General features: G+C 65.0%; 368 protein-coding genes, 7 tRNA genes, 2 pseudogenes and 1 riboswitch (1 of these 378 only partly in view). Of the genes and pseudogenes, 235 read left to right on the top strand and 142 right to left on the bottom strand.

Annotation, left to right across the window (positions count from 1 at the left end):
• The 3 genes from CXQ88_RS03195 to CXQ88_RS03185 form a co-directional block, all read left to right on the top strand.
• Positions 1-1,500: hypothetical protein (locus tag CXQ88_RS03195; RefSeq protein ID WP_146069162.1), on the top strand; the 1,500-nt coding region annotated here is incomplete at its 5' end.
• Positions 1,501-1,864: 364 nt separating this feature from the next.
• Complete coding sequence (locus CXQ88_RS03190) at positions 1,865-2,701, top strand: alpha/beta fold hydrolase (protein WP_104042679.1); 837 nt, start codon at positions 1,865-1,867, stop codon at positions 2,699-2,701.
• Positions 2,698-4,467: a sensor domain-containing protein gene (locus CXQ88_RS03185; protein ID WP_258061664.1), complete on the top strand. Its 1,770-nt coding sequence runs from the start codon at positions 2,698-2,700 to the stop codon at positions 4,465-4,467. Before CXQ88_RS03190 ends, CXQ88_RS03185 begins: the two co-directional genes overlap by 4 nt.
• 147 nt (positions 4,468-4,614) lie before the next feature.
• On the opposite strand, the gene CXQ88_RS03180 is transcribed toward CXQ88_RS03185, so the two are convergent.
• Positions 4,615-4,851 (bottom strand): hypothetical protein, encoded by a 237-nt coding sequence (locus tag CXQ88_RS03180; protein WP_306736197.1) that lies wholly within the window; start codon positions 4,849-4,851, stop codon positions 4,615-4,617.
• A 380-nt stretch (positions 4,852-5,231) separates the two neighbouring features.
• Positions 5,232-5,576, bottom strand: coding sequence for a hypothetical protein (locus tag CXQ88_RS03175; RefSeq protein ID WP_104042677.1), 345 nt, complete (start codon positions 5,574-5,576; stop codon positions 5,232-5,234).
• A gap of 135 nt (positions 5,577-5,711) precedes the next feature.
• Here CXQ88_RS03175 and CXQ88_RS03170 point away from each other — a divergent pair, with 135 nt between their 5' ends.
• From CXQ88_RS03170 to CXQ88_RS03145, 6 genes are all read left to right on the top strand, one after another.
• The gene (locus CXQ88_RS03170; protein WP_104042676.1) at positions 5,712-6,929 is read left to right on the top strand and encodes an MFS transporter; all 1,218 of its coding nucleotides are present in this window, start codon (positions 5,712-5,714) and stop codon (positions 6,927-6,929) included.
• A 58-nt stretch (positions 6,930-6,987) separates the two neighbouring features.
• Complete coding sequence (locus CXQ88_RS03165; protein WP_104042675.1) at positions 6,988-7,689, top strand: esterase/lipase family protein; 702 nt, start codon at positions 6,988-6,990, stop codon at positions 7,687-7,689.
• A gap of 94 nt (positions 7,690-7,783) precedes the next feature.
• A complete protein-coding gene (locus CXQ88_RS03160) occupies positions 7,784-8,692 on the top strand; it encodes an LssY C-terminal domain-containing protein (RefSeq protein ID WP_104042674.1) in 909 nt (302 codons plus the stop codon).
• Between the two features lie 495 nt (positions 8,693-9,187).
• A complete protein-coding gene (locus CXQ88_RS03155; RefSeq protein WP_104042673.1) occupies positions 9,188-9,988 on the top strand; it encodes a carbon-nitrogen hydrolase family protein in 801 nt (266 codons plus the stop codon).
• Positions 9,989-10,096: 108 nt separating this feature from the next.
• Complete coding sequence (locus CXQ88_RS03150) at positions 10,097-10,912, top strand: gamma-glutamyl-gamma-aminobutyrate hydrolase family protein (RefSeq protein WP_104042672.1); 816 nt, start codon at positions 10,097-10,099, stop codon at positions 10,910-10,912.
• Positions 10,913-11,431: 519 nt separating this feature from the next.
• A complete protein-coding gene (locus CXQ88_RS03145; protein ID WP_104042671.1) occupies positions 11,432-13,210 on the top strand; it encodes an N-acetylglutaminylglutamine amidotransferase in 1,779 nt (592 codons plus the stop codon).
• Between the two features lie 14 nt (positions 13,211-13,224).
• Here the strand turns inward: CXQ88_RS03145 and CXQ88_RS03140 are convergent, their stop codons facing one another.
• The 3 genes from CXQ88_RS03140 to CXQ88_RS03130 form a co-directional block, all read right to left on the bottom strand.
• Positions 13,225-14,130 carry a phosphatase PAP2 family protein gene (locus CXQ88_RS03140; protein WP_104042670.1) on the bottom strand — a complete coding sequence of 302 codons (906 nt, stop codon included), beginning with the start codon at positions 14,128-14,130 and terminating at the stop codon, positions 13,225-13,227.
• 88 nt (positions 14,131-14,218) lie between these two features.
• Entirely contained in the window at positions 14,219-14,719 is a 501-nt protein-coding gene (locus CXQ88_RS03135) for an SRPBCC family protein (protein ID WP_104042669.1), read from the bottom strand.
• Between the two features lie 16 nt (positions 14,720-14,735).
• Positions 14,736-15,071, bottom strand: a complete 336-nt coding sequence (locus tag CXQ88_RS03130) for an ArsR/SmtB family transcription factor (RefSeq protein ID WP_104042668.1) — start codon at positions 15,069-15,071, stop codon at positions 14,736-14,738.
• A 69-nt stretch (positions 15,072-15,140) separates the two neighbouring features.
• Here CXQ88_RS03130 and CXQ88_RS03125 point away from each other — a divergent pair, with 69 nt between their 5' ends.
• The 3 genes from CXQ88_RS03125 (at position 15,141) to menD (ending at position 20,340) form a co-directional block, all read left to right on the top strand.
• Positions 15,141-16,136 (top strand): o-succinylbenzoate synthase, encoded by a 996-nt coding sequence (locus CXQ88_RS03125; RefSeq protein ID WP_104042667.1) that lies wholly within the window; start codon positions 15,141-15,143, stop codon positions 16,134-16,136.
• 215 nt (positions 16,137-16,351) lie between these two features.
• Complete coding sequence (locus CXQ88_RS03120) at positions 16,352-18,439, top strand: PhoX family protein (RefSeq protein WP_104042666.1); 2,088 nt, start codon at positions 16,352-16,354, stop codon at positions 18,437-18,439.
• Positions 18,440-18,558: 119 nt separating this feature from the next.
• A complete protein-coding gene (menD, locus tag CXQ88_RS03115) occupies positions 18,559-20,340 on the top strand; it encodes a 2-succinyl-5-enolpyruvyl-6-hydroxy-3-cyclohexene-1-carboxylic-acid synthase (protein WP_258061663.1) in 1,782 nt (593 codons plus the stop codon).
• 10 nt (positions 20,341-20,350) lie between these two features.
• On the opposite strand, the gene CXQ88_RS03110 is transcribed toward menD, so the two are convergent.
• From CXQ88_RS03110 to CXQ88_RS03085, 6 genes are all read right to left on the bottom strand, one after another.
• Positions 20,351-21,175 (bottom strand): VOC family protein, encoded by an 825-nt coding sequence (locus tag CXQ88_RS03110; protein ID WP_104042664.1) that lies wholly within the window; start codon positions 21,173-21,175, stop codon positions 20,351-20,353.
• On the bottom strand, positions 21,172-22,398 hold the full coding sequence (locus CXQ88_RS03105) for an aminotransferase class I/II-fold pyridoxal phosphate-dependent enzyme (protein WP_104042663.1): 1,227 nt from the start codon (positions 22,396-22,398) through the stop codon (positions 21,172-21,174). Before CXQ88_RS03105 ends, CXQ88_RS03110 begins: the two co-directional genes overlap by 4 nt.
• A 290-nt stretch (positions 22,399-22,688) precedes the next feature.
• Complete coding sequence (locus CXQ88_RS03100) at positions 22,689-23,492, bottom strand: amino acid ABC transporter ATP-binding protein (protein ID WP_104042662.1); 804 nt, start codon at positions 23,490-23,492, stop codon at positions 22,689-22,691.
• A 12-nt stretch (positions 23,493-23,504) separates the two neighbouring features.
• Entirely contained in the window at positions 23,505-24,296 is a 792-nt protein-coding gene (locus tag CXQ88_RS03095; RefSeq protein WP_104042661.1) for an amino acid ABC transporter permease, read from the bottom strand.
• 148 nt (positions 24,297-24,444) lie between these two features.
• On the bottom strand, positions 24,445-25,248 hold the full coding sequence (locus CXQ88_RS03090) for an ABC transporter substrate-binding protein (protein ID WP_104042660.1): 804 nt from the start codon (positions 25,246-25,248) through the stop codon (positions 24,445-24,447).
• A gap of 167 nt (positions 25,249-25,415) precedes the next feature.
• Positions 25,416-26,807 (bottom strand): isochorismate synthase, encoded by a 1,392-nt coding sequence (locus tag CXQ88_RS03085; protein WP_104042659.1) that lies wholly within the window; start codon positions 26,805-26,807, stop codon positions 25,416-25,418.
• Positions 26,808-27,143: 336 nt separating this feature from the next.
• On the opposite strand from CXQ88_RS03085, the gene CXQ88_RS03080 reads away from it, so the two are divergent.
• From CXQ88_RS03080 to CXQ88_RS03065, 4 genes are all read left to right on the top strand, one after another.
• A complete protein-coding gene (locus CXQ88_RS03080) occupies positions 27,144-27,917 on the top strand; it encodes a demethylmenaquinone methyltransferase (protein ID WP_258061662.1) in 774 nt (257 codons plus the stop codon).
• Positions 27,918-27,920: 3 nt separating this feature from the next.
• Positions 27,921-29,252: a geranylgeranyl reductase family protein gene (locus CXQ88_RS03075; RefSeq protein WP_104042657.1), complete on the top strand. Its 1,332-nt coding sequence runs from the start codon at positions 27,921-27,923 to the stop codon at positions 29,250-29,252.
• Positions 29,249-30,349, top strand: a complete 1,101-nt coding sequence (locus CXQ88_RS03070) for a polyprenyl synthetase family protein (RefSeq protein ID WP_104042656.1) — start codon at positions 29,249-29,251, stop codon at positions 30,347-30,349. The genes CXQ88_RS03075 and CXQ88_RS03070 overlap by 4 nt, the downstream gene beginning before the upstream one ends.
• A 406-nt stretch (positions 30,350-30,755) precedes the next feature.
• Positions 30,756-31,595, top strand: coding sequence for a type IV toxin-antitoxin system AbiEi family antitoxin domain-containing protein (locus CXQ88_RS03065; RefSeq protein WP_104042655.1), 840 nt, complete (start codon positions 30,756-30,758; stop codon positions 31,593-31,595).
• A gap of 105 nt (positions 31,596-31,700) precedes the next feature.
• Here CXQ88_RS03065 and CXQ88_RS03060 read toward each other — a convergent pair whose 3' ends face one another.
• Together CXQ88_RS03060 and CXQ88_RS03055 are read right to left on the bottom strand one after the other, a co-directional pair.
• Positions 31,701-32,126 (bottom strand): hypothetical protein, encoded by a 426-nt coding sequence (locus CXQ88_RS03060; RefSeq protein ID WP_104042654.1) that lies wholly within the window; start codon positions 32,124-32,126, stop codon positions 31,701-31,703.
• A 14-nt stretch (positions 32,127-32,140) separates the two neighbouring features.
• Positions 32,141-32,812 (bottom strand): trimeric intracellular cation channel family protein, encoded by a 672-nt coding sequence (locus tag CXQ88_RS03055; RefSeq protein WP_104042653.1) that lies wholly within the window; start codon positions 32,810-32,812, stop codon positions 32,141-32,143.
• A 60-nt stretch (positions 32,813-32,872) separates the two neighbouring features.
• Between CXQ88_RS03055 and CXQ88_RS03050 the strand changes: the two genes are divergently transcribed.
• The 6 genes from CXQ88_RS03050 (at position 32,873) to CXQ88_RS03025 (ending at position 40,041) form a co-directional block, all read left to right on the top strand.
• Positions 32,873-33,754 carry a sirohydrochlorin chelatase gene (locus CXQ88_RS03050; RefSeq protein ID WP_104042652.1) on the top strand — a complete coding sequence of 294 codons (882 nt, stop codon included), beginning with the start codon at positions 32,873-32,875 and terminating at the stop codon, positions 33,752-33,754.
• Positions 33,755-33,808: 54 nt separating this feature from the next.
• Positions 33,809-35,554, top strand: coding sequence for a nitrite/sulfite reductase (locus CXQ88_RS03045; RefSeq protein ID WP_104042651.1), 1,746 nt, complete (start codon positions 33,809-33,811; stop codon positions 35,552-35,554).
• A gap of 68 nt (positions 35,555-35,622) precedes the next feature.
• Positions 35,623-36,357: a phosphoadenylyl-sulfate reductase gene (locus tag CXQ88_RS03040; protein WP_373637684.1), complete on the top strand. Its 735-nt coding sequence runs from the start codon at positions 35,623-35,625 to the stop codon at positions 36,355-36,357.
• Complete coding sequence (gene cysD / locus CXQ88_RS03035) at positions 36,354-37,301, top strand: sulfate adenylyltransferase subunit CysD (RefSeq protein ID WP_104042650.1); 948 nt, start codon at positions 36,354-36,356, stop codon at positions 37,299-37,301. The genes CXQ88_RS03040 and cysD overlap by 4 nt, the downstream gene beginning before the upstream one ends.
• On the top strand, positions 37,302-38,717 hold the full coding sequence (locus CXQ88_RS03030; protein ID WP_104042649.1) for a sulfate adenylyltransferase subunit 1: 1,416 nt from the start codon (positions 37,302-37,304) through the stop codon (positions 38,715-38,717).
• Between the two features lie 157 nt (positions 38,718-38,874).
• A complete protein-coding gene (locus CXQ88_RS03025; protein WP_104042648.1) occupies positions 38,875-40,041 on the top strand; it encodes an RtcB family protein in 1,167 nt (388 codons plus the stop codon).
• Between the two features lie 36 nt (positions 40,042-40,077).
• On the opposite strand, the gene CXQ88_RS03020 is transcribed toward CXQ88_RS03025, so the two are convergent.
• Together CXQ88_RS03020 and CXQ88_RS03015 are read right to left on the bottom strand one after the other, a co-directional pair.
• Positions 40,078-40,911 (bottom strand): glycerophosphodiester phosphodiesterase, encoded by an 834-nt coding sequence (locus tag CXQ88_RS03020; RefSeq protein ID WP_219816298.1) that lies wholly within the window; start codon positions 40,909-40,911, stop codon positions 40,078-40,080.
• Positions 40,912-41,027: 116 nt separating this feature from the next.
• Positions 41,028-41,438 (bottom strand): Hpt domain-containing protein, encoded by a 411-nt coding sequence (locus CXQ88_RS03015; protein WP_104042647.1) that lies wholly within the window; start codon positions 41,436-41,438, stop codon positions 41,028-41,030.
• A 331-nt stretch (positions 41,439-41,769) separates the two neighbouring features.
• Between CXQ88_RS03015 and CXQ88_RS03010 the strand changes: the two genes are divergently transcribed.
• From CXQ88_RS03010 to CXQ88_RS03000, 3 genes are read left to right on the top strand one after another with little or no spacing between them, the layout of a single operon-like run.
• Complete coding sequence (locus CXQ88_RS03010) at positions 41,770-42,906, top strand: ABC transporter substrate-binding protein (RefSeq protein ID WP_104042646.1); 1,137 nt, start codon at positions 41,770-41,772, stop codon at positions 42,904-42,906.
• A gap of 38 nt (positions 42,907-42,944) precedes the next feature.
• Positions 42,945-43,670: an ABC transporter ATP-binding protein gene (locus tag CXQ88_RS03005; RefSeq protein ID WP_104042645.1), complete on the top strand. Its 726-nt coding sequence runs from the start codon at positions 42,945-42,947 to the stop codon at positions 43,668-43,670.
• Positions 43,660-44,607, top strand: a complete 948-nt coding sequence (locus CXQ88_RS03000) for an ABC transporter permease (RefSeq protein ID WP_104042644.1) — start codon at positions 43,660-43,662, stop codon at positions 44,605-44,607. The genes CXQ88_RS03005 and CXQ88_RS03000 overlap by 11 nt, the downstream gene beginning before the upstream one ends.
• A gap of 80 nt (positions 44,608-44,687) precedes the next feature.
• Here the strand turns inward: CXQ88_RS03000 and CXQ88_RS02995 are convergent, their stop codons facing one another.
• Positions 44,688-46,718, bottom strand: coding sequence for a hypothetical protein (locus CXQ88_RS02995; protein ID WP_258061661.1), 2,031 nt, complete (start codon positions 46,716-46,718; stop codon positions 44,688-44,690).
• Positions 46,719-47,109: 391 nt separating this feature from the next.
• Here CXQ88_RS02995 and cobA point away from each other — a divergent pair, with 391 nt between their 5' ends.
• Both cobA and CXQ88_RS02985 read left to right on the top strand, forming a co-directional pair.
• Positions 47,110-48,399, top strand: coding sequence for a uroporphyrinogen-III C-methyltransferase (gene cobA / locus CXQ88_RS02990; RefSeq protein WP_104042643.1), 1,290 nt, complete (start codon positions 47,110-47,112; stop codon positions 48,397-48,399).
• A gap of 97 nt (positions 48,400-48,496) precedes the next feature.
• Entirely contained in the window at positions 48,497-49,963 is a 1,467-nt protein-coding gene (locus tag CXQ88_RS02985) for an FAD-dependent oxidoreductase (RefSeq protein ID WP_104042642.1), read from the top strand.
• 103 nt (positions 49,964-50,066) lie between these two features.
• On the opposite strand, the gene CXQ88_RS22235 is transcribed toward CXQ88_RS02985, so the two are convergent.
• The 3 genes from CXQ88_RS22235 to CXQ88_RS02970 are packed head-to-tail and all read right to left on the bottom strand — an operon-like array spanning position 50,067 to position 52,476.
• Positions 50,067-51,326 carry an SRPBCC family protein gene (locus CXQ88_RS22235; RefSeq protein WP_258061660.1) on the bottom strand — a complete coding sequence of 420 codons (1,260 nt, stop codon included), beginning with the start codon at positions 51,324-51,326 and terminating at the stop codon, positions 50,067-50,069.
• 28 nt (positions 51,327-51,354) lie between these two features.
• Positions 51,355-52,182, bottom strand: a complete 828-nt coding sequence (locus tag CXQ88_RS02975; protein WP_104042641.1) for a DUF1206 domain-containing protein — start codon at positions 52,180-52,182, stop codon at positions 51,355-51,357.
• 3 nt (positions 52,183-52,185) lie between these two features.
• On the bottom strand, positions 52,186-52,476 hold the full coding sequence (locus CXQ88_RS02970) for a hypothetical protein (RefSeq protein WP_104042640.1): 291 nt from the start codon (positions 52,474-52,476) through the stop codon (positions 52,186-52,188).
• Positions 52,477-52,629: 153 nt separating this feature from the next.
• Between CXQ88_RS02970 and CXQ88_RS02965 the strand changes: the two genes are divergently transcribed.
• Positions 52,630-53,166, top strand: a complete 537-nt coding sequence (locus CXQ88_RS02965) for a hypothetical protein (RefSeq protein WP_104042639.1) — start codon at positions 52,630-52,632, stop codon at positions 53,164-53,166.
• A gap of 106 nt (positions 53,167-53,272) precedes the next feature.
• Here CXQ88_RS02965 and CXQ88_RS02960 read toward each other — a convergent pair whose 3' ends face one another.
• The 3 genes from CXQ88_RS02960 to CXQ88_RS02950 form a co-directional block, all read right to left on the bottom strand.
• Positions 53,273-54,496 carry an AI-2E family transporter gene (locus tag CXQ88_RS02960; protein WP_104042638.1) on the bottom strand — a complete coding sequence of 408 codons (1,224 nt, stop codon included), beginning with the start codon at positions 54,494-54,496 and terminating at the stop codon, positions 53,273-53,275.
• Between the two features lie 118 nt (positions 54,497-54,614).
• Complete coding sequence (locus CXQ88_RS02955; protein WP_104042637.1) at positions 54,615-55,295, bottom strand: FadR/GntR family transcriptional regulator; 681 nt, start codon at positions 55,293-55,295, stop codon at positions 54,615-54,617.
• A 6-nt stretch (positions 55,296-55,301) separates the two neighbouring features.
• Entirely contained in the window at positions 55,302-56,663 is a 1,362-nt protein-coding gene (locus CXQ88_RS02950) for an MFS transporter (RefSeq protein ID WP_104042636.1), read from the bottom strand.
• Positions 56,664-56,808: 145 nt separating this feature from the next.
• On the opposite strand from CXQ88_RS02950, the gene CXQ88_RS02945 reads away from it, so the two are divergent.
• Positions 56,809-58,377 carry a CYTH and CHAD domain-containing protein gene (locus tag CXQ88_RS02945; protein WP_104042635.1) on the top strand — a complete coding sequence of 523 codons (1,569 nt, stop codon included), beginning with the start codon at positions 56,809-56,811 and terminating at the stop codon, positions 58,375-58,377.
• A gap of 148 nt (positions 58,378-58,525) precedes the next feature.
• Here CXQ88_RS02945 and CXQ88_RS02940 read toward each other — a convergent pair whose 3' ends face one another.
• Positions 58,526-59,962 carry a PucR family transcriptional regulator gene (locus CXQ88_RS02940; RefSeq protein ID WP_104042634.1) on the bottom strand — a complete coding sequence of 479 codons (1,437 nt, stop codon included), beginning with the start codon at positions 59,960-59,962 and terminating at the stop codon, positions 58,526-58,528.
• A 156-nt stretch (positions 59,963-60,118) separates the two neighbouring features.
• Here CXQ88_RS02940 and CXQ88_RS02935 point away from each other — a divergent pair, with 156 nt between their 5' ends.
• The 8 genes from CXQ88_RS02935 to CXQ88_RS02900 all read left to right on the top strand — a co-directional run bounded on the left by CXQ88_RS02935 (position 60,119) and on the right by CXQ88_RS02900 (position 69,973).
• Positions 60,119-61,549, top strand: coding sequence for a gamma-aminobutyraldehyde dehydrogenase (locus CXQ88_RS02935; protein WP_104042731.1), 1,431 nt, complete (start codon positions 60,119-60,121; stop codon positions 61,547-61,549).
• A gap of 127 nt (positions 61,550-61,676) precedes the next feature.
• Positions 61,677-63,047: a 4-aminobutyrate--2-oxoglutarate transaminase gene (gabT, locus tag CXQ88_RS02930; protein ID WP_104042633.1), complete on the top strand. Its 1,371-nt coding sequence runs from the start codon at positions 61,677-61,679 to the stop codon at positions 63,045-63,047.
• A 587-nt stretch (positions 63,048-63,634) separates the two neighbouring features.
• Entirely contained in the window at positions 63,635-64,198 is a 564-nt protein-coding gene (locus CXQ88_RS02925) for a hypothetical protein (RefSeq protein WP_146069161.1), read from the top strand.
• Entirely contained in the window at positions 64,195-65,646 is a 1,452-nt protein-coding gene (pelF, locus tag CXQ88_RS02920; RefSeq protein WP_104042631.1) for a GT4 family glycosyltransferase PelF, read from the top strand. Before CXQ88_RS02925 ends, pelF begins: the two co-directional genes overlap by 4 nt.
• On the top strand, positions 65,630-67,291 hold the full coding sequence (locus CXQ88_RS02915; RefSeq protein ID WP_104042630.1) for a hypothetical protein: 1,662 nt from the start codon (positions 65,630-65,632) through the stop codon (positions 67,289-67,291). The genes pelF and CXQ88_RS02915 overlap by 17 nt, the downstream gene beginning before the upstream one ends.
• On the top strand, positions 67,291-68,307 hold the full coding sequence (locus CXQ88_RS02910; RefSeq protein ID WP_104042629.1) for a hypothetical protein: 1,017 nt from the start codon (positions 67,291-67,293) through the stop codon (positions 68,305-68,307). The genes CXQ88_RS02915 and CXQ88_RS02910 overlap by 1 nt, the downstream gene beginning before the upstream one ends.
• A gap of 134 nt (positions 68,308-68,441) precedes the next feature.
• On the top strand, positions 68,442-69,173 hold the full coding sequence (locus CXQ88_RS02905) for a hypothetical protein (RefSeq protein ID WP_104042628.1): 732 nt from the start codon (positions 68,442-68,444) through the stop codon (positions 69,171-69,173).
• Positions 69,170-69,973, top strand: coding sequence for a spherulation-specific family 4 protein (locus tag CXQ88_RS02900; RefSeq protein WP_181037384.1), 804 nt, complete (start codon positions 69,170-69,172; stop codon positions 69,971-69,973). Before CXQ88_RS02905 ends, CXQ88_RS02900 begins: the two co-directional genes overlap by 4 nt.
• A gap of 21 nt (positions 69,974-69,994) precedes the next feature.
• Here CXQ88_RS02900 and rarD read toward each other — a convergent pair whose 3' ends face one another.
• The gene (gene rarD, locus CXQ88_RS02895) at positions 69,995-70,918 is read right to left on the bottom strand and encodes an EamA family transporter RarD (protein WP_258061659.1); all 924 of its coding nucleotides are present in this window, start codon (positions 70,916-70,918) and stop codon (positions 69,995-69,997) included.
• A gap of 237 nt (positions 70,919-71,155) precedes the next feature.
• On the opposite strand from rarD, the gene CXQ88_RS02890 reads away from it, so the two are divergent.
• Both CXQ88_RS02890 and CXQ88_RS02885 read left to right on the top strand, forming a co-directional pair.
• Complete coding sequence (locus tag CXQ88_RS02890; RefSeq protein WP_104042625.1) at positions 71,156-72,154, top strand: DNA topoisomerase IB; 999 nt, start codon at positions 71,156-71,158, stop codon at positions 72,152-72,154.
• A 102-nt stretch (positions 72,155-72,256) separates the two neighbouring features.
• Entirely contained in the window at positions 72,257-73,702 is a 1,446-nt protein-coding gene (locus CXQ88_RS02885; protein WP_104042624.1) for an FAD-dependent oxidoreductase, read from the top strand.
• On the opposite strand, the gene galE (CXQ88_RS02880) is transcribed toward CXQ88_RS02885, so the two are convergent.
• Complete coding sequence (gene galE, locus CXQ88_RS02880; RefSeq protein WP_104042730.1) at positions 73,699-74,718, bottom strand: UDP-glucose 4-epimerase GalE; 1,020 nt, start codon at positions 74,716-74,718, stop codon at positions 73,699-73,701. The genes CXQ88_RS02885 and galE (CXQ88_RS02880) overlap by 4 nt on opposite strands.
• A gap of 202 nt (positions 74,719-74,920) precedes the next feature.
• Here galE (CXQ88_RS02880) and CXQ88_RS02875 point away from each other — a divergent pair, with 202 nt between their 5' ends.
• The 5 genes from CXQ88_RS02875 to CXQ88_RS02855 all read left to right on the top strand — a co-directional run bounded on the left by CXQ88_RS02875 (position 74,921) and on the right by CXQ88_RS02855 (position 80,547).
• Positions 74,921-76,270, top strand: coding sequence for a GAF domain-containing protein (locus tag CXQ88_RS02875; RefSeq protein ID WP_104042623.1), 1,350 nt, complete (start codon positions 74,921-74,923; stop codon positions 76,268-76,270).
• Between the two features lie 81 nt (positions 76,271-76,351).
• Positions 76,352-77,875, top strand: coding sequence for an acetaldehyde dehydrogenase ExaC (gene exaC, locus CXQ88_RS02870; RefSeq protein WP_104042622.1), 1,524 nt, complete (start codon positions 76,352-76,354; stop codon positions 77,873-77,875).
• A 3-nt stretch (positions 77,876-77,878) separates the two neighbouring features.
• Entirely contained in the window at positions 77,879-78,289 is a 411-nt protein-coding gene (locus CXQ88_RS02865) for a DUF779 domain-containing protein (protein ID WP_104042621.1), read from the top strand.
• Between the two features lie 174 nt (positions 78,290-78,463).
• The gene (locus CXQ88_RS02860) at positions 78,464-80,011 is read left to right on the top strand and encodes an amino acid permease (protein WP_104042620.1); all 1,548 of its coding nucleotides are present in this window, start codon (positions 78,464-78,466) and stop codon (positions 80,009-80,011) included.
• A 182-nt stretch (positions 80,012-80,193) separates the two neighbouring features.
• Positions 80,194-80,547 (top strand): nuclear transport factor 2 family protein, encoded by a 354-nt coding sequence (locus CXQ88_RS02855; RefSeq protein WP_258061671.1) that lies wholly within the window; start codon positions 80,194-80,196, stop codon positions 80,545-80,547.
• 3 nt (positions 80,548-80,550) lie between these two features.
• Here the strand turns inward: CXQ88_RS02855 and CXQ88_RS02850 are convergent, their stop codons facing one another.
• From CXQ88_RS02850 to CXQ88_RS02840, 3 genes are all read right to left on the bottom strand, one after another.
• Positions 80,551-81,186: a DUF2461 domain-containing protein gene (locus CXQ88_RS02850; protein WP_104042618.1), complete on the bottom strand. Its 636-nt coding sequence runs from the start codon at positions 81,184-81,186 to the stop codon at positions 80,551-80,553.
• A gap of 143 nt (positions 81,187-81,329) precedes the next feature.
• The gene (locus tag CXQ88_RS02845; RefSeq protein ID WP_104042617.1) at positions 81,330-82,841 is read right to left on the bottom strand and encodes a catalase; all 1,512 of its coding nucleotides are present in this window, start codon (positions 82,839-82,841) and stop codon (positions 81,330-81,332) included.
• A gap of 7 nt (positions 82,842-82,848) precedes the next feature.
• Positions 82,849-83,334 carry a Fur family transcriptional regulator gene (locus tag CXQ88_RS02840; protein WP_104042616.1) on the bottom strand — a complete coding sequence of 162 codons (486 nt, stop codon included), beginning with the start codon at positions 83,332-83,334 and terminating at the stop codon, positions 82,849-82,851.
• A gap of 95 nt (positions 83,335-83,429) precedes the next feature.
• Here CXQ88_RS02840 and CXQ88_RS02835 point away from each other — a divergent pair.
• Positions 83,430-84,702 (top strand): annotated as a pseudogene (locus tag CXQ88_RS02835) (MFS transporter).
• 174 nt (positions 84,703-84,876) lie between these two features.
• Here the strand turns inward: CXQ88_RS02835 and CXQ88_RS02830 are convergent.
• Positions 84,877-85,368, bottom strand: coding sequence for a YajQ family cyclic di-GMP-binding protein (locus CXQ88_RS02830; RefSeq protein WP_104042615.1), 492 nt, complete (start codon positions 85,366-85,368; stop codon positions 84,877-84,879).
• 189 nt (positions 85,369-85,557) lie between these two features.
• On the opposite strand from CXQ88_RS02830, the gene CXQ88_RS02825 reads away from it, so the two are divergent.
• The 3 genes from CXQ88_RS02825 (at position 85,558) to CXQ88_RS02815 (ending at position 86,702) form a co-directional block, all read left to right on the top strand.
• Positions 85,558-85,812, top strand: a complete 255-nt coding sequence (locus CXQ88_RS02825) for a hypothetical protein (protein ID WP_104042614.1) — start codon at positions 85,558-85,560, stop codon at positions 85,810-85,812.
• Positions 85,813-86,003: 191 nt separating this feature from the next.
• Positions 86,004-86,085 (top strand) — tRNA-Tyr (locus tag CXQ88_RS02820).
• Between the two features lie 185 nt (positions 86,086-86,270).
• Positions 86,271-86,702, top strand: coding sequence for a CBS domain-containing protein (locus tag CXQ88_RS02815; protein ID WP_104042613.1), 432 nt, complete (start codon positions 86,271-86,273; stop codon positions 86,700-86,702).
• Between the two features lie 146 nt (positions 86,703-86,848).
• Here the strand turns inward: CXQ88_RS02815 and CXQ88_RS02810 are convergent, their stop codons facing one another.
• Both CXQ88_RS02810 and CXQ88_RS02805 read right to left on the bottom strand, forming a co-directional pair.
• Positions 86,849-87,889 (bottom strand): LysM peptidoglycan-binding domain-containing protein, encoded by a 1,041-nt coding sequence (locus CXQ88_RS02810; RefSeq protein WP_104042612.1) that lies wholly within the window; start codon positions 87,887-87,889, stop codon positions 86,849-86,851.
• 356 nt (positions 87,890-88,245) lie between these two features.
• Positions 88,246-88,977, bottom strand: a complete 732-nt coding sequence (locus CXQ88_RS02805) for a potassium channel family protein (RefSeq protein WP_104042611.1) — start codon at positions 88,975-88,977, stop codon at positions 88,246-88,248.
• A 79-nt stretch (positions 88,978-89,056) separates the two neighbouring features.
• Here CXQ88_RS02805 and CXQ88_RS02800 point away from each other — a divergent pair, with 79 nt between their 5' ends.
• Complete coding sequence (locus tag CXQ88_RS02800; RefSeq protein ID WP_104042610.1) at positions 89,057-89,602, top strand: acyl-CoA thioesterase; 546 nt, start codon at positions 89,057-89,059, stop codon at positions 89,600-89,602.
• Positions 89,603-89,725: 123 nt separating this feature from the next.
• Complete coding sequence (locus CXQ88_RS02795) at positions 89,726-90,139, top strand: thioredoxin family protein (RefSeq protein ID WP_104042609.1); 414 nt, start codon at positions 89,726-89,728, stop codon at positions 90,137-90,139.
• Positions 90,140-90,217: 78 nt separating this feature from the next.
• On the opposite strand, the gene CXQ88_RS02790 is transcribed toward CXQ88_RS02795, so the two are convergent.
• On the bottom strand, positions 90,218-90,496 hold the full coding sequence (locus CXQ88_RS02790; RefSeq protein WP_104042608.1) for a putative quinol monooxygenase: 279 nt from the start codon (positions 90,494-90,496) through the stop codon (positions 90,218-90,220).
• Positions 90,497-90,609: 113 nt separating this feature from the next.
• On the opposite strand from CXQ88_RS02790, the gene CXQ88_RS02785 reads away from it, so the two are divergent.
• Positions 90,610-92,316 carry an AMP-binding protein gene (locus CXQ88_RS02785; protein ID WP_104042607.1) on the top strand — a complete coding sequence of 569 codons (1,707 nt, stop codon included), beginning with the start codon at positions 90,610-90,612 and terminating at the stop codon, positions 92,314-92,316.
• Between the two features lie 39 nt (positions 92,317-92,355).
• Here CXQ88_RS02785 and CXQ88_RS02780 read toward each other — a convergent pair whose 3' ends face one another.
• From CXQ88_RS02780 to CXQ88_RS02770, 3 genes and pseudogenes are all read right to left on the bottom strand, one after another.
• Positions 92,356-93,165 carry an ABC transporter permease gene (locus tag CXQ88_RS02780; protein WP_104042606.1) on the bottom strand — a complete coding sequence of 270 codons (810 nt, stop codon included), beginning with the start codon at positions 93,163-93,165 and terminating at the stop codon, positions 92,356-92,358.
• Positions 93,165-94,132, bottom strand: a pseudogene (locus CXQ88_RS02775) (ATP-binding cassette domain-containing protein). The gene CXQ88_RS02780 and the pseudogene CXQ88_RS02775 overlap by 1 nt, the downstream one beginning before the upstream one ends.
• Before the next feature lie 119 nt (positions 94,133-94,251).
• On the bottom strand, positions 94,252-95,235 hold the full coding sequence (locus CXQ88_RS02770) for a DNA-3-methyladenine glycosylase family protein (RefSeq protein ID WP_104042605.1): 984 nt from the start codon (positions 95,233-95,235) through the stop codon (positions 94,252-94,254).
• Positions 95,236-95,390: 155 nt separating this feature from the next.
• Between CXQ88_RS02770 and CXQ88_RS02765 the strand changes: the two genes are divergently transcribed.
• The 6 genes from CXQ88_RS02765 to CXQ88_RS02740 are packed head-to-tail and all read left to right on the top strand — an operon-like array spanning position 95,391 to position 101,189.
• The gene (locus CXQ88_RS02765) at positions 95,391-95,798 is read left to right on the top strand and encodes a VOC family protein (RefSeq protein WP_104042604.1); all 408 of its coding nucleotides are present in this window, start codon (positions 95,391-95,393) and stop codon (positions 95,796-95,798) included.
• Positions 95,799-95,833: 35 nt separating this feature from the next.
• Entirely contained in the window at positions 95,834-97,219 is a 1,386-nt protein-coding gene (locus tag CXQ88_RS02760) for a cystathionine beta-synthase (protein ID WP_104042603.1), read from the top strand.
• A 26-nt stretch (positions 97,220-97,245) separates the two neighbouring features.
• Positions 97,246-98,409: a cystathionine gamma-synthase gene (locus CXQ88_RS02755; protein ID WP_104042602.1), complete on the top strand. Its 1,164-nt coding sequence runs from the start codon at positions 97,246-97,248 to the stop codon at positions 98,407-98,409.
• A gap of 49 nt (positions 98,410-98,458) precedes the next feature.
• Entirely contained in the window at positions 98,459-98,983 is a 525-nt protein-coding gene (locus CXQ88_RS02750; protein ID WP_104042601.1) for a winged helix-turn-helix transcriptional regulator, read from the top strand.
• Entirely contained in the window at positions 98,980-100,383 is a 1,404-nt protein-coding gene (locus CXQ88_RS02745; protein ID WP_258061658.1) for an MFS transporter, read from the top strand. The genes CXQ88_RS02750 and CXQ88_RS02745 overlap by 4 nt, the downstream gene beginning before the upstream one ends.
• Positions 100,384-100,418: 35 nt before the next feature.
• Positions 100,419-101,189: an SDR family oxidoreductase gene (locus CXQ88_RS02740; RefSeq protein ID WP_104042600.1), complete on the top strand. Its 771-nt coding sequence runs from the start codon at positions 100,419-100,421 to the stop codon at positions 101,187-101,189.
• 70 nt (positions 101,190-101,259) lie between these two features.
• Here the strand turns inward: CXQ88_RS02740 and CXQ88_RS02735 are convergent, their stop codons facing one another.
• Genes CXQ88_RS02735 through CXQ88_RS02725 form a run of 3 tightly spaced genes read right to left on the bottom strand, consistent with a single transcriptional unit; the run spans position 101,260 to position 104,661 of the window.
• A complete protein-coding gene (locus tag CXQ88_RS02735) occupies positions 101,260-102,798 on the bottom strand; it encodes an APC family permease (protein ID WP_104042599.1) in 1,539 nt (512 codons plus the stop codon).
• A 13-nt stretch (positions 102,799-102,811) separates the two neighbouring features.
• Positions 102,812-104,023 carry a glutathionylspermidine synthase family protein gene (locus tag CXQ88_RS02730; RefSeq protein ID WP_104042598.1) on the bottom strand — a complete coding sequence of 404 codons (1,212 nt, stop codon included), beginning with the start codon at positions 104,021-104,023 and terminating at the stop codon, positions 102,812-102,814.
• Positions 104,024-104,025: 2 nt separating this feature from the next.
• Positions 104,026-104,661 carry a Tat pathway signal protein gene (locus CXQ88_RS02725; protein WP_104042597.1) on the bottom strand — a complete coding sequence of 212 codons (636 nt, stop codon included), beginning with the start codon at positions 104,659-104,661 and terminating at the stop codon, positions 104,026-104,028.
• Positions 104,662-104,830: 169 nt separating this feature from the next.
• Between CXQ88_RS02725 and CXQ88_RS02720 the strand changes: the two genes are divergently transcribed.
• The 8 genes from CXQ88_RS02720 (at position 104,831) to CXQ88_RS02685 (ending at position 111,233) form a co-directional block, all read left to right on the top strand.
• Positions 104,831-105,484, top strand: coding sequence for an MOSC domain-containing protein (locus CXQ88_RS02720; protein ID WP_104042596.1), 654 nt, complete (start codon positions 104,831-104,833; stop codon positions 105,482-105,484).
• A gap of 406 nt (positions 105,485-105,890) precedes the next feature.
• Entirely contained in the window at positions 105,891-108,074 is a 2,184-nt protein-coding gene (locus tag CXQ88_RS02715) for a DEAD/DEAH box helicase (protein WP_104042595.1), read from the top strand.
• 346 nt (positions 108,075-108,420) lie between these two features.
• Positions 108,421-108,492 (top strand) — tRNA-Thr (locus CXQ88_RS02710).
• A 61-nt stretch (positions 108,493-108,553) separates the two neighbouring features.
• Positions 108,554-108,627, top strand: a tRNA-Met gene (locus tag CXQ88_RS02705).
• A 45-nt stretch (positions 108,628-108,672) separates the two neighbouring features.
• Complete coding sequence (locus tag CXQ88_RS02700) at positions 108,673-109,053, top strand: hypothetical protein (protein ID WP_146069160.1); 381 nt, start codon at positions 108,673-108,675, stop codon at positions 109,051-109,053.
• Between the two features lie 30 nt (positions 109,054-109,083).
• Positions 109,084-109,887 carry a membrane protein insertase YidC gene (gene yidC, locus CXQ88_RS02695; protein ID WP_104042593.1) on the top strand — a complete coding sequence of 268 codons (804 nt, stop codon included), beginning with the start codon at positions 109,084-109,086 and terminating at the stop codon, positions 109,885-109,887.
• 66 nt (positions 109,888-109,953) lie between these two features.
• The gene (locus CXQ88_RS02690; protein ID WP_104042592.1) at positions 109,954-110,511 is read left to right on the top strand and encodes a dihydrofolate reductase family protein; all 558 of its coding nucleotides are present in this window, start codon (positions 109,954-109,956) and stop codon (positions 110,509-110,511) included.
• A 62-nt stretch (positions 110,512-110,573) separates the two neighbouring features.
• Positions 110,574-111,233, top strand: a complete 660-nt coding sequence (locus CXQ88_RS02685; RefSeq protein WP_104042591.1) for an SDR family oxidoreductase — start codon at positions 110,574-110,576, stop codon at positions 111,231-111,233.
• Here the strand turns inward: CXQ88_RS02685 and CXQ88_RS02680 are convergent.
• Positions 111,226-112,434, bottom strand: coding sequence for an ROK family protein (locus CXQ88_RS02680; RefSeq protein ID WP_104042590.1), 1,209 nt, complete (start codon positions 112,432-112,434; stop codon positions 111,226-111,228). The genes CXQ88_RS02685 and CXQ88_RS02680 overlap by 8 nt on opposite strands.
• A 96-nt stretch (positions 112,435-112,530) precedes the next feature.
• Here CXQ88_RS02680 and CXQ88_RS02675 point away from each other — a divergent pair, with 96 nt between their 5' ends.
• The 8 genes from CXQ88_RS02675 (at position 112,531) to CXQ88_RS02640 (ending at position 119,546) form a co-directional block, all read left to right on the top strand.
• Complete coding sequence (locus CXQ88_RS02675) at positions 112,531-114,243, top strand: glycoside hydrolase family 13 protein (RefSeq protein WP_104042589.1); 1,713 nt, start codon at positions 112,531-112,533, stop codon at positions 114,241-114,243.
• Between the two features lie 51 nt (positions 114,244-114,294).
• Positions 114,295-115,236 (top strand): aldo/keto reductase, encoded by a 942-nt coding sequence (locus CXQ88_RS02670; RefSeq protein ID WP_104042588.1) that lies wholly within the window; start codon positions 114,295-114,297, stop codon positions 115,234-115,236.
• Between the two features lie 166 nt (positions 115,237-115,402).
• Positions 115,403-116,266 (top strand): HpcH/HpaI aldolase/citrate lyase family protein, encoded by an 864-nt coding sequence (locus tag CXQ88_RS02665; RefSeq protein ID WP_104042587.1) that lies wholly within the window; start codon positions 115,403-115,405, stop codon positions 116,264-116,266.
• A 29-nt stretch (positions 116,267-116,295) separates the two neighbouring features.
• Complete coding sequence (locus CXQ88_RS02660) at positions 116,296-117,216, top strand: DUF2797 domain-containing protein (RefSeq protein WP_104042586.1); 921 nt, start codon at positions 116,296-116,298, stop codon at positions 117,214-117,216.
• 55 nt (positions 117,217-117,271) lie between these two features.
• A complete protein-coding gene (locus CXQ88_RS02655) occupies positions 117,272-117,496 on the top strand; it encodes a DUF3188 domain-containing protein (protein ID WP_104042585.1) in 225 nt (74 codons plus the stop codon).
• A 40-nt stretch (positions 117,497-117,536) separates the two neighbouring features.
• Positions 117,537-117,998: an FAS1-like dehydratase domain-containing protein gene (locus CXQ88_RS02650; RefSeq protein WP_104042584.1), complete on the top strand. Its 462-nt coding sequence runs from the start codon at positions 117,537-117,539 to the stop codon at positions 117,996-117,998.
• Positions 117,999-118,000: 2 nt separating this feature from the next.
• Positions 118,001-118,438, top strand: a complete 438-nt coding sequence (locus CXQ88_RS02645; RefSeq protein ID WP_104042583.1) for a MaoC family dehydratase — start codon at positions 118,001-118,003, stop codon at positions 118,436-118,438.
• Between the two features lie 40 nt (positions 118,439-118,478).
• Positions 118,479-119,546: a UDP-N-acetylmuramate dehydrogenase gene (locus CXQ88_RS02640; RefSeq protein ID WP_104042582.1), complete on the top strand. Its 1,068-nt coding sequence runs from the start codon at positions 118,479-118,481 to the stop codon at positions 119,544-119,546.
• Here the strand turns inward: CXQ88_RS02640 and CXQ88_RS02635 are convergent.
• On the bottom strand, positions 119,527-119,970 hold the full coding sequence (locus CXQ88_RS02635; protein ID WP_104042581.1) for a hypothetical protein: 444 nt from the start codon (positions 119,968-119,970) through the stop codon (positions 119,527-119,529). The two genes, CXQ88_RS02640 and CXQ88_RS02635, sit on opposite strands and share 20 nt — an antisense overlap.
• A 105-nt stretch (positions 119,971-120,075) precedes the next feature.
• Here CXQ88_RS02635 and CXQ88_RS02630 point away from each other — a divergent pair, with 105 nt between their 5' ends.
• Complete coding sequence (locus tag CXQ88_RS02630) at positions 120,076-121,212, top strand: winged helix DNA-binding domain-containing protein (RefSeq protein ID WP_104042580.1); 1,137 nt, start codon at positions 120,076-120,078, stop codon at positions 121,210-121,212.
• A gap of 102 nt (positions 121,213-121,314) precedes the next feature.
• Here the strand turns inward: CXQ88_RS02630 and asd are convergent, their stop codons facing one another.
• The 14 genes from asd to CXQ88_RS02560 form a co-directional block, all read right to left on the bottom strand.
• Positions 121,315-122,445, bottom strand: a complete 1,131-nt coding sequence (asd, locus tag CXQ88_RS02625) for an aspartate-semialdehyde dehydrogenase (protein WP_104042579.1) — start codon at positions 122,443-122,445, stop codon at positions 121,315-121,317.
• A gap of 80 nt (positions 122,446-122,525) precedes the next feature.
• On the bottom strand, positions 122,526-122,942 hold the full coding sequence (locus CXQ88_RS02620; protein ID WP_104042578.1) for a hypothetical protein: 417 nt from the start codon (positions 122,940-122,942) through the stop codon (positions 122,526-122,528).
• 15 nt (positions 122,943-122,957) lie between these two features.
• Positions 122,958-123,392 (bottom strand): hypothetical protein, encoded by a 435-nt coding sequence (locus tag CXQ88_RS02615; protein ID WP_104042577.1) that lies wholly within the window; start codon positions 123,390-123,392, stop codon positions 122,958-122,960.
• A 1-nt stretch (position 123,393) separates the two neighbouring features.
• A complete protein-coding gene (locus CXQ88_RS02610; protein WP_258061657.1) occupies positions 123,394-124,056 on the bottom strand; it encodes a hypothetical protein in 663 nt (220 codons plus the stop codon).
• Between the two features lie 19 nt (positions 124,057-124,075).
• Positions 124,076-125,032, bottom strand: coding sequence for a hypothetical protein (locus CXQ88_RS02605; protein WP_181037382.1), 957 nt, complete (start codon positions 125,030-125,032; stop codon positions 124,076-124,078).
• A gap of 124 nt (positions 125,033-125,156) precedes the next feature.
• Positions 125,157-125,375 carry an NF038396 family protein gene (locus tag CXQ88_RS02600; RefSeq protein ID WP_104042575.1) on the bottom strand — a complete coding sequence of 73 codons (219 nt, stop codon included), beginning with the start codon at positions 125,373-125,375 and terminating at the stop codon, positions 125,157-125,159.
• A 2-nt stretch (positions 125,376-125,377) separates the two neighbouring features.
• Positions 125,378-125,962, bottom strand: a complete 585-nt coding sequence (locus CXQ88_RS02595; RefSeq protein ID WP_104042574.1) for a dihydrofolate reductase — start codon at positions 125,960-125,962, stop codon at positions 125,378-125,380.
• Positions 125,959-126,762, bottom strand: a complete 804-nt coding sequence (locus CXQ88_RS02590; RefSeq protein ID WP_104042573.1) for a thymidylate synthase — start codon at positions 126,760-126,762, stop codon at positions 125,959-125,961. The genes CXQ88_RS02595 and CXQ88_RS02590 overlap by 4 nt, the downstream gene beginning before the upstream one ends.
• A 43-nt stretch (positions 126,763-126,805) precedes the next feature.
• Positions 126,806-127,192, bottom strand: a complete 387-nt coding sequence (locus tag CXQ88_RS02585) for a GntR family transcriptional regulator (RefSeq protein ID WP_104042572.1) — start codon at positions 127,190-127,192, stop codon at positions 126,806-126,808.
• Complete coding sequence (locus tag CXQ88_RS02580; RefSeq protein WP_258061656.1) at positions 127,189-128,826, bottom strand: hypothetical protein; 1,638 nt, start codon at positions 128,824-128,826, stop codon at positions 127,189-127,191. Before CXQ88_RS02580 ends, CXQ88_RS02585 begins: the two co-directional genes overlap by 4 nt.
• An 81-nt stretch (positions 128,827-128,907) precedes the next feature.
• Entirely contained in the window at positions 128,908-129,876 is a 969-nt protein-coding gene (locus CXQ88_RS02575; RefSeq protein ID WP_104042571.1) for an NUDIX hydrolase, read from the bottom strand.
• An 11-nt stretch (positions 129,877-129,887) separates the two neighbouring features.
• Positions 129,888-132,137: an RNA degradosome polyphosphate kinase gene (locus tag CXQ88_RS02570; RefSeq protein WP_104042570.1), complete on the bottom strand. Its 2,250-nt coding sequence runs from the start codon at positions 132,135-132,137 to the stop codon at positions 129,888-129,890.
• Positions 132,138-132,266: 129 nt separating this feature from the next.
• Positions 132,267-133,235: a mycothiol synthase gene (gene mshD, locus CXQ88_RS02565; protein ID WP_104042569.1), complete on the bottom strand. Its 969-nt coding sequence runs from the start codon at positions 133,233-133,235 to the stop codon at positions 132,267-132,269.
• A gap of 50 nt (positions 133,236-133,285) precedes the next feature.
• Positions 133,286-133,984: a winged helix-turn-helix transcriptional regulator gene (locus CXQ88_RS02560; RefSeq protein ID WP_104042568.1), complete on the bottom strand. Its 699-nt coding sequence runs from the start codon at positions 133,982-133,984 to the stop codon at positions 133,286-133,288.
• Positions 133,985-134,320: 336 nt separating this feature from the next.
• On the opposite strand from CXQ88_RS02560, the gene CXQ88_RS02555 reads away from it, so the two are divergent.
• The 6 genes from CXQ88_RS02555 to CXQ88_RS02530 all read left to right on the top strand — a co-directional run bounded on the left by CXQ88_RS02555 (position 134,321) and on the right by CXQ88_RS02530 (position 139,920).
• Positions 134,321-135,088: a permease gene (locus tag CXQ88_RS02555; protein ID WP_104042567.1), complete on the top strand. Its 768-nt coding sequence runs from the start codon at positions 134,321-134,323 to the stop codon at positions 135,086-135,088.
• 169 nt (positions 135,089-135,257) lie between these two features.
• Positions 135,258-135,866: an FABP family protein gene (locus tag CXQ88_RS02550; protein ID WP_104042566.1), complete on the top strand. Its 609-nt coding sequence runs from the start codon at positions 135,258-135,260 to the stop codon at positions 135,864-135,866.
• Positions 135,867-135,904: 38 nt separating this feature from the next.
• Positions 135,905-136,660, top strand: coding sequence for a flavodoxin family protein (locus CXQ88_RS02545; RefSeq protein ID WP_104042565.1), 756 nt, complete (start codon positions 135,905-135,907; stop codon positions 136,658-136,660).
• A gap of 158 nt (positions 136,661-136,818) precedes the next feature.
• The gene (gene ygfZ / locus CXQ88_RS02540; protein ID WP_104042564.1) at positions 136,819-137,901 is read left to right on the top strand and encodes a CAF17-like 4Fe-4S cluster assembly/insertion protein YgfZ; all 1,083 of its coding nucleotides are present in this window, start codon (positions 136,819-136,821) and stop codon (positions 137,899-137,901) included.
• Positions 137,901-138,350 carry an ankyrin repeat domain-containing protein gene (locus CXQ88_RS02535; RefSeq protein ID WP_104042563.1) on the top strand — a complete coding sequence of 150 codons (450 nt, stop codon included), beginning with the start codon at positions 137,901-137,903 and terminating at the stop codon, positions 138,348-138,350. Before ygfZ ends, CXQ88_RS02535 begins: the two co-directional genes overlap by 1 nt.
• Positions 138,351-138,399: 49 nt before the next feature.
• Positions 138,400-139,920, top strand: a complete 1,521-nt coding sequence (locus CXQ88_RS02530) for a DHA2 family efflux MFS transporter permease subunit (RefSeq protein WP_104042562.1) — start codon at positions 138,400-138,402, stop codon at positions 139,918-139,920.
• On the opposite strand, the gene CXQ88_RS02525 is transcribed toward CXQ88_RS02530, so the two are convergent.
• The 5 genes from CXQ88_RS02525 to CXQ88_RS02505 all read right to left on the bottom strand — a co-directional run bounded on the left by CXQ88_RS02525 (position 139,882) and on the right by CXQ88_RS02505 (position 144,006).
• Positions 139,882-140,598 (bottom strand): GNAT family N-acetyltransferase, encoded by a 717-nt coding sequence (locus CXQ88_RS02525; RefSeq protein ID WP_104042561.1) that lies wholly within the window; start codon positions 140,596-140,598, stop codon positions 139,882-139,884. The two genes, CXQ88_RS02530 and CXQ88_RS02525, sit on opposite strands and share 39 nt — an antisense overlap.
• Positions 140,599-140,661: 63 nt before the next feature.
• Positions 140,662-141,687 (bottom strand): ATP-dependent 6-phosphofructokinase, encoded by a 1,026-nt coding sequence (locus tag CXQ88_RS02520; protein WP_104042560.1) that lies wholly within the window; start codon positions 141,685-141,687, stop codon positions 140,662-140,664.
• Between the two features lie 182 nt (positions 141,688-141,869).
• Positions 141,870-142,127 (bottom strand): PspC domain-containing protein, encoded by a 258-nt coding sequence (locus CXQ88_RS02515; RefSeq protein ID WP_104042559.1) that lies wholly within the window; start codon positions 142,125-142,127, stop codon positions 141,870-141,872.
• Between the two features lie 3 nt (positions 142,128-142,130).
• Positions 142,131-142,409 (bottom strand): hypothetical protein, encoded by a 279-nt coding sequence (locus tag CXQ88_RS02510; RefSeq protein WP_104042558.1) that lies wholly within the window; start codon positions 142,407-142,409, stop codon positions 142,131-142,133.
• Between the two features lies 1 nt (position 142,410).
• The gene (locus CXQ88_RS02505) at positions 142,411-144,006 is read right to left on the bottom strand and encodes a PspC domain-containing protein (RefSeq protein WP_104042557.1); all 1,596 of its coding nucleotides are present in this window, start codon (positions 144,004-144,006) and stop codon (positions 142,411-142,413) included.
• Between the two features lie 124 nt (positions 144,007-144,130).
• Here CXQ88_RS02505 and CXQ88_RS02500 point away from each other — a divergent pair, with 124 nt between their 5' ends.
• Positions 144,131-145,573, top strand: a complete 1,443-nt coding sequence (locus CXQ88_RS02500; protein WP_104042556.1) for a PspC domain-containing protein — start codon at positions 144,131-144,133, stop codon at positions 145,571-145,573.
• On the top strand, positions 145,570-146,259 hold the full coding sequence (locus CXQ88_RS02495; RefSeq protein WP_104042555.1) for a LuxR C-terminal-related transcriptional regulator: 690 nt from the start codon (positions 145,570-145,572) through the stop codon (positions 146,257-146,259). The genes CXQ88_RS02500 and CXQ88_RS02495 overlap by 4 nt, the downstream gene beginning before the upstream one ends.
• A gap of 140 nt (positions 146,260-146,399) precedes the next feature.
• Here the strand turns inward: CXQ88_RS02495 and CXQ88_RS02490 are convergent, their stop codons facing one another.
• Positions 146,400-147,617, bottom strand: coding sequence for a pyridoxal phosphate-dependent aminotransferase (locus tag CXQ88_RS02490; RefSeq protein ID WP_104042554.1), 1,218 nt, complete (start codon positions 147,615-147,617; stop codon positions 146,400-146,402).
• Between the two features lie 277 nt (positions 147,618-147,894).
• On the opposite strand from CXQ88_RS02490, the gene CXQ88_RS02485 reads away from it, so the two are divergent.
• From CXQ88_RS02485 to rplL, 9 genes are all read left to right on the top strand, one after another.
• A tRNA-Trp gene (locus CXQ88_RS02485) sits at positions 147,895-147,967 on the top strand.
• Between the two features lie 82 nt (positions 147,968-148,049).
• The gene (secE, locus tag CXQ88_RS02480; RefSeq protein ID WP_104042553.1) at positions 148,050-148,334 is read left to right on the top strand and encodes a preprotein translocase subunit SecE; all 285 of its coding nucleotides are present in this window, start codon (positions 148,050-148,052) and stop codon (positions 148,332-148,334) included.
• Positions 148,335-148,448: 114 nt separating this feature from the next.
• The gene (nusG, locus tag CXQ88_RS02475; RefSeq protein WP_104042552.1) at positions 148,449-149,291 is read left to right on the top strand and encodes a transcription termination/antitermination protein NusG; all 843 of its coding nucleotides are present in this window, start codon (positions 148,449-148,451) and stop codon (positions 149,289-149,291) included.
• A gap of 128 nt (positions 149,292-149,419) precedes the next feature.
• Positions 149,420-149,851, top strand: coding sequence for a 50S ribosomal protein L11 (gene rplK, locus CXQ88_RS02470; RefSeq protein ID WP_003803853.1), 432 nt, complete (start codon positions 149,420-149,422; stop codon positions 149,849-149,851).
• Positions 149,852-150,033: 182 nt separating this feature from the next.
• Positions 150,034-150,741 carry a 50S ribosomal protein L1 gene (rplA, locus tag CXQ88_RS02465; protein WP_104042551.1) on the top strand — a complete coding sequence of 236 codons (708 nt, stop codon included), beginning with the start codon at positions 150,034-150,036 and terminating at the stop codon, positions 150,739-150,741.
• Positions 150,742-150,869: 128 nt separating this feature from the next.
• Positions 150,870-152,000, top strand: coding sequence for a GNAT family N-acetyltransferase (locus tag CXQ88_RS02460; protein ID WP_104042550.1), 1,131 nt, complete (start codon positions 150,870-150,872; stop codon positions 151,998-152,000).
• A gap of 7 nt (positions 152,001-152,007) precedes the next feature.
• Positions 152,008-153,126 carry a GNAT family N-acetyltransferase gene (locus CXQ88_RS02455; protein WP_104042549.1) on the top strand — a complete coding sequence of 373 codons (1,119 nt, stop codon included), beginning with the start codon at positions 152,008-152,010 and terminating at the stop codon, positions 153,124-153,126.
• A gap of 294 nt (positions 153,127-153,420) precedes the next feature.
• Positions 153,421-154,017 carry a 50S ribosomal protein L10 gene (rplJ, locus tag CXQ88_RS02450; protein ID WP_104042548.1) on the top strand — a complete coding sequence of 199 codons (597 nt, stop codon included), beginning with the start codon at positions 153,421-153,423 and terminating at the stop codon, positions 154,015-154,017.
• Positions 154,018-154,094: 77 nt separating this feature from the next.
• On the top strand, positions 154,095-154,472 hold the full coding sequence (gene rplL, locus CXQ88_RS02445) for a 50S ribosomal protein L7/L12 (protein WP_104042547.1): 378 nt from the start codon (positions 154,095-154,097) through the stop codon (positions 154,470-154,472).
• Between the two features lie 136 nt (positions 154,473-154,608).
• Here the strand turns inward: rplL and CXQ88_RS02440 are convergent, their stop codons facing one another.
• Together CXQ88_RS02440 and CXQ88_RS02435 are read right to left on the bottom strand one after the other, a co-directional pair.
• A complete protein-coding gene (locus CXQ88_RS02440) occupies positions 154,609-155,115 on the bottom strand; it encodes an aminoacyl-tRNA deacylase (RefSeq protein ID WP_104042546.1) in 507 nt (168 codons plus the stop codon).
• Positions 155,115-156,314 (bottom strand): acetyl-CoA C-acetyltransferase, encoded by a 1,200-nt coding sequence (locus tag CXQ88_RS02435; protein WP_104042545.1) that lies wholly within the window; start codon positions 156,312-156,314, stop codon positions 155,115-155,117. Before CXQ88_RS02435 ends, CXQ88_RS02440 begins: the two co-directional genes overlap by 1 nt.
• Positions 156,315-156,911: 597 nt before the next feature.
• Between CXQ88_RS02435 and rpoB the strand changes: the two genes are divergently transcribed.
• From rpoB to CXQ88_RS22230, 7 genes are all read left to right on the top strand, one after another.
• Entirely contained in the window at positions 156,912-160,421 is a 3,510-nt protein-coding gene (gene rpoB, locus CXQ88_RS02430) for a DNA-directed RNA polymerase subunit beta (protein WP_104042544.1), read from the top strand.
• A 120-nt stretch (positions 160,422-160,541) separates the two neighbouring features.
• The gene (locus tag CXQ88_RS02425) at positions 160,542-164,441 is read left to right on the top strand and encodes a DNA-directed RNA polymerase subunit beta' (protein WP_104042543.1); all 3,900 of its coding nucleotides are present in this window, start codon (positions 160,542-160,544) and stop codon (positions 164,439-164,441) included.
• Positions 164,442-164,788: 347 nt separating this feature from the next.
• The gene (gene rpsL, locus CXQ88_RS02420; RefSeq protein WP_018773658.1) at positions 164,789-165,163 is read left to right on the top strand and encodes a 30S ribosomal protein S12; all 375 of its coding nucleotides are present in this window, start codon (positions 164,789-164,791) and stop codon (positions 165,161-165,163) included.
• 1 nt (position 165,164) lies between these two features.
• Complete coding sequence (gene rpsG / locus CXQ88_RS02415) at positions 165,165-165,635, top strand: 30S ribosomal protein S7 (RefSeq protein WP_026531948.1); 471 nt, start codon at positions 165,165-165,167, stop codon at positions 165,633-165,635.
• A 69-nt stretch (positions 165,636-165,704) separates the two neighbouring features.
• Positions 165,705-167,819, top strand: a complete 2,115-nt coding sequence (fusA, locus tag CXQ88_RS02410; RefSeq protein WP_104042542.1) for an elongation factor G — start codon at positions 165,705-165,707, stop codon at positions 167,817-167,819.
• A gap of 261 nt (positions 167,820-168,080) precedes the next feature.
• On the top strand, positions 168,081-169,271 hold the full coding sequence (gene tuf, locus CXQ88_RS02405; protein WP_104042541.1) for an elongation factor Tu: 1,191 nt from the start codon (positions 168,081-168,083) through the stop codon (positions 169,269-169,271).
• Positions 169,272-169,372: 101 nt separating this feature from the next.
• Positions 169,373-169,498 (top strand): hypothetical protein, encoded by a 126-nt coding sequence (locus CXQ88_RS22230; protein WP_258061655.1) that lies wholly within the window; start codon positions 169,373-169,375, stop codon positions 169,496-169,498.
• A gap of 18 nt (positions 169,499-169,516) precedes the next feature.
• Here the strand turns inward: CXQ88_RS22230 and CXQ88_RS02400 are convergent, their stop codons facing one another.
• A complete protein-coding gene (locus CXQ88_RS02400; RefSeq protein ID WP_104042727.1) occupies positions 169,517-170,953 on the bottom strand; it encodes a GH1 family beta-glucosidase in 1,437 nt (478 codons plus the stop codon).
• Positions 170,954-171,340: 387 nt separating this feature from the next.
• Between CXQ88_RS02400 and rpsJ the strand changes: the two genes are divergently transcribed.
• The 31 genes from rpsJ to CXQ88_RS02245 all read left to right on the top strand — a co-directional run bounded on the left by rpsJ (position 171,341) and on the right by CXQ88_RS02245 (position 189,652).
• On the top strand, positions 171,341-171,649 hold the full coding sequence (gene rpsJ / locus CXQ88_RS02395; RefSeq protein WP_003803825.1) for a 30S ribosomal protein S10: 309 nt from the start codon (positions 171,341-171,343) through the stop codon (positions 171,647-171,649).
• Positions 171,650-171,666: 17 nt separating this feature from the next.
• Entirely contained in the window at positions 171,667-172,317 is a 651-nt protein-coding gene (gene rplC, locus CXQ88_RS02390) for a 50S ribosomal protein L3 (RefSeq protein WP_013601833.1), read from the top strand.
• 4 nt (positions 172,318-172,321) lie between these two features.
• Positions 172,322-172,945: a 50S ribosomal protein L4 gene (gene rplD, locus CXQ88_RS02385; protein ID WP_104042540.1), complete on the top strand. Its 624-nt coding sequence runs from the start codon at positions 172,322-172,324 to the stop codon at positions 172,943-172,945.
• On the top strand, positions 172,942-173,247 hold the full coding sequence (rplW, locus tag CXQ88_RS02380; RefSeq protein WP_066293292.1) for a 50S ribosomal protein L23: 306 nt from the start codon (positions 172,942-172,944) through the stop codon (positions 173,245-173,247). Before rplD ends, rplW begins: the two co-directional genes overlap by 4 nt.
• A gap of 29 nt (positions 173,248-173,276) precedes the next feature.
• On the top strand, positions 173,277-174,116 hold the full coding sequence (gene rplB / locus CXQ88_RS02375) for a 50S ribosomal protein L2 (RefSeq protein ID WP_043454598.1): 840 nt from the start codon (positions 173,277-173,279) through the stop codon (positions 174,114-174,116).
• Between the two features lie 12 nt (positions 174,117-174,128).
• Positions 174,129-174,410 carry a 30S ribosomal protein S19 gene (gene rpsS / locus CXQ88_RS02370; protein ID WP_018773666.1) on the top strand — a complete coding sequence of 94 codons (282 nt, stop codon included), beginning with the start codon at positions 174,129-174,131 and terminating at the stop codon, positions 174,408-174,410.
• Positions 174,411-174,448: 38 nt separating this feature from the next.
• Positions 174,449-174,814: a 50S ribosomal protein L22 gene (gene rplV, locus CXQ88_RS02365; RefSeq protein WP_009358304.1), complete on the top strand. Its 366-nt coding sequence runs from the start codon at positions 174,449-174,451 to the stop codon at positions 174,812-174,814.
• The gene (rpsC, locus tag CXQ88_RS02360; protein ID WP_104042539.1) at positions 174,815-175,648 is read left to right on the top strand and encodes a 30S ribosomal protein S3; all 834 of its coding nucleotides are present in this window, start codon (positions 174,815-174,817) and stop codon (positions 175,646-175,648) included.
• Positions 175,649-176,065 carry a 50S ribosomal protein L16 gene (gene rplP / locus CXQ88_RS02355; protein WP_013601829.1) on the top strand — a complete coding sequence of 139 codons (417 nt, stop codon included), beginning with the start codon at positions 175,649-175,651 and terminating at the stop codon, positions 176,063-176,065.
• Positions 176,066-176,067: 2 nt separating this feature from the next.
• Positions 176,068-176,397 (top strand): 50S ribosomal protein L29, encoded by a 330-nt coding sequence (gene rpmC / locus CXQ88_RS22565; RefSeq protein ID WP_104042538.1) that lies wholly within the window; start codon positions 176,068-176,070, stop codon positions 176,395-176,397.
• Positions 176,394-176,699, top strand: a complete 306-nt coding sequence (gene rpsQ / locus CXQ88_RS02345; protein ID WP_104042537.1) for a 30S ribosomal protein S17 — start codon at positions 176,394-176,396, stop codon at positions 176,697-176,699. The genes rpmC and rpsQ overlap by 4 nt, the downstream gene beginning before the upstream one ends.
• Before the next feature lie 490 nt (positions 176,700-177,189).
• Positions 177,190-177,558, top strand: a complete 369-nt coding sequence (gene rplN, locus CXQ88_RS02340) for a 50S ribosomal protein L14 (protein ID WP_024366126.1) — start codon at positions 177,190-177,192, stop codon at positions 177,556-177,558.
• Positions 177,559-177,561: 3 nt separating this feature from the next.
• Positions 177,562-177,921 (top strand): 50S ribosomal protein L24, encoded by a 360-nt coding sequence (gene rplX / locus CXQ88_RS02335; RefSeq protein ID WP_104042536.1) that lies wholly within the window; start codon positions 177,562-177,564, stop codon positions 177,919-177,921.
• Positions 177,921-178,502: a 50S ribosomal protein L5 gene (gene rplE, locus CXQ88_RS02330; protein WP_104042535.1), complete on the top strand. Its 582-nt coding sequence runs from the start codon at positions 177,921-177,923 to the stop codon at positions 178,500-178,502. Before rplX ends, rplE begins: the two co-directional genes overlap by 1 nt.
• An 85-nt stretch (positions 178,503-178,587) precedes the next feature.
• Complete coding sequence (gene rpsH, locus CXQ88_RS02325; RefSeq protein ID WP_104042534.1) at positions 178,588-178,986, top strand: 30S ribosomal protein S8; 399 nt, start codon at positions 178,588-178,590, stop codon at positions 178,984-178,986.
• Between the two features lie 18 nt (positions 178,987-179,004).
• Entirely contained in the window at positions 179,005-179,541 is a 537-nt protein-coding gene (gene rplF / locus CXQ88_RS02320; RefSeq protein WP_104042533.1) for a 50S ribosomal protein L6, read from the top strand.
• A gap of 2 nt (positions 179,542-179,543) precedes the next feature.
• Entirely contained in the window at positions 179,544-179,927 is a 384-nt protein-coding gene (gene rplR, locus CXQ88_RS02315) for a 50S ribosomal protein L18 (RefSeq protein WP_079596676.1), read from the top strand.
• On the top strand, positions 179,924-180,646 hold the full coding sequence (rpsE, locus tag CXQ88_RS02310; RefSeq protein ID WP_104042532.1) for a 30S ribosomal protein S5: 723 nt from the start codon (positions 179,924-179,926) through the stop codon (positions 180,644-180,646). Before rplR ends, rpsE begins: the two co-directional genes overlap by 4 nt.
• A gap of 2 nt (positions 180,647-180,648) precedes the next feature.
• Positions 180,649-180,855: a 50S ribosomal protein L30 gene (gene rpmD / locus CXQ88_RS02305; RefSeq protein WP_028269574.1), complete on the top strand. Its 207-nt coding sequence runs from the start codon at positions 180,649-180,651 to the stop codon at positions 180,853-180,855.
• Positions 180,856-181,347 carry a 50S ribosomal protein L15 gene (gene rplO / locus CXQ88_RS02300; protein ID WP_104042531.1) on the top strand — a complete coding sequence of 164 codons (492 nt, stop codon included), beginning with the start codon at positions 180,856-180,858 and terminating at the stop codon, positions 181,345-181,347.
• A gap of 217 nt (positions 181,348-181,564) precedes the next feature.
• On the top strand, positions 181,565-182,875 hold the full coding sequence (gene secY, locus CXQ88_RS02295; RefSeq protein WP_104042530.1) for a preprotein translocase subunit SecY: 1,311 nt from the start codon (positions 181,565-181,567) through the stop codon (positions 182,873-182,875).
• 5 nt (positions 182,876-182,880) lie between these two features.
• On the top strand, positions 182,881-183,450 hold the full coding sequence (locus CXQ88_RS02290) for an adenylate kinase (RefSeq protein WP_181037396.1): 570 nt from the start codon (positions 182,881-182,883) through the stop codon (positions 183,448-183,450).
• A 70-nt stretch (positions 183,451-183,520) separates the two neighbouring features.
• A complete protein-coding gene (map, locus tag CXQ88_RS02285; RefSeq protein WP_104042528.1) occupies positions 183,521-184,348 on the top strand; it encodes a type I methionyl aminopeptidase in 828 nt (275 codons plus the stop codon).
• A gap of 45 nt (positions 184,349-184,393) precedes the next feature.
• Positions 184,394-185,335, top strand: coding sequence for a P1 family peptidase (locus CXQ88_RS02280; RefSeq protein WP_104042726.1), 942 nt, complete (start codon positions 184,394-184,396; stop codon positions 185,333-185,335).
• A gap of 175 nt (positions 185,336-185,510) precedes the next feature.
• A complete protein-coding gene (infA, locus tag CXQ88_RS02275) occupies positions 185,511-185,732 on the top strand; it encodes a translation initiation factor IF-1 (protein WP_009358723.1) in 222 nt (73 codons plus the stop codon).
• Positions 185,733-185,802: 70 nt separating this feature from the next.
• Complete coding sequence (gene rpmJ, locus CXQ88_RS02270) at positions 185,803-185,916, top strand: 50S ribosomal protein L36 (protein ID WP_009358722.1); 114 nt, start codon at positions 185,803-185,805, stop codon at positions 185,914-185,916.
• A gap of 176 nt (positions 185,917-186,092) precedes the next feature.
• On the top strand, positions 186,093-186,467 hold the full coding sequence (gene rpsM / locus CXQ88_RS02265) for a 30S ribosomal protein S13 (protein WP_028275004.1): 375 nt from the start codon (positions 186,093-186,095) through the stop codon (positions 186,465-186,467).
• Between the two features lie 48 nt (positions 186,468-186,515).
• Entirely contained in the window at positions 186,516-186,917 is a 402-nt protein-coding gene (gene rpsK / locus CXQ88_RS02260; protein ID WP_018769149.1) for a 30S ribosomal protein S11, read from the top strand.
• 130 nt (positions 186,918-187,047) lie between these two features.
• Positions 187,048-188,058, top strand: a complete 1,011-nt coding sequence (locus CXQ88_RS02255) for a DNA-directed RNA polymerase subunit alpha (RefSeq protein WP_013601812.1) — start codon at positions 187,048-187,050, stop codon at positions 188,056-188,058.
• 71 nt (positions 188,059-188,129) lie between these two features.
• Entirely contained in the window at positions 188,130-188,714 is a 585-nt protein-coding gene (gene rplQ, locus CXQ88_RS02250; protein WP_104042527.1) for a 50S ribosomal protein L17, read from the top strand.
• Between the two features lie 32 nt (positions 188,715-188,746).
• The gene (locus CXQ88_RS02245) at positions 188,747-189,652 is read left to right on the top strand and encodes a tRNA pseudouridine synthase A (RefSeq protein WP_181037381.1); all 906 of its coding nucleotides are present in this window, start codon (positions 188,747-188,749) and stop codon (positions 189,650-189,652) included.
• A gap of 41 nt (positions 189,653-189,693) precedes the next feature.
• Here CXQ88_RS02245 and CXQ88_RS02240 read toward each other — a convergent pair whose 3' ends face one another.
• Entirely contained in the window at positions 189,694-191,361 is a 1,668-nt protein-coding gene (locus CXQ88_RS02240) for an ATP-binding protein (protein ID WP_104042526.1), read from the bottom strand.
• A gap of 255 nt (positions 191,362-191,616) precedes the next feature.
• Here CXQ88_RS02240 and CXQ88_RS02235 point away from each other — a divergent pair, with 255 nt between their 5' ends.
• Entirely contained in the window at positions 191,617-192,411 is a 795-nt protein-coding gene (locus tag CXQ88_RS02235; protein ID WP_104042525.1) for a response regulator transcription factor, read from the top strand.
• 29 nt (positions 192,412-192,440) lie between these two features.
• Here CXQ88_RS02235 and CXQ88_RS02230 read toward each other — a convergent pair whose 3' ends face one another.
• The 18 genes from CXQ88_RS02230 to CXQ88_RS02145 form a co-directional block, all read right to left on the bottom strand.
• On the bottom strand, positions 192,441-192,905 hold the full coding sequence (locus tag CXQ88_RS02230; RefSeq protein ID WP_104042524.1) for an Hpt domain-containing protein: 465 nt from the start codon (positions 192,903-192,905) through the stop codon (positions 192,441-192,443).
• Between the two features lie 92 nt (positions 192,906-192,997).
• The gene (locus CXQ88_RS02225) at positions 192,998-193,882 is read right to left on the bottom strand and encodes a type II secretion system F family protein (protein ID WP_104042523.1); all 885 of its coding nucleotides are present in this window, start codon (positions 193,880-193,882) and stop codon (positions 192,998-193,000) included.
• A 7-nt stretch (positions 193,883-193,889) separates the two neighbouring features.
• Complete coding sequence (locus tag CXQ88_RS02220) at positions 193,890-194,822, bottom strand: type II secretion system F family protein (RefSeq protein ID WP_104042522.1); 933 nt, start codon at positions 194,820-194,822, stop codon at positions 193,890-193,892.
• 9 nt (positions 194,823-194,831) lie between these two features.
• A complete protein-coding gene (locus CXQ88_RS02215) occupies positions 194,832-196,337 on the bottom strand; it encodes a CpaF family protein (protein WP_104042521.1) in 1,506 nt (501 codons plus the stop codon).
• Positions 196,337-197,530, bottom strand: a complete 1,194-nt coding sequence (locus CXQ88_RS02210) for an AAA family ATPase (RefSeq protein WP_104042520.1) — start codon at positions 197,528-197,530, stop codon at positions 196,337-196,339. Before CXQ88_RS02210 ends, CXQ88_RS02215 begins: the two co-directional genes overlap by 1 nt.
• On the bottom strand, positions 197,527-198,285 hold the full coding sequence (cpaB, locus tag CXQ88_RS02205; protein ID WP_258061654.1) for a Flp pilus assembly protein CpaB: 759 nt from the start codon (positions 198,283-198,285) through the stop codon (positions 197,527-197,529). The genes CXQ88_RS02210 and cpaB (CXQ88_RS02205) overlap by 4 nt, the downstream gene beginning before the upstream one ends.
• Before the next feature lie 29 nt (positions 198,286-198,314).
• A complete protein-coding gene (locus tag CXQ88_RS02200; RefSeq protein ID WP_258061653.1) occupies positions 198,315-199,280 on the bottom strand; it encodes a TadE/TadG family type IV pilus assembly protein in 966 nt (321 codons plus the stop codon).
• Positions 199,268-199,642: a TadE family protein gene (locus CXQ88_RS02195; RefSeq protein ID WP_104042518.1), complete on the bottom strand. Its 375-nt coding sequence runs from the start codon at positions 199,640-199,642 to the stop codon at positions 199,268-199,270. Before CXQ88_RS02195 ends, CXQ88_RS02200 begins: the two co-directional genes overlap by 13 nt.
• A gap of 97 nt (positions 199,643-199,739) precedes the next feature.
• On the bottom strand, positions 199,740-199,955 hold the full coding sequence (locus CXQ88_RS02190) for a Flp family type IVb pilin (RefSeq protein ID WP_104042517.1): 216 nt from the start codon (positions 199,953-199,955) through the stop codon (positions 199,740-199,742).
• A gap of 263 nt (positions 199,956-200,218) precedes the next feature.
• Positions 200,219-201,121 (bottom strand): type II secretion system F family protein, encoded by a 903-nt coding sequence (locus CXQ88_RS02185; RefSeq protein WP_104042516.1) that lies wholly within the window; start codon positions 201,119-201,121, stop codon positions 200,219-200,221.
• A 9-nt stretch (positions 201,122-201,130) separates the two neighbouring features.
• Positions 201,131-202,078, bottom strand: a complete 948-nt coding sequence (locus CXQ88_RS02180) for a type II secretion system F family protein (protein WP_104042515.1) — start codon at positions 202,076-202,078, stop codon at positions 201,131-201,133.
• Complete coding sequence (locus CXQ88_RS02175; protein WP_104042514.1) at positions 202,075-203,520, bottom strand: CpaF family protein; 1,446 nt, start codon at positions 203,518-203,520, stop codon at positions 202,075-202,077. The genes CXQ88_RS02180 and CXQ88_RS02175 overlap by 4 nt, the downstream gene beginning before the upstream one ends.
• Entirely contained in the window at positions 203,517-204,713 is a 1,197-nt protein-coding gene (locus CXQ88_RS02170) for an AAA family ATPase (protein WP_104042513.1), read from the bottom strand. The genes CXQ88_RS02175 and CXQ88_RS02170 overlap by 4 nt, the downstream gene beginning before the upstream one ends.
• Positions 204,710-205,420, bottom strand: a complete 711-nt coding sequence (gene cpaB, locus CXQ88_RS02165) for a Flp pilus assembly protein CpaB (protein ID WP_104042723.1) — start codon at positions 205,418-205,420, stop codon at positions 204,710-204,712. Before cpaB (CXQ88_RS02165) ends, CXQ88_RS02170 begins: the two co-directional genes overlap by 4 nt.
• 105 nt (positions 205,421-205,525) lie before the next feature.
• Positions 205,526-206,560, bottom strand: coding sequence for a pilus assembly protein TadG-related protein (locus tag CXQ88_RS02160; protein WP_104042512.1), 1,035 nt, complete (start codon positions 206,558-206,560; stop codon positions 205,526-205,528).
• Positions 206,548-206,991, bottom strand: coding sequence for a TadE/TadG family type IV pilus assembly protein (locus tag CXQ88_RS02155; RefSeq protein ID WP_104042511.1), 444 nt, complete (start codon positions 206,989-206,991; stop codon positions 206,548-206,550). Before CXQ88_RS02155 ends, CXQ88_RS02160 begins: the two co-directional genes overlap by 13 nt.
• Positions 206,992-207,168: 177 nt before the next feature.
• Positions 207,169-207,363: a Flp family type IVb pilin gene (locus CXQ88_RS02150; protein ID WP_104042510.1), complete on the bottom strand. Its 195-nt coding sequence runs from the start codon at positions 207,361-207,363 to the stop codon at positions 207,169-207,171.
• A gap of 278 nt (positions 207,364-207,641) precedes the next feature.
• Positions 207,642-208,103 (bottom strand): prepilin peptidase, encoded by a 462-nt coding sequence (locus tag CXQ88_RS02145; protein ID WP_306736170.1) that lies wholly within the window; start codon positions 208,101-208,103, stop codon positions 207,642-207,644.
• A gap of 501 nt (positions 208,104-208,604) precedes the next feature.
• Here CXQ88_RS02145 and rplM point away from each other — a divergent pair.
• The 3 genes from rplM to glmM all read left to right on the top strand — a co-directional run bounded on the left by rplM (position 208,605) and on the right by glmM (position 211,147).
• The gene (gene rplM / locus CXQ88_RS02140) at positions 208,605-209,048 is read left to right on the top strand and encodes a 50S ribosomal protein L13 (protein ID WP_015937805.1); all 444 of its coding nucleotides are present in this window, start codon (positions 208,605-208,607) and stop codon (positions 209,046-209,048) included.
• A gap of 38 nt (positions 209,049-209,086) precedes the next feature.
• Positions 209,087-209,593, top strand: coding sequence for a 30S ribosomal protein S9 (gene rpsI / locus CXQ88_RS02135; protein WP_050684362.1), 507 nt, complete (start codon positions 209,087-209,089; stop codon positions 209,591-209,593).
• Positions 209,594-209,785: 192 nt separating this feature from the next.
• A complete protein-coding gene (gene glmM, locus CXQ88_RS02130; protein ID WP_104042508.1) occupies positions 209,786-211,147 on the top strand; it encodes a phosphoglucosamine mutase in 1,362 nt (453 codons plus the stop codon).
• A gap of 67 nt (positions 211,148-211,214) precedes the next feature.
• Here glmM and mscL read toward each other — a convergent pair whose 3' ends face one another.
• From mscL to coaA, 3 genes are all read right to left on the bottom strand, one after another.
• On the bottom strand, positions 211,215-211,619 hold the full coding sequence (gene mscL, locus CXQ88_RS02125; RefSeq protein ID WP_104042507.1) for a large conductance mechanosensitive channel protein MscL: 405 nt from the start codon (positions 211,617-211,619) through the stop codon (positions 211,215-211,217).
• A gap of 89 nt (positions 211,620-211,708) precedes the next feature.
• On the bottom strand, positions 211,709-212,581 hold the full coding sequence (locus CXQ88_RS02120) for a M15 family metallopeptidase (protein WP_104042506.1): 873 nt from the start codon (positions 212,579-212,581) through the stop codon (positions 211,709-211,711).
• 5 nt (positions 212,582-212,586) lie between these two features.
• Positions 212,587-213,552 carry a type I pantothenate kinase gene (gene coaA, locus CXQ88_RS02115; protein WP_104042505.1) on the bottom strand — a complete coding sequence of 322 codons (966 nt, stop codon included), beginning with the start codon at positions 213,550-213,552 and terminating at the stop codon, positions 212,587-212,589.
• A gap of 135 nt (positions 213,553-213,687) precedes the next feature.
• On the opposite strand from coaA, the gene glmS reads away from it, so the two are divergent.
• From glmS to CXQ88_RS02075, 8 genes are all read left to right on the top strand, one after another.
• Positions 213,688-215,574 carry a glutamine--fructose-6-phosphate transaminase (isomerizing) gene (glmS, locus tag CXQ88_RS02110; RefSeq protein ID WP_104042504.1) on the top strand — a complete coding sequence of 629 codons (1,887 nt, stop codon included), beginning with the start codon at positions 213,688-213,690 and terminating at the stop codon, positions 215,572-215,574.
• A 127-nt stretch (positions 215,575-215,701) separates the two neighbouring features.
• Positions 215,702-216,049: a holo-ACP synthase gene (locus tag CXQ88_RS02105; protein ID WP_104042503.1), complete on the top strand. Its 348-nt coding sequence runs from the start codon at positions 215,702-215,704 to the stop codon at positions 216,047-216,049.
• 23 nt (positions 216,050-216,072) lie between these two features.
• On the top strand, positions 216,073-217,668 hold the full coding sequence (locus CXQ88_RS02100) for an NAD(P)H-hydrate dehydratase (protein ID WP_104042502.1): 1,596 nt from the start codon (positions 216,073-216,075) through the stop codon (positions 217,666-217,668).
• Between the two features lie 69 nt (positions 217,669-217,737).
• Entirely contained in the window at positions 217,738-219,993 is a 2,256-nt protein-coding gene (gene glgX, locus CXQ88_RS02095; protein ID WP_104042501.1) for a glycogen debranching protein GlgX, read from the top strand.
• Positions 219,990-222,317 (top strand): malto-oligosyltrehalose synthase, encoded by a 2,328-nt coding sequence (gene treY / locus CXQ88_RS02090; protein ID WP_104042500.1) that lies wholly within the window; start codon positions 219,990-219,992, stop codon positions 222,315-222,317. Before glgX ends, treY begins: the two co-directional genes overlap by 4 nt.
• On the top strand, positions 222,314-224,083 hold the full coding sequence (treZ, locus tag CXQ88_RS02085; protein ID WP_104042499.1) for a malto-oligosyltrehalose trehalohydrolase: 1,770 nt from the start codon (positions 222,314-222,316) through the stop codon (positions 224,081-224,083). Before treY ends, treZ begins: the two co-directional genes overlap by 4 nt.
• Before the next feature lie 104 nt (positions 224,084-224,187).
• Entirely contained in the window at positions 224,188-225,228 is a 1,041-nt protein-coding gene (gene mgrA, locus CXQ88_RS02080; RefSeq protein WP_104042498.1) for an L-glyceraldehyde 3-phosphate reductase, read from the top strand.
• A 162-nt stretch (positions 225,229-225,390) separates the two neighbouring features.
• Entirely contained in the window at positions 225,391-226,476 is a 1,086-nt protein-coding gene (locus tag CXQ88_RS02075) for an inositol-3-phosphate synthase (protein ID WP_104042497.1), read from the top strand.
• Between the two features lie 547 nt (positions 226,477-227,023).
• Here CXQ88_RS02075 and CXQ88_RS02065 read toward each other — a convergent pair.
• The 4 genes from CXQ88_RS02065 to CXQ88_RS02050 form a co-directional block, all read right to left on the bottom strand.
• On the bottom strand, positions 227,024-227,752 hold the full coding sequence (locus CXQ88_RS02065) for a hypothetical protein (protein WP_306736166.1): 729 nt from the start codon (positions 227,750-227,752) through the stop codon (positions 227,024-227,026).
• 506 nt (positions 227,753-228,258) lie between these two features.
• The gene (locus tag CXQ88_RS02060) at positions 228,259-229,935 is read right to left on the bottom strand and encodes a formate--tetrahydrofolate ligase (RefSeq protein ID WP_104042494.1); all 1,677 of its coding nucleotides are present in this window, start codon (positions 229,933-229,935) and stop codon (positions 228,259-228,261) included.
• Between the two features lie 45 nt (positions 229,936-229,980).
• A complete protein-coding gene (gene mshA, locus CXQ88_RS02055; RefSeq protein ID WP_104042722.1) occupies positions 229,981-231,243 on the bottom strand; it encodes a D-inositol-3-phosphate glycosyltransferase in 1,263 nt (420 codons plus the stop codon).
• A 75-nt stretch (positions 231,244-231,318) separates the two neighbouring features.
• On the bottom strand, positions 231,319-232,752 hold the full coding sequence (locus tag CXQ88_RS02050; RefSeq protein ID WP_104042493.1) for a family 4 glycosyl hydrolase: 1,434 nt from the start codon (positions 232,750-232,752) through the stop codon (positions 231,319-231,321).
• A gap of 82 nt (positions 232,753-232,834) precedes the next feature.
• Between CXQ88_RS02050 and CXQ88_RS02045 the strand changes: the two genes are divergently transcribed.
• Genes CXQ88_RS02045 through tsaD form a run of 6 tightly spaced genes read left to right on the top strand, consistent with a single transcriptional unit; the run spans position 232,835 to position 238,135 of the window.
• A complete protein-coding gene (locus CXQ88_RS02045; protein ID WP_104042492.1) occupies positions 232,835-233,926 on the top strand; it encodes a carbohydrate kinase family protein in 1,092 nt (363 codons plus the stop codon).
• A 37-nt stretch (positions 233,927-233,963) separates the two neighbouring features.
• Complete coding sequence (alr, locus tag CXQ88_RS02040; RefSeq protein WP_104042491.1) at positions 233,964-235,187, top strand: alanine racemase; 1,224 nt, start codon at positions 233,964-233,966, stop codon at positions 235,185-235,187.
• Positions 235,184-235,852 carry a tRNA (adenosine(37)-N6)-threonylcarbamoyltransferase complex ATPase subunit type 1 TsaE gene (gene tsaE / locus CXQ88_RS02035; RefSeq protein WP_104042490.1) on the top strand — a complete coding sequence of 223 codons (669 nt, stop codon included), beginning with the start codon at positions 235,184-235,186 and terminating at the stop codon, positions 235,850-235,852. The genes alr and tsaE overlap by 4 nt, the downstream gene beginning before the upstream one ends.
• Complete coding sequence (tsaB, locus tag CXQ88_RS02030) at positions 235,852-236,523, top strand: tRNA (adenosine(37)-N6)-threonylcarbamoyltransferase complex dimerization subunit type 1 TsaB (protein ID WP_104042489.1); 672 nt, start codon at positions 235,852-235,854, stop codon at positions 236,521-236,523. The genes tsaE and tsaB overlap by 1 nt, the downstream gene beginning before the upstream one ends.
• Positions 236,524-236,567: 44 nt before the next feature.
• Positions 236,568-237,047, top strand: coding sequence for a ribosomal protein S18-alanine N-acetyltransferase (gene rimI / locus CXQ88_RS02025; RefSeq protein ID WP_104042721.1), 480 nt, complete (start codon positions 236,568-236,570; stop codon positions 237,045-237,047).
• Positions 237,044-238,135, top strand: a complete 1,092-nt coding sequence (gene tsaD / locus CXQ88_RS02020; RefSeq protein WP_104042488.1) for a tRNA (adenosine(37)-N6)-threonylcarbamoyltransferase complex transferase subunit TsaD — start codon at positions 237,044-237,046, stop codon at positions 238,133-238,135. Before rimI ends, tsaD begins: the two co-directional genes overlap by 4 nt.
• A 75-nt stretch (positions 238,136-238,210) precedes the next feature.
• Here tsaD and CXQ88_RS02015 read toward each other — a convergent pair whose 3' ends face one another.
• Complete coding sequence (locus CXQ88_RS02015; protein WP_104042487.1) at positions 238,211-239,362, bottom strand: glutamate--cysteine ligase; 1,152 nt, start codon at positions 239,360-239,362, stop codon at positions 238,211-238,213.
• Positions 239,363-239,751: 389 nt separating this feature from the next.
• On the opposite strand from CXQ88_RS02015, the gene CXQ88_RS02005 reads away from it, so the two are divergent.
• Both CXQ88_RS02005 and CXQ88_RS02000 read left to right on the top strand, forming a co-directional pair.
• The gene (locus tag CXQ88_RS02005; RefSeq protein ID WP_104042486.1) at positions 239,752-241,197 is read left to right on the top strand and encodes a glycoside hydrolase family 3 N-terminal domain-containing protein; all 1,446 of its coding nucleotides are present in this window, start codon (positions 239,752-239,754) and stop codon (positions 241,195-241,197) included.
• Positions 241,198-241,286: 89 nt separating this feature from the next.
• Positions 241,287-242,105, top strand: coding sequence for a shikimate 5-dehydrogenase (locus CXQ88_RS02000; protein WP_258061652.1), 819 nt, complete (start codon positions 241,287-241,289; stop codon positions 242,103-242,105).
• Positions 242,106-242,112: 7 nt separating this feature from the next.
• Here the strand turns inward: CXQ88_RS02000 and CXQ88_RS01995 are convergent, their stop codons facing one another.
• On the bottom strand, positions 242,113-243,357 hold the full coding sequence (locus CXQ88_RS01995; RefSeq protein ID WP_104042484.1) for a THUMP-like domain-containing protein: 1,245 nt from the start codon (positions 243,355-243,357) through the stop codon (positions 242,113-242,115).
• Positions 243,358-243,410: 53 nt separating this feature from the next.
• Between CXQ88_RS01995 and CXQ88_RS01990 the strand changes: the two genes are divergently transcribed.
• Positions 243,411-243,788 carry a hypothetical protein gene (locus CXQ88_RS01990; protein WP_104042483.1) on the top strand — a complete coding sequence of 126 codons (378 nt, stop codon included), beginning with the start codon at positions 243,411-243,413 and terminating at the stop codon, positions 243,786-243,788.
• Here the strand turns inward: CXQ88_RS01990 and CXQ88_RS01985 are convergent.
• Positions 243,713-244,648 (bottom strand): DMT family transporter, encoded by a 936-nt coding sequence (locus CXQ88_RS01985; RefSeq protein WP_104042482.1) that lies wholly within the window; start codon positions 244,646-244,648, stop codon positions 243,713-243,715. The genes CXQ88_RS01990 and CXQ88_RS01985 overlap by 76 nt on opposite strands.
• Positions 244,649-244,873: 225 nt before the next feature.
• Here CXQ88_RS01985 and groES point away from each other — a divergent pair, with 225 nt between their 5' ends.
• Together groES and groL are read left to right on the top strand one after the other, a co-directional pair.
• A complete protein-coding gene (gene groES / locus CXQ88_RS01980) occupies positions 244,874-245,167 on the top strand; it encodes a co-chaperone GroES (protein ID WP_003805290.1) in 294 nt (97 codons plus the stop codon).
• Positions 245,168-245,245: 78 nt separating this feature from the next.
• Positions 245,246-246,856: a chaperonin GroEL gene (gene groL / locus CXQ88_RS01975; protein WP_104042481.1), complete on the top strand. Its 1,611-nt coding sequence runs from the start codon at positions 245,246-245,248 to the stop codon at positions 246,854-246,856.
• A gap of 177 nt (positions 246,857-247,033) precedes the next feature.
• On the opposite strand, the gene CXQ88_RS01970 is transcribed toward groL, so the two are convergent.
• On the bottom strand, positions 247,034-247,636 hold the full coding sequence (locus CXQ88_RS01970; RefSeq protein WP_104042480.1) for a dihydrofolate reductase family protein: 603 nt from the start codon (positions 247,634-247,636) through the stop codon (positions 247,034-247,036).
• A gap of 66 nt (positions 247,637-247,702) precedes the next feature.
• Here CXQ88_RS01970 and CXQ88_RS01965 point away from each other — a divergent pair, with 66 nt between their 5' ends.
• From CXQ88_RS01965 to CXQ88_RS01935, 6 genes are all read left to right on the top strand, one after another.
• Positions 247,703-249,226 (top strand): ATP-dependent DNA ligase, encoded by a 1,524-nt coding sequence (locus CXQ88_RS01965; protein WP_104042479.1) that lies wholly within the window; start codon positions 247,703-247,705, stop codon positions 249,224-249,226.
• 287 nt (positions 249,227-249,513) lie between these two features.
• Positions 249,514-251,592 carry an acyltransferase family protein gene (locus CXQ88_RS01955; RefSeq protein ID WP_104042478.1) on the top strand — a complete coding sequence of 693 codons (2,079 nt, stop codon included), beginning with the start codon at positions 249,514-249,516 and terminating at the stop codon, positions 251,590-251,592.
• Positions 251,593-251,853: 261 nt separating this feature from the next.
• The gene (gene guaB, locus CXQ88_RS01950; RefSeq protein ID WP_104042477.1) at positions 251,854-253,365 is read left to right on the top strand and encodes an IMP dehydrogenase; all 1,512 of its coding nucleotides are present in this window, start codon (positions 251,854-251,856) and stop codon (positions 253,363-253,365) included.
• A 91-nt stretch (positions 253,366-253,456) separates the two neighbouring features.
• A complete protein-coding gene (locus tag CXQ88_RS01945; RefSeq protein WP_104042476.1) occupies positions 253,457-254,815 on the top strand; it encodes a hypothetical protein in 1,359 nt (452 codons plus the stop codon).
• A 91-nt stretch (positions 254,816-254,906) separates the two neighbouring features.
• Positions 254,907-255,314, top strand: a complete 408-nt coding sequence (locus CXQ88_RS01940; RefSeq protein ID WP_258061651.1) for a hypothetical protein — start codon at positions 254,907-254,909, stop codon at positions 255,312-255,314.
• A 38-nt stretch (positions 255,315-255,352) separates the two neighbouring features.
• Positions 255,353-257,212 carry an ABC transporter ATP-binding protein gene (locus CXQ88_RS01935; RefSeq protein WP_104042474.1) on the top strand — a complete coding sequence of 620 codons (1,860 nt, stop codon included), beginning with the start codon at positions 255,353-255,355 and terminating at the stop codon, positions 257,210-257,212.
• On the opposite strand, the gene CXQ88_RS01930 is transcribed toward CXQ88_RS01935, so the two are convergent.
• Positions 257,209-257,814 carry a hypothetical protein gene (locus tag CXQ88_RS01930; RefSeq protein ID WP_104042473.1) on the bottom strand — a complete coding sequence of 202 codons (606 nt, stop codon included), beginning with the start codon at positions 257,812-257,814 and terminating at the stop codon, positions 257,209-257,211. The genes CXQ88_RS01935 and CXQ88_RS01930 overlap by 4 nt on opposite strands.
• 49 nt (positions 257,815-257,863) lie before the next feature.
• Here CXQ88_RS01930 and CXQ88_RS01925 point away from each other — a divergent pair, with 49 nt between their 5' ends.
• The 7 genes from CXQ88_RS01925 to CXQ88_RS01895 all read left to right on the top strand — a co-directional run bounded on the left by CXQ88_RS01925 (position 257,864) and on the right by CXQ88_RS01895 (position 268,816).
• Positions 257,864-259,000, top strand: a complete 1,137-nt coding sequence (locus CXQ88_RS01925; RefSeq protein WP_104042472.1) for a GuaB3 family IMP dehydrogenase-related protein — start codon at positions 257,864-257,866, stop codon at positions 258,998-259,000.
• 103 nt (positions 259,001-259,103) lie between these two features.
• Positions 259,104-260,843 carry a glycerol-3-phosphate dehydrogenase/oxidase gene (locus CXQ88_RS01920; protein WP_104042471.1) on the top strand — a complete coding sequence of 580 codons (1,740 nt, stop codon included), beginning with the start codon at positions 259,104-259,106 and terminating at the stop codon, positions 260,841-260,843.
• Positions 260,844-260,884: 41 nt separating this feature from the next.
• Positions 260,885-261,373, top strand: coding sequence for a PTS sugar transporter subunit IIA (locus tag CXQ88_RS01915; protein WP_104042470.1), 489 nt, complete (start codon positions 260,885-260,887; stop codon positions 261,371-261,373).
• Positions 261,374-261,490: 117 nt separating this feature from the next.
• A complete protein-coding gene (locus tag CXQ88_RS01910) occupies positions 261,491-262,348 on the top strand; it encodes an SURF1 family protein (protein WP_104042469.1) in 858 nt (285 codons plus the stop codon).
• Entirely contained in the window at positions 262,345-262,887 is a 543-nt protein-coding gene (locus CXQ88_RS01905) for a DUF3817 domain-containing protein (protein ID WP_258061650.1), read from the top strand. The genes CXQ88_RS01910 and CXQ88_RS01905 overlap by 4 nt, the downstream gene beginning before the upstream one ends.
• 86 nt (positions 262,888-262,973) lie before the next feature.
• On the top strand, positions 262,974-264,563 hold the full coding sequence (gene guaA, locus CXQ88_RS01900) for a glutamine-hydrolyzing GMP synthase (RefSeq protein ID WP_104042468.1): 1,590 nt from the start codon (positions 262,974-262,976) through the stop codon (positions 264,561-264,563).
• 131 nt (positions 264,564-264,694) lie between these two features.
• Entirely contained in the window at positions 264,695-268,816 is a 4,122-nt protein-coding gene (locus CXQ88_RS01895; protein ID WP_104042467.1) for an AAA family ATPase, read from the top strand.
• 33 nt (positions 268,817-268,849) lie between these two features.
• Here CXQ88_RS01895 and cpaB (CXQ88_RS01890) read toward each other — a convergent pair whose 3' ends face one another.
• The 3 genes from cpaB (CXQ88_RS01890) to CXQ88_RS01880 form a co-directional block, all read right to left on the bottom strand.
• Entirely contained in the window at positions 268,850-269,575 is a 726-nt protein-coding gene (gene cpaB / locus CXQ88_RS01890) for a Flp pilus assembly protein CpaB (protein ID WP_104042466.1), read from the bottom strand.
• A 91-nt stretch (positions 269,576-269,666) separates the two neighbouring features.
• Entirely contained in the window at positions 269,667-269,939 is a 273-nt protein-coding gene (locus tag CXQ88_RS01885) for an FmdB family zinc ribbon protein (protein ID WP_104042465.1), read from the bottom strand.
• A 116-nt stretch (positions 269,940-270,055) separates the two neighbouring features.
• Complete coding sequence (locus CXQ88_RS01880) at positions 270,056-270,676, bottom strand: 5-formyltetrahydrofolate cyclo-ligase (protein ID WP_258061649.1); 621 nt, start codon at positions 270,674-270,676, stop codon at positions 270,056-270,058.
• Positions 270,677-270,786: 110 nt separating this feature from the next.
• Between CXQ88_RS01880 and galU the strand changes: the two genes are divergently transcribed.
• The 4 genes from galU (at position 270,787) to CXQ88_RS01860 (ending at position 273,507) form a co-directional block, all read left to right on the top strand.
• Positions 270,787-271,692, top strand: coding sequence for a UTP--glucose-1-phosphate uridylyltransferase GalU (gene galU, locus CXQ88_RS01875; protein ID WP_104042463.1), 906 nt, complete (start codon positions 270,787-270,789; stop codon positions 271,690-271,692).
• A 4-nt stretch (positions 271,693-271,696) separates the two neighbouring features.
• Positions 271,697-272,317, top strand: coding sequence for a GNAT family N-acetyltransferase (locus CXQ88_RS01870; RefSeq protein ID WP_104042462.1), 621 nt, complete (start codon positions 271,697-271,699; stop codon positions 272,315-272,317).
• An 81-nt stretch (positions 272,318-272,398) separates the two neighbouring features.
• Complete coding sequence (locus CXQ88_RS01865; protein WP_258061648.1) at positions 272,399-273,316, top strand: hypothetical protein; 918 nt, start codon at positions 272,399-272,401, stop codon at positions 273,314-273,316.
• 118 nt (positions 273,317-273,434) lie between these two features.
• Positions 273,435-273,507: transfer RNA gene (locus CXQ88_RS01860), tRNA-Ala, on the top strand.
• 49 nt (positions 273,508-273,556) lie between these two features.
• Here the strand turns inward: CXQ88_RS01860 and corA are convergent.
• From corA to CXQ88_RS01845, 3 genes are read right to left on the bottom strand one after another with little or no spacing between them, the layout of a single operon-like run.
• Positions 273,557-274,552: a magnesium/cobalt transporter CorA gene (gene corA, locus CXQ88_RS01855; RefSeq protein ID WP_104042460.1), complete on the bottom strand. Its 996-nt coding sequence runs from the start codon at positions 274,550-274,552 to the stop codon at positions 273,557-273,559.
• A gap of 34 nt (positions 274,553-274,586) precedes the next feature.
• Positions 274,587-275,012 carry a DUF1761 domain-containing protein gene (locus tag CXQ88_RS01850; RefSeq protein WP_104042459.1) on the bottom strand — a complete coding sequence of 142 codons (426 nt, stop codon included), beginning with the start codon at positions 275,010-275,012 and terminating at the stop codon, positions 274,587-274,589.
• A gap of 10 nt (positions 275,013-275,022) precedes the next feature.
• On the bottom strand, positions 275,023-275,556 hold the full coding sequence (locus CXQ88_RS01845; RefSeq protein ID WP_104042458.1) for an Lrp/AsnC family transcriptional regulator: 534 nt from the start codon (positions 275,554-275,556) through the stop codon (positions 275,023-275,025).
• Between the two features lie 168 nt (positions 275,557-275,724).
• On the opposite strand from CXQ88_RS01845, the gene CXQ88_RS01840 reads away from it, so the two are divergent.
• On the top strand, positions 275,725-276,966 hold the full coding sequence (locus CXQ88_RS01840) for an MFS transporter (protein ID WP_104042457.1): 1,242 nt from the start codon (positions 275,725-275,727) through the stop codon (positions 276,964-276,966).
• A 14-nt stretch (positions 276,967-276,980) separates the two neighbouring features.
• Here CXQ88_RS01840 and CXQ88_RS01835 read toward each other — a convergent pair whose 3' ends face one another.
• On the bottom strand, positions 276,981-277,484 hold the full coding sequence (locus CXQ88_RS01835; RefSeq protein ID WP_104042456.1) for an Lrp/AsnC family transcriptional regulator: 504 nt from the start codon (positions 277,482-277,484) through the stop codon (positions 276,981-276,983).
• A 51-nt stretch (positions 277,485-277,535) separates the two neighbouring features.
• A complete protein-coding gene (locus CXQ88_RS01830; protein ID WP_258061647.1) occupies positions 277,536-278,780 on the bottom strand; it encodes an MFS transporter in 1,245 nt (414 codons plus the stop codon).
• A 109-nt stretch (positions 278,781-278,889) separates the two neighbouring features.
• Between CXQ88_RS01830 and CXQ88_RS01825 the strand changes: the two genes are divergently transcribed.
• Both CXQ88_RS01825 and CXQ88_RS01820 read left to right on the top strand, forming a co-directional pair.
• Entirely contained in the window at positions 278,890-279,897 is a 1,008-nt protein-coding gene (locus CXQ88_RS01825) for a LysR family transcriptional regulator (RefSeq protein WP_104042455.1), read from the top strand.
• Between the two features lie 27 nt (positions 279,898-279,924).
• Positions 279,925-280,872: an N-acetylglucosamine kinase gene (locus CXQ88_RS01820; protein WP_373637683.1), complete on the top strand. Its 948-nt coding sequence runs from the start codon at positions 279,925-279,927 to the stop codon at positions 280,870-280,872.
• Positions 280,873-280,876: 4 nt separating this feature from the next.
• Here CXQ88_RS01820 and CXQ88_RS01815 read toward each other — a convergent pair whose 3' ends face one another.
• On the bottom strand, positions 280,877-281,890 hold the full coding sequence (locus CXQ88_RS01815) for a pirin family protein (RefSeq protein ID WP_104042454.1): 1,014 nt from the start codon (positions 281,888-281,890) through the stop codon (positions 280,877-280,879).
• Between the two features lie 250 nt (positions 281,891-282,140).
• Between CXQ88_RS01815 and CXQ88_RS01810 the strand changes: the two genes are divergently transcribed.
• From CXQ88_RS01810 to CXQ88_RS01785, 6 genes are all read left to right on the top strand, one after another.
• A complete protein-coding gene (locus CXQ88_RS01810) occupies positions 282,141-283,241 on the top strand; it encodes an ABC transporter ATP-binding protein (RefSeq protein WP_104042453.1) in 1,101 nt (366 codons plus the stop codon).
• Positions 283,241-283,957, top strand: a complete 717-nt coding sequence (locus CXQ88_RS01805; protein WP_104042452.1) for an ABC transporter permease — start codon at positions 283,241-283,243, stop codon at positions 283,955-283,957. Before CXQ88_RS01810 ends, CXQ88_RS01805 begins: the two co-directional genes overlap by 1 nt.
• The gene (locus CXQ88_RS01800) at positions 283,954-284,700 is read left to right on the top strand and encodes an ABC transporter permease (protein ID WP_104042451.1); all 747 of its coding nucleotides are present in this window, start codon (positions 283,954-283,956) and stop codon (positions 284,698-284,700) included. The genes CXQ88_RS01805 and CXQ88_RS01800 overlap by 4 nt, the downstream gene beginning before the upstream one ends.
• Positions 284,697-285,659: an ABC transporter substrate-binding protein gene (locus CXQ88_RS01795; RefSeq protein WP_104042450.1), complete on the top strand. Its 963-nt coding sequence runs from the start codon at positions 284,697-284,699 to the stop codon at positions 285,657-285,659. Before CXQ88_RS01800 ends, CXQ88_RS01795 begins: the two co-directional genes overlap by 4 nt.
• A 178-nt stretch (positions 285,660-285,837) precedes the next feature.
• The gene (locus CXQ88_RS01790) at positions 285,838-287,058 is read left to right on the top strand and encodes a pyridoxal phosphate-dependent aminotransferase (protein WP_104042449.1); all 1,221 of its coding nucleotides are present in this window, start codon (positions 285,838-285,840) and stop codon (positions 287,056-287,058) included.
• Between the two features lie 53 nt (positions 287,059-287,111).
• A complete protein-coding gene (locus tag CXQ88_RS01785) occupies positions 287,112-287,966 on the top strand; it encodes a polyphosphate kinase 2 family protein (protein ID WP_104042448.1) in 855 nt (284 codons plus the stop codon).
• 9 nt (positions 287,967-287,975) lie between these two features.
• Here CXQ88_RS01785 and CXQ88_RS01780 read toward each other — a convergent pair whose 3' ends face one another.
• Together CXQ88_RS01780 and xseA are read right to left on the bottom strand one after the other, a co-directional pair.
• A complete protein-coding gene (locus tag CXQ88_RS01780; protein ID WP_104042447.1) occupies positions 287,976-288,194 on the bottom strand; it encodes an exodeoxyribonuclease VII small subunit in 219 nt (72 codons plus the stop codon).
• Positions 288,187-289,527 carry an exodeoxyribonuclease VII large subunit gene (gene xseA / locus CXQ88_RS01775; RefSeq protein ID WP_104042446.1) on the bottom strand — a complete coding sequence of 447 codons (1,341 nt, stop codon included), beginning with the start codon at positions 289,525-289,527 and terminating at the stop codon, positions 288,187-288,189. Before xseA ends, CXQ88_RS01780 begins: the two co-directional genes overlap by 8 nt.
• Positions 289,528-289,689: 162 nt before the next feature.
• Between xseA and CXQ88_RS01770 the strand changes: the two genes are divergently transcribed.
• Both CXQ88_RS01770 and CXQ88_RS01765 read left to right on the top strand, forming a co-directional pair.
• The gene (locus CXQ88_RS01770) at positions 289,690-290,538 is read left to right on the top strand and encodes a hypothetical protein (RefSeq protein ID WP_104042445.1); all 849 of its coding nucleotides are present in this window, start codon (positions 289,690-289,692) and stop codon (positions 290,536-290,538) included.
• Positions 290,539-290,547: 9 nt separating this feature from the next.
• Complete coding sequence (locus tag CXQ88_RS01765) at positions 290,548-291,627, top strand: 4-hydroxy-3-methylbut-2-enyl diphosphate reductase (protein WP_104042444.1); 1,080 nt, start codon at positions 290,548-290,550, stop codon at positions 291,625-291,627.
• A gap of 107 nt (positions 291,628-291,734) precedes the next feature.
• Here the strand turns inward: CXQ88_RS01765 and CXQ88_RS01760 are convergent, their stop codons facing one another.
• Positions 291,735-292,964, bottom strand: coding sequence for a DNA recombination protein RmuC (locus tag CXQ88_RS01760; protein ID WP_104042443.1), 1,230 nt, complete (start codon positions 292,962-292,964; stop codon positions 291,735-291,737).
• Between the two features lie 102 nt (positions 292,965-293,066).
• Here CXQ88_RS01760 and ychF point away from each other — a divergent pair, with 102 nt between their 5' ends.
• The 7 genes from ychF to CXQ88_RS01725 all read left to right on the top strand — a co-directional run bounded on the left by ychF (position 293,067) and on the right by CXQ88_RS01725 (position 303,302).
• Positions 293,067-294,152, top strand: coding sequence for a redox-regulated ATPase YchF (ychF, locus tag CXQ88_RS01755; RefSeq protein WP_104042716.1), 1,086 nt, complete (start codon positions 293,067-293,069; stop codon positions 294,150-294,152).
• A 38-nt stretch (positions 294,153-294,190) separates the two neighbouring features.
• Positions 294,191-295,810, top strand: coding sequence for a cryptochrome/photolyase family protein (locus CXQ88_RS01750; protein ID WP_104042442.1), 1,620 nt, complete (start codon positions 294,191-294,193; stop codon positions 295,808-295,810).
• Positions 295,811-295,873: 63 nt separating this feature from the next.
• Entirely contained in the window at positions 295,874-297,637 is a 1,764-nt protein-coding gene (locus CXQ88_RS01745; RefSeq protein ID WP_104042441.1) for an ABC transporter family substrate-binding protein, read from the top strand.
• Positions 297,638-297,914: 277 nt separating this feature from the next.
• Positions 297,915-299,585 (top strand): peptide ABC transporter substrate-binding protein, encoded by a 1,671-nt coding sequence (locus CXQ88_RS01740; RefSeq protein ID WP_104042440.1) that lies wholly within the window; start codon positions 297,915-297,917, stop codon positions 299,583-299,585.
• Positions 299,586-299,714: 129 nt separating this feature from the next.
• Entirely contained in the window at positions 299,715-300,644 is a 930-nt protein-coding gene (locus CXQ88_RS01735; RefSeq protein ID WP_104042439.1) for an ABC transporter permease, read from the top strand.
• Positions 300,634-301,584 carry an ABC transporter permease gene (locus CXQ88_RS01730; protein ID WP_104042438.1) on the top strand — a complete coding sequence of 317 codons (951 nt, stop codon included), beginning with the start codon at positions 300,634-300,636 and terminating at the stop codon, positions 301,582-301,584. Before CXQ88_RS01735 ends, CXQ88_RS01730 begins: the two co-directional genes overlap by 11 nt.
• On the top strand, positions 301,581-303,302 hold the full coding sequence (locus CXQ88_RS01725; protein ID WP_373637682.1) for a dipeptide ABC transporter ATP-binding protein: 1,722 nt from the start codon (positions 301,581-301,583) through the stop codon (positions 303,300-303,302). Before CXQ88_RS01730 ends, CXQ88_RS01725 begins: the two co-directional genes overlap by 4 nt.
• A gap of 9 nt (positions 303,303-303,311) precedes the next feature.
• Here CXQ88_RS01725 and CXQ88_RS01720 read toward each other — a convergent pair whose 3' ends face one another.
• Positions 303,312-304,181 (bottom strand): SGNH/GDSL hydrolase family protein, encoded by an 870-nt coding sequence (locus tag CXQ88_RS01720; RefSeq protein WP_104042436.1) that lies wholly within the window; start codon positions 304,179-304,181, stop codon positions 303,312-303,314.
• A gap of 270 nt (positions 304,182-304,451) precedes the next feature.
• Between CXQ88_RS01720 and typA the strand changes: the two genes are divergently transcribed.
• Positions 304,452-306,380 (top strand): translational GTPase TypA, encoded by a 1,929-nt coding sequence (gene typA / locus CXQ88_RS01715; protein WP_104042435.1) that lies wholly within the window; start codon positions 304,452-304,454, stop codon positions 306,378-306,380.
• A 99-nt stretch (positions 306,381-306,479) separates the two neighbouring features.
• Here the strand turns inward: typA and CXQ88_RS01710 are convergent, their stop codons facing one another.
• The gene (locus CXQ88_RS01710) at positions 306,480-306,725 is read right to left on the bottom strand and encodes a putative acetyltransferase (RefSeq protein ID WP_104042434.1); all 246 of its coding nucleotides are present in this window, start codon (positions 306,723-306,725) and stop codon (positions 306,480-306,482) included.
• Positions 306,726-306,874: 149 nt separating this feature from the next.
• Between CXQ88_RS01710 and fdxA the strand changes: the two genes are divergently transcribed.
• The 3 genes from fdxA (at position 306,875) to CXQ88_RS01695 (ending at position 309,878) form a co-directional block, all read left to right on the top strand.
• On the top strand, positions 306,875-307,201 hold the full coding sequence (fdxA, locus tag CXQ88_RS01705) for a ferredoxin (RefSeq protein WP_050685972.1): 327 nt from the start codon (positions 306,875-306,877) through the stop codon (positions 307,199-307,201).
• Between the two features lie 14 nt (positions 307,202-307,215).
• Entirely contained in the window at positions 307,216-308,364 is a 1,149-nt protein-coding gene (gene dapC / locus CXQ88_RS01700; RefSeq protein WP_104042433.1) for a succinyldiaminopimelate transaminase, read from the top strand.
• A gap of 227 nt (positions 308,365-308,591) precedes the next feature.
• Positions 308,592-309,878, top strand: a complete 1,287-nt coding sequence (locus tag CXQ88_RS01695; RefSeq protein WP_104042432.1) for a citrate synthase — start codon at positions 308,592-308,594, stop codon at positions 309,876-309,878.
• A 138-nt stretch (positions 309,879-310,016) separates the two neighbouring features.
• On the opposite strand, the gene galE (CXQ88_RS01690) is transcribed toward CXQ88_RS01695, so the two are convergent.
• Complete coding sequence (gene galE, locus CXQ88_RS01690) at positions 310,017-311,030, bottom strand: UDP-glucose 4-epimerase GalE (protein WP_104042431.1); 1,014 nt, start codon at positions 311,028-311,030, stop codon at positions 310,017-310,019.
• Between the two features lie 133 nt (positions 311,031-311,163).
• Here galE (CXQ88_RS01690) and CXQ88_RS01685 point away from each other — a divergent pair, with 133 nt between their 5' ends.
• Positions 311,164-311,772, top strand: coding sequence for a TetR/AcrR family transcriptional regulator (locus CXQ88_RS01685; RefSeq protein WP_104042430.1), 609 nt, complete (start codon positions 311,164-311,166; stop codon positions 311,770-311,772).
• 101 nt (positions 311,773-311,873) lie between these two features.
• The gene (locus CXQ88_RS01680; RefSeq protein WP_104042429.1) at positions 311,874-312,485 is read left to right on the top strand and encodes a hypothetical protein; all 612 of its coding nucleotides are present in this window, start codon (positions 311,874-311,876) and stop codon (positions 312,483-312,485) included.
• A gap of 22 nt (positions 312,486-312,507) precedes the next feature.
• Here CXQ88_RS01680 and CXQ88_RS01675 read toward each other — a convergent pair whose 3' ends face one another.
• The gene (locus tag CXQ88_RS01675; RefSeq protein WP_104042428.1) at positions 312,508-313,359 is read right to left on the bottom strand and encodes a hypothetical protein; all 852 of its coding nucleotides are present in this window, start codon (positions 313,357-313,359) and stop codon (positions 312,508-312,510) included.
• 5 nt (positions 313,360-313,364) lie between these two features.
• Positions 313,365-314,405: a 2,3,4,5-tetrahydropyridine-2,6-dicarboxylate N-succinyltransferase gene (gene dapD, locus CXQ88_RS01670; RefSeq protein WP_104042427.1), complete on the bottom strand. Its 1,041-nt coding sequence runs from the start codon at positions 314,403-314,405 to the stop codon at positions 313,365-313,367.
• A gap of 50 nt (positions 314,406-314,455) precedes the next feature.
• On the opposite strand from dapD, the gene dapE reads away from it, so the two are divergent.
• Positions 314,456-315,592 (top strand): succinyl-diaminopimelate desuccinylase, encoded by a 1,137-nt coding sequence (gene dapE / locus CXQ88_RS01665; protein ID WP_104042426.1) that lies wholly within the window; start codon positions 314,456-314,458, stop codon positions 315,590-315,592.
• 59 nt (positions 315,593-315,651) lie between these two features.
• Here dapE and CXQ88_RS01660 read toward each other — a convergent pair whose 3' ends face one another.
• The 4 genes from CXQ88_RS01660 to CXQ88_RS01645 all read right to left on the bottom strand — a co-directional run bounded on the left by CXQ88_RS01660 (position 315,652) and on the right by CXQ88_RS01645 (position 318,934).
• Positions 315,652-316,491 carry an amino acid ABC transporter permease gene (locus CXQ88_RS01660; protein WP_104042425.1) on the bottom strand — a complete coding sequence of 280 codons (840 nt, stop codon included), beginning with the start codon at positions 316,489-316,491 and terminating at the stop codon, positions 315,652-315,654.
• Positions 316,488-317,138 (bottom strand): amino acid ABC transporter permease, encoded by a 651-nt coding sequence (locus tag CXQ88_RS01655; RefSeq protein WP_102974984.1) that lies wholly within the window; start codon positions 317,136-317,138, stop codon positions 316,488-316,490. Before CXQ88_RS01655 ends, CXQ88_RS01660 begins: the two co-directional genes overlap by 4 nt.
• A gap of 82 nt (positions 317,139-317,220) precedes the next feature.
• Entirely contained in the window at positions 317,221-318,108 is an 888-nt protein-coding gene (locus CXQ88_RS01650) for a glutamate ABC transporter substrate-binding protein (RefSeq protein ID WP_104042424.1), read from the bottom strand.
• A 70-nt stretch (positions 318,109-318,178) separates the two neighbouring features.
• Positions 318,179-318,934 carry an amino acid ABC transporter ATP-binding protein gene (locus CXQ88_RS01645; protein WP_104042423.1) on the bottom strand — a complete coding sequence of 252 codons (756 nt, stop codon included), beginning with the start codon at positions 318,932-318,934 and terminating at the stop codon, positions 318,179-318,181.
• 104 nt (positions 318,935-319,038) lie between these two features.
• Between CXQ88_RS01645 and CXQ88_RS01640 the strand changes: the two genes are divergently transcribed.
• The 4 genes from CXQ88_RS01640 (at position 319,039) to CXQ88_RS01625 (ending at position 321,926) form a co-directional block, all read left to right on the top strand.
• Positions 319,039-319,821 (top strand): TIGR00730 family Rossman fold protein, encoded by a 783-nt coding sequence (locus CXQ88_RS01640; protein ID WP_104042422.1) that lies wholly within the window; start codon positions 319,039-319,041, stop codon positions 319,819-319,821.
• Positions 319,822-319,852: 31 nt separating this feature from the next.
• Positions 319,853-320,281 (top strand): DivIVA domain-containing protein, encoded by a 429-nt coding sequence (locus tag CXQ88_RS01635; protein ID WP_104042421.1) that lies wholly within the window; start codon positions 319,853-319,855, stop codon positions 320,279-320,281.
• Positions 320,278-321,525, top strand: coding sequence for a hypothetical protein (locus CXQ88_RS01630; RefSeq protein WP_104042420.1), 1,248 nt, complete (start codon positions 320,278-320,280; stop codon positions 321,523-321,525). Before CXQ88_RS01635 ends, CXQ88_RS01630 begins: the two co-directional genes overlap by 4 nt.
• A gap of 233 nt (positions 321,526-321,758) precedes the next feature.
• Positions 321,759-321,926 (top strand): DUF3117 domain-containing protein, encoded by a 168-nt coding sequence (locus tag CXQ88_RS01625; protein ID WP_009357720.1) that lies wholly within the window; start codon positions 321,759-321,761, stop codon positions 321,924-321,926.
• A gap of 45 nt (positions 321,927-321,971) precedes the next feature.
• Here the strand turns inward: CXQ88_RS01625 and CXQ88_RS01620 are convergent, their stop codons facing one another.
• The gene (locus tag CXQ88_RS01620; protein WP_104042419.1) at positions 321,972-322,604 is read right to left on the bottom strand and encodes an O-methyltransferase; all 633 of its coding nucleotides are present in this window, start codon (positions 322,602-322,604) and stop codon (positions 321,972-321,974) included.
• Positions 322,605-322,832: 228 nt separating this feature from the next.
• Here CXQ88_RS01620 and sigE point away from each other — a divergent pair, with 228 nt between their 5' ends.
• From sigE to CXQ88_RS01605, 3 genes are all read left to right on the top strand, one after another.
• Complete coding sequence (gene sigE, locus CXQ88_RS01615; protein ID WP_104042418.1) at positions 322,833-323,447, top strand: RNA polymerase sigma factor SigE; 615 nt, start codon at positions 322,833-322,835, stop codon at positions 323,445-323,447.
• 7 nt (positions 323,448-323,454) lie between these two features.
• The gene (locus tag CXQ88_RS01610) at positions 323,455-324,321 is read left to right on the top strand and encodes an anti-sigma factor (protein WP_258061646.1); all 867 of its coding nucleotides are present in this window, start codon (positions 323,455-323,457) and stop codon (positions 324,319-324,321) included.
• 69 nt (positions 324,322-324,390) lie between these two features.
• On the top strand, positions 324,391-324,804 hold the full coding sequence (locus CXQ88_RS01605) for a Sec-independent protein translocase TatB (protein ID WP_104042416.1): 414 nt from the start codon (positions 324,391-324,393) through the stop codon (positions 324,802-324,804).
• Positions 324,805-324,840: 36 nt separating this feature from the next.
• Here the strand turns inward: CXQ88_RS01605 and CXQ88_RS01600 are convergent, their stop codons facing one another.
• Genes CXQ88_RS01600 through CXQ88_RS01590 form a run of 3 tightly spaced genes read right to left on the bottom strand, consistent with a single transcriptional unit; the run spans position 324,841 to position 327,948 of the window.
• Positions 324,841-325,971, bottom strand: a complete 1,131-nt coding sequence (locus tag CXQ88_RS01600) for an Mrp/NBP35 family ATP-binding protein (RefSeq protein WP_104042415.1) — start codon at positions 325,969-325,971, stop codon at positions 324,841-324,843.
• Positions 325,972-325,982: 11 nt separating this feature from the next.
• A complete protein-coding gene (locus CXQ88_RS01595; RefSeq protein WP_258061645.1) occupies positions 325,983-326,681 on the bottom strand; it encodes a DUF1003 domain-containing protein in 699 nt (232 codons plus the stop codon).
• Positions 326,665-327,948 carry a magnesium transporter MgtE N-terminal domain-containing protein gene (locus tag CXQ88_RS01590; protein WP_104042413.1) on the bottom strand — a complete coding sequence of 428 codons (1,284 nt, stop codon included), beginning with the start codon at positions 327,946-327,948 and terminating at the stop codon, positions 326,665-326,667. The genes CXQ88_RS01595 and CXQ88_RS01590 overlap by 17 nt, the downstream gene beginning before the upstream one ends.
• Before the next feature lie 77 nt (positions 327,949-328,025).
• Here CXQ88_RS01590 and CXQ88_RS01585 point away from each other — a divergent pair, with 77 nt between their 5' ends.
• Positions 328,026-328,979, top strand: coding sequence for a general stress protein (locus CXQ88_RS01585; RefSeq protein WP_104042412.1), 954 nt, complete (start codon positions 328,026-328,028; stop codon positions 328,977-328,979).
• Between the two features lie 71 nt (positions 328,980-329,050).
• On the opposite strand, the gene CXQ88_RS01580 is transcribed toward CXQ88_RS01585, so the two are convergent.
• Positions 329,051-330,631 carry an aminopeptidase P family protein gene (locus CXQ88_RS01580; protein WP_104042411.1) on the bottom strand — a complete coding sequence of 527 codons (1,581 nt, stop codon included), beginning with the start codon at positions 330,629-330,631 and terminating at the stop codon, positions 329,051-329,053.
• Positions 330,632-330,711: 80 nt separating this feature from the next.
• Between CXQ88_RS01580 and CXQ88_RS01575 the strand changes: the two genes are divergently transcribed.
• On the top strand, positions 330,712-331,560 hold the full coding sequence (locus tag CXQ88_RS01575; protein WP_104042410.1) for a PHP domain-containing protein: 849 nt from the start codon (positions 330,712-330,714) through the stop codon (positions 331,558-331,560).
• Positions 331,561-331,632: 72 nt separating this feature from the next.
• Here the strand turns inward: CXQ88_RS01575 and CXQ88_RS01570 are convergent, their stop codons facing one another.
• From CXQ88_RS01570 to thiE, 4 genes are all read right to left on the bottom strand, one after another.
• The gene (locus tag CXQ88_RS01570) at positions 331,633-332,505 is read right to left on the bottom strand and encodes a DNA-methyltransferase (RefSeq protein ID WP_104042409.1); all 873 of its coding nucleotides are present in this window, start codon (positions 332,503-332,505) and stop codon (positions 331,633-331,635) included.
• An 8-nt stretch (positions 332,506-332,513) separates the two neighbouring features.
• Entirely contained in the window at positions 332,514-334,229 is a 1,716-nt protein-coding gene (locus tag CXQ88_RS01565) for a DEAD/DEAH box helicase (RefSeq protein ID WP_104042408.1), read from the bottom strand.
• 289 nt (positions 334,230-334,518) lie between these two features.
• Positions 334,519-336,012: an RNB domain-containing ribonuclease gene (locus CXQ88_RS01560; protein ID WP_104042407.1), complete on the bottom strand. Its 1,494-nt coding sequence runs from the start codon at positions 336,010-336,012 to the stop codon at positions 334,519-334,521.
• 102 nt (positions 336,013-336,114) lie between these two features.
• Positions 336,115-336,849 carry a thiamine phosphate synthase gene (gene thiE / locus CXQ88_RS01555; RefSeq protein ID WP_104042406.1) on the bottom strand — a complete coding sequence of 245 codons (735 nt, stop codon included), beginning with the start codon at positions 336,847-336,849 and terminating at the stop codon, positions 336,115-336,117.
• 27 nt (positions 336,850-336,876) lie between these two features.
• Positions 336,877-336,995: riboswitch (TPP riboswitch) on the top strand.
• Between thiE and CXQ88_RS01550 the strand changes: the two genes are divergently transcribed.
• The 4 genes from CXQ88_RS01550 (at position 336,988) to CXQ88_RS01535 (ending at position 339,778) form a co-directional block, all read left to right on the top strand.
• Positions 336,988-338,346, top strand: a complete 1,359-nt coding sequence (locus CXQ88_RS01550; RefSeq protein WP_104042405.1) for an FAD-dependent oxidoreductase — start codon at positions 336,988-336,990, stop codon at positions 338,344-338,346. It overlaps the preceding riboswitch by 8 nt.
• Positions 338,343-338,579, top strand: coding sequence for a sulfur carrier protein ThiS (gene thiS / locus CXQ88_RS01545; protein WP_104042404.1), 237 nt, complete (start codon positions 338,343-338,345; stop codon positions 338,577-338,579). Before CXQ88_RS01550 ends, thiS begins: the two co-directional genes overlap by 4 nt.
• 4 nt (positions 338,580-338,583) lie before the next feature.
• The gene (locus CXQ88_RS01540) at positions 338,584-339,393 is read left to right on the top strand and encodes a thiazole synthase (RefSeq protein ID WP_104042403.1); all 810 of its coding nucleotides are present in this window, start codon (positions 338,584-338,586) and stop codon (positions 339,391-339,393) included.
• Between the two features lie 46 nt (positions 339,394-339,439).
• The gene (locus tag CXQ88_RS01535; RefSeq protein WP_104042402.1) at positions 339,440-339,778 is read left to right on the top strand and encodes a 4a-hydroxytetrahydrobiopterin dehydratase; all 339 of its coding nucleotides are present in this window, start codon (positions 339,440-339,442) and stop codon (positions 339,776-339,778) included.
• A 47-nt stretch (positions 339,779-339,825) separates the two neighbouring features.
• On the opposite strand, the gene CXQ88_RS01530 is transcribed toward CXQ88_RS01535, so the two are convergent.
• From CXQ88_RS01530 to CXQ88_RS01520, 3 genes are read right to left on the bottom strand one after another with little or no spacing between them, the layout of a single operon-like run.
• Entirely contained in the window at positions 339,826-340,128 is a 303-nt protein-coding gene (locus CXQ88_RS01530) for a hypothetical protein (RefSeq protein ID WP_104042401.1), read from the bottom strand.
• Between the two features lie 40 nt (positions 340,129-340,168).
• Positions 340,169-340,393 (bottom strand): DUF3107 domain-containing protein, encoded by a 225-nt coding sequence (locus CXQ88_RS01525; RefSeq protein ID WP_104042400.1) that lies wholly within the window; start codon positions 340,391-340,393, stop codon positions 340,169-340,171.
• Positions 340,394-340,444: 51 nt separating this feature from the next.
• Complete coding sequence (locus CXQ88_RS01520; RefSeq protein WP_104042399.1) at positions 340,445-341,110, bottom strand: TetR/AcrR family transcriptional regulator; 666 nt, start codon at positions 341,108-341,110, stop codon at positions 340,445-340,447.
• A gap of 84 nt (positions 341,111-341,194) precedes the next feature.
• Here CXQ88_RS01520 and moeB point away from each other — a divergent pair, with 84 nt between their 5' ends.
• Positions 341,195-342,394, top strand: a complete 1,200-nt coding sequence (gene moeB, locus CXQ88_RS01515; RefSeq protein ID WP_104042398.1) for a molybdopterin-synthase adenylyltransferase MoeB — start codon at positions 341,195-341,197, stop codon at positions 342,392-342,394.
• Between the two features lie 83 nt (positions 342,395-342,477).
• Here the strand turns inward: moeB and CXQ88_RS01510 are convergent, their stop codons facing one another.
• Positions 342,478-343,797 carry a glutamyl-tRNA reductase gene (locus tag CXQ88_RS01510; protein WP_104042397.1) on the bottom strand — a complete coding sequence of 440 codons (1,320 nt, stop codon included), beginning with the start codon at positions 343,795-343,797 and terminating at the stop codon, positions 342,478-342,480.
• A gap of 158 nt (positions 343,798-343,955) precedes the next feature.
• On the opposite strand from CXQ88_RS01510, the gene hemE reads away from it, so the two are divergent.
• The 10 genes from hemE to hemL all read left to right on the top strand — a co-directional run bounded on the left by hemE (position 343,956) and on the right by hemL (position 355,217).
• A complete protein-coding gene (gene hemE / locus CXQ88_RS01505) occupies positions 343,956-345,050 on the top strand; it encodes a uroporphyrinogen decarboxylase (RefSeq protein WP_104042396.1) in 1,095 nt (364 codons plus the stop codon).
• 2 nt (positions 345,051-345,052) lie between these two features.
• On the top strand, positions 345,053-346,474 hold the full coding sequence (hemG, locus tag CXQ88_RS01500) for a protoporphyrinogen oxidase (protein WP_104042395.1): 1,422 nt from the start codon (positions 345,053-345,055) through the stop codon (positions 346,472-346,474).
• Positions 346,475-346,579: 105 nt separating this feature from the next.
• Positions 346,580-347,602 carry a hypothetical protein gene (locus CXQ88_RS22090; RefSeq protein ID WP_146069159.1) on the top strand — a complete coding sequence of 341 codons (1,023 nt, stop codon included), beginning with the start codon at positions 346,580-346,582 and terminating at the stop codon, positions 347,600-347,602.
• Positions 347,603-347,714: 112 nt separating this feature from the next.
• Positions 347,715-348,416, top strand: a complete 702-nt coding sequence (gene hemQ, locus CXQ88_RS01485) for a hydrogen peroxide-dependent heme synthase (protein WP_104042392.1) — start codon at positions 347,715-347,717, stop codon at positions 348,414-348,416.
• Positions 348,413-349,720 (top strand): ferrochelatase, encoded by a 1,308-nt coding sequence (locus CXQ88_RS01480; RefSeq protein ID WP_104042391.1) that lies wholly within the window; start codon positions 348,413-348,415, stop codon positions 349,718-349,720. The genes hemQ and CXQ88_RS01480 overlap by 4 nt, the downstream gene beginning before the upstream one ends.
• Positions 349,717-350,715, top strand: coding sequence for a hydroxymethylbilane synthase (gene hemC / locus CXQ88_RS01475; protein ID WP_104042390.1), 999 nt, complete (start codon positions 349,717-349,719; stop codon positions 350,713-350,715). The genes CXQ88_RS01480 and hemC overlap by 4 nt, the downstream gene beginning before the upstream one ends.
• Before the next feature lie 60 nt (positions 350,716-350,775).
• On the top strand, positions 350,776-351,678 hold the full coding sequence (locus CXQ88_RS01470; RefSeq protein WP_104042389.1) for a uroporphyrinogen-III synthase: 903 nt from the start codon (positions 350,776-350,778) through the stop codon (positions 351,676-351,678).
• Positions 351,679-351,736: 58 nt separating this feature from the next.
• Complete coding sequence (gene hemB / locus CXQ88_RS01465) at positions 351,737-352,717, top strand: porphobilinogen synthase (RefSeq protein ID WP_104042388.1); 981 nt, start codon at positions 351,737-351,739, stop codon at positions 352,715-352,717.
• Positions 352,717-353,868 (top strand): LLM class flavin-dependent oxidoreductase, encoded by a 1,152-nt coding sequence (locus CXQ88_RS01460; RefSeq protein WP_258061644.1) that lies wholly within the window; start codon positions 352,717-352,719, stop codon positions 353,866-353,868. The genes hemB and CXQ88_RS01460 overlap by 1 nt, the downstream gene beginning before the upstream one ends.
• A 17-nt stretch (positions 353,869-353,885) precedes the next feature.
• The gene (gene hemL / locus CXQ88_RS01455; RefSeq protein WP_104042387.1) at positions 353,886-355,217 is read left to right on the top strand and encodes a glutamate-1-semialdehyde 2,1-aminomutase; all 1,332 of its coding nucleotides are present in this window, start codon (positions 353,886-353,888) and stop codon (positions 355,215-355,217) included.
• 102 nt (positions 355,218-355,319) lie between these two features.
• Here the strand turns inward: hemL and CXQ88_RS01450 are convergent, their stop codons facing one another.
• The 4 genes from CXQ88_RS01450 to CXQ88_RS01435 form a co-directional block, all read right to left on the bottom strand.
• A complete protein-coding gene (locus CXQ88_RS01450) occupies positions 355,320-356,057 on the bottom strand; it encodes an amino acid ABC transporter ATP-binding protein (RefSeq protein ID WP_104042386.1) in 738 nt (245 codons plus the stop codon).
• Positions 356,054-356,818 carry an amino acid ABC transporter permease gene (locus CXQ88_RS01445; protein ID WP_104042385.1) on the bottom strand — a complete coding sequence of 255 codons (765 nt, stop codon included), beginning with the start codon at positions 356,816-356,818 and terminating at the stop codon, positions 356,054-356,056. Before CXQ88_RS01445 ends, CXQ88_RS01450 begins: the two co-directional genes overlap by 4 nt.
• 16 nt (positions 356,819-356,834) lie before the next feature.
• A complete protein-coding gene (locus CXQ88_RS01440) occupies positions 356,835-357,776 on the bottom strand; it encodes an ABC transporter substrate-binding protein (RefSeq protein WP_104042384.1) in 942 nt (313 codons plus the stop codon).
• Positions 357,777-358,107: 331 nt separating this feature from the next.
• Positions 358,108-358,818, bottom strand: a complete 711-nt coding sequence (locus CXQ88_RS01435; protein ID WP_104042383.1) for a 3'-5' exonuclease — start codon at positions 358,816-358,818, stop codon at positions 358,108-358,110.
• A gap of 63 nt (positions 358,819-358,881) precedes the next feature.
• Between CXQ88_RS01435 and CXQ88_RS01430 the strand changes: the two genes are divergently transcribed.
• The 3 genes from CXQ88_RS01430 (at position 358,882) to CXQ88_RS01420 (ending at position 366,139) form a co-directional block, all read left to right on the top strand.
• Positions 358,882-359,298: an MGMT family protein gene (locus CXQ88_RS01430; protein ID WP_104042382.1), complete on the top strand. Its 417-nt coding sequence runs from the start codon at positions 358,882-358,884 to the stop codon at positions 359,296-359,298.
• Between the two features lie 92 nt (positions 359,299-359,390).
• Complete coding sequence (locus tag CXQ88_RS01425) at positions 359,391-362,651, top strand: ATP-dependent helicase (protein ID WP_258061669.1); 3,261 nt, start codon at positions 359,391-359,393, stop codon at positions 362,649-362,651.
• Positions 362,648-366,139 carry an ATP-dependent helicase gene (locus tag CXQ88_RS01420; protein ID WP_104042380.1) on the top strand — a complete coding sequence of 1,164 codons (3,492 nt, stop codon included), beginning with the start codon at positions 362,648-362,650 and terminating at the stop codon, positions 366,137-366,139. The genes CXQ88_RS01425 and CXQ88_RS01420 overlap by 4 nt, the downstream gene beginning before the upstream one ends.
• Here CXQ88_RS01420 and CXQ88_RS01415 read toward each other — a convergent pair.
• Positions 366,129-367,394 (bottom strand): macrolide 2'-phosphotransferase, encoded by a 1,266-nt coding sequence (locus CXQ88_RS01415; RefSeq protein ID WP_104042379.1) that lies wholly within the window; start codon positions 367,392-367,394, stop codon positions 366,129-366,131. The two genes, CXQ88_RS01420 and CXQ88_RS01415, sit on opposite strands and share 11 nt — an antisense overlap.
• A gap of 151 nt (positions 367,395-367,545) precedes the next feature.
• Between CXQ88_RS01415 and nudC the strand changes: the two genes are divergently transcribed.
• From nudC to CXQ88_RS01400, 3 genes are read left to right on the top strand one after another with little or no spacing between them, the layout of a single operon-like run.
• Positions 367,546-368,568, top strand: a complete 1,023-nt coding sequence (gene nudC / locus CXQ88_RS01410; RefSeq protein ID WP_104042378.1) for an NAD(+) diphosphatase — start codon at positions 367,546-367,548, stop codon at positions 368,566-368,568.
• A gap of 59 nt (positions 368,569-368,627) precedes the next feature.
• Positions 368,628-370,760 (top strand): ATP-dependent helicase, encoded by a 2,133-nt coding sequence (locus CXQ88_RS01405; protein ID WP_104042377.1) that lies wholly within the window; start codon positions 368,628-368,630, stop codon positions 370,758-370,760.
• The gene (locus tag CXQ88_RS01400; protein WP_104042376.1) at positions 370,757-371,368 is read left to right on the top strand and encodes a M48 family metallopeptidase; all 612 of its coding nucleotides are present in this window, start codon (positions 370,757-370,759) and stop codon (positions 371,366-371,368) included. The genes CXQ88_RS01405 and CXQ88_RS01400 overlap by 4 nt, the downstream gene beginning before the upstream one ends.
• A 6-nt stretch (positions 371,369-371,374) precedes the next feature.
• Here the strand turns inward: CXQ88_RS01400 and CXQ88_RS01395 are convergent, their stop codons facing one another.
• The gene (locus CXQ88_RS01395) at positions 371,375-372,850 is read right to left on the bottom strand and encodes a zinc-dependent metalloprotease (protein ID WP_104042375.1); all 1,476 of its coding nucleotides are present in this window, start codon (positions 372,848-372,850) and stop codon (positions 371,375-371,377) included.
• Positions 372,851-372,985: 135 nt separating this feature from the next.
• On the opposite strand from CXQ88_RS01395, the gene CXQ88_RS01390 reads away from it, so the two are divergent.
• The 5 genes from CXQ88_RS01390 to CXQ88_RS01370 all read left to right on the top strand — a co-directional run bounded on the left by CXQ88_RS01390 (position 372,986) and on the right by CXQ88_RS01370 (position 378,902).
• On the top strand, positions 372,986-374,200 hold the full coding sequence (locus tag CXQ88_RS01390; protein WP_104042374.1) for a YlbL family protein: 1,215 nt from the start codon (positions 372,986-372,988) through the stop codon (positions 374,198-374,200).
• A 149-nt stretch (positions 374,201-374,349) separates the two neighbouring features.
• The gene (locus CXQ88_RS01385) at positions 374,350-377,334 is read left to right on the top strand and encodes a UPF0182 family membrane protein (RefSeq protein ID WP_181037378.1); all 2,985 of its coding nucleotides are present in this window, start codon (positions 374,350-374,352) and stop codon (positions 377,332-377,334) included.
• A 133-nt stretch (positions 377,335-377,467) separates the two neighbouring features.
• Positions 377,468-377,541: transfer RNA gene (locus CXQ88_RS01380), tRNA-Met, on the top strand.
• A 212-nt stretch (positions 377,542-377,753) separates the two neighbouring features.
• A tRNA-Met gene (locus CXQ88_RS01375) sits at positions 377,754-377,827 on the top strand.
• Between the two features lie 142 nt (positions 377,828-377,969).
• Positions 377,970-378,902: a cytochrome b/b6 domain-containing protein gene (locus CXQ88_RS01370; protein WP_104042372.1), complete on the top strand. Its 933-nt coding sequence runs from the start codon at positions 377,970-377,972 to the stop codon at positions 378,900-378,902.
• Between the two features lie 33 nt (positions 378,903-378,935).
• Here the strand turns inward: CXQ88_RS01370 and CXQ88_RS01365 are convergent, their stop codons facing one another.
• The 3 genes from CXQ88_RS01365 to CXQ88_RS01355 form a co-directional block, all read right to left on the bottom strand.
• A complete protein-coding gene (locus CXQ88_RS01365) occupies positions 378,936-380,366 on the bottom strand; it encodes a cryptochrome/photolyase family protein (protein ID WP_104042371.1) in 1,431 nt (476 codons plus the stop codon).
• An 89-nt stretch (positions 380,367-380,455) separates the two neighbouring features.
• Positions 380,456-381,253, bottom strand: coding sequence for a PspA/IM30 family protein (locus CXQ88_RS01360; RefSeq protein WP_104042370.1), 798 nt, complete (start codon positions 381,251-381,253; stop codon positions 380,456-380,458).
• Positions 381,254-381,363: 110 nt separating this feature from the next.
• On the bottom strand, positions 381,364-383,400 hold the full coding sequence (locus CXQ88_RS01355; protein ID WP_104042369.1) for a TPM domain-containing protein: 2,037 nt from the start codon (positions 383,398-383,400) through the stop codon (positions 381,364-381,366).
• A gap of 286 nt (positions 383,401-383,686) precedes the next feature.
• On the opposite strand from CXQ88_RS01355, the gene CXQ88_RS01350 reads away from it, so the two are divergent.
• From CXQ88_RS01350 to CXQ88_RS01335, 4 genes are all read left to right on the top strand, one after another.
• The gene (locus CXQ88_RS01350) at positions 383,687-385,375 is read left to right on the top strand and encodes a trypsin-like peptidase domain-containing protein (RefSeq protein WP_104042368.1); all 1,689 of its coding nucleotides are present in this window, start codon (positions 383,687-383,689) and stop codon (positions 385,373-385,375) included.
• 271 nt (positions 385,376-385,646) lie between these two features.
• Positions 385,647-386,447 (top strand): electron transfer flavoprotein subunit beta/FixA family protein, encoded by an 801-nt coding sequence (locus CXQ88_RS01345; RefSeq protein ID WP_104042714.1) that lies wholly within the window; start codon positions 385,647-385,649, stop codon positions 386,445-386,447.
• A gap of 14 nt (positions 386,448-386,461) precedes the next feature.
• The gene (locus CXQ88_RS01340) at positions 386,462-387,415 is read left to right on the top strand and encodes an electron transfer flavoprotein subunit alpha/FixB family protein (RefSeq protein ID WP_104042367.1); all 954 of its coding nucleotides are present in this window, start codon (positions 386,462-386,464) and stop codon (positions 387,413-387,415) included.
• A 3-nt stretch (positions 387,416-387,418) separates the two neighbouring features.
• Positions 387,419-388,198, top strand: coding sequence for a PIG-L deacetylase family protein (locus CXQ88_RS01335; protein WP_104042366.1), 780 nt, complete (start codon positions 387,419-387,421; stop codon positions 388,196-388,198).
• 89 nt (positions 388,199-388,287) lie between these two features.
• Here CXQ88_RS01335 and CXQ88_RS01330 read toward each other — a convergent pair whose 3' ends face one another.
• From CXQ88_RS01330 to CXQ88_RS01315, 4 genes are all read right to left on the bottom strand, one after another.
• Positions 388,288-389,148 carry an anti-sigma factor gene (locus tag CXQ88_RS01330; RefSeq protein ID WP_104042713.1) on the bottom strand — a complete coding sequence of 287 codons (861 nt, stop codon included), beginning with the start codon at positions 389,146-389,148 and terminating at the stop codon, positions 388,288-388,290.
• A gap of 9 nt (positions 389,149-389,157) precedes the next feature.
• A complete protein-coding gene (gene sigK / locus CXQ88_RS01325) occupies positions 389,158-389,766 on the bottom strand; it encodes an ECF RNA polymerase sigma factor SigK (RefSeq protein ID WP_104042365.1) in 609 nt (202 codons plus the stop codon).
• Between the two features lie 238 nt (positions 389,767-390,004).
• Positions 390,005-390,472: a tRNA (cytidine(34)-2'-O)-methyltransferase gene (locus tag CXQ88_RS01320; protein WP_104042364.1), complete on the bottom strand. Its 468-nt coding sequence runs from the start codon at positions 390,470-390,472 to the stop codon at positions 390,005-390,007.
• Positions 390,473-390,494: 22 nt separating this feature from the next.
• Positions 390,495-391,439 (bottom strand): J domain-containing protein, encoded by a 945-nt coding sequence (locus CXQ88_RS01315; RefSeq protein WP_104042363.1) that lies wholly within the window; start codon positions 391,437-391,439, stop codon positions 390,495-390,497.
• 189 nt (positions 391,440-391,628) lie between these two features.
• Between CXQ88_RS01315 and CXQ88_RS01310 the strand changes: the two genes are divergently transcribed.
• Positions 391,629-392,327, top strand: a complete 699-nt coding sequence (locus tag CXQ88_RS01310; RefSeq protein ID WP_104042362.1) for a hypothetical protein — start codon at positions 391,629-391,631, stop codon at positions 392,325-392,327.
• Here the strand turns inward: CXQ88_RS01310 and CXQ88_RS21700 are convergent.
• Positions 392,324-392,482, bottom strand: coding sequence for a hypothetical protein (locus CXQ88_RS21700; RefSeq protein WP_181037377.1), 159 nt, complete (start codon positions 392,480-392,482; stop codon positions 392,324-392,326). The genes CXQ88_RS01310 and CXQ88_RS21700 overlap by 4 nt on opposite strands.
• A gap of 166 nt (positions 392,483-392,648) precedes the next feature.
• Here CXQ88_RS21700 and CXQ88_RS01305 point away from each other — a divergent pair, with 166 nt between their 5' ends.
• Positions 392,649-393,248, top strand: the start of a protein-coding gene (locus tag CXQ88_RS01305; protein ID WP_104042361.1) for a cysteine desulfurase family protein. 630 nt of this gene lie beyond the right edge of the window; the window shows 600 of its 1,230 coding nt (coding positions 1-600); the start codon lies at positions 392,649-392,651; the stop codon falls past the right edge of the window.

Below are 393,248 nucleotides of genomic sequence, written 5' to 3'. Positions count from 1 at the left end.
GGTGGCCCAACGCCGTCGGAGTCAACGGCCGTCGCCGCCGTAGTCAACGCCGCAGTGGACCTCGGAGCCGTCACCGGCACCGGCCAGGCCACCAGCCCGGAGCTCGCCGCGGCCGCTGTCGTGGAGCTCGGTCTGGGCAACACCGTCACCGGCACGCCGGCCCCGGCCGCCACCGACCTGGCAATTGCCGCGGACGTCGTGGTTGACCTTGGAAACGGGACCGGCCAGGCCACCACCCCGGAGCTCGCCGCGGCAGCTGTCGTGGACCTCGGTGTGGGCAACACCGTCACCGGCGCACCTGCCCCGGCCGTAACCGACCTGGCAGTTGCCGCAGACGTCGCGGTTGACCTTGGAAACGGGACCGGCCAGACCACCACCCCGGATCTCGCCGCGGCCGCTGTCGTGGACCTCGGTGTGGGCAACACCGTTACCGGCGCACCTGCCCCGGCCGCGACCGACCTGGCAGCCGCCGCGGACGTCGTGGTTAACCTTGGTGGCACCAAGGGCGCCACGAATGGGGTCACCACCGACAGTCTGGATGCGCTTGTGGACGTCAGCCTCGGCGGCACCAACGGCACCACGAATGGGGTCACCACCGACAGTCTGGATGCGCTTGTGGACGTCAGCCTCGGCGGCACCAACGGCACCACGAATGGGGTCACCACCGACAGTCTGGATGCGCTTGTGGACGTCAGCCTCGGCGGCACCAACGGCACCACGAATGGGGTCAGCACGGAGGGTCTGGACGCGCTTGTGGACGTCAGCCTCGGCGGCACCAACGGCGCTGCTGATGGGGTCACCACCGACGGTCTGGACGCGCTTGTGGACGTCAGCCTCGGCGGCACCAACGGCGCTGCTGATGGGGTCACCACCGGTGGAGCCGACGCACTGGTTGATGCAGTCGTCGGCGTTAATCTTGGCGGCAGTGGTACCGGTGGAACCACCGGCGGACTCAGCGCCGTAGTAGATGCAGTGGTCGGTATTGGCACCGGCAGCACCGGCGGTAACACCGGTGGAGTGGTTGCCGACCTGGACCTGGATCTGGGCCTGGGCCTGGGCAGTGACAGCAATGGCACGGAGAACCCCGGCACCGGCACACCCGGCACCGAAACCCCCGGCACGGAAACCCCGGGCACCGAAACCCCCGGTGACGGCAACACGGGAGGCACCGGCACCGAAGACCCCGACACCAACACCCCCGGAACCAACACCCCGGGCACAAACACCCCCGGCCCCGGCACGGGCACCGACATTGGCAACGGTTCTGACTCCGGCACCGCAGCCACCGGCGGCTTCTCCGCAGCACCGGCCGCTTCCACCGCAGTGAGCGGCGCCATCGCCCCGGACACCACCGTCCGCAGCACCCCCGCCCAGGCAGGCACCACCCAGGGCGCCAAGGCCCTGGCCAACACCGGCGTGGACGCCTCCCTGGTCCCGCTTGCCCTGCTGCTCCTGGCCGCAGGAATCCTCCTGATGCTCCGCAAGCGCAAGGTCTCCTAGGACACCGAACGGTTGCTGACCGTGCCTGCACCATGCGCCTGAAGCGGCTGCACCAAGCAGGCTGAGCGGAGGGAGGACCCCACACAACACAAAACCGACACACCACACCAAACACACCAAACATGTCATCAGCACACATGTCCTTGTGGCCGATGGTCCGGCAGCGAAACCCACACACGGTTTCGCCGCCGGGCCCTCGGCGTGTGATCACCCTTTTCGGCTCCGGCCCAAGAACCAGTTGGAATGTGTTGAGGACCGAGCACAGCGGCGCAGGTCCAGCCTGCGGGAATCCTAGGATTCCGGATCCGTCCGCCACTAGTATCTGAGGCAAGACAACGTCACCCTACATAGGGGTCAGTGAAAAATGGTCGAAGCAGCAACTGCAGCGGTTTCCACGGTGATCCGCCGGAACAACGTGACGGTATCCGGGCGGGCTGACGGGCCGGTGATGATGTTCGCCCACGGCTACGGCTGCGACCAGGACATGTGGCGGAGGCTGCTGCCGTACTTCGCGGACGATTACCGGCTGGTGCTCTTTGACCACGTGGGAGCAGGCCACTCTGACGTGGATGCCTACGACAGGGAGAAGTACGGGTCCCTGAACGGCTACGCGGCGGACCTGCTGGAGATCTGCGAGAGCCTGCAGTTGAAAGACGTCATCCTTGTGGCCCACAGCGTCAGTGCGATGATCGCGGTGATCGCAGCAATCCAGGAACCCGAGCAGTTCTCCAGGCTCATCCTGGTTGCCCCGTCTCCGCGCTACACGAACGACTCCGCCGACGGCTACGTGGGCGGGTTCTCGCAGGAGGACATCGAGGGCCTGCTGGCATCCCTGGACAGCAACTACTTTGCTTGGGCCGAAGCGCTGGCGCCGATGGCGATGGGCAACCCGGAGACTCCGGAGCTCTCGGAGGAACTCCGGAGCAGCTTCTGCCGGACCAATCCGTCCATCGCCCGGCACTTTGCCCGAGTCACCTTTCTTTCGGACACCCGGCAGGTACTCGGAAGAGTGCCCACCGACTGCCTGATCCTGCAGTGTTCCGATGACCTGCTCGCGCCGCCGGAGGTGGGCACCTACGTGCACCAGCACCTGGAACGCAGCTCCCTGGTGCAGCTGCAGGCCACGGGCCACTGCCCGCATGTCAGTGCACCGAAGGCCACGGCTGAGGCGATCCTGCAATATTTGGCGTTCAGCCCGTGACAGACACCCCTGGCCGGGGCCACTTCGAGGCGCTGTTCAACCAGGCACCCTGCGGCTACCTGATGACGGACGACGGCGGACGCATTACCGCGGTCAATGACACTTTCGTGAGCTGGACCGGTTACGGCCGCTCCCACCTGCTCGGGTCCCAACTACAGTCCCTGATGCCTATCGGCGACCAGATCCTGTACTCAACCCACTGCATCCCGCAGCTGGGCATCACCGGTGCCGTGTCCGAAATCGCGGTCGAAATCGTCGGCGCAAAGGGCGAGCGCCGGGCAGCGCTGCTCTCGGCGTCACGGTCCCCGGCCTCGGATGGGGAGCCCGCCGTCGTCCGGGTGATTATCTTCAGCGCGCACGAACGCCGGATGTACGAACAGGAACTGGTGGCCGCCCTCCGGGCAGCCGAGGAATCCGAGGCCCGGCGCGCCGAGGCCGAGAAGGAACTGCAGCACCTCGCCCTGCACGATGCCCTTACAGGCCTGCCCAACAGGGCGGGCCTGAAGTCGGAGCTGGACCAGCAGCTCGCCGGCGGCAGTGCCGGAGCGGACAGGCTGGCCGTCCTCTTTATCGACCTCGACCATTTCAAGGCCGTCAATGACAGCCTGGGGCACGCGGCGGGGGACGAGCTGCTGGTCTCCGTGGCGCAGCGCCTGTTGTCGGCGGCGGCAGGAACAAATACTGTGGCCCGGCTTTCCGGCGACGAGTTCGTTGTGGTGGATGCCTTTGCCGGCCCGACGGAAGCCACCGGACTCGCAGCCGGGCTTCTGGAGGTCCTCAAGACACCCATGCAGATCGAAGGCCTGGAAATTGTCACGTCCGCGAGCATCGGAGTGGCTGTGGCGAAGAATGCCGGGGAAACCCTTGAAGACCTCATCCGCCGCGCGGACATCGCCATGTACCGGGCAAAAGAACTGGGACGCAGTCGCTGGGAACTGCATGAGCCCGCGGAATCGGATCCCACCGTGGACCGGCTCCGCGCCCTGGGCGAACTCCGCAGCGGAATCAGGGAAGGTGCCCTCCGCGTGCACTACCAGCCCCGGATAGACCTGCGCACCTGGCGCACGAGCGGGGTGGAGGCGCTGGTCAGATGGCAGCACCCCACCCGCGGGTTGCTGCCGCCGTCAGAGTTCATCACCATGGCGGAGGAGTCGGGACTGGTGCGGCCCCTGGGCGCGTGGGTCCTTGGCGAAACACTCAAGCAGGCTGACAACTGGCGAGGGGAGGGCCCCGGCGGCGCGAGCCTTGAATTTGCTGTCAACCTATCTGCCCGCCAGCTCAATGACCCCGAGTTGGTGCCGATGGTGGAAGCTGCCCTCCGGCTGAGGAGTATCGACCCGGCGCTCCTGCTGCTGGAAATCACCGAAACCGCCCTCATGGCCGATCCTGCTGCCGCCCTCGAATCGCTGACGGCCCTCAAGAACCTGGGCGTCGGACTCGCTGTTGACGACTTCGGCACAGGGTACTCCAGCCTGACCTACCTGAAAAAGTTCCCCATCGACGAACTGAAAATTGACCAGTCCTTCATCAACGGACTGGGGTCGGACTCCGGAGATTCAGCCATTGTGGGCAGCTGCATTGACCTGGCGCACGCGGTGGGCATCCGGGCCGTCGCCGAAGGCGTGGAAACCCCCGGCCAGGCTCATACGCTCAAGGCCATGGGCTGCGACCTCGCCCAGGGGTACCACTTCGCACGGCCGCTGCCCGCGCCGCTCCTCAAGGAATGGCTGGACGCAAACGCGGGCGGCGAACCGGCCTGTGCTTGAAGTGCTTTCCTCAAACTAAGAGTGCAGCTACCCGTCTTTTCGGATACAACTGCACTCAAAGCCTGTGGAAAATCTGTCAGAAGAAAGTCTGTGGCTGGCACACTTGGCCCGATTGTTGGGCGCTGCCGGTGCCTTCCCTGCGAAGCTTTAGGCGGCGATCAGTGCGCGCCGTGCGGGTGCGTGCTCCCGGCGCGGTGCCAGGACGCTGATGGTGCAAGGTGCCTGCTGCGGATCAATCCTGGCCGGCAGGTGATGCGTTTCGGAAGCGGTATGAAGCATTTCCAGGGCTTCTTCATCAACCCGTGCGTGGGTGATGTCCAGCTTCAGGTCGAGCCCTTTCCTTAGGGAATTGGCCCGCTTAACTACTACATAGAGTGCGTTCACACTGTGGATGGTGATATGCCCCTTTGCAATCACCAGAGCCTTGGCATGGTCTAGATCTACACGGACAACGATGTTCAGCTTGGAATTCAAGTTCTAAAGCCCTCCCCGGCATTGGCTGCGACGCTGCAGCTTCTTGCTATGGCCTGTTTCTTAAGCCTCATCCAGAGTAAGGGGCAATTGTGACGCACGCAACAGTTACGTATTTATTACACCGATTTGGATGCTGATCCTGTGACAAGCCGGGCTGTGCAAGCACGCACGCCGGAACGGCAGGCTGCGGCAATCAGCCGCAACCCGCCGTCGGACTTTCCAGCCGGCGACCTACAACGCCCCATCTTCCGGGCCCGGAATTTAGGCGCCTACGCCTTCCAGGCGCGGGCCTAGCCCACCGCTTCGGGAAGCCTGCCGGTTAAGACTGTCACCGGGGCTGATGACCAGCGCTCGCGCTCGGGCTCAAAGGAGATGACCACGGACGCATCGCTGTCCCGCGCCTCATCGATGGCGAGCAGCAGGGCATCCTCGACATGCCGCGCATATTCGAGCCGCTCGGCCAAGGTTCCCTGAAGGTCGCTGTCGTCGATCAGTGCGTGGCTTTTGCCGTCCACGATGACCTTCAGAAGATAACCCTGGTCCTCGTGGAGGGATCCCCGGGTTGATGTAATCTCGGTGACTTTGTCTGCCCGGACCAGCCCGTTGCCGAGCGTACGGATCCACACTTCACCCATGAAATGAACCTCCCCTTTGGCCGTGGGCGCGAATCAGCACCCCATAAGGCAAACGCTAGTCCTTTACAAGGGTTTTGTGACCCCCAAATCTTTGCTTTTCTCTCGCGCCATGCCGGCCACCCTAGGATAAATCTGATGACTTTCCCGGATGATGCACAGCCCTTCAGCCTTCGCAGCATCGCGGTGGCCGCTTTTGGCCCCACACTGCTCTTCGGGATTGGCCAGGGAGCGATTCTTCCGGTGGTGGCGCTGACCGCCCGCGACCTTGGCGCATCCGTCGCAGTGGCCGCGTTGATCGTCACCCTGATGGGTCTGGGCTCCTGGTTCTTCAACCTGCCTGCATCCCTGGTGACATTGAAATTCGGCGAGCGCTGGGCCATCGTAGGAGCTGCGGTCGCCGCCGGCCTGGCCCTCGCCGCGGCCGGGCTGTCCTCCCTGATCCCTAACGGACTGTGGCTGCTCGCGGTGGCGATGACCGTCGTCGGCATGTCCGGCGCGGTGTTCGGGCTGGCCCGGCAAAAGTACCTCACCGAAGCCGTTCCCGTAACGTTCCGGGCGCGGGCGCTGTCCACCCTGGGCGGGGTGAACCGGATCGGCGTGTTCATCGGGCCCTTCCTGGGTGCCGCCGTGATGCAGTTCTCCGGGATTGGCGGTGCCTACTGGGTGGGCGTGGTGGCGATGGCTGCGGCGGCGCTGCTGTCCCTCACCATCCCGGACCTCGAGCTGGCGGAAACGCGCGACGGCGGAGTGCCCGGCCCGGAGCCGACCCTCCGCAGCGTTGCGGTTTCCCACGCCGGCGTGTTCCTGAGCGTGGGCGTGGGAATCCTGCTGCTCAGCGCTCTGCGCTCCTCGCGGCAGGTGGTCATCCCGCTGTGGGCGGACCACCTGGGCATGGATGCCACATCGGCATCCCTAATTTACGGGCTCTCCGGTGCCATCGACATGCTGGTCTTCTATCCGGCCGGCAAGCTTATGGACCGGAAGGGCCGCCAGTTTGTGGCGGTACCGTCCACGCTGATCATGGGAACGGCGCTGCTGCTGATTCCGCTGACAGGGTCCTTTGTGGGGCTGCTCCTGGCGTCGCTGCTGATCGGGTTCGGCAACGGCATAAGTTCCGGCCTGGTGATGACCTTGGGTGCCGACTTCTCGCCGGACCGGGGGCGCGGCCAGTTCCTGGGGCTATGGCGGTTTATGGCGGACGCCGGATCCACCGGCGGGCCCGTCCTCCTCTCCGGGGTGACGGCCCTGGCATCCCTGGGGGCGGGGATCTCAGCCACAGGAGTACTGGGGTTCGCGGCGGCGGCCGTGTTCGCCGTCGTAATTCCCCGCCTCAAGCACCGGCGGAACTACTGACTCCCGCCCGTTGCGCCAAAAGTGATGGCGCAACGCGTGTGGGGGCTATCCTCGACAGATGAGTCAAACGGGCACGCCCACTCGAATCAGCGCGCTGCAAAAAGGCGTGTGGTGGCTGCAGGACTATCTTTATGCCGGCGTATGGCAGGTCCGCGGCATGCTCTCCCGTGTGCAGCCCGGCTCATTCCACCAGGGCCACCGCGCACCCGTGGTGATCATCCCCGGCGTGTACGAAAACTGGCAGTTCATGCTGCCCCTCATCCAGTGCATCCACGACGCCGGCCATCCGGTGCACGTGGTGACGGTGCTGCAGCGGAACAGCCTGGGCGTCCCTGCTGCCGCCCGGCTCGTGGCCCAGCACCTGGAGGAGGCGGGCCTGCAGGACGCGGTTATTGTGGCGCACAGCAAGGGCGGGCTCATCGGGAAGTACGCCATGCTGAACCTGGATCCGGAGCACCGGATCGACCGGATGATCGCCGTGTGCACACCGTTTTCCGGCTCGCGCTACGCCCGGTATATGCTGCTGCCCAGCCTGCGGATTTTTTCTCCCCGCAACGCACTGACCCTCCAGCTTGCCCGCGAGGAGAGGATCAACAGCCGGATCACGTCCATCTACGGCCCGTTTGATCCGCATATTCCCGAGGGCAGCGTCCTGCCCGGTGCCACCAACATCAAGCTGCCCACCGCCGGGCACTTCAGGATCCTTGGGGACCCTGAGACGGCGCGGATCATCGTGGAGCAGCTGAACCTTCCTGCGTGACGTGGTTTGCGTCGTTTAGCGCTGGCGAGGCCGGGCTGCGTGGTTCGCCGCACCTTAGGCTGGTGATGAGTAAGCGACCGAAGGGAGAAGCACTGTGACGTCCACTGGCGGGAAGCGGGCCGTTCCGGACGAGCCGGACCACACGCGTTCCAACAGCCCGGTCGAGCGCCGGCAAAGCAGGTGGGCTACGGTCTTGGCGGTCCTGCAGCGGCTGCTGTACCTGGTGGTGACCATTGCCGTGGGCTGGGCTGTCTACTACTTCCTGCTCGCACGGCTATCGCGTGGGCCGGAGCAGACGTGGGTGTTCCTGCCAGTGTGGCTGATCCTGGCTTATGCGCTGCTTCCGCGTATCCACAAGATCCTGAGCAGCCTGTACATCCCGGACTACTTCATCGGGCGGACCAGGACGGGCGACGGCGTACTGGGCGATCCCGTGAACCTCGCCGTGGTGGGACCCAAGGAGGAGCTGAGGCAGGCGATGCGGACGGCTGGGTGGGTGGAAGCCGACCCCATCACCCCGGCCACGGCCTGGCGCACGCTCACCTCGACTGTCATGGGTCACAGCTACCCGCAGGCCCCCGTGAGCTCCCTCTATGTTTTCGGAAACAAGCAGGACCTTGCTTTCCAGCGGGAAATTGACGGCAACCCACGCAAGCGGCACCACGTGCGGTTCTGGAAATGCCCGGCCGGCTGGATGCTGCCTGGCGGCCTGGCCGTGGACTGGGTAGGGGCCGGCACCTACGACCGGAGTGTGGGGCTGTCCCTCTTTACCTTCCAGATCACGCACAAGATCGCCGACCGTACAGACGAGGAACGGGACTTCATCATCGAGACGCTTCGCTCGGCCAATGCCGTTGAGTCAGTACACGTGATTCTCAACTACTACAGCGGCTACCACCACCGCAACGGCGGCGGTGACGCCATCCGCACCGACGGGCACCTTCCGATCATCGACCTGCACCCGCCGGACCGGCTGCGGCGAACGGACGCGTCGAAGGAATAATACCGGCCTGACCTGCAGTTTTATTTGAGTGGACCTTCAGACTTCAGTGAAGCGCCCAGCACTGGTTAACCTTGAAGGTCCCGGCGCCGCTACGGGGGGGGGAGAGTAGGACGCCGGGACGTATGGAAGGCACCGCAGGGGGTGCCAGCTTCAGATTCCCGACGCCCGCTAGGGAGCATTCCGCTGCGGAAGTCGAGGATTGAATACCTGGCGGAGCCCACTTCAAAACTCCGCCAGGAGGCTGATGGCTAAACCAGAGAATCCACCTTGGTTCTCCGGTCTTGCACCAGTAACTATCCAAGGCCTCGATTAAAATACGCCGGGGTAATTCTGCAAGGTTGAGTCAAAAGTTCCTCGTGGTTTGCGCAGGTCAAGCCCTTGGCTGGCTGATTGAGGCAGCGAGTTGCAGGGGAGGGGGCCGGCGGGGCTGTTCGCGTTGAGCCGGGTGTGCGAACCTTTGTTGAGGGGCCGTTTCGCCGTGGCAGGAGGGCTGAAGTGAGAATCGCCTCCGGGCAGTTCAGCGCCGGCAGGGAACCCCAGCGGAACCTGGTGCACATCGGGCGGCTGATGGAAACTGCCGCCCTCGGTAACGCGGACCTGCTGGTGCTTCCGGAGTCCAGCCTCTACGCCAGCACCGAACCCGCCAGTGTCCTCGCGGAAGTGGCCGAGCCCTTGGACGGTCCCTTCATCGAAGGTATTGCGGCACTCGCAAAGGCCCTCCGCCTGCCCGTGGTGGTGGGAACCGCAGAGGCCAACCCCAACGGCCTTCCCTACAACACGCTGGTGGCCATCGATGCCAGGGGTGCAGTGGAGGGCACGTACCGCAAAGTCCATCTCTACGACGCCTTTGGCTACCGTGAAAGCGATGGAACCAGCAAGGGCACCATCGGCCATCCCGATCTGCTCTCCTACGGCCAGCTCCGCCTGGGCATGCTCACCTGCTACGACCTGAGGTTCCCTGAAAGCGCCCGCTACCTGGTGGACGCCGGAGCCAACGTCCTGCTGCTGCCGTCCATGTGGATCGTGGGCCCCGGGAAAGAAGACCACTTCAGCACCCTTGTGCGTGCCCGTGCCATCGAAAACACCTCGTACGTGGTGACGGCCAACCAGTGCGGCCCGCTCGCGACGGCGTACTCAATTGTGGTCGATCCGTTCGGGGTGGTCATCGCCAATGCGGGGGAAGCGCCGGGAGTGGTGTTTGCCGAGCTCGAGCCTGAGCGGATCGCGGCTGTCCGGACCCGCGTCCCATCCCTCCGGAACCGTCGCTTCCGGGTGGTCCCCGGGGACAAGGAATAAGCCAAGAAGTGTGATCGTCTCGACACCTGGAATTGACGCCGACGAAACATTCCGGGCCTCCTGCGGCCCTAAAATTGAAGGCAGTCAGATTTTCCTGGAGGGACCACAGTGCACACCACCGACGCCGCGATGAAACCAGTCATTGGACTCACCACGTACCTGGAACAGGCGCGCACCGATGGTTGCGGCACGGTCAGTGCGGCATTCCTGCCCGAGACTTACCTGAAGCCGATCATCGCCGCGGGCGGTATGCCCATCCTCCTGCCGCCGCAGCCGGTGATGGAGGGCATGATCGAACAGCTCGTGAACCGGCTCGACGGCCTGGTTGTTCCCGGCGGCTGGGACGTGGACCCGGCCCTCTACGGCCAGGAAGCCCACCCCGAAACTGACGAGCCCCGACCGAAGCGTGACGCCTGGGAGCAGGCCCTGATTCAGGAAGCCATCCGCCAGGACGTCCCGCTGCTGTGCATCTGCCGGGGCGAGCAGTTGCTGAACGTCACGCTCGGCGGCAGCCTCCACCAGCACCTGCCGGATGTGATTGGTAACGGCCAGTACCAGCCCGGTGGCTACAACTTCAACAAAATTCCCGTGGAAATCAAACCCGGTTCCCGGCTTGAGCAGCTGATCGGCGCCAACCCGGGACCCGTGCCGGTGTCCCACCACCAGGCCGTGGACAAGCTTGGCCACGGCCTTGTTGCTGCAGCGTGGAGCGAGGACCAGGTGGTGGAAGCCATCGAATACCCCGCAAACACCTTCACCATGGGCATCCAGTGGCACCCGGAGGAGCTGCCCGAGGACTTCGGCCTCTTCCGCGGGTTCGTCGAAGCAGCCCGCGCAAAGTTCCTGTCCCGGCTCCTGCCGGCCTCGCCGGCGTCGGTCTCTGCGGAGATCAATGCCAGCCTCGCCGGTCCGCCGCTTGGATAGGGCAGGTAACCCTGCCCTATCAGGGAGCCACAAAGGCAATAAAGGATCACCCCGAAACAGCGCGAAAGGCGCCTTGTTTCGGGGTGATTCTGTGTTTCAATGCCTTGCGGTCAACAAATAAGCATGCTTAGTATGTTTTAGACAATGAGGTTAAGCCAAACGCTTCAAGGTTTAAACCAAGGAGCAATCATGGCCTCTAAGTACAATCGATTTCCTCCTGTCCCAGCATGCGTCCCCCGTGAGGGAAGTGACCGAGGATCACCCTCGACGAGCTGGCCCAGGACATCACAGCGCGGCGGGCGAGCGCCGATTCCACCGCACGTTCAGTGGGGGCGCGTGCCGCCGCCCTTGCCACGTCGCCCTGCCGGTGCAGTCCACCGCCACCCCCGGGCTGCGCTACCAGCGGATGATCCAGAGGTTCGGGCTGACCGCGATCGAGCAGCTCACAGGCTCACCGATTCGCCACTCCTGGCGCGCGACCAGAGTTTGTAGATAGGTGCAAGGAACGAGGACCTCAACATGTGCGGAATAGCTGGCGAGATTGCCTTCAATGGGAGAAAAGCCTCCCAGGAGTCGGTTTTCAAGATGATGGGGGCAATGACTTCGAGGGGCCCCGACGGGCGGGGGACCTGGGAGTCGGGCTGGGTAGCACTGGGGCATCAGCGCCTCAGCATCATTGACCTTTCCGAGGCGGGTGCCCAGCCAATGCTGGACGACGGCGGCCTGTCTGTCATCTTCAACGGATGCATCTACAACTACAAGGAACTGCGCCGGGAACTTGAGCCCGAGTTCACCTTCCGGTCCACCAGCGACACCGAGGTGATCCTGAAGGCCTACCGGAAGTGGGGCGACGACTTTGTCCACCACCTGGTGGGAATGTTTGCGGTGGCGCTTTACGATCCGCAGCGGCAGGAAGTCCTGCTGGTCCGGGACCGGCTGGGCATTAAGCCTGTGTATGTTTCGCAACTGCCCGGGAGGGTGCGCTTCGCGTCCAGCCTGCCGGCGCTGGTGGCTTCGGGCGGCATCGACACCTCCATCGACGAGACGGCACTGCACCACTACCTGAGCTGGCACTCGATCGTGCCGGCGCCCAGAACCGTCCTGCGCGGCATCCAGAAGCTGCCGGCCGCCACCATCCGGACCATCCGGGCCGACGGGACCTGGCATGACCGCGAGTACTGGAGGCCCAGCTACACGCGGCGCGGGGAGCACTCGGGCTGGTCCGCGGCGGACTGGCAGGACGCAGTCCGCGAGTCCCTGAAGACAGCAGTACGACGGCGGATGGTCGCCGACGTACCGGTGGGCGTGCTTCTCTCCGGGGGACTGGATTCCAGCCTGCTTGTTGCCCTGCTTGCCGAGGAGGGCCAACACGGGCTGTCCACCTTCAGCATCGGGTTCGACGGCGCCGGCGGCGACTCGGGGAACGAGTTCGTGTATTCCGACTTGGTGGCGAGGGAGTTCGGGACGCGGCATGAGCGACTGCACATCAGCACCTCCGAATTCGCACCCTCCATTGATGGTGCCGTAGGTGCCATGTCCGAACCCATGGCCAGCCATGACGTGACGGCGTTCCACCTGCTTTCGAAGACTGTTGCGCAGCATCTGAAGGTAGTGCAGTGCGGCCAGGGCGCAGATGAGGTCTTTGGTGGATACGGGTACCACCAACCGCTTGCCGGGGTGAGCCGCTCGGAGGCCCAGGGCGTGTTCACCTCAAACTTTGTGGACCACAGTCATGACGAGCTCTTGAACATCGTTGAACCCGAGTGGTTCTGCAGTTCTGACGTGAGCTGCCAGGTTTTGGCCGCCAACCTCGAAGCCCCAGGGGCCGAGACCGCCCTGGACGCGGTGCTCCGCCTGGACACCCACCTGCTGATGGTGGACGATCCGGTCAAGCGGCTGGACAACATGACGATGGCTTGGGGCATCGAAGCCCGCGTCCCGTTCCTGGACCATGAGCTGTTGGAGCTTGCTGCATCCTGCCCACCGGAGCTGAAGGCGTCGCAGGGCGGCAAGGGGATTCTGAAGGACCTGGGCCGGCAGTTGCTCCCGGCCGCGGTGGTGGACCGGCCCAAGGGGTACTTCCCGGTGCCCGCCCTTCAGCACCTGGCGGAACCCTTCATCTCCATCGTGCGTGAGGCACTCCACGCACCCGAGGCCAAGCAGCGCGGACTTTTCCGGCCCGCGTACATCGACGGCTTGCTGGCCGATCCCAACATGCAGCGGACCGCGGTCAACAGCAACGTGCTCTGGCAGTTGGCGCTGCTGGAGATGTGGCTCCAGCGCCACGCCGTGGGCTAAAGCGGGAGATGACGTCAGCGCCCTGGCGAGTCCCGCCGTCGTGCGGCGTACGCAAACATGGCCGTGGTGGCGACGGTCGCCAAATACCCGGCGATCACAATCAGCGAGATGCCCGCCCAGAAATAATTCGTGGTGCTGACCTCCTGCCAGGGGCTGGGCGCAATCCGGGCCAGCGAATACACCGCCACCGCAGCCGAGGCCAGCCCGATCACCACCGGAAGCGTCAGCCAGATCCTTGCCGAACCCACATGCGCGCCGAAGCCGTCCCATGCGTTCCACGCCCCGCGCCGGATGATCAGCCAGCCCGCGGGAATCATAAACGCGCCCACCAGCAGGAACGCAGCCACCACGTCGGCTGGCCGGTGCCACTGGTTGATCAGCGTGGACACCCCGGAGGCAATGGCGAACGTTCCGCCCACAAAGCCCGCCATCGGGCGCCAGCGCGGCGAGGCCATCAGGAACACCGCAGCCGCCGCCGACGCAGCGAGGGTGGTGTGCCCGGACGGCAACGAGTTCAGCTCCAGCGTCACCACGCCCTTGTCCGGCCGGGCCGGCAGCACATCCTTCAGGACCTGCGTGGCGATGTTCGCGCCGATGCAGGCAGCCACGGCAATGCCTGCCTCCGTCCACCGCTTCCGGATCACCGTGACAAACAGCACCACGACGGCGGCCATCACCAGTGAGATGGTGGGCAGCAGGTCCAGGAACCTGGTGGTCGCCTTGCCCGCCGGACCGTGGATATCGACGGCTTCCACCAGCGCGGACTCGTCGATGAACTGGCCCGTGGTGGTCTGGACGAAGTAGTAGTACGTGGCGATCAGGCCGGCAACGCAGGCGAGCGTGGCAAGCACGAACAGGAAGCCCGACCCCGGAGCGGGGCGTGCCGGGGTCCTGGTCAGTGCTTGCCGTTGAGAAGTCATCGCTTCAAGGTTGTCACAGAAAGCTGGGATCCTGCCGCATGCTGACCGGTAGCGGGGCGCCCCCGCACGCCTCGCCCTGGTGCGGCGGCTACCGGAGGTTCGCCGACAGCTCCTCGATGATCTCGAACTGCTCCCGCACGCCGCCCTCCATGCCGGACTGCGCAATCATGTCCCGGACTTCCTTGCTGTTGGCGTCTGTGCGGATGCTGACCAGGGTGGCGCCGCCGTCGGCCTCTTCAAACGTGACGCTGTTGACCACAGCCCCGTCCTCGCTGTCCGGGCCGACGTCCGGCGTCTCCATGATCTCGGTGTGGACGATCCGCTCGTTCGGCACAATTTCCCGGTACGTGCCGTGGAAGGCCACCTCGAATTCGCCATGGGCCACCATCACGTACCGCCATGCCCCGCCCACCCGGAAGTCCATGTCCGCCACGGTCATCTCACCGCGCTTCCCGGGCCACCATTTTCTGACCAGATCCGGTGTAGTCCAGGCTTTGTAGACGAGGTGCCGGGGTGCGTTGACCGTGCGGGTGATCAGGATTTCCTCATCGCTGGGGAAGGTGACGTTCATGGTGCTTGTCTGTGCCATTGCCCTGCTCCTTTGCTTACTTTTCCTGCTCTTCGAGGTCCTTCGCAACGCCCTCCAGAAGATCGAAACGTTCCTCCCAGAGATGCTGGTAGCCGGAAACCCAATCGTGGATGGGCTTCAGGGCCTGCGGGTTCAGTCGGTAGACGCGCTGCCGGCCTTCGTCCCGGACGACGACGGCGCCAACCTCCCGCAGCACCCGCAAGTGCCGGGACACGTGTGGCTGCGCCATGCCAAGCAGGTCAACGAGCTCATTGACCGGGCGCTCGCCGCCGGCCAGGGCGTCCAGGATTTCCCGACGGCGGGGCTCCGCCACCGCGTTGAAGGTATCCGCCGTTGTTGCTGCCCGTGCCATGCCGCAATCGTATACCCATATGGGTATGTCTTGGAAGGGTTCGTTTGTCACCACTTGTACAGTGGGTCCATGCCTACGCCGCCTGTGCCCGCCCTCAACGAACTGCTGGCCGGCGCGCACGTGGTCAGCCTGCCCATGCGGGTGAAGTTCCGCGGGATCAGGGAGCGGGAGTCGTTGCTCCTGCAGGGCCCGGCCGGCTGGGGAGAGTTCTGCCCGTTCCCGGAGTATGGCGACGCCGAGGCTTCCCGCTGGCTGGCTTCTGCCGTTGAGGCCGCATGGCAGGGGTTTCCGGCTCCGCTGCGTTCGGTGATTCCGGTCAACGCCACCGTCCCTGCCGTTGCTGCCGAACGGGTGCCTGAGGTCCTGGCGCGCTTCGGACGGGTGGACGCCGTGAAGGTCAAGGTTGCCGAGCATGGCCAGACGCTCGACGACGACGCTGCCCGGCTCGCTGCCGTTCGCTTGGTCCTGCCGGAGGCGGCCATCAGGGTGGACGCGAACGGTGGCTGGGATGTACCCGCCGCCGTCGAGGCCCTAACCCGCCTGGCGGACGTCGGGCTCGAGTACGCCGAACAGCCGGTCCCCACCATTGACGGACTGGCCGAGGTGCGGCGCGTTCTGGGGGCTGCCGGTACGCCGGTGTTGATCGCTGCCGACGAAAGTGTCCGCAAGGAATCCGACCCCCTGCGCGTGGCGCGTGCCGGTGCCGCAGATCTGATCGTGGTCAAGGTGGCGCCGCTCGGGGGAGTGCGGCGGGCGCTGGACATCGTAGCGCAGGCCGGGCTGCCCGCCGTCGTCAGCTCAGCGCTGGACACCTCGGTGGGAATCCGCGCGGGCCTGGCCCTGGCGGCGGCGCTGCCGGGACTGCCATACGCGTGCGGGCTGGGGACGGTGTCCCTGTTCGATTCGGACATCACCACGGATCCGCTGGTGGCCGACGACGGCGCCATCCGGCTCCGCGACGCGACCGCCGACGCCGGGCTCCTTGAGCAGTACGCGGCGTCCCCGGAGCGCCGGGACTGGTGGCTGGCCCGGCTCCGCCGCGTCCATGCCCTCCTCGCCGCCTGACGCTCTATCACTCCACGCACGAATTCCCCCTGCGCTCTGTCACCTATCGCACGAATTGCCCAACGCGCTATCACCTTTCGTGCCTTTATCACTGCCCCTTCCGCACATTCCTGCAGGTCACGTGCGGTTAACCGGAACTTCACCTTGCTGACTACTGCGCGTAGAAACCGGCTGACAGGGTGGGCGGACCGCATCGATTTCTTTGGAAGGCCCCCATGTCTGAAACGACTGCCCGAAAGTTCACCCTGCTGCCGATGCTCGGCCACACCAAGGGCAAGCGCAGCGCCGTCACCTGTGCGCTCAAGTGCGACAATGCCTGCTCCGGCGACGTCTGCAACACCAGCTCCAACAGCTACTTCCGCGACATCGCCTCCGCCACCATGTCCCGCCGCGCCGCCCTGGGCTTCGGCGCCGCCGGTGCGCTCGCCGTCGTACTCGGCAGTGCCGTCACGTCACCTGAATCCGCAAGCGCCGCCGGCCTTTCCAAAGCCGCCAAGGAGGGCTTCGGCAAGTCAAAGCTCCAGTTCACGGCGATCCCGTCGATTGATGCCTCCGTTGACGCCGTCACGGTTCCGGAAGGCTTCACCTGGAAGCCGGTTATCCGCTGGGGCGACCCCATTTTCAACGACGCGCCGGAGTTCGACCTGAACAACCAGACGGCCGCCGCGCAGGAAAAGCAGTTCGGCTACAACAACGACTACACGGACATCCTGGAAGTCCCGGGCAGCAAGGGCCGCCGCGCGGTGCTCTTCGCCAACCACGAGTACACCAACGAGAACATCATGTTCCCCGCTGCGATGCCGGCCGAGCAGAAGCGCGCTGTGGGGGCAGCCGCGCACGGCCTCTCCGTGGTGGAGTTGGAGCGCAAGAACAAGAACGACCCCTGGACCTACGTCAAGGGTGCGAAACTCAACCGCCGTTACCTCAACAGCACCGTGTACGAGCTGACCGGTCCCGCCGCCGGCTCGTCGCTGGTCAAGACCGCCGAGGACACTGCCGGCCGCTACATCAAGGGCACGCTGGGCAACTGCGCCGGCGGCACCACCCCGTGGGGCACCATCCTCTCCGGCGAAGAAAACTTCAACGGCTACTTCCGCTCCCCGGGCACCTCCGCCTACGACAAGCGCTACGGCCTGACGGACAAGGCCACCGCCCGGGGCTGGGAAAACGACGAAGACCGCTGGGACACCCGCAACGCCGGCTACGAGAACGAGGCCAACCGCTTCGGCTGGATCGTGGAAGTTGACCCGTTCGACCCCACCTCCACCCCCAAGAAGCACTCCTCACTGGGCCGCTTCAAGCACGAGGGTGCCAACGTCATCATTGCCAAGTCCGGCAAGGTGGTGGCCTACTCCGGCGACGACGAGCGCTTCGACTACCTCTACAAGTTCGTCTCCAAGGACTACTACAAGGAGGGCGACCGCAAGCACAACATGACCCTCCTGTCCGCGGGCAACCTGTACGTCGCCAAGTTCACGGGCAACTCACCGGCCGCTGAAATCACCGGCACCGGAAACGTGCCGTCGGACGGTGCCTTCGACGGCGTCGGCCAGTGGCTGCCCCTGGTTGTGGACGGCAAGTCAGCGGTGCCGGGCATGTCCGTCGAAGAGGTCCTGGTGTACACCCGCGTCGCAGCGGACAAAGTTGGCCCCACCAAGATGGACCGCTGTGAGGACGTGGAGCCGAGCCTGCACACCGGCAAGGTCTACGTCGCCTGCACCAACAACTCTGACCGCGGAAAGAAGGACGCCCTCGGCAAATACACAACGGAACCTGCCACCGAAGTCAACCCCCGCAACCAGAACCGCGACGGCCACGTTGTGGAAATCACCGAGACCGGCGACCAGACCTCCACCACCTTTACGTGGAACCTGCTGCTGGTCTGTGGCGATCCGGCCCAGGGCGACGTTACCTACTTCTCCGGTTTCCCGGTGGACAAGGTCTCGCCCATCTCCTGCCCGGACAACCTCGCGTTCGACTCCGTGGGCAACCTCTGGATCTCCACCGATGGCGCCCCCTCCGGCATCGGCAAGGCGGACGGTCTCTTCAAGGTCACCCTGGAAGGCGCGGAGCGCGGCAAGGTGGAGCAGTTCCTGGCGGTGCCCAACGAGGGCGAAACCTGCGGACCCATCATCCACGACGAGGAGCGCACCGTCTTCGTTTCCGTACAGCACCCGGGAGAGGAAGGCTCCTTCGAAAAGCAGCACTCCTACTTCCCGGATTACGTCCCGGCAGGTGCCACGCCGGCCCGCGGCCAGGCGCGCGCACCCCGTCCGTCCGTGATCCAGGTGTTCCGCGGCTAGTCCTTTCCTGCCTACCCGTTGCCCTATCACTATTGGTCCTTAAAACCCGGTTTGGGGACTGAAAGTGATAGGGCAACGCGAGGGAACGTGGGAAGCGTCGGGGGTGGCAGACTGGATTGGTGACTTCGCCCAATGATTCCGCCCCCGATGCTTCGCCAGATTCTTTTGACACTGAGACTTCCCCTGCAGACTTTTCCGGCGCCGCACCTTCGCTGAGTGCCTTGGCGGCGGCGCGGATCGCCGTCGAGGTTCTGGTTGACGGCGGTGTGCAGCACGTGGTGGTTTCGCCCGGTTCCCGGTCTGCCCCCATGGCCTATGCGCTGGCGGAAGCATCGGCGCAGGGACATATAGAGTTGCTGGTCCGGATCGATGAGCGTTCCGCCGGGTTTACTGCCCTGGGCCTGGCCCTGTCCACCGGCTCGCCGGCAGCTGTACTGACCACGTCCGGGACTGCCGTCGGGAACCTGCTGCCAGCGGTGATGGAGGCCAACCATGCGGCCGTTCCGCTGATCGTCCTGTCCGCTGACCGGCCGGAGGAACTGCGCGGGACCGGCGCCAACCAGACCACCATCCAGCCCGACATCTTTGGTGAACAGGTACGCTTCGCCGTCGACATCCCCGCAGGTACTGACCCCGAACGCGCCATCAGGACCGGCCTGTCCGCGGCCACCGGGGCGTTCCCCGACCTTGCCCCCGGCCCGGTCCAGCTCAACTTGGCCTTCCGTGATCCGCTGGTTCCCGGGCCCGGAGAGAAGCTGCCGACGTCTGCTGATAGGCCTCGCTACCGGGTGGCCACCGAGCCCCTCGTTATGAACCTGCCGCCCGCATCCACCGACCTGCCCGAGCGACGCACAGTAGTCCTCGCAGGCCACGACGCCGGCCCGGTCGCCGAGGCATTTGCCCGCGCCCACGGCTTGCCGCTGCTGGCAGAGCCTTCCTCCAACGCCCGCTTCGGGCCGAATGCCGTGGGGCCGTACCGGCTGCTGCTGGAACACTTCGGGCCCGAGTCGGCAACGCCGATCGAGCGGGTTGTCCTGTTCGGCCGCCCCACGTTGTCCAGGCCGGTTGCGGCACTGCTGGCACGCGCAGACGTCCAGTCTGCCCTGTACCAGCCGCTTCCGGTGGCCTGGTACGAACCCGGCCGGCGCACTGAACTGCCGCTGGAGAGCCTCGTGGACCTGGCGGATTTTGCCGGCCGCGGTCCGTCCGCCTGGCTGGACACCTGGCTGCTCGCGGGATCGGCCGCCCAGCACGCACTGGACCGGATCCTGGCCGAGGGAGGGCCCGCCACCGGCCCGGCCGTCGGGTCGCTGGTGTGGAAGCACGCACGGGGCCAGCTGCTGCTGGGCTCTTCCAACGGAATCCGCGACGTGGACCTGGCCGGCCTGCCCGCCCCTGAACCTGCCGCCACCGTTTACGCCAACCGCGGCCTCGCCGGGATCGACGGCACCATCTCCACAGCCACCGGCATCGCGCTCGGCGGCCGGCAGGAAACCACATTGCTGCTGGGCGACGTGACCTTCCTGCACGACGCCGGCGGTTTGCTCCTTGGCACCGGGGAGGAGCAGCCCGACCTGCGGATGGTTGTACTCAACGACGCCGGCGGGGCCATCTTCGACCTCCTGGAACACGGTGCGGTGCGTGAGGCCGGGACGTACGGTGACGCCGTCGAACGCCTTTTTGGTACCCCGCACGCAGTGGACATCGCGGCACTCGCTGCAGCGTACGGCGTCGGGCACTGCCCAGTCAGTACGACGGCGGCACTCGCCGAAGCGCTCGGCCAGCCGATCGAGGGCCGCAGCATCGTGGAAGTCCGTGCTGACCGGCACGGCCTGCGCGCCCTGCACGGCCGGATCAAAGACGCGGTTGCCGCAGCGGTCGGGGGAGTACTGGCGCGCTAATTCCGCGCTCTCAGCCCGTCGGGGGAGTGAACTGGCTGGCGCTGAACACCGCTCCCTGTGGGTCCCGGAGCAGTGCCTCGCGGGTCCACCCGGTGTCGTCCTGTCCCAGGATTTCAGCGCCAAGCCGCCCGGCGTTGACCACCGTCTGGTCGCGGTCGGCAACGGCAAAGGTCACGTGCCAGTGCGGCGGTTCGGCGGCGTCCGCGGCCACTACCCAAGCGATCGCGTCCTCGAAGCCCGGTGGGGCAGAGAATCCTGCCTGCCGTGTCCTGATGTCCGGGTAGATGGTGGCCTCGAGGTGGTCGCCGTAGCCTGGCCTGCGGACCATCAGCCCGAAGCCGACGTCGTCCACCTGCCAGCCGAATGCCTTCGCGTAAAACGCAATGCCTGCGCTGGGGTCAGGCGTGTGCAGGTCGCTGAAATTCCAGGCTCCCGGCTGATTGACCACCTGTGCCCCCAGCCGCCGCTTCGCCTGCCAGAGGCGGAACGGGGCACCTTCCGGGTCGGCCAGCGCGGCGCTGCGGCCGCCCTCTCCCGCATCTTCCGGGGCCGAGAGCAACTTGGCGCCGGCAGCGACCAGCCGGCGCACTGCGGCATCTGCGTCGTCGACGGACACGTACGTGTTCCACGCCGTATCCTCCCCGCCGCTGCCCAAGCCGGCAACGTCCTGGCCGTCGAGCTTCGCTATCAGATAGCGGCCCGGCGCTCCCGGCGGCATAACGTCCTCGAAGGCCCAGCCAAAGAGCCCGCCGTAGAAGTCAGTGGCCGCCTCGACGTCAGGCTGCTCTGTGTCGACCCAGGACGGGACACCCTGCGGGTAGGTCCGTTGGTTCATTCCTCGCTCCTGTCCATGCTTTCCTTCATCGCCGCTTCGAATGCCGGCAGGCTGCGTTCGATCATGTCCTCGTTCGCCGTCAGGGAGATCCGGAAGAAGCCCGGCGTCTCGAACAGCGCGCCCGGGAAAACAAGGACATCCCGGCGGACGAGTGTCTCGGTGAACGCTTCGTCGTCCGGGAGGGGGGACGTGACATACAGATAGAACGTGCCCTCGGGTCGGTGCAGCCGGTAACCCATGCCGCCCAGGGCTTCCATGAGTCGGTCCCGCCGCCGCTGCAACTGGCTTACGTCGATGGAAAACTTTTCCAGTTCGGGCAGCGCGTGCTGGAGCAAAGCGTTCGGGTATATCCAGCCCATGGCCACCTGCAGGCCGGTGATGGCCGGGCGCATCTCATCCCGGTGCGGCATGGTGGGTGGCAGTGCCAGGTAGCCCACCCGCTGGCCCGGGGAGAGATGCGTTTTGCCGTAGGAGTAGGCCAGCAGCGTGTGCGCATAGAACTCCACAGGGCTGTGGAAGCGGAGGCCATCAAACACAATCCGGTTGTAGGCCTCATCCGAGACCAGGTAGATCCGCCGGCCAATGCGCGCCGAGGCCGTCTCCAGCACTTCCGCCAGCCTGCGCAGGAGTTCGGGAGGATAGATCCGCCCGGTGGGATTGTTGGGCGAATTGACGATCACAACCCTGGTGCGCTCCGTGATGGCAGCACCGATAGCATCGAGGTCGAGGTCGAACGTGGGGGTATTGACCTTTACCTTCACCGGGACAAGCCCGGCTTCCAGGATCAGCGGCTCGTACAGGAACCATGGGGGCAGGCTGTAGATTACTTCGTCGCTCGGATCGGCCACGGTCTTCAGTGCCAGCGCGATGGCGGCGAAGCCACCGGTGGTGAGGTAGATGTCCTCCGGGCGGAATGGCACGTCCAGCAGCCGCTGAAGGGATTCCGCGGCAGCCTCCCGGGCTGCCTCACCGTTGGTTTGGTACGCGAACCACTGGTCATGCTGCGGCGTGAGCGCGTCCCGCAGCGTGTTGACGTAGCGGTCCGCCGGCATCTGGTGCGGGTTGCCGAAGGTAAAATCACAGCCGTCCGACTGGCTTTTCCGGCGGTACATGGCGCGCCCGAGGTAGGCGTCCACCCGTTGGAAGGAGGGAATTGATGCCAGCCAGGCCGCACGCTCCGATACCGCCGGTGCCGCCTGGGATGAAGGGGTCGGATCTGACATGCCAGCGCTCCTGGGTAGGGCGGCCGGGTGGGCCTGCTATGCGGATTGGCAGCGCGCTGCTGAGCCAGTGGAGGCTGTAGAAGGACCCATTGTCGAATGCAACACACGTTGAAGTAAAGGACCCCGCGGGAACGAATGCTGCCGGCGGCAGGCGAGTACCGCCGTCGTACGCGTTCTGCCCTTTTTCGATGCTTCAAGGTCTCGGTGACGCACGAATGCCCTGGTGCTACCGGAATTCCGGTAGCACCAGGGCATTGGCGCGTCGTCAGCGCCTGCGCGCGTCGAAAGCGCTATTCCTCGAGCCCGATGTGGGTCGGATCGAGGACGCGGCGCAGGAATTCCTTGGTCCGCGGCTGGGTGGGGGCGGAAATGACATGCTCGGCCACGCCTTCCTCCACCACAACGCCGCCGTCCATAAACACCACACGGTCGGCCACTTCGCGGGCGAAGCCCATCTCGTGGGTCACTACCAGCATGGTCATGCCCTCCTTGGCGAGGTTCCGCATAACGGAGAGGACATCGCCCACGGTCTCCGGGTCCAGCGCTGAGGTGGGCTCGTCAAAGAGCATCAGTTCCGGATCCATGCTCAACGCGCGGGCAATGGCCACACGCTGCTGCTGTCCGCCGGAGAGCTGGTCCGGGAAGCGGTCCGCGAGGTGACCCAGCCCCACACGCTCCAGGTTGTGCATGGACACCTTGTCCGCCTCGGCCTGGGAACGCTTGAGGACCTTCGTCTGGGCGATGCTGCAGTTTCGCTTGGCGTCCAGGTGCGGGAACAGGTTGAACTGCTGGAACACCATGCCCACCTTGCGGCGCATCTTGTCGATGTCCACATCGGGATCAGTGGCCTCGAAGCCGCCCACATGGATGCTGCCCTGGTTGGGCTGCTCCAGCAGGTTCACGCACCGCAGCAGGGTGGATTTGCCGGAACCGGAAGGCCCGATCAGGCACACCACTTCGCCGGGCGCCACGTCAAGGCTGATGCCCTTCAGAACCTCGTTGGCTCCGTAAGACTTGCGCAGGTCTTTGATCTCCACGCCGGCGGCGTGGATGGTTGCAGTGCCACCGCGGGAGTTGTTTACGACGTCGTTCATGGTCTTCGCTGCCTATCGGTTTGACCGCGCGGTGCGGCTTTCGAACTTCCGGGCCAGGAAGCTCAGGGGGATGGTGATCACCAGGTAGAAGGCACCTGCCACAAGGAGCGGGGTGAGGCCTGCGCCGAGGCTGGAGATGCCGTCGCGGCCAAACTTGGTGAGCTCGTACTGGGACGCGGTAAGGCCCAGGACGTAGATCAGCGAGGAGTCCTTGGTCAGCAGGATGACCTCGTTGGTCAGCGGCGGCAGGACGATCTTGAAGGCCTGCGGGATGACGATGGTGACCATGGCGCGCCACTGCGGCATGCCCAGGGAACGGGCGGCCTCGAGTTGGCCCTTGGGTACTGCCTGCAGGCCTGCGCGGAGGGTTTCGGCGATGTAGGCCGAAGCCACCATGCCGAGCGAAATCATCACGATCACGGTGATGTTCCACGAGACGCCGAACGCCAGCGGAACGCCGTAGCCGAAGGCGATGAAGACCAGCAGCGCGGGGATCCCGCGGAAGAACTCGATGTAACCGGTGGCGATCCAGCGGTACAGCGGGAAGCTGGAAAGCTTCATCAGGGCCAGCAGCAGGCCGCCGGAGAGGCCCACGACGAAGCCGAGGAAGGTGTAGATCAGGGTGTTCACCAGGCCGGTCATTAAAATGCCCGGGAACATGGGGCCGATCTTGGCGAAGTTGAAGACGCTGTTGCCGATGGTCTCCCAGTCGGTGGCCAGGATCAGCGCGGCGATGGCCACAACAAAGATTCCGGCCTGGACATACAGGCTTACTCTGGCTCGCTGACGTGCGGTCATTGCCATGGGTTGCTCACATTCGTTGTGCGTGGCAGAGGCCCCGGACGGACTGCGGTACAGCTCGTCCGGGGCCCCGGCTGCGTAGTTCTCAGGGCCGTGACCGAACCAGGGCGGGTAGCCTCAGGCCTGCACGGCGACTACTTGGCGGTTTTGGCTACTTGGCGGTTTCGCCGAACCAGGTGGTCTTGAACTTCTCGAGGGAGCCGTCGTCGGTCAGGCGCTTGAGCGTGCCGTTGACCTTCTCCGCCATGGCGGTGTTGCCCTTCTTGATGGAGATGCCCAGCTGCTCGCCGGTGGCGAACTCCTCAACACTCTTGAACTTGGGCTGGTCCTTGATGGCGTAGCCAAGGACGGACTGGTTGCCCAGGGCGGCGTCGATGGTGCCGGCCTCGAGCGCCTGCACCAGGAGGCCCGTGTCCTCGAACTGCTGGGCGTCCAGGCCCTGCTCCTGTGCGTATTCGGCGCCGGTGGTGGCCTGCTGGACGCCTACCTTCTTGCCCTTGGCTCCATCAAGGCCCGTGATGCCGGAACCTTCGCTGGCTACCAGGGCCAGGTCGTCATCCAGGTACGGGGTGGAGAAGTCCATCACTGCCTTGCGGGTGTCCGTGATGGAGATGGAGGAGATGCCCAGGTCGCACTGGGTCAGCGCGGTGCCGGTCTCGATTGCCTCGAAGGAGCTGTCCACGATGCTCAGTTCGGCGCCGAAGTCCTTGGCGAGTTCCTTGGCGATGTCCACGTCGAAGCCGACCGTCTGGCCGTCCTTCTCGAATTCGAACGGCTCGTAGGGGATGTCCGAGCACACCGTCAACTTGCCGGCGTTGATGAGCTGGATGCCGCCTTCGGATGCTGCCGGAGTGGAGCTTCCGCCGCCGCAGGCCGTGAGGGTGAGGGCGCCGACGGCGAACAGTGCTGCTGCCTTGGCGGTGATCTTGGCCGTGGCCAGGGACTTGAGCTGCATGTTTCTTACCTTTTGTTGCAGGAGTGTGCGGTACTAAATCGGTTCATAGTGTAGCGCCGATTAGGAGATGTGCATCACAGGAAACTTAGATTCACTATTGGATAACCAAGTTACCTTTGATTCAAGCCTAGGCGAAGCAGCAGTGTCCCGTATCCCGGACTCTCTGCCTAGTTGCTGATTCCAAGCGACTCCAGCATCGGCCGGAACTTCGCCCAGGTTTCCGCAAGCTCCGCCTCCGGCTGGGAGCCGTCCACTATTCCGCAGCCGGCATACAGCCGCACCGTGTCCCGTGATTCGATGACCGCACCCCGCAGGGCAATGCCCCACTCACCGTTTCCGGCGGCATCCAGCCATCCCACCGGTCCGGCGTACGGTCCGCGGTCGAGGTGCTCCAGCTTGCGGATCAGTGCTCCCGCCACCTGGGTGGGAGTCCCGCAAACGGCAGCGGTGGGGTGCAGTGCGTTGATCAGGGCCAGGCAGGTGGGGACGTGGCCTTCCACCTCAGTAAGTTCGGCCTTCACGTCCGAGGCCAGGTGCCACACGTTCGGCAGCTCCAGGATGAACGGTTCGTCGTGGGCGTTCATCGCCTCCGAGAACGGCGCCAGCTGGGACGTGAGCGACTGGATCGCTATCTCGTGCTCGTGCCGCTGCTTTTCTGATCCTGCCAGCACCCGGGTGGCGTAATCCATAGGGAGGCCGTCCTCGCCGTGCGCATCGCGGCGGTCCAGGGTGCCGGCCAGCACGCGCGCCTGGGCAGTACGTCCCTCCACCTGGATCAGCATCTCAGGCGTCGCGCCCACCAGGCCGTCCACCCCGTACGTCCAGCATTCGCGGTACCGCCCGGCGAGCTCCCGCAGCACCTGCGCGGCGTTCACGCCGGAGGGAACGGTGGCAACGACGTCGCGCGCCAGCACCAGCTTCTCCAGCGCTCCGGTCCGGATTTCGGCCACCCCCGCTTCTACAGCGGCCATCCAGTCCTCCTCGCTCAGCGATCCCGTGTGCAGGGTTGCGCCGGCGGCAAGGGGAAGGGGACGTACGACGGCGCCGCCGGCACGGCCGGGAACTGCGCCGGAGGTACCGTCCCCGGCAGAGTCCGCTGCCGCCGTCGTTGTTCCACCGGAGGGGGAGCTGCTGCCCAGCCAGCGGTCCAGCGCGGCGAGGGCGCCCGCCTCGGTGAGGGGGCCGTCGTCGAACGTCGACTGGGTGACCCAGACTTGGCCATCACGGACGCCCACCACAATCTCGGGCACGATCAGCCGGGATTCGTGGGCGGAAGTCTTAGAGAAGGCGAAGGAGCCAAAAGCGACGGGCCCGGTGCCGGGAAGTTCCACGGAGTCCGTAATTTCGGCTTCGAGTACAAGGTGGCGCCACCAGATGTCGGCTTCAAGGAAGCGTTCCGGGCCGGTGGCGGTAAAGCGGGCGATCTCGCCGAAGCCTGCCAGCCCGGCCTCGCGGCGGGTCCAGCAGAGGACATCGTCCCGGACCAGGAACGACGGCAGCCCCCCAGCGAATTGTTGGCCATCAAGGGGGACTGTCAAGGTGCGGAACGTGCTCGTCATGATTGCTCCACAGTACTGCGTTCTACCCCAGGAGCAGGGTACAAAGGGGTAGTTCGAGCTGCGCATACCGCGGCACCCCGCCGCGCGTAGCCTTCAGCTATGGGCGCCGAGGTCCGCAACCTTAACCGTCGGACGGGAAGTGCGGTGCCGTGCCCGCTGCAAGGTGAGCCGACGGCTAAGCCGTTGCTGCTCTTGCATGCGTGGGGTGGATAGCGCCGCAGCTTCGGCCGGCTGGCCGGGGACGCCAACGCCTTCCTGTGATGGCTCGACGCCAGCGGGGGGCCGCTGGCGCGCGCCTTGGTCCGGACCCTCCGGAACATTTGAGACAATGTCATGGTGAACCGAGCATCCTTGGATAAGCGTCCGGACGAAGTAGCCACGATGTTTGACGACGTCGCCCCCAAATACGACGTCGTCAATGATGTCCTGTCCCTGGGGCAGACCCGCCGGTGGCGCAAGGTAGTGGTGGAAGCGATGGAAGCCACGAGAGGCCAGCGCGTCTTGGACCTCGCCGCCGGAACAGGCACGTCCAGTGAGCCATATGCGGATGCAGGCATAGATGTGGTGGCGTGCGACTTCTCCCTCGGGATGCTCAAGGTAGGCAAGCGCCGCCGGCCGGACATCGATTTCATCGCCGGGGATGCCACCAACCTGCCGTTCGCCGACGACACCTTTGACGCCACCACCATTTCCTTCGGCCTGCGCAACGTGAACGAGCCCAAGAAGGCGCTGCAGGAGATGCTCCGCGTCACCAAACCCGGCGGCCGCCTGGTCATCGCCGAGTTCTCGCAGCCCGTGGTCCCGCTTTGGCGCACCATGTACACCGAATACCTCATGCGCGCACTGCCGCCCGTAGCCAGGAAGGTGGCCTCCAACCCGGACGCCTACGTGTACCTCGCCGAGTCCATCCGCGCCTGGCCGGACCAGGACCACCTGGCCGCATGGCTGGAGGAAACCGGTTGGGAGAAGGTCACCTACCGCAACCTGTCCGGCGGGATCGTGGCGGTGCACCGTGCGTTCAAGGCCCCCGACTCAACACCAGACGGCGCGGCTGCCGCCATCGCCGCGCACAAGGGCCCCGTGGCCAAGCTGCGCCGCAACACCCGCTGACCTGTGAGGGTACTGATCGTCGGCGCCGGGCCGGCCGGCTCCACCGCCGCGTACTACCTTGCCAAGGCGGGTATTGACGTCACCGTTCTGGAGAAGACGAGCTTCCCGCGCGAAAAGGTCTGCGGTGACGGCCTCACCCCGCGCGCTGTCCGCGAAATCCAGAAGCTTGGCCTGCCGCACCCCGAGGGTGACGGCTGGCGCCGCAACAAGGGCCTACGCCTGATTGCGGGCGGCCGCACCATCGAACTGCCCTGGCCCGAAGTTTCAGACTTCCCGCAGTACGGCCTCATCCGCACCCGTCTCGGCTTCGACGAGGAACTGGCCCGCCACGCCCAGGGCGCGGGTGCCGAAATCCTTGAGCGGCACAGCGTCACCGAAGCCCTCCGGAACGACGACGGCCGGGTCATCGGGGTCCGCGCGGCCCTCCTTGACGAGGCCGGACGCAAGACGGGGGAGACGCGCGAGTTCACTGCCGACGTCGTACTCGCCGCCGACGGAAACTCCACCCGCACCGCCGTATCGCTCGGAATCCAAAAGCGTGACGACCGCCCGCTCGGCGTGGCCGTCCGCACCTATTTCACCTCGCCACGCACGGACGACGACTGGATGGAAGGCTGGCTCGAGCTTCCCGGCCGTGATGGCAAGCTGCTGCCGGGCTACGGCTGGGTGTTCGGCGTCGGCGACGGCACGTCCAACGTGGGCCTGGGCATCCTCAACTCCTCCAAGGAATTCGGCAAGCTCGACTACAAGCAGGTCCTCCGCGAATGGACCGCCGGCATGCCCTCCGACTGGGGCTTCACGCCCGAAAACCAGGTGGGCGAGATCCGCGGCGCTGCGCTGCCCATGGGCTTCAACCGCACGCCGCATTACTCACCCGGCCTGCTCCTTCTCGGGGACGCGGGCGGCATGGTCTCCCCGTTCAACGGAGAGGGCATCTCGTACGCCATGGAGTCTGCCCGGTTTGCTGCCGAGTTCATCATCGACGCCTCCTCGCGCGCTGCCTCCTCAGGTGGAACGTACGACGCCGACGCGCACCTCGAGCGGTACGCGGAGTATGTGCGGGACCAGTGGGGATCGCACTTCACGTTGGGGCGGGCGTTCGCCGTGCTGATTGGCAAGCCCGCGGTCATGAAGCTCGCGCTGCGCACCGGCATGCCCATCCCGGTACTGATGCGGTTCGTTGTCCGGCTCCTGGCCAACCTCACTGACCCATCGGCCAAGGGCTTCGAGGACCGGGTGATCCGGGTCCTGGAGTCGCTGGTTCCGGCCACATCCAATACTCAGTCGGCTTCGAATCAGCGGTATCCGCAACAAAAAGTTAGGGTTAACCAGTGAACAACCCCGCAGACCACAGCTGGACGCACGCCGGGCACGGCCTGCCGGAGTCCGAACCCAGCCTCAATACCACCGCCATCGCCACGGGTTTGCAGCTGCCCGCGGGCTTCGCTGCCATCGCCGGGGATGCCGAGCTGGGGCCGGCCATCACCAACAACCTGGCGCGCGTGGAGAAGAAGCTCCGCGAGGCCATTGCCAACTCCGATCCGCTGGCTGACGCAACGTCGCGCCACCTGGTGGAAGCCGGCGGCAAACGCATCCGTCCTTTGCTGACGCTCCTCTGCGCCCACCTCGGTGACGCTTCGCTTCCCGCCGTGGTGCAGGCCGCCGTCGTGGTGGAACTGACGCACCTCGCCACCCTGTACCACGACGACGTGATGGACTCCGCGCCGTTCCGCCGTGGTGCGCCCACCGCGCACGAAGTGTGGGGCAACTCCGTGGCCGTCCTCACTGGCGACCTGATTTTTGCCCGGGCCTCGATTCTGGTTTCCGAACTCGGCTCGCGCGCGCTTGGAATCCAGGCGCGCACCTTCGAGCGGTTGTGCCTGGGCCAGCTGCACGAAACCGTGGGGCCCCGCCCGGACGAGGATCCCGTGGAGCACTACCTTTCGGTGATCGCGGACAAGACGGGCTCCCTGGTTGCCGCGTCCGGTCAGCTCGGTGCGATCTTTGCCGATGCCGATCCCGCCTACGAGACGGTCCTCGTGGAGTACGGCGAGAAGGTGGGCGTGGCCTTCCAGCTTGCCGACGACGTTATTGACGTTACCGGCATCAAGGTCAAGTCCGGTAAGTCGCCGGGTACGGACCTGCGCGAAGGTGTTCCCACCCTGCCGGTGCTGCTCCTGCGCAGGGCCGCAGCGGATGGTGACCGGTCCGCCGTCGAACTCTTGACGCTCATCGACGGCGACCTGACGTCCGACGAAGCATTGGCCGAGGCTGTTGCAGGCCTGCGCGAGCACCCGGTTACCGCTGAATCCTGGGTTGTGGCGCGCCAGTGGGCAAACGAGGCCATCGCCGCGCTGGCCCCGCTGCCCGAAGGTGTGGTCAAGGAATCGCTGTCCAACTTCGCGCTGGCCGTGGTGGACCGCGCCAGCTAGCTTTTCCCTGTGGAAGCCCGGCTCCGTGGTGGCGCCGGGCTTCTTCCTTTGTGGCTTGTAAGGTCCAGGGCCGTTCTGTTAAACGGGACAGCCCCGGTCCGCAGCAACAATACGAGTCATTCGTTGCTGTGAACCGAGGCTATCTCTCCGTTCGCATCAGACCCGCCGGAGGCGTTTAGCGGATCCGTGAATAGTCTATGACAGCTTTGTCACAAGATGCAAGCCCATTGTTACGCCGGTTGTCAAAGGCTTTCCGTGCCCAAGCTGGGGCACATTCGGCGTCCAAAGGCCCTTTCCCAGCTGAAGGATCGGCGAGTCCGTGTCGAAGTGCCCCACGAAGGCAGCCGGGTCCACATAAGGAAGGACAGATCTGCCCTTCTCCGGCCAGCCGGGACACCGTGGAGGCATGGACTTAGAGACCTTCCTCAGCAGACGCGCGGGCGTAGCACGGACCTCAAAGCTGCGCCGCGCCGGCTTCTCGCGAAACAGCATTGAGAAAGCGGTGGCCTCGGGCCGGATTGTGCGCCTTCGGCGGGGCGTCTACAGCCTTCCTCGGGAGGCTGGTGTCCTGGGGATGGCGCTGCAGTACAACGCTCTGGTGACCTGCTTGTCTGCTGCACCCGCCTATGGGCTGTGGACGCTAAACAAGGCCGACAAGCCACACCTGAGCCCAGGGCACAAGAAGACACCGCCGGGCGCATTTGCCCATGGCAGGTGTTCGCATCCACGCCACCCCTGGCTGCCGATAGCTGGCTTGGCCGACGTGCTGATCCATGCCTTGCGGTGCCTGCCGGAGATCGAGGCGTTGGTGATGGTCCAGTGCGCGGCCCAGAGCGGTGATGTCACGGTGGACTTCCTCCGCCGCAAGCTCCCCGGAAACCGTAATGCCCGCGCCAGGGCAGTCCTGGACTGGGTGATCCCGAGGGCCGACTCCTTGCTGGAGGTCCTGGCGAACTATCACTTCCGGCGGGCGGGCTTGCAGGTCCGGCGGCACGTGGAGGTGCCCGGGGTAGGCGAGGTGGATTTCCTTGTCGAGGAGTGCTTGGTGGTGGAAACCGATGGTGCCACCCACCTGGAGCCCCGCCAAGTGAAGAAGGACCGCAAGCGGAACAACGCGACGGTGGCCGGCGGATACCTGATCCTTCGGTTTGGCTATGACGACGTCGTCCATCACCCCGCACGAATGATGGAACGGGTTTTGGGGGTGCTTGAATTGAGCCGTCGGGGAGCCTTCAGCGGAAGGTGAGCGCCGCCGTCGTGGGCTACTTTGAGCGTTGCAATCCCCAAATTAAGCTGTGTCCTCGGCGCGTGCGTGTCGAAGTGCCCCGGTTTGGCGCCGGCCAGCGAAACCCTAGTCTTCGTCGTCCTCGAAAGCCCACTCGAACATGTCGAACACGAACTCCGAGAAGGTACCTTCTTCGGACTTCCACTGGCCGCGCACATTGTTGCGGCGGTACACGATGGGGTCCGGGACGCTGAGGTCGCCTACGCGGAAGCCCCAGGTGTACTCCTCTTCCTCATCCTCAAGGAACATCAGGAAGCCTTCGTCATCGACTTCGAGCTCGTCGGGATCCCAGAAGTAGTGGTAGGCCTCCATGAGGTCCTCGCACCCGCCGATGGCCAGGTAGAACTCGCGGAGGACCAGCGGAATCTGGAATTGGTGGTCGGCCAGGGCCTTGTCCAGTTCCTCGGCGGACAGCCCGTCCTCTTCCTGCCATTCGTCTTCGAGATACTTCGGAACAAGCGCACGGAATTTCTCGAGGAACATGTCAGTCATGCTTCATATCCTAGCTAATCGCGGCCCCGCGATTCGCCGCTGTCAACCCCCGCCCGGTGCCACCCATTGACGGCCAGCGGGATGTGCCAGGAGCGCCGCCAGGCCACCACCCGGAAGGCAAAAACGAGGGCGGCCACCACACAGGCGGTCACGGCATTGAAGGCTCCCGTGACCCACAGCACCGTGGTCAGGGCCGCACCGCTGAAGGCCGGAACGGCGTAGAGGTCCCGGGAGTTGAACAGCTGCGGCACCTCGTTGGCAGTAATGTCGCGCAGCAGCCCGCCGCCCACCGCCGTTGTGACGCCCAGCAGCACCGCCGCCACCGGGTTTACGCCAAAGGACAGTGCCTTCAAGGTTCCGGTGATGCAGAACAGGGCCAGCCCGCCGGCGTCGAACAGGACCAGCAGCGACGTGAAGCGCTCCACACTGGAAAACAGGAAGTACACCAGGAATGTGGCCAGCAGCGGCGGGACGAGGTAGGCGGGATTGCTGAAGGCCGCCGGGGGTGTCGCGCCGAGGATGATGTCGCGGATGACGCCTCCGCCCAGGGACACCAGGGAGGCCAGCAGGAGCGAGCCCACAATGTCGAACTGCTTCCGGGCCGCCAGGAGGGATCCCGAGACAGCAAAGAAGAAGACACCAACCAGGTCCAGCCACACCAGGGCGATGTCAAAAGGGAATGTCATGGAGCGTCCCGGCAATTCAAAGAGGGCGGACAGGGCGGCTCCAACGTTACGCTAGCCCCTATGAACAGCCCCATCATGATCGCCTGCGCCCATGGGACTTCCAGCACACAGGGCGCCGCGGAGGTCAATGCGCTGCGGGATGCCATCGCTGCGCTCCGCCCGGGCCTCGACGTCCGCGAAGCCTATGTGGACGTCCAGCAGCCTGACCTTGTGGACGTGGTGGCAGGCCTGCCGGAGGGGGAACCGGCCGTCGTGGTGCCTTTGTTGCTCAGCGTTGGCTACCACGTGAAGGTGGACATCGCGAGGGCAGTCAAGAGCCGTCCGGGCAGTGCGGCCGCCGCACCGCTGGGCCCGGATCCGCGCCTCGCTGCACTGCTGGACCAGCGGCTGCGCGAGGCCGGGGTGACGGATCGCGACGTGATTGTCCTTGCCGCCGCGGGCTCGTCGAACGCCAAGGCAGCTGTGAGCGTGGAGGAGCTGCTGGGCCAGCTTCAGGAGCTGCGGTCCAATCGGATGGTGGCCGCTTATGGTGCCTCGGCCAAGCCTTCCGTGCCCGACGCCGTCACCATGCTTCGCGAGGAACTTGAAGGAGGTGCCGGGGCGGGGGAGTCCGCCGGAGCTGTCGACGTCGGCGGGCGCGTGGTGATTGCCTCCTACCTCCTGGCGCCGGGCTACTTCCACGACCAGCTCGCCAAGGCGGGTGCCGACGTCGTGACGGAACCGCTGCTGCCGTCTCCGGTGCTGGCCGAGATTGCGCTGGAAAGGTACGACGCCGCCGTCGCGCAGGCCTCCGAAGCCACAAGCGAAACACCAGCCGAAGCGCCATCCCAAGCCCCAACCAACAAGCCCGCCGCAGCCCCTGCAGAAGCCCAACAGGATGCACAGGAAGGTGGCTTCTTCAAGGCCGTCCGGCGTTTCGTGACGAAATATTTCCCTAGGTGACTCAACGTTTCCGGGCCTTTGTGACGCAATTCAGGCGGGACCTACAGTCGATGCATGACTGATACAGCTCTAGCCGGAGCGTCCGCGGAAACCGCCGCCCCGAAGCGCCCGGCCCGCACGTCCCGACCCGCCGCGAAGCCGCACGGTCAGTGGAAAGTGGACGGCAAAACGCCCCTGAATGCCAACGAAACCTGGAAACAGGAAGACGACGGCCTTAACGTGCGCGAGCGTATCGAGTCCATTTACTCCAAGGAAGGCTTCGACGCCATCCCCGGCCAGGACCTGCACGGCCGGTTCCGCTGGTGGGGCCTGTACACCCAGCGGAAGCCCGGGATCGACGGCGGCAAGACCGCAACGCTTGAGCCGCACGAGCTCGAGGACAAGTACTTTATGCTCCGGGTGAGGATCGACGGCGGCGCGCTCACCACTGAGCAGCTGCGCGTCATCGGCCAGATCTCCGTTGACTTTGCACGGGACTCGGCCGACCTCACGGACCGCCAGAACATCCAGCTGCACTGGATCCGCGTGGAGGACATCCCCGAGATCTGGACCCGCCTGGAAGCTGTTGGCCTGTCCACCACCGAGGCGTGCGGCGACGTTCCGCGCGTTATCCTGGGTTCGCCCGTGGCCGGCATCGCCAAGGACGAGATCATCGACCCCACCCCGCTCATCGAGGAGCTGGGGGAGCGGTTCATCGGCAACCCGCTGCTGTCCAACCTGCCGCGCAAGTACAAGACGGCCATCACAGGCCACCCCAGCCAGGACGTGGTCCACGAGATCAACGACTTCGCCCTGGTGGGTGTCCGCCACCCTGAGCTGGGGATCGGCTATGACCTGTGGGCCGGCGGCGCGTTGTCCACCAACCCGATGCTCGGCAAGCGCCTGGGTGCGTTCGTCCGCCCCGAGGAAGCTGCGGACGTGTGGCTGGGCGTCACCAGCATCTTCCGTGACTACGGCTACCGCCGCATGCGCACGAAGGCCCGCCTGAAGTTCCTGATGGCCGACTGGGGACCCGAAAAGTTCCGCCAGATCCTTGAGGACGAATACCTGGGCTACAAGCTGGCCGACGGCCCGGCTGCGCCCAAGCCCACGTCCCCGGGTGACCACATCGGCGTGCATGAGCAGAAGGACGGCAAGTTCTTCATCGGCGCTACCCCGCTTGCCGGCCGCCTGTCCGGCGCGGGCCTGGTCAAGCTCGCGGACACCCTTGAAGCCCGCGGGTCGTACCGCCTGCGCACCACCCCGCACCAGAAACTCGTTGTCCTGGACGTCGAGAAGGAACAGGTGGAACCCCTGGTGGCCGAACTCGACGCGCTGGGCCTGTCCGCCCGCCCGTCCGTGTTCCGCCGCGGCACCATCGCCTGCACCGGCATCGAGTACTGCAAGCTCGCCATCGTGGAGACCAAGCACACGGCTGCCACCGCCGTCGCCGAGTTGGAACGCCGCCTGGGCGACCTCGCCGCCTCCGGTGAACTGCCGCACGCGCTGTCGCTGCACATCAACGGCTGCCCCAACTCCTGCGCCCGCATCCAGACCGCGGACATTGGCCTCAAGGGCATGATGCTTCCCACGCCCGACGGCGACCCCTCCCCGGGTTTCCAGGTCCACCTGGGCGGCGGGTTGGCTTCCAACGAGCGCGAAGAAGCAGGCCTGGGACGCACCGTCCGCGGCCTCAAGGTCTACGTTGACGACCTGCCCGACTACGTGGAGCGCGTGGTCCGCACCTTCGTGGCCCAGCGGGCCGAAGGCCAGACCTTCGCCGAGTGGGCCCACGCCGCAGACGAGGAGGCACTCCAGTGAGTAAGCACGCCCTCGGGGTAGACCCGGTTGTAGCGCCGGCCGTAGCCGCAGCCCAGGTAGAGACGACAGTGGCCACCCACCCTCCTGCCGGCAGCCTGTTGCCCAGGCGTTCAACGGAGGAGCTCAAGGCCATCGCCGAAGCCGGCGCCGCGGAGCTCGGCTGGGACGCCCCGGCCCGCGACGTGATCGCTTGGGTGGAGCGTAACTTCGACCTGCCCGCAGTGGCCGTGGCCTGTTCCATGGCCGACGCCGTCCTGCCCGCCCTGGTCGCGGACCAGCTGCCCGGCGTCGACGTCCTGTTCCTGGAGACCGGCTACCACTTCCCTGAAACCTATGCCACGCGTGATGAGGTGGCCGCGAACCTGCGCGTCAACGTGGTGGACGTGCTGCCCGAAAACACTGTGGAGCAGCAGGACCGGCTCCTTGGCAAGGACCTGTTCGCCCGCGACGCCGCCCAGTGCTGCGCGCTCCGCAAGGTGGCCCCGCTGCGCCGCACCCTGTCCGGCTACGAACTCTGGTTCACCGGCGTCCGCCGCGACGAAGCCCCCACCCGCACCAACACGCCGCTGGTCACCTGGGACGAGGCCAACGGCCTGGTCAAGGTCAACCCGGTGGCCGCGTGGACGTTTGACCAGTTGGTCCAGTACTCGGACGATAACCTCCTGCCCGTCAACCCGCTGCTTTCCCAGGGTTACCCCTCCATTGGCTGCCAGCCCTGCACCCGGAAGGTGGCGCCGGGCGACGACCCCCGCGCCGGCCGCTGGGCGGGCTCCGACAAGACAGAATGCGGACTACACGTATGAGCACTTTCCTAACCGAGGAGACTACCCAGGTGACTGACTCCGCCGTCTCAATCCGACTGAGCAGCCTGGACACCCTGGAGTCCGAGGCCATTCACATTATTCGCGAGGTAGTTGCCGAGTTCGAGAAGCCTGCGCTGCTGTTCTCCGGCGGCAAGGACTCCGTGGTGATGCTGCACCTGGCCACCAAGGCGTTCTGGCCGGGCAAGGTTCCGTTCCCCGTGCTGCACGTGGACACCGGCCACAACTTCCCCGAGGTCATCGACTTCCGCGACCGGACGGTTGAGCGGCTGGGGCTGAAGCTCGTGGTCGGCTCCGTGCAGGAGTTCATCGACCGCGGCGAGCTGGCCGAGCGCGCCGACGGCACCCGTAACCCGCTGCAGACCGTCCCGCTGCTGGACGCCATCCAGCAGAACAAGTTCGACGCCGTCTTCGGCGGCGGCCGCCGCGACGAGGACAAGGCCCGCGCCAAGGAGCGAATCCTGAGCCTGCGCGACGAGTTCGGCCAGTGGGATCCGCGCAACCAGCGCCCCGAGCTGTGGAACCTGTACAACGGCCGCCACACAGTGGGCCAGCACGTCCGTGCCTTCCCCATCAGCAACTGGACCGAGCTGGACATCTGGCGCTACATCGAGCGCGAGAACATCGAGCTGCCCGGCCTGTACTACGCCCATCAGCGCGAGGTCTTCGCCCGCGACGGCATGTGGCGTGCAGTCGGCGAGGTGTCCCAGCCGCTGCCGCACGAGGACGTCATCACCAAGACCGTCCGCTACCGCACCGTGGGGGACATGTCCTGCACCGGCGCCGTCGAGTCGGACGCGTACACCGTGGCCGACGTTGTGGTTGAAGTCGCCGCCTCCACCCTGACCGAACGTGGCGCCACCCGTGCAGATGACCGCATCTCCGAGGCAGCCATGGAAGACCGCAAGAAGGACGGGTATTTCTAAATGAGCACCGACTCCCTGGCCGCCGAGCTCGAGACAGCCCTGCCCACTACTTTGTTCCGCTTCGCCACCGCAGGATCGGTCGACGACGGCAAGTCCACTTTGGTGGGCCGCCTCCTTCACGATTCCAAGGCCATCCTTGCCGACACGCTCGATGCCGTTGCCCGCACCTCCGCGGACCGGGGCTTCGGCGGTGCCGGGGCCACAGGCACGAAAGCGATCGACCTGGCCCTGCTGACCGATGGCCTGCGTGCCGAGCGTGAACAGGGCATCACCATCGACGTGGCGTACCGCTACTTCGCCACCGACCGCCGCAGCTTCATCCTGGCGGACTGCCCCGGGCACGTTCAGTACACCAAGAACACGGTGACCGGTGCGTCCACCGCGGATGCCGTCGTCGTACTCATTGACGCCCGCAAGGGTGTCCTGGAGCAGACCCGCCGGCACCTGTCCGTGCTGCAGCTGCTGCGCGTGGCGCACGTCATCGTGGCCGTGAACAAAATCGACCTGGTGGACTTCAGCGAGTCCGTATTCCGTGAAATCGAAGCCGACGTGCAGCAGGTTGGCCGCGAGCTGGGCCTTGGCGCGGATGGGATCACTGACCTGTTGGTGGTGCCCGTGTCCGCTCTCGACGGCGACAACGTGGTGGACCGCTCGGAGCGCACCCCGTGGTACACCGGCCCCGCGCTGCTTGAGGTCCTCGAGACCCTGCCGGCCGCCGACGAACTGGAAAGCCACCTGGAGAGCTTCCGCTTCCCGGTGCAGCTGGTCATCCGGCCGCAGGGCGCCCTGGCTCCGGACGCCGTTGCCGCAGGCATGGACGTAGAGGCCTACCGTGACTACAGGGCGTATGCCGGCCAGATCACTGAGGGCTCGGTTAAGCTGGGGGACAAGGTCTCCGTCCTGACTCCCGGCCAGGACCCCCGCACCACCACCGTTGTGGGCATCGACTTTGCTGGCGCCTCGCTGGAGGAAGCCGCCGCCCCGCAGTCCGTGGCCATCCGCCTGGCTGAGGAATTCGACGTCGCACGCGGTGACACCATCGCTGCTGCCGGCACCGTGCGTGAAGCCTCGGCCGACCTGTACGCGTCGCTGTGCTGGCTGTCCCCGAAGCCGCTGCGCGAGGGCGCCAAGGTGCTGGTCAAGCATGGCACCCGCACGGTGCAGGCCCTGGTGCGCAACGTTGGCGGCAAACTGGACCTGGCCACCTTCAAGCTGGAGCCTACGTCCACCCTGGAACTGAACGACATCGGCCACGCGCAGCTACGGCTCGCCGCGCCGCTGCCGCTGGAGAACTACCTGCACCACCGCCGCACCGGTGCGTTCCTGGTGATCGACCCGCTGGACGGTAACACGCTGGCCGCCGGCCTGGTCAAGGACCACCCGGGCGACCACGAGGACGAGCGCTACTCGATCTAGGTTTCGCCGCGATCGCCGGAACAGTACGACGTCGCCGAATCGCTACGGCTACCACGCACCGTTCCGGCGATTTCGTGGCTAATGCCCGGCTACTGAGGACCGGGGCAGCCCTGGAGCCGCGGTTTTGTCGTCCCGTATTCCGGGTACGAGGCGAGGCATGGAGACCATCAACAGCAAGCTGCTCAACTGGGCTTCGATCCTGGACCCACTAACGCGGGAACAGGCCGTGATGACTGCCGAGTTGCCGTTCATCTATCCGCATCTGGCGCTGATGCCCGACGCGCACCTCGGCAAGGGCGCCACCGTAGGATCGGTCATTCCTACGCTGAACGCGATCATTCCGGCGGCGGTGGGGGTGGACATCGGCTGCGGGATGATTGCCGTCCGGACGCAGTACTCGCTGAAGGACCTGCCGAAGGACCGACGGCGGCTCCGCGAAGACATCGAGCGTGTGGTTCCGTTGTCCGCCGGGCACAACAACAAAAAAGTGCTGCCCACCGCAGAGCCCCGGATCGCGGAGCTGAAGCAACTGGCGGCGAAGGCCGGCTTTAACCCTGCCCAGTACGTGGCGAAGTGGGAGCTCCAGCTTGGGTCCCTGGGTTCGGGCAATCACTTCATCGAGGTCTGCTCGGACGAAAACGACGACGTCTGGCTGTTCCTCCACTCGGGCTCGCGCGGCGTCGGCAACAAGATCGCCCAGCATCACATCGGCGTCGCACAGCACGTGTCCCGGAAGCACCAGATTCGACTGCCACACCCGGACCTCGCCTTCCTGGACGAGGGGACGCCGCAGTTCGACCGGTACATCGCGGAGCTGCGCTGGGCCCAGCACTTTGCGCTGCTGAACCGGGAGGAAATGATGGACCGCGTCAGCGCCCAGTTCGGCCATTGGGTAGGCGGCCCGGTACACGAACGGGAGCGGATCAACTGCCACCACAACTTTACCCAGCAGGAGACGCACTACGGCAAGTCCCTCTGGGTGTCGCGGAAGGGCGCCATCAAAGCCGCGCCGGGCGATCCCGGGCTCATTCCCGGTTCCATGGGCACGGCGTCGTACGTGGTGGTAGGACGTGGCAACCCCGCATCCCTGAACTCCTCGCCGCACGGGGCAGGCAGGGAGTACTCCCGCAACGCTGCCCGCAAAACGTTCTCGCTGGAGGAGCTGAAGAAGGCGATGCGGGGGATCGAGTTCCGGGCCTCGGAGTCGTTCATTGACGAGATCCCCGCAGCCTACAAATCGATTGACCAGGTGATGCAGGACGCCGCCGACCTCGTCACGGTCCGGCACAAGCTGCGGCAGCTGATCAACGTCAAGGGCAACTGACCGGCTGGTGCGTGCCCCTAACCGCCGCCAAGCGCCTCAGGACACGCCAACCGCCTGAGCTGCGGCACGAGCCGTTGCTGCCTTGAGCCACGCTTTGGCCTGGCCGGGGTCGTCGGCCGTCCCGCCGTCGGCATTCAACTCCAGCGCCCGGTCCAGGGCCTCGCCGTTCCTGAGCGGCCAGACGTGGACCTCCATGCCGGCTGCCTGCAGCCGTTCCACGTGCACGGGAGTGAGAAGCTCAAACCCCGTGTACAGCGTGCCCGCGCCCGTGATGATAAGGACATCCTCGAGTTCTTCCTGCTGCCGGCGGGTGGATGGAAAGGTGCCCACGATGAATCCGCGGGGAACGGCCGGCAGGTGCAGCGCGAGGAGGAACAGCGCTTCCGGGAGGAAACTCGAAAACTTGATGCGGCGCGTGTGGGCCGGATTCTGCGCGAGCAGTTCGGCCAGGGCACGCACCGCGGACGGGTCCTTGATCTCCACCTGGAGCATGACGTTCGTGAGCTCGAGGACTTCGGCGAAGGCCAGAACCGGCTGTCCTGACATCAGCGGAACCTCGTGCACCTGGGCGAGTGTCAGCTCGGTGACAGGTGTCCCCGCGTTCAGCCCTCCCGCTGCCAGCCGCTGAAGGGTTGGATCGTGAAGGACGATGGGGACGCCGTCGGCTGTGATGCGCACGTCAAGTTCAATTTCGTCAACACCGGCGGCCTCGGCCAGTCGAAACGACGCCGCGCTGTTCTCGGGTGCCAACGCCATGGCTCCGCGATGGCCGACGACCGCAAAGCCGGCATTCCGCTGGCCGGGACGGGAGGAGTGGTTCGGAGGGGCAGTGGGCAACTGCAGAACAGGAAGCACCTGGTTGTTGGTCACAGACAAAACCTATGGAGGCAAAGTCAACTGGCAGGTGGAGCGTCCTTAACGGGGGAAAAACATCCGGTCAAAAGCCCGGGTGTGGGGCTTGAGGGACGCAAGGCAGCACGGGTACGTCAGCTGGGGTCAGGCTTCTGGTTAAGGGCTGCCTGCAGGAGGTATGTAGTCTGCCGGCTGCACTGTTTGAGCCGCCGAAGATGGGCCGCCGCCAGCTGGGGCAGTGCAACGGCCGGGTCGGTGTCGCGGGTGTCGTTGCGGATGGCCTGCTCCAGGTTAATCGCCATCCCCACCAGCCGTTCCGCCCCGACCATCTGGCTTGAGGTTTTGAGGCTGAGGACCGCGTCCATGGCTCCCTTAAGGTCCCCGGTGGTCAGGGTTTGCCGCAGCCGCTCGGTCCGCTCGGGCAGGTACGCGATGAAGTTCTGCACGAATACCTTCCAGACTCCTTCGTCGTCGTCCAGCTCCTCGCGCAACCTCACCAGCACGGCAGGATCCAGGAGGGGTGCGTAGCCATCACCCTGGCTCACGGTGGCCCCCCATGGGCAGCACTTGGGCGGTGCGTACGCCAACGACACAACCGCCGCCTGCAAAACCCGATACCCATGACGTGCCCCTGATGGTCAAAACACCGATGAGCCTCCCAGCAGGACTTTCAATGGACGCTACGGGGCGGCCGTTGCTGAGGCACGAGTAGTGAGTACTCGATTCTCCTAAGGCGGGGAATCGGCAGTTCCAAGTGATTGGCCGCCGTCGTCGGAATATGACGCTAAATGAACTCGCGTGACCCCCCGTTTCCGCTTCATTGAACGCCATTGGGCCACTCCCTATGGTGAAACAATGACTAGTTCCAAGCCCGGGATGACCCGCATCGTGGCAGGCGAAAGCGCGGTTCCCAAGCGCAAGCGTGCCATCGAGGCTGCCCTGGCTGTTGGCCTGGTCCTGCTGATCGTGGTGGGCGCCGTGGTGGCTTCCACTGTTTCGCGTAACACTGAGGCGCAGGCTGTTGAACCCACGCCCGCTGCGGAGCTGAAGCTGGGTTACTTCGGCAACGTCACGCACGCGACCGCGCTGGTGGGCATCAGGGAAGGCTTCCTTGCTGAGTCCCTGGGCAGTACAGCCCTCAGCACCGAAACGTTCAACGCCGGGCCTGCGGCCATCGAGGCTCTGAATGCAGGCGCCATCGATGCTGCCTACATCGGCCCCAACCCGGCCATCAACTCCTTCGTGAAGAGCCAGGGCGAATCCGTCAGGATCGTGGCCGGCGCTGCTGCCGGCGGCGCCCAACTGGTGGTCAAGCCCGAAATCACGTCGGCGCAGGACCTCAGGGGCAAGATCCTCGCCTCCCCGCAGCTTGGTGGCACGCAGGACGTTGCCCTTCGCGCCTGGCTTTCGGACCAGGGGTACAAAACCAACGTTGATGGCAGCGGAGATGTCGCCATCAATCCCACGGAAAACGCACAGACGCTGAAGCTGTTCCAGGACGGAAAGCTCGACGGCGCGTGGCTGCCTGAGCCGTGGGCGTCCCGTCTGGTGCTCCAGGCTGGAGCGAAGGTGCTGGTGGATGAAAAGGACCTATGGGACGGCAGCAGCACCGGTAAACCGGGCGAGTTCCCCACGACCGTCCTGATTGTGAACCAGAAATTCGCGGCCGACCATCCCGACACCGTGAAGGCGCTCCTGGCGGGCCATACGAAGTCGGTCGACTGGCTGAACCAATCGCCTGCCGCGCAGAAAGCCTCCGTCATCAACTCGGCCCTGCAGGAATCAGCCGGCGCAGCCCTGGCCGACGACGTCCTCGCACGGTCCCTGGCCAACATCACCTTCACCCTTGATCCGCTGGCCGGAAGCTACCCCCGGCTGCTGCAGGACGGCGTGGAGGCCGGCACCACCAAGCAGGCCGACATCAACGGGCTTTTCGACCTCCGTCCGCTCAACGACCTCATCGCCGCCAGCGGCGCCGAACCTATTTCAGCCGCAGGCCTTGGCCAGGACTGACCCTCCTTTTCTCTCACCACCTACGTAAGGACGGCACCATGCCAGTCGTACTGGAACACTTGGGCAAGAGCTTCGGCGACGGCGCCCCGGTACTGGACGACGTCAACGCCAACATCGGCAAGGGCGAGTTCGTTGCCCTCCTCGGTGCCTCCGGCTGCGGCAAATCCACCCTGCTGAACATCATGGCGGGACTGGAGGCTCCGTCGTCGGGCGCGCTCGAAGTGCCGAGCGATGGTGCCGCCTTTATGTTCCAGGACGCCGCACTGTTCCCCTGGCTCACGGCCCGGGAGAACATCGAGCTGGCCCTGAAGCTCCGCAACGTGCGCAAAGCCGAGCGCAAGGCCAAGGCGCAGGAGCTCCTCGAACTGGTGCACCTGGGGACGGCGGGGGACAAGCGCCCGCATGAACTATCCGGCGGCATGCGCCAGCGCGTGTCCCTGGCCCGGTCGCTCGCGCAGGACCGGCAGTTGCTCCTCATGGACGAGCCGTTCGCCGCCTTGGATGCCATCACGCGCGACCTGCTGCACGACGAGCTTGAACGCATCTGGAAGGAAACCGGGCGCACCATCGTCTTCGTGACCCACAACGTCCGCGAGGCCGTGCGGCTGGGCCAGCGTGTGCTGCTGCTGTCCTCCCGCCCAGGCCGCGTTGTCCAGGAATGGGCAGTCACCGAGGAACATCGAACCGACGCCGGGCTCGCCGGCCAGCTGACCGGGGTCATCACCGCCCGGCTGCGTGAGGAGATTCGCCGCCATGCCAAGTAACCCAACCCCGCTCGCTGAGGCCCCATCCGAACCCGTCGAAACCCGGCATGTCCACGCAGCTTTGACCCGGTCTTCCACCGGGCGCGAGGACCTGCGGGAACTCGAGTCCGGGCTTGACTCCCTGCAGTCCGACGCCGACCGTAAGCACCGGATCGACTGGAGCCGGGTGCTCCTGCCCATCGCGGCCCTCGTGGCCCTGGTCCTCATCTGGCAGTTCTACGTCTCACTCGGTGTGAAGCGCCGCGACCTGGTGCCCGGTCCGCTGGACGTTGCGGCCCAGATGGGCGTCCTCTGGAACGAGGGGAAACTTCAGGAATCCGTCTGGACTTCGATGCAGCGGGGGCTGGTCGGCTTTGTGATCAGCGTGGCCATCGCAACACCGGTGGGCCTGCTGCTGGCCCAGGTGGCTCCGCTCCGCCGCGCTTTCGGCCCGCTGATCTCCGGCCTGCAGGTGCTGCCCTCGGTGGCCTGGGTACCCGCCGCCATCATCTGGTTCGGCCTCACCGACGCCACCGTGTACTTCGTGATCTTTATGGGCGCCATTCCCTCCATCATCAACGGGCTTATCTCGGGCGTTGACCAGATTCCGCCGCAGTACCGCCGGGTGGGCACCGTTCTGGGTGCGTCCCGTCTCCAGATGGCGCTGCAGATCATACTCCCCGCCGCGCTGCCCGGGTACCTCAGCGGCCTCAAGCAGGGCTGGGCCTTCTCCTGGCGCTCACTTATGGCCGCAGAAATCATCGCCGTGGGCGGCACCATCGGCTTCGGCCTGGGCTCGCTGCTGGACCAGGGCCGCCAACTGTCCGACATGTCAGTGGTGATGGCGGCAATCCTGCTTATCCTCGCCGTGGGCATCCTGATCGAACTGCTGGTGTTCGCGCCGATTGAGAAGCGCCTCCTGCGCAGCCGCGGCCTACTCTCCGGCAGCACCCGCTAACCCCTACCGCTCGAAAACGAAACCAGAAAGCCCGACGGCGACTTCCGCCGTCGGGCTTTCTGCTCCCTGTTCCTGCGCTGTTACCGCCTCGTCAAGGTCCCGCAGCCGTGGACTTCGAAGCCCTTGGCTGCAGCAGGCACCGTGACGATGACCCGGGCCGAACCGATGTAGTTGTCAATGATTTCGTTGAAGGTCCCGGAGAATCCGCGGAGTGTTGCCCAGTAGCAGGATTCACCTGCGCTTGAGCCGTAGTACGTGCCTGGAAGAATATCGATGCCCACCCGGTACGTCCCGTTCGCGCTGATACGGGTTGCCCTGGCACCGGTCGAGGGAACTGTGGTCCAGGAACCGCAGCGTTTGGTCACGAATCCTACGTCCCCGGGAAGGATCTGGACATAGGTCTTGGCCGGACCGAAGTAGTTTGCCTTGATCTGACTCAAGCTTCCGGAGAACCCACTCACGCGCTCCCAATAGCAGCTGCTGCCTCCACCTGTGGACTTGTATAGTCCGGGTTTGATGCCGGTTCCCACTCGGTAGGTCCCGTCACCACGCAGGACCGTAACAGCCCAGACCGGTAGCTTCACGGGCGTGGTGAGGGCGGATCGCGTGTCGTAGTAAGCCTTACTAGCCCAGACCCGCACGGAAACTGACTTTCCGTTGTCCGCTGCGGCCACCCGGTATGTTCGGGATCTTGCCCCGGATATGGCGGCGCCGTTCCGGTACCACTGGTAGCTGTACGCCGACGGTGCAACCGAATACGTACCCACGTTGGCCGTGAGAGTTGAGCCGAGCGATCCTCCGCCGGTCACCCGGGGGCTCGACTTCATACCGATCAATGCCTTGCCGACGGTGACCACTTTTGTCACAGCCGAGCGAGTGGTGTACCCGGGCTTTGAGACGGTTACCTTCACGTTGACGCGTGCGCCGATATATCCGGTACTGAGGTAGAGCGAGGGCCCGGTGGCGCCTCGCACCGCTGATCCGTTGCGATACCACTGGTAGCGGATGGTGGAACCCGAGGTCCAGGCTTGGGATATGCGCAAGGTTTGGGTATAACGATGCAGGCCTGTAACCAGCAGCGACTTGGTTGCCACGATGTTTCCGGCGGCAATGGAACGGACTGCGGAGAATCGATCCACGGTTGTGAAACCGGACTTAGTGGCTCGGACCCTGGCCTTGATCGGCTTCAAATAGTCCGATGCAGTGGTGGCGTAAGTGCGGCCGATAGCGCCCGGGATGGCCACTGTTCCCCGGAACCACTGATAGGAAAGCGATGCTCCAGTGGGCGCCCAAGTTCCGGGGTTCACGGTCTGGACCTGTCCCACGCGGGCGGTACCCGATACTACTGGGGCCGGCGATGAAAGGAAGCTTCCCTTGAGCGCGAGTAGTTGAGTGGAAGTCAAGGCCAGGGACGTAAAGCCTTCAGCTGAAACTGTTGCCTTGGCCCAAAGTTTCTGCCCGACGTCAGCGGCTGAAACCGTGTATTTCTGGTCTGTGGCTCCGACGATTCCGGTTGCGCCGCGGTACCACTGATAGTCGGAACGAAAGCTCTGACCGGCTGCGTCATTCCACACGGGGGCGTTGAGCGACAATATCTCGCCAACGGCAGGCTTACCGGCAACGGCACCGTTCCATGCGATTCCGGTGAAGACGGCGGGGCGGACTGCCACGGAGACAGCGTCCACCCTGTTCCCGGGAGTCTCGGCATCCACCGAGGCTTCTACAGTCAGCCGGACGGACTTGCCGGCCATGGACGGCTGAAGCAAGAGAGCGTCTTGCTCTCCGGGCACTCGGCCGGCCGTGGGAAGGGCGATTCCGTCGATTGACCAGTTGTATGTCAGCCAACCGGCTCCGGTCCACTGGCCGCCTGTTGACGTGAGCGTGCCGCCAACCACCGGATCGCCGTCGATGACGGGCGGAATGACATTTACTGGAACTGCTGGCGCGTCCGCCGCCGGCGGTTGATCCGCGACGGGCGTCAGAGGCTCGGCTGGAACAGGTGCCGGTTCCTCGATGGTGCTTGTTTCCGTCGGCAGCGCGTAGGCCGCCGGAGCCATCAGCAGGCCAGCGAGCAATGCAAGTGAGCCGGCTGTGGCAGTTGCCCTGGTCAAACGACCAGGGCGCGTCCGAGTGCGGACGCTGTGTTGCAGAGACAAATGAGTCCCCTTCCCCCATATGAGACCGATCGGCGAGCCCGATCGGAGTAATTGTATGGTGAGTCACGGACAGTTTTGGATCGGACGCAGCCCTGCTCCCGGCGGCCCGTGAAGGCAAGGAAACCGCCGTCCCAGCCAGCCCTTGTTTAGCTCAGTTGGACCGCCCGATTTCAAAGAAAGCCGTCTGCAATCCGCCCCTGCGACTGTTGCGGCATGACCTGTCCGAACTGCTCACCGTCGGAACGGAAAATCCTTTGGTCAGGAAAGTGTGACGCAGCGTTACCTTACGTGAACTGGTGTTGCTCGGCCTTTGTGGGCCATTGTGACGCGGCCCTACCGTTGATTCATGGCAATTCAGGATATTTACCCCACAGCGCTGCGGCTGCTTGGCCGCCCCGTGCTGGTGGTGGGCGGCGGCCCGGTGGCTGCCCGCCGCGCCAAGGGACTGCTCGACGCCGGTGCGCGGGTCACCGTCGTAGCTCCTGTTGCCTCTGACGCGCTACGGGAACTGGCTGACGCCGGCCTGCTCACCTGGGAGCCGCGCACCTACGATTCGTCCGACGTCGACGGCGCCTGGTTCGTCCAGACCGCCACCGGCAATTCCGCTGTGGACGCCCAGGTGTCCGCCGACGCCGAGGCACAGCGCATCTGGTGCGTCAACGCCTCCGACCATGAAGCCTCCGCCGCCTGGACCCCCGCCGTCGCCGAGGTGGACGACGTAAAAATCGCCGTCAACGCCGGGGGAGACCCGCGCCGTGCCATGGCCGTCCGTGATGCCGTCGCCACAGCGCTCGAAACCGGGGACCTGCCGCTTCGCCGTCGCCGGGCTTCCGCGGGAAGTGTCGCCCTGGTGGGTGGCGGGCCCGGCGACACCGGCCTCATCACCGTCCGCGGCCGCAGGCTCCTGGGCCAGGCCGACGTCGTCGTGGCAGACCGCCTGGGCCCGCGCGAACTCCTGAACGAACTGGCCCCCGACGTCCGCGTCATCGAGGTCGGCAAGACCCCCGGCCACCACCCCGTCCCGCAGTCAGAGATCAACCGGATCCTCGTTGAAGAAGCCCTGAAAGGCCACCGCGTGGTCCGGCTCAAGGGCGGCGACCCCTATGTCCTGGGCCGCGGTGGCGAGGAAGCCGAATACTGCCGGCAGCACGGCGTCGAGGTTGAAGTGGTTTCCGGCGTTACGTCCGCGATCTCCGTTCCCGCCGCCGCCGGCATTCCCGTCACGCACCGCGGCCTGGCCAAGGGCTTCAGCGTGGTGACCGGCCACGAGGAACTGTCGGAAGTTCCGGCCCGTCCGGACCACACCGTTGTCCTGCTGATGGGCGTGGGCCAGTTGCGCGAATCGGCGTCCGCTCTGGGCAAAGCCGGTCTGCCCGGCGACACCCCGGTTGGTATTGTGGAAAACGGCTATTTGCCGAACCAGCGCGTAACCATCGGCACCCTCGGTTCAATTGCGGACCAGGCGGAAGCCGCCGGCGTCGCAAATCCCGCAGTGATTGTCATCGGTGACGTGGTGCGCGTAAGCCCCTTCGCGCCGTCGCACTTCAAAACCGCTGACTACAGCACCATCACCCCGAACAGCCCCCGCAAGACTCCCAGCTCCACCCCGGACAAGCCCCGCGTCCTCACCACCTAGCCCCACCCAGCCAGCTCGCACTTCACGCACCGAAAACGCAGTTTGAGGGCGTTATCTGCGAGCCAGTTGGGACGGATCGAAGAAAAGGAACACAGCCGTGTCATCAAGCACCACCGTAGGTTCTGCCGAACGTCCGCTGCGCGTCGCCGTCGTGGGCTCCGGCCCGGCAGGCGTCTACGCCGCGGACATCCTCACCAAGAGCGAAGCCGTCAAGAGCGGCGAGCTGACCGTCAGCATCGACCTCTTTGACCGCTACCCGGCACCCTACGGCCTGATCCGCTACGGCGTGGCCCCGGACCACCCCCGCATCAAGGGCATCGTCAACGCCCTGCACAAAGTCCTGGACCGCGGCGACATCCGCTTCTTCGGCAACGTGGACTACGGCACGGACCTCAGCATCGAGGACCTCCGCACCCACTACGACGCCGTCATCTTTGCCACCGGCGCCATCAAGGACGCGGACCTGAACATTCCCGGCGTCGAGCTGGACGGCTCCTACGGCGGCGCGGATTTCGTCTCCTGGTACGACGGCCACCCGGACGTCCCCCGCGAGTGGCCGCTGGAGGCCAAGGAAATCGCCGTGATCGGCAACGGCAACGTCGCTTTGGACGTGGCCCGTGTCCTGTCCAAGCACGCCGATGACCTGCTGGTCTCCGAAATCCCTGACAACGTCTACGCCGGCCTGAAGAACTCGCCCGTCACCGACGTGCACGTCTTCGGCCGCCGCGGCCCTGCCCAGGTCAAGTTCACCCCGCTGGAGCTGCGCGAGCTGTCCCACTCCAAGGACGTGGACATCATCCTGTATCCGGAGGACTTCGAGTTCGACGAGGAATCCGACCGCCAGATCCAGACGAACAACCAAACCAAGACCATGGTGGGCACGCTCACCAACTGGATCGCGGAGCAGCCCGAGGACCTTTCCGAGCTGAAGGCCTCCCGCCGCCTGCACCTGCACTTCCTGCACAGCCCGGTAGAAATTTATGACGACGCCGAGACGCCGGGCAAGGTTGCCGGCATCAAGTTCGAGCGCACCGAGCTGGACGGCACGGGCAACGCCCGCGGCACCGGCGAGTTCGTGGACTACCCTGTGCAGGCCGTGTACCGCGCCATCGGCTACTTTGGTTCGGCCCTGCCGGACGTTGAGTTCGACCACAAGAAGGGCGTGGTAACGAACGACGGCGGCCGCGTCCTGGACGCCGCCGGCCAGCACGTGCCGGGCATCTACGCAACCGGCTGGATCAAGCGCGGACCGGTCGGCCTGATCGGCCACACCAAGGGCGACGCCCTTGAGACTGTCACCTACCTGCTGGAGGACCGCGAAAACCTGCCGGTCGCCGCCGTGCCCGAGGCGGAGGCCGTCGTCGACCTCCTCGACGCCCGCGGCGTGAAGTTCACCAGCTGGGAAGGCTGGCTGGCGCTGGACGCCCACGAGCTGGCCCTCGGTGCAGCCGCCACGGAGGCCGGCGGTTCGCACGGCGTCGAGGTCAAGCGTGAGCGCATCAAGGTAGTGCCGCGCGAGGACATGGTTGCCATTTCCCGCGACGGCGTCTCCGCGCAGGTCTAGTCGTTTAGCTACGAAGCGGGGCCACGTGCCGTCCCACCCGGTGAGGGCTTTGGGCGGCACGTGGCCCCGCTGCTTTAAGCGGCGTCCAATTAACCCGGCTTCGCTACTTCCCCGCCCCGCCCACCGCCATCAGCTCCAGGCGCTTCAGGGTCTCGCGGTTCCGCACCGTGATCATCGGGTCCCGCATAACCTTGGGAACCTTCTTGCCCGGACCGCGAATGGCGTCCTCTGCCACGGTGACCAGGCATTGCCCGCCCTGGTCCTGAAGCGTGATGGCCACCTTGGCTTCGCCCATCGGCCAGCCGCGAGCCACCAGTTCCAGGGACTTTCCGGGTTCGACGGCGGTCACCCTGGTGCTGTCGTTGATCACCAGCGGCCAGGCGCCTACGGAGTGATGAAGGCGGGCTCCGACCTGCGGCCAGGTGTCATCCACGGCGCGGATACGGGAGGCGCCCACAACCCAGCCGGAGTACAGCCAGCCATCGGCAATCACCCGCCAGACGTCAGCGGCAGGGGTGTTGAACAGCTGGGACACGGTGGACATGGTGTTCCTTCCTGAGGTGGCAGGGCTGGTGTGGTTTCCCGCCGGAGTGCTGTCGGCGGCAGAACGCGCGACGGCGGGTGGTGCGGGCTGCTGTGCCGTCCGGTAGGAGCGCTCCCGCAGGCGGCGCGTCCAGGCGTAGGTCTGTGCGCCGGGCGGCTGGTTCTTGAGGGGATTGAAGCGCAGGGAAGTGTCAGCCGGTTCCGGGGCGGCCCGCAGCCGCAGTTCCCCGCACTGCCGCCACTGCCCGGCGGGTGTGGCCCAATACAACCCCAGTACCCACTCGCCGGCCGTGACGGATCCCGCCTGCAGGCTTATGGTCCGAAGCCCCAGGAGTACGGGACCCCTCCGGCCGCGGTAGGGCATCAGTGTGGTGAAGGTGGCCGAGGAGACGTCGAGCTTGGGCTGGAGCAGGAACCTCCCGGGAACATTCCAGCCGGTGGAGGCAAACAGCACGTCTGCCGGGCCGCCGTCGTCTGCCGTCCCTGAAGCGCCGATGCTGGACGGTGCCGCGCGGAGCGCGAGCCCCAGGACGTCCGGAAGCCTCTCCGGCAACCCGGCCGAACGCGAAAACCGCGCTGCAACGGGATCGATGCCTGAAGAGTCGAGCCAGTCCAGGCCGCTCGGCTCGCCGGAGTTCCCGGTCCTGGTCAATTCACCGGTCAGGCCAATGCCCTTGGGGTGGATCGGCCGGTCGGGGCGGGCCACCTTAAGGAGCCGGAACAGGGCAGCAAAAGCCCGGCCGGCCGTCTCTGTGACACTGGGGACCACGTCCCGCGCCCTGCCGCCGTCGGCTGGTTGCTCCCTCAAGAAATGTGTCATGCTTCCTTCCTACCCATAAAAGGTGGAACTACATGCGTCCGAACCTCGACCGGATCAGGGCGAAAATTCCGTAGGCAATGAATCCTGCCCCGATGGCCACCAGCAGATACGGGCCGAAGGGATGGTCCCGGAGGGCTTTGAGGCCGCCGTCCAGTCCGGTGGACTCCTCGGGGCTGTGCTTGGCGGCGGCGATCACAAACAGCAGCCCGGTAAGGCCGAGGGCGGCGCCTTTGGAGATGTGGCCGGTGACGCCAAGGGTGTCGATGAGCCGGCCGCGCCGGGTGCCGTCGAAGTGAAAGAGTTCGTCCTTGAAACCGCGCCGGACCCCCTTGAATACGAAGTAGATCCCGATCCCAATGATGGTCAGGCCCAGCGCCACCAGTGCCCACAGCCCCAAGGGTGTGGCCATCAGCGACGCGCTGAAATCGCTCGTCCTTTCACTGGAGTCCCCTCGCAGCCCCACGGCGAAACCGGCGAAGCTGAGCCCAACGCTGGTGTAGGCGATGGCCAGGAAGCCCGACGAAATAAGCTTGGAGACCCGTTCCTTGCGGGGCAGGCGCCGCGCCCTCAGGGTGGCTTCGCTCGCCTGCCACAATCCCAGGCCGAAGCACGCCAGCACACAGGCCCACATCACCGCTGGGCCCCACGAGTTGGCGGCCAGCTGTTCAATGGCCCCGGTGGGTTCCGCCTCTCCGGGCTGGCCAAAAGCCACTGCGACGGCGATGGCCCCGATAATGACATGCAGCAGGGCCATCACGGCAAACCCTGTCCGGGCCAGGACGTCCAGGGCGGGATGGTTGGAGGCGTCCTCGACGGCGTCCGCGGCCTGGCTGATGGTGGATTCGATGTCCGACACAGGTCAGCCGTTCATGGGCCCTTCGGCACGCATCTTATCCGCGCCGGGTCCCTCGACGTGAACGGTGCAGCGGACCACAAGCTTTCCGGGTGCGTTGTCCAGCTCCACCAGGGAATCGTCCGCGCTCAACACCGTAAAGACCTCAGAGCCTGCCACAACAGCCACGCCCTTGGCTTTGGCGGTGTCGCGCGCATTCCCGTACGCCTCGCGCTGAAGCCCGTCAACGTAGCTGCCGTCATCTTCACGGGCGGGGTCTCCGAAGGCCCAGCCAAACAAACTCCCAGTAGTTCCCATGACGACGATATTACGCGGTCTGCCCGAGCAAGACGGGCTTTCGTAACATTAGTAAGTGTGCTTACCATAGGCGGACCATGACCTCGATGGGACACAGCAAGTGAAGTCCGCAGGCGCGGCATCTCAACCAGTTCAACGTTAGGAATGCACATCATGGCAGGAAATCTCATTGCCCGGTCAGTCCACGATCTGACGGCAGCAGCGTGGTTCGGTGGATCCCTGATGGGTGCCATCGGCCTGAACGGCGCATCAGCGGAAGCCAAGGACCCCGCCGAGCGCACCCGCCTTTCCAGCGCCGGCTGGATGAAATGGGCACCCTTCCAGACGGCGGCGTTTGCCTCACACCTGGTGGCGGACCTCGCCATCGCGTGGGAGAACAAGGAACGCATCGCACAGCAGGACGGCGTTGCCCGGGACACCGTGATCAAGACGGCGGTGACGGTGGTGGGCGCAGCTGTAACCCTGTACTCCGGGATCCTTGGCAAGAAGGTCGAGAAGCTCGCAGCTGAGGGTGCCGAGGGCGCCACCGAGCCGCGGCCCGATGCTTCCGACGAGCTCAAGGCTGCCCAGCAACAGCTCAAGATGCTGCAGTGGGTCATCCCCGGTTTCGCCGGACTCGTTGTGATCCTTGGTGCCAAGCACGGCGAGATGCAGCGGCCCAAGAACGTGTTCGCGGGCCTGCAGAAGTAATCACTCAGCCGTCAAGATGAAGTGACGACACACAAAAAGGATGGCGCAGCCGGAATACCGGGTGCGCCATCCTTTTTTGTGCGTCGATACAGTCGACCGGCAGCCCTTAGATGGGCTGGCTGTTGGGCGGTGGCAGGTCCGGGTTCATGTCCTCCATGTTCGGATCCTCGGCCGTCCACACCTGGATGATGGCCCAGGCGACGGCGGCCAGCGGGACGGACAGCACCGCGCCCACGATGCCTGCCAGGATGGTTCCAGCGGTCAGTGCCATCAGGATCACCAGGGCATGGAGTTGCAGCGACTTGCCCATCACGATCGGCTGCAGCAGGTCACCCTCAAGCTGGTTGACGGCGATGACTACTGCCACCACAATCAGCGCCACCACGGGACCGTTGGCCACGAGGGCCACCAGGGCGGCGAGGATGCCGGCAACGGTTGCTCCCACGAGCGGGACGAAGGCTCCGATGAAAACGATGATGGCCAGCGGTATGGCCAGCGGAACCTGCATGATCAGCAGCGCGGCCCCGATGGCTACTGAGTCCACCAGCGCAACGATGGCGGTGCCCCGGACGTAGCCGCCAAGGACCTCAAGGGTGCGGCTGCCTACCCGGCGCAGCTTGGCCTCGCGTTCCCCCTTGAAGGGGCGGAGGAAGAAGTTCCAGATTTTGGCGCCGTCCTTGAGGAAGAAGAACAGGATGATCACCACGAGGCTTGCCCCTGCAAGAAACTCAGTAACCACGGACAGCCCCGTGATGGCGCCTGAGCGTACCTGGCTGCTCGTGGCGAACTGAATGATCCCCTCGCGTGCCTGGTCCAGCTGTGCCTGCTCGAGGGGGATGGGGCCAGTGAGCAGGAACTGCTCCAGCTCATCCAGCCCTGATGCAGCCTGCTGTGCAAGTTCACCCCACTGGTTGCGGACCGAGTTGTAAATCACTGCGGAAACGCCGCCCAGTACCAGCAGCAGCCCAATGAAGGCGATGGCCGTGGCCAGGCCGCCGCGTAAGCCGCGGCGCCGGAGCATGTTGACGAACGGGCCGATGGCAGCTGCCAGGATGATCGCGATCAGAATGGGAATGACCAACAGCTTGATCTGCATCAGGGCGTAAACGGATACGACGGCGATTGTCAGGATCAGCAGGACCTGCGCCGAGCGGATGCCTACCCTGCCCAGCCCGTCTGCCCACAGCGCGCCGGGGGGCTTGGGTTCTCGCTTTCTTGCAGTGGCTGCCGGTGCGGGTCCCTGCTGCTGCAGGGCTGACCCGGCCGCGGATACTGGCTGCGGGGTGTCGCTGCCCGGCCCGTGGTCGGTCGCGCGTGTTGCTGGCGCCATGGGGACTCCTCATTGTCGGCTGGTGCCCTGGGCGCGCGTGTGCGCGGCAGGGATACTACCCTTCTCAGATAGTAAGCCTACTGACCGATTAAGGAAGGTTGAAACCCCGAGGGCCGGATTATCCGGCCAGCCATTCCGCGCAGGAGTTCAAGTTCGTGTTGACAGTGGCAATCGCCGCGTCCTCGTCCCGTTGCTCAACGGCTGCCAGCAGGAAGTCGTGCCCCTCCTGCTGGAGCCCCTCGAAGCCGGGGCGGCGGAGTTGCTTCAGTAGATCCTCGTGAACCACGGCGCCGAAGCTGACATAAAGCTCATGCAGCAGGGGGTTGCCCGACGCCTGCGCCACCCGCTCATGGAAGCCCCAGTCCGCCCGCGCCCACCCCTCGTAGTCTGCCGAGCTCCAAGCCTCGTTCCTGTCGGCGAGGAGGGCTCTCAGGGCTGCGACGTCGTCGGCCGTTGCGTTCCGTGCCGCGAGCCGGGCCGCCTGCGCGTCCAGGCCAAGCCGAACTTCCAGGATGTGGGCCTCGGTGTGGTCCTGGTACATGCGCCGGGCAGCGCCGGAGATCTCGCTGGTGGCACGGACGTAGGTGCCGTCGCCGCGGCGGACTTCCAGCATGCCGCTGTGGGCGAGCGCCTTGATGGCCTCGCGGAGCGTGCCGCGCGAGACGCCGAGATCGGCTATCAGCCCGGTCTCTGACGGGATGCGCTGGTGGAGGGGCCACTCGCCGGATTGAATCATGGTTCGAAGCTTCGCGGTGACTTCGTCGGCCAGCGGCGGGCGGTGGGAGGGGCTCAGGGCCATGGCGTCCTACTTCCCGTTGCCGGTGGTGCGGCCGCCAGAGGCACCGGCAAGGTTGCCGGCCGAAGTTCCGGCGACGCTGCGGGTCATCGCGCGGCCTGTGATCAGGTGCGCCACCACAATCTGCACCAGCGCCAGGGCCAGCAGCAAAGCGAGGGGCAGGGTCCAGCCGCCGGTGGCGCTGTGCAGGAGCCCCATCCCGAACGGGCCGGTGGTGGCGAGCAGGTAGCCCGTGGACTGGGCCAGTGTGGACAGCGCTGTGGTTTCGGCCGTGGTTGAACCGCTGCGGCTGATCATCACCATAACCAGCGGGAAGATGCCCAGGCCAAAGCCCAGCAGGATCGCGGGAACGATGGCCAGGCCCACGGGCAGGACTAGGAGCAGGGCCACGCCCGCCGCCATGGTGGTGCTGACCAGGTAAAACGCAGGCCGCAGCATCCTGGGGCGGGAGCCGATGGCGATGAGCAGCATGCCCGAGGGAACGGACACCAGCTGCATCAGTCCGAACATCAGCCCGCTCTCCGAGGCATCCAGCCCCATGGTGGTGAGCATGTAAGGGAACCAGCTCAGCAGCGCGTAGGCCAGCAGGGACTGGAGCGTGAAAATAGCGGTCAGCAGCAGCCCTTTCCTGGTCCGCAGCAATGGCCAGGGGGACACGTGCCCCGCCGTCGAACGCGTGCTGTGCCGGTGGGCGTGCAGTGCCACAGGCAGGAAGCCCAGGAATGCCGCCACGGCAGTAATGCCAATGGCACCGACGGCGGCGGACGGGGATCCGAGGGCCTGTGCCAGTGGTACGACGGCGACGGAGGTGACGGTGGCCCCGGTGGTCATGGTCACCGTATAGACGCCGGTCATCAGGGAGGTTCGGTGGGCGAAGTGCTCACGGATGAAGGACGGCATGGCCACGTTGCAGACAGCCAGCCCGGACATTCCCACTACACTGCCGGCCACCAGCATCCCGGTAGCGGGGATCCCGCGCAGCAGGAGGCCGCCGGCAAGCATGGCCAGGGACAGGAGGATCGCCTTCTCCACCCCCAGCCTGCCTGTCAGCCATGACGTGCCGGCTCCCGCCAGGGCGAAACACAGGGTGGGGATCGACGGGATGAACGCGGCCACCAGCGGCCCGTACCCCAGCACCATCTGCAGGTCGTGCAGCAGCGCCGATGCCCCGGTGATGCCCGCGCGCAGGTTAAGCCCGATCAGCACCAGCGCAACCACCCCGAATACGACGGCGGATCGGGGCTTGGTAAGCGCGGTCCCGGACGTCGCAAGGGACGCGGCGGACCCGGGCAACGGCATGGGTGCCGGTGCGGCCCCAGGAGCAGGGGCTGTGAAAGACGCGGCGGCAGGAGCGGGGGGTGTGGCTGGCATCCTTCCACGCTAAAGGTTAGACGTTTGATGTCTCCAGTTTTGTGGCCAAGCTCTCCCGGCTCATCTCGCCCGGGAATAGACTTCCAGCGAGGGCTCCGACGCCACCGTGCCGGCCCGCACGCAGGAACAACGCGGAAGGACGGCTGTGAAGGCTTCCCAGGGAATCGAGATAGAGAAGAAGTACGACGTTGGTGACGACGCCACGGTGCCCGCGCTGGCAGAACTGCCCGGCGTTGCCCGTGTGGGGAATCCCCACACCGCTGAGCTCGAAGCTGTGTACTTCGATACCGACCGGCACACGCTCGCATCCCGCCGCATCACCCTGCGCCGCCGCACCGGTGGGATCGACGCCGGCTGGCACCTGAAGTTGCCCCCGGAAGCGCCTGCCGGATCCGGAACGGAACCCCAGCAGCGCCGGGAGCTGCATGCACCGCTTGGCCAGCCCGGCGTCGTACCTGACATCCTGATTGCCCGCGTGCAGGCACACCTGCGCGGGACGGAAGTGGCGCCGGTTGTCCGGCTCGAAACACGGCGCACCACCTACGCGCTTTACGGGGAGGACGGCGGGCATCTGGCGGACCTGGCCGACGACCAGGTGGAGGCGACACGCCTGCATGGTCCGGCGGACGAACAGCCGCAGCGCTGGCGGGAGTGGGAACTGGAACTCGTGGACGGCGGACCTGAGCTTTTCGGCCCCGCTGAGGAACTCCTCGCCGCCGCCGGCGCCCGTCCCGCCGGGCACGCCTCCAAACTCGCGCGGGCACTCGGCGGAGTTTCAAAAGGGAGGGGAGAACAGAAGGAGGAAAGTCCCGCGGCGCTGATGGCCGGAAAGAAGGCCCCGGCGGCCGCCGTCGTCACCGTCTATGTGGCGGAGCAGCTGCGCCAACTCCTCGCCGAGGATGCCGCGGTCAGGCTGGAGGAACCCGAGGGCGTCCATGACATGAGGTCCGCAGTCCGGCGCATCCGCTCGGTACTGGCCGCCTACCGGAAGCTCTACCGGGCGGTGCCGGTGCGGCGCCTGCGGGACGAACTTCACTGGTTGGGCCTGTTGCTGGGCGAACCCCGGGACGCCGAGGTCCTGCTGGGCCATCTTCGGGCACACCTTGATGAGCTGCCGCCGGGCGAGGGAGCTGACGCGGCGAGGGAGCAGGTGGAGCGTAAGGCCGGGGCTGCATTCGACGCCGGTTACCGGCGGCTTCAGGAGGCGCTGCAGTCGGGGCGCTATTTCCGGCTGCTGGACGATCTCGAAGGCTTCTGCAGCCGGCCACCGGTGCTGTCGCAGGCCGTGGCCCCAGGCCGGACCATTACCACAAAGGTGGTGGAGAAGTCCGCCCGCCGGCTGCGGCGCTCGCAGAAGGCCGCTGCGCATGCCCGGCGCGGGATCGCCCACGAGAACGCCCTCCACCAAGTACGCAAGGACGCCAAAAGGCTTCGCCATGTTGCCGAGTCGGCGGGGCTGGTGCGGGGCAAACGCGCCAGGAAAGTGGCCAAGGCCGCCCACCAGCAGCAAAAGATCCTGGGCGATTACCACGACGCCGTCATTGCGCGGAACCTGCTGCAGACCCTCGAAGCTGGCCACGGGCTGCCGGAGACCACGGCGGAGGCGCTGGCAGTACTTCGGGCACGCCAGGCGGAACTAATGGACGCGGCGGAGGCCAAATACCGCAAGGCCCGCAAGAAGTCCCGCGATCAGCTGTTGCCCCGGGTCATCTAGTCCCTACCCGGCACTCGCAGGCTCGATAAGGGAACCCTCCCCGCTACCTCCCCAATCTCGCAAGCTCGATTGGGGCCCCTCGGTAGCGTGGGCCCAGGCGGGGCCCCTCCGGGGGGGGGCAACGGGGCAGGATCCGCTGCTGTGCCGGCTACTTTCCCTGGCGCGCGGACAGCCGGGCCACCGCCAGTGCCAGCCACAGCTGCACGCGGTCGGTGGTGACAGCGGGGTCGTAACCCGTCAGTTCGGTGATCTGCGCCAGCCGGTAGCGGACCGTGTTCCGGTGCAGGGTGAGTTCCTCGGCGACGGCGGCCACGGACCCGTTGTTGTTGAGGTAGCTTTCCAGCGTGGTCATCAGTTCTGCGCCGTGGGCGGCGTCGAAGGTCCGGAGCGGATTCAGGGACTCGTGGGCCATGTCAGCCAGCGGCACGTCCTCACTGGCCAGCAGCAGCGACGTCAGGCTCAGCCGCTCCGGCTCGTTGACGGGGAGTCCGTGGCTGGCAGCGTCGCGCGCCTCGAAGTAGCTCCAGCGCAGGCCGTTCGGCTTGGTGTACGCGCCGCCGATGCCGATGGTCGCGTGGATGCCCGCCTCAGCCAGGTGGTCACTCAGCTTCCGCGCGAGTGCCGGCGCCGCGCCGCCGTCATCGTTCATCACCAGCATCAAATCCTTGCCGACGACGGCGGCCACCGCGTCCTCCAGCTCCCGCGGCACCGAGGTGCTCACCAGGGCTTTGTGGTGCGCAGCGGAGACGGCCAGCAGGACCACATTCTTGCGGGTGCTGTTCACGCCGACTCCGGCCAGGCGGCGCTGGGCCTCACTGGTTTCCAGCGCCCCGTGGATCACGTCCTCCAGCACCTGCCCGCACAGGGCACGCTCGGACTGGCGCTGCTTGACCATGTTGTTGAGTTCAACGCTGATCAGGTTCTGGGCGTAGCCGATGATGCCCGAGTCCTCGAAGGGCTTGCGAACCCACAGCGTGCAGGCGTCGCGCCGGCCGGTGGGGATGGGGTACGAGGCCCAGGTGTCCGCCTGCGGGGTGTCCTTGCTGCTGTTGTACAGCTGGGCGGTGAACTGGGTGAGGGCAATGTCCGCCCGGAGCATGCCGCCCAAATGTTTGAGGAGCTCTGCCAGGCCGCCTCCCGTGAGCAGTGCGCGCGCCAGCACCTGGTGCCCGGCGATCAGGCGCTCGAGTTTGGCGTAGTGGTCCGCTGACTGGGCGTCCGCCACCAGCTTGCCGATGGCGATGAACGGCGTCGCGTAGGGGACCTCCACCACGGGCAGGCCCCAGCGGTTCGCCTCAGCGAGCAGGGCAGGCGGCACGGCCTCATGCGAAAGCCCCACACCGAAACCTATGCCCACGGCACCGGCTCGCTGCACCTGCCGGACGAACCGCCGCTGCTCCGGGGCCGACTTCAGGCGCAGGCCGGTGGTGAGGATCAGTTCGCCACCGTTGATGAACCGCTGCGGGTCCTCCAGCTCGGTTACTGCCACCCAGTTGATGTCCTGGTGCCAGGTGGTCTCGGCAACCCCTGCCTTGGACAGGTTCAGGGATTTGACACCCAGAAGGGCAGCGAGGGAAATGGCCATGAACCAAGGATAAAGGGGCGCTAGGCAACCGCACTAACAAGCAGCGGAAAGGGTGTGCAGGTGGCTATTCACGGCACAGGGGTGCTGGCATAGGCTCAAGTCAGTCAAATCCATCCGCCTTGCCGCCGATGGCCCCCAGGAAAGAGGTTGCACACCGTGGTCCAAACCTTGCAGAACTTCATCAACGGGACGTTCGTTACGCCTGCCGGCACCGGCATGCTGGACATCGTCAACCCCACCAACGGTGACGTTGTGGCGCACTCGCCCATCTCCGTCCAGCAAGACGTTGATGCAGCCATGGCTTCCGCCAAGGAGGCCTTCAAGACCTGGAAGCACGTCACGCCCGGGCAGCGGCAGTTGATGCTGCTGAAGCTCGCAGACGCCGTCGAAGCCAACAGCGACGAATTGGTGGAGGCGCAGCACCGCAATACCGGCCAGGTGCGTTCGCTGATTGCCTCGGAGGAAATTGCCGCCGGCGCGGACCAGTTGCGCTTCTTTGCCGGAGCCGCGCGCATCCTTGAAGGCAAGTCCGCCGGCGAATACTTCGAAGGCCACACCTCCTACGTGCGCCGCGAACCCATCGGCGTAGTGGCCCAGGTGGCCCCCTGGAACTACCCGTTCCTGATGGCCATCTGGAAAATCGGCCCCGCGCTCGCAGCCGGCAACACCGTGGTGCTGAAGCCCTCGGACACCACGCCCGAATCCACCCTGGTCCTGGCCCGCCTCGCCGGGGACATCCTGCCGGCAGGTGTGCTCAACGTGGTGCTGGGCACCGGCAAGACCGGCGCCATGATGGTGGACCACAAGGTCCCGGGCCTGGTGTCCATCACCGGTTCGGTCCGCGCCGGCATCGCCGTCGCCTCCGGTGCTGCCAAGGGCCTCAAGCGGGCCCACCTGGAGCTCGGCGGCAAGGCCCCGGCCATCGTCTTCAAGGACGCGGACATCAAGAAGAGCGCCGCGGCGATCGCCGAGTTCGCTTTCTTCAACGCCGGGCAGGACTGCACCGCCATCACCCGCGTGCTGGTGGAGGATTCCGTGCATGACGACGTAGTGGCCGCCATGGTGGAGCACACCAGGACCCTGCACACCGGTTCCCAGAACGACGAAGACAACTACTTCGGCCCGCTGAACAACGTCAACCACTTCAACCAGGTCACCTCGGTGGTGGAGAACCTCCCCGCGCACTGCCGGATCGAAACCGGCGGACACCGGGCGGGGGAGAAGGGCTTCTTCTTCGAGCCCACCATCGTCACCGGCGCAAAGCAGTCGGACAACATCGTCCAGCAGGAAACGTTCGGCCCCGTCATCACCGTGCAGAAGTTCAGCACGGAGGAGGAAGCCGTGGAACTGGCCAACGATGTGGACTACGCCCTGGCCTCCAGCGTTTGGACCACCAACCACGGCACCGCCATGCGCCTGAGCCGGGACCTGGACTTCGGCGCCGTCTGGATCAACACCCATATCCTGCTCACCGCCGAAATGCCCCATGGCGGCTTCAAGCAGTCCGGCTACGGCAAGGACCTCTCCATGTACGGCGTTGAGGACTACACGCGCATCAAGCACGTGATGTCCGCACTCGACTCGTAATCCCCACTGGCCCCCTCACCTCGCTCCGCTTCGGCCAGGGAACCCTCCCCACCGGCCCCCTCACCTCGCTCCGCTTCGGCCAGGGAACCCTGCCGGTGTGGGCCCAATAAGCAAGAAAGGCTTTCCCATGACTGCCACCGCATCAGACATCACCTTCCGCCTGGAGCAGAAGCGGCGCATCCAGGCCGACTTTCCGGGCCCCAAGTCGCTGGCCCTGGCCGAGCGGCGCAAAGCCGTGGTCGCCGCGGGCGTCGCCTCCGGCGTCCCCGTCTACGTTGCAGACGCCGACGGCGGCATCATCCACGACGTCGACGGCAACTCCTTCATTGACCTGGGGTCAGGCATCGCCGTGACCAGCGTCGGGGCCTCTGATCCCGCCGTCGTAGGCGCCGTGAAGGAGGCAGTGGAGCACTTCACCCACACCTGCTTCATGGTCACCCCGTACGAAGGCTACGTCGCCGTGGCCGAGCAGCTGAACCGCCTCACCCCGGGCGACCACGAAAAGCGCACAGTCCTTTTCAACTCCGGCGCCGAGGCAGTTGAGAACGCCGTCAAGGTGGCCCGCCTGGCCACCGGGCGTGACGCCGTCGTGGCTTTCGACCACGCCTACCACGGCCGCACCAACCTCACCATGGCGCTGACCGCCAAGGCCATGCCGTACAAGACCAACTTCGGTCCGTTCGCGCCCGAGGTCTACCGCATGCCCATGAGCTACCCGTACCGCGAGGAAAACCCGGAGATCACCGGTGCCGAGGCGGCCAAGCGCGCCATCACCATGATCGAAAAGCAGATCGGCGGCGACCAGGTCGCCGCGATCATCATCGAGCCCATCCAGGGCGAAGGCGGCTTCATCGTCCCGGCCGAGGGCTTCCTCCCCGCACTGGCCGAATGGGCCAAGGAGAAGGGCATCGTCTTCATCGCCGATGAGGTCCAGTCCGGTTTCTGCCGTACCGGTGAATGGTTCGCCGTCAACCACGAAGGCGTCATCCCGGACATCATGACCCTGGCCAAGGGGATCGCCGGCGGCATGCCGCTGTCCGCCATCACCGGCCGGGCAGACCTGCTCGACGCCGTCCACCCGGGCGGCCTGGGCGGCACATACGGCGGCAACCCCGTAGCCTGCGCGGCCGCGCTGGCATCCATCGGCTCAATGGAGGAATACGGCCTCGCAGGCCGCGCCCGCCACATCGAAGCGGTGGCCACCACCCGGCTGCATGAACTGCAATCCGAACTGGCCGGCGCCGGCTCTGCCGTGATCGGCGACGTCCGCGGCCGTGGCGCCATGCTGGCCATCGAACTGGTCCAGGCTGGCTCCAAGGAGCCGAACCCGGAACTGACAAAGTCTGTGGCCGCCGCCTGCCTCAAGGAAGGCGTCATCATCCTCACCTGCGGCACCTACGGCAACGTGATCCGCCTGCTGCCGCCGCTGGTCATCACCGATGAACTGCTCAACGACGGCCTGGACGTCCTGGCCGCCGCCATTAAGGCCAACGCGTAACGCAGGGAGTAAGTCCCAGCTGAATCGCAAAAAGGCAGCATCCCGGCACAATGCCGGGGTGTTGCCTTTTTTGTTGGGTGCCGTCCTCGGTTAGGGCTGCTACCCATCCCCCTAATGTAGCGGCAAAACTACCTAATTCCCCCCGAGTCATCATGGGAGAACACCTAAACACCCCGGTCCACGGGAAGCGCTCTGCAAGTATCCCTACGAATGTTTTTGAAGTACCGGGTACTCGTGTTCGGCCTCGAAACGCCTCGTAGTTTAGACACACCGGCGGGCTATGCAGCGGCTCCTGGAACGCTAACTCGGAGGAGATTCGTTATGAAACCCCTCGCTACTATCGGACACCCGAAAGAGACACTTGCAGTCGCCGACAACGTCCGTCCGATGCCTCGTGCAAAGGGCGGCGTACCCATCTCACTGATCTGTTATTCGCGACCTCGTAGCCGGGCCGCGGCTCCGAGGGGACCGGTGAGTGGAGCCTCCACCTGCATAGGGAATGCCTACGCCGACATGACTGGACCCCTGAAGCGGAAGCGACGCCCCATGGCCAATGACACCATCTTGCTCGAGACAGGGGAATTGCAATGACACAGCTTACAACGGGAACCGAGGACCGGACCGTCCACACAGCCGCCGCCGAATTTACCTCTGCGGACAAACCCCGCCATCCTGGTCGGCGCCTTTTCGGGAAAGGCGAACCTCATGCCCCACAGCCTTATGCAGTGGTGGAGCAGAGCGACCTCATTGATAACCGGGAAGCCGATCTATGGGATGAAGGCCGCGCGGCGGCCCGTGCCGGAAACCATGAGAGGGCTGTCACCTGCTTCGTAGAGGAAGCAGAAGCACGCTCCAGGCAAGGCAGCCACGGACGCGCGGCGATAGCGTTCCGGACGGCCGCAGAAGAGGCACGCTTGCAGGGAATGGCCTCGCAGCGCGACCAGTTGCTTGAGCGGGCCGCGGCGTCATATACGGATGCAGCGGAGCGCAACGGGCTCGCTCAGGACGCCACGCACCAGGCGTGGATCTCCGCCGCCAAGTGCTTCCTCCAGCTGCAGCAGTTGGACCAGGCTGCCTGGTGCATCGAGCAGGCCCGCACGGTGACTGACCCCAGCAGCTCTGTTGACGAGAGCGTCAAGACGCCGTTATGAAAATTTTACTGACCACCGAAGGCACCTACCCCTACTTTCAAGGGGGAGTGTCGACGTGGGCACATGAACTGGTCAATGGCCTGCCCGAGCACGAGTTTGTGGTCGCTGCGGTCATTGGCGGCCCCGATGTGACGCGTGCCTTCAGCGTCCCGGAAAACACGCGCATCGTGCCCATCCCGCTATGGGGAACGGAGAAGGTGGAAGAGTATGTCCAACCGACTCCCGAGACCCGGCGACGGGACTCACTGCGGGGAAAGTCACGGGAAAAGGCGCTGGTCGAGCTGCTCCTGCCGGCATACGAGGAGTTGATCGGGCACCTCCTCGCAACCCGGGATCCTCACGCCCTCGGTGCAGCCATCGCTGACATAGCCAAGTACTGCGAGAGCAACGATCTGCATGAGGGATTGCGTGACCCCCGATGCTGGCAATTGGTCCGCACCCGGCTCAGCGAGCATCCGCTCCTCACTGACATCTCCATGGCCGACGCCATCGACTTCGCCCGTTCCCTGTATCGCTACCTGACGCCCCTGGCAGTTCCTCTGCCGGACGTGGACGTAGCGCATACGTCTGGTGCTGCGCTCTGCGCCCTGCCTGCACTCGCCGCCAAGCTGCACCGCGGCGTCCCGCTGCTCCTGACGGAGCACGGGGTCTACGTCCGGGAACGTGTCCTTCATCTGGTCCGAAACGACACTCCACTCCTACGAAAGGTGCTGCTGGGCAATCTCTACCGAGCCATTGCCCGTTGCGCCTACACGCATGCCGACGTCGTCCTGCCGGTCTGTGCGTACAACACCAATTGGGAGTATGAGTTGGGCGCTGATCCCGCCCGCCTGCAGGTGGTCCATAATGGCGTCAACCCTAACGAGTTCGTTCCGCGAGATGTAGAGCTGGACAGGCCGACGATTGCCTACGTCGGTCGCATCGAACCGCTCAAGGACATCCTGGGGCTCATCACCGCCCTCCACCTGGTCCGCCGCGAGATCCCCGACGTGCTCCTGCGCATCTACGGCCCTGAGGATGACCGCCGATATGCCCAGCGTTGCCGGTTGGCCGTGGGAACCCTGCAGCTTGAGGATAACGTTGTGTTCGAAGGGGCAACAAACGACCCTGTCCTGGCATATCAGGAGTCGGATGTTGTGGTGCTCTGCTCGGTGTCCGAGGGCTTTCCCTACACCGTGGTAGAGGCGATGTGCACTGGCCGTCCGGTCGTTGCGACTGCAGTCGGCGGCGTACCTGAGGCATTGAACCGCCCCGAGTTACTCGTTGAGCCGCAGAATCCGCAGGCGTTAGCAGACGCACTCGTCGCCCTTTTCCGGCAGACCCCCGCGCAACGCGCCGCGATCGGTGCGGAGTTCCGGGAGCGCGCTGTCGAGTTGTTCTCACAGGAGCGCTTCCTTGAGGCGTACCGTTCCCTCTACTTGGAGTTTGCCCATGACTACGTTGCCTGAGGGCCGCTCCCTGAATGACTTCACTATGGGTTTCGACGAACTGGGCCCGGACCTGCACGCCGAGGCCCGTTCTGTCGCGGGCCGGACCCGCCAAGCGCAGGATGCCTTTGAGGTGGCAGTGATCCTCGCGACCCTGGGCTACAGCGACCAGCGAGCACGTGAGTTGGGGTGCCGGGATGTTTTCGAGCTCGCCGAGAAGGTGACGTCACTCTTGCCGCTCTATGGCGGCCCGGTGGATGAGCCTCCGGTCGGTACCGTCGACCAAGCACCGGATCCTTCGCCTGGACCCGACCGAATGAGTTTGGGACTACTCGCCCGATCGTTGCTCTATTCAGCGCCGTGGATTATCGCCGTCCTCGCGCTGCTTATCGCTCGAGTGTCCTTCTGGTCCACAATCACCCCGCAAATGTTTTCTACTACCGTCAGCCTGGCCTTGTTCGCGGCCCTGATCGTTACCGGTGGGTTTATGCAGGCATTTGCACGGAGAGGGCTGTTCTATTCCCTGCAACACAGCGAAACCCTGCTGCGCTGGGCCCTGCGTTGGACGTTGGGAGCGGGCCTGGCGGCATTACTCGTGGTAATTGGTGGCGGCTATCTGATTTTGGAGTATGGGCTGCAGGCGTACACACCTGCGGCGAACAGGTCATTCCTGTTCTTCGGACTCTCCATCGGCGTCTTGCTCCTGGCTTTTTCGCCACTCTACCTCGCCCGAGCGCTGCGGGAAGTGGTTATTGCAGCCAGCGCCGGCGGGCTCGTTTCCATAGTCGGCGGGTTGTGGATCATCGATGGGAACTACATCAACCTTTTCACCGCCCAATGGGTCCAGTTCGGTGCCTTGTGGACGGCGGTGGTTGTGGCCGTGCTGTTTGATGTTCCTGTCCTGCGGCGGCTCGCCGCACCGCCCGTGGAGGTCGACGACGACAAGGGAGTGGACGACCGGCAGGTTCTTTCACCGCGGCTTGGACCGGTGGCGCGGTCAGTACGGCCATACTGGGCCTACGGAACAGGATTCTTTGTGCTCCTCGTGATTGATCAGCTCGTCGCGGGAGGCCTATGGATGGGGACGTTCAACTACAACGGGCTTTACCAGGTAGGTGTCGGGACGGGCCTGCTCGTCCTTGTTCCGACACTCACCTACGCGATCGCCGCCGGTTACCTGCTGCCGGCAACTGTTCGGCGCGAGATGAGGCGGCACCGGATCTCCGGCAGCGAGGGAATTAACCGCGTGATGCTCGCTTTCTACCGCCGGCACCTGGTGATGACCGTGCTTGTCGGGGTGCTTAGTGGTGCCCTGCTGTTGGTTGCCACAGATTGGCTCGCCACGGTGAGCCTGCTTACCGTACACCTCCAGTTGGCCAAAGATGTGTACACCGGTTCCTTGGTGGGCTACCTGTTGTTGGGAATTGGAGCCTTCAACACCGGGCAGTTGTTCAGCCTGGGCAGGGCGCGACTGTCCGCGGCCGTCGTTTGGGCCGCAGCGGCGGTGTCCCTCGCCATAGGACTCGTACTTTCGTACGGCTGGGACGACATTTTGGGCCCCGTCACCGGGCTGGTGACCGGTTCAGCAGTGTTCGCCATTGCGACAACGGTTGCCACCTACCGCATGTTCCGTCGATTCGACCTCAGCTACTTCAGGGCGTTCTGATGAAAATACCCAAGACCATCGTCGCCGTCGTGGCCGCCCTCGGGCTCACCGCTGCCGGCGCCGCAACCGCCAGCAGCATGTTGAACGAAGGTGCAACTGTCCTCGCCTCATCGGGTCAGTGGCAACTCCTGCGGACTGCAGAAGGCACCCTCATGGACAATCCCTTTGACCGGGCCATCACGGCCCGGGAGGTGCAGGACACCTACGAGTTCAACGGTGACACCGACCCTGCGCTGGCATTCGTACGCGCAACCGACGACGGCCTTCAGGTGGGCGTGGAGCCGATGCCCGACGCCGAGGCCCACAATGGTTATTTTGCGGTTACCCACGATGCTTATCCGGAGACCAGCATCTTCCATGTGCGGATGTCGAAACAACCCGGACAAATCCAGTCCGCCACGGAAGTCGGCCAAGCCGTCTTCGCCGTGCAGACGGCCTCCACCAAGATCACCGGCCTGATCAATTTCATCGTGCTGTCGGCCGACAGCACAGAGGGAATGACCTCCTGGAGGGTGGGGTACATGTACGGCCACGTGCGGAACGCCGAGTACGTCAACTACTACAGCACCGAGCCGTCGGTGGACTCGCCGGACACGCGGGATATCACCCTCCGCACGGACGGCCGGCGAACGCTGACAGTCTGGTTCGGCGAGGAACAGGTGTTCCACTCCGACCAGCTCGACATGGATATCCAGGCACCGTACCAGCCGTACCTCGAGGTGCAGGCCGTGAAGACGCCGTACTTCTCCTCGTTCCAGAACTTCTGGGTAACGGAGGATGACGACTTGCAGCTGACCGGTCTGCCCGAGGGCTCCGACGTCAGGCTGGTGGACAACCAGGGTGCCGTGCTGAGTGAGACGTCGGCGAGGGCTGGAGGGACTGCGACCCTGGAACTTGCGCCCTACGCCGCGAAAGGCAGTGGCACCCTGGAGATAATCGAGCCGGGGCGCGAGCTCGTCAGGCTGGGGTCCTTCGATTACGCAGGCGGCGACGAACTCCAGTTGGTGACCAACTGATGCCCGGGAGGCGCGGCCCAGGTATCACCTCGTTCCTGCGAACCCTCATCGCACCGGCTGGGTCAGCGGAGGCAGGGCGAACCGTTCCGACATCCGGCAGGGGTGCCGATACTAATCTGGTCAACGCCTCGAAAATGTGGCCTTTTGCCATCTACTACGGGTGGCCGAGCTACGTCAACGGCGCCCACAGCAAAGTGGCTCGGGCCATCACTGCATTCGACGGCTACAGAATGGTGGTGTTCGGTGATGACACCGCGACGCCGGACGGCGATCCCTTGGCGGCCCCCATCATGGCAGGGGTCGCTGCCCGAGGGGGAGTCCCGTACGGGTACGTGACAGTCGGCGCCGCGGACGGCGAGCCAAACCACTCCTTGGAAGAGCTGCGCGAGCGTCTCGACGCGTGGTGCAGGCTCGGCGCCCGTGGAGTGCTCCTCGACTGCGCCGGTGCTGACTACGGGGTAACCCGGGCCCGGTTCGACGCCGTGGTGCGGTACACACACTCGCTGGGGTTGAGCGTGTTGGCGAACGCGTGGAACCCTGACGACGTCCTGGCCCGCTCACTCACCATGGGTCCGGGAGATGGCTACTTGGGAGAAAACGACGTGCTGTCGGATGGTCAGTTCCTGTCGCCGGCCACGTACAAGCCGAAGCTGGCGAAGATGGCGGCGTACAAGGCGAAGCTGGGGATTACCCTCTACGAAACAGCCACCAGCTACGACCTCCAGCACGCTGACGCCCTGACGGCGCAGGTGATGGCGGCGCTGCAGGGCTACAACATTGACGCCTTCCACCTCACGGACCCCATTTACAGCTGCTCGGACAACGTCCTGATCAGGCCCCCCGCAGGACTGGCGGACGGCCAGTGACACCTGCAGCAGCCGGTCGCAAGCGCCTGGCTGCTGCAGTGCTAACGTCAGCACTGCTCTGCGTCTTGGCCGGTTGTGGGCTGGGCGACCCGGCCCCTCCTACTCCGCTACCGCCGGTCAAGCCCGGTGATCTGCACATCGCCGTCCCCGCCTACGTTGACCCGACCGATGCGCTCTACTGGGAGTCGGTGATCGACGCCGCGCCGCAGCTCCGCGACGTCATCGTTAACCCCAGTGACGGGCCCGGGGCAGCGGTTTCCGAACAGCACGTCCGGCTCATCGGGACTCTGCGCGACGCTGGGGTACGGGTGCTGGGCTACGTCATGACGGGGTGGGGCGGCCGAAACCCCGAAGAGGTGACGCGTGATATTGACCGCTGGCGGGATTGGTACGGCGTGGATGACATCTTCCTGGACGAGGCGGCCTCGGTACCGGGGGAGATCGGGACCTACGCAGACTATGTCGCCGGGATCCATCGAACCGGTGGTATTTCAGTTCTCAATCCGGGGATAATCCCTGACCGTGGCTACTTCGAATTCGCCGATGCGATTGTGACCTTCGAGGATCCGTTTGCCGGTTACTTTTCAAGCGAGGAACCCCCGCAGTGGCTTAGGACGGAGACGCGCACCGAGGTGTGGCACATTATCAGCGGCGCTCCGGAGGACCGGCTCGGTGATGTGCTGAACCGAGCCCGGCAGCAGGGGGCGGGGAAAATTTTCGTGACCGACGACCAAGAACCGAATCCGTACGACAGCCTTCCGACCTACTGGTTAGAGAAGCGGGACTCCGTCGACGGGTAGCCCGTGGCCGGTCGCCGCAAACTATCCTGCCTGGGAGCGCCGAGTCCGTTTGGCCGCCAGGTTTTTGCGGGCGGTCCGCAGCATATCCACCGTGAGGACCAGCAACGCCAACCAGACCACGCCGAACCCGATCCAGCGGTCCAGGGTCATCGCTTCGCGGAAAACCACCAGGGCGAGGATGAACTGGAGCAGGGGTGCGAAGTACTGGAGCAGTCCGATGGTGGTCATGGGGAGTCGTCGGGCCGAGGCCCCGAAGAACAGAAGGGGAACGGCAGTGATCACGCCGGAGGCCAGCAGCAGCCAGAAGTGGCCCGGTCCCTGCGTGGTCAGCGTGGCGGTTCCGGCAGCGGCAAGGTAGATCATGGTGACCGCGGCAAACGGGGCCAGCACCATGGTCTCCACACTGAGGCTCGTGGCGGCATCCACCTTGGGGCCAACGCGCTTCTTGACGAAGCCGTAGAGGCCAAAGCTGAAGGCAAGGGTCAGGGCGATCCACGGCAGCTTGCCATAGGAGTACGTGAGGACGCCCACCGCAACGAACCCGATGGCCACTGCCGCCCACTGCAGCGGGCGGAGCTTCTCCTTCAGCACAAAGACGCCCAGTAAGACGGAGACCAGCGGGTTGATGAAATAGCCGAGTGAGGCTTCCACGGCCTGGCCGGTGGTCACCCCGTAGGTGTAGGTCAGCCAGTTGACAGCGATCAGGAAGGCCGCAAGGGCCAGGGAACCAAACACAGTACGGTCCCTAAGGGCACGGGCCAAGGCGGACCAGGAGCGGGTCACGGTGATGAGGAGCGCGCAGAACAGCAGCGACCACACCACACGGTTCGCCACGATTTCGACGGCGCCCGCCGGCATGAGGACGAAGAAGTACAGGGGTAGCAGCCCCCACAGCCCGTAGGCCCCGATGCCAAAGAGGATTCCCGCCGTCGTTTCTTTATCCACCGCCTTGGGAGGCGCCCCCTTAGGGCCGGCCGCCGCCGGTGCCGCTGGTGCCTGAGCGGCAGGCGCCGGGACGGCGGGCGACGCCGGGGGAACAGCCGGAGCAGGGACGCGGGCAGTGGAAGGGGATCCATCGGGAGAAGGCACGACATCCATAACATCAGTCCCAGGGCAGGTATTCCGGCAAATAGTCAGTAGGCTTGCTTTTATGATATTTGCCGATCGGCCAGAGGCTACCTGATGAGGCTCCGGCGCAGCAACGCCTCGGGCCGCGGTTACCGCCGGGTCGCCGCTGGCAAGGGCTTCAGCTACCGGGACCTCGATGGTTCAACGCTGCCGCCCGGCGATGTCCGGGAACGGCTGGAGAGCATTGGCATCCCCCCAGCCTGGACTGACGTGTGGATCGCTCCGTTTGAAAACGGCCATATCCAGGCCACCGGGATGGATGCAGTGGGCCGGCGGCAGTACATCTACCATCCGGAGTGGCGGGAACGTAAGGACCGGGTCAAGTTCGACCGGGCCCTGCAGTTGGCTGAATCGCTTCCCGCCGCCCGCCGGAGGGTCACTATGGACCTGCGCGGTGAAGGCTTCTCCCGGGACCGCGTCCTCGCCGGGGCGTTCAGGATGCTGGACAGCGGCTCGCTGCGCGTGGGGTCCGAGCGGTACACCAACGAGAACGGCAGCCATGGGCTGGCCACCCTCCTCTGCGCCCACGTCCAGGTGCGCAAGGACAGGATCCTCCTGAGGTTTCCGGGCAAGAGCGGCAAGGACTGGGAGTCGGAAATCCGCGACGCCGACCTTGCCGCCCTCCTGCGCCTGCTCAAGCGCCGCGGCGCCAATGCCAGGCTCATGGCCTACAAGGAAGGCCGGCACTGGCGCCCCGTCACCAGCGCCGACATCAATGCCTACGTCAAGGAACGGACCGGCTCGGACTTCACCGCCAAGGACTTCCGCACACTGCGGGGCACTGTGGCTGCTGCCGCAAGCCTCGCCCGGACCGGCGCCCAGCGGACGGCGGCCAAACGCAAGAGGGCCATCAGCCGGGCAATGATGGAAGCGTCCGAGGTGCTGGGCAACACGCCCTCGATCGCCCGCAAGAGCTACGTGGACCCGCGCGTGCTGGACCACTATCACGAGGGCGAAACCATTGACCCCAAGCGGCCCGACTCCGCGGAATCGGAGTTGCGGGCGCTCCTTTACCGCGAAGGCAACGTCGTCCCGCTGGAGAAAAGCGGTTAGTGCACTGCGTTACGGGCAGCAGTGTGCCGCGGAACGGCCAATTAGAATAAGTGATTGTGCGCTGCTCCTGCCGCGCAATGTCATCGGTCAGAAGGGTCCCAGTTGTCCAACCACGGCGAAACCACCCCCGCACGTCCCCTTCGCGTAGCAATTGTGGGCGCGGGACCGGCCGGCGTCTACGCTGCGGACATCCTCACCAAGTCCAGGGGCGTGGCGGACGGCGACTTCGAGGTCAGCATCGACCTCTTTGAGGCCTACCCTGCGCCGTACGGGTTGATCCGCTACGGCGTGGCGCCGGACCACCCCCGGATCAAGGGGATCGTTAATGCCCTCCACAAGGTCCTGGACCGCGGCGACATCCGGTTCCTGGGCAATGTGACCTACGGCCGGGACCTCACCCTGCACGATTTCCGCGCCTTCTACGACGCCGTCATCTTCTCCACCGGCGCCATCAAGGACGCGGACCTGAACATCCCGGGCATCGACCTGCAGGGCTCCTTCGGCGGGGCGGACTTCGTTTCCTGGTACGACGGCCACCCCGATGTTCCCCGTGAGTGGCCGCTGGAGGCCAAAGAAATCGCCGTCCTCGGTAATGGCAACGTGGCCCTGGACGTGGCCCGGATGCTGGTGAAGCACCCAGAGGAACTGCTGACCACCGAGATCCCGGACAACGTCTATCAGGGCCTGAAGGCTTCGCCGGTCACGGACGTGCACGTCTTCGGCCGCCGCGGCCCGGCCCAGGTGAAGTTCACGCCCTTGGAGCTGCGGGAGCTCAGCCACATGAATGACGTGGACATTGTGCTTTACCCGGAGGACTTCGAGTTTGATGAAGCCTCCGATGAGGCGATCCGCAGCAACAACCAGATCAAGACCATGGTCAACACGCTGACCAACTGGCTGGTGGAGGAGCATACCGAGTCCGAAAACCCGTCCTCCCGCCGCCTGCACCTGCACTTCCTGCACAGCCCGGTTGAAATTTACGACGACGGCGGCTTGGGCAAGGTGGGCGGGATCAAGTTTGAGCGCATGCAGCTTGATGGCACGGGCAACGCCAAGGGAACGGGTGAATTCATCGACTACCCCGTGCAGGCGGTTTACCGTGCCATCGGTTACCACGGTTCGGCCCTGGACGAGCTGGAGTACGACGCAAAGCGCGGTGTCATCCCCAATGAGGGCGGCCGCGTGCTGGACGTCGAAGGCAAGCCCGTACCGGGGATCTACGCCACCGGCTGGATCAAGCGCGGACCCGTGGGCCTGATCGGCCACACCAAGGGCGACGCCCTGGAAACCATTGGATTCCTGCTCGAGGACCGGCTCACCCTGCCGCCCGCCCAGAACCCTGACCCGCAGGCCATCATCGACCTGCTGGAAGAGCGCGGAATCGAATACACCACCTGGGAAGGCTGGAACAAGCTCGACGCCCACGAAGCAGGACTGGGTGCAGCGTGGACCGGTCCGGAAGGCACGGACCACGTGGTGCGCGAACGCATCAAGGTGGTGCCGCGCGAGGAGATGATCCGTATCTCCCGCGGGACGGGCAGCAACTAGCCGTCTGAGGAGTAACCCACGGGGTTTGTCTGCTGCCACCGCCAGTGGTCTTGGCACATTTGGCGGAGATCCCTGTGGGCGGCCCAGCTCAAGTCGGCGAGGGCAGCAGACGGATCAGCGTAGCTGACCGCGGAGTCTCCCGGGCGCCGTCCTGTAATTTCGTAGGGTATGGGACGGCCCACCGCAGCACCAAAGGCCTCGATAACCTCCAGGACGGAGGAGCCCCTGCCGGTGCCAAGGTTCCACCGGAACACGCCTTTCCGGTTCGCCAGGTACCCCAGCGCGGCCAGGTGACCGGCGGCCAAGTCCATCACATGAATATAGTCGCGGACGCCAGTGCCGTCAGCCGTTGGATAGTCGTCGCCGAAGACCATGACCTTGTTCCGGCGCCCCACAGCGACCTGGGCGACAAATGGCAGTAGGTTATTGGGAACCCCAACGGGGTCTTCACCTATCAGTCCGCTTTCATGCGCGCCAACCGGGTTAAAGTACCGGAGGAGGGCGATGCTCCAGTCGGTGTCAGCAGCACCAAGATCAGTGAGAATGTCTTCGATGTGTTCCTTGGTCCGCCCGTACGGGTTAGTCGCATCCAGCGGAGCTTTTTCGGTCAGCGGCACATCTTGCGAAGCCCCATAGACAGTGGCAGAGGAGCTGAAGACCAGCCGGCGGACCCCGTGGGCCTCCATGCCGTGCAGCAGGTTCAGTGTGCCAACAATGTTGTTCTGGTAGTAGCGCAGCGGCTGTTCGACAGATTCCCCGACCGCTTTGAGTCCGGCGAAGTGGATGACGGCCTCGAAGTTACCCTCGGCTAAAAGATTACTGACAGCCTCTGCGTTCAGAAGGTCCAACTCCCGGAATTCCAGGCTCCTGCCAGACAGCTGCTGCACTCGGCGGAGTGACTCAAGGTTCGAGTTCACCAGATTGTCCAGAACTACCACGTTGTGCCCTTCCTCGAGGAGGCAAAGCGTAGTGTGTGATCCGATGTAACCGGCCCCGCCGGTGACCAATACCTTCATGCACCACAGCATATGAGTGTCAGTGGTAGAGCGGAACTCTTTCAAGCGGAAGCGAGTGCAGAAAGCCTTATGACCTGGGTTATGTGGCCCTGTGCATTCGGCAGACGCCGGGGGATTGGCCTTGTACTGGGCGGATAGACTGTTGCCACATATGCTCCTGCCGGGTGAACCAGTGCCCGCCGGAAGTACGACGGGGAGTTCGATGGGGAACCTGACTCAGGACGGTGGCGGCTTGCCGTTGCAGCGCGCTGCCCTGGCGGCCCATGAACAGCTTGACAGCGGTGGCTTTTCTGATGCCCCCGGCGCGCTGCGGAAACTCATCAGGGAGTCCTGGCAACGGTCCGCCAGCCTCAAAGCGAATCCGGACAACCCGGCCGCACCGCTGGCCATTGACGGGAACGAGCTGGAGGACTACCGCCGGCAGCACCCGTTGGCCGCCATCATGCCGGTCATCAACAGGCTCCTGGTCCAGCCCAGCCACGACAGCGGTCTGCTGGTGGCCGTGGGGGATGAGGTGGGCCGGCTGCTCTGGGTGGAGGGTGACCCCGCGCTGCAGAGGAGGGCGGAGGGCATGATGTTCGTGCCCGGCGCCGACTGGTCCGAGGCCACCGTTGGCACCAGTGCGCCGGGTACTGCCCTCGCCCTGGGCCGCGGCATCCAGATCGCCGGTGCGGAGCACTACCAGCGGGCCGTCCACGCCTGGAGCTGCACCGCTGTCCCGTTCCACGACCCCGACTCCGGGGCAGTGCTGGGGGTCGTGGACATCACCGGCAAGGCCACCGCAGTGGCACCCCACACGCTTTCACTCGTGGAGGCAACCGTGGCGGCGGCCCAGGCACAACTGCGCGTCGAGCGCCTGCAGCATGCTGCCCAGCTCACCACCAGGCCGGCACGACGGCGTTCGCAGAGTACCGCTTCCCGCTCACAGGGCCAAACCACCAGGGACGGCAGCCTCTACAGGAACAGCATGCAACTGTTGGGCCGCGACCAGGCCCTGCTGAGCCTGCGCGGCAGAACCGTTGCGCTGTCTGCCCGGCACAGTGAAATTCTGGCGTTGCTGAGCACCCACCCCGACGGGCTCAGCGCCGAGGAGCTCAGCATCCTGCTTTATCCCGGGGACGGTTCCGCCATCACGCTGAGGGCGGAGATGGTGCGCCTGCGCAAAGTCCTTCAGCAACTCGATCCGGACGCCGTTCCGGGTTCCCGGCCGTACCGTCTTCCCCTGGACTTGGTGCCCGACAGTGCCCAGGTGCTGAGCTGCCTTCAGCGCGGTGCCCACCGGATCGCCCTGGAAATCTACCGCGGCGCCGTGCTTCCCAGGTCCGAGGCGCCCGGCATCATCGACCTGCGGAACAAGGTGTCCTCGCTGCTGCGGGAAGCAGTCATGACAGACGGCAGCGCCGAGTCGCTGCTCAGGTACGCAGAGCTTCCGGAGGCAAGGAACGACGTCGACGTCCGCAGTGCCGCGCTCCGCCTCCTTCCGGCCCGCTCGCCCAAGCGCGCCGCCGTCGTCGCGGACCTGGAACGGCTGGAAGCCGAACTGCGCGCCTAAGGTGCAACCTTGCTGCAACCTTCCCGCTCCTACGCTGGCTCCATCGGCGAAAGCCTGATCTGCACAGCAAAGGAGCTAGCAATGACTGTTTACGCACAGCCCGGAACCGAGGGCTCGAAGGTCACGTTCAAGGACCGCTACGAGAACTGGATCGGCGGGGAATGGGTGGCCCCGGTGAAGGGCCAGTACTTCGAGAACATCACGCCGGTGACGGGCAAGGCCTTCTGCGAAGTGGCCCGCGGCACGGCCGAGGACATTGAGCTGGCGCTGGATGCAGCGCACAAGGTTGCACCGTCGTGGGGCAAAACGTCCGTGGCCGAGCGCGCCGCGATTTTGAACAAGATTGCCGACCGGATCGACGAGAACCTGGAAATGCTGGCGGTGGCTGAGTCCTGGGACAACGGCAAACCCATCCGCGAGACCCTGAACGCTGACCTTCCGCTCGCGGCCGACCACTTCCGCTATTTTGCCTCGGCCGTCCGCGCCCAGGAAGGCAGGCTGTCCCAGCTCGACGACGACACCACCGCCTACCACTTCCACGAACCGCTCGGAGTCGTAGGCCAGATCATCCCCTGGAACTTCCCGATCCTGATGGCCGTGTGGAAGCTGGCCCCGGCGCTCGCCGCCGGCAACGCCGTGGTGCTCAAGCCGGCCGAGCAGACGCCGTCGTCCATCCTGGTGCTGATGGAACTCATCGGCGACCTGCTGCCGGCAGGCGTCATCAACGTGGTCAACGGGTTCGGCGTGGAAGCAGGCAAGCCGCTGGCTTCCAGCCCCCGGATCCGCAAGATCGCGTTCACTGGCGAGACCACCACCGGCCGCCTCATCAGCCAGTACGCCAGCCAGAACCTCATTCCTGTCACCCTGGAGTTGGGCGGCAAGAGCCCGAACATCTTCTTCAACGACGTCGCCCAGGACAACGACGCGTTCTACGACAAGGCGCAGGAGGGCTTCGCGCTGTTCGCCTTCAACCAGGGCGAAGTGTGCACCTGCCCCTCGCGTGCGCTGGTGCAGGAAGACATCTACGACTCGTTCATGGCCGACGCCATCGCCCGGGTGGAGAAAATGGTCCAGGGCAACCCGCTGGACACCGAAACGCAGGTGGGTGCCCAGGCCTCGAACGACCAGCTGGAAAAGATCCTCTCCTACATCGACATCGGCAAGCAGGAGGGCGCCAAGGTCCTCACCGGAGGCGGCCGGGCAGAGCTCCCTGGCGACCTGGCCGGCGGCTACTACGTCCAGCCGACAGTCTTCGAAGGCCACAACAAGATGCGGATTTTCCAGGAGGAGATCTTCGGCCCGGTGGTGGCCGTGACGAAGTTCAGCGATTACAGCGACGCCATGGGCCTGGCCAATGACACCCTTTACGGGCTGGGTGCGGGTGTCTGGTCCCGCAACGGCAACGTTGCCTACCGCGCCGGCCGCGAGATCCAGGCCGGGCGCGTCTGGGTCAACAACTACCACGCCTACCCGGCAGGGGCCGCCTTCGGAGGGTACAAGTCCTCAGGCATCGGACGTGAAAACCACGCGATGATGCTGGACCACTACCAGCAGACCAAGAACCTGCTGGTCAGCTACAACGAAAACAAGCTGGGCTTCTTCTAAGCCATGGCTGCGGCAAGCGCGATCGACGCCGCGGTGACGCTGCCCGGGGAGGACTTCTCCCGGGTGGCGCTCACGCCAGCGGCCGCAGAACTGCTGCGGAAGCTTTGGCTTCAGCACGGCCCACTGATGTTCCACCAGTCCGGCGGGTGCTGCGACGGGTCCTCGCCCATGTGTTACCTGAAAGGCGACCTCCTCACCGGTGACTCCGATGTCCTGCTGGGCCTGTTCGATGTCTCTGATGGCCTGGAACCCCGGCCCCTGGAGTTCTGGATGTCCCGGGAGCAGTTCAACTACTGGAGCCACACGCACCTGACCGTTGACGTGGTGCCGGGCCGGGGCAGCGGCTTTTCGGTGGAAGCGCCGGAAGGCAAGCGGTTCCTGATCCGGTCCACGTTGATGGACTGGCCTGCGTAATAGTTCGATCCAGAAGCACTTGAGGCCCTCCATGTGGAGGGCCTCAAGTGCTTTCGCAGAACAGAGTTCGGCAGGAAGGCCGTCTCACCATTCGAAACAATTGGGACCGTCCAGTGGATGGACACTATCGTTGATAGGTCTGTTTCCATCAGAAATCAGGATTGTGATCCCCCTATGAACCTTCTCCGGACCAAATCTATCGAGCAGTCCATGGCTGACGCCGATGAACCCGGACGCAAGCTCAAGCGCTCCCTCAGCACCTGGGACCTTATGATCATGGGCGTCGCCGTGGCCGTGGGCGCCGGTATCTTCTCAGTCGGCGCCAAGGCAGCAGCCAACTTTTCCGGCCCTGCGGTCACGCTGTCCTTCGCGATCGCCGCCATCACCTGCGCCCTTGCCATCATGTGCTACGCCGAGTTTGCCACCGCCATCCCCGTGGCAGGTTCCGCCTACGTCTTCACCTACGCCACGATGGGCGAACTCCTTGCCTGGATCATCGGCTGGAACCTGATCCTCGAGCTCTTCACCGCCGCCGCGGTCATCGCCAAATACTGGGGCATCTACCTCAGCAAGGTCTTCGCCCTGATGGGTGCGGACATCCCCGCTGCGCTTTCCCTCGGAGGCGTGGAGCTTTACTGGGGCGCGTTCCTGATCGTTGCCGTGTTTACGGTGCTGCTGGTGCTGGGCACCAAGCTGTCTGCCCGCGTAGGAAACATCTTCACCCTGATCAAAATCGCCGTGGTCCTCTTTGTGATCGTCGTGGGCTTCACCTACGTGAAGTTTGAGAACTACAGCCCGTTCATCCCGGCCGCCGAGCCCACCGGCGGAACCGGCACCGCCGACGTCCTGAAGCAGTCGTTCTTCGGCTTCCTCACCGGAGCGGCTCCGGCACAGTACGGCACCCTCGGCATCTTTGCCGGCGCTGCACTGGTGTTCTTCGCCTTCATCGGCTTCGACGTGGTGGCCACCTCTGCGGAGGAAGTCAAGAACCCCCAGAAGACCCTGCCGCGCGGTATTTTCGGCGGTCTGGCCGTGGTGACACTGCTCTACATCCTGGTTTCCCTCGCCCTGACCGGCATGGTGTCCTACACCCAGCTGGCCGAGGCGGAGAGCCCCACGCTTACCACCGCCTTCGAAGCAGTGGGCGACACATCCGCGGCCAAGGTCATCGCCTTCGGATCCCTGGTGGGCCTGACCACCGTGATCATGGTGCTCCTTATGGGCCTGTCCCGTGTGGTCCTTGCCATGAGCCGCGACGGCCTCCTGCCGCGTGCACTGTCCAAGACCAGCGAGAAGCGGTCCACCCCGGTGCGGCTCCAGATCATCTGCGGCGCCGCCGTTGCGCTGGTAGCCGGCCTCACGAACGTGGACCTGCTTGAGGAAATGATCAACATCGGCACGCTGTCCGCGTTTGTGGTGGTCAGCCTTGGCATCCTGGTGCTGCGCAAGAAGCGCCCAGACCTGAAGCCGGCCTTCCGCGTCCCGTTCGGCAAGGTCCTGCCGATTGTTTCCGCCGTGCTGTGCCTCTACCTGATGACCAACCTTGCCGTTGAGACCTGGATCTTCTTTGCCATCTGGCTGGCGATCGGTCTTGCCATCTACTTCGCCTACGGCCAGCGCCATTCCCTGCTGAACGAGCGTTTCCGTGAGGCGAACACCGCCGTCAATGGCGCCTCCGTTCCAGCCGGCAAGAACGACGAGGACGAACTGACCCGCGCCTGACACCGCTCGAACTGCTTCACCAGCAACACAAACCGCCCGCTTGATCCCTGATCAAGCGGGCGGTTTTGCTTTACCCCGCCCGGCTATGCCCGGAATTGCACGTGCAGGCCGCCGGGCTTTGGAGTTCAATGAGTGGACCGAAGGCGGGCCAAAAGCGCGTGGAAGGAGCGGACGTGACGGAGATGACGATGGAGGCGGTGGCCAGGGCTTTCTCGAGCCACCGGTTCGAGGATGCCGTACCGCAGTTGGACGACAACATTGTCTGGGAGCTCGTGGGCGGCGAAGCCCTTGCCGGCAAGCTGGCCGTGGTGGATGTCTGCACATCGCTGGCTCGGGACCTCAAGGACGTGCAGACCACCTTTGACCGGTTGAGGGTTATTGTGGCTTCGGCAAGCGTTGTAGTCGACAGTGTTGCCAGCTATTTCTCGGCCGATGGCAGCCTCAGCCGGGTGGCGTCCTGTGACATCTACGACTTCGAGGACGGGCGGGTGGTCCGTATCCGCTCCTACAACATGGAGCTGGCACCGATCAGCTGAAGATCAAGGTGCGGCGTGCCGGCCCACCCAGTCCACCAAGGGCCGCAGCTCCTCCCACAACGCTCCGATTTCCTGCACTGCTGCGGGAGTGTCCAGCCAGGCGGGTTGCCCAAGGTCGGTGCTGGCCGCAAGGGACTTGTGCTTCAGCAGCCCGCCCCGGGGGTGGTCCCGGGGGTACCCGCGCGGGACAGTTTTGAGCTGTTCTCCCTCCACCACAAAACCGGCAGCGCTGACGGCGTCGATGATGTGCCGGAGTGACTCTCCGGTCCCGGACGCATCAACCGAGTTGCGGTACCTCACCAGCTGGGCAGGCGTGTGAGAGTGGTAGCCGCCGCCCACCAGCAGCCCGTCCGCGCTGACCTGCAGGTAGTAGCCCATCCCTTCCTGGATGGAAGCAAAGGCACCCTGTGCCGTTTTGTAGGGCGACTTGTCCTGGGAGAACCGGATGTCCCTGTTGGGCCGGAAAATGCGGCCCGGGCCAAACCGGGGCTCCAGTTCCGCAAGCAGGAGAGTAATGGGTTCCCGGACCAGCTCCTGGTACCTGTCCTTATGCTCCAGCCACCACTCACGGTTGTTGTTGTCCTGCAGCTCTTTGTAGAACTCGAAGGCGCCGGCCGGTATGCCGCGGAAAGTTGTCATGCGTCGATCCTAGGGACGGCTGCCGGCGGTCGCCATGGACCAGGCTCCTATGTGGAAAGCGCCGCGTATGTGGAAAAGCAAAAAACCACCCCGCCACGGGAACCGTGACGGGGTGGTCTTCAAAAGCCCAGGAAGCAGCTGGATCAGCCGATCTTGTTGGCAGCCTCTGCATCCGAGGACGGAGCCGACCCAAAACCTGCGGCGCCAACAGCGACGGCGCCGAGGTTGGCGCGCAGCTTGGCGCCAAGTTCGGCGTCAACGTTGGTCCAGTACTGGATGGCGCGCTCCTTGATGCCAGGGCTCTTGACGCCGCCGACGGCACCGGTGATGGTCTCGAGCAGGCGGGCCTTGGCGCCGTCGTCGTAAACCTCCCGGTACAGGGTGCCGGCCTGGATGAAGTCGCTGTCCTCGGTGTGGAGGGAGTGCGCGGCGAGGGTCAGCTCGCCGTCGTTCTCCCAGCCGCCGGCCGGGTTCTGCGGCTCAACTGCAGCCGGGCCGCCAACGGAGTTGGGGGCGTAGACCGGGACGGAGGGGGCGTTGAAGTGGTAACGCCCGGCGCCGTCCTGGCTGTAGTTGTTGACCTGGTTCTTCGGCTGGTTCACCGGAATCTGGGCGTGGTTGGTGCCCACGCGGTAGCGGTGTGCGTCAGCGTAGGAGAAGATGCGGGCCTGCAGCATCTTGTCCGGGGAAGCGGCAATGCCCGGCACGAAGTTCGACGGCGCGAAGGTGGCCTGTTCGATCTGCGCGAAGTAGTTCTCCGGGTTCCGGTTCAGCTCCATGGTGCCCACCTTGATCAGCGGGTAGTCGCCGTGTGGCCACACCTTGGTCAGGTCGAACGGGTTGAAGCGGTAGGTCTTGGCGTCCTCGTAGGGCATGACCTGCACGTGCAGGTCCCAGGACGGGAAGTTTCCGGCTTCGATGTTCTCGGACAGGTCGCGGATGTAGAAGTCCGCGTCCGAGCCGGCCAACTGCTCGGCCTGCTCGCTGCTCATGGAGTTCACGCCCTGATTGGACTTGAAGTGGTACTTGACCCAGAAACGCTCGCCCTCGGCGTTGACCCACTGGTAGGTGTGTGAGCCGTAGCCCTGCATTTCACGCCAGGAAGCGGGCAGGCCGCGGTCGCCCATGAGCCAGGTGACCTGGTGTGCGGACTCGGGGGACAGGGTCCAGAAGTCCCACTGCATGTCGGCGTCGCGCAGGTGGGTGCCCGGCAGGCGCTTCTGCGAGTGGATGAAGTCCGGGAACTTGATGCCGTCGCGGATGAAGAACACCGGCGTGTTGTTGCCCACGAGGTCGTAATTGCCTTCGGAGGTGTAGAACTTTACGGCGAAACCGCGGGGATCGCGCCAGGTGTCCGGGGAGCCGTTCTCGCCGGCCACGGAGGAGAAGCGGATCAGCATCTCAGTTTCGACGCCTGGCTGGAGGAAGGCTGCCTTCGTGTACTTGGACACGTCCTCGGTGGTCTTGAACGTACCGAATGCACCGCCGCCTTTGGCGTGCACTACGCGCTCCGGCACGCGCTCGCGGTTGAACTGGGCGAGCTTTTCCACCAGGTAATGGTCAGTCAGGATGATGGCGCCGTCGGCACCGGTTGACTTCGAGTGCGCGTCGGACGTTACGGGGGCACCTGACTGGGTTGTTGAAATGGCAGTCATTGTTCTCCTATTTCTCTATTTCTTGTGACGAACGATTGGAAGGAAGTTGTTGGGACTGCTGGCAGTCCTGGCAGATGCCCTGGTACATAACATCGGCGATCTGGATGGTCATTGGCTTGGCGTTCTCGTCCCAGTGGGGGGTGAGGCAGGGGGCGTGGCCCACTGCGCAGTCAACGTCTTCCACCCGGCCGCAGCTGATGCAGATGGCGTGGTGGTGGTTGTCACCCACTCGGGTTTCGTAAAGCGCGGGGGAGTGCGGCGGCTCGAACCTGCGAAGCATGTGCAGGTCCGTCAGGTCCCCCAGCACCACGTAAACGGACTGGGCCGTAAGTTCCGGAAGTTCGGCGCGGGCCGCAGAAAGGATGCTTTCGGCAGGGGAGTGGGGGTGGCGTTCGACGGCGGCAAGGACCGCCAGCCGCTGCTTTGTCACCCTGCGGCCATGGGCGCGCAGGGCGGCAGCCCATGCCTCGTGGCCGTCAAAGTGCTCTGTCATGACACCATTGAAACACCTATTATGAATATCTCACAATAAGGCGCGGCTAACCTCGCTGGAACCGTCAGCCACATACGCACCACTAGGCTTGCAAGGTGGGGAAACTGCTCGCTGACATAACGCCGCTCCAGGAGAGCCCCGCCTTCCGCCGGCTGTGGCTGGGCTCGGCTCTATCCGCCGTCGGAAGCCAACTCACCCTTGTTGCAGTAAGCCTGGAGATCTACCGGCTGACCCAGGACAGCTTCTACGTTGGGCTGCTGGCGGTCTTCGCGCTGGTGCCGCTGGTGATCGGCGGGCTGCTGGGCGGCTCCATTGCCGACTCCCATGATCGGCGGCGCGTAGCGTTGCTTGCCACGACGGTGCTGTGGCTGACCACCGGCTTGATCGCGCTGCAGTCCTGGCTGCAATTGGGCAACGTGTGGGTCCTGTATTTCCTGGTGGCGGTGCAGAGCGGAGCGCAGGCCATCAACCAGCCCGCCCGCAGCGCGATCCTTCCCATGCTGATCCGCACGGAGCTCCTGCCCGCTGCCAACGCGCTCAGCATGATGTCTTTCGGCCTTGCCATGACGGCCGGTCCCTTGCTTGCCGGCGTACTGGTGGCCTGGGTGGGTTTCGGCTGGACCTACACTCTCGACTTCGCGAGCTTCGCGTTGGTGCTGTGGGCCGTCTACCGGCTGCCGCCCTTGCCGCCCTCCGGAAAACGGGGCAGGCCGGGCATCCGTTCGGTCATCGAGGGCTTTCGCTTCCTCGGCACCCGGCCCAACCTGCGGATGACCTTCGTGATTGACCTGATTGCCATGATCCTGGCGCAGCCGCGGGCGCTGATGCCGGCCATCGGCGCCGTGATGATCGGCGGCGGCGAAGCAACGGTTGGGGTGCTGCTGGCTTCCACCGCAATCGGAGCCTTCCTGGCCGGCCTGTTCTCCGGTCCGCTTGGCGGCGTCCGGTGGCAGGGGAATGCCGTGGTCTTCTCGGTGATGGGATGGGGGGGCATCCATCGCCGGTCTCGGGCTGGTGGTGCTGCTGGCCGGGCGATCCCCTGACGGGACGGTCACACTCTGGCTGCTGCCCGCCGCCCTCTGCTGCGCGCTGGCCGGCATTGCCGATTCCATCAGCAGCGTTTTCCGGAACACCATCCTGCAGGCAGCCACGCCTGACCACCTTCGCGGCCGGCTCTAGGGTGTGTTCATCGTGGTGGTCGCAGGGGGTCCCAGGGTCGGCGACCTGTTGGCCGGTGCCGGCACCAGGATCCTGACCGAGGGCTCGGTCCTGATCCTTGGCGGGGTGCTGTGCATCGCCGGGGCGTGGGCGGCCGCCAAATTGCAGCCCGGTTTCCGCCAGTACGACGCACGGAACCCTGCTCCCTAGAAGGCGGTTCCCAAGTTTCCGGCTTCAGCTCGAAAGAGGCCCAGCCGTCCTCTCTTGGCGACGCGCAAAGTTCCCCGCGACATGCAAAGAGGCCGGCGCGGCCCAAATTCGGGGTACGCCAGCCTCTGTGCGTGGCGGCAGAAATTTTGCGCGTCGAAAACGACGGCGGGGCTGCTAGCTGCGGAAGTTCACGAACTGCAGGTCAGCCTCGTCGAAGTCCTTTAGCAGCGCCATGGTGGCCTGCAGGTCGTCGCGGGACTTGGACGTCACGCGCAGTTCATCGCCCTGGATCTGGGACTTCACGGACTTGGGCGCTTCGTCGCGGATCAGCTTGTTGATCTTCTTTGCCAGGTCCTGGGCGATGCCTTCCTTGATGGAGGCTTCGAGGCGGAACTCCTTGCCGGAGGCGTAGGGTTCGCCGGTGTCCAGCGACTTCAGCGAGATGCCGCGGCGGATCAGCTTTGACTGCAGCACGTCCAGTACCGCCAGGACGCGTTCTTCGGAGTTGGCCTTCATGAGGATTTTCTCGCCGCTGAAATCCACCTCGGCACCGACGCCCTTGAAGTCGTAGCGCTGGACCAGTTCCTTCTGGGCCTGGTTCAGGGCGTTGGCCACTTCCTGCTTATCCACTTTGCTTACGACGTCGAACGTTGACTCGCCTGCCATGACTCTCCTTGTGCTGGTGGGAGCCCTGTCCGCGGACAGGGCTTGGGTGGCTGGATTCAAGCCTAATACGGATGCTCCCACTGAGGGGGAGCATCGGTATTCACAGTTCCCTCTCAGCGGACGCTCCGGGGGAACGAAGGAGGTCCGGGCAGAGTTGAAGGAGTTGGGAAGCTGCACGAAGGGAACACCATGCACCGCAAGGCCGTCCGGTATGTCACACGAACCACCTCGGCAGCAGCCGATGCGGTGGCAACAGCAGCAACGTCGGTGGCGGCAGCGGCGGTGGCAGCTTCCATCATCTTCACTCCGGTGGCGGATGCCTCCGCCCGGATGGAGGGTGTCAGCGAGGACCTTCTCCGCGCCGTCCAGCTGAACCAGATCACCGAGGAGCAGGCATTGAAGTTCGAGGCCCGACTGGCAGGACGGATCCTGGGCGAAGCCTGACGCGTCCGGGCAGCGCCGGTTAGGTAAGGTTTGAAAGCCCGGAATCCGCGCCGTTCCGCGCCTAAATGCGCCGATTCGATTCTTCGGCGGAAGTTCTGTAAAGTTGTCTTGCCCGCGGTTACTGGAAGCGGAACGGCTCGGAAACGGACGTTCCACGGACTGCAGCCGGGGGTGATCTTCTTTTGAAGTTCGGCAGATTACCCGAGCGGCCAAAGGGGGCTGACTGTAAATCAGCTGGCAACGCCTACGGGGGTTCGAATCCCTCATCTGCCACCCAAGGAAAAGCCTCCGGAACCACATGGTTCCGGAGGTTTTTTTGTGTTTCCAGGCCTCGTTGAAACGCCCCGAAAGGCTGGCAAGCCGCCGTCGACACCGGCCCTGGCCGGGCGTAGGCTGGCAACATCGGCGCACGTGCCCCGATGCCCTGCGTCGATCAAAGAATCGATAAAGGAGGACCAATGAGTGCCGTACGTGAATTCATGACTACGGACGCGCAGTGTATTAAGGAAAACCAGTCCCTCGCCGATGCCGCCCGGATGATGTTGGATCTGGACTGCGGATCGTTGCCGATCTGTGGTGACGACGGCAAGTTGAGGGGCATGATCACCGACCGCGACATCGTGCTCAAGTGCGTAGCCGCCGGACGCGATCCCCGCGAAATGATGGCCCGTGACCTCGCCTCGGGCAAGCCATTCTGGATTGACGCCGATGCGAACGTGGACGCCGCCATCGAGATGATGGAGACCCGCCAGGTCCGGCGGCTTCCCGTCATCGCCGACCACAAGTTGGTAGGCATTATCAGCCAGGGAGACATCGCCCGCAACTACTCCGAACAGCGTGTGGGTGAGCTCGTGGAGCACATCTCGGAACGCAAGCGGACGAACGCCTAACCGGAAATTTCGCAAGGAATTGCAACCAACGCCACGGAGTCCGCTCCGTGGCGTTACTTCGTGCGCGGACAAGCTTAGGAACCCGCTACAGCCCGCCGGCCAGCCGGTTCAACTGGGTCGGTTCAGCCCCGGCCGCTTCAGCATCGTCAGTTCAGCGCGATCAGGAGCATCTGGCTGGTGCCCGGGATGCAGGTTTGCAGGATTGCCCGCGGGAAACCACCGAAAACTGCGATGACGTCGTTGGTGGTTCCCGGGTTGGGTACCTGGCCCCTGGCCGTTGCCGTGTAGGTTCCGTAGCCCGGGATGCTGACTTTCTCACCCACTCCGATTCCGGAGAAGCGCGCCCAGCCGCCGCAGAAGTCGTGTTCGGTGATGAAGAGCGAGTAGCCGTCGTTGGGGGTGTAGTGGATGGGTCCGATGCAGGCGTCCACCATGGACTGCCCGCCGGCGCCGGCCACGTAAATGGTACGGATTGCGGGAGCTGCCGGAACCGGGGCGGGAGCAGCGGCGGGAGCAGGAGCGGGCGCAGGTGCCGGTGCCGGCGCCGATTCCGGTGCCGGAGCGCTGGCGGGGACAGGTGCCGCCTCGGCTACGGCTACGGCTGGACCGGTCAGAACCAGTGTTTGTCCTGGAACGATGATGCTGAAGGCGTTTAGCCCGTTGGCTGCGAGCATTGCGTTCATGTCCACCCCGAACCTGCCCGCGATGGCGCCTACGGTGTCGCCGGGCGCCACGGTGTACCGGTTGGAATCCGCCGCAGGTGCTGCGGGAGGCGGCTTAGGGGCGGGTGCAGGCTCGACGGCGGGTGGTGCGGGAGTTGCCTTCGCCGGCGTTTCCGCGGCAGGCGGCGCGGCCGCAGGTGCAGCTGCGGGCGCCTGCTCCTGGCCAGCGCCGGAAGAGGTGCCGGCATCGCCGCCGGGGGCAGCCTGGCCCGCGGCTTCAGCGCCGGCCGCTGCTTCGGGGGCCGCCTCGGCAACGGGAGCAGCCGCCGTCGTACCCTGCAGCAGGGAGGTGGCCGGTGCGGCGAGCGCCCCGACCCCGACGGCCGCCACCACGGCAACGGTGGCCATGCCGGCCCACAACTTGTTGCTGATGGTGGGCAGGCCGACTGTCAGGTCAGACCGTGGGACATCGGTGGCGAAACTGCGGCTTGGCGGATCTGTGGCTTCAAAGTTCGGCTGGTTCATGGGTCGCCCATCGGGGTTCGGTCCAGCCAGGCAGCTGCAGGCGCCGCAAGCGAAGGCGGGACGGACGCGGTGTGATGCGCCGGCGGCCCCGTTTCAGGCCGGGCCGCCATCGGCACACGAAGGAGGCGTCCGCATACCCAGAAAATACGGAAGCTCCGCGAGGAGGCACTGCCATCCGGAAGCCATCCGGTGGACAGGCCAGCACTTGTTCGATCCTAGGAATCCCGAGTCTAGGAAGTGCGGACGGCACGGGCACCAGTAGGGATTACCCGAATATTTTGGCCCGGTACTTGGGCGCTTCGGCTCGGATACTCAATCCGGTACCGACCTCCTACTTACCGCCGGGACAGGCTCAACTAGCGGCTGTGCTGGTCCTTCAGCTGGGCGATTTCGCGGCGGAGCAAAGCCATTTCCGCCACCAGTTCTGCCAGCTCGGCACGGACCGGCTCCTCAGCATCGGCCACGGCTTCAGCGGTGTCCTCCACGCGCTGGACCAGCCAGGAAGCGATGGAGGCTGTGACCACGCCCAGGACGGCGATGCCGCTCATCATGAGGGCGGCCGCGACCATTCGTCCGATGGTGGTCACGGGGTACATGTCCCCGTAGCCAACAGTGGTGATGGTGGTCATGGCCCACCACAGGGCATCGCCAAAGGTGACGATCTTGGCGTCCGGGGCGGACTGTTCAACGTCAAGGACGGCGAGTGCGCCCACAAACACCAGCATCGTGGCCGACCCTGCCACGTATGTGACCACGCGTCCCCGGAGCGTGTCGCCCAGGGTCCGGTGCAGTACGGACAGCAGCGTCACCAGCCGGAGCAGGCGCAGCGGCCGAAAGAACGGCAGGGCCACAACAAGCAGTTCATGCAAATTCCGGAAGAACCAGCTGCTCCGGTCATCCGCCAGCCAGAGGTTGGCTATGTAGTCCACGGCAAAGATGCCCCAGGTAGCCCACATCACGGCTTCAAGCCACAGGGCCCCGCTGCCTTCGATGCGGCCGATCACCTGTGACGCATACGCTGCCAGGAAGATGAGCGCCGTCATTGTGAGCGGCCAATCCGCCAGGTCCCGGTAGCGTTGTTGGGTCATGCAGGAAATCCTACGCGGACGGGCCGCGCCGTTTCGCGCCCTAATTCCTCCCTAAGTTACCCGCAGGTAACATGATGGCATGCACCTGCTGTTTCGTACCCTCCTGCTGCTCTTCACCTCTTCCCGCCGCCCGCCGCTGACCGTTTGGGAGAGTTCTTCGCTGCCATTGCGGGTGCTGCCCACGGACATCGACATCGCCATGCACGTCAACAACGGCATGTACCTTTCCCTGATGGACCTGGGCCGGTTCGACCTGATGACCCGGAGCGGCGTATGGAAACGGATGCGGCGCCGGGGCTGGGGGCCGGTGGTCGCCGCGGAAACCATCGCCTTCCGGAAGTCCCTTCAGTTGTGGCAGCAGTACACCATCGAAACCCGCATCATCGGCCTGGACGCCAAGGCCATCTATTTCGAGCAGCGCATGGTGGCCGACGGCGAGATCTACGCCCGCGCCCACATCGCAACCCGGCTGGTTCACAAGGGGAGGCCTGTCAGCCAGGAGGACATCCTGCGGGAGTTCGGCCAGCCGTCCGCGGACCTGGTGCTTCCCGATTGGGTCCACGAGTGGCGCGCTTCCAGCGCCCTTCCCGGCAGCCGGACGCCTGCGCCGCACGCCTGGGGCTAGCGTTCCCCAGGGCGGGGCCCGAGCTGCTGTATATGTGGGCGGGCGGGTTATTCCCAATGACGCGTGGAGCGAACAAACGGCTACGGCCGCGACATCCCGCGCCTCCACGCGTACCGTTGACGCATGGCTACCGTTGACATCACTGGTGAACAGTTCGCATCGACCATCGAGGGCAACGACATTGTCCTGGTGGATTTCTGGGCAGAATGGTGCGGCCCCTGCAAGCAGTTCGGACCCACATACTCCACAGTCTCAGAGAAGCACCCTGACGTCCTCTTTACCAAGGTGGACACCGAGGCTGAGCAGCAGCTCGCCGCCGAGGCAGGCATCTCCTCCATTCCCACCCTGATGGCTTTCCGCGAAAAAGTGCTGGTGTTCTCACAGCCCGGCGCCCTGAACTCACTGCAGCTCGAACAGGTTGTTGACGCTGTCAAGGCACTGGACATGGACGAGGTCCACGCCCACGTGGCGCGCCAGCGGGAAGAAGCCGCTGCCGCAGCGGGCCCGCAGGACGGCACACAGATTCCCGAAGCGTAACCATTCCTTAAATTTCAAGGCAGCGCCCTCCAAGAGGAGGGCGCTGCCTTGTTTTAAGCCGTGGTTAAAGGCCGGACGTCAGAGGCGTTCCAGCTTGACGGGCTCGGCCAGCAGCGCGCTCAGGGATTCGTTCAGGTCCTGGACCGCGATGCCTTTGGAGTGCTTGGCCAGGTCCTCCTCCGACGCCCACTGCTCGGTAAGGACCAGTTTCTCCTCCGTGGCTTCCGTGAGCTCGTAACGGATGCAGCCGGGCTCGTTCACCACCTCGTCGATGGCGATTTCGAGGGCCAGCTTCACACGGTAAAACTCGCCGTCGTTGGGAATGAACGTTGCCTGCAGGTCAATGGGTGAACTCATGAATTTCACAATACCGGCCGCCGCCTGCAGTCCCGGTGCTGTTTACGCCCGCCACCGGACTTTTGCGTTTCTAGGTGCTTCTCTTGCCGGGGGCCGCTTGGTAGCGTGCCATCATGCGTGCTTACACAGCCGGGGACACTGATGTTCCGCTTCTCGAGGAGACCGTCGGCGGGAACTTTGAGCGGGTGGTGGCAAGGTTCCCTTTCCACGACGCCCTGATCGAGGCCGCCCCGGTGCCGGGCGCGGACGCGCGGCGGTGGAGCTACACCAAGATGAACGACGACGTCGACCGGCTGGCGCGTGCCCTCCTCGCCCTGGGTATCACCAAGGGGGACCGGGTGGGGATCTGGAGCCCCAACTGCGCCGAGTGGACGCTGCTGCAGTACGCCACGGCCAAGGCCGGCGCCATCCTTGTCAATGTGAACCCCGCCTACCGCAGCCATGAACTTGAGTTTGTGGTGAAGCAAAACGGCATGCGGATGCTGGTCGCGGCCCCTTCGGACCGGAACAGCGATTACGTGGGCATGGCGCGCCGCGCGCTCGCGGAGTGCCCTAACCTGCGTGAACTTGTGTTTCTGCCCGTGCCGGGCTGGGAAGGGCCAGACGGGCAAGGCCCCGGCGGGGATTGGCTCGACGCCGGCGTTCCGCTAAGCGACGCGGAACTGACGTACGCCGAGCTGCTGAGGCGGGCGGACGACGTCGGGCATTCAGGGCTGCGGGCCCGCATGGCTGAACTCAGCCCGCACGATCCCATCAACCTGCAGTACACCTCCGGGACCACAGGTTTCCCCAAAGGCGCCACGCTGACGCACCACAACATCCTCAACAACGGCTACTCGATAGGGGAGCTGCTCGGCTACACGGAGCACGACCGCGTGGTGATCCCCGTGCCGTTCTACCACTGCTTCGGCATGGTGATCGGCAACCTCAACGCACTGAGCCACGGGGCAGCGACGATCATCCCAGGCCGCGGCTTCAACCCCGCCGCGGTGCTGGAAGCGGTGCAGGACTTTGGCGGCACGTCCCTGTACGGAGTGCCCACCATGTTCATCGCCGAGCTCGCGCTGCCGGACTTTGCCTCCTACGACCTGTCCACGCTTCGCACGGGTGTAATGGCGGGATCGACCTGTCCCATCGAGGTGATGAACCGCGTCATCTCCGAGATGAACATGCGGGACGTGGCCATTTGCTACGGCATGACCGAAACGTCGCCGGTGTCCACCATGACCCGGGACGGTGACACCCTGCAGCACCGCACGCAGACCGTGGGCCGGACCATGCCGCATCTGGAGAGCAAGATCGTGGACCCGGGTTCGGGGGACATCCTCGAGCGCGGGCAGATCGGGGAGCTGTGCACCCGGGGCTACGCGGTGATGGACGGCTACTGGAACCAGCCGGACAAAACCGCAGAGACCATCGACCCAGAAAGCTGGATGCACACCGGCGACCTCGCCCGGATGGATGAAGACGGCTACGTGGTGGTGGAGGGCCGCATCAAGGACATGGTGATCCGGGGCGGGGAGAACATCTATCCGCGGGAAATCGAGGAGTTCCTCTACACGCACCCGTCCATCCAGGACGTGCAGGTGATCGGCGTTCCCGACACCAAGTACGGGGAGGAACTGATGGCGTGCATCATCCTTAGGCCCGGCGCCGAACCGCTGGACGCCGCTGCCGTTGCGGACTTCTGCCGGGGCAAGCTCGCCCACTTCAAAATTCCCCGCTACGTGGACGTCCGGGCGAGCTTCCCCATGACCGTGTCCGGGAAGGTCCGGAAGGTGGAGATGCGGGAGGAAGCCGTGGCCAGGCTGGGGCTTTGAGCGCAGGTGCCTCGCGGGCTGCCGGGGGCCCTGCCGGTTTTAGCGGATGTTGCGGTTGATGGCCCGGACACCCACCACCAGTCCGACGGCGGCAGTCACCGAAGCGGCGAGCAGGCCCAGGAGGGTGTCGGTCCCGACGCTGCCGGCGAACAGCTCCCGTTCCGCGTTCACCAGGTAGGTCAGCGGGTTAAAGAGGCTGGCGGTCTTCATCCAAGCAGGACCGGCCTCGATGGGAAGCATGATCCCGGAGAGGATCATCAGCGGAAACAGTAGCGTCTGCTGCACACCCCAGAAGATCCACTCCTTGTTCTGCGAAACGAGTGCCAGCGCATAGGACAGCGCGCCGACCCCGATCCCGAAGATCCCCAGGATCACCAGCCCGAACAGGACATGCAGCGGGTAGAAGACAAAACCGAACGGGATGCAGACCACGGCGATCAGCAGCCCCTGAACCACCAGCGGCGCCCACTCCTTCAGGGCCCGGCCGATCATCAGTGACGACCGGGACAACGGTGTGGCCAGGATCCGCTCGTACGAACCCGTCATCAGCTCGTACTGCAGGTTGGAGCCGGTCATGGACGTGCCGAACAAGGCAATCATCACCACCACACCGGGCAGGAACCACTGCAGCGTCGACTGGCCCCCGAAGGCCGGTGCGCCCACGGCCGCTCCCAGCAGCGGGCCAAACAGCCCCAGGAACACCAAAGGCTGGATCAGCGAAAAGATCAGCGAGAACGGGTCGCGGAGCGGCAGCAGCATCTCACGCCAGAACACGAACCGGGTGTCATGCAGGACCTGGCCCAGGCCCGGCTTTTCGCGGACCCCGGCTGTGGCGGTTTGTGTGGCCATCAGCGGTTTGCCCCTTCCCTCAGGTTGCGGCCGGTGAGTTCCAGGAACACGTCGTCCAACGTTGGCGGCTTCAGCTCCAGGGACTGGGCGGGAGCGCCGGCATCGTGCATCTCTTTCAGGAGCGCGGGAGCCAGCCGCGCGCCCTCCGGGAGCCGGAGGAGGAAGCGGACCACGCCGTCGTACGAATTTTCGTTGACCTCCCCGCCGGCCGCGGCGCGGCCCAGCAGCCCGCGAACCCCGGAGGCGCTTCCCGCTGCGACCTCGACGGCGAGCAGGTCGCCGGCAAGGTTTGCCTTCAACCGGGCGGCAGTGTCATCGGCGATGATCTGCCCGTGGTCAATGATGATCACCCGCTCGGACATGGAATCCGCCTCGTCCATGTAGTGCGTGGTAAGACAATTGTGGTGCCGTGCTCCTCCCGCATGCGCATGATGTGCTCCCACAGGTTGGCCCGGTTCTGCGGGTCCATTCCGGTGGACGGTTCGTCGAGGAAGAGCAGCCGCGGAGAATGCATCAGGCCCAGTGCCACGTCCATCCTGCGCCGCTGCCCGCCGGACAATTTGATGACGGTCCGCTTGGCGAGGTCCGCCAGGTCGAGGGACTTCAGGAGCTCCTGCGCCCGGGCCATGGCGTCCGCGGAGTTCATGCCGTAAAAACGGCCCTGCATCACCAGCTCGTCAATGACCCGGAAGCTGTGGCCACCGCCGTTGCCCTGGCCGATGTAGCCAATCCGCGCCCGAACCCCGGCGGGGTCGGCGGTGACGTCCGTGCCGGCCACCAAGGCGGTCCCCGAAGTGGGCCGAAGCAGGGTGGTGAGCATGCGCAGCGTGGTGGACTTGCCGGCGCCGTTCGGGCCGAGGAATGCCACCAGTTCGCCGGGGGCAACGTCGATGTTGACGCCCTTGACGGCTTCTACTGTTTCCTTTTTGACGGTGAAAGTCTTTGTTAGTTTGTCCGTGTGGATCATGGGTGACTCCAGAGGATTCGGCTCACCGGGGCTCTGGAACGGGCTCCCAGCGCCACGCTATACCCGATCGCAGGCGCAAGTCCACGGAAAACCGCACCGGCTCACGCCGTCCCGCGGTGTCAGTGCCGGCGGTGGTCCTGGATGGTCATCCGGGGGCCGAAGGTGGGTTTGCGGAAGCCACTGCTTTGGATCATCCGCACCACCCGCTGGCGGTGCCCTTGCCACGGAGCGAGCAGGCGGAGCATGCCGGCGTCGTCCGTCCGCCGCCCCGTCAGGGCAGCCCCAACATAGGCGGCGAGGTGATAGTCGCCCACCGAGATGGAGTCCGGGCAGCCGTGGGTACGCTGGACCACCTCCGCCGCGGTCCAAATGCCGATGCCCGGGATGGTCTGCATTTTCGCCGCCGCTTCCACAGCCGGCAGCGCTGCCAGCCGTTCAAGCGCGACGCCGGCGCGCAGCGCCCGCATGACCGTTGCCGAGCGCTGCGGCCCCACTCCTGCCCTGTGCCACTCCCAGCTGGGAACCTGCAGCCACTGGGCGGCAGTGGGTGCCACCAGCAGCCCAGCGGGAGCCAGGGATCCGGCCTGGGGTGCAGGGGAGCCGTAGCGGTGCAGGAGGTAACGGTAGGCCCGGCGTGCCTCGATCACTGTTACTTTCTGTTCCAGGATGATCGGCACGAGTTGGTCGACCACCCGCCCGCTGGAGGGAAGCCGCAGGGCCAGGCTTCGCCGTCGGGCTTCCCGCACCATGCGGGGGAGCGTGGCGTGGAACGCCGGCTCGTCAAAGCCTTGCCAGTCGTCCTCCGCCCCCAGGAGCCGCGGGACTGACTCGATGGCCGCGCCGGCACCTGGGCCCCACGCCTGCACGTCCACCCGGTGCTCCATCCCGCCGCTGCCGGCCGGAGTGAACCGCACGGTGGCGGGGCCCTCCTCGGTGGTGAAGGCATTCCAGATGACACTGCCTTGGACACTGAAGGACGGATCGCTGTTGCCGCGCAGGAGCGGGCCGAGAGTTTGGGCCAAGTCATAAGGGCCGCCCGGATACCACCGGAGCGAGGCGTCCGCGGCGGCTGCCAGCCGCGGGGGTGCCTCTGCGATTGTCATGCAGCAATCGTCCCACGGCGGGGTGACAAAGCACCCGCCGGGATGGATCGGCGGCGCTTATTCCGGGCCTTATCCCGCGGGCATCCGGGGACTAGACTCCTGCCTGTGGTGCGGAAACACCGCGCCCGCAAGCTCGAAAAACCAGGAGGAAAACGATGGGTGGAGTAGTGCATTTCGAAATCCCCGCGGACGATCAGGAGAGGGCCAGGAGCTTCTACAAGGAGGCCCTCGGCTGGCGGATCGACCCCGTACCGGGCATGGACTACAACATGGTGGTCACCACGCCCATGGACGAGTCCACGGGACAACCCACAGAAGCAGGCGCCATCAACGGCGGCCTGATGGCGCGGGAGGCGGACCTGTCCAACCCCGTGATCACCGTGGACGTGGAGGACATCGAGGCCACCCTGAAGACAGTGGAGTCTTTGGGCGGCGCGGTGGTGAGGCCGAAGGAAACCATCCCGGGGATGGGCTCCTTCGCATATTTCAAGGACACCGAAGGCAACGTGATGGGCCTCTGGGAGAACCTTCCCGCTGACCAGCAGGCGCAGGCCGCCGGGTAGGGGATTGCGCCTGTGAAAGCGGTAGCTTTGTACTCATGAAGTACGCCCAGTCCGTCCTGGACCTCATCGGCAATACCCCGCTCATCAAACTCAACCACGTGACGGAGGGCATCAAAGCCACAGTCCTGGTCAAGCTGGAGTACCTGAACCCCGGCGGATCCATCAAGGACCGCATCGCGGCCAAGATGGTCGAGGACGCGGAGCGGGACGGCAAGCTGCAGCCCGGCGGCACCATCATTGAGCCCACGTCCGGCAACACGGGCGTGGGCCTGGCACTTGTGGCCCAGCAAAAGGGCTACAAGTGCATCTTTGTGGTGCCGGACAAGGTGGGTGAGGACAAGCGGGCCGTCCTGGAGGCTTACGGAGCCGAAGTGGTAGTGACCCCCACCGCCGTCCCGCCGGACAGCCCGCAAAGCTACTACGGCGTCTCGGACCGGCTGGTCCGGGAGACGCCCGGCGCGTACAAGCCGGACCAGTTCTCCAACCCCGCAGCACCCGGCAGCCACTACCAGACCACCGGCCCGGAGATCTGGCGCGATACCGACGGCAGGATCACGCACTGCGTCATCGGCGCCGGCACCGGCGGCACCATCACCGGCACGGGCCGCTTCCTCAAGGAAGTTTCGGCGGACAGGCCGGCACCCGACGGCGGGGTGGTCCGGATCATCGGCGCGGACCCCGAAGGTTCGGTCTACTCAGGCGGCACAGGACGCCCCTACTTCGTGGAGGGCGTGGGGGAGGACATGTGGCCGGCGAACTACGACAAGTCCGTCCCGGACCAGGTCATTGCCGTCACCGACGCCGACTCGTTCGCCATGACCCGCCGCCTCGCCCGCGAGGAGGGCCTGCTGGTGGGCGGATCCTCGGGTATGGCTGTGGTGGCCGCGCTGCAGGTGGCGCGGGACCTGCCGGAGTCCGCCGTCGTCGTCGTAATCCTTCCTGACTCAGGCCGCGGCTACCTCGCCAAAATTTTCAATGACCAGTGGATGCGGTCCTACGGCTTCCTCGCGGGCGGCGAGGAGACCTCCGTGGGTGAGGTCATCAGTTCCAAGAACGGCGAGCTGCCGGACCTGGTGCACATCCACCCCAATGAGTCCGTCCGCGATGTCATCAACATCATGAACGAGTTCGGCGTCAGCCACATCCCGGTCCTGTCCCAGGAGCCTCCGGTGGTGATGGGCGAGGTGCTCGGCGCGGTGGATGAGCGCACCCTCACGGCCAAGCTGTTCCGCGGCGAAGCCAAGCTGACGGACAAAATCTCCGAGCACATGGGCCCCAAGCTGCCTGTCATCGGTTCGCTCGAAACCATCTCGGCCGCGAGGGAGCTGCTCTCGGATGTGGACACCGTGATGGTGACGTTCGTGGGCGCACCGGTGGGCATCCTGACCCGGCACGACCTGCTGGCCTACCTCAGCAACTGACAGCAACACCGCCGTAAAGGAGCATCATGTCCGTATCGAAGAACCAGGGTTTCAACACCCGCGCCGTACACGCCGGCCAGGCTTTTGAGCCCCGCACCGGGGCCGTTGTGCCGCCGCTGCACTTCAGCTCCACCTACGCCCAAGACGGCATCGGGGTACTGCGGGACGGCTATGAATACGGCCGCGGCGGCAACCCCACCCGTGACGCGCTGCAGGAACAGCTTGCTGCGCTTGAAGGCGGCACCCACGCCTACAGCTTCAGCTCCGGACTGGCGGCCGAGGACTCCCTCATCCGCGCCCTCACCCGCCCCGGGGACCACATTGTGCTGGGCAACGACGCCTACGGCGGCACCTACCGCTTGATCAGCCGGGTGCTGGGCGACTGGGGGATCGGCAACACCCCGGTGGACATGGCCGATCTCGACGCCGTCACCAAGGCCGTCGCCGCCAACAAAACCCGCTTCGTCTGGGTGGAGACGCCGTCCAACCCGCTGATGAAGATCACGGACATTGAGGCCCTCGCTGCGGTGGCGCACGACGCCGGCGCCCTCCTGGTGGTGGACAACACCTTCGCTTCGCCCTACCTGCAGACGCCGCTCGCGCTGGGTGCCGACATCGTGGTGCACTCCACCACCAAGTACATTGGCGGGCACTCGGACGTGGTGGGCGGGGCCGTGGTGGTCAAGGATGCTGAACTGGCCGAAAAGATCGGCTTTGTGCAGTTCGCCGTAGGCGCCGTCTCGGGTCCAATGGACGCCTTCCTTACCACGCGCGGCCTCAAAACGCTGGGTGTGCGGATGGACCGGCACAGCCTCAACGGCCAGGCCGTAGCGGAATGGCTGCTGGAACGCCCCGAGGTTGAAGCCGTCCTCTACCCGGGGCTGCCGTCCCACCCCGGCCACGAGCTGGCCAGGAAGCAGATGCGGAGCTTCGGCGGCATGGTTTCAGTCCAGTTCAAGGGCGGTGAAGCGGCCGCCCGGAAGGTGGCTGAAGCCACCTCCGTGTTCACCCTGGCGGAGTCCCTGGGCGGCATTGAATCGCTGATGAACTACCCGTCCGAGATGACCCACGCGTCGGTCAAGGGTACGGAACTGGCTGTTCCGGTGAACCTGCTCCGCCTGTCCTGCGGCATCGAGGACGTGGAGGACCTGGTGGCTGACCTCGACCAGGCCTTCTCCTCCATCCCCTGAACTCCTTCGGATACTGGCTTTCTTGAAGAAAGCCAGCTAGGGTGCCGGTATGGCACTCCGATCAGACTGGTCCCGGCGCAACTGCAGCATGGCCCGCGGCCTGAATGTTCTTGGCGATCCCTGGTCCATCCTCGTGCTCCGGGAGGTGTTCTTTGGGATAGGCCGCTTCGACGCCATGAAGGCCCGGCTGGAAGTGGCCGACTCCGTCCTCACCAAGCGCCTGGCAAACCTCGTGGAATCCGGGCTGCTGACCAAAAGGGCCTACGACGACGGCGGCCGCACCAGGAGCGAGTACGTCCTCACACCCAAGGGCGAAGACGCCCTCCCGGTGCTGAACGCGGTCACCATCTGGGCGGAGAAACACCTGCCGGCTCCATCGGAGCAGGCGCACATGTACGTCATCCACTCCGGCTGCGGGCAGCGCACCAGCTCCGCGGATACCTGCACGGGGTGCGGTGAACGGCTGACCGCCGCCAACACGAGCTGGCACAGCCAAACAAGGACCAAGGCGCCCGTGGAGCTGGCCACCGCTGCGGTGCCGTCCTCCGAAGGAAAGAAGGGGGCAGCCGCATGAGCGCCGACCGCACGGTAGACGTCAACCAACCCGCCGCGGACGCCAGCCCGGCCGCCGCCGGCGGAACTGCCAGGCACGGGTCCGTCGGTGTTCCCGCACCTTCCCGTCCCCGGCGCTTCCACCCCGCCTGGATTGTGGCCGCCGTGGCCTTCCTTGCCCTGGTCGGCGCCGCCGGGTTCCGCGCCGCGCCCGGGGTCCTGATGGTGCCGCTGCAGCAGGAGTTCGGCTGGTCCACCACCGTTTTGTCGGCAGCAGTCAGCATCAATCTGGTCCTCTTTGGGCTGACGGCACCGTTCGCGGCTGCGCTGATGGAGCGGTTCGGCATCCGGGCCGTAACGGCCACCGCGCTGGTGCTGATCGGCGCAGGCAGCGCCCTTACCGTGCTGGTGAACCAGGCCTGGCAGATCCTGCTGACCTGGGGCCTGCTGATCGGGCTCGGCACGGGCTCCATGGCACTGGTCTTCGCCGCCACGATCGCCAACACCTGGTTCGTCAAGAGCCGCGGGCTGGTGATCGGCATCCTTACGGCGGGGAGCGCCGCCGGGCAACTGGTCTTCCTGCCGTTCATCGCCATGCTGGCCCAGGACCCGGGCTGGCGGCAGGCTTCCCTGCTGATCGCCGCCGGCGCCCTGGCTGTGGTCCCGTTGGTGCTGAAGTTCCTCAAAAACTCCCCGGCCGACGTCGGCGTGCTGCCATACGGGGAAACCGCACCTGCCGGCGAAACTGCGATACTGACGCCCCCTGCGGAGGCCGGTCCTCGGGCGAACGCCGCAGTGCGTGCCCTGCAGGTCCTCAAGAGGGCCAGCCGTATCCGCACCTTCTGGGCTTTGGTGGCCGGGTTCGCGATCTGCGGAGCCACCACCAACGGCCTGATCGGCACCCACTTCATCCCCTCCGCGCACGATCACGGCATGCCCGAAACCACCGCCGCCGGCCTGCTCGCCGTCGTCGGCATTTTCGACATCGTGGGCACTATCGCCTCCGGCTGGCTGACCGACCGGTTCAACCCGAGGATCCTGCTCGCTGTCTACTACCAGTTCCGCGGGATCGGCCTGCTGGTGCTTCCCCTGCTCCTGAGCGCCGAAGTCCAGCCCAGCATGATCGTTTTTGTGGTGATTTACGGCCTCGACTGGGTGGCCACTGTGCCCCCGACTGCGGCCATCTGCCGGGAAACGTTCGGCGCGGACGGCAGCGTGGTGTTTGGCTGGGTATTCGCGGCCCACCAGTTCGGGGCGGCCGCGGCTGCACTGGGCGCCGGCGCCATCAGGGACGCCACCGGCCAGTACACCTACGCGTGGTTCGGCGCGGCAGCCATGTGCACCATCGCGGCGGTGATCAGCGCTACGATCCGCAAGCACGGCAGCTCCAAGGAACCCGCTCCCGCCGGTGCCGCCGCCTGACCTGGTCGCCGTGGGATGGCCAGTACGCTGGTCGAATGGAAACCCCTTCCGAAGGCCCCGTCCGGAACGTCGCACTGATCACCGGCGCGGGCCGGCTTGCCTCCATCGGCGCCGGCATCGCCCGCCAGCTTGCCGCTGAAGGCTGGGACCTGGTGCTGGCTTACTGGCAGGACTACGATGCCCGGATGCCGTGGGGGAGCGAGTCGGATGACGTCGTCCGTTTGACCGCCGAGCTGGAAGCAATCGGTGCGAGCGTCCATCCTGTGTCCGCAAACCTTGAAGACCCTGCAACGCCGGAGCAGCTGCTGGCTGAAGCGGTGCGGCTGGCCGGTCCGCTGCAGGGGATGGTGCTCAGCCACGCCGAGTCGGTGGACTCCGGCATCCTGGACACGAGCCTGGAATCGTTCGAGCGCCACTTTGCCGTGAACACGCGGGCCAGCTGGCAGCTGATCGCCGGGTTCGCGCGGCAGGCAACGTCCGACGGCGGCGCGATTGTTGCGCTGACCAGTGACCACACAGCGTTTAACCTTCCCTACGGCGCCTCGAAGGGGGCGCTGGACCGAATCGTGATTGCCGCCGCCCGCGAGCTGGGGCCGCAGGGCATCTCAGCCAACGTGCTGAACCCGGGGCCGGTGGATACGGGTTGGATGGACGACGGGATCAGGGAAGCCGTCCTGGCCCGCCAGCCGACCGGACGCCTGGGCACCCCTGCCGACATCGCCGGGACGGTGGCGTTCCTGCTCTCACCCGCGGGCCGCTGGGTCTCCGGCCAGCTCATCAAGTCCGACGGCGGCTTTTCCGCGTAGACACTGCCCTGCTCCCAACTAATACGCGCTAAGTGCCGTTTTGAACCGTCAAAACGACACTTAGCGCAACCTACTTGGGGAGGGAGCTGGTGGTTTGCCCGGCGGGAGCCTTCCCCGTGAAATAGCCGCGGGTTGCAGGGAGGAACCGGCAGGCCACTGCGAGAACCACACCCAGGGCCAGCAGCAGCACGCCGCTGATGAAGGCACCCCCGACGCCGAAGATCTGGGTGTCCCCGTACGCCGGGTCCCACATTTGGACGGCGGAGATGAAGAAGGCAGCGGTCAGCAGCAGCGCGCCCACCAGCGGAAGGATGCCCCGGAACCACAGATTTCGTGCGGACTGACGCAGCGTTTTCCGGAAGTACCAGAAGCAGGCGTATCCCGTGAGGGCGTAATAGAACGCGATGAACAGGCTGATGGCGCTGATCGAGTCCGAGAGCAGGTTTTCGCTCAGGAGGCTCATGGCCACGTAATAGGAAATGGCGGCGGCCCCCATGACCTGGGTGGAGAAACCGGGCGTCTGGTTCTTGGCGTGCACCTCGCCGAACTTCGCTGGCAGCGCGCCATGGACCCCCATGGACAGGGTTCCGCGGGCAGTGGGCAGGATGGTGGTCTGGGTGGAGGACAGCACCGAAGCCAGGACAGCGACGACGATCAGCCAGCCCCACGGTCCCAGCACCACGTCCTTCATGGCCCGGAACACATCGTCCTGGTTGGCCTCGTTACCCAGGCCTATCCCGTCAGTGCCAACGGTGGCGTACATCATCACCAGAAGTGCAACGGATACATAGATGGCTACCAGGACGAACGCGGAGATCACGGCCCCCCGGCCTGGGGTGGTGGAGGGGTTCTCGGTTTCCTCGTTGACCGCCAGGCAGGTGTCCCAGCCCCAGTAGATGAAGAGTGCGAGCAGCACCCCGTGCACCACGGCGCCGGGGTCTGCGAAGGCACCAACAGGGTTGAACCACTCAAAATTGAAGGACTGGATGGTTGTGTCGCCGCGGGCTGAACCGCTGACGATCCCCACAACAATGGCAAGTGCAAAGATACCCAGCGATATGTACTGCACGTAGGTCAGGACCCGCTGGACGTGCTCGCCCAGCCGGATGCCCCGGTAATTTACCAGTGTCATCACGGCGATGAACAGCACGCCCGTGGCAGTGACCAGTACCTTGTTCTCGGCCAGTGAGCCGTCACTCACCAAGAGCCAGAGGTATTGGCCCGCCACCTGCGCGAGATTGGCCAGCACCACGATGCCGGCAAGCGCAACACCCCAGCCGCCCAGCCATCCCGCCCATGGCCCGAAAGCCCGCCTGGACCAGGTGAAGGTGGTGCCGCAGTCCGGGATGGCACTGTTGAGTTCGCGGAAGGCATAGGCGATGAACAGGACCGGGATGAAGCCCAGCAGCAGGATCAGGGGAGTGTGGTCCCCGTTCACCTCAACAATAAGGCCCAGGGTCGCGGCGAGCGAATACACCGGCGCCGTTGATGCCAGGCCCAGCATGACCGAGTCGCCGAGGTCCAGGACGCCGGCGCGGAGCCCCTTGGGCGGAACGGAGGTGCCGGGCACGCCGCCCGGTCCTCCCGCCGTCGTGGTCTCTGTGCTCATAGTGTCACCGGGCTCATAGTGCGATACCTGCTTTGCTTGAGTGGGCCGCCGCCGAGAGCGGGGCAGCAGCGTCGATGGTGTTGGGCACGAACCTGCAGAAGTAATCGGTAATGGGGCCGTCCGATTCGCGGATTCCGCAGCCTACGGATTCGCCGTCCACCACCCACAGGCCAAGGACCGGGTGGTTGCCGTCGAAATCGGGCAGCGGTTGGTACTGCTGGTAGCACCAGCCTTCGCGTCCGTACCCTCCGGGCTGTTCGAGGTTGATGCCCTGGGCGTGGATCCTGATGTTGTCGCCCTCGCGGCCGTGCAGGGGCTTGGCCACCCATTCCTTAAGCGGGCCCGGCTCGTTGAGGTACGCCGGCAGCAGGTTGGGGTGCTCCGGGTACAGGTGCCACAGTGCCGCGAGGAGTGCTTTGTTGGAGAGCAGCATCTTCCAGGCCGGTTCCACCCAGCGGGGATTGTGGGCGCGCTCCAGCAGCCGGTGCCCAAATGGCTCCTTCATCATCAGCTCCCACGGATACAGCTTGAACATGGTGCTGATCATGAAGTTATCCATGTCCACAAAGCGGTTCAGGTTGGGGTCCCAGCCGATATCCGACATGTTGATGCCGATGGTGGTCCACCCGGCCTGGCTGGCTACATCCCGCATGTAGGCGGCCGTCATCCAGTCCTCGCCGGACTCCTCAACTTCGGAATGCGCCACGTGCAGTGTGCTCATGCCCGTGCGGAACTGCACCTTCTTCCATTGCCGGATCAACGCTTCGTGGATGCCGTTCCACTGGTCCTTCTCCGGGAAGACGTCCTGCAGCCAGAACCATTGGGCCACCGCTGCTTCGATCAGGCCGGTGGGAGTGTCCGCGTTGTACTCGAGCATCTTGGCAGGGCTGCCCTGACCGTCATAGATGAAGTCGAACCGGCCGTAGACGTCCACGTCGGCGGCTTGGAGCGACTCGGCGGCCAGTTCAAGTGCCTGCGGGCCGATGCCGATGTGTCCCATGGCCCCGGTGGCCAGGAACCGGGCGGCCTCCAGGCACATCTTGTGCATGTCCTCGGCCGTTACCTCAAGGGTCTCCACCTCGTCCATGGTGAATTCGTAGTACGCGGCCTCGTTCCAGTACTCAATCCTGCGGCCGTCCGGCATGGTGGTGGTGGAGAACACCAGGCCCTGATCTTCAATTTTCTGCTTCCACCCGGGCCTGGGCTCGCTCACCTTCCGCTTCACGCCTAACCCCCCGAGACTTTGCCGCCGCCGCCGGTACCGCTTTTGGCGCTCGTGCCAAAGCCGCCGCGGCTCACTGTTCCGCCCTGGGTGCTGTACCCGGTGGATGCTTTCGCCCCGCTCGGTACGGTCCTGGTGAAGTTGGGCGCCGTGGAGCGGTTTTGCCCGATGGCGGGGACGTAAGCGCCGCGGGAGAAGAAATACCAGGCATAGATGCCGCCGCCCCTCCCGGCGGAGCTGTTGCAGCTGGCGTCCTCCACGCGCTCGCCGGTTTCGTCGTTGAAACACACCTGGGCGTACTCGGGGTCGTCCTGGTTGCTGGCCACAATGGCGGTGATGGTGCCCGCAAGCAGCGCGGTTACGCCCAAACCGACGACGACGGTGCGCCGTTGGGAGCGCTTCTTCCGTGCCGCCGCCTCATCAAGTTGCTTTTCGCGGTCCCGGGCAAAGGGGTCCACCGGGGTGACGGGCTGGTTGAGGAGGTCCGGGCGCAGCTCCGGCTTGGGAACCTGCCACGGGGGAGGCTTGGGGGCGTCCCGGGCGGGGCTGCCGTCCGGTGTGGCACCGGACCCGCGGGCCGCGGCGGCCTGTTGGCCGTCACCCTTGGCTGGATCGTGCTCCGGATCCTTGTTCGGGTCCATGGCGTCCCCCTCAGTTGTCCACGTGAATTGGGCACAGCGCTGCACCCCCAATTGCAATCCTCGATTCAGCGTAGTCCCTGCGGCCCGCTGCTGCGAGCAGGCAACCCGGGAGAACTTCCCATAGCCGGAATGCCCGGCTGGGGCGGCACCGGCTACCTACACTGGTGCCATGGAAACCGCCTCTGTGCTCGCCGTCTGCCGTGTCCACCAGCTCGTGCCGGATGCCTCCAGTGTGGGGGTGACCGCCATCGACAAGCGTGCGGTGGAGGGGCCGGTAAAGGTGCACAAGCTGGGCCTTCAGGGCGATATCCAGGCGAACCGGGTACATCACGGCGGGCCGGACCAAGCCATCTACGCCTACTCGCAGGTGGACGCCGACTTTTGGGCAGCCAAGCTCGAGCGTGAGCTGCCGCCTGGGATCTTCGGGGAAAACCTTCGCGTCGCCGGGATCGACGCCACAGACGCCGTCATCGGGGAGCGCTGGAAGATCGGGCTCGTGGAGGTTGAGGTGACGTCGCCCCGCACCCCTTGCGCCACCTTCCAGCGTCGGATGGGGGAGCCCCAGTTCGTTAAGCGGTTCACCGGCGAAGGCCGGATAGGCGCGTACCTTCGGGTGATCCGTGTTGGCACCATCCGGGCGGGGGACCATATCCACCGGGTGTACGTCCCCAAGCACGGGGTCACCGTGGGTAAGTGGTTCAGCGAACCGGACAGGGAGTCCATGGAAGCATTGCGGGACGCCGAGGCCGACGGCGAGATCCGCCTGCAGCAGCCTGAGTTCAGGCAGAAATTCGCGCAGCTGGAGCGGCAGCTGGGCCGGTAACCGCACACCCTGGTGGCTGGTAGGCGAGCCGTGTGCGCAAGGTCACCGCCGCCGTCGTGCCCTCAATTACCGCTGGGACAGGTGCGTGCCCTACACTTGAAATATCCCCCACTCCGGAAATCCCTTATTCCTGCCCAATTCTTGAGGCAGGACTGGCAAGTGTTGGGGCCCGCTAACGCGATGCGGGCATTTTCATAGGGAGAGCCGGCTAAAGAAAACGCTGTACAGACTGCTGGGATAGCAGCCAAGAGATGCAGCGGGAAGTCCTGCCACGGGATTGCGAAAGCGCCGGACTTCTAAGTGACCGGCCGGTCAATGTATGCCCGGCACCCACGGCACACGTACTGCGGCCCCGCTCACCTCGGGTTGTGCCGCCTGGCCCCCTATGGATGAGGAATATTCTCCTATGCCCGAAAATCAAAACGACGCCACCTTCGAAGCGGCAACTGCCGAAACGGCAACGCCGGAAACCGCCGCTGTCGAATTCACCGAGGCCGCTGTTCCCGCAGCAGAGCCCGCCCCCGCAGCCGAAGCTTCTGTAGAAGCCGCCGCCGCACCCGCTGTTAGGGCCGAGGAAGTTCCCGCAGCTCCCGCAGCCAGCCCTGAGGAAGACGAAGAGGGCGTTAAGTTCGCCGACCTTGGCATCGACGGCCGTGTCCTCGCTGCCCTGCAGGATGTCGGCTACGAAAAGCCTTCACCCATCCAGGCAGCGACCATCCCGCTGCTGCTTGAAGGCCGCGACGTGGTGGGCCTCGCCCAGACCGGCACCGGTAAGACTGCAGCATTCGCAGTACCGGCGCTGTCCCGCCTGGCAGAGCTCCACGACCTGAACGGCCCGTCCCGCAAGACCCAGGCCCTGGTCCTGGCTCCCACCCGCGAGCTCGCGCTCCAGGTAGCGGAAGCCTTCACCTCCTACGCCAAGCACATCGACGACTTCACCGTCCTCCCTGTTTACGGTGGCTCCGCTTACGGCCCGCAGCTCGCCGGCCTTCGCCGCGGTGCACAGGTTGTTGTGGGTACCCCCGGCCGCGTGATCGATCACATCTCCAAGGGTTCCCTGGACCTCTCCGAACTCCAGTACCTGGTGCTGGACGAGGCTGACGAAATGCTGCGCATGGGCTTCGCCGAAGACGTGGAGCAGATCTTCCAGCAGACCCCGTCGGACCGCCAGGTTGCACTGTTCTCGGCCACCATGCCGAGCCAGATCCGCCGTATGTCCAAGCAGTACTTGAACAACCCGGCTGAGATCTCGGTGAAGTCCAAGACCACTACGGGCGCCAATACCCGCCAGCGGTACCTGCAGGTCATGGGGCCGCACAAGCTCGATGCTCTGACCCGCATCCTCGAGGTTGAAGAGTTCGACGGCGTTATCGCCTTCGTGCGCACCAAAATGGCCACCGAGGACCTGGCCGACAAGCTGAAGGCGCGGGGCTTCCAGGCTGCCGCCATCAACGGCGACATCCCGCAGCAGCAGCGCGAACGCACTGTTGACGCGCTGAAGGAAGGCCGCATCGACATCCTGGTGGCCACCGACGTCGCAGCCCGTGGCCTTGACGTGGAGCGCATCAGCCACGTGGTCAACTACGACATCCCGCATGACACCGAGTCCTACGTCCACCGCATTGGCCGCACCGGCCGTGCAGGCCGTTCCGGCGACGCCATCCTGTTCATGACGCCGCGGGAGAAGTACCTGCTGCGTTCCATCGAAAAGGCCACCCGCCAGCCGGTGGAGCAGATGCACCTGCCCACGGCCGAGTCCGTGAACACCCTGCGCCTGGGCAAGTTTGCCGAGAAGATCACCGAGACGCTGGCATCCGAGGACGTCTCAGCGTTCCGCGACCTCATTGCTTCCTACGAGGAAGAGCACAATGTCCCGGCTGCGGAGATCGCTGCAGCCCTTGCCGTGATGGCCCAGGGCGGCCAGCCGCTGCTCGTCAAGGAACTGCCCGCAGCTCCCGAGTTCCAGAAGCGCGAACGCGCCAAGGACGGCTTCGGCTCACGTGGACCGACCCGCACCCTCACCGAGGGAAACGCCACTTACCGGATCGCCGTGGGACGCCGCCAGCGCGTTATGCCCGGCTCCATCGTGGGCGCCATCGCCAACGAGGGCGGCATCTCCTCGGCCCAGATCGGCGGCATCGACATCCGCTCGGACCACTCCCTCGTGGAGCTTCCGGCGGACCTGAGCCCCGAGCAGCTGCGTGCCCTGTCCCGCACCCGGATCGGCGGCGAGCTGATCCACCTGGAGTTGGATAACGGCCGCAAGCCGTCCGGCGAGCGTGGCGCCTACCAAGGTAACCGCGGCGGCGACCGTGGGGGTTACTCCGGCGGCAGCGACCGTGGCGGCAACTTCAAGGGCAACGGCGGCTTCAAGAAGGAGTTCCGGAAGTCCGACGGCGAGCGCGGCGCTGCTGACCGTGGCGGCCGTTCGTACAGCGAGCGTTCAGAGCGCAGCGTCGGCGCCGACAGCGGTTCCAGCCGCGGCCAGGCCAGCGACTCCCGCTTCGGCGGCCACGGTGATGGCTCCCGCAAGCCCCGCCACGGCAACGAGGGCGGCCAGCGCGACTTCAACCGCAAGGGCAAGTGGTAACCGTCAGCTAGTCTGACACGTTCCCCCGGTGGGCCGGCTTTCGAGCCGGCCCACCGGCGTTTAAGCGCCTGAAGTTTCCACAACCGGGACATCCGGGCGGCCCGCGTCTCCGGACGTGGATAACAGAACCTCGCGGGGAGTGTGGGGATGGACACACTAACCCAAGTGCGCCGCCAAAAGGTCGCCCGCACTGGCTCGCCTGTGTTCGTTGAGGGTTCGGTTTTCCTTGATTTCCCGGCGTTTCCAGGCCATTGGCGGGGTGCAGGGCGACGGTTTTGATACCTCCTGACCTGCCCGGACGCCGATTTGTTGGTGGTGGAATCTTCCGGTAGAGTATTTACTCGTTGCCCCCCTAGCTCAGTGGTAGAGCGCGTTCTTGGTAAGAACGAGGTCACCGGATCGATTCCGGTGGGGGGCTCTGAATGAGAGCCTGTGTCAAGGCGGTTTTGACCGGCTTGACACAGGTTTTTCTCATTCGTGGCGGTGTAGCTCAGTTGGTTAGAGCGCACGACTCATAATCGTGAGGTCGGGAGATCGAGCCTCCCCACCGCTACAGAGAAAAACCCCCGGATTCCTTGAGATTCCGGGGGTTTTTTCCTTGCTTGGAAGTCCCTGGCGCGGCAGGATGTATGGCTGGCTCAAGGACAACAACGACATATGGGGCAGCGGGAGCGCCAACCCGGGGGCGGTGGTCTTCTCCAGCGCGAGCCGGGATTTCGTCGACCGGAACACCGGTGTGGTGCTGGTGACCGGGCAGGTGGGGCAAAAGTACTACCAGACCGACGACGCCGCAGTGACGACCGCGCCGGCGGGAATCATGGAGGCGACCGGGCGCACCATCGTGACCGACGCGGCGGCCGAGGTCCTCATCGACCTGCGGCAGCGCACCGAGCACCGCCTGGACGTGCTCTTCGCCAACATAGACGGCCTCGACGGGCCCAGGGCACGAAAGCGTGACAAGTTCACTGTTTCGCCGTAGCTTTGCCGCATCTGACGGATGGGGGAACACATGGACTTTGACGCGATCATGGTTCCGTTCAGGTGGGTTGTGTCCGTCATCATGATCGGCTTCCATGATGGGTTGAGCGCCGTCGGGATGCCGGCTGCCGGCGGCTGGACGTGGACGCTGTCCATCATTGGGCTGGTACTGGTGATACGTGCCGCCCTGATTCCCGTGTTCCTGAAGCAGCTTGACGCCCAAAGCCGGATGAGGCTCCTGCAGCCTGACCTGAAGACGTTGCAGGAAAAGTACCAAGGAAAAACGGACCCGCTTTCCCGCCAGTCAATGGCGCAGGAGCAGATGGCATTGTACAAAAAGCACGGGACCAACCCCTTCTCGGCCTGCCTGCCCATGCTGATCCAGGTGCCGTTCTTCTTTGCCCTGTTCCAGGTCCTTTCCGGCATCAGCACCCGGGCAAGGCAGGGGGAGGGGATCGGTGCGATGAGTCACGACCAGGTGGTGCAGTTCGACGAATCCAGCATTTTCGGCGCCCCGCTGACCGCATCCGTACTGCATGGCGGGGATGGCGACCAGGTCGCCGTTGTAGTGCTGACCCTGTTGATGATCCTTGCCATGAGTGCGGCGCAGTTCATCACGCAAAAACTGGTGATGGCGAGGAATGTGCCGGCCGGGGCCGAGGAAAGCCCGTTCATGCGCCAGCAAAAGATGCTGCTGTACATCCTTCCGGTGGTGTTCGCAGTGGGCGGGGTCTTCTTCCCCATCGGCGTCCTGGTCTACTGGACCGTCACCAACGCCTGGACCCTGGCCCAACAGTCCTTCGTCCGGGACCGGCAGGCACCGGACAGCAGGTAGGCCCGGAACTCTGCCCCGGGAGCCGCAGGCCTTACCAGGGACACGCGCCTCGGGCAGAATGGGCCCATGGCGCAGCTCATCTACTCCGGCATCACTTCCCTGGACGGATACGTGGCGGACAGCAGCGGCAACTTCGACTGGAGCGCTCCCGATGAAGAAGTCCATGCCTTCGTCAACGATCTCGAGCGCGACGCCGGAACGTACCTTTTAGGGCGTCGTATGTACGAGGTTATGTCAGTCTGGGAAACGATGGGCGGTCCCGATGATCCGCCGGTCATCCAGGACTTCGCCCGTATCTGGCAAGGGGCAGACAAAGTTGTCTACTCAGCTTCGCTGGCCAATCCCACCACCCCCCGCACCCGCCTGGAACGGGCCTTCGACCCCGGGGCCGTGAGCGAGCTGAAGGCCAGCGCAGGCGGCAGCATCAGCATCGGCGGCGCCACACTGGCCGCTGCTGCGCTCCGGGCGGGGCTCGTGGACGAGTGCCAAATCTTCCTCAACCCGGTAGCCGTGGGAGGAGGACTGCGGTTCCTTCCGGACGGCCTGAACCTGCGGCTCGAACTGCAGGAGGAGCGCAGGTTCCGCAACGGCGTGGTGTACCTCAGGTACCGCACCGTCCTCTGAGCCTGTTCAGTCCCAACGCGCCGGGGGTGTGGCATCCGCGGGGCGGGGGGCAGAATGGGGCCATGACCCGAATCGCAATCATCGGCGGCCACGGCAAAGTGGCCCTCCACCTGTCCACCCTGCTCACCGAAGAGGGCCACAGCGTCACCTCGTTTTTCCGTAACCCGGACCATACGTCCGACGTCGCGGAGACGGGCGCAACGCCGTCGGTCCTTGATATTGAGAATTCGACGACGGCGGCAATCGCCGAGGCGCTGCAGGGCCACGACGCCGTGGTCTGGTCCGCGGGCGCGGGCGGCGGGAACCCGGCCCGCACGTACGCCGTGGACCGGGATGCTGCCATCCGGTCGATGGACGCCGCAGCGCAGGCGGGAGTGAACCGCTATGTGATGGTGTCCTACCTGGGAGCCCGCAAGGACCACGGCGTGCCGGAGAGCAACGGCTTCTTCGCCTACGCCGAAGCCAAAGCTGCCGCTGATGACTATCTTCGCGGCACCAACCTCGCCTGGACCATCCTGGGGCCCGGCACCCTGACGGACAAACCCGGCACCGGCTCGATCAAGGTGGACCCCGAACCGGGAGAGGGGGACCGGGGAACGTCGCGCAGCAACACGGCGATCGTGGCGGCTGCGGTACTGGACCTGCCGGAGACGGCTGGCCGGATGATTGAATTCTGCGACGGCTCGCTGCCGGTTGCCGCCGCGCTGGAGTCACTTAGCTGACTGCCCCAGCCAGCTCCAGGTCCAAGGAGTTCCTCTCCACATAGTCCAAGCCGGCGCGCACAGCACCGACGGTGACGATCGAGTCGCCCAGCGGCGATACCGCCACCCGCGGCGGCGTGGCGGTGAACTCCTTCAGCTTCCCGGCAATCGGTTCCAGCAGCACCCCGGCGGAGTTGGCCACTGCGCCGCCAATCACCACCAGCTCAGGGTTGAGCATCGTCGCCACCGCGCCAATCACCCTGGCCATCCTGTCGGCCAGGCGGTCGAGGATCTTCAGGGCCACGGCATCCCCTTCAGCGGCGGCTGCAAAGACGTGCTCAGCTTCCGCGCCGCCATGCTGCAGGTGGGCGCGAAGGGACGTCCTCGCCTTGCCGGCGAGGGCTTGTGCGGCCCAGACCCTGGCGAGGCTTGCGATACCGAACGTGTCGCCCACACCCTGGACCTGTTCGAGGAATGCGAGCTCGCCGGCGCCGCCGCGGCTGCCGTGGAGCAGCCGCCCGCCGTCGAGCATCCCTGCACCCAGGCGTTCGCTGGCAAGAATCACGACGACGTCCTCGACTCCCGCCGCAGCACCCCGCCAGCGGTCCCCAAGGGCTGCAAGGTTGGCGTCGTTTTCCAGCAGCACTGTCCAGCCGTGCCGCTCCCGCAGCGCTGACTTCAGGCCGACGTCGAACAGTCCCCAGAAGTGCTGGGTCACCAGCACGTCCCCGTTTCGGTCCACGGGGGCAGCGATGCCGGCGGCTACCGCCAGGACAGAATCGGGCGAGGCGCCCGCGCTGTCCAGGGCCATCAGGGCCGCGCGGTCGATGACGGAGACGCGTTCCTCCGCCGATATCTCCGCATCCGGGAACGGCAGGCTTGACTTGCCAAGGACGTCCCCGCGGAGATCGGACACCACCACCGTTGCCTTGGACACCCCGACGTCCATGCCCAGTACGTAGCCGGCCCGTTCGTTCAGCTCGAAACGCCTGGCGGGTCGACCCTTCTGGTACCCGCCAAAAGCCCGCTGGTTTTCCAGCTCCCGGATCCAACCCCGTTCTTTGAGGTCTTCACAGACCGCGATGGCTGTGGCACGCGTCAGTCCCGTTGCTTCCATGACCGCCGTGACGGTCACGTCGCTGGAGGAGCGCATGAACTCCAGCACGGAACCGGCACTGACCCTGCGCAGCAGCTGCGGTGTTGCCGCGGCCGTATCAGCCATGCTGTTGACCTTTCCGTACGTCGCGCCAGATAATGATCGGGCAACTAAATTTAGAGTCAAAATAAATATAGTCGACAAGAAGCAAAGGATCACCCCTTGTCCACCACCGCCACACTGGCAACCCTTTCCGATTCCGACCGCCTGGCCGATCCAAACTGGTGGCGCCAGGCCTCCGTGTACCAGATCTACCCGCGGAGCTTCGCGGACTCCAACGGCGACGGCATCGGTGACCTCAAGGGCATCACCTCGAAGGTCCCGTACCTGAAGTCGCTGGGGATCGACGCCGTCTGGCTGAGCCCGTTCTACCCCTCGGCGCTGGCAGACGGCGGCTACGACGTGGATGACTACCGCGATGTGGATCCGAAGCTGGGAACCCTCGAGGATTTCGACGAGATGGCCAACGCCCTGCATGAGGCCGGCATCAAGCTCATCGCGGACATTGTGCCCAACCACTCCTCGGACCGGCACGAGTGGTTCAAGGAAGCACTCGCCTCACCCAAGGGTTCACCCGCCCGTGACCGCTACATCTTCCGTGATGGCAAGGGCCCCAACGGTGAGTTTCCGCCGTCAGACTGGGACTCCGTTTTCGGCGGCCCCGCCTGGGAGCGCATCACCGAACCCGACGGCACCCCTGGGCAGTGGTACATGCACATCTTCGCCAAGGAGCAGCCGGACCTGAACTGGTCCAACCGGGAAATCCGCGAGGACTTCCTCAAGACCCTGCGGTTCTGGTCCGACCGGGGCGTTGACGGGTTCCGGGTGGACGTCGCCCACGCACTCACGAAAGACCTCACTGAACCCCTGCTCTCGAAGCTGGAATTGAGCGCGGCCAACACCGGTGTGGACGGATTCGACGACGGCACCCACCCCTTCTGGGACCGCGACGAGGTCCACGAGATCTACGCCGAATGGCGCGAGGTGTTCAACGAGTACAACCCGCCGCGCACTGCCGTCGCCGAAGCCTGGGTCCACGCGACCCGGCGTGCCCGCTACGCCAGCCCGCAGGGCCTCGGCCAGGCCTTCAACTTCGACCTGCTGCAGGCCGACTTCGACGGCGCCGAGTACCGCGAAATCATCACCCGGAACCTCGCCGAGGCTGCCGCCACCGGCGCCTCCTCCACGTGGGTCTTCTCCAACCATGACGTTGTCCGACACGCCACCCGCTACGGCCTGCCCCAGGTCTCCAAGGGCAAGGAGCGCACCAAGGGCCAGGACGGCAAGGACTGGCTGCTCGCCGGCGGCCCTGCCGGAGAGCTGGACGTGGAGCTTGGTGAACGCCGTGCCCGCGCCGCCACACTGCTGATGCTCGCCGTCCCGGGCTCCGCGTACCTGTACCAAGGCGAGGAACTTGGCCTCCAGGAAGTGGCCGACATCCCAGAGTCGGAGCGGCAGGACCCGTCCTTCTTCCGTAACAAGGGTGTGGAAATCGGCCGCGACGGCTGCCGCGTGCCGCTGCCCTGGAAGGTGGAAGGAACCTCCTTCGGCTTCGGCGCCGGCGGCGCGCACCTGCCCCAGCCCGACTGGTTCAGCAAGTACGCGGTGGAGGCACAGGACGGTACCCAGGGCTCCACCGTGGAGCTGTACCGCGCCGCCCTGAAGCTCCGCCGCGAACTGCAGACCGACGAGGATCTGGAATGGGTCGAGACCGGCACCCCGGACGTCCTGCACTTCCGCCGCCCCAACGGCTGGCAGTCAGTGACCAACTTCGGGGACACCGCCGTCGACCTTCCGGCAGGCACGGTCCTGGCCAGCAGCGCCCCCCTTGAGGACGGCAAGCTGCCCGCCAACACCACCGCGTGGCTGCGCTGATGTCATCACCATGCCTCGCGGGGTGCACAGCCTGATGCAGGAGCTGAGCTGATGCAGGAACTGATCTATGGCTGCATGGGCCTGGGCGGCAGCTGGTCCGACGAGCCGCACGCAGGTGAGCATGTGGACGAGGCCGCTGCCGCCGTCGAGGCCGCGCTGCACGCGGGGATCACCCTCTTCGACCACGCGGACATCTACCGGAGCGGCAAATCCGAGGCAGTCTTCGGCGAAGTGCTGGCCGCAACACCCGGGCTTCGGGACCGCATCCGGTTGCAGACCAAGTGTGGCATCAGGCTGAACGAACGCGGCCTGCAGACACATTACGACCTCAGCCGTGAGGCCATCCTGGAGCGGGTCAACGAAAGCCTGAAGCGGCTGCGGACGGACTATGTGGACATCCTGCTGCTGCACCGCCCGGACCCCCTGGCAGACCCCGCAGAGGTGGGCGCCGCCGTCGGGCAGCTGATGGCCGAAGGAAAGGTCCGGCAGCTGGGTGTGTCCAACATGTCCGGAGCGCAGATTGAGGCGCTGCAGGACCGGCTGGAAACCCCGGTGGTGGCGAACCAGCTGGAGATGAGCCTGCTCAAGCGGGCCTGGCTGGAAAGCCAGGTGCTGGTCAACCACGCCGAGCACCTGGACTACAGCTTCCCGCACGGCACGCTGGAGTACTGCGTCCGCAACTCGATCACCCTGCAGGCCTACGGCTCCCTGGCCCGCGGCTTGTACACGGGCGCGGAACAGGACAGCCCGACGTCGGCAGAAGCCGCCACTGCGGAGCTGGTGGCGGAGCTCGCCGGGACGTACGGCAGTTCGGGGGAGGCGGTCCTGCTGGGCTGGCTGATGAAGCACCCGGCGGGTATCGCCCCGGTGATCGGAACGGTCAACCCCGGCCGGATCCGTGCCTGCGCTGACGCTGCCCGCGTGGCCCAGGCCATGAGCCGGGCAGACTGGTACCGGCTCTGGGTGACGGCGCGGGGCACCAACATCCCCTGACCCGCCCCAACCAGGTAGCAGCAGGTGTCGTTATGAAGCCCATAACGACACTTGCTGCTACCTACATCCAGGAGACCTCGTGTCATATCCGGTTTAGTTCGTATTGAACCTCACACGGGGGCCGATTTCTGCGCAATGCCGGTTGCCGGGCGGATACGGTAGATACATGACGTCTACCATCGCCACCGAGACCGTAAGGCCGGAACGCAATATCCCAGCAGAGATAGCCCGCTCATGGCTCCTTGTAAATGCCATGAAGACCGAGCTTTTTGACCAGTCGGCCGGGTCCCGCGCCGACTCGATCATCCTGGATATTGAAGATGCCGTAGACCCCTCCCAGAAGGACCACGCACGGAACAACGTGGTTGACTGGCTGACCGCAGGCGGAAAGGCCTGGGTCCGGATCAACGATGCCACCAGCCCCTTCTGGGCCGCCGACCTCGCCGGCCTCCGCGGGACTCCCGGCCTCCTCGGCGTGATGCTCGCCAAGACCGAGTCCGCCGACCAGGTCACCGAGAGCTTCCACCGCATGGACGGCAAGACACCCGTCATCCCGCTGGTGGAATCGGCCGTCGGCATCGAGGAAGCCAACAACATTGCCAAGGCCCAGGGCGCTTTCCGCTTGGCCTTCGGCTCCGGTGACTTCCGCCGCGACACCGGCATGGCCGCCACGGCTGAGGCGATGGCCTACCCGCGCGCCAAACTGGTGGTAGCCAGCCGCGTCGGCAACCTCCCGGGCCCCATTGACGGCCCCACCGTCGGCACCAACCACCCCATCCTGCGGGAGCAGACCGGCGTCACGGTGATGATGGGCATGACCGGCAAACTCTGCCTCGCCATCGACCAGACCCCCGTCATCAACGAGGTCATCAGCCCCACACCGTCGGACGTCGCCTGGGCCACTGACTTCATGGCCGACTTCGAAGCCAACGGCCGCGTCATCCGCGACGGCTCGGACCTGCCCCGCCTGGGCCGCGCCGAGAAGATCATGAAGCTCGCGGTAGCCTTCGGTGTGCAGCCCGCGCTCTAGCACCCACAAGTTCCACCTCAGGAGACCCCGTGACCGATACCCGTTATCTGGTCCACGGGGTCTTTTGGCCTGCGCCGCCAGCGTCCTGTCCGGCACTGCGGCTGCAGGCCCCGGACGGCACTTTCCGGGAGATAGCGCTCGACGGCGGCACCCGCCTGGGTTTTCGGCTCGCCACCGAGGGGAAGTCCTGCCTGGGCCACCACCGTGTGCATGGCCCCGCCCACCGGGACCACGTCCTGTGTGCCGGGCAATCACCGGCGGCCCGCGGGAACCAATGCGAGCGGTGCTTTGTGGCGGACGACTTCCGGCTGATGCACGACTTCCACCGGGCCGGCGGCGTCCCGCCTGGCTTGCGAAGCTATTTGATGCAGCCGCACTGGCTTTACGTCGCCACCTTCGCCAACGGGGCAAGCAAGGTAGGTACTGCGTCTGACCTTCGGAAGTGGCAACGGCTCGCCGAACAGGGCGCCGTGGCGGCGAGCTATGTGGCCCGCGCGGCGGACGGACGGGTGGTGCGGATCCTTGAGGACCTGGTAACGCGCGACGGCGGGCTTCCGCAGCAGGTGCGGTCCGCGGCCAAGGCCGCCGCCCTTGCCGCCCCGGCTCCTGCTTCGGAGCTCACCGCCCGCAACGCGGCGCTTGCAACCACCGCGCGCCGGGTCATCTCCGCGGCAGGCGAAGACGGTTTCGAGGTGGTGGACGAAGGCTGGAGCAGGCCCGGACTGGCGGAACGGCTGTGCTCCGGAACCGCCCGGCACGCCTACCCCCACACGCTGGCCTCCGGGCAGCACGGGTTCACCATCCGGTCCATCTGCGGCAGCTTCGTGCTGGCAGCCCTCGATGACGCCGACCTGGAATTCGTGGTGGATCTTGGCCAGCTCAAGGGCCGCACCATCGAAGTGGGCCACTACACCTCCGAGGTGCCGGCCGTCCAGGAAGCGCTGTTCTGACTTTCTACAGCGGACGTCGGGGCCGGCCCCGGATGTGTCCCAGTAGACTTACAGGGTGCTGAACGAATTTTGGGCCACCGCGCCCACCCGCTATAAAGTCCTGGTCTTCAGCGCGATGGGACTGATCGCCGTCGGCATCATCCTGAACCTGGTGGGGAACACCAGCGGCAACTCCGGCCTCGCCACCGCATCCCTTCCGCTGATTGGCCTTGGCCTCGTCCTGCACATCGCCGGGATCGTGGTCCGCGGCCAAACCATCCGCAGGAACCTGCGCCGGTAACCTTTCGGGCCGCGCCAAGCCTGACGATAGGCTTGAGCCCATGACTATCAATCCGGACCTGCAGGGCCGAAGCTACCCTGCCGCAGAGGTGTACGACGTCGACCGCGAGAAAATCCGCGAGTTCGCCCGCGCCGTGAAAGCCACCCACCCTGCGCACTTCGACGTCGACGCCGCCAAGGCCCTGGGCCACACGGACCTGGTTGCCCCGCCCACGTTCGCGATCATCATCGCCCAGCGCGCCGACGCCCAGCTCATCGAGGATCCCGAGGCAGGCATCGACTTCTCCCGCGTGGTCCACGCCGACCAGCGCTTCATCCACCACCGGCCCATCCTGGCCGGCGACCGCCTGGTGGCGGAACTCCACGTGGACGGGGTCCGGGCCATGGGCGGGGGAGCGATGATCACCACCCGCTCGGAAATCTTCGCCCTCGGTGCCGACGATTCCAAGGAACCCGTTACCACCACCACGTCATCCATCCTGGTCCGCGGAGAGGGACAGTAACCATGAGCCCAAGCTTTAACGAACTCAGCGCCGGCCAGGAAATCGGCAGCCGCACCATCCAGGTCACCCGCACCGACCTGGTCAAGTACGCCGGCGCTTCCGGCGACTTTAACCCCATCCACTGGAACGAGACCTTCGCCACCGGCGTGGAGCTGCCCGGCGTCATCGCGCACGGCATGTTCACCATGGGCTCCGCCGTTCAGCTGGTCACCGACTGGGCCGGCGACCCGGCCGCCGTCGTCGACTTCCAGACCCGCTTCACCAAGCCGGTCATGGTCACCGACACCACGGGAACCGCCGAGCCCGGCGCCACCATCGAGGTCAGCGGCACCATCGGAAAGCTCGACGCCGACGCCGGCACCGCCCGTGTCGACCTCACCGTAGTTTCCGCCGGGCAGAAAGTCCTGATGAAGGCCCAGGCAGTCGTCCGGCTCAGCTGAGCAGGGAAGCCCGGCCCGACTTTCCCGATAGTGTTGTTGGGTGACTTCCACTCTGCTTTCCCAGCTCACCACGGCCGCCGTCGGAGGCCCGGCCGGTGCCTTCATCGAGGCCCGCACCGAGGCTGAGATCATCAACGCGGTCCGCATTGCGGACGCATCCGGCGAACCGCTGCTGATCCTCAGCGGCGGTTCCAACCTGCTGATTTCCGACGACGGGTTCCCCGGCACCGTCGTCAGGATCGCCTCAGAAGGGTTCACCGTCAATGCGGAGGATTCCTGCGGCGGCGTGGCTGTGGTGGTGCAGGCCGGGCACAACTGGGACAAGCTGGTGGAGCACGCGGTCCTTCATGCGTGGTCGGGGATCGAGGCCCTCGCGGGCATCCCGGGCTCTACCGGGGCAACTCCGGTACAGAACGTGGGCGCTTATGGCTCTGATGTTTCCCAGACCATCGCCGCAGTCCGCACCTGGGACCGCCAGCGGAACGCCGTGAAAACCTTTACAAACTCGGAGCTGAAGTTCGGCTACCGCGACTCCATCCTCAAGCAGACCACCGTCAACGGCTCACCCCGCTACGTGGTGCTCACAGTCGAGTTCCAGCTGCCGCTGGGGCGCATGAGCGCACCGGTCCGGTACGCGGAGCTGGCCCGGTCGCTGGGCGTGGAACAGGGAAAGCGCGCCTACTCCACCGACGTGCGCCGCGAAGTGCTCCGGCTGCGGGCTTCCAAGGGCATGGTGTGGGATCCCGAGGACCGGGACACGTACTCTACGGGTTCGTTCTTCACCAACCCCATTGTCCCGGCCGAGGTCGCTGCGGCTCTTCCCGAGGGGGCGCCACGTTATCCGGCAGGCCAGGACGGGTTGGTTAAGCTCTCCGCAGCCTGGCTGATCGACCAATCAGGCTTCAGCAAGGGCTTCGGCCTGGAGCCGGGCAGCGTCAGCGGGGGCCGCGCGTCCCTGTCCACGAAGCACACCCTCGCCATCACCAACCGCGGCTCGGCCAGCGCGGCGGACGTGGTGGCCGTGGCGCGCGAGGTTCGTTCCGGCGTCGAACAGCGCTTCGGAATCAAACTGCACCCGGAGCCGTTGCTTATCGGCTTGGAACTGTAGCCCGCGCCTCGTCAGGTTCTCCGTTCCGGGCCCCCTTTGAGGCGTTGCCGAGTCCCATCATGGCGGAGGCCCAGCCGGCGCTGGCCAGGTACAGCCCCATAAACAGCCAGACGAGGAGGCCGGGGGCCAGCGGGTTGGCGATAGCGGCCATGACGCAGGTCCCGAGACCCCCGGCGGCGATGGCGAGGGACAGGACCCAGAGGACCTTCCCGGACCGGGGGTGCTGGTGCCAGTCACGGATGATGTGCAGGCCGTTCCGGTTTACGCTGATGCCGGGAAAGAGTACCGCGTAGCCGCCGCCCAGGCTTAAGGCGAGGGGTGGAAGGAGCAGCAGAGGGTCAGAACGCCCGCTAGCCAGGAAGGCGGACAAGGAGGCCAGCCCCAGGCCCGTTCCGGCCAGGACAGACACTGTCCCGCCAGTCATCCACCGCTTCGTTCTTAAATCAAGCAACTGCCACAAACTCCCCAAAGTCATGCTTCTACCCTAGCCGTCATGTCGGCGGGCGAGTACGGAGCCTAGGATGGGCCCATGGCTGCGAGGGTGGGAAACCGACTTGACCGCCGGAGCATGGGCAGGCTGCGGCTGGCGTCCCAACGGCTGGTGCCGCTTCAGGCCACGCCGCCGCCGGTGGTACCTGATGTCGCCGCCTCCGTGGCGGAGACGGTCCGGTGGATGACAGCGATGCAGGCCCAGGATCTGCAGGCCGCCCTCTGGGCTGTTGGCGTCAGGGTTCCCGGAGCGCGCCTGGGCGATGTGCGGTCCGCCCTCGATTCGGGTGCCGTGGTGCGGTCGTGGCCGATGCGGGGAACCTTGCACCTTGTAGCGCCGGAGGACCTGCACTGGATGCTGGACCTCACCGCAGAGCGCCTCACGAAGAGCATCGCCGCCCGGCACCGCGAACTGGGCATCACGTGGGCTGACATAGAGAAGTCCCGCGACATCGCACTGGAGCGGGTTGCCGGCGGCGGGGCTGCCAGCCGTGCGGAGCTCTTCCAGGCTTTCGACGACGCCGGGCAGGCAACCCAGGGCCAGCGGGGCATCCACATCCTGGGGACATTGTGCAGGCATGGCTGGCTCGTGCAGGGGCCGCTGGCCGGAAACCAGCAGTTGCTTGTGGACTTCGAGAGCTGGATCCCGGTGTCGCGGAAATTCGAACGGGAGGAGGCGATCGCCGAGTTCACGCTGCGCTACTTCCGGAGCCACGGCCCCGCGACTATCCGGGACTTCGCCTGGTGGACGCAGATTCCCCTGACAGAGGTTCGGGCGGCGTTCGAGGAGATTAAAGACCAGTTGGTGGAGCTCGAGTTTGAGGGCACCAGCTACTGGTTGTCCCCGGAGGCAGCGGCACTGCTCGGCGGCGGTGTACCCGGCCAGCGGTCCGTCCTCCTGCTGCCCGGCTTCGACGAGTCTGTGTTGGGTTACACGGACAGGAGCCTCGTCCTTAAACCGGAGTATTTCAACAGGATCGTCCCCGGCGGCAACGGCATCTTCAAGAAGACCGTGGTGGCCGGGGGAGAGGTGATAGGCACATGGGCGCGGGAAGGCACAGGCCCGCGCGCCGCCGTCGTGCCCGAGCTCTTCGACGAGACAAAGCCCCTTGGGGTAACAGCCCAGGCTGCCTTCGCCCGCGCCGCCAAGCGTTACCTGGCGTTCCTCAACGCCTGACAACAAAAGCGGCCCTGCCCCGCGCGAGCGGTCCTGCCCCGCGCGAGCGGTCCTGGGCAGGACCTTCAGACGGGGCAGGGCCGCTCGTGAGCAGCGGAAGGGCTAAAGGTTTCCGGTGGCGATGTTGAGCATGCGGCGCAGCGGCTCGGCGGCGCCCCAGAGGAGCTGGTCGCCCACCGTGAAGGCGCTGATGTACTGCGGGCCCATCTCCATCTTGCGGATGCGGCCTACGGGGATGTCCAGGGTGCCGGACGCTGCCACGGGGGTCAGCTCCGCCATGGAGGCTTCCTTGGTGTTCGGGACCACCTTGGCCCACTGGTTGTCCTCGGCCAGGAGCTTCTCGATCTCGGCGACGGACAGGTCCTCGCGGAGCTTCAGGGTCAGCGCCTGGGAGTGGGAGCGCATGGCACCGATGCGGACGCAGAGGCCGTCCATGATGACCCGGTCCTGGTCGGAGGTGCCGAGGATCTTGTTGGTCTCCACCCCGGCCTTCCACTCTTCCTTGGACTGCCCGTTGCCCAGGTCCGCGTCGATCCAGGGGATCAGGGAGCCGGCCAGGGGGACGCCGAACTGGGTGGCGTCGATGGCTGACCGCTGGTGGGCCAGGACCTTGCGGTCGATGTCCAGGATGGCCGACGCCGGGTCGTCCAGTTCTGTGCTGACCTCGGCGTTGAGCGTGCCGAACTGGCTAAGGAGCTCCCGCATGTGCCGGGCGCCGCCGCCGGATGCGGCCTGGTAGGTCATGGAGGTGCCCCATTCGACCAGGTTGTTCTTGAACAGCCCGCCGAGGCCCATCAGCATGCAGGACACGGTGCAGTTGCCGCCGATGAAGTCCTTGGTCCCGTTAACCAGGCCCTTGTCGATAACGTCGCGGTTGATCGGGTCCAGGACGATGATGGAGTCGTCATTCATGCGCAGGGTGGAGGCGGCATCGATCCACAGGCCGTCCCAACCCCCGCTGCGCAACTCGCCGTGGACCTGCTTGGTGTAATCCCCGCCCTGGGCGGTGACGATAATGGGCAGCTTAGCCAGCGTGTCGACGTCAAACGCGTTCTCAAGCTCGCCTGCACCCTCAGCGAAAGAAGGCGCGGCACCTCCCGCGTTGGAAGTGGAGAAGAACACCGGGTTGATGTTGGCGAAGTCGCCCTCGTCCTGCATGCGCTGCATGAGGACGGAACCGACCATGCCGCGCCATCCGACCAGGCCGACGGAAGGGGTAGCTGCTGTAGTCATTCGTACAGTTTAGTCGCCGGTACTGGCACAGCGCAGTCGGTTACGTCACTGCCCACGTTCCGGGTGTAGCCACCGGCGGTTCACTGGGACACATTGCCTGCGCCTGGCTCCAGTGCCTGCCGCTCTTTCCGTAGCTTTTTGGCACGGTACTCGTCCCTCGCCATACCGAAGGTATACAAAACTCCAAAACCTCCTAGCGCGGTGAGAAACAGGGCGCCCCAAAAGGGCGGCTCGCCGCGGCCCATAGGCGCTAGCAGTACTACCAGGGAAAGAACGAGCAGGAGACCCATCACCGTGGTGAGGATTCCCATTCCCCGCCAGGTTCTGACCTGCGCTTGGCCCCGCCCGGGCGAGAAACCGATCTCGTCAGCGGAATAGCTGTGGAGTTCACCGGCATCGGTCCTTCGCAACACCCGCTTCTCGCCACGGGCGAGCGCTTCCTTGTGCTCGGCGTACACGGCCTCGTTGCGCCGCTCAGCCTCCCGATCGAAAACCATCGGCAGGTTGCACCCTTACCAGTCGAATTGCTTGGCTGTTGGTTCCGGAATTCCGCGCTCTGCGCGCAGGCGTTTGGCCTTGGCGGCGACTCCGGCCATTCGGGCAGCATAGAGCACGCCGCCCGCGCCGGCCACGGTCAGGATCAAGGCACCCCACATGGGATCCTGGCCTCTGCTGGTGGGTCCGGCCACCAGCAGTACGGAGAACACCGACAATGCCGCGAGGAACACAGCCATCACCAGGAACCCGCCTGCGGACCGTACCTGCGGGTGGGAGCTTGCGGTTACCACGCCGAGTTCGTCCTGCGCATAGCTGTGCAGCGCGCCATCCACCGTACGGAACAGGACACGTTTTTCTCCGCGCGCCAGCGCCTGCTCGTGAAAGGTACGGACCTGATCGTCCGGTGTGAATGCGCTGCCGGAAGTATTGCCCGGATTGCCGTTCTGCATGCTAGTCCTGTCGAATCAATCGGATGTGGTCCAACACCTGGTCGTCGGTGAGGCCAGAAATTTCGCGGATCGGCTCGGAGGGGGCATCAAGGCTGCCGTAGCCCACTATCCAGCCTTCCCCACCCCGTTTGACCAGTAGTTGCTTGCCGTCGGCACCCTGGAACAGGCGGATGGTGGCTCCGCCATCGGGGTTGTCTTCAAGATGCTTGCGGACAATGAAGAAGTTGGCTTCTGCAGGGGTGGTATCCGGACGCTGCGCCATCGCGAACCAGCTGAGGTAAGCCCTTGGCTGCAACAGGATCCGGTACTCGGGTGACTCGACGGACAGGACGTTGTCCACGGAGCCGGCGGTGAGGAGGTTGATCTGCACCAGCTTGTCCGCCTCCGTGAGGGCATGGGTAACGGCCGCCACCGGACCGTCGACGGAGAGTTCCCTGTCCCCGCCTACGCTGGCGGCGCCACGGGCCACCAAGGACGAAGCGCCCGCCGAAAGCAAAGAGGCATCATCGAGTTCGCCCTCCAGCCGAAGTGCCTTCGCCGAGGCATTGGCTGCAGGGCCGCGCCGCAGGTTCAGGAGCACAAGGAGTTCGGCGAAGCCAAAACCGATCGCGTCCGGAAAGCCTTGGCCAGCGCTTGAGGAATGGGCTGTGGTTGTTTCAGTCACTGGTTCTTCTCCTCAGTTCTCAGAAGCCGAAAAAGTCGCCGACGGCGTCCACACCGTCACTGATGGCGCCGCCAACGGCCTCGGCTCCATCGGCGATCTTATCCCCGACGTAATTCACGGAATCATGGATGACGGGGACGTTGTCATAAAGGGCAAGGGCACCACTGGCCACCATGCACGCAGTACCAGCCGGCGGCGGCAGGAACGAGCCGGCGCCCAACAGGGCTTTGGTGGTGGAGTAGGCGGCGGAGCCGTAGTCGCCCTCCTGGAAGTTGTTATAGGCGTCCATGCTGTCCAGGCCGACGCCCACAACGCCCAAACCCTTGCTGAACCCATCGAGGTACTTGAAGGCGGTGGATCCCTCGGCGAGGTTCAGGATTTCGTGGAACTTGCCTTCAAACAGGCTGTTGGACAGGTTGAAGAACTTGCTGAATTCGTTGGAATTCTGGAAGGCCCGCCATGCTGCCGGATCCAGGAAATCGGAGATGCGCGACTTGTGCAGCATGGCAGCGATGTCGAACACGCCGGCCCGAATGTTCGGGAACGCTTTAGTGAGGCCGTAGATGTCCCATCCGTCACGGAAAGGCGAGTCGGGGTCTGCCAGCCAGTCGGGACCCCAGGGGTTGTTGCTCCCCTGGCCGGGGACTTGCCCGCCTGGTCCGTTGCCGCCCGGTGCCCCGGCGCCCGTATTGCCGGCCCCGGCGGTCGCACTCGCTTTTTCCTGCTCGTCGGCATGCGTCAGCAGCAGTTTGGACTCCTGCTGCAGGCGCATGGCCGTCTTCTGCAGAAGCGTCCGGTGGCTGCTGTTCCAGTCCGACCGGAAGCGCGAGGCGTCCTGGCCTTTCCAGGCCGTACTGTTGTTGATGTGGCCGCTCAGTTGCTGCGACTGCTGCTGCAGCTGGTCAGCTGCCTTGCTGAATTGCCGCGCCAAGGTGCGCAACTGCTCGACGTCGGCACCCCACAAAGTTCCTGCCATCCGGCATCCCCCCAATATTGTCCAAACAGCAGTCCCTCAGGCTGCAGGCTTCAGCCTATGCCAGTAGGCGACTAGCCGCGATGGGGTGACCTCCCCATGCGCCGCGGCCACACGCCACCGGGGGCTAGCTGCGTTTGGACTCCTCCAGCACAGCGGCCTTCCGGGCCCGCAGCGCAAAGAACGCCCCGAACGCGAACGCCTGCGTCACCACCACGAGCACGATGGCGCCGGCGATCTTGTTGCCGCCCAGGATCATGGTGAACCCCACGATGGCGGACAGCAGCGCCAGCAGGGGGAGCAGCATGTAGCCCAGCACAAAGAGGGTTTCCGGTTTCTTTAACATGCCTAGCCTTCAGTCCTTGACCATTTGGTGAATCTGTAGCGTGTTCCGTTGGCAGCCGTCAGCCAGCCGTCCGGCGGGACAGAAGCGGCAGCCACCCAGCTCGTGCCAAGCTCGGGCGCAAAGGTATCGCCGTCGGCATCGACGTCGATGGTGGTGACCACCGCGACGTTGGCGAGCTCGGTGGACTGGCGGAAAATTTCCCCGCCGCCCAGGATCCAGACGGTTCCGCCGCCGTCGACGAACTGGGACTCAAGGAGGGCGTCATCAAGGGAGGAAACCACGACGGCGCCCTCCGCCTCGGGCGTGTCGGCCCAGCTTTTTTGCCGGGTGACCACAATGTTCGTCCGGCCGGGCAGGGGGCGGTACTTCTCGGGAAAGGACAGCCAGGTCTTGCGCCCCATCACCACGGGGTGGCCCGTGGTGAGCCGGTTGAAGTGCTTCAGGTCCTCCGGCAGGTGCCAGGGCATGTCCCCGTCCTTGCCGATCACGCCGTCCGAAGTTTGCGCCCATACGAGCCCCACGCCTGTCACGGAAGCGGCCAGCTCCTCGGTAAAGGACTGCGGATCGGTGAAGTTTTCCGTGCTCATACGGCGATCGGGGCCTTGATGGTGGGGTGGTGCTGGTAGCCGACCACCTCGAAGTCCTCCAGCGTGTAGTCGAAAATCGAGGCCGGCTTGCGGGTGATCTTCAGCTGCGGGTACTCGTACGGTTCGCGTTCCAGCTGTTTGAGGACCTGGTCCATGTGGTTTTCGTAGATGTGGACGTCACCGCCGGTCCAGACGAACTCGCCTGGCTCGAGTCCCACCTGCTGGGCCACCATGCAGGTGAGCAGTGCGTAGGAAGCGATGTTGAACGGCACACCAAGGAACATGTCCGCGGAGCGCTGGTACAGCTGGCAGGAGAGCTTGCCGTCCGCCACGTAAAACTGGAAGAACGCGTGGCACGGCGGCAGGGCCATATCGTGCAGTTCGGAAACGTTCCAGGCGGAGACGATGTGCCGGCGGGAATCCGGGTTGGACTTCAGGTTGTCGATGAGCTCCGCGATCTGGTCGATGTGGCCGCCGTCGGGGGTGGGCCAGCTGCGCCACTGGACACCGTAGACGGGTCCCAGGTCGCCATCGGCATCAGCCCATTCGTTCCAGATGGTTACACCCTGGTCCTGCATCCACTTCACGTTGGTTTCACCGCGCAGGAACCACAGGAGCTCCACTGCCACGGACTTGAAATGAACCCGCTTGGTGGTGATCAGCGGAAAACTCTTCCCCAGGTCAAAGCGCATCTGGCGCCCGAAAACGCTGGTGGTTCCGGTTCCGGTGCGGTCCGACTTGTGGGTGCCGGAAGCCAGGACATCGCGCAGGAGGTCTTCATAAGGCGTTGGGATGCTCACCCCTCAAGTCTATCCGCCGGGCGGGACCAGCCGGCGTTGCCGCTCAGTCCCTCCTCAGCCGGCCGCGCAGCAGATCCAGCAGGACCTCGTCGGTCAGCCGGGCCTCCCGCCCCGCTTCGATGTAACGCTCGACGGCGGCTGTCACCGTTTCCGGGACCCTTCCGCGTGTGCCGGAGCTCCCTTGGGGCGGTCCGGCAACAACGGTGCCTCCCCGCCGTCGTGCTTCAACGACACCCGCGGCCTCCAGTTCCTTGTAGGCCCGGGCAACAGTGCCAGCCGCGATGCCAAGATCAGCTGCAAGGCTGCGGACGGTGGGGAGGCGGGTTCCCGTGGCCAGGGCGCCCATTGCCACCAGGGAACTGATCTGTGAGCGGATCTGCTCGTACGGCGGGACTGCCGACCTCAAATCGACCGTGATGCCAGCGCTCACGGGGCAGCTTGCCCCACCGGCTGGCGGCCCGCTGCAGGAGTGCGGGCGAAACCACGCACGGGAATTACCGCGATCACCACACCTGCCGCAGCAAGCAGGGCGCCGACTGCGCCCGACGCCTCCCAAAAACCTGCCCATGGCGTCGGGTCCAGGCTGATTGACCGCCGGACAGCGAAGCCGGCGGACAACAGCAGAACCCCGGCCTGCACTGTGAAGCAAGCCGCAAGTGCCCTCACCACCCGGTGCACAGTGATGGCACGGAGGGCTGCATCGAGTCCCGGAACTACTGGCGGGATGCTGTGCCGTGCCTTGGCTGCCGCAAGCGGGAGTACGGCCGGGACCGCCGCTGCCGCAGCTGCCCAAGCCGTACTCCGCCACGACGGCGGCACCTCCAGTGCTGCTTCAGCAACCGCAGTTATGACAGCCACCGCCACCAGCAAGGTGAGGGCTGTAATTCCGGTGGTGAGCAGCGCCGGGCTGACAGGTTGCCGCGGCCAGATGCGGGGTGCATCCGGCGTTCCGTGATTGCGATGCATCAGCACTTCCCCCGCGGCCGTGACCATCAGGACTGCCGAGGCAGCGATTGCCACCACCAGGGCGGGGTGCCCCGTCACCGCTCCCGGAATGAAGAGCGCCACCACGGGGGGAACAAGGGCGGCCAGTCCAAGTGCGGCGCCCAAAGACACGGAAAGCCGGGTGGCCGGTTGGGTCGCAGCGGAGGACTCATGGGATGGCGGCAGGCCGTCAGCCGCCCTTTCGCCCGGAAGCTTGGGCGGGGCCCACCACCACATAACCAGCAGGACAGCCAGCCCAACCGCCCCTGCAGCGTTCGTCCAGGCGCCGGAAGCAACGGAAGGATCCGGCCGCGCCGCATGGTTTCCCGCGATAGCGGCCAGCCCGGCGGCGATAGTGGCCACGGTTCGAAGCAGCCGGTTCATGGCTATGGTCCTGAGCAGGTCGTTCTCGTGCGGAGTCAGCGGCTCAAGCTGCCTGCGCCGGGTGATGAGCTCAAGCACCAGCCACGTCCCGGCGGCCAGGATAAGGAGGGCAGGTCCGAGGTAGGAAGCCAGTTCAAGGCCCGGCACCCTGCCGTCACCGCCATATCTGGTGTAGCCGTTGACGGGGTCGGGGCTCGAGCCGTAAGGGACCGGTGCGAAGCCGGGAAGCGTCGCCACCCAGCCGATCTGCGATGCAGCTGCGGCAAAGATTGCCAGCACGGTCCAGGCGAGTGGCCGGGGCAGGAAGTCCCGTACCCGCCGCACCTCGAGCGTCGCCAAGCGACGCGTCAGGCGCGGGCCGGGGTAGCTCAACTGGCCGATAACGTGAACGGCCAGGCAGCCCAGCACTGGCCAGGCGAGGGCAGGGATGATGCTGCCGGGATCGGCAGGCGGGCTGGCGGTTGGACTGGCGGGAAGGATGCCGGCGTTTCCGGCGGGCTGCAGCGAGCTGACCAGCCAGCCCATGATCCCCACCCAGAAGGCGTGCTGCGACGCCGTGGTGGCCGATGCGCCCCCTCCCGGCTGCCAGATCACCCACCGGAGCGCCAGGTAAGTCCCTGCCGCGAGCAGGAACGGCCAGAGCGACACCATGGGCGGGACATTAGCGAAGACAGCCACCACATCGGAACCAGGCACATTTCCCCCAAGATCATGCATCAATGTACTAAGTGTTTGATACAGAGTTTTGCGGGTCAAGTGCGGCTGTCACCGCGGGAGTCAGTCGTCGAAGGGTTTGAACTGCTCCACGGCAACAATCCTGTTTTTCCCGCCCGGAGCCACATGGCACACCACCAGTTCGCCGGGGGACAGAAACGGTTCCTCGGCGGGCAGGAGGGCGCCCAGATGTGCCGGCATGTGTTTGGCCAGCTGCTCGAATACGGTGGGCAGAGCCGGCCGGTGGGTGCAGACGGCCACCGCGCGCTGCCTCTCGAGAACGGCTTCGATCACGGCCGCTGTTTTCTTGGGGCTTCGCTGATGCCGGTGTTCGGTGAGGGCTTCCGCCAGCTTGACCTTTGCTCCGCTTGCCTTCGCGTAGGGAGCCACGGTGGCGACACACCGGAGCCACGGGCTGGTGACAACACGCGGCGGCTTCCACGCCTGAAGCAGCCGGCCGACCGCCTGCGCCTGTCGCATTCCGGTGGCAGCCAGGGGCCGCTCGCCTTCGGCCTTGCTCCAGGACGAGCGCGGCTTCGCTTTTGCATGGCGGACCACCAGCAGGGGCCAGGTGTCCAGTTCCCCGCGCTCATGGGCGTCCCGCAGGTACTCAAGGGGTTCCACGTCGGAGGGGTTGGACAGCAGCCGGGCCGCCTTTTCCGGGGCACACCACATCACACTGTCCACCTCTTTGCCGTCCGGGACCAGCCTGTCGCCGTTGACCTTGACTGCCCAGTAATGCACCACCTTCAGGCCGTTTGCCACGTGGTAGTGGATGGGGGGCAGCGGTCTGCCCAGTGCGGCGATGAGCCCAATCTCCTCCCACACTTCGCGGATGGCGCATTCGGGGATGGTCTCGCCGTCGTCAATCTTGCCTTTTGGCCAGGACCAGTCATCGTACCGGGGCCGATGGATCAGCAGTACCTCAAGCGTGTCCTTATTGACGCGCCACGGCAGCGCCCCGGCAGCCGTGACGGCTACCGGTTCGCCTGGGTGGTCTGTCTGGTCTGCTACGAGTGCGTCGCTCGACAAAACCGCGGCCCTTACCGTCGGCTCAGGCTGCGTTGCCGCGGCCGAGACGCCAGCAGGAAGGACTGAACGTCCTCAAGCGGCCTGCCGTCGTCGGCCAGATGGTGACGCGACCAGTTCCCTTCGTTATCGAGGTGCCAGCTTGCAGTTTCCGGGGTCATGTAGCGGCGCAACAGGTCCAGGACGTAGGTGATGTCATCGGGTGCTGCCAGCTGGACCAGGGCCTCAACCCGCCTGTCCAGGTTGCGGTGCATCATGTCCGCCGAGCCGATGTACACCACGGGACTCCCGCCGTTCGCGAACGCGAACACCCGGGAGTGCTCCAGGAACCTGCCCAGAACGGAACGGACCGTGATGTTGTCGCTGAGTCCAAACACCCCCGGGCGCAGCGAGCAAATGCCGCGGACGATGACATCCACCTTCACCCCGGCCTGGGACGCACGGTACAGCGAATCGATGATGGCCTCATCCACCATGGAATTGACCTTGATCTGGACGCGGGCCGGGAGCCCGGCGCGGGCGTTCCGGATCTCCGTTTCGATCCGGTCGATCAGCCCCGAACGCACCGAGCGAGGAGCAACCAGAAGCCTCTTGAACGTGGACTTGGGCGCGTAGCCGGAGAGCTGGTTGAAGAGCTTGGAGAGGTCCTCGCCCACCTGTTCGTTGGCTGTGAGCAAGCCCAGGTCCTCGTAGTAGCGGGCTGTGCGGGGATGGTAGTTGCCCGTGCCGATGTGACAGTACCGCCGCAGTCCGTCCACTTCCTGGCGCACCACCAGCGAGAGCTTGCAGTGCGTCTTCAGGCCCACGATGCCGTACACCACGTGCACGCCGGCCTGTTCAAGCTTGCGGGCCCAGGAGATGTTCGCCTGCTCATCAAACCTGGCCTTGATCTCCACCAGGGCCAGGACCTGTTTGCCTGCCTCGGCGGCATCAATGAGCGCATCCACAATGGGGGAGTCGCCCGAGGTGCGGTACAGGGTCTGTTTGATGGCCTGGACCTTCGGGTCCGCCGCCGCCTGCTCCAGGAAGGCCTGCACAGAGGTGGAAAACGAGTCGTACGGGTGGTGGAGCAGGATGTCGCGGCGGCGCATCGCGGCGAAGACGTTGGCGGCCTTGGAGGTCTCGGACTCGTTCAAGTACCGGGAGGTATGCGGAACGTGCTTGGGGTAGTGCAGGTCGGCGCGGTCGATGCCTGCAATGACTGAAAGGCCCCGAAGGTCCAGCGGGGCCGGGACCGAGTACACCTCGGATTCCTCAACGCCCAGCTCGCGGATCAGCAGCGCACGGATGTTGGGGTTGATGTCATTGGTGACCTCGAGCCGGACGGGCGGGCCGAAGCGGCGGCGAAGAAGTTCCTTTTCGAGCGCCTGCAGCAGGTTCTCGGCATCGTCCTCTTCAACCTCCACGTCCTCGTTCCGGGTGACGCGGAAGGTGTGGTGCTCAAGGACCTCCATCCCGGCAAACAGTTTGTCCAGGTGGACGGCGATGACTTCCTCAAGCGCGATGAAGCGGGCCACCCGGCCTGCCACCGCGCCGGCACGCGGGCCGTCGATGGAGATGAGCCGCGGCAGCTGGTCCGGCACCTTGACACGGGCGAACAGTTCCTTGTCGCTGACGGGGTTCCGCACCACGACGGCCAGGTTCAGGGACAGGCCCGAAATGTAGGGGAACGGGTGTGCCGGGTCCACCGCCAGGGGCGTCAGGATGGGGAACACCTTTTCGGCGAACATCTGGCTGAGCTGCTGCTTGGCGGCATCATCCAGTTCGTCCCAGTGCATCAGGTGGATGTGCTCATAAGCCAGGGCCGGGCGGATCTGTTCTGCGAAGACCTGTGCGTGGCGCTGCTGGAGCCGGTGGGCTTCCTCACCAATTTTTTCCAGCACTTCCACCGGGCTCAGGCCTGCGGGGGAGGGGACAGCCAGTCCGGTGGCGATGCGCCGCTTCAGGCCGGCCACGCGGACCATAAAGAACTCGTCCAGGTTGGACGCAAAAATGGAGAGGAAGCTGACCCGTTCCAGAAGGTGCAGGGAAGCGTCTTCGGCAAGTTCCAGGACCCTGGAGTTAAAGCTGAGCCAGCTTAGTTCCCGGTCCAGGAAGCGGTCCGGCCGGATGTCACCCTCGGGTTCCAGGTTGGGCGCGAAATCCGGAATGTCGATCCGGTCCTGCGTGGCCCGCGACGCCGGAACCTCCGAGGAGCCGAATCGGGCGCGCACGGGGACTGGAGTCTCTTGGGACGTGGCTGCTCCGGATGGTTCCGGGTTCATGGCATCTCCTTTACCTGGCGCTTCAATGAGGCCGTATCCGGCCTGCGCGGTTCTGTTTCAACCTTACAAGCAATCAGTAACCGGGGCCCTTGATTTGTCGCCGGCAGGCGCTTGCGTCAGGGGATTGGACTAACCTGCCGCCGGGCCGTACATCACATCCATGTCCCAGCGCGTGAAGCCCAGCCGCCGGTACAGGGAAACCGCGGGGGCGTTGTCGGCGTCGACGTACAGCATGACGGCGTGCAGCCCCAGGTCCTGCAGGTACTTGATGCCCGCCACCGTCAGGGCCTTGCCCAGGCCCGACCCCTGGGCTTCCGGGGTCACGCCCACTACATAGATCTCACCGATCGCGGGGTGGGATCCGTGGCTCGGGTGCACCTTGGTCCAGTGGTAGCCGAGCAGCCGGTCGTTCCCATCGACGGCAAGGAGGAAGCCTGCGGGGTCAAACCATTCCTCAGCCATACGGGCATCGAGGTCGGCACGGGTGAGGCTGCCCTGCTCGGGGTGGTGGGAGAACGCTGCACGGTTGGCAGTAAGCCAGCCGTCCTCGTCCTGGCCGGGCACAAACGTCCGGATGGAGACGCCGTCCGGAAGGACGACGTCGGGTAGGTCCGCTGCCGCCGTCGTCATCCGCATCTTCCACAGCTCGCGCACGGGCACGTAGCCGTAGCGTGCGGCAAGATCCGCAGCTGCCTCATGGTTTCCGTGCGACCAGGCTTTCAGTCCCTGGAGTCCGCGCTTGTCCTGGAGGGCGCCCACGAGGCGGTCGGCGACACCCTGGTTGCGGTAGCTGGGATGCACGGCTATTTCGACCACGCCGCTGCCGTCCGCTTCTTCAACCACCGCGGCGAACCCTGCAAGGTCCTGGCCGGAGGAGGGATCAGAGTCCTCATCCGGGGCATACAGGGCAAGCGTGAGAACCTGGTGTTCCGCGGAATCGCCGGCGCGCATGCTGATGAGGGTCTGCTCCGATATGGAGGGATTGCCGTCCGACTCTTCCGCCGCAGCCAGCAGATGGCTGCAGTCCTTCAGGAGCTGCCGGTCAACACCGCCTTGAACAACATGGACGGGCCACTTCTCAGGGTGTGCTGGAGTCATGAGGCAAGGCTATACGGGATCAACGGATACCGGACCGCGGTCGGCCCGGCTCAGGCTTCCGTCAGCTCGTCTTCCTGCTGCCGCACCAGGGTGAGCCGGTAGCCAACGTTGCGGACAGTGCTGATGAGGTTTTCATGGTCGGCGCCGAGCTTGGCGCGCAGCCGCCGGACGTGGACGTCCACGGTACGGGTGCCGCCGTAGTAGTCGTAGCCCCACACTTCGGTGAGCAACTGCTGCCGGGTGAACACACGGCCGGGGTGCTGTGCCAGGTACTTCAGGAGCTCGAATTCCTTGAACGTCAGGTTCAGGGGAGCCCCGTTTACACGGGCGGTGTAGCTCGCCTCGTCGATAACGACGCCGGCGGCACGGATCTCGGACGGAGCGTCGTCCTGCTCGGGGATGGCCCGGGCGACGGACAGCCGGATGCGGGCCTCCACCTCGGCGGGGCCGGCGGATTCGAGCACGATGTCGTCCACGGCCCAGGCGGAAGAGACAGCGGCCATGCCGCCTTCGGTGAGGATCAACACCAGCGGGGCGCTCAGCCCGGTGGCCTTGAGGAGTTGGGTGAGGGAACGGGCCCCCACCAGGTCCTTGCGGGCGTCCAGCAGCACGATGTCGCAGGGGTCCGTTTCCAGCAGGGCGGTGGGCTCGGCGGGGAGGATGTGGACCCGGTGGTTCAGCAATTCCAAGGCAGGCAGGATGTCCACCGAAGAACCAGTGCTGTTCGTCAATAACAGGATGTGCGACATTGTTCCTCCAAGGGCCGTCCGCGCATCGTTGGGCGACTGAACCGGATTCTCACCGGCAGGTACTGGCTCCCTGCCCCGGTTTGGGACTCTGCCGACAGCAGGGGTCCGGCCACTTCAGCAGGGAACTTAGCTGAGCTCCGAGTATACCCGGCGGCCCCGAAGCTGGCACTGGTCCGGCCCTGATCAGGGGACGTTTTGCGACATAAGCCGTTCACATAAGGCAGGATTGTGGCAGGGCCGGATGCCCTGCCACTGAGGGCGGACCGCCTTCCAAGGTCAACGCAGGATGGGATGCAGCGCAGTGAGTGCACAGACTAAGCCCGGGCCGGGATCCGTATGACGGCGGAACTGCAGGCGCCGGCGCGCTCCCTGGGCTCGTGGACCATCGGCGTGGTGGGCATCGCCGGGCTGGCTGCGATCATCGCCGGGGTTTACACCTCCCGCGAGGCCCTCGTCGCTGTTGCTGTGGCCAGCGCGGCCGCCGTGGGCATCGGTTGGCCCCACTTCCTTCGGATTCCCGCCAAAAAGACACTCGCGGCGGTAATTGCCCTCGCTGGGGCCGGCTCTGCGCTCGCCGCCGCTTACGCCCCCGCTCCGGGCTACCTGGACTGGACGCCGCCCTTCATCGCCCTGGGAATCATGGCTGTCTTCGTGGTGCAGCTCATCCGCGGAACGGGGCAGGCCCAACGGCTGGAGTCGACGCTTGGCTGCTCGGTCGGAGTGCTGCTGGCCTGCCTCGGCGCGGGCTGGATCGCCGGTGCCCGGTTCAACGGGGTAAGGGAGATGCTGCTGGTGGCAGCCATCAGCGCGGCAGTAGCCCTGATGGCCTGCTTGATCAGGTGGCCGGACAGCATCATCGCCCCCCTGGGCATCGTCCTCGCCGGACTGGCCGGTCCGCTCGCTGGGCTGGTCCTCTCCGACATCACCGTCCTGCCGGCGGCCATTTTTGGTGTGGTGGTGGGCGCGGTCCTGGTCAGCTTCCGCCGGCTCGTGACGCTCCGCGGCGCACCGCTTAATGTTCCTGCTGCCCTTAGCATGGGGCTGGCGCCCGTCTCCGCGGTGGGTTCCCTGGCTTACTTCATAGACAAACTACTCATCTACTAACGGGTTAGGATGGCATCATGTCCGTACTTGCTTTTGAAATCTTCTTCCTTGTCCTGCTCGGCATCGCCAGCCTGTCCATGGCGTGGTTTGCCGGCTTTGTGGTTTACCGCCTGTTCAAAGGCCAGAAGTAGACCCTTTCCGGAGCTAGCAGTTTCCCGAGGTATTTGCTGTGCCGATTGAGATTCCCACAGACCTGACCCCAGAACTTGTCCCGCTTTCCTGGCTCATTGGTGAGTGGGAGGGCCGCGGCCGTTTGGGCACCGGGGACGAGGACTCGGAACACTTCCTGCAGCACGTGTCCTTCACCCACAACGGGCTGGCTTACCTCCAGTACCGTGCCGAGAGCTGGTTGACGGACGACGACGGCACGCGCCTGCGGCCCCTGACCGTCGAGACCGGCTTTTGGGCGCTGGAGCGCAAGCAGCTCGACGCCGACGGCGGCCCGGGCCTTATTCCGGCGGACATCGTTCCTGCGTTGAAGAGTGCCGATGAGGTGGAGGCCCTCCGCAACAGCGAGGGCGGCTTCGACATCTCCGTGTCCATCTCGCATCCCGGCGGGATTTCCGAGCTGTACTACGGGCAGATTAAAGGACCGCAGATCCAGCTCACCACGGACATGGTGATGCGTGGGAGCCACTCCAAGGACTACAGCGCCGCCACCCGCATCTTCGGGCTGGTGGACGGAAACCTGCTCTGGCGGTGGGACGTCGCCGTCGGCGGCAAGGAAGGCAAGGGACTGGAAGCCCACGCCTCCGCCTTCCTCAAGAAAGTCTCCTGACCTCGCCGGTCCGGACGAATGAAAGCGGGTGGTGGCACATGGAAGATCCGCAGAGCGTACCTGCCTCCGGGAACCGCCGGGACTACAGCGACCTGAAAGCCGTCTTCTTCAACGGCACCCTGAAGAGATCGCCCCAGACGTCCAACACCGACGGGCTGATCAACATCAGCCGGCTCATTATGGAAAAGCAGGGTGTCAGCACCAAGGTGATCCGCACCGTGGACCACGACATTGCCAGCGGCGTTTACCCGGATATGACCCAGTACGGCTGGCCCTCCGACGAATGGCCCACACTGTTTCCTGCGGTGGAGGACGCGGACATTCTGGTGGTGGCCGGGCCCATCTGGCTCGGTGACAACTCCTCCCAGACCAAAAAGCTGATCGAACGCCTCTATGCCCACTCCGGCGAGCTCAACAGCAAGGGCCAGTGGGTCTTCTACCCCAAAGTGGGCGGCTGCCTGATTACCGGCAACGAGGACGGCATCAAGCACTGCGCCATGAACATCCTCTACAGCCTTCAGCACATTGGCTTCAGCATTCCGCCCCAGGCGGATGCGGGCTGGATCGGAGCCGTGGGTCCCGGCCCGAGCTACCTGGACGAGGGCTCGGGTGGCCCCGAAACCGACTTCACCAACCGGAATGTCACCTTCATGACCTGGAACCTCCTGCACCTTGCCCGGATCCTCAAGGACGCCGGCGGTTATCCGGCCCACGGCAACCTCCCTAATGAGTGGGCGGCAGGAACCCGGTTCGATTTCGAAAATCCCGAATACCGATCCCCAACGGCTCCCTAACCTCGCAAGGCCGCACCGGCTCCCTGCCCTCGCAAGCTCGGGCCGGGGCCCTCTCCGGAGCGGTTCCACGGCCAGGGAACCCTGCGGTCGTGGGCCCTGGGCCCGCGAGCCCGTCGCGCCGCCGGAATACACACTGACTAAAGGACGTTGCCCCCAGTATGACTACTCCCAGCCCCCTGCTGTCGCGCCCTGGAGCCGTTGAGGCAACCGGCGCGGACGCCGGCGTTGCTTCCCACTACGGCGAGCCGCTGCGCGAGCAGCGCGCACTCGCGGCCGGTACCGCCGTCGTCGACCTTTCCCACCGCGGCGTTGTCACGGTCACCGGGCCGGACAGGTTGAGCTGGCTCAACACGCTGTCCTCGCAGCAGGTGACCGGCCTCCAGCCGGGAGAGTCCAGCGAGCTGCTCCTCCTGAGTGTCCAGGGCAGGATCGACTTTGACGCCCGGGTGATTGACGACGGCGTGACTACCTGGCTGCTCGTAGAGGCCGCCGAAGCAGCACCCCTTGCGGAGTTCCTGAACAGGATGAAGTTCATGCTGCGGGTGGAAATTGCTGACGTCTCCGCCGACTGGGCGGCTGTGGGGAGCACCAAGGCAGTTCCGGAATGGGCCGGACTGCTGGTGTGGCAGGATCCCTGGCCCAACGTGGCCCCGGGCGGCTACTCCTACGCCACCGTCCCCCCGGCAAGCCATCCCGGGCTGGAGCGCCCCTGGTTTGAGTACCTGGTTCCGGCCGCGGAACTGGAACAGACCATTGAAGGGCGGCAGCTGGCCGGTGTCCTCGCAGCGGAAGCGCTGCGGCTCGCGGCCTGGCGCCCCCGCATCGGTGCTGAGACGGACGACAAAACCATCCCGCACGAGCTGGACCTGCTCCGCACGGCCGTCCATCTGGCCAAGGGCTGCTACAAAGGCCAGGAAACCATCGCACGCGTGCACAACCTTGGGCACCCGCCGCGCCGGCTCGTGTTCCTCCAGCTGGACGGATCCCAGCACACCTTGCCCCAAGCCGGAAGCCCTGTGCTGTCAGGGGAGCGGAAAGTCGGGACTGTTACGTCGGTGGCCCAGCACTACGAGATGGGGGCGGTTGCCCTGGCAGTCATAAAGCGTTCCGTGGGCGCAGATGAAATACTGACAGTCCTGGACGGCGAGGAGCCTTATCCTGCCGCCCAGGAACTCATCGTTGCCCCGGACGCCGGCCAGGTGGTAGGGCGCCAGACCGGATTCCTCAAGGGGCCACGCTAATGACAGACAACGCCGGAAACGACTTAAGGCAATCGAACGCTGCGCCGTCCGACTCTCCCGCGGCCCAAGGCGGGCCCGACGACGAGGCGTTGGCTTTGGCACACACGCTCTTCCAGGCGGCAAGGGAAGGCGACACGGCGCTGCTGCGTGCATACCTCGACGCCGGCGCTCCCGCCACCCTGACCAATTCCGCCGGGGATTCCCTCCTGATGCTGGCCGCCTACCACGGCCACGCGGAGACCGTTCAGCTCATTTTGAAGCACGGAGCTGAGGCCGACACCGCAAACGACCGCGGCCAGACTCCGCTCGCCGGGGCGGCGTTCAAGGGCTACACCGATGTTGCCCGGGTCCTGCTGGATGCCGGAGCCGATCCGGACGCCGGTTCGCCGTCCGCCCGCGCAGCTGCCCAGATGTTCGCGCGCCGGGAGATCCTGGATCTCCTGGGCTGATACCACCGGGTCCCGCCCGGCAGATGACCACCTGACGAAGGATGACCCAGTGGAAAACGTAGCAAGGCCATGGCCGGCCCTTTGGTCGCTGGTGATCGGATTCTTTATGATCCTGATCGACAGCACCATCGTGTCCGTGGCCAATCCGCGGATCATGGAAAGCCTGGATGCCGACATCAACTCAGTCATCTGGGTCACCAGCGCCTACCTGCTGGCCTATGCCGTGCCGCTTCTGGTAACCGGCAGGCTCGGAGACCGGTTCGGGCCCAAGAAGCTCTACCTCCTGGGCCTGGTGGTGTTCACCCTGGCTTCGCTGTGGTGCGGGCTGTCCGGTGATGTCCAAACCCTGATCGCCGCCCGTGTGCTGCAGGGCCTCGGCGCAGCAATCATGACACCCCAGACCATGGCTGTCATCACCCGGATCTTCCCGCCCGACAGGCGCGGAGCCGCCATGTCCATTTGGGGAGCCACCGCCGGTATGGCGACGCTTGTCGGGCCCATCCTGGGCGGCGTCCTGGTGGACTCCCTCGGTTGGGAGTGGATCTTCTTTGTCAACGTACCCGTTGGCATCGCCGGCTTTATCCTGGCGCTGCGGAACGTCCCCACGCTCAGCACCCACCCGCACAGGTTCGACATCCCCGGCGTGGTGCTCAGCGCCGTCGGACTCTTCCTCCTGGTCTTCGGTATCCAGGAAGGTGAGACCTACAACTGGGGCACCATTATTGGGCCTGTCAGCGTATGGGGCCTAATCATCGCGGGCCTGCTGGTGCTGGCTGGCTTTGTGGTGTGGCAGGGGTTCAACAAGGGGGAACCGCTGTTGCCGCTGGGGCTGTTCCGGGACCGGAACTTTTCCCTCGCCAACCTGGGAATCACCATGGTGGGCTTCACCGTGACGGCTTTCGGCCTGCCCCTCATTTTTTACTACCAGATGGTCCGGGGACTGACCCCTACGCAATCAGCCCTCCTGATGGTGCCCATGGCGCTGATTTCCGGGGGCCTGGCGCCCGTGGTGGGGAAGATCGTGGACCGGGTGAATCCAAAGTACCTTGCCGCCGCCGGCCTGACCCTGATGGCCGTGGCACTGGCCTGGAACGCCGTCCTGATGCAGCCGGACACGCCCATCCTGATGTTCCTGCTGCCGAGCGCCATCCTGGGCTTCGCCAACGCGGGCATCTGGGCGCCGCTCAGCACCACCGCAACCCGCAACCTGCCGGCCCGCCAAGCCGGTGCCGGCTCAGGTGTCTACAACACCACCCGTCAGTTCGGGGCAGTGCTGGGCAGCGCCGCCATCGCCGTGCTGATCCAGGCCCGGCTCGCGGCCGAGCTCCCCGCGGGCGCACCAGGCGGGGCCGCAGGCGAGGGCATGCCCCTTACCGGCACCCTGCCGGACGCCCTGCACAGCGGATTCTCGACGGCGATGGGGCAGTCCATCCTGCTGCCCGCCGGTGTGATCCTGGTCGGCGCCGCCGTGGCCCTGTTCTTTGCGAAGCCCCAGCCGGTTCAGGGCTGGGGCGGCAGCAAGCCTGCTTCGTCAGCCAAGGTGGACGCTGGTTTGGATTCCGCCGGCTGAGAGGCCGAGCTTGCGGGCCAGCGCCAGGGATCCGGTATTGCTGACATCTGTCCGCCACTGCAGCGTGAGCCCTGCGGACAGCGCTTCATGGGCCGCGATGGACGCAGCGAGTGAACCCAGGCCCCGGCGTCGCCACTCCGGATCCACCAGGACACCCAGATGCGCCAGCAGGCCCACCCACTCTGAGTAGGCCCCGCAGGCCAGGGGTACGCGGCGGCCGTCAATCTCATGCACGATGGTGTATCGGTTTTCGAGGTCCGAAAGACCAACCTCGTTGACGTCGTCCGGCGGGCAGCGGCCCTCCAGCTCAATGGCCTCCGGGTTGCCGTGCGAAACGGTCATCTCTTCCGATGGCTGCTTCAGGGGCAGATCGTCCGCGAAGAACAAAGCGGCAGCACCCAGGCCGTGGCCGCCGTGGGACCGGGTCAGCGTCAGGAGCGTGACGTGCTGGGCCATCTCCGCATCCGGAATGCCCGCAGCGGCGTCAATAACCCACTGCGGACCCACGAGTGCCGAACTGCCAAAGAGCCGCACGAACTCCACGGTCCGCGCCGATTCGTCCGCCCGGACAATGCGCTCCCCGGAGGCCAACGCAGTTCCGAAAGCGTCGTCGTCGAGTCCCAGGCGCCGGGCCCAGGCAAGCTGGATGATGGCGGCAGAACCGGGGTCAAGTGTCATGCTTCCAGCCTAGGGCGGGCAGGGAGCCCAGCCGAACAGGACACCTTGGCTGCGCGAAACACCTCAGCCGAACAGGACGGCGGCTTCGTCGTACCGGTTCTGCGGAACAGTCTTCAGCTGGCCCAGGGCTTCCTCGAAGCCCACGTGCTCGATGTCCGTGCCCTTCAAGGCGACCATGGTGCCCCAGTAGCCTTCCACCACGGAGTCGATGGCCGCCATGCCCAGCCGCGTGGCGAGGACGCGGTCGAAGGCCGACGGTACGCCGCCGCGCTGGATGTGGCCCAGGATGGTGGCGCGGGTTTCGATGCCGGTGCGGGCTTCAAGTTCCGGGGCGAGCTGGTCTGCGATGCCGCCCAGGCGGGGCCGGCCGAACGTATCGAGGCCGCGTTCGGAGTGCGGGGTTTCCATGTGCTCGGGAACGAATCCTTCGGCCACCACTACCAGCGGTGCGCGGCCACGGGCGTGGGCTTCCTGCACCCATTCGGTGATCTGCTCGATGCTGACCTTCTGCTCAGGAATAAGGATGGCGTGGGCGCCGGCGGCCATGCCCGCGTGGAGGGCGATCCAGCCGACGTGCCGGCCCATCACTTCGGCGATCATGCAGCGGTGGTGCGATTCGCCGGTTGTCCGGAGCCGGTCGATGGCTTCGGTGGCGATCTGAACGGCGGTGTCGAAACCGAAGGTGTAGTCGGTGGCGTCGAGGTCGTTGTCCACAGTCTTGGGAACACCCACGATCTTCAGGCCGGCGTCGGTGAGGCGCTTCGCCGCGGCCAGGGTTCCCTCACCGCCGATCGCGATGATCGCGTCAATGCCCAGCCGGTCCATGTGCGCTTTGATGACCTCGGGGCCGCCGCCGTTTTCGAAGGGGTTGGTGCGGGAGGTGCCCAGAATGGTGCCGCCCTGCTTTGCGATACCGCGGACCATGGTGCGGGGGATGTCGATGATGTCGCCCTCGACCACGCCGCGCCAGCCGTCAAGGAAACCCACGAATTCGTGACCGTGGATGGCAATGCCTTTAAGGACGGCTCCGCGAATCACGGCGTTCAATCCGGGGCAGTCGCCACCGCTGGTGAGAATTCCAATTTTCATGTCTCTGGCTCAAATCCTGGGAGAAGGTATACAGGCAGAGCGCCACGCTGAGCTCACATAGAGTCTAGTGCGGGGTGTGCGGTACGACACAAACCGGTTACATAAGGTCCCGCCCGGGGGATTGGCGCAACGCACGAAGGCCCCCGCTCCAAAAACGGAGCGGGGGCCCTCTGCTGACAGTCTCAGGGCCGGTCGATGGACCGACGGTCAAGGAAGGTCTGGAGCGGGATGACGTTCCGCTGGTCCGGCAGGACCACCCAGGCCAGGAGATAGAAGATGACGGCCGGGCCGGGCAGCAGGCAGAAGAGGAGGAAAGCGATGCGGACGAAGGCCACATCCACGTTCAGCTTCGCTGCGATACCTCCCAGCACCCCTCCGAGCCAGCGCTCAGGTCCGCGTTTCAGGCCAAGGCCCCTGACGATGCTGAAAAACTTGTCCATGGCTCAAGACTTCCCTGTTGTAGGACTGTTGTCACGTTTCCGGGCGGAGAGGAGGCCGCCGACCACCAGGGCCGCGCCCGCGCCGATCAGCAGTCCGATCAGGACGTAGGTCCCATTCAGGGTGATGATGCCCAACTGCGCGATGATGATCAGGGCGGCGAGGGCGAGGACGATCATGCCCCACACCACGGTTCCCACCCGGGCCCCCGAGGGAGGGGCAGAATCGGTGTGTGCCGCCGTCGTACTTCCCGGAACGTACGGGTCCGGAGTTTGGCTGCTCATGTCAGTTACCTTCCTTGATGGTGACGTTGCTGACGGTGCCGTCGATCTGGATCACCAGGTGGCTGCCGGGCTTGTCGGTGTTGTAGCTGCTTTCCCGCGTGGTGGTTCCGCCGCGCTGGCTTCCGCCTTCGGTCAGGTTGCCGAGGGTCATATCGGCCCGGATGTCCACGGGCACGGTGTCGGGAATGACCACCGTGACGTTGCTCGCTGTGAAGTCCAGCGGGACCACGACCTCGGACTGGAGCGGGGCGGCAAGGGTGAGTTCGGTGAGGTCAACGATGCCGCGTCCTGCCGTGATGTTCAGTCCGTCGCTGGCCTGCCCGATGCTCGTGGGCGTCCAGTCAACCTGCTGGAAGCGGACCCGGTCGCCGTTGTTGCCCACCACGTTGAAGATGCCGCCAATGATCAGGGCAGCCACCGCAAAGAACGAGAGGATGCCGGAGGTCCTGCCGCGCAGGCCCAGGATGAGGATCCCGAGGCCCAGGACCGCTGCTGCGCTGGCCCAGGCGATGGCGTTGTTGGAGTCGCCGAGGTCAATGATGTTCGTGACATCCAGCGCTTTCAGTCCCGCGCCCACCAGCAGGGCGCTGCCTGCAGCGATCGCGACGGCGGGAGCACCGGGACCCGCGGGCCGTACCTTGGGCGCGGGTGGGGGACCCTGGGGCTGGCGGGTGCCACCGGCACCGCCGTTGTTCCATCCACTGCCGGACCCGCTGCCTCCGTAAGGGCTGCCGGTGAAAGGACCGGTGCCCGCAACGTCCGAGTAAGGGGGCGTGGTTCCAGTGGAGGTTGCTGCCGAGTAAGCGTTGGTTCCGGGGTAGGCCGCGCTGCCGGGGTAAGAGGTGGTGCCGGGCCCGGCTGCGCTCGCCGGTGTTCCAACCGCCGCCTTGTTCCGCTGGGCCAGGTAGTAGATCAGGTAGATGGCGCCGCCGACCCAGAAGATGGTCCAGAGGAAGGAGCCGAAGCCGTGGTCGCCCCAGCCCCAGAAGCCGCCGCCCAGTCCGCTGAAGCCGAGGATGGTGGCGATCAGGGAACCGGTCATGCCGCTGGTCCAGCGGCCGGCGCCGGCTTCCTGGACGTGGATTCTGCCATCGGGCTCGGGCAGGAAGGCCCACGCCAGGCCGTAGACAAGCACCCCGATGCCGGCGAAGAGGGTGAGGACGATGAAGACACCCCGGACGATCAGCGGGTCGATGCCCATGCGCTGGGCGATGCCGCTGGAGACGCCGCCGATCCAGCGGTCCTGGCCGCGGGTAATTCCGTGGCTGCGGACCCAGCCGAAGAAGTCAGTCTGTTGGTGCGGCATTCCGGCGTATGCATAGCCGCCGGTGTTCTGGTTTGAGTTGCCTTGGCTGAAGTAGGGTCCGGCCGACGGCCCGGCGTTGGGCCCGCCGGAGCTGTCCTGCGCCGGGTAATCCTGGGTGGAATCGTGGGCGAAGTCCTGCGGGGAGTCCTGCTTGGACTCCGGCTCCGGGTTCTGGTCCGACGCCGCTGGGGAAGCAGGCGGCAGCAGGGGCTCTGTGGGGTGTTCGTTTTCCCGCTTGGGGAGGGGCTCCGTTGGCTGGCCGTCATCAGGGGTGGGGGTTTGCGAGTTCATACCTCGATCCTTCCGTCCGCGGCGGTTTGGCTCTACTGGGGGACACCCTGAACGGTCCCTGAGTGGCCCCCGGTTCCGGCCGGAATGCGGTCCGGGGAACCCTGATCCGTGTTTGGATTGATCCATGACAACCGTCCCCGCCCGCCCCCCGCTGGTCCGCCGCGGCGACCGCTTCCTCGCGGGTGTGTGCTCCGGCCTTGCCATGCATTTGGGCTGGCCGGTCCGGAATGTACGGGTCGCGATGGTCCTGGCCTCGCTGGCCGGTGGGGCCGGCGTCGTCTTCTATGCCTGGCTGTGGATTATGGTGCCCACCGCGGACGAAAGCGCCCGCCGGCAGGCGCGCCGTCCGGCGTCACCCATTGCCCCGGCTGTGAGCCGCGAGCCCGTGCCGGCTTCCGTTCCCCGGGCGGCGGCACCGGCTGGGACCGGAGCGTCCTTGGGTGGCCCCGGAGCGGTGCCGCCCGGAGTAGCGGACGGCGGCCGTGGCGTGGACGCTGCCCCTCCCGATGCCCGTGGTTACGCATCGGGCGGGCAGGCCCCCGGACACGCTTCCGAGGCTGCCCGGCCGCCCTGGTTCAGGTTCCGTGAGATGCGTTACGGCAAGGAGATCCTGCTGGGCGTCGGGCTGCTCCTGGCGGGAGGCATCCTGGTCGCCCAGCTTCTGGGAGTGGACGTTCCCCTGGGCACGTTGATTCCGGCGGCTGCAGTTCTCGGCGGCGCCTCCATTGCCTGGATGCAGCTGGACGAAACGCGGCGGGCCGGGCTCGTGGACAAGACCAAGGCGGACCAGGCCGGCGGTTGGGCCCGCCTTGCGGCGGGCCTGGCGCTGGTGGTGGCCGGCGTTCTGGTGATGGTGTCCGGATCGGGTTCGTGGGAGCAGACCTGGCTGGCGCTGCTGGCTTCCGTAGCTGTCCTCGGCGGGGTGGTGCTGGTCCTCCTGCCATGGGCGCTGAAGTTCTGGCGCGACCTGGAGGCGGAACGCGCCGGCAGGATCCGGGAAACCGAGCGGGCAGAGATTGCAGCCCACCTGCACGACTCCGTGCTCCAGACGCTGGCACTTATCCAGCGCCGCGCCGCCAATGAGCACGACGTCGTCCGGCTTGCCCGTGCGCAGGAACGGGAGCTGCGGGGCTGGCTGTTCGAGGACCCGGGCAAGGACGCCGGGCAGCTGTCGGACCGGATCAAGGCCGCAGCTGCCGAAGTGGAAGACCTGCTGGGCAACGCGGTTGAGGTGGTCAGCGTGGGAGACGCCCCCGTTAGTGAGGGCCATGAAGCGTTGATCCAGGCCAGCCGCGAGGCCATGCTGAACGGCTCCCGCCACGGCGGCGGGACCGTCTCGGTCTACCTGGAGGCATCCGACGGCCGCGCCGAGGTCTTCATCAAGGACCGGGGCCCCGGCTTCGATCTGCAGGACGTGCCGGAGGACAGGCTCGGCGTCCGGGAGTCCATCATCGGCCGGATGAACCGCCACGGCGGCACAGCCACAATCACCAGTACCAGTGAAGGCACGGAGGTGCGGCTGGGCTTCCCCGCCGCGCCGCAGGACAGCACGGAAGGCAAACCATGAACACAACGCAGGGAGCCGGTACAGGACCCGTCCGGACCGCCAGGTCTGCCCGGGTGGTCATTGTGGACGACCACGCCATCTTCCGCTCCGGTCTGAAGGCGGACCTTGACCCCAGCATCCACGTGGTGGGGGAGGCGGCGACGGTGGAGCAGGCCATCGCCGTCATCGCGCAACAGCGACCGGACGTGGTGCTGCTGGACGTCCACCTGCCCGGCGGCCTGGGCGGCGGGGGCCGCGAGGTCATCGCCGGCTCCGCTGCCCTGTTGACCACCACCAAGTTCCTCGCCCTCAGCGTCTCGGACGCGGCCGAGGACGTTGTGGCGGTGATCCGGGCGGGAGCGCGCGGCTACGTCACCAAGACCATCTCGGGGGCGGAAATCACCGATGCCGTGTACCGGGTTGCCGGCGGCGACGCCGTGTTCTCGCCGCGGCTTGCCGGCTTCGTCCTTGATGCTTTTGGGACCGCTCCCGCGGATATCGCCGACGACGAACTGGACAAACTCTCGGCCCGGGAGCTGGAGGTCATGCGCCTGATCGCCCGCGGCTACAGCTACAAGGAAGTGGCAAAGGAGCTGTTCATCAGCATCAAGACGGTGGAAACCCATGTGTCCGCCGTCCTCCGAAAGCTGCAGCTCTCCAGCCGGCACGAACTGACCAAATGGGCCGCCGAGCGCCGCCTCCTCTAGCCAAAAACGCTCTCGCACTTAAAGCGCGCTTTTCCCCAACGCTCTCTCACTTGATGCGCCTTAAACCGGAACGCTCTATCACTCTCCTGAAGAGAGGGATAGAGCGTTCGGGATTTTCCTGCAGGAAGTGAGAGAGCGTCCTACTGGGCTTTGCCCAGGAAGTCCTGCAGGCGCTGGACGCCGGTGGCGAGGTCGTCGTCGCCAAGCGCGTACGAAAGGCGCAGGTAGCCGGAAGGCCCGAAAGCCTCGCCGGGAACCACTGCCACCTCAACCTCGTCCAGGATCAAGGCCGCAAGCTCGGCGGAGGTCTGCGGTGCAGTGGTGCCGGACGCCGTCGGGAATTCCTTGCCCAACAACGCACGAACGTCCGCGTAGACGTAGAAGGCGCCCTTCGGCGTCGGGCATTCCACCCCTTCGATTGCGTTCAGTCCGGCAACGATGGCCTTGCGGCGGCGGTCGAAGGCGACCTTCATCTCGTCGACGGCGGTCAGCGGCCCGGACACGGCGGCGAGGGCGGCCACCTGCGGGATGTTGGAGACGTTGGACGTGGCGTGCGACTGCAGGTTGGTGGCGGCTTTGATGACGTCGGCCGGGCCGATCATCCAGCCCACCCGCCAGCCCGTCATGGCGTAGGTCTTGGCCACACCGTTGAGGATGACCACCTTGTCGCCCAGTTCGGGAACGGCGGTGGCGATGGAGGTGAAGGGAACGCCGTCGTAGGTCAGGTGCTCGTAAATCTCATCGGTGACAACCCACAGGCCCTTGGCAGCGGCCCACTTTCCAATTTCCGCTACCTGCTCCGGAGAGTAGACGGAACCGGTGGGGTTCGACGGCGAAACGAACAGCAGGATCTTTGTCCTGTCAGTGATGGCTGCTTCGAGCTGCTCCACGGTCACCAGGTAGTCCTGCTCCGGTCCGGCAAACACTTCCACGGGCACGCCGCCAGCGAGACGGATGGCCTCCGGGTATGTGGTCCAGAACGGGGTGGGGACAATAACTTCGTCGCCCGGATCAACCAGGGTGGCGAAGGTGTTGTAGACCGCCTGCTTGCCGCCGTTGGTAACAAGGACCTGGGAAGCGTCGACGGCGTAGCCGGAGTCCCGCAGGGTCTTCTCGGCGATGGCCTTCTTCAGCTCAGGCAGCCCGCCGGCGGGGGAGTAGCGGTGGTACCTCGGCTGGCTGGCCGCTTGGATGGCTGCCTGGACGATGTAGTCCGGGGTGGGAAAATCAGGTTCACCCGCGCCGAAACCAATAACCGGACGGCCTGCTGCCTTCAGCGCCTTCGCCTTGGCATCAACAGCAAGGGTTGCGGATTCGGCAATAGCGGAAATGCGTTGGGAAACGCGGGCGGCAGACATGGCAGGTCCGTTCTTCGCTTGCAGCCCGGAGGCTGGAATGTGGGATTCGACGAGTTCTACTCTATGCTGTTCACCGGACCCTCCGGGTTGCCGGTTTTGATTATGACTGCCTGCCAGTCAAGGTCAATACTGGCCAGCGGGGAGGGCCGGAAACGGGCTGGTTCGACGAACGCGAAGTTGTTGCGTAGACTGGTTCACCGGTGTTGAAAACACGGATGATGACGTGCGCCCCAGTGCAAGCTGGCGGTTCGTCCTCGGAACGTGGAATTCAATCCATAGGGTAGTGGCGCAATTGGTAGCGCAGCGGTCTCCAAAACCGCAGGTTGCAGGTTCGAGTCCTGTCTGCCCTGCGCAAGCTGTCCCGGGCGAAAATCCGGGGCAAGCGCAGCAACCATGGTTCTGATCAGAGCCGGGTAATCCAACATTGCAAAGATGAGCGAGGACCAGGTGACCGAAACAGCTGCCAGCAGCTCCAAGGGCCGCCCAGCTAAGAAGGACGCCAAGGCAAACTTCTTCGCCCGCATTGCACTCTTCATCCGCCAGATCATCGGCGAGCTGAAGAAGGTTGTTGCACCAACCCGCAAGGAACTGATCAATTACACGCTCGTGGTGCTGGTGTTCGTCGGCATCATGATGATCATCGTCAGCCTGCTGGACCTCGGTTTTGGAACCGCTGTCAGCTGGATCTTCGGCGGTAGCGTCCCCACGGACAGCTAGGGCTGAACCGTCCGCAGGCCGTGTGTGCCATCCGGGAAACCGGAGGGAAACACCGGCGTGCGGAATTGAGCCATTTAAATAGGCATGTTAGGCAATCAGGAAGCAGGAGACCAAGTGTCTGAGCAGGAGCTCGAGGTAACCGAGACTGAGCTGGAAGAGTCCGCGGACATCACGGCAGAAGCCGGTGACGAGTCTGAGGTTGAGTCCTCCGCGCCCGAAGCCAGCGACGCCGAGTCTGACGTGGACGCCGAGTCTGATGAAGACGCCGAGTCTGACGAGGACGCTGAGGCGCACGACGCCGGCTCCGAGGAAGAGTCCAGCGACGCCCTCGCCGCTGCCGCCGCCAAGGCCGAGGTTGACCCCGCCGAGGAGTTCAAGGCCAAGCTGCGCCGCCAGGAAGGTGACTGGTACGTCATCCACTCCTACGCCGGTTACGAGAACCGCGTGAAAGCCAACCTCGAAACCCGCATCCAGACCCTGGACATGGAAGATTACATCTTCGAGATCCAGGTGCCCATGGAAGAAGTCGTTGAGATCAAGAACGCTCAGCGCAAGGTCATCAACCGAGTCCGCATCCCCGGCTACGTCCTGGTCCGCATGGACCTGACCGACGCATCATGGGGCGCCGTCCGTCACACGCCCGGTGTCACCGGCTTCGTGGGTAACGCCCACAACCCCGTGCCGCTGCGCCTGGATGAGGTCTTTTCCATGCTCGCCCCCGTCTTCGAGGAAGAGCAGGCCGAGAAGGGCAAGCCGGTCAACAAGCAGCACCAGGCTCCCGTGGATGTCGACTTTGAAGTTGGCGAGTCCGTCATCGTCAAGGAAGGCCCGTTCGAGACCCTTCCCGCCACGATCTCCGAGATCAAGGTCGAATCGCAGACCCTCGTGGTGCTGGTTTCCATCTTCGAACGCGAAACGCCCGTCACCCTGGCGTTCAACCAGGTCACCAAGATCTGACAACCAAGAATTCGTCCCGGGGCTGCCCGCTTTAGCAGCACCGGAACGGCCGGCCGCCTCGCCATGGCGGCCAAGAACCTGAGGCACGCTCCTGTGCCCCAGGACGTTATTGAGAGAAGGACCCTACATTGGCTCCCAAGAAGAAGGTCACCGGCCTCATCAAGCTGCAGATCCAGGCAGGTGCCGCTAACCCGGCTCCGCCGATCGGTCCTGCGCTTGGCCAGCACGGTGTCAACATCATGGAATTCTGCAAGGCGTACAACGCTGCGACGGAAGCCCAGCGCGGAAACGTCATCCCCGTGGAAATCACGGTCTACGAGGACCGTTCCTTCACGTTCATCACCAAGACCCCGCCGGCTGCAGAGCTCATCAAGAAGGCTGCAGGCGTCGCCAAGGGTTCAGCAACCCCGCACACCGTCAAGGTTGCCAAGCTGACCCAGGCCCAGGTCAACGAGATCGCTTCCACCAAGATGGAAGACCTCAACGCCACCAGCCTCGAAGGCGCAGCGAAGATCATCGCCGGCACCGCCCGTTCCATGGGTATCACCGTCGAGGGTTAGTCCCCTCGCTGCCGGATGTCGGGCTCGGGAAACCGATCACGACGACGGGCGGCACCGCCGGGAAACCGGCACCACCGAAACTGAAATGTTGGGAACCGGGCAAGGATAACGAGCCCGCTCACCAACTGTGGCAGGGCCCAGCGCGGTCCGCAGACCACAACTGCACAAGGAGAAACAGCAGCATGGCAAAGCGCAGCAAAGCATATGAGGCAGCAGCCGCCAAGATCGACGCGGAGAAGTTCTACGCGCCGTTCGAGGCAGTGACCCTCGCCAAGGACAGCAACCCGTCCAAGTTCGACGCCACCGTTGAGGTTGCGTTCCGCCTCGGCGTCGATCCCCGCAAGGCCGACCAGATGGTCCGCGGCACCGTCAACCTGCCCCACGGCACCGGTAAGGTTTCCCGCGTCCTGGTTTTCGCCACGGGCGACAAGGCTGAGGCAGCAATCGCTGCCGGCGCCGACTTCGTTGGTTCCGATGACCTGATCGAAAAGATCGCAGCCGGCTGGACCGACTTCGATGCCGCCGTCGCCACCCCTGACCTCATGGGTAAGGTTGGCCGCCTCGGTAAGGTCCTGGGTCCTCGTAACCTGATGCCGAACCCGAAGACGGGCACCGTGACCCCCGACGTCACCAAGGCCGTCAACGACATCAAGGGTGGAAAGATCGACTTCCGCGTCGACAAGCACTCCAACCTGCACTTCATCATCGGCAAGGTGTCCTTCGACGCCATCAAGCTGGCTGAGAACTACGCAGCAGCACTGGAAGAGGTGCTTCGCCTGAAGCCGTCCGCTTCCAAGGGCCGCTACATCCAGAAGGCCACGGTTGCCACCACGTTCGGTCCCGGCATCGCCGTTGACCCGAACGTCACCAAGGTTCTGACCGAGGGCTAAATCCCCGTCTGAAGCTCCGCCGCGGATCCTTCCGCTGCAAAGTGAACCGCCCGGCGCACGCGCCGGGCGGTTTTGTTTAAGCCCAGGAACCATGCCCGAAAGGTCCGATTCCTGCCTAAGCTGTAGAAATGGCCAAACCGGATGTGGAACCGTCCCTTGGAGAAACCCTTGCGCTGGCAATAACCCCTGTGGACGTTTCACCGCCGGGCAGCAAAACGGGTGCCGGCCAGGTTACGACCCAATTTAAGGAGTGCCACACCCTGCGGGAGGAGCATGAGCTTGCGGTGTGGGGCAACCTTGACCGTTGCGACACGCTGCAGGAAGCTGTGGAGTATTGGCGCGGCAACGAGTATGAGGAACGGCACCTGTACCTGGCGAAGGTCGGCCCGGTAACCGTGGGCACATGCTCGGTGACCTTCCCCTTGCGCGAGAACACGCACACCGCAGGAATCCAGGTCCTCATCGCCCCTGCCTACCGGCGCCGGGGCCTGGGCCGTGCCCTTCTGGAGTACGCCGAAGCAGTCGCCCGCGGGCGCGGCAGAACATCCCTTGACGCCTACCACGAAGTGCCGTTGCAGGCTGCGGACGGAGCCGCCCTTCTGCCGGCGAAATCCGGAGCCGGCGGACTGCCGCTTGATGAGCCCGCCGTGGCCTTTGCCGTTGCTGCCGGCTATGAGCTGGAACAGGTGGAGCGGTCCAGCCGACTCGCCCTGCCCGTTCCGCCCGAACTGCTGGACCGGCTGGAGGCCGACACCGCGGCCCGGGCCGCGGATTACGCCATCACCGGCTGGGACGACAGTTGCCCGGAGGACCTGGTGCATGCCTATGCCCGTCTCAAGGCCACGATGACCACGGACGTTCCCATCGCCGGGATGAATTGGGATGGCGAGGAATGGGACGCCGCCAGGGTCCGGGAAGAGGAGAACACGCTGATCCGGAGTGGGGTCCAATCAGCTGTGACGGCCGCCCGGCACACGGACACCGGGCAACTGGTGGCCTATACGGTCCTGAACTGGCGTGCCGGCGTGCCGGACTCGATCGTGCAGCAGGACACATTGGTGACCTCGGAACACCGCGGCCGCCGCCTCGGCATGCGGATTAAAGTGGCAAACCTCCGGCGCGCCCAAGCAAGATGGCCGTCAGCGAAGTCGGTGCTGACATGGAATGCCGACGAAAACCAACATATGCTGGCCATAAATATCGCGCTTGGATTCAAACCCGCAGGTTATGAAGGCGAGTGGCAGAAACGGCTGGGATGATGCGCCTATGGCTAAAGACGTGAAGATCGAGCAGCTTTGGATTCCCGACTCACTGGACGCGCCGGACGCAGCGGACTTCCTTGCCGCCGTCGAGGTGGGCCGGAAGGTTCGAATGCAGACCTGGGGGAGCGACGACCTCGCTTACGGCCCCCTGGAGAAGCTCCTTGAGTTCCAGGACCCGTACGAACGGCAGCTCATTCTTGTCGCCAAGGTGGACGGGGAGATTGTGGGGACTGTCGATATCGCCCTTCCCCTCACGGACAACCTGGACCTGGCGGAATTCACCCTGGACATCCTGCCGGAGTTCCAGCGCCAAGGCGTAGGGCGGCGCCTTCTCCAGGCCGCGGAGCAGTTTGCCCGCGGGGAAGGCCGCACCATGATCCTGGTGGACACGAATCACCCCGGGGCCTCCCTGCATGAGTTTGAACGGGCCCAGCTGGTTCCCGGCACGGGGCAGGGCTTTGTGCCGTTGGAGAGCCGTGAAGTCGAGTTCGCGCAGAAGACTGGCTACACGCTGCAGCACATCGAGCAGTTCAGTTCCTGTGCGCTCCCGCTGGACACAAAGCTGGTGGCTGACCTGCAGGCTGAGGCGGACGCGGCCAACAGCGGACGCTACCGGCTGCACCACTGGACGGACCGCTGCCCCGACGGCTGGCTGGAAGCGGTCGCTGCCCTTGAGAACCAGGCGGGGGCCGACGTCGACCTCTCCTTGGAACCGCCTGTTGAGCAGGACATGGTGCTCGACGGCGACATCCTGCGGGAAGCCGAGGAAGTAGCCATTGCGCAGGGCAGGCGGACGGTGGTCACCGCCGTCGAGCACCTCGCCTCGGGGGCGCTTGTAGGCCTGACCACGATCACGGTGCTGGCGCACCGCGCGGACGTTGTCTTTCAGGACGACACGCTGGTGCTGCAGGAGCACCGCGGTAACAAGCTGGGCCTGCTGATCAAGGTGGCCAACATGGAGCGGCTCACCGAGCAGTTTCCCGATGCCCGGATCATTTACACCTGGAACGCCCCGGAGAACCGGTACCTCCTCACCGTCAACCAGCAGCTGGGTTTCCAGACGGCCGGGGTGACGGGAATCTGGCAAAAGGAGCTCCCGCACTTGCACACCAGCACCAGCTGAGGGCCGATTTGGTGGAGTGATGGCTCTCCCGTAGACTTGAAGGACCAAAGACCGTCGGTTGTTGGAAATCCACTCTCTCGAACATGGCTCAACTCTGCAGTTGTGCGCGGGAGAAGCAGTGGCTTTCTGGACGAAGGACCCTGAACGTAGGGCGGCCGGCGCAGGTGAACGAAGCAAAGCTCCACGGATTATCTGTGTTGAGCCAAGCCCCGTGCATCTGCGCGGGGCGTTTTTAGTTTTAGCTCACCTGAGCGGGGACCGTCGCATACCGGCACTATCCCCGGAAGGAGGGTTATGGCAACGCCTACCAAGGTTTCAGCAGTAGCTGAGATCACGAACGATTTCAAGGAATCGAACGCCGCTGTCCTGACCGAATACCGCGGGCTCACCGTTGCACAGCTCAAGCAGCTGCGTGTTTCTCTCGGCCAGGACACCAAGTTCGCGGTCGTCAAGAACACCCTGACCGCCATTGCAGCCAAGGAAGCCGGCGTCGAAGCATTCGACGGCCAGCTTGCCGGCCCCACTGCAATCGCGTTCATCAAGGGTGACGCAGTTGCCGCTGCCAAGAGCCTGACGGATTTTGCCAAGACCAACAAGCAGCTGGTTATCAAGACCGGTTACTTCGAGGGCAAGGCACTGAACGCCAGCGAGGTTGCCGCACTGGCAGCCCTCGAGTCCCGTGAGCTGCAGCTCGCCAAGGTTGCTGGTGTCCTCAAGGCACCCGCTGCCGCCGCTGTGCGCATCATTGACGCACTGCGCCTCAAGCTTGAAGAAGAGAACGGTGCACCGGCAGCTGCCGAGGCGCCCGCCGCTGAAGAAGCTGCTGATTCATCAGCTGAAGAAGTAGCCGAAGCTCCCGCAGCTGACGCTCCCGCAGCTGAAGAGAACTAGTTCTCTTTACCCCACCAGACTCCGGTGTGACGCGTGGCTCCGTGCCGCTGAACACCACAACAGGAAGGACGCCTACCATGGCGAAGCTCACCAACGAAGAGCTCATTGAAGCTTTCAAGGAACTGACCATCATCGAGCTCTCCGAGTTCGTCAAGCTCTTCGAAGAGACCTTCGAAGTAACCGCTGCTGCTGTAGCTGTTGCTGGCCCCGCCGGTGGCGGCGCCGCTGAAGAAGCTGAAGAGCAGACCGAATTCGACGTCGTTCTCGAAGCTGCCGGCGACAAGAAGATCGCAGTGATCAAGGAAGTTCGCGCCATCACTTCCCTGGGTCTCAAGGAAGCCAAGGACGTTGTCGACAGCGCTCCCAAGGCCGTCCTCGAGGGTGTCACCAAGGAAGCTGCCGAGAAGGCCAAGGAGCAGCTCGAGGCTGCAGGCGCCCGCGTTACCGTCAAGTAACAACGCCTTTTCCTCAAAAGCCCCGTCCACGTTTGTGGGCGGGGCTTTTTGCGTTCCGTACCACCCAACCAACTCGCAGTTTACGTCGCGAAAATGCGACTTCACGACGTCACGTGCGAGTCAGGCGGGGGTGGGGTCAGGCAGGGTCGCTGATATCCGCGACGACGGCGCGCAGCGCTCCCGTGAGGGCGTCGGCGTCCACAAAGGCGCTGTAGCCGTGCACACCTGCACCCATCGAAATCCGCCGGCCCGCGATGGTGGCGTCGGCGTACACCGGCCACTTGTTGGTACTGCCGAGCGGGGTGATGGTGCCGCGTTCATAGCCGGTTGCGTCCATTGCCACGTCCGCGGGCGGCAGCGAGAGCTTGTTGACGCCCACAAGGTTCCTCAGCTTGGGCCAGGAGATCTGGCGGTCACCGGGGATCAACGCAAAAAGGAACGAGCCATCCTTGTGCTTGACCACCAGCGACTTCACGATGTCCGCGGGTGTGATGCCCAGGATGCCGGCCGCCTCTTCGAGGCTTTTGGCAGCCGGCCTTTCCACTACGTCCACCTGCAGTCCGCGGGCTGCGGCATCGGCAAGGAACCTGTCCCTGCCGGTGCCGCCTTGAGACGAAGCACCTGCCGCGGTTTCGTCCGCCATCAGTCGCGGTACAGCAGGAGCGCTTCGCCCTGCCCGCCGCCGCCGCACAGGGACACCGCCGCCTTGCCCGTTCCGCGCCGCCTGAGCTCGTGTGCGGCGTGCGCTGCCAGGCGGGCCCCCGATGCCCCGATGGGGTGGCCCAGCGCGATGGCACCGCCGTGGATGTTGCACTTCTCCAGGGGGTAGTCCAGGTCCTGGAGCGACTGCACCGCTACAGACCCGAACGCTTCGTTGATTTCGATAAAGTCCAGGTCCGCGGTGGTCCAGCCCGCACGGCCAAGGGCGTTCTTGATGGCGTTGGAAGGCTGGGAATGCAGCGAGTTGTCCGGCCCGGCTACCTGCCCGGGCTTGCCGACGACAGCCAGGTAATCCAGCCCGTGTTCCTCGGCAAAACCGCGGGAGGCGAGGACCAGGGCGGCGGCGCCGTCGGACAGGGGAGAGGAGTTGCCCGCGGTAATGGTGCCGTCCGTAACGAAGGCAGCGCGCAGCCCGGCCAAGGACTCGGCGGAGGCGTTGGGACGGACCCCCTCATCGGTGGAGACAACGAGCGGATCGCCCTTACGCTGCTTCACGCTGAGGGGCACGATCTCGTCGTCGAACGTTCCGTTCTTGGCCGCCAGCGCCGCCCGCTGGTGCGACTCGGCGGCTACGTTGTCCTGGGACGTCCTGTCGATGCCCAGCGCAAGGTTCCCGGTTTCGGTGGACAGGCCCATTGACTGGCCGTCAAAGGCATCGGTGAGTCCGTCGTGCGCAGCAACGTCCACGGCCTGGATGGAGCCGTAGGTCCACCCCTGCCGGGAGCCGGGCAGCAGGTGCGGCGCGCGGGTCATCGACTCCTGCCCGCCGGCCACCACCACGGATGCCTCCCCGCCGCGGATCATCCGGGCGGCGTCTATCACTGCGGTCAGCCCCGAGAGGCAAACCTTGTTCACGGTCACGGCGGGAACGTTCCAGCCGATGCCGGCGGCGATGGAGCTCTGGCGTGCGGGGTTCTGCCCGGCGCCTGCCTGGAGCACCTGTCCCATAATGACGGCGTCCACCTGGCCGGCATCCACGCCGCTGGCCTCCAGCGCTGCCTTGATGGCGTGCGCGCCGAGATCGACGGCAGTAAAGCTCGCCAACTGGCCGTTGATCCGGCCCTGCGGCGTACGAACTGCTGCGAGTATGACAACGTCAGTGTTGTCTGCGGAGTTGCCCATGTATATCTCTTCCGATCTGTTCCGTTGTAGGCCACCAAGGCTATCGTGACGCTGGTCACCCATTTATTCAAACGCCCCCGCCGCTATGTCCATTCCGGCAGGGGCCGGGTTCGCGGGACCGCAACTGCGGGGGAGAAGCTGCAGAATCCGACGGCGGGCCGGCGCAGGAATCCAAGGATGCCGTCTGCGACGCTGGGTTTGCCAACGCCGCGACGTGCGCCGCTGAAGGCGTCATCCTGCGGCTTTAGTCCCGTCTGCCGGAAGCGGCGCGGAGGCACCACACGAATAGCCCAGGAACGCCTCCGGAACCAGCCCCGCAAAATCGGTGCTTGCAATCGGGCCGGATGTGGGGTAGACATGTAGGTTATTTTGCCGTATCGTAGATATTTGCGTCTTCCCTGTTTACCTTCAGCCTTCATATAGCGGTGGGCTTTCGCCTGGCAGCTGGCAATCAACGTGCCGTCAACAACGTCACAGCATAGTCAGCACCGGCCCCGGGTCATATAGCGGAACCGGATGGTAGCACTGCGGAGCATTCCGCAGGGTGCACAGCGGGGGAGATCTGAAAACGCCTGAAGGTCTGTGGAAGGATCCCTCTTGGTCGCCTCGAGCACCTCTAATAACGAAACCGCTAACACCGCCGACAGCACTGATGGTGCCACTCGCCGGCTCTCATTCGCAAAGATTCACGAACCTCTTGACGTTCCGAATCTGCTTGCCCTCCAGACGGACAGCTTCGACTGGCTGGTCGGAAACGAACGCTGGCAGGCACGCGTAGCGAAGGCCGTCGAAGAAAACGATCTTAGCGTCGCCACCACGTCCGGTCTCTCGGACATCTTCGAAGAAATCTCCCCGATTGAAGACTTCCAGGGCACCATGTCCCTGAGCTTCTCCGATCCGGAGTTCGCTGACCCGAAGTACACCATGGCCGAGTGCAAGGACCGGGACGCAACGTACTCGGCTCCGCTGTACGTCAAGGCCGAGTTCATGAACAACAACACGGGCGAAATCAAGCAGCAGACCGTGTTCATGGGCGACTTCCCGCTGATGACCGAGAAGGGCACCTTCGTGGTCAACGGCACCGAGCGTGTCGTCGTCTCCCAGCTGGTCCGTTCCCCGGGCGCCTACTTCGAGCGCACCGCCGACAAGACCAGCGACAAGGACATCTTCACTGCGAAGATCATCCCGTCCCGCGGCGCCTGGTTCGAGCTCGAAATCGACAAGCGCGACCAGGTCGGCGTTCGCCTCGACCGCAAGCGTAAGCAGTCCGTCACCGTCCTGCTGAAGGCCCTTGGCTGGACCGAAGGCCAGATCCTCGAAGAGTTCGGCCAGTACGACTCCATGCGGGCAACCCTGGAGAAGGACGCCACCGAAACCCGCGAAGACGCGTTGCTGGACATCTACCGGAAGCTGCGCCCGGGCGAGCCGCCCACCGTCGAGGCTGCCCAGTCGCTGCTGGACAACCTGTACTTCAACTCCAAGCGCTACGATCTGGCCAAGGTTGGCCGCTACAAGATCAACCGCAAGCTTGGCATCGACCGCTCCCTTGGCGACAAGGAAGCTTCGGTCCTGCACGTTGAAGACATCGTTGCCATGATCAAGTTCCTCGTCGCGCTGCACGCCGGTGAGAAGACCACCAAGGGCATCCGCGATGGCCAGGAAGTGGACCTGCGCGTCGAAATCGACGACATCGACCACTTTGGTAACCGCCGCATCCGCGCCGTCGGCGAGCTCATCGAGAACCAGGTCCGCACCGGCCTGTCCCGCATGGAGCGCGTTGTCCGCGAGCGTATGACCACTCAGGACGTCGAGGCCATCACGCCGCAGACCCTGATCAACATCCGGCCCGTGGTCGCTGCCATCAAGGAGTTCTTCGGAACTTCCCAGCTGTCGCAGTTTATGGACCAGAACAACCCGCTTTCGGGCCTGACCCACAAGCGCCGCCTGTCGGCTCTTGGCCCCGGTGGTCTGTCCCGTGACCGCGCCGGCATGGAAGTCCGTGACGTGCACCCGTCCCACTACGGACGTATGTGCCCCATCGAAACCCCTGAAGGCCCCAACATTGGCCTGATCGGCTCGCTGGCATCCTACGGACGCATCAACCCGTTCGGCTTCATCGAGACGCCGTACCGCCTGGTCAAGAACGGCGTCGTTTCCGACGACGTGCAGTACCTGACGGCCGACGACGAGGCTGAGGTGCTGATCGCCCAGGCCAACGCGCCGCTGGACGAGAACAAGAAGTTCGCCGAGGACACCGTCCTGGTCCGTGCCCGTGGTGGTGGAGGCGAGCCTGTCCTGGTTCCCGCCGAGGACGTCGAGTTCATGGACGTTTCCCCGCGCCAGATGGTGTCCGTGGCTACCGCCCTGATCCCGTTCCTCGAGCATGACGATGCAAACCGCGCGCTCATGGGTGCCAACATGCAGCGCCAGGCCGTGCCGCTGGTCCGTTCCGAGGCTCCGTTCGTGGGCACCGGCATGGAGCGTGCCGCAGCCGTCGACGCCGGCGATGTCACCATCGCCAAGAAGGCCGGTGTGGTTACCGAGGTCTCCGCTGAGCTCGTCATCATGCTCAACGACGACGGTACGGAAACCAACTACCGCATCAACAAGTTCGCCCGCTCCAACCAGGGCAACTGCTACAACAACCGCGTACTGGTAAACGAAGGCCAGCGCCTAGAAGTTGGCGGCATCATCGCCGACGGCCCGGCAACGGACCAGGGCGAACTCGCCCTCGGTAAGAACCTGCTCGTGGCATTCATGTCATGGGAAGGCCACAACTTCGAGGACGCCATCATCCTCTCGCAGCGCATTGTTGCCGAGGACGTTCTTTCCTCCATCCACATCGAGGAGCACGAGATCGATGCCCGCGACACCAAGCTTGGTGCCGAGGAAATCACCCGTGACATCCCCAACGTGTCCGAGGAAGTACTGGCAGGACTGGACGAGCGCGGCATCATCCACATCGGTGCCGAGGTTGAAGCAGGGGACATCCTGGTCGGAAAAGTCACCCCGAAGGGTGAAACCGAACTGACCCCGGAAGAGCGCCTGCTGCGCGCCATCTTCGGTGAGAAGTCCCGCGAAGTCCGTGACACCTCCCTGAAGGTGCCCCACGGCGAGTCCGGCACCGTCATCGGCGTGCGCGTCTTTGACCGCGACAACGACGACGAGCTGCCCCCGGGCGTGAACCAGCTGGTCCGCGTGTACGTGGCTGCCAAGCGCAAGATCACCGACGGCGACAAGCTCGCCGGCCGCCACGGCAACAAGGGTGTTATCTCCAAGATCCTCCCGATCGAGGACATGCCCTTCCTTGCCGACGGCACCCCCGTTGATATTGTCCTGAACCCGCTGGGTGTCCCGGGCCGTATGAATGTGGGCCAGGTACTCGAAACGCACCTCGGCTGGGTTGCCAAGACCGGCTGGAAGATCGAAGGCGAGCCCGAGTGGGTCAAGCAGCTGCCGAACCTGCCGCGCGAGAGTGGCCAGACCACTGTTGCAACGCCGGTGTTCGACGGCGCCCGTGAAGAGGAAATCACGGGCCTGCTGGACTCCACCAACGTCACCCGCGATGGCCAGCGTCTGATCGACTCCTCCGGCAAGACCCGTCTGTTCGACGGCCGCTCCGGCGAGCCGTTCCCGGATCCGATCTCGGTCGGCTACATGTACATCCTGAAGCTCCACCACCTGGTGGACGACAAGATCCACGCGCGCTCCACCGGCCCGTACTCCATGATCACGCAGCAGCCGCTGGGTGGTAAGGCACAGTTCGGTGGCCAGCGCTTCGGTGAAATGGAAGTGTGGGCGCTCGAAGCTTACGGCGCCGCCTACACGCTCCAGGAACTCCTCACGATCAAGTCTGATGACATCCATGGTCGTGTGAAGGTCTACGAAGCCATCGTCAAGGGCGAGAACATCCCCGAGCCGGGCGTTCCCGAGTCCTTCAAGGTCTTGATCAAGGAAATGCAGTCGCTGTGCCTGAACGTGGAAGTCCTCTCCACGGACGGAACCACAATTGAAATGCGTGACTCTGATGACGCAGTCTTCACCGCTGCGGAAGAACTGGGCATCGATCTGTCTCGTGCAGAGCCCAGTTCGGTAGAAGAGGTTTAGCAGGGGACTTACCGGGAAAGGCAAGCGGCCCCGCCGCCGTGACCTTTCCCGGTGAGTCACCTCCCTCTTCCCGTATCCCAAGACTTCAGAATTTAGAGAACAAGAGAGAACAGGGACCATATGTCCAGCGAATCCTCCTTCGGCCTCATGCAAATCGGCCTCGCAACCGCGGAAGACATCCGCGGCTGGTCTTACGGCGAGGTTAAGAAGCCGGAAACCATCAACTACCGCACCCTCAAGCCTGAGAAGGACGGACTCTTCTGCGAGAAGATCTTCGGCCCGTCCAGGGACTGGGAGTGCTACTGCGGCAAGTACAAGCGCGTGCGCTTCAAGGGCATCATCTGCGAGCGGTGTGGCGTTGAAGTCACCCGCGCAAAGGTCCGCCGTGAGCGCATGGGCCACATCGAGCTGGCCGCTCCCGTCACGCACATCTGGTACTTCAAGGGTGTTCCCTCCCGCTTGGGCTACCTCCTTGACCTGGCACCGAAGGACCTCGAAAAGGTCATTTACTTCGCTGCCTACATGATCACCAGCGTTGACGAAGCTGCCCGCCACGAGGAACTGCCCAACCTGCAGGTTGAGCACGACATCGAGAAGAAGCAGCTCATCGACAACCGCGACGGCGACATCGCGGCGATTGCCCGTGACCTCGAAGGCGAAATCGCGCGCCTTGAGGGTGAAGGCGCCAAGGCTGCCGACAAGAAGAAGGCCCGCGACTCCGCCGACCGCCAGATGGCCAACGTGCGTAAGCGCGCCGACGCCGACATCGAGCGCCTCGAGCAGGTCTGGGACCGTTTCAAGAACCTCAAGGTCGCAGACCTCGAAGGTGACGAAGGCCTGTACCGCGAGCTTCGCGACCGTTACGGCATGTACTTCGAAGGCTCCATGGGTGCCGAAGCCATCAAGAAGCGTCTTGAGAACTTCGACATGCAGGCCGAGTCGGACCTGCTGCGCGACATCATCGCCAACGGCAAGGGCCAGCGCAAGACCCGTGCCCTCAAGCGCCTGAAGGTGGTCAACGCGTTCCTGACCACCAACAACAGCCCGCTTGGCATGGTCCTCGACGCCGTCCCGGTGATCCCGCCGGAACTGCGCCCCATGGTCCAGCTGGACGGTGGCCGCTTCGCGACCTCCGACCTCAACGACCTGTACCGCCGTGTGATCAACCGCAACAACCGCCTCAAGCGACTGCTTGACCTGGGTGCTCCGGAGATCATCGTCAACAACGAGAAGCGCATGCTTCAGGAAGCTGTTGACAGCCTCTTCGACAACGGTCGCCGCGGCCGTCCGGTCACCGGACCGGGCAACCGTCCGCTGAAGTCCCTGAGCGACATGCTCAAGGGCAAGCAGGGCCGTTTCCGCCAGAACCTCCTCGGCAAGCGCGTCGACTACTCCGGCCGTTCGGTCATCGTCGTCGGCCCGCAGCTGAAGCTGCACCAGTGCGGCCTGCCCAAGCAGATGGCCCTGGAGCTCTTCAAGCCGTTCGTGATGAAGCGCCTGGTTGACCTCAACCACGCCCAGAACATCAAGTCGGCCAAGCGCATGGTGGAACGTTACCGTCCGCAGGTCTGGGACGTGCTGGAAGAGATCATCACCGAACACCCGGTGCTGCTCAACCGTGCACCTACCCTGCACCGCCTCGGCATCCAGGCGTTCGAGCCGCAGCTTGTTGAAGGCAAGGCAATCCAGCTTCACCCGCTGGTTTGTGGCGCCTTCAACGCCGACTTCGACGGCGACCAGATGGCAGTGCACCTGCCGCTGAGCCCCGAAGCCCAGGCGGAAGCCCGCATCCTGATGCTGTCCTCGAACAACATCCTGAAGCCGTCCGACGGCCGCCCGGTCACCCTGCCCTCGCAGGATATGATCATCGGCCTCTACCACCTGACCACCAAGCGTGTCGGTTCGGCTGGCGAAGGCCGGATCTTCGGTTCCGTAGCGGAAGCCATCATGGCCTACGACCTGCACGAGCTGCACCTGAACTCCAAGGTCAAGATCCGCCTCGACGGCTTCGTGCCGTACGCCGGCTGGGAAGCTCCGGAAGGCTGGGAGCCGGGCCAGACCGCACTGGTGGAAACCTCACTGGGACAGGTTCTCTTCAACGAGACCCTGCCCGAGGACTACCCGTGGGTTGAGAACGTTGCAGACAAGGGCGAACTGTCCACGATCGTCAACGACCTCGCGGAGCGCTACCCGAAGGTGATTACGGCGGCAACGCTGGACAACCTGAAGGATGCCGGTTTCTACTGGGCAACCCGCTCCGGCGTCACCGTGGCCATCTCGGACATCGAGGTGCCCAAGGACAAGCCGGTGATCCTTGCCGGTTACGAGGAGCGCGCCGCCAAGATCCAGGGCCAGTACGACAAGGGCCTGATCGACGACGACGAGCGCCGCCAGGAACTGATCGAGATCTGGAACAAGGCCACCAACGAAATCGCTCAGGCGATGCGTGACAGCCTGTCCCCGATGAACACGATCAACCGCATGGTGTCCTCCGGTGCACGTGGTAACTGGATGCAGGTCCGCCAGATCGCGGGTATCCGTGGCCTGGTGGCCAACCCGAAGGGTGAAATTATTCCCCGTCCCATCAAGTCCTCCTACCGTGAGGGCCTGTCGGTTCTGGAATACTTCATCGCCACCCACGGCGCCCGTAAGGGTCTGGCTGACACCGCCCTGCGTACCGCCAACTCGGGTTACCTCACCCGTCGTCTGGTGGACGTGTCCCAGGACGTCATCGTCCGTGAAGAGGACTGCGGCACCGAGCGTGGCCTGGTCACGCCCATCGCCGTCGCCGATTCCAACGGTGAGCTTGTGCTGGACGAGAACGTCGAGAACAGCGCCTACGCACGTACGCTGGCTGTCGACGTCGTCGATGACAAGGGCAATGTGCTTGCTGCTGCCGGCACTGACTGCGGCGACGTGGTTATTGCCGAGCTGTTCGCAGCCGGCATCACCGAGGTCAAGGTCCGCTCCGTACTCACCTGTGAGTCCAGCGTCGGCACCTGCGCCCTGTGCTATGGCCGTTCGCTGGCCACCGGCAAGACCGTGGACATCGGCGAGGCTGTGGGCATCATCGCCGCACAGTCCATCGGTGAGCCCGGTACCCAGCTGACCATGCGTACGTTCCACACCGGTGGTGCAGTCTCTGCCAGCGGTGGCGACGACATCACCCAGGGTCTGCCCCGTATCCAGGAGCTCTTCGAAGCCCGTACTCCCAAGGGTGTTGCACCGATTGCTGAAGCAGCCGGCCGCATCGCCATCGAAGAGTCCGAGCGCCAGATGCGCCTGGTCATCACCCCTGATGACGGAACCGAAGAGATCGCTTACCCGGTCCTGCGCCGTTCACGCCTGCTGATCGAAGATGGCGACCACGTCACCGTCGGCCAGAAGCTGATCAACGGACCGGTGGATCCCAAGCAGGTCCTGCGCATCATGGGTCCGCGTGCGGCACAGAAGTTCCTGGTGGACGAGGTCCAGGGCGTGTACCGCAGCCAGGGCATCGGTATCCACGACAAGCACGTCGAGGTTATCGTCCGCCAGATGCTGCGCCGCGTTACGGTCATCGAGTCCGGCGAATCGGATCTGCTCCCCGGCGAGCTCGCCGAGCGCAGCCGCTTCGAGGACGCCAACCGCCGCGTTGTGTCCGAGGGCAAGACTCCGGCTTCCGGACGTCCTGAGCTCATGGGCATTACCAAGGCGTCGCTGGCTACCGAGTCCTGGCTGTCCGCAGCTTCCTTCCAGGAGACCACCCGCGTCCTGACGCAGGCGGCCATGGAAGGCAAGAGCGATCCGCTGCTCGGCCTCAAGGAGAACGTCATCATCGGTAAGCTGATCCCGGCCGGCACGGGCCTCCCGCGCTACACCGAGGTCACCGTCGAGCCCACCGAAGAAGCAAAGGCCAACCTGTTCACCGGCCCCAGCGCATTCAGTGACTTCTCGTACGACACCCTGGGCGGCGACGGAGCTCCTGAGTTCCACGCCATCCCGCTGGATGACTACGACCTGGGCAACGACTTCCGCTAGGAGTCGCCAGGAAGGCCCCGTTTCCCTCTGCTTCAGTTCTGGCAGGGGGAGGCGGGGCCTTTCGTATACACCCGATTAAGGCCCAGGATCAAGCCGTGCTAGACTTTTTGTAATTGTTCTGTGTGGCAGTGGATGAAGGCCGCCGCAGCATCATTTTGGTTTTGTTCTCATGATGTTGGGTGTGAGCTTGTTTCCGGGTTGCGGGCTAGGTGCGCAACGAATGCCACTCTTTTGCACGCCTTGGGCACGATTCGAGATACCAAGGCTGCAGGACAACGCCAAACCGATGCAATGACGGCTGACGCCCGAATGTTCCGGTAGAGATCAAACCAACGGAGAACACGAGAGTGCCTACGATTAACCAGCTGGTCCGCAAGGGCCGCACGCCTAAGGTCAAAAAGACCAAGGCCCCCGCGCTTAACGGCAGCCCGATGCGCCGCGGTGTCTGCACCCGCGTTTACACCACCACCCCGAAGAAGCCGAACTCGGCACTGCGTAAGGTGGCGCGTGTGCGCCTCAACGGTGGCATTGAAGTCACCGCTTACATCCCCGGTGTAGGCCACAACCTGCAGGAGCACTCCATTGTGCTCGTTCGCGGTGGTCGTGTGAAGGACCTCCCGGGTGTCCGTTACAAGATCGTCCGTGGTGCCCTCGATACCCAGGGTGTCAAGAACCGTAAGCAGGCCCGCAGCCGCTACGGCGCAAAGATGGAGAAGAAGTAATATGCCTCGCAAGGGTCCGGCCCCCAAGCGGCCGCTCGTACTAGATCCCGTTTACGGCTCCCCGCTGGTCACCCAGCTCATCAACAAGGTGCTCGTTGACGGCAAGAAGTCCACGGCAGAGCGCATCGTCTACGGTGCCCTCGAAGGCGCACGCGCCAAGTCCGGCGGCGATCCCGTAGCAGCCCTCAAGAAGGCCATGGACAACGTCAAGCCTTCCCTCGAGGTCCGCTCACGCCGCGTCGGTGGCGCCACCTACCAGGTTCCGGTTGAGGTCAAGCCGGGCCGCTCCACCGCACTCGCCCTGCGCTGGCTGGTTGGCTACTCCAAGGCCCGCCGCGAGAAGACGATGACCGAGCGCCTCCAGAACGAAATCCTGGATGCCTCCAACGGTCTCGGTGCCGCTGTGAAGCGTCGCGAAGACACCCACAAGATGGCCGAGTCCAACAAGGCCTTCGCACACTACCGCTGGTAATACTTCCCGTACGCCGCCGGCCCTCACAGGCCGGCGGCGAACGTGTAGTCCATCCGAAAGGGAGACACCGTGGCACAGGACGTGCTTACCGACCTTAGTAAGGTCCGCAACATCGGCATCATGGCCCACATTGATGCCGGCAAGACCACCACCACCGAGCGCATCCTGTTCTACACGGGTGTGAACCACAAGATCGGCGAAACGCACGACGGCGCTTCGACCACTGACTGGATGGAACAGGAAAAGGAACGCGGCATCACCATCACGTCTGCCGCCGTGACCTGCTTCTGGGAAAACAACCAGATCAACATCATCGATACCCCCGGCCACGTTGACTTCACCGTTGAGGTTGAGCGCTCACTGCGCGTCCTCGACGGCGCTGTCGCCGTCTTCGATGGCAAGGAAGGCGTTGAGCCGCAGTCTGAGACCGTTTGGCGCCAGGCTGACAAGTACAACGTCCCGCGCATCTGCTTCGTCAACAAGATGGACAAGCTTGGTGCCGACTTCTACTTCACCGTAGACACCATCATCAGCCGCCTGGGGGCCAAGCCGCTCGTTATGCAGCTGCCCATCGGTGCCGAGAACGACTTCATCGGCGTCGTGGACCTGCTTTACATGCGTGCGCTGGTGTGGCCCGGCGATGCCAAGGGTGATGTCACCATGGGTGCGAAGTACGAGATCCGCGAGATCCCGGCTGACCTCCAGGAAAAGGCCGAAGAGTACCGCGCAAGCCTCGTTGAGGCTGTTGCGGAGTCCTCCGAGGAACTCATGGAGAAGTACCTTGAGGGCGAAGAGATCTCCGTCGACGAGCTCAAGGCCGGCATCCGCAAGATGACGATCAACTCCGAGCTTTACCCGATCTTCTGCGGTTCGGCCTTCAAGAACCGTGGCGTTCAGCCCATGCTCGATGCAGTTGTCGACTACCTGCCGAACCCGCTCGACGTTCCGCCGATGGTCGGTCACGATCCCCGCGACGAAGAGAAGGAAATTGTCCGCGCGCCTTCCTCCGAGGAGCCGTTCTCGGCTCTGGCGTTCAAGATTGCCGCGCACCCGTTCTTCGGCCAGCTCACCTTCATCCGCGTTTACTCCGGTCACGTGGAAGCAGGCGCCCAGGTGGTCAACTCCACCAAGGGCAAGAAGGAGCGCATCGGCAAGCTGTTCCAGATGCACGCCAACAAGGAAATGCCCGTTGACGGCGCTACCGCCGGCCACATCTACGCAGCGATCGGTCTGAAGGACACCACCACAGGGGATACCCTGTGCGACTCCGCCAACCAGATCGTGCTCGAGTCCATGAGCTTCCCTGAGCCCGTGATCTCTGTTGCTATCGAGCCGAACACCAAGGGTGACCAGGAGAAGCTCTCCACGGCCATCCAGAAGCTCTCCGCTGAGGACCCCACCTTCCAGGTCTCCCTCAACGAAGACACCGGCCAGACCATCATCGCCGGCATGGGCGAGCTCCACCTGGACATCCTGGTGGACCGCATGCGCCGCGAATTCAAGGTCGAGGCAAACGTCGGTAAGCCGCAGGTCGCGTACCGCGAAACCATCAAGAATGTTGTTGCGCGTCACGACTACACGCACAAGAAGCAGACCGGTGGTTCGGGCCAGTTCGCGAAGATCCAGATTGCCATTGGGCCGCTGGACACTTCCGAGGGCGAGCTGTACGAGTTCGAGAACAAGGTCACCGGTGGCCGTATTCCTCGCGAATACATCCCCTCGGTTGACGCTGGTATCCAGGATGCACTGAACGACGGCGTCCTGGCCGGCTACCCCGTTGTTGGCATCAAGGCGACGCTGATTGACGGCGCTTACCACGATGTTGACTCCTCGGAAATGGCATTCAAGATCGCCGGCCGTATGGCTTTCAAGGAAGCCGCACGCAAGGCGAACCCTGTCCTGCTCGAACCGCTGATGGATGTAGAGGTCCGCACCCCTGAGGAATACATGGGTGAAGTTATCGGTGACCTCAACTCCCGCCGTGGCCAGATGCAGTCCATGGAAGATGCACAGGGTGTCAAGGTCATCCGTGCGCACGTCCCGCTGTCCGGCATGTTCGGCTACATCGGCGACCTGCGCTCGAAGACCCAGGGACGCGCTGTGTACTCCATGACGTTCCACAGCTACGCCGAGGTCCCGAAGGCATTCGCCGACGAGATCATCCAGAAGAACCGCGGCGAGTAGTCTTCGGACGCTCGCAGCGAACAAACTCGGGTGTGCTTCCGGTTGACGGAGGTCCGCCTGGTGCAGGTGGCCGGGTACGGTCGGATTCATCCGGACAAGCCGGTTTCCGGCCATCTGCACGAACAGGCTCGAGGGACTAGTATTAGTTCCTGAATCTGCAATTTCACCAATCCAAAGCCCCCCAAGTAGACTTACCTGAGTTTCCGCCGCGACAAGCGCGGCTGAAGGGTATGTCATTTGAAAACGTTCTAGGAGGAACCTGTGGCAAAGGCAAAGTTCGAGCGGACTAAGCCGCACGTTAACATCGGCACCATTGGTCACGTTGACCACGGTAAGACGACGTTGACGGCCGCCATTTCCAAGGTGCTGTACGACAAGTACCCGACTCTCAACGAGAAGCGTGACTTCGCGTCGATTGACTCTGCTCCCGAAGAGCGTCAGCGCGGCATTACCATCAACATCTCCCACGTTGAGTACCAGACCGAGAAGCGCCACTACGCACACGTAGACGCCCCCGGTCACGCTGACTACATCAAGAACATGATCACCGGTGCTGCACAGATGGACGGTGCAATCCTCGTGGTTGCCGCCACTGACGGCCCGATGGCTCAGACCCGCGAGCACGTTCTGCTTGCCCGCCAGGTTGGTGTTCCCTACCTGCTGGTCGCGCTGAACAAGTCCGACATGGTTGACGATGAGGAACTGCTGGACCTCGTTGAAATGGAAGTTCGTGAGCTGCTTAGCTCACAGGGCTTCGATGGCGACGAAGCACCGGTTGTCCGCGTTTCCGGCCTGAAGGCCCTGGAAGGCGACCCCGAGTGGGTCAAGTCCGTTGAGGACCTGATGGCTGCTGTGGATGAGTCCGTTCCGGACCCCATCCGCGACCGCGACAAGCCCTTCCTGATGCCGATCGAAGATGTCTTCACGATCACCGGCCGTGGCACCGTTGTTACGGGCCGCGCCGAGCGTGGAACCCTCGCCATCAACTCCGAGGTCGAGATCGTCGGCATCCGCCCGGTCCAGAAGACCACGGTTACCGGTATCGAGATGTTCCACAAGCAGCTCGACGAAGCATGGGCCGGCGAGAACTGTGGCCTCCTGCTCCGCGGTCTGAAGCGCGATGACGTAGAGCGTGGCCAGGTTGTCGTCAAGCCGGGTTCCATCACCCCGCACACCGACTTCGAGGCTAACGTCTACATCCTCTCCAAGGACGAAGGCGGACGTCACAACCCGTTCTACTCCAACTACCGCCCGCAGTTCTACTTCCGTACCACGGACGTAACCGGCGTTATCACCCTGCCCGAGGGCACGGAAATGGTTATGCCTGGCGACAACACTGAGATGACCGTTGCGCTCATCCAGCCCATCGCCATGGAAGAGGGCCTCGGCTTCGCAATCCGCGAAGGCGGCCGCACCGTTGGTTCAGGACGCGTTACCAAGATCAACAAGTAATTCTGGTTGAACTGAAGAACAGCCCCGCTGCTACTGCAGCGGGGCTGTTCTTTTTGGTTTACCCCTCCCTGATACTGTTGCTGGACCGAAAGGAGTTCATCATGGGATGGCTTATTTTTCTGATTATCGCGGTTGTGGTGGTGGCCGGTGTGTTCTGGGCCAAGAAGCACTTCCGCAACGAGATCGACCGCGCCAAGCGGATCAACAGGGCAAACAAAAACCAGTAGTGGCGCGAGGCCGGATGGCTAGCCCGCTGCGGCCCTCCGTGCCTTGCCGAGCGCCTGGTACCAGTAGAAGGACTGCTTGGGTGTGCGCTCCAATGTTTCGAAGTCCACGTGCACCAGCCCGAAGCGCTGCGAGTAGCCTGCCGCCCATTCGAAATTGTCCATCAGGGTCCACACGTAGTAGCCGCGCAGGTCCACGCCCGGGGCTGCCCCGCCAGGCGAGGTGGCGTCCAGCGCAGCCCGCAGGTGCGAAGCGATGTAATTCATCCGCTCCTCGTCCTGGACGGGGCCGGAGACCCGGTCAGGCTCAGGGAAGCTTGCTCCGCCTTCGGTGATGTAGACCGGCGGGAGCGCGTCACCGTACCGGTCCTGCAGTTCCTTGAGCAGGACACCCAAATGGTCCGGAGCCACGGGCCAGCCAAATCCGGTGCGGTTGTACTCCGGGTAGCCCACCTCGTGGAAGGGGAGCCTGGCTACCGCCTTGTGCGTATCCGCCGGAATGGGCGTCACCCCCCGGCCAATGGCCACCTTCACCGGGAAGTAGTAGTTGAGGCCGTAGAAATCGAGCGGCTGGTGGATGGTCCGGAGATCGGCGTCGGAAATCCTTCCTATTGAACGCAGCCAGGGCTTGGCATACAGCGGGAGGCTGGGGTAGCGGCCAAGCAGTACAGGATCGGCGTAGATCCTGTTCATGAGCAGGTCGTATAGCTTGGCCACCAACCTGTCCCCGACCTTCCGGCTGGCAGGCCGGACTGGCGAGTGGAGATTGGTGACGCCAACGTCTCCCTTGACTCCTGCAGCACGCAGGGCCTGGGCACCGAGCCCGTGGGCCAGGAGCTGGTGGTGGATGGCCGGAAGTGCGTCGAACATCAGGGTGTGGCCGGGGGCATGGACGCCAAGGGCGTAGCCGTTCAGGGTCACCGACAGCGGCTCGTTCAGCGTGACCCACTGGGCCACGCGGTCGCCATAGCGTTCGCCGGCGGCAGCGGCATACTCGCCGAACCGTTCAGCTGTCTCACGGTTCATCCAGCCCCCGCGCTGTTCCAGCGGCAGCGGGGTATCCCAGTGGTAGAGGGTTGCCATGGGGGAGATGCCGGCGGCGAGCAACTGGTCGATCAGCCGGTCATAGAAGTCCAGCCCCTCGGCGTTCAGGTTTCCCCGGCCGTCGGGCTGGATCCTCGGCCAGGACAGCGAAAAGCGGTAGGAGTCCACGCCCAGCTCCTGGAGAAGGGCGATGTCCTCCGGCAGGCGGTTATAGTGGTCGCAGGCCACAGCGGGGGAGTGCCCGTCCATAATGCTGCCCGGCTTCTCGGCGAAGGCGTCCCAGCCCGAAGGGCCCCGGCCTCCCTGGGTAAGGGCTCCTTCGATCTGGAAAGCTGCGGCCGCCACGCCCAGGGTGAACGACGGCGGCATACGGCTGGCCAGTTCAGCCACGGATTCGGTGCTCTCCAGCGTCATGCCCCTATCATCCATTCGGCTGTTGCCGTTGGCAATGACCCGGGGAAGGGCTCCGGAGAAAAGGGCCAATTCGCTTATGGCGCCAGATTCCGGCATACTAGATGAGTTGTTCAAGCGCTTCTTCGCGTCCCGATCCGGATAATGCCGGGTGCAGGGTCCAGGTGGAAGACCAAACATAACCCCCTCCCCATGGAGTTGCGGATTTGTATGCGTGCCAAGCGCGACACGCCCGACCGCGGGGGTCGGTTACGTCGGCAAGGTGAGGAACCCGGATTCATCCGGATTCAGTTTGTGCGGCGGGTGGTAGTTACGACTTCAAATGCTTCGGCAGCCACATACAACAGGTAAGTAAACAGAGCAGCATTTACTGAAAGAGAGTCAGGCGACATGGCGGGACAAAAAATCCGCATCCGGCTGAAGTCATACGACCACGAGGTCATTGACGTTTCAGCACGGAAGATCGTTGAGACGGTCACGCGCGCAGGCGCAACTGTAGTTGGCCCCGTGCCGCTGCCGACGGAGAAGAACGTTTACTGCGTAATCCGCTCTCCGCACAAGTACAAGGACAGCCGCGAGCACTTTGAAATGCGCACGCACAAGCGTCTTATCGACATCATCGATCCCACGCCGAAGGCTGTTGACTCGCTTATGCGTCTCGACCTGCCGGCAGACGTGAACATCGAAATCAAGCTGTAGGGAGGTGCTGAGAGACTATGACCGCAACCCGTAACGTAAAGGGCCTGCTGGGCACGAAGCTCGGCATGACCCAGGTCTGGGACGAGAACAACAAGCTCATCCCTGTCACTGTGGTCCAGGCAGATTCGAACGTCATCACCCAGCTGCGCAACGCAGAAGCTGATGGCTACGTAGCCGTACAGATCGGCTATGGCCAGATCGACCCCCGCAAGGTAACCAAGCCGCTGGCTGGTCACTTTGAAAAGGCAGGCGTCACGCCTCGCCGCCACGTCGTCGAACTCCGTACCGCAGATGCTGCTGAGTACGAGCTGGGCCAGGAGCTCTCCGTAGAGGTCTTCGAAGCCGGCCAGAAGATCGACGTCATCGGCACCACCAAGGGTAAGGGCTTCGCCGGTGTTATGAAGCGTCACGGCTTCCACGGCGTTGGAGCTTCCCACGGTGCCCACAAGAACCACCGTAAGCCCGGTTCAATCGGTGGCGCATCCACCCCGAGCCGCGTCTTCAAGGGCATGAAAATGGCCGGCCGCATGGGCGCCGTTCGTCACACCACGCTGAACCTCACGGTCCACGCGGTTGACGTCGAGAAGTCGCTGCTCCTTATCAAGGGTGCCGTTCCCGGCGCCCGCGGCCAGGTCGTCCTCGTACGCACCGCCGTGAAGGGAGCCTAGTCCAATGGCTAACACTGTCCAGGTTGACCTGCCTGCAGAGATCTTCGACGTACAGACCAACGTGCCGCTGCTGCACCAGGTTGTCGTTGCCCAGCTCGCTGCTGCTCGCCAGGGTACCCACAAGACCAAGACCCGCGCTGAAGTTTCAGGTGCAGGACGCAAGCCGTTCAAGCAGAAGGGTACCGGCCGCGCCCGTCAGGGTTCCATCCGTGCTCCTCACATGACCGGCGGTGGCGTTGTCCACGGTCCCACCCCGCGTGACTACAGCCAGCGCACCCCCAAGAAGATGATTGCTGCTGCACTGCGCGGCGCACTGTCTGACCGGGCGCGTAACGGACGCATCCACGTTGTTGCCGAACTGGTTGAGGGCACCAAGCCGTCCGCCAAGACTGCACTCGCAACGCTGCGCGGCGTTTCCGACCGCAAGAACCTGCTGGTTGTCATCGAGCGCGCCAACGATGTTGCTGCACTGTCCGTGCGCAACCTCGCCGGTGTTCACGTTCTGTACGCAGACCAGCTGAACACCTACGACGTTCTCGTGTCTGATGACGTTGTCTTCACCAAGGCTGCCTACGAAGCATTCGTTGCGGGCAAGGCAGTGGCAAAGAACGAGGAGGATGCCAAGTGAGTGCAGCCACCATCAAGGATCCCCGCGACGTCGTGCTTGCACCCGTCGTGTCGGAAAAGAGCTACGGCCTGATCGACGAGGGCAAGTACACCTTCCTGGTGGACCCCCGGTCGAACAAGACCGAGATCAAGCTGGCCGTGGAGAAGATCTTCTCCGTCAAGGTCGACTCGATCAACACCATCAACCGTGCCGGTAAGCGCAAGCGCACCAAATTCGGATGGGGTACCCGCAAGAACACCAAGCGTGCGATTGTCACCCTCAAAGAAGGCACTATCGACATCTTCGGCGGTCCGCTCGCGTAGCGGAGACCACTTTAACGAGGAAATAAATTATGGGAATCCGTAAATACAAGCCGACTACCCCGGGCCGTCGTGGCTCGAGCGTAGCGGACTTCATCGAAATCACGCGGTCGACGCCGGAAAAGTCGTTGGTACGTCCGCTGCCCAAAAAGGGCGGCCGTAACAACACCGGTAAGATCACCACCCGTCACAAGGGTGGCGGACACAAGCGCCAGTACCGTCTGATCGACTTCCGTCGCCACGACAAGGACGGCGTTGACGCCCGCGTTGCTGAAATTGAGTACGATCCGAACCGTACGGCTCGCATCGCCCTCCTGCACTACGTTGATGGCACCAAGCGTTACATCATCGCCCCGAACAAGCTGTCCCAGGGTGACTTCGTAGAGGCAGGTGCCAACGCTGACATCAAGCCTGGCAACAACCTGCCCCTGCGCAACATCCCGGTGGGTACCGTTATCCACGCAGTTGAACTGCGTCCGGGTGGCGGCGCCAAGATGGGCCGCTCCGCCGGTGCATCCATCCAGCTCGTCGCCAAGGAAGGCCGCTTCGCCCAGCTGCGTCTGCCTTCCGGTGAAATCCGCAACGTTGACGTGCGCTGCCGCGCAACCGTCGGCGAGGTGGGCAACGCCGAGCAGTCGAACATCAACTGGGGCAAGGCCGGCCGTATGCGGTGGAAGGGCGTCCGCCCGACCGTCCGTGGTGTCGCCATGAACCCGGTTGACCACCCGCACGGTGGTGGCGAGGGCAAGACGTCCGGTGGACGTAACCCCGTCAACCCGAACGGTAAGCGGGAAGGCCGCACGCGCCGCCCGAACAAAGAGAGCGACAAGCTTATTGTGCGTCGCCGTCGTACTGGCAAGAACAAGCGATAGGAGCCTGGACACATGCCACGCAGCCTGAAAAAAGGTCCTTTCGTTGACCAGCACCTCTTTGTGAAGGTAGCCAGGGAAAACGAAAAGGGCACCAAGAACGTCATCAAGACCTGGTCCCGCCGTTCGATGATCGTCCCCGACATGCTCGGGCACACGATCGCCGTGCACGACGGACGCAAGCACATCCCGGTGTTTGTCACTGAGTCGATGGTCGGGCACAAGCTCGGCGAATTCGCTCCCACGCGGACATTCCGCGGCCATGTCAAGGACGACCGTAAGGGCAAGCGCCGCTAGGCGCCTGCACTTACGTCAAAGACGAGAGAAGGAAAGCAATGGAAGCCAAGGCAATTGCGCGCCACATCCGCGTAACGCCTATGAAGGCCCGGCGCGTCGTCAACCTTGTTCGTGGTTTGCAAGCGAATGAGGCTCTGGCAATTCTGAAGTTTGCCCCCCAGGCAGCTTCGGAGCCGGTATTCAAGGTAGTTCAGTCGGCAATCTCCAACGCCCGGGTCCTCGCGGACCGCGACGGCGTGGCGTTTGACGAAGGCGACCTCATCATCAGCGAAGCGTTTGTTGATGAAGGCCCGACCATGAAGCGGTTCCAGCCGCGTGCCCAGGGTCGTGCATTTCAGATCAAGAAGCGCACCAGCCACATCACCGTGGTAGTCGCTACCCCGGAGAAAGAGGAGGCTCGCTAAGTGGGACAGAAAGTAAACCCGCACGGGTTCCGACTCGGCATCACCACCGATCACGTATCGCACTGGTTCGCTGACAGCACCAAGGCCGGCCAGCGGTACAAGGACTTCGTTCGCGAAGACATCCGCATCCGCCAGCTCATGTCCACGGGCATGGAGCGCGCCGGTATCGCCAAGGTTGAGATCGAGCGCACCCGTGACCGTGTCCGCGTGGACATCCACACGGCCCGCCCGGGCATCGTCATCGGCCGCCGTGGAGCAGAAGCAGACCGCATCCGCGGCGAGCTCGAAAAGCTCACCGGCAAGCAGGTTCAGCTGAACATCCTCGAGGTCAAGAACCCCGAGATGGAAGCACAGCTTGTTGCCCAGGGCGTTGCTGAGCAGCTGACTTCACGTGTGGCTTTCCGCCGCGCAATGAAGAAGGCCATGCAGTCCGCACAGCGTGCAGGTGCCAAGGGCATCCGTATCGCCTGCTCGGGTCGACTGGGTGGCGCTGAAATGTCCCGCTCGGAGTTCTACCGCGAAGGCCGTGTGCCCCTGCACACCCTCCGCGCGAACATCGACTACGGCTTCTACGAAGCCAAGACCACCTTCGGCCGCATCGGTGTGAAGGTTTGGATCTACAAGGGTGACGTCACCGCCAAGGAACTGGCCCAGCAGGCCGCTTCCGCCCCGTCCCGTGGCCGCGGTCCCAGCGACCGTCCGGGCCGCCCGGGTGGCGCTGACCGTGGTGACCGCCGCCGTCGCAACGACCGCCCGGCCGCTGACGCAGCTCCTGCTGCCGAAGCTCCGGCAGTTGAGGCAGCACCTGCTGCTGCAGAAGGAGGACAGGCTTAAATGCTTATCCCACGTCGAGTCAAGCACCGTAAGCAGCACCACCCGGGTCGTTCCGGCGCTGCTACGGGCGGCACCAAGGTCTCCTTCGGTGAGTACGGCATCCAGGCCCTGAGCCCGGCATACGTCACCAACCGTCAGATCGAGTCTGCACGTATCGCGATGACCCGCCACATCAAGCGTGGCGGTAAGGTCTGGATCAACATTTACCCGGACCGTCCCCTCACCAAGAAGCCTGCCGAAACCCGCATGGGTTCCGGTAAGGGTTCACCGGAATGGTGGGTCGCAAACGTCAAGCCGGGTCGGGTTCTCTTTGAGATCTCCGGCGTCGAAGAATCGGTAGCACGCGAGGCCCTGCGCCTGGCAATCCACAAGCTCCCGTTGAAGGCACGCATTCTGCGTCGCGAAGGTGGTGAATAGAAATGGCAGTAGGATCCAAGGATCTGGCTCCCGCACAGCTGGACGGTTTCGACAACGAGCGTCTCGTTGAAGAACTCCGCAAGGCCAAGGAAGAGCTGTTCAACCTGCGTTTCCAGTCCGCCACCGGACAGCTGGAGAACCACGGTCGGCTGCGCGCGGTAAAGAAGGACATCGCCCGCATCTACACCGTTCTCCGTGAGCGCGAGCTGGGCATTCGTGCCGAGGTTGCCGCACCGGTTGTGGAAGCCAAGGAAGAGAAGAAGTCCAAGAAGGCAGCAACCAAGAAGGCCGACAAGGCTGAAACGGTTGAGACCGGGGAGGATGCCAAGTGAGTGAAAAGGACGAGAACGTGACCGAAACTGCTACCGCAGCCACGGCTGAGCAGCGCGGTTACCGCAAGACGCGTCGCGGCTACGTGGTCTCTGACAAGATGGAAAAGACCATCGTTGTCCAGGTTGAAGACCGCGTGAAGCACGCCCTGTACGGCAAGGTCATCCGCCGTACCTCCAAGGTCAAGGCACACGACGAAGAGAACACCGCCGGCATCGGCGACCTCGTAGTCATCGCCGAGACCCGCCCGCTGTCCGCCACCAAGAACTGGCGGCTCGTGGAAATCCTCGAGAAGGCCAAGTAGCACCTGCTGCTTCGGTAACCGGAAGCCCCTGCTCCCTTTGGGAGCGGGGGCTTCCGCGTTAACCCGGCGCCTCTGAAAGCCGTCACGCCCGCAGGCCTCTAGGCGCGGACGACGTCGGGGCGGCGTCTTTGCGGGGGAGTGGCAGGCGAGGCGGGCCGAAAGGCTGCCGTGCGCGACGCCGTCGTCCGTCTTGCGGGGGAGCGCCGGCGGTGATATGGGGATGAGCGGAAAACGTGCTAAGATTTTGAGTTTGTATGGCGCCTTTCGTGCGCCGACATCAAACCTCGTAAACAAGCGTGCTACGGCATAGTGCCCCCTTGCGCCCAGGATCTCCTGGACCGGATGGGAGCAACTGCTTCTGGCACGGGAGTTTAGGCCTGGTCTGGCAAAATCCAGGCAGGTCAAGAGACACCCCGATCAACCGTTCCGCAAGGCTCATTCCGTAGGAAGATTTTCGGTCTGAGAACCGGCGCGACGCAAGGAGTAAATAGTGATTCAGCAGGAGTCGCGACTCAAGGTCGCCGACAACACGGGTGCTAAGGAAATCCTTACCATTCGCGTTCTCGGTGGATCTGGCCGTCGCTACGCAGGCATTGGCGACGTCATTGTCGCAACCGTCAAGGATGCAATCCCCGGCGGCAACGTAAAGAAGGGCGATGTTGTCAAGGCAGTCATCGTCCGTACCAAGAAGGAACGCCGCCGTGCGGATGGTTCCTACATCAAGTTTGACGAGAACGCAGCTGTGATCCTGAAGGCTGACGGTGACCCCCGCGGTACCCGTATCTTCGGACCGGTTGGTCGTGAACTTCGTGACAAGAAGTTCATGAAGATCGTTTCTCTGGCTCCGGAGGTGCTCTAGTCCATGGCTAAGATCAAAAAGGGTGACCTCGTTCAGGTCATCACTGGCGCCAAGGCTGAGCGTGGCGGCGACCGCGGCAAGCAGGGCAAGGTCCTGCGCGTGTTCCCCGAGACCAACCGCGTGCTGGTCGAAGGCATCAACCGCGTAACCAAGCACACCAAGGTCGGTCAGTCGCAGCGCGGCACCAAGACCGGTGGCATCGAGGTTGTTGAAGCTTCGATCCACATCTCCAACGTGGCTCTGGTTGACCCGTCCACCAAGAAGCCCACCCGCGTTGGCTTCCGCACCGAGACTGTTGAGCGCAATGGCGTCCAGCGCGAAGTGCGCGTCCGCGTGGCCAAGAGCTCAGGGAAGGACATCTAATGACTGAGACTCTCGAGACTCCGGCAACGAAGATCGTTCCTCGTCTGAAGACCAAGTACGCCGATTCCATCAAGAGCACGCTCATTGAGGAATTCAAGTACGAAAACGTCAACCAGGTTCCGCGCCTCGTGAAGGTCGTTGTGAACATGGGTGTTGGAGATGCCGCCAAGGACTCCAAGCTGATCGACGGCGCTGTCCGCGACCTCACCCAGATCACCGGCCAGAAGCCGCAGGTAACCAAGGCCCGCAAGTCCATCGCTCAGTTCAAGCTGCGCGAAGGCATGCCCATCGGTGCACACGCTACCCTGCGTGGAGACCGCATGTGGGAATTCCTGGACCGTCTGGTCAGCCTCGCACTGCCCCGTATCAGGGACTTCCGTGGTCTCTCCGGCAAGCAGTTCGACGGTAACGGCAACTACACCTTCGGTCTGACCGAGCAGGTTATGTTCCACGAGATCGACCAGGACAAGATCGACCGCGTCCGCGGTATGGACATCACGGTTGTCACCACTGCCAAGACCGATGACGAAGGCCGTGCGCTGCTCAAGGCGCTTGGTTTCCCGTTCAAGGCCGAAGACTAATCTAACTACGTAAAAGGTCCGGCGGTACGGCTTCTACTCGAAGCAGCACCGCGGAAACCGTTATGAGGAAGGGCAAGAGCCCACCATGACAATGACAGATCCTGTCGCAGACATGCTTACGCGTCTGCGCAATGCAAACTCGGCATACCACGATTCCGTGTCCATGCCGTACAGCAAGCTCAAGGCACGCGTTGCTGACATCCTTAAGGCCGAAGGCTTCATTGCCAGCTGGAAGGAAGAAGACGCTGAGGTTGGCAAGAAGCTGACCATCGAGCTCAAGTTCGGACCGAACCGCGAGCGTTCAATCGCTGGTGTTCGTCGTATCTCCAAGCCGGGCCTGCGTGTTTACGCAAAGTCCACCAACCTGCCGCACGTGCTGGGTGGCCTGGGTGTCGCAATCCTGTCCACCTCTTCCGGCCTCCTGACTGACAAGCAGGCCGGCAAGAAGGGCGTGGGCGGCGAAGTCCTCGCTTACGTCTGGTAACGGGAAAGGAAGAGAATAATGTCACGTATTGGACGTCTCCCCATCACCGTTCCTGCCGGCGTTGAGGTCAAGGTTGACGGCTCTGTCGTCAGCGTCAAGGGTTCCAAAGGCGAGCTGAACCACACTGTGGCCAGCCCGATCGAGGTTTCCCTGGAAGCAGACACCCTGACTGTCGCCCGCCCGAACGACGAGCGCGCCTCCCGTTCACTCCACGGCCTGACCCGCACCCTGATCTCCAACATGATCGAGGGCGTTACCAAGGGCTACGAGAAGAAGCTTGAAATCGTTGGTACTGGTTACCGCGTTCAGGCCAAGGGATCTGACCTTGAGTTCGCTCTCGGTTACAGCCACCCGGTCAATGTCTCCGCACCGGACGGCATCACCTTTGCAGTTGAGACCCCGACCAAGCTCTCTGTTTCAGGAATCAACAAGCAGCAGGTCGGCGAGGTTGCTGCCAACATTCGCAAGCTGCGGAAGCCGGACCCCTATAAGGGCAAGGGCATCCGTTACGCCGGCGAAGTCATCCGCCGCAAGGTCGGAAAGGCTGGTAAGTAACCATGGCCATCTCAATTAACAAGAAGCGTACGAACAAGAGCAAGTCTGCTTCGCGCAGCCGCCGCCAGCTTCGTATCCGTAAGCGCATCTCCGGTACGGCTGTACGTCCTCGTCTGGTCGTCAACCGTTCCGCACGCCACGTATTCGTCCAGGTTGTCGATGACACCAAGGGCCTGACCGTAGCGAGCGCCTCCACTCTGGAAGCCGACCTTCGTGCATTCGACGGCGACAAGACTGCCAAGGCCAAGCGCGTTGGCGAACTCGTCGCAGAGCGTGCCAAGGCTGCCGGTATCGAAGCTGTTGTCTTCGACCGCGGTGGTAACAAGTACCACGGCCGGATCGCCGCCGTCGCTGACGGTGCACGTGAAGGTGGGCTGTCACTGTGACGGAAGCAAACAAGGAAAAGGACACTGTGTCTGCAGATCAGAAGGCTACTGAAGCCGTAGCTGCCACTGAGACCACTGCTCCCGCAGCTGCCGACGACCGCCGTGGCGGCGCTCGTCGCGGCGAGCGTGGCGACCGTGGCCAGGGCCGCGGCGACCGTGGTGGCCGTGGCGGCCGCGACGGCGGCCGTGAAGCCGAGAAGAGCCAGTTCGTAGAGCGCGTCGTCACCATCAACCGCGTCTCCAAGGTGGTCAAGGGTGGTCGTCGCTTCAGCTTCACCGCCCTGGTCGTCGTCGGTGACGGCAACGGCATGGTCGGCGTTGGCTACGGCAAGGCTAAGGAAGTTCCTGCCGCGATCGCGAAGGGCGTAGAAGAGGCCAAAAAGTCCTTCTTCCGCGTTCCCCGCGTTGGCAGCACCATCCCGCACCGCGTTCAGGGTGAGGCTGCTGCAGGCGTCGTTATGCTGCGTCCGGCCTCCGCCGGTACCGGTGTTATCGCCGGTGGCCCGGTCCGTGCAGTACTGGAGTGCGTGGGCATCCACGACATCCTCTCCAAGTCGCTCGGTTCCTCCAACGCCATCAACATCGTTCACGCGACCGTTGATGCCCTGAAGCGCCTCGAAGAGCCGGCAGCAGTGGCAGCACGCCGCGGCCTGCCCCTCGACGAGATCGCTCCGCCGGCACTGGTGAAGGCTCTCCTGGCTTCGAAGGCAGGTGCCTAGTTATGGCTAAGAACCTGATTCCCTCCGACACCCAGTTGGAGATCACTCAGATCAAGTCCGCCATTGGCGGCAAGCAGAACCAGCGCGACACCCTGCGGTCCCTCGGCCTGAAGCGGATCGGACACACCGTTGTCCGCACCGCCGACGCCGTCACCGTGGGAATGCTCAACACGGTTCCGCACCTGGTAAAGGTAGAGGAGGCGAAGTAAATGGCAGAGAACACTGCTGACAAGGCACAGAGCGCCGCTGCTGAGAAGCAGAACGCACTGAAGGTTCACCACCTGCGTCCCGCCCCGGGTGCCAAGACCGCCAAGACCCGCGTTGGTCGTGGTGAGGGTTCCAAGGGTAAGACCGCCGGTCGTGGTACGAAGGGTACTGCAGCCCGCTACCAGATCAAGGCTGGCTTTGCCGGCGGCCAGCTGCCGCTGCACATGCGCCTGCCGAAGCTGCGCGGCTTCAAGAACCCGTTCCGGGTTGAGTTCCAGGTTGTAAACCTGGACAAGCTCAACGAGCTGTTCCCGGAAGGTGGCGCAGTCACCGTGGAGAACCTGGTCGAAAAGGGTGCCGTTCGCAAGAACCAGCCCGTCAAGGTGCTGGGCACCGGCGACATCACCGTCAAGGTTGACGTCACCGTCCACGCATTCTCGGCCAGCGCCGCTGAAAAGATTGCTGCAGCAGGCGGAAGCACCACCGCTCTCTAGAGCCGGTGGGGCGAAAGCCCGCTGTTGAACTCCCGGTTTCCGGGGCTGAGGCCCTGGAGGCCGGGAGTTTTTTGCATCCGCCGGGCGTATATTTCCCGCCACCCACCGCTTGCGCGCGTCCACGGATTGTTCGCATGGCGCATCCAACCGTTAGACTCGGTTGTTGGGATTGATAGATCCCCATCACACCACTCTTAATTAACCACCAGGAGGACGCTTGCTTAGCGCATTTGGCCGGGCCTTTCGCACGCCTGATCTGCGACGCAAGTTGTTGTTCACGCTGGGAATCATCACCATCTTCCGCTTGGGTGCCTTCATTCCCTCGCCAGGTGTGGACTACCAGAATGTCCAGCAATGCTTGCAGAACGGTCAGACCGCAGGCGGCCTGTACCAGCTCGTCAACCTGTTCAGCGGCGGTGCGTTGCTCCAGGTGTCCATCTTCGCCCTGGGCATCATGCCGTACATCACGGCAAGCATCATCGTCCAGCTGCTCCGGGTGGTCATTCCCCGGTTCCAACAGCTCTACGAAGAGGGTGCGTCCGGGCAGTCCAAACTGACCCAGTACACGCGGTACCTCACCATCGCCCTGGGCCTGCTGAACGCCACCACGCTGGTTTCCCTGGCGCGTTCCGGGCAGCTTCTGCCCGGCTGCAACCTGCCGATCATCCCGGACAGCAGCGTCATCACCACCATCCTGCTCATCATCACCCTGACGGCCGGCACCGGCCTGATTATGTGGATGGGCGAACTGGTCACCGAGAAGGGCGTGGGCAACGGCATGTCCCTGCTCATCTTCACGTCCATCGCGGCCACGTTCCCCACCTCCCTCGGCGCCATCTGGAGCTCGCAGGGTCCCGGAACCTTCTTTATGGTCCTCGCAATCGGCTTGCTGACCGTGGCTCTCGTTGTCTTCGTTGAGCAATCCCAGCGCCGTGTACCGGTGCAGTACGCCAAGCGGATGATTGGCCGCCGCACAGTGGGGGGTACCAGTACGTACATCCCCATCAAGGTCAACATGGCCGGCGTTATCCCGGTGATCTTCGCTTCGTCCATGCTTTACCTGCCGGGCCTGATCTCCCAGTTCAACCAGCCGCGGCAGGGCGAACAGCTACAGCCCTGGGTTGAATGGATCAACAACAACCTGGTCCGCGGTGACCAGCCGATCTACATGGTGTTGTACTTCGCCATGATCGTGTTCTTCACCTACTTCTATGTCGCGATCACCTTCAACCCTGAAGAGGTCTCGGACAACATGAAGAAGTACGGCGGCTTCATTCCAGGTATCCGCGCGGGCAAACCGACCGCAGACTACCTCCAGTACGTGCTTTCCCGGATCACCCTGCCCGGCGCCCTCTACCTGGGCTTCGTGGCGCTGATTCCGCTGGTGGCACTGGTACTGATCAACGCGAACCAGAACTTCCCGTTCGGTGGCACCTCGATCCTGATCATGGTGGGCGTTGGCCTGGAGACCGTCAAGCAGATTGATGCGCAGCTACAACAACGTCACTACGAAGGGCTTTTGCGATGACGAGAATGCTGATTATTGGACCTCCCGGTTCCGGAAAAGGAACGCAGGCTGAGCGGATCTCGGAGCGCCTCGGCGTTGTGGCGATCTCCACCGGCGATATCTTCCGTGCAAACGTAAAGGGCGAAACGCCTCTTGGCATTGAAGCCAAGAAGTACATGGACGCCGGGGACTTCGTTCCGGACAGCGTCACCAACAAGATGGTGCGCGACCGGCTCAGCGAGTCCGACGTCGAAAGCGGCTTCCTGCTGGACGGCTACCCCCGCACCACCGCGCAGGTGGACTACCTCGATGAGATCCTCGCCGAGGGCGAGGAGAAGCTCGACGTCGTCCTGCAGCTGACCGCCGACGATGAGGAACTGGTGTCCCGCCTGCTTGGCCGTGCCAAGGAAACAGGCCGGAGCGACGACAACGAAGCCGTCATCCGCCACCGCCTTGACCTGTACCACGAGCAGACCGAAGCTGTGGTGTCCAAGTATGCCGAACGCGGCATCCTCACCCAGGTGGACGGCATTGGCCCTATCGACCAGGTCACAGACCGCGTGATGCAGGCCATCAAGGCTGCACAGGCAGCCTGATTCAGGCAAAGCTTTTCCGAGGCTCCTCCCGGTAAACGGGAGGAGCCTCAGCCATTTGAAAGGAAACACCATGGCCTTTGGCCAGCCCCGCATCGAATACAAGACCAACGCCCAGATGCGCACCATGCATGAAGCAGGCCTGGTTCTCAGCCGCGCCCTGGACGCCGCCGTTGCAGCAGCCGTCCCCGGAGTCACCACCAAGCACCTGGACGACGTCTTCGCCGCCGTCCTCAACGAAGCCGGCGCGAAATCCAACTTCCTCGGCTACCACGGCTTCCCGGCCACCATCTGTACCTCCGTGAACGAGGAAGTGGTCCACGGCATCCCCGGCAGCCGCGTGCTCCGCGACGGCGACATCATCTCGATCGACGGCGGCGCGATCGTCAACGGCTGGCACTCGGACTCTGCGCGGACCGTCATCGTGGGCACCGCTGACCCCGAGGACCAGCGCCTCTCGGACGTCACCCGGGCGGCTATGTGGCGGGGTATTGCGGCACTGGCCACCGGAAAGCACGTGGGCGACATCGGCGCGGCCATCGACGACTACGTATCCTCCGTTCCCGGCAAGCCGCTGGGCATCCTCGAGGACTACGTGGGCCACGGCATCGGCTCGGAAATGCACATGCCGCCGGACGTGCTCAACTACCGCACCAGCCACCGCGGCCCCAAGGTCCGTCCGGGCCTGTGCCTCGCGATCGAGCCCATGCTGGTCCGGGGCAGCATCGACACAGCGGTGCTGGAGGACGACTGGACCGTGGTCACCACGGACGGCAAGCGCTCCTGCCAGTGGGAGCACTCCGTGGCGGTCCACGACAAGGGCATCTGGGTGCTTTCAGCGCCCGACGGCGGCGCGGAGCACCTAGTGCCCCTCGGCGTCACCCCCGTCCCGATTCCGTAGGTCGTTTGCCTCTTCCCGATTGGGGGAGGGGGAACAATGGGTGCCATGGGAGCAATCACCGATGTGCCCGGGGTCCGGGTTGGCCACGTACAGAAGTCCGACGACGGCTGGCTCACCGGAGTGACAGTGGTCCTGCCGCCGCCGGGCACAGTTGGTTCGGTGGATGTCCAGGGCGGCGGGCCGGCCACCCATGAAACTGATGCTCTCGACCCTACAACCCTGGTCAGCGCAGTGGACGCCGTGGTGCTCACCGGCGGCAGCGCCTATGGCCTGGCCTCTGCCTCCGGTGCGCAGCGCTGGTGCGAGGAAAACAACCGGGGCTTCGTTGTTCCCGGGGGAGTAGTGCCGATCGTCCCGGCAGCCGCGATCTTCGATCTCGGCCGCGGCGGCGACTTCTCAGCACGCCCGACGCCGGACATGGGCTACGCGGCAACTGTCGCCGCCGCTGCGGAAGAGGAAGGGCACGACGTCGAACGCGGCAACGTCGGAGCCGGCACCGGAGCACTGATGGCCCGGACCTATAAGGGCGGCGTCGGTACGGCATCCATCATCCTGGACAACGGAGTCGTTGTCGGCGCGTTGGCCGTGGTGAATGCGCTCGGACTGCCGTTCGACACAACGACCCAGGGGGTTTCGGCTGCTGCGGCGGAGGCCCAACCGGGTTCGCAACTGAACACAACCCTTGTCGTCGTCGCTACCAATGCGATCCTGCATGTGGCCGAATGTAAGCGGACTGCGTCTGCTGCCCACGCAGGGATCGCCCGGGCCCTCAACCCCAGCCACACTCTTGCCGACGGTGACTCCGTCTTTTGCCTCGCGACGGGCTCAGTGCACTTGGACCGCACGGACGAAGCTGCCCGGCAGATGAGTCTTATTACCCTTCAAAGTGCGGCAGCCGACGTCGTACGTTTGGCCATCCTCGACGGCGTGGCCAGCGCGAAGGCGGTGAGCACTCCAGCCGGTGAATATGGTGCCTTCGGCGCGTAGTACGTTACTATGGCCGATTTAACTTTTACGCCGATACGGAGTAGTGTTGCTTGTTGGTTGTCTGGACTGCCACGCCCTTTTGGGGCCTGGAGCTGACAATCGATCCAACAAAAACGTTCGTGGTCATGCCCGGTGCAATCCGGCAGGACTGCGGCAACAACAGTTAGCGGAGGGTATGGCCAAGAAGGACGGGGTCATTGAGATCGAAGGCGTTGTGACTGAGGCGCTGCCTAACGCGATGTTTCGCGTTGAGCTCACCAACAAGCACATCGTACTGGCACACATCTCTGGAAAGATGCGTCAGCACTACATCAGGATTCTCCCTGAGGACCGCGTAGTGGTGGAGCTGAGCCCGTACGACCTCACCCGTGGTCGTATCGTCTACCGCTACAAGTAAATTGCTGGGCGGCTTCAGTGCGAACTGACTGCCGCTCCAGTTGACCAACTGTTACACGCAAAGGAATGCCATGAAGGTCAAGCCGAGCGTCAAGCAGATCTGCGAAAAGTGCAAAGTGATCCGCCGTAATGGCCGGGTCATGGTGATCTGCGAGAACCCGCGCCACAAGCAGCGCCAGGGCTAATTTCCTTCCCTGAAGGAAATCCTGGGTTGCTAACCCACGCAAGTAAATAAAGGCAGCACAAGCTGAATTGGGACGCATGAGCCCGGACAGCTAACCCCCGGTCGGAGGCTGGGGCCGCATAGAACGTGCGGGTGTACTGCCTACGACCTCCGGTTTATTCAAGGAGTACTGCCACTATGGCTCGTCTCGCTGGCGTAGACATTCCCCGCGAAAAGCGGCTGGAAATTGCGCTTACTTACATCTACGGCGTGGGCAAGACCCGTGCACACGAAACCCTGGCTGCCACTGGCATCAGTGCTGACGTCCGTGTCAAGGACCTCACTGACGCCCAGCTGGTTGAGCTGCGTGACTACATTGAAGGCAACTACAAGGTTGAGGGTGACCTTCGCCGCGAAGTAGCAGCAGATATCCGCCGCAAGGTTGAAATCGGCAGCTACGAAGGTATCCGCCATCGCAAGGGCCTGCCAGTACGCGGACAGCGTACGAAGACGAACGCGCGTACCCGCAAGGGCCCGAAGCGCACCGTCGCAGGCAAGAAGAAGGCCCGTTAAATCCTTCGGGATTAACCGGCTCCCCAATAACTTTCTGTAGGAGAAATAATGCCCCCGAAGACTCGTGGCGCGGTTCGCAAGCCGCGTAAGAAGGACAAAAAGAATATCGCGCTGGGCCAGGCGCACATCAAGAGCACTTTTAACAACACCATCGTTTCCATCACGGATCCGAACGGCGCTGTTATCTCTTGGGCTTCCTCAGGTGAGGTTGGCTTCAAGGGCTCGCGTAAGTCCACTCCGTTCGCTGCCCAGATGGCTGCTGAAGCCGCTGCCAAGCGCGCTCAGGAGCACGGCATGCGCAAGGTTGACGTTTTCGTCAAGGGACCGGGTTCCGGACGCGAGACCGCGATTCGTTCGCTGCAGGCCGCAGGCCTTGAGGTTGGCTCCATCCAGGACGTCACCCCCGCTGCGCACAACGGCTGCCGCCCGCCGAAGCGCCGCCGCGTCTAAGGCTTTCCCGCCGCATGAGCTTGCCCGGACCGTTGATGGTCCGGGCAAGCCCAGCGCGTTAAGTCTTCAGACCGAATTTCCACCACCTGTGTTGCGTCATATAGCGGATGCTCGCCGAAAGGAAACCTAAGTGCTCATTGCACAGCGCCCCACCCTCTCCGAAGAGGTAGTCTCCGAAAACCGTTCACGGTTCATCATTGAACCGCTGGAACCGGGCTTCGGCTACACCCTCGGAAACTCCCTCCGCCGTACCCTGCTCTCCTCCATCCCCGGTGCCGCTGTAACCAGCATCCGGATCGATGGCGTGCTGCACGAGTTCACCACGGTTCCGGGTGTCAAGGAAGATGTCACTGAGATCATCCTGAACATCAAGAGCCTGTCGGTCTCCTCCGAGCACGATGAGCCGGTTGTTGCTTACCTGCGCAAGCAGGGCCCCGGAGTCGTCACCGCAGCGGACATCGCTCCGCCGGCCGGCGTCGAATTCCACAACCCGGATCTGCACATCGCCACGCTGAACTCGAAGGGCAAGTTCGAACTCGAACTGACCATCGAGCGCGGCCGCGGCTACGTTTCGGCAGCTCAGAACAAGTCCGGCGATGCAGAGATCGGCCGTATCCCGGTTGACTCCATCTACTCGCCGGTACTGAAGGTTACTTTCCGCGTGGAAGCAACCCGTGTTGAGCAGCGCACCGACTTCGACAAGCTGATTGTCGACGTCGAGACCAAGCAGGCCATCGCCCCGCGCGATGCCGTCGCTTCCGCAGGCACCACCCTGGTGGAGCTCTTCGGTCTGGCACGTGAGCTGAACACCGCAGCTGAAGGTATCGAGATCGGCCCGTCACCCACCGACGCTGCCCTGGCAGCCGACATGGCCCTGCCGATCGAGGATCTGGACCTCACCGTCCGCTCCTACAACTGCCTCAAGCGTGAGGGCATCCACACCGTGGGTGAACTCGTTGCCCGCTCCGAGGCTGACCTGATGGACATCCGCAACTTCGGTGCCAAGTCCATTGACGAGGTCAAGGCAAAGCTGGTTGAACTGGGCCTGTCCCTCAAGGACTCGCCTCCCGGTTTTGACCTCGCAGCACGCGCCGCAGCAATCGAAGAGGACGACGCCGCCTTCGGCGACGACGAACTCTAAACCAGACCTTGGCCGCGGGCTGGGCACCATGGTGTGCACAGCCCACGGCTTCCATTTGAGGAGAAACAATTATGCCTACCCCCACTAAGGGTCCGCGCCTCGGAGGCGGCCCGGCTCACGAGCGCCTCATGCTCGCGAACCTGGCAGCAGCACTGTTCGAGCACAAGCGGATCACCACCACGGTGACCAAGGCCAAGCGCCTGAAGCCGTACGCAGAGCGCCTGGTCACCTTCGCCAAGCGTGGCGACCTCGCTTCCCGCCGCCGCGTGCTCGGCCTGATCAGCAACAAGGGCGTCGTCCACGAGCTGTTCACCGACATCGCCCAGGCTGTGGAGAACCGCGACGGCGGCTACACCCGCATCACCAAGATCGGCAACCGCAAGGGCGACAACGCTCCCATGGCTGTCATCGAGCTCGTCCTTGAGCCCGTTTCCGCCAAGCAGGCCGTGGTAGCCGAGGCTACCCAGGCTGCTGCCAAGGCTGCTCCGGCTGCCGAGGAAGCACCTGAGGCTGAGGTTGCCGAGACCGAAGCTGTTGAAGCTCCGGCCGCTGAGGAGACCACCGAGGCTCCTGCTGAGGAAGCAGCAACCGAAGAGGCTCCGGCCGCTGAGGAAGCTCCCGAAGCTCCGGCTGCTGAAGAGAAGGACGCGAAGTAATTCGCTGATTCACTTCGCATAGACTTGAGTCTATGAACCACCAAAAACCCGCGGCCCCCGTTATAGGGGGCGGCGGGTTTTTGCGTATCCGGCTTGATGTGTCGTACGACGGCGGCCCCTTCAGCGGGTGGGCATTGCAGCCCGGGCGCCGGACAGTCCAGGGCGTCCTCGAGGAGGCGCTCCATATGCTGGTCCGGCGTCCAGTCCGAGTGACCGTCGCCGGCCGCACCGATGCCGGTGTGCACGCCCGCGGCCAGGTGGTGCACGTGGACCTGTCGGAAGCCGAGTGGCTGGGACTGCCGCGCGGGCACGAACTTGACCCCGCCGTCGCCATGCTCCGCAGGATGCGCGGTGCGCTGAGCCGGGTGCTCGGCGACCTCACCGGGGCAGTGGAGGTCCACCGGATCACTCTGGCGCCCCCTGGCTTCGACGCCCGATTCTCCGCGTTGTGGCGGCGCTACAGCTACCGCATTGCCGACGGCCCCGCATTGTGGGACCCCCTGGAGCGCTACTTCACGCTCTGGCACAAGAATCCGGTGGACGTTTCCCTGCTGAATGAGGGCGCTTCCAAACTGCTGGGGCTGCAGAACTTTCTATCCTTCTGCAAGCCCCGTGAGGGCGCCACTACCGTCCGTGAGCTGCAGCGTTTCGAGTTCGCCCGGGCAGAGGACGGGGTTATCGTTGCCACCGTCCAGGCTGACGCGTTCTGCCACAACATGGTGCGGGCCCTGATTGGTTCTGCACTGTATGTGGGGGAGGGCGTGGAGGAGCCAGGCTGGCTTCATGAGCGGCTGCTGGCGAAGAAGCGCGACGCCAAGTCCGTGCTGGCGGCGCCGCACCCGCTTGTACTCGAGGAAGTGGCTTACCCGTCCGACGACGAGCTGCTGGCCCGGGCCGAGCTCACCCGGGCGCGGCGGGAGTCCCCCTCCGCCCCCTAACCTCACAAGTTCGGCCAGGGAACCCTGCGGGCGTGGGCCCACTAGAACGACGGCGGCGGTCCCTCGGCCGGGAGGGTCAGGGTGAAAGTGCTCCCTTGCCCTTGGCCGCTGGCGCAGGTGATCTTTCCGCCGTGACGCTCCACGATCATCTTGGTAATGGAGAGGCCCAGTCCCGCGCCGGCGATCGCCGCGCCCCTGGCAGACTCCGTGCGGTAGAAGCGGTTGAACACCCTGGCGGTGTCCTCGCCGCTGATTCCCATCCCGGTGTCGCTGACGCTGAGCTGCACCCACTCCTTGGTGCTGTGGGCGCTGATGCTGATGCTCCCGCCGTCGGGAGAGTATTTGATGGCGTTGGACACCAGGTTGTCCAGGGCCTGCCCGATCCGGAGCGGGTCCGCGTAGGCCCACAGGGGCGAGGGAACGTCGGCGGTGAGCCGGATGTTCGCATGCTCGGCCAATGCCTGCGCGGATCCGATGCTGGTCTCCACCAGGCTGGCGAGGTCTGTCCGTTTGGGATGGACGTTGAGTGCGGCCGACGCCGAAGCTGACAGGTCCGCCACGAGCGCAAGCAGCCGCTCTGCGTTCCGCTGAACCACCAGCAGGCGCTGGGCCACCGGCGGCGGCAAGGCTGCCACGTCGTCGAGCACCAGGTCCACGTTGCCGATGACGGAGTTCAGCGGCGTTTTGAACTCGTGTGTCACATTGGAGACGAGCTCCTGGTTCGCTGCCAGCGCCTCCACCCAGCCGGTGACGTCACTGTAGACGACTACAGCACCGGTGAGCTGGCCGTCCTCGCTGACCAACGGCCGGGCCGCCGTCGACATGGCCCGCTGCTCCACTCCCTCTCCAGCCCATACAAGGTAGTCCGCGAAGGACTCGCCGGCGATGGCGCGGCTGATCGGGCGCTTTTCAGGCGGCAGGAGGGTCCGCCTGTCCTGCCCAAAGATCAGCTGGTTGCCCTGGCCGGGTACGGCGTCGTCGGCGTGTGTTGCCTGGCGGAAGTTCCGCTGCCTGTTGTTGGACACCAGGAAATGGCCGGAACTGTCGACGGCGGCAATTCCGACGTCGGTGGCGTCGAGGACCGTCATAAGAAGCTTTTCACGCTCCCTGCTCTCCCGGAGCAGCTTCCGGAGCTCCATGTCCTTCTCCGCCAGCTCGCGCTGCTGCAGCCGGACGTGCACGCTCGCGAATCGAATCGCCAGGGACACGGAGAGCATCATAAGGGGAAAGAGGAAGGTGCTGGTGACGTCCGAGGCCGTCAGGTTGGGGAACCGTCCTGCCAGCGAGGGAACCATGATCAGCATGGGGCCGAAGAAGCTCAGGACCAGGCTGCTGCGGGTGAGCATGCCGGAGGCCGAGAGCCAGATGACCGGGAACACCGCCAGCACAGCCAGGCCCGGAAGAAGGGGAGCTGCCCCGTTCCGCAGCAGCCCGATCGCGACGAAGTCCAGGATGGGAATCAGCAGGTAGGGGCGGTGCATCAGCCGCTCCCACGGAACAACCAGGCAGCCGAGGAAAAGGGCGCCGGACAGCAGGATGCCAGCAAGAAAGAGGGGACTGTTCAAAAGCGTTGGCCAGGCGAACGGAGTGGCCACGGCAAGGGCTGCAACGATAAGCGTCAGTGGCAGCTGGCACAGGGCAACCTGCGAACGCGGCCCGAGACGCTGGAAGAAGCGGGCGGGCCCGCGAGGGAAAAGGCGCTCAGCCATGAATCATGCTCCGGCCAAGCGGGGACATGGAACCGAATTGGGCCGTGCCTGCGTACGTGTTCCTGTAGGGCAACCTGGCACGCGTCCTCTCCGGCTCGTAATCTACATCCCTTGTCATAATAATTGACTTTTCAAATGCATGGTTGAAAGAGATGTCATCAGGCCGGCTTACTTGTAGCGTATAAAGGGTTGGAGCGGTTATGGCATTGGCGCTGGGCTGATGGGGGGTCATAATCGCCTGGCGCAGGGATATCAATGGACGATCTTGGTGTGGCTGTAGTAATCGAAGACGATGCCGATGTGCGGAACCTCCTCGAAGGAGTGTTGAGCCAGGCAGGCTTTGAGGTGCACACAGCGGTTGACGGGCGGGCCGGAGTGGAAGTGGTCCGGGACAAGCAAGCCAACGTGGTGACGCTGGACATCGGGCTGCCGGACATCGACGGCTTTGAGGTGCTGCGGCGTATCCGCAACTTCAGCAACGCCTACGTGGTGATGCTGACCGGCAGGACTGAGGAGCCGGATCTGCTGTCCGCCCTTAACGCCGGCGCTGACGACTACATTGCCAAACCCTTCCGGCCCCGCGAGCTGAGAGCCCGTGTTGCAGCGATGATGCGCAGGCCCCGGCACGAGATCAACGGCCAGGATTCGCCACCGCCCATGTGGGGGACAGCGCCCGCTGCCGCAGCTCCGCCTGCCCGGCCCGAGGACCCCGCCGTACTGCGCCACAACGGTCTGGCGCTGAACCACCGGACGCGCACCGTGGAAATCAAAGGGGAGCCTCTGGGGCTCACGCGGAGCGAATTCGATCTGCTGCACGTCCTCCTGCGAGGCGGCGGAGCCGTGTGCACCCGGGCCGATCTCGTCCGGGCCGTCCGCGGCGAGTACTACGACGAGGACACCTACATCAGTGAGGCCGACGAACGCGCCGTCGAGGTCCACATCGGGAACCTGCGGCGGAAGCTGAAGGAAGATTCGGTTTCGCCGCGCTGGCTGCAGACCGTGCGCGGCGTCGGTTACCGGCTGGCGCCGAGCAGGCCGGACGCTGGATAAGCCCCTTTGACCGGGGCCGCGGGCGAGGGCTAGCCGTTTTTGAGGATGTACGTGGACTGGAGCTCTGAAACCGTTTGGCCGCCGTCGTAGGCAACCCGCTTCATGAGGACCTGCCCCTGGCCAAAGTCACCCCGGCGGATGAGCACTTCCAGCAACTCAGCCAGCTTGGCCAGGCGCAATCCGCCCACCATGGCTGAGCTGATCTTCAGGCTGGTGGCCGCGTCCAGGGCTGAATCGCTGTCCTGGCTGTCCACCGCAGCGGCAAGCCGGGAGCAGCGCAGGTCCCACATTGCTGCGTAGTCACGGGCGAATCGCTGGGCGAGTCCCGAGCCGGCAAGCTCGTCCTCCAGCTCCTCCAGCACCGCCGCGTCAACGAGCGGCAAGAGCCCGGCCGCTTCCTGTGACATGTCCGAGGCGGTAACCGTTGTGATCCCGGGCTGCGGTGGAAACGCAGCTGCGCTCCTGTCGCTGGAGCCGGGATCTGGACTTTGCATTCTTCAAGGCTACTTCCTGGAATTAGTTGGTCGGCCTATTTGGGGTGATCCTGTGTAAAACTTGAGGCATTTTTGCTGCCTCGCTGGGGCGCTTATTGCCCGCTGAATGTCTCTATGGTGTTGATGACTGCAGGTCCAAGAATTGCAATGAAGAGGACCGGAAAAATGAAGAACAACAGCGGAAACAGAATCATCACAGGAAGCTTCATGGCCTTTTCTTCGGCCCGTTGGCGGCGCTTTACACGCATCACTTTCGCCTGCACGCGGAGCACGCGGCTGATGGCGATGCCGTAAGTGTCGGCCTGGACCACGGCCTGCACAAAGCTGCGCAGCTCCGGAATGTTGGTCCTCTCTGCCAGCGCAACGTAGGACTCCCGGCGGCTGCGGCCGACCTGCATGTCCTGCAGGGTACGGACAAGCTCTTCGGCCAGCGGTCCCTTGCCGTTCTCGCCCGCACGCGCCATGGCCCCCTCGAAACCCAGCCCGGCCTCCACCGAGATCAGCATCTGGTCCAGCGTGTTGGCCAGTTCCAGCTGCATGATTTTCTGGCGTTCCTGCCCTTTGCTGTAGAGCAGGAGGTCCGGGATGAAATACCCAAGGACGAGTAGAAACAGGCCCGCAAGCTTCATCAGAGGCGTGCTCCCGGTGGCCGTCAAGTAGACCCCAGCGGCGACGCCGGTCAAGCCCAGGGCCAGCTTGGAGCCGAGGACTTTGCCGAGCGGCATGGTGGCGGGGCGGCCGGCGAGTGCGAGCAGGCGGTCCAGGAACGAAACGTACGACGGCGGTGTGAGTCTGCGGCCGATGCCCTCGAGCAGGTCAGGCTTGGCGGCTTCAACGACTGTGAGTGGGGCGGCGCCGCGAGAAAGGAGATCGTTGACAGCCAGGCGGCCCTGCTTGTCCACGGTGAGGACGGACCAGGCCAGCCCCGCGACGGGGACACAAACCAGCAGGATGGAGAGGAGAACTATCAGGTTCATGGCTTCCTCAGAACTTCAGGTCGATGATCTTGCGCATCCACAGCGCACCGATGGTCATGAGGACAAACGAGGCGCCGATCATGATCCAGCCCAGCGGATGGGTGAACATTGAGTTCATGTAGTTGGGGCTGGCGGCCAGCAGCATGGCCACGATGCCGAAGGGCATGGCTATCAGGATGTAGGCGGAGAACTTGCCCTCCGCAGCCAGGGCTTTGATGTGCCCCTTGATCTCGGCGCGCTCGCGGATGGTTTCGTTGACCTGGTCCAGGACGTCGGCCAGGTTGCCGCCCACCTCGCGGTTGATCTGGATAGCCTGCGAGATCCAGACAAAGTCCTCGTTCTTCATACGCTCGGCTGTGTCATTGAGGGCGGAGAGCAGGTCGCGGCCCAGGCTGGTTTCGGTAATCACCCGGCGCATTTCCTCCGACGTCGGCTTCTGCGATTCGGTGGCTGCGGCGTCGATGGCGCGCAGGATGCTGTGGCCGGCCCGGAGGCCGCCGGAAAGCAATTGGAGGGTATCGCCGAGCTGGCTGTCGAAGGTGGCGCGGCGTTTTCCCGCCAGGAATCCCAGGACCAGTTTCCCCACGAACGGCGCGAGGATGGCCAGCAGGATTCCCACCAGTGGCCCCACGGTGACAACACCCACGAGCATTCCGACGCCGGCCCCGATGCCCACCAGCAGGAAGAACTCGGCCTGGCTCAGGCGGAGCCCGGCGTTTTCGAGTTCCGTGCGGGAGAACAGGGAGACGTGGCGTCCGTGCAGGACCCGTTCAAAGGTGCGCACTGCGGAGAGTGCCACGCGGGCGATTGATGACGGCGGCTCCTGTTCGAACGGACGACGGCGGTCCAGCGGCACATGGGGTTCGCTCGGCAGCAGCACTGCCACGCCCAGCAGGCTGACGGCCACGAGCAGGATGACTGCTCCAACAGCAAGAATCATGGCCGTGCCCTATCTTCCGGGGGTGGTTTGAGTGGCGGGAGCCTGCGGACCGGCAAAGACTGCGGGGGAGACATGGATGCCCAGGTCTTCAAACCGGTCAATGAACCGCGGCCTGATACCGGTGGCCACCGGCTTGCCGAGGAATCGCCCGTGCTGGTCAACCCCGGCGGAGTAGTCAAAGACGAACGCGTCCTGAAGGGTCACGATGTCTCCTTCCATGCCTTGGACTTCGGTGACGTGGGTGATGCGGCGGGAGCCGTCGCGCAGACGGGAAATCTGGACGATGAGGTTGACGGCGGAGGCGATCTGTTCGCGGATTGCGCGCAGCGGCAAGTCCATGCCGGCCATCAGGACCAGAGTTTCGAGCCTCGCTACGGCGTCGCGGGGGGAGTTGGAGTGAACGGTGGAAAGGGATCCATCGTGGCCGGTGTTCATGGCCTGGAGCATGTCCAGCGATTCCCCGCCACGGACCTCACCCACCACAATCCGGTCAGGGCGCATACGCAGCGAGTTCCGGAGCAGTTCGCGGATGGTGACTTCGCCCTTGCCCTCAGTGTTGGGCGGCCTGCTTTCGAGCCGGACCACGTGCTGCTGCTGGATCTGGAGTTCTACAGCGTCCTCGATGGTGACGATGCGTTCATCAGCCGGGAGGAAGGAAGACAGTACGTTGAGCAGGGTGGTTTTGCCGGTGCCCGTGCCGCCGGAGACGATGATGTTGAGCTTGGCTTTGACGCACGCGTTCAGCAATTCAGCCATCTCAGGTGTCAGGGTTCCGAAATCGATCAGGTTGCGGACCGTGAGGGGGACCTTGCTGAATTTACGGATGGTGAGTGAGGAGCCGCCCACGGCAAGCGGCGGGATGACTGCGTTGACACGGGAGCCGTCCTCCAGACGGGCGTCCACCAGCGGGGAGGACTCGTCGATGCGGCGGCCCACCTTCGAGACAATCCTTTCGATGACCTTGCGCAGGTGCTCTTCAGAACTGAACCGGGACTCGGTGAGTGTCAGTTTGCCCTTGCGTTCCACGTAGATCTGGTCCATCCGGTTGACCATGATTTCGGTGACGGCCGGATCGTCCAACAGTCGCTGGAGCGGTCCGTAGCCCAGCACATCGTCCGCCACGTCCCGGACCAGGCGGGTACGTTCCTCTGCACTTAGCGGCACCTGTTCGGCGTCGATGATCCGCGTCAGCTCCTCCTTGGCGGTGGCCCGGAGTTCCTGCTCGGTGACGGCCGCGTCGTTGAAACGCGCGCCCATCCGCTCGAAAAGGGCGGTGGCCGCCCGGTGCTTCATGGCGGCGAAGACATCCACAGGCTGAGCCTTGGGCACTAAGGAGGTGCCGGCGTCGTGCGCTGGTGTTACAGGAGCCTGCTGCGCAGGAAGGCGACGCGGCTCGCTCTCCCGCACCGGAGCGGAGGGAACGACGGCGGGGCGGGGCGCCTCGAGCACGGCGACGTTGCTGCCGGGCGCCTGGTTGCGGTCCTGGACCGCGCTGATCCGCTCGGAGAGCTTCATCAGATGACCACCCTTCGGTGAAGTTTGCGCTGGGCCTGGGCACGCCACGACGGGTTGAACCGCTCGACGAGTTGGCGGAGGCTCTTGACGGCGGGATCCTTTTTGGATTCCTGGAGGACGGGGATGCCGCGGTTGGTGGAGAGTGCCACGGCACGGGAGCGGGGGACGCTGACGTCTACGGGCGCGCCGATGGTGGATTCGACGTCGCGGACGTCGAGCCCGGACTTGGCGTCGGCCATGTTCAGGACAACATGCCGTGATTCGGGCATGATTTCCAACTGCCGGAGTACTTCCAGTCCGGAGCGCAGGCCGCGAAGGCTGGGGATGTCCATGGCGCTGACCCACACGACGTCGGTGCACTGCTCCATGGCGGCGAGGCCGATTTCGGGCATGCCGGGGGCGGTGTCGAGGACCACGTACTGGAATTCCTGGGCCAGTTGGTCGAGCAGTCTGGTGATCTGTTCGGGGGTGATGTGGTCCGCGTCCACCGGGTTGGGCGGGGCGCACAGGGCGTAGATGCCGGCCGGGTGCACGGTGAGGAAAGCCTTGAGGACCAGGGAGTCCTGGGATGCCGCCGGCGAGACGGCGTCGGTGACGGTGTGCTCGGGGTTGAGGTAAAGGCCGGAGGCGACGTCGCCGAACTGCAGGTCCAGGTCCACGATGACAACGCTCATCGGCGCGATCTGGCCGAGGCCGATGGCGATGTTGGTGGCGAGGGTGGTTTTGCCGACGCCGCCCTTGGGGGAGAAGACGCCGATCACCAGGCCTTTGCCGCCGTTCTCAGTCTGTGTTTCGGGGCCGCGATGGCGGGTGGCGAAGGACTGGCAGGCACGCTCCAGGAGCACACGAATCTCGGCGGCGTCCGCCTGGGGGCTGAGGATGTCGCGGATGCCGGCGCGCATGGCGTTGAGGAGGTGCCCGGGATCAACGTCGCTGACCAGCACCAGGCTGAGGCCGGGGAGCTGGACGTCGAAGACCTTGGCGAACCGCAGCGCCTCTTCGTAGGGGACGTCGGGTCCAATGATCAGGACTTCCGGCTGCTCCTGGTTGAGGAGGGCGAAGAGTTCCTGTGGGCCGGCGGGAAGGATGTCCGAGGCGATGGTCTGGACGGAGCCGCGGAGGCCGTTCGCGACGGCGGCCCGCAGCTTCTGGTCGAATTCGACGTTGGGGGAGAGGAGGACGAAACGGCTCACTTGAACACCACGTCCTTTCGTTCGGTCCGGGGCCCGTTGTCCTTGGCGTTCAGGGGCTCCTTGGTGAGCCAGAGGCTGCCATTGATGGAGGTGAAGATGATCTTGCTGGCGTCCACGTCGGTGACCGCGACGGTCAGCATGAGGGAGCCTTCGGGGAGGGTGGTGTCTGCCGGATCCGGTTCGCCCTCGGCGGGTGTCTCGGCGCTCGCTGCCTGGGGTGCGCGCTGGACGGCCGTCACCAGGACCTTGCGAAGGGTGAGTTGGGTGGTGGCATCGCCGGCGCCGGCCTTGTCGGTGCCGTTCTCAAAGTTCAACGAGATGCCCACGTGGTCACCCACGTTGATCCGGCCGCCCACTACGCGCTGCGGTTCAAGCTGGAAGGAGACTTCCTGCATCCCTGCTGGAACCTCAACGGAGCCTTCAGCTTTGACGTCTGCCGGGGCGACGAGGCGTTCTTCCAAAAGCTGCTCCCCGGGCACGAGGTCCACGGCGCTGACTGTGCCAGCCTTGTTGTCCAGGGTGCTGAGCGCGGAGGCTGAAACTCCTGCCGCAGGCACCTTCTCGACTACGAGTGAGGCAGTCATGTCATTTACCGGGGTGCCGGCGGGAATGGCAGTCTTTACAACCAGGACGTTAACGGGTTCCGTTGTTGCCAGCGCCCGCTGGTCTGCCCCGTTGGCATAGAAGATGATAAGGAGGGCTCCTACAATCGCCAAGGCGACCGCGGCCGTTCCGGCGAGCATACGAGACTTCACTGTGTTACTCCGTGGTTAGGGATTGGTAGTCAAAGGGTGAGGCGGGCAACCGACGCCCCATAGTCCGGGGTATTGCCCAATTCAAAACCCTGGGCCAGGGATACGTACTTCACGAAGTAGCCCCTGATGGCTTTGTTCTCCACTTTTGCCCCTGCTGTCCAGCTGATGGAAGCAAAGTGGTAGCCGGTGACGTGGAACGCCGCGAAACCCTTGATGTAGTACTTTCCGCTGGAGCCGGTTCCGGTCGCTATGTCGTACAAGGGCAGGAGGACCGTTTGGCTCTGCATCTGGGTGAAGTCGGCGGCGCTGCACGTGGAGGGGACACTCGCGCCCGTGTCGCTGGAGAACCAGATTCCGGAGTTACTCGAGGCTCCCGCTGTTGCGGTTATTGAGCATTTCGTTGACGTGGTCTGTAACCAGCCGAATCCGCCTGGGATACCGCCGCATCCATTGACTGATTGTTCCAGGACCTGTTCCGGACCCTTTGCGCCGCCTGCAGGAATGTTCAGTTTGCAGTGCGCGATGGCCAACGGCAGGATGACAGGTCCTTTGGAAGGAGTTCCCCAAGCGGCCGATGACCGTGCACCGACTTCCTTGCTGGGAATGCCGAGGGCGTTAGCGAAAAAGAGGGAAACCGAGTTGTCCGGGCCTCCCACTTCTTTGGCACTCGTGGTGACCGCGACGGTCCGGGCGGTTTTGTCGAGCTCGATGGTGTGCACCTTGCTCATGCCGTCCAGCGCGTTCTGGTTGGCGAGGCTGGTGGCGAGGTCCGACGTCGTAGAGCACGCCGCGACGGTGGTGTCTTTGGCGCACTTTTGGGCAATTGCTATAGCGGAGGCGTCTGCGCCGTTTTGCAGCTGCGCGCGTTCCGAGTAGATGACCCCGACGTCGGCGGCAATTGCCACGAAGCCGAGGAGCGTTACCAAGAGGATGGCGACTATGACCGAGACGGCGCCGCGTTCGTTTGTTGCTTGGTTCTGGGTCAGCCGCCGCACAGCATGACCCCCTTGCCGGTCATGGCGAAGGGGCCGGCAATGCCGGTGATGGTGGCCAGATTGTACTTGATGGTGAGGGTCACCTGGTTGCCCGTGCTGCATTTATCGGTGCTGAGCATGACGTCCGAAGTGGGGATGGTGGCGCTGACGGATGCGGCCGCGTTCTTAGCAGCGGTCTTGGCACCTGCTGCGTCGTTGGCGATGGCCATGACCCGCACGCCGTCGCGCGCTGCATTGGTGAGGGTGATCTGGGCGTTGTAGGCGCGACCAAATTCAATGGTTCCCAGCACCAGCATCAAAAGGAGGGGCAGCAGGATTGCGAATTCGACGGCGGCCGCGCCGCGCTCCGAATCTTGTGACACCTGCTGCGCCTCCTCTTGAGTGACTCGTGTTTTGGGCCTGGCTGAGCGAGGCGGTGCGGTTCCGATATGGGGTCCGGAACCGGACTCATTGTTGGTGCTAGGGGGTGGTCGGGGTCGGGTTGCCGAGACCGGTGTTGATGCTGTCGAAGAAGCCACCAAGGGTTCCACCCAGAGTACTAACGGCGATGATGATGACGACTGCAATAAGGCCGACCATGATGCCGTATTCAACGGCGGTCGCGCCCTTTTCTCCACTGAATCGGTTCTTGAGGTTGAGGCCGAGGGTCTGAAGGGTAGCGATAAGAGAAAGCATTTTGTACTCCTGAGCGAGTCGGATGGCTGGCCCTGCACCAGCACTAAGACGAAGTTAGCAAGCGAATTTGGTGTAGAACCGGGATCTTGGAAGACCCTGCGCAAACGCTTTCATCCCCGCACTTTTCCTGCGCTTTTGCTTGCTTTCTGCTGCGCTAACGCTGGGTTTGAACATTCTGAGCACATCGAGGACCCCCTCGGTTCTGGGTGCCGAGGGGGTCCGGTCTATGGGGCGCCTTGGAGGCGTGGAGATCAGCAGGACCTCTACAGGTTTCCTGCGAAACTAGCCATCACATTGATGACGGCCGGGCCGATGATCACGATAAAGAGCACGGGCAGGATGCAGAACATCAGCGGGAACAGCACTTTGATGGGCAGTTTCATGGCCTTCTCCTCAGCCCGCTGCCTGCGCTTCACACGCATCTGCTTCGCCTGGATCCGGAGGACGCCGGCGATGGCGACGCCGTAGATGTCGGCCTGGACCACTGCCCGAACGAATGTCCGGAGGTCCGGTACGTCAGTCCGCGAGGCCAAAGCCAGGTAGGCGTCGCGGCGGCTCCTGCCAACTTGCATGTCCTGGAGAGTACGGGTCAGTTCGAAGGCCAGCGGTCCCTTCCCGTTTTGGGCGGCCCGGGCCATCGCTGATTCGAATCCGAGGCCGGCTTCCACGGAGATGAGCATCTGGTCCAACGTGTTGGGCAGTTCCAGTTCCATGGCTTTCTGCCGTTCCGCGCCGCGCCCGTGGATCAGGATGTCTGGGACGAAGTAAGCCAAAGCAGCTGCAAGGGCCACGAACGTTACTGCAGGTGCTGTCAGGTTTTTGCTGATCATCAGGATGCCCAGGATGCAGGCGATAAGCGCGAGGGCAGGTTTGGCGATCAACAGCCTGTCGAGGGGCAGCTGCGCCGGCCGACCCGCGCGGGCAAGTAGCCCGTCTAGCCAGGCCGCGTAGCGGCTGGGGGTGAGGCGCAAGCCAAGGCGGGATGAACCGCTTGCATCCGTTTGCGGTGCCTGCGCACCGTCAGGGCCAGCACCGCCGAAACGACCCCGGCGAAGGTTCGACTGCACCGCCGCGAACCCACGCCGGTCTACGGCAACTAGCAACCAGGACATAAAGCCAATAGGAAGCACGATCAGACCGATAAAAAGCCACGCCATGGTTGTCATGGTCGCCTCCTAGAACTTGATCTTGACGACACGGCTAAGCCAGAAGGATCCGACTGCCAAAAGGATCAGCGCCACTCCGAGTAAGACCCATCCGATGACAGAGGTATATAAAGTGGAGATGTAGGCGCTACCAGCTACCGACATGTACAGGAACATGGCCACAGGCAAGGCAATCAGGACATAGGCAGAGAGGCGGCCTTCTGCGCTGAGCGCTTTGACTTGGCCTTTGATCTGGCTCCGCTCCCGGATGGTCTCACCAACCTGGTCGAGAACCTCGGCCAAGTCTCCGCCGACCTCCCGGTGAATTTCGATGGCCTGCCCGATCCAACTGAAGTCCTCACTCCGCATGCGGACTGCAGCGTCCTGCATGGACTCCTGCAGATCACGACCCAGCCGTGATTCGTTAACCAGCCGCGCGAATTCCTCGGAAGTAGGCGCATCGGCTTCCTGGGCGACCGCATCCACGCAGCGCATTAGGCTGTGCCCAGCACGGAGGCCCCCGGCCAACATTTGTAATGTGTCGCCGAGTTGGGCGTCGAACCGTGACCGCCGACGACCCGAAAGGACGTTAAGGGTCAGCCTTGCCACCAATGGAGTGGCTGCAGACAACAGGAGCGCGGCCAGGAAGCCATACAAAATGAAGCCGATGACTCCGGCTGTAACAGCGATGCAGGCCACCAAAAGGATGAAGTCGGCCTGGCGCATCTTGAGGCCGGCCTGTTCAAGGGAAGCCCTAATGCCGAACGCAGCATTCCGGCTGACGTTTCGTTCCAGGTAGGCGGTGGCGGAATCTGTGGCGCGCGTAAGGAGGGACGGACCCGCCACCACCCCTGGCCGGCGCCGGGATAACGCGATCTGTCCCGTGCTGCTTCCAAAGGTTATGAGCAGCAACACCGCTACGGCACCGAAACAGAGGGCAAGTCCGGCCGTCAGGAACAGGGGATGGGTGACCGTCACCGGAATCCACCTCCGGTGGGCGCAGCGCCGAATACCGCTGGCGAGATGGGGATGCCGAGTTCAGCGAAATGGTCGACGAACCGGGGGCGGACCCCCGTTGGTTTTGCCCGACCAAGGAACCTGCCGTCGGCGTCAACCCCCGCGCTGTAGTCAAACGTGAAGGCATCCTGGAGGGTAACGACGTCGCCCTCCATTCCCTGCACTTCGGTGACGTGCGTGACGCGGCGGGTCCCGTCGCGAAGCCGGGAGATATGGACGATGACGTTTATCGCCGACGCGATTTGCTCGCGGATGGCCCGCAACGGGAGGTCCATGCCTGCCATCAGGACCAGCGTTTCCAAACGTGAAATGGCATCCCTTGGCGAGTTGGCGTGGACTGTAGAAATGGACCCGTCGTGGCCCGTGTTCATGGCCTGCAGCATGTCCAGGGACTCCCCGCCACGAACTTCGCCGATCACTATACGGTCCGGGCGCATCCGCAACGAGTTCCGTACCAGATCCCGGATGGTAATCTCGCCCTTGCCTTCGATATTCCGTGGCCGGCTTTCCAGCCGGATCACGTGGTCTTGCTGAAGTTGAAGTTCAACTGCGTCCTCAATGGTCACGATGCGTTCATCGGACGGCAGGAACGAGGAGAGCACATTGAGCAGGGTGGTCTTCCCGGTGCCAGTGCCTCCGGAAACGATAATGTTGAGCCGTGCTCTCACACATGCTTGCAGGAGTTCAGCCATTTCCGGAGACATGGATCCGAGGGAGATGAGGTTGTTGACTGTGAGCGGTACCTGGCCGAACTTACGAATAGTCAATGATGAACCGCTCACGGCCAGGGGCGGAATGATTGCGTTGACGCGCGATCCATCACTGAGGCGGGCGTCCACCAGCGGCGATGACTCGTCGATCCGGCGACCAACTTTGGTGACAATTCGCTCGATCACACGCCGAAGGTGCTCCTCACCGGTAAAACGGGACCCGGTGAGTGTTAGTTTTCCCCTACGTTCGACATAGATCCTTTCGGGCCCATTCACCATGATTTCCGTGATGTCGCTGTCGCCGAGGAACTTCTCAAGGGGACCCAGCCCAAGGACGTCATCGATAATCTCCTGCACCAGGCGTCCGCGTTCAGAGACCGTGAGCGGGATTTCTTCTTCCTCGATGATCTTCCGGAGCTCATCTTTCACGTACTGCTGGAGTTCTGAATCCTCCAATGAGCTGTCTGTGATTCGGCTGCCCATCCGCTCGTAGAGTGCCACACCGGCCCGGTCCTTCACGGAAGCCAACGCTTCGTTCGACTCATTGCTGTGGTTGCGGGCTTCCTGCGAGGCCGTTGGATATCCCGAGGAGTCCTGACCTGCCGGAGCCCAAGGGGCGGCCGGCGCTTGTGCGCCCATCTCCCCGGGCGCACCCAGACCGCGTGCGGCGTCCAACCTTCGTGTAAGACTCATGAGACCAGCGCCCTTCTGTGCAGCTTCTTGTGGGGTCGTTCTTCCCAGCCCGGCTTGAACCTTTCAGCCAGTTGTCCGAGTCCACGGGCCACGCCATCGCGGCTGCCCTCCTGCAGGAGGGGAACCCCTTTGTTTGTGGAGAATGGGACCGCCCTCGAACGCGGCAGGACGATATCTACCGGCCGGCTGATGGTGGCCTCCACGTCCTGCACTGACAGGCCGCTTTTCCGGTCAGCGAAGTTCAATACAACGTGACGGCCGTCCGGCATAAGATCCAGCTCCGTGAGGATCTGGAAGCCAGTTCGCAGCCCCCTGATGCTCGGTACGTCCATGCCGCAAACCCAAACTGCATCGGTCGCTTGATCAAGGGTGGCCAACAAGTGATCCCCCAGCCCGGGCGCTGTGTCGACCACAACATACTGGAATTCGTCGGCTAACTGCCGGATCAGATGCGCCACCTGCTCCCCGGTGATGTGGTCAGCGTGGGCTGGGTTGACAGGAGCGCAAAGCGCGTAGATGCCGCTGTTGTGCAGCGTCAAGTAAGACTTCAGGACCAGGGTGTCCTGGACGGCAGCTCCTGTCACCGCATCAGCCAGGGTCCGCTCGGGCTCCAGCAGTAAACCACTGGCTACGTCCCCAAACTGTAAGTCGAGGTCCAGTACCACCACACTCATTGGGGCGAACTTGCCCAGTGCCACTGCCAGGTTGGTTGTGACGGTGGTCTTGCCCACACCGCCTTTGGGCGACATTACGGCGATGATCCGGCCACCGGTCTTGGGTTCGGAAAGGGTGGCACCCAGTCCCCGGCGGCGGCTGGCGGAGGTCAAGCTGGCCCGTTCCAGCATCTTTCTGATGTCATCGCTTGACGCATCCGGCTGCAGCAGATCACGGACCCCGGCGCGCATGGCCGGCAACGCGATCCCCTCGTCAACCTCCGTGACCAGGACAATGCTGATCTCCGGAAACTGCAGGTCGAAAAGACTGGCCATCCGGATTGCATCTTCTGCCGCCAACCCTGGACCCAAGAGAACAACTTCCGCGGGTTCGGCACTTACCGCCCGGAGGACATCTTCGGGACTTGGGGGAAGATAGTCGGCCGGCAGCACTTGAATATTGCCGTGAAGTCCCTTGGCGGCTTCCTGGGCGCGCTGGGAGAAGGCTCTGTCCGCGGTGACCACTACGAACCTGCTCATTTGAAGAGCTCCGTCTTCTTCACAACTGTCGGGCTGCTTTCTGTGGCGGAGCCGGGTTCCTTCGTGAGCCACAGCTTTCCAAATTCTGCGGCGAAGGCAATTTTTGCTGCGTCCGCGTCATTGCGGGCGAATGTAACCAGCAGTTGGCCCTCTGGCAGTTGGGTATTAGCCTGCTCTACCTCGTCTCCGGAGGACGATGCCTTTGCTGTGGAGCGCTGGACGCTGGTGACCAGGACCTTGTGGAAGATTTGCTGCCCGATCTCCTCACCTGCGCCCGTACCGGTGCCAGCTGAGAACAACGCCACGATGCCCACGGTGTCGCCGGCGGCAATCCGGCCTCCAACGACGCGCTGGGCCTCAAGCTGAACGGAAACTTCCTGCATTCCCTTGGGCACCGGGACCGAGCCGGGTGCCGCAAGGCTTGTTGGATCCACCAAACGGACGCCAAGGAGGGCCTCACCGGGTACCAGGTCAGCGGCGGCCACTTTGTCCTTTAGGCCGTCAAGGCTTTTCAGCGCTCCATTGGGTACGGATGCGCCGGGCAACGACGCCAGCCGTACGGAGTCCTGTATTTGGTCCACGGTGGCACCGCGTGGAATCTGTTTCTCGACTACCAATACTTGTACTGGCTGTAAATTCGCTTGGGCCCTGGCTTCGGAACCCTGGACATATGAGACTAGGAGCATTGTGCCAACTACCGCTAGCACAAGCGCTACGATGCCTCCCAGAAGGCGGTTCTTCACTTGTCTATCTCCTTTGGTTCATGTTCGGCTGAGCTGGCTGCTCCAGGCCCAGGTGGTGCATAAAAGGGGTCAGTTACTCAGTTGGGCGCCCGTGGCCCCGTACGTTGTTGGTCCGCCAAGAGTCATAGCCTCGGCCAGGGAGATCTTCTTGATAAAGCGGCCGAAGACTCCAAGATCGCTGTTCTTCAAGTTCAAGGAATTCGAAAGCGCAGTGGCCTCGGAGGTCATGAACGTTTCGGGCAGGCCGCTGCCACCCTTCAGATGCCAGCCACGAAGGGAGAGATGCGCGAAGGCTTCGAGATGGAATTCTGCGTTCGAGCCGGTGCCGCGCCGGTTGTCGAAAATAGGGACCAGAATCTCTACGGTCTTTGACGAGTCCACCAGGGCGGCACCCCACCGGTTCATCATGGCTGCGCAGTCGCTGTTGTAGTCGTTACCGGTGTCTGTGTCGACCCATGGGTCGGCAATGTCCACCTTCACGCTGCAGTCGTGGGAAGGGTCGTCCAGCCAGCCGAAACCGCCGGGGACTTCCAGTCCGGAGGACGACGGGGTAATGCATTCGTACAGCGGGTCTGAGGCGAGAGAGCTTCCATGCGCCGGGAAGAATTGCAGGTCCTTGGTGAAAAAGGGATCCGATTCGCATTTCGAGAAAGTCAGTGGAATGACATTTCCTGCCGCGAAACCGCCGAACTTAGCCTGCGCTGTTGCCCGGATATCGGCAGTCTGGACTCCCAAGGCCCGCGCGAAGGTCAGCGAGAAGTGGTTGTTACCGGCAGCGTCCTTGGACTGTGTGGTGACGTTGACGACGCCGGAGCCCACCGTAGCGCTGACAATGTTGGTGTTGGCGTCCAGGGCATTCTGACCTGCCATCGTGGCTGCCTCTGCGACCGGGGCAGCGCACCCGGCGGCTGGCGGCGTTTCCAGGCACCCCTGGGCGATGGAAAGGGCTGCTGCGTCGGCCCCGTTCTGCAGTTGGGAGTGCTCTGAATACATGGTGGCAACGTCCACGGCAAAGGCGGTGAAGCCCAGGAGGGCCACCATGGTCAACGCCGACAGGGGGGCGATGGCACCCCGTTCGCTCGTTCGTGATCTCAGCCGCCGCATCTCATAACTCCTTTGCCTTTGATCGAGAGGGTGGCAGGCATTCCCGGAATGAGGTTGGGGAACCCTGTCATCCAGGCAGTTGTGTAGGTGACAGTGACTAAGGCGTTGCCGTTGGAGGTGCACGACGCGCCTGAGGAATATGAGACTCCGACGTTAGCCGCGCTCAACGCGACGGACGGGGCTGCTGCTACGCCCGCAGCCTGAGCGCTCGCAGTGGTGTAGCCCGCTTCGGCATTGTGGATGGCCGCGTACCGGGCAGCCTCACGGGCTGCCTCTGTCAGCGAAACCTGGATGTTGAAGGCACGTCCCATCTCAGCAATGCCCAGGACGAGGACCAGGAAAATAGGCAGGATGAGGACAAACTCGACCGCCGCAGCTCCGGTCTCGTTCCGGGGTCGCTGCCGGGACTTTAAAATGCCAATTAGGTTCATGTGGTCACCGAATTCGAATGGCCGGATATACCGGGAAGCGGCGGCTGGGCTGAAGGCCTAGTTACGGCCGGGTCATTTGCGTTCCGGCGGCTAGAGCCCGGCAGGAGGGCGGTGGTGGACGAGGTGGTCCTACCGCCCTGCTTCCGGGCTCCGGCTGCTTGTCGGGGACAGCGCTGCTTACGGGAGTGCGTTGGTAACGGTTGTGAAGCCCCTGAGGATATCCTGACCAAGGGTGACGACGATCCCCACGATTACAGCGGCGATCAGTGCCACCAGCAGACCGTATTCAACGGCGGTTGCGCCCTTCTCAGATGAGAAGCGATCCTTGACGCCGGCGACGAAAGCCATCATCGAGACCATGATTGAAGTCATTGTAGTTTCCTTAATTCGGTGAAATGGATTGGGGTTTATTTCAACGAATCTCCAGCTGCCCCCATACATCTTCAGCGGCTGGACTTCGCTAAAGGGAGATTGTCATCCAGAGGATAGGGCCAGCAATGCGTAGTGGTACGCGAGTTTTCTAAGGCCGGTTAAAAGTACTACTTGAAATTGGCGTGCAGTACTCATGTAATGAATCGAGTACACGGATGCACTACTTGAATTGATGCAGTCTTGAGCAGGGCGAGGGCCGGAAAATGCCGCCGGAGAAGCTAGAAAATGAACAGGCTTGCGACGGCAGTGGCGCCGAGCATTGAGGGTCCGTGAGCGACTTCTGAGGCTTTGTTCCGGCCTTTTCGGCTGAGAATCAGCACCGTGACTACACCGTTCAAAACGAACCCGAAAAGGCCCCCATAGAGCAGTTGGCTCCAACCTAGGTACCCGAGATAAAGGCCGACGGGCGCTGCGAGCTTCACGTCGCCCATTCCGATCCCGCCCGGAGAAATTAGTCCCAAAATGAGGTAGCCAGCAAATAAAATGACGGCTCCGAGCAGGGCGCGCAGCAAATTATCAGTCTGCTGATCAAATACTCCGGGCATCAAAAGCAATAAGAGTCCACCCGCGAGCAGCATTAACACGAGTGGGTTAGACAACAAATGTAGTGCGATGTCAATCCGGGCGAGCTGCACGCCGAGAACCGCCAGGAATAGGAAGGCCGGCAGGGCAATTCCCATTCCAAACCGCAAACTGAAGGCGCCACATGCGAGGCCGGTGAGCGCCGCCGTCGTAATGCGGACTGAAGGGCGGGGAAGCCCGCCCAGCCTGGGAAGGTACCTGGCAATAAGGATCTCCGCGACAGGGGAGAGGACCAGCCCAAGGAGGGCGGCCCCGACAACGAGGAGCCAACCGGCGGGACTGTCGTCACCCGTTGCAAACACTGCGACCCCCTGCGTCCGTCAGGCCGGCGGGAGCTGAGGCGCCGTCCGGCTACCCCATTTTGACCCTGAACCCCTTAACGCGCTAATCTTGGTAGTCGTTGTGCGTGTCCTATTCCGATGGTGCGTGCCCGCTTGAGAATCCGGTTGCAGGATAACTACTCAACGTGCACATTCGGAACCACAGGATGACTGGTTACATAGAGCCCTCACCTCTGTTCCGGTAGCGCGCAGATAGTAGGTGCCCACCCCTGAGTGGCTCCTAAACAAGAACGCCAGAATAAGAACGAGGCAAACACCGTGCGTACGTACACCCCGAAGCCCGGCGATATCAACCGCCAGTGGCACGTCATTGACGCCACAGACGTTGTCCTTGGTCGTCTCGCGAGCCAGACCGCAATCCTGCTGCGCGGCAAGCACAAGGCCACCTTTGCATCCCACATGGACATGGGCGACTTCGTCATCATCATCAACGCTGAAAAGGTCGCCCTCACCGGCGCCAAGCTGGAGCAGAAGCGCGCTTACCGCCACTCCGGTTACCCGGGCGGCCTGACCTCCGTCAACTACGCGGAACTGCTGGAATCCAACCCGGTCCGCGCCGTTGAGAAGGCCATCAAGGGCATGCTCCCGAAGAACTCCCTCGCTGCACAGCAGCTGGGGAAGCTGAAGGTGTACCGCGGTGCTGAGCACCCGCACGCCGCCCAGCAGCCCAAGACTTTCGAAATCACCCAGGTCGCCCAGTAGTCCTGGCCACCAAACAACTTATCTATACAAGGAGAATCGTGGCTCAGAACGAAGAGACCACCGAAGCCGTTGAGGCTGAGGAAACCCTGACCAGCTACACCTCTGAAAGCTCAGCTGCTGACGCCGCTGCGCCGAAGAAGGAGCGCCCGGCCCTGACCGTTGCCGGCGCAGCAGTTGGCCGCCGCAAGGAAGCCGTTGCACGCGTTCGCGTTGTTCCCGGCTCCGGCAAGTGGACCATCAACGGCCGCGCGCTGGACAACTACTTCCCGAACAAGCTGCACCAGCAGGACGTCAACGAGCCCTTCAAGATCCTTGATCTCGAAGGCGCCTACGACGTTATCGCCCGTATCCACGGTGGCGGCATCTCCGGTCAGGCCGGCGCCCTGCGCCTCGGCATCGCCCGTTCGCTGAACGAGATCGACGTCGAGAACAACCGCGCCACGCTGAAGAAGGCCGGTTACCTCTCCCGTGACGCCCGCGTCATCGAGCGTAAGAAGGCCGGTCTCAAGAAGGCCCGCAAGGCTCAGCAGTACTCCAAGCGCTAAATCCGCTTGCGCAGAAGCCCGTCCCGCCATTGGCGGGGCGGGCTTCTGCCGTTTCTGCCTTAAGTGCACCTGGTATAGGAGCGTGGAGGAAATTTCAGCTCCCGGTCGCAGTGGCTAAGCAGTTCAACATGCATTGAGCGCGCCTCACCTGCCGTTTCAAGCTCAACCCACCCCATCCTCTAGACTTGACCGGTGTCTAGATTATTTGGAACTGATGGTGTCCGGGGCCTGGCGAACGGTCTGTTGACTGCGGAGCTGGCCATGCAGCTGGCCCAGGCGGCCGCCGTCGTGCTCGGCCACGACCGCAACTCCAACGGGTCCCGGCCGCGTGCCGTGGTGGCCCGGGACCCGCGTGCCAGCGGTGAGTTCATCGCCGCAGCGGTGGAGGCCGGGCTCTCCAGCTCAGGCGTTGACGTCTATGACGCCGGCGTCCTGCCCACCCCCGCCGCCGCCTACCTGGTCGCCGATCTGGACGCGGACTTCGGCGTGATGATCTCCGCCTCCCATAACCCGGCGCCGGATAACGGCATCAAATTCTTCGCGCGCGGCGGCCAGAAGCTCCCCGACGAGGTCGAGGACGCCATCGAGGCCCAGATGTCCAAGGAAGCAGTCCGCCCTATCGGCGCCGACGTCGGACGCATCCAGCGCTTCTCCGACGCCGAGGACCGCTATATCGTCCACCTCCTCCAGACCCTGCCGCACCGGCTGGACGGCCTCACGGTGGTCCTTGACTGCGCCCACGGCGCCGCCAGCGGTTGTTCACCCCAAGTATTTAAGGACGCCGGCGCGGACGTCGTGGTCATCGGCGCAGACCCGGACGGCCACAACATCAACGACGGCGTCGGCTCCACCCATTTGGGTCCCCTCAAGGAGGCCGTCGTGAAGTACGGCGCAAACCTGGGCATCGCGCATGACGGCGACGCCGACCGTTGCCTCGCAGTGGACCATGAGGGCAACGAGGTGGACGGCGACCAGATCATGGCCATCCTCGCAGTCGCGCTGAAAGCCTCGGGCAAGCTCAAGGACGACGTCCTCGTAGCTACGGTGATGAGCAACCTCGGCCTGAAGATCGCACTTCGTGAAGCCGGCATCAGCATCCGTGAAACTGCGGTGGGGGACCGTTACGTCCTCGAGGAAATGCGCGACGGCGGCTTCAACCTGGGCGGCGAACAGTCCGGCCACGTAATTTTCGCCGACCACGCCACCACCGGCGACGGCGTGCTCACCGGACTCCAGATCGCAGCCCAGATTGCCCTGACCGGAAAGCCGCTCAAGGAGCTGGCCACAGTCATGATCAAGCTCCCGCAGGTACTCATCAACGTCAAGGGCGTGGACCGCGCCGGAGTCCGCAGCAATGAGGTCCTTGCCCAAGCAGTCGCAGCGGCGGAGGCCGCTCTGGGCGATACCGGCCGCGTCCTGCTCCGCCCCTCCGGCACCGAGCCCGTTGTCCGCGTGATGGTGGAAGCAGCCGACGAAGAGACCGCCCAGTCCATCGCGGAACACCTTGCCCAGGTGGTCCGCGCAGAGCTCGCTTTGGAACTCGTTTCCGAGTAAACCGACGGATAACCAAAGCGGCCCGCCTCCATCAGGAGGCGGGCCGCTGGCGTTTTATTCGGTGGAGTTAGGGCGTCCGGCTCTTGAGCGCGTCGCGGATCTCCGTCAGCAGCGCGATCTGCGGGTCCTCCGCAGACACCTCTTTCACGTCCTGGTTGATCCCCAGTTTGCGGTTGCGGCGTTCGATCATCAGGTTCATTGGCATCACCACGACGAAGTAGATGGCCGCGGCGATCAGCAGGAAATTGACGATTGCGGTCAGCAGGACACCGAACTCGATGGCGTTGCCGTTCAGGTCAACCTTCGCGAAGCTGTCGAAGTTGGGGGAGCCCACCAGCCCAGCGACAAAGGGCATCAACACCTTGTTCACCAGCGCCGTAACCACCGCGCCGAAGGCAGTTCCAATAACGACGGCGACGGCAAGGTCAACGACATTGCCCTTCATAATGAAATTCTTGAATCCACTCAGCATAGGAACCAAGCTAGCCCAGCTTCGTCAACCCCTGTTGAAGGGCGGCAATCTCCCCGGTGCGTGTTGGGCACCCAGCTTGCCCACAAGCCTTACGGATACCCGGGCGCCGCCCCCACGCCAAAATACTCCTCCAGCGTGTTGATGCCCCGCTTCGACATGTCCGTGGCCGCCTCCACGCCGATGTACCGCAGGTGCCACGGCTCGTAGTAGTAACCGGTGAGGGGGTGGAGCATCCACGGGTACCGCACCACAAACCCGAACCGGTGCCCGTTCGCCTTCGCCCACACGGCCGCGGGCTGGTCTGCGAAGCACGGCTGGAAACTGCACACGCCCCCGCCGTCCGCGATGTCGAAGGCCCAGCCGGTCTGGTGTTCGGAATAGCCGGGCCGGGCACTGGCGGTATCAGCGTCAGCCTGGCCACGGGACGCGACATACCCGTTGTACGTGGCCACCTGCGTGCCATAGGAGCGGTAACCACTCGCCAGCACCATCGCCACCCCGTCCCGGGCGGCAGCCTCGAACATCTCCTCGGCCGCGGCCGCCGTCGTACTGTTCAGCATTGCTGCCTCGCCGGAAACCGTTGAGGCGACGGCGGGCTGCACGAGGTCGGCCGGCACGTAGTCGGCCGGGACCAGCGGCCGGCGCTTGTTCACGATCAGCCACGGGCTCGCCGGGTTCGTAAGCGAAAACTGCCGCGGCAGGGCGGAGGAGGGCGACGGCGTGGGGGAAGGCTCCGGAGGTGCGGGAGCCGCCGTGGTAGCCTCCGTCGTCGTGATCGGTGAGGGCGAAAGTGAAGGTGAGGCGGAGGGGGAGCCCGACGACGGCGGCAGCGCCCCGGGTGCCTCCGGCGTGCAGGCAGCCAGCACAGTGAGTCCTGCCCCGGCAGCGAGGAAACGGGCGAAGCTGCGTCGGCTCGTCGCCGTTTCAGCCGGTCCGGAGGAAGGAGCGCAGTCGTAGCACACCTGTGCTAAACCTTCCGGAGCAGCATTCGGCGGATTGAGTGGTCCGCCTCTTTGGTGAGCACCAGCTGCGCCCGGCCGCGCGTCGGCAGGACGTTCTCCTCCAGGTTGGGCTCGTTGATGCGCTTCCAGATGTCCCGCGCGGTGCTCTCAGCCTCGTCGTCGGAAAGCGCCGCGTACCGGTGGAAGTAGGACTCCGGCTGGGCGAACGCCGTGGTGCGGAGCTTGCGGAACCTGTCCACGTACCATTCCTCGATGTAGGAGGTTTTGGCGTCCACATAGATGGAGAAGTCGAAGAAATCGCTCAGCGCCAGCCCCTGCCGGCCGTCATGCCGGGGCCGCGCCGGCGCCAGGACGTTGAGCCCTTCCACAATCAGCACGTCGGGACGGCGGACCACAACTTCCTTGCCGGGAACGATGTCGTAGGTGACGTGGGAGTACCAGGGCGCCCGGACTTCCTCGGCGCCGCTCTTGATTTCGCTCACAAAGCGCAGCAGCGCGCGGCGGTCGTAGGACTCCGGAAAACCCTTGCGCTCCAGCAGTTGCCGCCGCTTCAATTCAGCCAGCGGGTACAGGAAACCGTCAGTGGTGATGAGTTCAACGTTCGGGGTGCCCGGCCAGCGGCGCAACATTTCGCGGAGCACGCGGGCAATGGTGGACTTCCCGACAGCCACCGACCCCGCCACGCCGATCACAAACGGGGTGCGCTGGGTCTGCTCGCCCAGGAAGGTGGTGGTGGCGGCGTGCAGCTGGCCCGCGGCTTCGACGTACAGGTGCAGCAGCCTGGAGAGCGGAAGGTAAACCTCCCGTACTTCCTTGATATCCAGCGGGTCGCCAAGGCCCCGGAGACGGACAATGTCCTCTTGGTTGAGAGGCTGTTCCATCTCGTCTGCAAGCCGGGACCAGGTCTGCCGGTCCAGCTCAACGAACGGGGAGACGCCTTCGCCGTTCGCGTCATTGCGTTGCACAGTCACTTTAGAGATTCTGCCCCCAGCCCGGCTGAGAGCGAAATGCGGGCGCACGCCCACAGGGGGAGTGCGCAACAGAAACGGCTCCCGGGAGGCGTCCCGGTTTAGATCTCAGGCATCCCTGCCGATAGTCTTGAGCCTATGTGTGGAATCGTAGGATACGTGGGCCGTTCTAATCACGGCGGAAGTCACAGTGCGCTGGATGTAGTTCTTGAGGGACTGCGCCGGCTGGAGTACCGGGGCTACGACTCCGCAGGGGTCGCCGTGGTGTCTCAGGGCTTGATTGAGTCCCGGAAGAAGTCGGGGAAGCTGAGCAACCTGATTGCCGAGCTGGAAGCCCGTCCGCTGCCGGAGACGGTGACCGGGATCGGCCACACCCGCTGGGCCACCCATGGTGGACCGACGGACCGCAACGCCCACCCGCACCTGGCCGATGACGGCAGGCTCGCCGTCATCCACAACGGCATCATCGAGAACTTCGCAGAGCTCAAGCTCGAGCTGCTGGACAAGGGCGTGACGTTCCTGTCCGAAACGGACACCGAGGTGGCCGCGGCGCTGTTGGCGGACATCTTCCGGAACAAGCTCGGCGGCGACACGTCCGACGGCGGCCTGACCCGGGCGATGGAGCTCGCCTGCCAGCGCCTCGAGGGCGCCTTCACGCTGCTGGCGGTCCACGCGGACCAGCCCGGCGTCGTGGTGGCCGCCCGCCGCAACTCACCCCTGGTGGTGGGCCTGGGCGAGGGCGAGAACTTCCTGGGCTCGGACGTGTCCGGGTTCATCGACTACACCCGCCGAGCCGTGGAGCTGGGCCAGGACCAGATTGTCACCATCACCGCGGACACGGTGGACATCACCGATTTCTTCGGCAACCCCGCCGCGGGCAAGGAATACCACGTGGACTGGGACCCCGCCTCGGCGGAAAAGGGCGGCTTTAGCTCGTTCATGGAGAAGGAAATCCATGACCAGCCCGACGCCGTCGCCCAGACCCTGCTGGGCCGTTCCGACCTGAACGGCATGCTGACCCTGGATGAGCTGAGGATCGACCCGGAGCTGCTGAAGCAGGTCAACAAGATCATCGTCCTGGCGTGCGGCACAGCCGCCTATGCCGGCACGGTGGCGAAGTACGCGATCGAGAACTGGTGCCGGATCCCCACCGAGGTGGAGCTCGCGCACGAGTTCCGCTACCGCGACCCGATCCTGGATGAGAACACCCTGGTGGTCTCCATCAGCCAGTCCGGCGAAACCATGGACACCCTGATGGCCGTCCGCTACGCCCGGGAACAGGGCGCGAAGACCATCTCGATCTGCAACACCAACGGATCCACCATCCCGCGCGAATCGGACGCCGTGCTGTACACGCACGCCGGCCCGGAGATCGCGGTGGCTTCCACCAAGGCATTCCTGGCCCAGATCACCGCAGCGTACCTGCTGGGCCTGTACCTGGCGCAGCTGCGCGGGAACATCTTCTCCGGCCAGATCAAGGACGTCCTCGCGGACCTGAACAAGATCCCCGCGAAGATCCAGACCATCCTGGACAACGCCGAACCACTCCGCGAACTCGCCCGCAGCATGGCCAACGAAACGTCAGTGCTGTTCCTCGGCCGCCACGTGGGCTACCCCGTGGCTCTCGAGGGTGCGCTGAAGCTGAAGGAAATCGCGTACATCCACGCCGAGGGCTTCGCCGCCGGTGAGCTCAAGCACGGCCCGATCGCCCTGATCGATGAGGGCAAGCCGGTGTTCGTGGTGGTCCCGTCCCCGCGCGGCCGCGATTCGCTGCACGCCAAGGTGGTGTCCAACATCCAGGAAGTCCGCGCCCGCGGCGCCCGCACCCTGGTCATCGCCGAGGAAGGCGACGAAGCCGTCAAGGCCTACGCCGAGTACGTCTTCTACGTCCCCGAAACCCCCACCCTGCTCATGCCGCTGCTGACCACCGTTCCGCTGCAGATCTTCGCCGCGGAACTCGCCGCAGCCAAGGGCTACGACGTGGACCAGCCCCGCAACCTCGCCAAGAGCGTCACGGTCGAGTAACTGCGGATCGGCGACGCGCCGGTTGTTTTGCACTGAACGCCCCGGGCCCCTGGCCTGGGGCGTTCTTTGTATCTGGCGCGGTGCACGGCGCACCGGGAGCGCAGATCGTCACCGTAGAATAAGCCGCATGATCGTTGGCATAGGCGTAGACGTTGTAGACATCGAGCGGTTCGGCCGCCAGCTTGAGCGCACCCCGGGCCTGAGGGACCGGCTGTTCGTCCCCGCCGAGCGGGAGCTGAACACCCGCTCGCTGGCGGCGAGGTTCGCTGCGAAGGAAGCTGTGGCCAAGGTCCTCGGTGCGCCGGCCGGCATGAACTGGCAGGACTGCTGGATCGGCCTGGACCACAACGGCCCTACGGTCCAGGTCAAGGGCACGGTGCTGGCCGTCGCCGAGTCCAAGGGCGTCAAGCGCTGGCACCTTTCCATCAGCCACGACGGCGGCATCGCCACGGCCACGGTCCTGGCCGAAGGCTGAACCGGCCCGCTGCAACTGACACAGTGATCAGCGCCTACACCGGAACCCAGGTACGGGAAGCCGAGGAACCCCTCTTGGCCGCAGGCCTGGGCGACGTCCTGATGCAGCGCGCGGCCCACGGGCTGGCCAATGCAGTGGTTCGCGAGCTGAAGTCCCGCAGCTGCCGGCTCTACGGCTCCAGCGTTGTGGTGCTCACCGGCAAAGGCAATAACGGTGGAGACGGCCTGTACGCCGGCGCTTTCCTCGCTGCCCGGGGCATGCGTACGACGGCGGTGCTCACCGCTGATTCAGCCCATCCCCAAGCCCTGGCTGCTTTTGAGCGCGCCGGCGGCAGGGTCCGGCATCTTACCGGCGCGGCACTCAGCGAACTGGCGGCAGAAGCGGCTCGCGCCGACGTCGTCATTGATGCTGTGCTGGGGACAGGTGCGAAAGGCGGGCTGCGGGGGAGTGCCGCCGACTTAGTCAGCGCCATAGCCGATGCCCGCACCGGACCCAACGCGGCCGGTTTTGTTGTGGCCTGCGACCTGCCCAGCGGCGTCGACGCCGATACCGGCGAGGTGTCCGGACCGGTGCTTTCGGCGGATGTCACAGTGACGTTCGGCGCAGCCAAGGCCGGCCTGCTGGCTGACCCCGGGGCCGATCACGCAGGCAGGGTGCAGGTGGTGCCCATCGGCATCGAGGACAATTTCGCCCGGCCAGCCGTTCGCCGGCTCGAAGATGCAGACCTCGCGGGCCTACTTCCCAACCCCGCCCGGCGTGCCCACAAGTACTCGCGGGGAGTCCTGGGAGTGGTGGCGGGATCCGCCGATTATCCAGGTGCGGCCGTCCTGGCATGCAGGGGCGCCCTGGCCGCCGGGGTAGGGATGGTCCGGTACCTCGGGCCGCCCGAGGCCGCCAATTTGGTCCGTCAATCCTGCCCTGAAGTTGTCTGCAGTACCGGCACTGTAGCCGACAACCGGGTCCAGGCGTGGCTGGTGGGTTCCGGCATGGGACCAGGGGACCACGAACAGCTGCAGCGCGCCCGGGACGCCGTCGAGTCCGGCCTGCCCGTGGTGGCCGACGCCGGCGCCCTGCCCGCACTCCCCGATGTCCTCGCCCCGCACGTGGTGCTGACACCGCACGCCGGCGAGCTCGCCGCACTGCTGAAGCGGCTGGGCGTTGACCAGGACCGCGCCGCGGTAGAGGCAGGAACCCTCGTGGCCGCCCGCCAAGCCGCCGAGCTGACCGGAGCCACCGTCCTTTTGAAAGGTGCCACCACCTTGGTGGCCGCACCCTCCGGGGACGTATACAGCCAGGCGGACGGCACGCCCTGGCTCGCCACAGCAGGCAGCGGCGACGTCCTCGCGGGCATCATAGGTGCGCTGCTCGCCCAGGCGGGTCCCCACGTCGGACGCTCCCGGGAGTTGGGTACCGAACCTGAGGGGCAATGGGCTGTGCTGGCCGCGCTGGGAGCCGCGCTGCACGGCCGGGCCGGGAGGGCGGCGTCGGACGCCGGCTCGGGCGGGCCGATCGCTGCAGGTGGAGTCGCTGACTCCTTACCCGATATTTGGGGTAAAGTAAGCACGCTTAGTAACTCTGGGGTCCGGAAGCGTAATAGTCGCACCCAGCCGTTACGGTAGGCATTAGTTCGCACCGGCAGCAGTAGCCTTCCACCAGCCTCTGCTGTCGAATTATTAATGAGGAGCATTATGGAAGTCTGGCCTGGATCGGCTTATCCCCTTGGCGCCACGTTCAACGGAACCGGCACCAACTTTGCGCTGTTCAGCGAACGTGCCGAAAAAGTTGAGCTCTGCCTCTTTGACGAGGACGGCAAGGAAACCCGCATAACCCTCGACGAGGTGGACGGGTACGTCTGGCACTGCTACATCCCGCAGGTTCAGCCCGGCCAGAAGTACGGCTACCGGGTCCACGGCCCGTACGATCCTGCTTCCGGCAACCGCTTTAACCCCAACAAGCTCCTGCTGGACCCCTACGCTAAGGCCGTCCATGGCCAGATCGACTGGGACCCCTCGCTGTTTACCTACAACCTGGGCGAGCCGGACTCCATCAACAACGAGGATTCCGCCAGCCACATGATGATGGGCGTCGTCATCAACCCCTTCTTTGACTGGGACGGCGACCAGAACCTGAGGGTCCCGTACCACCAGTCGGTCATTTATGAAGCCCACGTCAAGGGACTCACCCAGCTGCACCCCGAAATCCCCGAGGAACAGCGTGGAACCTATGCCGGTGTTGCCCACCCCGCCGTTATCTCCCACCTCCAGAAGCTGGGCGTAACCGCCATCGAGCTGATGCCAGTGCACCAGTTCGTCAATGACGGCACCTTGGAGGACAAGGGCCTGAACAACTACTGGGGCTACAACACCATTGGCTTTTTCGCGCCGCAGAATACCTACAGCTCCAACGGCGACACCGGCCAGCAGGTCCAGGACTTCAAGGCAATGGTCCGTTCGCTGCACAAGGCCGGTATCGAAGTCATCCTGGACGTGGTGTACAACCACACCGCCGAAGGCAACCACCTGGGCCCAACTCTGTCATTCAAGGGGATTGACAACGCTTCCTACTACCGGTTGATGGAGGGCGACGAAAAGCACTACATGGACTACACCGGCACCGGAAACACGCTGAACGTCCGCCAGCCGCACTCCTTGCAGCTGCTCATGGACTCGCTGCGGTACTGGGTCACCGAGATGCACGTGGACGGCTTCCGCTTCGACCTCGCGTCCACCCTGGCCCGCGAGTTCTACGACGTGGACAAACTGTCCACCTTCTTCGAACTCATCCAACAGGACCCGGTAGTCTCCCAGGTCAAGCTCATCGCCGAGCCGTGGGACGTTGGCCCCGGCGGCTACCAGGTGGGCAACTTCCCGCCACAGTGGACGGAATGGAACGGCAAGTACCGCGACACGGTCCGTGACTTCTGGCGCGGCGAGCCCGCCACCCTGGGTGAATTCGCTTCCCGCATCACCGGCTCGGCTGACCTCTACGAGCACTCGGGGCGGCGCCCCGTAGCCTCCATCAACTTCGTCACAGCACATGACGGCTTCACCCTGGCGGACCTGGTGTCCTACAACGAGAAGCACAACGACGCCAACGGCGAGGACAACAACGACGGAGAATCCCACAACCGGTCCTGGAACTGTGGGGCCGAGGGCCCCACGGATGATCCCGAGGTCCTTGGCCTCCGCGCCAGGCAGCAGCGGAACTTCATCGCCTCACTGTTGCTGTCCCAGGGCGTGCCGATGCTGCTGCATGGTGACGAGCTTGGCCGCACCCAGCAGGGCAACAACAACGGTTACTGCCAGGATTCAGAAATCACGTGGATTGACTGGAGCAACATTGACCAGCCGCTGATCGAATTTACCGCAGCGGTCAACGCACTTCGTGCCAAGCACCCCACTTTCCGCCGCAGCCGGTTCTTCGACGGGCGGCCGGTCCTGCGGGGCGAAGGCGAACGGCTGCCGGACATCGTATGGCTGGACCCGGACGGCGAGTACATGAAGCCGGAGGCCTGGGACAGCGGCTTCGGCCGATCCGTGGGTGTGTTCCTGAACGGTGACGGCATCCAGGGCAAGGACAGCCGGGGCAGGCGGATCACGGACGTCAATTTCCTGCTCTACTTCAATGCCCATGACGACACCGTCAAATTCACGCTCCCTTCCGACGAATTTGCCCCTGCCTGGGACGTCATCATCGATACCGCGGGGCAGAACGCCGACACTGAGCCAGTTTCAGCAGGCGGGCATCTGCCCGTTGAAGCCAAGTCCCTGGTTGTCCTCCGCGCCCACACCATCGAGGAAGTTGAGCCGGACCACTCGGTGGCTGCTTCCCTCGCGGCGTTGACGCAGACCTCCACCAGCGAGACCGAATCCCTCAGCACACCCATGGTGGCTGAACCGGGGAAGACCACCAAGGTCGGGGAGCGGAAGGTAACGGGGAAGTGAGGGTCCCGGCTTCCACCTACCGCCTGCAGATCCGCCGCAGCTTCACCCTGTTTGACGCTGCCGAAAAGGTTCCCTACCTGAAGGACCTGGGCGTCGACTGGATCTACCTCTCTCCCATCCTGACGGCGGAGCAGGGCTCGGACCACGGCTATGACGTGACCGACCCCTCCGCCGTGGACCCTGAGCGGGGCGGCCCGGAGGGCCTGCTGGCTCTCTCCAAGGCTGCCCGCGAGCACGGCATGGGTGTCCTCGTGGACATCGTGCCCAACCACGTGGGCGTCGCCACGCCGGCGCAGAACCCCTGGTGGTGGTCCCTGCTGAAGGAAGGGCAGGGCTCGCCGTACGCCGAAGCCTTCGACGTCGAGTGGGAACTGGCCGGCGGGAAGATCCGCCTGCCGATGCTTGGCTCGGATGATGACCTGGACAAGCTGGAGGTCAAGGAAGGCGAACTCCGCTACTACGACCACCGCTTTCCGCTGGCCGAGGGCACTTATTCCGATGGTGACTCGCCGCAGGAGGTCCACACCCGCCAGCACTACGAGCTGATCGACTGGCGCCGCGCCGATGCCGAGCTGAACTACCGGCGCTTCTTTGCGGTCACCACGCTGGCCGGCATCCGGGTAGAGACGCCCGGCGTCTTCGAGGAAGCCCATGCCGAAGTAGGCCGCTGGTTCAAGGAGGGGCTCGTAGACGGGCTCCGCGTGGACCACCCTGATGGGCTGGCGGATCCTGCCGGCTACCTGCGGTGGCTGAAGGACCTCAGCGGCGGTGCCTACATCCTGGTGGAAAAGATCCTGGAGCCGGGTGAAGTCCTGCCCCAGGACTTCGCCACCGAAGGCACCACCGGGTACGACGCCCTGGCTGATGTTGACCGGGTCTTTGTGGACCCTGCCGGCCAGCAGCCGCTCGATGACCTCGACGCGAAGCTGCGGGAATCAGCAGCCCCTGCGGACTACGCCGAGATGATCCGGGGCACCAAGCGGATGATCGCCGACGGCATCCTCCGCTCCGAGGTGCTGCGGTTGGCCCGCCTGGTTCCGGACTCCTACGGGCTTCCGGTGGAACAGGCTGCCGATGCCATCGCTGAAATCATCGCTGCCTTCCCGGTGTACCGTTCCTACCTGCCGACGGGCGCGGAGATCCTCAAGGAAGCCTCCGAGTCCGCGGCGGCCCACCGGCCCGAGCTGGAGGTCGCCGTCGGCACGTTGCTGCCGCTGCTCCTGGACCCGGCCAACCCGATCGCGGTCCGGTTCCAGCAGACCTCGGGCATGGTGATGGCCAAGGGTGTGGAGGACACGGCGTTCTACCGCTACACCCGGCTGGGCACGCTGACGGAGGTGGGAGCCGAACCGACGGAGTTCTCTGTTTCTCTCGAGGAGTTCCACCACCGGATGGCCCGGCGGCAGCAGGAACTTCCGCTTTCCATGACCACGATGTCCACGCACGACACCAAGCGCAGCGAGGATGCCCGGGCCCGGATCTCGGTGATAGCGGAACTGCCGCAGGAGTGGACTGCCACGCTGAACAGCCTCCGCGAGCTGGCCCCGATTCCGGACGGTCCGTACGAGAACCTGCTGTGGCAGGCCATCGTCGGCGCCTGGCCTGCGAGCCGGGAGCGGCTCCAGGGCTACGCGGAGAAAGCGGCCCGGGAAGCCGGCAACTCCACCAAGTGGACGGACCCGGACGAGGAGTTCGAGTCGCACGTCAAGGCGGCAGTTGACGCCGCGTTCGATGACAGCCGGGTCACCCAGGTGGTGGAGGACTTCGTGGCACGGATCGATTCCTGCGCCGCGTCCAACTCCGTATCTGCCAAGCTGGTCCAGCTGACCATGCCCGGCGTTCCGGATGTGTACCAGGGCAGTGAGTTCTGGGAACGGTCCCTGACCGATCCGGACAACCGGCGGCCGGTGGACTTCGCGGTCCGCCAGGAGGAGCTGGCAAAGCTCGACGCCGGCACCTTGCCGGAGGCGGGTACCGAAACCAGCAAGCTTCTGGTTACTTCCCGTGCGCTACGGCTCCGCCGCGACCGACCCGAACTGTTCCAGGGCTACAGCCCGGTGACAGCAACAGGCGCGGCCGCTGATCACCTGCTCGCCTTCCACCGCGGTGCTGACGGTGCCCCCGGAGCCCTGACGCTGGCCACCCGGCTCCCCGCAGGACTGGCGGCCGACGGCGGGTGGCGGGACACCGCCGTCGAACTCCCCGTCGCGGTGCGTGACGAGCTGACCGGTGCCGGATACGGGCCGGGCGCAGTTTTGGTGGGCGAGGTGCTGGGTACCTACCCCGTGGCTTTGCTCGTACCGGTGGATGGAGAAAAGGCATGACCCTCGTACACAGTGGGCCCGAGCGTTTCGACGTCTGGGCCCCGGACGCACACTCAATGATCCTGCAGGCGGACGGCCGGCAGTACCCGATGCTGAAGAAGGAGACGGCGCCCGGCTCGGAGGGGTGGTGGACCGCCCCGGACGCTCCGGCTGACGGTGACGTGGACTACGGCTACCTGCTGGATGGGGACGGCCAGCCCGTGCCCGATCCGCGGTCGCGCCGCCTGCCCGACGGCGTCCATAAGCTCTCCCGGACCTTTGACCCCGCCGCCTACTCCTGGCGGGACGGCGGCTGGCAGGGCAAGGAACTGCAGGGTTCGGTTATTTACGAACTCCATGTGGGGACCTTTACTCCCGAGGGGACGCTGCATGCTGCTGCCGGGAAGCTGGACTACCTGGTGGACCTGGGCGTCGACTTCGTGGAGCTGCTGCCGGTCAATGGCTTCAACGGCACTCACAACTGGGGCTACGACGGCGTGCAGTGGTACGCCGTCCACGAAGGCTACGGCGGGCCTGCCGCCTACCAGCGCTTTGTGGACGCGGCCCACGCTGCCGGCCTGGGCGTCATCCAGGACGTGGTGTACAACCACCTCGGGCCGAGCGGCAACTACTTGCCCAAGTTCGGTCCGTACCTGAAGCAGGGGGACGCCAACACCTGGGGCGACTCGGTGAACCTGGACGGGCCTGGTTCGGACGTAGTGCGCGAGTACATCTTGGACAACCTCGCCTTGTGGCTCCGGGACTACCACGTGGACGGTCTGCGGCTCGATGCCGTGCACGCGCTGCGCGACGAGCGGGCCGTGCACATCCTGGAGGAGTTCGGCGCCCTGGGTGATGCCGTTTCGGCTGAAACCGGGCTGCCAAAAACGCTGATCGCTGAGTCGGACCTGAACAACCCGCGCCTAATCTACCCGCGGGACGCCAATGGCTATGGGCTGGCCGGGCAGTGGAGCGACGACTTCCACCACACGGTGCACGTGAGCGTCAGCGGCGAAACCACCGGGTACTACGAGGACTTCCAGTCCCTGGCGGTCCTGGCAAAGGTCCTGAAGGACGGCTTTCTGCACGACGGCAGCTACTCCAGCTTCCGCGGGCGGCACCACGGCCGGCCAATCAACAGCTCCCTGGTTCACCCTGCCGCCCTGGTGGTGTGCAACCAGAACCACGACCAGATCGGCAACCGCGCCACAGGGGACCGACTCTCGCAGTCGCTGTCCTACGGGCAGTTGGCTGTGGCGGCCGTGCTCACTTTGACGTCTCCGTTTACGCCCATGCTGTTTATGGGCGAGGAATTTGCAGCGAGTACACCCTGGCAGTTCTTCACCTCGCATCCCGAACCCGAGCTGGGCAAGGCCACTGCGGAGGGCCGGATCAAGGAGTTCGAGCGCATGGGATGGGATCCCGCCGTCGTGCCCGATCCCCAGGACCCCGAAACCTTCCACCGGTCCAAGCTGAACTGGGACGAAGCCGCCGGCGGCGACCACGCCCGGCTGCTGGAGCTGTACCGCTCCCTGACCGCGCTTCGCAGGGAGCACGCCGAGCTTGCCGGGCTTGGCTTCGGGGAGACGGACGTGAAGTTCGACGACGACGAGGGCTGGCTGCGTTTCCGGCGCGGCAGTGTTGAGGTACTGCTCAACTTCTCGGACGCCAAGGTCCGTCTGGACGACGTGTCCGGGTCCGTCCTGCTGGCAACAGATGAGGGTAGCGCCCTTGAAGGCGACGCCCTGGCCCTGGCTCCGTGGAGCGCCGCGATCCTGAAGTCCTAGTTACTGTTGAGGCGACGTTGCGCCGCGGGTTGATGATGTCAGCCCGCGGCGTAACTTTTCTGCCGTGGGCTGTTGTGCCGGTCACAACTGGCAGGATGGAACGTATGACTTATTCCGCGGCGGAAGACCGCTACGAATCCATGCCCTACCGCCGCGTCGGCCGCAGCGGCCTGAAACTCCCGGCCATCTCGCTCGGCCTCTGGCACAACTTTGGCGATGACAAGCGCTTTGACGAGCAGCGCGCCATTCTGCGCCGCGCCTTCGACCTGGGCGTCAACCACTTCGACCTCGCCAACAACTACGGCCCGCCGGACGGTTCCGCCGAGACCAACTTCGGCCGGCACCTGAAGGACGACTTCAAGCCGTACCGTGACGAACTGGTCATCTCCACCAAGGCCGGCTACTACATGTGGCCCGGCCCCTACGGTGAGTGGGGCTCCCGCAAGTACTTGATCTCCAGCCTGGACCAGTCGCTGCAACGGATGGGCCTGGATTACGTGGACATCTTCTACAGCCACCGGCCGGACCCCGAGACTCCGCTTGAAGAGACCATGGGCGCCCTGGATTATGCCGTGCGATCGGGCAAAGCGCTGTACGCAGGCATCTCCTCCTACACCCCCGAGCAGACCATCGAGGCGGCCCGCATCCTGAAGGAACTCGGGACGCCGCTGCTGATCCATCAGCCCAGCTACTCCATGCTCAACCGCTGGACCGAGAACGGCAGCCCCAACCTGTACGAGGCACTCGACCAGGTCGGGGCCGGCTCCATCGCCTTCTCGCCGCTGGCCCAGGGCATGCTCACCGACCGCTACCTCAAGGGCATTCCGGCGGACTCCCGTGCCGCCAAGGCCCGGTTCCTGTCCGAGGATGCCATTACCGACGAGAAGCTGGACCGGATCCGCGGACTGCATGATATTGCCGAGGGCCGCGGGCAGTCGTTGGCACAGATGGCCATCGCATGGATCCTGCGGGACCAGCCGAAGGGCTCGCCTGTGACCTCGGCATTGATTGGTGCGTCCAGCGTCCGCCAGCTGGAGGACTCCCTGGCTGCCGTCAACAACCTCGAATTCACTGCGGACGAGTTGGACGCCATCGATGAATTCGCGGTGGAATCGGACATCAACCTCTGGAAACAGCCGGTCTGATCTCCACCTTGTCATCCAAAAGGTGGGACGGGGGAACAAGCCTCCGTCCCACTGTGTTGGGTACTATGAAAAGGCGCCGCGCGGCGCCGAGCCTGCCGGCCGCCGTCGTACTTTCCTCACAGCGGAACCCGGCCGGCTGACGTTTGTCCTCAAAGGAGTTTCGTGTCTTCACATCCCATTCGTGTTGCAATCGTCGGCGTAGGAAACTGTGCCGCTTCGCTGGTCCAGGGGGTCCAGTACTACAAGGACGCTGATCCCAAGGCCACGATTCCGGGCCTGATGCACGTTGAGTTTGGCCAGTACCACGTGGGTGACGTTCAGTTCGTTGCTGCGTTTGACGTTGACGGCAAAAAGGTCGGCGTTGACCTTGCCGATGCGATCCTGGCGAGCGAAAACAACACCATCAAGATCGCTGAGGTGCCGCCCACCGGCGTTACCGTCCAGCGCGGCCACACCCTGGACGGGCTGGGCAAGTACTACCTTGAGACCATCGAGCAGTCCACCGAAGAGCCGGTAGACGTTGTCCAGGCACTCAAGGACGCTGCCGTTGACGTGATGGTCTGCTACCTGCCGGTCGGGTCTCAAGCCGCTGCCGAGTTCTACGCGCAGTGCGCCATTGACGCCGGCGTGGGCTTCGTGAACGCCCTGCCCGTGTTCATCGCCGGAACCAAGGAATGGGCGGACAAGTTCACCGCCGCCGGCGTGCCGATTGTTGGCGACGACATCAAGAGCCAGATCGGTGCCACCATTACGCACCGTGTTATGGCCAAGCTCTTCGAAGACCGCGGCGTCACGCTGGACCGCACCTACCAGCTGAACGTTGGCGGCAACATGGACTTCAAGAACATGCTGGAGCGCGACCGCCTGGAGTCCAAGAAGATTTCCAAGACCCAGGCTGTTACCTCCAACGTGGAAGCCGAGTTGGCCGCAAAGGACGTGCACATCGGCCCGTCCGACTACGTCCAGTGGCTTGACGACCGCAAGTGGGCGTTCGTCCGCCTCGAAGGCCGCAACTTCGGCGACGCTCCCGTTTCGCTCGAATACAAGCTGGAAGTCTGGGATTCGCCCAACTCCGCCGGCGTAATCATCGACGCCATCCGCGCCGCGAAGATTGGCCTGGACCGCGGCATCGGCGGCCCGCTGATCTCCGCCTCCAGCTACTTCATGAAGTCCCCGCCGGAGCAGTTCAACGACGACCTCGCCCGCGAAAAGGTCGAAGCCTTCATCCGCGGAGACCTCGACCGCTAACCACCTTCGGACGCGCGCTCACTTGTGGACGGGTTTCTGACGACGCGCGCTCACGTGTGGCCGGGTTTCTGACGACGCGTGCTCACTTGTGGCCGGGTTTCTGACGACGTGCGCTCACGTGCGGCCGGGTTTCCCCGAACGCTTCTCCGTTTCAGACGGGGAAGCGTTCGGCGTTCAACGGTCAGTCCGCGCAGTTAAGCCGGCGGATGGCATGGCTGGCTTGGGCCAAGGCGAGCAACTTGAGCATCAGTTGGGAATGCAAGTGATCCGCGTCGTTCTCCGCCGTAGTCAGTTCAGGGTCAAGATCTGTGATCGGGTGACCACCTCGCGGCTGTGTTGATCGAGAAGTTCCAGAGGAAGGCTATTGCCCGCCCGTCCATCACCGCGATGTGGCGCTCCAGGGCGTCGCGCGCGTCGCTGTTAGCGTCCGGCCACTTCCGCATCCGTACGACGGCGTGTGCCGCATCGGTGTGGGCGGCGTCACCCGTATCGGGGACGAGCCTTATGTGTTTCGACTTGCCGCAGTTCCGGAAACCTCGCCGGTAACTTAGGCTGTCGCGAAACCTGACGCAGCAGCAGGATTCACGGCAGAGCTCCTGAGGGCTCGTTTGATTCTTCTGACGGCAGTCGCGAAATCGTCGTCCCGATCCGCCTTGTCTAGGATGATGACGGACCATCCCGCCGCTTCGAACGCTTTGTCTCTGCGCCGATCGCTTAGTTGCTGTGGTTCCTGAAGGTGATGCCCGCCGTCGTACTGAATGGCGACCCTCCGCAGGCGGAAGCCGAGATCCGCCGAGGGCGAGCGAGCGTCACCAGGGCGGAGGCTTAGCTGAAGTTCCGGCTCGGGAAGACCGGCGTCCAGCATGGCCAGGCGGAGGAAGGTTTCGGGAACGGAGTCCGCACCCACGCGCATCAGCTCCAGCGCTTGCCTGGCACGGACGACACCTTGAAGGTTTGGGTGCCGGGCGATCATGGCGCGCAGGCTGTCCACGCTCGAGTGCGGGTGCTCCCTGCCTTCCAAGTCTGGCCGGGGCGACCTGATCAGTTCGTCACCCATGGCTACCAAATGGTGCAGCGGCAGCAGTCTCGCCATGTCCAGCCAAGTACGTGCGCGGGTGCTGACCCAAATCCCGTCGACGAACTCCACCTCGTTGGGGCCAACTAGGACCCTGTGCCCGCGGATGCCCTTCCTGCGTGCCCCGGGAAGGGCCTTGGGCTTGCTGAGATGGAGTTCCGTGCAGTCGGAGAGCCACGGGGGCAGGCATGAATTCCGCAAGCGTGCTGCTGTGACATGGGATATCCAAGCCCCTGGGGTTGCTTCCGACAACGCGCGGGCGGCATCCTCTAGATCAAAATCCCACGTGGAGGGACGGTAAAGGCCCCGGCCAACATGAGCTACATCGGCGCGACGAAGACGGCCGCGGTTCAAGCCTGCGCTCCGTGCTCTTTCGACTGTGAATGGTTTGGTGGCCAGTTGCGGCGGTAAGGGATGGAGAGTTTGCATACTGCATTCTCATCCAGGCAACCGACAAGGCTTCAGAGTTATCCACAGGCACCATCCCTTCCCCAGAAGCGATGGGAAGAACCGGCCGTAGGTGAGCGCGGGTTGGGGATGGGTCGGCCATTGGTGAGCGCGGGTTGGGGATGGGTCGGCCGTAAGTGGGCGGGGGTTGGGGATGGGGCGGCCATTGGTGAGCGCGGGTTGGGAAAGAACCGGCCGTAAGTGAGCGCGGGTTGGGAAAGAACCGGCCGTAAGTGAGCGCGGGTTGGGGAAGGGATGGGTTAGGTGAGGCCTACTGGGTTGCCGGCGTCGTCCACGTCCATGCGCATCGCGGCCGGGGTGGCGGGCAGGCCGGGCATTGTCATCACCGCTCCGGTCAGGGCCACGATAAAGCCCGCACCGGTCTTGGGCAGGAGGTCCCGCACGTGGATGGTGAAGCCCTTCGGTGCGCCGAGGCGGGAAGCGTCGTCGGTGAATGAGTACTGGGTTTTGGCCATACACACCGGCAGCCCGGACCAGCCGTTCCGCTCGATGTCGGCCAACCGCTTCAGGGCCGGCACGGAGAAGTCGACGCCGTCCGCGCCGTAGATTTCCTGCGCTATGGTCCGGATCTTGTCCTCCACCGGCAGTTCCAGCGGGTACAAATGGCGGAAGCTGTTTGGTCCGGCCACCACGTGGGCCACGAGGGCTGCGAGTTCGTCGCCGCCGTCACCCCCGCCGCCGCGTCCCCAGACATCCGCGACGGCGGCCGGGACTCCTTCAGCTGCACACCAGGCCAGCAGCCAGTCCAGTTCCTCCTGTGTGTCTGAAGAGAACCTGTTGATGGCCACCACCGGCGCCACGCCGAACTTCTCCACGTTGCGAACATGCCGGCGCAGGTTGGCTACCCCGGCTTCAAGGGCTGGCAGGTCCGGGGCCGTGAGCTGGTCTTTTGCCACCCCACCCTGCATCTTGAGGGCCCGAACGGTGGCCACTACCACCACGGCTGAAGGGGTCAGGCCGCCAAACCGCGCCTTGATGTCCATGAACTTCTCGGCACCCAAATCAGCGCCGAAACCCGCTTCCGTAACAACGATGTCCGCGAGCCGCCGGGCCGTTTGGGTAGCGATGAGGGAATTGCAGCCGTGGGCGATGTTGGCGAAGGGACCGCCATGGACCAGGGCCGGGGTTCCGGCGATGGTTTGCACCAGGTTCGGTTTGATGGCCTCCTTCAGGAGCAGGGTCAGGGCGCCCTGCACTCCCAGGTCGGCCACAGTGACGGGGGAGCGGTCAAAGGTGTAGCCGAACGTGATCCTGCCCAAGCGCTCGCGGAGGTCCGCCAGATCAGTGGCCAGGCAGAAAACGGCCATGATCTCCGAGGCCACGGTGATATCGAAACCGTCCTGGCGCGGGACTCCCTGCGAGGGTCCGCCCAGCCCAATGACCACCTCCCGCAGGGCGCGGTCGTTCATGTCCAGCACCCGTTTGAATGTCATCCGCCGGGGATCGATATTGAGCTCGTTGCCTTGGTAGATGTGGTTGTCCACCAGCGCCATCAGGGCATTGTTCGCCGACGTCACGGCGTGGAAGTCACCGGTGAAGTGCAGGTTGATCTCGTCCATAGGCAGCACCTGCGAGTACCCGCCGCCCGTGGCTCCGCCCTTCATGCCCAGAACCGGGCCCAGCGACGGCTCCCGCAGGGCGATCATCACCCGGTGCCCCGCCCGGGCAAGCGAGTCGGCAAGCCCCACCGTGGTGGTGGACTTTCCTTCACCGGCCGGGGTGGGGGACATGGCCGAGACCAGTACCACCTTCCCGTGGGGCGGGGGCGCCGAAAGTCGCGCAGGATCAATTTTCGCCTTGTACCGCCCGTACAGTTCCACCGCCTCCGCGTTGATGCCGGCGGCGGCCGCGATCCCCTCGATGGGCCGGATCCGTGCCGCGCGGGCGATCTCGAGGTCACTCGGGGTAGCAGACATCTTTGTCCTTTGCTTGGGCGGATAGGCAGCTGGCGCGGTAAAGCTTCAGGAGGCAGGAACGGTTGTCATGGGATGGCTTACGTGATTTTCGACGGCGGCGTGGTAAGTCTCCAGCGTGATGGCGGCGGTGCGCTGCCACCCCGAGTTCTGGGCGCGGATGGCGGCTGCCCGCCCCATGTCTTCACGGGTCACGGGGTCGTCATACAGGGCCTCCAGCGCATCCGCCCAGTCCGAGGCGTGGTGGCCGTCCACCAACAAGCCGGTCCTGCCGTCAAAAATCGCCCGCGACAGCCCGCCGACGCGGGTTGCCACCACCGGAGTGCCGCAGGCCTGGGCTTCAAGCGCCACGAGCCCAAACGACTCGCTGTAGGACGGCATCACCACCACGTCGGCCGCGCGGAACCAGGCCGCCAGCTCCGGTGCCTTCACCGGCGGAAGCTGCGTGACGACGTCGTCCATCCCCGCCTCCGCAACCAGCCGCCGGAGATTGAATTCCTTGTTCCCGCTCAGCGAGCCGAGGATGGTGAGCCGAAGGTTGATGTCCGGCCTCCGGCGCCGCAGCAGGGCCGCTGCCTTCACCAGGATCTGTGGCCCTTTCAGCCGCTGGATCCGGCCTGCGAAAACCAAGTGGAAAGTTTCCGGGTCGATGCCCCGCTCCGTCCGCGACCTGGCCCGGAACGCAGGAGTGAAAGTGCTGAGGTCGACCCCGGGCGGGGCGATGTCTATCTGGTCGTACGAAGCGCCGTAATGCGACACCAGCTCGGCGGCCTCGGCACTGGTGTTGGCAACTAGCCGCGCAGCTCCGTCCACGATCCGGTGCTCACCCAGCTCACGGCGCCGCGGCTCGGGTTGCTCACCGGACTCGAGCAGGAGGTTCTTGACCTTGGCCATGGTGTGCATGGTGTGGACCAGCGGCACGCCCCACAGGTCGGAAAGCTCCAGGCCTGCGATGCCGGACACCCAATAGTGCGAATGAATGACGTCGTAGCGGCCGTGCGGCTGCCGCTGCCGGATCTGCTCGATCTCTTCCACCATGTGGTGGAGAAGTCCGGGAAGCTCTTCCTTGGGAATCTTGTTCGTCGGCCCGGCCAGGACGTTGTGGACGCAGACCCCGGGATCCGGGTGCTCGACGGCGGGTTGGCTGGCGGAGGTGGAGCGTGTGAAAATCTCCACTTCCACGCCGGCTTCGGCCAGTGCGGAAGCGAGTTCACGGATGTATACGTTCATGCCGCCGGCATCGCCGGAACCGGGCTGCTCCATGGGGGAGGTGTGGAGGGACAGTAGAGCCACCCTGCGAACCGGTGCCACGGTACCTCCTTCCGGCCGCCGGCGCAGGTCCACGCCGGGTCAGTGCTGGGCATTCGATAAAACACTACTCCTGTGTCAACGCGTACCGCCGCGCCACATCTTCCCCAGGGCGGGAAACGCGTCCTCGTAGCCCGCGAGCAGCGCGGTGCCCAGCTCTTCGGACCCCACCAGCGGATGCCGGGCGAAGGCCTGCATTGCTGCCTCCCGGTCACCTTCCGTCGCTGCCCGCACGGTCAGCCGCTCTACGTCCTTCACTTGCCGCAGCAGCTGGAGTTGCTCCGGCAGCGGTGCCTGCTGGGCCAGTGGCAGTGCGCCGTCGGCCGTCACCGTGCAGGGAAGTTCGACGACGGCGTCGGCCGGCAGCCCCGGGATGGCGGCTTCGGTGGCGGCTGACCCAGCAGTGGCTGGCTGTGGCGCCGCCGCCCCCTCCTCCGTCCCGGCGCTGACTGGAGGCACAGTGTTGCGGGTGTTCAAGATCAGTTGCGCGTCCCCGGACCCGGACAGGGCACGCATGGCTGCCAGCGCGACCCGCTCATAGCCGCCGCCGGCGAGGTCGGACTCATCGCGGTGTTCGCCCTTCCCGCGGGCCTCCGCCAGGTAGCCTTCCTCCCGCGAGCGGCGCGCAGCCTCCCACAACCCAAAGGCCTCACCGCCCGCTGCGGCCAGCCGCGGGTACAGCTCCTGCTGCTGGCTGTGGATGGATTCCCCACGGGTGGCGGGCATGGCACGCATCGCCTGCCGCGCGGCGTCCGGCTGGTAGTAGTAATACAGGTACTCGTTGGGGAGGGCGCCGAGGTGGGCAAGGAACGGCTGGGGAAACAGCCGGCCCTCCTCGAAGGACTGAAGGGCTTGCGGATCCGACAGCAGCGCGGGAAGGACGTCCCGTCCGCCGGACTCCAGCCGGTACAGCCAGCCCAGGTGGTTCAGACCGTAGTAGCCCACGCCGTCGAGCGTTCCTTCCCTAAGCGTGACGCCGGCGGCCCGCGCCGCGCGGTGCACCAGGCCGCCCGCAGAATCGCAGATCCCGATGACGCGCCTGCCAAGCACCGGCAGGAGTGCCTCGGTGACCATGCCGGCGGGGTTGGTGAAGTTGATCAGCCACGCGTCCGGGCAGTGTTCCTTCATCAACCGCGCCAGGTCCAGCATGTGCGGGATGGTCCGGAGGGCGTAGGAAATGCCGCCGGCACCGGTGGTTTCCTGCCCCAGCAGGCCCAGGTCCTGCGCCACCTTTTCGTCGGCCACCCGTCCGGCGGTGCCGCCGGGGCGGATGGCGGCAAACACGATCTGCGTTCCCTTCAACGCCTCCGCGAGGTTGGTGGTGGGATGGACCGGCAGGCGGGGACCCGGGCCGGGCATGCTGCGCAGGACCGCTGTCACGGCGGCAAGGCGGGAGAGGTCGACGTCGAACAGCACCAGTTCGGTGACCACGCCTTGATAGGGGCCGGAGACCAGCGCCCGGTAGATCAGCGGAACCCGGAAACCTCCGCCGCCAACAATCAGAAGCCGCATAACCAGCAGTCTAGGCGCGGGTGTCCGCAGCACCTACGGCCGCCCCTACCGGATGTCCGTGGCAGGGCGTAGTGTGCGGCACATGGACGCGATTCCAGCACGCCCGTTTGACCCCCTTGCTGCCGTCCGCTCGCCTTCGGACCCCGGATTCGATGTGCTGCTGGCCGGAACAGTGTTCCAGGACATCATCTTCACCGGCCTGCCCCACGGACCCGAACCGGGCACGGAAATCTGGAGCGACGGCATGGGCAGCTGCCCCGGCGGGGTTGCCAACCAGGCCATCGCTGCTGCGAGGCTGGGCCTGCGCACCGGCCTGGCGGCGGCCTTCGGCGACGACGGCTACGGGGACTTCAACTGGAAGATCCTGTCCGGCCAGGAGCACGTGGACCTGAGCCTGTCCCGGAAGGTTCCCGGCTGGCACTCGCCGGTGACGGTTTCCCTGTGCGTGGACGAGGACCGGTCACTGGTGACCCATGGCCATGCTGCACCGGTGACGGCGTCGGAGCTCATCGGCGACCCGCCTCCCGCGCTCGCCGGCATCGCGGAGGTGGGACTGGAAGTTGAGCCGTGGGCGAAGGAAGCGCACCAGGCGGGTGTGAAGCTGTTCGGGGACGTCGGGTGGGATCCCAGCGGCGTATGGGCGCCGGTCCGGCTGGAGAACCTGCAGTACTTCCACGCGTTCCTGCCCAACCAGCGCGAGGCCATGGCGTTCACCGGCAAGGACGATCCGTGGACCGCTTTGTACGCGCTGGCGGACCGGGTGCCGGTTGCCGTGGTGACCCTCGGGCCCCAGGGCGCCATGGCCGTTGATTCCGAAACCGGTGAGGAGGAGTGGGTGCCTTCCCTGCCCGTCAAGGCGTTTGATCCCACCGGCGCCGGTGACTGTTTCGACGCCGCATTCATCGTTGGGAGCCTGGCCGGGTGGCCGCTGGGGAACAGGCTGCGTTTCGCGAACCTTTGTGCCTCGCTGGCGGTACAGGAAGTGGGAGGATCGCTGGCGGCGCCGGGCTGGGGCGACATCGCCGACTGGTGGCAGCGGGCCAATGCCCGGCCTGAACGGCAAACCAGCCAGTGGCTCCGGCGGTTCTCCTTCCTGGCCGACATCGTCCACGACGTACCGCTCGCAGCCCAGCGCAGGGCATCGGCCACCATCGCACACCTCTCGGACGCCTGATTATTCGGCCCGAAGCGCCAGCACTAGAATCACTAGGGTGACTTACCCCGCAACAACCGGTGATTTTGACACTGCCCCGGCACAGGACCCCCGCAACGAGCGGTCCGCCGTGATCGACCTTGATGCCATCCGGCACAACGTCCGCCGCCTGGCTGCGGCAGCTTCGCCGGCAAAAGTGATGGCAGTGGTGAAGGCGGACGCCTACGGACACGGCGCGGTTCCGGTGGCCCGCGCGGCCCTGGAAGCCGGCGCCGCCTGGCTGGGGGTCGCCCACATCTCCGAGGCCCTGGCGTTGCGCGCTGCCGGAATTGATGCGCCGCTGCTCGCCTGGCTGCACACCACGGAAAGCAACTTCGGCGCAGCGGTGGCAGCCGGCGTCGACATCGGGTGCTCGGGCTGGGAACTGGACCGTATCGTCGCGGCAGCCCGGGAGCAGGAGCGCCCCGCCCGGATCCACCTGAAGGTGGACACCGGCCTGGGACGCAACGGCGCAACGCTTGATACCTGGGACCACCTGGTGGGCGAGGCCATGGAATACCAGGACCAGGGGCTGTTGCGTGTGGTGGGGATCTTTTCGCACCTCGCCGTCGCCGATGAACCGGAGCGGCCGGAGACCGACGAGCAGCTTGCCGCGTTCAGGGAAGCGCTCGCTGTTGCCGAGGACGCCGGCGTCGACCCCGAAGTCCGGCACCTTGCCAATACACCGGCAACGCTGTCCCGCCCGGACACCCACTTTGACCTGGTCCGGGTGGGCCTGGGGATTTACGGGCTGTCGCCTTTCGATGGGCAGACGTCCGCGGAGCTGGGGCTCCGCCCCGCCATGACGCTGCGGACCCTGGTGTCGCAGTGCAAGGAGGTCCCGGACCGGCAAGGCGTCTCCTACGGACTGCGCTACCGCACCAGCGGCCCCAGCACCCTGGGCCTGATCCCGGTGGGCTACGCCGACGGAGTGCCGCGCATCGCCACCGGCGGGCCCGTCCGGGTGGCCGGCAAAACGTACCCCGTGGTGGGACGCATCGCCATGGACCAGATGGTTATCGACCTCGGGAACACCGGCCCTGCCAGTGCAGGCCTGCTGGGTGCCGAAGCTGAGCTGTTCGGGGACGGCGCCGACGGCGGCCCCACCGCTGATGACTGGGCGCGCGCCGCCGGAACCATCAACTACGAGATCGTCACCCGGATCAGCCCGCGGGTTCCCCGGCGCTTCATTAACGAACAGCCCCCAGCCGCCGTCGAGCGCGCTTCCGAGGGCGCGGCATGAACGCGCCCGAGGCTCACGAGGCCCGGGACAACGGTGAGGCCCGTCCCAACTGGGAAAAGACAGTCACCGCGACGACGGCGGACCAGACCCACGCGCTCGCCGTGCGTCTGGCGGCGGTCCTGGAAGCCGGGGACCTGCTGGTGCTCTCCGGCGAGCTGGGTGCCGGGAAAACCACCTTTACCCAGGGTTTGGGGGAGGGGCTGGGGGTCCGTGCAGGCATCATTTCCCCCACGTTTGTCCTGGTCCGCATCCACCCCAACCTGCCCGACGGCCCGCGTCCGGGCGGGCCGGACCTGGTCCATGTGGACGCCTACCGCCTGGGCTCAGCAGCGGAGATTGACGACATCGACCTCGAGAACACCCTGGATTCCTCGGTGACGGTTGTTGAATGGGGCCATGACCGGGTGGAGCACCTGAGCGAAAGCCGGCTGGAGATTGACCTGCACCGTGCGATCGGGCTGGGCGGCACGGGACTCAACGGCACGGAACTCAGTGCGGTTGGCCCGACTGCCGGAGCAGCCGCGGGCTTCACCAGGTCCGACGGCGGCACCCTGGATTTCGAGAACGAGGACACGGACGAGCCCCGCACCATCGTGATGCGCGGCTACGGTCCACGCTGGCCGGCTCTTCCCGAACCGGTCGCAGCCTTTGAAGGGAAAGCCTGATGCTTATCCTCGCCATAGATACCTCCGCCGTGGCCAGCGCGGCACTGGTTTCCGGCGACGCACTGGAAGGCGTGGTGGCCAACTTCTCCACCGAGGACACCCGCAGCCACGCAGAAGTGCTCGCACCGGGAATCGAGCAGCTGCTCGCTGATGCCGGTGTCAGCGGCAGCGACATTGATGCCCTGGTGGTGGGCGTGGGCCCCGGACCGTTTACCGGGCTGCGGTCAGGCATAGCGACGGCGCGCACCCTATCCTTCGTGTGGGGCAAGCCTCTGTATGGCCTCATGAGCTTGGACGCTGTTGCCTTGGAAGTGGCGGAATCCACCGCCGCGGTCGCCGAGTTCCTGGTGGTGACGGACGCTCGTCGCAAAGAGGTTTATTGGGCCCGCTACAGCCTTTTAGACGGCCAGCTTCCCTTGTTGGAGGACGGGCCCCACGTCAGCTTCGCGGCGGACCTGCCGGACCTTCCCGCCTATGGCGCCGGCGCGGGGCTCTACGCAGAAACCCTGAAGGCGAACCCGGAATTCGCCCAGGAACAGCCGGATGCCCTGTACCTGGGACAGTTCGCTCTTGCCCGGCTCGCCGCAGGAGACGCACTCCTCGACTCCACCCCTCTGTACCTCCGCGAATCCGATGCCCAGGTCCCCGGACCGAGGAAGAGGGCCCTGTGAGCACCGCCCCGGATACCAGCAACCACGGCGTCTCCGTACGGGAGATGACCCCCGACGACGTGATCGCTGTCAGCGTTCTTGAGCAGCGGCTTTTCCCGGTGGATGCATGGCCCCTGCACATGTTTTATGACGAGCTGGCCCAGCCCGACACCCGGTGGTACCTGGTGGCCGAGGGCAGCGAAGGCATTGTGGGCTACGCCGGGCTGATGTGCATTGAACCCATCGCGGACGTGCAGACCATCGCCGTCGTGCCTGAATATGAAGGGCGCGGGATCGGCACCACGCTGCTGACCCGGCTTATTGAGGAGGCGCGCCGCAGGTACGCTTTGGACATGCTGCTGGAGGTCCGCGCCGATAATCCCCGCGCCCAGCAGCTTTACCGGCGCTTCGGTTTCGAACAGATCCACGTCCGCCCCCGCTACTACCGCGACGGTGTGGACGCCCTCATCATGCGGCTCCAGCTCGCCGGCAGCACCGGCGAAGGAACGGGCGACGGCACATCAGCGGAAGCAGGCCAGCCATGAACCGCCCGCAGCCTTTGGTGCTCGGCATCGAATCCTCCTGCGACGAGACCGGAGTGGGCATTGTCCGGGGGACCACCCTCCTGACCAACACCGTGTCCTCGTCAATGGATGAGCATGTCCGCTTTGGCGGGGTCATCCCGGAAATTGCCTCACGGGCGCACCTTGATGCCTTCGTTCCCACCCTTGAGCAGGCACTGTCCGACGCCGGTGTGACCCTCGATGACGTGGACGCCATCGCCGTCACGTCCGGCCCCGGCCTTGCCGGCGCGCTCATGGTGGGGGTCTGCGCCGCAAAGGCCCTGGCCGTGGCCACCGGCAAGCCGCTCTACGCCATCAACCACCTCGTGGCCCATGTGGGCGTGGGCCTGCTGGACGGACAGCAAGGCGCAGCCGCACCCCAGTTGCCCGAGAATCTCGGCGCCCTGCTGGTGTCCGGCGGCCACACCGAAATCCTGAAAATCAACAGCATCACCGAGGACGTAGTCCTCCTCGGCTCCACCATCGATGACGCCGCCGGCGAAGCCTACGACAAAGTGGCCCGCATCCTCGGACTCGGCTACCCTGGCGGACCCGCCATCGACAAGGTGGCCCGCACCGGTAACCCTAAAGCGATCCGTTTCCCGCGCGGCCTCAGCCAGCCCAAGTACATGGGAACTGCCGAGGAACCGGGCCCGCACCGCTACGACTGGTCTTTCAGCGGCCTCAAGACCGCGGTTGCCAGGTGTGTTGAGCAGTTCGAGGCCCGCGGCGAGGAGGTTCCGGTCCCGGACATCGCGGCCGCCTTCCAGGAAGCGGTGGTGGACATCATTTCCTCCAAAGCCGTGCTGGCCTGCCGGGAAAACGGCATCAAGGATGTGCTGCTGGGCGGCGGGGTGGCGGCCAACTCCCGTCTGCGCGAGCTGACGGGCCAGCGCTGCGCCTCCGCCGGGATCAGGCTGCACGTTCCCCCGCTGGACCTCTGCACCGACAACGGTGCCATGGTTGCCGCACTCGGAGCGCAGCTGGTGATGGCGGGGGTAGGGCCGAGCGGCATCCGCTTCGCCCCGGACTCGTCCATGCCGGTTACAGCGGTGTCGCTCCCCGCCTGACCCCGCTTGCGCTATCGGATGTGGTCCCCAAAGCACCGGTTTAAGGACCAAAACTGATAGGGCAACGAAGGAGAATCAGGCGGTGGGGCCGTTCCGCATCTGCTTCACCAGATCCAGCACGACGGCCTGGAGGTCGCCGCCGTGCTCTTCGGCAACCCGGCGCTGGCGCTGGTAACCGGCGCCGCGGCGGATAATTTTTTCAACGTCGGCCAGCTCATCGGGGCAGCCCAGCTTGGCCGCTACAGGCTCGAGCCGGTTCAACGTTTCGAGCAGATGGTCGGTGACCAGCTGCTCCTTGCCGGCGGCATCCAGGATGATGATGGCGTCCATGCCGTAACGGGCTGCCCGCCACTTGTTCTCCTGGACGTGCCACGGCGGCATGGTGGGGATGGTTCCGCCGTTATCCAGGGTGGTGGAGAACTCGTCCACCAGGCACTGGGTGAGGGCGGCAATGGCGCCCACTTCTTCCAGTGTGGCCAAACCGTCGCAGATGCGCATTTCGATGGTGCCCAGGTTCGGCACGGGCCGGATGTCCCAGCGGATTTCCGAGAGGGTGTCGATCACTCCAGTGGTGAACATGTCCTGCACATAGGACTCGTAATCGTCCCAGGAGCTGAACTGGAAGGGCAGCCCGGCCGTAGGCAGCTGCTGGAACATCAGGGCCCGCTGCGACGCGTAGCCGGTGTCCTCGCCGCCCCAGAAAGGGCTCGACGCCGAGAGCGCCTGGAAGTGCGGGAAGTAGTTCAACAGCCCGTCCACCACGGGAAGCGCCTTCTCACGGCGGTCCAGGCCCACGTGCACATGCACGCCGTAGATGACCATCTGGCGGCCCCACCACTGCGTGCGGTCAATCAGTTTTGCGTACCGGGCTTTGTCCGTCACCGGCTGCAGCTGTGGCGGGCTGAACGGGTGGCTTCCGGCGCAGAACACTTCCACGCCCATGGGATCGGTGATCTCCCGGACGGCCACGAGTGACCGGCTGAGGTCTTCCTTGGCTTCGGCAGCGGTCTCGCAGATGCCGGTGACCAGCTCCACCGTGTTCAGCAGCAGTTCCTGCTTGATGTGCGGGTGCTCGTCATCCTCGTTGAGCTCCGGGTGGCGGGAGGCCACGCCGCGGAGCACCTCATTGGCCACGGAGGCAAGCTCACCTGTCTTGCCGTCCACCAGCGCGAGTTCCCATTCGACACCAAGTGTTGATTGCCTCGATGAAGCGAACTCAATCTTCACGCGTTTCCTAACTGTCCTGTTTGCCGCTGGCTCACGCCGTCACTGAAGGGCTTTTGCCGGCAGGCGAACGGATGTTTCAAGTCTAGTGCAGGGGTAGCATCGTATTGATGGCCCCGTTCCAACACCTGCGTGACAGTCTTCACAAAACCTTCCCTTTCCTGGCTGCAGCCTCTGCTGCGGTGGCCCTTGCATCCTGCACCGCCGCCCCGGCCCCTGTCCCGTCGCAGGTACCTTCCGCCCCCGCCGCACCTTCAGCGACACCGCGTACGACGCCGGCACCCCGCACGGCTTCCCCCTCACCTTCGCCGGCGGCGGACCCTGCCTTGCGTCCGCTGGGGTGGGGCCCGCAGCAGCGCGACCAGGACGCCGCCGCCGCGGCCGTGGCGAAGATGTCGCCGGAGCAGAAGGCGGGGCAGGTCCTGCTTCCGTTCTTCACCGGCACGGACCCTGCCGCCCATGCCGCCGTCGTCGAACGACTGCACCTTGCCGGGTCCATCATCATGGGCGACAACGTGCCGCTGGACCCGCAGGGGAAAGTTGACCTCGCGGCCATGGGGGCCACCAACCACCGGCTTGGGCAGGCGGCCACTGCGGACGGCAGGCCGTGGCCGGGGATGATCGGCGTTGACCAGGAGGGCGGCTTGGTGGCACGGCTCGGTGCGCCGCTGACGGAGTGGCCTGCGCCCATGAGCTTCGGGGCCGCAGGCAGCGGGCCCCTGGCGCGCGAGGCCGGGCAGGGGTTGGCCGGCGAGTTGGTGCCTTTGGGTTTCAACACGGATTTTGCCCCGGACACCGACGTGACCATCGGGCCGGCGGACCCCACTATCGGTGCCCGTTCCATGTCAGGTGACCCCGACGCGGCTGCGACGTTGGGGGTGGCATACTCGCAGGGCATGCTGGCCGCCGGCGTCCTTCCCGCCGTCAAGCATTTCCCCGGCCACGGCTCGGTGACCACGGATTCGCACGTAAACCTTCCCACGCAGCAGGCCACCGTTGCGGAACTCAGCGCCCGCGACTGGAAGCCTTTCCGGGCCGCCATTGCCGCCGGCGCGCCGATGGTGATGGCCGGCCACATCGCTGTGCCAGCGCTGGAACCCGGAGTGCCGGCGTCGCTTTCGGCGCCGACTTACACGGCGCTGCGGGGACTCGGCTTCAAGGGGGTGGCCGTGACTGACGCCCTGAACATGGGGGCAGTGCACAAGAAGTACCCTGCCGGATCCGCGGCGGTCATGGCCCTCGCGGCGGGAGCGGACCTCCTGCTGATGCCCGCGAACGTCGGGCAGGCCCACGCCGCGATTGTTCACGCCGTGGCTACCGGCAGCCTGCCCGCGGCAAGGCTGGAGGAAGCGGCCCTGCGGGTGGCAACCATGATGACCTGGCACGCCCGGGCAGCCGCGGGAACCGGGAAACCACCAGGCAGTGCGGCCGGCAGCGGCGCCCCTCTCGCCGCCAAGGTGTCCGCCGCCGCCGTCACCATCCTTTCCGGCCACTGCGGCGGTGCCTTGGCGCCCGGCGCGGTCCGGGTTGCCGGGGGCAGCCCGGCGGACAGGGCGCGGTTCGCTGATGCTGCGGCGCGTCACGGCCTCGCCCTGGGTTCCGGGACCTTGGTCAGCCTCATCCCGTTTGGCGGACGGCCCGCAGGGGGAGACATCGCCGTCGCCCTTGACGCGCCCTGGCCGCTGCAGCACTCCGCCGCTCCGGTCAAGGTGGCCTTGTACGGCCGCACCCAGGGTGCCTTCGATGCCCTCGCCGCGGTCCTGGCGGGGACGGCGCCGGCACCGGGAAAGCTGCCGGCCGCCGTCGGAAGCTACCCGGCGGGAACTGGCTGCCCGTGACCCCAACTGGCTCGCACTTAACGTCGTCATTCCCGAGTTTCAGTGCGTTATCTGCCAGTCAGTTGGGTGGGAACGGGTTAAATGGTCAGGTGCCCATTCTGAATAAAGACATGACCCTCTGCATCTCGCTCTCGGCCCGGCCCAGCAACAACGGGACCCGCTTCCACAACCACCTGTACGAGCAGCTGGAGCTGAACTGGATCTACAAGGCGTTCGCTCCCACCAATCTGGAACAGGCCATCGCCGGCGTGCGGGGCCTGGGGATCCGCGGCTGCGCCGTCTCCATGCCGTACAAGGAGGACGTGATTGCCCTCGTTGACGAAATGGACCCCTCGGCCACGGCCATCGACTCGGTCAACACCATCGTGAACACGGACGGGCACCTGAAGGCCTACAACACCGACTACACGGCGATTGAACAGCTGCTGGCCTCCAACGCCGTGCCCACCAGCTACTCGGTGCTGGTCCAGGGAGCGGGGGGCATGGCCAAGGCCACCGTGGCCGCGCTCCGGGATGCAGGATTCACCAACGTCACGGTCCTCGCACGGAACGAAACCACCGGGCGGGCGCTCGCGGAACAGTACGGCTTCCAGTGGCGTCCGGCGCTCGACGGCGGGACGGCGGACCTGATCATCAACGTCACACCCCTCGGTATGGCCGGCGGACCCGGCGCGGACACCCTGGCCTTCCCGCAGGAAACCATCGACGCCGCGCAGGTGGTGTTCGACGTGGTTGCCCTGCCTGCCGAAACCCCACTGATCAGTGCGGCCCGGGCTGCCGGAAAGCCGGTGATCACCGGAGCGGAGGTGGCCACCATCCAGGCGCTGGAGCAGTTTGTGCTCTACACCGGTGTGCGGCCCAGCGCCGAGCAGGTGCGGGCGGCCGAAGAGTTCACGCGCGCCCAGTAGCGGCTGGTTACACCGGCTCCACCACGATGGTCACCCGGTCCTCCCCGATACGGGTCAGGACCAGGGTGGCTGTTTTGTAGCCGCCCTTTTTTCCTGCGCTTTTGCCGCCCGCGTTTTTACCTCCGGGTAGCAGCTGTTTGCGGAGTTCCTCGGGGGTGACGGCGGTGCCGCGCTTCTTGATGTCCAGCACACCAATGCCCTCCGCCTTCACCCACGCCTTAAGCGCCTTGACGTTGTAGGGCATGACGTCCAGGACCCTGTAGGCCCGCGCGAAGGGGGTGTCCACCAGCTGCGGCGCGCAGATGTAGGCGATGTGTTCATCCACCAGGTGCCCGCCCAGCTGCAGTGCGACGTCGGCCACCAGTCCCGCGCGGATGACGGCGCCGTCGGGCTCGTACAGGTAACCTCCCACCGGACCAACGGGGGCGACGGGACCGGCCCCGAAATCTTCGCCGCTGGTGAGCTCGGCCGCACCTTCGGAACCCAGGACCAGGGCAGCCCGGCGGACGCCGGGCCGCTGCACGGAGTTGAACCACAGCGCCACTTCGGTGACATCTCCGGCCACGGAAACCCACTGGGCTTCGCAGCCAGCCGGCACGAAGTCGTGGGGCATTCCCGGCCCCATCTTCACCCCGACCGCCCGGCCGGACGCGGCCAGGGACTCAACAAAGGACAGCGGCGGCGAAAAAGCCTCCGGGTCCCAGATGCGCTTGGTGCCGGACGTGGAGGTGACCCGCCGCGCAGGGTCCAGCCAGACGCCGTCGATCCCGTCCAGCGGAACAGCGGTGGCATCTGCGTGGACCACCGTCGCATTGGAAAAGGGGATGAGGTTCACAGTGGCGCAGGCGGCAGTGGTCTCGTCCATTTCCACTGCCGTGACGTTGATCTCCATTGACGCAAGCGCCAGCGAGTCGGCGGCAAGGCCACAGCCCAGGTCCGCCACGTGGCTGATTCCGGCCTCTGCGAACCGCTGGGCGTGCCGCGCGGCCACATTGAGCCTGGTGGCCTGTTCCAGGCCCGCCTGGGTGAACAGCATGCTGCGGGCAAACTCACCGAACTTTGCCTCAGCCTTGGTGCGGAGCCGGGACTGGGTCAGCACGGCGGAGACGAGTGCGGGGGAGTGGCCGGCCTTGCGCAGGGCTGAATTGAGCGCGAAGGACTTGTCCTCCTGGTAGGGGCCCAGAGAGGCCAAAAGCTCCCAACCCTCGGGGGTCAGCAACGGCGCGATCTGGTCCTGGGGAGCTTGAGACATGCGGTCCAGCCTAGTGGAGTAGCGTCCGGCGGGATGCGGATAGTGTTGAAACCATGGAAGAGAGCGCAGGCCCCCAGCAGTCCGAAGAACCAATTAGGGACAGGGGCCCCGCCAGATTCGCCCGGCCGGCACTGATCGCCGGATCCCTGGTGGCAGTGGTGTGCATCGGGCTCCTGGTGGTCATCTTTTCCCTGGACACGTTCAACGCCACCGTCTACTCGGTGGGCGGCAACGACATCGCCGGCGACACCCAGGAAGCACGGGACATCCGCGGACTGTACGACGGCGCCCGGGCCGGCAGCATCGCCGTCCTGGTTTTCGCCCTGCTGACGGCAACTGCCGCAGGCGTGGTTCTTTACCGGGCGCGGAAATCGGCGGCCGTCGACGGCGGGGGTGAAGACGACGTCGATTTCGACGACCTTGGACGCTGAGGCGTCCTGCCGCCTGCACTAGTCAGCAACACCCCGGAAATGACCAGGACGCCGCCGAGGATCTGCGGAACGGTGATGGGCTGGCCCAGGATCACGGTGATAATGGCGGTGAATACAGCAATGAGGTTCAGGTAGTTGCCGGCGTTGGCTGCGGTGGTGCGCTTGAGGGCCAGGTTCCAGAGCAGGTAGGAACCCAGTGAGGGGAACAGGGCGATGAACGCCAGGGACCAGCCTTCCGCAGGGGTTTCCGGCAGGCCGGCGCCCTTAACGAGCGCGAGCGGGCTGAGGACCACAGCCGCCATGGCCACCTGGACCGCCGTGGAGGTGATTGCGGGGATGCCCAGCCGGCGGGCGAGGATGGTGTAGAGGCCCCAGACAGTGATGGCTCCCAGGATCAGGAGTTCGCCCTTGTTGATCGAAAATGTCAGCAGGCGCTGCAGCTCGCCGCCGGTGAGCACCATCAGGACGCCAAGGAGGCCCAGGCTGATCCCCACCCAGCTCAGCGGGCGCGGCCTGTCCCGGAGCAGGACCACGGCCAGCACCATAATCAGTGCCGGGTTTGCGGCCGTCACCAGCGAGGCGTTCAGGGCCGAAGTGTTCTGCAGGGCGCTGTAGAGCAGCAGGGTGTACCCGCTCATGCCCAGGGCACTCAGGAGCAGCAGCACCGGCCAGCGGCGCAGGACCGCCCGCCAGTCCGGCCGCTCCACGCAGTGGGCCAGCACCAGCAGTGGCACGGCAGCGAGGACCCAGCGCCAGAACGTCAGCTGCAGCGGCTCCATGGTCTGCATGGCGGCCTGGCCCACCACAAAATTTCCGGCCCAGAACAGGTTGGCAAGGATGAGGTAAACAGCAGCTCGCACCGGTCAAATGTACACGGATGCAAGTAATCCAATGACGAAACGCTGGCACTCGCCTTGACCGAGTGCTAACCCTTACATAGAGTCTTCATTAGCACTCTCCCTAGGAGGGTGCTAACACATGAAGAGCTGCCAGCCAGGCTGCTGCCGGCACCGCGACGACGGTTTGCCAGCCAGGGCAGAAAGCTTTCCAGTCCACGAATTTGCTGACGAAAAGGAGAGGTCCGAGTGTCGGTCTCTATTAAGCCTCTTGAGGATCGTATTGTTGTCCGCCCGCTCGAAGCCGAGCAGACCACGGCTTCCGGCCTGGTTATCCCGGACTCCGCGCAGGAGAAGCCCCAGGAAGGCGAAGTTGTTGCAGTAGGCCCCGGCCGCTTCGAAGACGGCAACCGCGTTCCTGTCGACGTAGCCGTGGGCGACGTCGTTATCTACTCCAAGTACGGCGGAACCGAAGTCAAGACCGGCGGCACCGAGTACCTCGTGCTGTCCGCCCGCGACGTCCTGGCGATCGTCGTAAAGTAACTCCCCCGGATCCCCGTGCCGCTGGTCTTGCATTCTGCTGGTCAGCTGCGCGGGGTTCTGTCTTGAAAGGACAAAACCATGGCAAAGCAGCTTGCGTTTAATGACGCTGCACGCCGGTCTCTTGAAGCCGGCATCGATAAGCTCGCCAACACCGTCAAGGTGACGCTCGGCCCGCGCGGCCGCAACGTCGTCCTGGACAAGAAGTGGGGCGCGCCCACCATCACGAACGACGGCGTCACCATCGCCCGCGAAGTTGAGCTGGACGACCCGTATGAGAACCTTGGCGCGCAGCTGGCCAAGGAAGTTGCCACCAAGACCAACGACGTTGCCGGCGACGGCACCACCACCGCGACGGTCCTGGCCCAGGCCTTGGTCAAGGAAGGCCTGCGCAACGTAGCGGCAGGCGCCGCTCCCGGCCAGATCAAGCGCGGCATCGAGGTTTCCGTTGAAGCCGTGGCCGCACGCCTGCTGGAGAACGCCCGCCCCGTTGAAGGCACCCAGGTGGCCAACGTTGCAGCAATCTCCGCCCAGAGCGACGAGATCGGCGAGCTCCTCGCCGAGGCATTCGGCAAGGTCGGCAAGGATGGTGTGATCACCATCGAGGAGTCCTCCACCACCCAGACCGAACTGGTCCTCACCGAGGGCATGCAGTTCGACAAGGGCTACCTGTCCCCGTACTTCGTCACCGACGCGGAACGCCAGGAAGCAGTCCTCGAGGATGCCCTCATCCTGATCAACCAGGGCAAGATCTCCGCGGTGCAGGAATTCCTGCCGCTGCTGGAAAAGGCGCTGCAGAGCTCCAAGCCGCTGTTTATCATCGCTGAAGACATCGACGGCGAGGCCCTGTCCACGCTGATCGTCAACCGCATCCGCGGCACCCTGAACGTCGTCGCCGTCAAGGCCCCGGGCTTCGGCGACCGCCGCAAGGCCATGCTGCAGGACATTGCCACCCTCACCGGTGCGCAGGTTGTTTCCCCTGAACTGGGCCTGAGCCTGGACACGGTTGGCCTTGAGGTGCTGGGTACCGCCCGCCGCATCACGGTCACCAAGGACAACACCACCATCGTTGACGGCGCAGGTTCGGCCGAAGACGTGGCAGCACGCGTTGCCCAGCTCCGCGCCGAGCTGACCCGGACGGACTCCGACTGGGACAAGGAAAAGCTGCAGGAACGCCTGGCCAAGCTGGCCGGCGGCATCGGCGTGATCAAGGTCGGCGCAGCCACCGAGGTTGAGCTGAAGGAAAAGAAGCACCGCATTGAAGATGCAGTGTCCTCCACCCGCGCTGCCCTCGAAGAAGGCATCGTGGCCGGTGGCGGTTCCGCTCTTATCCACGCACTGAAGGCCCTCGACGAGGATCCCGCCGTCAAGGCACTTGAAGGCGACGCTGCCGCTGCTGTGGGCATCGTCCGCCGCGCGCTGGTCCAGCCGCTGCGCTGGATCGCCCAGAACGCCGGCTTTGATGGCTACGTCATCACCGCCAAGGTTGCCGAACTCGAAACCAACAACGGCTTCAACGCCAAGTCGGGCGAGTACGAAGACCTGATCGCCGCCGGTGTCATCGACCCCGTCAAGGTCACCCGCGCAGCCCTCCGCAACGCAGCCTCCATCGCTGCACTGGTTCTCACCACCGAGACCCTCGTTGTGGAAAAGCCTGCCGAGGAAGACGAGCACGCAGGCCACAGCCACTAGCATCCCCGCCGGCTCCCCGAGTCTCGCTTCGCTCGACTTGGGTCCCTCGCCGGCGTGGGCCCTATAGCCGCGAAAAACCGGTCCAGCATCCGCTGGGCCGGTTTTTGTTTCACAGCAGGGCCCACGCCGTCAGGGTTCCCTGACCGAGCGAAGCGAGGTTAGGGGGACGGCGGGGATCTAGGTGCCCGCCATGTCCTGCGTCTCAACGTCGCCGGCGCGCTCGTACACCAGCGACACCGCCCCCTTCGGGAAGCTGCGGGCCGGCTCCGCGAGGCGGAATGAGGCGGGGATAGTCCCGGCGTCGAAGAGACGTTTGCCCTGCCCGAGGGTTACCGGATAAAGCCAGAGGTGAAGGCGGTCGATCACGTCTGCCGCGAGCAGTGAGCGGATGAGGACCCCACTGCCGAACATGTGCACCTGGCCGTACTCCTCTCGGAGCCGGCCCGCGGCCGTGGCATCCGGCAGGACCGTTGTGCCAGCCCAGCTTGGATCGGCCAGGCTGCCGGAGACGACGAACTTCGGCACCCGGTTGAGTGCGCCGCCAATGTCGCCGGACTGGTGCGGCCAGTAGGCAGCGAAGATGTCGTAGGTCTTCCGGCCCAGAAGCAGGGCGTCGATGTGGTTGATCTCTGCCTCGATGGCCGCCTCAGCCTCGTCGTCGGACACCGGCGCCTGCCAGCCACCGAAGGCGAAGCCTCCCGCAGTGTCCTCCTCGCGGCCGCCGGGCGCCTGATAGACGCCGTCGAGGGTAAGGAACAGGTTCGCGACGATGATTCCCACGCGTCCATTGTGAGACCGCGCTCCGGCGCTGTCCAGCCTCGGCGGCGTGCGTGGCAGACTGGTGCCATGCTGCTCGACGAGCTCGTAAAAACCGCGGAAGCCGTCGCGATGACCCGCTCCCGGCTCGCGAAGGTTAACGCGCTCGCAGACCTGCTGCGCCGGCTGGAGCCCGGGGAGATCGCGACGGCGGTCGGACTGCTCACCGCCAGGCCGCGTCAGGGCCGGGTAGGAGTCGGCTGGCGCGGCATGTCAGCGGCTATGGGAGAGCCGGCCGCTGCGCCGAGCCTGACCGTCGCCGACCTCGATGCTGCGCTGGACCGGCTGCTCCTCCCCGCAGGTGCCGGATCGGCAGCCGAACGCGCCGCGACCCTCAGGTCGCTGACGGCGGCAGCCACCGAGCGCGAGCAGGCCTTCATCGCCGGCGTGCTGCTCGGCGAACTGCGCACCGGTGCGCTTGAAGGGGTGCTGACGGATGCCGTAGCCCGCGCCGCCGATCGGCCCCTCGACGCCGTACGCCGCGCAGCGATGCTTTCCGGCGATCTCGGCGGGACCGCCCTGCTGGCGATCACTGGCACTGCAGCCCAGCTGGACGCCGTCGGCCTCGTCGTTGGCCGTCCGGTGCAACCCATGCTCGCCTCAACCGCGGCCAGCGCCGGGGCGGCGCTGGAGACCACCGGCGAGGCGTCCGTGGAATACAAGCTCGACGGCGCACGCATCCAGGTGCATCGCGTCGGCGACGACGTGCGCATCTACACCCGCACCCTGGCCGAGGTAACCCACCGCCTGCCCGAAGTGGTGGAGGTAGTGCGCGGACTGCCGGTGCGCGAGGTGATCCTCGACGGCGAGACCCTCGCCCTCGACGAGGACGGCGGCCCTCGGCCGTTCCAGGAGACCATGTCGCGGTTCGGGGCCGACGCCGCGCGCAGTACCCTGCTGCATCCCTGGTTCTTCGACGTGCTGCACCTCGACGGGCGCGACCTGCTCGACGAGCCGCTGGCCACGCGCATCGGCGTGCTTAAGCGCATCGCCCCCGGGCACCGGATCCCGGGGGAGATCACGGCAGATCCCGCCGTTGCCGAAAGAGTATCCGGAGAGGCGCTCGCCGCGGGCCATGAGGGCGTGGTGGTGAAGGCAGTTGGATCAGCGTACGCGGCCGGCAGGCGCGGTTCGAACTGGATCAAGGTGAAGCCGGTGCTCACCTACGACCTGGTGGTGCTCGCGTGCGAGTGGGGGTCAGGACGGCGCACCGGGATGCTGTCGAACCTGCACCTCGGAGCCCTCGACCCCGCCGGCGAGTTCGGTGAACCCGGCGGCTATGTCATGGTGGGCAAGACCTTCAAGGGCCTTACCGACGCCCTGCTGCGCTGGCAGACGGAGCGCTTCCAGGAACTCGCGGTGCGGCGCACGGCGGGCACGGTCTGGTTAGACCCCGTCACCGTGGTTGAGATCGCCATCGACGGCGTGCAGCAATCCCCGCGCTATCCCGGCGGAATCGCGCTGAGGTTCGCACGTGTGAAGCGCTACCGCGACGACAAAACGGCTGCGGAAGCCGACACCATCCAGACGCTGCGCGCGCTGCTCCGTCCCTAGCCCTGGCGTTCCCTTGTGCCGGTTCCCGGGTGGTCGTACCGTGGCGCTTAACTGCCGATACGTCCATGTGGGGCAGACCGGCATGTTGGGCGGCTGGCGGGCTGCCACCGCAGCACCGAGGCGTAGCGCTTGATACGCCAGGACCGTTCTTCCTGGGTCAGGAATTCCTTCACGCCGCGGCCTCCGCCGCCCTCTCCGTTGCAGGCCGTGATTCGCGTTACCTTGCAGGGAAAACACCCCAAATGGGTAGAATTGATGTTTTGCCCATGCGACCGTGAGGTCTTTTTGTGTCGATAGCGAGAACAGAGCCAGCAACCGGAACGCTCTCCGGAGCCGATACCAAGGGCCGGAAACCAACCTTCCGGCCCGAGGTGCAGGGGCTCCGCGCCCTCGCCGTGCTGATGGTGGTTGCTTACCATGTGTGGCTGGGCCGGGTGTCCGGCGGCGTGGATATCTTCCTGCTGATTTCGGCGTTCCTGCTCACGCTGTCCTTTGTCCGGAAAGCAGAAACAGGGCGTCCCTTCGGGCTCCTGGCGCACTGGCTGCATCTGTTCAAGCGGCTGCTGCCCGCCGCCGTCGTGGTCATTCTTGGCGTCCTTGCCGGGACGCGGCTGATCCTGCCGCAGAGCCGCTGGCCGGAGGTGCTGGATCAGGCGTGGGCATCGCTGCTCTACAGCCAGAACTGGCTGCTCGCCGAGACAGCCGTTGACTACTACGCCCAGGACCATGCTGGAGCCAGCCCGCTCCAGCACTTCTGGTCGCTCTCCATCCAAGGCCAGGTGTTCATCCTGTGGCCGGTGATCTTCGCCGGCAGCGCTGCACTGTTGGCGCTGCTGCGCCGCGTCCCCGCACTCAGCAGGGTGAACTACCGGGGAGTGCTGGCGCTGGTCTTCGGTGCGGTCTTCGCCTTTTCCCTCGCCTACTCCGTGGAGCAAACCGCAACCAACCAGGCGTACGCCTACTTCGACACCAGGGCCCGGCTCTGGGAGTTTGCGCTGGGATCCCTCCTGGCCCTTGCGTTGCCTTACCTCAAACCCGCCCGGGTGCTGCGGGTAGTGCTGGGCTGGACAGGACTGGTCGCCATGGTTTCCTGCGGCCTGCTGCTGACCGTGGACCGGTCCTTTCCCGGGTACGTCGCGCTGTGGCCCACCCTCGCGGCGGCTGCAATCATTGTCGGGGGACAAACCGGCAGCCGCTGCGGCGTTGACCGGTTCCTGAGCAGCAAGCCACTGGTAGCGCTCGGCGACAATTCATATGCGCTGTACCTGTGGCACTGGCCCGTCCTGGTGCTCGCGCTCGCAGCCACCGGCGTGGAGGCACCCAACCTGTCCCAGGGACTGGGGATCGTCGGCGCAGCGGTCGTGCTCGCTGTCCTCACCACGCGCTTCGTGGAAAAGCCGCTCCGCGACTGGCACTGGCCCAAACGCCGCGCCTGGCGCACCGCCGTCGTCATTGTTGCCTGCGGCACCGTCCTCGCCGGTCCCGTCGCCGTCTGGCAGACCACCCTCACTGCAGAGGAAAGCGCGACGGCGGCCCAGCCGCGCGAGCTCACGCCAGGGGCGGCAGCGCTCACCCCGAAGAACGCGCCGGTGCCGGTTCCTGAGGCCAAAATCATTCCGGGGCCGGCCGCGCTGGACCACGACTGGGCCGGTATCCATGCTCCCTGCACCGGTGCCAACGCCACCAGCAACCCCATCCTTGAGGGATGCCGGCAGGCGGTCCCTGAAGGGGAAACCACCAAACGCATTGTGGTCCTGGGCGACTCCCACTCCCAGCAGTACCTGGGTGCGCTGGCGCCGATTGCGGCTGCGCGGGGCTGGGAACTGGTGACGCTGCTGATGCCGGCGTGCCGCTTCGGGGCCGAGTCGGCGGAAAGGAGCGCGGAGTGCAACGCCTACAACCAGGCCAGCGCCGCCTACGTCCTGGAACATCAGCCCGATGCAGTGTTCACGGTGGCGTCACTGACCCATGAAGAAGCCCCCTTCGAGACCGAAGTCCCCGGCTACCTTGAGGGTGTCCGGTCTTTTGCGGACGCCGGGATCGAGATCATTGGCATCCGGGACAACCCCCGCTTCACGTTCAACATGCCTGAGTGCATCCAGCGGAACGGCCCGGACGCGCCGGAGTGCAGCGTGTCCCTTGAAAAGTCGCTGGCAAGCCCCTCTCCGCTGGAAAGCTATGCGGGCCAGGTTCAGGGGCTGCACCTGATGGATATGAGTGACTTCATCTGTGCGCGCGGAGTCTGCCCCGGTGTCGTGGGGAATGTCTACGTCTACAAGGACGACAACCACCTCACGCGCACCTACGTGGAAAGCATGGTCCCGATGTTCGAGCAGCGCCTCCTCGCCGCCACAGGGTGGAGCTGACGGCCCGGTTGCCCGGCGCACGCCCGCAGGGAGGCCGGGCGGACTTGCGAGGCCAGGGAGCAGGCGGGGCGCGTGCGGTTGCTCACATTGCCTGCATGGAATAGGGGGATTGGCCCCGAGGTTCTAATATTTACTCAACACTTTCTGACCCGGAGCGCCGACAACCTGGCGGTCCCTTCTGCACAGGCCAGTCCCGTAATGACGGGCTGGTCATCGGCTGCAACCCCTACCCGCACAGCAACCAAGGTAAGAGGCGCACTCATGACCGAGCCCGAACACAATCCCTTTGGCTTCATCGGCCTGACCTACGACGACGTCCTGCTCCTGCCTGGCCACACCGAGGTCATCCCTTCGGAAGCGGATACGTCCTCCCGGATTTCCAAGCGAATCACCGTGCAGACGCCCCTGCTGTCCGCGGCCATGGACACCGTGACCGAGTCCCGGATGGCGATCGCCATGGCCCGCCAGGGCGGCCTGGGCGTGGTTCACCGCAACCTGTCCATCGCCGACCAGGCGGACCAGGTGGACCGCGTCAAGCGCAGCGAATCCGGGATGATCACCAATCCGCTGACCATCCGGCCCGAGGCAACCCTGCGCGAACTGGATGACCTCTGCGCCCAGTACCGCGTGTCCGGCCTGCCGGTGGTGGACGAGGACAACCGCCTGTTGGGCATCGTCACCAACCGCGACACCCGCTTTGTGCCCGAGGCCGACTTCCCGCTGCGGCTTGTCAGCGACGTCATGACCAAGATGCCCCTGGTCACCGGGCACGTCGGCATCAGCCGCGAGGAGGCCTCGCACAAGCTGGCCACGAACAAGATCGAAAAGCTGCCGCTCGTGGACGAGCAGGGCCGGCTGAAGGGCCTGATCACTACCAAGGACTTCACCAAGGCGGAGCAGTACCCGCTGGCCACCAAGGACGACGAAGGCCGCCTTCGCGTAGGCGCTGCCATCGGCTTCTTCGGGGACGGCTGGGAGCGCGCCATGGCACTGGTGGATGCCGGCGTCGACGCCCTGTTCGTGGACACCGCGAACGGCCACTCGCAGGGTGTGCTGGATATGATCCGCCGCCTCAAGTCTGATCCGGTGGCGGCGCACGTTGACGTCATCGGCGGCCAGGCTGCCACCCGTGAAGGCGCCCAGGCCCTGATCGACGCCGGCGCCGACGGCATCAAGGTGGGCGTGGGACCGGGTTCCATCTGCACCACCCGCGTGGTGGCCGGTGTGGGCGTCCCGCAGATCACTGCCATCTACGAATCCGCCAAGGCAGCCATCCCGGCGGGCGTTCCGCTGATCGCCGACGGCGGCCTGCAGTACTCCGGCGACATCGGCAAGGCCCTGGTGGCCGGTGCAGATACCGTGATGCTGGGCTCCCTCCTGGCAGGCTGCGATGAGTCACCGGGCGAGCTGATCTTCGTCAACGGCAAGCAGTTCAAGTCCTACCGCGGCATGGGCTCCCTGGGCGCCATGCAGTCCCGTGGCAAGAACACGTCCTACTCCAAGGACCGCTACTTCCAGGCGGACGTCTCCGGCGACGACAAGCTCATCCCCGAGGGCATTGAAGGCCGCGTCGCCTACCGCGGCCCGCTGGCTTCCGTGGCCTACCAGCTGGTGGGCGGCCTGCGCCAGACCATGTTCTACACCGGTGCCCCCACCGTCCCCGACCTCAAGGCGCGGGGCAAGTTTGTCCGCATCACCCCGGCCGGGCTGAAGGAATCGCACCCGCATGACATCCAGATGACCGTCGAGGCGCCGAACTACGGATCCCGCTGATCACTCGGAAGGGATGGGCACTACTGCCCATCCCTTCTTTTTCGGCCGTGAAGTACATTCGATGGATAAAATATCGGCATTTGGGGGACGGTTGAGCGGCGGATTTTACGGAGCCGATGTTGAGCAACTGCGGCAGCTGGCAAACACCATGCGGACGGCGGGGCGAAAGCTGGATGCCCAGCGGCTGGCTTTGAACGGCGGTGTGGCCGGCACGCCTTGGCCGGGTCCGGACGCGGAGGTGTTCCGGCAAGAATGGAAATCGGTCCATAGCCGGTCGCTGGGGGCAGCCGCCACACTCCTGCAACAGACCGCTCAGGACCTGTTGCGGCATGCTGATGAACAACAGTCAGCAAGCACGGCAGGCAGTGCGTCAGCAATGCCGCCCCTGCCTGGCACGGTCCGGTCCCCGGCGCCCCAGCCCGAGGACCTTGAAGGGATCTCCCCGGCTGAAGCAAAAACCTGGTGGCTCGGGTTGACGAGCGACCAGCAGCAGGCGTTTATCCGCAACTACCCGGGGTTGGCGGGAAACACCAACGGAATCCCGTTCGAAGCACGGATCGAGGCCAACCGGCACAATGCGCAGGACCGGATTGACTGGCTGAAGAACAACGACCCCGAGCCCCAGCTGAATTATTGGATCCTTGACTCAAGCTATCCCGCGCGCTTCGCTGCCGAACATGAGGAGTGGCGTGAGCGCCAGGAGGGGATCGGTTACCTGCAAAAGGTTGTGGACGGCAAAGTGCAGCTCGCGGCGTATGATCCCGGCAATCAGTCCATCGTTGAGCTCATCGGTACCTATGACGAGAACACAACGACGGTCATCACCTACGTTCCCGGAACCCTGAGCAATGAGGCGTCGTTCTACGATGGCCGCGGCCCGCAGGCCATTCCAGGCCACTTGGTCAAGGCCGACACGTCCGGGGGCACGGCGGCCTTCGTCTACAAGGGGTCCGAGTTTCCCGACGGCGGTCCCGTGGAGGCTTTCCTGATCGAGGCCAAAAACGACGAATTCGTCGCTGCATCGGCACCTGTCCTTGCGGCCTTCCAGAAGGCGGTGAGCCTGGAACTGCCGCCCCAGGCCCAGACAGTTGGCATAGGGCACAGCTGGGGAGCGCGGAACCTGACGGGCTCCGAAATGGAGGGGGCGTCCTACAGCAAGGTCCTCGCGCTCTCCGGTGCCGCCATGCCGCCGGGCTGGACGCCCACCCCTGGAACCGACTACGCCAGCTACACCTATCCCGATATCCTGCTCACGGCTGAGGTCAACGGGCTGGTCGGCGAGAACTACCCCATGCGGGAGCCCGCTTTTGAAAAGCACATCTATGCTCCGCCGGGCGGTCTCAGGCCCGCCGAGATGTACAGCATCGACAATCACTCCCTGATTGCCAAGACAGTTCCCGAAAACGAGAAAGCCCTTGATGACATCGAAGAGAAAATCAGTGGCCGGTAAGTCCAGGTATGCTCCTGCCTGGCCACTTGCCGGAGCAACAGCACTGCTAGCAATGGTGGCCTCGTGCGGGCAGGCCGGAAATGGAAAAAACATGGACATCAGCCTGGAATCAGCCAAAGAGAAAGTCATGGCCACTGAGCAGGAGATTTTGGGCCTGCTGCCTCAGGAGAAGGTGCTGTCCAGATTCGCCCACGACACCTCGCCGCTGATGCCCTGCTCCGGGGAGCAACGAAAGTGGACCGGCGACGCCGAGGCGGAGGTTGCCCCGGGAGTCGACCGTGATGTGTTCCTGGACGAGGTCCTGGAATCGATGTCCGCCAAAGACGGCTGGACAGTGGATGACGGCAAAACCGCCGGCGGGAAGCGGAGAATTGACCTGCTGCACAGTGACGGTACCCACCTGCTGGTGTCCTTCCGGGAATCACCCGAGACTCTCAGGGTGTCCGGCTACAGTGCCTGCTTCGACTTCCCGGAGTACGAGTACGGCGAGGAGTACTGACACCCGCCTTGCCCGGTGCGCGGCACTAGGCTGATTCCATGCCCCCATCACGCCATCCGGCGGAACTGGCCCCACAGCGGGAACCCTCGCGGCGGCTGGCCCTTCGCCCGTACGCCCGCGCCGTAGCCCAGGTACTGCGCGTCAGTTTCCGGGCCTCCCCTGGGGCGGTGGTCATGAAAGTGCTCGGCTCGCTGATCTCGGCCGTGCTTCCGCTGGTCACCACATACTTCGCCGCGCTCACCACCACCGCGCTGGCCGCTGCCTATTCGGGCGATGCCGGTGCCGGGCAGCTGGCAATTGTCTACGTCGTCATCACCGCTGCTTTGGGCCTCTTCTGGGGCGCGTTCAACAGCGTGGACCGGTACATCCAGCAGCTGATGAGCTTCAAGGTGGGAGCCATCGTTGGCGACCAGATGTACGAGCGGTTCCTTGCCCTCGAGTTCTGGCGTTACGACGACAAGGAAACCGTAGACCTGTACGACCGAGCCAAAAGGTTCTCCGACTCCTACGCCCGGGTGCTGGACAGGATCGCCGCGATCTTCACCCAGCTCGTTTCGGTCATCCTCGCCGTGGGCGCGCTGCTGCTGGTCAGCTGGTGGATCGCTGTGATTGTCCTGGTGGCCATCGTGCCCAGCGTCTACCTGCAGTTCAAGCTGTCCCGAGAGCAAATTGCCCACTGGAACACGCAGGTGGATTCCCGGCGGCAGCGCCGGATGATCGAACAAAACCTGCTCCGGCCGCAGCACATCGCCGAGATGCGGCTCTACGGCATTGTGGGCTTCCTGATGGACTTCCGGTCCCGCCTCCGCGACGCGGACGAGCGCCGCCGTCTTGATTTCCAGCGCCGCTACATCCCCAAGCAGCTCGCCGCTGACGCCCTGCAGTACGGCGCAGAGGTCGTCTCGCTGATCTGGGTGGTGGGGCAGATCATCGCCCGCGCACAGCCCGTGGGCCAGTTCCTGTACGTCCAGCAGATCGTGAGCCGGGCACTGTCCACGGCCAACAGCCTGGTGTCCTCCCTCAGCTCCATCGATGAGGACCTGGCCAACCTCAAGGACTACGAAGTGTTCATGGCGCTGCCGGTCCATTCCGAGCACGCGCCCCCGCTGCTGGAGACCCCAAAAACCGTGGAGCTGAAGGACATCCGTTTCACCTACACGGGCAGTGATATCGAGGTGATCCGCGGAATCAGCATGACCATCCGGGAAGGCCAGCACATCGCCATCGTGGGCGAGAACGGCGCCGGAAAGTCCACCCTGATCCGGATTCTGGCCGGCCTTTACCGTCCGGACTCCGGGCAGGTAATGCTCGACGGCGTGGACCTCGCCGCCGTCGACGTGACCTCCTGGCACCGCCACCTCGCGGTGCTGAGCCAGGAGTTCCTTAAGTACGAGTTCGCCACGGCTGCCGAGAACATCTACTTCGGCGACGTCGACTCGCCCCGGGACGATGACCGCATCCGGCGGGCCGCCGCAGACGCCGAGGCGCTGGACTTCATCAACAAGCTGCCCAACGGACTGGACAACCACGTCAGCAACTGGATGGAGGACCCCCGGGGCCGCAAGGGCAGCGGGCTCTCGGGCGGCCAATGGCAGAGGTTGGCAATGGCCCGCAACTTCTACCGGGACGCCTCGTTTATGGTGATGGACGAGCCCACGTCCGCCATTGATGCCCTCGCCGAACACCGCATCTTCACCCGCCTCTTCGCGGACCGCAGCAGCACCATCATCGCCATCAGCCACCGGCTCGCCACCATCGAGAAGGCGGACATCGTGTACATGCTGGAAGACGGGCAAATCGTGGAACAGGGCACGCATAACGAACTCGTGGCGCTGCGGGGCCGCTACTTCAGGATGTTTGAGTCGCAGTTGAGCGTAGAGGAACCAACAGGACCCTAGGCCTCCACCACAGTGGTGCGGACGCGGGCAAGGCCAGGCTGCGGCGGAACGCTGCTGAAACCGAACTGCACCGCCGGAACGATGGGTGCCAGCGCCCCGGCGTCCACGCCGTCCCAGCTGACGACGGCGGAGCTGATGCTGTGAAGGTCACTCACCCCGTAATACTCGTGCCGGCCGCTCCCGGCGGTTCCCGAGGTGCGCGACCCGCCGCTGAGAACGGCGGCAACCGGGCTGATAGTCCGGAGCCAGCGAGGGTGGACGGCGAGGGGCCGGGGCACTGCCCGCAGCGCGCTGCCCAGGATCGTCCTCCCGCCGAGCCGGGCGCGGACAGCCAGGGAGCCGGCGTCCACCGTCAAAAGACCACTGGCCAGGGTGGTGTTTACCTCCACCACCCGGACCTCGTCGAAGCTGTAGGTGCTGGAGATGAAGTCGGCCACCTCCCCGGTGGGCGCCAACAGTATTCTGTGCCCGGAAGGCTGCTGGACCATAACGTCGGCGAAGATCCCGAAGGGTGAGTGCTGCCACAAGCCCACCACGGCGCTCAGGCCGGACGCGGTGCCAATCCCGGCGATGTGCCCGTCAAAGATCCAACGTCTGCCCATCAGGCCACTGTAGCCAAAGACAGTACTGCTGCTGGGATAACCTAGAGCAGTGACTTACGAGATCGAGATCGGCCGTGGCAAGCGTGGGCGTCGTGCCTACTCCCTGGATGACATTGCGATTGTCCCCAACCGTCGTACCCGCGACCCCAAGGACGTCTCCGTCTCCTGGCAGATCGACGCCTACCAGTTCAGCATGCCCGTCATCGCCGCCCCCATGGATTCGGCCATGTCTCCGGCGACGGCTATCGCGCTCGGCAAGCTGGGCGGCCTCGGCGTCCTGGACCTCGAGGGCCTCTGGACCCGGTACGAGGACCCGCAGCCCGTCCTTGACGAAATCGGCGCGCTGGAAGACGAGACCAACAGCCCGGCCGTGACGGGGCGGATGCAGGAGCTGTACAAGGCCCCCATCCAGCCCGGACTGATCACCTCCCGCCTCGCGGAGATGCGCGCCGCCGGCGTGACCGTGGCCGGTTCACTCACCCCGCAGCGCACGCAGGAACACTACAAGACCGTGGTGGCCGCCGGCGTCGACATCTTTGTGATCCGCGGCACCACCGTCTCCGCCGAGCACGTCTCCAGGGACCACGAGCCGCTGAACCTTAAACAGTTCATCTACGAACTGGACGTCCCCGTGATCGTGGGCGGCGCAGCAGGCTATACGCCCGCGCTGCACCTGATGCGCACCGGTGCTGCCGGTGTGCTCGTGGGCTTCGGCGGCGGCGCCACCACCACCACCCGCCGTGCCCTGGGCATCCACTCGCCGATGGCGTCGGCAATTTCCGACGTCGCCGCCGCCCGCCGTGACTACATGGACGAGTCGGGCGGCCGCTACGTCCATGTCATTGCCGACGGCGGCATGGGCAGCTCGGGCGACATCGTCAAGGCCATCGCCATGGGCGCCGACGCCGTGATGCTGGGCAGCGCCCTCGCCCGGGCCGAAGAGGCACCCGGCAAGGGCTGGCATTGGGGCCAGGAAGCCCACCACCTGGAACTGCCCCGCGGTGACCGTGCCAACGTCGGTACCGTTGGTCCGCTCGAGGAAGTCCTCTTCGGACCAGGCCACCACACCAACGGAACCTCCAACCTCATCGGCGCGCTCCGCCGCTCCATGGCGACCACCGGCTATTCGGACCTGAAGGAATTCCAGCGGGTCGACGTCGTGGTTTCCCCCTACTCGGGGAACTGACCCGCGGGGGCAGGGCTGAACGGCTCCCTGCCGCCCTGCCCAAGCGTGCCGCAACGAAGTAGGGTGGTCTCACTACCGGGACTAGTGGCACTGGAGGCGTTCGATGAAGAGTGTTCCTGCTAACGGTGGGGCCCTGGGCCCCGCAGCCAGGGAAGCAGCAATCCAGCGGCTGCGTGCAACCGCTGAGCCGGGCCAGGAACTGGACATCCTGATCGTCGGCGGCGGCATCGTGGGTACGGGTGCGGCCCTTGACGCCGTCACCCGTGGACTGGACGTAGGGATTGTCGAGGCGAGCGACTGGGCTGCCGGCACATCCTCCAGGTCCTCAAAACTCATCCACGGCGGCCTGCGCTACCTGGAGATGCTCGACTTTGGCCTGGTCAAGGAGGCGTTGCAGGAGCGCGGGCTGCTGCTCTCCGAATTGGCGCCGCATTTGGCCCGGCCGGTGCCGTTCCTGTATCCGCTGACGAAACCCTTTTTCGAGCGCCCCTACGTGGGCGCCGGCATTGCACTGTACGACGCCATGTCCGTCTCCAGCGGCCACAGCAGGGGAGTGCCGTTCCATAAACACCTCAGCAGGCGGGGTACACTCCGTGCCGCACCGAGCCTGAAGCATGATGCCTTTGTGGGCTCCATCCGGTACTACGACGGCCAGGTGGACGACGCGAAATACTGCGCCAACCTCATCCGGACAGCTGCCTACTACGGCGCCCATGCTGTAAACCAGATGGCTGTGGTGGACTTCCTGCGCGAAGGCGAACGCGTGGTGGGGGCCAAGGTGGTCAACCACGAGGACGGGACGCGATTCAACATCCGGGCCAAGCAGGTCATCAACGCCACCGGAGTCTGGACGGATGAAACCCAGGCGATGGTCACCGACCGCGGGCAGCTGAAGGTCCGCGCCTCCAAGGGAATCCACCTGGTGGTTCCGCGCGACCGGTTCCAGTCCACTGTCGGCCTGATCCTGCGCACCGAAAAGTCGGTGTTGTTTGTCATTCCCTGGGGCCGGCACTGGATTATCGGCACCACGGACACCGATTGGCACCTGGACAAGGCCCATCCGGCCGCGTCCAGCAAGGACATCGACTACATCCTTGAACACGTCAACAAGGTCCTGAAGCGCCCGCTCACCCGGGAAGACGTGGAAGGCGTATATGCCGGCCTGCGTCCGCTGCTGGCCGGGGAAAACGACTCCACCGCCAAGCTGTCGCGGGAACACGTGGTGGCACACCCCGTCCCCGGCCTGGTGGTGGTGGCCGGCGGAAAGTGGACCACGTACAGGGTTATGGCCAAGGACGCCGTGGACGAGGCCACCCGCACCATGGATGAGCGGGTACCGCCCAGCTGCACGGAAACCATCCCGCTCCTGGGGGCAAGCGGCTACAAGGCTGCCTGGAACCGAAGGAACCGCACGGCGGAGGAATCAGGCGTCCATGTGGCCCGGATCGAGCATCTGCTCAACCGGTACGGGTCCCTGACGCCCGAGGTGCTCGCCATCATCGCAGACAACCCTGCCCTGGCCGAGCCGATCCCCGGCGCCGATGACTACCTGCAGGCGGAAGCCGTGTACGCGGCAAGCCACGAGGGTGCCCGCCATGTCAACGACGCCCTGACCCGGCGGACCAGGATATCCATCGAGGCCTGGGACCGTGGTGTGTCTGCTGTGCCCGTAGTCGCTAAACTGATGGGTGACGTCCTTGGCTGGAGCGACGCCCAACGTGAAAATGAGGTCAGGCACTACATTGCACGGGTGGAGGCGGAGCGCCTCAGCCAGCAACAGCCGGACGACGAATCCGCAGACGCCGCCCGCCTGGGTGTGGAAGATATCGTGCCCTTGCGCTGAGGGGCCCGCCGCACCAGCATTGCTGACCGAAGGGATACGCCTTGGCGGAACCACTTGACCGGTACGACGCCGGCCTCACCACGCCCGAGATGGTGATCCTGGAGCTTGAAGCATCCAACAAGGCAGACGCCGCCACCCAGCTCGCGGAACGGCTCTTCGCCGCCGGACGGGTATCGGACCTGCCCGGATTCCTCAAGCACGTCAATGCGCGCGAGCACCAGCTGGCAACCGGGCTGCCAGGCGGAATCGGCCTGCCCCATGCCCGCAGCGAGTTCGTGTCCCGCACCTCCATAGCTGTCGGCATTGCCAAATACGGCCACGCGCTGGACTTCGGTGCCGCGGACGGTCCGGCCACGGTGATCCTGCTGATCGCCACCCCTGCCAGTTCCTTCTCGGACCACCTCGAGGTCCTGGCCACCCTGGCCCGCTCATTGTCCAAGGAGTCCTTCCGCGAATCGCTGCGCCGCGCCTACGACGCCGAAGTGATCGCAGAGCTCATCAATTCCAGCCTGGTGTTTTTCGACCACTGAACCCCGGGTTACGGGGCCCGCTCCCGTATGGTTCCGCCGCGGGTCCTGCCGCTGGAAGGGACCGTCCCGGGCCTCGGCGTTTAGTTGTTCTACAGCGGGACGAAGTACGGTTAAGACGTGTGGAAAACAGCCCTCAAACCCCGATGGATCGCAGGCTTCATCTTCGCGATCGCTATTTCCGGGGTGTTCGTGCTGCTCAGCCAATGGCAATTCGGACGCTCCACCCAACCGGAAGTGCCGGTCAACCCGGCCACCGAGCAGGTGCAGCCCCTGACCGAAACACTGGAGCCCGGGGACTTTTTCCACGGGACCGACGCCGATCAGATGGTGAGCGCGCAAGGGACCTATGACCCGGCCAAGCAGGTCCTGGTGCCGGGCCGCCTGCACGGCGGCAAGACCGGTTACTGGGTGGTCTCGGCCTTCGCGGTCACCGGCGCCCCTACCCTCAGCGGCGTCGCCGCGTCGCCCCAGACGTGGATTCCGGTTGCCCGCGGATGGGTGGCAGATCCCGCAGATGCTCCAGCGCCGCCGTCGGGCACTGTTGAACTGACCGGACGGCTGCTGCCGTCCGAAGCTCCGGTGGCAGGGACGGCAGCCGCGGCCGGCGAGGCCACGGCTGTTTCGGTGGCCGAGTTGATCAATTACTGGGAAGTCAGCAGCTATCCGGGCTTTGTTGCCGCCACCGCGGAAATTGCCGATGGCGCGGACGTCAGCCCCGCGGCAGTGCCGGGGGACCTCCTTCCCCTGCAGATCGGCCCGCAGCCGCCCGCCCAGCAGATCAACTGGCTCAACCTCTTCTACTCCCTTGAATGGGTTGTCTTCGCCGGCTTTGCCCTCTTCATCTGGTGGCGGCTGGTCAAGGACGACTACCACCGGGATCTTGAGGAAAGCCTTGACGATGACGATGACGTCAACCCGTTGCTCCCCGAACAGAACCAGCAACCTCCACAGAACCAGCAAAAGGTACAGCCATGATTGATCCGAAACCCGCCAACCCCGCCGCGGCCGGAGGCACTAACACAGGCACCAGCGCAGGCAGCAACACTGCCGGCAAGGCGTCCGGCAAGAAGCGCCGCTTCGGCGGCACCGAGGCGCAGATCCGCTCGGCCCTGAAGTTCTATAAGGTGCTGGCCTACCTCACCGGCGCTATGCTGCTGCTGCTGTGCGCCGAACTGATCGCGCGGTACGGATTCGGGCAGTACCTCTTTGCCGGCGGCACCAACGCCGTAACCGGCCAGCCGTTCGGCTTTGGTTTCGCGGATGCGGAACCGCCGGGGGTGCTTGGGGGAGTCAACCTGTCCGTCACGGTCCTCATTGTGCACGGCTGGATGTACGTGGTTTACCTGATGTCGAACTTCCGGCTCTGGTCCCTCATGCGCTGGCCGTTCCTGAAGATGGTCCTGCTGGCGCTGGGCGGAGTCATTCCGTTCCTGTCCTTCATCGTGGAGAAGAAGTTCCATGCCGAGGTAGAGGCAGAGCTTGCGGCCAACCCCCAGGCGCCGCAGAGGTACTAGCAGCCGCTGTAAACGTGGGAGTTCGCTCCGTCACAGGGCAGCTTCTCAAGGTGCGCCGGTGCAACGGCGGCCAGTAGGCTAGTACGGTGACTACTCCCACTGCATCCCAGACTTCCCAGAAGCCGGTGCTGGTTGTTGACTACGGTGCCCAGTACGCGCAGCTGATTGCCCGCCGCGTCCGGGAAGCGAATGTGTATTCGGAAGTGGTTCCGCATACCTACACAACCGAGCAGCTCCTGGCCAAGAACCCCGCCGCCATCATCCTTTCCGGCGGCCCCTCAAGCGTCTACGCTGACGGCGCCCCAAGTGTCGGTCCCGACCTTTTCGAAGCCGGCGTTCCCGTTTTTGGAATCTGCTACGGCTTCCAGGCGATGGCCAACGCCCTGGGCGGCAAGGTGGACAAGACCGGGCTGCGGGAGTACGGCTCCACGGAAACCACCATTCTCGGTGAGGGCCGGTCGGTACTGGAGGGCATGCCTCAGCACCAGAACACCTGGATGAGCCACGGCGACTCCGTCCACGAGGCCCCGGACGGCTTTGAAGTCCTTGCGACGACGGCGGGTGCTGAAGTAGCTGCCTTCGCCAACGAGGAAAAGGGCCTGTTCGGAGTCCAGTGGCACCCTGAGGTCAAGCACTCCGCCTACGGCCAGCAAGTCCTGGAAAACTTCCTCTTCAAGGGCGCCCGGCTGGAACCGAACTGGACCACCGGCAACATCCTCGAGGAGCAGGTGGAGCGCATCCGCAAGCAGATCGGCGACGCCCGGGTCATCTGCGGCCTGTCCGGCGGCGTTGACTCCGCCGTCGCAGCCGCCCTCGTCCAGCGTGCGGTCGGCGACCAGCTCACCTGTGTCTTTGTGGACCACGGACTGCTGCGTGAAGGCGAAGCGGAACAGGTGGAACGCGACTTTGTCGCCGCCACGGGCGTGAAGCTCTACGTCGCCAACGAGCAGGAACGGTTCCTGTCCGCCCTTGCCGGCGTCAGCGATCCTGAAACCAAGCGCAAGATCATAGGCCGCGAATTCATTCGTGCCTTCGAAGAGGCAGAACTTGCCATCATCGCCGAGGCAGCCGCCCATGGCGAGAAGATCAAGTTCCTGGTCCAGGGCACGCTGTACCCTGACGTCGTCGAATCCGGCGGCGGCGAAGGTGCCGCGAACATCAAGAGCCACCACAATGTGGGCGGCCTGCCCGAGGACCTGCAGTTCGAACTCGTGGAGCCCCTGCGTGCCCTGTTCAAGGACGAGGTCCGCGCGGTCGGTGCCCAGCTGGGACTGCCGCAGGAAATTGTGGGCCGCCAGCCCTTCCCCGGACCGGGGCTTGGGATCCGCATCGTCGGTGATGTCACCAAGGAACGGCTGGATCTGCTGCGCAAAGCCGACGCCATTGCCCGTGCAGAGCTCACTGCCGCCGGGTTGGACAACGAGGTCTGGCAGATGCCCGTGGTCCTGCTCGCCGACGTACGCAGCGTGGGCGTCATGGGTGACGGCCGCACGTACGGCCACCCCATCGTGCTCCGTCCCGTCTCCTCGGAAGACGCCATGACCGCGGACTGGTCTCGCCTGCCGTACGAGCTCCTCGCCAGGATCTCGAACCGCATCACCAACGAGGTGGAGGGTGTTAACCGCGTAGTGCTCGATGTCACCAGCAAACCGCCGGGAACCATCGAGTGGGAATAGCGTCATGAGTGGCCGGCCTCCGGTGAAGGAGGCCGGCCACTGCTGTTTCCTCAGCGAAAACCTCCGCAATTTAGCCTGCTCCAGTGTTGCGGTCTCTCAGTCCGGGCATGGAAGCGGCTACGCTCGAATCTATGCCGGTATGGTCCAGGGCGTCACGTGCAAACGCAGAAAAGAAGGCAGAAGTGTCAGTTGGTCAAGGCCACCCGGAAGGCTCCGAGGAGCTCCGTAAATGGCTGTCCGGGCTCAAACCCGTCACCGGGGCGGATACGATGCTGCGCTTCACCAAGACCCCCGAAGGGTCCATCGATCTGACGCACGCCCACCCGTCAGGCCTCGCCCAGCTCATGGCCGGGCGCAAGACCCGGCTTTCGACTCTGATCCGGGACCGTCAGCAGTATGTGGTTGCGGCCAGGGCTTCCCGCAACATCCGGTCAAAGATCTTCGAGCTTGCCAACGACCGCGGCATCGATGCCGGCTACTTCTCTGCAGGCACGGTGGTATGGACTTCTGCGGTGGGCGGCAAGCCGCAGCGCATTTCGGCTCCGGTCATGCTCACGGCGATTTCGCTCACTGTCCGTCCGGGGGAGGACGACTACGAACTGCAGCTGACTGAGCAGGCGCACATCAACCCGGCCCTGGTGCGGCACCTGAAGAACACCCACGGGATTGTCTTCGACGTCAATGCCGTCGCCCGGCTCGCCTACAGCACCGCCCGCTTCGATCCCCAGCCTGTCCTGGACAAGCTGGCAACACTTATCCGGCCCATCCACGGTGCCGAGGCACAGCACAACCTGCTGGTTTCCACCTTCGCCGACCTTTCCGGGAACCTGGACGATCCGTGGATCAATGACTCAAACCCTTTTGTGTCCGCTCTGGCCACCGCGGCAGGCGGCGAAGTGGTGGACTTCGACGAGCCGGACCCGTCCCGTTTCGCGTCGCTGGACAGCCGGCACCCCCGGGACGAAATGCTCCTGCTGGACGCGGACATCGACCAGCAGTACGTCATCGACGCGGCCCGTGCCGGGGATTCCCTTGTGGTCAGCAGCCCGCCGGGTACCGGCCAGACCCAGACTGCCATCAACACCATCGGTGCACTGGTGGACGCCGGGAAGACGGTCCTGGTGGTAGGCGACCGCCGCGCCAGCCTTAACGAGGTCTCCGGCCAGCTCGAAAGCCTGGGCCTGGAGTCTATCCTTTTCCAGCTGTCCGGAAACATTACTCCGCAGCAGCTGAAGGGTCAGCTGGTCCGGGCGATCGTCCGGAATGAGAAATCCCTGGAACCCCAGCTCGGGAACCTGCACGACACCCTGACGGAGCACCGCCACGCCCTGATGGATCACGTGGCATCACTGCACAACGTCCGCCAGCGCTGGGGCTGCTCGCCCTACCAGGCCATGCAGTCGCTCGCTGAGCTGACGTCGATCCATCCCGCACCTGCCACTACCGTCCGGTTGAAGCGCAGTGTCCTTGACAGCATCCGGGACCGGGATGAGCTTGCCGGCAGGCTCCGGCGTGCCGCCGAGCTGGGCAGCTTCAGCAAGGCGTCCACCACCAGCCCCTGGCATGGCGCGCGCCTCCTCACCCGCAAGGAGACGGAGGAAGCCCAGGACCTGGTGCAATCCGTTGAGAAGAGCCTTCCCGCCTTGCGGGAACGGATGAACGCAGTGGCGGAGCACGCGGAAATCCGGCGGGGCGCCACCTTCGCCGAATGGGGCGAACAGCTCGAGCTCCTGGTAGCCGTGCGCGGAAGCCTGGACAAGTTCACCCCCGACATCTTTGACAGGCCCGTCACCGACCTCATTTCTGCCACCGCGCCCTCAGCCTGGCGACGTGAGCGCGGCATCGAGCTGACCGCAATGCAGCGTTCGCGGCTGCGCAGGGTGGCCAAGGAATACGTCCGGCCCGGCGTCCACATTGCCGATCTCCACAGCTCCCTGGTCCTGGTCCAGGAACAGCGTGCTTTGTGGGCGGGCTATGCCACCACGCAGCGCCACCCTGCAGTGCCTTCCGGGCTGGCGGAAATCAACGTGATATACCGCGCCCTGGACCGCGAACTCAGCCAGCTGGGAGAGGCCCTCCGGCACACGGAAGCGGGCGGCGCGCTGTCCACTGTCCGTTATGAAGAGCTGATGGAACGGCTTGAGCGGCTGGTGGCCGACAGCGACACCCTCAAAACGCTGCCGGAGCGGACCCTCCTGGTGGAGAACATGCGTGAGCACGGGCTGGGGGAGCTTCTGGCCGATCTGGCCGAACGCGAGGTTCCGGCCGGTTCAGTCGCTGCCGAACTTGAACTCGCGTGGTGGCAGTCGGCGCTGGAAGCGATGATCAGCGGGGACGACTACCTCGCCATGTCCGACGGTGACGCCCTGCGGCAGCTCGAGGCCGAATTCCGGCTGGCGGACAACGCGCACATCGCCAGCGGTGCAGCACGGCTCCGCTGGGATCTGGCCGAGCGGTGGCGGGCCGGCATCGCAGCCCACCCCCGGCAGGCAGACCTCATGCGGAGCCTGCTCAAAGACGGCAGGGTGTCCCTGCCCGCGCTGACTGCACAGGCTCCCGACCTGATCGGTACCCTCGTTCCGGTCTGGTCCGTCAGTCCCTACCTGATGACCGGGCTGCTGCCCGCGGAACAGCGCTTCGATGCCGTGGTCATCCTCGACTCCGAAGCGACATCGCTCCAGGCCGTGCTGCCGTCCATTGCCCGCGCCCGCCAGGTTATTGCCTTCGGCGACGCCATGATCGCCAGCCCCCGGACGTTTACTGTGGGCGTGGAGCGGCTGGCAGCAGGCGAAACGGCACACCAGCGGGTGGAGAGCGCGTTCAAAGCGCTTTCGGCAGTGCTCCCCGTGTGGCGGTTGAACTTCGTTTACCGCGCGGTGGACGAGGACCTGGTCCTCCAGCTCAGCAAGAACTTTTACGACGGCGCCCTCCGCCGCCTTCCGGAGGGCCAGTCCGCTACCGGCCTGGACCGGTCCCTGGTGGTGGAGTACCTGCCTGACGGCACCGGCCTTCCGAGTGCGGACCACGAAGGCGTCGAGTCGGTGGTGGCTGAGGTCAACCGGGTGGTGCAGTTGGTCTTCGAACACGCCCGCACCCGCCCCCGCACATCACTTGCCGTGGTCACAGCCAGCCTCCGGCATGCTGCACGAATTGGTGAGTCGATCCGGCTCCAGCTGCCCAACCACCCGGGCCTTGCAGGGTTCTTTGGCGCCGGACCCGAGTCCTTCCGGGTCGTTGACCTGGAACGGGCCCAGGGCCTGGTGCGCGACCACGTCATTTTCTCGCCGGGCTTCGGACGTACCCCGCACGGCCGCGCCCTGCATAACTTCGGTCCGCTCTCTGCTGAAGGGGGACGGGAGAAATTCGCCCTGGCCATGACCCGGGCCCGCCGGTCTATACACGTGCTGACCTGCTTCCGGCCTGAAGACCTGGACCACACCCGGCTGACGCACGGGGCGGTGGACCTCTACTCACTGTTGGACCGTGAAATTGCGGGAAACACGGATCTGGGGACTCCCGCTTCCCGTGCCGCTGCCAGCGAACAGGCACTCGGTGCCGATCCACTGGTCGCTGACCTGGGGGACCGGCTCCGGGCACGAGGCGCCCGGGTCTGGCACCAGTATGACGGCGCAATTGATGTGGTGGCGGCCGCGGATCCGCTGAGCACCATGGGCCGGGACGAAACCGACCTGCCGTGGCCTGTGGCCATCGAGTCCGACGGCACCGAGCAGTACCGCACCATGAGCGTGCGTGAGCGGAGCCGGTTGCGGCCGCAGTTGCTGGAGCGGTTGGGGTGGCGGTACATGCCGCTGTGGACCATTGAGGTGTTTACTGATCCTTCAGCCTGCGCCGACCGTATTGCCGGCTACCTGGGCCTTGAGCGGGTGGTGCTTCCCGGCCGGACGTCAACCTCAACGGGCTTCCTTGACGACGACGTGGACCAGGCGCTCAATGGTATCGATGCCGGCGAGCAGGCGCGCCGTCGGCCGCAGGACAAAGACTTGGACAGCAAGGAGGCGGTCCCCGTGGCCCCTGAAGAAAACAGAAACGGCTCTGAGGACGGTCAGTCCGTCCCCGTGGATCCGGCCCCCGAAGATGAACAGGGCCAGGAGCAGGGCAAGGGTCAGGGGCAGGGCGAGACGCAAGGCATTCTGCCTACGAAGGCCTCGGAAGATGACCCGAAGCGCTGGGGCGATGCCGACGATGACCATGACGCCTGGCTGAAGGAACAGAAGCCGCCGCACTGGGGCTGACGGGTTTGGGGTTGGCCCTGAGTTCAGGGTGGGCTAGGGGCCAACAAGAACAAAGAACAGTTTGCCCTGGGTGGAAGCACCGGCCAGCCGGGCTGCCTGCTCGGAGCTGGCCGCCACAACTATAAGCCCGTCCGTCTCAGCTGTGCCCAGCCACTGCCCGCTCCCGCCGCCCTTGCCGGAGGTCCACAATACCGGCACGGCTGTTGCCAGGACTTCGGACGGTGCCTGTTGGTCGAAGCCGTTGCCCGCCGTCAGCACCACGTTCACAAGCTGCCCGGGCGAGACGAGCTGGATGGAGGACGGATCAGCCATTCGAAGGGGCACGGCGGCCGAGCCCGGCGGGGTGCCTGCCAGGAGTCCGGGACCGAGCAGTTGGGCGTCCGTCAGCAACTGCCCCCTGCGCAGCGGGGCGGCCAGCTGTTTACCGGCTAACTCGCTCTCTTCGTCCAGGAAACCTGCGGCCATCATGGCCGGCGGCACCTGCACATAGGCCAGGTCCGATGCCTTCATCGCTGAGCCGGCGGGCAGATCCTTTGCGGCGGCCAGGGCAGTGACCGTGTGGACGGGCGCGGGAGTGAGCTGATGCACGGTGATTGAAGCCGCCACGCAGAGCAGCAGCGCCACGGCGAGCCGCCGGTTTCGGCTCAGCCACCCGCTGAACCGGACCGCCGTGGATCTGCTGCTGGACCTGCCGGGACGGCGAGGGGTGCGCGGGTAACGGGAGGCAGCCCGGCCGGGGCGTAAAAGGTTTGCAGGCATGCGCCTACGCTATGGCTGCGGGGAATACCCGCAACAGGCGCACGGTGCGCTATGTGGACAAGCCGGATGGGCCGGCGTCGGACACCCCTGCTTAGCTGGCTGCAGCGGCCGGAGCGGACGCGGCTGATGCCGCAGCCGGAGCGGGCGTTGCAGCCGCCGGGGCCGGCGAGACGGTGCTTCCCTTGGAGTCCCGGGAATCGGTGCGGTAGAAACCGGATCCCTTGAAGACGACACCCACGCTGTTGAACTTCTTGCGCAGTGTCCCCTGGCACTCGGGGCACGAGGTCAAAGTGCTGTCCGAAAACGACTGGACGATGTCGAAGGCATGGCCGCAATCCTTGCAGGCGTATGCGTACGTTGGCACTAGTGCTCCTCCTCTTGGGCAAACGAGAGGTCCCGTGCTGCGTGGACGGAGTTACCGTTAGCAGTCGCAGGGCCTGAGTGCTAATTCTATCATCCCCGCAGCATCGGACTGTGGCTTCAGCGGTGGCCGTCGAGCAGCCGGAGTCCGGAAGGCGCCAGGACGGCAGGGACGGGGCGGTCGAACTCCTCCTCGGGGATGTCCCCGGCGGGGAGCAGCTCTTCGTCATAGATAACGGCGGCCAGCGGAATATTCTTCCCCGCCGTAGCGAGATGACCCAGGAACTTGTCGTAGTACCCGCCGCCCTGCCCAACCCTGTTGCCTGCAAGGTCGACGGCGGTAGCCGGGATGAAAAGGGCGGCGGCGGTTCCTGCCACATCGGGTCCGTGCCGGTCGCCCTGGGGTTCCAGGATCGGCGCGTATCGGCTCTGCTCAAAGCCGGCGTCCGGGTTCCAGAAGACCCACGCCAGTTCCCGCCCGGGTTCGCACACCGGGAGCAGGACCCGGTGGCCGTTGTTGTGGAGTGCGTTGATCAGCGGAAGGGTGGGCGGTTCGACGCCGACCCCGAAGTAGACGCAGAACGTGGCAGGAGCACCGCCGGTCATGGATGCCGCCCAGTCAGCGCCGTGGCGCGCGATTCCCGACCCAGCCGCCTCCAGCTGCTGCTGGGTCAGGGCTGCCCGCCGCAGGCGGTGGGCGGTGCGGATTCTGGTCTTGGTCGCCCTGGCGTCCTCAAGCACGGTGTATTCCTCCATCGGTTGCCGTTGTGACGGTGTCAGCTGTGGCCACAGGGTGGCCGGCAGCCGTTCAACAATTACTGAATGCTTGACGCTGACGTTAGATTAGTCGGGTGACTACCAGTAACCCGAGAGTTCGCAAAGCCGTAATACCCGCTGCCGGACTCGGCACCAGGTTCCTGCCTGCCACCAAGGCCATGCCAAAGGAAATGCTTCCGGTCGTCGACAAGCCTGCCATCCAGTATGTCGTCGAGGAAGCCGTGAATGTGGGCCTCAACGACATCCTGATGATCACTGGCAGGAACAAGCGGGCCCTCGAAGACCACTTCGACCGCGTACCAACCTTGGAGTCCACCCTTGAGGACAAGGGCGACACGGAAAAACTGGCGTCCATCCAGGCCGCGAGCAACCTGGGCGACATCCACTACGTCCGCCAGGGCGACCCGAACGGCCTTGGCCATGCTGTCCTCCGCGCCAGGCAGCATGTAGGCAACGAAGCCTTCGCCGTCCTCCTGGGCGATGACCTCATTGACGCCCGTGACGAACTCCTCAGCACCATGATCGAGGTGCAGGCGAAAACGGGAGGGTCCGTCGTCGCACTCATCGAGGTGGAGCCGTCGCAGATCAGCGCCTACGGCTGTGCCGACATTGAGGAGATCGACGGCGAGGGCTACGTGCGTGTCAACCGCCTGGTGGAAAAGCCCTCCGCCGAGGAAGCCCCTTCCAACCTCGCGGTCATTGGCCGCTACGTCCTCCACCCCGCCGTCTTCGATGTCCTGGAGCACACCGGCCCGGGGCGCGGCGGTGAAATCCAGCTCACTGACGCTCTGCAGGAGCTCGCGGCCGGAGATGGCGAGGGGCAAGGCGTCTATGGCGTTGTGTTCCGGGGACGCCGCTACGACACGGGCGACAAACTGAGCTACCTCAAGGCTTGCGTCCAGCTCGCCATTGACAGCGATGACCTGGGTCCCGGCCTGCGGGAGTGGCTGCCGGGCTTCACCGCCGGCCTGTCCAAGTAGCACTGTGCGCCCCGGCCCCATCTGGCCCGTGACCCTGGAATGCGGAGACCTGGTCCTGAGGCCCATCAGATACCGGGACAAAAAAGAGTGGACAGAAGTGCGGGCCCGCAACAGCCAATGGCTGGAACCGTGGGAAGCGTCCAACCCGGACCCGGCCGGAGGCCTCCCTGATTACCGGCAGATGGTCCGTTCCCTGAACTCGCAGGCGGCGCAGGCAAGTGCCCTTCCGTTTGTGATAACGGAACGGGTTCCCGCCAGCAGGAACCCGGCGATCGTGGGCCAGCTGACTGTTTCGTCGATTGTGTGGGGGTCGGCCATGATGGCGACTCTCGGATACTGGGTGGACCAGTCGCGGGCGGGACGGGGGATAGCACCCACCGCTGTGGCCCTGGTAACCGACCACTGCTTCCGGACCCTGGGGCTGCACAGGATGGAAATCAACATCCGGCCCGAGAACGGGCCAAGCCTGCGGGTGGTGGAGAAGCTGGGTTTCCGGGATGAGGGATACCGGCCGCGCTATCTGCACATCAACGGCGAGTGGGCGGACCACCGGTCGTTTGCCCTGACATCCGATGAAGTTCCAGAGGGGTTGCTGCACCGCTGGCTTGCCTCCCGGCCGTCATAAATCCATTGATTTGTCAGCCGCGCCACGACACACCGGTGCTAATGCGGCTGCAGCCGACGTGATGCTCATACGGTTTTGATTGTGGACTTCCCCCTTAGCAGCTCAGTGATCCTTGTGGTTGCCGTTGTGCTCTGGATTGTATGGGTTGCCCCCTACGTCCTCCGGAACCGCCGGCACCAGTTCCAAGCCGCCGGCGACTTCCTGGCAGACGCCCCCGCCGATGAAATACCGGACCCGCGAGCAGGGTTGGTTTTGAAGGTCGCCGCCCAGCAGGAGAAAGCCATGGACACAAGGAAGAGCGCCGGATCCGCTACGGCCACAGCCAGCGCTGCGCCGACGGGCCAGTTCCGGATCCGATACGGCCGGACGGCTCTTGCCCTCGTGGGCCTGGTCTCCCTGCTTACCGCGTTCGCCTCTGCGGTACTGCTGGCGTTTGGACTGGGCGCCCCAGTTCTTCCCCTGGCTTGCGCGGCCTTGACCGTGGCGTCGGTGGTCCTTCTTCGCTGGCTTGCCGTCCGGGACCGCAAAGCCAAAGTGGACGCTGCCTTCCGCTCAGCAATGAGCGCACCTGCTCCGCAGCCCGCAGTCGCACACGTCCCGCCGAAGCCTGAAGCCGCGCCCATGCGCGCGGAGAGCCCGCTCTTCGACGCCGAGGCCGGCAAGTCCAGGATCAAGCCCCTGACAGCCGTGGAACTGCGCGAGGCAGCACTTGCCGTCGCCGTCGCTGCCGGTGACACCAGTGCAGTACAGGCTGCACCGAGCAGCACCTGGGAGCCTGTGGAGGTGCCCAAGCCGGTTTACGTCGAGGCGGCTAAGGCCGAGCGGCCCGCACCTGAGCCGCTTGCGCTGCCTGAGGCACCCAAGGCCACCGGGAAGCCGTCCCTTAAGCAGGGCGCCACCGCCGTTCCCGCCACCCCGGATCCGGATGCCCAGCAGCTCAGCAAGGCCCAGAGTGCACTCAGCAATCTCGACGACGTCCTGCAGCGCCGCCGCGCCTGAGCTTTTGTCCCGGGCCGGCTGCCTCAGCAGGCCATTGTGGCGCCGGTTGGCATTGGGCCGGGAAAATTTGTAGCCTAGGTTCACCGGTGCCGCACCTGAAGAAAAGCGACTGGTTCCCGGGGTTATAGCTCAGTTGGTAGAGCGCTTCGTTCGCATCGAAGAGGTCAGGGGTTCGAATCCCCTTAACTCCACAAATCTTCCGGCCGGGTACTCTGCGGCGTCGTGGCCTGCAACCGTTCCCTACAGCCAGCCCTTCTTCTTGAAGATGGCGTACATAACGCCGGCCGTCGCGGCCATTAGACCGATCGCCATCGGATAGCCCAGGACCCAGTGGAGCTCCGGCATGTGGTCGAAGTTCATACCGTAAACGCCGGCCACGAAGGACGGCGCGAAGAAGATCGCCGCCCAGGAGGAAATTTTTTTCACCTGTTCGTTCTGTTCGGCGCTGGCCTCATTCTGCCGGTTGGCTGTGAGGGTCCCGTCCAGGGTCAGGGCGTTCTGCAGCAGGTCGCGGAAGGAATCGGCCCGGGAGATCACGCGCTCCACGTGGTCTTCGACATCGCGCAGGCTGTGCCGGAGGTTGCTTTCGACATCGTACTTTTCAAACCCCCGCTCGAGCTGGTGCAGCATGTCGGGCAGGGGGTGGATGGCCCGCTGGAACTGGATTACCTCGCGGGCGAGTTCGTAGATACGGCGGGACACGGTGGTGTCGCCGCTGAAGAGCTGGTCTTCAATCTCGTCGATGTCGTTTTCAAGCCCGCCCACCACGGGTCCGTAGTCATCCACCACCCGGTCCAGCAGGGCGTAGAGGACGGCTTCGGGTCCGTGCTGCAACAGGTCCGGCCTGCTTTCCAGCCGCTGCCGCACCCGTGCCACGCCGGCCGTCTCGGCATGCCGCACTGTAACGACGAAGTTTTTGCCCGTGAAGATATGGAGCTCACCGAACTCCACGGTCTCCGTGGCGTCCAGGTACCGGGCTGGCCGAAGGACGGTAAACAGGTTGTCCTCGTAGCGCTCAAGCTTGGGACGCTGGTGTGCGGAGATGGCGTCTTCCACGGCCAGCGCGTGCAGTCCGAACTCAGTGGCCACTGCCGCCATTTCCTCGGCAGTGGGGCGGTAGAGGCCGATCCAGGCCATCCCGCCGTGGTGCGCCAGGGTCTCGAAAGTCTGTTCCAGGTTTTCGGGCTCGGCGTGGCGCACGCCGTCAACGTAAACGGCATTGTCAATGATGGTCATGGCCGGCCGTCCCTCGCCAAGGCGGTGCGCGGCATCAGGACATCGCCCCGATTATGGCGCCCGATACGGTCATGGCCAGCAGGTCGTGGCCGGAGTCGATCAGGGTGACAGCGGCAGGCCGGCCCGCGAAGCCGTTGTGGATCACGTGGCCGCCGGCACGGAAGACCAGCCCCACCACGAGGGCAAACCAGCCCCCTGCCAGGGCATTGTCCAGCCCGAGCTTGCCGATCAGGACAGCCAACAGGACTGCCGTCAGGGCCGCCGCCACCACCATGGGGACCCAGACTCCGGCTCCGCCGCTCATGTTCTTAAGATCGTCCTCGGTCTTGCCGATGGCCGCCATCCACCTGTTCCCCAGGACGGCCGGCATGTACCAGACAAAGCCGATGGCCATGGTGGCGATGAAGGCAAGCAGCACGGCGAGCCAGTTGATCTGTGAAACGTATGAGAGCCAATCCATTCTGAAAATCCTAGCTGTCCGTCCCCGCCCCGGCGGTCCGTGGGGCTTTGGCCGGGGCGTGTTGGCTGGCCCCCGCAGCTTTGGCCAGGCCGCTGATCAAGGGCTCGGTCCGGTAGGGGATGTGCGTATGCAGCGCCAGGACCGTTTCGGTGCGGATAACGCCCTTGATCCTCAGGACCTGCCGCAGGGCCGCCTGGAGGTTGTGGGTATCCGTAGCCACCACCCGGCACCAGACGTCGCCCCGCCCGGAGATCTCGTGCACCTCGAGGACTTGCGGGATCAGCCGCAGGGCACCCACTACCCCGTCCAGCTCACGGTGCGAAACCTCGATTGTCACGAACGCCACCACGTCGTATCCCACAGCTTCGAGGTCCACCTCGCGGCCCCCGGACCGCAGGACCCCGGTCCGGAGCAGGCGCCGCACCCGTGACTGCGCCGTGTTCCGGGCAATCCCGAGTGCATCGCTGAGCTCACCGATCTGGATCCGGGGGTCCCGGATGAGCTCCAGGAGGATCTTCAGGTCGGTGGGGTCCAGATTGTTCAAATGGTCACTCTCCGTCACTGCAGCATCAATTATTTGATGATCCTGCTCAATTGTGGCACTACATTCCGCTCGAATGGGCAGAAATACTGCACCCTAGAGCTATCACATGTCCACCCGCGGCGGGCTCCCACAAGGACCACCTGACGCGGCAGCAGCAAAGGCGGCACAATGACGGTCTTCAGCGAACTCCGTATGCGCCCGGCTCCAGCCACCACGGCCGGTTGGGATGCGTCAGTCACTGCACGCCTGGTGCTCGCCGGTGCCGTCATTTTTGCGCTCCTGGTGGGCGCCAACCTCGCCACACCCCTGTACCCGCTCCTGCAGGCGGAACTCGGACTGTCGCCGCTGGACGTGACTGCCGCGTTTACCAGCTACGTGCTGGCTCTGGTGGCCACGCTGATGCTTGCCGGGCACTGGTCGGACCACATCGGGCGCAGGGCTGCCCTCATCCTGGCCGTTGTGGCAGGCCTGGTGGGTGGCTGGCTTTTTGCCGAGGCGCAGAACCTGGCCGGCCTGTGCGCGGGCAGGGCGCTGCAGGGTATTGCCGTTGCCCTTGCCACCGGGGCCAGTGCCGCTGCCCTGCGCGAACTGCTGCCCTCACGCCCCGAGTGGGCCTCCCGCTTCACGCTGCTGGCCTCTGCCGGGGGCGTGGCCGCAGGCCCGGTCATCGGCGGGTTCCTGTCCTTGCTTCCCGGGGCCACGTCGGCGCCGTACTACATCCATGCTGCAGTCCTCGCCGCGCTGCTGGTTCCGCTGTTCCTCCTGCGGGCCCGCCCTGCCATCCAGCCGCCGGCTGGCCCCAGTCCGCTGCACCTGCTGGCACCGCGCCGTCCTTCCGTGACGCGGGAGGCGAGGGGCGCGTTCTGGCTGGCTTCCGGCGTCGGCTTCCTCAGCTTCGCCGTCTTTGGATTCTGCCTCTCACTGGCTCCCGGCTACTTCGCCCAGATCCTGGGTGTGGAGAGCCGTCCGGTGATCGGTGTGTTGGCCGGCCTGACCCTTGCGGCGTCGGCGCTGACCCAGCTGGTGACCCTGCGCGGCCGTTACGTGGTCCCGGGCGGGCTGGCGGTCCTTGGTGCTTCGGTTCTCCTGCTCGGCGGCGCCGGGCCATGGAACAGTCCCGTCCTGCTGGTCGCCGCCAGTCTTACCGCCGGCGTGGGACAGGGCCTGGCCTTCCGCACTGTGTTCAATGACGTGGCCGCGCGGGTAGAGCCCGCCCGCCAGGCCCAGACAATCAGCGCGATGTACGTCATCACCTACCTGGGCAGCGCGGTCCCGGTCCTGGGGCTCGGCTGGGCCGCGGGCGTGTTCGGCCTCGCGGCTTCCGTGGCTGGATTCGTGCTGCTGTGTGGCTCAGCAGCGCTTGTTATGGCTGCGGTAACACTCCGCTGCGCAGTGCGAACCCGGGGCTAAGCCCGCAGTTGCGGCTACTCCGGGAGCGGCCCGTGGTTGCCCTGGATGTGTTCGAACACCAGCGTGGTTTCCGTGTGGCCCACCACCGGATCGGTGGCCAGGTTGTCCAGCACCCAGTCCCGCAAATCCTCGGTGGTGGCAACGGCGATGTGCAGCAGGTAATCCACGGAGCCCGAGGTATGGAAAGTGGACAGCACTGCCGGCAGGTTCGGGACGCGTGCGGTAAAGCGGTCGATCTGGTCCCGGTCGTGCGCGCGCAGCCGGACTGCGACCAGAGCCTGCACGGACCTGCCGATGGATGACAGGTTGAGCTTCGCCTCGAAACCCTGCACGATGCCCCGCTCCGTCAGCGCACGGGTCCGCATCAGCGCTGTGGAGGGAGCTATGCCCACCAGTTCGGCAAGCTGCTTGTTGGAGATCCTTGCATCCTCCACCAGGGCGGCAAGAAGGCGTTCGTCGATGGCATCAAGGGGCTCCAGATGCACTCCCGGCCTGACGTTCCTGGCATTCGTGCTCACGGCGGCTCCTCTGAAAGTTCCTGCGTTCATCCTAGACGCAGGCGGTCGCGTTCAGGCCGCGCCGCCGGCTTCCCTGGGATGGACGACGGCGACAGTCACCGCGGTGAGGCAGGCGAGGATCATCACGGCGGCCGCCAGGGCGTTCCAGCCGTAGGACTGGAAGAGCAGGCCCCCGGCCCAACCGATGAAACTCGACCCCAGGTAGTAGGCAAGGTTGTACAGCGAGGCCGCCTGCGCCCGTCCGGTGCTGGCAATGGCACCCGTCCAGCCCGCGCCGATGCTGTGCGCCGCAAAGAAGCCTCCGGTGAAAACCACGAGCCCTGCGAGTATCAGCACAAGCGACGGCGCCAGCGTGAGGGCGAGGCCCGCCGTCGACAGGGCAAGGCCGGCCAGCAGCACGTTGCGGCGCCCAAAGCGCATGGTCAGCCCTGCAGCCCAGCGGGAGGTGAAAGTCCCGGACAGGTAGGCCAAAAAAATGAGGCTGATGACGGTGGTGGGTAAGCCGAAGGGCACTCCGGAGAGCCGGAACCCCAGGTAGTTGTAGACAGCCACGAAGCCGCCCATCATCAGGAAAGCCTGGATGTAGAGGGCCAGCAGCCGGACGTTGCGCAGATGGCCGCCCAAGGTACGCGCAGCTCCGCGAAGACCGGGAGCCTTTACCGCGGTAAATCCCCGGGCACGCGGCACCAGCAGCAGGAAAGCGACGGCGGCGAGCGTGGCCAGGACGGAGACGGCCAGGGCAGCGGCACGCCAGCCCCACAGCTCCCCGGCGGGCCCGGCCACCAGCCGGCCGGCCAGGCCGCCCAGCGTGGTTCCTGCAACGTAGCTTCCGGCTGCAACCGCTGCGTGGGCCTTGGTGACCTCCTCGTTGAGGTAGGCGATCGCGATGGCCGGGATCCCTCCCAGGGCCATCCCTTCGAGGAGCCGCAGGCTGAGGAGCATGGCGAAGCTGGTGGACAGGGGAACCAGCAGGCCCAGTACGGTCGCCACCGAGATTCCCCAGGTCATGGCCTTGACCCTGCCAATCCTGTCCGCGAGAAAGGACCAGGGGATCACGGTGACTGCCAGCCCCACGGTGGCCAGGGATATGGTGAGCGCCGCCTCTGCGGCCGTGACCTGCAGGTCCGTGGCAAGGATCGGCAGGACGGCCTGGGTGGAATACAGCTGGGCAAAGGTCGCTACCCCGGCAAAGGCCAGGCCGGCGATGATCCGGCCGTACGCCGCCGAGCCTTTCGCGTGCCCCTCCCAGCCCGCCGGGGAGGTTTGGTGACCAGGATGCGGAGGTCTTAGGTGCATCTGGCAAGCGTAGACCCGGCCGGACATGTGCCTCCAATGCATCTTTTGTGCCAGACTCATATCAAATCCGGAAGAATCGCCCGCCACGGGCTTCAGGACCAGGAGAAGCATGGAGCCCGACCACAAACAGCTGGTGCAGCTTCTTCCACTCCTGCCGCTGCTGTCCGAACTCGGCCGGACCGAGCATGTCACCGAAACCGCCGAAATCCTCGGAGTACCCCAGTCCACGGTGAGCAGGGCACTGGCGCGGGCCAGCGCCGTCGTCGGCACGGAACTTTTGGTGCGGGACGGCAGGGGAGTGCGCCTCACCCCAGCCGCCCGGTCCCTGTTGCCGTATATCGAGAGAGCACTGACCGAATTTCAGGCCGGGCTGGACGTGGTCCGCAACGAGTCCGATGTGGTCCGCGGCAGGATCTCCGTCTCGTTCCAGCACACCTTCGGCGAGTCCACGCTCCCGCTCCTCATCAGCGCCTTCCGCGGCCATCACCCGGGCGCAGTCTTTACGCTGAGCCAGGGAGCGCGCGACTCCTGCCTGGCCGAGCTGGCGGCCGGAGACGCCGACCTTGCCCTGACTGCACCCGTTGCCGCGGCAGGCCGCAACCTGTTGTCCGCCGTGCTGTACCGGGAACCCTTGCGCCTGGTTGTCCACCACACCCACCCGCTCGCGGGGAGCCCAATGGCCTCCGTCACTGCCATCCGCTCCGACCCATTTGTGGCGCTCGGTCCCGGTTACGGCCTGCGCTCGCTGACCGATGCCTTGTTCCGTGAGGCCGGATACCGTCCCCGCATCGCCTTTGAAAGCCAGGATTCGCACACGGCCCGGGGCCTTGTCTCGGCCGGACTCGGCGTCAGCATCCTGCCGCCGGGTGACGACGCCCCCGGCTGGAACGTCAGTTTGGAAACGGGCAACCTGGGCTGGGTGGAAGTGCCCCTCGACTCGGCCCTGGCCTTCCGTGATGTTGGCCTGAGCTGGCGGCAGCGCAGGGCCGAGGTTGAACCGGCAGCTGTCCGGTTGTTTCGCGAAATGGTCCTCACTGAGGGGCCGGACCTCCTGGCCGGGCTGGTGAAGCGGCGGTCCCGGCTGACCGGCGCCGGCGGGAACGGACGCGAGGCTTGACGGCCCTGAGGCCAGTACCCTTGTGACGTGACGAACACCGAAAACCCCTCCTCCCGGCCCGCCGATCCGCTGATGCCTCCCCTCGATGCGCCACCTGGTGTGGTTATCGGCCTGGATATCGGCGGGACCAAGACGCACGGAATCCGTTTCGAGGACGGGGTTCCGGTACTGGACGAGTCCGTCGGCAGTTCGAACGTCCAGAACGTCACCCGTGAGGAGGCGGCCCGCAACCTTGCCACCCTTTTCGGGCAGATCGGCGGGGGAGCTGTGTCCCACGTGTATGCCGGGTCCGGAGGCATTGATACGGAAGCGGACGCCGCGGCCCTCGCAGCGCTGATTGAACCGCACGTTCCCGGCGCGCAGATTACGGTGGTGCATGATTCGCGCCTGCTGCTTGCCGCCGGCCACGCCAGCACCGGTGTCGCGGTGATAGCGGGGACGGGCTCGGCGGCGTGGGGCAGGAATGCCGACGGCGGCGAGGCCAGGGCAGGCGGCTGGGGTTATCTTCTGGGGGATGAAGGCAGCGGCTACTGGCTGGGCCGCGAAGCGGTGCGGCACAGCCTTCGGCGGATGAACCAGGGCCTTCCGGTTGACCAGCTTACCGCCGCCCTGCTGCAGTCCTGCGGTGTGGACCACCCCAACAAACTGATTGCGCTGTTCCACTCCCCGGACACCGGCCGCCGGTTCTGGGCGCAGCAGGCGCGGCACGTGGTGGACGCCGCGGCCGCGGGCCATACCGCAAGCCAGGAACTGCTGGAGCAGTCAGGCAAAGACCTGGCCGCGCTGGCGCTGCAGGTGTTGCAGCAGCTGGGCATCCCCGGCCCGGTCATCCTGGGCAGCGGCCTGGGCATGAACGTGGTGCCCCTGCAGGAGGCCTTCCGGCGGCACCTGGCGAAGGCCGGCGTGACGGATGTCCGGGTCCTGGACCAGGATCCCGTGTTCGGCGTGCTGCAGCTGCTTGCGGAAAAGCCCTAAACCACTACACAGCCCGCTTCCGCGGAGTGAGCCGCACGGCGGGCAGCGGCGGAGCAGGGATGCGGCCGGACTCCGGGCCGGCGTCCGGACCGTGCCCCGGGACCAAACCGTAGCGGGCTATTGAAATCTCCCCGTCCGGGAGTGCTGCCTGCGCTTCCCATGCGTCACGGGCCTGCTCGACTTCATCGTGGGTGCGTCCCACAAAGTTCCACCACATCAGCAGCTCCTCCTGGAACGGCTCGCCGCCGATCAGGAGGAAGCGGGTGCCCGGCAACGCCTCAACGTGAAGTTCCCGGCGGCCGGTGCCGAGGTAGCCCAGCGGTCCCGGCGGCACTTCTCGTCCGTCCAGCGTCAGCCCGCCGTCGAGCACCAGGATGCCGTGTTCAAAGTGCTCGTTGAGGGGAAGCACTGCACTTCCCCCGCATGAGATGTCCGCTCCCACAATCGGGGAATACATTGTGGCAGGGGAGGCAACGCCGCCGAGTTGGCCCACCATAACGGTGGCGGTGAAGCCGTCGCCGGCCACTTTCGGAAGGTCGCGGTGCTGTTCAAAGGCTGGCTGCCGGTGCCGCTCCCCATCCGGAAGCGCAGCCCACAGCTGGAGGCCGCGCTGCAGCGGCAGCCCGCCCTCCGGCGGCAGCACTGCAAACTCGGAATGGGAAACGCCGTGCCCTGCCGTCATGATGTTCAGCTCGCCCGGCCTCACCACCACGTCACTGCCCACGCTGTCCCGGTGCCGTATGGTCCCGGCCAGCGGCCAGGTCACCGTCTGGAGCCCGATGTGCGGGTGCGGAAGCACGGACATGGCAGTCCGGTCCGGGCCAAAACTGTCCAGGAAGCACCAGGCGCCGATGGTGGGAAGCCCGCGCTGGGGCAGCGTCCGCTGGACGTTCATGGCACGCACCCCGCCCAGCGGTACTTGACGCTCGGGCCACAGCTGCAGGCAGGGGCCGGAGCTTCCTTCCGGGTTCGCCGGCGGGCAGACTTCCTGCTGGGGGGAAACTTCCAAGTTGGTCACCTCCCCACTTTAGGCCGGGTGAGCAGCCTGCGGTATGTCCTGCCCGGCCACCTGCCCATCGCTCCGGCAGAACACCCACCCATCCGGCAGAGGGTCGGCCCCGAATGGTTACAGTAGGGATTCCTTTGCCCGAATTGGGGTGCGCTGCAGGTGTTGTAACGTCCGGTTTGGGTTACCGTAACTATCAGCGTGCTGTGACAATTTCGCGTTGCTTTCCGAAGCCGTCCAACAGAACAGGTAAGTCCACACCATGGACCAGGCCATGATCGAGTTTCAGAGCGTCACCAAGCAGTACCAGGGCGGACAGCCGGCCGTGGACCAGCTCACCATGTCCATCAGCCCAGGCTCCATCACCGTCTTCGTCGGGCCCTCCGGCTGCGGAAAGACCACCTCGCTGCGCATGATCAACCGCATGGTCGAGCCCACCTCGGGTGTCATCACGGTGGCGGGCAAGGATGTTACATCAGTCCCCGCGCCGGAGCTGCGGCGTTCCATGGGATACGTCATGCAGTCCTCCGGACTGCTGCCTCACCGCTCGGTGCTGGACAACATAGCCACCGTGCCCAGGCTGAACGGTGTGGCCAAGTCCGATGCAAGGAAACGCGCCGAGGAACTGCTCGACGTCGTTGGCCTGGCCCCCGCCTTGGGGAAGCGCTACCCTTCACAGCTCTCCGGCGGCCAGCAGCAGCGCGTAGGCGTCGCCAGGGCACTCGCCGCCGATCCACCTGTCCTCCTGATGGATGAACCCTTCAGCGCCGTGGATCCCGTGGTCCGCGACGAACTTCAGCAGGAACTCCTGCGGCTCCAGAAGGACCTCGCCAAAACCATCGTTTTCGTCACCCACGACATCGACGAGGCCACAATCCTGGGCGACAAGGTGGCCGTCTTCGCCACCGGCGGAAAGCTCGCGCAGTACGCCACGCCGGAGGAGATCCTGCGGGCACCGGCCAACGACTTTGTGGCTTCCTTCGTGGGGCGGGACCGCGGGTTCCGCCACCTGGGATTTACACCGTCCGACGGCGTGACCGTCCACCAGGTGCCCACGGTGGTGCGCGGTCTCCACGGCAGCTTCGACTCTGATTCCGCAGCGACCGGCTGGCAGCTCGTGGTGGGTGCCGATGGGCATCCGCTGGGCTGGACCGGCCCCGGAAACGGCGGCGGACTCATTCCCGGCGGCTCACTCTTCCGCCCGGGCGAGAGCCTGCGCCGGGCCCTTGACGCGGCCCTGTCCTCACCGTCCGGCCTCGGCGTGGCCGTCGATTCCGAGGGCCGGGTACTCGGCGTCGTCAGGGGCGGCGAAGTCCTGGCCCTCATCGAAGAGGCGCGCCAGGTCAGGCAGGCTGCGCTCTGATGGAGTGGTTCCTCGCGAACAGCGGCATGGTCCTGGAACGGGCCGGCCAGCATATGGTGTTGGCCCTGGTGCCCATGGTCCTGGGGCTGGCGATCTCCATTCCGTTGGCGCAGCTGGCGCGGCAGCACCCCGTGCTCCGCTCGGTGGTGCTCACGGCGTCGTCGCTGCTCTACACGATTCCTTCGCTGGCACTGTTCATCATCCTGCCCACCATCCTGGGAACGAGGATCCTCGATCCACTCAATGTGGTGGTGGCCCTGACCATCTACGCCGTGGCATTGCTTGTCCGGGCTGCCCTGGACGCCTTCGACTCGGTTGATAAGGACGTCAGCCAGGCCGCCGTCGCCATGGGGTACAGGCCGTTCGCCCGGTTCCTGCGGGTGGACCTCCCGTTGTCCCTGCCCGTCCTCTTCGCCGGCCTCCGGGTGGTTTCGGTCAGCAATATCTCGCTCGTCAGCGTGGCCGCCCTGCTGGGTGTGGGAAACCTGGGCATGCTCTTTACCTCGGGGCTGCAGCGGGGCTTCGTGACAGAAATTATGGTGGGCATCGTTGCCATCCTGGTCCTCGCGCTGCTGATGGACGCCATCCTGGTCATGCTTGAACGGCTGCTGACCCCGTGGGAGCGGGCCGGGCAGCAGGGGAACCGCGGGCGCGCCGGCACCAGCCCGGCGGATCCGCGCAGGCTGAATCCGGCGCCAGCGGGAGGATCCGAATGAGCAACGTCTTCTCCGACACCTTCGCCTGGCTGGCCGACCCGCTGCACTGGACCGGGAGCGCCGGCATCCCCGCAAGGCTGGGCGAGCACCTGCAGTACACGGGGCTCGTGATGCTGATCGCCACTGCCATTGCCGTCCCGGTCGGCCTCTATGTCGGCCACACTGGGCGGGGAAGGGTTGCCATCGTGGCTCTTGCCGGTGCCCTGCGGGCCCTTCCCACACTTGGCCTGCTGACGCTGTTTGTCCTGCTCGCCGGAATTGGACTGATGCCTCCCGTCTGGGCGCTGGTGATCCTCACCGTTCCGCCCCTCCTGGCCGGAACCTATGCCGGCATTTCCAGCGTGGACCGCAACGTGGTGGACGCCGCGCGCGCCATGGGGATGACCGGGCTCCAGGTCCTGTTCCGGGCCGAGCTGCCCAACGCCCTGACGGTGATGTTCGGCGGGTTCCGGACAGGTGTTCTGCAGGTGATTGCCACGGTCTCCGTGGTGGCCTACATCAACCTCGGCGGCCTTGGCCGGTACCTGTTCGACGGACTCGTCCTCAGCGACTTCCCGCAGATGCTCGGAGGATCGCTGCTGATCGCCGCGCTGGCCATCGGCGTCGATCTTGTCCTTGCCCTATTCCAGAGGCTGTTCCTGACACCAAGGGCCTCGAAGCAGTCCCACCGCAGCCAGCAGGCTGCGGTCGATCTCACAGACCCCGTTGTCGCGGAGACTGTGGCACAAGGAGGTAAGTCATGAAAGAAAGCCGACCACTAGGCCTTGGCAGGCGGGCATTCGGCGGGGTGGCCGCCGGAATTGGCCTGGCCATGGCGCTGTCCGCCTGCGGTGGATCGTCCGATCCGCTGAGCAACGCCCCGGCAACCAGCGGCACGGCGTCCGGGGGAGCCACCTCCCTGGTGATCGGCTCCGCGGACTTCCCCGAGAGCCAGATCATCGCCGAGCTGTATGCAGGGGCACTGACCGCAGCCGGAGTCACCGCCACCACCAAGCCGAACATTGGCTCCCGCGAGGTTTACTTCAAGGCCGTCCAGGACGGTTCTGTGGACGTGATCCCGGACTACACCGGCAACCTGCTGCTGCATGTTGACAAGGAAGCCAAGGAGGTCTCGGCGGACGAGATCGCCAAGGCCCTGCCGGAGAAGCTGCCGGACGGCCTGGCCGTGCTGGAAGCTGCCAAGGCCGAGAACAAGGACGCCATGGTGGTCACCAAGGCAACCGCCGAGAAGTACCAGCTGAAGTCCATCGAGGACCTGGCCAAGGTCTGCAGCGAGATCGTGGTGGGAGCCCCGGCCACCTTTGCTGAGCGCGCCTACGGGCTGCCCGGCCTGAAGAGCAACTACAACTGTGAGCCCAAGAAGCTGGAGCCCTTCAGCGATGGCGGCGGACCGGTGACGCTCAAGGCCCTGCTCGAAGACCAGGTGCAGGTGGCGGACATCTACACCACCACCCCGTCCATCACCGACAACGACCTGGTGGTCCTTGAGGACCCGAAGAACAACTTCATCGCCCAGCAGGTCATCCCGCTTTATAACGAGGCCAAGATGACGGACAAGGCAAAGGAAGCGCTGAACTCGGTCTCGAGGATCCTCACCACCGAGGACCTGATAAACCTCAACCGTGCAGTCAGCGGCAGCCAGAAGCAGGGCGCCAAGGAAGCGGCTGAGGCCTGGCTTAAGGACAAGGGCATCGTCAAGTAGGAGCCCATCTCCTGATTACCAGTACGACGGCGGCTGCCGGACTGCGCGGGGTTTCTGACCTCCCTGTCCGGCAGCCGCCGTCGTAATTCCTTGGGTGGTTACCTGCGCGCCCGCGGCGCGCGCAGTGTGTGGCTGACGTCTCAACAGAAGCCCATGCGTACTGTGGCATATTTGATGGATGGCAGAATACAAGCAGTCCACGAAGCTCAATAACGTCCTGTACGACATCCGTGGACCGATTCTTCAGGCCGCCCAGCAGATGGAGGCGGAGGGGCACCGCATCCTCAAGCTGAACATCGGCAACCCGGCGCCCTTTGGCTTCGAAGCGCCCGACGCCATCCTGGTGGACATGATCCGCCACCTGCCGCACGCCCAGGGCTACAGCGATTCCCGGGGCATCTTCTCCGCCCGGACCGCCGTCTCGCAGTACTACCAGACCCGCGGAATCCAGAACATCCACGTCGATGATATCTACCTGGGCAACGGCGTCAGCGAGCTCATCACCATGTCCTTGATGGCACTGCTCGACGACGGCGACGAAGTACTGATCCCCACGCCCGACTACCCGCTGTGGACCGCATCCGTGGCGCTCGCCAGCGGAAAGCCGGTCCACTACCTCTGCGACGAGGAATCCGGCTGGCAGCCTGACCTTGAGGACATGGAAGCCAAGATCACGCCGCGGACCAAGGGCATCGTGGTCATCAACCCGAACAACCCCACCGGCGCCGTCTACCCGGAGGAGACGCTGAAGAGGATCGTGGCCCTCGCGGAAAAGCACGGGCTGGTGATTTTCGCTGACGAGATCTACGAGAAGATCCTGTACGAGGACGCCGTCCATGTAAATCTGGCCAAGCTCACCGGCGACCACGTCCTCTGCCTCACCTTCAGCGGCCTGTCGAAGGCTTACCGGGTGTGCGGTTACCGCGCCGGCTGGATGGCAATTTCCGGTCCCAAGAAGGACGCGGCGGACTACCTTGAGGGCATCAGCCTCCTGGCGAATATGCGCCTCTGCGCGAATGTCCCCGCCCAGCACGCCATCCAGACGGCGCTTGGCGGCTACCAGAGCATCAACGACCTGATCCTGCCCGGCGGGCGGTTGCTGGAGCAGCGCAACAAGGCCTATGAAATGCTGAACGCCATTCCGGGCGTAAGCACCCAGCAGGCCAGGGGCGCCCTCTACCTCTTCCCCCGGCTCGACCCCGAGGTCTACCACATCCGGGATGACGAGAAGTTTGTCCTGGACCTCCTTCGGGAGCAGAAGATCCTGGTTTCCCACGGCCGCGCCTTCAACTGGGTACGCCCCGACCATTTCCGGATGGTCACCCTGCCCAACGTCAAGGACATTGAAGAGGCAGTCGGGCGGATGGGGGACTTCCTAAGCAGGTACCAGGGGAACTAGCCTGTGGTCACGGGCGCCCCGGGCCCGTGTACCTTCGCGGAAAGGATCCTCTCATGGCCGGCGTCGTCCAGTTCGATCAGTACCCCTCCGAAACTCTTCGGGCAGGGGAGGGGTTTTCCTTGGAAAGCGTGGATCCCGATTCCACTCCCGGGTACGGCGGCCGCAAGCAGGACGGCCAGGTGCTGCTCGCAGAACTGGACGATGATCTGGGCGAACTGCAGGAAAAGCTCTTCGCGGAGTCCCGCTTCGGCGGCAACAAGCGGATCCTGCTGATCCTGCAGGCCATGGACACCGCAGGCAAGGGCGGCATCGTCACCCACGTTATGGCTGCAATGAATCCGCAGGGGGTCCAGTTCAAGGCCTTTAAGGCGCCCACCGAGGAGGAGAAATCCTACGACTTCCTGTGGCGGATCGAGAAGGAAGTACCGGCAGCAGGCATGGTGGGTGTTTTCGACCGCTCACACTACGAGGACGTGCTCATCCACCGCGTGCACGGCTGGGCAAGCCCCGACGAACTAAAGCGGCGCTACGTGGCCATCAACGAGTTCGAGTCCCGGCTGACGGACTCGGGGACGAAGGTGGTCAAGGTTATGCTCTACATCAGCGGCGAAGAGCAGAAGAAAAGGCTCCTGGCCAGGCTGGACAATCCGGCGAAGCACTGGAAGTACAGCCGCGGCGACCTCGACGAGCGCGCCTTCTGGGACGACTACATGAAGGCCTACCAGGCTGCAATCGATGAGACCAGCACCCCTGACGCACCTTGGCACGTAGTCCCTGCCAACAAGAAGTGGTACGCCCGGATCGCCGTGCAGCAGCTGCTCCTCGGAGCGCTGTCCGAACTGAACCTTGAGTGGCCCAAGGCCGACTTCGATGTCGCCACCGAGCGCGAGCTGGTTGCCCGGTCTTGACCCGTCCCGCTACATCGGCTGGTCGCGGGCAGCGGCCAGCCGCTTCCTGGCGCCTTCCAGCCATTCCTCGCAGCGGGAGGCAAGAGCCTCGCCGCGTTCCCACAGGGCCAGGGATTCCTCCAGGCTGGCGCCGCCCGCTTCCAGCCTGCCCACCACTGCGATGAGCTGTTCGCGCGCTTCCTCATAACTCAGCGCTGCGACGTCGGTTCCTGGCTTCTGCTCAGTCATTGGGTTCTCCGGTTTTCGATTTGTGCTTTTCAAGTCCGCCCGTGGAGGTTGCGCCGAAGCGGCCTTCTGCAACCCGGACTGAGAGGGGGGTTCCCGCCGGCGCCTCGGCCGGGCGGCGCACCACCGCATGCCCTGAGCTGCCGCGGCTTGCGGCCAGTGCATCGGCGAGTTCGACGACGGCGTATCCCCGGTCGAGTGTTTTCTGCGGTGACAGCGCACGCACCTGGGCCTTCAGGTGCTCCAGTTGGTCGGCTGCGCGCACCACGGTGGAGCTCACCGCTGCGGAGGACCTTCGGAGCAGCCGCTCAATTTCTTCCGAGCGGATGGTCACCAGGCCCTCGGGCGCAGCCAGTACCGGCCTTGAGTGCAGGGACGCCAGGCGGTCCGATTCCCTGTCCACGAGGCGCTCCATGCACCTGCGCAGCTGCTCCCGGGCCTGGCGCACCCCTGCCAGCTCTTCGGATACTTCGGGCACAATCCGCTTTGCCGCGTCCGTGGGGGTGGAGGCGCGAAGATCGGCGACGTCGTCCAGCAGCGGCCTGTCCGCCTCATGGCCGATGGCACTGACCACAGGGGTGACGGCGGCTGCCACGGCGCGGATCAGTTCTTCGCTGTTGAAGGGCAGCAGGTCTTCCAGGGCCCCGCCGCCGCGGGCGATAACGATGAGGTCCACCTCGGGCCGGGAGTCCAACTCCCGCAGGGCACGGATAACCTGGGACACGGCAGTGTTTCCCTGGACTGCCACTTCGCGGATCTCGAACTCCACGGCGGGCCACCGCAGGGCGGCGTTCCGGACAATGTCCTTTTTGGCGTCGGAGTCGCGGCCGGTGATGAGTCCGATGCGGTGCGGCAGCAGGGGCAGCGGCTTCTTGCGGGAGTCCGAAAAAAGCCCCTCGGCAGAGAGGGCCTGGCGGAGGCGCTCGATCCGGGCGAGGAGGTCACCCAGGCCCACGGGTCTGATGTCCCGGACCAGCATGTTCAACCGGCCGGTCTTGATCCAGAACTCGGGCTTCAGCAGGGCAACTACCCGGGAACCGCGCTCCAGCGGCAGATTCTGGCGCTCCAGCACTTTGGTCCACACCGAGGCCGGCAGCGAAACTTCCGCGTCGACGTCCCTCAAGGTGAGGTAGGCGTTGGTGCCTCGACGGTTCAGTTCTATGACCTGGCCTTCAACCCACGCCGACGGCGTGCGGTCGATGTGGGCTTTCAGCTTCTGCGAGAGGAGCTGCAGCGGCCAGGGATTGTCAGGGGTGGTTTCTGCCGCCGTCGCCGGCAGGGTGGTGGGCGCAGCCATTTTCTGGCCGGGGACCGGAAGCGAGGCCTGTTCAGACATGCGGACTCCCTTGCGGAGCTGGAGCTGCGGGCATGGGGTCCTTCGTCTTTTGTGCGGCGGTCATTCAACCTTATCCATAAGCTGTAGCACGCGGGGCTGACAGTGGCAGGCCGGGATGCCCGCCTAGGATGGGTTGACCGCCATCGACCTGAAGGACCTGCTGTGCGCACTTTTGTTTCCGCTGCTGCCACCGTACTGGCCGTACTGCTTGCTGCTGTGGCAGTGCCGGCAATCTGGCTGGACCGCAACATCGTCCAGGAGCAGGGCTTCGTGGAACTGGCGGCGCCGCTCGGCAGGAATTCGGAGTTCCAGCAAGGACTGGCAGCGGCTGCGATTGGAACGATCGACACCAGCGCCGTCCCGGGCTTCCTCTCGGACCTGGTCAGGCCCGTGCTGGAACGTGCCGCGGAGTCCCTGACCGGTCTTCCCGGCTACCCCGCTGCGTGGGAAGAAACGCTGCGGAAAAGCCACCTCCTCAGTTTCGCGGGCACGGGTGCCAGCGCTGAAACGGCAGCCGCCTCCTCCCTGACCCTCGACGTCGCGCCTTTGGTGGCGCTGGGCGCCGAGGAAATCTCACGCACCACCCGGCTTCCCCTGGATCCGCCGGAGGAAACGCTGATCAGCGTGGGCCAGCCTGAGCACAAGGAATGGACCGAGCGCCTCAGCACCTATGCCCCCGCAGGTTACCTGCTGGCCGGGGGATCGGCGGTGGCGCTGCTCCTTGCCCTTGTTGCCGCGCGCCGCCGCTGGACAGTACTCGTGGGTGCAGGAGCTGGCGCGTTGCTGCTGGCGGCTCTCTGGGCGTTCGGCGCGCAGTTGGGCTCTGCTGCCGTGCTGACAGCCGACAGCGGAAACGAGGTGGCGAACATGTTCCGGAATGAGTTCGTAGCGGCGTCTTCCGCCCACTTCCAAACTTGGACCTTGGCAGCGGCAATCACCGGCGGGGCCTTGCTGCTGGCGGGGATTGTGGCCGGCCTCATAGCGGGAAGGCGGGCACGGGCAACCCGGTAGAATCGAGTAATGACCCCCTCAGCTGTTTCCCTTTCGATGCCCACTATCCCGCGTAGGCGCCGCTCTCCTGAGGAAGTAGCTGCTGCAGCCCCGGTGTCCGGAACCAAGAAGGTGCTGCTTGCTGCTCCGCGTGGGTACTGCGCCGGTGTTGACCGCGCCGTCATCGCCGTCGAGAAGGCCCTCGAGCACTACGGCCCTCCTGTGTACGTGCGCAAGCAGATTGTGCACAACGTCCACGTGGTCAGCTCCCTGGAGGAAAAGGGCGCCATCTTCGTAGAAGAAACGGACGAAGTGCCCGAGGGTGCCCTGGTGATTTTTTCTGCCCACGGCGTATCGCCGGCCGTGCTCCAGTCCGCTGATGACCGCGGCCTCCGCACCATTGACGCCACCTGCCCGCTGGTGACCAAGGTCCATAAGGAAGCCGTCCGCTTCGCGAAGGACGACTTCGACATCCTGCTGATCGGCCACGACGGCCACGAGGAAGTGGAAGGCACTGCGGGTGAAGCTCCAGAACACATCCAGATCATCAATGGCCCGCACGAAGTGGACAAGGTGACGGTGCGGGATCCGGAAAAGGTCATTTGGCTTTCGCAGACCACCCTCAGCGTTGACGAGACCATGGAAACGGTCCGGTTGTTGAAGGATCGGTTCCCCACCCTGCAGGACCCGCCCAGCGACGACATCTGCTACGCCACCACCAACCGCCAGGTGGCCATCAAGAAGATCTCTCCCCAGGCCGACCTGGTCATCGTGGTGGGTTCGGCCAACTCCTCCAACTCCGTAAGGCTGGTGGAGGTTGCCCTGGAATACGGGGCCAAAGCCTCCTACCGGGTGGACTTCGCCAATGAAGTGGACGAGGCCTGGTTCGAAGGCGTCGCCACAGTTGGTGTGACGTCCGGCGCATCAGTGCCCGAGGTGCTGGTGCAGGACGTCCTCCGCCTGCTGGCCGACTACGGCTACGGCAGCGTCGAGGAAGTCGTCACCGCCGAAGAGGACCTCCTCTTCTCGCTGCCCAAAGAGCTCCGGGCAACCTTGAAGCAGGCCGGCGATGTCACCCGTGCCCTGGGTGGACGCCGCCCGCGCAGCTGACAGTAAGAAGTGGGAAGGGCCTGGCAGCCGTCGCTGCCAGGCCCTTCCTGTATCCAAAGTCCTTGTCCGGGAGTTTTTATCCGCGAATCGCGAACCGGCGGCCGCCCTTAGGCAGCCTCGTCCTCGCTTTGGAGTTCAGGGGCTGCGAGCGCGCGCGGCGTGACCTCCACAACCGGAGGAGTGACCAGCCCGGATTCCTCCAGCGTGTTCAGCTTCCGGGCAGTGGGAAGGACACGCGCCTCCAGCGTGCCCACCATGGAGTTGTAGCGGTCCACGGACGTCTTCAGTGACGACCCCAGCTTGGTGACGTTTTCGCCCAGGGTCCCCATCCGGTCGTACAACTGCCTTGCGAGGTCGAAGAGTTCGCGGGCGCTGTCCGTCAGGACGTCCTGCCGCCAGGTGAACGCGACTGATTTCAGCACAGCCAGCAGTGTGCTTGGCGACGCCAGGACAACATTCCTGGACAGCGCATGGTCAAGGAGCTCGGCGTCGGCCATAAGTGCCGCGGCGAGGATCGATTCCGCCGGGATGAAGCAGACCACCAGCTCGGGGGAGTTGCCGGGGATGTCCCAGTACTTTTTGTTGCTGAGGGAGTCCACGTGGGCCCGCAGGGCCTTGGCGTGGGCGGCCAGCAGCGCCTGCTGCGAGCGGCGGTCCGTACTCAGGACCGGCCCGGCCTGCGCCGCGCGGGAGTCCATGGATGCGCCAAGCTCCTGGGCTTCGAGGTAGGCCGACAAGGGGACCTTTGCGTCCACCACCAACTGCTTCTCGCCGGGGAGCTGGACCACCAGGTCCGGGCGGACCGACGACTCGCTGCCGGTGCTGTGGACCTGCTCGATGAAGTCGACGTGCCGCAACATTCCGGACGCCTCCACAACGCGTCGCAACTGGACCTCGCCCCACTGCCCCCGCGCGCTATTGGACCGCAGGGCGGACTCCAGCGCGTGGGTGGACCGGATCAGCTGTTCATCCGAGAGCCGGGCTTCCTGCAATTGCTGCGCGAGCTGGCCGTACTGCTCCAGCCGGTCCCGCTCCAGCAGCGCCACCTGCTGCTGCACTGCTGTCAGTTTTTCGGCCACGGGCGCAAGTGCACGGAGCACGCTGCCGTCCTGGGACCGCGACTCGCCCAGCTCCCGGTTCTGTGCGGCCAAAAGGCGGCGCTCGGCGTCGGCCGCGGCGAACTGTGCGCTCACCTCTGAAAGCCGCGACGAAACGGCGTCGAAGTCCTCTTCCACGGCGCGGCTGTTTTTCCGCAGCGCAAAGTAAGTGGCTGCGGCGCCCGCAAGGGCCCCCAGTAACAGCATGAACAAAGTCAGTATCAGCGCGAAAGCATCCATGTGCTCACTGTCGCATGGGGCTATGACATTTTGCCGAAGCGACATTTCGGCCCGCCCGTCCCCGAACCACCCTGATGCCTGCTGCGGGTAGAATCAATGCTCGTGGCTCTTACTATTGGCATCGTCGGACTGCCCAACGTCGGCAAATCAACCCTCTTCAACGCACTGACCCGCAACCAGGTCCTGGCAGCGAACTATCCGTTCGCCACCATTGAGCCCAACGTGGGCGTTGTCAGCCTGCCGGATCCCCGGCTCAAGCAGCTTGGCGACCTCTTCAACTCCCAGCGCCTGCTGCCCGCCGCGGTCTCCTTCGTGGACATCGCCGGCATCGTCAAAGGCGCCAGTGAGGGCGAAGGCCTTGGGAACCAGTTCCTGGCCAATATCCGCGAGGCAGAAGCGATCGCCCAGGTGGTGCGTGTCTTCGACGATCCCGACGTAATCCACGTCGATGGCAAGGTGGATCCCCGCTCCGACATGGAGACCATTAACACCGAGCTGATCCTCGCGGACCTGCAGACCATCGAAAAAGCTATTCCGCGAATCGAAAAAGAAGTGAAGATCAAAAAGCGCGAGGCCGCAGAGCTGAACGCGATCCTCGCCGCACAGAAGGTGCTTGAGCGCGGCGACACCATCTTCTCCTCCATCAAGAGCGACAAGCTGGAGATGGACCACCTCAAGGAGCTCAGCCTCCTGACGGCCAAGCCTTTCATCTACGTCTTCAACGCTGACGACGGAATCCTCGGCAGCCCGGAAAAGCAGGAAGAACTCCGGGCCCTCGTGGCCCCGGCCGACTGCATCTTCCTCGACGCCAAGCTTGAGGCCGACCTCGTGGAACTGGACGAGGAAGAGGCTCGGGAGATGCTGGAAATGAACGGCCAGGACGAATCCGGGCTGGACCAGCTCGCCAGGGTCGGCTTCCACACCCTGGGCCTGCAGACCTACCTCACAGCCGGTCCCAAGGAAGCGCGCGCGTGGACCATCCACCGCGGCGATACTGCTCCCCAGGCCGCCGGTGTGATCCACACTGACTTCCAGCGCGGCTTCATCAAAGCCGAGGTGGTCTCCTTTGACGACCTTATCGATGCGGGGTCAATGGCGGAGGCCAAGTCCCGGGGTAAGGTCAGGATCGAAGGCAAGGAATATGTCATGGCCGACGGCGATGTGGTGGAGTTCCGCTTCAACGTCTGATCCGTGCCCGGCCACGGCGCCGCGCCTATTGTTAGGAAATGACTTCCGGCCCGCACCTGCGCCTTGTTCTGCCGCATCAGTTGTTCTACCAGCATCTTGATGCGGCAAACGGCACCGTGTTTGTGCTCATCGAGCATGACCTGCTCTTTCGCCAGTATTCGTTCCACTCCCACAAGCTGGTCCTGCACCGCGCGTCAATGAGCCGGTTTGCGCGCCGTCTGAGCGGGAAAGGCCACGAAGTTGTGGTCCTCGGCAGTGAGGCCGGCCGCAGCTCCCGCCACCGGCTCGCAGAACTCGTGCGTCACCGACGCCCGGCGCAGGTGACATGGTTCGACGTGGTGGATGACTGGCTTGAGCAGGACCTGTTTGCCGGCCTGGCCGACGGTGGTTACCGGATGCGCGAAGAGGACGTGCTGGAGACGCCGAACTTCCTTACCGGCCGCGGACAGATCGATGGCTGGTTTGCCCACAATGCGTCCCGTATGCACGATTTTTACGTGTGGCAGCGCCGCCGGCTCGACGTTCTTGTCGACGGCGGGGAACCAGCAGGTGGGCAATGGTCCTTTGACGCCGATAACCGGAAAAAGCTCCCCCGCGGGTACACGCCCCGCACCGTTGGCCGGTTTGCGCGCCATCCCGTCCTGCGGCAGGAGGGGACCTTCGACCTTGAAGGGCTCAGCGACCATGCCGCCGGTGCCGGAGACGGGGCGTCCGACGACGTCGCCCAGGCGATTGCCTGGGTGGCGGAGGAGTTCCCGGACGCTCCGGGTGACCCCCACCTGTTTGCCTGGCCAACGAGCGCCGACGAAGCACACAAGCATTTGCAGGAATTCGTCCGCGAACGCCTTGACGACTTCGGACCCTATGAGGATGCGATCTCCGCTGTGCATCCGTTCATTTCCCACAGCTTGCTCACACCGGCCCTGAACATAGGACTGCTGGACCCCCGGCAGGTCCTGCAGGAGGTGCTCGACGGTGCGGGGCCGGACACTCCGCTCGCCTCCCTTGAGGGTTTCGTGCGGCAGGTGATTGGCTGGCGGGAGTACATGCGCGCCACGTACCGGACCCGCGGTCGGCAGATGCGCACCGCCAACCGGTTGAATCACAAGAACGAACTGGGGGAAGGGTGGTGGGATGCCGGCACGGGGCTTGCGCCTGTGGACATGGTGATCTCCCGCGTCCTTGCCACCGGGTATGCCCATCACATTGAGCGGTTGATGGTCCTGGGCAACGCGATGTCCCTGCTGCGGATCCATCCCGACGACGTCTACGAATGGTTCATGGAACTCTTCATCGACGCGTACGACTGGGTGATGGTCCCGAACGTGTATGCAATGAGCCAGTTCGCTGTGGGGGAGGAGATCACCACGAAACCCTACGTTTCCGGCAGCAACTACCTCCGAAAGATGTCGGACCTGCCGGCAGGGGAATGGATGCTTGACTGGGATGGGCTGTACTGGACCTTCATTGATGACCACAGGGAGGTCTTCGAAAGGAATCCGCGCTCGCGGATGGTGGTCTCGCTGCTCGACAAGATGGACCCGGACAAGCGGCGGGAGCACCGCCGACGTGCTGAAGCGCTGCTGGGCGTGGGGCAGGAGGCAACACGGCTGCTGCGAACGGCGTCGACGATCGCGCCGCCAGACGCCTTATCCTGAGTACAGGGCGTGATCCTGGCAATTCCAGGAGCCCCTCCCGCAGAAGGAAAACAAGGAGGCGGCATGCCGGTCAGGCGTCTAATGCAGGCCATCACCGCGGCGGTAGCGGCTGCCGTGGTGCTTTCGGGCTGCTCAAGCAGCGGAGGCACCACGCCCGTGGTGGTGGGGGAGGCCAAGCGCGGTGGCAGCGCCACCGTTGCCGAGGTCAACGCGTTCTCCTCCTTCAATCCCTACAGCACTGACGGCAACACGGACATCAACTCGAAGGTCGGGCACATCACCCACTCAGGGTTCTACTACCTTGACGCTTCGTCCACAGTCGTACGCAACGAAAAGTTCGGGCGCTTCGAGAAGGTTTCGGACGAGCCGCTCAAGGTGAGGTACACCGTCAACGAGGGCGTCACGTGGTCTGACGGCGAAGCCATCGACGCCGGCGACCTCCTGCTGAGCTGGGCTGCCGGCTCAGGCTACTTCGACGACGCCGATCCGATGGCCGGGACCGGCACCAAGTATTTCTCCACCGCCGCCGACACCAGCGGGCTGGCAGGAACAGTTCTTCCCGAGGTCGGAGCGGACGGACGTTCCATCACTTTGGAGTACACCCTGCCGTACGCCGACTGGGAAGTGGGGTTCGACGTCGGCCTGCCGGCGCACGTGGTGGCCGCGAAAAGCGGCCTGAACGATGAGGAGGACCTCATCGACCTGATTAAGGACTCACCCCGTGGGGACGTCGAAGAGCCGGCGGTCAACTCTGCGCTGAAGCAGGTCAGCGACTTTTGGAACTCCGGATTCGATACCAAGGGACTTCCTGATGATCCCGCTGTCTACCTCTCCAGCGGGCCGTACATCGTCCGGGACATCGTCCCCGGAGTTTCCATGAGGCTGGTCCGCAACCGGGATTACATTTGGGGCCAGGAGCCGTGGCTCGATGAGATCAACATCCGGTTTACCGGCGCCGTGCCGGCGGCTGTGGATGCCCTGCGGAACGGGCGGGTGGACATCATCTCGCCCCAGCCCTCAGCGGGTACCGATGATCTGTTCACCGGCCTCGCCGGGCAGGGCAACACTGTTGAGCGGTACAACCAGTCCGGGTATGACCACCTGGACCTGAACTTCTCCGGGCCCTTCGTACGGGAAGACGTCCGGGAGGCCTTCCTGAAGACGGTGCCGCGCCAAGCCATTGTTGACGCCGTCGTCGGGGACCTGCTGCCCGATGCAACGCCCCTCGACTCGCACGTCTTCCTGCCCGGGCAGCCAAAGTACGAAGATACCGCCAAGAACAATGGCTCCGCAGGTTATGCCGAGGTGGACATAGACGGCGCACGGGCGCTCCTGGATGGAGAAACCCCCACCGTCCGCATCCTTTACAACCGCGATAACCCCAACCGCGCTGAAGCTTTTGCCCTGATCAGGGACTCGGCGGCGCTGGCAGGCTTCCAGGTGGTTGACGCCGGACAAGGCAACGCCGACTGGGCCAAGGCCCTGGGTGGCGGCGCGTACGACGCGGCACTGCTCGGCTGGATCGGCTCCGGAGTAGGTGTCAGCCGCGTCCCGCAGATCTTCCGCACCGGCGCAGGCAGCAATTTCAACGGATTCTCCGACGGCGACGCGGACAGGGTCATGCAAGAACTCGCCGGGACCACTGACCTGGCGAAACAGGACGAGCTCCTGGCGGAAATTGATAAGCAGGTGTGGGAGAACGCTTACGGCCTGCCGCTGTACCAGACCGTGGGCACCACAGCTTTCAGCGCCCGGATTACCGGGGTGAAACCAAGTCCGGGCACCCTGGGGGTCTGGTGGAACGTCTGGGACTGGCGGCTGGCCTAGGAGCTGCTGTACGTCTGCCGCAGGTCGCGTGTTCGGGTTCACATTTTCAATTCGCTGTTCAGCCTACCGGCGAGTAGCATGTGACTTGCACAACTTCCGTTGACCGGCTAAGGCATTGAACCGTGCCGGTCACGGTTTGGCAACGGAGTACCAGTATCTGGACTTCGTGCGGTTAGGCTACTCGTATATGTAGGTTGCGTCACAGTTGCTAGCTGCGTCTCGCCTGCGGGGAAGCAAAGATTCCCCTCGTTTTCTCCCACAACTCATAGGAGGCGGAATGCGTTTTGCGCGCACTTCCAAAGCACTGGGCATCGTGGCTATCGCCGCGCTCGCCCTGACCGGCTGCGGCGCTGGAGGCGGCAGCAATGAGGGTGCCAGCCAGTCTGCTGGCGACCCCAATAAGGTCATCACCGCTTACAGCAACGAACCACAGAACCCGTTGCTGCCGGCAAACACCAACGAAGTTTACGGCGGCCGCGTCGTCGAACTTCTCTTCGAAGGCCTGACCAGCTACGACCCCAGTGGCAAGTCAGTCAACGCCTTGGCCGAGTCGATCGAATCACCGGACGGCCAGAACTACACGATCAAGGTCAAGACCGGCACCAAGTTCACCAACGGTGAGGAAGTCACTGCCAAGAGCTTCGTTGACGCCTGGAACTTTGCTGCACTGAGCACCAACGCCCAGTCCAACAGCAGCTTCTTTGAGTCGATTGAAGGCTACGACGCCGTCAGCGCCACCAAGAAGCAAGGCGAGAGCGAAGTTCCCGCTCCCACTGCGAAGACCCTCTCCGGCCTGGTCCTCAAGGACGACACGACCATTGAGGTTAAGCTGACCCAGCCGGAAGCCGACTGGCCGCTGCGCCTTGGCTACACCGCCTTTATGCCGCTCCCGTCCCAGGCGATCGCCGATCCGAAGGCATTCGGCGAAAACCCGATTGGCAACGGCCCCTACAAGATGGCCAAGGAAGGCGCCTGGCAGCACGACAGCCAGATTGAACTCGTCAAGAACGAGGACTACGCCGGCCCCCGTGTAGCCAAGAACGGCGGTGTGACTTTCAAGTTCTACACCGATCCGGCTCCCGCCTACACTGACATCCAGGCCAACAACCTGGACGTTACGGACGTCCTTCCGACGAACGCCTTGAAGACTTACACCACGGACTTCCCCGAGAACCACCTGAACAAGCCGTATGCCGGCAACTCCACCCTGAACATCCCGGGCTACCTGCCCGAGTTCCAGGGTGAGGCAGGCAAGCTGCGCCGTCAGGCCATCTCCATGGCGATCAACCGTGACGAAATCACCAAGGTGATCTTCAGCGGCACCCGCATCCCGGCCAAGGACTTCACCTCCCCGGCTGTGGATGGCTACAACGAGAACGTTGAGGGATCCGAGGTCCTGAAGTTCGATGCCGCCAAGGCAAAGGAAGCCTGGGAAAAGGCCAACGCCATCAGCCCCTGGCCCGCAGGAAAAACCCTGCAGCTCGCCTACAACACCGATGGCGGCAACAAGGAATGGATCGACGCCGTTGCCAACAACCTGAAGAACAACCTGGGCATCCAGGCCGAGGGACAGCCGTTCGCCAAGTTCGCTGAGATCCTCGACCTCCGCGAGGCGCAGACACTCCCCGGCTTCACCCGGGCAGGCTGGCAGGCCGACTACCCGTCGCTCTACAACTTCCTCGGCCCGCTCCTGAAGACCGGTGCCAGCGCCAACTACGAGGGCTACACGAACCCCGAGTTCGACAAGCTCCTTAACGAAGGACTGGGCGCCAAGTCCACGGACGACGCCAACGCCAAGTTCACCGAGGCCCAGGAGGTCCTTTTCCAGGACCTGCCCAACCTCCCGCTGTGGTACTCCGCACGCCAGGTCGTGTGGAGCCAGAACGTCACCAACGTGGACAGCGGCTGGAACGGTGTCATTCAGTACTACAACATCACCGCTAAGTAGTTCTGAGACCGTCCAACTCAAATAGCTAGTGGGGGTCCGGCAACAGCCGGGCCCCCATAGCCTTGATACCGGCAGGAAGCTGTCCCACATGAATTTCCCAACATCTCCAAAATCCTCGGAGGGTGTGCTGTGATCCGGTTCATTCTCCGGCGGTTGCTCCAAGTCATCCCCGTATTCCTGGGCACCACCCTGCTGGTCTACTTCATGGTGTTTGCCCTTCCCGGCGATCCCGTCAGGGCACTCTTCGGTGAGCGCCCGCCGAGCGAAGCTGTCATCGCAGCCCTTCGCCAGCAGTACAACCTTGACCAGCCGTTCTGGGTCCAGTATGGCCTGTTCCTCAAAAACCTCTTTACGTTCAACCTGGGCGTCGACTTCACAGGCCAGCCCATCGCGGCAACCCTGGGCCGTGTTTTTCCCGTCACCGTGATGCTCGCCATCGAAGCGCTGGTTATCCAGGCAGTGTTCGGCATCGGCTTCGGCCTCATCGCGGGCCTGCGCAAGGGCAAGATCTTCGACTCCTCAGTGCTGCTCGCCTCGCTCGTCGTCATCGCCATTCCCATCTTTGTGCTCGGCTTCGTCCTGCAGTTGGTTTTCGGCGTCTACCTCGGCTGGGCCAAACCCACGGTCGGCACGGACGTCGGCTGGGACACCCTGCTGCTTCCGGCCTTCGCGCTTGCCCTGGTGTCCTTCGCCTACGTGCTTCGCCTCACCCGGGCGTCGGTGATCGAAAATTCAACGGCTGACTACGTCCGTACCGCGACTGCGAAGGGACTGTCCCGGCCGCGCGTGGTCATGGCGCACATCCTCCGGAACTCGATGATCCCCGTGGTCACCTACCTGGGCGCAAGTCTTGGCGGGTTGATGGGCGGAGCCATTGTTACCGAAGGCATCTTCAACGTTCCCGGCGTGGGGCAGAAGCTCTACCAGGCGATTCTCCGCAGCGAAGGACCCACCGTCGTCGCCATTGTGAGTGTGCTGGTGCTGGTCTTCGTTATCGCCAACCTGCTGGTTGATTTGCTGTACGCCTGGCTTGATCCGAGGATTCGCTATGAAAAGTAACCAAGACACTACGCATTTCGTTGCCCCCTTCGAGGAGACCCCTTTGCTGGCAACGGACGCGGTAAAGACTGACCAGGCCCCGCTGAGCCTGTGGGCTGACGCCTGGCGGAAGCTCCGCCGTCGTCCGCTGTTCATCGTCGCGGCAGTGATGATCCTGATCATCCTCATTGTGGCGTTCTTCCCGGGCCTGTTCACCCAGACAGCGCCCAACGACAACTGCCAGTTGGCCAACTCGGACGGCGCACCGTCGGCCGGCCATCCGTTCGGTTTTACCTTCCAGGGCTGCGACGTGTACGCGCGCGTCATCTACGGCACGCAGGCTTCCGTCATGGTGGGTGTCTTCGCCGTCATCGGCGTTCTCCTCATCGGTGTGACCCTCGGTGCGCTGGCCGGTTTCTACGGCGGCTGGGTTGACGCAGTCATTGCCCGCCTCGGCGATATCTTCTTCGCACTCCCGCTGGTGCTCGGTGCCCTGGTGGTTACCCAGTTGCCGTTCTTCCGGGAAAACAAGAGTGTGTGGACAGTCATCATGATCATCGTGCTGCTGGCGTGGCCCACGATGGCAAGGTTAACCCGCGGTGCGGTCATCGAAGTCCGGAATGCCGACTTCATCACGGCCGCCCGTTCGCTGGGTGTGTCCAGGATCCAGAGCCTGATCCGGCACGTGCTGCCCAACGCCCTCGCGCCCATCATCGTGCTGGCCACGATGGAGCTCGGTGTGTTCATCGTGCTGGAGGCCACGTTGTCGTTCCTCGGCATCGGGCTCCCGGGCAGCATCATGTCCTGGGGCAATGACATTTCTGCGGCGCAGTCATCACTCCGCACCAACCCGGCCGTGCTGCTCTACCCGGCTGCCGCCCTGTCCATCACAGTCCTGAGCTTCATCATGCTGGGCGATGCCTTGCGCGACGCTCTTGACCCGAAGAGCCGTCAGCGATGAAGGAGGCACACGTGACTACGTCCGATGTCACTATTACTGAAGCCGGAACACCGGCGGACCGTCCCCTGCTGGAAATCCGGGACCTTGCCATCACGTTCGACACCAGCAACGGGGAAGTTAATGCTGTCCGGAACGCGCACCTGACCATCATGCCAGGTGAGACCGTTGCAATCGTGGGCGAGTCGGGGTCCGGAAAGTCAACCACCGCTCTGGCTGCCATCGGCCTCCTGCCCGGCAACGGCAGGGTCTCCGGCGGGCAGATCCTGTTGGACGGCGAAGACATCTCGCACGCACCCGAAAAGCGGATGATCGAACTGCGCGGCAACACCATCGGCATGGTGCCCCAGGACCCCATGTCCAACCTCAACCCGGTATGGAAAATCGGTTACCAAGTCAAGGAAACGCTGCAGGCCAACGGCCGTCCGAGTGGCCCCGAGGACGTCGCCAAGGTCCTGTCCCAGGCCGGGTTGCCGGACTCCCACCGGCGCGCCAAGCAGTACCCGCACGAGTTCTCCGGCGGAATGCGGCAGCGGGCCCTGATCGCCATCGGCCTGTCCTGCCAGCCGAGGCTGCTAATCGCCGACGAACCTACGTCGGCGCTGGACGTCACGGTGCAGCGGCAGATCCTGGACCACCTCGAGGGCATGACCTCCGAACTGGGAACGGCTGTCCTGCTGATCACACACGATCTTGGCCTCGCTGCCGAGCGCGCAGACAAAGTAGTGGTGATGTACCGCGGGCAAGTGGTGGAGTCCGGGCCATCCCTGGAGCTGCTGCAGAACCCGCAGCACCCCTACACCAAGCGGCTCGTCGAGTCTGCACCCTCCCTGGCCAGCCGAAGGATCCAGGTTGCCAAGGAACAGGGCGTGGAGGCAGCGGATCTTCTGGCTCCGGCTGCGGAGGCCCTTGCTGCCGACAACGTGCTGCAGATCCAGGATCTGCGGAAGGTGTACAAGCTTCGGCAGGGCCTGGGGAGATCGTCGGACTTTGCGGCGGTCGACGGCGTGAGCTTCGATGTCCTTCGGGGAACCACGACGGCGATCGTGGGGGAGTCGGGCTCCGGCAAGTCCACGGTAGCCAAGATGGTGCTCCAGCTTGAGAAGCCCACAGACGGCAGGATCCTTTTCGACGGCGTCGACACTTCCGTCTTGAAGCCCTCGGAACTCTTCAAGTTCCGGCGCCGGGTGCAGCCCATCTTCCAGGATCCCTACGGCTCCCTGGACCCGATGTACAACATCTTCCGGACCATTGAGGAACCGTTGCGGGTCCACAAGATCGGGAACAAGGCCAGCCGGGAAAAGAAGGTCCGTGAACTGCTGGACCAAGTGGCGCTGCCCCAGTCCACCATGCGGCGGTACCCCAACGAGCTCTCGGGCGGGCAGCGGCAGCGTGTCGCGATCGCCCGTGCTCTGGCCCTGGATCCTGAAGTCATCATCTGTGACGAAGCAGTGTCCGCACTGGACGTCCTGGTCCAGGCCCAAGTGCTGAACCTGCTGGCTGACCTTCAGTCCAACCTGGGGTTGACCTACCTTTTCATCACCCACGACCTTGCGGTGGTGCGGCAGATCGCCGACCACGTCTGTGTCATGGAGAAGGGGCGCCTGGTGGAGACCGGATCCACGGACGACGTCTTCGAAGCGCCGCAGCAGGAGTACACGAAGGCACTGCTCAACGCCATCCCCGGCGCGAAGCTGATGCTTCCGCCCGAAGTGGCTTAGCGGCCCTTCTTATTCACCGGTTGGAGCCGGAGCCTGCTGGCTCCGGCTCCAACTGCTTTCACCCTGAACACTTGACGGTTTCCGCTCCAGGCCCAGCTCGCGCAGGCTGCGTGCCAGGAGGGCACCGAGTGCCTCCCGGCCACTGGAATTCATGTGTACTGCGTCGGCGAGGTCTCTAACCAGGCCATGCCTCGTGAGCCAGTCGCCCACAGAGACGAAGGGCAGGCTATGCTGCGCGGCCACCGATCCCAGCAGGGCATCGACTTCGGTGCGCCGGCCGCCCCCGTTGTCCCTGCCCCGGGCCAAAGTGCCAATCATCGCGAGCCTGGTTCCCGGGTAGCGGGCCTGCAGCTCCGCGATCAGACGCCCGGCGTTGTTGGCGATCTGGCTGTCGGATGCTCCGCCGGCAGCATCGTTGCCGCCGCCCTGGAGGACAATTAGGGCGGGCGTGCCCGCGGGGAGCAGCCAGTCACCACGCAACAGGGCGTCAATGTAGTTCCCTGTCTTGCCGTTGGCGGCCACGAATCCAGTGCCGCCGCGCCCGCCGAAGTACACTTTGTACCCTGCAGCGGCGAGACCCTGCCGGGGCCAGCCGTCCAGCGGTTCCGACTGCGAATCCCCGATCAAAAGAACCACACTGCTGATATCGGGGACAACTGCCTCAAGCCGCCCGTTCGCCGGGTTCAGGACACGGGCAGCCGTACCGCCGGTATCCAGGGCCACAGTTCCCCGTTGTCCCGCGGCTGCAGCCTGCAACGGTGGGACGGCGGAGGGCCGGGCCGGCACCCCGCAACCCGACAAGGCAATAACACTTAACACCGCGATAACGGCGGCGGCTCCGGATGCGGCAAAGCGGGTCCGGGCCAAGGCTTTTTGCATCTGGTGTCTTTCGGGCGTGCGTTGAGTGTCAGAGCAATCATGTGGCACGGCAGTAGGAATGGCCAGTGATTTTTCTCACTAATTTCGTCCGTGACGTGGCCGTTGAGCGCCCGCCGGACCCGGGCGGCCTCGAAAAATTTAGGCCAATAAACGGCTCTGCGGCTAGAATTGAGGAAGGCGCCCTGTGCTAAGGGCCTGATCGTCGTGCGTTCCAGTTGGAAATGTCGCGATACAACAGCTGACTTTCACCACTGAATCGAGCCATTACGCATGTCTGAAACCACCACCAACACCGCGGTAGCCACTGCATCACGCAGTGACCTCCGCAACGTCGCGATTGTGGCCCACGTTGACCACGGCAAGACCACCCTGGTCGACGCCATGCTCAAGCAGACCAACTCATTTGCCGAGCACAACCACCTCGAAGACCGCGTGATGGACTCCGGTGACCTCGAGCGCGAAAAGGGCATCACCATCCTGGCCAAGAACACCACTGTGGCCTACAACGGTCCGTCCTCCAAGGGCGAGACCATCACCATCAATGTCATCGATACCCCCGGCCACGCCGACTTCGGTGGCGAGGTGGAGCGCGGCCTGTCCATGGTCGACGGCGTCGTCCTCCTCGTTGACGCTTCCGAAGGCCCGCTGCCGCAGACCCGCTTCGTGCTCCGCAAGGCCCTGGCCGCGCACCTTCCCGTCATCCTGCTCGTCAACAAGACCGACCGTCCCGATGCCCGCATCGAGGAAGTCGTCCACGAGTCCATGGACCTCCTCCTGGGCCTGGCCTCTGACCTGGCCGACGAAGTTCCGGACCTTGACCTGGACAAGATCCTCGAAGTTCCCGTTGTCTACGCTGCCGCCAAGGTTGGCCGCGCCTCCCTGGAACAGCCCACCGACGGCACCGCCCCGGAGAACGAGGACCTCGAGCCGCTGTTCAAGACCATCATTGAGCACATCCCGGCTCCCACCTACAACCCGGAAGGTGTCCTGCAGGCGCACGTCACCAACCTGGACGCCTCCCCGTTCCTGGGCCGCCTGGCACTGCTGCGCATCTACAACGGCACCCTGCGCAAGGGCCAGACCGTTGCCTGGGCACGCGCCAACGGTGAACTGAAGAACGTCAAGATCACTGAACTGCTGGCCACGAAGGCCCTGGACCGCGTCCCGGCCGAATCCGCCGGCCCCGGTGAGATCGTCGCCGTCGCCGGTATTGAAGAAATCACCATCGGTGAAACCCTGACCGACGCCGAGAACCCGCAGCCGCTGCCGCTGATCACCGTGGATGATCCCGCGATCTCCATGACCATCGGTATCAACACCTCCCCGCTGGCCGGCAAGGTCAAGGGCGCCAAGGTCACCGCCCGCCAGGTGAAGGACCGCCTGGACAAGGAACTGATCGGTAACGTCTCCATCAAGGTTCTCCCCACCGAGCGTCCCGACGCCTGGGAAGTCCAGGGCCGTGGCGAGCTGGCCCTGGCCATCCTCGTGGAGCAGATGCGCCGCGAAGGCTTCGAGCTGACCGTGGGCAAGCCGCAGGTTGTCACCAAGACCATCGACGGCAAGATCCACGAGCCCATGGAGCACATGACCATCGACGTGCCGGAAGAGTACCTCGGCGCCGTCACCCAGCTCATGGCAGCCCGCAAGGGCCGCATGACCAACATGGCCAACCACGGCACCGGCTGGTGCCGGATGGAGTTCATCGTTCCCGCCCGTGGCTTGATCGGCTTCCGCACCAAGTTCCTCACGGACACCCGCGGCGCCGGCATCGCAGCATCCATCTCCGAGGGCTACGAGCCTTGGGCCGGCCCCATCGAGTACCGCACCAACGGTTCGATGATCGCCGACCGCGCAGGTGTTGTGACGCCGTTCGCCATGATCAACCTGCAGGAGCGCGGTTCCTTCTTCGTGAAGCCCACCTCCGAGGTCTATGAGGGCATGATTGTCGGCGAGAACTCCCGCGCCGATGACATGGACGTCAACATCACCAAGGAAAAGAAGCTCACCAACATGCGTGCAGCCTCCTCCGACACCTTCGAGAACCTGACGCCCCCGCGCGACCTCACCCTCGAAGAGTCCCTCGAATTCGCCCGCGAGGACGAGTGCGTCGAGGTAACCCCGGAGGCTATCCGCATCCGCAAGGTCATCCTGGACACCAACGAGCGTTCCAAGGCCAACCGCGCACGCGCAAAGGTCTAGCAACACCAGCCTCCGGGCCGATGGAACTTGCCGGGACGGCAGGCGGAATTTTCCGCCGTCGTTCCGGCTTTTTCTTTGCCTAAACTGCTGGCGCCCTGCTCAAGCCCGGCTGGGAGGGCGGCGCCGCTCCGGGGCCGGGGGGACTTCCTTGGCCGCGATAACCAGGTCCAGGGGTATGACGACGGCGGCCCGGCGCGTGCGGACAGTGACGGAACCGGCGTCGCAGGCCACCAGATCGCCCAGGGCGTCGGTGAGGCCGCCGTCGATGCGGTATCGCACCACTACTCGGGTGCCGGGCGCGGCAGCGGCAAGGAATCCGGCAGGTGTCGGGGCAGGCAGGCTCACTACTTCATACTAAGTGGCTTCACACAAGGGTCCCGGCTAGGTTCGCGGGAAAGGGCCGGGAGATAATAGGCTCAGATGTCAGGGTCCGGCCAAGTTACCGGATGCAAGTGCCGGCGGGATGCCGGAACCAACGTGGAGAGGCAAGGGACGTGACGTACGTAATCGCGCAGCCGTGTGTAGATGTCAAGGACAAGGCATGTATTGAGGAGTGCCCCGTCGACTGCATCTACGAGGGTGAGCGTTCGCTGTACATCCATCCGGACGAGTGTGTGGACTGCGGGGCCTGCGAGCCCGTCTGCCCCGTTGAGGCCATCTACTACGAAGATGACACCCCGGACGAATGGGCCGACTACTACAAGGCCAACGTGGAGTTCTTCGACGACCTCGGGTCACCCGGCGGAGCGGCGAAGGTCGGCAACACCGGCAAGGACCACCCGATGATTGCCGCACTGCCGCCGCAGAACCAAGACCACTAACGCAGGCTGGAACCGTGACCGCAGCAGTGAATACGTTCGGCCTCGACCTGCCCGACTACCCGTGGGAGGCCATGGCGCCGTATCTCGCCAAGGCCTCGGAGCACCCCGGGGGAGCGGTCAACCTGTCCATCGGCACCCCGGTGGACCCCACGCCCCTGCTGATCCAGGAAGCCTTGAAGGCCGCCGCGGATGCGCCCGGATACCCCACAGTCCATGGCACACCCGCGCTCCGGGAAGCCATCGCCGGATGGTTTGAACGCCGCCGGGGAGTGGCTGGACTCGACCCGCGGAACATCATGCCCACGGTGGGCTCCAAAGAGCTGGTGGCGTGGCTGCCGCTGCTGCTGGGGCTGAAGCCAGGCGACGTCGTCGTCCGCCCCAAAGTTGCCTACCCCACGTACGATATCGGCGCCACCCTCGCCGGCGTCACCTCCGTTGCAACTGACAACCTTGACGAGCTGGACGACGCCACGCGCTCACGTGTCCGGCTGATCTGGGTCAATTCCCCCGGGAACCCGACGGGCAGCGTCAGGGGAGTCGAATCCCTGAAGGCCCTCGTGGTGCAGGCGCGGGAACTGGGTGCCGTGGTGGCGTCAGACGAATGCTACGCGGAACTTGGCTGGGGCGACTGGGACGTGCAGCGCGGCGGCCAGGCTGTCCCCAGCATCCTGGATCCCCGGGTGGCCGGTGGATCCCATCAGGGCCTGCTCGCTGTGTACTCGCTGAGCAAGCAGTCCAACGTGGCAGGATACCGGGCAGCGTTTGTGGCCGGGGACCCGGACCTGATGCCCAACCTCGTCAACAGCCGCAAGCACGCGGGCATGATCGTGCCCTATCCCGTGCAGGAGGCCATGCGGGTGGCATTGGGCGACGACGCGCACGTGGAGGCCCAGAAGGACCTGTACCGCGGACGCCGCGAACGGCTGGTCCCGGCGCTGCTGGACTTTGGCCTGGAGATCAAGGAATCCGACGCCGGGCTGTACCTCTGGTCCACGGCGGGGGAGAGCACCTGGGACACCGTGGCGCGGCTGGCGGAGCGTGGCATTGTGGTGGGCCCGGGCGTTTTCTACGGCGAGGCAGGCAACGGCTATGTCCGGGTGGCCCTCACCGGTACCGACGAGCGGATCGACGCAGCTGTAGCCCGCCTGGGTGCCGCATCGTAACAATGCTGTGACTCGCGCCACATCCGCCTCGTTTTAGGGCTTTTTCAACCGTCGCGGATTAGTGGCACCCGCCAAGGAGCGGTAGTTTTTAAGTGACTATCAATGGTGGCTTTCTACAAGAAGGCAGCCCGGGTGTTGGAACCTGTGTTCTCAGGCTTCGTGCGCGGCTCACCTGATGTTGGATCAAGCTTTCGACAGAGGCCCAGGCGCCTCATGAAGGGGACTCCATGACTGAGACCAACAATGCCGCGACCCTGCACCATGCAGGAGGCGAGCTCGAGCTGCCGCGCATCCAGGTTGTTGAAGGAAACGAAGGCTACGACGTTTCCAAACTGCTGAAGCAGACGGGCGCAGTCACCTTTGACCCCGGCTTCATGAACACAGCAGCCACAACTTCGGCTATCACCTACATCGATGGCGATGCTGGCATCCTGCGCTACCGCGGATACCCCATCGAACAGCTGGCACAGCACTCCAGCTTCCTTGAGGTGTCCTACCTGCTGATCTACGGCAACCTGCCCTCGCCTACCGAGCTGGACGAATTCGACCAGAAGATCCGCCGGCACACGCTGCTGCACGAGGAGCTCAAGGGCTTCTTCGGCGGTTTCCCGCGCGACGCGCACCCCATGCCCGTCCTGTCCTCAGCCGTTTCGGCGCTCTCCACCTTCTACCAGGACTCGCTGGACCCGTTCAACGCCGAGCAGGTGGAAGTTTCCACCATCCGCCTGATGGCAAAGCTCCCGGTGATCGCGGCCTACGCGCACAAGAAGTCCATCGGCCAGCCCATGCTGTACCCGGACAACTCGCACAACCTCGTGGAGAACTTCCTGCGGCTCAGCTTCGGGCTTCCGGCCGAGCAGTACGAGGTTGACCCGGTGGTCGCGAAGGCCCTGGACCTCCTGCTTATCCTGCACGCGGACCACGAGCAGAACTGCTCCACCTCCACGGTGCGTCTGGTGGGCTCCTCGAACGCCAACCTGTTCGCGTCCGTTTCGGCAGGCATCAACGCCCTGTTTGGGCCCGCCCACGGCGGCGCCAACGAGGCAGTGCTGAAGATGCTCCGCCAGATCCAGGCCGACGGCACCAAGCCCGAGGACTACATGGAGAAGGTCAAGAACAAGGAAGACGGCGTCCGCCTCATGGGCTTCGGGCACCGCGTCTACAAGAACTACGATCCGCGCGCCAAGATCGTCAAGGCCACCGCCCACGAGATCCTCACCAAGCTCGGCGGCAACGACGAACTGCTGGACATCGCACTGCGCCTGGAAGAGAAGGCGCTGAACGATGACTACTTCATCCAGCGCAAGCTCTACCCGAACGTCGACTTCTACACCGGCCTCATCTACAAGGCCATGGGCTTCCCGGAGAAGATGTTCACCGTGCTCTTCGCCATCGGCCGCCTCCCCGGCTGGATTGCCCAGTGGCGCGAAATGATCAGCGACCCGAACACCAAGATCGGCCGCCCGCGGCAGCTCTACATCGGCGAGCCCGAGCGGGACTACCCGGCCCGGTAGCCTCCTGTTCTGCATAGCCTGAAGTACGACGTCGGCCGCCCACCTCTCAGAGGTGGGCGGCCGACGTCTTTAATCACATCCGCTGTTCCGTAACGGCCCTTATGGGGCTCCTAAAGGCCCGTTACGGAGCAATCGATGCTAGGAGGCGTAGCCCTGGGGATTGTTTTTCTGCCAGCGCCAGTGGTCCTCGCACATCTCATCCACAGTCTTGGTGGTGGACCAGCTGAGGTCAGCCAGGGCTGAGGTGGCGTCGGCCCAGAAGGCCGGCAGGTCGCCGGCACGGCGGCCCGTGATCTCGTAGGGGATGGGCTTTCCCACTGCCTTCTCGAAGGAGCGGAGGACCTCCAGCACCGAAGAGCCCTTGCCGGAGCCGAGGTTCCAGCGGAAGACGCCGGCGCGGTCCGCCACATGGTTCAGGGCGGCCACGTGGCCTTCGGCCAGGTCCACGACGTGGATGTAGTCGCGCAGGCAGGTGCCATCCGGGGTGTCGTAATCGCCCCCGAACACCATCAGCTTTTCGCGGCGCCCCACGGCCACCTGGGCGATGAAGGGCACCAGGTTGTTCGGGATGCCCTGGGGGTCCTCGCCGATCCGGCCGGAGGGGTGCGCCCCAACGGGGTTGAAGTAGCGCAGCAGGGCTATATGCCAGCGGCTGTCGGCGGATCCCAGGTCCGAGAGGATGTCCTCGATCTGTTCCTTGGTGCGGCCGTAGGGGTTGTTGGCCCCGATCTCCATCTTTTCCACGTAGGGGATGGGGTTGTGCTCGCCGTAGACAGTGGCGGAGGAGCTGAAGACAATGGAGCGGACGTTGTGCCGGTCCATGACCCGGATGAGGTTCAGGGTCCCCACCAGGTTGTTGTAGTAGTACTTGAGCGGCTCTCGCACTGACTCGCCCACAGCCTTTAACCCGGCGAAGTGGATTACGGCGTCGATGGTGTTACCGGTGAATACTTTCTCCACGGCGGCTTCGTCCACCAGGTCAGCGTCGTGGAACTCGGCGGTCTTGCCGGTGAGCTCCGCAACCCGGCGAAGCGACTCTTCGCTGGAGTTGACGAGGTTGTCGATGACCACCACGTCATGGCCGGCTTCCTGCAGGGACAGAACAGTGTGGGAACCGATGTAACCGGTGCCCCCTGTGACCAGAATTTTCATGCCTCCAACGCTATCCCAACCGGGCACCGTTCCGCCGGTGTGTCCCGGATGACGGGCAGCATGACAACGCGCTTACTTACCAGGCGGCGGTGGTTTGGCCATGCTATTGAGCACGGTTGTGCTAAAAAGAATAGTGCCTAAAATAGTCAATGCCGAAGCCCGGCGCCAGGATGTGGTTGAAGCGGTCTGGCGGATCATCGCGGTGGACGGGCTCGAAAGGGCATCACTGCGGGAAGTGGCAGACGAGGCGGGACTCGCCGTCGGGTCAGTACGCCACTACTTCGCGGGAAGCGAGGAGCTCCTCGCCTACTCCTTCGCCAGGGTCATCGACAGTATTGTGGCCAGGCTGGACCGGGCCCTGGTCGCCCTGCAGAAGACCCCGCCGGCAAGCGCTGAACACCGCCGGGCCGTTTTAACACTGTTGAGCGAACTGCTCCCGCTGGATGAACAACGGGCTGTGGAGGCCTGCGTCTGGATGGCCTTCCGCAATGCCGCGCGAATCAAGCCGTTCCTGGGAGCTGAGGCGGACCGCAGCCACCGGGAGGTCGCTGCCCTGGTGGGACGTGTCGTCACCACCCTGGTGCCTGCAGATGAGCCTGAGGAGATACTGGTGGTGGAGGCCGAAAGGCTTCTGGCGACCCTTGACGGGCTGTGCATGCATGCCCTGCTCCAGCCGGGCTGGATGACAGCCCGGATGTGCCTCGATGTCCTGGAGCGGCACCTTGAGGGGCTGGAGTCGTGACTGCCGTTAACGTCGGCAACGTGGGGGAATAGACTGATAACCGGGGGGGCGTGGAACCGGATCAACAGGCCCGGTAGCAGCACGCCAGGGAAGGATTTCGGATGCACCAAACAGGCGGTTCCGGGTGGCAGATCACCACCGATACGTCCGGGCCAATGATGATCGCCCTGTATGTCCGCGATGCAGCCGGGCTGGACGGCGCGGGCAATCCGGCCCTGTCCCACGCTGCTCCGAAAATCCGCCATGCGGACCACTCCCACCTCACCGCGGACGTTGGTGGTTTGAGCGTGCTCAAGACGGAATGGGAGGCCTGGTGGGCGCAGCTGCTCAAGGCCCATCCTCAGACGTCGCCTGAACTGTCGCCGCCCGAATTTGAGGCTTTTGGTAATTCGCCCGCCCTGCAGCGCGTACTCCAGGCACACTTCGGTTCTGCCCTCACCTGGGCGCGGGAGCGCAGGAGTGAGTACGCCGAGCTGGAAGCGGAGCGCGCTGCCATCGGCGCGGACCAGCTGCTGGAAGACATGGTGGATGACAGACTGCTGGAAGTGGGGCGGGACGCCCGCGACTTCAAGCTGACCATTATCGAATTGCCGTTGAATGAGCAGCGGGCCTGGTACCTGGAGCCGGACAAGATCATCATGAGCCACCAGCTGATGGGCCAGCCTGAACTGTTCCGCAGCTACGTCCAGCCCGTGGTGGAGATCCTGGCTTAGAACACAGCTGGCAGGGGGCGCCTTAGGCGATGGCCGGTGAAACCGTGATCCGGACCTGCCCGTCAGCGGCCGTTGATTCCTGCCAGCCGTTCCGCTGTCCTCGGTCCCAGCTGCGTCCTGCCACCTGCACCTGCGTCACTTCGTAGCCCTTGGCGTTTGCGACGGCCCACTGGGCTACCGACCAGGCCTGGTTGCCGCTGGCCTCCACCACCAGGGTCTGGCCCTCCACTGCCGTGTCCAGCGGACCGTAGGCCTGGACCAGTTCGGCTGACACGGCGACGGGGTCGCCGGCAGCAACCGCGGAACGGAGCGTGCATTCGACGGCTTCGGGCGTCTGGCCTGACAGTCCGGAGGCAAATGAGCGTCCCATCTGCTCATGCTGGGCATAGGCGGTGGGGAAGGCGGACCGCTGGACCGTCTGCGCCGCCTCCGTGATCTCCATCGACTCATAGTCCGGAATTTGGACCAGTGCGTCGTAGAAGGCGTTGGCTGCGTAGTAAGGGTCCATCACCTGCGCCTCGGTTCCCCAGCCCTGTGAGGGACGCTGCTGGAACAGCCCCCGCGAATCAGGGCCTGCCTGGTCTCCGTGGGCGATGTTCCGGAGCTTGGACTCCTGCATTGCGGTGGCCAGTGCGATGCTCGCGGCCCGCGGCGGGAGTCCCCGCTGGACAGCGACGGCGGAAATCAGGGAAGCGTATACGGCCTGGTCAGGTGCCAGCTCTGCCGTTCCTCCACCTACGACGGCGATGCAGCGTTCCGAAACGAGGGTCTCGGAACGCTGCACAAAAAATACCGCCGCATAGACGCCGCACGCCACCAGTGCGAGGGCGAGCAGCATCACCAGGAGGCGGCGCAGGCCGCGGCTTCGTGCCATAAAAATCAGTTGGCGTGCAGGGCGTCGTTCAGTTCCACGGTCTGGCCCGCACGGGGAAGGACCTCCACCGCACCGCTGGTGGAGTTGCGGCGGAACAGCAGGTTGGGGACACCGGAGAGTTCCGCGGCCTTCACGATCTTGGTGGTGTCTTCGCCCACCTCGTCCTTGGGACCCGGTACCCGCACGCGGGTTCCTGCCGTGACATAAAGGCCGGCTTCCACCACTGAATCGTCGCCGATGCTGATGCCCACGCCGGAGTTCGCACCGAGCAGGACCCGCTCGCCAATGGTGATTTTCTCCTTGCCGCCGCCGGATAGCGTGCCCATGATCGATGCTCCGCCGCCGACATCGCTGCCGTCACCGGTCACCACGCCGGCGGAAATCCGGCCTTCAACCATGGAGGTGCCCAGCGTTCCGGCGTTGAAGTTGACGAAGCCTTCGTGCATCACGGTGGTGCCTTCCGCCAGGTGGGCACCCAGGCGGACACGGTCGGCGTCGGCAATCCTGACACCGGTGGGGACAACGTAGTCCACCATCCGGGGGAACTTGTCGATGCCGTACACGGTGACGGCACCGCGGCGGCGCAGCCGGGCACGCGTCAGTTCGAAGCCCTCCACCGCGGCGGGCCCGAAGTTGGTCCACACGACGTTAGGCAGCTTGCCGAAGATGCCGTCCAGGTTGATGCTGTTCGGCCGGACCAGGCGGTGCGAGAGGAGGTGCAGGCGCAGGTAGGCGTCAGCGGTGTCGGCCGGGGCTTCGTCGAGGTTGATCTGGACAAAGACCACCTTCTGCTCGGTGCCGCGGTCCTCATCGGTTCCGGCCTCGGCGATGCTGGTGAGGGCCTCGTCCGCGTTCTCCACTGCACGCAGGTGTTCTGCGGCAACACCCAGGGCCGGCGCCGGGTACCAGACGTCCAGGACGGTGGCATCACCTGTTTCTTTGCCTTTGGCAGACGCAATGGTGGCCACGCCGAAGCCGTAGGCGGAGCGTTCTTCGGTGGGGGCGTTCTGGATTTCGGGCACAGCGGAGGAAGCAGTCTCAGTCATGGCTCCAGTCTATCGAGGGCCGGGGACCTGCTCCGAACTAGACTGGCTTCGTGACTGCCGAAACCGCACCGGAATCTCCCGCCCTTCAGCTAGACCTCCGCCAGGATGTTGCGCTCCTGACCGCCGCCATCATGGACATCAACAGCGTGTCCGGAAATGAGACTGCGTTGGCCGATGCCGTTGAATCGGCCCTGCTGACCATTCCGGACCTGCACGTTGTCCGCGACGGCGACTCGATCATTGCCCGCACGGAGCTGGGCAACCAGGAACGAGTCATCCTCGCAGGCCACCTGGACACCGTTCCGCTGCCGTTGACCGAAGGGTCCAAGGGAACGGTCCCCTCCAGCTGGGAGTCCGGCGTCCCCGGGGAGGGAATCCTGTACGGCCGAGGCGCCACCGACATGAAGGGCGGCGTCGCCGTGCAGCTCGCCCTGGCGGCCACAATGTTCGACGACGGGGCCACCCCAAAGCGGGACGTGACCTTTGTTTTCTACGACCACGAGGAAGTGGAGGCCGTGAAGAGCGGCCTGGGCCGGCTGGTGCGCAACCACGGCCACCTGCTCGACGGCGACTTTGCCATCCTGCTGGAACCTACCGACGGCACAGTGGAGGGCGGGTGCAACGGCACCAGCAGGTTTGAGGCAACAACGGTGGGCGAGGCAGCCCACTCCGCCCGCGCGTGGATGGGCAGCAACGCCATTCATGCGGCGGCACCAATCCTGGCCCGGTTGGCGGCCTATGAACCGGCCACCGTCAACGTGGATGGCCTGGACTACCGCGAGAGCCTGAATGCGGTAAAAATCAACGGCGGCACCGCCGGTAACGTCATCCCTGACCGGTGCGTGGTGGAAATAAACTACCGCTTCGCCCCGGACAAGTCGCCGGATCAGGCGGAGGCCGTGGTGCGGGAACTCCTGGAAGGTTTTAAGGTGGTCCGAACCGATGCCGCCGCCGGTGCCCGCCCCGGGCTCCAGCACCCTGCCGCAGCTTCGTTCATTGCCGCAGTCGGAGCCGAGCCTAAGCCCAAATACGGCTGGACCGACGTCGCGCGTTTCAGCGAATTGGGAATCCCGGCGGTGAACTTCGGGCCGGGGGACCCCCTGCTGGCCCATAAGGACCACGAACACGTGCATGCGGACGCCATTCGGAAGTGCCTGCAGGCTTTGCAGGATTGGCTGGCTGGGTAGACGTTAAAAAGTGATGGCCCGGATCCGAGGATCCGGGCCATCACACTTTAGCTGGGAGCTTAGGGGGCTCCGGCCTCAATTGCGGCGGGTTCGGCTTTGACCGTTCCGCCGGCCGCCTTTTTGGACCCGCGGCGCTCGATCCACACTGCGATCCTCGAGACGCAGATGTTGATGGCGATGTAGATCGCGGCCGCCACAAAGAAGATGGGGAACAGGAACTGCGTGCCCAGGAAGTCCGCCATCACCTGAACGGCGCGCAGGAGCTCGCCGTACGCCACGATGTAGCCCAGCGACGTGTCCTTCAGGAGCACCACCATCTGTGCCACCAGCGAAGGCATCATCCGCCGGATGGCCTGCGGCAGTTCGATCAGCATGCGGGACTTGAAGCTGGTCAGGCCTATGGCCAGCCCGGCTTCCCGCTGCCCCTTGGGGAGCGACTGGATACCGGCACGGATGATCTCTGCGAACACTGCCGAGTTGTAGAGCACGAGGCCTGTGACCACGGCAATGAACGGCGAAGTGCCGAAGCCCAACAGGACGAACAGCATCATCAGGACCACGGGCATGCCGCGCAGGAATTCCAGCACCACGCGGACAGGAATCCGGATAAAGGCCGCATCGGAAATGCGCAGCAAACAAAGCAGGAGTCCCAAGGGGAATGCGATGACTGCCGCCAGGGCCGCGGCGCTCAGCGTTGCACCGAGACCGTTGGCCAGGAGTGTCCACACGTCGGCCCGGGTGAAGATCTGCCAACGGCGGCCTTCGAATATGCCCTGCTGGGCGAAGGTCATGATGATCCAGGCCAGCAGGCCCAAAATCAGCAGGGAACCTACGATCGATCCAATCAGGGAAATACGCCTGGCTTTGGGGCCGGGAACATCATAAAGGACAGAGCTCATCGGGCAATCGCCACCTTTCGTTCCACCGTGCTGGCAAGGATGCCCAGCGGAACGGTGAGGAGCAGATAGAAGAACGCAACACCCAGCAGGACGGGGATCACGGCATCACCGTTGGCGTTGGCCAGCTGCCGGCCGTAGCCGAACAGTTCGAGCACAAAGAAGGCGCCGGCCACAGAGGAGTTCTTTACCAAGGCGATCAGGATGTTGATCAGCGGCGGGACCACGGTCCGCAGGGCCTGCGGCAGGATGATGAGGTTCAGGACCTGCCCGAAGTTCATGCCGATACTGCGGGCGGCTTCGGCCTGGCCCACCGGGACGCTGTTGACACCTGAGCGGACAGCTTCGGCGATGAACGCTGCGGTGTAGGTACTGAGCGCGATAATTGCAGCGATCTCGAACTGCTCGAATTTCACTCCGAGCCGGGGAAGGACAATCGCTGCGAAGAAGAAGGCGATGGTCAGCGGAGTGTTGCGGAGAACCTCCACATAAACCGTGCTGAAGCCGCGGAGCGCAGCCACCGGGGAAACCCTGGCTGCCGCGAGCAGGGTCCCCAGCACCAGCGCGATGACGCCGGAAACTGCGGAAAGGAAAAGTGTGCGGAGAAAACCGTTCCAGTACAGGGGGAGGTTTTCAAGAATGACGTCCATTGGATCCTTCGGCTCTGGGCGTGGACGGGTGGAGACAGTGGTTGCCGGGGCCGCTGTGCAGCCCCGGCAACCACTGAATTACCTAGTAACGGTCGAGCGCGGGCAGCTCAGGGGCAGTCTTGATGACTGCCCCTGCGGTAGCCTCCCAGGCCTTCTTGTAAGACCCGTCCTCCTGGAATGCTTCCAGCTGGTCGTTGATCCAGTTGCGGAACTCGGTGTCATCCTTCTTCAGGCCGATGCCGTAGGGCTCCTTGGTGAAGGTTTCATCCGAAGCGAGCTTGAAGGCGTCCGGTTCCTTGTCCACGAAGCCGGCGAGGATCACGTTGTCGGTGGTGATGGCTTCGACCTGCTTGTTGCGCAGCGGCTCGAGGCAGGCGGAGTAGGTGGCAGCCGGGACGAGTTCGGCCTTGTACTTGTCCACGATGGTGGCGGCCGGCGTCGAACCGGTAACCGAGCAGACCTTCTTGCCCGCAACGTCCTCAGGGGTCTTGATGGTGTCATTGTCCTTGTTCACCATCAGGGCCTGGCCGGCTTCGTAGTAAGGCCCCGCGAAGCTGACAACCTGCTTGCGCTTGTCGTTGATGGTGTAGGTGGCGATCACCAGGTCAACCTTGCCCTGCTCGATGAACGGTTCGCGGTTGGCCGAAACAGTCTCCGACCATTCGATCTTGTCAGCGGCGATGCCCAGCTTGGCGGCGATCAGCTTGCCCATTTCGACGTCGAACCCGACAGGCTTGCCGTCCAGGCCCACCTGGCCAAAGAGCGGCTGGTCGTACTTGGTGCCGATCTTGATGGTGCCGGCCGAGGCGAGCTTTTCCATGGTAGTGCCGGCGGCGAACGTAGGCTTTTCGGCCACGGTGGGGTCGCTGGTGGTGCCGGCTCCGCCTCCGCCGCAGGCGCTCAGGGACAGGGCGAGGGCAGCGGTAGCTGCCACAAAGAATGACTTCCGCCGGGTCATAAATGCCTTCATGACATTCCTTTCATTGATGGCCGTGGGTCACGGCCTGGATGCGAACTGAGAGTGTTTGTTCGTAGGTGAATCAGTGGGTGAGGAGTTTGGAGAGGAAATCCTTGGCGCGGTCGCTTTTGGGATTGGTGAAGAACTCCTCGGGGGTGGCGTCCTCGACAATCTGGCCGTCCGCCATAAAGACCACGCGGTCTGCGGCCTTGCGGGCGAAGCCCATCTCGTGGGTGACCACGATCATGGTCATGCCCTCCTTGGCCAGCTGGATCATCACGTCCAGGACCTCGTTGATCATTTCGGGGTCCAGCGCCGAGGTGGGCTCGTCGAACAGCATGACCTTGGGCTTCATGGCCAAGGCACGGGCGATCGCAACGCGCTGCTGCTGGCCGCCGGACAGCTGGGCGGGGAGCTTCGGAGCCTGGTGGCCGACGCCCACCCGCTCAAGGAGCGCCATGGCGTCCTTGTCCGCAGTTCCCTTCGCAACGCCCTTGACCTTAATGGGGCCAAGGGTGACGTTTTCGAGGATGGTTTTGTGTGCAAAAAGATTGAACGACTGGAAGACCATTCCGACGTCGGCCCGGAGCTGTGCGAGTTCCTTGCCTTCCTCGGGAAGGACCTTTCCGTCGATGCTGATAGTGCCGGCTTCAATGGTTTCGAGACGATTGATGGCGCGGCACAGGGTGGACTTACCGGAGCCTGACGGTCCGATGACCACAACAACCTCGCCCTTGCGGACCTGCAGATTGATGTCCTTCAGAACGTGCAGCTGGCCGTAATGCTTATTTACGGCGTTCAGGGAGACGAGGGCATCGCCGGGCACATGAGTAGTCATAGGAAGAATCTAGCGAAGAACGGCAGCTTATGATGCGAATCACCCCAAGTTCCTGCGGATCGTGATTCAAGAGATACCTCCCGCCGGCAGGTTAGCCTTGGGGAATGAGCATCAGTGCAGATCCGGCCAAAAACACCCAGCCGCGCCGTAAAGGACCCCTCGAACTTCGCCGCAAGCAGGCGTCGGTGGAGATGTCCGACCAGCATCTGCTTGATACCAAGGGGCCCGGGCAGTTCGTGCACACCGATCCGTGGCGGGTGCTGAGGATCCAAAGCGAATTCGTGGAGGGCTTTGGGGCGCTCGCCGACCTCGGCCCGGCCGTCAGCGTTTTCGGTTCGGCCCGGACCAAACCCGGAAGCCCGTACTACGAGATGGGCGTCGAGGTGGGGCGGAAGCTTGCGGAGGCCGGCGTTGCAGTCATTACCGGAGGCGGCCCGGGGTCCATGGAAGCGGCCAACCGCGGCACTGTTGAGGGCAACGGGGTGTCAGTGGGACTCGGCATCGAGCTGCCGTTTGAGCAGGGCTTAAACCAGTGGGTGGACCTGGGCATCAACTTCCGTTACTTCTTCGCCCGTAAGACCATGTTCGTCAAGTACGCGCAGGGCTTCATCGTCCTGCCGGGCGGCCTTGGCACTCTCGACGAACTCTTCGAGGCCATGGTCCTGGTACAGACCCGGAAGGTAACATCCTTCCCGATCGTGCTGCTGGGCGTCGACTTCTGGGGCCCGATGATCGATTGGATCAGGGGAACCCTGGTATCTGAGGGCATGGTGTCCGAAAAGGACCTGGACCTCATCCAGGTAGTGGATGATCCTGCGGAAGCGGTGGACCGGGTGCTCCACGAGGGCGTCACCCCCTCACTGAACGGCGAACAGCGCCCGGAGTAGCGAACGCGGCCGGGTCTGGCACGATGGGGTAGTGACTTTTTTCCTGGTCTTCCTCGCCGTGGTGCTGATCGGCGCCGTCCTATGGGCCAGCGCCGGGGGCCGTTCGGGCAAGCCGGGCGGCCGTGCGCTGCCTGCCCTGCTGGACGCCGGTCTTGAACAGCCCCCGGCCAACCTCCCGCCGGTCCTTTTGCCGGCCAATGCTGCGCCCCAGGACGTGGACCGAGTGCGGTTTGCCCTGGGACTGCGGGGCTACCGGATGGACCAGGTGGACCAGGTGCTCGATGAGCTGAGGGACCAGCTTGCGGCCAGCCGGCATGAAGTGGAAACCCTGAAGGCCCGGCTGCAGGCCGTAGAAGAGGCGGGGCCGTCCGCCAGGACCGGAACGCATGCGGAAGCACCGGCGGCTGAGGCCGGCGGGCATACCGGGGAAGATTCCGGGGCAGGGGAGGACCGGGCTTGAGTACCGCCACCCGTCGGGGAACAGGAGTTTCAGCGTCCCTCCAGGCGCTCGCGCTCCGCTCCCGGGAAACGGTCCGCGGCTGGCCCTGGTGGCTGCAGGTCTCGGCCATCTACGTCACGGCACGGCTCATCAGCGCCGGAATTTTTATGGCCGCCGCCCTGCACCAGGGGCTCAACCCCTGGTTTCCGGCCAAGCCCGATTACTGGAACTTCATCAACATCTGGGACGCGCGCTGGTACGGCAGGGTGATCGCCGAGGGCTATCCCACCACCCTTCCCCTTGATGGCGCGGGCAATGTCCAGGAAAATACGTGGGCCTTCTATCCCTTGTACCCGTCCCTGGCAGGGGGGCTCAGCAGGCTGACGGGGTTGGCCCCTGCTGCCTCGCTGACCATTATCGCCATGCTGTCCGGCCTGGCTGCCGCGCTGGTGGTCTACGTGCTCTTCCGGCACAAGGCTGCACACGGACCTTCACTGTGGGCGGTGGCGTTCTTCGCTACTTTCCCTGTGTCCGCGGTGCTCCAGGTGCCGTACGCGGAGCCCTTGTCACTGCTGCTGCTCGCGGCCTCGTTGCTGTTGGTAGTCCGGCGGCAGTACTTGTGGGCCATTCCGGTGGTCGTGGTGCTGTGTCTCTCGCGTCCGGTGGGCGTTCCGTTCGCGGCCATGCTGGGGCTCCTTCTGATCCATGGGCTGGTGCAGCGCTTCCGGGGCCGGGACGCAGATCCGCATTCGGTCCGGGACCTGGCGGCCCTTACCGCCCTCACGGCAGTGGCGTGCCTCTCGGCCCTGGCGTGGCCCGCGGCAGCATGGGCGGCCACGGGGGACATCCAGGCCTACACCAAGACTGAAACGGCGTGGCGGGGCCACGATTTGGTGCTGTTCAAACCCTGGTTCGACACCGGCGTCGACCTCTTCGGCCCGGTGCTCGGAGTGCTGGCGCCTTTTGTTTTTGTGGCGCTCTTCGGTGCGATGCTGGGCCTGCCGCCGGTGGTCCGGCTCGGCGTCGAACTCCGCCTGTGGTGCGCCTGCTACATGGGTTACCTCGTGATGTTCCTCCTCCCGCAGACAAGTACGTTCCGTATGCTGCTGCCGCTTTTCCCGCTGGCGCTGGGCGCCGCGCTCCTCTCCCGGTCCAGGGCTTACCGGGGAACCGTGGTGGTGATGTTCGTGCTGTTGCAGATTGTGTGGATCGTGTGGCTGTGGGCATGGGCGCAGCTGCCCGGTGGCGGGGATTATCCGCCGTAGAAATTCCGGCTTCCGTGCAGGTCAGAGTGCAAATTGGACCCGCCCGCAAATGTCCATCGATTAGCTACGGACGGGTAATTCCGCGATAATGGTAGGTAAGCAAGGACAAAAAGCATTAAGAGTACGTGCAGCACCGGCGGTGTACATCCACTCCGCTGTGGCAGCTTGATCTACATGCGGACACAGCCCACCCGGGCTGATCAGTCCTGGGACTAAATGGAGGGGAATTCCTCATGGCGGCTATGAAACCACGCACCGGCGACGGCCCAATGGAAGTCACCAAGGAGGGCCGCAGCCTGATCATGCGCGTCCCGCTCGAAGGCGGCGGGCGCTTGGTGGTCGAACTGAATGCTGCCGAAGCGGCCAACCTCAAGGAATGCCTGGTCGGCGTCACCGAATAATCGTGCAGGACAGGGTCCGCAAGCCTTCGGGCTGCGGATCCTGTCTTATTTTTTGACTGCTACCAGCAGGCCGTCGCCGGTGGGAAGCATGGCCGAAGCCAGCCTGTCGTCGTCGCGGATGCCCTTCCCCACCTGGCGCAGGACCACAGTGGTGGCCTCACGGCCGGCAGGGTTGGCTACCTTGTCCTTGTCCAGTGCATCATTGATGATCAGCAACCCGGCAGGCTTCAGGAGCCGGATGGCCTGCTCCACGTAACCGGGAAGACCCGGCTTGTCAGCGTCGATGAACACCAGGTCGTAGGCCCTGTCCGTGAGGCGCGGCAGGACATCGCCGGCGCGGCCGGAGATGGTCCGCGTCCGGTTGGCAGGGCTGCCAGCCTCCGAAAAAGCTTCCCGGGCGGCTTTGAGATGTTCGACGTCCACGTCGATTGTGGTGAGGACAGCGTGCGGACCAAGGCCGCGGAGCAGGCATACGCCCGAAACGCCGGCGCCGGTTCCAATCTCCACGGCGGTCTGCGCCTTGGATGACGCTGCCAGCACGGTCAGTACAGCGCCGACGCCCGGCCCGATGGCTGTAACGCCCAGTTCGAAAGACCGCTCCCGCGCCCGCAGCATGACCTCATCCTCAGCGGGCAGATCTTCTGCATAGGACCAGCTGGTGGACTTGTCGGCGCTCATGGATTTTCGCTTTCTGGGCGGCAGGGGAGTGTCCTCTACAGCCTACTGTGTCGCCGGGCAACAGCCGGGGAGGCGGGCTGTTGCGCCCACGGCTGAAGTTTCCCTGCAGTCAGGAAATTCCCAGCCAAGTTTGAAATGATTATTATCCGCTCATCCATAGGGTGGTCGGCGCCGAATCAGCTATGTCACCAGTGTCCGGGCGTTAGCATTCCACGAGGGGAGTGGACGATGTCATCATCAGTTGTGGCACCTGTCCCTGCAGCAAATAATCCCGAGACCGAGTGGGTCCGCCCCACTTGGGAAGAAGTGGTGACCAACCACTCCGCCAAGGTGTACCGGCTGGCCTACCGCCTGACCGGGAACAAGTACGACGCCGAAGACCTCACCCAGGAGGTGTTCGTCCGCGTCTTTCGGTCGCTGGAAAATTTCAAGCCCGGAACGCTGGACGGCTGGCTGCACCGCATCACCACCAACCTCTTCCTTGACCAGGCGCGGCGGAAAACCCGTATCCGGTTTGACGCCCTTGCGGAGGACGCCGAATCGAGGATCCCGGGGCGGGAACCCGGGCCTGAGCAGAGCTTCGAGCTGAACAACCTGGACCTCGACGTCCAGGCCGCGCTCGAAGAACTCCCGCCCGACTTCCGGGCCGCTGTGGTTCTCTGCGACCTTGAAGGTTTGTCCTACGACGAGGTGGCTGTTGCCCTGGGCGTCAAGCTCGGCACTGTGCGCTCCCGCATCCACCGTGGCCGCACGATGCTCCGTGAAAAGCTGGCCCACCGTGACCCGCGGCCGAAGCAGTCGAGGCCCAAACTGTCACTGCCGCGCATTGCCGGCATCCTCTGAACGGCGCATGAGGCCCCAGTTCCCGCTTGGCCGCTCGCATCAGCGCACCGCAAGCCATCTCCAGTCCTGCCGTGAATGCGCTTCTGCCGTGCGCCGGGAGCGCCAGTACCTGGAGCGGCTGCGGGACGCGCCCATTCCGCCGGCAAGTGATGACCTGACCGCCCGGCTTTTGGCCAGGACCCAGGATCTGGCAGCCCAGCCACCAGTAACTGTCCCGCATCGCCCGGCTCCCCGGGCCGCAGTCCGGGTGCTTGCCCTGACGGCCGGGAGCACCGTTGCCGCGGCCGGTGTGCTCGCTGCCGGTGCTTTCGCCGTGGCCGGTGAGCCGCTCCCGGCAGATGTTGCAACAGCGTCCACCCTCGCTCAAATCTCTGCACAAACCCCGGCCGACGGCCGGACCCTGAGTGCCGAACGGCTCTCTGGCCTGCGCTCGGAGGGCTGGGTGTGCCCCGAGCTCAGGGCGATGGGATTCCACCTTGAGTCGGCAAAGGCCATGGTGCTCGAGGGCAGCCCCGCCGTCGAACTGAAGCTCTCCGACGGGACGCACTACGCCACCGTCACTGAACGGCACAACCCCGCTGCCGGCACACCAGGTGATCCAGGTGAGGGACAGCCAGGCCCGCCGTTGCAGATTTTGGGGTCCTCGCCCTGGTCCGCCACCTACCGGACACAGGGCCGCACCTTTACCTATGTTTCCGACCTCCCCGCCGAACAGGCTGACGACGCCGTGCCCATCCTGCGGCGGCTCAGCGAGCAGGCGGGGGAGGGTATTACGGCGGAAGTGCCGGAGGAGCGCCGGGCACGGGACCCCGAGTCGGTGGAGGCGCGCCTGCAGCGTGGCGTGAACAAGATCGTGGCCCTTTTTACCCAGTAAACCGCACAGTTCCCGCCGCTTGCGGACGGGAATCGTCACTGGCAGCCCGGAGAGGGTAATCTTCCTAAAGTGTTTGGAATCAACGGCCCGGAGTTCTTTCTTCTGCTGATCATTGGCGTCCTCGTGATCGGCCCCCAGCGGCTGCCCGAATACACGCAGAAACTGGCCAACCTGGTCAAGGAAGTCCGCCGGATGGCCTCCGGCGCGCGCGAACAGATCAAGGAAGAAGTGGGGATCGACATCGACGATGTCGACTGGAAGAAGTACGACCCCCGCCAGTACGATCCCCGGCGCATCATCAAAGAAGCGCTCTTGGACGATGACACCAAACCCGTCAGTGCCGGTGCGCCTGCTGCTGTTGCGGCTGTCGCCGGGGCTGCTGCCGTAGCGGGGGCTGACACCGCCGCTCCGAAGCGGCCTGAGCGGGTGCTTCAGACACTTCCGGCGGGCGAAGCCGCCCCTTTCGACACAGAAGCCACCTAGCCGGGCAGGTTCAGAAGCCCCTGGCGAGGGGAATCCTCAGCGGGGCTGCAGCCCCAGCTTCATGCCCGCCAGGCCCCGCGGCTTGGCGGCCAGCCTCCCGGCAATGTTCGAAAGCGCTTCCGCTGCCGGTGTTCCGGCCTTGCCGAGGACAATCGGTACCCCAGCGTCGCCGCCCTCCCTCAGCTGGATGTCCAGCGGGATCTGCCCCAGGAGCGGCACGTCGGCGCCGACGGTGGCCGTCAGCCGTTCGGCGAGGACCGCCCCGCCGCCGCTTCCAAACAGTTCCATCCTGCCGCCGTCGGGCATTTCCAGGTAGGACATGTTCTCGATAACGCCGGCCACGGACTGCCCTGTCTGGGTGGCGATGGCGCCGGCCCTTTCGGCGACGTCGGCCGCTGCAGCCTGCGGCGTGGTGACCACCAGGATCTCGGCTTTGGGCAGCAGTTGAGCCACGGAGATGGCAATGTCGCCGGTGCCGGGCGGCAGGTCCAGGAACAGTGCGTCCAGGTCGCCGAAATAGACATCCGTCAAGAACTGTTCGAGGGCCCGGTGCAGCATGGGCCCACGCCAGGCCACGGGTTGGTTGCCGCTGACGAACATCCCGATGGAGATCACCTTCACGCCGTACGCGACCGGGGGAAGGATCATGTCGTCCACGCGGGTGGGCGCCTGGCTGATGCCCATCAGGGCCGGAACGGAGAAGCCGTAGACGTCGGCGTCCACAATACCGACGCGCAGCCCCTGTGCGGCCAGGGCACAGGCGAGGTTGACGGTCACGGAAGACTTTCCCACGCCGCCCTTGCCGCTGGCCACCGCGTAGACCCTGGTGAGGGAGGTGGGCTCGTTAAAGGGGATGCCGCGCTGGCCCCCGGCGCCGCGCAGCAGCTCCTTGAGGGCATTACGCTGTTCCTGCGTCATCACCTTCAGTTCGACGTCGACGGCGGCCACTCCCGGTACTGCCAGCAATGCCTTGGTTGCGTCGGCGGTGATGGTGTCCCGGAGCGGGCAACCGGAGATGGTGAGCAGGACAACCAGGCTGACCTTGCCGTCGTCGGACACGTCAACGGACTCCACCATGCCCAGCTCGGTGATGGGGCGGCGAAGTTCGGGATCGATGACCGTGGCCAGGGCGGCATTGACCGCCCCGGCCAGCGAGGTGTTATTGATGGGTGGGCTCCTTAGCGGTCCTGGGTGGAGTGCCCGGGCTTGACCCGGGGGATCTGCTGGGTACGTGGGTTCCGCTGCCGGTCACGCTGTTCCTTGAGTTTTTCCTTCACCTTGTCCCGGGGTGATTCGTGTTGCCCCTGCCCGGAAGGGTCGTGGGTCCGGAGCTCCTCCTGGGCTTCCAGCACGTCTTCGAGGAGCGAGCGCAGCTCCGCACGGACGTAGTCGCGTGTCGCCACCTCCCGCAACGCGATCCGCAGGGAAGCCAATTCCCGGGTCAGGTACTCGGTGTCTGACAGGTTGCGTTCGGCGCGCTGGCGGTCCTGCTGCAGCGAGACGCGGTCACGGTCATCCTGGCGGTTCTGGGCCAGCAGCAGCAGCGGAGCAGCATAGGACGCCTGCAGGGACAGCATCAGGGTCAGCAGGGTGAAACCCAGATCGCGGGAATCGAACTGCCAGGCCAGCGGTGCCCACGTGTTCCAAACCAGCCAGACGACGACAAAGACCGTCATGTAGACCAGGAACGTTGGCGTGCCCATAAAGCGGGCAAAGCCTTCCGTGGCGTGGCCGAAGGCATCCGGATCCGGGGAGAACTTTGGCAGGATCCGCTGCCGGCCGCTGAGGGGCGTGTCCAGGCTGCCCTTCGCCGCCGCCTTGGCGGGCAGCCGCTGGTTGGGGTTCTTCGGAGCGCTGCTGTCAGCCAATGCGGCCACCAAGCCTTCTTATCGGAGCTTCGCCATCATGGGCGCGCCAGTCATCCGGCAACAGATGATCCAGAACGTCATCAACAGTCACCGCCCCCACAAGCCGGCCAGTGTCGTTGACCACCGGGAGGGAGTTCAGGTTATAGGTAGCCAGGGTCCGTGCCACTTCACTGATGTGGGCCTGGTCGGACAGCGGCTCGAGGTTCTTGTCCACCAGGTTCCCCAGCGGCTCGAACGGCGGGTACCGGAGCAGCTGCTGGATGTGGACGACGCCCAGGAAGCGCCCCGTGGGAGTCTCCAACGGAGGCCTGGTAATAAAAATGGACGAGGCAAGCGCGGGGGAGAGTTCTTCACGGCGAACGTGGGCCAGCGCCTCGGCCACCGTAGCCTCGGGCGGCAGGATGACGGGTACCGGGGTCATCAGGCCGCCGGCGGTGTCCTCGTCGTATTCCAGCAGGCGCCGGACGTCCTCTGCGCCCTCGGGCTCCATCAGCTGGAGCAGTTCCTCTGCCTGGGCGGAGGGGAGCTCGCCGAGGAGGTCGGCGGCGTCGTCGGGGTCCATTTCCTCGAGCACGTCGGCGGCGCGCTGGACGTCAAGGGCGGAGAGGATCTCCACCTGGTCATCCTCAGGCAACTCCTGGAGGACGTCAGCCAGGCGCTCATCCTGCAGCTCGCTGGCCACCTCGAAGCGGCGCTTGTCGCTCATCTCCTGGAGTGCCTCGGCGAAGTCCGCGGGCTTGAGGTCTTCGTGGTTCGCCACGAACTGGGTGGCGGCCTGCGGCTCGGTCCGGGGGCCCTGCAGGGCGTCAGCCCAGTCGATGATGAGGGTTTCGTTACGGCGCAGCCGGCTCAAGGGCGAGAGGGAATGACCCCGGCGGACAAAGAGCTTGCTGACGAACCAGTCGCGGGAGCGGTGCTGGTCCATGGCAATGTCTTCGATGGTGGCATCACCGCTGCCGTCCCGGAGCGTGACACGGCGGTCGAACATCTCGGCGACAACCAGGGTTTCGGCGCCGCGCTGCTCGAAGCGGCGCAGGTTGACGAGGCCGGTGCAGATGACCTGGGTCTGGTCGATGGAGGTGATCCGGGTCATGGGAACGAAGACCCGCTTCTTCCCGGGAACTTCCACCACGATGCCCACCACGTGCGGGGCACCCTGGGTACCGCGGGAGAGCACAACAACATCGCGCAGCCGGCCCAGCCGGTCGCCCAGAGGGTCGAAGACGTCCAGGCCCAGTAGGCGCGCCACGAAGACGCGGGTAGGTGTTGTGCTCACTCCTACAGGCTACCGAGTCTGCTCTCTTTTAGCTGAATTTACAGGCAGCACACATAGACATGGGCAAGAATGGGACTATGGCAAACATTTTTGGTGCTCCCAAGGCTGGCGGGCCGAACGGCGTGGACGAAGCCCGCGCGGTCCCCACAGGCGACACCGTCGGCTCCTACACTTCGTACCTGGACGCGCAGAAGGCTGTGGACTACCTCGCGGACCAGCAGTTTCCGGTCCACATGGTGTCCATCGTGGGCAACGAACTGAAGATGGTGGAGCGGGTCACTGGGCGCCTGAGCTACCCGCGCGTTGCTCTCTCCGGTGCGCTGAGCGGCATGTGGTTCGGCCTCTTTGTGGGCGTTATGCTCTCCTTCTTCGCGCCGTCACCGGGGTACTTCTCGATCCTGACGTCCGTGCTGATGGGTGCGGCGTTCTTTATGCTCTTCGGCATCGTCACCTACGCCATGCAGCGCGGGAAGCGTGACTTCACCTCCACGAGCCAGGTGGTGGCCACCAGCTACGACGTCGTCGTCTCGCCGGAGGCTGCGCACGAGGCGCGCCGGCTGCTGCAGCAGCTGCCGATGACCCGCTCGGACGCGGCGGCGGGCAACGGTCCCTACACGCAGCGCGACTACCAGAACCAGCCGTACCAGCATCCGGGCCAGGGTCCTGCCCGCCCGTCCGGCTGGAATGACCCTTACGGCCAGTCCCCAACTAACCAGTCGTCGGGCTCTTCAGTGCAGGAGAACCCCGCTTACGGGGCGCCCGCCGGGCAGCAGCCCGACGCCGGCGCCCAGCAGCAGCCCGCGCAGGCACCGGCGCGGGCGGTGCGTTACCCCGACCTGCCGGATGGCCGGCCCCAGTACGGCGTCCGGATTCCCCCGCAGCCTGATGCCGAAGGCGGCGAGGCAGCAGAAGGCCAGCAGGGTCCGGCGCCGCACGCTCCGGCGCGGCATTCGGCGGGACAGGCCGACGGCGGGCAGCCTGCAGACCAGCGGCCCGTGGACGATCAGCGGCCGGACGACTTCCGGCAGTAATTGCGGGCAGGCAAGCACAAAGCAAAAGCGGGGCTACCGAAATTTTCGGTGGCCCCGCTTTTTGCTTGTGGCTAGTGTGCGCCCTCCGCTTCGCGGTAGATGCCGGCCATCCAGTTCTCCACGTCTTCCGCCTTGCGCGGCAGGGCGGTGCTCAGGTTCACCGGACCCTCAGCGGTCATCAGGATGTCATCCTCAATGCGCACCCCGATGCCTCGGTAGTCAGCGGGGATGGCCAGGTCCTCTTCCTTGAAGTACAGGCCCGGTTCGATGGTGAACACCATGCCTTCGGTAAGGATGCCGTCAAGGTACAGCTCGCGCTTGGCCTGGGCGCAATCGTGGACATCGAGGCCCAGGTGGTGGCTGGTTCCGTGCGGCATCCAGCGGCGGTGCTGCTGGCCTTCCGGGCTGATCGCCTCTTCGACACTGACCGGCAGGAGCCCCCATTCCGCGAGGCGCTCGGCGAGGACGGTAGTGGCGGCGGTGTGGATGTCGCGGAACCGTGTGCCGGGTTGCGCGGCGGCGAAACCGGCATCTGCGGCGTCCAGCACAGCCTCATACACTTTGCGCTGGACGTCGGAGAATACCCCGGTTGCCGGCAGGGTCCGCGTGATGTCGGCGGTGTACAGTGAATCCGCTTCCACACCGGCGTCCAGCAGCAGGAGCTCGCCGGCGTTGATTCTTCCGGTGTTGCGGGTCCAGTGCAGGACGGTGGCGTTGTTGCCCGAGGCCGCGATGGTGTCGTAGCCCAGCTCGTTGCCCACCTCGCGGGCACGGGCGAAGAAGGCGCCCTCCACGACGCGTTCGCCGCGGACGTGCGTCAGAGCCCGGGGCAGGGCCTTGACAACTTCCTCGAACCCTTCGACGGTGGCGGCGACTGCGAGCTTCATCTGCTCGATCTCCCACTCATCCTTGAGCAGGCGCAGCTCGGAGAGGGCTTCGCTGAGCTTTTCGTCGAGGGCATCGAGGACGGCGAGGTCCAGGTTGTCGGGGTCTTTCGCCGTGTTGTACCGGGCGGTGTCCACGAGGGCGTCGATGTTTTCGTCCACCTTGCGCACCAGGCGGATGGAAATGCCGCCGATCTCAGGGGCGCCCACATTCTTGGTGATGGCCGTTTCGAGCTGGTCGATGTGTGCCGTGGCAAGGCCCAGGCGGGCCTCGAACTCGGCCAGCGTGGGACGCGCGCCGATCCAGAACTCGCCGGAACGGGAGTCGGCGTAGAACTGTTCGGTATCCCGGCCGGCGAGCGGCCGGAAGTAGAGCGTGGCGCGGTGGTTGCCGCCGTCGTCGCCCTTTCCTTCTTCGGCGGGCTCCAGGATCAGGACAGCGTCCGGTTCGTGGTCAAGGCCAAGCCCGGTAAGGTGCGCGAAGCCCGAGTGCGGCCGGAAGCGGTAGTCGCAGTCGTTGGAGCGGACCTTCAGCGGTCCGGCCGGGATGACCAGGCGTTCGCCCTTGAACTGGTCGGAGATCGCCCTGCGCCGGGTTGCGGCGTGGCTGGCAACGGCGTCGCGCGCCGGAAGTTCCTGGCTGGAGGGCGCCCAATTGCTGGCCATAAAGGCCTTGAAGGCGTCGGAACTGGGCCGCTGGGAGCGGTTGTTAACTCGCTCTTCCAAGGGCTGGGAAGCAGAATTTTGGGTGTTATCGGCATCGTTCACGGCACCATCGTCTCACCAGCGCGAAGCCTTGTGCGAATACCCGCATGAACGCGGGAGCGGCGGTCTACTAGGCTGGGGAGGTGAGGATTGACCTGCATGCCCACTCCAATGTTTCCGACGGCACGGAAAAGCCCGCCGACGTGATGGCGTCGGCAGCCCGTGCCGGGCTGGATGTGGTGGCGCTGACCGACCACGATTCCACCTCTGGCTGGGTGGAAGCGTCGGCTGCTGCGGTGGAGCACGGCGTTGCGCTGGTGCCCGGCATGGAGGTTTCGTGCCGGACGGAGCAAGGGATCAGTGTCCACCTGTTGAGCTACCTGCATGACCCCGGACATGCGGGGCTGCTGGAGGAGATCACCAAGGCCAAGGATGCCCGGCAGACCCGCGCCGAGCGGATGGTCACCCTGCTCGCCGAGGACTATCCGCTCACCTGGGACGACGTCATCCATCATGTGGCGCCGGGTGCCACCCTTGGACGGCCGCACATCGCCGACGCGCTCGTGGCCGCAGGTGTGGTGGAGGACCGGTCCGAGGCGTTCGCATCCATCCTCACCTCCCGGTCCCGCTACTTCATCCAGCACTACGCGCCGGACCCGGCCACCGCCGTCGAACTGGTCTGCGCTGCAGGGGGCGTGCCGGTGTTTGCCCATCCGGTGGCTTCCTCCCGGGGCCGCATCGTGGGCGAGCGGGTCTACCAGGAGATGATCGACGCCGGGCTGGCCGGCCTGGAGATCGACCACCGTGACAATCCGGAGGAGGGCCGCGGGTTCCTGCGCCGGCTCGCCGCCAAGCATGACCTGCTGATCACCGGATCATCCGACTACCACGGGACCGGGAAGCCCAACCTGCTCGGGGAAAACCTGACGGAGCCTGAGGTCCTTGCCCGGATCGAAGACATGGCGACCGGGACCGCCGTCGTCCGCCCCTGACCTCCGCCCGCCTTCCCTAACCAGATAGCACTAAGTGTCGTTATGAGCGGTCAAAACGACACTTGCTGCTACCTAATTGGGCGGGAACGAGGTGAACTCGGCGGAGGCACCGAGGCGTTTGGCCATGATGTCGATGGCAGGCTGGTTCTCGTCCACGCACACGAATTTCCGCCCCAGTTTCGCGGAGACGGCGCCCAGCGTGCCGGAACCGGCGAAGAAGTCGAGGCACCAGTCGCCCGGCCGGCTTGAGGCTGCCACTACCCGCCGAACCAGGCCCTCCGGTTTCTGGGTGGGGTAGCCGGTTTTTTCCTTGCCGGTGGGGGAGACGATGGTGTGCCACCAGACATCCGTGGGCAGCTTGCCCAGTTCGCGCTTGGCGGGGGTGACAAGCCCGGGCGCCATGTAGGGTTCCCTGTCCACCTCGGCGCTGTCGAAGTGGTACTTCGCCGGGTTCTTCACATACACCAGGATGTTGTCGTGCTTGGTGGGCCAGCGGTTCTTCGCGCGGGCACCGTAGTCATAGGCCCAGATGATCTCGTTCAGGAAGCATTCCCGCCCGAAGATGGCGTCCAGCATCACCTTGGCATAGTGGACTTCGCGGTAGTCGAGGTGCAGGTACAGCGTGCCGTCCTCGGCCAGCAGGCGCCAGGCCTCCACCAGCCGTGGTTCCAGGAAGGACCAGTAGTCGCTGAATGCGTCGTCGTAGCGGTGCAGGGCGCCCTTGATGGTGTCGTAGGAGCGTCCCTTGAAACCTACACGGTCGCCGGTGCCGCCGGCGTTGGCCACCATGGTGGTTTGCTGGCGCTGCTGGGGCCGGCCGGTGTTGAACGGCGGATCCACGTATATCAGTGTGAAGGCGCCGTCCGGCAGCGACGGGAGGAACTCCGCATTGTCTGCGTGAACCACCAGGCTGCTGCCGTCCGGCGCCCAGACGGTGTCAGTCATAAAGGGTATTAGGCCTCGGTGCTGCCAGGCTGCGCTGCTGTGTCGCTGCCGGCTACTACCTCGCCGTTGCGGCGGCGGGTACGCGTCCGGGAGCGGCGGGCGCGCGAAGGCTGCTCGTCCTCGGTCGCCGTCGAGGTTGCAGCGGGTGCGTCGCCGGCAGCAGCGGGGGCTGCTGCTGAATCGGGGGTACGACGACGGCGCTCGCCGGTGCGGCCCGCGGAGTCACCGCCGGTGCGGCCGCCGTCGCGGTTTCCGCCCCTGTTGTCGCGGCCGCGGCTGGTGCGGTCCCGGCCGTCACGTTCCCGGGAGGGCCCGCTGTCATGGCCGCTACGGCTGTTCTTCTTCCCGGTTTCGCCCAGGTCTTCGAGGACCTCGGCGTCAACGCCGGCGAGGGTGCGCTTGTCACGCGGCAGGCGGCCCTTGGTGCCCGCCGGAATGTCCAGCTCCTCGAAGAGGTGCGGCGAGGAGGAGTAGGTTTCCACGGGCTCCGGGACGCTCAGGCCGAGGGCCTTGTTGATCATGCCCCAGCGGGGCATGTCGTCCCAGTCCACGAAGGTGACGGCGGTGCCCTTGTTGCCGGCACGGCCGGTGCGGCCAACGCGGTGCAGGTAGATCTTTTCGTCTTCAACGCACTGGTAGTTGATCACGTGGGTGACGTCGTCGACGTCGATGCCGCGGGCGGCGACGTCGGTGGCCACCAGGACGTCCACCTTGTTGTTGCGGAAGGCGCGCAGCGCCTGTTCGCGCGCGCCCTGGCCCAGGTCGCCGTGGATGGCGGCGGCGGCGAAGCCGCGGTCCACGAGTTCCTCGGCTACCTTCGCGGCCGTGCGCTTGGTCTTGGTGAAGATGATGGTGCGGCCCCGGCCCCGGGCCTGCAGGATGCGGGCGACAACTTCGATCTTGTCCATGCTGTGCGCACGGTAGATGAGCTGGCGGATGTCGCGCTTGGTGAGGCCCTCGTCGTCGGGATCTGCGGCGCGGATGTGCGTGGGCTGCGTCATGTAGCGGCGGGCCATGGCGATGACCGGGCCGGGCATGGTGGCGGAGAACAGCAGGGTCTGGCGGACGGCCGGGGTGCCGGCGATGAGGGTTTCGACATCGGGCAGGAAGCCGAGGTCGAGCATTTCGTCGGCCTCGTCGAGGATGACCATCTTGACGTTTTTGAGCACGAGGTGCTTCTGCTTGTAGAGGTCGATCAGGCGGCCGGGGGTACCGACCACAACCTCGACGCCCTTCGTCAATGCCTCTACCTGGGGCTCGTAGGCGCGGCCGCCGTAGATGGTGGCGATGCGGGCGTTGCGTTTCCGGGACGCCGTCTGCAGGTCGTTGGCCACCTGCACCGCGAGTTCACGGGTGGGCACGATGACCAGGGCCTGCGGGGCGCCGGGGACGGCCAGCTTCTCGTAGCCGGGGTCGTCCTGCCCCACTACGCGCTGGAGGGCGGGGATGCCGAAGCCCAGGGTCTTGCCGGTACCGGTCTTGGCCTGGCCAATGATGTCGTGGCCGGACAGGGCAACCGGCAGGGTCATGGCCTGGATGGGGAAGGGGTGGGTGATCCCGGCGTCGGCCAGGGATTCCACGATGTCGGCCCGGACGTTGTAGTCCGCGAAGGATTTCTCCTCGATCTCGTGGGGCTTCTCGTCCGAGATGATGGTTTCTTCGGGCTCGAGAACTTCAGTGCCGGACTCGTCGGTCAGAAGCTGGTGGGTATGCAATTCACTCACGGTGGAGTTTCCTTATTCATTTGGGCAATGGCGCTGCCTGCTCAACGGGCCGGCCGCAAGGCTGTTCCGGAGCACGCTCGGGCGCACACGCAATTCCAGTGGAAGCCGATCGCGGGCTATCTAAATGCTGGCACTGGTGACCAACGGGTGTATCTCAAGATCGCGTAGGGGCGGGCTTGTTGGTTTCAAATCAAGGAAATCAACGACCGGGCATCCATTTCTACTCCTTCAGTCTAGCCGCAGACACCCCAATTCCCGGCTTTTGCAGCCCGGTGGCCCTACTGCGCCACTACTCCACGAGCTCGAAATGGACTTCCCTCGTCGCGATATCCGAGGAGACCAGGCGGACCCGGACCTTGGTTCCGGACTCCAGTTCGCCGGCGCACCGGGCAGTCACGGCGGGGTCAGCGATCTGGATAATCCCCGAACCGCCGTTGCCGTTGCCGTTCTTCCCGTTGCCGTTGCCGTTGCCGTTTTTGCCGTTCTCTTTTTGCGGTTTTGACCCGGAGATCACGATCGCCTCGAATTCCTGCCCGATGTGGTTGACCAGCAGGGCCGCCTCCACGGTATCCAGGGCCATGCGCTCCATCCGTGACGCGAGCTGGTCGGATCCGGCCATGATCTCGGGCAGGGTTGGAAGGGCGTCCCGCGCCCACCCCGGCACGTGGCCGCCGTTGCTCAAGGCCTCGCAGATCACCAGCACAAAGCGGTCCACCAGGCGGCGCAGCGGCGCGGTGGTGTGGGCATAGGCGGCGCCGATGGCCGACTGGTCAGCGTCCTCCGGCACGGAGCCGTCAAAGGCGGTGTAGGCGGCGCCCCTGAACAGCATGCCGGCCGAGTGCATGATGGCCAGCTGGCGGGGTTCGGTGGGGTCCAGGCTGCGCAGGTATTCGCCGTAACTGACTTCGCCGTCCCAGGGCTTGCCAAGAGCCTCGGTCTGCAGCCGGAAGTGGTTCAGGGAGCGCTCATCCGGGGCCGGCATGGTCCGCAGGATGCCCACCTTCCCTGCCAGCATGAGCTGAGCCGCCGCCATCCCTGTCATGAGGGATATTTGGGCGTTCCAGTCCTCCACCGGAAGCTGGGGAGCGGCGGCAATCCGGTAGCCGCCGTCGGGAAGCTGGACAATCTCCTGTTCCGGCATGTTCAGGCTCGCACCGCCGCGGACCCGTTCCAGTTCCACGCGCTTGAGCCCCACCTCTTTAAGGAGCTGCAGTACGGGCGGGGCGGTGCCGGCGTCGAGCTCAGCCTGCACCCCTTTGTAGCTGAGCTTCGCGCGGCTGCGCATCGTGGCCCGTTTCACCGTCACCGACTTCACCTCGGCGGCGCTGTCCAGGCGGAAGTCCCAGACAAAGGCAGAACAGTCCTGGCCGGGGAGGAGGCTGCCGGCCTCTTCGCTGATCACCTCCGGATGCAGCGGGATCCGCCCATCGGGAGCATAGAAGGTCTGGCCCCGCCGTCGCGTTTCCGCGTCCAGGGGCCCGCCGGGGTTCACAAAGGCGGGGACATCCGCGATCGCGTACAGCACGTGGTAGCCGTCGTCTTCGGCTTCAATAAACAGCGCCTGGTCCAAGTCCGTGGACGACGCCGGATCGATGGTGATGAAGTCGACGCCGGTGAGGTCCTGGTCAGGGAGCTGCAGGGACTCAACTGCCGCTTTCGCGTCAGCCACCGCCTCCTCAGGGTAGGTGCCGGGCAGCTCAAGCTCGGTCCGCAGGGCGCCCAGAGCATCCTCGAGCGCGTTCGTGTGCTCGTGGACGTTGGGACCCAGCCGATGGTGTGACACGAAAATCAGCCTAGCCCGAATTCTCGCCATAGTGCAGGCGCCGGGCCCGGAGTGCCGTGGTGACCGTCGCCCCGGGTTCCGCTCCTTCGGAGATGGGAGTCGTCAGGAATTGGGGGCGTCCAGGGCGGCGAGCAGCGACGCCGCGGCGGCTGCGGTATCGCTGGCTTCAGTAATGGCGCGGACCACCACAATCCGGCGGGCGCCCGCTTCCACCACCTGCTCCACGTTGCTCTGGTCGATGCCGCCGATCGCAAACCAGGGAACACCGCCGTCGGGCTGTCCATCCAGCCCTGAGCGCGCAGCTTCGGCGGCATATCGCACCAGCTCGAGCCCGACGGCTGCCCGCCCGGGCTTGGTGGGGGTTGCCCAGACGGGGCCGACGCAGAAGTAGTCCAGCCCGGCGGGGGCCGCGGCGGCAGCGAGGGCGGCGTCCACCTGCACCGGGGTGTGGCTGGAAAGGCCAATGGCGGCGTTGCCGTTGAGCAAGGTTCGCGCAGCGTCCAGGGGCAGGTCTTTTTGGCCGATGTGGAATACCGGCGCGCCGGACAGTATAGCGATGTCCGCCCTGTCGTTGACCGCCCACAGCCGGCCGTGCCGTTCTGCCGCCTCCTTGAGGACGGCCAGGAGCTCCAGCTCCTCGGCTGCCTCGATGGACTTGTCCCTGAGCTGGATGATGTCCACCCCGCCGGCAAACGCCGCATCCACGAACTGGCCGAAGTCGCCGCGGTCCCTGCGGGAGTCCGTGCAGAGGTAGAGACGGGCAGCGCTGAGGCCGTTGCTGACCTTGGCACTGCTGAGGACGTCGGTGCCGGCGGCAGGGGTTCGGGACACATTCATGGTGAAAAGCCTAGTTCCTCTACACTGGCCTCGTACTGCGGGAGCCCGCGGCAGCTGTCACAAAGCGCCGGGCTGAGAGGGCGTGAGAGCCGACCGCTTGACCTGATCCGGTTAATGCCGGCGTAGGGAAGGAGACACATGCGCGTACCATCTGACGGCCTTTCAGGCAGCCCGCCCAGGCTCGCTGACGGCATCATCCAGGCCGATGTAGCAGTAATCGGTGGCGGAGTCATCGGCCACAGCATCGCCTGGGAGGCGAGGCGCTCCGGCCGCACAGTGGTGGTCATCGACGACGCACCGGGTACGGGTGCCAGCTGGGCTGCCGCCGGGATGCTGGCTCCGGTGAGCGAGCTGCACTACCAGGAGGAGGATCTCCTGGCATTCATGCTGGACGCCTCGGCCCGCTGGCCGGCTTTCGCCGCCGGCCTTGCGGCTGCGTCAGGGGCAGATCCGGGATACATCACGACGCCGACCCTCGCCGTGGGTGCCGACGCCGCCGATCGCCGGGCCTTTATGGACCTCCGGGCAGTCCAGCAGGCAAACGGCCTCTCCGTTGACCTGCTTACCGTCCGCGAAGCACGGAAGCGGGAGCCCCTGCTCAGCCCCGGGATTGCCTGCGCGCTGGACACCCCGGCAGACCACCAGGTGGATCCGCGGCTGCTGGTGGCCTGCCTCCAGGCCGCCCTGGCAGGCGACGGCACGGGGGACGAAGGCGGGATCAAGAGCGGAGCCGCAGGACGCGGCACTCCAGCAGCTGGCGCCGTCGACGATTACGCGGTCCTGGCCCGGGCGGCCGGGCTGTTGTGGCAGGACGGAGCTGTGGCCGGCGTAGGCCTGGCGGGCGGGGGAACTGTGCTGGCCGCCGAAACGGTGGTGGCGAACGGGCTGCACGCGGCAGCACTGGAAGCACTGCCCGAAAACCTGTACCTGCCGTTGCGGCCCGTCCACGGGGACATCCTGCGCCTTACAGTTCCGCGGCACCTGCAGCCCCTGGTGACCTCCACCGTCCGCGGGCTGGTGCACGGCGTTCCGGTCTACATCGTGCCACGCCGGGACGGGACGGTGGTGATCGGGGCGACCCAGCGTGAGGATGCGCCTTCGGCCATGGATGCCGTTTCCGCCGGGGGCGTGTACCGGCTCCTCCGCGATGCGCAGGTGCTGGTTCCCGCCGTCGCCGAACTCGAACTGCTGGAATCCACGGCCCGGGCCCGCCCCGGAACTCCGGACAACGCGCCGCTGCTGGGGCGGGTTCCCGTGGCTGGTGCGGAAGCTGGGCGGGAACCCGGGCACCACATTGCCGGCCTCATCATCGCCACCGGGTTCTTCCGCCACGGAGTCCTGCTGGCGCCGGCGGCCGCCGCGGTCTGCCGGGAACTTCTGGACGGGCATCAGGACCCCCGCTGGGCTGTCTTCAACCCGGGCCGCTTTTCCGCCAAGCCAGGTGCCCGCACTCCTGCCCGCCTGCTCAACACACCGCCCATTAAGGAAACAGCATGAACATCACCTTGAACGGAACCCGGCACGTTGTGCCCGAGGGTGCCTCCATCACCGTGCTCGTCAGCCAGGTCACCGGGCGCCCCCTCGCTGCCAGCGGCCAGGCTGCTGACGGCCGGAAACTTGGCATGGCCGTGGCGCACAATTCACAGGTAGTGCCGCGCAGCCAGTGGTTTGCCACTGCGCTCGCGGACGGCGACGAAGTCGAGCTCGTCACGGCAGTGCAGGGAGGCTGACACCATGACCGAAACCATCACCACCACAAGCCTGGCCGGCCACGACGATCCGCTGGTGATTGACGGCGTCGCACTGACTTCCCGGCTCATCATGGGCACCGGCGGCGCGCCCAGCCTGGACGGCCTGGGGGCAGCCCTCCTGGCGTCAGGCACGGGACTGACCACGGTGGCCATGCGGCGGTATTCCACCGCGGAAACGGGCTCACTCTTCCATCTGCTCGTGGACCACGGCATCCGCGTGCTGCCCAACACGGCAGGCTGCTTCACGGCGCGGGACGCCGTGCTGACCGCCGAACTGGCCCGTGAGGCGCTGGAAACCGACTGGGTGAAGCTTGAAGTCATCGCCGACGAACAGACTTTGTTGCCGGACGCCGTCGAACTGGTGGACGCTACGGAACAACTCGTCAACAGGGGCTTCAAGGTCTTCGCATACACCAACGACGATCCCGTCCTGGCGCTGCGGCTCGAGAACCTCGGGGCCACCGCAGTGATGCCCCTCGGGGCGCCCATCGGCACCGGACTTGGCATCCTGAACCCGCACAACATCGAGCTGATCGTGTCCCGCGCCGCAGTTCCGGTGGTTCTGGACGCCGGCATCGGCACTGCCTCGGACGCGGCCCTGGCCATGGAGCTGGGGTGCGACGCCGTGCTGCTGGCCACTGCCGTGACCCGCGCCCAAAATCCTGCCCTGATGGGGGAGGCCTTCAAACACGCGGTGATCGCCGGTAGGCTGGCGAAAGCGGCCGGCAGGATCCCGCGCCGCGAACACGCACTGGCGTCGTCGGCCATGGAGGGCCGGGCCGAGTTCCTGTAGCCCGCTCCCGCTGCCGCGGACGCCGACCATCAGGCGAGGAGCAGCTATGGCCGGCAAGGACGTTCTTTCTCCCGAGCGGCTCGAGGACGCGTTGGCTGTCCTGCCGGACTGGCGGTACCGCGGGGGTGCGCTGGTGACCGTGTACAAGCTGCCGACGGCGGCTGCCGCACTCGAGCTGATTGCCGCCGTCGGGCGCCTCGCCGAGGAACATAACCACCATCCTGACCTGGACTGGCGGTACAACCGGGTATTCCTCCGCTACACCTCCCACGACGCCGGGGGAGAGGTCACTGCCCGCGACGTGGGCGCGGCCGAAGCAGTGCGTGAAGCTGCAGCCGCGCTCCAGGCAGTTCCTGAGCCGGAGAGGCACCCTGCCAGCTCTTAACTGCCTGTGACCACCGCCCTGGGGCAGTGGTCACAGTAGTAGTTCGGCTAGAGCTTCAGGGCCTGAGTAAGCCGTTCCAGGTCATGCCTGGCCCTTGTGCGGCCCAGGTAGAGGACCACAGCAACCGCCGCGGCCGCCCCCAGAACCATGGGCAGGACCCACGGAAGCCACGTCATTCCCGGCCGGTAGCCAAAGCCCGCAGCCATCAGGATGATCCAACTGACAGCTCCGACACCCACGCTAACGGCTGCGGGAAGGACTACTCCGTATTTTGTGTGCCGCTTGTCGTTGGCCCAGACGATAAAACCTGCGGCGGCCGTCACCAGCACCACGATGGTCAGCGAAAGCATGGCTCTCCTTGGAATGCCCGCCCTTCAGCGGTGCCTGGGGCTAGAACTGGCCGAAACCTACGCGACGGACCTCTTCGGCGCCAATTTCCACATACGCCAGTGCCTTGCCGGGAACAATGATCAGGCGTCCTTTGTCATCCTTCAGACGCAGTTCGCCGCCGTTGCTGATAGCTTCCTGGACGACCTTGGCCACTGAGTCTGCATCATCATTTGACTCCAGGACAATTTCGCGGCCAACGTTCTGAACGCCGATCTTAATTTCCACAGGGGGCCTCCCAGCCGGTTCACGTTTCTCGGGTTATGTCTTATTTGTAGTCTAGGACTCTTTGGGGAAGCGAGAGATTCCGCGCCAAGCTAAACGGTAGATGAGGTCGCTGGCCACATTGAGGTCCAGGTTCCCGTCGGTTTCAAGCCAGTACCGGGCACTGACCTGCGCCATCCCGGCAAGCCCGCGGCCCAGCAGCTCTGCCTCCAGGTGGGGAAGCTTGGTGTCCTCGGCGATGACGCGTGCTATGGCATCGGCAAACGTCCGGTTAAAGGTCTCCAGCCGCGCGCTGACATCAGGATCGTTGATGAGGTCGGATTCGAAGACGAGCCGGTGGGCCTGGTCATCGTTGGCGATGAACTGGAAATAGGCCCGCATAACGGCCTGCACACGTTCATCATTGTCCGTGGTGGAGTTCAGCGCCCCCAGCATCAGATCGGTGAGGGACGCCAGATGGCTTTCGAGCAGGGCAAGGTACAGTTCCCGCTTCGAGGGGAAGTGCTGGTACAGGACTGGTTTGCTGACGTGCGCCGTCTCGGCGATTTCGTCCATTGCTGCGCCGTGGTAGCCGTTGGCCACGAAGACTTCCTGTGCCGCGGAAAGGAGCTGTGCGCGTCGCTCGTCCCTGGGAAGCCGGGCGGACCGTTGCCCGGCGGGGCGCGGGGCGGTTTGCGGTTCGGCTGCGGACGGGCGGTCAGCCCGTGCTTCATGGACCACAGTTGTCCTTCTTTCCCTTGCAGTTACCCCCACTCTACTTCGGGGTAATATGACCCGGCGGTATCCCGGGGCATACATTGAAGTATGGCTTCGACATTCACCGCAAATGTTTCGACTGTTTCACTGGATCCGCTGGTTGAACCGGCAGGTGAGCTCACTCCCGACGAGGTGGAACGCTACTCGCGGCACCTCATCATTCCGGAAATCGGCGCGCTGGGGCAGCGGCGGCTCAAGAACGCGAAGGTTCTGGTCATCGGTGCCGGCGGGCTCGGTTCTCCAGCTCTGCTCTACCTTGCTGCCGCCGGGGTGGGAACGCTGGGAATCATCGACGACGACGCTGTTGACCTCAGCAACCTGCAGCGCCAGGTCATCCACGGGGTGGCCGACGTGGGCCGGCAGAAGATTGAGTCTGCGCGGGATGCCATCGCCGCCCTCAACCCGCTGGTGGACGTCCGGCTGCATGACGTGCGACTTGGCGCCTCCAACGCTTTGGAGCTGTTCGCCGACTACGACCTGATCCTGGACGGCGCGGACAACTTTGCCACCCGCTACCTCGTGAACGACGCCGCCGCGATCCTGGGCAAGCCCTACGTCTGGGGGTCCATCTTCCGTTTCGACGGGCAGGTGAGTGTCTTCTGGGAGAAGCACGGGCCCACGTACCGCGACCTTTACCCTGAGGCGCCGCCCGCAGGCTCTGTTCCCTCGTGCGGCGAGGGCGGCGTCTTCGGCATGCTCTGCGCAGCGGTGGGGTCGCTGATGGTGACTGAGGCAGTGAAGCTGATTACCGGCGTCGGACGTTCCCTGCTGGGCCGCGTGGCACTGTTCGACGCCCTTGGCGGCAGCTGGCGCGAAATCCGTGTCTCCAAGGACCCCGCAGCGGAGCGCATCACGGAGCTGACGGACTACGAGGCGTTCTGCGGCATCACGCCGGCGGCGCAGGCGGACACGGAACACACCGTTACCGCCACCCAGCTGGCCACCATGCTCGCGTCGCGCAATGCCGGCCTGAAGGACTTTGAGCTGGTGGATGTGCGGGAGTCCGGCGAATACGACATCGTTCGGATCGACGGCGCCGTGCTCATCCCGCAGGGACGGATCCTTGCCGGCGAGGCGTGGCAGGAGCTGCCGCAGGACCGGGACATCGTGTTCCTCTGCAAGGCCGGGACCAGGTCCGCGAATGTGCTGGCCGCAGCGCAGAAGGCCGGTTATCAGCGGGTCAGCCACCTCGACGGCGGGATCCTCGCCTGGGTGCGTGACGTGGAGCCCAACAAACCCGTCTACTGAGGCCGTTGCGCTATCACTTGGAGTCCCCAAAAGGGCTTCATGGGGACCAAAAGTGATGGCGCAACCGGGGGTGGTAGGGCTGGTCAGGCGCTTTCGAGGCCGCTGTGGTCCACCGGGCATTCAGCCTGCGGAACTGCTCGGGCTGCCGGCTGCTCCACGGTGATGCCGTAGAGGGCCTCAAGGGCGGCGACGTACTCGTCCTGCTGGCCGTTGGCGGCCAGCTCGCGGGCGCGCACCGTGGGGACGTGCAGCAGTTGCTTGACCATTCGCCGGAGTGCGAACTCCACTTCCTCAGCCGCGGCGGTGCAGCCGTGCCGGGCACGGACCTTTTCCATCTCCGCGTCCAGGACGTTCATGGTGTGCCGCCGCAGTGCAACGATCGCGGAATCCACGGAACGGGCCTCCCGTTCCTGCTCAAAGGCCTTGGCAGCGCCGCTGACAATGCCGCTTGCCTGGGTGAGCGATTCAGCCTGTTCCTGCGGTGCGGCCAGGCGCACGGACTCCAGGGTCAGCAGCTCAACGCCGTCCAACTCGCCCACGCCGGGGTCGAAATCATGGGTCAGGGCGAGGTCGATGGCAATCAGCGGCTGCGGCGAATTCGCTCGCACCAAGGCGAGTTCGTCGGCCTCGACGCGGGTGTCAGAACCACTGCAGCCAATCATCACGTCAGCGGCAGCGACGGCGGGGCGGAGCGACTCGGCGTCGAGGGCCGTGCCACCGCGGGTGGCCACAAAGCCTTCGGCGCGGCCGGATGAGGAGAAGACGGAAATATCGGTGCAGCCACGCTCGCGCAGCAGGGCCATCGTGGCACCGGCGTAGGCTCCGGTACCAAAGACCACCACGTTCTTGGCGGACCAGTCCGGGTTCTCGGAAAGGTCAGTTGCCAGATCCAGGGCTACGGAAACGATGGAGAGCCCCCTTGATCCGAGGGCAGTCTGGGCACCGACGTCCTTGGCGGTCTTGGACGCGGCCTGGAACAGCCGGACCAGCCCGGAGCTGGCGGTTCCTTCGTGCTGTGCGGTGATGAGTGCCCGGCGTACCTGGCCGGCAATTTCGCGCTCTCCAACCACTGCGGAGTCCAGCCCGGCACTGACGGCGAAGAGGTGCTGGCTTACTTCAGGGCCGGTGCGGGTGCTGAAGGAGCGGGAGACGAGCGGTTCGCTCAGTCCGCTGACTTCGCTGATCTGTGAGACCAGGGCAGCGCGGGCGGCCTCGACATCGTCGGGCTGGGAGGCTTCGCCGTAAATTTCGTACCGGTTGCAGGTGGCAAGGACCACCGCACCCGTCACTGCCGGCGATCCGGAGAGAGCGGATGTGGCGATCCCGGAAGCACCGTTGCTCAACTGAGCAACGGTCTCAAGATCGATGTCGGCGTGTGTAGCCACCAATGAGAAAAGAACCACAGCAGGTCAATCATAGCTTTTTCGTTCCTCGGTAGAACAACTGTCCGGCGCCGAAGCGGGCGGCCTGCGCTGTGATTCCTGCCACGGCGTGGGCAGGTGCCCCTCGCGTGACAGCCTGTCGTTATCTTTTACTGCTGTTTTTGGGCACAATCGAAGGCATGACTTCCAGCCCTGCCACGTCCGCTGCCGGCGCCCTTGCTGCAGGCCATCCACTGGTGGATGGCCGCACCGCAGACTCGCCGCTGATCACGGCCTACCGGGGTGGGAAGCCATCCCGCCGCCCCGTCTGGTTCATGCGGCAGGCCGGGCGCTCCCTTCCTGAGTACCTCAAGGTCCGTGAAGGCATCGCCATGCTGGACTCCTGCCTGCGGCCGGAGCTTGCTTCGGAGATCACACTCCAGCCGGTCCGCCGCCACGACGTGGACGCAGGCATCTTCTTTTCCGACATCGTTATCCCGTTGAAGCTGGCAGGCGTCGGCGTCGACATCGTGCCCGGGGTAGGTCCGGTCCTGGACAAGCCCGTGCGGACCGCCGCCGACGTTGCCGCCCTGCCGCAGCTGACCTGGGAGGCGCTTGAACCCATCCGAGAAGCGGTCCGCCTCACGGTGGCCGAACTCGGGAGCACCCCGCTGATTGGCTTCGCCGGGGCTCCCTTCACCCTCGCGGCCTACATGGTGGAGGGCAAGCCGTCCCGCGACCACCTCGGGCCCCGCACCATGATGCACGCAGACCCGGAGACCTGGCGTGCCCTCGCCAACTGGGCAGCCGACGCGTCCGGCATGTTCCTGCAGGCCCAGCTGCAGGCCGGCGCCTCTGCGGGGCAGCTGTTCGACTCGTGGGCAGGCTCCCTGGGCCTGGCCGACTACAAAAATTTCGTGGCTCCGGCATCCACGCGTGCCCTTGACCACGTGCGGCACCTGGGCGCGCCGCTCATCCACTTCGGCACCGGCACCTCCGAGCTTCTTGTCGCCATGCGGGACGTAGGCGTGGACGTGGTGGGTGTTGACTATCGCCTGCCGCTGGACGAGGCCAACCGCAGGCTGGGCGGATCGGTCCCGCTGCAGGGCAACATCGACCCGGCCCTCCTCTCCGCCCCCTGGGCAATCCTGGAAGCCCACGTCCGCTCGGTTATCGAAGCCGGAGCAGCCGCACCCGGACACGTCCTCAACCTTGGCCACGGCGTTCCCCCCGAGACCGACCCCGCCGTCCTCACCCGGGTTGTAGAGCTCATCCACTCCATCTCGCCGGAGTAGCGGTGGCGACTCACCCGGCTGGTGCCCAATCCGCGCTGGTGCTGGGCGGCGGGATCTCAGGTCTCCTCTCCGCGCGGGAGCTGGCCGCCGCCGGGCACCGGGTCACAGTCCTGGAGGCCAGCGTGGAGTGGGGCGGCTGCGTGGGCAGCCATGTTGTAGCGGGCCTCACACTGGACAGCGGCGCCGAGTCGTTCGCCACCCGGTCCGACGCCGTCGCGAACCTCGCCGGGGAACTGGGCCTTTCGGACAGGATTGTTGCGCCGCGGCCCGGCGGCGCCTGGGTCCAGCTCCCGGACGGTCCGCGCGAACTTCCCAAGACCGGCGTTTTGGGGATTCCGGCCAACCCCTGGGACCCCGAAGTCCGCCGGTCCCTGGGCCTGCTTGGCTCGCTCCGCGCTTCCCTGGACAGGGTCCTGCCTGCGTCCATCGGCACGGCCGCGGACGTTGTCAGTGTGTCCGCGCTTGTCAGGGCACGCATGGGACGGCGGGTTTTGGAGCGGCTGGTAGAGCCCGTTGTGGGCGGCGTCCACTCCGCTGATCCGAAACTTCTCGACGTCGACATGGTGGCCCCCGGGCTCCGCGCCGGACTCCGGCAGCATGGTTCCCTGGCCGCGGCCGTGGCTTCCCAACGGCGCAACAGCAGCGGTCCGGCCAAGGCTGGCGCCGCCGTCGCGGGCCTGGAAGGTGGCATGCACACCCTGGTTGGCGCCCTGGTCAGCGACCTCCGCCGTCGGGGCGTGACACTCCTGCCCGGCACGCGCGCAACGTCCGTCTCCCGGACTTCCGAAGGGTGGCGCGTAGGCGCCGGGGAAAAAACGTACGACGCCGGGCTGCTGGCGGTGGCAGTGGAGGGTCCGGCCGCCGTCGGACTGCTGGAAAAAGCAGTCCCGGCCATTGCTGGGAAGCAACCGGTCCCGGGGCCCGACGTGCAGCTCGTCACCCTGATCCTGGACAAGCCCGAACTGGACCGCCGTCCCCGCGGCACCGGCATCCTCGTTGCACCGCAAACTCCCGGCGTCCAGGCAAAGGCCCTGACGCACGCCACCGGCAAGTGGGATTGGCTGGCGGCCGCCGCAGGTTCCGGACGGCATGTCATCCGGCTCTCCTACGGCCGCGTTGACGGCGCCGGCAACCAGCCCGGTGGGCCGGATACTGACGATGAGCTCCTGGCAGCGTCGCTTCGCGATGCATCGGCCCTGCTGGACGTTGGCATCAGCCGGCAGGACGTTGTGGAGTGGGACGTTGTCCGGTGGCGCGGCTCCCTGCCTTTTGCGGCCGTCGGACACCGTGCCAAAGTGACGGCAATCCGGGAAGCGTGCAACGCGGCTGGTGATCTCGCCGTGGTGGGTGGCTGGGTGGCCGGGAACGGACTCGCCGCAGTGGTGTCCGACACGGTGACGCAAATCCGGAATCTGACCAGCTGAGCGTCGTCGCTGGTCAGCGGGACAGCAGTGTAAAACGTTGCTGTTCCGGGCTGTCGTTCCACACTTCAGTGGTTTTCAAATCGGCTGGCCAAATGGTTAGTGTCGATGACTATGGTTCACAACAGGCCCGAGCTTTCCATGTCCCGGACCGGTACCAATGGGGGAATCCGACGCGGCGCAGCAGCCGCTGCAATCGGAGCGGTACTGGTTCTAGCCACAGGCGTCCCGGCGTCCCAAGCCACCGAGGGATCGCCCGACCCCGGTGACCCCGCGGTCCCTGCCGTGGACACACAATCCCTCCCGGTGGTGGCCCAGCTAAAGGGCCAGTCTGCTGCATTGCGCGAGGACGCGCCCGGCCGGAACCGCGAAGGGAAGAACGTCAACAAGGGTCCTTCAGGCAAGGGTAAGGATTCCCCGCCTGCCAGTCCAGGCCCAATTGCTTCTCCTTCCGCGTCCGCGGTTCCCTCAGCCCTTCGGCCGGCCGTGACGGCTACGGAGAAGCCGGCCCCAATGCCTGCGCCCACTGCCACGGCATCCCCGGTTCCGACCTCCAGCGCCCCGGCATCCAGCGCCCCCTCATCCAGCGCTCCGGCAGCCAGCCGCCCACCGGCGTCTGCCCCCTCATCCAGCCACCCAGCGGCGTCTGCCCCGGCAACCTCCGCTCCCGCGTCGTCGGGGACTGCGCCTGGCACTGCGCCCTCAGTCCCCGCTGCCGTGCCGGAAACGCCTGCCGCCGGGGCCCCCGGCACCCCTGCAACCCCGGACGTGGCCGCAGAGTCAGGCGGGACGACGCCGGCACAGCCTGCCTCGCCCGAATCAGCCGTGGCCGGTGACCTCCCCGTAACGGGAAAGGACCAGCCCGCGGCCGATGCCGCGGCAGGTGAACCTACCGCGCCCGGGACGGCTCCGGTTGGCGGACAGGCAGCATACGTGCCGATTTACTCTGTGCCGCAGACCCGGGCAGGGTGGACGCCGTACACCGCCGCCATCCCTGGCAACCCTGTCCGCAGCAGCGCGACGCTCAAAGCGCAGCCGGAACCGAAAAGTGCCCTGGTGTGGCTTGGCTCCGGGCTGGTAGGGGTTGCCGGTGCTGCCGGACTGGTCTTCTTCCGTCTGCGGAATCCCTAGTCCGGCTTCCGGAGCGCGGGAAAACTGACACTGCTGTGACATTGAGCACTTCTACGCGCCGTAGAACTCGCTGGTTTCGACTTGACGGGTACGAAGGGGCAAACTTGTAACCATGAGCCACACTTCTGCCGAATCTGTCACTAAAACCGAAGAATCAGTCGAGCAGTTTTTCACCCTTTGGACGGTTTTCAAGCGTTCCGAGGCGCTGATCCGCAGTGCAGATGCTGCCGCCGACTTCGAGGCCCTGCTTGAACGTCTCGCCCAGGCCGGTGTCACTCACCGCGGCAGCTACGACGTTTCCGCGATGCGCGCAGATGCTGACGTGATGGTGTGGCTCCACGGCCCCAAGCCGGAAGCGCTGCAGCAGGCCATCCGCGATATCCGCCGCAGCACCCTCTTTGCCGGAACCGACATCGTCTGGTCCGCCATGGGCGTGCACCGTGAGGCCGAGTTTGCCAAGAACCACACCCCCGCGTACTCCCGGGGCGTCGCACCGGCCGAGTGGCTGTGCGTCTACCCGTTCGTGCGCTCCTACGAGTGGTACATCCTGCCCGACGCCGAGCGCGGCAAGATGCTCCGTGATCATGGCCTGCTGGGCCGAGACTTCCCGCAGGTCATTTCCAACACAGTTTCTTCCTTTGCCCTGGGCGACTGGGAATGGATCCTGGGACTGGAGGCGCCGGAGCTCGTGGACCTGGTGGACCTGATGCGCCACCTGCGCGCCACGGAAGCACGCAACCACGTCCGGGAGGAGATCCCCTTCTACACCGGACGCCGCATTTCTCCGGCAGAAGTTGCAGAGGTGCTGGCATGAGCCCCCTCGAGGCACGGGACCCGGCAGAACTTACCGCCGTGAATCCCGTTACTGAGGCCGGCCGGATGGCTCCGAAGAACTACGACGCCGTCCTCCTCGCTTCCTTCGGCGGGCCGGAAGGGCAGGAGGACGTCATTCCGTTCCTCCGCAACGTCACGCGCGGCCGCGGCATCCCGGACGAACGGCTCGAGGAAGTTTCGCACCACTACCGCGCCAACGGCGGCATCAGCCCCATTAACCAGCAGAACCGCGAGCTCAAGGCAGCCCTTGAGGCAGAGCTCGCCGCCCAGGGCATCGACCTTCCAGTTCTGTGGGGCAACCGCAACTGGGCCCCGTACATCCCGCAGACCCTGCAGGACGCGTACGACGCCGGGCACCGCCGCCTGCTCATGATCACCACCAGTGCCTACTCCTGTTACTCCAGCTGCCGCCAGTACCGCGAGGACATTGGCATGGCACTGACGGAAACAGGCCTGGACGGCCGGCTCGAGGTGGACAAGGTGCGCCAGTACTTCGACCACCCCGGTTTCGTGGAGCCCTTCATCGAAGGCACCGCTGCAGGCCTGGCGGAGGTCCGGAAACAGCTCGCAGCTGCAGGCACGCCCGACGCGCCGGTCCAGATCCTGTTCGCCACCCACTCGATCCCGACCCGGGACGCGGACGCGGCAGGCCGGTCCGAGGACGAGCCCCGCGAATTCGAAGAGGGCTCGGCGTACGTTGCCCAGCACCTCGCCACCGCTGCCGCCGTGATCAAGCGTGTGGAAGAGGAGTCAGGCCTTACTGCCCCCTGGTCCCTTGTCTACCAGTCCCGATCAGGCGCCCCGCACGTGCCGTGGCTTGAGCCGGACATCAACGACGCCATCGAGGAGCTCGCGGGCCAGGGCGTCAAGGGCATCGTTATTGTGCCCCTCGGGTTTGTCAGCGACCACATGGAAGTTGTCTGGGACCTGGACACGGAAGCCCTGGAGACCTGCGCAAACCTCGGTCTCACCGCCACCCGCGTCCCTACGCCCGGCACGCACCGCAAGTTCGTCAACGGCATGGTGGACCTGATTTCCGAACGTACCGTCGCCAACAACATCAGCGACCGCCCTGCCCTGACCGGCCTTGGCCCGTGGTACGACGTCTGCCGTCCGGGATGCTGCGCGAACTTCCGCGGTGAAAAGCCCACCATTGCCGCAGCGGACACCACCGTAGGCACCGGCCACGATCCCTACCCGAGTGAACCCGCTGCAGGCCAGTCAGCGGCCAGTCAGTCCGGCACTGTCCAGTCCGGCGCCGCCGCGGGAGCGCCGCAGCAGTGACAGTCCGCATAGGAACCCGCGCCAGCAAACTGGCGCTGACCCAGACGCAGCAGACCGCTGACCAGCTCGCCGCGGTCGGAGGCTTCGCCGTGGAGCTCGTCCACATCCGGACCGACGGTGACGTCCTCACCGGTTCGTTGTCCCAGATGGGCGGCACGGGCGTTTTCGTCGCCGCCCTGCGGGACGCGCTGCTGCGCGACGAGTGCGATGTGGCGATCCACTCGCTCAAGGACCTGCCCACCGGCGCCGCAGTGGGGCTCAGCCTGGCGGCTACACCGAAGCGGGTGGACGTCCGCGATGTCCTCTGTGCCCGTGACGGGCTCAAACTTGCCGATCTCCCTTCCGGTGCCACTGTAGGAACGGGCTCGCCACGCCGTGCAGCCCAGCTCCGCACCGCCCGGCCTGATCTTGAGATCGTGGATATTCGCGGCAACGTGGACACCCGCCTGGGCCGGGTGCCCGGCCTTCCGGGCAACGCCACCGACCAGGTGGTTGCGGGGAAGTCCTGCGACCTCGATGCCGTGGTTCTCGCTGCAGCGGGCCTGGAGCGCATCGGCCGGCTGGATACCGTCAGTGAGTTCCTCGAAACGGACGTTATGCTTCCCGCTGCAGGCCAGGGGTCGCTCGCTATCGAATGCCGCACGGCCGACGCTCCGCCCCGGCCGGGCTCGGGCGAGGGATCCAGGGAAGTGCTGGCGCAAGCACTCGCCGCACTGGACGATCCCGACACCCGGCTTGCGGTCACCGCTGAACGGGCCCTGTTGGCCCGGCTCGAAGCCGGCTGCGCAGCACCGGTGGGCGCCTACGCCTTCCGCAAGGGCAGCATGCTCCACCTGGAGGCCGTCGTGTGTGCCGTGGATGGCACCGCTTCAGTCCGGGACAAGCGGGCCACCGACGGCCTCACGGAAGTAGGGGCCACCCTGCTGGGCATCGAACTTGCTGAGGTCCTCCTCGCCGCAGGTGCCGCCGATATTGCAGACCTGCAGGCTTCCTGAGCCGGCAATGGTATTGCCTTCCCGCCCTGTCCGGCACCCCCTGCGCGGGGAGGGTTGACCATGGCGGACAGCGCAACCGGCGCCGTCGCCGGGCCTGTGGGCGGGAAGCCGCTTGACGGGGCCCGGGTACTGATCACGCGCAGCCCCGAACGCTCACTGCCTCTCGTGGCGGCCCTCGAGGAGGCCGGCGCCGTGGCCCTCCTGCTGCCCCTGATCGACTTTGAACGTGCCGCGGACCAGCACTCCCTGGATGTGGCCTGCGATGCGCTCGGTGCCGGCGCGTACGACTGGCTGGTGATCAGCAGCGCCACCACTGTCCACGTGCTCAACGCCAAGGCAGCCGAACGGGGCCTGACGCTGCGGCAATGGATCCCCGCGGGTACCCGGACCGCCGCGATAGGACCGGCCTGCCGCAGGCTCCTCGAAGCCGCCGGGCTGCCGGTGGCGCTGACGCCCCGGAACGAACAGTCGGCCGCAGGACTGCTGGAGGTATGGCCCGCCGGCGCCGGCAAGGTGCTACTTCCCCAGGCGGACATTGCACCAGCACGCCTCGCCGGGGGCCTGACGGCGGCAGGCAGCACCGTCACGGCAGTGACCGCCTACTGCACCGTCGACTATCCCGCGGCAGCGGAGCGCAGGCTGGCCATACCGCTGGAGGACGATGGACCTGGACGGCGGACGCCGTCGTACTCCCTCCTGGCGCCGGAAGCAGCCGCCGCCGATATCGCGGCCGGGCTGATCCACGCAGTGGTGGCCGCTTCGCCCAGCGCCGTCAGGCGGGTCTCTGCCCTCTCGCCCCTGCACGGCTGCCGCCTGGTGGTGATTGGACGGTCGACGGCGGAACAGGCCGCCGCGCTGGGCCTCGCCGTTGCGGCAACCGCCGTTGAGCCCACGCCCCGCGGGCTGGTGGCCGCCGTCGAAACGGCACTCGGCGCAGGCGGGAATGCCGGCGGACCACCCTGACGTGCCGCCAAACCTGCCAGTTGGATCACCCGATTTCAGACACCATGAAGGACACAGCATGACATTCCCGAGCGAACGCCCCCGCCGCCTGCGCACCACCCCGGCCATGCGCCGGCTGACCGCTGAAACCCGCGTCGCCCCGGCTGAGCTGATCCTTCCGGCCTTTATCCGGGAGGGCCTCAGCGAGCCGAACCCCATCACTTCGATGCCCGGGGTTGTCCAGCACACCACGGACACGCTGAAGCGGGCAGCGGCAGAAGCGGTGGAGCTGGGCCTCGGCGGCATCATGCTGTTCGGCATCCCCGAGAGCCGGGACGCGGAGGGGACAGCCTCACTGGACCCCGAAGGAGTCCTGAACAAGGCGATCAGGGATGTCCGTGCAGAGGTCGGCGACGACCTCGTTATCATGAGCGACGTTTGCCTCGACGAGTTCACCGACCACGGGCACTGCGGCGTGCTGGACGCCGAGGGCTATGTGGACAACGACCGCACAGTGGAGATCTACGCGCGAATGGCCGTGGCGCAGGCAGAGGCCGGTGCCCACATGCTGGGTCCCTCCGGCATGATGGACGGCCAGGTCGGAGCCATCCGCGCCGCCCTGGACCAGGCAGGGCACACCAATACCTCCGTCATTGCCTACGCCGCCAAGTACGCGTCAGCCTTTTACGGCCCGTTCCGGGAAGCTGTGGACTCCCAGCTCAAAGGCGACCGGCGCACCTACCAGATGGACGCGGGCAACCGCACCGAAGCCCTGCGTGAGGTGGAACTCGACCTCGCCGAGGGGGCGGACGTGGTGATGGTGAAGCCGGCCATGAGCTACCTGGACATTGTTGCCGACGTGGCGGCGATGAGTCCGGTCCCTGTTTCCGCGTACCAGATTTCGGGGGAGTACGCCATGATCGAGGCCGCCGCCGCGAACGGCTGGATCGACAGGCGCGCAGCCATCACCGAATCCGTACTGGGCATCCGCCGCGCAGGCGCCCACATGGTGCTGACGTACTGGGCGGCTGAGCTGGCCGGCTGGCTGAAGGAGTCCTGATGAGTGAAGAACTGCCAGGGGCCGGAGCTGCAGCCGGAGCCGGACGGGAACCGGCCGCTCCGGGTGGAACGCCCGCATCGGGTGCCACTGTCCTGGGTCCTACAGAGCCGGTGGGCACGGGCCGCATCCTGATCGGCCTGAATACCTTTGGCGACATCGGGGAGCACCGCGACGGCAGCCCCCAGTCGCATGCGCAAGTACTGCGGCAGCTGCTGGAGCAGGCAGAGCTGGCGGACGCCGTCGGACTTCACGCCTTTGGGGTGGGGGAGCACCACCGCAAGGACTATGCGGTTTCCGCGCCCGAAGTTTTCCTCGCCGCCGCTGCCGCCCGCACCACCAGGATCCGCCTCGGCTCCGCGGTCACGGTCCTGAGTTCGGATGACCCCATAAGAGTTTTCCAGCGGTTCTCCACTGTGGACGCCCTCTCCAACGGCCGTGCCGAAGTGATGCTGGGCCGCGGTTCATTCGTTGAATCCTTCCCCTTGTTCGGGCTGGACCTCGCGGACTATGAGGTGCTGTTTGAAGAGAAGCTCGAGCTGTTCGACAAGGTGCGGACGCAGAAGCCGGTGCACTGGGAAGGCCGCACCAGGCCCGCCCTTTCCGGGCTGACGGTGTACCCGCCGCTGGAGCGGCACCTGCTGCCCACCTGGATCGGCGTCGGCGGAACACCCGAATCGGTGCTGAGGTGCGCGCAGTACGGCTATCCCATCATCTTTGCGATCATCGGCGGGCAGCCGCGCGCCTTCCGCCCGCTGGTGGACCTGTACCGGGAAGCCATGTCCAAGTACGGCCACCCGATGCAGCAGGTTGCCACGCATTCGCCCGGCCACGTGGCCGAAACAGACGAGCAGGCCCGGGAGGAACTCTTCCCGCACTGGCTGAAACTGCGGAACAAGCTCGGGGCCGAGCGCGGCTGGGGACCCGCCGGAAGGGGAGAGTTCGACGCCATGTGCGCGCCCGAGGGTGCCCTGTACGTCGGATCGCCTGAAACCGTGGCCCGGAAGATAGCCCTGCTTAAACAAAACCTGGGCGTGGACCGCTTCGACCTCAAGTACAGCAACGGCCCTTTGCCGCACTCCGCCATGATGCGCTCCATCGAGCTGCTGGGGACGGCGGTGGCGCCCAGGGTGGCCGAACTGCTCGCCGGGTAGCTGAGAGAATAGGAACCATGACTTCCAGCAATCCTCGCAATGAGGCACTCTTCGACCGCGCCCGCCAGCTGATGCCGGGCGGAGTCAACTCTCCCGTACGGGCCTTCGGGTCCGTCGGCGGAACTCCGCGCTTTATGGTCTCCGCCAAAGGCCCTTACCTGACGGACGCCGACGGCAAGGAATATGTGGACCTGGTCTGCTCCTGGGGACCGGCACTGCTGGGCCACGCCCACCCCGCCGTACTCGAGGCCGTCCACGCAGCCGTGGACCGCGGCCTGTCCTTCGGCGCGTCCACCCCCGATGAGGCCAACCTGGCGGCGATAGTCCAGGAACGCGTCCCTGCCGCCGAGCGGGTCCGGATGGTGTCAACCGGCACCGAAGCCACCATGACGGCCGTCCGGCTGGCCCGCGGCTTCACCGGCCGGAACCTCATCATCAAGTTCGCCGGCTGCTACCACGGCCACCTCGACGGGCTGCTGGCCGCTGCGGGTTCGGGCGTGGCCACCCTCGCGCTGCCCGGTTCCGCCGGCGTCACCGAAGCCACTGCTGCCGAGACCCTGGTGTTGCCCTACAACGACCTCACCGCGGTCAAGGAAGCCTTCGCCGCCCACGGACCCAACATCGCCGCCGTCATCACCGAGGCGGCGCCGGCCAACATGGGCGTTGTCACGCCCGGCGAAGGATTCAACCTGGGCCTGTCCCGCATCACCCGCGAACACGGTGCCCTGCTCATCGTGGACGAGGTCCTCACCGGTTTCCGCACCGGCTACTCCGGCTACTGGGGCCTCACCGGCGGTGCGCCTGATGCTGCCGAGCTGTGGACGCCGGACCTGCTCACCTTCGGGAAGGTCATCGGCGGCGGAATGCCGACGGCGGCCCTTGGCGGACGTGCCGATATCATGGACCATCTCGCTCCGATCGGCCCGGTGTACCAGGCCGGGACGCTTTCCGGGAACCCGGTGGCGATGGCCGCGGGTGTGGCCACGCTGACCCACGCCACCCGCGACGTCTACTCCTACATCGATGTCCGGTCACTGGAACTCTCCTCGGCACTGTCCAGCGCCCTGGACGCCGCCGGTGTGGACCACTCCATCCAGTTCGCCGGCAACCTCTTCTCGGTGGCCTTTGGGACCTCAGCCCGCGGCGTGCATAACTACGCCGACGCCCAGGCCCAGGAGAGCTTCCGCTACGCGCCGTTCTTCCACTCGATGCTGGAGTCCGGCGTCTACCTGCCGCCGTCGGTCTTCGAAGCCTGGTTCCTGTCCGCCGCGCACGACGACGCCGCCATGAACCGGATTTTCGACGCACTTCCGGCCGCAGCAAAGGCGGCAGCAGCCGCGCAAGGCTAGAAACTCAGGCCAGTCCCGCCGTCGGACGTCTCACCCGCTGGGTACAAAGAATCCCCGGTTGCACAATGCAACCGGGGATTCTTTTTGTGCCTGGGGCAGGAGCTACAGAACGTCCGAGAGGAAGTCCTTCAGGCGGTCCGTGCGGGGCTCGCTGAAGATCTGCTGCGGCGGTCCCGATTCAACCACCACGCCGGCGTCCATAAACGTCACCGTGTCTGACACGTTGCGGGAGAAACCCATCTCGTGGGTCACCACCACCATCGTCATGCCGCCCTTCGCGAGGTCCGTCATAAGCGCCAGGACGCCCTTGACGAGCTCAGGGTCCAGCGCGGACGTAGCCTCGTCAAAGAACATCACTTCCGGCTTCATGGCGAGGGCCCGGGCGATCGCCACGCGCTGCTGCTGGCCTCCGGAGAGGTTGGCCGGACGCGCGTCTGCCTTGTGCTTCAGGCCTACCAGGTCCAACTGCTCCAAGGCCTCGGCGCGGGCCTGTTCCTGCGGCAGCTTCCGGAGCTTCCGCAGCGCCAGGGACACGTTGTCCACCACTGTTTTGTGCGGAAACAGGTTGAACTGCTGGAACACCATGCCGATCCGCTGCCGGAGTTCATCCGGGTTGTCCTTCAGGACCGAGCGGCCATCCAGCAGGATGTCGCCCTGGTCGGGCTCGATCAGCCGGTTCATCACCCGCAGGAGGGTGGACTTACCGGAGCCGGAAGGGCCGATTACCGAGGCAGTGGTGCCCTTCTCCACGTGCAGGTCAATGCCGCGGAGAACATGGTTGTGGCCGAATGAGAGGTGCAGGTTCTTGCCGGTCAGGGTTCCGGAAGCGAATTCCGTCATGCCTGTGCCCCCTTACCGATAGGTGCTGCCAGCTCATCCGGTTCCTTCTTCTCCGGCTTGCCGGTACGCAACCGGTGGTCGATGTAGTTCACGAAGTGCGTCAGCGGGACGGTCAGGATCAGGTACAGCACCCCGGCAGCCACCAGCGGAGAAAGGTTGCCGGTGTTGGCCATGGCGTCATTTCCGATCCGGAAGATTTCCCGGTCAGAGGCAGCCAGCCCCAGCATGAAGACCAGGGAGGAATCCTTCAGCAGCGAGATGAACTGGTTCACCAGCGCCGGAAGGACCCGCCGGATGCCCTGCGGCACCACCACCAGGCGCATGGAGCTGCCGTAGCTGAATCCGAGCGCCCTGGATGCCTCCAGCTGGCCCTTCTCCACGCTTTGAATGCCCGAACGGAAGATCTCGCCGATATAGGCGGCCGCGACCAGGGTCAGGGCCAGGATGCCCAGGGGATACGGATTCCGGGACCCGGTGATTTCCCGGGCTATGGGACTGAGCCCGATGCCGATGACCAGGATCACCAGGATGGCGGGCAGGCCCCGGAAGATGTCCGTGTAGATGCGTGCCACCCACCGGGCGCCCGCATTACGGGAAATCCCCATCATGGCCAACCCCAGCCCCAGCAGGGAACCGAGGATACCGGAGGCTATGGCCAGTATCAGGGTGTTGGGCAAACCGACCATCAGCAGGGCGGGAATGACTTTGGCCATTTCCTCCCAGTTGAAGAAGGTGTCAGCCAGCTGATCCAAGAGATCCATGAACGTCCCGGCTCAATCAGCTCTGGGGAACCGTGGCGGCCTTGCTGCCCGGCTTCCAGTCGCTCGGCGTTTCGCGGTCCGGGTACCACTCCTTGGTCAGCTTGGACCAGGTTCCGTCAGCGATTACGGCGTCCAGGCCGGAGTTCAGCGCGTCGATCAGCGGCTGGTTCTCCTTGGCAACAGCGTAGGCAGTGAAGTTCTGCGTGTTGACGACGGACTCGGCGATGACGGTGCCGTCGCCTTCCTTGACCTGTCCGGTGGCCTGCTGCGACGGAGCTACCCAGGCGTCCACCTGGCCGTTGCGCACGTTGGCGTACACGGTGGCGTAGTCCGGGAAGCGGATCGGCTCAAGCTTCAGGGTGTTGGTGACATAGTCGTCCTGGACGGTGCCCTGGACAACGCCGATGCGGAGGTCGCCCTTGAGGTCGGCGAAGCCCTTGATGTCACTGTCGGTCTTGGCAACTACTGCCATGAAGCCGAAGTCATAGCCGTTGGTGAAGCCGACATTCTCGCGGCGGGCGTCCGTGGTGGAGATCGAGGAGGAGCCGACGTCGAACTGCTTGGTCTGCACCTGGGAAAGGAGCGCGGAGAAGTCCGTGGCAACGAATTCGACCTCGAGGCCGAGCTTGCCGGCGATGGCGCGCAGCAATTCGTTGTCGTAACCGGTGAACTTGCCGGAGGGGTCAATAAAGATGTTCGGCGGGGCGTCCGAGAGGGTGCCCACCTCGAGCTTGCCTTCAGTGTTGAGGCCGAGCTTTGTCTTGTCGATCTGATCGATCGGGGTGACGTCGGCGGTGGTGTACTTGTCCAGCGTCTGCTGGTCACTGCCGGCCAGGGCGTCCGTGGGCGTTCCGCTGGGCTCGGCGGAGCCCGAGCCGCCGCCGCATGCTGCGAGGGAAACCGCGAGGGCTAGTGCCACGGGAGCGGTAGTCAGCCACTTCATCGCTTTGATTTTCATCAGGTTGTCACTTTCATTGAGTCATAAGTCAACCGGGCCGCAAGGCTGCGCTGTTGGCGCCTGGCACCTGCCTGGTGCTGGTCAAGCAAGGCCGGGGCAGGGGTGACCGCAAAACTTTATTGTCTCACTAGGGCGTTTCCTGCCCCTGTCACGAAGAAGTGCGGCTGATGGGTACTAGTTTACGAACAAAATTCGGCCATTTGCTGACCTGTCCGTTGTTGCAAGGCCTTATGCGGTTCCAAGAGCGAATCCTCGGAGCGCGGAAAGAAGCCGGCTTATGAACCCATGTGACTGTGAAATATATCTCGGACCGGCCGCCCGGTCCTTGGAGCTAGAAACCGCCGGTGGTGGCGTCCTGCGGCGGGAGCACCGGCCAGTCGCCTTCAATAACAGCTGCCGGCTTGGTCTTGCGGAGGTAGCCCTGGAAATCTGCCGCCTGGCTCTCTGCCCAGTCCACCTGAAGCTGGTGCAACTGGCTGGCCGGCATGCTCAGTTTCGGGAATTTCCCGGCCATGGCATCCAGGACCCGCAGGGTGGCGAGGGCATCAGCGGCCGACGTATGGGCGTTGTCCAGGACCACGCCGTACTCTTCGCACAGGGCCGTGAGGGTGCGCTTGCCCTTGCGGTAGCGGTCCACCTGCTTGTTCATGATGTAGGGGTCCAGCACCGGAAACCGGGTTAGCTGCGGGACCCCATAGCGGGCCGACTCGGCTGCGAGCACCGTGAAGTCGTAGCTGGCGTTGAACGCGATGACGGGCGTTCCGTCGTCGAAAAGCCCCTGCAGCACCGCCGCGAGCTCCTGCGTCACCTCGCGGGCCGGCCTGCCTTCACGCCTGGCCTGCTCAGTGGTGATGCCATGCACATCACTGGCTTCGGTAGGTATTTCAACCCCTGGATCGGCCAGCCACTCATGCTCGGTGATGACCTCGCCCTTGTGGTCCACAACAGTGACTGACGCCGTGACAATCCGGGCGGCACGCGAGTTGCGGCCGGTGGTTTCGAGGTCGAAGGCCGCGCGGGGAAGGGTGTTCCAGGTGCTCATACGTCAACGCTAACGGGGGCCACCGACAATTCCCGGGAGCGCCACTGCGGCTACATTGGATCAATGCGGATTGAGTATGTGGAGGCGGTACTGGCCCTCGTGAGGCTGGTGCCGGCAGGGTCCGCGGTCTCGTACGGCGACGTCGCCGAACTCGTGGGATCGGGCGGACCCAGGCAGGTGGGCTCGGTCATGAGCCACTGCGGCAGCGGTGTTCCCTGGTGGCGCATCCTCAAAGCCAGTGGCCGGGCACCGGAGGGCCACGAAGCCGAAGCGCTCCGTCACTACCTCCAGGAGGGAACCGTGCTTACCGGCGCCTACGAGGCCTATCTGCGCACGGGAGAGGGCTCCTGGCGGGTGGACCTTGCAGCCGCACGCTGGGCGCCCACCGATGAAGACTTCGACCACATCGAAGCCATTGCCGGCGAGCTGGAGGGCCGGCTCCGGAAATTGTCAGTGGCTGATGATGGAATGTCGGCGTGACAATAACAGTTCCCTTTACAGGTCCCCGCGACGAATACCGGCACCAATCAGCAAATGGCCTTGAGACCGGGTTCGCAGAAGCAGCTGAAGGATTGCAAGATGACGGCGGGACCGGGCATCTTGCCCAACCCGGCTTTCCTGGCCTCAAACTGCTGCCGCCGCGGCAGGTCCATGCCGAAGTTCCCTCGCTGACCTCCGATCAGCAGGCGGCTGTCGACGTAGCGCAGGGATCCGGGCCGGTGCTGGTGCCGGGGGCGCCAGGGACGGGAAAAACGACTGTCCTGGTCGAGGCAGCGGTCACGCGGGTCTTTCGGGACGGGGTGGACCCCGAACGGATGCTCATAATGGCCCCCACCAGGCTGGCGGCCGACTCCCTTCGGGACCGGTTTACGGCCCGGCTGGACAGGAGCCTCAGCACCACCCCGGCCCGGACCTGGGCATCCTACGCCTTTGATGTCCTCCGGCGGGCAAAGGCCGAGGGAGTACTCCCGCTCTCGAGGCCGCCGCGGCTCCTTTCCGGTCCGGAGCAGGACCTCATCATCAAGGAACTCCTCGAAGGCCACCGCTTGCCAGGGCTGGAGCTGCCGTGGCCTGACGATCTCGCCGGAGCCCTGGAGACTCGCGGGTTCCGCCAGGAGGTACGGCAACTGTTCGACCGCGTGATCGAGTCCGGCCTGACCGCCGCGGACCTCGCCCACCTGGGCCGGCAGTGCGACCGGCCTGACTGGGTTGCCGCCGCTGGGCTGTACTCGGAGTACCGTGACGTCCTGGACCTGCGGATGCCTGAGGCTTTTGATCCGGCCGGAATCATCACCGCCGCACGCCAGATCTTCCAGGACGTCCCTGAATTCCTGGCTGCCGAGCGCGAGCGCCTGCAGATGATCCTCGTTGATGACGTGCAGGAGGCAAATCCGGCCGTCTTTGAGCTTCTGGCTGACATAGCCCGCCGGAAGGACTGCTACGTGTCCTTCTCCCCGGACACCGTGGTCCAGGGGTTCCGCGGGGCCCGCCCTGACCTGGTGGCCGAACTGCCGCAGCTGCTGTCGCCGGATGCCCCCGCTTTGGAGCGGCCGCTCCGGTACGCACACCGGCATACGCAGGTGCTGGCGGATGCGTGGCTGGGGGTCGCGGCCCGTATTTCCCAGCGGGCTGGCGGGCAGCTTGCCAGGCAGCTCGAGCAGCTGGCGGGGAACCGGGAGCAGGGAGCGGTGGAAGCCCACCTGGTGCCGTCAGCAGTTCATGAACTGCGGTATGTGGCACAGCGCATCCTGGACCAGCACATCAACCACGGCCGGGACCTGTCCGACGTCGCAGTCATTGTGCGCAACGGAGCTCAGGTAAGCGAGCTGCAGCGTTACCTGTCCGGCCAGGGGATCCCGGTTCGGGTGCCTGTGGCCGAATCGGCCGTCCGGGACGAAGTGGCGGTTCGGCCCCTGCTCGATGCGTTCGCCGTCGCGGTGGACCCTGCCTTGCTGACCCCCGAAACGGCTGTATCCCTTTTGACGTCCCGTATCGGTGGTGCCTCCTCCATCGAGCTGCGCCGTCTGCGGCAGTCGCTGAGACGCGAGGAGCTTTTGGGCGGGGGAGGGCGCACCAGCGATGACCTGCTCGTCGAGGCTTTGCTGGAACCGGGAGCACTGTCCTCCCTCGGCATGGAAGGCAGGGCTGCGCGCCGCACAGCGGGCATGATCCAGGCGGGGCGGAAAGCCGCCTTTGAACCGGGTGCCAACGCTGAGTCCGTGTTGTGGGCCCTCTGGGATTCAACCCGCCTGTCCACGGCCTGGACGGAAACAGCGCTGTCCGGCGGGCCGCACGGTGCCCGTGCCGACCGTGACCTTGATGCCATGATGGCGCTTTTCCACACGGCTGAACGGTACGTTGACCAGATGCCTGGCGCCGGTCCGGAGCAGTTCCTGGAGTACCTGCTGAACCAGGAACTTCCCATGGACACCCTTGCCGCCCGGGCGCAGCTGGAGGACGCCGTGGAACTGATGACTCCCGCCAGCGCAGCAGGGCGTGAATGGCCCGTTGTCCTGGTAGTCGGACTCCAGGAAGGCGTGTGGCCCAACACCCGGCTTCGCGGCGAACTGCTGGGCAGCACCCTGTACGCGGACGCAGTTGAGCATGGAGCAGGGTATGCACTGCAGCGGGATCCGCTGAGCCGGTTGCGGGACATCCGGTACGACGAACTGCGAAGCTTTTCCACCGCGGTGTCAAGGGCGAGCGAGCTCCTGATTTGCACTGCCGTCTCCTCCGAGGACGATCAGCCGTCCTCCTTCCTTGATTACGTCTCTCCCCTCAACCCGGACCAGGACCGGCGGACTTTCACCCCGGTAGAACGGCCCATGACCCTGCGCGCGCTGGTTGCCGAACTTCGGCAATATGCCCAGCTGGATGGACGGCACGAGGCTGAGGCGGAGGAAGCGGTGCGGGTCCTCGCGCAGCTCGCCGCTGCTGAGCCGGCCGTGGCGGGCGCGCACCCCGGAAGCTGGTGGGGGCTGCCACAGCTGACCTCTTCCGATGCCGTGGTTCCCCCCGGTGGAACAGTGTTTGTGTCGCCTTCGAAAGTAGAGACAGTCCAGAAGTCGCCACTCGACTGGTTTGTACAGGCAGCAGGCGGCGAAGCGGCCACGGACTTCGCCAGGAGCCTGGGCACGCTGGTCCACGCCATCGCGCAGGAGCTTCCGGATGCGTCTGGAGCAGAATACGTGGCCGAACTGGTTCGCCGCTGGCCTGCGCTGGGGATGAAGGACAACTGGGAGGGAAGGCTTGATTTCCAGCGTGCGGAGGCGATGGTGCGCAAGCTTGCCCAGTACGTGCTGGTCATGAGGAGCGAGGGCCGGAGCCTGCTGGGGGTCGAGCAGGACTTCGAGGTGGCGCTCCCGGACGTGGCTGTGGACGACGGTGCGCCGCGCGCAGCCGTTCTCCGTGGGCAGGTGGACCGCCTGGAAATTGACACCGAGGGCAGGCTTGTCATCGTGGATCTTAAAACGGGAAAACGCCAGCCGGGTAAAACGGAACTCTCCACTCATCCGCAGCTTGGGTCCTACCAGGCCGCAGTCCTTGCCGGTGCCTTCAGCGGTAGCCCCGGAGGGAGTACCCCTGGTGTGCCCGGCGGCGCAGTACTCGCCCAGCTTGGTACGGGCTCAAAAAATCCCGGCATCCAGCAGCAGGAAGCCCTTGATCCGCAGGACAACTGGGCCATGGACATGGTGAAGGAGGCCGCTGCGGTGATGGGCGGCAGCGAGTTTTTGGCGCGGCATGATCCCTCGAAGGGAAGCCACGGCGGCCACGGCTGCCGGCTCCCCGAAGTGTGTCCGCTGTGCGTGCGGGGAAGGCAGGTCACGGAATGAGCCAGAATTCAGCCGTTCCCAGGATCACCGTGCCCGAACCGCGGTTCACCCCGGAAGAGCTCTCCGTGCTGCTGGGAGAGAAGAACATCCCCACGCCGGAACAGTCGGCCATCATCAGTTCGCCGCTGACGCCGCGGCTGGTCATCGCGGGCGCGGGATCCGGCAAAACCGCCACCATGGCCGACCGCGTCGTTTGGCTGGTGGCCAACGGCTGGGTGAGGCCTGAAGAAGTCCTCGGGGTGACGTTTACCCGCAAGGCCGCCGGCGAGCTTGCGTCCCGGATTCGGGCCAAGCTGGCTGCCCTGCAACGGTTGGCCGGCCAGGACAACAGGCACCGGCTGTTCCCGGAACAGGTGGTCAGCAGCGATTCCCTCGAGCCCAAGGTGTCCACCTACCACTCCTTTGCCAGCGGCATCGTCTCGGACTACGGACTCCGGCTGGGCGTGGAGCGGGACGTGGTCCTCCTCGGCGGCGCACAGGCCTGGCAGCTGGCCAGTGAAGTGGTGGAGGCCTACGACGGCGAGTACGCCCACTTCCGTTCTGCCAAATCAACGCTGGTGAAAGCGGTCATCCAGTTGGCCGGCGAATGCGCGGAGCACCTTCAGGAGCCCGAGGACGTTGAGGCCTGGCTGATGGCCCGGCTGTCCGAATTTGAGTCCCTGCCGTACCAGGAGGGCAAAATGAAGAACCCGCCCCAGGCGGCGGCCGAGCTCGCCGGAATGCTCCGCACCCGGGCGAGCGTGGCCGACATGGTTGGCCGGTACGCAGCGGCGAAGCGGGCACGGGGCGCCCTTGACTTCGGAGACCTGGTGGCCCTCGCCGCCAAGGTGGCGCAGGATGTCCCCTTGGCGGCACACATGGAACGGCAGCGGTACAAGGTGGTGCTGCTCGACGAATTCCAGGACACTTCGTATGCCCAGCTGGTGTTGTTCTCCCGGCTCTTCGCTGGCGGTCACGCGGTAACCGCAGTGGGCGACCCCAACCAGTCGATCTACGGTTTCCGTGGGGCCTCGGCCGGGCAGCTTTTCCACTTTGTCCGCGAATTCCCCGTACACAGCGGTTCAGCGGAGGCCGGGCAGTGGGCTCCTGCCCCCACGTCCTACCTGACGACGGCCTGGCGGAACGGGCGGTCCATCCTCTCAGCAGCCAACGTTATGTCTGAGTCTTTGGGCGAGGCGGCATCCCGGCGCGGACCGGCGGGCGGGGGAGGCTCTGCAGCAGCGGACGTGCCCCCGTTGCAGCCCAGCCCGCATGCAGTCGAGGGAACAGTGGTGCTGGGGCGCTTCGGGACCGATGTTGATGAGGCGTGTGCGTTGGCTGAAGACGTTCAGAGGTACCGGGTGACGGACTTCGAGCTGAAACCCGACGGAACCCCCGTACCGCCTGCCCTCGCTGTTCTCTGCCGACGCCGCGCGCAAATGGAAACCATCCGGCGCCAGTTTGAAGCCCGGGGAATCCCGTATGAAATTGTCGGCCTCGGCGGACTACTGGACACCCCGGAGATTGTGGACCTCGTGGCCACGCTGCGCGTGCTGGCCGACCCCGGACGCTCGGATTCGCTGATGCGCCTGCTGGCGGGCGCCCGCTGGCGCATCGGCCCCGCTGACCTGATGGCGCTGCGCGACTGGTCCAGCCAGCTGGCGCGCCGGCGGGGGCACGCCGCTGAGCGGCCCCTTGACGAGCAGCCGGACGAAGCCGGCGAAACCGTCCTCGAAAGCGACCTGACCGACGCCGCCAGCCTGGTGGAAGCCCTGGATTGGCTGCCCAGGGAGGGCTGGACGTCCGCCAATGGCCGGTCGCTCAGCGCCGGCGCCCGCACCAGGCTTGCCCGGCTGTCATCTGAGCTGCGCCAACTCCGGACCTACCTCGGCGACGACCTGACCACACTGCTGGGTGAAGTCGAGCGGGCAATGCTGCTCGACATCGAAGTGGCCGCGCGGCCCGGCATCAGCATCCACCAGGCCCGCCGTAACCTTGACGCCTTCCAGGACGCCGCTGCGGGGTTCCTGCGGACGTCCCAGCGCGTGGACATCCTCGCGTTCCTGTCCTGGCTGGAGGCTGCAGCTGTGGAGGAAAACGGGTTGGAAGCGCCGGCCAGCGACGTCAACCGCGAGGCTGTGCAACTCCTGACAGTCCATGCATCTAAGGGCCTCGAATGGGATGCGGTTTTTGTCCCCGGACTTAATGCCGGGGCCTTCCCCAGTGACAGGGACTCCCGCTGGAGCAGCGGTTCGGCGGCACTGCCCTGGCCGCTCCGGGGCGACCGTGCCGACCTTCCGCAGTGGGACCTTGACCAGCCGGACCAGAAAGGCTGGCTTGACGCGGAAAAGGACTTCAAGTCAGCCGTCCAGGCCCACGGGGAGTCAGAGGAGCGCCGACTTGCGTACGTGGCCTACACCAGGGCCAAGCACGTCCTGTGGGTGTCCAGCCCTGCGTGGGTCGGCTCCCGGGCGGGGCGTGCGGAGATGTCACCGTTTCTTACCGGGCTTGAGAAACTCACCAAGGTGATCGGAGCTGCGCCGCGGGCTGCTGCGACTGTTCATCCCGGGTCGCTGGAGGAAGCCGCTCTCCCGGAGAAGAGCCCGCTCACCTTGGAAGCCGAAGTTGCCAGCTGGCCGTACGACCCCCTTGAGGGGCCCGTGGATCCACGTACCGGCAACCGCCTGCGCCTGTCACGCGGACGGCGGCATGCCATGGAGACAGCCGCCGCCAACGTTCTTGCCGCCCTGGGGGCCCGGGGCGGGGAAGTACTTCCGGTACCGCACCAAGCAGAAGCACCCGCGGGGCAGCCTGATCCTGGCAGGGAGTTGGCCGGTGTGGCACGGGGCTGGGCACGGGAAGCGGCACTGCTGCTGGAACGGCGCGCCAGGAGGACCGCCGGCCGGGAAGTGCACCTGCCCGGCCATATCTCTGCATCCACCCTGGTGGAACTGCGGGAGGACCCCGCTGCGGTGCTTGGCAGGCTCCGCAGGCCCGTACCGCGCGAACCCGGCATGTCGGCCCGGAAGGGAACTGCCTTCCATGCATGGGTGGAGGAGTACTTCGGCGCCGCCGGAATGCTCGACCTCGGCGAAACTCCGGGCTCCGACGACCACATCGATGCTGCCTACGACCTCGACGCCATGGTGGCAACCTTCAAAGCGTCCCCCTGGGCCGACCGGTTGCCGGCCTATGTGGAGGCTCCGGTCGAGACCCGTGTGGGCGACGTCGTGGTGCGTGGGCGCATTGACGCCGTCTTCCGGGATGCCGACGGCCGGTGGGACCTGGTGGACTGGAAGACCGGACGGCGGCCGTCCGCTGCGCAGCTTAGGACAAAGTCCGTGCAGCTTGCGGCGTACCGCCTGGCCTGGGCACGCCTGAAGGGAGTACCTCTCGAGGAAGTCCGGGCGGCCTTTTTCTACGTGGCGGACAACGAGGTGGTGCGGCCCCACGACCTCGGAACAGCCGCAGAGCTGGAGGAAATCGTGGCGGCTGCGCTTAGTTCTTAGTGACGTCCACGATGGAGATGGCGGCCGTGGACGTGTCGTCCAGTTCTTTCCTGTCATCCGCCTTGGTCTGTGCGCTGTCTTTCGTCCCGAGGTCGCGGGCGGGGTCGTCTTTGCCGGCATCAGCCGAGGAATCCGCGGGGATGGGAGTGACGTGGACCGCCGGCTGAACCGGGGCCGGCAACGGCACTACCGTAACGGAAGGCAGCAAACCTGAAGGCCCGGCGTCGGCCGCCCTCATGGCCGGCACATTGCCCACGGCCGGGGCATTGCCCACGGCGGGCACACTGCCTGTAGCCGGAGCGCCCGGCGCCGGCTGGGGCTCCACGCTGATGGGCTGCCCGCCGTGCTCCTCAATATCCCGGGCAAGGGTGCCCAGCATCTCCTCCGCCTCAGACAACATGCCGGGATCATCCGAGGCTATTCCCTTCACCAGGTACTGGGCCAAGGCGAACTCGGCGGACAGTGCTGCCCGGCGCAGGAGATGGTTGTCCGGGGTATCCCGGCGGCTGGCTGTGTAAGCGCCCAGGACCGCATCCACGAAGTCCTGCTCATTGGAGGCAACAAGCCAGGCGAAATCGTCGGCAGGATCGCCAATCCTGAGGTCGGTCCAGCCGGTCACCGCAGTGACCCGCTGGCCTTCCACCAGGAGGTTGTCCTCATGAAGGTCGCCGTGCACAACGCTGGGGTTGAAGCGCCACAGGGAGACGTCTTCCATGGCGTGCTCCCAGCGGAGCAGCAGGGCCGGGGGAATTTTGCCTGTGGTGGCTGCCTGGTCAAGTTCATTCAGCCGGCGCTGCCGGAACTCATTGGGGGTGTAGCTGGGCAGGTCGGCATTGCTGACCAGCGAACGGGGCAGGTCATGGATGGCGGCAAGGGCGACGCCGATTTCGCGGGCAAGGGCATCCGGACCGGCGGTCAGCTCCTCGACGCTGCGCGTGCTGCCGGCCAGATGCGAGTAGACAAACGTACTCAAGGTCCCCAGCCGCACGCTGCCCGCAACTGTGGGCATAAGGAAGGGCAGTTCGGCGCGGATGGCCGGAGCGAACGCCCGCAGCACGAGAAATTCCGTCTCAAGCCGGGCGCTTGCCTCGGCGTGCCGCGGTGAGCGGACCCGCCACCGCTTGCCCTCGGAGTCGAGCAGCAGGGCGGAGTCGAAGTCCGCGGGGTCATCCGGGGCAGAGCTGACGGCCGTCGGGGTCAGTCCGGGGACTGCCGCGGTTGCAACGGCTGCCAGTTCAATCGGTTTTCTTCTCACCGTTCCACGGTAGATTGCGTCCAGTCCAACACACCGGTCCAAGGTCGGCGAGTCTTCAGATATAGTCCAAAACCGGGTAGGCAAGGTGGCCTGGCGACCGGGGCATGCACCCCAAATATCAATTGTCGGTCCCAATCAGTACGGTGGACACATGAGCCATGCGGAGTCTGTTACACCGGTCCACTTGGGCAAGGCAGCCCGGCTGCCGGCGAACCACCTGATGGACACGGTACTCCCGGTGCCTCCCGCGCTGGTTGACCGCGGCTCCGTCGCCCGGGCACAACCGGGGATGGTGGAGGAACTCCTTGCCAATGCAGACACCTTGGCGGTTGTCCTGTCCGGCCGGCAGGGCCTGGTCCAGGGCGGCGGGCTGTTCATGTCCGGGGCCCGGGCACTCCGTGATGAGCTTGCCGCCGCAGGTGCGGTGCCAGAACTGACGGTCTACCTTGGTTCTGCCCTGCCCGATTCGGACCTTGCCCCGGGCACCCAACTGCTGCTTTTCGTCCTGCCGGAAGCAGTGGAGCCTGGAACCGCTGGAGTCCCATCGGATGCAACGTGGGCCGGATTCCGGGACGTTGCGGCCGGGCTGACCCCAACGCATACGGCACTTTTTGTTGAAGCCAGCGCCATCGCCAATTGGCATGCCACCCACACGCACTGTCCGCGCTGCGGTTCGCCCACGGACGTGGAAGCCGGGGGATGGGTTCGGCGCTGCCCGGTTGATGACTCTGAACACTACCCGCGGACCGATCCGGCCATCATCGTCACCGTGGTAGGCCCGGACGGCCGCCTGCTCCTGGGCGGCGGCGGTGCCCGTGATGCCAGGAATTATTCAACCCTGGCGGGGTTCGTGGAACCGGGGGAGTCCCTGGAACAGGCAGTGGTCCGGGAGATTCATGAAGAAGTGGGAGTCAGGGTTACCGCCTGCCAGTACCTTGGCTCGCAGTCCTGGCCGTTCCCCGCCTCCCTTATGCTTGGATTTACCGCCGTCACTGAAGACGCCGAGGCAACGCCCGACGGCGTGGAGGTCACCAGGGCGCGCTGGTTCAGCCGTGAGGAGCTCCAGGACGCCGTGCTCGCCGGTGAGATCACCATCTCCAGCCGGCTGTCGATTGCCCGCTCCCTGATAGAGCACTGGTTCGGCGGACGTATTCAGGACCTGGCAGGCGCCTGAAGCCCTACTTATCCATCAGACTCCAGCACGCGGTAGTCGAGACGAAAAAAGCAGCAAAAGTGACTACAGAAAATTTTGACGGTGCAGCTTCCCTGGAAGACCGCATCCTCGGCGGGCTGGACGCGGAACAGCGCGAGGTGGCGAGCACGCTCAACGGCCCGCTCTGCGTGCTGGCCGGCGCCGGCACCGGCAAGACCCGGGCCATCACCCACCGCATCGCTTATGGCGTGCACTCCGGCGTTTACACACCCCAGCGGCTGCTGGCCGTAACCTTCACTGCCCGCGCGGCGGCGGAGATGCGCAGCCGGCTGCGCGACCTTGGCGCAGGCAACGTCCAGGCCCGCACCTTCCACGCCGCGGCCCTGCGCCAGCTGCAGTTCTTCTGGCCGCAGGCCGTTGGCGGGACGCTGCCCAAACTGCTGGACCACAAAGCCCAAATGCTCGCGGAGGCAGCCCGGCGGCTTCGGCTGAGCACGGACAGGGCCTCCATCCGCGACCTTGCCTCGGAAATCGAGTGGGCAAAAGTATCCATGCTGACCCCCGCCAACTACCTCGAAAACGCGCAGGACCGGGGCGCTCCGGGCGGCTTCGACCTCACTGCCGTGGCACGGGTTTTCCAGTCCTATGAAGACGTCAAAACAGACCGCAACGTCATCGACTTTGAGGACGTCCTGCTGATCACGGTGGGCATCCTGCAGGAGGACGAAAAGGTCGCCGCCACCGTCCGCGAGCAGTACCGGCATTTTGTCGTGGACGAGTACCAGGACGTTTCCCCGCTGCAGCAAAGGCTCCTGGAACTGTGGCTGGGAGGAAGGGACGAGCTGTGCGTCGTTGGGGATGCCAGCCAGACCATCTACTCGTTCACCGGCGCCTCCCCGAAGCACCTCCTGGAATTCAAGGCCCGCTATCCGCAGGCCAACGTGGTAAAGCTCATCAGGGATTACCGCTCCACGCCGCAGGTGGTCAAGCTCGCCAACGATCTCCTCGCGGGCAGGCGCAGCGGCGGCGCTGTTGCTGATGCTGCCTGGGCTGCACCGCTCCAGCTCGTGGCGCAGCGGCCCGCCGGGCCTGCCCCCCAGTTCACCGAGTGCTCGGATGACGAAGCTGAAGCAGCCACGGTTGCGCAAAAGATCAAAGCGCTGCTCGACGCCGGCACCCCGGCCAGCGAGGTGGCAGTGCTCTTCCGTACCAACGGTCAGTCCGAGGCTTACGAACAGGCGCTTGCTGCCGCCGGCATCGGGTACCAACTGCGCGGCGGCGAGCGGTTCTTCGCCCGCAAGGAAGTTCGTGACGCCATCCTCCAGCTGCGGGCAGCCACCCGGGCAGTCTCCGCGGAGTCACCGGAGCCGTTGGGCCAGCTGGTCCGGGATATCGTGGCTTCCCTCGGCTACACGGACGCGGCGCCCCACAACGGCGGCGCGCTGCGTGAACGCTGGGAATCCCTCGCGGCGCTGGTCGCGCTCGCCGACGAACTCGTCAAGACCCGGGGCCCGGAGTTTGGCCTCGCTGAGTTTGTCAACGAACTCCAGGAACGTTCGCTGGCCCAACACGCACCCACCGTGCAGGGCGTAACCCTTGCCTCCCTGCACGCGGCCAAGGGCCTGGAATGGGACGCCGTGTTCCTGGTGGGGCTCAGCGAAGGGCTCATGCCCATCTCCTTCGCCGACTCGCCTGAATCTGTGGACGAGGAACGGCGGCTCCTCTACGTTGGAATCACCCGCGCACGGGAACACCTCTCACTGTCCTGGTCCACCGCCAGGACGCCGGGTGGCCGTGCCAACCGAAAACCCTCCAGGTTCCTGGACGGCCTGCGCCCGGATTCCGTCGCCGGCTCAAACATCAGGGGCAAGGGTCCGGCTCCCCGCCGCAAGGCTGCCTCCCCGGCTATGTGCAGGGTCTGCGGCAGCATGCTTGCCACCGGTGCGGAGCGCAAGGTAGGGCGGTGCAACGCCTGCCCGCCGAGCTACGAGGAACAGACCTTCGACGCCCTGAGGACCTGGCGGCGCGAAGTAGCGCTCGCTGCCGATGTCCCCGCCTTTGTGGTGTTCACCGACGCAACGCTCACAGCCATTGCCGAAGCACTGCCGGGATCCTTGGAAGAACTTGCGGCGCTGGCAGGAGTCGGACCGTCCAAGCTGGAACGCTACGGGGAAGACGTCCTGCGGGTACTGGTGGAAAGCACCTCCCTGTGATCACCACCGAGGGCGGCGCCCCCGTTGAGGTCCGGCGGTCCGCCCGCCGGACCCGGACCGTGGCGGCCTTCTGGGAAAACGGCACCGCTGTGGTGGCCATCCCGGCGCGGTTCACGGCAGCACAGGAAAAAGAATGGGTCCAGCGGATGCTGGCCAAGCTGCACCGCCAGGGCGAACGGCGCTCAGCTTCCGGCCGGAAGCGCCCAACCTCGGACGCCACCCTCGCGGCCCACGCGGGCCGGCTCTCCGAAAGGTACCTCGGCGGAAAGGCCACACCGGCGTCGGTACGCTGGGTCAGCAACCAGAACTCAAGGTGGGGTTCGGCCACCCCGGCGGACGGCACCATCCGTCTCTCGGACAAACTGCGCCGGATGCCCCAGTGGGTCATCGACTATGTGCTGCTCCATGAGCTCGCACACCTCCTGGTGGCAGGGCACAACGCCGCATTCTGGAAGCTGCTGGAGGCCTACCCGGAGACTGCGCGGGCGAAGGCATTCCTGGAGGGCGTGTCCTTTGCCATGGCCCGTGGCCTTCCGGGCAGTGAAGCGGGTGACGGGACCCGCGCCGTCCAGCCAGGGCAGGAGCACTGGGCGGACGACGCCGACTAGGCTCGCCTAGCTCTTGGGCCCGCCATCCTGTCCGTCAGTGTCCGGGGCCTCAGCGTCCGGCCCACCTGCATCGGGGCCGTCAGTTGCCTTGCCGTCCTGTCCGCCGTCGGTTTCTTCCGTTCCGTTGGCCGGGGCGGCGTCAAACCCGCCGCTCAGCAACTTCTGCAGGGCGTCGTCCACCTCAGTGTCGCTGGCTTCCGCCAGTTTCCGGCGTCCGCTGAATCCGCGGGGATCGTCAAGGTCCTCGGCTGTGGGCAGCAGGTCCGGGTGGTGCCAGATCGCGTCTCGGCCTTCAATGCCGCGTTCTTCCTTAAGCGTTGCCCACAGAGTGGCTGCATCCCGCAGCCGGCGGGGGCGCAATTCCAAACCGACCAGCGAAGCGAACGCATGCTCGGCCGGGCCGCCGGTGGCACGGCGGCGGCGGACAGTCTCCCGAAGGGCGCCGGCAGACGGCAGCACCTTCTCGGTGGCGGCTGCAGTGAGTTCGTCCACCCAGCCCTCCACCAGTGCAAGTGCTGTTTCCAGTTTCTCCAGGGCCTGATCCTGGGCCGGGGTCCGCTGGGGCATGAACACGCCCTGCGAAAGGGCTTCCTGGATGCCCTCGGGATTGCTGGGATCGAGATCCCGCGCCAGTTCCTCGATGCGGGAAGTATCGATATGGATGCCCCGCGCGTAAGCCTCAATGGCGCCCAGCAGGTGGCCCCGCAGCCAGGGAACCTGGACAAAGAGCCGGGCGTGCGCAGCTTCCCGTACAGCGAGGAAGAGCCGGATATCGTTCTCGGGCAGGGAAAGCCCCTCGCCAAAGGCGGCTACGTTGATGGGGAGCAGGGCCATCTCAAGGTCCGCGAGGGGCACGCCGATGTCGGTGGAGCTCACCACATCCGTGGAGAGGGCACCGATGGCCTGCCCGAGCTGCATGCCGAAGATGGCACCGCCCATGTTCTGGAGCATTGACGAGGCTCCGCCCATCATGGACTTCATCTCTTCGGGCATCTGCTCCGTCATGGCGGATGAGAGCGCATTGGCGATGCTGTTTGCCACCGGCTCGGTCAGCCTCTTCCAGGTGCCCAGGGTGGCTTCGACCCACTCCGCACGGGACCACGCCCGGCCGATCAGGCCTGTTGCGGGAAGATCGGTGACGGGGTCGAGCCACAGTTCGGCGAGGCGCAGGGCTTCGTCCACTTCGCGGGACTGCTGCGAGGTGACGGAGGGGTCCGCACTGCCGGCTGCGACCCGCCGGGCGTTCTCGTGGGCCAGCTGCCAGTTCACGGGTCCCTCGGACGGTGCGCTCATCATGGCCTGGACCTGGGAGAACATCTGGGCCAGCAGGTTGGGGTCGTTGGGAAGGCCTGCAGCCTTGGCCAGTTCGGCGGGGTCGAAGTTTTCCATCCCCTTGCCGCCCATCAGGTTTTGCAGCATCTCTGTCAACGGGTCCTTGGGGGTGTCGTCGCCGTTGGACGGATTGAGTGGGTTGGAGGTCATGATCCCGCCGATCGTCGGTGTGACTGTTGATCAACCTTCACGGTACCCCGGTGGTGGTCGGCTGTCTGCCGCACCGCGTTACCGTTCGCTGTAGGCAAAGAACTCCGCCCGCGGGGCACCGGTAGTGTTGGTTCAGTGACTACAACCCGTGGCGGCCACCCCTCCGAGGACCACGCTGCCGAGCTCCCTTCCGGTACCCGGCACGGGGAATCAGGCAATCCTGAAACCGGCGCGCCAGCAGGTGCACTGGAAGCCTGGCCAGCGGCTGAAACTGCACCGTTTCCCGGTGGCCCGGCCCCCCGGGACAGGAAAGTGTCGGCCATGATGGTGGCCGGAGTAACTGCCTTGGTGCTCGGAATCGCTGTGGGCACTTTGCCGGTTCCGTACGTCGTCGAAACACCCGGCCCTACATACAACACGCTGGGCCAGAGCCAGGGTAGCCCGGTCATCAGGGTCAGCGGCCGGGAAACCTATCCGGCAGCCGGCAACCTTGACCTGACAACGGTGTACGTCAGCGGCGGCCCCAGCAGCCCGGTGAGCATTATGGGCGTTTTCTCGGCCTGGCTCGACCCCTCAAAGGCTGTGTACCCGCAGGAACTGATCTACCCCACCGGCACCACCAAAGAAGAGGCCGAGGAACAGAGCTCGGTGGCCATGACAACGTCGCAGGAGAACGCTGTGGCCTCGGCCCTCAACGAGCTGGACATTCCCTTCGGGCAGCAGCTTCAGGCTGCAAACCTTTCCGAGGGTTCTGCCGCCGCCGGGAAAATTGAGCCGGGGGACATTCTCAAGACCATCAACGGCAAAGACATCACTTCCCTCGCTGTTATCCAGGAGGAACTTGCGGCAGGAAAGGGTGCGTCCGCCACAGTGGTGGTGGAACGCGATGGCCGCCAGGTCACGCAGGAGATCACCCCGAAGGACAACGGTGCGGGGCGTTTCATCCTGGGTGTGATGCTCAAATACCTGTTTACTTTCCCCTTCGACGTGCAGATCTCGCTCGAAAAAGTGGGCGGGCCCAGCGCGGGACTGATGTTCTCCCTCGGCATCATCGACACCGTCACGCCCGGGGACCTCACAGGAGGAAAACACGTCGCCGGTACCGGGACCATTACCCCTGACGGCGTGGTTGGGCCCATCGGCGGCATCGGGCAGAAGATGCAGGGCGCAAGGTCCGGGGGAGCCACCCTGTTCCTCGCTCCTGCAGCCAACTGCGGGGAAGTGGTGGGCCATATTCCGGACGGCCTGCAAGTGGTCAAGGTGGAGAACCTCGCGGAGGCCCGGCGCGCCGTCGAGCTTGCCGGTTCCGGAGGGGACACATCCGGCCTTCCGGCGTGTACAACCAACTAGACTGGGCAGGAACTAAGCTTTACCGCCACTCGTGGCAATTAAGACGGACGAAACCAGCGTTTGACGGTTAGTACGTCGCTCGCACGCACGCTTCGAATAATCTGACGACCAGCTATGAGGTACCGAGTTTGTCCCGTCCCGCCAGCACCATGTCCACAGGTAAACCCCCCTCAAGACGGGGGCCGCTGACGCCCACCCTGATCGTTGTTGCCCTGGTGGTTGTGGGCTTCATCTTCTTTGCCAACGTCTGGACCGATGTCCTCTGGTACCGGCAGCTTGGCTTCATCGAAGTGTTCATTACTGAGAACCTGGCCCGGATCGCGATCTTCGCCGCCGGTTTCGCCATCATGTTCTTGGCCGTCTTCTTCGCCATCCGGATTGCCTACCAGTCCCGGCCGGTCTACGCCCCGGACTCGGAAATCCGCGACAACCTGAACCGCTACCAGGCGCAGCTCGAACCTGTCCGCCGGGTTGTTATGGTGGGCCTGCCCGTCCTGTTCGGCCTCTTCGCCGGAAGCGCAGCGGCCAGCCAATGGCAGAAGGTCCTCCTGTTCTTCAACCAGGAACAGTTTGGCAAGGAGGACCCGCAATTCGGGCTGGACATCAGCTTTTACCTCATGACGCTGCCGTTCCTGGGCTTCGTCACCGGTTTCCTGATCAGCGTGGTGGTGATCGCCGGCATCGCAGGCATCCTCACGCACTACCTCTACGGCAGTATCCGGCTGATGGAGCGGGGTGTCTTCACGAGCCGCGCCGCGCAGATCCACATCGCCGTCACCGGTGCCGCCTTCCTGGTGCTTCTGGGCATCAATTTCTGGCTGGACCGTTTTTCGGCAGTGCAGAGCAACAACGGGCGCTGGGCCGGTGCCCTCTACACGGATGTCAATGCGGTCATCCCCACCAAGTCCATCCTGGCCGTGGCTGCAGCGCTGGTTGCCATCCTGTTCATCGTGGCGGCGGTTATTGGTCGCTGGCGCCTGCCCGTGATCGGCACAGCGATGCTGGTCATCACGTCTATCCTGGCGGGCGGCGTCTACCCCTGGGTTATCCAGCAGTTCCAGGTACGGCCCTCGGAGGAAACGCTGGAAAGGGAATTCATCCAGCGCAACATTGACAATACGCGTGCGGCTTACGGTTTGGACAAAATCCAAGTAGACCGGTACGACGCCACCAACACAGCCACCACGGGCGCGCTGGCACCGGACGCTCAGACGACGGCGAACATCCGGCTGCTGGACCCGAACCTGATCTCCGACGCGTTCTCGCAGCTGGAGCAGTATCGGCCCTACTACCAGTTCCCCGAAGCCCTCAACGTGGACCGCTACGAGGTGGACGGCAAGATTCAGGACACGGTGATCGCCGTCCGCGAGCTGAACCCCGCCAACGTGGAAACAAACCAGCAGGGCTGGCTCAACCAGCACGTTGTGTACACGCACGGCTACGGTGTGGTGGCAGCAAAGGGAAATAAGTTCACTGTGGACGGCAAACCCGAGTTCCTGCAGTCGGGCATTCCCTCAACGGGCGTGCTGGGCGATGACTCAAGCTACGAGCCCCGGATCTACTTCGGCGAATCCTCGCCGGACTACTCGATTGTGGGTGCGCCGGAAGGTGCCCCTGCACGCGAGCAGGACAGGCCTTCCGGCCGCGAAGGGGAGGGTGAGACCCAGTACACCTTCGAAGGCAACGGCGGGCCCAACGTTGGTACTTTCTTCAACAGGGTGCTGTACTCCATCAAGTTCCAGTCCTCGGATTTGCTGCTGTCGGACGGTGTCAACCCGGAGTCGCAGATTCTGTACGAACGCAATCCCCGGGACCGCGTGGAGAAGGTTGCCCCCTACCTGACGGTTGACGGCAACGCCTACCCGGCAGTGGTGGACGGCCGCGTCAAGTGGATCGTGGACGGCTACACCACCAGCCAGTACTACCCCTACTCGCAGCAGGAGCAGCTTTCGGACGCGACTGCGGACTCGCAGACTACATCCGGCCGGGCGGTCGCGCTGCCCAACAGCACGGTCAATTACATCCGCAACTCAGTGAAGGCTACGGTTGACGCCTACGACGGTTCGGTCACCCTGTACGCCTGGGACGACCAGGACCCACTGCTGAAGGCCTGGCAGAAGGTGTTCCCCACCTCGTTGAAGCCGTTCTCGGAGATGTCGGGCGACGTTATGAGCCACGTCCGGTACCCGGAGGATCTGTTCAAGGTCCAGCGCCAGCTGCTGGGGGAGTACCACGTGACGGATCCTTCCAGCTTCTACAAGACCAACGATGCGTGGAGCGTTCCGGCAGATCCCACAGTCGATTCGAACACCGACGTCAAGCAGCCGCCGTTCTACATGTCGCTGCAGATGCCGGACCAGGAGAAGCCGGCTTTCCAGCTCACTTCCTCGTTCATTCCCCAAATTGTCAACGGAAACGCACGCAACGTCCTCTACGGCTTCCTCGCTGCGGACTCCGACGCCGGCAACCAGGCGGGTGTGAAGGCCGAGAGCTACGGCAAGCTGCGGCTGCTGCAGATCCCGCCGGAAATCCAGGTCCCCGGTCCCGGCCAGGCGCAGAACAAGTTCAACTCCGATCCCACCGTTTCGCAGGCCCTTAACCTGCTCCGCCAGGGCGCATCTGACGTGCTGAACGGCAACCTGCTCACGCTTCCCGTGGGCGGCGGCATCCTGTACGTGCAGCCTGTCTACCTCAAGTCCACCGGTGAGACGTCCTACCCCACGCTGCAGCGCGTCCTGGTGGCCTTTGGCGACAAGGTGGGCTTTGCGCCCACCTTGGATGAAGCGCTGAAGCAGCTCTTCGGCGGAGACTCCGGAGCCGCTGCGGGCGACTCGGACAACAATGGCCAGACTCCGGCGGATCCCGCCGCCCCGGCCAGCCCAGGGGGAGCGAATGCCAAGGCAGATCTGAAGACGGCACTGGACGAGGCTAACGCCGCTATCCAGGCCGGCCAGGCTGCGCTTGCCGCCGGTGACTTCGCAGCCTACGGCGAGGCGCAGAAGCGCCTTGCGGCTGCCCTCAAGAAGGCAGTGGAGGCGGAGGGCAAGATCCCGGCTGCCGCTCCCGAGGCAACTCCGGCGCCGGCGTCCACAGCGACGCCCGAGGCCACGCCTTCGCCCTCGCCCGGCAGCTGATCACCCGCCAGCTGATCACGACGGCGGCACCCGGCACCTTCTCCATCCGGAGCGGGTGCCGGGCCGGCGAGACGGAGATCACGCCCTCCCGATTTGGCCTGCTGTTCACCGGCCGGTAAAGTAGTTCTTGCGACGCGGGGTGGAGCAGTTCGGTAGCTCGCTGGGCTCATAACCCAGAGGTCACAGGTTCAAATCCTGTCCCCGCAACTGACGGAAGTCCCGGACACTGGAAACAGTGTCCGGGACTTTTTGGTTTAAGCCTCCACCTCGAGGCGTTGGGGTTGGGGGATTAGTGGCTGGCCCGCCCTCTTGCCGAGGGGCTGGGCGGTGGGAAGGACGTTTGGGGATAACCTGGAATCCGGCCTGAAATGGGCCGTGTAAAAACCTTCCGCCGAAGTAGGGTAATGTTGTTTCAGCGACGCGGGGTGGAGCAGTTCGGTAGCTCGCTGGGCTCATAACCCAGAGGTCACAGGTTCAAATCCTGTCCCCGCAACTATGAGAAGGCCCCGACCGGCAGACAAGCCGGGCGGGGCCTTCTTTTTTCCTTGAATGCCGGTAGTTCCTAGTATTCTCTTTCGCAGAGCCTCACAGATTGTGAGCACTTCGCCAGTCATTCTCGAGAGGAATGTTGCTCGATGTCCACACCCACGAAAAAGCCCGGCACTGCCGCGGGCAAGCGGTCCCGACTCTACTGGGGTGTCCCCGCGGTCCTCGCGGTGCTGGTCCTCGTGGTGTTGATGGCCAAGTGGCTGATGGGCCTGCCCGCCGTCGCTTCCTTCGTGGCCGACTATCCCGGCCATTCGGAGCTGCCGGCGGAAGCCCCGGTAGGATTCCCCGCCTGGCTTGCGTGGCAGCATTTCCTGAACGCTTTCTTCCTGCTGCTGATCATCCGCACCGGGTGGCAGGTCAGGACCACCACGCGGCCCAGCGGCCATTGGACCCGCAACAACAAGGGATTTATCAAGACCAAGAACCCGCCCACCAAGATCAGCCTTGAGCTGTGGTTCCACCTCGCGCTGGACGCCCTGTGGATCCTCAACGGCCTGGTGTTCGCGGTGCTGCTGTTCGCCACGGGACAATGGATGCGGATCGTTCCCACCAGCTGGGACGTTTTCCCGAACGCTCTCTCGGCCGCCCTTCAGTACGCCTCCCTGAACTGGCCCACCGAGAACGGCTGGGTGAACTACAACGCCCTTCAGCTGCTTTCCTACTTCGTCACGGTGTTCATCGCGGCGCCACTGGCCTTCGTCACGGGCCTGCGCATGTCCTCGGCGTGGCCGAAGAAGGCAGCCGGTCTCAACAAGGCTTACCCCATCGAATGGGCGCGGGCCGTCCACTTCCCGGTGATGATCTACTTTGTTGCCTTCATCGTGGTGCACGTTTTCCTGGTGCTCGCCACAGGAGCCCTGCGCAACCTCAACCACATGTACGGCGTGCGGGACGACGACGGCTGGTTCGGGTTTTGGGTATTCCTCGCTTCGGTAGCGGTGATGGCAGCGGCCTGGTTCCTTGCCCGCCCCATCTTCCTGCGCCCCGTTGCGTCCCTGATGGGCAAGGTCAGCCGGTAGTCCCCGGCTGCCGACAGCACCCGCTGAAGGCTGTTAGTCCTTGAGTCTGCTGTACGTCTCCAGAGCCCTCCCGCGGGACTCAGGCAGCCCAACCAGCGGCTCCGGGTACCCTGGCACCTCCCCGGCTTTCCAGGGCTCATGGATGGCTTTGCCGTCAAGGCCGGCAAGTTCGGGGATGAACTGGCGCAGGTAACGGCCGGCTGGGTCGAATTTCTTGCTTTGCGTCACGGGGTTGAAGATGCGGAAGTAGGGGGACGCATCAGCTCCGGAGCCGGCCACCCACTGCCAGTTGGCGGGGTTGCTGGCCGCGTCCGCGTCAACGAGGGTGTCCCAGAACCACTGCTCACCCACACGCCAGTCCGCCAGGAGATTCTTCACCAGGAAGGAAGCAGCAGCCATCCGCACGCGGTTGTGCATCCAGCCTGTCTGCCACAACTGCCGCATTCCGGCGTCAACAAGGGGATAGCCGGTGCGGCCCTGTTGCCACGCGGTCAGCTCGCCCGTGCTGAGCGACTGCCACTCAAAGCGGTCAAACTCCGGGCGGTAGTTGCGGGTGGCCAGTTCCGGGTTGGTGTGCAGGAGGTGCCAGCAGAACTCCCGCCAGCCGAGCTCGGAACGGAAGATCCCGACGTCGGTCGGTACCTGGCGCGGGAACCGCTGCCGGATTTCCCGCCACACCCTGAACGGGCTGACCTCACCGAAGCGCAGGTGCGGGGACAGGCGGCTGGTTCCTTCGACCGCCGGCACGTTGCGGCCCGTCCCGTAGTCCTCCGCCGGTCCGTCCAGGAAGTCTTCCAGGCGGCGCCGGGCTCCGACCTCTCCAGGTTCCCAGGTCTTGGCAAGGCCGCCGCTCCAGTCGGGGGAGTGCGGCAGGAGGTTCCAACTGTCCAGCTCCTCGCCCGGAGGAAGTGCCCCTCCTTTGCCTGTGGCAGGGGCAGGAAGCTGATCCGGTGCTTCATGCGGCTCGCGGACATCGCCTTTGGCAAGGCAGGCCCGCCAAAAAGGGGTGAAGACTTTGTAGGGTCCGCCGGCGCCGGTACGAACGGTCCAGGGCTCGAACAGGAGGTTTGCCTGGTAGCTGGAGGCGTGGACGCCGTTCTTGTCCGCCCACGTCTTCACAGCGGCATCCACGGTGCGCTCCGGCAGTCCGTATCGCCGATTCCAGAAGACGTGTGTGGCAGCCGTCTCGAACGCCAATTCCTGGATGACAGCTGCCGCCGGCCCACGGCGAAGGAGGAGGCGCGAGCCTTTGTCCTCCAAGGATGCGGCCAGCGCCGCCAGCGAATGGTGCAGCCACCACCGGGTTGCTCCACCGAGCGGCCGAATTTGCGTTGACTCCTCGTCCAATATGAAGACGACGGTCATGGGCAGGCCCAGCGCTGCCGCTTCGGTCAGTGCAGGGTTATCGTCCAGGCGAAGATCGTCGCGCAGCCAGACAATGGAAGTTGCATCGGAAGAAGCCATGCCACCACGCTACACACAAGGGCAAAAGTAAGGCCGGGGCGGGAGCCCCGGCCTTACTTGCTGTTAGGGGACAGGCGTCCCGCTAACTGTCAGAGCTTGTCGAAATCAGCTTCATTCACCGTGGACTCGGAGGCTGCTGAGCCGCCGGCACCCGCGCCGATTGCCGGCTTTGCCGTTCCGCCGGATTTCAGGGCAGCAAGGCGTGCCTCAATTTCAACCTGTTCTCCGAGGTCCTCAAGCTGGTTGAACTGGGCATCCAGGCTGGACTCGGTAAGTTCCTGCTGCCCGCGGACCTTGGCCTCTTCGCGGCGGATCTTCTCTTCGAACCGTCCCACTTCGCTGGTGGGATCCATGAAGTCAATGCTCTTGATGGCATCATGTACCTGCGACTGCGCCGCTGCGGTCTTGGAACGGGCAACCAGTTCGTTGCGCTTGCTGGTCAGCTCGTTGAGCTTGCCCTTCATCTGGTCCAGGCCGGTCTTCAGCTTGGCCACGACTTCGCGCTGGGAAGCGATGCTGGGCTCTGCGCCCTTAGCCTCATTTTCAGACGACATCTGCCGCTGGAGTGCCACCTTGGCAAGGTTGTCGAACTTCTCCGCGTCAGTCGGATTGCCGCTGGCGCGGTATTCGTCAGCCTTGCGGGAGGCGGCAAGGGCCTTGTTGCCCCAGTCGCGGGAGTTCTTGACGTCCTCGTTGTAGTCGTCCTCAAGCATGCGGAGGTTGCCGATGGTCTGCGCCACAGCCGACTCCGCCTCAGCAATGTTGTTGGTGTAGTCCCGGACCATCTGGTCCAGCATCTTCTGTGGATCCTCAGCGTTGTCCAGCAGAGTGTTGATGTTCGCCTTTGCCAGCTGTGCGATACGGCCGAAAATGGACTGTTTAACCATGGTGTTACCTTTCGTCCTGCTCTTTGTTGAGCACTGAAATCCGTGAACAGTTGGATGCATCTATCCGTCGGACGGTGAAACTTTTTCGGGCGATGCCGCGCGGAAACCTGCTAGAAGCTTCCGGAGTCGCCGCCGCCGAAGTCCCCGCCGCCAAAGTCGCCGCCGCCGAAATCACCGCCGCCGTCACCGTGGCCGCCGCCCCAGCCGCCGCCACCGCCTCCGTTGAGAATGGAGTTGATGAGGATGCCGCCGAGAATGGCGCCACCGAGTCCGCCGCCTCCTCCGCCGCCGCCGAACATGCCGCCGCGGCCGTAGCCCTGGTTGGCGTAGCCGTCAAAGTGGTCAACATCGGCCTGCGCCAGCTGGGCTGCCTGGGCAGCCAGGGCGTGGGCCTGTTGAGCGTATGTCAGGGCGGTTACGGGATCGGTGCGTGCGATGGACAGCGCGTAGTCCAGGTTCCGCTGCGACTCCGCGAGCCGGGTGCGGGCCTCTGTTCCCACGCCGCCGCGTCGGGCGGTGATGTAGTCGGAGGTGGCGCTGATCTGGGCTTGGGCAGACATGATGGTCTGCTGCAGTGATGCCTGGGCGCGCCGGGCTTGTTCCTGCTGGTCCCTGACGCCGCTGAGCGCCTGGTCGAGCGACTGGTGGGCGGTCTCTACCCGTTGCAGGGTTGCGATGGGGTCGATTTTTCCGCCCTTGATTTCCGCCTTGACCTGGGCCAGTGCAGCTTCCACTGCGGCCACAGGGCCTGCCAGCTCCGAATGCGTGCCGGACTGGATCATCGCCCTTGCCTGGGCGAGGTCCTGCGACGTGTCCACTACTGCGGCTTCGAGGCCGCTGCGGGCCTCGTCCAGGCTCGACGAGCGCTTGGAGATCGCATCGAGGAGTACGTTCGTCTGGTGCAGGCTCTCTTCCGCCGCACGGACAGCTACGGCGGCGAGGCTTCCTTCGCCCTCACCGAGTTTCTGCTCCGCGGTGGCGGAAGCGTTCTGAACGAAAGCCAGCCGTTCCTTCGCCTGCAGGATGTTGTCCGAAACCTGTGCCAGCGCACTCTCGGCATACTTGCCGCGAAGTGCAGTGAGGGACTGCTCGGCATTGGCGATTTTTGCGTCTGCCTCGCGGGCTCCGGTATTGACGGCTGCCAGTGCGCGCGGGGCGTTCTTTTCCAGTTCGCGGAGGGAATCGAAGTCCGCCTTCTGCTCCTGCAGCGACGTCAGCGCGGCTTCCGAGCGGCGGATGATTTCGCCCAGCCACGCGCGCTGCTGCTCTTCGGTGTCCGGGATGTGGTCGTCGAGCTGCTGCTGCAGTTTGAATGATTCCGTCATGTGGCCCTTGGCTTCATCGAGTGCCTTGGTGAAGTTGCCGACGGCGGAATCTCCATACTGCGCTTGGGCGAACATCAGTTCCTGCTCACTGGACTTGATCGCGTCGTCCGCCTCGATGAGGAGGGAGCCACTCTTGCGGCGCAGCTCTTCGACGGTGTGTGAGGCCAGCGGATCGACTTCGGCACCCTGCGGACCGTAGCTCGCGCTGGACGCCTGATCAGCAGCCTTTTTGCGCTTGTTGCGGAAGTACAGGTAGGCCCCGGCACCACCGGCAGCCACAACACCAGCTCCTACCAGGACGGCTGCGCCGGCACCGTCGCCCGAGGGGACGTTGCCACTGCCGCCACCAGCCGCATCGCCGACTGCCGCGGCGGTGTCGATGGCTGCCTGGGCGAAATCGCGCTTGCCGCCAGCCAAATTCGCAACAATAGCGTTCTGGCTGATGTTGCTGGTCTTGGAAGAGATGGGGCTTGCCGAATTGGGGGAGAAGTAGTACTTGCCGTCGTCGGACATCGCGAGAATGACGTCTGCCCGTCCCATGCCCTTGGTTGAGGCCACGGCTTGGGACCAAGCTTTAGGATCAGTGGGATCTTCGAAGGTATCCACAGTGACGACGTACAGGTTGTACTTGTGGTCCTTCAGAAGCTTCTGAACTGCTTCCTGGACCTCGCCCGTACGACCGCCGAAAACTTTGGCGTTGTCAACGATGTTCGTTCCGGACGGAATAGTGACCGGCGGCTCTGCCCAGGCCGCGCCGGCAGGCACCGCCAGCAGGCCGGTAAGGCCGATCACGGCGAGAATACGTTTGAACTTTGACCGCATGTGCAACCCTTCAGCACGCCTGACACCGATTCGGGACGAACCGGTCGTCTCAGAATGCAGCAGCGCCCCCACGCATGTGTGTAGCCGCAGGTCGCTGTGGCAATCATCTTGATTCTATGGTGCACCCCACAGGCAGTCCATCGAGCCGAATATGCCACCAGCGAAACGGCCCAGGAAATGCGGAATCGGGCGCCGCGAAAGTCTCCAGCAAGCTCTCAGCAAACATCCGAGCTTGTTACAGGCAGGGAGTCCATAGTTAATTCAGACGAGGATGAAAGGAAGCCCCATGACTGAGAACCAAAACCCCGGCGCCTCTCCCGAGAGCCGCGGCCCGGGCCGGCAGGATCCCTGGCAGCAGCCCTCCGCCCATGCCGGGAACAATGCCGGGGAGGTTCGGGATGCGGATGACACGGCAGCCTCAAGCCCCGCGGCGACCGCCGCCAACCCCGAGCCCGGTGCGAGCCAGTACCCCACCGAACGGCTGGATCAGCCGCAGTCGGGGGAGAACCCCACCCAGCAACTTCCCGGAACGCGCCCGGCTTACCCGCAGCGCCAACCGTATCCCCAGCGCCAGCCCTTCTACGGGCAGTCCGCGTCCGATCAGAACGACTCCGGCCAGCCCGCACACAGCAGCCAGCCCACCCACCATGAACCCCATGGGCCCCAGCCCCAGTATGGCTATTACGGGCAGGGCCAGCATAATGCCCAGCACACAGGCCCCGGCGGTTATGCAGGCATGGCACCAAACCCAAAGGACGCCCCGCGCAGGAAGGCTTCGTTCGGCGTCGGTACCCTGGTGGCCAGCATCCTCGCGGCCGGCCTCGTGGGCGGCGGAGTAGCGACTGTTGGTGCCGGTGAGTTCTTTGACAACTCCGGCTCTGCGGCCGCCACCAGCAGCAACAGCCAGCCCGGGACCGTCATCGTAAATAACCAGGACGATGTGAACGCCATAACGGCGGCAGCCGTGAAGGCCTCACCCAGTGTGGTGACCATCAGCGCTTCAAGCGGTGGCGCCGGCGGTACAGGTTCGGGCATCGTCCTGAACGACCAGGGCCACATCCTCACCAACACCCACGTGGTTACGCTGGATGGCCAGACGGCAAATGCTGCACTCGAAGTCCGGACCAGCGATGGCAGGGTGCTCACCGCCAAACTTGTTGGCACCGACCCGTTGTCAGACCTTGCTGTCATCAAGGTCGATAACGCCTCGGGCCTTACGCCTGCCACCCTGGGCGACTCGGGAAAACTCAACGTGGGGGACACCGCCATAGCCATCGGCTCGCCGCTGGGCCTGACGGGAACGGTGACTGACGGAATTGTTTCAACGCTCAACAGGACCATCAGCGTGGCCTCGGCCGCGGCCCCTGAAGAGGGGGACAACGCAGAGGGCGACGATGAGGGCGGGTTCCAGTTCGCGCCTCCGGGCGGCGGCCAGAGCCAGCCGAGTACGGCCCAGAACGAAATCTCCATCAACGTGATCCAGACCGATGCTGCCATCAACCCCGGCAACTCGGGCGGTGCCCTGGTGAACAGCAGCGGCGAGATCATCGGCGTCAACGTGGCCATCGCCTCGGCCGGATCCGACTCGCTGTCCTCCTCAAGCGGCAATATCGGTGTGGGCTTCAGCATCCCCATCAACCACGCGAAGCGCGTTGCTGAGGAGATCATCGACACCGGAAAGGCGTCACACGGGCAGCTGGGCGTCAGCGTCAAGAAAAAGTCTTCGTCGAACAACTCTTCCGGGTTCTCGGTTGGGGCGGAGGTTGCCACCCTTGAGCCCGATTCGGCTGCTGCGAAGGCCGGAATCAAGGTGGGCGACGTCATCACCAAGTTCAATGACCTCGCCATCGGTGAACCGGAGCAGCTGACGGCGGCAGTCCGGGAGCAGCCCGCCGGTTCCAAGGTCAAGATCACCGTCCTGCGGGGCGGTGCGGAACAAACCTTCGACGTTACGCTCGGCGCCGCGGCCAGCTAGCAGCCTCCACCACGGCAAGGCGCAGGAGGTCAGAGAACGTTCGACGGCGGTGTCCCCAACTTCGGCGGGGACGCCGCCGTCGGCATATGCAACACCAGCACAAACCTGACGACGCAAGCGGCTGACACAGGCGTTAACGGAAGTCCGCGCGCGGGTGCGCCTATATGGTTAGCTAGGAGCTACCCGTATGCCGGGCATTCCGCGGCCATGACCCTACCCGGCTGGCTGTCCACAAGCATGGAAGGCTGCTGTCGATACAGTGGAAAAGACATTGAAGATCATCGTCCTGGTCAAGCATGTACCGGACGCCCAGTTCGACCGTCACCTCAACGGGGAGGGCTACACGACGGACCGTGACGAAAGCATCCTGTCCGAACTGGACGAGTATGCGCTGGAGGCCGCGCTGCAGCTGGCCGAGGCGCGTGGCGGCAGCAAGGCGGGCAACCAGGTCATCGCCCTGAGCATGGGTCCGGCCGGTGCGGTCAACTCCGTCAAGAAGTCCCTTCAGATGGGCGCCACTGAGGGCGTGCATTTGACCGATGCGGCCTTGGCAGGATCCGACGCAGCAGCCACCTCGCTGGCGCTTTCGGCAGCTGTCCGGTACCTGAACCAGGATGCACCGGTGGACCTGATCCTCACCGGCATGGCCTCCACCGACGGCGAGACCTCCCTGGTGCCTGCGCAGCTGGCCGAACGCCTTGGTCTTCCCCAGGTAACGTTCGCCTCGTCCCTGCAGGTGGACGGCGGACGGCTCGTGGCGCGGCGCGACGCGGACACAAGCTCAGAGACCGTAGAGGCAGCCCTCCCGGCGCTGGTCTCCGTGACAGACCAGATCAACGAGCCGCGGTACCCCAACTTCAAGGGCATCATTGCCGCCAAGCGCAAGACCATCACCACCCTGTCCCTCGCTGACATCGGAGTGGATCCTGCCCAGGTGGGCCACGCCGGCTCTTGGACCGCGGTGACCAACGCCGAGGAGCGGCCGCCGCGCACCGCCGGGACCATCATCACCGACGAAGGCGACGCCGGCATCAAGCTGGTTGACTTCCTGGCCGCCCAGAAGCTGCTCTAAGAGGGAACACCGACATGGCAAAAGTACTTGTTTTTATTGACAACCCCGGCAACGCGCTCAAGAAGAGCAGCCTCGAGCTGCTGACCCTGGCACGCTCCCTTGGGGAAAGCGTCGTTGCCCTCAACGGGGAACTGCACAACGAGGTAACAGCGACCTTCGGCGAGTACGGCGTCAGCGCCGTTCTCCGCCCCTCGGTGCAGGACCTGAACGACTACCTGGTCGCACCCAAGGCCGCCTACCTTGCGGCCGCAGCGCAAGGCGCCGGAGCCACCATCGTGCTGCTGGACAATTCCCCGGAGGGCAAGGAAGTTGCCGCCCGCCTGGGAATCCGCCTCAACGCCGGCGTTATTACCGACGTCATCGGGGTGGATTCTGACGGAACGGCCCACAAGTCCGTCCTCGCCGGTTCCTACAACACTGCCTGCAAAGCCACCACGCCCGTGTCCGTGCTGACCCTCAAGGCCAACAACGTGACTCCGGAGCCGGCTGCAGCACCCAGCGCGCCGGAGGTCGTCACGGTTGACGTTCCCGTGGGGAGCACCGATGCTGCCGCCCGGATCACCGCGCGCGAGCAAAAGGTGGCCAGCGGCCGCCCGGACCTGACCGACGCCCGCATCGTGGTGGCCGGCGGACGGGGCCTCGACGGCGACTTCGGACCCGTGGAAGAACTCGCAGACGCACTGGGAGCCGCTGTGGGAGCCTCACGTGCAGCAACCGACGCCGGCTGGATCAGCCACGACGCGCAGGTAGGGCAGACCGGCAAAACCGTTTCGCCGCAGCTGTACATCTCGGCCGGCATCTCCGGTGCCATCCAGCAGAAAGCCGGCATGCAGACGGCAAAGGTGATCGTCGCAATAAACAAGGACGCCGAATCACCGGTGTTCGAGATCGCGGACTTCGGCATCGTCGGAGACCTCTTCGACGTCCTCCCGCAGGCCACGGCAGAGATCAAGAAGCGAAAAGGCTGATTATTGGCTGCCTTCGCTGCGCAGGCAGAAAGCCCGTTCAACCCGGCCACGGACCGGATTGGGCGGGTGCTCTGTTTTGCCGCCCACCCGGACGATATCGACTTCGGTGCTGCCGGTACCATCGCGGCCTGGACTGCGGCGGGTGTCCGGGTCAGCTACTGCATCATGACCGACGGCGACGCCGGCGGCTTTGATCCGGCGCACCGGGCGGACATCATTGCCAGGCGGGACGCTGAACAGCGCAAAGCCGCCGCTTTGGTAGGGGTTTCGGACATCCATTACCTCCACCAGCGCGACGGTTACCTCGAACCCTCGCACGAGGTGATGAAGGGAGTGGTGCGCCTCATTCGCGAACTGCGTCCCGACGTCGTGCTGGCCATGCATCCGGAACGGAACTGGCGCCGCATCCAGAAGAGCCACCCGGACCATCTTGCGGTGGGGGAGGCTGTGACCCGTGCTGTCTACCCTGCGGTGGAGAATCCGTTCGCCTACCCGGAACTGGCCGAGGCCGGGCTGGAGGCGTACAAGCTACCGTGGCTTTGGCTGTACGCCGGGCCGGACGAACGGGAAAACCACTTCGTCGATGTCACCGGGCACCTCAAGGCGAAGCTCGAAGCCATCCATGTCCATGTCAGCCAACACCCGGATGTCGAGGCCATGGAAGCAGCAGTTCGCAAGGGCATGCACACCAATGCTGCACGGGCCGGGCTTCCGGCCGGGCACAGCGCCGAAGCGTTCCATGTAGTGGCGGTCAACGGGCCCGGAACCATCGCCGGTTTCTAGGCAGCCGGCCTCTCGAACTCGCAAAGGCGCCCTGTGGCTTTCCTTCCGGAAGGCCGCAGGGCGCCTTTTTGATGCTCTGTTGGCCAGTGCTACGCGTTCAACGGAGCGGCAGCGACGGTGGGCAGGGTGGGGGACTCGGAGCCGCCAACGGGCTCCACGGTGATCCCGAGTGCTGCGGCGGAGGAGATGCCCTCCACTACTGCGGGCTTGGACAGCGCCTCCGCGTCCATCAGCCCCTGCGAGACGGGCGCTGAACCGTCCTTGGGAATGAGCCACATCTGATAAACCTTGCCCTCGGGCGGCGCAGGAACGTCTTTCATCCTGACCACCACGGCGTCCTTGGACGACGAAATCTGGACGGTGGCAGTACCGCCGCCGGCCACATCTACCGAGGCTTCCCGGAGGTCTCCTGCCCGGACCACCTGGTTCAGGGGGTCGTTCTGGTCCGCGAAGTAGGAACCGACGCCGACCCCGCCCAGCGCTATCGCTGCGGCCGCTGCGATCCCGGCGAGCCAGCGGCGGGCGCCGGCCGGACGCCGTCGTTCTTCCCGGCGCTGCCGCGCTTTGGCGAGCTCGTCACTGGAATCTGCGGCGGCAGCGGTGGGAGAGCCGGCGGAAGGAGCGGGCACGCCCAGATCCCGGCGCGCGTCCTGAGCTAACGATTGGGCTGGCAACTGGGCGACGATCCGGTTGAAAAGGTCAGCCGGCGGTTCTTCCTCCACCTTGAAGGTGCGCGTGAGCGTTTCCCTCGATTGGCGGACACGTTCGTAGAAGGAGTCCCGCTCCGCTGCCGGTGCCGCTGAAATGTACTGATCAATGGCGCGGCGTTCCTCATCCGTCACTGCATCCAGTGCGTACAGCTCAGCCAAGTCAACGGCACGGCCCGAAGCGAGGTCAGCGGAGACGGTGTCGCCAAAGGCACCCGGGCGGCCGCTGCGTCCACAATTCATTTCGGTCATTCAACTCACCCCCAGACAGGTCTTCAAGCGGATCAGTCCGTCGCGGATGCGGGACTTTATGGTGGGAACTGCCGCGTTCAGGCGTTCTGCGACTTCGCGGTAGGTCAGGCCGCCGTAGTAGGCCAGGCGGACGGATTCCTGTTGCGTCTCGGTCAGCGTGCCAAGACACCGGACCACGGCCTCTGCTTCGAGCCTGCTGCCCACTTCATCCGAAACACTGTCGTGGTCGATGTCCTGGGTGCTGGCACCGTAACGGGCTTCACGGTCGGTGGCAGACTGTGCCGACCGGACCTTGTCCACTGCACGCCGGTGCGAGATGGTCATGAGCCAGGAGAGCGGGCTGCCGGCGGCCCTGTCGAACTTTGCCGCGTTTTGCCAGACCTGCAGGAATACCTCCTGCGTGGTGTCCTCGCTGAGCTCGGCGTCGATAAGGACCCTGCGCGCCATGCCGTAGACGCGTCGGGACGTCAGCTGGTAAAACTCCGCGAAGGCTGCCCGGTCGCCCTGGGCTATCTGTTCCAGCAGCGCGGCAAGGCGGTGGCTGACGTCGGCCGGCGTGTCTGTCACCGTGGCCGGAGCCTCGGAATGAGGCGCGTTGGGAGTTTCCATTACTACCAAGCATAAGTCTCCAGGGGGTGGATCCTCAGCAGTCCCACCGGGGAAGCGGTGGATTGTCCTGGAATCTGCCCGGAGAAGTGTCACCTGCCGCTCCTTGATCGCTGTGGATTGTTCTCAGGAGTGATTCGGCACGGCAGCGGGGGTGGATGGGCCGGGCCCTAAAGTTTTGCCCGGTTTGTTTCAGGGCCGCAGCGAAATGTGCCACCGCCGAATCCGAAGTCCGCGGGCGTCAGATCCGCGCGCCGGCGAAACCCTGCTGGCGCCATGCTTCGTAGACGGCGATGGAGGCGGCGTTGGCCAGGTTAAGTGAGCGCAGTGCGGGCAGCATGGGCAGCCGTACGGTGGACGTGACGTGCGGATCCGTTTTCAGCTCCGGCGGCAGGCCCACGGATTCCCGGCCGAACATCAGGACGTCGCCTGGCTGGTAGGCAATGTCCGTGTAGCTGGCACTTCCGTCAGAGGTGAACGCATACACGCGTTCCGGCTGGAGATGCTCCCAGGCCTCTGCCATGCTTCCGTGCACGGTGACGACCGCGAGGTCGTGGTAGTCAAGGCCCGCCCGGCGGAGTTTCGCATCCGAAAAGTCGAAGCCCAAGGGCTCCACCAGATGCAGCTCGGCGCCGGTAATGGCTGCCAGGCGGATGGCGTTGCCGGTATTGCCGGGGATTTCGGGGGCGTGGAAGAGGATGCGGAACACCGTTCCATCCTAGTCAACGCGGTCAGTGCATGCCGCGCAGCAACCTGGCCAGGACCGGCACGTTGACGGTGTTGGGCGCCGGGCCGGACGCGAGGAACTCCTTCAGGCCCCGGACCATTCCCGCTGCGTTGACTATCCTGACGGTCTCCAGCGCACCGGCCGAGCGGCGATGCTGGTCAATAACCGGCTCGTGCAGATTCCCGCCCGGGCTATGCACCACGGTCCAGCCGGTGACGTTCAATTCCGGAAAAATGTCCTGCATCGCCCGTACTACATGTGCCAGCTGTGGCGGGGCCACGGAGCGCCCGCCGTGGTTGAGGGTCCTGCCGTCCCAGGCATACGCGCCCTTGGGCAAAAGCATGGAGCCGATCAGCGCGAGCCGGTAGCCGGAGAGCACGGCGTGGTCGATGTGGCTGTTGTCCGCAGGTGACTGGAGGCCATTGATGAGCCGCGCGGCCGGGATCGCGGGCAGCACCTGGCGGGTCAAGAGCTGGACTGTGCGCATCTCGCGCTGGATCCGCGCTTCGGCCCCGAAGATCCCGCGCTTCCGCGGCATGCCGTGGACCTGCTGGCTGGCTTCTGCCAGGGGGATCAGGGGGACCACGCCGTCGGCCGCGGGATCATAGGGCGGGACGTAGACGGGAGGGTCCCCGGCAGTGTTGCGGCTGCCGCCGGTCCTGTGGACGGTGGCCGAAGCCCTGCTGCCCGCAGGCGGCGCATCAAAATGCGGCTCCGAATCCGCTCTCTCTCCGGCGGTGCCCGCCGCGTAGGAGCGGTCGTAGGCTTTCCTGCGTTGTGGATCGATGAGCGTTTCGTAGGCGCTGGTCACCCGGCGGAAAGCGGCGGCGTCTCCGCCGTGGTCCGGGTGGGCGGTGCGGGCGGCGCGCCGATAGGCCACCTTGATTTCCTTCTCGGTGGCGGTGACTGCCACGCGAAGCACCTGGTAGTGGGAGCTGCTCTCGGTCAAGCACTCATCCTTCTGTTGGTATGGCCAGTCCGCGGGGGCAGCCCTGTGGGCCCAGCTTATCGGCCTTTGCCCTGTCAACGATCGCGCCGGCGTTCAGGGTTCCCGGGCCCGGGTTGTCGGGTGCCGCGGCGTTTAGACTCGTGGAGGATGCCGGCCGCGGGGGCCGGGCAGCGAACGTATTGGGGGGACATGGGAGAGCCGACGACGGCGGGACGGGCCCGCAGGGTCCGGCCGGGAACTGTGCCGCTGATGGCTGCCGTGCTCGCGGCCGCGGTTACCGGCGGCTGCAGCGTTGGCGTTCCCGACCCCGCGGCGCCGCAACCCGTGGAAAGCGCTCCAGCCCTTGCCACACCCACCATCACTCCGGGCCATGACGCGGAGGCAGTGGCGGCGCAGGACTTGCCCTTCGCCTCCGGCGGCGTCCTTGCCCGCGGAGTGCCGGTGGGAATGTCGGACGGTCTGAAGGACGCGCCCGGCTGGAACATGGTGAAGGACGATGTTGCCGGCGAGAGCCAGTACCTCAAGGACGATGGTTGCCTGGTGGCCGCCAAGGTCCGGACCAACCAGTCGGTGCTGGCCCGCCGTGATGACCGCGAGTCCACTGTGGCACTTTTTCAGTACCTGGATCCGACCATCCTGCCGGACTACCTGAAGGCCGGTACGCTGCGGTGGGGAGGAGGCGAATCCTCCCCAGGCCGGACGGTCGAGGTGTTGGTTTTGGAACAGGCGGCGGGGGCCGGAGGCAGGGTTACAGCGGTGCTGGCCAGGCTCTTTGGCACCGCGGAATCGTCGGTCTACGTTTCCGTGTCGTGTCCGGATGCAGCGTCCCTGGCCGCGGCCCGCGCTGACGTGGGCAGGTTCTTGCCGGTGCTGCCGCCTTCGGCCTAACCCGGCGAGGGCTTGGCCGTCCCGCCGGAAAGCCGGTTGAGGGCCAGGGGCGCCGGCCAGCAGTCCAAAGTCACGCAGTGCCACGTCAGCAGCAGGTTGATGATGATTCCGGCCAGAAGGGAAGCCCGTCGCCGAATCCTTGCCTGCGGAGTCATTTCGGAAGGGCTGCTCCCAGGCTGGGGCCGCGGAGACCCTGGAGGACTTCCTAATCCAGGCGGGCTGCCGCCCGGAGCCGGACGGCGACGGCGGTTTCCTCCTGCCGAACTGCCCGGCCCCTGCTGCGCCCGGGAGCCAGGAGGGCAGGGCGGCTAGAATTACAGGGTGCCCGTTTACCTCGACCATGCAGCCACTACGCCTCTTTCTCCCGAAGCACTGGCTGCCCTGACGCGTGAACTTGCCCGGACCGGAAACCCGTCCTCCCTCCATGGCTCCGGCCGCAGGGCCCGCCGCGCCGTGGAAGATGCGCGGGAAGCCCTCGCCGCAGCGGCAGGCGCCCATCCTTCCGAGGTGATTTTCACGTCCGGCGGCACCGAAGCGGATAACCTTGCGGTCAAGGGCCTGTACTGGTCCCGGGTGGGGGAGAATCCGGCACGGCGGCGCGTCCTGTGCTCCGCCGTCGAACACCACGCAGTGATGGACACCGTGGAGTGGCTGGAACGGCACGAAGGCGCGGCGGTCACCTGGCTTCCGGTGGACGCGGACGGGGCGGTGGATCTTGCCTTCCTGGAAGCTGAGCTTTCCCGTGACCCGGACAGTATCGCCCTGGTGACCGTGATGTGGGCCAACAACGAGGTGGGTACCATCCAGCCCATCGCGCGCGTCGTGGAACTGGCGCACGCCGCGGGTGTTCCCGTCCACTCCGACGCGGTCCAGGCTTTCGGATCGCTGCCCGTCGATTTTAAGGCGTCCGGCCTGGACGCC

Origin of the sequence: Arthrobacter sp. ZGTC412, assembly GCF_002929215.1 — a bacterium.
Classification (GTDB): domain Bacteria; phylum Actinomycetota; class Actinomycetes; order Actinomycetales; family Micrococcaceae; genus Arthrobacter.
This window is presented reverse-complemented; position numbering and strand designations above follow the sequence as displayed.

Bases quoted from the DNA above. Each gene is read 5' to 3' on its own strand.
- CXQ88_RS03190 (WP_104042679.1), top strand. From the start codon at position 1,865: ATGGTCGAAGCAGCAACTGCAGCGGTTTCCACGGTGATCCGCCGGAAC.
- CXQ88_RS03175 (WP_104042677.1), bottom strand. From the start codon at position 5,576: ATGGGTGAAGTGTGGATCCGTACGCTCGGCAACGGGCTGGTCCGGGCA.
- CXQ88_RS03170 (WP_104042676.1), top strand. From the start codon at position 5,712: ATGACTTTCCCGGATGATGCACAGCCCTTCAGCCTTCGCAGCATCGCG.
- CXQ88_RS03165 (WP_104042675.1), top strand. From the start codon at position 6,988: ATGAGTCAAACGGGCACGCCCACTCGAATCAGCGCGCTGCAAAAAGGC.
- CXQ88_RS03145 (WP_104042671.1), top strand. From the start codon at position 11,432: ATGTGCGGAATAGCTGGCGAGATTGCCTTCAATGGGAGAAAAGCCTCC.
- CXQ88_RS03140 (WP_104042670.1), bottom strand. From the start codon at position 14,130: ATGACTTCTCAACGGCAAGCACTGACCAGGACCCCGGCACGCCCCGCT.
- CXQ88_RS03135 (WP_104042669.1), bottom strand. From the start codon at position 14,719: ATGGCACAGACAAGCACCATGAACGTCACCTTCCCCAGCGATGAGGAA.
- CXQ88_RS03130 (WP_104042668.1), bottom strand. From the start codon at position 15,071: ATGGCACGGGCAGCAACAACGGCGGATACCTTCAACGCGGTGGCGGAG.
- CXQ88_RS03125 (WP_104042667.1), top strand. From the start codon at position 15,141: ATGCCTACGCCGCCTGTGCCCGCCCTCAACGAACTGCTGGCCGGCGCG.
- CXQ88_RS03120 (WP_104042666.1), top strand. From the start codon at position 16,352: ATGTCTGAAACGACTGCCCGAAAGTTCACCCTGCTGCCGATGCTCGGC.
- CXQ88_RS03110 (WP_104042664.1), bottom strand. From the start codon at position 21,175: ATGAACCAACGGACCTACCCGCAGGGTGTCCCGTCCTGGGTCGACACA.
- CXQ88_RS03105 (WP_104042663.1), bottom strand. From the start codon at position 22,398: ATGTCAGATCCGACCCCTTCATCCCAGGCGGCACCGGCGGTATCGGAG.
- CXQ88_RS03100 (WP_104042662.1), bottom strand. From the start codon at position 23,492: ATGAACGACGTCGTAAACAACTCCCGCGGTGGCACTGCAACCATCCAC.
- CXQ88_RS03095 (WP_104042661.1), bottom strand. From the start codon at position 24,296: ATGGCAATGACCGCACGTCAGCGAGCCAGAGTAAGCCTGTATGTCCAG.
- CXQ88_RS03090 (WP_104042660.1), bottom strand. From the start codon at position 25,248: ATGCAGCTCAAGTCCCTGGCCACGGCCAAGATCACCGCCAAGGCAGCA.
- CXQ88_RS03085 (WP_104042659.1), bottom strand. From the start codon at position 26,807: ATGACGAGCACGTTCCGCACCTTGACAGTCCCCCTTGATGGCCAACAA.
- CXQ88_RS03065 (WP_104042655.1), top strand. From the start codon at position 30,756: ATGGACTTAGAGACCTTCCTCAGCAGACGCGCGGGCGTAGCACGGACC.
- CXQ88_RS03060 (WP_104042654.1), bottom strand. From the start codon at position 32,126: ATGACTGACATGTTCCTCGAGAAATTCCGTGCGCTTGTTCCGAAGTAT.
- CXQ88_RS03055 (WP_104042653.1), bottom strand. From the start codon at position 32,812: ATGACATTCCCTTTTGACATCGCCCTGGTGTGGCTGGACCTGGTTGGT.
- CXQ88_RS03050 (WP_104042652.1), top strand. From the start codon at position 32,873: ATGAACAGCCCCATCATGATCGCCTGCGCCCATGGGACTTCCAGCACA.
- CXQ88_RS03045 (WP_104042651.1), top strand. From the start codon at position 33,809: ATGACTGATACAGCTCTAGCCGGAGCGTCCGCGGAAACCGCCGCCCCG.
- cysD (WP_104042650.1), top strand. From the start codon at position 36,354: ATGAGCACTTTCCTAACCGAGGAGACTACCCAGGTGACTGACTCCGCC.
- CXQ88_RS03030 (WP_104042649.1), top strand. From the start codon at position 37,302: ATGAGCACCGACTCCCTGGCCGCCGAGCTCGAGACAGCCCTGCCCACT.
- CXQ88_RS03025 (WP_104042648.1), top strand. From the start codon at position 38,875: ATGGAGACCATCAACAGCAAGCTGCTCAACTGGGCTTCGATCCTGGAC.
- CXQ88_RS03010 (WP_104042646.1), top strand. From the start codon at position 41,770: ATGACCCGCATCGTGGCAGGCGAAAGCGCGGTTCCCAAGCGCAAGCGT.
- CXQ88_RS03005 (WP_104042645.1), top strand. From the start codon at position 42,945: ATGCCAGTCGTACTGGAACACTTGGGCAAGAGCTTCGGCGACGGCGCC.
- CXQ88_RS03000 (WP_104042644.1), top strand. From the start codon at position 43,660: ATGCCAAGTAACCCAACCCCGCTCGCTGAGGCCCCATCCGAACCCGTC.
- cobA (WP_104042643.1), top strand. From the start codon at position 47,110: ATGGCAATTCAGGATATTTACCCCACAGCGCTGCGGCTGCTTGGCCGC.
- CXQ88_RS22235 (WP_258061660.1), bottom strand. From the start codon at position 51,326: ATGACACATTTCTTGAGGGAGCAACCAGCCGACGGCGGCAGGGCGCGG.
- CXQ88_RS02970 (WP_104042640.1), bottom strand. From the start codon at position 52,476: ATGGGAACTACTGGGAGTTTGTTTGGCTGGGCCTTCGGAGACCCCGCC.
- CXQ88_RS02965 (WP_104042639.1), top strand. From the start codon at position 52,630: ATGGCAGGAAATCTCATTGCCCGGTCAGTCCACGATCTGACGGCAGCA.
- CXQ88_RS02960 (WP_104042638.1), bottom strand. From the start codon at position 54,496: ATGGCGCCAGCAACACGCGCGACCGACCACGGGCCGGGCAGCGACACC.
- CXQ88_RS02955 (WP_104042637.1), bottom strand. From the start codon at position 55,295: ATGGCCCTGAGCCCCTCCCACCGCCCGCCGCTGGCCGACGAAGTCACC.
- CXQ88_RS02950 (WP_104042636.1), bottom strand. From the start codon at position 56,663: ATGCCAGCCACACCCCCCGCTCCTGCCGCCGCGTCTTTCACAGCCCCT.
- CXQ88_RS02940 (WP_104042634.1), bottom strand. From the start codon at position 59,962: ATGGCCATTTCCCTCGCTGCCCTTCTGGGTGTCAAATCCCTGAACCTG.
- gabT (WP_104042633.1), top strand. From the start codon at position 61,677: ATGACTGCCACCGCATCAGACATCACCTTCCGCCTGGAGCAGAAGCGG.
- CXQ88_RS02925 (WP_146069161.1), top strand. From the start codon at position 63,635: ATGACACAGCTTACAACGGGAACCGAGGACCGGACCGTCCACACAGCC.
- pelF (WP_104042631.1), top strand. From the start codon at position 64,195: ATGAAAATTTTACTGACCACCGAAGGCACCTACCCCTACTTTCAAGGG.
- CXQ88_RS02915 (WP_104042630.1), top strand. From the start codon at position 65,630: ATGACTACGTTGCCTGAGGGCCGCTCCCTGAATGACTTCACTATGGGT.
- CXQ88_RS02910 (WP_104042629.1), top strand. From the start codon at position 67,291: ATGAAAATACCCAAGACCATCGTCGCCGTCGTGGCCGCCCTCGGGCTC.
- CXQ88_RS02905 (WP_104042628.1), top strand. From the start codon at position 68,442: ATGTGGCCTTTTGCCATCTACTACGGGTGGCCGAGCTACGTCAACGGC.
- CXQ88_RS02890 (WP_104042625.1), top strand. From the start codon at position 71,156: ATGAGGCTCCGGCGCAGCAACGCCTCGGGCCGCGGTTACCGCCGGGTC.
- galE (WP_104042730.1), bottom strand. From the start codon at position 74,718: ATGAAGGTATTGGTCACCGGCGGGGCCGGTTACATCGGATCACACACT.
- CXQ88_RS02875 (WP_104042623.1), top strand. From the start codon at position 74,921: ATGGGGAACCTGACTCAGGACGGTGGCGGCTTGCCGTTGCAGCGCGCT.
- exaC (WP_104042622.1), top strand. From the start codon at position 76,352: ATGACTGTTTACGCACAGCCCGGAACCGAGGGCTCGAAGGTCACGTTC.
- CXQ88_RS02865 (WP_104042621.1), top strand. From the start codon at position 77,879: ATGGCTGCGGCAAGCGCGATCGACGCCGCGGTGACGCTGCCCGGGGAG.
- CXQ88_RS02860 (WP_104042620.1), top strand. From the start codon at position 78,464: ATGAACCTTCTCCGGACCAAATCTATCGAGCAGTCCATGGCTGACGCC.
- CXQ88_RS02855 (WP_258061671.1), top strand. From the start codon at position 80,194: ATGACGATGGAGGCGGTGGCCAGGGCTTTCTCGAGCCACCGGTTCGAG.
- CXQ88_RS02850 (WP_104042618.1), bottom strand. From the start codon at position 81,186: ATGACAACTTTCCGCGGCATACCGGCCGGCGCCTTCGAGTTCTACAAA.
- CXQ88_RS02845 (WP_104042617.1), bottom strand. From the start codon at position 82,841: ATGACTGCCATTTCAACAACCCAGTCAGGTGCCCCCGTAACGTCCGAC.
- CXQ88_RS02840 (WP_104042616.1), bottom strand. From the start codon at position 83,334: ATGACAGAGCACTTTGACGGCCACGAGGCATGGGCTGCCGCCCTGCGC.
- CXQ88_RS02830 (WP_104042615.1), bottom strand. From the start codon at position 85,368: ATGGCAGGCGAGTCAACGTTCGACGTCGTAAGCAAAGTGGATAAGCAG.
- CXQ88_RS02825 (WP_104042614.1), top strand. From the start codon at position 85,558: ATGCACCGCAAGGCCGTCCGGTATGTCACACGAACCACCTCGGCAGCA.
- CXQ88_RS02815 (WP_104042613.1), top strand. From the start codon at position 86,271: ATGAGTGCCGTACGTGAATTCATGACTACGGACGCGCAGTGTATTAAG.
- CXQ88_RS02810 (WP_104042612.1), bottom strand. From the start codon at position 87,889: ATGAACCAGCCGAACTTTGAAGCCACAGATCCGCCAAGCCGCAGTTTC.
- CXQ88_RS02805 (WP_104042611.1), bottom strand. From the start codon at position 88,977: ATGACCCAACAACGCTACCGGGACCTGGCGGATTGGCCGCTCACAATG.
- CXQ88_RS02800 (WP_104042610.1), top strand. From the start codon at position 89,057: ATGCACCTGCTGTTTCGTACCCTCCTGCTGCTCTTCACCTCTTCCCGC.
- CXQ88_RS02795 (WP_104042609.1), top strand. From the start codon at position 89,726: ATGGCTACCGTTGACATCACTGGTGAACAGTTCGCATCGACCATCGAG.
- CXQ88_RS02790 (WP_104042608.1), bottom strand. From the start codon at position 90,496: ATGAGTTCACCCATTGACCTGCAGGCAACGTTCATTCCCAACGACGGC.
- CXQ88_RS02785 (WP_104042607.1), top strand. From the start codon at position 90,610: ATGCGTGCTTACACAGCCGGGGACACTGATGTTCCGCTTCTCGAGGAG.
- CXQ88_RS02780 (WP_104042606.1), bottom strand. From the start codon at position 93,165: ATGGCCACACAAACCGCCACAGCCGGGGTCCGCGAAAAGCCGGGCCTG.
- CXQ88_RS02770 (WP_104042605.1), bottom strand. From the start codon at position 95,235: ATGACAATCGCAGAGGCACCCCCGCGGCTGGCAGCCGCCGCGGACGCC.
- CXQ88_RS02765 (WP_104042604.1), top strand. From the start codon at position 95,391: ATGGGTGGAGTAGTGCATTTCGAAATCCCCGCGGACGATCAGGAGAGG.
- CXQ88_RS02760 (WP_104042603.1), top strand. From the start codon at position 95,834: ATGAAGTACGCCCAGTCCGTCCTGGACCTCATCGGCAATACCCCGCTC.
- CXQ88_RS02755 (WP_104042602.1), top strand. From the start codon at position 97,246: ATGTCCGTATCGAAGAACCAGGGTTTCAACACCCGCGCCGTACACGCC.
- CXQ88_RS02750 (WP_104042601.1), top strand. From the start codon at position 98,459: ATGGCACTCCGATCAGACTGGTCCCGGCGCAACTGCAGCATGGCCCGC.
- CXQ88_RS02745 (WP_258061658.1), top strand. From the start codon at position 98,980: ATGAGCGCCGACCGCACGGTAGACGTCAACCAACCCGCCGCGGACGCC.
- CXQ88_RS02740 (WP_104042600.1), top strand. From the start codon at position 100,419: ATGGAAACCCCTTCCGAAGGCCCCGTCCGGAACGTCGCACTGATCACC.
- CXQ88_RS02735 (WP_104042599.1), bottom strand. From the start codon at position 102,798: ATGAGCACAGAGACCACGACGGCGGGAGGACCGGGCGGCGTGCCCGGC.
- CXQ88_RS02725 (WP_104042597.1), bottom strand. From the start codon at position 104,661: ATGGACCCGAACAAGGATCCGGAGCACGATCCAGCCAAGGGTGACGGC.
- CXQ88_RS02720 (WP_104042596.1), top strand. From the start codon at position 104,831: ATGGAAACCGCCTCTGTGCTCGCCGTCTGCCGTGTCCACCAGCTCGTG.
- CXQ88_RS02715 (WP_104042595.1), top strand. From the start codon at position 105,891: ATGCCCGAAAATCAAAACGACGCCACCTTCGAAGCGGCAACTGCCGAA.
- yidC (WP_104042593.1), top strand. From the start codon at position 109,084: ATGGACTTTGACGCGATCATGGTTCCGTTCAGGTGGGTTGTGTCCGTC.
- CXQ88_RS02690 (WP_104042592.1), top strand. From the start codon at position 109,954: ATGGCGCAGCTCATCTACTCCGGCATCACTTCCCTGGACGGATACGTG.
- CXQ88_RS02685 (WP_104042591.1), top strand. From the start codon at position 110,574: ATGACCCGAATCGCAATCATCGGCGGCCACGGCAAAGTGGCCCTCCAC.
- CXQ88_RS02680 (WP_104042590.1), bottom strand. From the start codon at position 112,434: ATGGCTGATACGGCCGCGGCAACACCGCAGCTGCTGCGCAGGGTCAGT.
- CXQ88_RS02670 (WP_104042588.1), top strand. From the start codon at position 114,295: ATGCAGGAACTGATCTATGGCTGCATGGGCCTGGGCGGCAGCTGGTCC.
- CXQ88_RS02665 (WP_104042587.1), top strand. From the start codon at position 115,403: ATGACGTCTACCATCGCCACCGAGACCGTAAGGCCGGAACGCAATATC.
- CXQ88_RS02650 (WP_104042584.1), top strand. From the start codon at position 117,537: ATGACTATCAATCCGGACCTGCAGGGCCGAAGCTACCCTGCCGCAGAG.
- CXQ88_RS02645 (WP_104042583.1), top strand. From the start codon at position 118,001: ATGAGCCCAAGCTTTAACGAACTCAGCGCCGGCCAGGAAATCGGCAGC.
- CXQ88_RS02635 (WP_104042581.1), bottom strand. From the start codon at position 119,970: ATGACTGGCGGGACAGTGTCTGTCCTGGCCGGAACGGGCCTGGGGCTG.
- CXQ88_RS02630 (WP_104042580.1), top strand. From the start codon at position 120,076: ATGGCTGCGAGGGTGGGAAACCGACTTGACCGCCGGAGCATGGGCAGG.
- asd (WP_104042579.1), bottom strand. From the start codon at position 122,445: ATGACTACAGCAGCTACCCCTTCCGTCGGCCTGGTCGGATGGCGCGGC.
- CXQ88_RS02620 (WP_104042578.1), bottom strand. From the start codon at position 122,942: ATGGTTTTCGATCGGGAGGCTGAGCGGCGCAACGAGGCCGTGTACGCC.
- CXQ88_RS02615 (WP_104042577.1), bottom strand. From the start codon at position 123,392: ATGCAGAACGGCAATCCGGGCAATACTTCCGGCAGCGCATTCACACCG.
- CXQ88_RS02605 (WP_181037382.1), bottom strand. From the start codon at position 125,032: ATGGCAGGAACTTTGTGGGGTGCCGACGTCGAGCAGTTGCGCACCTTG.
- CXQ88_RS02600 (WP_104042575.1), bottom strand. From the start codon at position 125,375: ATGTTAAAGAAACCGGAAACCCTCTTTGTGCTGGGCTACATGCTGCTC.
- CXQ88_RS02595 (WP_104042574.1), bottom strand. From the start codon at position 125,962: ATGAGCACGGAAAACTTCACCGATCCGCAGTCCTTTACCGAGGAGCTG.
- CXQ88_RS02570 (WP_104042570.1), bottom strand. From the start codon at position 132,137: ATGAACCCGGAACCATCCGGAGCAGCCACGTCCCAAGAGACTCCAGTC.
- mshD (WP_104042569.1), bottom strand. From the start codon at position 133,235: ATGACTCCAGCACACCCTGAGAAGTGGCCCGTCCATGTTGTTCAAGGC.
- CXQ88_RS02560 (WP_104042568.1), bottom strand. From the start codon at position 133,984: ATGTCGCACATCCTGTTATTGACGAACAGCACTGGTTCTTCGGTGGAC.
- CXQ88_RS02555 (WP_104042567.1), top strand. From the start codon at position 134,321: ATGACGGCGGAACTGCAGGCGCCGGCGCGCTCCCTGGGCTCGTGGACC.
- CXQ88_RS02545 (WP_104042565.1), top strand. From the start codon at position 135,905: ATGGAAGATCCGCAGAGCGTACCTGCCTCCGGGAACCGCCGGGACTAC.
- ygfZ (WP_104042564.1), top strand. From the start codon at position 136,819: ATGACTACTCCCAGCCCCCTGCTGTCGCGCCCTGGAGCCGTTGAGGCA.
- CXQ88_RS02535 (WP_104042563.1), top strand. From the start codon at position 137,901: ATGACAGACAACGCCGGAAACGACTTAAGGCAATCGAACGCTGCGCCG.
- CXQ88_RS02525 (WP_104042561.1), bottom strand. From the start codon at position 140,598: ATGACACTTGACCCCGGTTCTGCCGCCATCATCCAGCTTGCCTGGGCC.
- CXQ88_RS02520 (WP_104042560.1), bottom strand. From the start codon at position 141,687: ATGAAAATTGGAATTCTCACCAGCGGTGGCGACTGCCCCGGATTGAAC.
- CXQ88_RS02515 (WP_104042559.1), bottom strand. From the start codon at position 142,127: ATGGACAAGTTTTTCAGCATCGTCAGGGGCCTTGGCCTGAAACGCGGA.
- CXQ88_RS02510 (WP_104042558.1), bottom strand. From the start codon at position 142,409: ATGAGCAGCCAAACTCCGGACCCGTACGTTCCGGGAAGTACGACGGCG.
- CXQ88_RS02505 (WP_104042557.1), bottom strand. From the start codon at position 144,006: ATGAACTCGCAAACCCCCACCCCTGATGACGGCCAGCCAACGGAGCCC.
- CXQ88_RS02500 (WP_104042556.1), top strand. From the start codon at position 144,131: ATGACAACCGTCCCCGCCCGCCCCCCGCTGGTCCGCCGCGGCGACCGC.
- CXQ88_RS02495 (WP_104042555.1), top strand. From the start codon at position 145,570: ATGAACACAACGCAGGGAGCCGGTACAGGACCCGTCCGGACCGCCAGG.
- CXQ88_RS02490 (WP_104042554.1), bottom strand. From the start codon at position 147,617: ATGTCTGCCGCCCGCGTTTCCCAACGCATTTCCGCTATTGCCGAATCC.
- secE (WP_104042553.1), top strand. From the start codon at position 148,050: ATGAGCGAGGACCAGGTGACCGAAACAGCTGCCAGCAGCTCCAAGGGC.
- rplA (WP_104042551.1), top strand. From the start codon at position 150,034: ATGGCAAAGCGCAGCAAAGCATATGAGGCAGCAGCCGCCAAGATCGAC.
- CXQ88_RS02460 (WP_104042550.1), top strand. From the start codon at position 150,870: ATGGCCAAACCGGATGTGGAACCGTCCCTTGGAGAAACCCTTGCGCTG.
- CXQ88_RS02455 (WP_104042549.1), top strand. From the start codon at position 152,008: ATGGCTAAAGACGTGAAGATCGAGCAGCTTTGGATTCCCGACTCACTG.
- rplJ (WP_104042548.1), top strand. From the start codon at position 153,421: ATGGCAACGCCTACCAAGGTTTCAGCAGTAGCTGAGATCACGAACGAT.
- rplL (WP_104042547.1), top strand. From the start codon at position 154,095: ATGGCGAAGCTCACCAACGAAGAGCTCATTGAAGCTTTCAAGGAACTG.
- CXQ88_RS02440 (WP_104042546.1), bottom strand. From the start codon at position 155,115: ATGGCGGACGAAACCGCGGCAGGTGCTTCGTCTCAAGGCGGCACCGGC.
- CXQ88_RS02435 (WP_104042545.1), bottom strand. From the start codon at position 156,314: ATGGGCAACTCCGCAGACAACACTGACGTTGTCATACTCGCAGCAGTT.
- CXQ88_RS02425 (WP_104042543.1), top strand. From the start codon at position 160,542: ATGTCCAGCGAATCCTCCTTCGGCCTCATGCAAATCGGCCTCGCAACC.
- rpsG (WP_026531948.1), top strand. From the start codon at position 165,165: ATGCCTCGCAAGGGTCCGGCCCCCAAGCGGCCGCTCGTACTAGATCCC.
- CXQ88_RS22230 (WP_258061655.1), top strand. From the start codon at position 169,373: ATGGGATGGCTTATTTTTCTGATTATCGCGGTTGTGGTGGTGGCCGGT.
- CXQ88_RS02400 (WP_104042727.1), bottom strand. From the start codon at position 170,953: ATGACGCTGGAGAGCACCGAATCCGTGGCTGAACTGGCCAGCCGTATG.
- rpsJ (WP_003803825.1), top strand. From the start codon at position 171,341: ATGGCGGGACAAAAAATCCGCATCCGGCTGAAGTCATACGACCACGAG.
- rplC (WP_013601833.1), top strand. From the start codon at position 171,667: ATGACCGCAACCCGTAACGTAAAGGGCCTGCTGGGCACGAAGCTCGGC.
- rplD (WP_104042540.1), top strand. From the start codon at position 172,322: ATGGCTAACACTGTCCAGGTTGACCTGCCTGCAGAGATCTTCGACGTA.
- rplB (WP_043454598.1), top strand. From the start codon at position 173,277: ATGGGAATCCGTAAATACAAGCCGACTACCCCGGGCCGTCGTGGCTCG.
- rpsS (WP_018773666.1), top strand. From the start codon at position 174,129: ATGCCACGCAGCCTGAAAAAAGGTCCTTTCGTTGACCAGCACCTCTTT.
- rplV (WP_009358304.1), top strand. From the start codon at position 174,449: ATGGAAGCCAAGGCAATTGCGCGCCACATCCGCGTAACGCCTATGAAG.
- rplP (WP_013601829.1), top strand. From the start codon at position 175,649: ATGCTTATCCCACGTCGAGTCAAGCACCGTAAGCAGCACCACCCGGGT.
- rpmC (WP_104042538.1), top strand. From the start codon at position 176,068: ATGGCAGTAGGATCCAAGGATCTGGCTCCCGCACAGCTGGACGGTTTC.
- rplX (WP_104042536.1), top strand. From the start codon at position 177,562: ATGGCTAAGATCAAAAAGGGTGACCTCGTTCAGGTCATCACTGGCGCC.
- rplE (WP_104042535.1), top strand. From the start codon at position 177,921: ATGACTGAGACTCTCGAGACTCCGGCAACGAAGATCGTTCCTCGTCTG.
- rpsH (WP_104042534.1), top strand. From the start codon at position 178,588: ATGACAATGACAGATCCTGTCGCAGACATGCTTACGCGTCTGCGCAAT.
- rplF (WP_104042533.1), top strand. From the start codon at position 179,005: ATGTCACGTATTGGACGTCTCCCCATCACCGTTCCTGCCGGCGTTGAG.
- rplR (WP_079596676.1), top strand. From the start codon at position 179,544: ATGGCCATCTCAATTAACAAGAAGCGTACGAACAAGAGCAAGTCTGCT.
- rpmD (WP_028269574.1), top strand. From the start codon at position 180,649: ATGGCTAAGAACCTGATTCCCTCCGACACCCAGTTGGAGATCACTCAG.
- rplO (WP_104042531.1), top strand. From the start codon at position 180,856: ATGGCAGAGAACACTGCTGACAAGGCACAGAGCGCCGCTGCTGAGAAG.
- CXQ88_RS02290 (WP_181037396.1), top strand. From the start codon at position 182,881: ATGCTGATTATTGGACCTCCCGGTTCCGGAAAAGGAACGCAGGCTGAG.
- map (WP_104042528.1), top strand. From the start codon at position 183,521: ATGGCCTTTGGCCAGCCCCGCATCGAATACAAGACCAACGCCCAGATG.
- CXQ88_RS02280 (WP_104042726.1), top strand. From the start codon at position 184,394: ATGGGAGCAATCACCGATGTGCCCGGGGTCCGGGTTGGCCACGTACAG.
- infA (WP_009358723.1), top strand. From the start codon at position 185,511: ATGGCCAAGAAGGACGGGGTCATTGAGATCGAAGGCGTTGTGACTGAG.
- rpmJ (WP_009358722.1), top strand. From the start codon at position 185,803: ATGAAGGTCAAGCCGAGCGTCAAGCAGATCTGCGAAAAGTGCAAAGTG.
- rpsM (WP_028275004.1), top strand. From the start codon at position 186,093: ATGGCTCGTCTCGCTGGCGTAGACATTCCCCGCGAAAAGCGGCTGGAA.
- rpsK (WP_018769149.1), top strand. From the start codon at position 186,516: ATGCCCCCGAAGACTCGTGGCGCGGTTCGCAAGCCGCGTAAGAAGGAC.
- rplQ (WP_104042527.1), top strand. From the start codon at position 188,130: ATGCCTACCCCCACTAAGGGTCCGCGCCTCGGAGGCGGCCCGGCTCAC.
- CXQ88_RS02245 (WP_181037381.1), top strand. From the start codon at position 188,747: ATGAACCACCAAAAACCCGCGGCCCCCGTTATAGGGGGCGGCGGGTTT.
- CXQ88_RS02240 (WP_104042526.1), bottom strand. From the start codon at position 191,361: ATGGCTGAGCGCCTTTTCCCTCGCGGGCCCGCCCGCTTCTTCCAGCGT.
- CXQ88_RS02235 (WP_104042525.1), top strand. From the start codon at position 191,617: ATGGACGATCTTGGTGTGGCTGTAGTAATCGAAGACGATGCCGATGTG.
- CXQ88_RS02230 (WP_104042524.1), bottom strand. From the start codon at position 192,905: ATGCAAAGTCCAGATCCCGGCTCCAGCGACAGGAGCGCAGCTGCGTTT.
- CXQ88_RS02225 (WP_104042523.1), bottom strand. From the start codon at position 193,882: ATGAACCTGATAGTTCTCCTCTCCATCCTGCTGGTTTGTGTCCCCGTC.
- CXQ88_RS02220 (WP_104042522.1), bottom strand. From the start codon at position 194,822: ATGATTCTTGCTGTTGGAGCAGTCATCCTGCTCGTGGCCGTCAGCCTG.
- CXQ88_RS02215 (WP_104042521.1), bottom strand. From the start codon at position 196,337: ATGAAGCTCTCCGAGCGGATCAGCGCGGTCCAGGACCGCAACCAGGCG.
- CXQ88_RS02190 (WP_104042517.1), bottom strand. From the start codon at position 199,955: ATGCTTTCTCTTATCGCTACCCTTCAGACCCTCGGCCTCAACCTCAAG.
- CXQ88_RS02185 (WP_104042516.1), bottom strand. From the start codon at position 201,121: ATGACAACCATGGCGTGGCTTTTTATCGGTCTGATCGTGCTTCCTATT.
- CXQ88_RS02175 (WP_104042514.1), bottom strand. From the start codon at position 203,520: ATGAGTCTTACACGAAGGTTGGACGCCGCACGCGGTCTGGGTGCGCCC.
- CXQ88_RS02170 (WP_104042513.1), bottom strand. From the start codon at position 204,713: ATGAGCAGGTTCGTAGTGGTCACCGCGGACAGAGCCTTCTCCCAGCGC.
- CXQ88_RS02160 (WP_104042512.1), bottom strand. From the start codon at position 206,560: ATGCGGCGGCTGAGATCACGAACGAGCGAACGGGGTGCCATCGCCCCC.
- CXQ88_RS02155 (WP_104042511.1), bottom strand. From the start codon at position 206,991: ATGAACCTAATTGGCATTTTAAAGTCCCGGCAGCGACCCCGGAACGAG.
- CXQ88_RS02150 (WP_104042510.1), bottom strand. From the start codon at position 207,363: ATGACTTCAATCATGGTCTCGATGATGGCTTTCGTCGCCGGCGTCAAG.
- CXQ88_RS02145 (WP_306736170.1), bottom strand. From the start codon at position 208,103: ATGGGAATTGCCCTGCCGGCCTTCCTATTCCTGGCGGTTCTCGGCGTG.
- mscL (WP_104042507.1), bottom strand. From the start codon at position 211,619: ATGCTGAGTGGATTCAAGAATTTCATTATGAAGGGCAATGTCGTTGAC.
- glmS (WP_104042504.1), top strand. From the start codon at position 213,688: ATGTGTGGAATCGTAGGATACGTGGGCCGTTCTAATCACGGCGGAAGT.
- CXQ88_RS02105 (WP_104042503.1), top strand. From the start codon at position 215,702: ATGATCGTTGGCATAGGCGTAGACGTTGTAGACATCGAGCGGTTCGGC.
- glgX (WP_104042501.1), top strand. From the start codon at position 217,738: ATGGAAGTCTGGCCTGGATCGGCTTATCCCCTTGGCGCCACGTTCAAC.
- treZ (WP_104042499.1), top strand. From the start codon at position 222,314: ATGACCCTCGTACACAGTGGGCCCGAGCGTTTCGACGTCTGGGCCCCG.
- mgrA (WP_104042498.1), top strand. From the start codon at position 224,188: ATGACTTATTCCGCGGCGGAAGACCGCTACGAATCCATGCCCTACCGC.
- CXQ88_RS02060 (WP_104042494.1), bottom strand. From the start codon at position 229,935: ATGTCTGCTACCCCGAGTGACCTCGAGATCGCCCGCGCGGCACGGATC.
- CXQ88_RS02050 (WP_104042493.1), bottom strand. From the start codon at position 232,752: ATGCGGCTTCTGATTGTTGGCGGCGGAGGTTTCCGGGTTCCGCTGATC.
- CXQ88_RS02045 (WP_104042492.1), top strand. From the start codon at position 232,835: ATGGACGCGATTCCAGCACGCCCGTTTGACCCCCTTGCTGCCGTCCGC.
- tsaE (WP_104042490.1), top strand. From the start codon at position 235,184: ATGAACGCGCCCGAGGCTCACGAGGCCCGGGACAACGGTGAGGCCCGT.
- tsaB (WP_104042489.1), top strand. From the start codon at position 235,852: ATGCTTATCCTCGCCATAGATACCTCCGCCGTGGCCAGCGCGGCACTG.
- rimI (WP_104042721.1), top strand. From the start codon at position 236,568: ATGACCCCCGACGACGTGATCGCTGTCAGCGTTCTTGAGCAGCGGCTT.
- tsaD (WP_104042488.1), top strand. From the start codon at position 237,044: ATGAACCGCCCGCAGCCTTTGGTGCTCGGCATCGAATCCTCCTGCGAC.
- CXQ88_RS02005 (WP_104042486.1), top strand. From the start codon at position 239,752: ATGTCGCCGGAGCAGAAGGCGGGGCAGGTCCTGCTTCCGTTCTTCACC.
- CXQ88_RS01995 (WP_104042484.1), bottom strand. From the start codon at position 243,357: ATGTCTCAAGCTCCCCAGGACCAGATCGCGCCGTTGCTGACCCCCGAG.
- CXQ88_RS01990 (WP_104042483.1), top strand. From the start codon at position 243,411: ATGGAAGAGAGCGCAGGCCCCCAGCAGTCCGAAGAACCAATTAGGGAC.
- groL (WP_104042481.1), top strand. From the start codon at position 245,246: ATGGCAAAGCAGCTTGCGTTTAATGACGCTGCACGCCGGTCTCTTGAA.
- CXQ88_RS01965 (WP_104042479.1), top strand. From the start codon at position 247,703: ATGCTGCTCGACGAGCTCGTAAAAACCGCGGAAGCCGTCGCGATGACC.
- guaB (WP_104042477.1), top strand. From the start codon at position 251,854: ATGACCGAGCCCGAACACAATCCCTTTGGCTTCATCGGCCTGACCTAC.
- CXQ88_RS01940 (WP_258061651.1), top strand. From the start codon at position 254,907: ATGGACATCAGCCTGGAATCAGCCAAAGAGAAAGTCATGGCCACTGAG.
- CXQ88_RS01935 (WP_104042474.1), top strand. From the start codon at position 255,353: ATGCCCCCATCACGCCATCCGGCGGAACTGGCCCCACAGCGGGAACCC.
- CXQ88_RS01930 (WP_104042473.1), bottom strand. From the start codon at position 257,814: ATGGGCAGACGTTGGATCTTTGACGGGCACATCGCCGGGATTGGCACC.
- CXQ88_RS01920 (WP_104042471.1), top strand. From the start codon at position 259,104: ATGAAGAGTGTTCCTGCTAACGGTGGGGCCCTGGGCCCCGCAGCCAGG.
- CXQ88_RS01905 (WP_258061650.1), top strand. From the start codon at position 262,345: ATGATTGATCCGAAACCCGCCAACCCCGCCGCGGCCGGAGGCACTAAC.
- CXQ88_RS01895 (WP_104042467.1), top strand. From the start codon at position 264,695: ATGCCGGTATGGTCCAGGGCGTCACGTGCAAACGCAGAAAAGAAGGCA.
- cpaB (WP_104042466.1), bottom strand. From the start codon at position 269,575: ATGCCTGCAAACCTTTTACGCCCCGGCCGGGCTGCCTCCCGTTACCCG.
- corA (WP_104042460.1), bottom strand. From the start codon at position 274,552: ATGACCATCATTGACAATGCCGTTTACGTTGACGGCGTGCGCCACGCC.
- CXQ88_RS01850 (WP_104042459.1), bottom strand. From the start codon at position 275,012: ATGGATTGGCTCTCATACGTTTCACAGATCAACTGGCTCGCCGTGCTG.
- CXQ88_RS01840 (WP_104042457.1), top strand. From the start codon at position 275,725: ATGACGGTCTTCAGCGAACTCCGTATGCGCCCGGCTCCAGCCACCACG.
- CXQ88_RS01830 (WP_258061647.1), bottom strand. From the start codon at position 278,780: ATGCACCTAAGACCTCCGCATCCTGGTCACCAAACCTCCCCGGCGGGC.
- CXQ88_RS01825 (WP_104042455.1), top strand. From the start codon at position 278,890: ATGGAGCCCGACCACAAACAGCTGGTGCAGCTTCTTCCACTCCTGCCG.
- CXQ88_RS01810 (WP_104042453.1), top strand. From the start codon at position 282,141: ATGGACCAGGCCATGATCGAGTTTCAGAGCGTCACCAAGCAGTACCAG.
- CXQ88_RS01805 (WP_104042452.1), top strand. From the start codon at position 283,241: ATGGAGTGGTTCCTCGCGAACAGCGGCATGGTCCTGGAACGGGCCGGC.
- CXQ88_RS01800 (WP_104042451.1), top strand. From the start codon at position 283,954: ATGAGCAACGTCTTCTCCGACACCTTCGCCTGGCTGGCCGACCCGCTG.
- CXQ88_RS01795 (WP_104042450.1), top strand. From the start codon at position 284,697: ATGAAAGAAAGCCGACCACTAGGCCTTGGCAGGCGGGCATTCGGCGGG.
- CXQ88_RS01790 (WP_104042449.1), top strand. From the start codon at position 285,838: ATGGCAGAATACAAGCAGTCCACGAAGCTCAATAACGTCCTGTACGAC.
- CXQ88_RS01785 (WP_104042448.1), top strand. From the start codon at position 287,112: ATGGCCGGCGTCGTCCAGTTCGATCAGTACCCCTCCGAAACTCTTCGG.
- CXQ88_RS01780 (WP_104042447.1), bottom strand. From the start codon at position 288,194: ATGACTGAGCAGAAGCCAGGAACCGACGTCGCAGCGCTGAGTTATGAG.
- xseA (WP_104042446.1), bottom strand. From the start codon at position 289,527: ATGTCTGAACAGGCCTCGCTTCCGGTCCCCGGCCAGAAAATGGCTGCG.
- CXQ88_RS01765 (WP_104042444.1), top strand. From the start codon at position 290,548: ATGACCCCCTCAGCTGTTTCCCTTTCGATGCCCACTATCCCGCGTAGG.
- CXQ88_RS01760 (WP_104042443.1), bottom strand. From the start codon at position 292,964: ATGGATGCTTTCGCGCTGATACTGACTTTGTTCATGCTGTTACTGGGG.
- CXQ88_RS01750 (WP_104042442.1), top strand. From the start codon at position 294,191: ATGACTTCCGGCCCGCACCTGCGCCTTGTTCTGCCGCATCAGTTGTTC.
- CXQ88_RS01745 (WP_104042441.1), top strand. From the start codon at position 295,874: ATGCCGGTCAGGCGTCTAATGCAGGCCATCACCGCGGCGGTAGCGGCT.
- CXQ88_RS01740 (WP_104042440.1), top strand. From the start codon at position 297,915: ATGCGTTTTGCGCGCACTTCCAAAGCACTGGGCATCGTGGCTATCGCC.
- CXQ88_RS01730 (WP_104042438.1), top strand. From the start codon at position 300,634: ATGAAAAGTAACCAAGACACTACGCATTTCGTTGCCCCCTTCGAGGAG.
- CXQ88_RS01725 (WP_373637682.1), top strand. From the start codon at position 301,581: ATGAAGGAGGCACACGTGACTACGTCCGATGTCACTATTACTGAAGCC.
- CXQ88_RS01720 (WP_104042436.1), bottom strand. From the start codon at position 304,181: ATGCAAAAAGCCTTGGCCCGGACCCGCTTTGCCGCATCCGGAGCCGCC.
- typA (WP_104042435.1), top strand. From the start codon at position 304,452: ATGTCTGAAACCACCACCAACACCGCGGTAGCCACTGCATCACGCAGT.
- CXQ88_RS01695 (WP_104042432.1), top strand. From the start codon at position 308,592: ATGACTGAGACCAACAATGCCGCGACCCTGCACCATGCAGGAGGCGAG.
- galE (WP_104042431.1), bottom strand. From the start codon at position 311,030: ATGAAAATTCTGGTCACAGGGGGCACCGGTTACATCGGTTCCCACACT.
- CXQ88_RS01680 (WP_104042429.1), top strand. From the start codon at position 311,874: ATGCACCAAACAGGCGGTTCCGGGTGGCAGATCACCACCGATACGTCC.
- CXQ88_RS01675 (WP_104042428.1), bottom strand. From the start codon at position 313,359: ATGGCACGAAGCCGCGGCCTGCGCCGCCTCCTGGTGATGCTGCTCGCC.
- dapD (WP_104042427.1), bottom strand. From the start codon at position 314,405: ATGACTGAGACTGCTTCCTCCGCTGTGCCCGAAATCCAGAACGCCCCC.
- CXQ88_RS01660 (WP_104042425.1), bottom strand. From the start codon at position 316,491: ATGAGCTCTGTCCTTTATGATGTTCCCGGCCCCAAAGCCAGGCGTATT.
- CXQ88_RS01655 (WP_102974984.1), bottom strand. From the start codon at position 317,138: ATGGACGTCATTCTTGAAAACCTCCCCCTGTACTGGAACGGTTTTCTC.
- CXQ88_RS01650 (WP_104042424.1), bottom strand. From the start codon at position 318,108: ATGAAGGCATTTATGACCCGGCGGAAGTCATTCTTTGTGGCAGCTACC.
- CXQ88_RS01645 (WP_104042423.1), bottom strand. From the start codon at position 318,934: ATGACTACTCATGTGCCCGGCGATGCCCTCGTCTCCCTGAACGCCGTA.
- CXQ88_RS01640 (WP_104042422.1), top strand. From the start codon at position 319,039: ATGAGCATCAGTGCAGATCCGGCCAAAAACACCCAGCCGCGCCGTAAA.
- CXQ88_RS01625 (WP_009357720.1), top strand. From the start codon at position 321,759: ATGGCGGCTATGAAACCACGCACCGGCGACGGCCCAATGGAAGTCACC.
- CXQ88_RS01620 (WP_104042419.1), bottom strand. From the start codon at position 322,604: ATGAGCGCCGACAAGTCCACCAGCTGGTCCTATGCAGAAGATCTGCCC.
- sigE (WP_104042418.1), top strand. From the start codon at position 322,833: ATGTCATCATCAGTTGTGGCACCTGTCCCTGCAGCAAATAATCCCGAG.
- CXQ88_RS01610 (WP_258061646.1), top strand. From the start codon at position 323,455: ATGAGGCCCCAGTTCCCGCTTGGCCGCTCGCATCAGCGCACCGCAAGC.
- CXQ88_RS01585 (WP_104042412.1), top strand. From the start codon at position 328,026: ATGGCAAACATTTTTGGTGCTCCCAAGGCTGGCGGGCCGAACGGCGTG.
- CXQ88_RS01570 (WP_104042409.1), bottom strand. From the start codon at position 332,505: ATGACTGACACCGTCTGGGCGCCGGACGGCAGCAGCCTGGTGGTTCAC.
- thiE (WP_104042406.1), bottom strand. From the start codon at position 336,849: ATGAATGTGTCCCGAACCCCTGCCGCCGGCACCGACGTCCTCAGCAGT.
- CXQ88_RS01550 (WP_104042405.1), top strand. From the start codon at position 336,988: ATGCGCGTACCATCTGACGGCCTTTCAGGCAGCCCGCCCAGGCTCGCT.
- thiS (WP_104042404.1), top strand. From the start codon at position 338,343: ATGAACATCACCTTGAACGGAACCCGGCACGTTGTGCCCGAGGGTGCC.
- CXQ88_RS01540 (WP_104042403.1), top strand. From the start codon at position 338,584: ATGACCGAAACCATCACCACCACAAGCCTGGCCGGCCACGACGATCCG.
- CXQ88_RS01535 (WP_104042402.1), top strand. From the start codon at position 339,440: ATGGCCGGCAAGGACGTTCTTTCTCCCGAGCGGCTCGAGGACGCGTTG.
- CXQ88_RS01530 (WP_104042401.1), bottom strand. From the start codon at position 340,128: ATGCTTTCGCTGACCATCGTGGTGCTGGTGACGGCCGCCGCAGGTTTT.
- moeB (WP_104042398.1), top strand. From the start codon at position 341,195: ATGGCTTCGACATTCACCGCAAATGTTTCGACTGTTTCACTGGATCCG.
- hemE (WP_104042396.1), top strand. From the start codon at position 343,956: ATGACTTCCAGCCCTGCCACGTCCGCTGCCGGCGCCCTTGCTGCAGGC.
- CXQ88_RS22090 (WP_146069159.1), top strand. From the start codon at position 346,580: ATGACTATGGTTCACAACAGGCCCGAGCTTTCCATGTCCCGGACCGGT.
- hemQ (WP_104042392.1), top strand. From the start codon at position 347,715: ATGAGCCACACTTCTGCCGAATCTGTCACTAAAACCGAAGAATCAGTC.
- CXQ88_RS01480 (WP_104042391.1), top strand. From the start codon at position 348,413: ATGAGCCCCCTCGAGGCACGGGACCCGGCAGAACTTACCGCCGTGAAT.
- CXQ88_RS01470 (WP_104042389.1), top strand. From the start codon at position 350,776: ATGGCGGACAGCGCAACCGGCGCCGTCGCCGGGCCTGTGGGCGGGAAG.
- hemB (WP_104042388.1), top strand. From the start codon at position 351,737: ATGACATTCCCGAGCGAACGCCCCCGCCGCCTGCGCACCACCCCGGCC.
- CXQ88_RS01460 (WP_258061644.1), top strand. From the start codon at position 352,717: ATGAGTGAAGAACTGCCAGGGGCCGGAGCTGCAGCCGGAGCCGGACGG.
- hemL (WP_104042387.1), top strand. From the start codon at position 353,886: ATGACTTCCAGCAATCCTCGCAATGAGGCACTCTTCGACCGCGCCCGC.
- CXQ88_RS01450 (WP_104042386.1), bottom strand. From the start codon at position 356,057: ATGACGGAATTCGCTTCCGGAACCCTGACCGGCAAGAACCTGCACCTC.
- CXQ88_RS01445 (WP_104042385.1), bottom strand. From the start codon at position 356,818: ATGGATCTCTTGGATCAGCTGGCTGACACCTTCTTCAACTGGGAGGAA.
- CXQ88_RS01440 (WP_104042384.1), bottom strand. From the start codon at position 357,776: ATGAAAATCAAAGCGATGAAGTGGCTGACTACCGCTCCCGTGGCACTA.
- CXQ88_RS01435 (WP_104042383.1), bottom strand. From the start codon at position 358,818: ATGAGCACCTGGAACACCCTTCCCCGCGCGGCCTTCGACCTCGAAACC.
- CXQ88_RS01430 (WP_104042382.1), top strand. From the start codon at position 358,882: ATGCGGATTGAGTATGTGGAGGCGGTACTGGCCCTCGTGAGGCTGGTG.
- CXQ88_RS01420 (WP_104042380.1), top strand. From the start codon at position 362,648: ATGAGCCAGAATTCAGCCGTTCCCAGGATCACCGTGCCCGAACCGCGG.
- nudC (WP_104042378.1), top strand. From the start codon at position 367,546: ATGAGCCATGCGGAGTCTGTTACACCGGTCCACTTGGGCAAGGCAGCC.
- CXQ88_RS01395 (WP_104042375.1), bottom strand. From the start codon at position 372,850: ATGACCTCCAACCCACTCAATCCGTCCAACGGCGACGACACCCCCAAG.
- CXQ88_RS01385 (WP_181037378.1), top strand. From the start codon at position 374,350: ATGTCCACAGGTAAACCCCCCTCAAGACGGGGGCCGCTGACGCCCACC.
- CXQ88_RS01370 (WP_104042372.1), top strand. From the start codon at position 377,970: ATGTCCACACCCACGAAAAAGCCCGGCACTGCCGCGGGCAAGCGGTCC.
- CXQ88_RS01365 (WP_104042371.1), bottom strand. From the start codon at position 380,366: ATGGCTTCTTCCGATGCAACTTCCATTGTCTGGCTGCGCGACGATCTT.
- CXQ88_RS01360 (WP_104042370.1), bottom strand. From the start codon at position 381,253: ATGGTTAAACAGTCCATTTTCGGCCGTATCGCACAGCTGGCAAAGGCG.
- CXQ88_RS01355 (WP_104042369.1), bottom strand. From the start codon at position 383,400: ATGCGGTCAAAGTTCAAACGTATTCTCGCCGTGATCGGCCTTACCGGC.
- CXQ88_RS01350 (WP_104042368.1), top strand. From the start codon at position 383,687: ATGACTGAGAACCAAAACCCCGGCGCCTCTCCCGAGAGCCGCGGCCCG.
- CXQ88_RS01340 (WP_104042367.1), top strand. From the start codon at position 386,462: ATGGCAAAAGTACTTGTTTTTATTGACAACCCCGGCAACGCGCTCAAG.
- CXQ88_RS01330 (WP_104042713.1), bottom strand. From the start codon at position 389,148: ATGAATTGTGGACGCAGCGGCCGCCCGGGTGCCTTTGGCGACACCGTC.
- sigK (WP_104042365.1), bottom strand. From the start codon at position 389,766: ATGGAAACTCCCAACGCGCCTCATTCCGAGGCTCCGGCCACGGTGACA.
- CXQ88_RS01310 (WP_104042362.1), top strand. From the start codon at position 391,629: ATGGGAGAGCCGACGACGGCGGGACGGGCCCGCAGGGTCCGGCCGGGA.
- CXQ88_RS21700 (WP_181037377.1), bottom strand. From the start codon at position 392,482: ATGACTCCGCAGGCAAGGATTCGGCGACGGGCTTCCCTTCTGGCCGGA.